Origin of the sequence: Jeotgalibacillus sp. ET6, from assembly GCF_029667115.1 — a bacterium.
Lineage (GTDB): Bacteria > Bacillota > Bacilli > Bacillales > Jeotgalibacillaceae > Jeotgalibacillus.
In genome coordinates this window covers 1-461,373 of the sequence record NZ_JARUIU010000002.1, presented here as the reverse complement: position 1 = coordinate 461,373, position 461,373 = coordinate 1, and the positions used below count along the sequence as shown (strand labels likewise).

Below are 461,373 nucleotides of genomic sequence, written 5' to 3'. Positions count from 1 at the left end.
TTTACCCGGGATGACACGTTCAGGTGAATGGGAGATGTAAAGTTCGTCTCCAATAGCAAGACCTGTTTCTTTTAGAATAGGGATCATTACGTCTTCTACCGTTCTTGGCGGCACAGTGGACTCCAGAATAACTAAATTCCCTTTTTCAACTACGGGTACAATGGACTTTGTTGCTTCTTCTACATAGCGAAGATTTGCTGTTTTGTTTTCATTAATTGGAGATGGAACAGCAATAATATATATATCGGCTGGTGTTGGTGTTTTTGACACTGTAAATGTCTGTTTTTCAATAGCGGAATTCAATAACTCCTTTAGGCCAGGTTCAATGATGTGAACCTCCCCTTTTGACAAACTGTCAATAACAGAGTCATTAACGTCTACTCCGTGTACTTCAAAACCGTTATTTGCAAACATAACGGATGTCGGCAATCCAATATATCCTAAACCTATTACACATATCTTTTTCATCATAAAACTCCTTATCCATTCGTCTAAATCATTGAAAATTATACATAGTTTATGTCTTATTGTAAAACATCACTCGACTTTTTAACCAAATAATGCTAATTAGTATGAATCTACGTCTCCCTGGGAAACATACCAGTTAGCAGAATTATAAATAAATGAATCATCAAGCTCTTTATTCATTGTTTTTCCTACAAGCGGCATTGGACTGCTTACCCGGATAAATGCCGATTTTTTAAACAGTTGATCCTGAGCAGTGTTTGGAAGAGACCATGTAGAAACCAGGTCTGCTCTTTTTGTGATATGGTGCAGGGCATTGCTCATATCTTTCCTATTTTGCCCACGATCAGAAAAGAATAAATCAATTACATGAATTAATTCCATTGTTTCATTACCCTTATCCATAATTTCTTTCTTTAACACAATATACCCAATCGCTGCTGATTGGTTTTCGACAATGTATACCTCATATTCCCGTGAAGGATGGGAGATATAGCGCCAATTAATAAAGGACGCGTTTCTTGTCAGCAGAATTGAATGATCCTTTCTGCCTTCTTCCCATATTTCATCGAAACGGATATCTGCATGGTCAATTTGGGTTACTGAAAGTGCATCCGGCAGACTTCTTCTCTTATTACTGATTACTTTGTCTACCCCGTTAAAAATTAAGGATGCTTTCTGTAAAAATCCAAAGCGGCTCATGATTAATTTGCCCGGGGACAGGACTTTCAAAAGTCTGGGCACATACGTAATTTCCTTGCCATCCATATAACGTATAAACAAATCTTTTGCTTTAGGAGCAGGGTATCCATAAACCAGATCAATGTTATGCTCTTCACATTGCTGCATCAGGTGGTGAATAACTTTCTTATACATTCCCTTACCCTGATGCCCGGGATGAACCATTACATCTACCCGCTCTCCAAATAAAACAGGACGGGATTCAATTTGTCCTTCAAAAATTAATAGAGCTGCGTGGCCGATTATTTCCCCACCCTCTTCATAAACACTGATCAAGGATCGATGGTTTGTTGGATGTGAGAATTTCCATTGCCATTCAGCAATACTTCGATTCGTTTTAAATACCTCATAAAAAAGCTGATTTATTTTGCCTTCATCGTTTTCCTGATAATTTCTTAGCAATTATGAACACTCACCTTTTTGGTTGATCACCCATTATTATAATATACATATGGTGATTCGTGTCGAAGTTTATATTATGTTTTGATGACAAAAAAAACCGAATGAAGCGTTCATTCGGTTTTTTTGTCATATTTAGTTGATTACCGTTTGTTCAAGGCTTTCTCGGACACTCGGTTTGATTACTTTATCTGAACCCAGGTAGAAAAGTGTTGGAGCAACTTGCAATGAATTCATCCAGCTTGTTACAGGTGCAGGGACTGATGAATTCTTCGTTAAGATCAAAGGAGCACCGTATTTGGCTGCTAGAGCGGATCCAGATAGAGCATCCACAATAATGTCGCCCCGCGCAAAGAATACGCTATTTAAGCTTCCCTGCTGACCAAAGTATTTATCAGCAATTGCCACACTTGTATCATACCGGTCTTTCCCGCTGACTCTCTCAACTGTTACACCGAGGCTTCGCAGCTGGTTTTCAACGTTTTTAGACACAGGGTATGTTCCACCAATAATCGTTACTTTTTTAACCTTTTTTGTGCTTATAAAGTTTTTAACCTCATCACGTAATGTGTGAGAAGATGTTAATAAAATTGGTGTTGATGTAGAGCCGGCATAAGCAGCAATGGATAGGGCATCCGGAGATTCCTCATTGCCGGTTGCTAAAAATATTTCGTTTACCGCAGAGTCAGTAAACGTGTTCGCAATTGAAACAGCTGTTTCATATCGATTTACACCTGTCACTCTTATTACTTCAATATTCAGAGCAAGTATTTCTTCCACTACTTTCGGGGAAATCGCTCCCTGGCCGCCCAGGACATAAACTGTTTTAGGATTTAAACGTTTTAATTCTTCCATAACCGCTCCATGCATGGTATTAGATGTCGTTAGCAGCAATGGAGATCGTTTATTTGCAGCAAGTACACTGCCTGTTAATGAATCAATCGGCAGATCTCCCCGGCCTAAAATAAGGGCATCCACACGCTGATTTTCCCATCCGAAGTTGGAAATGCTGACGCCTGTTTCATAACGTGAGGCGCCTGAAAGAGAATAAGATGCAGGAGTCAAATAACTCGATGCTACATAGCCTTCCAGTCCGGAATCTGTTTTTACCGGTACAAATGTATATTGGCCATAAACCGTATTTGGATAAGCCGGTTTGTTTGAAAGAACCGTCACCCGTGTACCTTTAGGTAGAGACGATAGTGTTGAATCAATATTTACAAGACTTCTAAACCGAACATTTTCTTCGTTGATAAAAGCTTTATCACCAGGCTTTAGCTGTGATTTAGACATCGTCAATGGTCTGGCTGTATCGTACTGATCTTTCTCAAACCGCAGTAATGATCCAATTACATGTGTTTTCAGCTGATTAGCAGGAAAAGGAGTTACATCAATTAATCCATGGTTGCTGATGTGCTCATAAATTCGCTCCTGATACGGTCTGGTGCCATTTGCTGTCGGGTCATTTCTTGAAAGCATTCCATTATAAGCGAACGCTGCAAAATACCAGTTATCAATAAATCGGCGATCCATGTCATTTACAGCCGGTACAAGTGTTTTGCCGTCTGTGTGCATCGTAGTAGCATATTTCCATTTGTATTCAAGAATATTAAGTCCTTCTTGAATATTAAAGCGAATGTCATTCTTTAAGCGGTCAACATATTCTTCTCGTTTCTTTTGGTCCGAAATAAAACGCCAATCAGAAACCTGCATGATGCCAATTCCGATACAGTCATATCCAAGCTTCACATTAGAACCGTCCCAGGCAAGGTAGTTAGGGTTCGTTGCTTTTTCAGGTGTACAGCCCTGTCTGATAGAAGCAGGTACAGTTGTCCAGTGCTGTTGAAAATTTGATTCCTGATAGGCAATGGCTTTTACGATTTCAGGCGGCATGTTTCGCTTCACTGCTTCTTCTGTCAATATACGATTTATTTCAGAAGGAGAGGGATTGCCGGCAGATGTTGAGGCATTAGGGGCCGAGTCAATTGAAAAATTTGAATGTTCCGAACGTTCCTTTACAATACCCTGTTCCATCCCTTTCCCGTATGTATACTGATCCGTCTTTGTTTCTGTTGGATCGATACCATTGTCATTTAACACAGGATACGTGACTTCTAGGCTGCTTTCCAGTATTTCATATGACGCACGTTCATAAAATGGAGAAGTATAAATCTCTTTCAATGTCCCTTCACTTACTTCAAGGACTGTGAAATTCATTAATGTACCCGATCCCTCAAGCCGGGCAACAAGCGTAAAATACTGCTTATCTTTCATTTCAGTTGCATAGAGGGCTTCAATTCTCCCAAAATCGATTGCTTTTTCATAGAATGATTGATCGTGACTGGAAATAGAGATCGTAGAATTCATTCCGTTATTCACTTTCGCTTTAAATGAATCATTTATTTCAGAAACCGTTTCCCCTTCTGGAAAAATCAAAGAATTCTCATTGGCGCTGACAGTCTCAGTAAGATTAAAAGCAATAAATAGCACTATTATCCCTGACAGCATGTAGGAAGTAATAGATTTCTTCTTCATTTTAACCATTCGACACACTCCTTATGAATCTTACGAACTATTTAGAGAGTAATTATAATCACTCCCCTTGAATAATTTTACTTTGATTCTATTTATTTATCTATAACTAATTGATTATATTATTAAAATGGTTCTTTTTAACCAGTTTATTTTTAAAATTCTTTTTTTGAACAAAAAAAAAGAGGTCGAGACAAGTGTCTCAACCTCTTTTACCGGTTCGCTGCGCTTCAGGCAGACGCTTTCCGCAGGGACGGCGCTGCGCTCTCCTCTTACTCTTATTTAATGCTTCTTTAATTCTTTTAATTTTTTGATTTTTGTCCCAGCCTCTCTTTGACCGGTTCACTGCATTTCAGGCAGATGCTTTCTATAGAGTCTTAACTGAATCTTTTAACGGAATACCTTGGAAAGGCTCAACTTAAAGTGGTACCCTGAAGGAGAAAATACTAAAAAAATAACTAACGTTTTTGGGTACTTGCCTGCCTACTGTGCTGCATAAGTTAAGTTTATTGTTTCTTAGGGTCTGGAAGATTTCCGAATAAAAACCAAGCCTTAGGAAACATCAGGTGAAGGGCACGTATAAATAGATACGTTGAACCAAGCACCAGGATAAGGCGAATAAAGATAAAGAGATTGAATTGAAGCCATGTTTCAGGTTCAAGAATTCTTCCCCATATAACCAGAATAAAGGGATGGACTAAATAAAATCCAAAGGAGTATATTCTCAACCTTTCTATAACTGCCAATACACTTGGATGGGCGGATCGCTCAACCCATATTCCAATTTTAAAAAGTAAAAAGCAGGCCATCAGGAAGTAAAGTGGCGTAACTAATTGAAATACGTAGTAATTTAATAGCGGATCCTGCAAAGTATAACGATAAAAGAAATCATAGGTATATAAGAGTCCAAGGATAATTGTCAATATAGATAAGGCAGCCAGCGCTTTCTTAGATAGCATATCGTTTACACGCTGATAATGAATACCAATCCACCCTCCAAAGAAGAAACTGCCGATGTACACCATAAAGAATGGATAGGAGATCCAGTCATAATGGTTATTAAGCTGTGTATAGATTAGTTCAATAACAAACCCTACAATAAATAAGTATTTATACATAAATGCCGATTTTTTGATGAAGAATACAAACAAAGGCATAAAGAAAAACAGCTGAACGAGGATCATTATAAAATAAAGCTGGTAATAAGACGTTCCATTAAGTAGATTCTGCAGGATAGCAGTTACACCCTCGTAAGGTCTTATCCCCATAAAATAAGCAAATGCTTCGTAAAACAATGACCAAAAAATATAAGGACCCAATATAAATAAAAATCTTTTTCGATAAAAGGAGAGCCACGTTTTTAACGTAAACGGGCGATCTTCATAGTTATAAAACAGCACCAATCCACTTAAAAAGACAAACACAGAGCCTTCAAATCGAGTAAATCGATTAAGCATCAGATAAAAGTCATATAAAAAGTGATCAACAGGAACATTCGTACTCGCCACTGCTGTCACATGAATTAAAACGACCAGATTCATCGCGACTACACGCATAAATTTAAGTGATTCAATTCTTTCTTTTCTCATATGTTCTCCTCTCAAATCACAATAGAAAACAGCTAGACTTTAATTTCATAATCACCCTTATTATGCTAAATGCTATCTTAAACAGTAAAACCAGTGTACCTGCTTTTCCGCAGGCACACTGGTTTTTTGTTACATGTTCACTCTCGAGTCTTTAGACACATAATGATGAAAGTATGCGATCACTAAAGCCAGATAGATGCTGACAGCAGGAGCTGTGAATACATGCCCTGCAAAATGAGCAATACCCAGTCCTAGAACTATACTTGAAATTAGTAATGCATACAATGGCTGAAAGACCATCAAGATGTTTCTTTTCAATTTATTTAGAACAGATACTGCAAAATAAAGGAGAGGCAGGAAATAAAGGATTGTTCCAATAAGTCCAGTTGAATAAAAGACATCTGAATAGTCCATTTCAATCATCTTTGGAGCTTCTTCAAAATTGCCTCCATACCCCATTCCAACAATTTTTTGTTCAATAGGAGCTTGATCATAATACAGATTGTACTGATATAAGAAGCGATCACGGCTGCTATACATTAAACTGCTGACACGGCTTGGTTCTTCCTCTTCCGCTTCCGGATCTGCCGCTTCTTCCGAATCATCCGGCTCTTCTTCTTCTTCCTGCTCCTGGTTTTCAAGCAATTCGATATGAGCATACGTATTCTGGAACACTGGCACGATAGGCGTAACAGCACCTAAAACGAGCAAGAGGGCCAGCGTAAACGCTGCACTTATTTTAAGATTTCCAAGGTTTTCTCTTTTCTTGAAAAGAGCAATAAGAATACTTGCAAATCCAATAGCCAGAGTGATGGCTACCGCTCCGAAACCTACCTTAGTGCCAATCATTAATAAAGAGTATCCCGCAAGAATGACAGGAATCCACATATAAGCATCTTTAAAACGGGTTGTTTTGACTATAGCAAAGTAAAGAAGAATCGGCAGGATTACAGCTAAAATTGCACCAAGTTCATTTCCAGCAAAAAACCATCCCGTATAGCCGACTTTAGTCCATGAATAACTCATTTGACTTGTATTGGTCAGGATTGAAATGAGCATCACAAGCCCGATAATGAGGGAACTGATCATAACATTAGTAAAGAATTTTTTACCAAGCTCTTTTTTCTCAGAGAAATACGCAAATAAGAAGGCAAAGTTTAATAAAACAACATTAAAATAAGTCAGTTTAATTAAAAACTTTACTTCTTCCATAAAATAAAAATTGGGCTTAGACATATAGTTTACGCCTAAATGGGCCAGTATAAATACTCCCCAAGCGAGCAAGTAGATGCTGGCAAGCTTAGCGAAGGAGCTGCTTTTCCAATGAAGCAGCAAGAACAACGCACAAATAGCCATGTAAATAATTCTGACAAAAACCCCTACAGTGGCACTCGTATTTAATTGAACAATACTGAAAGTCGTCAATATATCAATAACTGGCTGTAAAGCAATAAAGTAGAAAAAGAATAATACCAGCTTGTTATTAGTCTTCAGAGCGTGTAGCATAATTTCATTCCAATCTATAAGTGATAAATTCTAAAGATGTCTTAAGGAAAAAACCTAAAGCTTAAACCTCCACTATACTACTATAAATTAGACAATAAAAACATAGCATAATGTTTAATAATATGTTACAAACATTACGTACTGACGATAAGACTTTAATTTGATTTTCTTAATTTATACAGATTCTTCTTTTTATCTAAATTTTTGTATACTGCCCAAAGCAAAGTCACCGTGCGATTTGCTTGCTTAAAGAGAATGGGATACGTTTCAGCTTTTGAACTGAGTATATCACTCTGTTCGATAAAATCTTCCTTTGTAGACTGAATAAACGTCTCCACATACTGAACATTTTTATCGTTTAAAAGATTCGCTTTTACACTTGCAAGTACAAGAAATCCATCAAATGCGATTGCTTGAGAAGTAAAAACCTCTGTTGCTTTCTTTTTTATCCCATAAGAATCTGTTATATCAATAATACAATTGATTTCTTCAGGGGGTACAGGGCAATTTATTTCGTATTGTCTAATCATAGGCTCTTGAGTGGAAAGCTTCAGCACATCAGAAAGCAGCTTTGCTGTGGCCACATGATCTGGATGGGCATCTACATTGCCTGTCGTGTAAATGACTTCAGGCTGTATGCTGCCCACTAATTCCAGCAATTCATTCTCTGCCTTACGATTATCCTTCACTTCACCATCCGGCACATCCAGATAATAGATCGAATGAATCCCTAACATATCTTTTACCTGATCAATTTCGTTTTTTCTTATCTGTGAAACTTTGCTCTTTTCAATAGAGCCATTGCTGCTGGCACCATCTGTTATAAAAACACAGTGAACTTCAGTATTAAACTTTTTATATTCATGAAGAGTTCCCCCAAGCCCGATCGTCTCATCATCCATATGAGGGGCAAGAACTAAAACCTTCCTGGAGTTTTCAAGAGGAGTACACTCTCTATTACCTTGATAATGTTTTTTCAAAACCAATTTTGTTAAAGGATTTATAATAGGTTCACTTACGTTCATGACCAATTTCTTTAGATTCATTAAAAAGCTCCTTTTATCTTTTTCGAATAGCTGAAATTAAAAACGTGAAGGTTGAGACCTTTAGCAAGAAAACCGCACCTAAGTAAACAAGAGCTCCGACCACTGCTGAAAGCATAATCTCTGCTATATTAGGAAGCGTTGAAACGCTCATGCGTAAAAGGCTCAGTACTCCTATCATTATAGCAACTGCGATTATGATTTTAATCAAATCAGCCAGCATTTTTCGTTGACCGGATCTGCCGATTAAATTCGTAAATATAAAGTAGCTCACAACAAAATAAATAAATGCCATTAATGAAGAAGCCAGCGGTATTCCATTATAACTATTCATAGTTTCTGTAAGGATGTAGTTTAATACGATATTAAGCAAAATGGAAATTGCCCCGATTTTTAAAATAACATGACCTTTTTGCATTGCATAAAACCCTTTATTTAAAACGGTTTGAAGGCTGAAAAATAAAACTGATCCTACATAAAAATAAGCAACTGCCGTAGTAGCCGCAGCGGCAGCTTCACTAAATTCACCTCTTAAATAAACAAGCTCAATGATATTTGGCATCAGCCACATCATTCCTGCTACGGCGGGCAGCAGGATCAAAGACATAGCAGAGAGCCCTCTTTGGATACCCGTTTTAAACAGTTCTTTGTTATTTGTAGATTGTGCTTTTGAAAGAAGTGGAAAGATGATGGTCCCAATGGTTACTCCAATGATTGCCTGAGGGAAATGAACCAGATTCTTCGCATTATTAATATACGTTATCACACTTTCTTCGAACCGCCCTGCAAAAATGTAATCAACGGTTAAATTGATTTGGCCGATCATCACTGTAAATGCTACTGGTATAAAAACAATATAAAATGATTTGATCTCCAGCCAATCAAACTTTCCTTTAAGTGTGTACGTCCCTTTATCAATAAAAAATAATGTTTTTAACAGCAAAGATAGTACGGTTCCTGCCGCATATCCGATCGCCAGCGAATAGATGCCTATTTGATCTGCAAAAAGAACAGCACTTAAGATCGATGACAAGATCACAACAATTTGAGAAACAACTGAAATGGCAAAACGATTATTTGCATCAAAGAATGCTTCAAGTACAGAATTCATGCCCACGGCTACGATGGAAGCAAAGAAAATGATCGCAACTAGAATTGAGATTTCTGTAGCATCCGAGCTGAAGTTTGGATAGAGCAAAGGAATATAGAACGGAGCCAGCACAGCGCCAAGCAGGGAAAACACAAAACTGACAATTAGTGTCCCCTTCATTACTTGAGAGAGATGATACGTTCCATTTTCTTTCTCAAGAGCACTAATATAGGTTGGAACCAGTGCATTTTTCATTCCAGTATTTAAAAAGAGTATGACCATATTCGGAATCGTAAAAGCAGCAAAGTATGCTCCCGCAGCAAAGCTGTCCCCGAAATAAAAGGCAACCGTCATATCTCTCAACAATCCCGATACTTTTAAGAATAATGAAGCAATGATAAAAAGAAGACTAGCTAATCCTAATTTTGATCTCAACGTTAAACCCTCTTTCAATTCCTCAAAATAATTCTACTCATCTAGTTATATCAAACAATTGGATAAAATCCAAAACAGTTTTTCACTTATTTGTTTCAGTTAGATGACAATTATCGGAAATAGTATACTCCATATAAGTCTGTCACTGTTTTTAACGCTAAAAGTGCACCTTTACTCCTCTTAATTAGAAAAACCAATGATAAAAAAAAGAATGCCTTCATGATAGTACTTCATGAGGACATTCTGCATTTAATTTTAGACTATTCGTGTAATCCTGGAACTGCTCTTAATGTATCACAGGAGACATTCTCCTCAATGGAGCTACAGAATTAGCTATTCTTTTTAAAGGCCTGATACTTCCTTAAGTTCAGTGGATACGGTATAACCGTTCTCTCCTTTTACTTCAATTACCTCTTTTATCAACCCAATTTCCGGAGCATAATAACGAACAGTTTCTGTTTCTCTTCCAGACGTTTCAGAAGATATTACCATTTTGATTTGAACAACTTCTGAAAAACTGCCATAAGGAACCGTTACTTCTTCTGATGTTGAAACAACGCTCCATTCTCCTTGCTCACTGCTTGCTGATGGTGAAAGAGTCATGACTTCTTTTGGTGACTCTACAGGTTGAAATTCCTCAATTAGGCTGTCCTGATTCTCAGGGTTTTCTTCGCTATAGACGACTGAAAAACCTTCTTCATCCCATTGATAGATTGTTTGAGTGACAACATCCCCAAACTTTACTTCTTCTTGAACAAATTCCTGATTTTGATCAACCACTTCATGGGTGATTGTAAACTCATCCTGGCTGAAAGTTTTTACGGCATTTTCTGGAGAACGGTAGCGGTTGAATCCTTCATCTGATCGTTTTACAGATTCTTCATTTACTTCCGCTGTTTCTTCTTCCGCTTCTTCCTGCTCATTTGTCTCAGTATTTTGATCTGAATTTTCATTTACTGAGGATTCTTCATTTGCTCCTTCATTGCCATTGCTTTGAGGCAGAGATCCTGTACCGCAGCCAGCAAGCAGCAAGGCGATTAAACTAACAATAAAAAAATTATTCTTCATTCTTTACACTCCCTTATTTCGTTAGCTGAATGATCCGGTTCAGGGGCTGTGTTTTAACTACGCCACCAACTGAGATTACTCGTTCTACTACATTTTCATTTCCGTAGCTTGTAACAAATTCATCTAATGACGCAGGCAAATGATCGTTGACCAATACTAAAGGTGCTGAATATTTCTTAGATAAAGATGAAGCAGTTAATGCATCCGGGAAATTTGATCCCGTGGAAACGAGCACAGTGTTGGAATGCATATCAGAATGGTAATGATCGAGTACAGCTGTCAATGTATCATAACGATTCTTACCTGATAGTCGTATCACACGATCCCCGCCTAATTCCTGAACTAATGTATCTTCAGTCTTGGCAGTAACAACTCCTGTTCCTCCGACAATCGATACAGTCTTCTTTTGCAGATAATCAACAGCTGAAGGTGTAAGTGAATTCTCTGTATTCACTAATACAATAGAAGAATTGGTGTTAACAGCTACCGGTGTCGCGCCAAGTGCATCAGGAAAATTTTGACTCGAAACAACAATAGCATTCTTAACATTGGTTAATTTTGCGTTAATATTAAGATTTGTTTCAATTCGATCGCTTCCGGATACCCTCTCAACAGCATATCCCATTGATTTCAACTCTTTTGATACATTTTCCGATACAGGGTACGTACCACCGACAATAACGACTTTGTTTGGTTTCAGCCTTTTAAGCTCATTTTTCAATTGATCTGACATTGATTGTGAGCGGGTTAAAAGAATAGGCGCATTATCCAGCTGCGCTGCATAAGGTCCCGCTGAAAGGGCATCAGCAAATTCAAAGGCTGTTGCTAAAACCACTGTTTTTTGCTTTTTGTTTGAGCTGAAGCCATTAGGGTATAGTTCTTTAGACACTTCAATCGCAGTCAGCATACGATCTTTTGCAGAAACTTCATTAGCTACAAAACGATGAGAGTAGGAAGAATCAAGGTTACTAAATAAAATACTGCCGTTTGATTTATTTTTGACAGTGGTATTCTTCCATATCTTAGAATATTCTTTTGCATCTTTTTCGCTGTAGAATGCTTTTAATAATCCTTTTGAAGTGTGGTGCACTTCATATTTCTTTGTTAAATAGTTAGACCAGATAATTGTATTGGACTTCACATCAAGAACGCTTGTGTTTCTCCAGCGCTGAGCTCTTTCAGAAGCTGATTGGGCATCAAATTTTTCCTCTAACACTCCTTGTTGTGCGTGCACAATATGATAATTGGGAGTTATGTAATTTGACCACACAATTTCCCTTTTTACATTATCTACTACTCTGGTATTTCTCCATTTCTTCGCGAACTCTACCGCTTTGCTCTCACTCACAAAATAATGCTTAAACGATACTTGAGAAGAATGAAATACAGCATATCCGTAGAAAATATTCGAAAAAATTTCTTCATTTGTTTTGTTATAAATCACTTTTACATTTTTTCTTGAGCTTGCCCAGTTTAGAGCATTTTCCTTTGAAGCATGCTTGTATAGCAGTTTATCATTTTGATCGTAGACTTCGTAGTAATCATAGTTATCAAAGTACTCGTCCAAACCATTTGCAATTCCAGTTGAAACCTTTGACTGGATGGCAGGGTCTTTTATTTGTCTTTCTTCGGTAGGATTCGACATATATCCTACCTCAACCAGCACTGAAGGCATCTGGGCATTTCTCGTTACATAAAAATCCATAGGGACCATTCCTCGTCCCTCAGGAAGCGGAGCACTTGAAAGTACACCGTTATGGATAGAGGCAGCTACCTTTTTACTTTCCGGAGAGTATTTAATTTGCATAGGATCTGGAGGATAATTAGGGTCAATCCCCTGATTGATATCAAAATAATAGGTTTCATATCCTCTGTAGCTTGGTGTTCCAGTTGCATTATGGTGTACAGAAATAAATACGGCATTGTCGTTTCTGCCTTTTGCGTAGTTATTGGCAACATTCATTCGTGCTCTTAAATCAGCACTGTTGGGGGAAGCAAAATGCTTGTCTGTTTCTCTTGTCATCAACACTTCGTACCCGCGCTTTTTCAGTTCATCTCTAAGCTTCAAAGATACCTCTAAATTGGCATGCTTTTCATGGTAGCCGGTTGACGCTCCTGAATAGCCCAACGTGCCTGAATATATACCACCGTGACCTGGATCAATAACAACTAAGTTCTTGTTTGACTCTGCTTCTGATACAAGTGAAAACGAAAAAAAGAGAATCAAAGAAAGAAAAAACACCTTAATTTTATGCATAACATCCTCCTAAATTTACTTCATATACCATTATATTCAATACAGAGAGCAGATTTATCCGTCTAAAATCCTATTTAGTATTTTAGTTCTTTTAAGCCTATTAGGATTTTCAGAATAAAATGCAATGTACGCCTATAAAGGTATATATAAGTACTATCGGGTGGACTTACAAAATATTTATCAAAAGTTATATTAATATTCATTTTTACAATCAAAAAAGAACCTGAGACAATGTGTCTCAGGTTCCTTGACCGGTCCACTTCACTTCGCAAGTGGACGATTCCTCCACTTTACTCCGCTGACTTAAACTAGTACTAGATTTTTCTATTCTTCTAAGAATTTGTTTAGCTGCTGAACGATGTCATCGGAAACAATCGTTTTGCCCCCAATAACCTTAGCATAGTTGATTTTTTCTTTTTTCAGATGTTCTCCAAGATCATCTGATACTGAGCTTCCTACAAGGTACAAACCAGACCCGCTCTTGGCTGCGACTGCAGAACCGGAAAGTGCATCGGCAAAATCTCTGCCTGTTGCAACATACACAGTATCCGAATCTTGTCCAAAGAATTTAGCGACTTCAAGTGAAGTTGCATAGCGGTCTTTGCCTGAAATACGGTGTGCATCTGGAACTTGGCCCATTACTTCATCGGACACAACGCCAAATCCACCGACCACAAAGGTTCTATTCGTTTCAAGCTTAGCTAAAGCATCCTTAGTCGCTTTAGGAAGAGATGAACTCTTCGTAAGCAGGATTGGTGTGTTCTGTGAAGCAGCATAGCTTGCTACTGATAAAGCATCCGGGAAATTCTGTCCGTTAACGACTACTGCTTTACTTGATTTACCGAATTTCTCGGCAACTTTTGCAGCAGTTTCGTAACGGTCTTTACCAGATAGACGTTCTACTGTAATCCCCTGATTTTTTAGTGTAGTAACTACTTCTGCTGAAACGGCACCTTCTCCTCCAAGGACGACTACCTTCTTCGCACCTAAACGTTTAATTTCATCTAAAGTGGAAGACGGAAGTGCAGCAGTTCTTGATAATAGCAATGGACCATCATACATTGACGTTAATGGAACACCTGCTAACGCATCCGCATAATTGTCTCCACGCGCAAGAATTACCGTGTCAGCTGAATCCCATTCAGTCTGGCTAAGCTCTACCGCTGTTTCGTAACGATTTTTCCCTGAGATACGCTCTACAAACAACTCAGAATCATTTCGCGTAATGGACAGCTCGTAAACCGTTTCATTGCCTGCTGCGTCATTAGCGATAAATTCAAATGTGTTAGAGCCTTCTTCAAGGTCAAGTGTAACAGGAACCGTTCCTTCAAACGGCTTCATATAGTCGCTCGTTGTATTCATACTGCTGAATAGTACATCATCTCCGAGTGATAATTCAACATCATTGAAATTATCGCTTAGCAGCACATCTACATCAACCTGATCTGTTTCGTTGTTAACCAGTTTATCTGTATTGACAACAACCTGAGGCGCTACCGTATCAACCCAGAAGCCGCGTGCGATGCTTGTGGAATTTCCATTCACATCCGTTGCTTCTATTGTAATATCGTGCTTGCCGTCAGATTCTACTGTTACCTCTGTAGCGAAAACAAAACCGTCAGTAGAAGGAGTGAAAGGTACTTCCTTGCCATTTACTTTTACCGATTCAAGAGCATTTTCTTCTACAATCGTACCTGCTACTGGAATGGTGCGCGTGTTGTAATAGTTAAGTGGAATTGGAGCAATATCGCTAAGATAGATGATTGGTGCATTTCCATCATCAATGAAGCTTGCTTCATACCCTATATTCAGGGCGTTATCGACCGGTACAATTTCCACTGATTGAACCTCATCCGCACTAAACCCATAATCACCGAGGTTTACTGAAGTTGTATCCCCGTCAATGAACTCTGATTCAGTGACGTATTGTCCATTAATGTAGAGATCATACCCCAGAATTCCTACTCCCTCTTCAACTCCAGTAAAGTTTAAAGTGTTAGAGTCTTTGTCAAACGATACATCTTTCACTTCAGGTGCTGTGTTATCAACATATACTGGCACTTTTTTCGATTGCCATTTTGCACCGTCGTAATCAACTCTCGACTTGATTTCATAGAAATACATTCCATCATCGACTGTTTTGTCTTTTACTGTACTGTTCCAGGCTCTTGCAGGACTGTATGAATACTGGCTCGCTGCAAAATAATTTTTCCGAATATTGTTTTCAAGGGAGATCGTTTTTAGTTTAGTGTTGTCTCCTTTTAATACATTAAACTGTACTTCTTTTGCATTTCGCAAGAACGTAGGGATGACATTAATATCGTCATAGAAACCATCTTTATTTGCAGTAGACAATGGGAAAACTAATTCTCCATCTACTTCTACACCATATCCAAAGTAGCCCGATTGTAGAATGCTTGTTGGAATATCCAATAGAGGATTCGGATCTCTCAAATAATCTTCATAAAAGCGATCTTTTCCCTCAAAGGTCATATTATCTACAATCTCAGGATTCTCCCATTTTCCATAGAATCCAAGGTATGGTACCGCAAGATCAGGGTTTTCAAGATCCGTAGAAACTAATTTCACAAATCCTTCTACAAACTGGTCTGCTGGAAGGTCAATAAGTTCTTCGTTTCCATCTGCATCTGTTCCTTTAACTTTTGCATTTGTCAGATCAATAGAAACCGTTACATCTACTGAGCCGTTTGCAGGAACTGTCACTGTTTCCGGCCCGCTGACGACTGCTCCTTCAAGATCACCGGCAGACAAAGCATTATAAGTTTTATCATCTTCCTTCACAAATGTATCTGCAAGGACAGATGTATCCACCTTATATTCTGCAGCTTCACCGGTAAGGTTGGTTGCAGTCAGCGTCATCGATACTGTCTTAGAAGTGAAATCTTTTAAATTCACTTTCGCTTCCTTGGTATCCTTATCCGTAACGAATACAGGTGTGGAAACTGCAGCATAGGTCTGCATCATACCTGCACCCTGTCTTCTAGGGGAGAATGGCTGACCCTCAAGATCATGAATAATATCAGAAGTATTCATTAACAACGCTTTAGCCAGTCGGGTGCGTTCATCTGAGTTATAGTCGTTAAAACGATCATCCGACAATAGATACTGCTGTACTAATGCACTTCCTCCTGCAACATGAGGAGCTGCCATGGATGTTCCGCTCATGACGGTATACTCATCATCATTAACGGTAGACAAAATGCCGCCGCCAGGAGCTGTTATTTCAGGCTTAAATTCAAGATCAGGTGTTACACCCCATGAAGTAAAGTCAGTTGAACGTCCTACCTCAGGTCCATCTTCTTTAGCTGTTTGAGTGACATCCACCATAAGAGATGAGCCGTCCTGGAGCACTGCTTCAAGATCAAGCCCTGCCGCTCTTTCCACTTTCATGAAGGGAATATCCCAACCTCCCTGATCTTTGTAAAAAACATTGGACGTAGAATTATAAACGATGATTCCAGCAGCTCCAGCGTTTGCAGCGTTGATCGTTTTATCTACAAAAGTCAACCCGCCGCGCTCTACTAAAACTACTTTGTCTTTAACATCAATTCCACTGTAATCTGCTGGTGCACCAAGTGCTATAGGGTTTCCGGATAAAGCCTTCAAACTCACAACTTCTACTTCTCCAAGCTCACTCCAGTCATCAATGCCGTAACCGTTAAATTCCGGCACCCCTTCTCCATTGACTGAATGGGTATATAGCTCCATTTGATTTCCGGAAGCTGCTACTTGAAGTGTATCTGCGTTTAAACCTGGGGCTCCCACTAGACCGATGTCAGGATTTTCATAAAGAGGATTGCTAAATCCTCTAGCAATATGACCAGAGTTACCGGCTGAAACCGTTGAAACTATTCCATTTTCAACTGCACGTGTGATGGCCAAATCTTCAGGAGACTCTTCTTCATAGAATGAAGCAGTAGATCCAAGACTCATATTCAGAACATCGGCGCCGAGTTTAATAGAATCATCGATTGCTTTTAAGTAAATATCAGAATATGTAGACGCGAAGTTAGGATCATTGGAGAATACCTTCATACCAAGGATCTGTGCTTCCGGCGCCACTCCTTTAATCCCGCCATTTTCAGTATCGCCATTTGCTGCAACAGTACCAGCAACGTGCATACCATGCATGGACGCATCAGGTCCAAGATCTTCTACTGTATCATTTAGATCGTAATAATTATATGCGTAAGGAACTTTTTCGTTGTAGAATTTTCCTGTTACAGCATTTTCAGCTTTTAAAGAAGATACCTCTTCCTCTGTCAGTTCGCCTTCTACACCATCACTTAATACAAAATCACGGTGGTCGACATCTGTTCCGCTGTCGATAACAGAAACGACCATTCCCTCACCTTTATATTTTGCATCGGCCCAGGTTTGATAGGATTGAATAAATTCATGGCTTGTCACCATGTCTTTTTCAAACTCAGGACGCTCGTATTCGTTGGCAATGTAGACTTTCTTAACGCCTGGAAGCGACTCAATCGCACCAAGATCTTTATATTTAATTAAACCGCTGAATCCATTTACTGAAGCAGAAAATGAATTCTTGTATTCTATGTCTACGCCCTTGGACGCGATTGATTGTTTAACAGATTGCTGAGATGATGCAGCTTCCTGCTCAAAACTTTCTTTCTCTGATTCTGAAAGTTCTTTATATAAAACGCCTTTTTTCGTAGCATGTTCAATGGCTGTCTCGCCCGTTACTTCTACTATGACCCTAACTTCATCGGTTTCTTTCAGCGCTGCTTTGTCTTCAGTTACTTCTGCCTTCTGATTAAGTTTTGCCATTTTAGCATGAGCATTTGCTAATACGTTTACCGGTACTTCTCCGTTTGCGTCTTTCTTCGGTAGTTCATTCTGATTATCCTGTCCTAATGCTACTGAAGAATTACCAAGAACTAATGAAAGTGCCAATGCAGCTGTTACATTACTTTTCCACTTCTTTGTCAACTTGTTTCCCCCTTAAAATTAGATACCGTTGCAAAGCTGTAACCAATTTCACCTCACTTTTCCATTTATATCCGAACAAACATAATATTATATAATTTATTCAGAATAGTCAATATAATTTGATATATTTATAATAGATTTGTAATATGAGTAATGCGAATTAAAAGAATTGTATTTTTGAAGAATTATTTGAAATTTCACTTTTCAAATTCAAAAAATATGTATAAAGACCCATTTAAACAAAAAAACACTTGTATCCCCCCTACTCCTTGTCATTGCGACAAGAGAGCAGATAAGAATACAAGCGTTTTAAATGTAGCTATTTATTTGTTAATTACGTCTACTGCGCCGATATAAGCGGCTTTCCAGTAGGAATTGTTTAAAGAGGTGATTTCAACACCATCATTGCCTGAATGGATAAACTGATTGTTTCCTATATAAATGCCACCGTGAGAAGCACCTGGCTTATAGGTCTCAAACATGACGATATCACCTACTTTTGGAGAGCTTACTTTAGTGCCGTAATCCCAGATCGCTGCTGTTGTACGAGGGATATATACATCATGTTTATTTAATACATAACCAAGATAGCCGCTGCAGTCAAATCCTGAAGGAGTTGTTCCTCCCCATAAATATGGCACACCAAGATACTGCTTAGCTGTTGATACTATTTCATCTGATATTTTCACAGATGGAGCCGGTTTTGGTGCTGGCGGTTTTGGTGCATCAAAAGCAGATGAGTTCACCACTGATTCCCCGCCGATTACATTAACAGTACTTACTTTTTTACTTTTTAGCACGTCTCTGATTGTTGATGGCAGAGAGGTTGGTTTTACAAGTAAAACAGGCTGATTTTTCTTTGCAGCAAAAGTTGATCCAGTTAATGCATCTGCAAACCCTTTTCCAGTTGCAGCAGTTACGGTTTTCATAGTGGACGGAAATAGGCTTTTAGCCACTATAGCTGAAGTCTCATATCGATCCTTCCCTGCAAAACGTTTTGGCCTGGGAAGATGATTCGCTACGCTTGAGGACACTGCCCCAGTTCCACCTACTATTATAGTAGAAGACATGCCTTTAACATAATTTTTAACAGATGGATCAATATCATTCTTTGCTGTTAAAAGAATGGGATACTGATTTTTAGCAGCAAACGATGCTATCGATAAACTATCTGCAAACGAAGTTCCATTTACTACTATAGCTCTTGAAGCTCCAATTCTTTTAGCAATATTTACAGAAGTTTCATATCGGTTTTTCCCTTGAATTCGATCTACTTTTATTCCAAGCGATTTTAATTGATTTTCAACAGATGATGAAATAATAGACGGTCCGCCCAGAATGACAGCAGTTGAAGGTTTTAATCTTTTAATCTCTGCTAATGTACTTGAACGAATGCCATTTTGAGCTGTTAATAAAATTGGTGCATCCAATTTATATGCAAGCGGCGCCCCTGCTAATGCATCGGGAAAATTATTGCCTACTGCAAGTACAATGTGGTCAGTGCCATTAGGGTAATCTTCTTTGGATATCTTCACAGCTGTTTCATATCTGTCTGAGCCTGAAAATCTGTTGATATCATAGGAGGAAGCTTCTGCTTGATCAATCTTTATGACTGAGAGGAACATGAGGACAACAACAAAACTTACAATAAATCTGGTTTTATTCAATCTGATGATCTTCCTTTCAAGTATAAAGTGTATGTAACGTGTTTTATTGTAGCATTATCTATTAATCTATTACTTTACAGTTCGATTACAATTAGATTAAATAGGTTTAAATTCCAGAAACATAAAAAAAGACAACGAAATGACTCGTTGTCCAGCATTTTCTATATACTTATCAGTTTTGCTGATTGTTTGCTGCTTCATAATTGTGTAAATATAAATATTGAGAGAGTTTCCACATGAACGTTCGTTCGATTTCACTTACGATCCACCGCTTTGGCAAGTTTTCCGGAATCTCCAGAATTGGTTTGCTCTGCAGATAAAAGCAGGCGTCAATGTACCAGGAATGGAGAACAGAGTGATCGATAAACTCTCTTTCCAGCCCGTTGATTCCTTCTTCTGCAGCAAGGTATTTATGATAGTATTTATCATGATTTTCTGTAAGCAGATCCTCTATCGAATTCCTGATGCGAGATTGAAAGGCGAGAATATGCTGATCAAGCGCTGGGATTGAATCAAACTTCTCTCCTCTTAAAAGGCTGGACATGGTTCGTTTAATTTCTTTTTCTACTTCAAGAAAATAAATTAAATTTTTTAAAAGAGAATACTTGTACTGATCCTTGGAAGGATTTGCATATCTTTTTTTATCAATCTGTTCTTTAATGCTTCGTTGAATGGATTGGGCTGAATAGGGTTTTGTTAACCCTTCAACCATTTGATCTACTATTACTTTCAGTTCTTTTTTTTCGTCCACAAATTGATCTTTTTCCATTGTTTCCGCTTTGTTCTTATTTTTACCGAAAGAAAATAACCCCATTGTGTTCCCCCCATTTTCTATCAATAAGTTGATCATAGCATTTTTATATTCCTTAAAAAAGATAAAACGAACTATTCTAATTTCAGAGAAGATGACTAATGTATATTTTTAACGTTTTTTACTACTGGATTTCCGCGAAAATAGAATTCCCATAAAAACCTTATTGGGTAATAGGAAAAACCCGATTTCTCACCTATTGCGGCCAAATCGGGTTTACTTAATAAATGATAGGCTATCTGCTTAAAAGCTTTGACCAGAATCCCTTTGATTTGATCTCCAACGGGGGATTCAAATGCAAGGACTGTCCTTTTAGAAGTCTGTCCGCGTTATCCGACACTCCGAGGTCGTGGCCATGGGAGGCTTCAATTACTTCCAAAGCCCGCTTCACCGCAAAACCTCTATTTTTTGTATCATGAGCATCAGATGCAATAAAATGAGCCAGCTCATGTTCAAGCAGCTCCATTGAGAACTTTTGAATTTTCTTGCCAAAATCCCCTGCCACGCTTGCTGCAGTCACCTGTGAAAGAGCACCCTGATTAATCAGCGTATAAAGCTTGCCCGGGTCTTCCATGACAGCAGAATTTCGTTCCGGATGTGCAATGATCGGAACAAGTCCTGCTACCTGCATTTCATATAAAACACGCTCTGTGTAAGCTGGCACCTGGCTGGAAGGAAGCTCCACGAGTACGTAGTTTGTGTTATCTGCTAAGGTTAAAATTTCGCCTCTTGAATAATCTTCAGCAATCTCACCATATATCCGGATCTCTTGACCGGGATGAATGGCCACGGGAAGACGGTTTTCTTTGGCAAGAGCATTTACTTCATCAACACGCGCCAGAACATCCTGTTTTTCATTTATATAATGACGGTTTCGGTGATGAGGAGTTGCAATAATATCCGTGATGCCGTCTTCAACTGCCTTATGCAGCATTGCCAGCGTATCGGTTTCATTCTGAGGCCCATCATCCACACCATGTAAAATATGGCAGTGAATATCAATCATGCAATAGCCCCCCTATCAGCTGTTTCCATAATAGTAATATTCGTCGTTGCTCTTCATTTTTTTATCGTTAAGAACAACTCCTAAAATCTTCGCTTTCGCTGCAGTCATTGCTTCTTTTGCTTTTGTTACTTTGTCTTTATCCGCTATGCCTGCACGTACGACCAGGATCGTTCCGTCACATTGATGAGACAACACCTGCGCATCCGTTACGGCAAGAACAGGAGGCGTATCAAAAATGATCAGGTCATACATGTGTTTAGCTGCATCGAAAAAGCGATTCATAACGCGGGACGACAGAAGTTCAGACGGATTGGGCGGAATAGGTCCGGATGGCAAAATGTCGAGATTCTCGATATCCGTCTGCTTCGCTGTCTTATCAAGCTCCGATTGTCTCGTCAAAACGGTGGTTAATCCGATCGTATTCATAATATTAAATGTAAAATGAACGGTTGGCTTTCTCATATCAGCATCCACCAATAGAACTCTCTTTCCCTGCTGAGCAAATACGATGGCAAGGTTGGCAGCAGTTGTAGACTTCCCTTCACCGGGACTTGATGAGCTGACTGTAATTGTCCTAATGTCTTCATCAATGGCTGAGAATTGAATATTTGTTCGTATAGTCCGGTATTGCTCTGATGCGACAGATTTAGGATTATATTCCGCAATTAAATTTCTTTTTTTGTTGTCCATGCTGCTTTTTTTGGCTTTAGCTGCCATATCGTTCACTCCTAACCTGGCTTGTTCGGGTGTTTTTGCCCTGAGGCTCTTCATCCACCATATTCGTAATATTTCCTATTACGCCCAATACAGGCAAGTCCAATGTTTTTTCAATATCCTGTTCGGTTTTAATAGTATTGTCAAGATACTCTAATAGGAAAGCGATTCCGACCCCTACCATCAATCCAACAACAAGCGCAATGGCCATATTCAAAAATGGCTGCGGACTTACTGGCGACTGATCCTCTGAAACAACTGCTGGTGTCAGAATACTAACGTTATCTACACTCATTAAGTTAACAATTTCATCCTGAAACGCTTCCGCTGTACGATTCGCTATATCTGCTGCCACATAAGGATCTGGATCTTGAACGGTAAGGTTAACGACTTGAGAATCCTGTTCTGTTTGAACAGTGATTTTTTCATTTAACTGCCCCGTGGTAAATGTTCCATCGAGCTGTTCTGACACTTTATCGAGAATGACTGGGCTTTTAATAATTACATTATATGTATTTATTAATTGAAGGTTTGCTTGAATATCTGAAACATTCAAGTTCGGCTGTTCACTTTGCTCCTGATTGACAAGTAGTTGCGTCGATGACTGATAAACAGGAGTAATTAAAAAATATGAGACCGCCGCACTGACTGAAACCGCAAGCAGCGCGATTACGATAATCATCGCCATACGTTTCCTGAGCGTTCCAAATAACTCCTTCAAGCTAATAGTTTCTTCCATAACAAATGTTTCCTCCTGACATAGATAAAAATAACCACTTTATTATAGCATAGGGATTAAGAGACTAGCTTTATATTTTTCAATTTTCGTTAAAGATTTACAATCATTCTATCAATTGGACAAACTTTCTTATATAATTATAACGTACTTTTTTATGTATCTTTTATATCACAATGCAAAGGGAGTTTTAACCTATATGCTAAAAAAAATTTTTATTATTGCAGCCCTTGTTATAACCGGGGCAGTTGTTTATTTTGGACAGGCTGCATGGGTGAATTCTCAAAAAGAAGTTCACCGATCTGAACCGGCTGTGGTAGAATCTACTAGTAATGCCAATTCAGAAGATTCAAATGGCTCCTCCGAATCTCAAACAGAGGAAGGCACTGGTGATTTGGAAGATTTAATTACCAGCCAGCCAGAAGATGTGCAGCAATTTTGGCTTTCCAGTCAAGAATCCGGAGAAACGGTCGATATTACGTTTGTAGCTACTGAATCTGCTGTCACACAAGAAGAAAACTGGACAACATTAGCGGAAGAAGGCTTTCTTTCTTCATATGAAGAAATTGATTTTACTTTTTCCCTGATTACCCATGAAAACGAAGGCACTTCTCAGGACTGGCTGACCTCCCTTCAATCCGAAGCGGTTTCCTTTGAAGGAAAAGATATTGTCCTTTATGAACTGCCGGTTATCAATGATAATGGCATGCTCTCTAGCGATGATCAAGTGTATTACACAACTCGTTTTATCGAAGAAATGCAGTCGGATTATCCTGATACACATTTATTTACACTTCCTTCACAGCCACTTTACAATTCTACCTATTATCCGGGTGAATTGGAGACAGTGAGAGAAGTCGTGGAAGAACAAAATATTCCTTTTTTAAATCACTGGGAAGATTGGCCTTCAATAGATGATGAAGAGCTGGAAAACTATTTAACAGAAGATAATGACCCTAACGAACTTGGCAGCAAGACCTGGGGCACATACCTGGTCAACTATTTTTCTGCAAATTAATATATCTATAGGAGCGTGGAGAGAGAAATGAAAAAAACATTATTCGCCGTTGCTGCAACTGCAGCCATCACAAGCTTTTGGGGCTTTGATTCAGAAGCTGAAGCAAGTTCAACACACAAAGTCAGCTCAGGTGATTCATTATGGAAAATCGCTAATCGATACAGCACCACGGTGAATAATTTAAAAAGCTTGAATAACTTATCATCCGACATGATCCATCCCAATCAAGTCCTTAAGGTATCAGGCAATTCATCAACACCGGCCTCAAGCCGTCCTTCTTCTACTGTATCCAATTCTTCTTCCGGATCGTATACAGTAAAGTCAGGTGATACTTTAGGCGCAATCGCACAAAGACACAGCATGTCTCTCTCAAAATTAAAAAGCCTGAATAACATATCAGGACATTTAATTTACCCGGGACAGAAATTAAAAGTAAGCGGCTCGTCCCAGGGATCTTCACCTGCTCCTGCACCATCTGTCAGCCAGCCGGGTTCAAACACATCAGGTTCATCGTATACTGTGAAATCCGGTGATACACTGGGCAGAATTGCATTAGACTTTAAAGTAACAGTTGCGAACCTAAAATCCTGGAACAACCTATCTTCTGATTTGATTCGAGTTGGTCAGAAACTATCGATTAAAGGCAGTTCCGGATCAGCACCATCTACTCCGTCCAAACCATCTGCACCACCAAGCACAGGAGGTTCAGTAGTTGATATTGCCATGGCACAAATGGGAGTGCCTTACGCATGGGGCGGCACAACACCTTCAGGATTTGACTGCAGCGGTTTTATCTATTATGTCTATAAACAAGCCGGATTCGATATTTCCCGTACGAACGCAGAAGGTCAGCATGCCCGTTCGTATGAAGTGTCCTCTCCTTCTATCGGGGATCTAGTATTTTTTGAAAATACATATAAAAGCGGCATTTCTCATGTTGGTGTTTATATCGGGAACAATCAATTTATCCATGCGAATGACGGCGGGGTGCAAATCACCAGTTTAAGCAACAGCTACTGGAATTCGAAGTTTGAAAGCTTCAAGCGGTTCTATTAATCTATACGAATTAAAAAGCTGCTTCAACAACCGATCCCCTCGATTGTTGAAGCAGCTTTTTTTCATCATTACTTAATGTATACCATATGGAAAACAACGCAGTTCTATCGAACACCTTGATCCAGATTTGCTTTCTAATGTATCTTCCAGCATTTACAGGTAATTTCGACTGAAAATGATTTTCGAGATATACTAAGAACAGATGCTCTACTATTCTAAAACCGAAAGGACGATCACGGTGAATGTGGGTTCAATAATAAAGTATTACCGCACGAAAAAAGGACTGACCCAGACAGACCTTGCAGAAGGAATCTGTTCCACTTCTCATTTAAGTAAAATTGAAACAAATATGTATACAGCAAATGAAGAAACCCTGAACATGCTCCTTGAGCGTCTCGACCTTCGACTGGAAGATGAAAAAAACAGAATGAGGGAAATTGAAGACCTCTTACAGGAGTTTATTGAGTCTTTATTTGCTTACGATGAAGAACAAATCGATTATCTATACGTACAGATTTCCGAAATTAAGGATTATATAGAAACAAGTGATTATGTGAATTTGTACCATATATATATGTACAGATACTTCGTCTGGGGTCGCATGCCTGAGAAAGAAAAAGAAATGCTTGGGATTCTACAGCGAATAAAAACAACTTTTACTGCGACCGAACAAAATTTGTACTTGTTTATCCAAGCTTTAAATTCATCTTTTTCAGGGGATTACAAAGCTTCAATCAAACTTTTTAAAGAATTTTTGGATAACCCGCTTCCGGTCAGCAAATTCTGGATCGGAGAAGCATATTATCAACTCGCCTTATCTTACAGCCATATTAATCAGCATGAAGCATCAGTCATCTATGCAAAAAAAGCCTCAGAGGTCTTTGAAAAGGAAAGCAACTGGAAACGATTAATTCATACGCAGATGATTTTAGGAATTTGCTATATGGAATTAAGACTTTTTACTGAAGCCACGGCTTTGTATAAGCCGCTTGTCAGAAATTCCCGCATCTTTTTTCGTGACAGCGTTTACCCACATATTCTGTCTAACTATGCAAGATGCCTGTTGACCTCTAAAGAATATGTTAAAGCGAGAAAATTAATGGAAGAAGCACTGGAGTTACTGGGGAAAGGCTCAGAACAGTATATGGTCGTGCTGCTAAATTGGCTCGAAAGCGGTCTAAAAATCGACCTTATCACTGAAGAGTGGGAAAGAAATCTGGATGATTTTCACGATTTTAGTCTAAATTTAGAGAATAAATATTATTTTTACTACGCTGTTTACTTAAAAAAAACGCAATTTTCCCAAGTCGATGGGATCAAATATGCGATAAAATGGTTGTATCCCTATTTAATCAAGAATTCCTATTATCAGGAAGCAGAAGAATTACTGCCGGGAATCATTGATTATTATAGTGAAAAAGAAGATTCGGAAAAAGTGATTTACTATTACGATCAGTGGAGAGAACTGATCCAAAAGGAGAGGTCGTACAATGAAGAAGGCTTTTAAAACTTTATTAACTGTATCTTTTGGAGCTGCCATCCTGTTTGCCGGAATAGCTTCTGTCCCTTCCGTAAATGGAGATTCAGTAGAAAAAATGCGTGTGAATGTAGAGCAGGGTGAGACACCTGATTCAGGAAAAGTCATTTACCCTCCGGATAAAAGAGTCAGCTGATAATCAGAATTTTCCCAATAGACGAAAGGGTTTTTTTATTCTACAATAAGATTATGAAATGACCCAGCAATACCCTCTCATTGGCCGCCCGCTTAAAGCAGGCGGCACTTTTTTGTTCCATAGAAGGGAGGATCCTCTCGCTAGTCATAAACTAATTGATCTTAAAATAGGCTGAGACAAAACTCAAACAAGTTTAAAAAATGAGGCTATATTTATTAGAAGCAGTAGGTGAGAGGAGCGGAAGGCAGCGACTCCTGCAGGACATGACGGCAATCTGAGACCCCGGAAGGCGCAGCCTGGAGCGAAATAAATCGGTCGCAGAGCTTGAGACACTTTTGTCCCAAGCTCATCAACCTTTTATAAAGACTTTTACCTCTTCACAGAGAGGATTTACGAAAGTTTTGTCGAAAAAAATAGAAATTTGTCCGATTTTCCCAAGTATAAGTCTTACGGGCATAATAAAACCACCCTTCTCCGTAAAGAAATCTCTCTCTTCACGCAGTCAGGCGGTTATAAATTTTTAAGCAGCCGCAGCATTAGTGAGCCGCCTCCTCTATTTTCAAACGGTCTGTCAGTTCCATAAATAAGTCTTTGTCTCCAGTAAGAAGCGCTTTATCAATCAAACGGCGAAGATTTTGGCGTTCAAGAAAGAGAATCTCTTCACTCAAGGCCTCCTCTTCCTGGTCTGACTTAATCTGTTGTACATAAAATGTAATAATGGATTTTAAATGATCTACTAAATCAGAAATTTGAAGCAGCTGAAACAGTGGAATTCTAAAAATTCGTGTTCCCCGTTGAAATACAAAAGTATCCGTTAAATTCTCAATTTGTTTTGTTTTTAGATTTATTCGAATCTCATTGGCTTCTACCGGTATAAATTGATACACTTCTTTTCCTTTAACAACAGAGAAATATTGATAAGCAAACACCAGCTTAAGATCATGTCCTTCTTGCAGCGTATAGAAAGGCTTCATCATCTTGATCGTCAGCAACATATTCCCTCCCCCTGTCTTTATGTTGGAATATTCAGTTATTTAATTATATTATCAACTATTTTATGAAAAAGATAAAGGGTTAATGCTTACCAATTATCTTTCAATCTTTAGAAGATAAATTAAAATGCTTTTCGGTAAGGAATCTTTCTTTATTTTTTCTATTTTATTCAAATGACTGTAAAAATGTCTCTTCCTTTTCAGCAAATTATTTTTTATTTATCATAAGGACTGCAAAAAATCAGTTTCAACAGTGAATGGCAAAGATAAAGAAAAGCCACCTCCGAATGGAGATGGCATAAATAGGAGTTACCCTATACTATTCAAGGATTTTAACTTGTACTTCTTGAACGCCGTAATTTAGCGCATCTTGCTGAGAAGGAATGAACAAGTCAATTTTGTTGCCTTTAATTGCGCCGCCAGTGTCTCCAGCGATCGCTTCACCATAGCCTTCAACCCAGACTTTTGATCCAAGAGGAATGACATTAGGGTCTACTGCAATTACTTTTTGATTTGGATTTGAACGAAGATCAATTCCAGTTCTTGTTATACCTGAACATCCATTGCAATAAGCTGTGTAAGCAGTTGCTGTAACAGTTAATTCCTGTACGGCTTCAGAAGAAGGTTCTTCTCCGCCAGTTCCTGATACGCCTTCTGCAGATTCAGTGTATCCTGAATCTTCTGCAGGTGCTTCTTCAGCTGGTGCTGTTTCTTCAACAGGCGCCGCTTCTTCAGCAGGAGCAGCTTCTTCAGCTGGTGCTTCTACTGTTTCCGGTGCTGCTTCTTGTGCTGGTGCTGCTTGCGCAGAACCGCCAGCTACTGTTAATTGATCACCAGGGAAAATAAGATCGCTGGATAAACCATTCCAGCTGTAAAGCTTGTCTACTGAAGTACCATGAGCTTTTGCGATTTCAGATAAAGTGTCGCCGCTCACAACTGTGTACGTCTCAGATTGATGTACGTCTTTGCTGCTAACCTTGATCTCTTGGCTAGGATATATAATATGGGATGATAGGCTGTTCCAATCTTTTAGATCTTGTACCGTGACGTTATTTGCTTTTGAAATTGCCCACAGCGTGTCTCCTTTTTCTACCGTGTGGGAAGATGATGCTGATGCCTGACCTGCTGCTCCAGCAGTCAGTGCTGCTACTGCAGTTAGTGCTACAATTTGTTTTTTCATGAAATGAAGCCCTCCTTTTCACTAACAGTGCCTATCATATCATCTATAGATTGCAAGAACATATCAAGAGAGTTAGAGTGTGGTAACAATTACATTACGTCCATTACTGTTCTTCACTCATTGACACATGTCCGTCATACAACTATACTAAGACCTATCTTTGTGAAGAAAGTTTCATAGTTTAGCAGCTATTGGAGAAAATTAGAGGAGTTGAGTGACATTGGATCGCGTTGTAAATTTTTCCGCAGGGCCTTCTGCTCTTCCGCTTGAAGTGTTGCAGCGAGCACAGTCAGAGCTGGTTAACACAAATTCAAGCGGCATGTCGGTAATGGAAATGAGTCATCGATCAAAAGCATTCGAACGAATTTTAATTAACGCACAATCCCGTCTGAAAAAATTAATGAATATACCGGATTCCTACAAAATTCTTTTTTTACAGGGGGGTGCATCATTACAATTCTCCATGATTCCATTAAATTTGTTACAAAAAGATCACAAAGCTGCCTATTTAATCACAGGTTCCTGGTCAAAAAAGGCATATGAGGAAGCAAAAAAAGCAGGAGAAGCAGAAATCTATGCAACTTCTGAAGAAAATGGTTTTACATCGATCCCTTCTTTTGCACATTCAACTCTTTCGTCTGACACAGCTTACCTCCATATCACTGGCAACAATACTATAGAAGGAACTCGAATCTCTGAGCTCCCGGACACAGGATCTGTTCCCATTGTGACTGATCTGTCCTCCAGTATTCTGTCAGAACAAATAAACGTGGAAGACTATGGTGTCATCTATGCCGGGGCGCAGAAAAACCTGGGCCCTTCCGGAGTGACGGTTGTCATTATTAGAGAAGACCTAGTGGGCAGAGCCAGTGCGTCAACTCCTGCCATGCTGGACTATGCAACACATGTAAAAGCTAATTCTCTATATAATACGCCACCCACATTCGGCATCTATATGGTTGGCCTTGTACTTGAGTGGATTGAGTCGCTCGGGGGAGTGGATGAGCTTGAAGCCCGAAACCGAGAAAAAGCTTCTTTCCTTTACGAAGCAATTGATCAGTCTCCCCTATTTTCTTCGCCGGTTCATAAAAAAGACCGTTCCTTGATGAACATCCCTTTTAAATCGGATGACCCCAATACGGACTCCGCGTTTCTCCATTATGCAGAGTCAAAGGGACTTGTGGAATTAAAAGGCCATCGGTCAGTCGGGGGAATGAGAGCAAGCCTCTATAATGCAATGCCTTTTGAAAGCGTGGAAAGACTTGTCTCCGCCATAAAAGAATTTGAAAAAATGACCGTAGCAACGCCCGATAAAGGAGGATACAAATTGTGACCTATCAGATTCAGACGTACAATCAGATTGCAGAAGCAGGCCTTTCATTACTGCGTGATCCTTATGAGCTTAATACAGCAGAAGAGCCCGATGGTATTTTGCTGAGAAGCCACTCCCTTCACGAGCAGTCTCTTCCCCGCTCTGTTCAGGCGATTGCCAGAGCAGGTGCTGGAACGAATAATATTCCGCTGGACAAATGCTCTGAAAACGGCATAGTTGTTTTCAACACACCAGGAGCCAACGCCAACGCAGTAAAAGAATTAGTACTTTCCTGCTTAATTGCCAGTGCTAGAAATCTATTCTCTGCAATACGATGGACTCATACTCTCGAAGGCACTACAAATGTAGCCTCTCAGGTGGAAGCAAATAAAAAAGCATTCATTGGAAATGAGATTAGAGGCAAAAAGCTCGGGGTAATCGGTCTTGGAAATATCGGATCCATTGTGGCAAATGATGCGCTTGCACTAGACATGGATGTAATGGCTTATGATCCGTTTGTTTCAGTTGACGTGGCCTGGACCATTTCAAGGAATGTTCAACGGGTTCATCAGCTTGAAGAGCTGCTGTCTTCCTGCGACTATATTACGATTCATGTGCCATTGTCCGAAAAAACAACTGGCTTTATCGATAAAAAAGCGTTCCGTTCCATGAAAAAAGGAATGCAATTTATTAATTTTGCACGCGGGGAATTAGTCGATGAACAAGCGCTTACTCATGCCCTGGAAGATGGCACGGTCGGAAAATATATTACTGATTTTCCGAATGACCATATCTTCAGCCTTGATAATGTGGTTGCCATTCCGCATTTAGGTGCTTCTACAACAGAATCCGAAGAAAATTGCGCCATTATGGCTGCTCAGCAGTTAAAAGTGTTTTTAGAAACTGGAAATATTCGCAATTCTGTTAATCTGCCTAATGTCAGTTTGCCGCTGACTTCTCCGGGCAGACTGACCATTATGCATCAAAATATACCCAATATGGTCGGTCAATTTTCCACCCTTCTCGCTGAAAGAGAATTTAATATAGCAGACATGCTTAACAGAAGCCGTGGTGACTGGGCTTATACATTAATCGATATTGATAATAAACTGACAGAAGAGCAGGCGGAAGATATCTTAAACCGCCTTCAGAAAATTCAAGGTGTAGTAAGAGCAAGACATCTTGTAAATGGATGGCATGAATAATTACATTTCCCCACCCTTAGGAATGGATTTTACTGCATAAAAACGCTATAGTAGAAATATACGTAGAAAATGAGGGGCAAGCCCCCCATCTCCGCAGCAGCTTTTCATATAGATTGGCTGACTCGGAATCTGATTATTAGGAAATAACCGTTATCCTTGCCAAGGGGGGACGGTTATTTCTTTTTTTGGCTGATGATCAAGGAAACGACCAGAGTGAGGACACTGATCGCTAAGACACTATACTGCGCTACCACACTCACTGCCTCATACACTGTCACCCGCACCACCTCCCTCCATTGGGAAGTAGCCTGCCAACTATTTATTGCTGTGCACGGTTATTATATCACCTTTCGAACATATGTTCTATTTTATGTTGTAATAAGTTCCATTTTACTGCTATGTATCTAGATCACTCTTTATAATGAGTACTTAAGACTAGGCTTGAGCCTCTAAATCAGCAATAAACGACAAATTTTCATCAAAGTTTCATTGAATCTTTGTGTTAAGATATTCCTTTTTCACCCCCATCGTGCTATGTTTAAAAAGAGATAATTCTGAAATGAGGGACAATGTGTGAGAAGAGAACGGAAGAAAAAGAAATGGCTGAAATGGCTTTTAATCACTTTTGCAGTTTTGCTGCTGGGGGCTGGAGCCTACGTTTTTACAGTCTATCAATCTTTAAATTCAGCTACGGATAAAATGCATCAGCCGATAGAGCGCGAAACGTCTGAAAAAAGAGTTGAACAAGTTAAATTTAATGAACAGGATCCTTTTTCAGTCCTTATGCTTGGTGTGGACGAGCGTGGAGACGATCAGGGAAGATCTGACACCATGATCGTTATGACAGTCAACCCGAAGGAAGAAACGACAAAGCTATTGAGTATCCCCCGGGACACCAGAACTCAAATTGTAGGTAAAGGCTTCGATGATAAAATAAATCATGCCTATGCTTTTGGCGGAATTCCGATGGCCATGGACACAGTTGAAAATTTTCTTGATATACCGATAGACTATTATGTCCAGGTTAACATGGAAGGTTTTGAAGATATAGTGGATGCAGTGGGCGGTGTAACCGTTAATAACTCATTTGCTTTTGAGCATGGCGGCCATAATTTTCCCCAGGGGCAACTTACTCTAAGTGGAAATGAAGCCCTCTCCTTCTCCCGCATGCGGTATGAAGATCCTGACGGAGATTTTGGACGTCAGGAAAGACAACGCCAGATCATTCAGGGCGTTGTCCGTGAAGGCGCCAGTATAAATTCACTTTGGAACTATGGAAATATTTTCGATGCGCTTGGCAATAATATCAAAACCAATCTGACGTTTGATCAAATGGTAGATATTCAAAGTGAATATCGCGCTGCCGCATCAAGCTTTGAACAAACTTCTATTCAAAATGGCTATGGCGAACGAATCGATAATATTTATTATTACATTGTACCGGACGAAGAAATTCAGTCCATTCAAGCCTCTTTAAAAGACCATTTAGATATTTAAAAGTCGAAAAATCCACTGCATGCGGTTCATGCAGTGGATTTTTTATGTAGTTGATGAAATTAAATTATTCTTCGAAAGGTACACATTTCCTTTTTCAGTGAGTTTGTAGTGAATCTTGTTTTCCACTTTCACTTTCATTACCATCGGACGGGCTCTGCTCAGCGCAGTCTGAACAGTTCGTGGACTGCCTTTATATTGCTTAAGCTGCAGAAGAATTTGATATACCATAATGGTCCGAACCAAATTTGTGATCCCCTTTTCATGCAGATAATACAAAATCAAGAGGAGTTGTTCTTCAAAATTTCTTAACTTTTTAAGCTTTGCGTACTCTGCCGGCTCAATGGTTTTCACGAAAAGATCTACCTGTTTTTTCTGTTCATCGGATTCAAACTGATCAAGCATAATTTTACCGTTTCTTTCTTTCCGGCTATATTGAATGCGGTCTTCAATATGCTTCATGCCTAAAGGAGTCATCTTGTATACCTGTTGACTGCTTGAAGTGCCGACCAATTCAAGAAACCCTTTATCCACGCATTGAAATATTGAGAAGTGAACATTATTAGGTAAAAGAATTCCCGCCTTTGGATATAGATTACTCAGCGTCCGGGCAGTAATAACCTCATTTTTCTGAAATAAAGAAAGGTAATAGGAGAAAGACAGGACATGAAGCCATTCTGTAGAAGGTTCAATCTCCTCAAGCAGCGATACGAGTTGAGTCTTTTCCACCCCTTGGTCTGATGCTTCTGCTTTTTGCTCCGCCGTGCCATCACTTGAACGGATGGGTGAATGAGTGTTGATTTGAATTTTAATTTCTTTTTCTGCAGAGGACGAGTCTCTATCATCTGCTAAATGATCTAATATAGTTCTGAGGTGATGTTCGATGACTTGTGGAGATCCTTTGATAGACTGCTCGCCGTCTAAATACTGAAGGGTAAGAAGAAACTCTTGATTTTTCAAAAAGTCGCCTCCTAAAAGAGTAATTTTCATCCTTTAAATGGAAGAGGATGAAGGACTTTCATTAAAGATTAATTTTATCATAAGTCTATTATCTCCGTATAGGTCTTAGGATTTTCTTTTTGTTAAAAATCTCTCCTTTTTCTGAGGAAAAGAATAAAAACAAGTGCTAGAAGAATCATTCCACCCATGACCAGCCACGAGAGCTTGAAGCTGCCGGTAATGTCTGAAATCCATCCAAGCAAAGGCGGCAGCACCATCACGCCCATGGATCCGATTGTTAAACTAAAGCCGCTTGCAAGCCCCGCCCTCTGCGGCTCTGTCAATTCCGTTGCGATATTCATCCAGAGACCATTGAAACCCGAAACCGCAAAGCCAAGGGTAAATAGAAGTATACATAGTATCCAAACAGGGGTGTTTGGAGTGAGCAATACCATCGAGACAGCTCCAATGGAAGCCACAACCATCAGAATAAGCGTGACCGGGAATCTTCTTCCTTTAAAAAGAGAATCACTTACCGTTCCCCATACAATCCTGCCTGCTGAACCGCCTATTTCTGAGAGAACATACATCGCCCCTGCAATGCCCAGGCCAAACAAAAGCTCATTGCCTATATAAAATAAAACATAGATTGTCAGACTCATCTGAGAACCATTTAGTATAAATGCAGCCAAACTAATTAATAGCAGATCACGATTCATTGCCATATGCTTGATTTTATTTATAAGCGATTCTTCCTGCTGATTTTTCGATCCATCTATGACAACGTTCTCATGATAAAAAGCAGATGAGATAAGACCGGCGGCAAACAGGATTATACAAGAAGCGATCACGGCCATTTTCCAATCTGTATATAGAGCAAAAGGAAGAAGAGCAGCTGCAGCCAGCGCAGACCCAAGTGTAATCCCCATTTGCTTGATACCCATCGCCATTCCCCTGCGTCTTTGAGGAAACCAGTAGAGGATTCCTTTGTTTGTAACCGGGTGCATGGTTCCATACGCCATCCCGCCGAGTAAGATACACAGCAAAAGTAGAGCGTAAGAAGGTACAAGAGTAGTTGCAGCATAAAATATACCTAAAAGGAGACACACAATAAATAGCAGTTTTTTTGTTCCGATTCGGTCAACAACTAATCCGGATGGAATACTTACGAGCATTTGTCCTGCAAACAAGGCAGAAGGAAGTCCACCAACCTGAGCATTAGATAAACGTAAATCTGAAGCAATTAAGGGAGAAAGAGGCGCGATCCCCCTGCCAACCAGCGCGACAAGCACTTGAGCAAGCAGCAGCAAACCAAACATCTGCCATGCCCGCTTTGCCTGGTAAACCGCTCCATCCACTGTATGGGGTTGATTTTTCATGTCGTCTCCTGCCTTTCAACTTACATCCTGACGTTAAGTCTATTGATCAGTCCGTGCCTTATTTTTCTCTCCTACCCTTTCCATTCATTTTTTATGTGTCTTCTCTGACTAACGATTAGTTAAAACCTCTGTACATTGTACTTCACCATTCAAGTTACCTGCTATTATCGAGACAAGCTATTATAACTGTTTATAAAACAAAAAAAGAGAATGCCGTCATCACATACACGTTACGTGCACATAATAAGACATTCCCTATTGTAGTCAGATGTTAGTTATCTTTAAATTAAAAAATAGAGATAACAGATACTATGATTTTACTATAATACAAGCAATGCTGAACCCGCGAGAATCAATGTAAGACCGGCAATTTTTCTAAATGTAGCTTTTTCGTTAAGAAGCCATAATGATAATAGAAAGGTCCAGATATATGTTATGGATGTCAACGGAAAAACAATGGTGTAAGGCAAATACATTAATAGAACGATATTAAGTACAGCGCCGCTAAAATACAATATGCCCCCGATGATCAATCTTCCCAAAAAAGCCTTTGACTGGCTTTTCATATCCAATCCAGATGCAAGTTTAAAGAAATAGCTTCCAAATGAGCCTGCCAGCGTCATAACAATGAGTAATGAAAATAAGAGAATGTTAACGGTCGCCACCCCCTATTAACAAAACACCCGCTAAAATAAGTGAAGTTCCGAGCAGCATATTCACTGTAATAACCTCACCTATGAAAAAAAATCCAAAGAAAATCGCAAATATATATCCTACGCTCATAAATGGATGAAGAACTGAAAGACTGCCAAAACGATAGGCGGTCATCATAAAAACCGCACCTAAAAAATATAAAGCAAATCCCCCCGCAAGGGCCCAATTAATCGATCCCTCTGAAACTTTCCATAAAAGCTGCCCTAAAGATGTGCTAAGGGCAGCCGCAAGCATTAGCAAGATTCCCGTTCTATTATCTTGAAAAGAAAGCAGAATTTTATTCATACTTCGGCTCCTTATTAAACTTCATAAAACTGGAGAATAAAGCTAAATACATAATTAACGAGCATGAGAATAAGTATCGAAAATCCTGAGCAGGCATAGTAGCCATTACCGCTGCCGTATTTAAAAGAACCGGCAGGGCAATTAATAAAACAGAATAGTTGTTTCTTAAATACGCCACAAAAGTAAAAAGAATAATTAAGTATAGATATACCGCGGGTCTCCAGATAATGTGGCCCAGATATTCCCTCGTTTTATTCAAATAACTTTTTGCATAGTATTGACCACGTGTGCTGATAATTTTATTTTCCAAACCAAATCTGTTGCCATCGTAAACGTTAGTGACATATGCTGCCGTATATCCTGGAGCAGGAGGCTCGTTTATTTGCCAGACCAGGGAAGTGTGTTTTAGAAATCCCCCTGCAGCCATGACTGGATTTTGCAGGACGACATCCTTCCAATTTGAGAAGAAAAGACCCCAATCATCAAAAATAACACTTCTTTCATATCCGCCTGAAAATTTAATTGGATCAGAAATATAGGGATTAAATTGATTCTTCCATCTGTCCAGAGGAAGCAGACGATTGTAATAATCAAGCTGTTCCTCTGTAAGATTTCCTTCTCCCGCTATGACTGTGCCAATCATTTGAGTAGGTATACTCAGCGCCTCATTGGGGTCTGAAGGTTTCACGTTATAATAATTATAAATCGGATTGGTTATCACTAAATAAATGACACCAATAAGAACTAAAGCAGAACCAATCTGCTTATAAGCATGTCTGTATAAAATAAGAGCAGTAAATAAGCTGATCATCACTACCGGAAAGCCATTATGCCGGAAAAAAGAGGCACAAATAGCAGCAGCAATGATGAAAAGAAATTGCTTTTTTCCTTTTATCCAATGCCCGTTTGTCTTAACCAAATTGAATATCAGAATCGTAAATAGCAGTAAAAACGAGCTGTAAAGCACATCTTTCCAAATCATAATGGAATAGATGCTATTTAATGGGCTAATGGCTGCTATAACAGCGAATAGCAGCACAGCCCACTTTGGAAAACTATATTGCTCCATTTTATAGCCTGCATATCCAACAATTGATGATAAGATCAGAATTTGAGCAAGCGTTACGACACCCGGGCTGTCCCATAATTCTGTCAAACCGGCAATCATAAGTGTATAGATCACCGGATGCCAATTGGATAATTCAAGCGTTTCAGCCTGTCCCCACTGTGCCAAGGAATCAGGCGTCATCCCTCCTGGAAACAAAGCGATCCAAAAGAACAACCAGCTTAGCAAAGCGGGCAATCCGTAAATAATGATCATCATTTTAGATGTTTTTCGTTGGCCCTCTATGCCTCTAACGGATAAAAGCAATAAAATGATCGCTGCCGTACTTAGTAAAATCGTAAGATACGTTCCAGCGTAAACGCCGACTTTACTAATAAGTGAGTTGTCTTCAAGATACAGCTGTTCCCCTCTAATACTGAAAAGCAGGATGAAAGAGAATAATGTCAGGAACAACCCAGTCATTCCTTTTTTCCATTTTGACAATCCGGAAAAATCCCGAAAACTTCGTACCATATAAAACATCGTAATCCAGACAGCTGCAATCACCATTAAAATAACTATGGGATTAACGTCTCTGATAGGATAAAAATAAAATAGAATGGAACCGCCAAGCCAAATCGATAACAAAGAAATTAGTATGAATACCAGAGGATTTTTTTTACTATATTCCATTCCTGTCATCGTCCTGCTTTTTGCAAGAGCACGTCATTTTTTTGTGCATCTCTCAAAATAGAATTCTGTATCCGATTAAGCTCCTGCTCATACTGTTTTTTATAAGAAGAGGCGACTGTATCCAATATTAACCCGCATGCCAGTCCTAAAAATGACAGGACAATTAATCCAACAGCCAGAATCGCCGAAGGAACTCTCGTTATAAACGCTGTATCAATGTATTCTGCAATAACGGGAATACCCACAGCCAATCCTCCAAGAAAAAACAGAAGTGACCATAGCGAGAAGAAAAACATCGGCTTATAATCTTTAAACAATGTAAAGATCATTCTTAAGACTTTTATCCCGTCCGAAATCGTATTAAGTTTTGATTCACTTCCTTCAGGGCGGTCGCGGTAATCAATTTCAACTTCTTTAATAAGAAATTTTTTATCAAGTGCGTGAATACTCATTTCAGTTTCGATCTCAAATCCCGGGCTCGTAACAGGCATTGCTTTAACAAAGAATTTATCAAATGCCCGGTACCCTGTCATGATATCTTTAATATCTGATTTATATAGGAAATTAATTAATTTTTTAACTAGTGTATTTCCGAAACCGTGGAATTGACGCTTATTTTCATTGAAATACGTACCATTTGTTAAACGGTCGCCAATCGTCATATTGGCTTCTCCGTTCATAACCGGTTCTAAAAGTGCATGAACGTATTGAGCCGGATACGTGTCGTCTCCGTCTACCATTACGTAATAGTCCGCATCAATGTCTCGAAACATTGAACGAACAACATTGCCTTTGCCTTGACGGTATTCTTTCCTTACGATAGCTCCATGCTCCTCGGCAATTTGTGAGGTTTTATCCTTCGAGTTATTGTCATACACATAAATTTTCGCTTCTGGAAGTTCCTTCTTAAAATCTTCGATTACTGCTCCAATTGTCTTTTCTTCATTGTAGCATGGTATTAATACAGCTATTTCCACTTATATGCCTCCCATGGCTCTTTTAAAATATAACCACTAGAAATAGTACCATATTGCTAGACATATTACTATATTAATTAAAGAGAGGGAAATATTATCAGTGAATTTGTCTAAATTTATACATATTTCTTTAGTATTCCCTTACTTTTTCTGTACCGATAGATAGAATATACTACTATAGCCAAAATTCCACCCGCCATATCCAGCAAAACGTCTTGAATGAGCGGTGTTCTTCCACCCGTTAAATATTGACGGTATTCATCAAGAGAAGCAAAGAATAGCAGAAATAGAAAAGTCGCCGCTGAGGAAACAAGCAGTCTAGAATATACATAATGCAAAAAACTACTTAAAAACAAACCGATCATAAAAAAGAAACCTACATGAGCTCCTTTTCGTAAGAAAAACTCAACAAATCCTGCATATCCTTTAGCATCAATACTGACAACTGACCCTGCATACGTGAATTCAATCCAGTTGAGTTGATCCCGAAACAGCTCTTTTGATGTGATCCGGTCCAAAATCGGAATTAACGATTGCTGTTCATAGGTTTGCGAGGAGGAATACCATATAGCGCCGCAAAAAAGAATAAAAGGAATTAATCGCAGTAAAGCACCTCTCAACCGTTTTTTCTTATATGTTTTTCTTCTGTGGCTTCTCAATGTATTTCCCCTTTTCTGTAACTCCCCAAGCTGTTAAATCTATCAGACTAACACTCTTTTTCTATTATATGTATACACTCTAGTAAAGTTCGCTTAAATATCGATCATACCATGAAATGAACAAACAGTCCCTGTTCAATTGAAAGTTCAAACACTAAGTTAATTGAGTAAGCAGCAAACTCCAAATAGCTCACTTCATTTCTATTTTTATCAATTGTGCTTAGAGGTAAAAAAAGAAGACTGCTTAAAGGTCGCTTACACGACTTTTAAAACAGTCTCCTATAGGAGCCATTCAGCGCTTGCGCCCGGAACTCTCCGGTTTTTTCTTGCCGCAGACGATGCAGGTGTCCGTATAAAAGTTATATCGATGCTTTTTCTTAAATCTGCAATCAAACCAATATTTTATCTTCATAGGGTCACGAACTCACTCATCCAAGTTACTTTCAACTTTATTCCTCCTAAAATACAAGAATATCGTATTTCAGCGGCTCAGCCATCCTAGTAAACCTACCTTAGATCTGTAGCTTTGCAGTCCCAGCTTTTCAGCTGGTTTGCCTTTTATCGTAATAAAAATATTCTTTTCTCTATAAATATAATAGCATTTTATACAAAAAAATCAACAAAATTATATATTTTGTATATTGTTTAGGTATATATAACCATTATCTAATATTATATTACTATATGAATTAGACAAAGAGGCTGGGACAAAAAATTGTCCCAGCCTCCAGTGAAAAGCTTATTCTGCTATTATGCGACCTTCTACTTCCGGAATTTCCTGTCCGGAAGAAATGGCTTCAATTAAAATTGCGCTTAATAGCTCACCACTGTTGTATTCGATAAATTCTTCGCCAAACATGGTGTAGCCGTCTCCCCCAATGGCGGTGAAGTCATTGGTTGCTACTGTATATTCTTTCGTTTCGTCTAAAGGTTCTTCTCCAACCAGCACTTCCTTCACTCGAGATCCTGCAGCAAGTGACGGATCGTACGTGAAGCTCATACCTGAGATATGAAGAAACCCTCCATTCTCAGCTGGCGCGAGACGAACTGAGTGCTCAAGAGCTGCTTTGATCGCAGCGCCGTCAACCTTCATTTGAACCAATGTGTTTACAAAAGGAAGGACTTCTTCGACATCTCCGCGGGTTACCTCCCCTGCTTCGATGCTAGCACGGATTCCTCCTCCATTGGTGAAGGCAATATCACTGCCAAGTGTCGTTCTCATAGAATCTGCGATTAAGTTCCCAAGATTTGTTTCCTGAGTTCGTACAAGCCTTCTGTCGCCTTCAAGCTTAACATCTGTTGTGCCAATGACAACATTTAATAACTCGTCAACCTCATCCTTATAAGGCTGTATGATGTCGTTAATGTCTGATTTTCCTTCTACTGAAGGATTGTCGCGATAAAGAAATCCGTTTACTCCTATCAATTCATCTTCATGGAATACAAGATTCGTATGTCCAAGTGCTTTCCCATACTCGAAGGCTTGAGTAATATATGCCTCATCGTATTTCACAGGAGTTTCGATCGTGTCATGGCTGTGTCCGCCAAGGATAAGATCTACTCCTTCTACCTCATCAGCAATCATTTCATCCGTTCCCAATCCGGAATGAGAGAGAAGAATGATATGATCCACTTCATCCTCAATTGCATCAACAATTTCCTGCGTACGGGTTAATTCATCTTCAAAAACGATGCCTTCTAAATTTTTCGGGCTGGTTTTTACGGCTGTGTCTGTTGCAGTCATACCGATCACACCGAATTTTTTACCGTCGCGCTCCAACACAATATACTCATCCAAATATGGATCTCCATTTTTAAGAATATTTCCGGAAACGAGCGGGAAATTCATTTCTTCAGCAGCTTCAAGCAAATATTCGTTGCCGTAATTAAAATCATGGTTTCCTGGAACCATTGCATCAAAACCTATCTCATTCATAGCTTCAATTGCCGGCTCGCCATTAAAATTATTCACGACTGCCGTGCCGTGCAGGGTATCCCCCATATCAAATAAGAAAGCACCAGGATCGTGGTCTCTAACATCGTCTACAATTTGAGCTACTTTTGCAAGACCCATTTCACCTAGCTCTTCATTATGCAAAATGCGACCGTGAAAGTCATTTGTATGGATAATAGGCATCATCTCAAATGACGAATCAAAGGTTTCCATCAAATCGGCCAATTCATTAGATGTTAAAGGTTTCTTCGGCTGTATTGTGTTTCTCTTATGTGTTTCAATTAAGCCAAGGGCTGCAGCTGCAGACATTTCCTTAATGTAAGCAGGCTTAATAGCCCGGAAGTCTTTGTATGAAAATAAATGTCTGACAGAATAATAGTCTCGAAGATTTAAAGAGCGGACTAAAAATACATAGGCTTGTTCTTTCGTAATTTTTTCGTTAGGACCAAATTCTTCAATCATTTTTTCATCAAGAATGCCAACTCGGATCGCAGCATCTATGTACGGTTCATCTGCGGCTGAAACATCATCAAAAGGCAATTCTTCAGGTGTTTGCAGGTCAATTCCAAGGGTAGTAACGAGTTCCTTCAAGAAGACCATTCCTGTGATCTTTTCATCTTTGCCAGGTGCTTTGTCAGATAAAGCATCCGACGAACCTGTAAATGCTGAAAACGAAATTGAGAACGCTAACAAAAGTACTAAAAAAGCTTTACATCCAGCTTTCAAACTAAACCCTCCCTATTTTTACTAATACTATTACTTCTTTATCATATAGCTTGTGCAAGGACTGAAACAACTCTTTATTTGTAAAATTTTTATAAATATTCACAATAAAAAAATTCCTTCCTTCGACAGATATTTCCCGGGACATAAATAAAGAGAGTAATTAAAGTCAGTAAATTGCTTATAGAACAGGTTATGTTTGAGCTGATGCCCATAATCTAGCCAGATTTTCAGCCGTTGTCTCCACATTCTCTTCTCCATTTTTTAAAGCATCCTGCAGGGAGAATGCCCCATTTACTATACTGAATGCCGCGTCGATGCCGTAGTCATAAACAGCTTCATATCCTTCGCCCAGGCTGCCAGCCAACGCAATTACCTTTACAGTACCACAAATTTTTGCTCTTTTTGCTACACCCACAGGCGCTTTGCCTTGTATCGTTTGTCGATCCATTCTCCCTTCACCCGTAATCACAAGGTCTGCATCATGGACTTTTTCATCAAATTGAATGACGTCCAGCACAAGATCAATTCCGCTCGTCAGTTTACCGTCTAAAAATGCAATAATTCCTGCGCCGAAGCCTCCTGCTGCCCCTGCTCCTTCTACCCTGTCCACCTTCTTATTCAGCTCTTTTTCAAGTACCATGGCATAGTGCTCTAAAGATTGGTCCAGCTGGGCAACCATAGCCTCATCTGCTCCTTTTTGAGGTCCGAAAACAGTTGAAGCACCATGCGGACCGGTTAAGGGGTTCGTTACATCGCAGGCAGCTTTTATTTTTACCTGCTTAAGCCTTGGATCAAGAGCTGAGGTGTCAATGCTTGCTAAACGGTTTAACGCTGCCCCTCCTGGAGAAAGTTCCTGCCCGGATCTATCGAATAATTTTACTCCAAGCGCCTGGGCCATCCCTGCGCCTCCATCATTGGTAGCTGACCCGCCGAGTCCTAGTACGATGGTTTCAACTCCCTGATCGAGTGCATGTTTAATCAGCTCACCGGTCCCCCTGGTAGTCGTGTTCAAAGGGTTTCGTCTTTCTGCCGGGACCAGGTGAAGACCGGATGCAGCTGCCATTTCAATAACTGCTGTTTTTCTGTCGCCTGTCAGTCCATAAAAAGCCTTGACCGGCTCACCCAGGGGACCAGTGACGTTCACCATAAGGATCTCCCCGCCAGTGGCTGCTTTGATCGAGTGAACGGTTCCTTCTCCTCCATCGGCGATAGGCAGCAAGACATATTCTGCCTCTGGGAACACCTTTTTAAAGCCCTTTTCTATTGAGAGGCAAACTTCATAAGCTGACATGCTTTCTTTAAAAGAATCGGGTGCACATACGATTTTCATTTTTCCACCTGCCTGCTTATTTTTTTCGAGCAGTATCCCGTCTCATGTTCTTCTGCACGATCCTGCCCTGTTAAACGATCCATATACTATCTTCTTGAAAAGAGGACAAAACTCCTTTATTCTGCCTTTCAATCTCCCCCTTCGTGGACAGAAGAAGAAAACTGCCCTAAAATAAGGATAGAATAAGGTTGGGAGGCGTTTCAATGACAACCATTAATGATATAGCGAAAATGGCGAACGTGTCCCGTACGACAGTTTCCAGGGTGTTTAATAATGGCTATGTAAGCGAGGATGTACGCAAGAGAATTATGAAAATCGTGGAGGAAACCGGGTACACGCCCAGTCTTTCTGCAAAATCATTGCGTACAAAAAAATCCGGTGTAATCGGCGTTATTCTCCCAAAAATCAGCACAGAAACAGCGAGTCGTGTTGTCAGTGGGATTAATGAGGTAGTGGCAAAAGAGAACTTCCAAATTCTATTAACCGATACCGAGCTGCAAAAAGAAAAAGAAATTGAATATATCCGCCTATTGAAAAGCCGGCATGTAGACGGGATTATTTTACTTGCCACCAACATTAATGCCGATTTAATTAAAGCGATCACAGCAGCGGACCTTCCTTTCATTTCAATTGGCCAGGACCTGCCGGGTGTTACCTCTATTTTGTATGATGACTACCACGCAGCTTCCGACGTGACCAATTTGCTCATCACCCATCAGCATACTAAAATAGCTTTTATAGGAGTTGGAGAAGAAGATCCTTCAGTAGGCAGGCAGCGAAAAATGGGCTATCTGGATACGTTAGCAAAATTCAACCTTCCGATTAAAGAGGAATGGATTGAAGAAGGAGACTTCAGTATTGAATCGGGGTATGAATGCACCAAAAAAATCATAAAGAATAGCGGAACTGACTTGCCGTCAGCCATTTTCGCGGTAACAGACCGGATGGCGATCGGCGCTATGGAATATTTACGCGAACAAGGCTTTTCGATACCAAAAGATATGGCAGTTGCAGGTATAGGTGCTTCCACCATGTCAAAATATTTAACGCCATCTTTAACAACTGTGGACTATTTTAATAAAGAAGCAGGTGAAAAGGCAGCCAGGCATTTGCTTGCTCAAATGATTCAAAAAAAGGACAAAGAAAAATTTACACAAACCTATAGACTGATTAAAAGAGATAGTGTATAGTACTAATCATTAAAGGACATGTAATCGATTCCACACATGTTCCTTTTATTTTTTACAGATCGTTACAAACGCTTACATTTTTTATTTGTTCGTTATGGAATCGATCACATATCTGGAACATTCATTATGAACTTAAGCTTTTATAACAGATGTGGAATCGATCACATATTTAGTATAAGAGGAGGAATTAGGATGGCTGCATATTCAGATATTGCAAAGCAAGTCATTGAGGCGATCGGCGGCGAGGAAAACATTCAGTCGATTGCACACTGTGCCACCCGCTTACGAGTGATGGTGCACGACCGTGAAAAAGTAGATACAGAGGCAATTGAAAATATAGAAAAAGTAAAAGGGGCGTTTTACAACTCCGGACAGTATCAGATCATCTTCGGAACAGGTACTGTAAACCGGGTGTTTGAAGCAATTGAAGCCCTTGGCATTACAGGCAGCACAAAGGCGGATATAAAAAATGAATCCGCTAAGCAGGGAACAGCTTTTCAGCGGGCAATTCGAGTATTTGGAGATGTGTTTGTCCCGATCATCCCTGTTCTTGTGGCAACCGGTCTTTTCATGGGACTTCGCGGTCTGCTATTGCAGGAAGCCGTTCTGGGCTGGTTTGGTCTCACACCTGACAGCATTCCGGAAAATTTAATCCTATTCACAGAGGTATTGACGGATACAGCCTTTATTTTCCTGCCGGCACTCGTAGCCTGGTCAGCGTTTAGAGTCTTTGGCGGCACCCCGATTATCGGTCTCGTGCTCGGGCTCATGCTCGTTTCACCTGCCCTGCCAAATGCCTGGGCTGTTGCAGAAGGAGCAGCTGAACCACTCTATTTCTTTGATTTTATCCCGATCATTGGCTATCAGGGATCCGTCCTTCCCGCGTTTTTTGCCGGTTTTGTTGGAGCGAAACTTGAAAAAGCGCTGCGGAAACGAATTCCGGAAGCACTTGATTTAATTTTAACTCCTTTTCTTGTTTTGCTGATCATGATTGCGTTATCACTATTTATTATCGGACCGATTCTTCATGCTGCTGAAAACGGGATTTTTGAAGCAATGCTTTTCCTTCTTGACCTGCCATTCGGCTTGAGCGGTCTGATCATTGGTGCTACTCATCAAATCATTGTTATTACTGGGATCCACCATATCTTTAACTTTCTTGAAATTCAGCTGCTTGAGAATCTGGGCTTTAATCCATTTAACCCGATTATTACAGGAGCGATTGCAGCACAAGGTGGAGCTGCACTTGCAGTAGCCGTAAAAACAAGCTCGAAAAAGCTGAAAGCACTTGCTTTCCCTTCTGCGCTCTCAGCCTTTCTAGGGATCACAGAGCCTGCTATTTTCGGTGTCAATCTTCGTTATATGAAGCCATTTATCATGGGCTTGATCGGCGGAGCGGCGGCTGGTTTTCTTGCCTCTATTCTTAATCTGCAGGGTACGGGCATGGCCATTACTGTTATCCCGGGAACGCTGTTATACTTAAATGAACAGATCTTTGGTTATTTACTTGTAAATGCAGTCGCAATTGGAGTCGGCTTTGCACTGACCTACCTATTCGGCTTCTCAGATAAAATGCTGGATAAAAAATAATAAACTTAAAAGAGACCTGGAGCACTTTCTGGGTCTTCTTTTATTATAAGGAGCTGTGGTTGATGAATCTTAACAAAGCACTTACAAAACAAGCGTATGAAGAAGTTGAGAATCACATAGAGAGAGTTCAAGAAGATCCTTATTTTCCAGGGTTTCATTTAGCTCCTCCAACTGGATTGCTCAATGATCCAAATGGCTGGATTCAATGGAAAGGGATTTATCATTTGTTTTTTCAGTGGATGCCATTTAAAACGGGACACGGCGCTAAATTCTGGGGACACTTCAGTTCAGAAAATTTAACAGACTGGACGTTAGAGCCGATTGCCCTGACTCCCGGTGACTGGTATGACAAAAATGGATGCTATTCAGGAAGCGCCATTATTCATGAGGATAAGCTGAAGCTCTTTTATACCGGGAATGTGAAGGACGAAAACGGTGATCGAGAAAGCTATCAATGCTTAGCTGACAGTACAGACGGCTTCTCGTTTTCAAAAAAAGGGGTTCAAGTAGAACTTCCTGACGAATACACGCCCCATTTTCGCGATCCAAAAGTGTGGGAGCATAACGGCCGGTGGTATATGGTGATCGGTGCACAAACGAAAGAGGAAAAGGGTGCCGTTGCACTCTTTGAATCGACTGATTTAAGAGAATGGAACAATAGAGGAACCATCAGCCACGCTAACAAACCGCCCCTTTCAGAGTTCGGCTATATGTGGGAATGTCCGGATATCTTCTCGTTAAGCGGGAAAGATGTGCTGCTGTTTTCTCCTCAGGGACTTTCACCGGATGGCATTCAATTTAACAATATGTATCAGTCCGGTTATGTATTGGGTGAGTTGGATTACCCACAGGCTTCCTTTGACCATGGAACTTTTGAGGAAATCGACCGGGGCTTTGAATTTTATGCTCCGCAAACGACAGAGGATGAAAAAGGACGCCGTATTTTATTTGGCTGGATGGGTGTGCCGGATCAGCAGGAGTTTGAACAGCCCACCATTGAAAACGGCTGGGTCCACCAGATGACGCTGCCAAGAGAGCTTCGCCTGGTCAACGGCCGTCTGCATCAGCTCCCGCTGCCTGAACTTAACGAGCTGCGAGCAGAAAATGTCTTTAATGGTCCGATAGACATTCAGTATAAAGGCTCTATCGCCCGGACCTCTGAAATTCAATTAAAAGGAATGGTGAAAAAGCTCTGTTTGTTTGACAATATGACGCTCACCTATGACGAAAAACAAAGCCTTTTAACCCTTGAAAGACCGAATGTTGCAGATGGCAGGCCTGAAAGAAGGAGCTGTATTCTTTCCGGTGCTCTTTACAGTCTTCAGCTCTATATTGATCACTCCTCGCTTGAGATTTTTGCTAACGATGGAGAAGCCGTTTTTACTTCAAGAATGTTTGCTGATCCTGAAAACCATTCGCTCTTTATTGAGTCTGATGGAAAGGTTGACATGGCGATCTGGAGGCTTAAAGACAATACTGTCTCCTACATGAATCATCCCGAATAGTGATACGAAAAGAGGTTCAAAGATGGGCATAACCCGCTTTGAACCTCTTTTTCATCTATCTAGTTTATACGTTTATCCAATTCTGATTTCACTTCTTCTCCCACCACTCCGGCACTACCGAAAATGCTAAAAGCCTCATAGCGTGCAAGAAGATTTTTCGTAGCTTCAGGGATTGTATGTTTCTTTACCAGCAGAATGCCCGCATCTCTTTTAGCCGCTAGAGCGGAGCCTGCAAGTACATCAGGGAAATCCTGACCAGTTGCCGCATAGGCATTTGTTGTGCCCATTTTCAAATGCTGGCTGATTTCAAAAGCAGTGTCGTAGCGCGTTTTTCCGCCATAGCGGGTTGGGTTAGGGAACTGCTCCATTGTCTCATCGCTTACAACGCCTGTGCTTCCTACAACGATTGATTCAGTTATACCAGACGCAGCAGCTTCCGTTTCTTTAGGTACAGAATTTTTTCTTGTCAGTAAAATCGGTATACCGTTTCGTGAGGCATACGACGATACAGCAAGTGCATCTGGAAACGCAGAGCCACCTGCTATAATGGCTTTTTGAGACGTCAATTTCTTTGCAATATTAGCAGCAGTTTCGTAGCGGGTTTTTCCCCCGATCCGCTCTACGGAAAGACCCTTTTGTTTTAATTTCGCTTCCACATCAGCCGAAACCACACCGGTTCCTCCAAGAATCATTACCTTCTTAGCTTTTAGGCGGTCAATTTCTTTTTCTGATTTAGAATGAAGAGAAGAGGATCTTGTCAATAGAATAGGAGCATTCTCCTGATAGGCAAGAGGCCCGCCGGCCAAGGCATCCGGAAAATCGTTTCCTGTTGCCAGTAGGACCGTATCAGCTGTTTTCCAGCCGTCTTTCGAGATCTTAACCGCTGTTTCATAGCGATCCACTCCGCCGATACGATCCGTTTTTGAACTGATTGTCAGATTGGCGGAAGAACTTTTATTTCCTGCTTTGTCCACAGCCGTAACACTTAAAACCGTTCCTGTTTTTTGAGGGTCAATTGATAAGGTAAACGTACCGTCACCTGAAGTCTGTCCTTCACCAAGAACGCTGCTGCCGGCTTTAATCGTGATCCTGCTTCCTGCTTCAGCCGTTCCGGAAATGGAGCCTGACATTCGATTAGCCCCTTCCACTTTCGGACGGGCCGGGGGTGTCACGTCAATGACCCGATACTGGATCGATTTTCCTTTAGAAGAAGGGACTTTAAAATCTGCAGCATTTCCGACCGGTACAGAAATTGCCCCTCCACCTGCTAATTTATGCGGAAGTGACCCTTCATATAAAGGACTGACGATTTTTGAAAGGACAGGTTCCCCGTTGAACCCGTACAACCCGCTTTCATCATTGACAAAAAGCGCCTGGCGGAAATCAGTCAAAAACTGACCCGTTGTTTTCTTTTGATCAATATGCGTCTGGATCACATCTTCAAGCGCCTCACTGGTTGACTTTTCACTTTCAAGAAGCTCCTTGTAAATGTCATCTCCCTGCCCTGCCTGAATACGCAGATACTGTCCGAACAAATACGATAAGGAATAATTAGAAAGAACATCTCCATTTTGTCCCCAATTTAGGAGTGAATGTCCGTTTGCAATGGATTCAGATGCTTCATAATAATTTACGCGGCTTTTCAGCGGCCCCTTGTACATATGCTCAGCAGCCATCGAGAGTGCTTCATTCATCCAATCCTCCATTTCAGGACCTTTTTCGACGAGCACATTTTGATTGTAGTTCACCATATGCTGAAATTCATGCGCGATGGTTGAAAATGCTTTGCTGACATCGTACGAGCCTTTAACCCAGCCCATCGAAGGATAGGTATCAATGTAAAAGATCTCCTGATTATTGGAATACGTTGAAGCGTAAAGGTCACGATTATAAAAATAGCCTCCTATGTAGCCGCCAAAACCGGCAAACCCATCTTTAATATCATAGATTAGAATAGAAACCTTTCCGTTGCGGTCAACATCTGATTCTCCTGCAAAATGATCCGTGACAAGAGGATAAATCTCCTGATCAAATTCATCGCTGATTTCCTTTGCCTGGGCAGCAGAAATTTCATTGTTATGCACCCATATTTCCCCGCGTTGACCTATATGTTTTAATTCTGCATTTAGCTGATAATCTCCCGTTGAATATGTAGAAGCGTCAATTACCCAAAAATTTTGTTTATCCCCAACTGCATAAGCCTTACTTTTCATCGACTGCTTATTAAACTGGGGAGCTTCTTTTTTTGATGGTTCAAAATCAAGATGAAGGTCCATTTTATAGGCCTCCTGAGAAAGTGATTCATGCTTTGTCATATTCTCACTTGCCTGCTTCATTGAAAATGCACCGGTAGATTGGGTGTCTTTATAATTTCCAGATTCATTATGTATAATTACCGTGTCGCCTTTCCCTGGTTCAGCCCCTTCGACTGGCTGCTTGGACAACGGTGCCGCGATGGCTGCCGCTAACACAAAGGAGGAAAGTACCTTTAGTGGTTTCAAATAAGCCCCTCATTTCTTCTTTTGATCTTATATTCTATAATAAACTATTTATGTATAAAGACATATAGATATGGATAATTTCTTCTTTCTTTCTATATATCTTTACATGATCAAAACATTTAGCCCCGGTGAAAGATGTTACCGGTGATAGACTAAAATTTTACTTATTTCATATCTTAAATACAGTAAGGTCCCATCCCTTTACCAAAAGGAGGACATCATGAGCAGACGACAGGCTAAGAATAAATTCCTTTTGTTGATGATAGGTGCGGTGCTTTTAATCATTTTATTTTTCTCCTTCATTTTTCGTTTCTTTACAGATGAATACCGGACGAAAGCAGTCGTGGAGGAATTTTATGAGCATGAACAAAAAGGGGATTTTACTGATTCGTGGGAATTGCTTCATTCATTTATGAAGGATCGATGGAATAAGGGTGCGTTTATGCAGGATCGGGCGCATGTGTTTATTAATCATTTCGGCGCGGACACTTTTCAATTCACCATCGAAGAAGCGGAAGAAATAGAGGACTGGAAGATGGCAAAGGATCTTCCTCCGGTTGTAAAAGCACATAAATTTATTGTGTTTCAAACGTATAAAGGAAAGTACGGGAAGTTCAGCTTTATACAGGAGGTATATGTAGCAGAGGAACATGGGGAATGGCGGATTCTCTGGGATTACAACTAACGTTTAAAGGACACCAAAAAGACCGATCTGGGGCGGATGGCCTCATGATCGGTCTTTTCGGATTTCTAAAAGGACTGTCAGGGCAGAGTCAACTCCCTGACATAAACAGCTGCGCCTAATACACCCGCTTCATTGCCGTGGACTGCATAAGCAAAATCAAAGGAATGCTTTAAGCTTTCATACACCCGCGCATTGGTTTTTTCTGCGAGAATAGGGAGCAGGTAGTCATGATGTGTCATCACTCCGCCGCCAAATACAAAGATTGCGGGGTTCACTGTATGAACGATATTTGCAATGGCAATGGAAAGATGATCCATGGTTTCATCAATCAGCTCTGCCGCATCTTTTTCACCAGCAATGGCGCGCTCGATCGCTTCTCTTGCTCCGTTCTGCCAGCCGAACCGTTCTTTGCTGATGGCAGAGATGGCGGTTCCGCTCACATAGGATTCCAAAGCACCGGGATTTAAATTCGATTGAAGGCGGCCCTCAGGAACAATAATCATATTTCCGATTTCCCCTGCACATCCCTTTGCCCCTTGAATGAGCAGGCCGCTATTCACATAGCCGCTTCCGACACCTGTTGAAACCGTTGTAAACCATACACTCTCATACCCCATCCCTGCACCGCTTGCAGCTTCGGAAAGAGCAGCAGCATTGGCATCATTCAAAAGACGGACCGGGAGCGAAAAATACTCCTGAATCACATCTGTAATCGGCACAAGCCCCCAGGCCGGGAGATTCGGCGGGTCAAGTAAGACACCCAGCTTATAATCCAGCGGGCCCGGAGCACAAATCCCAATTCGCTCAAACGGCATTTTTTCCTGGGCCCGCTCAAGCATGGTGATAATAATGGATAGGGTATGATCAGGCCCTCTTAAAACTTCAGAGTCCTGCTCTTCCCAATGAAGCAGCTTTTCTCCATCTAGTACACCCACTCTCACACGGGTTCCCCCGAGATCCACTCCTGCTGTCCGCATCATCTATTACTCCTTTACCTATTAAACTTGCTATCTCTTATATTCGTTTTCCTGCTCTCTTACTTCTCACCGTCAAGATAAACAGCTCTGCCTGTTTTTGCAGACTCATATAACGCCTCAAGCACCTGGGTGACAACAAATGCTTCCTCCGGCTTAACCACTGGCTGAGTATCCTGCTGGATGCATTCGATCCACAACCGGGCTTCAAGATCCGCTTCGCTTTCCTGCTCTCCGTCGTAAAAAGCAATATTGCCATCATTTAAATCCACTTTAGTGGTGTACAGCTGGCTGAGATTTTCACCGTTTAAGCGCAGTCCGTCCTTCATATCTGCTCCGCCTTCTGTGCCGCTTAGCGAGCATTTTGCTTCATCCACATCCAGTGTATTTAACGCCCAGCTGGATTCAAGTGAAATGGTGGCTCCGTTCTCCATTGTAATAAAGCCAAACGCTGAATCTTCTACTGTGAATTTTTCAGGATCCCATGAACCAAATAAATTAGCGGCGTTTTTCTTTTGGCCAAGCTTGTGATATGTCGTACCGAGTACTGCTTTTGGCTTATAGTTATTCATCATCCAAAGCGTCAAATCCAGCGCGTGTGTGCCGATATCAATTAAAGGTCCGCCGCCTTGTTTTTCTTCATCTAAAAATACACCCCAAGTGGGAACGGCTCTTCTGCGGATTGCATGAGCTTTAGCAAAATAAATATCACCAAGGTCTCCTTTTTCACATAGCTGCTTTAAATAGCGGCTGTCCTGTCGGTAGCGGTTATTGTAGCCGATCGTCAGCTTTTTGCCTGTCCGTTTGGCTGCTTCAACCATCGCTTTTGCTTCCTCAGAGGTTTTAGCCATCGGTTTTTCACACATCACATGCTTGTCTGATTCTAGTGCCGCAATGGAGATTTCTGCATGTGAACTGTTCGGTGTACACACATGAATGACATCAAGAGAAGAATCATTGAGCAGTTCTTTATAATCTTCATAAACCTTTGCTTCCTGAGTTCCGTATTTAGAGGCAGACTCTTGAGCTTTTTCTTTTTCAATATCACAAAAAGCAGCGATCTCCACCTGTTTTAATTTTGACAGGGACGGCAAATGTTTGGCATTGGCAATCCCCCCACATCCAATAATCCCGACCTTAATCTTTTTCACCATTTCTCTCAGCCCTTTCGCTCACATTTTTTGCCAAACTTAAAGATTTACGTTCGCCTTCCACACAGCAGCCATTAACCGGTTGCCTGCATCTGTCATATGTACACCATCTGTTGTTAATGGGGCATGATTTCCTTTTGCCAGCGCTTCCATAAAAGCAGCATACGTCGGCACATAAAAAGCGCGGTGCTCCTCTGCTAAAAGCCTGACAATTTCCGCATAAACAGACAGTTCCTGATTTCCTTTTGACAGCGGATCCTCTTCAATAATCGTCGGCTCCATTAACACAAGCATCGTACTCGGAGAAAGCTGGCTCAACAGCTTTCGGTACACCTGTTCAAACTCGTCCGGTGTAACCTGCTGATCTTTCGGATGATCAAGCTGATGCCAGACATCGTTCACACCAATGGAAACCGACAGCACATCCGGGTCATGAGCAAGTACATCTTCTTCCCATCTTTTTTCAAGATCCCATACTTTGTCGCCTGATACACCCCGGTTTAAAACGGTCCAGTCCGGCTTTTGCGACTTAATCTCATCATGCAGAAATTTTACATACCCGTTGCCAATATGCTCCGGATCTTCAAATCTCCCGCATTCTGTAATACTGTCTCCAATGAATAAAAGTGTTTTTGTCATCTTCTTCCTCCTTACTCGTTTCTATTCATTTATCGTAGCATGAATAGGGGGCTCCTGCGTATCAACAACCATTCGATTAATCCATTTTTATGAAAGCGTTCTATTTATGCAATATATATATGAATGATTTCCTGAGGGTTAACAAATAAAATTCAACCACAGGATCCAGCTAATGCGAGTGTAAACTCTATACACTGAAGCCCATCTCACATACATGAAAATAAGCATGAACTTGGCATCACAGCCTGCACGTTATATTTTTAATTTACATAAATACTCACTCGGGTAAATTGCATGCGTACATCTTCATTCATTGAAAGTGCCCTCCCTTTATGCTTCGATCATGGATCGTTGAGCGCTATCGTATATACTGCGAATTTTCAGCTGGTTTTTAAATTGTTCTAGACTGAGTGGAATACTCAAGCTGTCTTTTTGTACAGTGAGGAAGACAGGACTTCCCGCTGAAATGTCAAAATAGTTATCGCTGAAAGTGCAGTCTGCATCATTTAAATCAAGCTCCGTGTATTTGGCAAATGCAGAAGAAGAAACTATTAGGTGAAGGTGATCCTCTTTTTCTTCAACTGAAAATTTGAGCCCCGGGTCAAGAAAAGCAAAATGCTTGGGCTTAGTAAATAACACGGTTGAAGACGCAGTTTGTTTTCCATCAAGGAATAACACGGCTTCAAGATAGGTCTCCCTTGTTTTAGCTTTCTTTTCAAGTTCGCCTGCAAAGGATAGCGCTTCGCACATAACAGCGGATAGAGAAGGAATGTCTTTTTTCATTTTTCCTTGTTTCAGAATTTCAGAACTATTTGTGCGCAGCTTCCATTCAATTTCAGCTGTTACATCCTGAAGGGTATCATTCGTTACATGCAGTTCAACACCAGTCCCCTCCTCCTTCAACGAAAGCAGAACAGGAGCGTAAAACCTTTTAGCAAAATAATGAAGTGCCTTCCACCTTCCATAGTAATCCACGCTTGACCAGGAAGCCACAGGCCAGCAGTCGTTCAGCTGCCAATAAAGTGATCCCATGCATCTCCCTCTATTTCTTCTCCAGTGCTCCACCCCATATTTGATTGCTTCTCCCTGCAGTAATTGGGACGTATACAGCAGGAAATCAAAGTCTTTCGGGTACAAAAACGTATCCGCTAAATACGAAAGTATTTTTCCGTTTGCCCCGTCATTTTTCTGATGCTTTTCCATAACATACGAAAAAACATTTCGATCCTCAGGCAACGTATATGTTTTGACTGTTTTAAGTGATGGAAAGGACTGAAAACCAAATTCTGAGCAAAATCTGAAATGATACTTTCGATACTCGGTAAAAGGCTTTAATCCGTGCCACACTTCCCAATAATGAACATCCCCAACATCAGGGTTTTTAGGCTGATCAAAGCTGCCTCCTGAAGAAGGCGAGGAGGACCAGTAAAACGTCTGGGGATCAAGCTGTTCAACTAGATCAGGCAGCAGCCCTTCAAATAATTTAATATAATGACTCCTGTATTTGGATCTCTCCGGCCATCCCCAGTGCTCCCACGCTTCCTCCACTTCATTATTTCCACACCACATGCCGAGGCTTGCGTGATGCCGGATTCGTTTTATCGTATCAACGGCTTCCCACTTTATTGTGTGTTCAAACTCCTTCGTTATATCATATACACTGCAGGCAAACATAAAATCCTGCCAGACAATCAAGCCGTATTGGTCGCATAAGTCGTAAAAATAATCATCCGGATAATGACCTCCGCCCCAGACTCTGATCATATTAAAATTTGCTTCCGTACAGTCCCGGATCAGCTTTTCTGTCCGCTTAGCATTTGTCCGCGGAAGCAGGCTGTCTTCGGGAATATAATTGGCCCCCATCGCAAACAAGGAAAGACCATTTACCCTAAAAGCAAAGGATTCACCCCATTGATCCGGTTCATGCTTTACTTCAATTGTGCGCAGGCCAATCGTCATTTCCTTTGCATCGACAGTCCTTCCATCCTTTTTCAGCTCTGTTTTTACGCGATAAAGTGGCTGATTGCCATAGCCATTTGGCCACCATAAATCCGGATTCTCAATTGTAAAAGAAATGGTTTCTTGAGTCTGGTCAGTCTTAACATGTTCATGCCACACTGTTCCTTGAGGAGAAAGAATTGAAACCTCCATACCCATGTCCCCACTCTTCCATTTTTCCGTTGAAACTTTTACATCAAGCTTCACCCTGCATGATGAATGATGTTGTTGAACATAAACATCTTCAATCCGTGCTTCATTAAAACCCAAGAGCGAAACGTCCCGCCAAATCCCCTGATCTGGTATCTTCGGCCCCCAGTCCCAGCCGAACATGCTGTGAGCTTTCCGAATAGATTGATAGCCTTCAATCGCATGTTCCACTCCATTAAGAGGCTGCTGTGCGTGTTTTTCAGCTATAAATTGAATAGGTGAGAAAAGTGTTACACGCAGGGTATTTTGTCCTTCCACCAGAAAATCTTTAACATCGAATTCGTAGATTCGATGCATATTATCTGTTTGAGCTACTTCATACCCGTTTAAGTGAATTTCTGTAAGCGTGTCCAATCCCTCAAATCTTACCAGCACCCGATCATACCCCAGTAAGTCGCTGGATACTGTAAACTTCATGCTATATACATAATCCTTCGCAGCTATATCATATGCCTGGTCTTCATGATCCCGAAAAAATGGATCATCTATTTGTTTCGCCTGCAGTAAATCATTCATTACAGAGCCAGGTACGACAGCTTCAATGATTTTTTCTTCACCCTTCGTTTTCATTTCCCAAGAACCATTTAACTTGATTTGCATGTAAACCTACTCCTTCACTTAAAGCTTAGATTCCTAACATGTATTAACGGAGAATAAACAAGTCTATGTCACAAAGAATGAATTAAGTTATCGATTAGCTCTTTATTATATTATTAAACACAAATAATTAATTAGAATAAATGGAAAGCAGCTAAAGTTTGGACCTTTTCTCGTTTATTTATCACTGACGCAGAAAATAGAAAAGCGCTTGAGCAATTAGTATACTGCTACTGTTAATTGCAGCTGACGATTGTCTCAAGCGCTTAATAGTTATCTTTTCGCAACGGCAGCAGGTGAGTAAAAATCCTTTATTATTTTTTCCGCAGGCTTGCCATATACTCCATACCCCCGATCCTGCTCTGCGTCCTCCTCCTTATGAAGAAGGCAGTTCCAGTCCCACAGGCCGAACCCCTGCACCCATTCTCTATCTTTTGTTTTTTCAAACATAACGCGGTAAAAATCGGCTTGTTCTTTTAAATCTACTCCACCCGGGAATTCCCAGTCGTTGGGTATCATACTCGAACCCGTCCTGCTTGGGCAACCGGCCTCAGCAAAGAAAAAAGGTTTATCATAGGGTTTAATAATCTTTTCAATCCTATCAAGCTGTCGATCCCAATCTGTAATAGGGTAATAGCCACTTGAAGAAATCACATCGACTGCATCCCACCAGCTCACATTAGCTTCCTGATATTTATCAGTATTATAAGTGATCGGTCCTCCGTAAACCTTTCGAATCTCACCGATCAGTGCACGCCATTCGTTTTCCCTCCGCTCCGTCTGGACCATTTCACATCCGATAATCAGCATTTCACACTTTGTTTTTTGGGCTATTTTCGCGTAATGCAGCTGATAATCTGTGTAGCTTGCAAACCAATCTGACCATTTTGGTTCGCATGGAACCTCGAGATCAAAAAAATTAATATGTGCTCGCCATGTGCCTTCTCTCGTATTGACTGTAGGCTTTAAGATGACCTTCAAATCAAGTGTTCTTGCATACTGAATCATCTCGACCAACTCTTCATCCTCTACCATATGAGGGCCGTTAAAATCAATTTCTGTAGAATGGGCCGTATCTTGGAGGGCAGCAAGTGAAAGGATGACAGTTTCACTGCCTGTCCGCTCTTTCATCAGCCTAAGGGACTCTTTTGCTTCCTCTTTTCTAAAGTCGCCTTTGCTGCTGTCCCAGCCAAATGTAAATCCTTTTATAAAATCCATCTTTATATGAACCTCCTAAAACAAATTATTTAACCGAACCCTGTGTAAGCCCGTTGTAAATGTATTTTTGCAGAGCCAAGAAGGCAATCAAAGTTGGGATGATCGCAATCATGACACCGGCGCAGATGACTTCCCATTCAGAACCATAAGGTCCCTTGAATTTAAATAGGGCTGTGGAAATAACATGCAGGTCACTTTTTGGCATATACAGGAAAGGGGTGTAAAAATCATTATAAACATTGACCCCTTTTACGATAATTACCGTTACAATCGCAGGCTTTAGGAGAGGCAGGATAATCCGGGTGTAGATATCAACATAGGAAGCCCCATCAAGCATGGCGGATTCATCCAGAGAAACAGATATCGACTGCATAAATTGCAGGAAAATATAAACTGCAATGATATCTGTGCCAAGATAAAGCAGAATGGCTGCCCACCTTGTATTGAAGGCACCAAGCCCCTCGATAATTTGAAATGTCGCTACCTGAGTGGTCACAGCTGGGATTAATGTCGCAAGCAAAAAAGCACCGATGAGAATCTTGCTTCCCCTGAAATCAAACCGGTTTAAAACAAAGGCAACCATAGATCCTGTCAACGTAGAACCGATAATCGCTGCAAACAGTATAATCAGGATATTCAAAAAACCCGTCAACATATTCCCTTCCGTAAATGCGCGTATATAGTTTTCAATGAACGTCCAGTCCTCAGGCGGCGTCAAAGGACCAGTAGTTGTATATTCTCCACTTGTTTTAAACGAGGCAAAGAAGATCGCGATGATCGGGATAATCGCTACGACAGCCCCGATTATGAGTGAACCGTATTTCACAACAGCACCCAATGTTTTTTTCAGTGCATTCATATTCAATCCTCCTTAACGAGCTTACGCTGCATAACTGTAACCACGATGACGATCAGCAAAAGGACAACCGCCATCCCGGATCCCAGACCTATTTTTCCATATTTAAATGCGGTATCTACTGTTTGAATGACGAACGTTTCGCTCCCGTTTGAACCACCTGTCATAATATACGGAATTTCAAAAGCACTTAAGGCACCGCTGATCGCAAGAATGAGGTTTAATGAAACTATCATTTTAATCCCCGGCAGAATGATGTACCTGAATTGATGCCATTTATTCGCCCCATCTATTTCAGCAGCTTCGTAAATCTCTTTATCAATGGACGAAATTGCCCCAAGGAAGATTAAGAAATTAAAGCCCATATATCTCCAAATTGAAGTTCCCGCGAGCGATATATTGATAATATCCGGGTTGCCAAGCCACAGCTTTATGTATTCACTTAATCCCAGGGCGTGCAGGATAGTGTCAAGTGTCCCTTCTGGTCGGAAAAATAGTAAAAACATAAATCCAATCGCTACCCCATTGAGCAGAAATGGAAAAAAGAGAACCCCTTTAAAGAAATTTTTAAATCGCACCTGGTAACTTAAAATGGTAGCGAAATAGAGCGCAATGCCCATTTGAAAGAAGGTGGCCACGAAATAATATAGACTTACTTTAAAAACAGAAAAATACTCAGGATTGGTAAAAATCGTAATATAATTTTCAATTCCCACAAATTCCATTTCACTAAAGCCGTCCCAATCAGTAAAGCTGTATTGAAACATATTAAATACCGGCAAGTAAGAAAAAGTCAGAAGCAGGACTACAGGAATTAAGGAAAACGAAAAGATGACTACCCTCCGCTGTGCGCTATATGATAATTTTGAAAAACGAAACATGGCTTACCCCTCCCCAAACCAAGTAAAGACATATGATGAATGCCTGGTATTAACGGCAGAATGCTCAATGTTGAAAACATCATGATAAACAGAAAAGAAAGTGCAAGGATCTACACTTTCTTCCCGCTTTTTATCTCTTTTATTTATTGGTTTGCAGCTACCTCATCAACTGCTGCATTCCAATCTTCATTCCACTGTTCCATCAGTTCATCGAATGTTTCATCCCGATTGCCGATCGCCGCTTCAATTAAGACTTTCTTGCGGTCTTCCAGCCAAAGCCCAACTTCTGATTCTTTGTCTACTTCATCTAAAAGTCCTTCTTCTCCCTCTTTTGCTGGATCCTGAAGAAGAAACTGAATTCCCTGCTCTTCAAGTGCTGCCAGATCTTCCGGAAGTTCAACCTCATAAGAAGCACTGATGCCGCCAGCCTGCTCCACAGCATAGCCCGAATCATTGATGTACCAATCCACCCAGGCGAGCGCTGCTTCTTTATTTTCACTATTTTTATTTACTCCAATATTTAAGTCAGCACCCAGCGGGAAAAATACTTCATCTGCATTAGTCGGAAATGGCATCATGGCAATATCTTCGGCATTTTCCCCTGCCCCCTGTATTTGCTCAAGCGCCCATGATCCCAAAACCATAGTGGCGATTTCTCCATTGTTCATCATCACTTTTGATGCTTCCCAGTCCGTGGTCAGAGGATCTCCTTCGATCAGCCCCTGCTCAGCTGCATCGTACATGACCTTGTAAAGCTCGTAATGAGGCTTACCGGGAGAGAAAGGATCTTTTTCATGCGGCATGGTTTGATTATAGTAAGCTGTATCTCCGGCCACTGTTGGAAGAGCTCCCTGCCATTGAGTCAACGGCCAGCCAGCCGCATAGTTCGTATACAAAGGAATGGCATCTGTATTTTGCTTAACCCTGTCCAATGCTGTTAAAAATTCATCAGGAGTCTGTGGGAGCTCCGTTACTCCAGCCTCTTCAAAAACGGAATTGTTATAGATGACTCCCGTGTAGGAAACCGCAATTGGAATGCCGTATACCGTACCGTCAACTGCTCTTTCCTCCACCCCGCGATATTGCTCTTCCATTTCTGATAGCTCACCAAGCGGTTCAAAATACCTCGGAATTTCTTCGATCGGAACCTGTACCGGAATAAGCAGAACATCCCCATACTGGTCAGTATTCATTCGGGGCATAATTTCTCCGCCATAATCCGTTAGTGCTTCAAAGTTCACCTCAACATTTGGATAGGTTTTTTGAAACTCTTTTTCATAATCCTGAAAAACAGTATCTACAATATCCGTACGCTGCGTAATGACGGTGATTTCACCTTCGATCTCTTCAGGATCCATTTCCTGCCAGCTGGTATCTGCTTCTGTACTCCCTCCGCCATTTTCTTCATCACTTCCAGAACACCCTGCAAGAGCTAACGTAAGCATCGAACCGGCCATCAGAAACTTCTTAACATTCATGTAATTACCCCTTCCCCTTTTATTAAGTTATCGTTTAAGTTAATATTACTATTCCACTTTATAATGAAACCGCTTTCTTGTCAATTGGATTTTTAAAAATTACCTATTTTCTAACTATTTAAGATCACTAGATTTTTAGAGAGAGCTGCATTGTACTGATGCATAAAAAAAAGGAAACCCTTTAAGGCTTCCATTAATAAAAAAGAGACGCTTATTTTCCAGCAGCCGCCTGTTTATGTGCAGGCTGGAACTGCCCCTTAACGACGCCGCTAATCAAAAGCTGTGTGCTTAGACCGGCTGCAAATGGAGCAAGTACAATAAAAAGAACCATGTTAAACATTAAAAGAGCAGTCAAAATCCAAACTAGCAAAAGAAGAAGAATGGATCGAGGGAGGTTTCTGAAGGCTAACACAAAGCTGTAGATCCATACTCTTTGTCCTGGCGGGTTAGAAAATGTCAGTACGGCTGCAGAATAAACAAGCAAAAGCAGCGCAACACCAAGTAAGTAAAATACTATAATAGTAGACAGAAGAGCAAATGATCCGGATTCTCTATTTAGATAAAATAACAGTGTAACAATCAAAATAAAGGTTAAAGAAAAGAAAAAAGAAAGACCTTTGTGACTTTTCAGCGAACGATATGTTGACCAAAAAGATCTTCGAACCTCTTCATCCTCTTTCTTTTCAAGCATGGCCGCCGTTGAAGCAAACAGTGCACCCATTGCCGGCACGAGGCTGTAGATGACTGCTCCTCTAAGCAGTGCAATCCAAAAGTGCAGACTTAGCATAATGCCTCTGTAAAGCCATTGAACAAAGGCAATGATTTGATTTTGCTTCACACTTGCCTCCCCCTCGCTTACACTGCCGCTAATTGCCGGCTTCTATTTTTTTAACTGAATCCCGGTAGACAATCTTCCCTTTTACCAGTGTTCTGCCAAATGATTTCTCTTTATTTTTTATTTTTTCGATGATGATCGTAATAGCATTGTTCGCCATTTCCACGATATCGACCTCTACAGTCGTAAGCGGCGGAGTCGTGATAGAAGCATAAATATCATTGTCAAACCCAACAACTGAACAATCTTCAGGAACACGGTAGCCTTCCTGTTTCAGCTTCTGAACAAGAGTATGGGCGACCTGATCGCAATTGCAGACAAATGCTGAAGGCAAAGGGGATGGAAGCATAATATCGATATACGCCCCTTTCTCATCGCGATCATCGAGAACGTATTCCTGGTTCAGCTGAATATGATGTTCAAGGAGCGATTTATAATATCCTAAAAATCGATCCTGAATACTGCTGGTAGAATAGAGACTGCCCACATAGGAAATCTCTCGATGCCCCTGTTGAATCAGAAAATTTGTCAGTTCATATGCACCGTAAAAATTATCCGTAATGACAGAATCAATTTCTGCATGTTCATCGTAAAAATCCAGAAATACTTTTGGTAAATCCACGCTTGTAATTTTTTCTATATACGCCTTACTGACCTGCCCCAAGATGATAAATCCGTCTACTTTTCGTTCATAATAGATTCTTGGCAGCGTCAATTCGGCCTCATCCTTGCTGCTCAATATATGCAGGATGCCATAATAACCGTGGTTTTCAAGCAGCCTTGAAATATGCTGATGTACATTTAAGTAAAAGGATTGATTCATACCGGTAAACCGCTCCGGTATCACCACGCCTATATTATAAGAACAGCCTTCTTTCATTGACTTTGCTGCTGCATTATAACGGTAGCCCATTTTTTCTGCCAGCACTTTTATTTTTTCCTTCAGTTCATCACTAACTCCTTCTTTATCATTCAGCGCTTTTGATACCGTTACACTGCTAACGCCAAGTTCATCCGCTATATCTCTCATCGTAATATTCGATTTCATATTCATTCCTCCGGGCTTATAATCCGCTTTAACAAGCTAAAACAATTCTTTCTGCCTGCTTTCTGTTATCAGTATAACCTTACAAGCCGGATTTTTCTATGAGTTGTAACTTAAAAAGCTTCTTTATTAAGTAATTCTTCATTTTTAAGGATCAGGTTTGAGCGCTGCTTTGCACAATCATGCGAACGCAATGGATCTTCCGGCGTATTAAATGTATAATCGACAAGCTTTTCTACTGTCGTAGTGGCTACATGAATGCGTGTATCGCTTGATGCATAGTAAATAAACACTTCATTCTTTTCATTGACGACTGCACCGTTGCAAAAAACCACATTTGAAACGTCCCCGGTCCGTTCATCATCATAAGGTGCCAGAAAGTGCCCGCCTGGTCTTGCAATGATTTGCGATGGATCTTTTAAACTTGTCGCAAATACATAAAGTACATAACGCAGGCCTGCTGCCGTGTTTCGCACCCCATGCGCAAGATGAATCCAGCCTTTCTCCGTTTTGATCGGGGCCGCCCCTTGTCCATTTTTCACTTCTGTAATGGTATGGTATCTTCTTTCATCCATCACCTTTTCTTTTGTGATAACAGCCTCTTCTATATTTTTGCATAAAGAAAAAGCAATTCCGCCTCCTGTACCTGTTGAAATAAATCCATCCTGTGGACGCGTATAGAATGCATACTGTCCGTCCACCCATTCAGGATGCAGCACCACATTCCGCTGTTGAGGAGAAGGAGTTCGAATATCAGGCAGCCTTTCCCAAGATTGCAGATCCTTCGTTCGGACCAGCCCGGCCTGTGCCACTGCACTCGAAGTATCCCACACTTCACTATTCGGATCTTTTCTTTCTGAGCAGTAGATACCGTAGATCCAGCCATCCTCATGCTGCACAAGCCTCATATCATATGTATTGGTTTCCTCCTGCTCTATGTCTTCCCAGGATAGAGGATGTCCCGTAAAACGAAATTGATCGATCCCATTATCACTCTTTGCCAAAGCGAAAATTGATTTACGGTCTACTCCTTCCAAGCGCACTACAAGATAAAAAGCACCCTCAAAATAAATAGCTCCCGGGTTAAAGGTGGCGTTTACTCCAAGCCGCTCCATAAAATAGGGATTAGTTGTTTTATTTAAATCAAAGCGCCAATGAATCGGTACATGATGGCGTGTAAGGACCGGTCTTTCATAACGATCGTATAGTCCATTCCAAAAGCTTTCGTCCCTTTTGTTCTCAAGTGCTAATAAAGTTTCCTGCTTCCTTGCATGAATGTGGTAGTTTTCATGGATCATTTTTCATTCATCCTTTCCATCATTTCTAAGCAGCATCGGCTGTTGTGATAGGGTGTTTTCCAGGGCTCCGCAACCGGACGTTTCGTTGGCATGCCATCAGGCTCTATAGACCAGTACCACTCACCACCATCACGCAAATCCACAATATAATGCTGGATATACGCCCAAAGATGCGCAATGATATCTGCAAAATCATTGTTCCCTGTATGATTTAATGCATTTTGAAAGCCTACTAAAGCTTCTGCCTGCACCCACCAAACGCGAGTCTCGTCTTTCGTTCCCTCTGTAACTTCATTCGCCAGAGAACCATCTGGAAGAATGCCTTCTTCTTTTACTTGATAAGCAAGACTCAGAACCATTTGATGGTAATCCTCACTCTCCAGCTGAAGCACTTTAAGCGCGTCATCAATCAGCCAGCTTGCCTCAATATCATGACCATAGGAAACCGTATCAAGCAGAGACGTCCAGTTTTGATCAAAAAACGCCCGGTTCACTTTTTTCTCCTGATCGAAAATACGTGTATGAAACAGTTCAATTAAAAGCTTCAATTTATTTTCCACTAAAGGAGAAGGATTGGCACGACAGAGATTTGTATACGCTTCCAAAACATGCAAATGTGTATTTGTCGTCATTGCTGCATTGTGCTTGCCGCCCAGCTTATTATTTGCTACCGGATTCCAGTCACGGTCAAATTGCTCCATATAACCATTCCAATTTGAATTGAATCCTTTTTCTTCAACCAAGTCAAACAAGTCCATCGCTGCTTCCAGGGCTTGTTTTTCTCCAATTGCGCGATAATATTCCGACAGTGCATAGATGCCGAATGACTGTGTATACACATGCTTTTCATCATCAACCGGATTCCCTTGATAATCAAGCATCCAGTATAGTCCGCCCTGTTCTCGGTCCATCATTTTTTCCATTAAAAAAGTGTAGGCATGATCAGCGTGTTTTTTATAAATAGGATCTCCAATGATTCGGTATGCGGCTGAAAAGGACCATAAAAACCGGGCAGCTGCAATTCCCCCTTTTTCTCCTTCAGATTGTACTCGCAGATCATAGCCTACTGTCCCATAGAAACCACCGTTCTTTTCATCTTTCAGTTTCATCCAAAATGGCAGGATATGCTCTTTCAGATGTTGTTCGATTTCTATTTTTATCTGATTCATGGTTAACTCCTTCTTAAAATTAGTTTAACGATAACTTAATTTAATACTAGATAGAGTTATTCCTTTTGTCAATCACGCATAGTAATTAAAAAAATCCGGATGAAGAGTGAAGAAGTTCTTCATCCGGGTAGTTAACGCAAAATAAATTCTAATTCACCCTCCATTTTTCTTCCAGTACACTGGCTAACACCGCACTGAAATCAGCACGGGTCAGCGGTGCATTCGGCCGAAATGTTTTCCCGGTGTTCCGCCCGCTGACAATTCCGAGGTTCTTCATCTGGCTGATTTCTCTGTAGCCCATTGTGTTTCTGCTAACATCCTTGTATGGAAATGCTGTGTTTTGTCCGAGATCGTAGGCATTCGATATAAATAATGCCATTTCTCCTCTCGTCATTCTGGATTGCGGGCGGAGCTTCCTTGTTTTAAACCCCTTAAATAAACCAGCTCTTTCTGCATAGTTCATAGAATTTCTTTCAAACTCTTTTTCACCTAAACTACCCTCTATGTCCCATTGAAGCTGTTTTGCCACTATAGCCACAGCCTCTCCTCTTGAAAGAAGCCCGTTTGGTTTAAACCTCCCATCGTTATCACCGGACAAAAATCCCTCTTGAGCACCGTAGGAAATATACGGATAGGCCCAATGCTTTTTAGGCACATCCAGAAACATAATTGTTTCTTCAGGATGTTCAGGATCAATTGCTTCATCGAGGGACTGCACGACCTGGACGGAATCAATAGAAGCATAAGTAGTTCCAACTGACTGTGCAGGAGCGAGGAATTCGATACCCATTTCCTGCACTGCCTGTTTATCAGGAAGATTCGTAATGTCGAAAACCATCTTTGTATACTCTTGCTTGTTGATCGCTATCTCACCAGAATCACTCCACGTCCAGCTTCCTGCTTTGGTAAAGAGCTTGGCTTTCAGCGGCTCACTACCAAATTCACCATTCTCATCGTGCTTTACATATGCAATGATGTAGTTGTAGTTTGCCAGATTATATGCAGCCGTTTTTTGAACCGTGCTTTTTTTGCCTGAACCTAATTCCACAAGAGCTTTAAGGCTGCCATCCTCTGTCGATGCCTGGGCTCCTTCCCAGCCCTCCAGCGTATCATTAAAAGTAAAAATGATAGGCTCAACTTCTTCTATGGGAGGTGGTGTGCTGTCCCCCGGTGGAACACCAGGTAGACCCTCATCACTTACCGCTTTTAAATCATCCACATATACAACTCCACTGCCTGAAGGTCCACCCGTATATAAAGCAAACTGGCTTACCGATTTAAGTTTTGTCTGATCGACCACCACACCAGGCTTGTTTTCCCATGCTGCAGGAACAAAGTCGGCAAATGGAATGCGGACCTTTCCTTCAAACTCCTCATCCAGCGCCAAATTACTTTCAAAGCTTACTCCTCCCATTTGAATTTGAATCGTAAGGTTTTGAGGATAGCTTTCATGTTTAAGCCAGAACTCAAAGGCATTTGTACCCGTCCAATCGACCGGTCCCAAGGAAGTCTGTCTGCCCGCATATCCGCTCGATCCAATGGTAAAATGGTAGGCAAGACCATAATTGCCGCTGTTTTTATTCTCTTCATTTAAAGAGAGAATAATAGGATCCCCATTACTCGAATACTCCTGATTTAATAGAGAGTCGTCACCGAGATAACCCTCAAAATTATCAACCAGCAACGGATCCTGCGGAGCTTCTGTGTATGAATTGATTAATTCAATATTGTCAATGTATACCCCTTTGGAAAGATCCAGCCGGCTTCCGATAAAGGAAATAGCAAGGCCCTCTGCAGAAGAAAGCAGTTCCTTATCTGTTAAATCAATAGATGCTTGATATTGCCTGTAAGAAACACCATCTATTATGATTTTTTCAAGATCTTCAAATGATTTTACTGTAGAGGCTTTACCGAATTTCACATCCCAATTCGGGGGGAGCATAGCAATGGAACGGACGGAAGAATCCTTTGCACCCGCTTCTTCAGGAATCAGAACATCAAGTTTAACCCGGTTTAATAGTGCAAGATGATCAGCTGAGAGATTCCGTACCTGAAGTTTCAATTCCTGCCAGGTTTCCTGCTGATCAATATCTGCAGCAAAACGCAGTTTTCCATCTTCATTTACTTTCGCGTGAGAAAATTCCACGTTATCTGATTCAGGATATGTCCCGTTGTTTTGTACCCCTGCTATGTCTTCATCGAAGGTAAAATCAGCGAGAGAAATCTCAGGAACCTTCACAAAAATCTTTGAGGATATTGTCTCAAAGTAGGTCCCATCCTCCTTCACTGCTTTTATGATCAATGTGGTAGAACTGCCATTTACAGCAGCAGAGGGAGACCACAATGCTGAATAAAACCCATCTTCATCAAGCGTCATTTCATACTCTTTTTCTGATCCTTCTTCTGAATACACCACTTTTTGAGGATTGTCATTCAATATTTTCACTCTGATTTTTGTTGATTCTTCAGTCACAACAGAACCGGAAACGGGAGAAAGCAAATGCATAAACGGTTCATGCTCTACAGTTTTCAGATCCTCATACTCCTTCTTATCATAAAAACCCTGCACTTCATTACGGAAAGCCGTTAAATCATCTTGATAAAAATCTATAAAATTCGGCAGGAGCTCATGATCCCCTCCCAAATCACCATTAACATCTCGATAGGGAACATACATATTGTTCGGCCACCCGAAATTGGCCCACGTCTGCATATAGGAGATTTTACTCGCATCCGGATTTGCCTTAATGGCCTCCAAGACGTCTGTATACCACTCCAGGTTGTTACCCGTTTTATTCATGCCGGATGCACTGTATCCGTATTCCGTAAAAGCGGAAACCTTCCCTCTCTCTTCTGCAAGCTTTGCAATCATGGCCAGATCCTTTACCATGTCTTCTAAAAATCCTGGAGATCCAGCATTGTTTTTATCATCATATTTATCGATACCAAAGATATCGACATATTGATCTCCCGGATAGGTTTCCATATATCGGTCCAGTGCACCACCCGGCCCTGCCCCTGGTGAAAATCCATATAGGATATTGTGTACTTCTTTTTCGTCACGCAGATAGTCAACTGTATATCGGTAGATTGCCTTATATTGCTCAGGAGATGTTTCATGGGCTCCCCACCAGAACCAGTTTCCCGTCTGCTCATGAAAAGGACGGAAAATGATCGGTATAGCTTCCCCATTCTCATCCTTCAACCCTTGAGCAAGGGAAGCAAGACGATCAAGCCACTCATTAAAATCAGCATGGTTCGATCCCCCTGGCAAGATTTTCTCCACTACACTTCCAGTCGTGTCATTATAGGGCCCGTCTGTTACAAAATTCTTCGGATGCATACTAAGCGCAATAATTCCGCCAAGCTCATGCGTTTTTTTCATCGAAGCAATAGTATTCTCGATATTCTGATCAATAGTGTCAGCCGAAACCCCCGGCTTTTCATTACCATCTAGGCTGCCAGTATCCCAGCCAAAAACCGCTGGATAATCCCCCACTGCATTCAACACTTCTGACTGTTCAGAAGCAGTTCGAGGAGCTTCATTCGTCAACGTCAAACCTTCATCAGTAGCATGCTGATGACCGAATAAAATTTGATGGCCGCTAACATCTTTCAGGTATTTAAAAAGTGCTTTCGTATGCTTTGATGCCTGTGGATCTGCCATATTGAGCAAATCCCCCTCAGTTAAAGCGCTTACATTTTTAGGTTCCGATATCGATGGCAGTACAAGTGCTGCAGTTAAACAAAGAATCATGAGTGATTTTAATTTTTTCATAACAACCTCCTGAACAAATTTTAAGAAATCCACTCCTTATATTATTTATTTCTCTCCTTTCTAAAAAGATTTGATTATTCACAAGGGCTTTGAAATGGAAGTTATACTAAATTATACTACCTTTGGATAATGAATCATATATTAATTACTTAAATTTTTTAATTATTTAGTTATACGATTACCTAATGTTATAATTTAATAATTTTAACTTCAACAAAATGATCATGTAATACTTAGCTCATCTCTGAATTAAGCCTCATGCCCCAATTTCACTGGACCGGAAAAAACCTGGGACATTTTTGTCCCAGGCTCATTGTGCAATTTGCATAGAATTATCTCTATTACTTTAATGTTTACGCCTCACTCGTCACCCATTCCATCGAACCTTCCGCGATTAAACGGCCTGAATCCTTAGGAATAAGGAAATGGTCACCCTTTGCAACAGCGGTTGTTTCGCCTGTCTTTTCTGCGTGCAGAGTGCCTTCTCCTTCAATGACACTCAGTAATTGAAAACGACTGGCATCCGGCAGCTCATAACCGGTTTCTGCCTCATGATGCCATACCGTAAATTCCTTTGTTGAGACAAGCCGTGTCAATGTTCCTTTTTCAAGCTTTGTTATCTCCCGCTCTGGAGTCGGGTTGCTGTGCGGGATTTTAGACACTTCGATGGCTTTATCTATATGCAGCTCCCGCTTATTGCCCTCTGCATCCCTGCGGTCAAAATCATAGACACGATAGGTCGTATCGCTTGATTGCTGGATTTCAAGAATCATAATCCCTGCTCCTATCGCATGAATGGTGCCGCTTTCCACAAACACAAAGTCGCCTTTTTGGACCGGCTTTTTTTGTAAAAGTGACGACCACTCTCCTGCTTCCACCCGTTGGACAAATTCATTTTTTGTTTGGGCTGTGTGTCCGATAATCAGTTCAGCACCCGGTTCTGCATGAAGCACGTACCAGCACTCTGTTTTTCCATAAGGCTCCCCTTCAAGCTTCATCGCCTGCTGATCATTGGGGTGAACCTGCACAGATAAATCAGCAGCAGCATCCAGCACCTTAACCAAAAGAGGGAATTCATTCAACTCATACTCCCCAAACACCTCTGCTTTTTGCTGTTCCCACAGCTGCGAGAGGGTCATTCCTTTATAAGGACCTGTCTGGACTGTACTTTCTCCGTGTGCATGAGCCGAAATCCCCCAGCACTCTCCGATCGGTCCTTCAGGAATCTTGTAGCCATACTCCGATTCCAGTTTTCGTCCTCCCCAGATTCGTTCTTTGAAAACAGGTGCTAACTTGTACAAGCTCATCTATGTTCAATCCTTCCATTCTAAAGGTTTAGTATCCGTATAAACCATAGATCAGTTTACTCCCCGCTGTCAATTGTCTTTGTAAACGGTTAAAAGAACTTGGGACAAAAGTGTCTCAAGCTCTTTGACCGGTTCGACTGCGCTTCAGGCAGACGCTTTCAGCAGGGACGGCGCTGAGCCTTTTCAGGGCCTTACCCTTTAACGTCTCAGCTTGCCGTGATCTAATGCTGGAGTCGCCACCTTCCGCTCAGCTCACCTACTATTAGTAATAAATATATCCTCATTTTTTTAAAACTTTTTTGAGTTTTCTCCCACCCTCCTTTACCTGCTATTGTTCTTCCATTAAGCGGTCAGCGAGTCTGCTTTGATGGAACAGAATTTCCTGGATGAACATTTCTTCCTGGTCCGTCCCGGATGTCCCACCCCCGTTTATCCGCACTTCAAAATATTGATATTGAACCTGCTCATCCAATTTAAAGCTGATTATACTCGTTTGTTCCACTTCTGTTCTTCCAGAAGCTTTTAATGGTCCTTTTTCTTTTTGGCTTTCTCCTAAATTAATAAATCCTTCTAAGTCGCCGACATCAGCCTTGATCTTCATTTCTTCTAAAAGCAGCAGCTCTTTGAAAAGCTCTGCAGTCAGACCTCCATATAGATAGATCCGATTTCCATTTTTCAACTGTTCATGGAGCAGCTTCTGAAGAGCGGGGTCTTGTTTAACTTTATTCACGTGTGCCGCTATACTTTGTTCATCAGCTGATATCGGCAGACGGTCAAGAGTGCTGCCACTCGTCACAAGGAGCTTATCCTGACTAAGCTTTTCTTTAGCTCCGCCAATCGAATCGTCTTTCCTTTGCTTAATTCGATCCATTAAACCATCCATTTCAGCTTCATCGTTCGTTATAAAATGAATGGCATGCACAGGATAATTCAAAAGGTTGATCTCCTCCTTGCTCTCCTTTTCCTCCGAAGACGCCAGCTGCGGTAAATAAACGATTCCAAGCAGGACCATCCAAACGCCTGCTGCTGTCAAAAACCGAATTTTCAAGACTGTTTCCTCTCCTTCTACCATCCATCTTATTCCAATACATAATTCGCCAGTCCTTCTTCCCTTTCCTGCCGGCATAACAAAAAGAACTTGGGACAAAAGTGTCTCAAGCTCTTTGACCGGTTCACTTCGCTTCAGGTGGACGCTTTCCGCAGGGACGGCGCTGAGCCTTTCCAGGGTCTTGCCCTGTAAAGTCTCAGCTTGCCGTCATATCCTGCAGGAGTCGCCACCTTCCGCTTCGCTCACCTCATACTTCAAGGTAGATACTGGTTCATTCTCTAAAATTTTTAAGTTATGTCCCAGCCTCTTTTCTACTATAAAACTTTATCCTTTTACCGACCCTGCTGTCACGCCTTCGATAAAGTAGCGCTGCAGGAATAGATACGCCAATACCATAGGTGCTGAAGCGATCAGGACACCTGTGAAAAGCATCGGATAATTGGTTGCATATTCCCCCTGAAATTCAAGAAGAGCAAGAGGGAGCGTCTTGTATTCATTTTTTGTGATAAACAGAAGCGGATACAGGAGATCATTCCAGTGCATCACGAAAAGGAAAATCGAAGTTGCAGCAATCGACGGAATCGACAAAGGAATCGCAATCCTTCTGTACATTTTCCATTCGCTTGCACCATCAATTCTCGCTGCCTCAAACAGCGACTTGGGAATGGATTTCATAAATCCGCTCATAATGAAGATCGCAACCGGCATCGTGACAGAAATATTGACCAGAATGAGTCCGAGCAGTGAATTGGTTAAGCCAAGATCAAATACAAGCTGATAAAGAGGAATCATATTGACCTGTGCCGGAACCATCATCCCGAGTGTAAACAAGGAGAAAAATACAACCCCGATCCAGCCAAACATCCTTGTAATCGCATAAGCAATTAAACTTGCAAAAAAGATCGTAAAGGTCACAGAAAACAACGTAACAATGACACTGTTCATAAAGTATCTTGCCATTGGCTGATCCACAAAAATGGAAACATAATTATCGAAGCTGAAGGATTCAGGAACGTCGAGAATATTGGAGAACACCTCAGACGTTGACTTAAAGGTGGTAAAAATAACAGCAATCAATGGAATAATGATCACCAATGCAAAAAGACTGAGCATAACAATTTTAACAGCTTTCAACGCTTCTCCCTCCTTTCTATTCCTGCACTCTGCTCGCGCGTAATAGTCTGAATTGGGCCACTGTAATCAAGGCAATCACAATCATGAAAATGACTGACTGAGCAGAAGCATAGCCGAACTCAAAGCTTCTAAATGCGGTTGAGTAAATCAACGTCGCCAGAATTTCAGTTGAATAATTGGGACCGCCCCGGGTCATGGCAAAGATCAAATCAAATGCTTTAAAGGACTGAATTGTAGTATACGCCATAACAATCGTAGCTGACGGTGCAATCATGGGCCAGGTAACAAAGCGGAAACGATCCCATTTGCCGGCGCCTTCCATGTCTGCCACCTCGTAGAGATCTTTCGGAATTCCTTGAAGGCCTGCTACAAAAATAACGAGCATTTGCCCTGTGTGGAACCATACCTGCGTAACCGCAACAGAAAAGATCGCCAGGTCCTGGTTGCCAAGCCAGCTCTGCTGTAAAAATCCCAGATTGACTGACTCGAGCACTGTATTAAGAACCCCAATGCTCGGATCGTAAATAAACGTCCAAATAAAGGCTACAGAAACCGAGCTAAGGATGGTCGGAAAAAAGTACAATGCCCGGAGCACAATATTTGTTTTGGTATTTTTAATCAAAAACATAGCGAAAATAAGAGAAAAAAGCGTTTGGAAAATCAAAACAAACAGCATAAATTTAATGTTATTTACAAAGGCTTTCAGAAAAATCGAATCGTTGCTGACGATGTTTACATAGTTATCAAATCCAACGACATTAAAATCAGGAGACAACCCGTCCCAATCCGTAAACGAATAAATGACCGCGTTAATGGTCGGCACGATAAAAAAGATGGAGTATAAAATAAGGCCCGGTAAAAGAAATAAAAACAATGACTTATTTTTACGAAAATTCAATGGGGTCCCCCCTAACATAATAAAATTAATTGGAAAAACCGGTGGGAAAAAGAATCAGACCGTTGGCATATGCCCGCACCCTTACTGATTTTCAACTGTCCCGCTAATTGCCTTTGACAATTCGCCAAATCAGGAATTCTCAGTAAAGTGTGTAAGCACCAAACCAGCAGTCTGATCTGAAAATGATTTTCTATTTTATTCGTTTTGACACCTGCAGCTCATCACTCCAGGTTTTCATCCACAATCTGCTGGGCTTCTTCTGCCGCAGCTTCAGGCGTATCGCCACCGATAACGGATTGAATGGAAGCGATCACCGCTCTTTCAATGTCAGCATTTGTGATCAGGAATCGCGGCTGAAATCTTGTATTTCGGTCCATCCATTCAGAAGTGGATTTAAGCTCTTCCGATTCATATTCAACACCCTCAACGGTAACGTGCTGCCCCGTCTCATTTGCATAGGTAGAAGCATTATCAACGTCAGATAAAAACTCAACAAATGTTTTCGCAGCTTCTTTTTTCTCCGAATTGGCATTTACTGCAAGCATAAAGGTAGTGGTGTTAATACCTTCCCATTCTGCTTCTGCTGCCTCTGTCGTAATCGGGGCAAGCAGACCGAGCTCAATATCCGGATTAATTTCCTTTACACCAGCCATTGCATAAGAACCGCTCGCAAGCATCGCTGCTTCCTCGTTGGCAAGCTGGGAAATCGCAGAAGTATGGTTTGTTCCAAGTGAGTCAGCGTTTAAAAAGCCTTTTTCCTCAAGCTCCTGGAACTGACTCAATGTTTGTACCCACCAGTCATCCGTCAATTTTGCTTCTCCCGCCATCAGCCTTTCAAAAATATCTTCTTCAGGCGCATTATTCATCATCATTGAATTCATGAATTGTCCAGGTCCGATATCAGACCCCGGGAATGCAATCGGCGTATAGCCCGCATCCTTCAGTTCCTGGCATAGAGCTAAAAACCCTTCCCAGTCTTCTGCAGGCTCCAGTCCAAGCTCTTCGAACAGGCCGACATTATAAACCGGCTGATTAAATACGAGCTGCAATGGTACAGCCATCTGCTTATCGTCAATCTGTCCAGCTGTTATCAATTCATCGTTGTAATTTTCCAAAAACTCTTCGCCGCTTAGATCTTCAAACAGGCCAGCCTGATTAATGATTTCCATTTGAGACCCCGGAAAGCTCGTGAAGACATCTCCAGTGGAACCATCCCTAAGCAGGGTCTGAGCAGTAGATTGATATTGTTCAGAAGGATAAATGGTCATATCGACCTGAATGTCAGGGTTTTCTTCTTCAAACTTGGCAATTAATTCATCAAAAACTGCTTTATCTTCCCCTCGCCAGTGGATGAAGCTGATTGTACCTTCTCCGCCGCCGCCTTCTTCAGATTCATTGCCGCCGCCTGAGCCGCCCACACAGCCAGCCAGCATTGTGCCTAAAGCCACCGTACTGATGCATACCCATTTTTTCATCATGCGTAAAATCCCCCTTATTCTCGTATTCTGCTAGAAATTGTGTCGCAAGTTTTTTTACCAGCTTTATAAGAATCGTATTTAAACAGCAGTAAAGTAGAAGATAGCATTTATAAAATGTTATGTATAAGGAACCTATCCATTATGGTAAAATACTATTTCTTCTCCTCTTCGACGCTTTTCAGCTCACGTATTCTTTCATTCCGGTAAAAGGCTTATTATGTAATACCTTACATTTCCTATCATTAAACATTTTTCTACAATATATTTTAAAATAATGGAATAATAAGAAAAAAGACTCATTCAATATTCGACAAATTTTCCTCTATATCCTCTATCTATATAAAGGCTGGATTGATTCTTCCTTTACTTGATTTTCTGATAAGCTCTTCTTTCAGCATACTCACGACAGGCACTGCAAAGCTTAATTATTTTTCCAGTATCATTTTTATACTGGAACAAAGGCTTTATTTTTCGTTTGCAAATGGAACATGATGATTTAAATATTGAAAACATTCGTGTTCTCCTTTTCCTTTAGATGTCACTAGTTTATAGCACATGCATGTAAAATTCCATCTCTAAAATCTCATCGGCGATAGTCCATTTTTTCCTAACGTGAGAGACTTTTAGGGCAGAACTTGTTTTGGAAACGCTTAAATTGACGAAATACTGTTTTTTTTCTGAAAATGGGTTCCCCTCCTCACATCTCCGTGTTACTATTCCCTATATTCTATTCATTCACTGACGCAGCAGGAGGGATAATCATGGTAACGTTTTTCGCAGCAATTGTTTTACTGATCGCAGGCTATGCTTTTTATTCGAAGTTTGTAGAAAGAGTTTTTGTTATTAATGATGAGACCTCCACTCCCGCATATACAAAACGGGATGATCTGGATTATGTTCCAATGAGCTGGTGGAAGGGAAACCTGATTCAGCTTTTAAATATCGCCGGACTGGGTCCTATTTACGGGGCAGTCGCCGGTGCACTATATGGACCATCTGCTTTTATTTGGATTGTGATTGGCACGATTTTTGCAGGAGGTGTGCATGACTACTTTTCCGGCATGCTTTCCATGCGGCACGGTGGCGCACAATATCCCACTTTAGTAGGGAAGTACCTCGGCAAAACGCTTAAATCGATGATAAACGGGCTGTCTCTTGTGTTAATGATGCTCGTTGCAGCTGCATTTACAGCGGGTCCTGCACAATTAATCGCTCAAATTACACCACTCAGCTTTACAGTTGCTCTTATTCTTATTTTCAGCTATTTTTTACTCGCTACCATACTTCCGGTAAACCGTGTGATCGGAAAAATATATCCGGTACTTGGCGGCATCCTGCTTTTTATGGCAGTCGCTATCGGAGTGGCTTTACTATTTGGCGACAGTCCAATTCCTAACTTAACGCTTCAAAATCTTCACCCCGGGGAACTGCCTATTTGGCCGCTTTTGATGGTCACCATTTCATGCGGAGCCATTTCAGGTTTTCATAGTACCCAAAGCCCGATTATTGCCCGCACAATGAAAAAGGAATCAGATGGCCGGAGAATTTTTTACGGAGCCATGGTAACTGAAGGTGTTATTGCGCTGATCTGGGCAGCAGCAGGCATGACATTCTTTAATGGCACTGCAGGGTTGCAGGCAGCACTAGCAGCTGGAGGACCTTCAGGGGTAGTAAATGAAATATCCACTACGCTGTTAGGAACACTAGGCGGTATTCTTGCTATTCTCGGTGTTATTATCCTGCCGATTACAACGGGAGACACAGCCTTGCGCTCATCCCGAATGATTTTAACCGAACTTATGTCGAAATTTTTTAATATGGAAAACAAAATGAAGATCATTTTGATCACCATTCCAGTCGCAATTCCAACTTTCTTTCTTGCTACGATCGACTACACGTTTTTATGGAGATATGTTGGCTGGACCAACCAGGTTGTAGCTTCTGTCATGCTTTGGACCGGCGCAATGTATTTGTTGAAGCACAACCGGTTCCACTGGATCTGCGGTGTTCCGGCGATGTTTATGACCGGCGTTGTCTGTACGTATATTTTCTACGCCCCGGAAGGTCTTGGACTGGATTATCATTTGTCCGTCGGCATCGGACTCGCTTTGTCCGCTATCGTACTGGTCTGGTATATTACTCAAATTGTTAAATATCACAGCCTTCACCGAAATGAGAGACAGTTAAAATTAGCTTAAACTTTACGATAAAAAGCGATTCTGATAAAGATCAGAATCGCTTTTTATTCTTTATATAGAACAAATGGACTAAAAAAAATCATTTAGTTTATTTGAGCCGATACAATTTTGGCTTTTGAGGACGCTGTTTCGGACTTTTTCTTGTTGCATACAATACAGCGGCCGGTGTATATGCTGTATCTATGCTTCTTCTTAAGTCTGCAGTCAATCTTATACTTTAATTTCATAGGCTTGTACCCCCATTAATTTCTTTCACGATCATTCTTTGCCTTCCCCCTTGTCTGAAAGTGTCAATAAGATGTGTTGTTCTTTATTAAGAATACTACTTATCTCTATATAAATCAAATAGTTTTGTTAATTTTTTTATTTTTTTCAAGCAGTTACATTCGCTGTGAGAAAACGATTTTAAAATACATGAAAGCAGCCCCCATAGAAGTGGACTGCTTAAGGTTTTAAGTAAAATATTCAATTTTTGCGTCCGGAAACATATGGTCAATGTACCCGGCAAGCGTATCTTTAATTTGTTCCTGCTCGTCATCCTGATAGACATATTTTCCAATGCCGTATCTTCCCCACTTCCACTTACGTGCAGATTCATCGAGCTCAAGCTTAGTCATGGGATAGTTTTTTTCGATAACCCGTTTAGCCGGTTTGGTAAAGCGATGCTGAATCATTTCAAACGTCAGGTCTTTTTTCGCAAATGAGGGAAGCTTGGATTCCAGCTTTTCCATCATTTCGCCATAGCCTTCCTGCCAGCCGTCGTGCAAATAGATAGGGGCAATAATAAAGCCGAGCGGATATCCTGCTTCTGCTACTTTAACGGCGGCTTCAATCCGTTCATCAAGCCGTGAGGTTCCCGGCTCAAAGTTCTTGATAATATAGTGGTCATTTATGCTGAAACGAAAACGTGTGCGTCCATTATGCCTGGCATCGAGTAAATGATCCACATGGGCAAACTTCGTTACAAAGCGAAGTCTGCCGTGTTCGGTTGCACCAAAGTATTCAATTGCACGCTTTAACGTATGGGTTAAGTGATCCACCCCGACAATATCAGACGTACAGGATGCCTCAAAACGCGTTTCTTCCGGCATCCGTTCTTTCATATATTCGCCTGCCTGATCAAAGATTTCTTCCACATTTACATACGTTCGAATATATGGTTTATCCCCCATCGTGGTTTGCAGATAGCAATAATGGCAGTGTCCCATGCACCCTGTCACAAAGGGAATGGCGTATTCTGCAGATGGCTTTGATGTATCAAACTTAAGCGTCTTGCGCACACCAATTACAAGCGTTGATTTTGCTGTCCGGTATTTTTGAAAATGATTGTCTCCTGGAAGATTTCGGATCTGATTATGAGACGTCGTTTCTTTTATTTCAATTCCCATGCCCTTAAACTTTTCAACAAGCTGCTTCCCAAGCGGATACTCCATTGCACGAGGCTCAACATACACCAGCTGCGGAACAAATGGTTTAACCATGATAGCTCTCCTCTTCCGGAATGCCAAAGGCTTCCCTGAAGGCACGGTCTGCTTCAAACGCAGAAGTATACACCGCTACTTCTTCTGTATACGGATAATAAGTATCATAAAGATACAATGATTTTTCGCCAGGATTTTCAGGATGCGGAACAACAAACGCTTCCTGCACATTCGCTACCCCCTGAGAATGAGGATTACGCAAAATTACAAAGACACTTTCTTCGCCTACGCACACTTCTTTTTCATCCATAACTCCACCCAACCTTCTGTCAATATACGTCTATTGTTTCCGTAAAAATGAAAGTTATTTGTTTAAATGGAATTTTTATTGAGGGATTTACAGTCTGCCCTTTGAAATTCAACCGGTTCATTTCCGTTTCAGGCGGATGCTTTCCGCGTGGCGGGAGGTGAGCTACTTTGATGCCGTCGCATCTTCAATGTCTCACTCTTCCCGCTTCATCACGCAGGAGTCACCGCCTTCCACTCCAATGAACCTATACTTTTTAATTTAAAATATATATTGGACAAACCACCTCAGTCATTTCTTATAGTTGAAACGACCACCTTATTAAAAAATGATTTACTTACATTCTAAAGGGTACATTTTTATACATAGAAACTTAAAGAGAGGAATGAAACGAATGAAGAAGGCGAGTGTGAAGTATAAGCGGCATGATCGGCTGGTTCATTTTGTTAATGAGGAATATGACATTGTGTTTGACCGGCGCACGCCGATTATTAATGATGTTCCTCAGGAAAATGAGCAGCTGTTAATGAGGTACACGAAAAATGGCAGGACCGTGAATAACGCCCCTGCCTTTAATGAAACCGATATGGTAAAAAGTATGGTGAAGCTTTATCATAGCTCCCTTTTATCGCCTGAAGCAAAGGAGATTTTAAAACAGGGGCTTAATGATTAAGGATTGCCCCCGTGCAGCGATCGAGTGCCGTTGCCAAAAGCCGTGTAAAGGAGGGATCTTTTAATCCTTCTTCATTATGAGCGGGGGTGAGGCAGACTACTTTGCCGCTGCCATAATCGTGAGACCACCCGGCGATGGATTCGCCGTCGACAGAAGAGGACCGCATGAAAATGTCTTGATCTTCTGCGTCGCAGCTGACAAAATAATGCTCATCTACTAAGGAAAACGAGTCCAATGGAGAAAAAACTGAGTCCCCTTCAATAGAGTAGCGGACCATCTGATGTTTTTCAGGGTGGTAATCAAAGAAACCTTTCACCATGTTGGTGTATGTACTCCATTCATTATAGGAAGACAGGCCGGAGTGCCAGGCGAGCCAGCTTCCTCCTTGTTTAACGTAGGAGGCAATTGCCTCTTCTGAAGCGGCACTCATCCACGTTTCCACCTGCTCATCCTCAGGGTTTAGTCTGTTTTCTGCATATAGAATCACGCAATCCCACTCAGCATTAAGCGTTTTTTCTAGATCCTGGACTTCTCCATAAGTGACGTTTACCTGCTCCTTCATTTGCTCGATTGCCAGTTCTAAAGATGCTTTTGCCCGGTCTGCCGGATGATAATAATCCCCTAAAATAGCAAGCATTTTTTTCATCATGTTTTCACCTCTACAAGTTCATTTTATTTCCGTTAAAATCAACAAAACGACTTCCTTCATCTACGACGGTTTGCCGCTCGAGCAAACGGTAAATTCCCTCAGCTGGCTCGGTAGGATTCAGTGCGGCGTTTTGCCCGCCCATATCGGTTTTCACCCATCCCGGATGTATAGAGAGAACTTGAATATTTTCATCCTTTAACGAGCGATCCAGCTTTTCACCCAGCATATTGAGTGCTGCTTTTGACATGCCGTACGGATAATTTCCCGCATAAGCATTCGTGAGGCTTGCTGCATCTGAAGAAATATTTAAAATGGACGGCTGGCTGCCTTTTTTAACCAGTGGCAGCAAATGCTTAATGACCCGCAATGGACCGAGCGTATTCACATCAAAGGATTGTTTGCACGCTTCCAGATCAAGCTCTTCAATATCACTTTTACTTTCCAGCAGGATCCCTGCATTATTAATAATCGCATCAAGCTGATCTGTTTTTTTCTGTATGTTTTCTTTTGCTTGAATGACAGACTCTTCATTTGTTACATCCACCTGAAGCACCGTCAGCTGATCTGTTTTTTCCATTTGCTTCATCAGTTCTTTTCCTGATTCTGAATCTAAGCTTCTTACACCAGCGAAAATCCGGTGGCCGTCTGTCAGTCCTTTTTGTACCAAAGCATAGCCTATTCCTCTATTAGCACCCGTAATAAAAATATTCATTTTATCCCCCTCATGATTCATCATTTTCAAGCAGTTCCAACACTACTTTCAAGTCCTTCACGGTATCCATATAGGCATAGCGGCCTCCGGGATATTCACCTTTTTGAATAAGAGGCATCTCAGTATTTTCCATCTCACTCACTTTCTCTTTTAAACCATCAACCACAAAAGCAAGATGCTGAACACCTTCTCCATGCTCTTCTAAGAAATCTCTCCAGGTGCTAGGAAATTCATCCGGCTGAATCAATTCAAGCTGCAGGGAGCCCATATCAAAAAAAGCCAGCTGTGCCCGCGCCTGGGACGGCTCTCCTTTATATTCGGTTTGCGCTTTGTCATAGCCGTCAGTCCAGACCACTTTTGGCTTTTCCACACCAAAAAAATCTGCATAAGCCTGAGAGGTTTTTTCAATATCTTCTACAATGATCGCTACCTGAGCTATCACGTTAGTTCCAAGAATATTTTTCATCTTTAATCCACTCCTTTTATTCATGTATGCGCATTCATTTTTGCATTTTTTTACCCCTTCACCTGCACCCACTTTTCCTGCTGATGGCTTTCCAGAATAGCATCAATTAAACACATGGAAGCATGCCCATCCTCAAAAGTGGCAAAATTGGGTTTATCTTTCGCAGGATCTTTCCCTTCTTTAATATAGGTATAAAAGTTTAACATCATATTTTTAAGTGCATCCGGCCATCCTTCATTGTGTCCGCCGGGGTGATGAATGGAGGAGCGCGCCTCCGGTGTGAACAAAGTGGAATCCGCAAGCAGAAGATCATTCGGCTTTTCCCTGTGCCCCACCCATAATTTTTCGGGTTCCTCCTGATTCCAAAATGCAGAACCGAGAGTGCCGTTCATTTCAAAACTCAATCGGTTTTTTCTTCCTGCACTGACCTGCGAAACAGAAAAAACTCCTTTTGTTCCATCGTGAAATCGAAGCAAAACCGATGCGTGATCCTCTGTTTCCACTGAAAATTCCTCGTACTTATCCGGATTAGAGGAGGTCAGCTTTTTTCTGATCGGAAGAACTGTCGCCATATCTGCAAAAACGGCGGTAATCCGTTTGCCGGTGACAAATTGAACCGTATCACACCAATGAGAACCAATGTCTGCAATGGCGCGTGTCTTTCCACCTAACTTCGGATCCAGACGCCAGTCATAATCTGTGTCATACAACAGCCAATCCTGAAGATAGCTGCCATGTATTAAATGAATGCTGCCGAGTGATCCATTTTCAACCAAACGCTGCAGGTTTTGTACACTGGGAAACTGACGATAATTAAAGTTAACACCGTGAATAATCTTAGCCTCCCTGGCTAATTCGAGCAGCTCAATCGATTCTTTACAGGAAACGGCCAGCGGCTTTTCAGATAACACATGCTTTCCTGCTTTTATAATTTCCATATTGATTTCGTGATGAAGATAGTTAGGTGTGCAATTGTGAACCACTTGAATAGAGGGATCCTCAAGCATCTCACGATAATTTCCATATGCATGAGTGATGTCGAGTTCATCTGCCTTAGCCCTTGCTTTTTCATAACTGCTGGCAGCCAATGCCTCCACTTCCACAAACCCCAGCCTTCTGACCGCTTCCACATGTGCAGGACCAATAAATCCGGTACCTATTACTCCAGCCTTGATTTTATCCATCAAACCCTATCTCCTTTCATGCTTAACGGCTGCACTCCTTAAACGCTTTTAAATTAGAATATTCAGTTTTATTCATTTATATGGAAACAATTGAATCAATTGTATTATACCAACATCATCCAGTCAGGCAAACATGACAGAAGATAGACAAAGGGGATAATGGAAGGTCAAATGCTTCCGGCGAAATGCTATTCGGAGAATAAAATGAAAAAAAGAAACAGGAATTAAAACATGATTTTTTAAGCCTCACACCCAGAATTTAAAAATCTGTAACCGAGCAGATTGAGCTAACATACGATAAACAATCACCTACTTAAGGAGGTTGGACACATTGAGTAAAGGATTTGGTTCTGGATTTGCATTGCTTGTTGTATTGTTTATTTTATTGATCATCATCGGCTGTTCTTATGGACAGGGCGGTTATGGCGGACACGGTTACTGCTAATTAAATAAGTAAAAGCGTCACCCTGGTTTTTTATAGGGTGACGCTTTTTTTCATAAAACCACTAGTGATGGCTATATAGCTTATCCTCCAGGAGAGACTCAAACGTTCTTCTGCCGTACCAAAAGTTAGATCCTGTTCAGGTAGTCCCGAACTTTAATTGATGTTTCAAAACGATCCTCTCCGGACAGTAAGGTAATCATAGATGCCTGGATGCCATCAGCCGTTCCTCCGATGACAATTAATTCTCTCGCTGCACCCGCTGTCAATGCCGACCTTGGATATATCGGAACGTTCAGTCGATTGGCAACTGCTTCAGCTGCAGGATAATCAAAAAATGAATTAATTACAATTGCTTTTTCAAGCATGTCTTCTTCCCCCGTTTCAGGTATGATTACTAAATTAAAAAATTCCACAATTCCTTTGGCAATGGCTTCTCCTGCTGCTCGAAGCACCTGATTGTTTCTCATTCTAACGATGTCGATTCTTGAATCCATGAATCCGCATTCTACTAAAACAGCGGGCATGTCAGTTTCTCTTAGCACATGAAAGTTAGCTTCTTTTATTCCTCTATCTCGAATTGCCATAGCCTGCACCACTTTTGGGTGAATTGCTGTGGCTAATCGAACCGCTTGGGGATAAATGGCCCTCGGCGTCATTACGTAGGTCTCAGTTCCAGTATGGGAACCGTAAACTCCGTTTAGCGCATTATGATGCACAGATACATAGATGTCTGCGTTCCAATTATTTGCACGATTCGTTCTTGTAACAAGCGGGACATCTGTCCTTCCTGTCATGTCATCCACCCTTAATTGCTCAACTCCTTGATACTTCGCCAGATAAGCTATACCCGCCCTAACTACCCGGTCATTAAACGTCCATTCATACTCTCCATCAGGTGTTCGTTTTCCTGGTGTCGAATTACTGCCGCCATGACCCGCATCCCACACGATCTTTGGCATTCTTTTTTTCCTCTTCTCTTTTATTCGCTAGATTGAACTAATCTTCTAGACTACTATTAGTGTATGCAGTACCCAATTCTTAGAAATAGGGAATATCACTAGAAAGAATAAAAAAATATGAAATCAAGATTCTTAAACTTAAAATTTTATTATCTGCCATGCACTGCACCTTGTCACAGCTGGACTCATATACTAATAAAAGAATAGGAGTGAAGAAAATGGCAGAAAAAATCTGCACACTTAAACTAGATTTAAATAAGGGTTTATTAGGTGATAATCCCTATTTTATGTCAGAGGACAAAGCACAGTTGGACATCGAGCTTTATGATCAGCAGGAACCTATCAATGTCAGCAGCTATCAGTCCATTCAGGTGGAGCATATTTCCCAGAATGGCAGGATCGTAAAAGGATTTGGAAGTATTGTAGAGAGGGAAGATGGTAGTTATATTCTCCGCTACAACTATCATGGAATTGAGTTGAAGGAACCAGGTACAATCAAAACCACTGTTTCTTTCATTGACCAACAAACAGAAAAGTATCTTCCGTCCTTTGAAGTTATGAGCGTTGATAAAAGTATGGAAAGTATGAACAGTCAAATGAATCTTTTGGCTGCAGGTGAAGGTCCGGTATATCTTATCGAACTCAGCCGCTTTGGTATTGTCCAGGGATCGTTTGGTAAACCTCCTTATTCGTTAAACGAATGGACAACTGCTTACAATAATATAGTAGGGTTTAATCAGGCTCTCGCTTATGCGAATGCAGAGGGATTTACTCATGTGGTAGTTCCGAGGGGCACGTACAGTTTTTGCTATTCCAATTCCAATCCAAATGGAAATGAACCCTACCAGCAAGCAGGGCTTCCAATTACTCTATTCAGCTATCAAACCTTTGATTTAAATGGTTCCACTTTTGAAGTTCTCTATGATTCTATTAATCGGAATCCATTTGATCAAGCTTCCTCCAACCCTGTCTGGAAACTTGCCGGCAGCCTTATACTCATTAATGAATGCACGAACACACATGTCATAAACGGCACTATTATCGGTGATATACCAAATAGAAGCTTTTCAGATGGAGGAACAGGATTTAATTCTGAGAGAGGAATGGAACAGACATACGGAATTTATTTAAATAGAGGAAATGCATTTTGTTCAGTGAAAAACATAAATGTTTCGATGTTTATGGGAGACGGCATTACAATTGCAGCGTATCCCACTGCGTCAGGATCATGGATCTTAAATCCTGCAGCGCAAAGCAGAATTGCATATCCAGGAATGGCCAACGCTTCTGGCACTATCGTTCAAACGGTGCCCGGTGCATATATCTCCGACAAATTTCCTCTTATTCAAGGAGAGCATAAACAGCTCCAGATGAGAACTGCTGGAGGCTACACAAGAATTCCTGCCATCCAAAACAAGACTTTTGAATTTTTATTTTACAGTAGTTCAGATGTACTTCTTGCTAGAAAAACAGCTGTATATCTACAAACTGTTACAGTGCCGCTGAATGCTGCCTATGTAAGAATTCAGTTCCGAAATGAAGCCATCGGCCTGCCCTCCATCACGATAGAATATGCGATTACAAAGCCTCAGTCCCACCACATCACGATCAGCGCATGTGAAATTCACAATAATCACCGTGGAGGCATAAGCGGCGGAGCAGATTTTACCTCTATTCAAAAGAATAAAATCTATCATAACGGAATGGACTCCGGCTTGAATGTGCCTTTATTTCCAGATTCTACACGCTATGCGATCAATTTTGAGGACAGCTACTGCAATGATGTGACGGTTGAGGACAATCATATCTTTTCTTCCTTTAATGGCATTCTGCTCGGGGCTTATCATATTAAGATAAGAGGAAATAGTTTAAGTGAAAACAACGGCATCCGCATTTACAATAATGCTAGTGCATTAATTGAAGGCAATGTATTAGATCAGGCTGGCTTTTCGATCTCGACCACGGTTCCAACACAGGAACGACATATCCTTTTTCTAAATAACGTCGTCAATTCCCCCACTTTTTCCCTTCAGCCAATCAATAAAACGACTATTGTGATCAAAAATAATCGTTTGAATGTTAACAGCATGAATTTAACCGGTGATATTGAATTTGATGGAAATTATACAAAAAGCTTATTCGGTTCCGCTCACACAGACTACACAACCCTGCTGCTGAACGTCAAAAAATGTACGAACAATACATTCGAAGACTTCAACTATGGCTCCCACTATCGATTTGCACTGACAAAACCTGCTTACTCTTCGCATTATATTGATAACAATGTCTTCAGATCCGTTTCGTTTAACAGTGTGAATCTCTATAACGATCTTGAATTTGACCGCTGCACTTTTTTTAACTGTGCGATAACCTTTCAAGTAAGCAATTTAGCTGTATCAAGCAGCCTGCGTTTTACAGATTGCACCCTTCAGGATACGTATGTAGAAGCAGGAGGACGCTATATCAATAATGTCACAAACGGTGGTCTGACTAGTAAAGCAACCTTCTATGACTGCCGGGTCATCTTGACTTCTTCCTATTCCAGACCTGCATTTTTCACCTTAGCTGACAATAAACCGGAGGACACATTAAATCCTGGTGTGCTGCCAAGAAGATACGAATTGTACATGCGTAACTGTGAGCTCGATATCGCTGTTTCCTCCAATGTCGTTCTAATGAAATATGGTTCTGGGACAGATATTAAACAACCGAGGAAAGTCGTGATTGAACAGTCCCTTATTCATGTTAGAGACCTTACTAAATTTAAAATTCTCGAAGGAAGCCATGTTAACAATACAAATTACGAAGCAATCCTCATCGACTGCACCTTCATCGGCTTCACCGACCTGCCCGCTCCAACCTACGGCAGCTTGAGTGTATACAAAAAAGTACTCACTCTCAACTCCTCCGTCTCATCAACCGCTGACCCTAAAAATCCAAATTAAATCATATAGTTTAACAACAACTTTGATATTAGAAACGCTTTACCACACTAAAGGGGCCAGGCCCCTTTAGTGTGGTAAAGCTACATACCAATCATCTCTGCTCTATTTAAAGCATTTCCTCTCCATCAACAAACACCCGCACCACCATGGCTTTAAAATCTCTCAACGGGTTGCTTGACCACAGAACGAGGTCCGCATCTTTTCCAACTTCAATGGAGCCGAGGCGATCACTTAAGTTGATGCTTTTGGCTGCCTGAATCGTAATGGACTCGAGCGCTTTTTGTTCACTAAGACCGTGTTTGATGGCGTGGCGGACGGATGTGATTAATTCTTCAATAGGAAAAACAGGATGGTCGGTGGTGATTGAAAATGGAATCCCTGCCTGTTCAAGCTCCCTGTAGATTTCCCAGGACTGATTCGCAAGCTCTGCTCTGGTTTTACCCGTCATCGTGGGGCCAAGCACCACATCATAACCGGAATCCTTAATCTCCTTCACTATTTTTCCGCTTTCTGTAGCATGAGTGAGGGTCAGATCCAAATCAAACTCTTTACCGATCCGGATAGCCGTCAAAATATCGTCCGCACGATGGACATGAGCTCTCACAGGAAGCCTGTGCGCTAAGACATATTGCATTGCTTCATCTGCCATCGTAGCTGGAGGCTCTTGCTGGGATTTGACTGTCTGCCAAAAGGCTTCACGAATTCTTGCTGCAAGCCCCATTCTGCTGCCAATTAACATGGGATAAGCCATTTTCGGATTTTCACCAAAAGATATTTTTAGCCCCGCTGGAAATGTAATCACCTGTTGCTCCACCGAACGATCCGGCTTCACCTTCAGCACTGCTGTCAATCCACCGATCACATTTGAGCTTCCCGGCAAAATATGTACGGTGGTAATCCCGCCGCTTAAAGCCCGGTAGTACGCCTGATCAAAAGAGTTAATCCCGTCGATCACGCGAATATGCGGGGTAACGGGGTGAGATGTTTCATTGTAGTCGTTTCCTTCTGCGCCAATCCCTTCTTCATTAATGCACAAATGAGTATGAACATCGATAAATCCGGGAAATACCACGCCTCCCTTTCCATCAATCCACTCCATTTCCTGGTCGAATGCAGGCACCTGCTGAATTGGCCCCGCATATCGGATGATGGTATCAAAAACGATGGCTCCCTGTTGGATAAATCCTTTTGTGACGGTTTCAACTGAAACATTATACAGCCCCTTCACCACATCACCTCTTCCTCTTTATTATAAGAAAAATAATGACAGGCAGACCAATAATCCTCTAAAGAAAGACGCAAAAAAGCGGAAGACCAGTGGCCTTCCGCTTTCTCATTTACTTTATTTCAAGCTCTACTTCCACACCAAAATGATCAGAAACGATCTGCTGGTTTTCCCCGTTGAAAATAACGCGGGAATACGCAACAGGCACAGGTTGATTGGTCAAAATAAAGTCGATCCGAAGCTGCTGCTCATTTTCAGACCAGCCGGCAATTTTTCCGGGAACCGTGACGCCGCTGTCTTTTTCTTCAGCAAGCGTGTACGTATCGAATAATCCTTTTTCAAGCAAATACGTATAGCCTTCTCCTTTAATCCCGGCATCATTGTTGAAATCTCCTAGTAAAATGGAGAGGCGCTCCGAATCCACTTGCTCCATCAACCGGTCCACCTGATCCTTATACGGTTCGTCCGTGTCGCTCCACCAGCCAAGATGACAGGAATAAAGATCAATTTCCTGCTTTTCATAGAGCACGGTCGCTCTGACAATCGATCTTGTTTTCCATACTTCCGGGTCGTGGGAGCCCGTGATAAAAAACTCTGTGGTTCGTACAATGGGAAGTCTCGTCAGAATAGCCAGACCTTCAGCCTGAGTGCCGTAGCTGTAATGACTGAACGTCCACACCATCTCATCCTCTGTACGGTCAAGCGCTTTTAATCTTTCTAAGAGCACGTAGCCGTAATGTTCATCCACTTTTTCATCACTTGCATTCTTTTGGCTCACTTCCTGCAAAGCAATCACGTCGTAATCGTTATCAACAATGCTTTTTGCGAGAATATCAAGCTTTTCTTCCTGGTTCTCTTCCTGCCAGGAATGACAGTTGAGTGTTAGCAAACGCATAGTATCAAGCTCCTAATCGATCCTGAATGTCGGATTTTAATACATCCGCTTTTGGTCCATAGATTGCCTGTACCCCTTTACCGCGTAAAATTAACCCAAGTGCACCTTTTTCTTTCCACTCTTTTTCTGTACCCACTGCCTCAGGATCCTTTACTGTCACACGAAGGCGGGTCATGCATGCATCTACTTCTTCTATATTATCCTGACCGCCAAGCAGCCCAATAATTGAAACAGCAAGCGAACCATCGTCTGATACCCCAGTTACAGAAGAAGAAGAAGCTCCTGCGTCAGCTGTTTCTTCAATATAATTTCCAGCACGGCCCGGCGTCGGGAAATTAAAGCGTTTAATGAGGAAGTAAGACACGCCAAAGTTTAAACCAAACATTAATACGGCAACAAGTGCCAAGTTCAATAAATCCCCAGCGAGACCGGCATTAATAATTAATGGTGTTCTTGTTAAAAATTCTATAAAACCAAATGCATGAATACGTAAGTCAATTAAATCTACCAGCGCAAATGAAACGCCAGTCAGCACTGCATACACCACATATAGAAGTGGAGCTGCGAACATAAACATAAATTCAATCGGCTCCGTAACACCTGTTAAAAATACAGCAAGACCAGCTGAGAGAAACATTGATTTATATTTTGTACGCTTTTCTTTGTCCACATTCAGATACATTGCAAGCGCAAGTCCCATCAATGCAGCGGAAGAAGCAAGAAACTGTCCTACTTTAAAACGTGCAGGTACAACATCTTCTGTAAGCTGCTGGTAGCCGGCTTGATTACCCTGTTGAAGCATATTGTACAAATCCGTCACCCATGCAAGCCAAAGCGGATCCTGTCCTGAAACAACACTTCCTGCATTTGAACCGGTTAGTATTGTATACGTACCGCCAAGCTCCGTGTAGTTAATCGGAACAGTCAGCATATGATGAAGACCAAATGGAAGCAGCAAACGCTCGACCATCCCAAATACAAACGGCGCAACGATCGGCGCTGAATTTCGTGAAGTCGCAATCCATTGTCCGAAATCGTTTAACAGCCCTTGAATAAACGGCCAGATCACCGACAGCAGCAAGCCGACAACCACGGATCCCGCAATCACGACAAACGGCACAAAACGCTTTCCATTGAAAAATTCCAGTGCCTGAGGCAGTTTACTGTAATTATAAAATCGGTTATAAAGATTAGCGCCAAGGAAACCGGATATGATTCCGACGAAAACGCCCATATTTAATGCCGGAGCACCAAGTACAGAGATAAAGTAATCACTGACTGTCAGCTGAGCACCCAATAATGAAGTAACTGTCGCTTCTGAGTCCGCCAGCATGTCAGCGTTTACACCAAAAATAGAACCTGTAATACGATTGATCAGTACAAATGCAATCAAAGCGGCAAAAGCTCCGCCAGCCCGGTCCTTCGCCCATGAACCACCGATCGCTACGGCAAAGAGCACATGAAGGTTGGTAATAATCGCCCATCCGATGTCTTCCATCACTCGCGCAACCGTTTGCATTATCATGACATCACCTGTCATCATCGCGAGTAGTTTACCTAATGAAATCATAATTCCTGCAGCCGGCATAACGGCTACTACGACAAGAAGCGCTTTCCCAAACTTCTGCCAAAAATCAAAAGATCCGAAAATTTTCATGTTCATCCTCCATATCATCTATCGCTTTTAGTATGTAAAAAGAGTAAATTGAGTGGTGCAACCGTTTGCACTTCATTATTGTATAGACAAGTTAAAGAGATTGCAAGCGTTTTTACAAAAAATATTTCCTCTCAATCTTTGCCTGCTGAAAATAATTTTTCTGATGGACATTTTCTAAAACATAGGGTTTACCTAGAAAGATAAATAGAAATAAAAAAACTGCACGAAACCATTAAGCTGGTTTCGTGCAGTGTATCCTCACTTATTGAGCTGTGTAGCCGCCATCGATCACGATCGCCTGACCAGTAACACTTTTTGCTTTTTCACTGGATAAGAACATGGCATAGTCCGCAATTTCTTCTACTTCCAGCAATCGTTTTTGCGGTACGAGCGGGTAAATCACTTCTTCAAGTACTTTTTCAAGCTCTACGCCGCGTGATTTCGCTAAATCTTCCATCTGTCCGCGTACAAGCGGTGTATCTACATAGCCGGGTGCGATTGCATTTACAGTAATGCCGTGCTCTGCTCCCTCTAATGCTGATACTTTTGTCAATCCAATCAGGCCATGCTTGGCACTATTATAAGCTGCTTTACCTGCAAAACCGATCACTCCATTAATGGAAGACATATTCAAGATCCGTCCAAACCCCTGCTTCTTCATAATCGGAAATACTTTTTTCGTCGCGATAAAAGGAGCAGTCAGCATAATATCCTGCATCAATTTAAATTTAGCAGTAGGAAACTCTTCAATAGGAGAAACGTGCTGAAGACCTGCATTATTGATCAATACATCAATTCGTCCGTAGATCTCTACTGTTCGATCAATTGCCGCTTCGATCTCTTCCTCGCTTGTCACGTCCGCTTTTAAGCCGGTTGCAGTAAACCCTTTTTGCTCTAAAGCTTTTGCAGACTCCTCCACACCCTCCTGATTAATATCAGAAAGTACAACTTTTGCTCCATTTTCTGCAAAGGTTTCACCTATTTCAAAGCCAATTCCCTGTGCAGCTCCTGTAATAAATACTACTTTATTTTCAACCATTTTTGTTCATCCTCTCTTCGTTTACGCTCGACGGCAAATTGAATTGCGCCTGGTGCTCTATGCATTCCACAAAAAAACAGAGAAGAAACATTATTTCACGATAAGTTAAATACACACAATTTTCCCGCAAAACTGAATTAAGAGACTTTCAGGAATAACGTTTAAACCCATACTGTAAATGGAATGACACAGTTAGCTTGTTTTCTGTTGGATGAAAGAAGCGAAGAATAATGCGAATTTATTTTTTCGAAATAATATATTCATAATGATTAGGAGGTTTTTCAATGTTTGCCATTATTGTCGGGCTGGTTGCCTTAATGGCGATGGCCTATATCGGGTGGTCTATTTTATGGATTGCTCCGGTTGCTGCCGCCGTTGTTGCGCTGCTGTCCGGAATGAATGTGTTTGATGCATTCACATCTGATTTTATGTCCGGATTCGCTTCCTTTGCGCGAGACTTCTTTCCTGTCTTTCTATTTGGAGCGATCTTCGGAAAGCTGATGGAGGTAACGGGAAGTGCGCGCACTGTTGCCCAGTTCTTATCTAAAATTGTCGGGAAACAGCGTGCCATATTAGGAGTCCTGCTTGGAGCAGCGATCTTAACGTATGGCGGCGTCAGCTTATTCGTTGTCGTTTTCGTAATGTATCCTTTGTCACTCAATTTATTCCGCCAGGCCAATATCAGCCGGAAAGTCATCCCGGGTACGATTGTCCTTGGTGCCTTTACCTTTACGATGACGGCTCTTCCGGGAACAGCTCAGGTGCAGAACTATATCCCGACTGAATACTTTAACACCACCATGATGGCTGCGCCGATTATGGGTACGGTAACGGGTCTGATCATGGCCGTTGGGGGGTATTTCTACTTATCACGCAGAGCCAATACCCTGACCAAAAACGGGGAAGTTTTTACCGAACCTAAAGGTGCGAAAAAGGACGAAGATACGAAAGAAAAAGATCCGAATATTATTTTGTCCTTCCTTCCGCTTATCACAGTTGTGGTACTTATTAACGTAGTCAATATGGAAATGCTCACTGCCCTTTTAGTCGGAATCGTTCTGACCATGGTTCTCAGCTTCCAGACGTTTAAGCGTTTCACAGGAGCCATGAACGAAGGAGCAAAAGGAGCCGTTACAGCGGTGGTGAATACAGGAGCTGCTGTTGGTTTTGGTGCAGTTGTACAAGCAGCACCTGCCTTCCCAGCGATTCAAAACAGTTTATTGAATATTAAAGGAGGGCTTGTGGTATCTGATGCCCTCGCCACCCAGATTCTTGCGATGATCACCGGTTCAGCATCCGGCGGTATGAATATCACACTGAATGCACTCGGTTCTGAATACTACCAGCAGGCGATGGAAATGGGCATGAACCCGGAAATCCTCCACAGAATTACAGCACTGGCATCCGGGGCATCCATTCTACCGCACAACGGAGCCCTTTTAACCGTCCTTGCCATCACAGGCATGACACACAAAGATTCCTACAAAGATATTTTCTTTGTCGCCTTCTTGATTCCAACGATCGCTTTAGCGGTGGGAATTGGAATGTCATTTATAGGGATTGTTTAATGGGAGAGAGCCTGGGACAAAATTGTCTCAGGCTTTTTGTCTGGTTCACTGCTTTTTATGCGGATGCTTTCCGCATGGACGGCGCTGAGCCTTCACAGAGCTAGAGCTCTGTGAAGGCTCTGTTTGCCGTGACCTCCTGCTGGAGTTATGACCTTCCGCTCCGTTCACCTCATACTACTATCACATTTTATCTCATTATCAAACTTCTCTACTATGTCTCAGCACTTTTTGAATCGTATAAAACTCCATCAACCATATTTCCCACTAGACATCTTACACACCTTACACATGAGTTTTATGGGATGAAGATCACTTTCTTATTTCTTCCACAAACCGGGCAGTAATTTGCTGCGGACGGGTAATAGCACCACCTGCCACAACTGAGTGGGCACCGATTTGAAGTGCTCTTGCTGCCATCTCAGGCGTAAGAATATTTCCTTCTGCAATGACAGGAAGACGAACAGCCTTTAACACCTCTTTTAAAAACTGAAAATCATTATCGTATAGTTTTTTTCCGCTCGTTTCGTCCGTGTAGCCATACAGAGTTGTTCCCACGCAGTGAAATCCAAGCTGCTCTGCCTCCACACACTCTTCAACAGTCGCACAGTCTGCCATCCATTTTTGTTCTGGAAAAGCAGAAATGATCTTTTTCATAAAGGATGATAATGAAACAGAATCAGGACGCACTCTTTTTGTCGCGTCTAATGCAATCATATCTGCTCCACTTTGAACCAACGCCTCTACCTCCGAAAAGGTGGGCGTGATGTAAACCGGGGAGTCAGGGTACTCTCGTTTGATCAGTCCAATTACAGGCAGATCTATGTATTCTTTAATCGCTGTGAGATCTGCTGTTCCATTAGCTCGAATGCCTGAAGCACCGCCTCTGGCTGCAGCATCTGCCATCCGCCTCATAATCTCCGCTCCGAAAAGAGGTTCATCTTCAAGCGCCTGGCAGGAAACGACCAGACCATTCTTAATCTTACGTAACATGAATCTCACCTCTCTTTTTTGAAAATTGTACAGAGACGTTGCATTCAAACATTCTATTCCACGGGGAAGTAATTTGAAGGAAATCAATGCCTACGTCTTTAAAGCTGTGGAGGATCATTGTTTCATAGGCTTTCAACATACGGACACTGATTTCATCAGTGACTGTTTGTGTCTGATTCTTTAAGTCAAAATAGGACAACTGATAGGCGGGAAGGAAGTGGTTCACCATCTTCATTCGAACTTCGGCTTGGTAAAAAACATCATCTAAAAGATGATAGATAAGGTTTTTCTTTATGCAATCAGGATCTCCATTCAGTGCCATTACGCCTTGAGCGATTGTGGTTCCCAGTGTATTGCAGTTGGTATTCCAGCCTTTATAGGAGGTCAGTTTATCGAGAAGATGAGCATCATCCAGCATGGCGATCAGTTCCATATCTCCTCCATTTGCGAAAGCAGCATCTGCAACAATAACCTTTTTACCAGCGGCTAGGAACCTCTCAATGGCATCCGTAAAGTTCAGCAGGCCTCGGCAGCTGGTGTACGTCAGATCTTTGTTGTGCTGATCCCAAGACTCCTGCATGATTTTCCCGGGTGTGTTATATGCAAGAATGAAGTCCGCGTCCTCCGGAGTCTGAACGAGCTGGCACCCGGCTGCTGTGACGTGGGCTTTCAGACTTTCTCCAAATGGACGATCCTCATACATCGGAATGAGCCCGGGCCCCAGTGTGCTGCTCCAGATGGGAAAAATAGATGGACGGTTATTTGTTAAAAAGGTCCATGCTCTTGACAGCAATGTTGCACCGACTTCATCCGCTCCCGGGTAAATGTGAACCTTCTGATAAAGCCGCATACGTTCTTTAGCCGCCGCAATGACTTTCTGGTCCTGTGCCGTATAGCCAAACTCAGAACTGTCATCCTGTGGGATTACTAGAAAATTAATGATTTCTTCTTTTACGAGCTCTAATACCTTCACATTTATATCCAGGTTGAACGTTCTTCTCCATTCGTAATCTTCAATATATTCTAGAGGAAGAAGAACGGTAAGCACACGCAGCTGTTCCTCTTCTTCTTCCGATAGTGATTCTCTCTGCTGTTTGTCCAAAAGGCAGGCTCGTAGAAAAAGCTCTCTTCCCCATTTCTCGTAGTAGTCCGGTTCTTCATCATTGGAACTGTATTTTGGGGTCCTCATGATTAAGTTGGATGCAAAGATGGGAAGTTCAGGATGGGATTGGCGCAAAGAGCGGAGCCGGTTCAGCCATATTTCTTTTGTTTTTTCCGCATGGTGGTGCAGCCTTGAAGGAAGCAGTCCGCCATAAAACAGCATATCAATACTGAGAATAACCGCATCAGCTTCCTTTGCCGCCTCCATAAGCCAAATCCACATACCCTCTGTATCAGCCGGTTTTTTCTTTTTCCCATATACGTGATCACCAGGCATGATTAGATCAATCTGTGAGGATGACTGTGCAATTCGTTTAACATATTCCACATTGCATGGTCTTTCATCAATGGGCATATAGGCAATTTTCATGCAAAAACTCCTTTACGCTTATTTAACAGAACTGAAAGTTTGCAGAGAGGATGTTTCATTTTGAATTTCCTTCGCAATGATATCCATCAGATAATAAACAGACACTTCATTGACAGAGTGATGATTTTCCTCCAAATCATCAATTCCCGGTATCAGCAAATGAATATCAGCAGCATGTGACAAGGGTGAACCCTGCTGGCTTGAAATTCCTGCTGTAAATGCACCTGCCTGTTTGGCCTGCGCCATATACTTAACCGTTTCTGCTGCGTAACCGGAAGTATTCAAACCGATTACAACTGTTTGGTGATCGACCAGCGATGAAGAGGCATCCATTTGAAAGGAAGTCGTGCAGGCATCTGCTGCCTTTCCCATCTTCATCCATTTGTATTTTAGCTGCTGAGCGACAATTGACATTTCATCTTCACCATAGAAAAAGAGCTGGCGTGCTTTCATCAAACTGGTTTTAAGTTCGACCATTTCCTCTGTTTGCTCAAAGGAATCAAACTTGTTAATCATGGCTGTATACGTTTGTTTCACCTCAGTCAGACTCGTCGTCTCACCCTGATCGTATCTACGTGTGCTGACCGTTGCCTCTTTAGCCAGCAGGCGCAATTTATTATAAGAACCAAATTCAAGCTTCTGACAAAAACGGGTAATTGTCGCTTCTGACACGTTGATCTGCCTGGACATTTCAGAAATGGTTTTGTTCGGAACACTTTCAAGATTTAAGGTGATATAACGGGCAATCATTTGTTCACGCTTTGTGAATTTATGCTGATTCGATTCAATCATCGATGTAATGCTCTTGAGCGGTTTCATGGATTCCTGAAGCAGATAATGCCTCACAGCGCCGATCATTCCTGCATTATTCAGATTATGTGCGATTTCAATTTTAGTCTTGTTTAAAATAGATGGAATCATTTCTTTTTTTAATTCCTTCATGATCAATGGATACAAGTAGTCTTTTTGAGCCGTAATGCCTCCACCAATGATTATCATCTCAGGGTTCATCATATAAGCAATCGTCGCAATCCCTTTGCACAAATGAACTACAAGCTGATTGATTTCATGAACTGCCACTGCATCCCCTTTTTTCGCTAGTTCAAAAATAGCTTTTCCATTAAGATCCGTTTCTTTTACTCCTTTTTCAAGCGCAACATTTCTTACCAGAATTCTAGTAGACGCAAGTTCTTCAAACCTTCCGCCTTCAATGGGAATGTACCCAATTTCTCCACCACTGAAATTGTGGCCGGTATGAAGTTTATTGTCCAAAATATAGCTGCCGCCGATTCCAGTACCAATGGTCAGACAAAACACACTCTTTGCATTTCTTCCGGTCCCGATCCAGGATTCAGCCAGACCCGCACAATTCACATCGTTTTCAACTTCCACCGGAAGATTAAAATAGGTCTCAAACTCTTCTTTTAAACGTGTGCCGGTATAATCGGGTATATGGTCTGAGGCAAACAGGATTTCTCCCTTGTCTGAGTGAACCTGCCCGGCAGTTGAAATGCAAATCCCATCCACGTTAAACTGATCAATTAATGGTTTGCCGTGCTGCTTAATTTTCTCCAGAATGACCGGACCCCCAAGATGAGCTTCCGTGTCAGTCTCAAATTTTTCGAGAATTGTTCCATCTTCTGTCAAAACACCATACTTAATCAGGGTTCCGCCTATATCAAATGCTAAAAATTTTCTCATCTTCATCACCTTCATTCCTCAGGCACTCATTCATCTTACCCGAATGGTTTTGATCTGTTTCGAACTAAAAGAAAGTGAAATCCTCTTTTTCGCGTCAAGCTCACCGAGTACATTTCCCTTAAAATCCACTTCTTCTATTTTAAATGGCTCAAACCCAAAGCAAAGCGCTGTGGTTCTCGTATCCGTATTAGGGTTAAACATCCGGATATCAATCGAGTCAGACTCTTTTTTAATAAAGGAACTAAATGCAATATCCGGGTCTGTTTGATAAAACAGAAGGCTTCCCCTCTTTTGTACATGCGATTGCTGACTTAGCACCTTATGGCGAAGCAATTTAGCATGATTAATAGAGTGGTGCTTTCTTCCGAGGATTAAGCCATATTCAAACTCGTATGAACCAATACATTGCGCTCCAGGTGTTTCAAAACCCGGACCTGCTCCGTTGCCTCTTGTACGCAAATCGCGTCTTGACAGCCAGCCGACGCTTCTGATCACGGTTAGGAACGCTGTCGTATTTCCCTTATACTCATCCACTTCGTATTCCTGCAGACCCCGATGAGCAAGCTGATGTTCACCCGTAATGACAGTGGAATAGGCAGGATACTGATTCATTATCGCTTCCTTATTAGGTGGAGCATCATAGATTTTCTCCTGAAGCCTTCTGCGCTCAACCAAATCAAACGGGGTATCTCCATAACTGATATCGCCGGCTTCTACAGCAAATCCAATTCGAAGCTTCTGATCCTTAGCTTTGTTTTGCACAGTCGATTTAAAATAAATGAACCTTACATCGGAGTATAGCGTGACTTTCGTTTTGATGATGGTTTTAACTGTTTCTCCACTTGCTCCTGTACGCTCCTGATTTAATGAAGCCGGACATGTTAGTTCATAGTGCAGGACCGCTGACTGAAAGGTGGTGCCCTTCGTAAGATCGGTCACCTTCACCAACGTACCCTCTGAGATACAATCATGAATCGGAGGAGAATAATTGTACGTATCCCCGGCATCCAATGAAGAAATAAACTGATGCTGCCGCTCATAGACCTGACCGTCTTCTTTATCTGAAATGGTTAGTCCATCTTTTCCCCATTCAATCCGGTAAAATTCATTTTCTATAAAAGAGTCCCCCGCTTTTCCTGCCGAAGGAACCACATTTTTTACACGCACAATCTGAAAAGCCTTTGTCTCCACTCCTTGAAATGGAACCAGCATAGAAATATCGTACACGGCGTATTCCCCGTAGTGAGGTTCTGCAAAAATATGCCGCATAAATTCTTCACGCTGCTCTCTTTTCACAATATCCATTTTAATCTTTTCATCTTGATGGTATAACTCAATCGCTCCAAGATCCTGGGCAATCGGAATAAAGATCGTTGCTTCCACAGGGTACGTTGCCTCGAACGGAGTGTTATTAATTAAGTACAGAAAATTGTTTTCCACTTCAGAGTTCAAAAATTCGAAGGGATACTCGTCATGCAAAACATCTCTCGAAAACTGATCGATCGCACTCAGAATTTTTTGCGTGCGGGTTTCCATCTCTTCATGAACCTCATCCACACTGCATCCGCAAATACTATCATGTGGATGATTCTTCAAAATCATCTTCCAAATGTATTCAATAAATGCTTCTGACCGGCTTTCACCCTTTGACCATACATTCAGGGCCTCCATGATATAAAGAGCCTGATCCTCGCACAGCTGATTTTGATGTTTCAAATAAGTGCGAGTTGAATACACGCCAGGCAAAATAAAGATCTTTGAAGGGTCACGCTGCTCCCCTTCAAGCCCAGCTTCCGGAATTTTTTGCTGAAAAGCAGCTGTAAAATCCGCCATACGTGCCTGTTGAAAAACAGTATCTTCCACGTGTTCATTTAACTGCTGAACACGATGCTTCATATCCGGTGCCGGGAAGGTATGATCTGCTCCATTTAAAATAAGCGCCTGATCAAATGTTAAATAAGGCTGATTTTGCTTTAAATAAGCATTCGTTTTTTCGATGTACTCATTGCTTTTAAGGTACGTCTGATAATAGCCTTCCATGAGCGGCAGCACAAACGCAAAAACTTCGCTGCCATCCGCTCCTTTCCAATTCACCTCAAAGTGGTCTGACACAGCGCCGCGCCATAGTAGTGCCCAGTCAATTCCATACCCTTTAAATAATTGCGGCATTTGACTGTTGTGACCAAATGTATCAGGCAGATAGCCGATATTCGACTCAGAACCAAGCGCCCGGGCTTGCTTGATTCCAACTTCAAGGTTCTTCAGAATCGATTCTCCCGATACCAAAAATTCATCCGCCAATAAATACCATGGACCTACTTCCACTTGTCCCTTTTGTATAAACGAAGTGAACGCTGAAAACTCTTTTTCTGAAACAATTTCTTTAAAATCCTCAAGAACAACGGTCTGTCCGTCCAAAAAAAAGCATTCCATTTGGCCCTTTTCAAGAAGCCTCTGAATGTACCTCAGCCCGTTCCGCAGCTTGTAGCGAAAGGCTTCAAACGGTTCATACCATTCCCTGTCCCAGTGGGTATGATTTAAGATGTACGCTTTTTTCACTCCATCCATGCTTTTTCCTCCCTGTTGCGCAGCTGTCTTCTCAGAAGGGCTCCATCGATGTTGTTCAGATCCACTGAGTACTTTACAGAATAGGCACACGCCATTCCTGCAACCTGTGCCACATCCCGCACAGTTGGCTGAATTCTGAGGGAAGCCTGCATGAGGAATGTACTGGATATATGTCTTCCAGCCACGATTAAGTTTGCTGCCTCATGAGTGATCAGAGAGCGGTAAGGGATTTCGTAGTATTCTCCCTTTGTTAAAGGTTCCGGCTTTACGGTTTGTCCTTTTACGCTGTGAACATCAATGTACCAGTCACCACGGGCAATCCCATCTTCAAACCTGGCACGACTCAAATAATCCTGCTCGGTTAATATGTACTTCCCTTTGATCCGATAGGATTCTCTGATGCCCAGCTGAGAAGCTTCCTTTATTAAATACGCTTGCTCAAACCCCGGGATGGCTTTTGGCAGGAAAGCAGTCAGCCGGCGGATCATCTCACGCCCTTTTGTGACGGCTTTTGACCGCAGTACCGGGTCGGTGGTTTGAAAAACCCCCGGGATATGTGGACAATTAAACGACATAACTGTATTTTTGCCCGGCTGAGTAAACGCCTGAAAATACTTCAGGTCCTCTTCCTTTAGATGCCCATCAGAAAGTCCTTTTTGAAAATAGGGTTCGAGGACATGTCCTTTTCCCGGCACCATCGCTATCTCAAAAAATTCAGGATGATCAATTTTGCAGAACGTATCTCCCTCTGCCTTCATAAAATTCCGAAGCGTTAAAACGTCAATGCCGCCCATTTCAAAGCGGAAGCTGATCTGCTGGTTTTGCCCTTCCTCATTCCCGCTTTCGACCGGTACCCCGGCCGTTCTGGATAGGAGCGCATCTGCTGTCGCGTCCACAAAAGTTTTTGCTTTAACTGCGTATAGACCATTGCTTGTATTGACGATAATACAGCTGATTTTTCCGTTTTCTTTTAAACAATCCACATAATTTGCGTCATATAATAGATGACCTCCCCGCTCCACAATTAATGTTTCAAGCACATAGCTCAATGATTCAGTATTAAACCAACTGCAGGAAGTCGTGCCGTCATTTGTTTGCACGTTTTCTTTATGAAGCCGTTCAATAATCAGGTCATTGATGCGCTGCCCTTTAACCTGTGTGGGCATCATCGGAGACACCAGAGCGTTTGTTTGAGTGCCGCCGAGTGAAATGGTTTTTTCAATGACAACTGTCTCAATTTTTTCTTCGAGTGCCGATAAAGCGGCAACTGCACCCGCTGTCCCGCCTCCTACAACGGCACATTCCACATCATAAAGAACCGGGATATTCCGATTAAAAAAGAATACAGTTTCCATCTTTTTCACCTCCGCCATTTATCCTTTTACCGCTCCATCTGTTGCTCCTGAAATAAAATACTTTTGCAGCCAGATAAAAATCAGCAGCGTTGGAATCGTAGTTAAAATGGAAGCCGCACTGATCAGTTTTAAATTGGCTCCATCAAAATTCTGTGAAAGCTGCGCAAGTCCAATGGACAGCGTGTACATACTGCTTTCAGTGGAGTTAAGCAGCGGCCATAAATAATCGCCCCATGTTCCCATAAATGTGAAGATGGCTAATGTAACAAGCGTAGGTTTCACAAGGGGAATCGCAACCAGATACCAAACTTTAAACTTGCTTGCACCATCAAGATAAGCGGATTCCTCCAGCTCCTTTGGAATCCTCAGAAACGCCTGACGCATTAAATAGATTCCAAATGCGGTTGAGACCTGCATGACCACAAGACCGATATGGGAATTGCGAAGCCCAAGGTCTCCTGCCAGCTGAAACAGTGGTGCCATATAAAGCTGAAAGGGAACCATCATAGTCGAAATGATTAAGGCAAGAACTACACTTCTTCCTCTAAAATCCATTCGTGCAAGAGGATAAGCAGCCAGACTGCAGAAAAGCAGATTAAGAGGGATAGCAATCCCTGTAACAATCACTGTGTTTACAAAATACAAACCGAAATCAGCTTTTGCAAAGGAATCAATAAAGTTTGCAAAAGTCGGATCAGAAGGCAATAAAACATCATAAATTCCTTCATTTGGTGATTTAAGAGAGATCAGCAGTGTAATAAAAAAAGGACCGACTGTGATGACCGTAATAAAAAGCAAAAGTGCATACAGCCAGATTTGTTGACTTCGTTTTTTTGATTTCATTTCACACAATCCTTTCTCCCTAGGCTCTCAAATCATCTTCCCTTTTGCTTGTCAGTTTCATTTGAAGCAGGGATGCCCCAATAGCCATGACAAGTAATACGAGCCCTGCTGCAGAGGCGGTGCTGACATCCAAACTCATAAAGTTATCAAAAATATACATAACAAGTGTCGTGGTGGCCCCTGCAGGTCCCCCGCCAGTTGTCAGTGCAATCTCTTCAAAGACCTTCATTCCCGCAATAATCGTCATCACCGAAACCAGGGTGACTGAAGGCATTAGCATAGGGAAGGTAATCCGGGTAAACAGTTGAAAAATGGAGGCTCCGTCAATGCTGGCAGATTCATAGACATCTTTTGGAATAGATTGCAGGCCTGCCAGATAGATAATCATGTAATAGCCTAGACCCTTCCATACCGTTATCATGGAAACGGCCACAAGTGCAGTTGAAGATTGAACGAGCAGATTGGTAGGCGAATCAAAAACTCCGAGCCATACCAGCACTTGAGAAATCATACTGTTTTGGGAGTACAACATTTTCCACATCAATGCACCTACAACCATCGGCGTTACAACCGGCAGATAATAGAGGACGCGAAAAGTGGAAACGCCTCTTATTTTCTGGTTAACCAACACTGCCAATATCATAGGCAGAAGTACATTCAGCGGAAGCACAATAACTAAAAATAGCAGTGTATTCAAAAACGCTTTCCAAAAGGTTGAATCTGTAAAAATCTCCTTGAAGTTTGCCAGTCCAACGTATTCACCAGTATCCGCGATAATCTTATAATCCAGGAAACTCCATTGAAATGCTTCGATAATCGGATAAGCAAGAAACGTGCCTAAAATAACGATCGACGGGAGTAAAAATAACCAGGGTGTGAAAAATGAAGTTCTCCAATTTTTTCTTTTTGCTAGAGGCTTTGACCGAACGATAGGATCTGTAACAATTGGCTGTCTGGCCATCCTGATCCCCCCTTTTCAAAAAATAGAGACTAGCTTTTGAGAAGAGGCTAGTCTCGACTATAGGTTGATGTAAGTTAAAAGGTTACTTCTTCACCAGAGTCTTCAAATGCACGATTCCACTCTTCGGCAAGCTGCTTGACCGCGTCTTCCGGAGTTAGCGAGCCCTGAAGATTTTGAACGAAAATATTTTTCGTTGACTCTCGAAGATCTGCACTGTTTTCAGTTGGTGGTATCAGCACTTCTGCACGTGTTAGTGATTCAGATGCCTGAAGCATACCCAATGCTTTGGGAGAATCACCAGGATCCTGAAAATAATCGTCCTCTAAAGATTCAGTCGTAGCCGGTAATACTGTTCCAGCTGTTTTCGCAAACTCCAGCTGATTTTCAGCATTTGTTAAGAATTCCGCCAGGGCCACAGCAGCATCCTCATTCTGTGTTTTAGCAGGAATCGCGAAATTCATGACGGCCACATTTACAGGTGCGTCTTCATTCTCTAAGGGCTGACCTGCTTCAGAGGCTGCATACACATCAGGTGAACCGGATTCAATCGGCCCAAGGAACGTTACCCCGCCTTCAAGAAAGGAAGTATTCCCAGCCATGTAAAGTTCCTGACCAGTTGCAAGTGATCCTTCTGCTGTTTCCTGAGGAATCAATCCCTCTTCATACATCTTTTGCGTCAGTTCGAAAAATTCTACAATAGCTTCATTGTTCTCAAAAACCGCTTTTCCATTTTCCACAATCGGCTCGCCATCAGCCAAAGAAACCATCTTTTCCATAATCGTATTGCCATCATTTATCACAGGGTAATAGGATGGCTTGCCAGTTGCTTCCGTAACGGCTTTTGCCGTTTCATAAATCCCCTGTGTGTCAGTTGGAAGTTCAGAAATTCCTGCTTCTTCGAAATGTTCACTGTTATACCATGAAACAGTCGTAGTCAGATACCATGGCAGTGCATAAAGCTCATCTTCATACATCCCGGAATTAAATGGCCCTTCCACATAGGAAGACTTGGTTTCTTCACTGACTAAATCACTTAATTCAAGCAAACCTCCCTGCGCAGCAATATTGGACATATAATGAGGATTCAGGTTTACAACATCCGGTACATCATCCCCAGTTAGAGAAGTAAGTACCTTTTGCTCCATTTCATTTTGCGGAATATCCTCAATCTTGACATCAAGATCAGGATGCATTTCCTCAAATTCTGCTTCAAGATCAGCGAAATATGTATCAAATGGTTCCCCCGCCAATGAAGCAGTCCAAAGTGTTACTTCTCCTGACAGCTCGCCTGAATCACCGCTGCCAGATTCACCGTTGCTATCATCTCCACACCCGGCCAGACTTAATGACAATGCAGCAAAACATACCCCCGACATCCATTTTGAACGTTTTCCCATTTTTCAATTCCCCCTTTGTGATCTATGAAAGCGATTTCTTTGACCTTATAATACAGGGTCTGCAAACTCATTACAATGCTTTTTTTAAAATTATTTTTACTTTTATTAATTTTATGAAAATTAATTTCATTTTAGAACAAATGTCTCCTTATCGAACAATCCAGCTAGAAATCTTTCTAAGTGATTCTGATTTCCCTTTCCCCTCTATATGATAAATAGAACGACCAGACTGTTCTTAAAAGTGAGGGAAAAAGATGAAATGGATCAAGGAAGGCGGATGGATGAAATGGACGCTTGGAATTTTGTCGGCTGCGCTTTTGGCAGGGTCAGGCGGGCTTTTAGTGTTCTATCTCTCTCTTTACTCAGCCTCGAAGGACATGCATGCCCCTCTCGATCGTGAGGTTTCAATGAAGCGCGGGGAAGTTGTACGGATTGAGGAAAAGGATCCTTTTTCGGTTTTGATTCTCGGGATTGATGAACGTGATAAAGATGCCGGCCGGTCAGATGCCATCATTGTCCTAACGGTTAATCCAAATAAAAAGACCACCAAGCTGTTAAGCATCCCGAGAGACACCTATGCTGAGATCGCGGGATATGGGACGAAGGATAAGATCAATCATGCCTATTCATTTGGCGGTGTGGAAATGGCGATGGAAAGTGTGGAAAAACTGCTTGATATTCCACTTGATTACTATATTAAGGTGAATATGGAGGGCTTTGAAGATGTAATTGATGTTCTTGGAGGCGTCACGGTGTCCAATGAATTTGAGTTTGAAGCAGGCGGCTATCGTTTTCCTGAGGGAGAGCTGATATTAAACGGAGAGCAGGCGCTGTCCTTCAGCCGGATGCGCGCACAGGACCCTGAAGGCGACTTTGGCAGACAGGAACGGCAGCGGAATATTTTAGAAGCAGTCATTAGCGAAGGCACGACCCTTTCAGCATTTTTAAACCTGGGTGATCTATTGGATTCACTCGGTGAAAATATTAAAACAAATTTGACCTTTGATCAGCTGATGGACATCCAAAATGATTACCGGCAGGCAGCGGACAGTGTGGAGCATCTTAACCTGAACGAAGGAACCAATCAATACATAGGAGGCGTGTATTACTACGTGATCCCGGAAGCGGATATTGCCGCTGCACAAAAAATCCTGCAAAGCGAGCTGGAGTTATAATCGAGCCTGGGCCAAATAGGTCTCAGGCTCTTTGCCGTTTCACTGGGCTTCAAGGCGGCCTCTTTCCACATGGACCGTCCTCCCCGGGAAATCTCACCTCCGCTTTGCTAATGGCACAGCATTTATACAGTAAAGATTTCTTTTGAAGATTTCTTCAATATTCATAATAATCATAAGTATTATTACTCAACATATTGACATATAAACTACTAAAGTCCTATATTTTAATTATAAAATAAAAATCTATTCTAATCTTAAGGAGAGAAATGAGTAAATCTAAACGAAATAATATTGCTCAAATAACTGCTATTCTTTTCACATCTATCAGCTTTTATATCGCCTTTGAAACAAATACTTTCAACATCTATACATTATTCGGTATTTTAACGATTGCTGCTATGCTGAACGGAGTTGTCTACTCACTGCTGCCTGCTAATAAGACTAGGAAGTCCTCTAAAAGAGAGGGCAATAAACCATCTAAGAAAAAGACGAAGAATATAAGCAGGAGCAAGGGAGCATTAAAAAAATCCACAAATTTTGTTCGATCTGATTCAACTATTACCCAACTACCTATAAATGAATTGGGATGGAGGGAATTTGAAAGACTGTGTTTTCTTTATTTTAAAGCGAAAGGGTACAATCCGGAAGAGACTTCAAAAGGGGCTGACGGGGGTGTGGACCTCATTTTTCTTGATCCATCTGAACATACTCGTGTGGCAGTTCAGATTAAGAAATATCAGAAGCAAATTACAGTCAGAGAAATTAGGGAATTACATGCTGCTAAAAGAAATCATAATTGTATGCTTGCCACATTTATAACGAGCTCCTCCTTCACCAGGGATGCCTTGCTTCAAGCAGATCGTTTCGGAATTAAAACATGTGATAGTAACTGGCTTAATAATCATATTGTTAAATGGCAAAAACAATTAAATTCTCAAAACAAAAAAGTGAATTAAGCTAGAGTCTCATTACACGTTTAAATTGAGTCATTATGAATTTTAAGTAAGAGGTGACCGGAGCGGAAGGTGGCGACTCCTGCAGGATATGACGGCAAGCTGAGACTTTACAGGGCAACGCCCTGAAAAGTCTCAGCGCCGTCCCTGCGGAAAGCGTCCTCCTGAAGCGCAGGGAACCGGTTAAGATAGAATGAGAGACTTTGCTCGGAGACCCGTTAGTACTCCATTTGAATCACACCAGATTCATCCAGCCTTTTTCATCTCCACCTCAAACACTTTCCTTTGCTCCGGGTGAAGCATCATGCCAATCAGCCCAAAGACTGCAATCAAGCAGAGAAAGGAAAGTCCAATGATCGTCAGCCGCAGGGAAAATAGATCCGCTGTTACTCCTGCCCCAAAAACAAAAAGGATTTGAAAAAAGCTTACCGCAACTCCATACAAACTGGTGACTCTTCCCATGATAGAAATGGGCACCACATTCTGGTACCAGGTCGTGTAGCCTGTATTGGCAAAAGCATGAAAAAAGCCGAGCAGGATAAAGCCGGCAGCGATCATCTCAAAGGAACGGCTGAAGGCGTAGATAAGGTAGCCGATAGCAAACATCCCAAAACCGCCTCCAATTAACTGCTTTACTGACAGTTTCTCAGATAAAGAGGCGACTGCAGCGGCTCCTAAAACCGCTCCAATTCCTGTAATACTGATCAACAAACTATAATCCACTTCACTTAACCCGACCACCTGCCGGGCAAAGACCACTTCCTGTGCATCCATTGCAAAGGTAGAAATTAAAATGATTAAATTGAACAAGAGTACATAAAGAAATAGACTCTGTTTCCTGCCAAATTTCATGACAATCCCAAAATCATCTCGAATGGCTTTCCAAGATAATGGATTCAGCCCCGCTGTTTTTTCTTCATCTACATTGGGAAGCCAGAGCAAAATGAAAGCGGAAAGTCCAAATGTAGCCGCATTTACCCAGATGGCCATGTCAATGGAGCCCACTAAGAAAAGAACCCCCGCAATAGCGGGTCCAATGACAAATGCTCCGGATGATGCCAGTGAATAAAACGAATTAAATCGTTTTCTTTTTGCTTCGGGCACCAGCATCGTAATATAAGTTAAGGAAGCTGGTGCAAAGAAGGACCTCGCCATGCTGATCAGCCAAAGAAGTGCGTAAATCCCCCATACAGAAGGCATAAAAGGAATCACCGCAACCAGTACGCCCCGAATCACATCCGTCCAAATCATCAGCCTCCTGTTATTAGCCCGATCAATTAAACTGCCTGCCCAAAACCTTGTAAAAATAGCTGCCGCTGGACCTGCTATCCACAATCCGGCTACGGCTGCAGCGGAATTGGTCATTTCAAACACGAGTAAATTAATTGCAACCAAATAAACAAAATCCCCAACCGTCGACAAACCCATTGCTGTTAAAAGCATGGCTGGGAACCTCCAGCCTATCCAATCTTCCTTTTGCATGACAATCGCCCCTCTGCCTCTTCTGCCGCTCACGTACTACATTCCTTATTTTTATCCTATCAATATTTACCAAATAGAAGCAATGAAATTCAGAATAATGAATCGATTTAAGAATGAATTGTTTTGAAAGTGTTCACATCACCCAGAATCAATCTTATTGTATTTCTTGAATCCAGCATCCTGTATAGTAAACTAGCGGGTAATAAAGGGAGGGTTCTAATGATCGACCTCATTCAAAAAACAGCTGAATTACTAAAAAATACCGATCGAAACACAATCATTGGCATTTCGGGACACGGGGCGGCCGGAAAATCGACTTTTACCTCTGAGCTCATGAACCATTTCCCAGAAGACGAAGTTAATTACATAAATACCGATCCATACATCATTCCGTCCAGTCTCCGTCAATTCACCACCCTCAGGTACCTCTATCAAAACGTGGAGCATCAATCCAAGCTGACTGCCTGTCATCCCGCTGCTCACAATGTACCGGCTTTAGAACGGGATATTAAGATGCTTCGGGACGGGTTTGATTTGTATACCATCGGGACCGATTACATGAAAAGCGTCCACCTCTCATCAAGAAGAATAACGATTATTGAGGGCATGACTGCAGCATTTGTTGATCCGGATTTATTTGATTTAACGCTCTTTTTCTATACGGACGGGGAAACTGAATTGGCGCGTAGAGGAATTCGTGATGTGACAGAAAGAGGAGCAGATTTTTCGTACCTGCAGCAATCGCACGTACAGCGCAGGATGCAATATGAGTTATTTATGCACCCTTACTGTGAAAACTTCGATATCGTCATCCAAAATTCAAACGATCATTATTCTTTGAAAAAGGGCTTTGAGAAGCTGAACATTCCAAAACCTTGAAGGGCTCTTAGCCCACCAAGGTTTTGGAATAGTCTAGTCATTTAATATAGAATCTGATTATTCCTTGTTTCTCCTATATATTAAACTTTGTAACAATATGGTACGATTTTTTTAGATAAATGGAGGTGGCCCCTAATGAATGCAGAAATGCTGGAAGAATTGAAATCTCAGGCAATCTCCATACTGGAATCAAAAGATCAGCTTAAATTAAATGCTTATACGAATTCGATGCGGCCTTATGATCGCGCGATGGTGTTTGAAGAGTTACAGGATGCGCAACAGAAACGCGCCTTTGTTGAATCACTTGAGATCAACTGTCTTGCAGAACTTCTCCGTTACCTTTCACCGGAAGAACAGGCCATTGCCATTTCTTTTATAGATCAGGCCAATCTTGGCAAGGTTTTGGACGAGATGCCAAATGATGATTTAGCGGAGATGCTCGATGTCCTGCAGCAAGATCAAGCGGCTGCTCTTGTTCATGTGATGTCTAAAGAAGAAGCACAGATTGTACAGGATATTATGACTTATCCAGCTGAGTCAGCCGGCCGGCTCATGACAAACCGCCACGTCTGGATCTATCCTGACATGACGGTGCATGAATCCATTGAAAAACTCAGGGAGTACGCAAAAGTATTTGATACCATTCATTATTTATATGTAGTTGATGAAGAACACAAGCTTCTCGGTGCTGCTTCATTTCGTGACCTCCTATTGGCTGATCCGGCTGACCCGATCGAACAGATTATGAGCAAAAATACCATTACGGTTAAATCCTACGTGGATCAAGAGGAAGTTGCGAGGCTAATTGAACAATATGATTTAATCGCAATGCCCGTTGTCAATGAGGAGGATATATTACTAGGGATTGTTACCGTCGATGATGTGATTGATGTTCTGATACAAGAAGCAACTGAAGATATTGAACGCCTCTCAGGTTCAGGTAAAGAAATAACCTTTAAAACCAAAGCCGTTGTCGCTTTTGTTCGCCGGCTGCCCTGGTTAGTGTTACTGCTGTTGATTGGACTGGTTTCAGGAACCATTATCAGCCGATTTGAAGAAACGCTCGCAGCAGTGGTTGCTCTCGCTTTCTTTATGCCGATGATTGCCGGAATGACCGGAAACACGGGCACTCAATCACTTGCTGTAGTAGTTCGCGGATTAACCACCAATCGAATTGACAAAAAAACTGTATCTAAATTAATCATACGGGAGTCATTAGTTGGAGTGATGATCGGCGTTTCCTGCGGGATTCTGATCGCTTTAATCGCCTATTTCTGGCAGGGCAGCATGACATTGGGCTTTATTGTCGGTCTGTCGCTGCTGATCACACTAGTCTTCGGGACATTAGCCGGGACCATTATTCCTTTGATTTTACATAAGTTTAATGTCGATCCCGCTATCGCATCCGGTCCATTAATTACGACGTTAAATGATATTTTATCGCTGCTCATCTACTTTGGCATTGCTACTTCCCTGATTGCAAGATTTCCACTTTAAATAAACTGTATGTAAACAGATTTTTGGAGGAGTTAAGATGAACAATCTGGTATTCACAAGATTTGAAAATGAAGTAGAACACCTAGTTCATTTCATGACGCAAAGCAGCTGGGATTTTCACTCTAATCCTAAACCGACACGGGAAGGAATTCTCATAGACTATAATGATGGTTTATATGACAATGACAACGAGATTTACTGGATTGAACTCGAACAGAAAAAAATCGGATTAATCATGATCCATGACAGCAGCGACACGATTCCTTTGTTTGATATTCGTTTGGAAGAGGGCGCCCGTGCAAAAGGAATCGGAGCGCTGGCTGTGAAATGGCTGACTGATCACATTTTCAATCAGCCAAATAAAATACGAATAGAAGCTTATACTCGAAGCGATAACACAGCGATGAGAAAAACGTTGAACAAATGCGGGTTCGTAAAAGAGGGCTATTTAAGGCAGGCATGGGAAAATGAGGACGGCGGCATTTGTGATTCTGTCTGCTATGCAATGATAAGAAGTGATTGGGAGAATAAAACGCGAACACCCATAAAACTGAATGACTTGCCATATTAAGAGCATCAGGCAAGTCATTTTTGTTTTTACTCCCTCTTCTTTATAGATGAAGATTTGAAATTAGTTCAACACTGTATCAAAATCAGCCGCACTCGTAACGTCGAAAACTTCGCTTTTACTCAGATCGACTGCGTATCGTCCGTTCGTGGATGAATGACCGGATACGATGGAGGAATAGCGGACAATGACAAATTCGTTGATGGTGCCGTCATATTGCACAAAATTGTTTTCATCTTCAATCGGTTCGTTAAGGCCGCGCAAAAATTCCTCCGTTAAGGAAACCGCTTTTGCTTGTTCTTCTTGAGTTGCAGAATCCTCAACCGATGCACTGGCAGTTTCCTGTTCTTCTTCCTCTGCCGCTTGATCGTCTTCAGTACTTTCTAAAGTTGCTTCATCCTCTGCTGCCGTCACGTCTTCTTCTGTCTTCTCAATTTCTTCAGAAGAATCTTCACTTTCAGAGGACTCGTTTACTTCTTCTTCCTCTGCTGCCGCTTCAGTCTCTGTTTCTGCATTCGAGACCACCTCCACTTCCTCCTCAGCCGGAGCAGTTTCAGTTTCTGTTGTTGGTGTTGAGCTTTCTTCTGAACAGCCTGCAAGTACCAGCGTAAGAGCGGAAACAGCAAAAAAGTAATTGTAATACCTGGATCGTTTCTTCATCTTTCCATTCCTTTCAATTATGTAATTCTTAGACTATTGGATAATAATGCTAACCATGCAAGAATACCATACTCATTTTAATAATTGTAAAAAAACAGGGAATTTGTTAAAAAAATCTTGATTGACACTCTGACAATTTCAGGCTATTATTATCATTATCGATAATAATAGTGATAAGGACTGAATAGATGAAAAATACAAATATAGATTTGATTTTACACCCTGTACGCTTGCGGATTATTCAGCATTTATCAAGGGAACCTGCGACGGTGCAGCAATTAAAAGAATGGATGGCGGACATTCCTCAGGCCACGCTTTATCGGCATTTAACGATTCTTAAAAAAGACAGCCTCATTTATGTGGTCGAGGAAAAGAAGATTCGTGGTGCGATTGAACGAACCTTTGCGCTTGAAAAGGAAAAGCCCCTCCTATCGGCTGAAGAATTGAAAAAAATGTCCGGAGAAGAGCATCTAAAAATGTTTATGAAGTTTCTTTCCAATGTCACAGGCCAAACGAAAAGCTATCTGCTCAGCAATCCGGATCTTGAAAAAGACCCGTTTGGATATAACCAGTTAGAGCTCCACCTGACAGCTTCAGAAGTGGAAGAGCTGCAAAAAGGCATGAATGATCTTCTCAGCAAATTCACTTCAAGCAAGCCTTCTGCTGAAAATCAGAAAGTGACACTTATACAAATGCTCGTGCCAGACCCTAATGAAACCAAAGGACGTGACCATACTTGATTACAGAACGATTTTATAGAAGTATTTTTGAATTAAATGGCCATCCCATTCTGGCTAAATCATTAAGAAAATTCGCAAAATCAAAAGCCAGCAAGCCGCTTATCCGCTCCTTTGCCGGCCTTTATAAGCTCAACATGGAGGAAGCACACCGGGACATTCACGAGTACCAATCCCTTCATGACCTTTTCACCCGGCACCTGAAAGAAAATGCACGCCCCCTTGCAGAGCCTGCCGATGCCTTCATCAGTCCATGTGACGGGGTATTATCGGTTGTGGAGGAGCTGACAAAAGACAGCACCTTTGTGGTAAAGGGACAAAACTATACGATTTCAGAATTGCTTGGCACAGAAAAAGCATCCGAAAAATATGCTGGAGGCACCGTGTTAATCTTCTACTTGAGCCCAGTCGATTACCACCGCGTGCATGTTCCTTTGGATGCGGAAGTGGAGCACGTCTACACATTGGGCAAAAAAGCAGCGCCCGTTAACACATTGGGATTGCAATACGGACTTCGTCCATTAACGCGCAATTATCGTTTAATTACGAATTTTAATGCATCAGGTACTTCATTTTCTCATGTTATGGTCGGTGCCTTGAATGTAAACTCCATTGAAAGAACCAATCCTAATTCACATGTTAAACGCGGAGACCCATACGGATATTTTTCATTTGGATCTACCGTTGTGATCTGTGTACCTAAAGGCGCTCTAACCTTCATCGGTAAGACGGGTCCTGTAAAAATGGGAGAAGAAATCGGCAAATGGCAGGCATAAAGGTGCCATTTTGTATACCTTTATTTCCGCTGGAATGAATACACCAAAGATGGACGTGTAACATAATGTAAAAAGTTTAGAAATTGAGGAGTATCTACCGTAAAGTATGAGATGAGCGGAGCGGAAGGTGGCGACTCCAGCAGGAGATGACAGCAAGCTGAGACTTCGCAGGGCAACGCCCAGGAAGGCTCAGCGCCGTCCCTGCGGAAAGCGTCCACCTGAAGCGCCCGCAAATCGGTCAATGAGCCTGAAGACACTTTTGTCTCGGGCTCATTTTTTTCGTTTATGAATCAAATAGCCGCAGCCTTAATGTGTTCTCAGATTGAAATCTGAAGTTTAGGTCATAATACAAAGAAAGATTTCCGCTGAAAAACAGGAGACGGATCAAGATGACACTACAATTGCTTGAGGTTTATGCACCCAGAGATTTTTTAAATATGGAGGAGATCGAAGGGAAATTTCCTGTGGTCTCTTTTTGGACTGCGGATAAAGAGGATGACAAGAAGCTGACGAGGATTCTGGTGGAAACCAATGATGTGGAGCGAATTCTTGACTACTTAGAAAACCTTCCAGGCGGAATGGATACGTATCAAGCCATTTTACTGCCGGTTCAAACGTATCTTCCACGGAAGGAAGAAAAGCAGGAAGAAAAAGAAAAGGAGCTGCAGCGGGCAAGCCGGCACGAATTGTTCACTTCAGTTGAGGAGTCCAGCCGCACCTCCATCAGCTATATGCTGTTTATTGTGTTTTCTTCACTTGTAGCAACCGTCGGCATTATTAAAAACAGCCCGGCCATTGTCATCGGCGCGATGGTGATTGCCCCGTTAATCGGCCCGGTTACGGCCGTTTCTTTCGCTTCTGTTCTGGGTGATTTCAAGCTTATCTGGAAAGCCTCTTTAACTTCAATATATGGGCTTGGCATCCCCATCGCCATTTCAGCGTTATTCAGTTTTTTCTTTTCTCCGCCAATCTACAGCGATGAATTTTTAGCGAGAACCGATATTCAAATCGTGGATGTGATTGTGGCGCTCGCCTCAGGAGCAGCGGGGGCTCTGTCCTTTGTTAAACGGAATGAAGGCGCATTAGTCGGAGTCATGGTTTCAGTCGCCTTGCTCCCGCCTGCTGTCGTGTTTGGAATGTCCATTGGCTCTGGAAGCTTTCCTGATGCCATTGTGCCGTTTATTCTGTTGCTGGTAAACATCAATTCCATCCTGCTTTCAGCCGTCGTCGTATTTTGGCTGAGCGGCATAAAACCTGCCAGATGGGAGGATCAGCAAAATGCGAATACCTCGCGGAAGCTTTCTTTAATATTCGTATCGGTGATTAGTATTGTGCTGTTAGGAGCAATTATCTTTATTAATATTGTTGTATGATTTAATGTTTAATTTTCGACGGCCAATCGCTTAAGTGCATCACATGCAAGCTGGGCCAGCAGCTCTGTGCCGATGACTAATGACTCTTCGTTCACATCAAACTCAGCGTCATGAAGCGGTTTTTGAATGCTCCGTTCAGGGATGGCCGTTCCAAGCCAAATATAAAAGCCGGGATAGCGCTGTAAAAATCGTCCGAAATCTTCTCCTCCCAGACTTGGATTCACATGCGGCGTGGCATGTTCACCCAAAAGGGAATGCACTGCAGAACGAACCGTTTCCTCCCATTCAGGTGAATTCATCGTTGCAGGGTAGCCATCTGAGTAATTCAGCTCGATCTCCACTTCATTTGCCATCGCAAATCCATCGATTGATTTTTGCAGTCGATTTTTCACTTTTTCTTTCACATCATCGCGGTTGGTGCGTACAGTTCCTTCGATGGTGACGCTGCTTGGAATCACATTGTAGCGGTCACCGCCTTGAATGGTGCCGAATGTAACCACTGCTGATTCCAACGGATCTACGTTTCTGCTTACAATCGTTTGTAAATGATTGATGACCTGAGCGGCGATCACAATGGCATCTTTTCCCTGATGCGGCATACTTGCATGGCCTCCTGCACCTTTGATGGTCAAGGTGAACTGATCGGAATTTCCCATTACGGGGCCAGCCATTACGCCGACTTCTCCCACTTGAAGATCAGGCCACATATGCTGGGCAAAAATCACATCCGGTTCATGCTTCTTAAATAGTCCGTCCTCCATCATGACCGATGCACCGCCCACTGGCCCGAGCTCTTCAGCCGGCTGAAAAACGAGCAATACCTTTCCTGCGATCTCTTCTTTATTCCGGTTCAGTAAAGCAGCGGTCCCCATCAGCATGGCTGTATGCGCGTCGTGTCCGCATGCATGCATTTTTCCTTTTACCCGGGATACATATGGCCGGTCATTTTTTTCTTCAATCGGCAGCGCATCCATATCCGCTCGAAGCGCGACCGTTTTTCCCGGCTTTCCCCCATTAATAATGCCGAGAACTCCGTGGGTGGCAAAGCCGTCCTCAAACGGGATGCCTTCCTCTTGTAAAAATTGCCGGATGGTTTCAGCGGTTTCAACTTCTTCACGGCTCAGCTCAGGATGCTGATGAAACTGCCTGCGAAAAGCCACTACCCTTTCTTTAAGTTCTTTCCCTTTGCCTTTCATATCCAAGGCCACTTACATCCACTCCTTTTCACACTCTTTTTTCCAAACGTTTCTTAGATAAGCATCGAAAAAATGGACACCAGAACAGAACTTCCCCCAATGATCAGGGCAGAGTCGCCGATGCTGCGTGTCGTTACATCCTTAAACTCCTGAAATTTATAGTCCTCATTAACGAGTTGATCTGCCCGCTGCATGGACCGTGATTTATGCACCATTTTTTCACCTACTAACTTGAAGCCTTTCATAACAGGATCTAAAAAGCGCGAGCGATGAATCATAACCGATGCCGAGACAAGTAAAAATAACAGGCCGACTAAAAAGGACAGATTCACCCATTCGATCGGTGAAAGCGGGACAAAGATCATAAGACTTTGCCAGATAATCATGATTGCGATAAATAAAGCGATCTTCCATTTCATGCAGATCCCCTCCTACTGGGAAACGTTAGATAAAAACGGGATCTCTTTACAAGAGACCCCGTCTGATCAACCATTATTCAGCTGTTTTTTCCGCCCATTTCAAGTATGGATAGCGGTTTACAGGGTATACAATGTTTTCAAAGTCCTGTGACGTCATATAAGTGTTTGTATAATGATAGATTGGATTAAACGGCAGATCCTCCATCAGTACTGATTCTGCCTCATGAAGCAGCTCGTATCGTGCTTCTGGATCCTGCTCTACTTTAGCATCAGCAATTAATTGATCATATTCTTCATTTACCCAGTTTGTACGGTTATTTGGGCTGTCCCCAAGATAGTAGTCGAGAATGACAACTGGGTCTACAAGGACACCGATCCATCCCATACGCGCCATTTGGAAATTCCCCTGCTTGGTGGTATCCAAATACGTGTTCCACTCCTGATTAGAAAGTTTAATATCTACACCAAGATTTTGACTGTACATTTCCTGAACGGTTTCTGCTACTTTTTTATGGTTTTCTGAGGTATTGTAAAGCAGTTCAACCTCCGGCAGCTCGTCCCATCCTTCTTCTTCCATTCCTTCTTCTAACAGCGCTTTCGCTTCATCATTGTTTTCTTCAAAATAATCTCCGCCTGTTTCACGGAAGTCTCCTGATGGGGTTTCAGCACCTTCCGGAACAAATGCATACGCAGGTGTTTCCCCAGCTTTTGTTACATTTTCAGTCAGCAATTCACGATCTACCGCCATGGTAAAGGCACGTCTGACTTTTTCATTGGTGAACGGCTCTTCTTCCACGTTGTACATATACATGTACGTTCCAAAATAAGGGGTTTCCATGTACTCTTCACTGTCTCGTTCCTGATCAATCACATCGGTTGGCACGGTTTGAATTAGGTCCAATTCATCGGTTTTAAACATTTGATAGTACGTAGTAGCGTCATTGACCATCTCGTAGGTGATTTTATCGAGCGTCACGACTTCCTGATCCCAATACTCTTCATTTTTTTCAATAATGACTTCACTGTCATGCGACCAGGTTTCCAGTGTGAAAGGTCCATTGCTTACATAGGTATCGGCTTCTCCGGCCCAATTTGCATTTTCTTTTGCTGTTTCCTGCTTCACCGGATAAAATGTCCACATGGTAAGCAGTTCATCAAAATAGCCAAGTGGTGCATCAAGTTCGACAACAAATGTGCGGTCATCTTCTGCTGTCACACCTACATCCTCAACTGAGCCTTCTCCTTTGTTATACGCTTCTGCGCCCTTAATGTAGTACATGTAAAAGGCAAAGGAGCTTCCTGTGTCCGGGTTCAGTACATTTTTCCAGGCATATTCAAAATCCTGCGCAGTGACTGGTGTTCCATCGGACCATGTGGCATCTTCCCGAATGGTAAAGGTATACGTGGTGCCATCCTCTGACTGCTCCACTTCACTTGCAGCTCCTAAGACAGGATTTCCTTCCTCATCTTTTGTGTAAAGACCTTCAAAAACATGATCAAGGATCCAGCCGGACGTTGTGTCTGTTGCTAAGGCAGGATTTAAATCCGGCGGCTCACTCATAGCGTTAACGACAATTTCCTGATCGATATTCTCTGTAGAACCGCCGCCGGAGTCATCTCCCCCGCTGCACCCAGCCAATACTGACCCGATGACAACTGCCGGCACTACGCCTTTTACCCATTTCTTCATGTAGAATTCCCCCTGTAGTAGTTTTTAATTGTATAAATGACACGCCGTCCAATGATGGTCTTTTACTTCCTTCCACTCCGGCACCTGTTCAGCACAAATCTCCATGGCGTGCGGACATCTGGTACGGAACCGGCAGCCGCTTGGTGGATTCACCGGACTTGGCGGATCGCCTTCCAGCACGATTCTTTCTCTTTCATTCGCCTGCGGATTCGTGACGGGGATCGCGGATAAGAGTGCTTGAGTGTAAGGATGAAGCGGATCGTTAAACAGCTCGCTGCTATCAGAAAGCTCCATCATTTTCCCTAAATACATCACGCCAATCCGGTCACTGATGTGCTTTACCATCCCTAGATCATGGGCGATAAACAAATACGTCAAATCTTCCTGTTCCTTTAAATCCTCCAGCAAATTAATCACCTGAGCCTGAATGGACACATCAAGAGCTGAAATCGGTTCATCCGCTACAATAAACTTCGGTTCAACAGCAAGCGCCCGTGCGATCCCGATCCGCTGACGCTGTCCCCCGCTGAATTCATGAGGATAGCGCATCGCCTGATCCGGCTGCAGACCGACCCGTTCTAACAGTTCATAGATTCTTTCCTGCCGCTTTTTCCCCTTCGCCAGCTTATGCGCGTCGATTCCTTCTCCAATAATGTCGCCTACCCTCATTCTCGGGTTAAGAGAAGCGTGGGGATCCTGAAAAATAATCTGAATTTCACGATTGGTGATTCTTTTTTCCTTAGGCGGCAATGCGTTGACATCTTGTCCGTTGTAAAGGATTCTACCGGACGTCGGCTGCTCAAGTCCTGTAATGGTTTTCCCGAGCGTCGACTTGCCACTTCCGCTTTCTCCGACAAGCCCGAACGTCTCTCCTTTTTTAATTTCGATTGTAATATCATCAACAGATTTTACCGTCTGCTCTTTATTCAGTTGAAAGTATTTCTTCATTTCCTCTACTTTTATAATCGTATCTGCCATTACGCTTCCCTCCCTGCTGCAACCAGATCTTCAAGCTTGGGAGTCCTTGGATCGTTTAACCAGCACTTTGCATGGTGGTCTTCGCCGACATCAAACGCTGGAGGCATTTCTTCCACACAGACCTCCATCGCATATTTACACCGGGGGGCAAATGGACAGCCCTTTGGCGGAGAAAACAAATCCGGGGGCGACCCTTCGATTGGCACCAGACGTTTTTTTTCGTCTTTTGTAATATCCGGAACGGACTCCAGCAGACCCCAAGTGTAAGGATGCTTAGGTTCCCTGAAAATATCCTCTACCGTGCCCGCTTCCACAATAATGCCGCCATACATTACCGCCACGCGCTCGGCAGTCTCTGCGACCACCCCTAAGTCATGGGTAATCAGAATGATGGATGTATCCATTTCATCTTTCAGATCCTTCATTAAATCCAGCACCTGGGCTTGTATCGTCACATCCAATGCGGTTGTCGGTTCATCTGCAATCAACACCTTCGGCTGGCAGGCAAGGGCGATGGCAATCATAATCCGCTGCCTCATCCCGCCGCTGAATTCATGCGGGTATTGATCATACCGTTCTGCCGGATTAGAGATCCCCACTAGACGGATCATTTCAATGGCACGTTTTTTGATTTCATTGCCCTTCAGGCTTTGATGGGCCCGGATGCTTTCCTCGATCTGTTTGCCCACTTTCATTGTGGGATTCAGTGAGGTCATCGGGTCCTGGAACACCATGCCAATCTTTGACCCTTTTATTTTCTGCATCTGTTTTTTTGATAGCTTCAACAGATCCTGGCCATCAAACAGTATTTCTCCATTTTTAATTTTGCCCGGCGGAGTAGGGATCAGACCCATTACGGTTTGAACCGTTACACTTTTCCCGCTTCCGCTCTCTCCGACAATCGCGACCGTTTCTCCTTTATCTACATGAAACGATACATCACGGACTGCTTTTACTTCTCCACCATACGTCTTAAAATGGACTTCGAGATTTTTGACCTCCAGTAAATGATCCAATCTCCCCACCTCCTATTTGTTGGCTCTTGGATCCAGAGCATCCTGCAAGCCGTCACCAAATGCATTAAAGGCAAACATGGTCAGTGAAATCATGAAGCCCGGGAAAAACAGGCGCCACCACTGCCCGCTTAAAATAACACCAAGCGAATCATTCGCCATCGTCCCCCAGCTCGCAAATGGGGCTTGAACACCAAGACCTAAAAAGCTTAAGAAGGACTCGGCAAAGATGGCCTGCGGAATGGTAAACGTAAGATTCACGATAATAATGCCGGCTGTATTTGGAATTAAATGACGCCAGATGATTTTCGGATGAGAGGTTCCAAGCTTTTGTGCCGCGAGTACATATTCCTGCGACTTTAACTGAAGAACCTGCCCCCGGATAATCCTCGCCATCCCGACCCAGCCGGTGACAGACAGGGCGATAATAATGGAGACAACACCCGGCTCCATAATGACCATCAGCAAGATCACGACAAGAAGATAAGGAATGCCGTATAAAATTTCGACGATCCGCATTAGAAATGAATCGATCCGGTCGCCAAGCTTCCCTCGTCCTGCCATATAACCCGAAATACCGCCGATGGTGACGCCAAGGATGACATCAATGGCTGCTGCCACTAACCCGATGGTCAAGGAAACCCTTGCTCCATACCAGGTTCTTGACCATACATCCCGACCAAGATCATCTGTGCCGAACCAATGTTCAGCTGAAGGCGCTAAATTGGTGGCCACCAGATTTTGTTCAGACGGTGTAAAAGGCACCATAGTTGGACCTGCTATAGCAAAAAAGATCGTGAGCAGCAGGAGCGTCAATCCGAGGATCGCCATTTTGTTTTTCAGGACATTGATAACCGTTTCTTTCCATGCACTCAAACTTGGGCGCTGGATCGGATCCTGCCCTCTTTTTTCAGGTGATAAGGGGCGAAAAAGGGCATCTTCTACTTTTTTGGAAACCATATTACTCCCCTCCACTTGTTAATTTAATTCTTGGGTCAATGAAGCGATAGGAGAGATCAATCAAGAACAATGTGACAACAAGAATTGAACTGAAAAAGATCGTCGTACCCATAATGACCGGATAATCACGATTAAAAATACTATCAACGAAATAGCGGCCGATTCCTGGAATGGCAAATATTTTCTCGATGACAAAGGTACCGGTAATTAAAAAGACAAACAAAGGTCCGATAAAAGAGACAACCGGCAAAATAGCATTTCGGATACCATGACTGATGACAAGCTTTGTAACGGGCAGTCCTTTTGCATCAGCGGTTTTAATATAGTTCTGATTCATCACCTCAAGCATGCTTGACCGCATAAAACGGGCGATCACTGCAAGAGGCGTTGCAGCAAGAGCAAAAGACGGAAGAATTGAATGCTCCCATGTTCCCCATGAAGCGACCGGCAGCAGTCCCCAATCTACTGCAAAATACTTGATTAATAGAGGAGCGAGAATGAAACTCGGAATAGAGATGCCAATAATCGCGATAAACATGGAGAGATAATCCAGAAATTTATTGTGATTTAAGGCTGCGATAATGCCAAGCAGCAATCCAAAAACCAGTGCGATGACAAGAGCCTGTGTGCCAAGAAGTGCCGAAGCAGGCGCCCCGTCAGCAATAATGCCGTTAACATCTCTCGTTTCAGATTGAATGGAGATCCCTAAATCAAACGTGGCTAAATCTCTCATATACATCAGATACTGAACAGGAATCGGTTCATCGAGATTGTACTTTGCCCGGACATTTTCCAGCACTTCCTCTGGTAAAACGTCCGCATCAGAAGCGAAAGGATCGCCGGGGATGATTTTCATGATCAGGAAGGTTAAACTTGCAATGACCCAGATGGTGACGAGCATCGTCAAAAGCCGTTTTACTATGTACATCCTTTCACCTCCATTGATGGTTCGTTTAATCGTTTTTATTTACGCATTCACACTGCCCAAGACTCCGTTTGTTGCGGTCATCGCAATAATCACACAGCCCCACATATGCTTGTATGCTGTGACAATATCATCACATGTAAACCGGATTTTCTTCGGACCGATTAATTCAACTGTCGGAAGAGTGGTCGTCATTTGTGCCTGCTGCGACCCTTTAAATTCAATCTCAAATGTCACCGGACCATCGACCGTAGCGGCTTCAAATGTACGCGCATTTTTTACAGCAAGCGCTGCTTTTTCCCGAATTTCTTTACGCGCAGTCTCCGGGTGAAGGAGCTCCGCTGCAAAGCGGTCAACTGCCCGTTTTGTCACGGCTCCGTAGACATTCGGCAGCGTTTCCTGCACTTCTTTTACGTACGCATCATCCCCGCTGATTAAAAGAGCCGGTACACCAAAGCTTCCCGCCACAAGCGTGTTCATTTCCGTTTCGCCAACCACCAGGCCGTTGATCTTCATTTCGTTTACGCAAATCCCAGCCAGTGTGTGACTGATGACCGCAAGCTCCGAACCGCCTTCACGGCCGTGATGTCCAACAAACAAAATACCGTCAAAGCTTTCATCAAGCCCTTCAAGCTGACACATAATTCTGTTATTTCCAGATACAAGTCTTGCGCGCGGGTCCATTTCTTCAATTAAGATATTGGACATATTTCCATGCCCATCCGCTACTACTACCTCTGTTGCGCCTCCTGCAAATGCCCCTTCAATCGCTGCATTCACATCCGCCGTCATTAATTTCCGGAATCGCTGATACTCTGAATTCGTCTTTAACTGCTGATTGGTTGCCACACCGGATATGCCTTCCATATCTGCTGAAATAAAAATCTTCATAGTAAAGCCTCCCTTTTCGCCCAAATTTCGAATAAGTGAATCTATTAAAATTTAAAACTCGCAGATTCATCTAAACTTAAAATAAACGTTTTGACTAAATCCTTTGTTGCCACTACGTCCCCAAGGTCTACGACTTCTATGGCTGAATGCGTGTAGCGGGAAGGAATGGAAAGAACGCCCGTTGGAATTCCTTTATTTGCGTAATTTACCGCGCCGCCATCTGTCCCGATTCCTGTGAATACTTCCAGCTGATATGGAATCTCCTTTTGTTTCGCGAGCGTTAACAGCTTTTGCTTCATGGTTTTATGGACAATCAAGCTGCCGTCCATGACTTTGATTCCTGTGCCATTTCCAAGCAAAAGGCTTTGATCCATCGTGGCTTCTGCCGTATCGCTCGTTGGCGTGGTATCAATGGCAATGCCCGCATCTGCTTGAATATGCTCAGAAGCCGTTTTGGCTCCTCTCAGCCCGACCTCTTCCTGTACCGCAAAGAGAAAGACGAGTTCACCTGCAAAGGATTCATTTTCAAGTTCCTCTAAAACCTGCAACAGCACTGCACAGCCTGCCCGGTCATCCAATGATTTTGCCCGAATCTGAGGCTTGTGTTCAGGACCAAACATTAGAAATTCAGTGCCCCATGCAACGGCCGTGCCAATATCGATGCCCATTGCCTCGACCTCTTCTTTTGAACGGGCGCCTACATCGATATACAGCTGGCTATGCTTTCGAACCATCGACGGATCGTCAAATTTTGAAAAATGAGCTGACAGCGTACCGATTACGCCGTCTACTGGAGAGTGCTCTCCAAGCAGTTTGACCGGCTGCGCGAGTAAATTCCGGTCGTCATTGCCTCCAAGCTTTTCAAATCGGATCAGTCCGTTTGATTCTATTTTTTTGACGATAAATCCGACCTCATCCATATGAGCGGTTAATAAAACGACAGGACCTGGAGCTGTCCCTTTTTTTCTGGCGATGACATTCCCGATCGGATCAATTTCAACTTCGTCAGCTCTGCTTTTTAAATACTCTTCTAAATAATAACTGACCTCATGCTCAAAGCCGCTTGGACCAAGCAAGCCAGTCAGGGTTTTTAATTTTTCTATCATGTCGGCGCTCTCCTTTTTAAATATATTCAAATGTATTTTTATAGTTTTCCAATTGGATAATCGTATTGATGTCGACAATGCCTTCGATCTGATCCAGCTTCAAGATGCTTTGTCTGATGTCTTCCTGACTTTGTACGTTGATTTGAATAAGCAAGGTGTAGGGACCTGAAGTCATGGTGATAAATCGAATTTCTTTCATCGTTTTCAATCTTTCCATGACCGCTTCGATGCTTCCCTGAGTGGTTCGAATTTGAATAATCGCTCCTGCTTTAAGACCGATCGCAATCGGGTTCACTACACCTACCACTTCAATGATTTCGTTTTGCACTAAATTTTTATAGCGAAGACGGATTGTTTTTTCCGTTACATTTAACTGATTGGCTATTTCGGAAAAGGCAATCCTGCCATCTTTTGATAAAATCCTGATAATCCCACGGTCTAATTCGTCAATCTGGTATTCCATTCCATCTCCTGCTTTCGGACTAAATTAGGTATATATGACCTGAATATGTTATCGTTTATAAAAATTAAGATTATTTACAATACTCAAATTATAATTTAATATCATAGGTGGAAATAGGTATAGGTGCCATTATAAGGAGAAATAATTCAGAAATCAATAATTATTTTGAATATAATGAATTTATTAACAGGAGGGAAAAACGATGAAAGCAGTTACAAATGTGACAGGAGTAGACGGCACAGGAAAGCAGGTAAAAAATATAAAAATTTTAATTGAGGATGGAAAATTTTCAAAAATTGGACAGGACATTGAAATTCCTGAAGGCTGTGAAGTAATTGATGCAGGGGGTAAATATTTCACACCTGGTCTCATTGATGTTCACACGCACTTAGGGGTTCATGAAGAAGGTGTTGGCAAAGAAGGGCAGGATTTTAATGAGACAAGCAGAGCAGCCACCCCGCAAGTTCGAGCGATTGACGGCATTAATCCGCTTGAAAAAGGCTTTTCCGACGCACGCAAAGCAGGCGTGACTACTGTCCAGGTCATGCCGGGAAGTGCAAATGTGATGGGCGGTGAAATGGTCGTATTAAAAACCGCCGGCACCATTATCGATGAAATGGTGATCAAAAATCCGTCAGGACTAAAGGCGGCAATGGGAGAAAATCCGAAGCGTTTCCACGGGGACAAAGGGATTATGCCAACCACACGAATGGGAGTAGCGGCCATTCTCAGAGAAAAGTTTATTGAAGCGCAAAACTATTCGGCTAAAAGAAAAGAAGGGAAAGCCGATCGGAACCTGGAGCTTGAAAACATCGTAAAAGTACTTGATAAAGAAATCCCGCTGCGCGTTCATGCCCACCGCGCAGATGATATTGTCACCATCCTGCGCCTGAAAAATGAATTCCAATTTAATTTGACGATTGAGCATTGCACCGAGGGACATAAAATCGCCCCCTTCATCGCAAAGCATGATGTACGGGTGTCGGTAGGACCAACCATGTCCCCACGCTCCAAAATCGAACTGGCGGACAAAGGCTGGAACACCTTAACGGCTCTTGCTGAGGAAAACATTCCATTTTCCATCACGACCGACCATCCCGTCATCGCCATTGAACATTTGATGACGAGCACCATCCTCGCTGTCAAAAACGGGCTGACAGAAGAACAGGCACTGTGCGCCATCACACTCGATGCCGCCAAGCATCTCGGAATCGATGACAGAACAGGCTCCGTTGAAGTTGGAAAAGACGCAGACTTTGTTTTATGGAGCGGCGACCCGTTTGATCTTCGCAATAAGGTGGAGCAGACGTATATATACGGGGAACGGGTGTAAGGATTTACACACCAAAAAAGAACCTGGGACAAAATAGTCTCAAGCTCTACGACCGGTTCACTGCTCTTCAGTCGGACGCTTTCCGCAGGGACGGCGCTGAGCCTTTTCAGAGCCTTGCTCTGTAAAGGCTCAGCTTGCCGTCATGTCCTGCAGGAGTCGCCGCCTTCCGCTCTGCTCTCCTTATACGATTGAAAAATACTACCTCTTAAATTTGGATTCATCACCGATCATTGCTCAATCTTAAGTTCTCTGATTGCCCGTTCCAGGTAATTTCCACTTCCATTTGATCATCCTCTTGCGTAACAGCACAGTCTTCACAGGAAAGCTTACCAATATTCACCGCATCTTCTTCTACCATTAAGTCACGTCCCTCTAAATTTCCACCATCTCTTTTGAACGTATAATCAATTGTTTTGGGGACAGGTTCTTCACCTGTATACTTAATCGTTCCGGTAATGGATTGGGATGATTCGTCTGAAACATCTGCAGTAAAGAAAACGTCCCAATGGTCACTGCTGCCTGAAAAGTTGTATCTGTCTCCATTGGCACATGCGCTTAAAAGGAGCATTAAAATCAATAAAGAAAGAACCTTCCTCACAAGATTCACCCCCTTTAGCAGTACCTTGCGAGCTAAAATACCAAAATTAACCTTTGATAGACAGTATATCTTATTTTCCAGTTGATTCCCAGACTATATGAGCGGGAACACAGCGAACACTGAAAACACCTGAAGTATGTGGACCTCAAGTGTTGGGTTAATACTTTTTCTCTGCACCCATCCACTCCCTGGGACATAGCCTATAGAATCAAGCCCATTTATGGCTTAATTTAAATAGACAGGGTGATCCGATTGAGTGACTCCTATAATTATACTTCACCATCCGCTCAGTTTTTCTTCGATGTGAATACGTCTCCGCTCTTTATTAAAGATGAACAAAATTATATTAATGTCCTCGGAAGAAAGCAGCTTAATACGTTGAATGGCAGCTCATTATTAGATATTTTTTTAAGCCGGAGCAATGCGGTAGAACCCCATTACCATCAAAATGCGGCTGAGCTGGTGTATTGCATTTCGGGTTCTGCCACAGTTTCAATCCTGAATCCATTTACTAAGCAGTTTCTGCATTATTTTATTACTCCGGGACAGGTGGCCAATGTGCCACAGGGCTGGTGGCATTATGAAATTGCGACAACAGACAATACTCATCTGCTCGCCATATTTGATGCGCCGAATCCAGAGGTGGTATTAGGATCTGATATTCTTGCTCTCACCCCGGCAAACGTTATGGCACACACCTACTGCATGGATGAAACGCAGTGGAAGCAGGTCACGGCCCCTGTTGAACCGTCCACCTACATCGGGCCGCCAAACAACTGCTCTAGACATCAGCCAGCCCAGACATACTATGACTACTCCTACTCTCAGCCAGTGTATTCTCCTCAGCAGCAATATTGGCAATAATAGAAAAAGACCTGGTGAGTCATCACAGGTATTTTCTATGTTTACAACAGGAATAAGAATCTTACATGAAGAATAAATAGCTATTCATTACACATTTGCTTAACAAATGGGGGATACCACAATGAAACGTTTGATTCAGGTGTTGCTGGTCGTCATGCTGGTTTTGATTGGACTATATTTTTTAACGTATATGTAGACGCTATTTAACCCGGTATTTTTTGGAGTAGACATATTCTGTGATGGGCACGGTCACAAAGGTAAGGCCTACTACGAGCAGCAGCGGGTAGTTATCAATTTCATTCAAGTTGCCGGTTCCCTCTGAAACAAAGAGGATTACGCCGGCTAAGACAATTAATACATAATACCCAATTTTAGTGCTTTGCGTTTCGATATGGCGGTCCAGTTCATCTTTCTCGCCGCCTCCCTCATGCTGCCCCCATGTCAGGCAGTTAAAAAAATAGGTGAGGGCAACAAAGCTGAAAAAGATTCCCGCCCCATCAATCGTTCCTGCACTGATCCATTCATAAAATGAAAAACCCGCAAGGATGACAAATAGAAGAAAAGCCGCAGCAGCCATCCATTTTTTCCTATCCATTACGTTTTCCTCCCCTTTCTGACTGAAAAAGTTCTTCCATTGCTACGCCAAGGCTTTTTGCAATATTAAACGCCAGCTGAAGACTTGGATCATACTTATTATTTTCAATGGCATTGATCGTCTGTCTGCTGACCTGACAAACTTCAGCCAATTTCCTTTGAGAAAAACTCTTTTTTTCACGAAATTCTTTTATTCTATTTTCCATCTGGCAACCACCTTAGGTGTAAAAGGTTTTTTACACTTTGATTATAAGGTGAACTGGTTGAGGTGTCAAACTTCTTTTACACCCTAATAACTGCCAATATATTTTAAACAATATTGATGAAAGAAATTAATTTCTTATATTTAGTAGTATACAAATAAGTCTTTTGTACTATATAATTAATTGTAACTTATTACCCGTTTTCGATGTAGTTAGTATACTAAATAAAAATGTCGGAGGAAAAGATGAAAAAATTTTTAAAGAGTGAAAAGTTTATTATTGTTTTTCTAGTTTTTGTTTCGTTTGTTTTGTTATTAAACTCTTTTTCTACAGGAGAAGCCGTTTCAAAAGGTGAAAGTTCAATAGCGAGTCTTGAGCAGGAACTAAATGAAAAGGAAAGTTTGATAAAAGAACAAAATGCAGAAATTAAATCTTTAAAAGAAAAGGTTGAACTGGCGGGACCTTGGTTTGACCTATCAGAGAAAGAACAGCAAAGAGAAATTGAAGAACAAGAAGCAGCAGAAGAAGCATTGAAGAAGAAAAAAGAAGAAGAAGAAGCAGCCAAAAAAGCAAAAGAAGAAGCGGAAGCTAAAAAAGCAGCAGAAGAAAAAGCAGCAAAAGAAGCAGAAGCTGAAAGAAAAGCAGAAGAAGAAGAAAGAATTGGTTATGATACTGGAATAACTTATGATCAATTAGCCAGAACACCAGATGAATTTATCGATTCAAAAGTAAAATTTTATGGTGAAGTCGTCCAGGTTATGGAGGGCGACGGATATACGCAAATTAGATTAGCTGTTAATGAAGATTATGATAACATCATTTTAGCTGAATTTGGCTCTTCCATAACAGACTCTAGAATCCTAGAAAATGATTTAATTACAATCATGGGGATCTCTGATGGTCTCATTTCTTATGAATCTACAATGGGGGGCACCATTACCATACCAAGTGTCATCGTCCTTAATATTGAATAATTATCATCTTTCAACCACATGATCTGTGATCATGTGGCTTTTTGCACATAAACTCTCTATTTTTTTTGAACAATGCAAAGAGAATTTTATTCGAGTAGCAAATAGAATAACACATTCTACCAAACCGCCTCATTTTCACCCATCTCCTCTCCCCACCATCCCGTTTCCCCACATCCCCCTCTTGTTTACACTAAACCACACCAAATCCCCCTCCATTCGCCTAAAACGGTCATTCGTACAGATCAAAGAACCCCTTTACACTGGGGTTACTCGAGAATATCCAGCAGGCGCGCCTCCTAGATGGAGCAGAAGAATGAATTCGTTTGATGAAGTTTTTGCACAGTTTGAACCGATGATTTTTCATATGATCAGAAAGCTGAATATCCGGCAGGATCATGAGGTTTTTATTCAGGAAGGCATGCTTTCTCTTTGGCGAGCCTGGGAGAAATTTGATCCAGCACAAGGGGAATTTGCACCTTATGCCTATCAGTGTATTAGAGGCGGAATGCTGACGTATATGCGAAGTGACAATAGAAGGAAGGAGCGGGAGAGTGTTCATTCTGAAGAGTTTTGGGAAATGCGTGAGGATGCGGCACCAGATCCTGCTTTTCAAAGCGACATCTTCAACAGCTGCGCGAAGCTTCTTACCCCCACCCAGCAAAAATGGTTCTGGCTTACCTTTGAAAAAGATTTGAGTGTAGCTCAAATTGCCGAACAGGAAGGGGTCAGTGTGTCTGCCGTTAAAAAGTGGAAAAAAGGAGCGGTCACCAAGTTGAAAGTCTCCCTTTCTGATCAATTGGAGTAAAAACCAAAAATCCATTGAAAACCTCCTCTGCTTTTACTTTTTAAGAGAAGGGATTCAATGGATTTTAACAAATCAGTAACTTAAAATTTACAATATGTATATATTATCCCAAAATAACATCCTATATAATGGGTAAAAAGAAGGAGGATTGTAAATGGCTTATTTTTTGGAACACGATTATTACATAAGCTCGACCACCCTGGCATTGCTGCCTGCACTGGACATACGCTATCAAACTGTAATTCACGACATACGAGGAATTTTCTACTCTGAGAAATCGATGAAAACACTGCTCGAAGAAGCCTGTTTGCGCTGTGGAAGCAAAATGGGCGGGCGATTGGATGCTGCAAGATGCATGTTGAGCATACGGAACAAAATCCCTCTCATCATAGATCCGTTTAACCATATTTATGCATTCCCTACTCATTCCATTAAAAGCCGGCAGAATTCCTGGTTTTTTCTGGACCATATTGATCAAATTAAACCTTTCCCGGAAAATCCCAAACAATCGAAAATCGTTTTTTTCAACGGCCAGTATATGATCGCGGACTGCCCCTACAGCACTGCCAAAGAACAGTTTATCAGAACCACACTGCTATTCGTTCAATACTCCATTAAGCCGCCGCGCAATAATGGACCAAAAGATTATTTTACATCCTAAATCGCAGCATAAAAAGCCAGGGACATCCCAGGCTTTTACCATTTTTACTTATTTCACTACTGTATAATGCAATTCCACAAATTGATTAAAGGTCTTAGATCCGATCAAGGAAAGATCTAGTTGATAGTCCCCCTTTTTAAATAATGGAATTCCATCCCCTATAACCTTTGGTGCAACGGTAACTTTCATTTCATCCACAAGACCTTCTTTAAAAAATGGTTGAAGCAGATTTCCACCGCCAACAACCCAAATATCCTTCCCTTCTTCCTTCTTTAAATCCGTTATAAAATGCCTGATATCCCCATTAATAAAACGAACATACTCAGTGTCTTCATTCTGGGCATTTGAAAACACGTAACACTGTTTATCAGGATAAGGAAACGCTCCATTTTCCTGCTGCATGACCCAATCATACGTCCTTTTTCCCATCAAAATGGTGTCAACGGTGCTGAAAAATTCAGCGTATCCATTATCTCCCTCTCCTTCAACACTAAATAACCAGTCTAATGAGTCTTCCTTAGTCGCTATATATCCGTCCAGACTTTGGGCGATAAACAACACGACTTTCCTCATACACTCACTCCTCTTCCTTAATTAAATCCACCAGTAGAACAATCCTTATTAACCTGAATTATAATACATTTTGAACGAAAGCAAAAAAAGACCGCTAAAATAGCGATCATCTGCTCTGAATTTTTCACTTCTAACTATCATTTAAAGACCGACCATATTCACCGCATTTTCAGCGTCAGCCAGATCAAACCCTTCAAAGACTAATTGTTCGATGAGGCCTGCTCTTGAAAATGCAGAGTAATCAAGATAACTCTGCGCCATAAGGACTGCCTGTTCACTCCAGTCCACACTGATGTTGTCCACCGCATAAGCAGCATCTGCATTGTCAAACCCCTCAAATTCCAATTGAGCGATTAATCCGCTTTTCGAAAAGGCAGTATAATCTAAATAGGACTGAGCCATGCTTACCGCCTGCTGCTGTGACATGGTCACCGTATTCTCTGCCGCTTCATTCTCCGCTTCTTCTGCTGCTTCTTTCTCTGCTTCCTCCGCTGCTACCCGAGCTGCCTCTTCTGCCGCTTCTTCCTCCGCTTCCTCAGCCGCTACTCGCTCTGCCTCTTCTGCTGCTTCCTTCTCCGCTTCCTCCGCTGCTATGCGCTCTGCCTCTTCTGCTGCTTCTTTCTCCGCTTCCTCTGCTGCTACTCGCTCTGCCTCTTCTTCCGCTTCCTTCTCTGCTTCCTCAGCTGCTGCTCGCTCTGCCTCTTCTGCTGCTTCCTTCTCCGCCTCCTCAGCTGCTGCTCGCTCTGCCTCTTCTGCTGCTTCCTTCTCTGCTTCAGCCTCTTCTTCTATCAGCTTTTCCTCTTCTTTTGCCTGCCTATCCGCTTCTGTCTGACTCTCAACACCCGCAACCTCTTCTATCGGATCTAGTGTAATGGCAAATAAAAGAAAGAACACTACAATGGCTGAACCAAAATACACGGCTGCTCTTCTTCTATTTCTTTTGTCCTCTGGTCCCCACCTTAATAAAAGAGAGGGTTTAATTAAACCTGTAATAAACGCGAGAATGGAAAAGAAAAATAACAATAAAAACAAATCATCCATTGTCTTGCCCCCTTTTAGTCTTTACACGGACAGTACAGTGAGAAAAGCGTGACCAGCATGTTCTCTTATATCAATCATTACTTTCTTTAACCAAAACCATCATTCAATTCTCTCTTTATTCCCTAAACAATACCTCCCCCTATCAGTTTATGAGGAGTAGATGGATATTATTACATAAATATATTGAAATTTATTCTAAAAAATTGATTTAGTTAGACTCGTTGAAGGGTCATTTCAAAAGCGGACACGAAAAATGCCAATTGCATCTCGCAATTGGCACCATTCTTCAAAGCTCTTTATTTAACACTAGTAATCCGATGAAACAACCTGCCCTTAACTTTCTGTAAAACCTCATAGCTCAGATAAGAAACCACCAAAATCGCAGGTGTAAACGAGATGTTCCATATAAAGGTTTGGGTAACAGCTTCTACATTCAGCCAGCTGACGAAAAGAAGGCTTGCACTAATAAAGAGAGGATGCATGACAAAGATTCCGACTGCTTTGTTCCCTATTTTTGCCAAAGGATTATGCTCAGATATCCCGCTTGAAGTGAGGGCCAAAGCGAATAAAGAAATACTTAAGGGAATCGTTGAAAGGTAATAGTTATCGATACGTGAATCAAGAAGATGAATAAGAGATAAGCCTTCCGCAATCTGCAAGATCGAGAATAATAAGACTAAACCTCCCCATAGCAGAGGGTTCCGCTTTAATCTCAGCTTCCCGCTGGCAAAACTACAGCCTAGTGCTGTGTAAAATAAACCAAAGAACAATGCGTCTCTTGTGTGTAAGGGAAAATCGAAAATTACGTGATAGGATTGTCCAAAAAGACCAATCACGTTCAGAACAAAGCTGATAATCAATAAAGGTATCAGCTTATTTATCTTTACAAAGAACGAAACAATAAGCGTCGACCAAACTAGAGCAATTAAAAACCAAAGATGAAATGAATTCGTCTCTGTTCCATAAAACAAAAGTCCGATCGTAAAAAACTCAGTAAAATAATCCGTTAATGCATCCCCTACAGCATTCCCTTTTAGATTCGCCGATACAATCGTCAGGAAAAAATCATAGATGAAAAAGACGAAGATCCACGTTGCATATAAAGAAAGATTTTTAATAAAACTTCTTTTTATATACTGACTGGGATCCTTTTTAGTTTGTAGATTTTTACCTAAAAAATAGCCCGAGGTCATAAAAAAGAAAGGAACAGCAAACCTTGCAAAGATATTGATTGTTTCATATATCAGAGGTTCATTCTTGAAAGGACCGGTATGAATGACGACGACAAAATAAATCGCAAAAAATTTAATAAAATCAATTGTATAGTTTCTTCCCACAAACTTACCTCCAAAATAATAAAACCTCATCTATAATATCAAATATTTCAATAAACTGTAAGCTATTTTTCCCTGTTCACTAATTCTATGAAATTGCTTACATAGTTTATCCGCTAATTATCTTTATCCTTGCCATGAAAGAATAGAAATAACAAACATCCGTTAAAATCTATCTATCTTGGCTATACTGCTCTTATTCGTGACAAAGCATTTAGGAGGAGTATACATGAAGAAGATAATAGCGGCATTCACCATTATTCTTGTATTCTTTTTTGTAAGTTTGGTATCCGAAGCGGAAGTAAGCGAGGGGACGTATAAAGTAAAGGCCGGGGACACGCTGTGGAGCATTGCAGCCCAATACAGTACGACAGTCAGAGCCATCCAGTCGTTAAATGAGCTTACGTCTGATTTGATTGTCACTCATCAGATGCTCAAGGTCCCCCAAACAGACACTGTTCCAGAAAAGCAGACTGAAGTTTCGCAGACTTATACTGTAAAGACGGGGGATACCCTATTTTCGATCGCAAATCGTTATGAAATGACGGTAGATCAGCTGAAGGATATCAATCAGCTTTCCGGAAATTTACTGCTGCCTGGGCAGGAGCTAAAAGTGGCTGGAGAAAGCAGCTATCCTGTCGTACCCGCTGCTACTGTCAGCGACTCATGGCTGACGGATGTTCTGGATATTGCGGGAGGCCAAATTGGCGTGCCTTATGTGTGGGGTGGTGCGACACCGGACGGATTTGATTGCAGCGGATTTGTTTATTATGTATTCAACGAAGCGGGGTTCGAGATCGCACGGACGACAGCAGAGGATCAGCATGCACGGGCTCTTCCAGTGGACTCCCCGCAGCAGGGTGATTTGGTCTTCTTTGAAAATACGTATAAAGCAGGTATTTCCCATGTAGGCATTTACCTTGGAAACGATCAATTTATCCATGCCAACGATGGAGATGGCGTTCAGATTTCCCCTTTGTCAAACCCCTATTGGCAGGAGAAGCTCGAAGGATTCGGACGTTTAACGGGAGAGTAACTGAAAAAAGCGCCATTTGTTTTTCGCAAATGGCGCTTCTTCTATGAATATTTTAAATCATTATTCACCCATTTAATATCAAAGCTTCTATAGCCCTGGCTTTTGCTCCATGACTTCAGGTAATCATGATCCTCGTGTGCCGGATCCGCCATGACCTCAAGAAACATTTCATATCCGCTGTCTCCCCCAATATCTTCCGGCGGTGTGTTCCCTTCTCCTTCGAGGCAGATGGGATGGTTGAATGCATAATCGTCTACCATTTTTTCAACGGAAATACGGTGCCTCCAATCATCTCCAAAGTCATAAATATACATCATCTCAGCAGGCAGATAGTCCGCGACTTTCTCCCCTTTATCCAGCTTCATTGGAATCCCTTTGTCATCATTCAAGGCATCATGATGACTAACCAAATTCAAGACCGGTTTACGGTTTTCTGTTTCCTTCACACGATCCGGATCAAAAGGTTTACTTTGGAACAACAGGAATTCATGAAGATGAGCATCCTGCCAGTTAAAAGCGATTTGCAGCGTCTTATGCAGCTGTGGAAACGTTATCCTTTTCGGTACAACGATCCTGCGCCAAACTGGCGTAGCAATTTCCAATTTGACGTGAAGAATCATCGCTTCAGAAGGAAAAATCGGCTGCCCCGCTAATTCTTCCAAATTGCGATATAATTCTTCATTCGGAACGACAATGCTCTGTTTTCCTTCGCCCACCACCATACGGTTGACTTTTTTCGTTAAGCTGATCTGATGCAGTGAATCCCCCTTGATTTTTTCATCAAAAATGGAAACCAGCTCGCACGTCTTATTCAGCCTGGCAACAAAGGTTCGATCTTTTGTTTTGGTGAACGTGACTTCGCCGACTTGAGAAAGATACGTCTGAATTACTTCTTCCTCAACGCCTTCTTCCCTGTAAGCTCGTTCAATCGCTTCAGGAATCAACTCATTCAGCCTTTTAAAGTCTTTCGCCTTCAATCCATGAAGAACAATCCCATACCGATTGCGATCATTCATAAGGACAAGCGTCTTCCTGCGGTTCACCATCATAAGATTGGCGTGCCAGCTGAATAACGGATCTTCTTCAGCTGCCTGCGCCGGCTGAACCTTTAATTCTGTTAAAAGTTTTTTTGTACATTGGATGATCAAGCTTAACGCTCCTTTTTTACGTGATTATAGATGCATACTGACGCACATTCTTAGCGTCATTATAGCATGCCTGGACTGAGGTGATCGTTTAAAGCTTGATTCTTCCCATCACAATAGTATTGCGAAATTCACCGTCATCGAGCAGCTTATCATTTTTAAGAATTCCTTCAACTTGAAATCCAAATTTCTTATAGAGGCTGATTGCTTTTTCATTTGATTCCATAACGTTCAAAGTAAATTTTATTACTCCGTTTAAATCAGCCCAATGAATCGATTCAGCGAGAAGATTTTTCCCTATTCCAAGCCCCCAATAATCCTTGAGTACACCCACCCCAAATTCCACTTTATGAGCAAATCGTTTTAATTCATTTCCTTCACATCTTGAATAACCGACTATTTCCTCCTGTACCACTGCCACTAAAAAAAGGTTTCTCCTGCTTTCTGTATCTTTTTGAATCAGTTCAGCAAATCCATCAGCATCTACAAAGGCCTCACCCTTCTCCCGGTCCATATTTTGCGTTTCTCCATCAATCTGTACTCTGATATCAGACAACTGCTTTGCATCCCCCCGAACGGCTGAACGGATGATGTACGTCACGCCTTGAATCTTTATGATCTTTTGGGTAACCTTCATTTTATGCTCCTCTTCGTGATTTAGTCTTATTCTATATGGCTTGGTTAGATCTTTATGCTTATTATTGAGACAAAAGAGCCTGGGACAAAAGTTGTCTCAAGCTCTACGACCGGTTCACTACGCTTCAGGCGGACGCTTTCCGCAGGGACGGCGCTGAGCCCTCCTCAAGGCTTTGCCTTGCGGGGTCTCAGCTTGCCGTCATATCCTGCAGGAGTCGCCACCTTCCGCTCCGCTCACCTATTACTATTAATAAATATATCCTCATTTATTAAACTTTTTTGAGTTTTGTCCCAGCCTCTGTTACTTGTTTTAGTTCCTTCTTTAACTATTGCATATTTTTTAAAAGTTTATCTATTTTTTCATCAGGATCAGTGAGGCGTTTATGGATGCTATTTAGTAAATACAAACCTCTAAATATGCAGCCTACTACGATTCCAAAAGCCGCAATGCCACCAAAAATAGGTCCTAGCATCATCAAAATAAAACCTAGAATAATACTTAAAATTATAGATATAAGTAAATACATATAACCCCTCTTTCACCTTATTATCTAGAGTCCAGCTCCTTTATTAAAGATTGTTCTTCTTTGGTGTAGTTAGAATCAGCAAAATTTCTCTTCTATTCATTAAATAATTTTACTCTTTCTGATTTTCACTTTGCCTTGCAAAATAGTAATAAGTTCATGAGTTTTTTTAGTTTGTCCATCATTATCAGCAAACTTAGGCAGCACTAAATAATCAGGCATCGGTTTATATTTATTTATCCAAATATAAAATAAGTAATTTTTCTTTGTTTCAATTATATGTACTTTTTTAAAGTTAATTAATAGCTTCCGTGCGCCCACTACCAAGTGGTTATCACCTGGTGTATAGGAAAGAATGTATTGACCTTTCGCAAAGTACATAAAACCGGCCAATAAACTCAATAAGTAAAATAATGCGTAAACAAGGAAACATAAAAACATAAAACTAAATAGACCTATGAAGATTTGAGTGTACCACTGATCAAATGGATTAGGTCGATAAATAGTTTGATATAAAATTACCACATATAATAAAAGACGCAGTAATCTAGTAATGTAAACATTTCTTAGCCACTCCGCTAAATCTGTTCTTGTAGCTGTACTTGTAATTGTGATGGTAGTAATGTTATACACCCATTTCGTATAGAGACTATATTGCTAGTTATTATGTTACATGGTAATAACATGAATTACAAAATGAATCAGTTATATGAAAGAGGAGTTTTGTTAAGCAGGAGCCTGATTACAGGTATGTTCTTACAAAAAACCCTGAAAGACATAGGTCACTCAAGGTTAATTACTCTATATAGTTATAGATCAGATTACTGCTTCTCTATCTTACGAAGTAAACTACAACTTCTTTTATAACTTCAATCTCATTTTCACTAACTATTTTTTCATAATAGTACTTATCGGTTCGTTCAAATCCATATTGATTGGCAAGTTCTGCATCTCTGGTTCCTAGTTTGAATTCTGAGCCGGTATTATTGAAACTTAAATTAAATTTCTCTCCTCTATACGTTGCTTTGTAGTCCACTTCATACATTTCGTCAATCTCTACTTTCTTGACTTCCTTGGTATATAACGTGGGTAAGTTATCTCTCTTTTTATAATTACTGGGATAAATTACTTTCGTAAAGCCCTCGCTAGTATTTGGGACTTCACTAACTAACCTAATAGTTTCCCCATCAATATTACTGACCTTGAAGGTTTTGTTATTATGTATTGCTAAGATCCCTTTTTTCATAATCTTTACCTCATTCTTAAACAAAACTTCCTATTCATTTTCACTATTCCAGATGGACACATTACATCTTCTACCTGTTTTTCTCAAAAATAATATACAGTTTATCTGACTTAAAAATGATAATCTCTTATTTCCAGCCATGATGTTCTAAAAATTTATCCGGTATTCTCAATTCAATTTGCTCTTTAAGTTCTTCACAAAAGATATCTAAATCTGCTTTATCATACCGTTCTTGGCTATTGGGAAGACCAATTCCGACATCCCCGCTTATTATTGAACAACCAAAGAAGCCCCGATCATAATTTAATATTACATTAAAGTAGTTATACATTATAAATTGCATACTAAACATTGTGTATGGAGTATCAGTCTGCTCAAAAACAGAAAAACTGCTAATTCGATCATGAAAATGCCCCTTAAGAGCATTTTTTAATTCTTTCTTTATGTTTTCATAGCCCTCATTATGCATTTCTGACCTCTCCTATATGTAATCATGAATGATCGGATTTCTGAGACGCTTGTTTAGCCAGAGGCAGCAATTCGTCTAACTCCGACTGTGTGAAAAGTTGCTGGTTGGCTGGAACTTTTAAAAGTAACTCTGGAAATTTTCTCACAAAAGACTTATTTATTTCTGTTTTTTCCTCCTTGCTTGTAGGCCATTGACCTGTTTCTGCGTAAATCATTACTTCATAAGCGTCTTGATCTGATTTAAAAGCTTTGTCCTTATTCCCATTAGATATTGGATAAAAAACCGGTTCATTATAAGGTCCTTGCGGCCATGAAATTTGATATTTCCCATCTTTCTCTACAATTGCAAAACCGTCTCTGCGATGTATGATTTCCATTTTTTCCACCTCCAAAGGTTTTCAAAGGAATCTTTAAAATCCGGTCACCAGTCTTAAAATTGTATGTCTTAACCCACTCTTTAAAGGAACGTACTTATTTCCACCCGTTATATTCTAAAAACTTGTCTGGAATTCTTAATTCCAGTTGCATTTTTAATTCCTCACAAAAAACATCCATATCTGCAGAGTCATACCACTTTTGACTATTTTTCAAAACTAACCCATACTTTCCTTGGGTTATACTGCAGCCAATACTTCCTCGATTATAGCTAAAGGTGACGAAAAAATAATCATAGGCATCAAAGGTGATATTAAACATGCAATAGGGTTCGTCTGTTAAATTATAAACCGAAAATGTACCTGCTTTCCCATCAAAGCTTTCTTTAAGTTTTTCTACTATTGTCTTTGCTATTTCTTTAGCCTTAGAGTTACTCTGCATACTAAATTTCACCACTCTCATAATTCGTCAATGGATCTTAAAGTTAAGTGAGTTACGATACCAGCTGTCTGTTGAAAAATTCAAAGATAGTATATTTCACCATATTGTAGAGCTTACTATGGCAAGTTGCTTTGCGGAGGAAAACGAAGAGTATTACTGTTTTGGGTGTATGACTTCTTAACGGTTTATATTAATGTGATTTGTATATAAAATTATAATATTTTATGGCTTTTAAAATTTCTCATTAGCTGCTAATCACCAAAGTCCTACGGCAACCAAAAAAATACATATCACTAAAACATTTCAATGAATTTATCTGTACCTCAGAATAATAGAACTGACGGCACCCTTCTTATCAAAGGTTGATTCTACCGTGCCCCAAGAATAAACATAAGGTCCATTTCCTAAAATCTTTAGCAACCATTTGTCATGACTTTTTTTCTTTTCACTCTCTATATCCTCTGTCCAATTGGAGCAGGATATACCATTCATTACTTCTGATAGATGTACCTCTTTAAGTCTTTCTGAAATAAAAAATAACGTTATTAAGAATCTTTTTCCATTAATGTCTTTCGTGTCTTTTATTAAGTATTTAGTATCAATAATCTCTCCCTGGTACAACGAAGTATTCATAAAATTCTCAGGCGATAACCTTGAATTCAAAACTACCTTTTGATTGTCCAATAATATTGAACCGGTTATTTTATCAATCATTCTATTCTACCTCTCAATGTTTGAAAGACTCTTAAAGGAGCCTATTTAAGAAGTGGACAGCTTTTGATTTATTCATCATGGTAATAAATTACGAAAAATATCTATTAATCAGTTGCAACCTTCTCATAATAATTTATAACAATTCCAGTATCCCCACCTTTAAGGTCATAGTATGATAGTATTTCGCCCCAAGCATAGTTGTATTTTATACCTGACGGCTTTCTTTCCGTGGGTTGGCCTAATGTAGTTATGAGCCATTCATCATGACTTTTTCTTTTTAATACTATACGGTCGTCTGACCAATTATCATAAGAATTTTTTAGTTTAGGGTCGGCGTTTTTCAATTCAATAGATGAAATATGCTTCTTTTTAAATACGATCTTTATCCAGAATGACAGGCCACCAATGATTTGTGGTTGGATGAAATGATATCTCTCAATGTCGCCATTTCCAAAGCTATTAACCTCCGAGGAGAATATACTCAAAAAATCTCCACTATTCATTCCAGAAAAAATTTCATTATTGTTGATTATGATCTTCCCCAGATTTAAATTCATAACTCTCCTCCTATTTTTGTTCTTCTAACACATCCATCATTTTATAATAATCATCTACGCAGCAGAAGGATGTGGCAGACGTTATGTTTCGATACTTATCTACTCCCACGTTGCGGAGGCCTGGATTCAATTCGTTGATCAGCAGATTGCGTTTATGAATGATGTAGGTGCCATGGCTGAAGACCGGGAGCTTGGAGGCAGTACGGTCATATACCATCTTTCTCTTCAAGACAAACAAATTGCCTCTAAACTCCTTATACTGATCCACCCGCTCCTCCATTGTCTCTTTAAGAGCGGCCGCATCATAACGCACGGTCTGAGACATCGCTTCACTTCCTTTGAACATTTCTAGTATTTTCCTCTAGTGTAAAGTTGGAAGCTTTAGCCAGGCAACTGTGAGTATAGAATTAATAAAAAATAAGCATATATACCTATATTCAAGAATACATTGGCTGCTTTTTTTATTTAATAGACTTGTGCTCGCTGGTAATCATTCAGTTAAATTTTAACTCACAACATCCAAATTTGTTTTACAATAAGGTAAGTAAAACTATGTAAAGCAAAAAAGGAGAGTGTAGCCATGAGCATCATTTCAGCAAAAGCAAATGCGATTTTTGTTCCAGTCAAAAATATTAACGACGCAAGAGATTGGTACTGTTCCATCCTTCATTTGGAGCCAGATTATGAGATCATAGCAGGACATTTATGCTGTATACCTTTTGACAACAATGGATTGAGCCTTGTCCTCGACAGCAAGATCTATCAGGAAGACGCTGTTTATAAAAACCCTGCTTTTCATTTCAATACGGATGACATCCATAAAGCCCATGAATTCTTACAAGAACAGAATGTTGAACTGGTAACTGATATTCAACATGGGCATTGGTTTAACTTTAAGGATCCGGATGGGAATGTGATGATGGTTTGTCAGTGTTAGGATCTCTCTTTACCCTTTAATTTAGTATTCTGCTAACAAAAAAATGATCCTGAGAGAATGGTGTCTCAGGATCATTTACTGCCTCACTGCACTTCAGGTGACTGCCCCTCTTTTCTTCATTAAACCCCTCCAAGAAGCGATTCTGCTTGTTTAATGCTCTCCTTTAAATAAACGGGTGAAAGGGGATGATTCAGAACTTCTTCGGTTGACAGCCAAATAACCTTTTCAACTTCATCTGGACATTTTGGAAATGCCTCGCCTGACTCATACTCACAAAGAAAAACAAGATCCACTACGTTTGCGCCCGTATCGGTTACGAAAGAGGTGCTGTGCACATAGATAAGATGATCTTTTACTTTTACACCAACCTCTTCTAAAATCTCACGCTTCAGCGTTCTTTCTACTATATTGGTGGAGTTGGCTTCTACCTCCACCTTGCCTCCAACAAGTGAAAGCAGCCCGCCTGCATGATCTTCCTTGTTGCTTCTCTCAATGATTAACCACTTGTCATGCTTTCTAATTGCACCTTCTACATTTACAATAAACATTTTTTTCCTCCTTGCAGGTTCATCGTGTTAGCTTCTACAAAGTTCGCTGATACTCCTTCAAATAGTTTTTTTTAATAATGAATAAGATGTGCAATTAGTGTGAAATGGAAATACGACAGTCCCAATTTATGTAGATGGACATTTGGAGGCATGCTCAGCCACTAGAGGGGAATTTTGATGCTGCATGTTTAGTTTGGCAAGGGCCGTATGGCTGACAATGCACCTACTTCGCATTAAGGCCATCTACCATTCACAGTCTTGTTTAATCGAATTAAAGGATATCCAGCCGCTTTCTGCTAAATTTGTGCCGCCTTCGCCATAAGAATAACTACTGTGGGATGAAATTGTTACATCTATTAACTCACTTTTACGACCATCCTTATTTTGAAATTGCATAAATATCTGGTGTATTCCTATGTGCCCAAAGTCAGATGATGAAGAGGTCTTGAACTCTCCATCCATAGGAATATTGTAAATTACCGCTCCTTCATCATCTAGCACCAACGGATCTGCATGTCTCACGTCGAAATCTATACTTACACATTTGTCAAAACCCTCTGGCAGCACATAAATGACAGCGCCTGTTTCATCAGGTTTATAAAGGAGGTATAAAGCAAAAACTAAAAAGCTAGTTACTATTAAAATCGCCATCTTTTTGAGTATTCTTTTCAAATCGTTCACTTCCTTGGATAATGGGGATGTTTAAATCGCCTATCGCCTTTAATTTAAAGATTGTGTAAAACTATTATCTATTAAAATTAGTACCAGTTTTAACTGAGTATATTGTTTACCATAATAAGATTAAACCATCAAAAAAGGATTAACCATATATTTTATTTCATTAATGTAAGATTTTTCATTGACTTAAATGGGAATTATTTATAAAGTTAAATAGATTAGTAGGTCTTAGTGCTTATTTTTACTAATCTATCTAATTCGATATGAGGAGAGTGTTTGTATGAAGTGTGAGAAATGTGGCAATCAGCAGGATGGCGGGAAGTTTTGCGGGAAGTGCGGAACCAGTCTGACAGCTGATCACAGTACGGCAAATCCGGTACAGGAAACGGTAATGCATCCTGCAGCAGAAGGACCTGCGGGGAGCGGACAGGTTCAGCAAAATGAATACATAGAAAAAGCGAAAAAGACTGGAAAAGGATATTGGTCCTACCTGAAAACCTACATAAAGACTCCTTCTGCCATTTTTTCAAAAGGAGAAAATGAATTTGTAAACGGACTAATTTCCTTACTATTATTCAGCTTTATGGTAGCACTGGTGGCGTATGTCTTTATTCAAAGCATCTCCCGTTCGATGTTTGGCGGGTATGGGGATGCATTTATGAATGAGTATGCAGGACCAACCTTTATTTCTGTGTTTGGCGGCTCAATGATTTATGCCGTGTTGAGCTTACTACTCGCAGCTGTTTCTTTATTTGTTGTGACGAAGTTATTTGGGAAAGGTCATTCGTTTAAGTCGATTATTTCGTATTATGGCAGTCATATGCTGCCGGGTCTATTCTTAATGGCAGCAGCATTTATTTTTATTTTAATTCAGGCCTATGCATTTGGCACGATCATTCTTACGATTGCGATTTCCTTTACCGTCTTTATTCTTCCTTTATACTTGATTAGTTCTCTTTTAACTAAACAGTCCAAATCAGCAGACCCTCTATACGGATTCATCAGCTATGTTATTCTGTTCAGCATCGCTTTTAGTCTCTTCAGCTTCCTATTGGCTGATTCAGCAGTTGGCAGCTTTATCGATGATTTTGGGACTTATCTTTAATGGAGGGGAGCTATTAAGATGACACGATTTTGTAAGGAATGCGGGTCTCAAGTCTCTGAAAAGCATAGTGTATGCACAGAATGCGGCCATCCACTTCCACAGGTTGAAAAGATGGAGATCATCGAACCGAAACCAAAGCCTCCGAAAACGAAGAGACAAAAAGCTTTTGTGGCAGCTGGAGTGACCGCTGCGATTCTGCTCATAGGGGGAAGCATTTTTGCAAGCCAGCAGGTTTCAGCTGAAACTACCATGAAAAAATTTGCGGAAGCCATCAATCAAAAAGATGCTAAAGCCCTCACTTCACTTGTCGTGCATGAAGACGGCTCGGCAATTGAGAAATTTGAAGCGGAGGCCATGCTGAATTTTTCTGAAGAAGAACTTCAAGCAATCAAGGAATCCGTCACAAATTCAAGCGCAAATCCCTATTTTGCATATACGCTCTTTTATATTGAGCAAAACGGCAAATGGCTCGGTCTTTTCAACCGATACTCGGTAAAAGCGGCCGATCAATACTCAGAGCTGTATATTCCGGAGGATGAGGGAGAGATTGAACTTCTCTTAAATGGTACATCCGTTTCAAATGATGAAGTAGAAACAGGGCCGTATATACCAGGGATCTACACCCTGGCTTCAGCTTTTGAAAATGAGTACGGCACCATGACCTCTGAACAGGATTTGATGTTTGCAGGTACGAGCGGAAGCCTTCATTCAAATTGGGTAGAATTTGACTTTGATTATGTAAGCTTTTATCTAAACCAAAACCCGGATTACAATACATCCGTTATCCTAAATGATACAAAAATTCCGTTTGATTCCTGGGGAGAAACAGAAAACATCGGTCCTCTTCCTACAGACGGCTCAATTATGGTTTCCGTTGAAGCCGAATACCCGTGGGAAACTGTGATGGTTAAAGACATTGCCGTGGAAAGCTCTCATCAGGAAGTGACGATCCCGCTGTTTACAAAGGAAACAGAAGAAAAACTTACAAAAGTGATAGCAGCCTACGGGGAAGAATGGGTAAAAGCAAGAGCGAATCAGGACCTATCCCTTATAACCACTGCTACGGACGAGTGGATGGAAGAATCTAACTACATGATTGAGGATTTGCAATACATGGAATTTGTTTACTCCGGGCAACTCGATGAAGTTCAGCTTCAACCCTCTGAAGCCGCTATCACAAGCGGAGGAGACAATTCTCATCACCTGACCTTGCCGGTGAGCTTTACAACGACAGATTCCTACCGGCATGAATCAGAAGAAGAAAACCTTGCTACCCAAAGTGTGGTTTGCCATATGGTTCTTGCTTATTCAGAAAAAGAGGATGAGTTTAAGGTAGAAGAGTGTCACACCATGAATCATACCGCTTCCTTCACGGGTGAAGTCATAAAAGAAGGCTCTTCAGAATTACATAAGAGTACAGGTGTGAAACAAAACGGGAATGAAGACATGAATGATGAGGAATACGAATTTTCAGAGGATGATTCAGAATCAAAAGACCGCCTGGAAGCATTCATGATCGAATACAACGACGCGAGTATTGCAGCGATTAACAATGTAGATTTTTCCTATGTCTCCTCTATGCTCGTTGATGGCAGCCCCCGCGTTCAGGAACAAAGTGATTTTATAGACCATCTTGGATCCATTGGCGTGACAGAGGAACATCTCAGCACTACTCTTGACAAGATGGAAGTAATTTCTTCAACTGAGGCCCTGGCTCACACAACCGAAACATTTGTGATCTATAACGACCTTGGCACGCACACGAAGTCTTACAGCACGATTACTGAAGTGCATGTAGAAGATGGGGAAATCAAGGTGTATGAATTGATTTCAACTGATGAAATTGATTAACTTAGCTTGCCCCAGCCCTCTTTAGCAAAACTAAGAGGGCTGGCTTTTTTATTTTGCTGGTGCAGCTTTACTCAATCATTTATGTTCAATAACATAGATTTTTTCTTGTCACGATCTTTCAGCTCTCCCCTTTTACTTATACTTCAAGCAAGTCTTTCAGGCTGATCAATAAACTGATTACCTTTTATTAATTCCCCGACCCTCAAAATGTCCCAGATGGATTCAATTGGCTTGAATACAGCAAGATCTATCAGGAATATGCCGTCTATAAAAACCCTGCTTTTCATTTCAATACGGTTCACAAGTTATCTTCTTCAAAACTTGATGATATCCCTTTCAAATAATTTCTTTTGTACTGAACAAGATGTTTAATATATGTGACAGTCCCAATGTATGTAGATGAACATTTGGAGACATGCTCAGCCATTAGAGGTGAAACTTGTATTGTTTTTTTATTTGTGATGCATATTTTGGGTTTGCAAGGGCTTTTGTTTAATAATGGATCAAAGGACAATGGTAAGTGAGAGACTTTAGAAAATAATGATATGATAGTATATAAATAGATGGAGTTTTGAAGTAATAACGATGGTAAGGGGAATTGATTAAAAATGGAAAAAAACACTGAATTACTCGATGAAGATAAATTCACAGTCAGCGGTACGGTGAAAAAGGAAGAATTCAACAAATACGGATTATATCATTTGAAAAAATTTCATAGAATCCTGTTCTACTTTCTCTTGATATTTACGTTTCTTATTTTTGCAATTCCTACAATTAATACCATAGATGCTGATTTATATATATATATGTATATATTTTTGTTCATTCCCTACGCAATTATTTCTTTAATTGTTTCATTGCCAGCTCTGTTTCTTGGAAAGTTTTCCTCTAAAATAAAAACGTCAAGAGAATATGACAGTGACCAATTAATTCAAAAGGAAATTACATACACGTTCAGTTCCAAGGAAATCCAACAAAAGTTTGACAGGTCTGTAGGATATTTTGAATGGAATCAAATTCAAAATGTATATGAGAACAAGGACATGTTTCGTCTATATGTTTCAAAAGCAAAAGCCATTATACTTCCAAAAAGATTTTTTAATTCTGATGCAGAAATTGACCTGTTGAAAAAGTTAATCAGAGATAATGTGGATAATAAAAAGGTTAAATTGATGTAATTTAATTCTAAATTCTTTTTTAAAAAAATCACTATAAGAACTTTGCATTCATTAATTGAGCCCCTTTTCTCTTTTAGTTACGAGAAAAGGGGCTTTTCTTAAGTATATTAGCTGTCCTGTTATTTAATTATATAGATCTTTTGATGCTACATTAATAAAGCCATGCAAATACGTCACTCTCTAAAGGGCTAGGGACAGGTCTATCAACGTACATAGGCTGGAGTATGATAATAGCTAAATGAATTTGCTCTTAGTCTTTCAAATGATTTACTAACAGATGTATAGCCTACTGCATACATACCGCTTTCCGGATGCCAGTGATTATAGGACTCAATTCCGGCAGCTAGGAATGGTTTAAATTGAGGATTATATTTGTCAGCGATCACACCTTTTGTTTTAACAGAACCAAACTGACTTGACTTCAGATAGAAACGTGCGTCTTTCACAATTCCTTTGTCATGCAGGTTTTTAAGCGCGATCCCTGTATTCTTATGATCATTGTGGGTATCATACCAGCTCATCCCTTTGAATTTGGCATTAGGGTATTTTTCAATCATTTCCAAAATGACGTTTTCTACATTTTCAACTGACAAATTTCCATCTTCATAATTGTGGATGTGTATGTTTTCTTTCTTTACACCAAGAACCTGTGTACTGCGATCAAATTCCCGAAGTCGGGCATCCGTGAATTCTTCTTTTGTGATCGAGTCATTTAATTTTCTATTTATTTTGGTATGAGCAATGCTTGCTCCCCCATTGGTTAAAAGAACGGCATGTACCTCTTCCCCCACCCAGGTGTGATTTAAAATACCGACCCCGTAAGTAAGAAGTTCATCATCCTGATGTGGAATAAGATAGACCGTTACGACCTTCTCTGCTTTGGTTGGCATTGGCGACAATAGTAAAAAAAGTACACTTGCTGCAATAAATAATCTTTTCATTTTCTAGATCCCCTTAGTTAATATGGTGTACATAGACAAAAAAAATAAGCAGCAACTATGGCTGCTTCATGACCCTATTCAATGATTCGGGTTGTGACGAGCACTAGCTTTAGTGAGTAATATTACCTATGTTATGGTTAAATATAACTGTAAATCAATCATTTGTCTATAGTTAAAAGTAATTTCAAATAAGAATTAAGTAATAATTGTAGATTAAATAGTTATATAGTCATATATTATTTAAAATTTAGTACACAAAAAACCTGAGACAAAATGTGTCTCAGGCTCGTCGACCGTCCGCTTCGCTTCAGTGGGAGTTTATTTATCTAAACTACCCGACTGCCTTTCATAATTCCTTACTAGCATACTATTTGATTTCAGCATCCCGAATTTCTCATAATAAGAAACTAAGTCATCATCACAGCTTAAATCAACCATATACAGATCATCAAGCTCTTTTAACATCAGCTTTACTAACTCTTTGCCTATCCCCTTATTTTTATACTCCGGTAACACTTCAAGGAAGGGAATGTAGGCGGATAGAACTCCATCGCTGATAGCTGTTATAAATCCAACCACATAATTCGTTTTTTCATCTACTGCAATGACTGCTTTACTGCTATTTTTCAACAGTTTTAAATGGGTTTGTGGACTTGGAGGATTAGGCCAATCCACAAAAAAACCATTCAACATGTCAGATGAAATCTCATTAATACCATTTTTATAGATCATACTCGATCAACTCCTAATTTATTTTTTTATCATTAGGCAGTTGAACTCAATAGTAAAGTAACAAAGCAGTGACCTCCAAACAATTTAAAGGAATACTATAAGATCTTCGACTATAAATCAAAAATCCCTTTTGCAATCATTCCAAAAATGTTAAATGAATGATAGTTTAGAAAATTCTTATATTACTAGTATAACACTGGTATGATGAGAAATAGAAAACTCAATTTTACCTGGACTTGAATTTAAAGGTGGGACATTTATGCTGGATTTGAACAATCACGCCTCTTTTCAACTAATGAAACCGATTAATAAAGGATGGTCGAGCGACAAAAAATATTATGTGGAAACACGTTCGAATGAAAAACGGCTGCTTCGCATATCGGATCAGAAAGAATATGACCAGAAGAAAAATGAGTTTAATATGATGAAGGAATTAAGCAAGGATGGTCTGCCAATTTCGCAGCCAATTGATTTTGGCCTCTGTGACGAGGGCAGGAATGTGTATTCGCTTTTCACGTGGTGTGAGGGAGAAGATGCAGAGACTGAACTGCCTAAGCTTTCTCAAGCGAAAAAATATGAACTTGGCGAAACGGCTGGGAGGATTCTGAAAAGGATTCACTCTATTCCTGCGCCTGGCCAGGAAAATTGGAGCACCCATTTTAACCGGAAGATCGATAAAAAAATGAAAAGCTATCTTGAATGCGGCATTAAATTTGAAGAGGACGACAAAGTAATCTCTTTTATTGAGGACCACCGTCATCTCCTTGAAGGAAGGCCGCAATCGTTTCAGCATGGTGATTATCACACAGGAAATATGATTATTTCACCTGAAGGAAGCTTGAGCATTATTGATTTTAACCGGTGCGATTACGGAGATCCATGGGAAGAGTTTAACCGAATTGTATTTAGCGCAGCGGTCAGTCCAACTTTTGCGACCGGGCAGGTGAATGGCTATTTTGATTGCAAACCGCCTATAGAATTTTTCTCCCTGCTGACTTTATATATATACAGCAATATGATTTCTTCCATCCCCTGGGCCATTCCGTTTGGCGAGCAGCAGGTCGCTTTTATGAAAAACCAGGCCAAAGAGGTGCTGGGCTGGTTTGAGGATCCGAGTCATCCTGTGCCCTCGTGGTACCAGGGAAAGGACCAAATTAAGCTATAGCATCCCTTATTTATTCTACACCATCAGAACCCAGTGTCCGCACTTTACAATGAGATAGCAAAACGAAATTCGCTATCAATCTTATTTAAAGAGGAGGACACCATGCTTACAAAAGAATTTTATTTATTTGCAGCTGCCCGGAACTTTCTTGTTATTGGGGATATTGGATATGTCATGGTGATCACATTTTATATCTTTCAGGAAACGGGCTCAGCTGCTTATGCTGCGCTCTTTCCTTTTTTAAATACCATAGGTTCCCTAATGGCAGGGTTTATTGCACCGTTAGTGATCAACCGCTTTGGCAACAGAAAAATCATGTTTTTCCTCCCGTTGATAAAAGCAATTGTCATGAGTGTTTTTATTTTATTTTTCATTTTCACAGGTGTCAACATCTTGCTTCTATTTTTAATCGTTCTTGTGTTAGCTTTTATGGAAGGCTTGGTTAGGCCGCTTTACCATTCTTCTATTCCGTTACTTGCACCAGAAGAGTTATTGCCTAAAGCAAACGGGATTCTTTCCGTAACTTTTCAGCTGTCACAAATCGCCGCCTATTCGATTACAGGGATTATTGTCGCTTCAATAGGCGTCGGCAATACCTTTTACATCGTCATTGCATTTATGTGGACAGCCGTCATCCAAATGGGGATCATTGCTTCAAAAATAAAAGAGTTTGAACAAGTCATTGACGATGAAAAAAATACAAAATGGAACGAGATGAAAGCAGGCTGGATTCTTTTATGGCAAAATAAAAAAATTCGTTTAGTTACGATGATGGATATTGGAGAAGGGATTGCCGGATCGGTCTGGATTGGTGCCATCACATTAATTTTTGTCAGTGAAGCGCTCGATAAAGGAGCTGAATGGTGGGGATATATTAATAGTGCCTATTATATTGGAGCTTTAATTGGCGGAGCATGTGCAATCGCGGCTTATAAATTTGTAGAAAGGCACCTGATCTTAAATATTGCACTTGGTTCAATGGCTTATTCAATTCTTGCAATCGTCTATTCCTTTATTGACCAGGCGGTAATGGCGTTGATTCTCGTGTTACTGATGGGTCCGGTTTATCAAGTAAGAGACATCTCCCAGCAAACGCTTATGCAAAAGAGCGCGAGGCCTGAAGATCTTTCAAAAGTGTACGCCGCTCACAGTGTGATTCTTTCTGCTACGATGGGGTTTTCAGTCGTATTAATCGGCCTGATAGCAGATGTGTTTGGCATACGAATCGTTTATCTGCTCGCTGGCGTGATTGTTCTCCTTACCTCCTCCTTTTCCCTCCTGTTCATGGTTGGAAATAATAGGAGCAGGAATAAGATCGCCTAATTGTTTTTTTAAAAAAATAATTTGAACGGGAGAGAGTGAGAATTCCCATTACTCTCCCTTTAGTATTGCGATCAAATCAATAAGAAGTAATAAAATACCAGTCTTCATCCATCTTTTCGATTACTTTAATATCCCCGCCAAAAGCGTTGTTTCCCGGTTTTTCGTTGCTGTAAACAAAGCCTGAAAAACCGTCCAATATTCCTCGAAAGGTGAAGAACAAAACAGAGTAGTCATTTTCATGTTTTTCGACTACAATCTCTCCCCCGCCATTGGACAATGAGCTATACTCTTTAGGCAGACGGATCAATGAAGAATTATGTACGACATTCGACTGAAGAGAACCGTCTTCTACTTGTGCGACCACCTCAAGACGCTCTGATTTATTCATGTTAAAATCCATATCCAGGACAATCTGATTAAATGGAACAATGAATAACAAAACAATAGCTGCCGCCTGAACCCCAATCGCCTTCCAATTCCTTCTTCTTATCAAATCAATCAGCGCCATAATCAAAACGACTAAGAAAAACCCGTAAACTGCCAGATACACGACTGGCATGACAAATGGAGTAAAGATCTCAACTAGTTTCCATTGAACAAGCTGCAGAAGGAGTACGAGTAAGCTGCTTGTAATGGATAACCATAATAGAATAGTAGAGTTAATTTTTGACACACCTTTACCTTAAAATTGTTTAAAGCTTAATTGCTTTTGATTACTGCCTCCATCTATTCATCCACCCGTCAACGTCTGAGTAGGCGCTCCCAAACGATAGTGCGGCAAAGTGGTTTGCTAAATAAAGACTATACATATTTTCTAGATAAGAAAAACTGAATTACTGGGAAGAGCATCACTGCAAAACAAAGAGCAATAAACAAAGGAACGTTTCCGAATTCATTATTACTGACGAAGGAAACTCTATCAATAATCCATAAAATAAAGAGACATCCTGTTAATATAAAGTAACTTAACTTAGCACTTGTGGTCGATACATTTTTACCAAGTTCATCTTTTTGCACTTTTGGATCAGAACCCCATGTCATAAACTGAAACCAAGACGCAAGCAATAACACAAATACGAACACATCCGTTAATCCTATTTTCAGACCATTCATATAATCGGTGATATACATCGTTATGAGAAACAATGTTACCAAAAATAAAAATGTACCACCGATTAACTTCGTATTTTTGTTCATATTAATCCCCTCCAATTATTTTAAAAATAGCTCATCTACCCTCACACACAACTTGTCAGCAAGTTCAAATGCCAAACTCAGACTTGGGTCATATTTTTCATTTTCAATCGCATTGATTGTCTGACGAGACACACCGCATAGATAGGCAAGCTCTTCCTGTGAAACCTTTTTTTCCTTTCTCAATTCCTTAATTTTATTTTTCATCGTAATTACTTCACCTCAGATTGTAAAACATGTTTTACATATGTAATTATAAAGAAGCACCGTAAAATGTCAAATGTTTTTTACGTTTTCACACACTTCTTCTTTAGTAATCGATCTCTTCAATAGAACTCTGTTAAGAAATCTGGTCAAACTGGATTGACTACGAAGTTATCGAAACTTATTCCTTATTTAAAACGTATCCATATTAGTAATTTTTTTGAAAGGAGGACTAAATTTATGACCAGTTATACCTTTTCTGCCCGAGTGCTTTCAAGAAACAAAGGTGAGTCTGCTATTGTTTCTGCTGCGTATCAATCAGGAGAACGGCTTCAGGACCAATGCACAGGTGAACTGACATTCTACAAACGAAACATACAACCGGAAAACATGATCATTTCTCCTTCTCATGCTCCTGAATGGGTTTATGACCGCAACCGTTTATGGAACGAAGTTGAGAAATCCGAGACACGCAAGAACTCCCAAGTTGCAAGAGAAATCAAGGTATCGCTTCCTAGAGAACTGTCAGCAGACCAGCAGTCGAATTTAATTAAAGACTATGTTGAAACAGAATTTGTCCCTTACGGAATGGTCGCTGATATTGCCATTCACCGGGAAGAACCAACAAACCCTCATGCGCATGTCTTGATGACCACTCGAGAAATCACAAAAGAAGGATTTACCGTTAAAAATCGTGACTGGAACGATCGGGCATTATTAACGAAATGGCGTAAAAATTGGGCAAACTGCTCAAAAGAAGCACTAAACAAAGACGTTGAATTCCATAATTATCACTCTCAAAGCGCTTTGGGTACCAGCTTATCCTCAATCAAAAAATTAACAAATGAATAATTGGAGGTATTATTATGTTCTCAACAAAACGAATCCATTTGCGAAAAGTGGAGAAGTGCGATGCTGAAAACTATCATAAGTGGAGAAATGACATGGAGGTAATGATTTCTACAAACCTATCATTGGATCTAAACACAATGGAAGATACAAGATCATTTGTTGAAGATGTACTTATGAGTTCTTCTTCATCAAAAAGCTACATCATAGTAGAAAGAGAAGATGAAATTCCTATCGGGATTACCTCACTTATACATATTGATTATAAAAATAGAAACGCTGAAGCAATTATTGATATAGGGGAGAAAGAATATTGGGGCAAAGGATATGGTTCCGAAGCATTTCGTTTATTACTTAATTATGCCTTCAAGGAACTGAATTTACACCGGGTATCATTGAAGGTTTTTTCATTTAATGAAAAGGCAATGAATTTATATAAGAAGTTAGGATTTCAGGAAGAAGGGATTAGTCGCCAGTCTTTGTATAGAAATGGTCAATGGAATGACATTATACATATGGGTATTTTAAAAGAAGAGTACGATAAAAAAAAATAAAAAGAGATAACCAGGGATCAGATTATAAACTTGTCCCTCACTTTTTGCTATGTCACATACTCTCCTACTAAATCGGAGATTCGATTAAACAAAAATCGGCTGGTATGAGTCAAGTTCAATACCTTCTTCATCCCAGCCAAATGGTTGTTACTGCTGTAGTTTTTTTTACCCTATCCCGTGTTTCAGAAGTGCTTACTGTTCCACTTTTATCCTTAGGTGCCAATAGATATAAAACCATGCTTCCTGTTTCCTTCAGCCATCTTAACGCTTATACACTGGAGTATGATAATAGTTAAGAAATTTACTCTTAGTCTTTCAAAAGACTTAACAACAGATGTATAGCCTAGTGCATACATACCACTTTCCTGATGGCAGTGATTATAGGACTCAATACCGGCAGCTAAGAATGGTTTAATCTGAGGATTATATTATTCAATAACCACACCCTTAGTCTTTATAGAACCAGTTTGACTTCACTTTAGATAGAACCGCGCGTTTTTTAAAATCCCTTTATCATGCAGGTTTGGAGCAACGCTTGCTCCCCCATTTTTTAAAGGAGCGGCGTGTACTTCCTATTTTAAATACCTACACCATAAGTAAAAAGTTTGTCATCATAGAGCGGAAAGGGTTAAAGTAATTCCACTCCAACTTGTTTATAAAATTTAACTTTAATTCTTTCTTCTGCTCCAACTACCATAACCATAGTTTCGTCAACCTTTTTAATACTTGTAACGTTACTAAAATTAGCTGAAAACACTATAGAATCTTTAAATGTAATGCTAAGGCTACTTGTTTGTTCATATACATCTAGAGTCAATATCACTTTGAAATTATAGTCATCTTTGTAGGTATAAATTAAAACTCCATCATCTAAATTGCCTGTTATACTAACTGGCTCACTTTGAAAAAGTTCGATCAAATCATACTCATCATATTTAATAAACACTCCAGTTCACCCTTTTAAAATTATTTAGGAATAACTGTGATGACATTGCCTGCCTCATTCACAATTACTTTAATATCTTGTGTTTCATGTATAAATGTTCCAATTCTATTGCCTGGTATCTTCTTTGCATTTAATATGGCATCTTCAATAACTGAAGGAGGTATATCTCTAGGATCGACATATTTTTTTATAAAATCACTAAATTCTTTAGTTTGAGGTTTGTATCCTATGTCTTCAGCTTTTTTAATTGCTCTTGTTGTCAAAATAGCTTTTACTTCAGGATTATTAGGCGCCATTCTTTCCAAAGCATGCTGAGAATAATTTCTGCCATTAATTACTCCTCCTCCATCTGACATACTCCAACCAATATTACCTCTAGCTCCACCCCCAACTTCCTCAACCTTCTTCCCCGCCCCAGCCAAATCAAGACCTTTATCAGCAGCTTTCATCGGTTTAAAGAGTGTAAACAGGGAAGCCATGGCGATTTCATCCGGGGTGGATTCCGGGTCCAGCAGGGTGGCGACGTCTTCGAACAGGAATCTCATACCGCTGACGAAGTAGTACCCGCCTTCGGCAACTCCCACATCCGAATTTGGGTTCCCGAGCACTTTTCTCATGTCGGCTAAGGTGGGGTCCGGATACTCCCAGTCCGCTGCATTGCCTGGAGTTGATGAAGCAGATGATTGTGCTGAAGGGTCTTGCAGATACTCCCTTAGCGCTTCCGCCTCTTCTTCCGTTATGGGTTCTGGTTGAATTCCTTTTTCAGCCTGCAGTTGTTCCAGCTGTTTTTCTACATCGTTTTTCGGGGGGCTGGAGGCGACAGGTTGGTAGGCACTGTTGAACAGTTGGTCGAGACGGCTGGTACTTATCATGTTGAAAAGAGGACCGTTGTTCCAGGAAAGGAAGGATTGCGGGACGGTGCTAGCAGCTGCAGGGTCACTTGGCATGCCTTCTGAACCTACAAAAACAAAAACACCTGTTGCCTATTAAGGCAATCAAGTGCTTATAGTTAATTTAATTACATACTCCCGAGTATTACTCAATTGGTCCCATGAATTCAGTAATAATAAGAATATGTTCTTTCATTTTGACTTTTTTTAGATTCTCTACTTTTTCTGCTCCACCTAAGCCTAATAGAGGTGTATAGCCGAAGCACTCATCATAATCCAACTCACCATATTGTTTAAGGGCTTCGGGATAAGGTTGCCAAGACAAATCTTCATCTTTAAATTCCAAATCATTAATATTTTGAAAGAAAAATTCAAATGAAAACATAATTGTCTTTACCACACCATACCTATAATTTAATAGTCTAACATATCCATCTGACCAAATAACGAGGTCACCCATCCCTGTAGCAAATAACACAACTGAATCCTTATATCTTTGACTACTCTCTCCCAAAATTTCTTTAAATTCCTCTGGATTTACACTTTTAAAATACCCTTGCATAAATGTACCAAATCCATAATTACTCCATAAATCTATTATTTCATTTGGTACCAGTTGGTTATATTTTTCAATGATTTCACTCGAAACATTATTATGCAATTTAAAATCTCTTAAGTATTTTTCCATTTATACTCCTCCCACTAACGTGTTAATTTCACATTCAAATAAGTATTTTTTAGTTGTTCTGGTGTCATACTTTTTACTAAATCCTTAATTTGTTCATCAACAATATCAATCCTATACCGCCATTGACTACCTATTGATAAATTTACAAAAAACACTTGTTGTCTATTTAACAATCAAGTGCTTATAGTTAGCTTAATAATATAATTAATTGCTATTACCTTTTTTATTCTTCGCTGTCTTCATATAAATTATCTAAGAATTCATCAATATCATTTGCTAAAAAATACATATTACTCATATCATCAGGATCTTCTGGTTCTTGTTCATGATCCCAAAAATAAATTTTGTCGTAATAAGGTTCCTTTGTCCCCAAACATATAACATTTCCTGAAGGATCATCTCCTATTGGAATAAATCCTACTGGTAACCTCTCATCCATTATCTCAATAAAATCTGTCAAATTATCATACATATCACCAATACCATAAAAAACATTCAAAACACTTGGTCCTTGCTCATTGGATATCTTAAATAAATTGGGTATCACTTTTCCCCCATTCCATTTTAGTAAAAAATTCATGTATTGTTCAGTTAGTTTAATATTATTTTCATTTTCAAATATTTCTATTTGTTCTAACGAAAGATTATCATGTGAACCATAAATTTTTGCCATATATAAACCCTCCTAACTACTTTGCTTTAAAGTATAATTGTAAGGTGGAAGTATAGGTGCGTGAACCACAAAATTTACTATTGAGTTAGTGACGAAGGGGCCAAAGCGGCAAAGGCTAAGTAACGTTGTAGATGAAGCTAAGGAAAAAATCAGTGATTTTGGAGAGTCACTTTCGACAACTAAAGATAAACTATTAGGCTGGATGTAACCAAAATATAGAGTATATTATTTACTCTAGATGAGGATGAGGTTTGTGGATTTTTTAAATTTACTATTAGTTTGCATTTTATTGTGTTCTATAACTAATTTTATTTATAGTGTTGTATTCATCTTTAGTTTTTCTCTGGGATTTACTATAAATAAATGGTTTGATTCTGGTATTGGTTTTCTTGAGTTACTGGTCTATCCCCTACATGGTTTTACGTTGTTCACTGCAAAAAATGCAGATAAATTTAGTTGGTTCTTTAAAAGATTTATCATGAGTTTGTATTCAATATTGTTACTAGTCATTCTGGTTTCCGCATTTATAGGTGTAACTTATTGATACTTACTTTTGTCTAAATAGCAGGAAGTATTCAAGAGCCATTCGATTGGAATTTTTATTATCTATATGTGGTTTAAACCATTTTATTTATTTTGTTAAATTAAAATAATATTACGGAAAGGATTTTTCACTTAGGGCTTACTCCTTTTAATTCATGTATTCTTCAGCAATTTGAATACTTCTCTTTAAGTTTAAATCCGGGTATCTTTGACCTAGTAAATATAGTAATTCAATATATTTTTCACTTTGCAAGTTATATGCCACTTCTTCAAAAATTTCACTTAAAAATGAAAGTTCTGTTTTTGTACAAACCTGTAAGAAATTCAGAGTTGAGTTTTCATCTTCACTTAATAATGCTATTAGCTCTTTCCATTTTTGCTCAACTCTTGGATCATTCTCATCCAGTAATGCCCGTGCACCTAAGACTGCTCTAACTCTTTCATCAAACATTGTTAATCCCTCCATTTATAACTAGGGCTGTAACACATTATAACCAGGCATATTTATTACATGTTCATCTCCGGGCACTTTTCTCTTGGCGGCAAAGTGGGATCAGGGAAATCCCGATCACCTGCGTCTCCTGAGATGAGAGTGTGCTGCTGGATTCAGCACATACTTCCTTAGTGCTTCCATGTCTTCATCTGTTACGGTTTCTAGTTGAATCCCCTTTTCAGCCTGCAGTTGTACGAGCCGTTTTTCCACCTCATTTTCAGAGATGCGAAAGGGAGAAAGCGAGGATAAAGGGTTGGGGAATAGAACTGCCGGAAACTGATGCAAAAATGGTTATTTGCTTAACTTCTGTACGACTAAAGAATAAGTTATTCGTCTCTGGGTATCCCCACAACAAAAAGAGAAACCTTGAAAAGCATTAAACCAATTAAGATTTACTCATAAAATTATTTTAGTTTAGTCAGCTGATTTGAGAGATAAACCCCTTGGTATTTTACTCTACCTTCTTCATCGGCAAATTCAATTTCATAGGCTTTGTTAGGTGTATCATAAATCATTATTATTGTGCCTATGTCCCCTTTCTTTATCCCCTCGTTAGGGTCATCTTCTAAAACTTTAACAGTTTCGTATACATTAAAACTCATTGTCTTATTTCCACCTGCTTTACAAGTAGTGTAGTCATTTAAGGTGTATTAAAGCTGCTTTTTAACTCTGGCGGCATTGGTCTTCATCAATTTTGTATTTAATATTAAAACCCTGTTTCCTATTGAGCAAGCTGCAGAAGTAGGACGAGCACGCAAAGAATTGACATCTTCTTCGAATAAAACGATTAAATATTTTTTTCTTCTGTGATGACCATTGAGTACGTTAACCGCTGAAAGGTCAGATTGTTCATTTTAAAAATTCTATACTAATTCTATCAACTATAATTTCAACCTGGTTATTAATCAATTCAGGATATTCAGAGAAATATTCATTCTCATCATTAAATACGATTCCTGCATCAACAGTATACTTATTTAAAAAACCTCTAATATAGTATTCATAGCCCAAACCGATCCGTTCTATTTCTTTCTTTTCTTCCTGGATTTTACGAATCTTAAACTCATCTAAGATCGTAAAGCCTAGTGATACAGAATAACATTCACCTACTTCAATTTTATATGCACATATAAAAGCAAATCCCGTAAATTCAATTCCGTTCATTTCAATGGTCACTTCTTCCTCAATTAATGGATCAAGCCTTTTAATAAGAGCACTATACTCCATACCTAAAACCTCCTCTTCTTATACTACCGAAATAATTACTAAAACATGTTCACCCCACCCGCTCCTCCGCAAATAAAGAACCTTGAAAGGCATGAAGCCAATCATGGTTTGAAAAGCTGATTAAACCGTTAAAAGCTTCATTGCAAGGTCAAAGATTGGACAGCTGCGAACTCGGTGGATCTTTATAGAGAAAATTTCAACCAATGGACTTTTTTCTTGTTTCAAGCCATTATACACACTACCTTCGTTCTATATGGAATTCACTCTTACTACATTTTGGAGTGAATTTTATTCACGAAACATTTTTTTTCTTAGTTTGAGTAGATATCCTTTGTAATCTTCATAGTCTTCATGATCGGACCAATCTATATCGGGTAATTTATGTTCAATTTCTTGTACTAATTCTTCGACCTCCCTTATGAGATCACGAAATTTACAGATGTCACTATTGGCTACTACCTCCAATAGTTGTCCATCGTAGACTTCACCTGCAATGGGGTCCTTTTATAAAACAATAAATGCCTTACTTACTGCTAATTCCACCAGGATTTCATTTTTTATCATTCTAATTATGTCATTCAATGATAAGTCTTCAAGCTCCTTAATTAACAATTCACTGTACCATAGTTCTAGTCTGTTCTCAGGTAGTTTATGCGGAGACGGTAATTTATACATATTTCCAATGGTTTTTTTAAAGGGCATTAGCTTATCCCCAATCTGGCGTATATAAATATTTTCTTCTGGAATCAGTTTCATAATACTTTCGGTCTTTATATTTATAGGTAACATGACATTGGCTTTTAAAAAGCATTAGAATCAGTTCAATTTCTTGTTTTTTTAATTCTTCTATAGAAAGAAAGCTATTAACCAGTCTCACTCGTTACCCCTCCAGATTGATAGAAGTCAAAGTTCTTTAAAGTTGCTCTCTTTGCTGTACTGAAAGAGCGATCAGGTTTTTTACCAGTTATGAATTCCTTCTTTAAATAGATCTAATACATAGTCATTAAAAGTAGGATATCTTGGGTTTAAACCTGCCCCCCCTCTTTCCCAACTAAATACTCTGTCCTCGCGAATTTCTGCACAATACATGCATCTTGCAAATTCTCCCGAGTCTTCTAAAACAATCAAGTTCCTATCCAGTCCTAATTTTCTCCACCTCTCCGTTGCATCCACTACTGATGCTCCTAAATCCCCCTGAATACCTTCAAGTTCTACTCCACATATTCCTCCAGAACCGTATCTTTTTATAAAATTGCGATAACTTAGAGGAAATTTAACTCCAAGTTTTGTTTCAGCCTTAACAATAGATTCTTCTGCTACTTTACCAAAAAAATCTTCTTCTTCACCATAAGTGTCCATCATCTTACTTATTCTCTCGTCCATACATTAAATTCTCTCCTATTATAATAATCTTCACTTTCAACATAACTGGACAACCGTGAAGGGTTTCACCTTTTTTAAAAGTCGATTTTACATTGCCACGTCTTGAAAACCTATATCAGCTACTTTTTCATTTAACAGACGAACTCCCAGCCCGTTTTCTTCATCCCATGTACATTGAAATGTAATTCGAATATCCCGGCCATCAAAGATATCTGCATAAGGAATGACGATTCCATCTATAGTTATCATTGTTAATAGTTCATCTGCAGCTTCAACTGATGGATAATTTTCACTCACTTCAATATCAAAACCCAGGTCATTTCTCTTTTGTCTGTAGTAAGCTAGGATAGAAGGTACTAGTTGTTTTTGAATATCGTTCCACTTTTTCATTAATGATTGAAACGCTGCATACTGACCTTTATCAAATTGGCCATCCACCTCACCATCTATTAATAAATTTACTTCTGTTAAGTTTCCAAGAAAATCTAAATTGATTACTTTTGACCACCCAAGTTCATATTCAATCTCCCCAAAAATTTCATCTTTAATCGTCACTCTCTACTCTCCTCACATTTCTTATAGCAAAGTGAATGCATTCAAAAGACAACCAAGCATTATAGTTAAATTCATCACTCATTCTTGAGCGCTTCAACTCACTGGTCCCATAAGGTCAGTAATAATAAGAATATGCTCCTTCAGTTTGACTTTCTTTAGATTCTCTACTTTTTCTGCTCCACCTAAACCTAATAAAGGAGTGTATCCAAAACATTCGTCATAGTTTGGGGCATCGTATTTACGAATCGCTTCATGATAAGGCTGACACATTAATTCATCTTTCATAAAGTCAATATCTTGTAAGTCGTCGAAAAAGTACTCAAATCCGGACGAAACAACGGTCACTACTCCTTTTCTAAAATTCAATAAATTTATATATTTATGTTTTTCCCAGACTAAAATGTCACCCATCGCCGTTGTAAAAATAGGAATAGCCTGCTCATGCCTTCGATAACTTTTCTCCAAAATATCTATATAATCGTCTGGATTGATCGTTCTCAAAAAATTACTTCCGAAAGCACCGAAGCCATATATTTTCCAACTTTCGAGTAATTCTTCAGGAATTTTATCCTGGTAGTTTAAAATGACAGTTTCATCAACACTTTCATGTTTAACCCAATCATTAAAGAGATCTTTCACTTAACATAACCTCCTTTGATTATTGAAGTAATCTGTATACAAGTAAGGATTTATTAACATCAAGGTCACAGTGAATCTAGTGATGGAGAATGGAGATACCCCCACTGCAGCACTTTAATCAACATCTTCTGCTATACCTATACATCTAATTTGCAGTGGTATTTGTAAAAAACCTTTACCGGCATAACGGGTTCATTTCTGACTATTCCTTTTCCACACGACTTGTCCATCAGGCAAATAGATTGTACTCGGAGGGTCAACATTTAGGGAGATTTCAATTAATGAGCCTTTTCCTTGTATGAGCCAATTGTAGATAATGCCTTTGTTATAAGTAGGATGAGATAAAATTTTATGTACTTTAAATACTGCTGCATCATATTCTGTATAAGTACGATCATCTTCTTCTAATCCATTGTCTGTTTCAAAAACCGTATCCAGCTCACCAATAATTCTTAATCCATTCTCCCACTCTACTATCATGTCACTAACTTCATGATTTATTAATGTCCCTATTAAAAAGTCATACCCCATATTCATCCTCCTGTTAGACAATCATACCTTTTTTGTTTTTAACTTTAGACGTTACCTCACAGGTCATGATCTGTTTTACGTTAAGTATTCAGTTTCCCATTTCTCTTGTTTCTCTTCCGGACTAATTTGAGAAAGATCATCATACCCATAGTTCAGTTTCATTTGACCTGCGTTATTCAAAATAAAAGTTGCGGACTCCCACTGTTCTTGATCTTGTACCTTGAATTCATTCCAAATCTCCTCAAAACATTTGTATAATTCTTGTTTCATTTCTCTATATTCATGTTTATCTACATTAAAACGATCAGGTATATCCAAACTATATACAGGCTTTTCATGATCTTTGGGATAATAATAAAAATACACTTGCGAAAACCCTTCCCTTACCTCAGCGTATAATACAATTTTGTCCCATTGCTCTGGGATCATATCAATTAAGACATTTGCTATCTTTTGATAAATGAGTTCCACCTGATTTGTTTCCAAATCGACTTCCTCCCCATGATCGTGACTTTAATTGACTTCACACTTTTTTGCCAATCATTTTAAATTCCACATCAAATCGCTAACGATGTAAGACTGTCTTTTTTTACCCTTTCATTTTCATGCTTTCTGGATACTATTAAAAAACATGATATAATTTACCTGAATTATTCTCGCGTTATTTATAGTTCATGATGAACAGTCTATTTATAGACGTTAGAAGGGAGGTACGTAATGGGGATATTTGATTATTTTAAGAAAAGCTCTCAGCAGGAAAAGCCGGCAAAAGAAGAATATTGGTCACTTTCAACTAATGAAGAGAAAATTGTAAATCCTACCTGGGAACAAGTGAAACAGGCAGTGGGTGAGGCGGTTCCAGAAAAAGCACTATTTGCCTCCCTCGGATATTATCATTCTGATAGCGAAATTGAAGTGATTCAGGCAATACAGCTGACTCAAGGAATAAATGAGTTCCGGCTGGAAGCACTGCCCCCCAATGTCGGAAAGATATTCATAAATAATGGATTGTCACTTGATGAAACAGTAAAATTTTTCGAAGAATTTTACAAGTACAAGAGAGTTGTAGGATATGAAAACTGGCCGACTGAAAAAGTTTAAAACAAACAAAATAGATTTAATCATCCAATGACTGCCTCTTTATTTCAAAGCTGACATTCTTGTTATGCATGATAAGTTTTTTGAGCAATGTTTCCACTATCCTTTTAATCATCACATACCTGAGTATTTTTTTGGTTCCTTTACCAAATAGCCTTAAGTGTCAGCATAATTTTCCAGTATCTTTTATACATTCCTTACCTATATATCCTTTTATAGTATCATTCACTCTAAGGAGGAGTGAATTATGATTAAAATAAAAAATACTTTCTTCATAGCTGTACTACTTCTGCTTACAGGAAGTTGTTCCACTATGAATAAAGCTTATGATGAGGACGTTTATGAGGAATCACGGAAACTTGCTACTTCTTTTTTGCAAGCCAATTATCAGGATGCTGAAAATATTGAGTACACTGAAGTAAAAGATAGTCCCGTTGGAGGACTTATGTTAGCAGGTACAATAAATGGCGCAGAATTTAGTGTCAGCATCAGTGTGAGTTCCGACAACTCCATAGCAATCGGCTCAATCGGCAAAGGAGAAAACTTCCCAGAGATAAAACCTGAATGTGCAGAACAACTTTGTGATTATTAACTTTATCAAGTGTCATAGAGTTAACTTCATTCATTGCTAATGCTTTTTTGTTGTTTGGTGAGCAACAGACTTCTTCGTCTTCATGATAAGACCAATCTATATGAGGGAATGTATGTTCAATATCTTTTCTTAAATCTACTGCATCCTTTAATTACTTTTTATTGTGTGAAGGTCAAATTTAAAAGTCTAATTCTTTCTCATTCCCTTCATAATCTACCAGCATTGAACCTTGTTCTAAATCAGCCATAATCCATTCTTTGAAACCACTCCATGTACGTGAAATCGATTTACTTTCATGATCCCATTGAACGACTTCAGCATCTTGCCCATTATTCGTTTTTAAATCGAAGCAGATGGAATCACCATAATTAAGATCTGCAATAATAACTAAATGGTCCGGCATCTCTGGACGTCTACGATCTTTTCTATTTGATTCATGAATGTATGAAGCTCCTCTTTTCTTTTGCCCTAAAGCAGGAGAATAAACCTCTGATAATACAGTACCCGGAATAAATAATTCGCCACCGTTACAAGCTTGTAAAAAATCTTTGTATATTTTGGGAAAGCTTATATGTAAATCTTTTTCTACCTGCTCTATATAATGAATATCTACCCCTGGATTTAATAAATGCACAGTATCCGCATACTTATTTATTTCATAAAAAAAGGCCGTCAAATCCTGATTATCATTTGATATCATGTTCATTCCCCCTTTACGTGTATCTTATTTCCACTTTGCTGTTAAACTTAATCAAAGGAACTGATTACGGATCCTCTATTACCTTTTTCTCAACCTTTATACTTCTTGCTTAACAGACTCCAATAAAAAATCTCCAAAGTCATGAGCCTTTATTTCATAGGTTTGACTCTCCAGGTTAAGGCCAGGCACAAAAGATACTACTTTACCCCTAATTTTTCTTCAGCCAAACAAATTAAATTCGCTGTACGCCCACCCACAAAATCAGCCTTCTCTTCATTATTCAAAATAATTTCCTTTGCCCTTTTGATAATTTTCCACACTCATTTCCATCTCCTTTCATAAAAAATGGGCTCTTTCTTTTCAGGTAATCAGTTATAAAATACAAAACTGTTATCTATTTTGTTTCAAGTGATGAAGGGCTATAAACTTCGCATCTGTTTCTCTACCCTTTCTATTGTTCTCCTACCTCTTTTAAATCAACTATTGTGTCAACCCGGCTTATGTATGATCATTTCGTGTAAAAATTCCGAATATCAGCAAAACTTTAACTAGCATGAGACCAACCAATAAAATCCCTTTTCCCCGCTCTAAGTTTCCATTAAATTTCATCATATGCATCTCCTGGAGAGTTGAAATCATCCTTTAACCAATACCAGTATTGACCCTTATTATGGATAAGGGCGTCTAGCAAACCAGTAAAAGATAAGGCTATTATTCGAGATTCTCCTACAAGTCCATGACGGTCATAAAAACTATCGTAACATTTACCCAGCCTTTCCTGATCCAGGTCAATAGTTAAGTACTCACCAGTGCCATCATCACAAATAATATACCAGTTAAATGAAATATCTTCTTCATGTATATCCCCCACAATGACTGGATTTGCCAATTCAAATTTATCAGGGGACACCACATGAATCGGATAATCATCTTTTTCGAATAACACGAGACCTCCACATAGACTATAAAATTCTTTTAAGTCATCAGGTAAAAGATGATTATCTCCATTAAGAGCTGGCAATCCTTTAGATTCTAAAATACGACAATGTGGTAAAGCCTTTATTTGTGTAAGTAACTGCTCAATCTCCGTCATTACCTTCACCTCCCATTAGTATATGGATCTAAGATATACTCTACCCTTGCAGCGTTGGGGACATCTGCAGCATGAAACTGCTTTTCATGATCAATAAGTCATTTCCACTTACCGCGTCAAAAATGACACTTGAAGTGGAAGTGTTCCCGCTTTTTTTTCGGGTAAAATAAAAACCCTGTAAAGCTTCAGCCTCTCAAGGTACTTCTTACAATCACACTATTTCGATTTTACAGCTTCTTTTATAATTTCAATAATTTGATCGAGCCATTGAAGTGGTTCTAAACCTACAGCGGGAAAGTAGACTCCATCCGCACAAAGTTGAATGTAATCATTTTTTTCTGTATCTGAATACTCACTTTGGATAAAATCTGTTAAAAAAACTATGGCAGATTCCAAATACTCTTTACTTTCGACTGTCAATAATTCTACTATTGCCTCTTCTGGGGAATGGATATCCTGATGGAAAGTTCCAGCTAAGAATTGAAAAACAGGTTCCTCTACTTTGTTAGAAGCGAACATACCATCTCACCCTTCAGTGTAAAACATAAATTCCTATTCAATCATTTTGATACTTTCCATCAAATTAGTTACGTCTAAGATTATTAATTCGTCAAGGTTCAATTACTTTCTTGTTATTGAAATTGCTTTTTAATTTTGTCTCTTTCATATAACCTATGTATCCCATAAAGATGCCAGATTAATCAACATGTTTAATCCCGATTATCTTGAGAATTGTTCTACTAAAAATGCATAGAAATTTTCATGTTCGTTTATCCTATCCTCATCATCTTGCTCCCATTCTATAACGGGACACTCATTGCTCGCTAATCTCGAAGTATCAAGACAATTAACACCAGATCCGTAGTTTTGAATTACAACGTACTCCAATGGTAGACCATATTCTCTCCATTCTTCTGTTTCTTTTACACACGTTGGAACCGCGCGAAGTCCACCTCCGAAAATCTCTATTCCAAAAACTCCACCAGTTCCATATTCTCGCAAAAACCATTTATAACTCTCTGGCAGCGTGACATGAAGCCTTCTTTCAATATCCCGAATTTTGCTATCCTCTAAAGCCCCGGCAAAAAACGTTTTAGGTTCATTATTAATCAACTCAATGATTGCCTCTTTGTTCAATGCTACTCACACTCCCTTTTATTAATAAATTATAGTTTGAGTTTCATTAAGATCTTCTATTATGTTTTTAATCCTATCAGCTTTAAGATTAACCGGTTTTAATAGCCCCAACCACTTCAGGTTATTCTTGAACAATGAATCACCAGTGAGCACTAAAAAAGAAACGCTGAAAGAGACATTGCCGAGCAAGGTGTACATATCTTTTGTTTAGGGCACATACACAATAATTTTACCAGCAGGGTATTTCCCCTTCCACCCGCATGGCCAAGCTCCTTGCTTATAAACTTGGAAAAGTTTTTCATGAAAATTTTCTGTTTTCCCATTAACTAATCGATTTAATGCACACATCGTGAGATCTCCCTCAACTTCCTCATTAATATCAATGTAATCAAAAGGAAGAAAATCATCCGAGTAATTAACACGGTCATTAAAAAAATCAACTAAGTCATCTTGCTGAGTTACTAAATCCAAATCATATACTTTTTCAACAATCCTTTCTGCTTCCTGTAATTTAACATATTCCCAAACAGCATCAACTTCATTTGAGTCCCGAGACCAGGCGAGGGTTTGGGCTTTACTGAAATCATTCATTACCTCTACGTTATTTACAGGAAAGTTATACTTATTAAACATCTTATGATTACGAATAAAATCCATTACTTCTTCTACTAATTGAGTGTTTTCACCAAATTTCATTTCAATAGCCTCCTTTCCCATAACTCATCTGTTGTTCCACCGTATCTGATCCAATTTTCATCTGTAATAGCAACTCGTTGCGCCTGCCGCTGAATACTACTTCATAAAGGGTTTTTTACTTCTTTAACTACTTTTCTTTTATTTAACGCATCCATCAGCATGCTGCATGCTACCGGAATGATGGGAATCAAATCTCGAGGAAACAATCTTTTATCATCTTATTGAAAATCAGTGGTCATTAACAAAAGATAAGATCATAGAAGGTTAAGACTATTGGAAAAGTATAATTGCTTATCTTGAGTTCTAAATTTGTAGAAAGTGCAATGATATTTTATTCAAAGTTACATACTCCGTGATATAAATTTGACACTGACCTAAGCCTCTCCTGCAGTATGAGCATTTCTATTTTGGTTCATTACCGCTTGAATAGCTTTTCAAGATCATTTATTGATTTATTTTAAAAAGTTAGTTGTGCTCTAGTGGCACCCTTCCCACAACCAAGTGCTTTACAACACCAAGAAGGTTTAGTAATCAGTCTACATATTCAGCTGTACCTATAAAATTTAGCTCGTATTCAAGATTGTTTACTGAATTTATTGTTCTACCATCGTTAGTAAAATTGTAGTTGTAAATTACAATAATGGTATTATACTTAGAACTTAATTCAACATCTGTAAACTGTTTTATCAGCTGATCATCATATGAAAAATCTATTAGCAGCTTTTCTATATCATCTTCAGCATCTGGTATGCAATCCTTCTCTATTAAATCTCTATCAAAATAGCCTAATTTAAATTCCTTTTCAAAAGGTGAAGGAATACTATCTCCATCTTCGTTATATTGTACTTCAGTATACTTTTCTAGCTCATCAAAGTTTTGAAAGTTTCCTAACCACAAAGAAACAACCTGTTTCATTATTTTTACCTCCTTAAAGGTTCTGATAGATTAATAACACCCTTCATTCTGTTACCATCCTAAATTAAGGTAATAACTACTCAACATACTGAAACAAATGTAGTTTCATTACTAGGAAAGTCATCAGGGAATGCTTTGCATCTTAATTCTTTCGTTATTATTTGAGATAAAAATTCCACCATTGTAAGTGAGTATGTATAATTCTCTAGCGACCTTGATTCATACACTACAATTTTCCATTCATCTGGTTTTCCATCTGTTAACCAGTACAATTCGTCGCCATTATCAGTGTATGCCCATGGAAGTAGTCCTCCATTGGAAGGATAAACATCATGTTTATAATATTGCGGAAAATTTCTCTTAGATTGAATATATGCTACTGCTATTTCCTTCTGCCTACATAGATAATTTACATTTTTATCGTTTGCAAAAGGAGTTAATATCCACAAAAAATGGTCAATACCACCCGTACCATAAGTTTCAATATATTTTACATAGTCTGAAGGCAGTTCCGTACCAAGAGTGCCAAAAAATTTTCTCCATTGTTCTTTATCCCCAGTTTTCTGTGGAGTTTTTGGAGGAGGAAGTATTTTACTTAATTCTTCCAAATAAATCGACTCCTATTTTTACATTATTGTAACAGAAACCTTTTGTTTCCTTTGATTCTAATGCTACACCCTTCAGGCATTAATTTATCTATCTCTATCTCTTTCTTCTATGAATTCTAAAAACAAATCTTGTAGTTCTCCTTCTGTATCGTTGGAAACAAGCAGTAATGTGGGCTCTAACGGACAATCATTTAAAGTTGAGCTTCCATCAATGACACCCAGCATGTTTGAAAGAGTATCAATCATGGTTTGTTCAATTATTCTCATTAAAATTTTTTTATTTTCATCCGTTAAAGTATCGTAAAATCCAATAGCTTTTTTCCAGTAATCGTTGGTTTCAGGAGTAATATTCGTTGTTTCATACATGTTTTTAAAAAGTTGAAGGTTTTCTTGAACTACAGAATCATAAAGTGATTTAACAAAAATCTCGTTCATTTTATTTCCTCCTTTCTGAATACATTTTTATTACGTTCAATCTGTTCTTTTAATGCTGAGTTTAATATGTAATGATAGACTCCAGTTCATCCACCTGTTATCACGATACTCTATAATGGTGCTATTATGATGAGCTCTCTATACAAAACGTTTTCTTACTATCTCACCCAATAATCACCTGTTGTAAAATAAATTGAAGCGTAAAAACTTGTTAAACATCTAGCTAATAAAGCTTCTTTACCCATTAATTTGTAAAGAACCATAAATCAAATAGAAGCGGCAATACTAATGAATGCACCTTTCTTATACGGCTGCTTACCATAGAAAAAAACCTTCGAAAGAAATGAAGCCCATTAAGGTAACAGCATCTATATCTCAATTTCTTTCCATAACTCTAGTATACTTTTACCATCTATTTGACCATTCGCAAACAATTCATTTGATGTTTTGAAGGATTGCGAATAGTGATCTCTAACTCTTGTTAAATAGTACCCATCACTATTTCTGCTAATCCAATAACTTTGGTTTCGATAATAGAATTGAAACTCCTCTCCCATCGCTGCTCGTTGTTTTAATTCTTCATAATCCATAAGTATCACTCCTAAATTAACGATTAGTCTTGGAGATACTCTCTTAGCACTTCCTGTTTATATTCAATACAAAAAACACTTGTTGTTTATCTGACAATCAAGTGCTTTATAGTTTAATTCAATATTAATACTCTTTTAACCTTGTTAGTTATACGCGATATTAAGTTTCTTTTTCAACGAATAGCTCCAAGTAATATTTGTCGTTTTCTTGTATTTTCCTAAAAAATTCTTCAAGAGAAGCAGCTATTTTAACATCATAATAGTAAACCGGACTGCTATTCGTTTCATTTAATTCGATAGCCATTAAAGCTGATTCACTGCCTTCAAAAAATATTAGTTTGTTATTCTCAAATTCATCATAGATTTCTATATCGGGATAAAACTCAAAATCATTAACTCTTAATCTAAAATCCCTTACTGAATATGGGTCCATCATACGATTAATATTAAACTCAGAACCTTCAATAAATCCGTAGCCAACCTCTAAATAAAAATTAACTAACTCCTTAGGAAATTTTAAATCCAGTTCTTCCTCAACTTTTTTAATTTCATTTTCGGTTATTGGATAGAAACTATTTTCTCGTTTTGCCTTCATAGATTCGTACCCCATTATTCTTTCTCTCCTTTACTGGAATCAAAATCAGTTTTCCTTACAATTATGCAACGAAGAGTTTATAGGATGGAACCGGGTCATAACACAAGGTTATGCACGTGACGATTATAGGACTTGTCATTTCATACTAATTTTATTTTTATAGTCTTTTAAAATTGAAATGTTTAAAGTATTAATTTCCGAAAAATGCCATTCCAGCGTAGTTATAATTCTATGGATTTCAAATAACATTTTCTCTATTTCATTACCGTCGTATGCATCCAATGAACCGAAATTGATTAATACTTGATCTAAATCTTTAGTTAATTTTTTAAAATCATCAAGGTTTTGTTGCTCAATAAATTCATTTTCATTCAAAATGTTTGTATTTGAATTTAGTTTAATTAGTATATCCAATAGTCCTTCTAATTTTTTATCAATTGAATCACTCCATTCTTATTGTCACTCCTTAACTATACGTCCAATGGCTGTCTAAGTCTGAACAGAGATAAAAGTGCACCATCTAACCGTTCACATGTTCCCTTTTCGCTAAATCAATCGCTACGGCTAATTTAATTTGAAATATTTTACTTAACCCTCTTTGAAACTCTTTCAAATCAAAAGTGTCAATTACAGGAGCTACTGAACGATCGACTCTACTCATTTCAATTTTAGCAATTCTATCAAGGTTAACTAAAATCGTGTATATGTCTTCGCCTTGTTCTGGGATCCAATTTAAAATATATGCACTTTTTACTTCTCCACAAGTAGTTATTCCAAATCATTGATGTTTTGAAAGAAAAATTCAAATGTAAACAGTATTGTCTTTACCACACCATACCTGTAATTAAGTAGTCTTACATATCCATCTGACCAAATAATCAGGTCACCCATACCTGTAGCAAATAATACAACTGAATCCTTATATCTTTGACTACTTTCCCCCAGGACCTCTTTAAATTCCTCTGGATTTACACTTTTCAAATACCCTTGCATAAATGTACCAAATCCATAATTACTCCATAAATCAATAATTTCATTTGGTACCAACTGCTTATATTTTTCAAGGATTTCACTCCATACTTTATTATGTAACTTAAAATCTTTAAAGTATTTTTCCATTTATACTCCTCCCACTAACGTGATAATTTCACATTCGAATAACTATTTTTTTGTCCTGGTGTCACGTATCTCATTAATATTATAAACAGTACGAAAACACAACGCCTCGGTGGTACTAACTTCATGAGCTATGAATAAATTTCCCGCATAAACAAAAAAGCACCGGTTGCCTTTAGTAGACATCAAGTACTTTGTTCAATGTTTTACTTTCTCTATAGAGGCTCTATTTCAAAATCGTTCCCAGTTGCAGAAGTGTAAAAAGGAAACGAGCAAAAAGTGTAAATTCAACTTGACGTCTACAATTAGCTTTATGAGTTTGTATATTGCCAACTTTAGTATTCCTTGCTAGTTTACTTTGTTCTATTTTCATAAATTATGAATTAAAATCTACTATAAATAAACGGCTATCCTAAAGATAACCGTTTATTTATAGTCCAAAACTCTATTTGTCGGAGTTGTTTTCTAACTCTTTTAGAAAATCTGGGTCTACCCAAACTTTTTTTACTTCATAGCCTTCTACTTCTGATTCCTTTATATTATCTGTTTCAATAGAATTTAAAAACTCTTTAAATGAGTCTGCAATAAAATACAAATCATTACTAGCTATTTTTCTTTCTTCATAGTTAAGTTCTTCTTCATGATCCCAAAAGTAAATATATCCATAATTAACTTCTGATAAATTTAAACACACCAAATTCCCGCCCGCATCTCTTCCTATTGGAATACATGTATCAGGTATTCTATTTTTATATGTTTTAAATAGATTTAGTAAATCATCGTCTGACCCTAATCCAAACATAGATGTCAAAATAAACGTTTGCTCTTCATTTTTATAATAAGTACTAAAGCTATTATTCACATAGCCACCATTACGATGTCGTAAAAATTCAATGTAATCAGTTGGTAACTCATAACCAATCATTTCAGAAAATGCAATTAATTCATTTTCATTAAATCCCTTATTTGAAACTAAATTAATCATAAAACACCTCCGTTATTTTCTATGGTCTAAGCCTTTTATAATGGATGAAGCGCCACGAGTATGTCTCACTTCTCAATGAATATCACTTTGAACTAACATCATTGTCTTTCCATCTTTTACGTGATGCCATGTATATCCTTGTGGACTATTTATTTTTCATCATACCATGGAAGTGATTCGGCACTGGGCAGCTCCTCAAATAAAGAAACTTTATTAGCATGCCATTCAAGGTTTTTATATCATTTACTCAACAGTCCTATTTATCTTTTCTGCCCACAATTCTATTATCTTCTTTAGCTCGTTTGTTTCAATTTCACATTCATCTTCTTCCTCACTATAGTTATCAAGTATTTTTGTTATCTCTTGATTAATCTTTAATGTACAATTATTTCCTGTACCTTCCTCATAATTAGACTCACCTCTTATAACTTTATTTATTAATTTTAACCATGGTTGACTGTTGCTTTGAACATCGCCCATATAGAAGTATTGCTACTGCGGAAATAGCATCTGGAACCTCCACCTCAATTCCTCTTTCGTTTTCCCTAAACTTGATTTCATATTTCATATTTGTACACTTCCTTAATATATTGGGTAAGCCGTTTTAACCTTCATATAAATTATCTTTTATCACTTTTCTATTACTGTAACTCTTGTTTATCGCATTCCCATTGCCTTATTCAATTACATACCAGCGCCAAATGGAAGCATGGAGCCCATCATGAGCATCGCCACGAGCTTTATCAATCTCCTTAGTTTGTCAGACATCCCTCATTATAACTATCCTACCATTTAAATGTAATATAAATCATTTCTTACTATTTTTCGTTCATTCACGTTTTAAATCGCTACTCCATGATGGTACTACCTTCAAAAGCTATGAAATTCAGTAAAGCATAGTCAAATGTTGTTCAATAAAAATTCTTATCATAAAACAAAAACACCTGTTGCCTAATTAGGCAATCAAGTGCTTTATAATTAGCTATATAATGTTCTTCGTTGTTAATGCTTCTTTTTATTCTTTAGTGTCCTCATATAAATTATCTAAAAATCCATTAATATCACTTGCTAAAAAATACATATTACTCATATCATCAGGATCCTCTGGTTCTTGCTCATGATTCCAAAAATAAATTTTTTCATAATATGGCTCTTCCGTACCTAAGCATATAACATTTCCTGCTGAATCATCTGCAATTGGAATAAAGCCCTTTGCAAGCCTAAACTCATATATATCTATAACCTTCTCTAAATTATCATACATATCTCCAAGTCCATTAAATACATTCAAAACACTTTTCCCAAGTTCATCAGAAATCTTAAAAATACTAAGTTCTGGATATCCACCATTCCATTGTAGTAAAAACTTCTTATATTTTTCCGTTAATTTCAAACTATGTTTTATTTCAAACTGCTCAATCTCTTCCACAGAAAGTTTTTTATGTGAGCATTCAATTTTCACCATACTAAAATTCCCCTATCAATTTATTTTCCATTACCAATTGATACTCCGCAGGCTGTCATACTAAACCTCCTACAATCATAATTAAATATTAATCACATCTGTACTCCCGTTACATAAATTGTAATTTACGTAACGTTTTTTAACGAATAGCGAGTATAATACGACCGTCTTTTGTATAAATACAACACCATTTTTGTCTGCCCTGATGCTAAACTATTTACCTTCTTATGTAACCTACCTTTTATCGCCAGGAGCTTTGTCAATCTTGTTAGTTTTTTACCGACTCCATATAATAACTACCCCTGCCTAGTAAAATGTCATTATCAACTGGTTTAATAAAAATTAAAGTAAAAAACCTTGAAAAGCATTTAGCCAATCAAGGTTTAAAATATTATTTATAAACGGCATTACATTTCCAGTATGGATGTTGTTCGTTAAAATCATTTAAGAGGTTTAGGGATGCAATTACTAGACTAATTGATTTACCTGAAACTTTTATTTTTGAAGGGTGTCGAAACTTTGAAGAGAGACTACCAAAAGATTCTCAAACTTCATTTGAACTGCACTCACATCCAATATAAGTCTATCTTGTTTTGATTCATTCTCCTGTGTCATCAATATCATCTCTCTCTTTATTTATAAGTTCTGATAAAATGAACTGTTTTTAATGATCAGTAGTTATATACATTTGCCCATCGTTAGAATAAAGTAGTCTTGAACCGGGCTGTTTACTTCTTGCCATTGTGTTATTTAGGACTACATCCGCTTCATACCACATTCTTCCTGGTGCATTAGGTAGTATTTTTGAATACATCTCCATCAAGTTTCCCACCAGATGGCTTATATAATTTATTCCTGTGTTAGAGGTGTAATAATACAATTATCTATTGAAAACGTATTTAAAAAATCCAATGCTTCTTGCGTTACAACTAACTCGCCTTTCGGGGATAAACAGAAATGATGTCCTGACCAATTTTTGAAGTTCTCTTCTTCTATTTCAACTTTACCAAGCGGAATAAATCTGCTAAATGCAGGTATTTCTTTATCTGGATACATTTCTATAAACTCATCTGACTTTGTAATCAAACACTCTTCAAGTTTGTAATCGATAAAATCACTATTCTCTAATTCTGTTCCAAGTTTACTTGTCACGATAAAGGCTGGTGTTGACTCTAAAAGGTCATCTCCTAGCCATCCTTCAAATTCTAAATGTAAATATTTTACCTTTTCTGATATACCCTCTGTTGCAATTTCTTCTTCTGTTCCATAAATGGTAGATTCACCAGGACCACCTGAGACTTCTGGTTCTAAAAAATATAATATCATTCGTTTACTCCTCCTACTACAAACTACCCTTTGCACTGGGGGATTAAAATTTTCACCATATTTCTTATCTAATTCAATCATATAATTTATTACTTCTTCTTTTGCAGGATTTGGATTATTTCTATAAAATCTATTCCAATCCCCTGGAATCCAGCTTCATCTCTTCCTAAGACCACTCTAAATTACCTTAGATCATAGATATTCTGCTTTTTATCTTCTAAAGCCCTTTTTGCCTATAGGAATCTTATGTGACACATCAAAACATGAAAAGTGTACGAATAAGAGTCCCCAAATTATAAAACAATATCTTGAAAACCAACCTCGACTATTTCTTCATCCTCAAATTTTACCGCAAGACCATGCTCAGGTTCCCACGTGCATTCAAGTAACAAACCAACTTGTCTTACATCTTCATCAAAGATCATAGGAAATATCAGTTGCTTAGGTTCAACAATATGAGCTATCTCGTCCTTTGTGGATAGGATAGGAGCCATCTTATCAGCGAATTTCTCACCGAGTCGCTGTCTGTAATCTTCGTAAACTGCTAAATAATAGTTAAAGATAGCTCCCTCAGCCAAGTTCAAAAGACGTTCTTTGTCATTAAAAAACGTATGATAAGCATTGACCTGTGCATCTTCAAATTCTGCATCATCTTCTGCTTCAATATTTAATATGACAGTCTTTTCATGTCCAAACAAAGTAATGTTATGATCCCTCTTCCAACCATAGTTGTAGGCTAATTCTCCAAACGTTTCATGTTTAATTGTCTCCATTATTTCACCCTCTATCTTTATAAAACTCATATAAATCTAATAATTTATTTCCAAGTTCGCTATTATAATCCCAAGTGTCGGTAATAACCCTTGGATATGATGGGATATGACTTTCAGATTCAATCATTAGTTCTATATCTTTATAAAAATTTTCAAGTTGATTTATTGTCCCCTCTTTACCTTGGGCTAATTTGTGAGCTTTAATTTCACCCTCTAACTTTATTTTCACTTTTTCAGCTTCCTTAAAAAAGTACAAGGTTTTATTAAGTCGTCTAGGCTCGTTATGTACCATTGTTCTACTCCTTCAATATATTAATTGCCCATTTGAAGCAGCGGGCCGGCTTTTTCTTTAATTATAATTATGTCTGGCTTAATTTTCCATTGAATACCTGTCATTCTGTTCCAATCTGGTGGAAGTGCTAAATTGCTTCTGTTCACTTGTGGCGAAAATGCTTCAAATAAATATCTTCTTTGCAGTAGCATTAATATCGTCATAGAATCTTAATCCATACGTATTTGAACCAGCATCATCAAGCTTAATAGTACCTTTACCTCAAGCGATTCTAACGTAGTCTTTCTGATTTGACGTGGTACTCCTTGTGATTTTAACTATTCAGATGCTTGTTTTACACCTATATATGGGTCATTAAGGTTAACCGTATAAACGCTAGAATAAAGTTGACACTTTTTGCTCGATAAGAATTTACACTTTTGCTCAATCAACCTACTATTTTAGTAAAATAAATGGTGACGTAATTTACTGGAGGTTAGAATTTTGGAGGAAAAGTTAGTGTTATATATTAAAATTCAAGAATTACATAAGAGAAAATTTAAAGTAGCACAAATCGCTAAAGAGCTTAAGATCTCAAGACCAACTGTCTATAAGTATTTAGAAATGACATGATGAAGCAAAGGCCTATACTGAATCTTTAACGGTAGTCTCATAAAGTGATTTAACAAAAATATCATTCATCATAATTCCACATTTTTATACTTCGTCAGACGTAGCGTCATTGTAATCCTGCAATTCTTCATTAATATCTTTTAACCGATCAATATTATTTATGAATTCGTTATACGAAATTTCCTGATAATTAAAAATCCCCTCACCGTATTCATCATTATCAAATATTTTCACATCAGCATTTAACTTCAATAAGTTATCAACTAACTCTTTTAAATTTTCCATATTATCAAGATCATTTGCATCCGTTTCGGCAAAAAAATCTTTGTTTTCAATTTTGGATTTTATCTCTGTAATTCCTAAACCAGTGTACCTTCTTAAGGGTTGTATACACATATTAAATGGACTATTAGAGCTTATATTAATGGCTATTTTACTCATCTATATTTCTCCTCTCCATTAAAATTCTTCTAAAAAAATTTGATTAACAGATCTACCAGGCCCATTAAGATATATTTAATTACTGTAAATTTTTAAAGGTTATTTCTCTTTACTTCCTCAAACCACTCGTCTGCAATATTGCTAGCTGTTTTAACATCATCATTCGTATATACTAAATCATACTTATATTCAGCTTTAAAATCCCCACTCTTAACATCATGGATTAACTTCATTTCCGTTGGCATATCTCTTTCATATTCTTTGCACAATGCTTCTATTTTTTCAATATCTTCACATATGATACGCAATACCATCGACTGTCGTTTTGGAGCCACATCATATCTTTCATCACCATCCTCCAATGCATCATTTACTTGATGACGCTCTACACACTTATTGTTAATGGAATAAAAGAAACCTCCTGAAATCATTCCTGCTTCGATTGAAGCATAAACATATACTTTATCTGCTCGATCATCAACGTACTCCATACATATAGAGATCATATCTGCTTGTAACGCACTAAATCTATCTTCAAATGTTTTCATCTTATTTTCACTCCTTACATTAATTTTCAATAACTTGGAATTTCGACTTCCAAAGGGCCTTTATAGTCCTGCTTCTTTACTTTTCCTGATGTATTCTTACTCTGTGACAATGAATCTGTTCTATTTGTTTATCGTAAATTTCCGTTTCAAATTTAACAAGCCTGCTAGCTCCATCAGTTTCGCTACTCCATACTTTTCAATTCCCGATGAACTTACACTTTCCTGGAACAACCTTTATGAAATATTTTGTACTTCATGACAAATCGATCTACTTGTATGGAACAGTACCAATAAATTTAATTTCTATATTTTCGGATGCATTTCCACTTCTCACTTTATTGTATTGATAATCATAGAGTACTATAACAGAATTAATACTGTATGCTAATTTATCGCCATTTATTAACTCTTTTATTTTTGGGATGATTAGTCCGCTATAAGAAAAATCATTTAAAATATCGTCTACATTATTTTTAGGTTTTTCATAAAAACAAATTTCAATGTTCTCTTCATCATAATAGCCAAATTCAAAGTTTATTCCAAACTTTGAGTCTATTGAATCTCCATCTACCGTATATTCTATATCCACATACTCTTCCAGAATTTCAAACGATTTAGAAACTCCAAACCACACTGAAGCCATTCCACTATATTCCATATTATCACTCCTCATTTTTAGAGTGCCTGGTAATCCTTCTACTGAACCCTTGTATCTATAATAAGACCACATCTGTAACCTTCTTACAAATGTAGCATAGTCAAGTAATGTTTCTATTATCTCTGATAATTCATTATGCGCTCGCTTAGAACCCGGCGCACGAATGATGTTTCCCTGGTCCATGATGGTACAACCATTAAAAGCTATTGATTCTTTGAAGGTTGTACCACCATAGGATTAAGCTAAACTTCAAATCCAATTACTATCCACTCATCAACTATGTCCCAAAAATCCAAGTTATATCTAGGCTCTTTATTTGTCCACCATAAAGTCGCATTGTCATTATTAAAATTCTTATAATCTACTGCAACATAGCCACCCATACCACTTTTGAAGAAACCAAAAGTAGTTTGTAAATCAATTTGTAAAGGCTCTTCTAACTCCTCGATAATCCCCCATTCATCATCATCAAAAAAAGTTACATCTTCTAAAGGAACTAAACCCATAGATTGGCTCGAATAATAATAGAAACCATTATGAACAGTTTGATAAAAATTTCTTATCGTTGAAGGAAATTTACCCCAAGATTTTTCTAATTCTTTATTATTAAACTCATCTTTGGGATTCCCCCCCTCATAATAACGAATTTCACCATCATCTGTTTTAATAGTGTATAAGATTGAATACCTACCATTTATGTCCATAAGCTCTACTTCTTCAAGGTGCCTAGATAAATAAGAAATAGTGTTTCTTAATTCCACCCCTACTCGCTCTTTCCAAAAAGATAAAATCATCTCAACTCTCCTGGCTGCGTTTTCTTCTTGAAACAATTCATACCATGAATTTGGTATTTTCCCACATTCAAGTTGATGAATCTCATGGCATGATATAAGTTGTGCATTTCTGTTATATTTTCTTAAAAACCCAAGTTTTTGTTCCATAATCCTGTATCAGCTCCTTTATTTATTTATATCTCATTTCGTTTTTTTGTTCTGCGGTGACTTCGTTGCCAAGGCGATCCTGGCCGAAAAAGAAGCCGGATAAGCCGTTGGCACTGCCGAGGCTTTTAACAGTTAAAATATGCTTTTAGAAATTCAAAAAAAGATGACCAACTTTCTCTCAACTCTCCTTTTAGAAGTTTTTCATCTCCACCCTCGAAATTAACTTTGTAAACTTTATCCGTATCAGTATCCAAAACTAATACAGCATTTGCAGTCATTTCACTTAACACAAGATATTTATTAGGAAAGTCATGCTCTTGCCTGGAAATGTTTGTGTAGGTTTCAACATTATTTTCTTCATCTATTACATCCAGTAACTCAAAAGGTTGATTCTCTTCCCAAAAAGGTCCTTCATACTGAGTATAAAAATCTATGAAAGTACTTGATGGATTCACACCTAGTCGTGTGAACGCATCTTGCACTAGTTTTCTATCTTCCCGTTTATACATCTTTTCTCCAAGAATTTCATCTAGTTTTTCAGGCAAGTTACTCATATTATTTACCTCCCTAAGTTACTAATGTTTTAATACATCATTAATAAAGAATTCAATCTTTTAGAACATGTTGTAATGTAAGATTGGCTTTTACCTCATTTATTAAGGGTTTTGTGAATTAACTATTTTGCATCTCATTGCAGGGTGCATAAGATGCCCGGTAAGAAGATTACTCAATTATACGATTACAAAAAAATGCACTTTAATGTCTTTTAGACAATAAGTGCATTGCATATAATCCAGTTTATATGTATTAAGCTTCTTTTTTTACTTCCTCAAACCAACATTCAAAAATATTATCCGGTAAGAGTTCTTCATCATTTGAATAAACTAAATTGTACTTATACTCACCTTTTAAACTGTTATCTTTTACACTGTAACGCAATTTTATCTCTGCAGGCATTTCTCTTCCATATTCTTTGCAAATTTCATGAATTTTTTCTAAGTTTTGGAGTCCTATATCTAATACTGCTTCCTGTCTTTGATTTGAGGTATCATATTCAATTGATTTCTTATCTATAGAGCTGTTGTTGTCTACTGCATCATTTAAGTTATGTTTAAATACATACTGGTTATTAATTTTAAAAAACACGTCAAACATATACATTTCTGGCTCATAGGAACAGTAGATGTAGATATCCTCTGCTTCATTTTCCACGTATTCTAAGCAAATAGCTACCATATCCGCTTGTAATTCAGAAAAATAATCTTCAAATACTTTGTTCAATTCTATCACTCCTAGTTTATTGATCTTACTTTTTCAGTGGTGCTTCTTTTAAAGACAGATAACTGCGGAGCTATAAAAGCTTTTATCTTTAAGATACATTGGTTATAGGACTGGAGAGTTTTAAGAAACACTTAATGCATAGAAATGCCAATCAAGTGTTTTAGTTCTAATATTACAGCCTCTGTTCAGAATTATTATCTTAAAATGCTAACATCTCCAAATCAAGAAAGTCATCAATCTTTTTAATTAATCGATTAATGTTCTCATCTTTGGTGTGAAGTAATGGATTAAATCCATCTTTTGGTTCGTTGTAATATATCATTTCTTCCATAACCTCAGGATAGTTAAAATCACTGTATACCTGTGTTACTTTTTCAAGAAGGATTTTGTTATCCTCTGTATCTTTCCGTATAGTTTTCAGGATGCAGTATCTCCATTTTCGTTCTTCGAGAAGCAAATTGTAGTTACATTTTAAGTCGATTAATAGATTTTCAATTAAAGCTATTACCTCCTCATAGATTTTATTACCCACGCGAGTTCCAGTAAAAATTTATTTTCCATTTCAGGGTGTTCAGCCATGTATTTAACAGCATAATCATCGACATATTCGATTGGAAAACAATTTAATTTTAACCCGACTAATACTGTTGCCCAATTGTAATTCACACACGCTTCATCACATATTTGAAAACTATACATTCTTACTATCACCTCTTTGGTATTGCATTTGGTTTTCCAGTTACTCCAACGCCCTCAATAAATCTTCTGTGGGTTACCCCTTTTAATGGATCGGGGTCAACAATCCAATAATCAGTTTATTTAACCATAAAACTATGATTTCTCCACGAGCTTTGTCATTCTCGTTAGTTTCTTAGCCATTCCATGTCATAACTCCCCCTGCTATTTTTCTAACAAGAAACTATAAAATTTTTCATGTAATGCTGCTTGCATCGAGAGAGACTTATTAGTGTCACGCTCAGTTAAATCAAGCAATAATTTATCAGCTAATTCGTCCCCACCGTCTATCATTACTAAAATTGAGTGCATTACACCTTTAATAACTTCATCAACCACATTTTGATATGCCTCCTTTTCTTCCTGAGTAGTAAGTTTCTTTTGAAGTATTTCATATTTATCTTCTACTTCAGACCATATCAAGTCTGCTTTGTCATCTAAACTTCCGCTTGAAGTATTAACCCAATAATCTTTTATTTCTGATAATTGCTCAAATAACAATTTTTGTTTATCCATACTATCACTCCTCTTATTTTAATGCCGATAAATAAGGTTGTTTTGGTCTATTTGTTTTGCAAAGTTTCTTATATCTTGTGCTGTTGGGGTTCTCGTTAACGCCTTGTCTCTAATGTAGCTGTTTAAGCTCAAACAACCGTTTAACCACTTGGGTAGCCCCACCAGCGAAGAAACCTTGACAGGCATTAAGCCAATCAAGGTTATTAAATCTCCATCACTTTCTTATTGTTCAGATATAACACATGCTTTCTTTATTCTGATAAGGAAGTCGATGACTATATCAGTTTTAGTTATCACAATACTTCATAAATATTATCCTTTAATAAAGCACATAAATTCATATGGTACTTCTCTCGCAAAGCAAGTATTAAAACAGAATGCCTTGATGGTACAACCTTCATGAGTTATGAATTTCATGTAGACATTTTAATTTGTCCAAAGTTACATTTCTAACAAAAAGCACTTGTTGCCATAAGTAGACAATCAAGTACTCTATTCTATGTTTTACCTCCTATATAATTTAGTTGTGTAACGTAAGATTTCCATAAATAAAATCTATAATGAGCCTTAACAACATCTACATCATTTTCGTTTAATACTGCTTTTATTTCATTATTAAAACCAACTTTTCAAGCGTAACATTCCATACGTGAGTAGTATATGTGGACTATTTTACGCTTGCTTTTATATTTTATTGCTGATAACCCGAAGTATTAATAAACCATATCCCTAAAGTACTCTGCATCCTCATCAACCTTTCTTATAAATTCCTCCAATGAACCAGCAATTTGTGTTTCAAAAAAATATATAGGAGTTTGTTGTGGAATATTTAAATCGAGAGTTAAATATACACCCTCGTTTACTTCATAAAACACTAATTTATCATCGTCCTGATATATTCCTTCTAAATCTGGATCAAACTCGAAAATACCTTCTCTCAAAGTAATATCAGCTATAGTATCTGGATCCATAATTCTATTTATTGCGTTCCCATCGCTTCCTTTTATAAAGCCATACCCAACTTCTAAGTAAAAATCTTTAAGTTCATTAGGTAACTCAAACCCAAGTCTTTCTTCCGCATCTAACAGTTCGTTTTCTTGTAGTCTAATAAATTTATGTTTATCATTTTTCACAAAATCAAATGTAGCCATTAAAACTACCTCCTTGGAAATAACTTATTTGATGGCGAACCCTTACCATGAATCCCCGCCTGGTGTTCATCAGGAAATTTAGCGGGATGTATATTCCACCATTCGTGAGGACCGCCAAAATTATTTTCTATAATATGATGAGCATCATATGGTTGACCTATATCCCTTGCTAATCTACCTTTTTTATCATAAATTCCTCAGTATATCTTGGCCAAGTTCTCAAATCGGATGCCGGGCCAATGTGCGGAAAGTTACCATGGAGTTTTGTTGGTATCAATTGCTTTGATATCATCTTCTTGATACTTCAAGCTGCATCTATCTCCTGCTTGACCTTGAGTCGAGATTCGTATATACCTGACAATGTTCAATTTCTCACCCTCCCGTAACGGTAATCACAATTTATAGCTATTTTTAGAGCATCTCTAGCTAGTTTCCCTTTTTCCATCATTTTCCTTCTAACATTATCATGAACCTCTACAATTCTTGTCTGCCCTGTTGCTAAACTAGTTACCTTCTTACGTAACCTACCTTTTATCGCCGAGCTTTGTCATTCTTGTTGATGGTACAACCATCAAGAGTTTTCGATTCTAAAACAAATAACTTTTTATTGTCTCAATCAATTATCAACTGTCTTTTAAAAAATTAAAGTAAAAAACCTTGAAAGGCATAGAGCCAATCAAGGTTCATTCAATTTGGTTCTGAAAGGCTATTTTATTTATCTCTATTAGCTGACTATTCATCACTGGCTGACCCCAACAGCTATTCAAGGTTGTTTTTCAATTTAATTAAATTTCTACCGTATTCTCAACAATATACTTATCTCCTATCTTTTCTTTAATTAAGGTTATAGTGTTTTCTACCTTCTTAAAAAATATGGTCTTTTCATTTTCATTTGAAAATCCTTTGAACTCAAAGTTGATAGAATTGTCTTCAAATAAATTATCGTATAGATTCTGTATCTCTAAAAGCATATTATCAATTTCTTCATCATTCTCCAATTCTCCAACTAAATCATTATCAACTAATTCACCCTGTTCATCATATATCCACATTGGATAGCATTGATACTCCAGAAATATCTTAATAATATTCATGGTTCCCCCCCTTATTATGGTAATGATTTTGGATTTGCACCTACAATAAATCCATTTTTCCCTACAGTTATAGCAACTCTTTGTCTCTGTCCGTTAAATACTACTTCATAGATTGGTCTTCCGTTTCCTCGACCTTGAGTACCAACAACCTTACCTTTACTTAACGCCTGCATTAGTAAATCTGGAATTTCATTTGAATTTATCCCCTTGGCTGCAAACTAATCTACATGACGCATTACATGTTCAAAACCTCCATTTGAGGTACCCTTTTCAAGCCAGACTAACTTACCACTTGCTGTTTTTGTGAGAGCCATCACTTCATCGGGATTAAATTTCACGCCGCTATTTTCCAGTTCATCTAATAATTCTGATGATTTCCATTTAGAGTTACTAACACCCTTACCCCCAACATCCTCAGCCTTCTTCCCACCACCAGCCAAATCAAGCCCTTTATCAGCGGCTTTCAACGGTTTGAAGAAGGTAAACATGTAGGCCAGGGCGATTTCATCCGGGGTGGATTCCGGGTCCAGCAGCACGGCGACGTCTTCGAACATGAATCTCATGCCGCTGACAAAGTAGTACCCGCCTTCGGCCACTCCTACATCTGAATTAGGATTACCGAGCACTTTTCTCATGTCAGCTAAGGTGGGATCAGGGTAATCCCAGTCACCTGCGTCTGCTGGAGATGAAGAGTCAGAAGAAGAGTGTGTGGATGGATTCAGCACATACTCCCTTAGTGCTTCCATGTCTTCATCTGTTACAGGTTCTTGTTGAATCCCCTTTTCTGCCTGCAGTTGTATCAGCTGTTTTTCTACCTCATTTTCTGATGTGCTGGAGGCGGTAGGTTGATAGGCACTGTTGAACAGTTGGTCAAGATGGCTGGTGCTCATCATGTTAAAAAGAGGACCGTTGTTCCAGTAAAGGAAATATTTCTCAAGCTAAACAATATAAACTTGGCATAACATCAGGGAATATTTTGAAAAAGATTCACTCTATTCCTGCACCCCGCGATCAGGAAAATTGGAGCACCTATTTTAACCGGAAGATCGATAAAAAAATGAAAAGCTATCTTGATTGCGTGATCACATTTGAAGAGGACGAAAAATGGACACACCTTTAACTTAAAATTGTCTATAGATTAATAAACGATCTCTTTAATAAAACTCTATTAAGAAATTCGCTCAAACTCAATTGACTGCGAAGTTATCGAAACTTATTCCTGCTTTTAGTAATTAAATCTACAATTCTATTACGGTTATCCATTTCAAGCAGTCTGCTCGTACTCCTTCTGCAGCTTGTTCAATTGAAATTAGTTGAGATCTTTACCCTAAATTTTATGGTACATTATACCTTTTCTGCCCGAGTGCTTTCAAGAAACAAAGGTGAGTCTGCTATTTTTTCTGCTGCGTATCAATTAGGAGAACAACTTCAAGACCCACACACAGGTGAACTGACAATCTACAAACGGGACATACAACCAGAAAACATGATTCTCCTTCTCATACTCCTGAATGAGTACACGACCGAAACTGTCTAAGGAACGAAGTTGAGAAATCTGAGACACGCATAAACTCCCAAGTAGCAAGAGAGATCAAGGTATCGCTTCCTGGAGAACTGTCAGCAAACCAGCAGACTGATCTAATTAAAGACTATGTTCAAACAGAGTTTGTCCTTCACGGAATGGTGACTGATATTGCCATTCATCGGCAAGATCTAACAAACCCTCATGCTCATGGCTTGATGACCACTCGAGAAATCACAAAAGAAGGATTCACCGTTAAATATCGTGATTGGAACGATCGGTCATTGTTAGCGAAATGGCGTAATAAATGGACAACCTGCTCTAAAGAAGCACTAAACAAAGACGTTTAATTTCATGATGATCACTCTCAAGGCGCTGCGGGTACTAGCTTATCCTCAATCAAAAAGGTAACGAATGAATAATTGGAGGGATTTTTATGTTCTCAACAAAACGAATTAATTTGCGAAAAGTAGAGAAGTGCCATGCCGAAAACTACCATAAGTGGAGAAATGACATGGATGTCATGGTTTCTACAAATCTATCTTTGGATCTGAACACAATGGATGATACAAGATCATTTGTTGAAAATGTACTTATGAGTTCTACCTCATCAAAAAGCTACATCATAGTAGACAGAGAAGATGAAATTCCAGTCGGGATTACCTCACTAATAAATATTGATTCCAAAAATAGAAACGCTGAAGCAATTATTGATATAGGGGAGAAAGAATATTGGGGCAAAGGATATGGTTCTGAAGCATTTAGTTTATTACTTAATTATGCCTTTCAGGAATTGAATTTACATCGGGTATCATTGAAGGTTTTTTCATTTAATGAGAAAGCAATTAATTTATATAAGAAGTTAGGATTTAATGAAGAAGGGATTAGTCGCCAATCTTTGTTTAGAAATGGTCAATGGAATGACATTATACATATGGGTATTTTAAAAGAAGAGTACGATAATAAAAATTGAAAAGAGATAACCGGGGATTAGATTATAAACGTTGCCCTTCACTTTTGGCTATGTCATACTTCCCTACTAAACCGGAGATCGAATTAAAAAAATCGGCTGGTATGAGTCCATATCGATACCGTCTTCATCCCAGCCAAATGGTTGGTTACTGGTTTAGTATTTTAGTTTGCCCTATCCCGTTTTTCAGAAGAGCTTACTGTTCCACTTTTATCCTTAGGTGCCAACAGATAAAGAACCATGCTCCCTGTTTCCCGCGCATGGTTCTTTAATATTTATATCTCGGCATTCCACATTTTCTGTTTCATATAAGGTGTCTGATAAACCTTCAATCTACAATCCATTATCCTACTCTATAATCAAACGGTGATTTTTATAATCTTTTAGTTTTTTTATTAAAGGATCATATATTACGTTTTTCTTCTTTTTATTACTCAGCCTGAAGTTGTACCAGTTGCTTATCCACATTTTTTCGGTGTGATGGAGAAAACAGGGCGGTAGGCACATTTTTAAAATTGTATGTTTAAATCGCTGATTTTGCCTAGTCTGATTCGAACATAACATCAAAGCTAACGTATTGGAAATTTAGATAAGCATTGCAAATATCAGAAGTATAATATGGTTTAATCATCGGTATTTTTCTTTTTGTTATAAACAGTCCGAAACCAGAAATATCGGTATCATCATTTTCAAAAACTTGAATTTCCGTATCTGTATCATCATTAGCCACAATAATCTCTACATCTTGACTAGTTAAACTTATCGCTCTCTCATGAATTTTAATTAATTTATCAATTTCTTGGTAAATACTATCCTTATTAAATTCAATGTCTATTACATCAAAATCAGTTTCAAAATACTTTCGGTCTTCATATTTATAGGTACTTACCTCAATTAACTCACGATATTGACTTTTAAATAATGTTAAGATCATTTCAATTTCATTGTTTTTTATTTCTTCTTTAGAAAGAAGGCTATTAACTAGTCTCACTATTTAACCACTCCTGTCTTAACTAGATAGTCGACCTGCTTTTCACTTAACTTAAAAGCTGTATTCATAGTTCCATCAGAGTTGATAAAAGCCCACTGTTTGGTATCTATGTTATAAATATGTGTACCTTCTATATTTCTATATTTACCTTTCTTTTGAACTCCAGAATTTATTAATTTTATAATATCATTTTTGAATAATTCTACACTTGATTGACTACCATCTGGATAAGTTCCAAAATCGTTTTTATGTTTTGCAAATGCTTTATCTAAAGAACTTTGTTTAAACTTTACTTCCTCGACACTTGTGGTGATTTTCTCGTTTTTACTAGTTTCTTCAACTTTACTTGTGCCCTTTGTTCCATCCTCAACCTTCTTCCCCCCACCAGCCAAATCAAGCCCTTTATCAGCGGCTTTCAACGGTTTGAAGAAGGTAAACATATAGGCCAGGGCGATTTCATCCGGCGTGGATTCCGGGTCCAGCAACACCGCGACGTCTTCGAACATAAATTTCATTGCGCCGACAAAGTAGTGACCGCCTTCTTCTACACCCACATCTGAATTAGGGTTTCCAAGCACTTTTCTCATGTCAGCTAACGTGGGATCAGGGTAATTCCAGTCTCCTGCGTTTGCTGGCGATGAAGAGTCAGAAGAGGAGTGTGTTGATGGATTCAGTATATACTCTCTTAGCGCTTCCATGTCTTCTTCTGTTACGGGATCTTGTTGAATCCCCTTTTCAGCCTGCAGTTGTATCAGCTGTTTTTCCACCTCATTTTCAGGGGTGCTGGAGGCGGCAGGCTGATAGGCACTGTTGAACAGTTGGTCGAGGTGGCTGGTACTCATCATGTTGAAAAGAGGGCCGTTGTTCCAGGAAAGGAAGGATTGCGGGACGGTGTTAGTGGCTGCCGGATCACCTAGCATACCTGTTGCGCCCATGTCCTGTTCAGCCCGATGTGCTTCGCGCACCCTCTGTTCTTCCTGTTTTCTATCTATGTATTCAAGACTTTTTTCTCGTGTTCCTTCAATACTGGTGTATGCTTCACTTTTTTCAAAAGCATGGACGTTGAAGGCAACCGGTGTGATCGTGCCGTTCTGGGTCGTCGATTTGACCAGGGAATCGAGTAAATTACGCACCAGCTCTTGGGATTCCAAGGACAGGTCGTACTCAGTACCTAACGTATGATCATATTCCTCTACCTTTTCTATTGTATCACTTCGTTTGGTTTTCGCGTCCTCTAAGGAAACCTCTATATCAGCAGTGGAGTATGCTTCAATCGCCACCAGATCACGGATTCCATCCAATATTCCCGCCAAATCCTTGTGCTGTTTTTGAATCATCTCTGTTGTTCTGACATGAGCCGTTTCAAGCTCTTCTTCTATAAATGGTACATCCACAAACGAAGATCCGCCAAGCTGCCGGTCCTCAGCCATTGCCCCTGCATCACTCATAAAAACAATCTGCTGATCGACGAACCCAATCCACATCTCGGCTATCAGGCTTTGAGCCTTGAAAAAAGACTTGATCGCATCCGCTGCGTTTCCTTCAAATGCCTCACCAAGATCTGTAACAGCCACCATTTTCTCTTTTAATACGACTAATTGCTCTCTAAAGGTCTCATACTGATCCACCCGCTCCTCCATCGTTTCTTTAAGAGCGGCCGCATCATAACGCACGGTCTGAGACATCGCTTCACTTCCTTTTGGCATTTCTAGTATTTTCCTCTAGTGTAAAGATGGAAGCGATTGTCTGCCAACCTAAAACATGTAAATACTGTAAAATGAGTAATAAGACCTACTTGAGAGTATCACTCCACTAGATTTGTGTAATTAAAACTCGTTGGACGATATCCATTCTCGCCGTCAACGAACTCTTTTCCTTCTCATCCACTGTGTCGCTACCCACTTTTCTCCTTTCACAACAGGTGCTCCCCCATGAAGAGTTTTTTTGTTCAGTTCTTCATCGTTGTAAAAGTATTCGAAGTAGACGGCTGACCCTTTTTTAGGTGGGACCGTGATCGTTAATTCTGGGAAATAGGTTTCTCCCCCCTCTTCCACGTCATTTAAATAAACAACCATTGTGCTGATGCGGTTATTTGAAGCTGCTTTACTCGTCGGTAAAAAGTAATCATGATGTGCTTTGTACTCTTGGCCAGGCTTATAATTTAATATTTGCAGTCCCTCTGCGTGTTCAACAGGGATATTCATAATCCGGCTAAGACGCCTTTCAATAGAAGCAATCACATCATTTTCCGACTCCTCAAAAAACATGCCGCTGCTCGTTCTCATTTGATTCACAACACGCTCACTGCTAATCTTCGAACGTTTCATTCGATCTCCCGATAATTTGATCAACTGGTCACATTCCTCATGGCTTAGTACATTCTCCAACAGCACGACCAAAGGCCACATATGAAGCTTGGTAAATGGGATCGTTGTATCTCCTATAGTCATGACAGACCCAACGGAATCAAAAAGATGCTGTTCTGAAGCTTTTTCAGGTTCCGTACTGCTAATTGACATACTTCTATCTTCATTATCTTTCACCAGTGTTCCAACATATCTACAACGCTGTTCTTCCGTTTTGGTAGAATAATGGCTAAACGCTCTTTTCATATGTCTTCCCCGTTCTTTTCTAATTTTTAGAATATTAACTTTATTCTACCATTAAACTTTCATGTGAAGCTTAAGTGAAAATAACATTATTTTTCAAAACATGTAAAATGAGCAAAAGGATCTATATTCTTTCTACAAAAAACTGCCATTGCATTTAGATATGCAATGACAGTCTAAACCTTCACTTATTTAGTTCTCTATCGTTTTTGACTTACGGAATAAACACCATAAATTATCCGTTAATTAGATTAGCCCTTCATCAATCGTTTAAACCAGAACCTTTTTATAAAAAGATAATACTCGTCCATTATAGTTCCGCTCTTCTACGAAATGAAATCCAAGGGAGGTTAAGGTCTTGATAGATTTTCCGTTCATTACTCTCACTCTGGCTACTAATTGATTAACATTCAAAGTATGATTCGAGAAGTCAATGGCTGCTTGGGCTGCTTCACTCGCGTACCCTTTCCCCCAGTGGTTTTTATTTAAAAGGTACATGATTTCAATATCCTGTGTATCTTCAATGAAACGGAGTCCACAGTGTCCGATGATTTCCTCAGACAATTGATTCACAACAACCCAGACGCCGAATTGATGCTGATTCCAGTGTTCAACTAACTTTTTTACATAATCTTCTGTTTCTTCATAAGATAATCCTTTGGAAGCTGCTAGCCATTTTCCTACTTCATGTTCCTTGACGATATTATAAATGGCAGCTGTATCTTCTATGGTTATTTCCCTCAAATAAAGTCGATCTGTATGAATTCTCTCAGTTGAACGATCCTTCAACTACATCCCCGCCTTCTTTTAAATATTCCCGCTTCATCACTTCTTCACCCCCGCCGCAAAAAACGGTCCATTCACGGTCATGGTAAAGATAATCCGCGCAATTTCTTCAGGTGATTCCTCCCTGTCATTTCGCAGCCATTCCTGAAGAACGCCGATGTGGGCTGAAGCAATGTAGGTGACGAGATAATCGATGGGGACAAGGAGGTTTTCCTGTTTGAAAATGGTTGGGTTGCTTTTAAAGAGGGCATCTCCCATGAAGCCTTTAAGCTTTGTTTGAAACGAAAGATCTCCATTGGGGCCAAGAAGTGCTTTCATTAAGCCTCTGTTGCGGTTAATAAATTCAAAGAATGGTACAAGCATCGCAATAGGAACGATGTTTTCCTTATTTGAATCTATGTCGGCAATGACGTTTGGCAGGTTTTTGACGATTTTATCCTTCATTTCCTTCATCAGTTCTTCCTGGCATTTGGTCAGAAGATCATACTTATCCTGATAATGGGCATAAAAGGTCCCGCGATTGATATCGGCTTTTGTGGTCAGGTCCTTTACCGTAATGGCCTCAAACCCTTTTTCCTCAATTAAGTCAATCATCGCTTGCTTAATTGATTCTCTTGTCCGAATAACGCGTAAATCCAAATGCATATCGCTCATGTCCATCCTCCTTTTCATTCGTGAAAACCTGATTGCAGCGCTTTATAAGAACTGACCGTTCAGTTAAACAACATGTTGTTTATTATTTTATCATAATGCTGTGGGTGTACATGAATGATTGACCAAAAGGTGCGAAAATGAAAATGAGCCCTGAAAAGATGGATTTCATCTCTTCAGGGCTTATGTAAGTTTAACGATTGAACTGTTTGGTTTAAGCTAAGTCCGTGTCTCTGGCCTTCTTTTTATTACAAGCGATGCACCGGCCAGTGTATAAACTATAACGGTGTTTCCCTTTGAAATGGCAATCAACCCAGTGTTTTAATTTCATACAGATCGACGACGCCCAGGATCATTTTCTAATGCAGTAAAAGCTTTCATACGAAGAACTCCTTAAAGTAAAGGAAATCTTATATCTTTGGCAGCCCAGCCATCATAGCGATACCGCGTTAGATCTGTAACTTTGCGTCCCAATTTTTCAAAGAGTTTGCCTTTCTTTCAACAGTAAGATGTTCCTTGACTGCTTAGTACAAATTCCATGAAAAGAAATATCAAACATTGTTGGCTGATCTGATTATTTAGAGGCATAAATCCAAATATATTGCTTCTATCTATCCATCCTCCAAATTTTTTTCAACACATCTCAACAACCTGTTGGATAACCGACAGATCCTTCCTTTTTGATGATTGTAGGGCGCTCTATAAGAGCATATAGTGTAATTAAACAACACGTTGTTGATTATTTTATCATACTGGAGGGTTAAAGATGGATATTCACGTTTCTCATGTTCATAAATATTTTGATCAGCACCACGTAATAAAAGATGTCACGCTAACGATTCCGTCAGGGGAAATATGCGGGCTGCTTGGTCCTTCCGGCTCTGGAAAAACGACGCTGATTCGCCTCATGATCGGGGCAATCGCAGCAGATGAAGGATCGGTTCATTTCGGGGACGTTGAAATTCCGAATATGAATATGTTAAAAAAGGTAGGGTTTATGCCGCAGAATGACGCCTTATACGATGATCTTTCTGCAGAAGCAAATTTGCATTTCTTTGGAGGCTTGTATCATCTAGATTCCAGCACCCTAAACAAACGCATGGACGAAGTACTCTCCATTGTTGATTTAACGGAGCATCGAAAGAAATTAGTGAAGAAGTTTTCTGGGGGAATGAAAAAGAGACTTTCTCTTGCGGCAGCAATTTTGCATTCTCCAAAAATCCTGTTTTTAGATGAACCCACTGTTGGAATAGATCCGGTGCTGCGCCGGGCGATCTGGCAGCAGTTTCAAACAATTAAACAATCTGGCACGACAATTATCGTATCCACCCATGTGATGGACGAAGTAACAGAGTGCGATCAGGCAGCTCTTTTGTATAATGGCGCCTTGATTGACTATGATACCGTCCCGAACTTAATCCAAAAAACGGATAATGGACGTGTGGAGGAACTATTTTTAATGGCTTCAGCTCAAGCGAAGGAGGGTGAACGCTCATGATGCATCTAGCGCGGCGTGTTATCCGTCAAACGATCAATGACAAACGGAGCCTGATGATGATCTTAGTCGCTCCCCTCTTAATTCTGACACTCGTTTATCTTTTACTCGGGGATTCTGATTATGTGCCAACTGTTGGAATGGAAAAATCAGCCCTGCCCGAACCTCTCGTAACCGCTTTGGAAGAGCAGGATTTTAAGATTAAAAACCTCTCAAACGAAGAGGTGGAGGAAACAAAAAGCTACTTAAAGGATCATGAAAATGTAGACGCGATCTTCTCTTTCTCACAAAATGAAGGCATGGAAATCACCCTGTATGAACCTTCCACTAAAGGAGCGAGTGCAGCAAGTGAAATCCAAGAAGCCATGACGTCTTTAAACCCTTCAGCAAAAGTGGAAATGGCTTATGTCTACGGTGACCAGGAGCAATCCACCTTTGATTCTCTCGGTTATGTTTTCCTGGCTCTCTTTTCGTTCTTTTTAGTCTTTATCATTTCAGGAATGGCACTGGTCAGAGAGAGGACCGGTGGAACACTGGAACGGCTTTTAATGACACCGATTAAACGGGGCGAAGTCATTCTTGGCTACACAATTGGATACGGAATATTTGCGATCGTTCAAGCCATCCTCATTGTTCTGTATACTGTCTTTGTTCTTCAACTAAGTTCTGCCGGAAATATCGGATGGATTCTGCTGGCCATGGTCCTGTTAGCCGTCACAGCCGTGTTATTCGGCGCCACTATTTCCGTTTTTGCCAGCTCAGAGCTGCAGGTGGTTCAAATGATTCCATTTACAATCATCCCGCAAGTCTTTTTTTCCGGACTGATTCCGCTCGACCTGATACCTTTTGGGCTGGGAAATCTAAGCTATATCATGCCTATTTACTACGGGGCCGCTGCGATTAAAGGGGTGATGGTGTATGGGGATGGTTTCTTGCAGATCTGGCCGTATCTTCTTGGGCTCCTTACTTTTGCCCTGGTCCTGTATGTGATCAATACGCGGGCGTTGAAGAAGTTTAGGAAGCTTTAGAATAAATAAAGCCAGTCCTCTTTTGTCTCAATAAGAGGACTGGCTTTTTGCATATGAAATTCAAAAAAGTTTTCCCCTTCTAGGTGTATCAGACACCAGCATTTTTTTATAAATTTTCAATGGCGTCATTAAATCTATCGTACAGGTAATGATATAAATTTTCATACTGTTTTTTTCCTAGACCACTTGCTTGATCCCAATCAATTACTGGACAGTCATTATTTTGCATTTGTGTAGTATTTAAACAAATTACATATTCGTCTACATTTTCAATGACAACTAAATCTTGCGGCAATCCATATTTTCTTAAGCTTTTTGTCGTATTCACAACTTGTAAAGACGTGTCTAAACCTACGCCTTGTATTAAAACTCCATTTATCCCCCCATAGCCATAACTACCCAGAAACCATCTATAACTTTCTGGCAGTTGGACATTTAGTTCCTTCTCTATTTCGTGAATAAGCTCCTCTGGAACCCCTCCTGTAAAGAAAAACTCACTTTCTTGACTTGTGATTAATATTTTTACGTCTTGTCTGTTAATTCTGATTACCTCCTGACTAGATAAAAAAAAACAGCACACTACTATTGTTTACATTTCCTATTCCAGGCTTCCTTTCAAAGCATCTTCTAACATTAAATTAAAACTGGGAAATACGTTCATTATAATAGAGGAAGGTTTGTCAAGTTCCAAAAAGATTTTTTGATTTAAGTCATAACAGTATAAGGCTATATCCGAATCACCAAAGAAAATATATCTATTTTGCCATTCATTCTCATGCCAGATTTTATTTGTTTCAATAAATCCAGAGATCTCATCATCTACTTCCGTTTGCAACATTTTTTTGTCGATCCCATAGATCACTAATCCATTAAACTCTAAACCATTCACTGTCATTAAAAACTTAATGTAATCGGATGGTAGATCAAAACCATTCAATTGGATTACTACTTGTTCTTGAAATGCTTTCACTTCTTTAATCGTTGCAGGTTTTCTTAGGAATAGACCATATGCTCTTAATTCATATTTGATACTTACTATTAAATCTTTCCACACAATTTGACAACCCCCTATTATTCTGGCTTTTTAGGGTATACAAAAAACAAAACTTGATCATGGAATAAGTAATTTACGGTGGAGAGTATCTAACTGCCCGCTAGCGAAAATTGATTAAAGAAAAGTCAATTGGAGATGGCTTAATTCCCGCTAAGAAGTAACAAAATACCAATCTTCATCCATACGGTCTACTTCATTAAAATTTCATCCAAAATTAAGCTCAGTCTTCAATTAAATCTATATAATACTCGTTGTTAATGAAAAACTTTTCAAAAAAATCTTTTAATGATCCAGCTATTTGAACATCAAAATAAAATACTGGCCTATTTATTATTGTTAAATCTATTGAAATATAAACTCCTTCATTCACCTCAAAGAAAATTAGTTTATTGCTATCATCATAAATTTCATCTAAATCTGGGTCAGCTTCGAAATTGCCTTCTCTTAACCTAATATCTGCTACTGTAGCTGGTCCGAGTATCCTGTTTATAGCGTTAGCGCTTTGACCTTTAATAAAACCGTAACCGATTTCCAAATATAACTCTTTTAAATCATTTGGAAAGCTAATGTTCATTCTTTGTTCAGCTTTTATGATATCTTCTTCAGTCACCTTATAAAATTTATTTTCTGGTTTATTCATAAATTTAAAACCAACCATATGTTGTCTACCTCCTTGGAAATAGTAATCCTGACGGTGCTCCTTTTCCATGAATCCCTGCTTGGTGTTCATTAGGATATTTAGCTGGGTGAATATTCCACCACTCATGAGGACCACCAAAGTTATTTTCTATGATATGATGCGCATCGTAAGGTTGACCAATACTACGAGCAACTTCCCCATTCTTATCAAGCACTTCTTCTGTATATCTAGGCCATATTTGATTTGTTTTTTCTTCCCATTCTGCAATTAATTTATCTTTCAAGCTAGATGTAAATTTACTTCTATGCTTAGCAGTCTCTATTGGTGTCAGTTTTTCATAAATATTATGTCTCAAATTTTCTTTAATAAAATAAATTTGCTTATTATTAACCTTTCTTCCTGTCTTAGCCTCAATATCCCTTAGATAAACTTTTGCTAAGCTTTTATCAAGTGTCCCCACACCCTCGATCTTACTATTGTCACCCCGAAAAGCCGAATAAGCCAACCCTCTCTCCGTCGTTTTCGGACCTGGCGCATCTATTCCATACGCCCCAGCCGGCTGCACCTCGAACCGGTGACTCATGGTCAACAGGTTCCACTGATCCATCATGGTAAGATAGGGCATCTCAGACCGCGGCGAGACGAGTGTCAACGGTGCTTGGGGTAAGGAAACGGGTGCATCTTTTAAATCTGCGTCTGGCAGGCTTGGCCGGATTTTTGTGCCGGCAAATAAAGTAATCAGGCCCAGGGTATCTGTGACGTGTTGTTCTGAATAGACTTCCTGCGGGTTAAAAACGTTTTTCACGAGCTCCGGCAGGCCCAGGAATCGTGCGTTCCAGTAATCGTATGTAGAGTCATATTGCTTATCCGTCAACTCATTGACGTGTTCATTGAAGCCTTTGACCGTATCAAATGCGCCAAAAAGCCAGTAGTTAGCAAAATCATACCACGAATCATTGCGTTTTTCCGCCAGTTGACCATGTCCGTCAATGATGGACTGCGTGACGTTTTGAACGCTTTGTCCCACTTTATTGTAGGCTTCGATCGGGTTATAATCACTCCAGCCTTTTACATCGCGGGCTTCCGCCTGTTCCTGTTTCGTTTGGATGTACTGCATGCTGCGCTCCTGGACTTCATCTTTCACTTGGAACGGGGCACTTGCTTCGAATGCGGATGAGTTAAATGACATCGGGGTAATTTCACCGTTTTGACTTGTGGCGTCCATCATCGCTTCAAACAACCCGGTCACAAGCATCTGGGTTTCTTCCGACTGATCATACTCCCGCACCAGTTCCGCGTCGAACTCTTCCACCGTTTCGACAGTATCCCAACGTTTCTGCTTTGAGTCTTCAATTGACTGTTCGATTGATTCTGAGGAATAGGCTTGGATGGAAATCAAATCCTGAATGCGGGACAAAACGTCTGCCACATCCTGCTGCTGGTTACGAACCATCTCCATCAAACGGGTATGAGCGGTCTGCAGTTCTTCATCCAGCACCGGCACATCAATGACTGTACTGCCGCCGAGCTCCCTGTCTTCTGCCATGGCACCTACATCATTCATAAACGCTATCTGCTGATCAACGAATTGAATCCAGACCTCCGCAACATCACTCTGTGCACGAAAGAAATCCTTGATCCGTCCCGCTGCCAAACCTTCAAACGCTTCACCTAAGTCGGTCACAGCTACCATCTTTCTCTTCAAGACAAATAAATTGCCTCTAAACTCTTTGTACTGATCCACCCGCTCCTCCATCGTCTCTTTAAGAGCGGCCGCATCATAGCGCACGGTCTGAGACATCGCTTCACTTCCTTTGAATATTTCTAGTATTTTCCTCTAGTGTAAAGTTGGAAGCTTAGAAACGACAACCTTTAACATGAAAATAATGTAAAATAAGCAGATAGACCTAAAGTATTAATTTTACTAGATTAATAATGTTGTTCCCATGTAACTATACGAGTAAAGTAATTAACCTTATTTTGTTAATCGCCTGCCATGTACTGTAAACAGGAATGCGGCTTTTTAACTATATCTGATACGTTCATTCCTTACCATTCGTCCCTCCCCCATCATTATGTGAAAACATTCACAATTAACTCTCCCATTCGTCTCCACACCTGCTATACTAAAAGAAAATGAACAAAATATTCCATTTACATCTTTCTAAATCATGTTGTTGACTACGACTCGTAAGGATGATGCGACCATGAACGTGATGCAATTTTTTACTGCTTTGACGCCGGTTTTGTCTGTTTTCATTTTTCTTGTGATCTTGCGGTTACCTGCGACGAAAGCGATGCCGGTCAGTTTACTCGTGACGGGTGTGCTTGCGTATTTTGTGTGGGAGATGCCGGCTCTTCAGATTTTTGCGGCTTCTATTGAAGGGCTGATTATTGCGGTATCGATTCTCTGGATCGTGTTTGGGGCGGTCCTTTTGCTGAACACCCTTTCTAAAAGCGGAGCGCTTGATGCGATTCGTGAGGGATTTACGGTGATCTCAGCGGATCGGAGAGTGCAGTTGATTATTATTGCCTGGCTGTTTGGCTCGTTTATTGAAGGAGCTGCGGGCTTTGGAACACCGGCTGCGATTGCGGCTCCACTTTTAGTGGCGCTTGGCTTTCCTCCACTTGCGGCTGTTTCGCTGGCGCTGATTGCGGATAGTTCGGCGGTTTCATTTGGAGCGGTTGGGACGCCTGTTATAGTGGGCGTTCAGCAGGGGTTAAATGAAGGAAGTGCGCTTGCTTCAGGTGTAGAGAGTGAACTCGGGGCCATGTCGATTACACAGTACCTGCAGGAAATCGCCAGTACAGCCGTCTTCGTAGACTTATTTATCGGGACCTTTATTCCTTTGTTATTAGTGTGTATGCTGACGCGCTTTTTTGGTGAGAACCGCTCGTGGAAAGAAGGCTTAGAACTCGCTCCGTTTGCCGTTTTTGCGGGATTAAGTTTTACACTCCCCGCTTTTACAGTTGCGACCCTTTTAGGACCTGAGTTCCCTTCGATTATAGGCGGACTTGTGGGGCTGATGATTGTCGTACCGGCAGCTAAAAAAGGCTTTCTTTTGCCTGACAAACCGTGGGATTTCGGAGCGGATCCATCTAAGCCACTTACAAATGAAGCGATGTCAGATAACGCCATGCCTCTCTGGCTTGCATGGATTCCATACTTACTGGTCGCACTATTCCTCGTCCTGACGAGAATCGATGTTCTTCCTTTAAAAGACTGGCTGCGGTCGGTTCAAATGGGATGGGGCTCAATTTTAGGGACGGGGATCAGTACCTTTTTCGAACCGTTTTACTTGCCTGGCACCATTTTCTTCGTTGTGATCGTCATCACTATTTTTCTTCATAAAATGAGTAGCAGCAGCGTAAAAGAAACCGTTATGATTTCATCTAAAACGATGGCCGGAAGCATCATCGCCCTTGGAGCAGCTGTGCCAATGGTTCGAATTTTCATCAATTCCGGCGTCAACCAGGCAGATTTATTGAGCATGCCAATGGAATTAGCTCTTTATGTATCAGGTACCGTTGGCGAACAGTGGCCGCTTGTCTCCCCTGTCATCGGCGCACTTGGCTCGTTTATTTCAGGCAGCGCTACCTTCAGCAATATGATGTTCTCGCTCTTCCAATTCAGCATCGCTGATCAAATCGGAGCGGACCCGAAAGTCATTCTCGCGCTGCAAGTACTCGGAGCCAATGCCGGTAACATGATCTGTGTCTTAAACGTAGTCGCAGCTGCTTCTGTTGTGAACCTTGTCGGGAAAGAAGGCACTATTATTCGAATGACACTTGTGCCGATGATGCTTTACGTAGCAATGGCGGGGGTGATTGGGTTTATATTATTGTGAGTTTTAAACGTACTGTTAAATTCATGTATAGCGTATATTGGGCTCATAGCTTAGGGATGGTCAAAGAGCGGACCGGGGAAACGCTGGAACGGCTGTTAATGACACCGATTAAACGGGGCGAGGTTATTCTTGGCTACACGATTGGATTCGGCGTATTTGTGGTCGTTCAAGCCATCTTCATTGTCCTAGTAAATGTATTTGATCAATACGCGGGCATTGAAGAAGTTCAGGAAGCTTTAGGATAAATAAAAGCCAGTTCCCTTAATTTTGTAAGTAGGGAACTGGCTTTTAAACTATTCAACCAAATTTATAAAATTACTAAAGTCATTCGTGACGAAATACGTGATTGGATCTAACTCTGCCGACTACTCATGATTGCAAACAATAACATCAGGGCTTTTTCTATCCTTTCTAAAATCCAAACATACAAAATCTCCAGCAAACAAAACAGCAATAGGCAAGATGTCTGTACCTAGTAAGTTTTCATTATCAGTCAGTCTGCCTTCAAGTTGAGTCAATGTAACTCTATATCATGCATTCCTACTGGAAACTTAAATTTTAACCTTTATAGCTTACTTTTCCTGTTTCTACTAACTCTTTTAGTCCCATAAACATTAAATTCCAACCATGTTCAGTTCCGTCGTGATGCTCTCCAAGAGCTTTTTGAATATCTGCCAGTGTCCAATTTTCCTCAGGAAGAACGTGGATAACCTGTGTGAAAGTCATTTCGCAGCCTGTATCAGTTTCTACGAATTCAACAGTTATGGTATCCGCTAACTCGCTGAACTGAGGCATTTTAAACGTAAATACCAACTTATGTGGTGGATCTATTTCCAGGTACTCCCCCACTGCTCTGTAATCTTGTCCTTCTCTATGGTCCACAATCTCCCATGTCCCTCCAACTTGTGGGTCATTTTGTGCGACTTTATTTGTCCCTTCTAATGTAAAAAACCATTTTTTCATCATTTCTGGATTCAGCCATGCGTCAAAAACTCTTTCAGCTTTTACATTAAATTCTCTTCTCATTTCTAAGGTCGTTGTCTGAATGTTATTCATAAAATCCCCCTTTACATTATTTAGTGTTCCTTCTTCTTTGCTTTCAATATCTCGCTTTCCAGTACATCAAAACGCTTGCTCCAAAATTTCTCATAAACGCTTAGCCATTTAGAAGCTAAAGCAAGTGTTTCGGCATTGATACGACAGGTATGGGTCCTCCCTTCCACTGTGCGTTGGATCAAATTTGCTTTTTCCAATACTTTAATGTGTTTAGAAGCAGCAGCTAAAGACATATCAAAAGGTTCCGCCATTTCAGAAACAGTCTTTTCTTTCTCAGAAACCAGGCGAATCATTTCTCTTCTTGTAGCATCTGCAAGCGCATGAAAAATTAAATCTAAGTTTTCGTTGTTTGGTTCAACCATGTGACTAATTATATACACCCTTTCATAAGATAGTCAACCGAATGGTTGAATATCGATCTAAAACATACAGAACCCTCTATTAAAAAAGCTAAACTCACCTTAGAAAATCGGTCCGATTAAAGTGAATAACATCTATCATATCAATTATATCTTCCTCACAAATGAATTTCGAATATGCTTTAAGATTATGATGATGAAAAAAATGATAACAAAAAAAGAATGCCCACTTTTCAAGGCATTCTTTCAAATTACCCAACCATCATCATCAAAACTTCACTGAGCTATAAAAAACAGTGATGGTTTAACAGGTTAAACTCTTATTGAGGCGTAATGTCAAATGTAATCTCAACAGATTCCCATGAGAAGGAAGGGGTATAGATCATTTCATAGGTATCTTGTTCAGTTACATCAAAATAAAGCTTGCCATTGACTTGTTTACCGCTATTCACAGAATCGCTCAGCGCCATATCATCGTAGCCGTAGTAGTCATCCATTTTAATTCCTTCAGCATCATAAATAGCAAATTCAGTATTATCAATGAACACTTGCTCATCATTTGTGTTTTTTAATGAAACATCTACTGTTAACACTGTCCCGTTCGCTGCTTCACTATATTCAGCTGGTGATGTAAACGAAGCAGAGTTAATGGTTAGTTCCATTCCTTCAATGTTTACGGTGTCACCCACCGTATAAACTTCCGAAGAAACCTCTGAAGAAACTTCTTCGGTTTCGCTTGTCGCTTCTTCCATATCATCCGGATACACAAGTGTATCAAATTCTTCCTGTGTTGCTTCATCTACAAGAGAAATGGTCACTTTCGCAGACTCCATGTCTTTGCCATCATAAACCTGATAAAACATGCCAGACATTCCGAGTGCGAAGATGCCAAATCCGTCAAAGCTATTTTCATAGGCTTCCTGATCTACCGTCAATGTGAATTTATCAAAGGATTTATTGTGATCCACCGCTTTAATGGAAACAAAGTCTTCACTTGTGACCATTTCATCAAGCGATTCTTTCATGCTCACTGCAAATTCCTGCATCATTTCCTTATGTGCAGATTTAGACATTTTATATGTGACAGAACCATCATCATTTTTGGTTGCTTCTTTTACTCCGTCTTCTTTTGCTTCTGCGATTACCTGATCGATATCTTCGCCTTCAAACATGGAAGCTGGGATTGTCAGTTCTACATTCAGTAATCCTTTGTCTACTTCAACCGATTGTTCCTCGGTTTCTTCCGATTCAGCTGACGCCTTGCTTGTATCTTCCTGTGATGAACAAGCGGAAACAGCGAACATCGCCATGACCAATAATAGAAAGCTTAATTTTTTCATCTTGAAGTAAATCCTCCATCTATTTCTAATTTTTGACACCAGATTATTCTATCATATGTTACAAAAATATTACAGTAATATTCAAATATTTGTATAATTTACACTATTAAAGACTCCATTCCTGTAAAATCACTTCTCTATAGTGGTGACAGGAAAGCTCTATCATGTTACGCTCGACCCTGCGGTCAAACGTTTATTTCCTACGTTTTCGTGCTTTTTTACATATTTAAATCATGCATGCTGTTTCAATCATTATCTCTAATTTAGTTGAACAAGAACTCTAAAATTCATAGAAGGAGAGATACATATGGGAAAGAATTTATTTGACTTAACAGGAAAGGTCGCTGCCATTACCGGAGCCACCCGCGGGATTGGACGGTCCATGGCAATCGCTCTTGCAGAAGCCGGAGCAGATATTGCCCTTCTTCAAAGGAATCCTGAGCAGAAAGATGTAAAGGAAGAGATCGAACAGCTCGGCAGAAAATGCGTCGTTATTCCATGTGATCTTGAAAAGTTGGAAGAAGTAAAATCGGCGATCCCCTCTGTCATTTCCACATTCGGAAAAATGGACATCTTAGTCAACAATGCAGGAATTCAACGCCGGTCACCTTCTGTTGATTTCCCTGAAAGGGATTGGGATGATGTGCTATCGATTAATTTAAAAGTTGTCTGGCTCCTATGCCAGGAAGCAGGACGTCATATGGTAGCAAGAGGGGAAGGCAAAATCATCAACACCGCTTCTCTTCTATCCTACCAGGGAGGACTAACCGTGCCAGCCTATGCAGCAGCAAAAGGCGGGGTCGCACAGCTCACCAAAGCCCTCTCCAATGAATGGGCAAAAGAAGGGGTCAACGTAAACGCGATCGTCCCAGGCTATATTGCGACAGAAATGAATACCGCCTTAATCGACGATCCCGTCAGAAGCAAACAAATTCTGGATCGAATTCCTGCGGATAGATGGGGAAATCCCGATGATTTTAAAGGAACAGTGGTTTATTTAGCTTCGGAAGCTTCTAATTATGTGCATGGTCATTTGGCGGCTGTTGATGGGGGTTGGCTGGGGAGATAGTTCACTACTTCTTTCTTCGTAAATTATGATTGTTAGCATGGACGTCTAAGCTAAAGAAAAGCGAGTGATGAAAGATTGTTATCACTCGCTTCTTTCTATATTTATATAATATTGCAATAAATTATTTTTAGGCGTAAGGCGCCAACAAAACGGACTAACATAAGCATTTAATACAATAATAAACTTATCTGTCCCACAAAATAAGGATTTTATGGATATAAAAATAAAATTATATATATTGGACAAATTTTGTGTGGTACCAAGTCTCTTCTTTGAACAGTTCTTTTGATTGGTCAACTTTTAAGTCCTATATTTTACAACTTTAGCCGGATTCCCAGCCACAACAGAATATTCAGGAACATCTTTGGTGACTACGGAACCGGCCCCAATTATAGAACCTTTACCAACTTTAACCCCTGGTAAAATTATCACTCTTGAACCAATCCAGACATCGTCATCAATATGAACCGGTTTAACAGTGGAAAAGCCTTGCATATACATAGGTATATTTTTATTTTGGAATGAATGATTTTGAGTATATATTCTACACTCTGGACCCATCATTACATTAGAACCAATATATATATCTGAACTTAATTCAGCATCTATACCTATACCTGAATTATTCCCTAAAGAAATATTCCTCCCAAAGGAAGCTCCTTTCTCTATATTTATGTTATCTCCACAATGTTTGAGCATAACCTTTCCACATAAAGCTCTGATGTATTTGCTACCAAAATTAATCTTACTATGAGAATATGGAAGTTTTTTAGCGATTAATTTATAAAGAACTTTCCCTAATATTTCTTTTGTTTTCATGTTATCCTCCTAACACTTATGTTAATTAAATTTTATTATATTTATTTATTTTGAAAAATAAATCTAGTAAGAATATAATTCTGGAAATTATTATTTCTTTTAATACATATTATAAAATTAATACAAAAAAATATTAACCATGAGACTTTTGTCGGGATCATCATTTTAATTGAGACCATTTTTAACAATAAAAATTATATCTCTGTAATATAAAATTAGTAACGCAGTAAGTGGAATTAAGCCCCATATAATATTTAACCAAAAGTGAGAAGTAACTATAGAAGCATAAGCATAAATAGATATGAGTACAGCCATAATGTAAATACGTACCAATGGATAACTTACTTTAAAATACTTTAAAGAAATAACTGTGCGTAAAGTGAAAAATACAACATATGAAATTGCAGTTGACACAGCTGCGCCTAAAGCTCCATAACTTGGTACGAATAGCCAGTTTCCTAAAATATTAACACCACATGCTATACTTGCGATTAGTATATGCCAATTAATTTTTTTATGAAAATTTATACCGATAACAGTGGTTTCTGATATTGTATAAAAAATAGGTATAAATACTAAAAAAGGCATTATATCTGAAGCAGTTTGATATTCATTTCCTAGTAAAATTACAATTAATTCTTTAGCTGCAATACTAATAATAGCAACTAAAAACATTGCGAAGGATACCAAGATTGAAATATATCTAAAGAAATTCCTATCTTCAGAACTATTTTCAAATCGCTCATAAGCGACAGGAGTCCAAAAAACAGAAAATGTCGTTTTTAATACCATAACTAGCGCTACTAAACGCATCGCCGCCGTGTAAAGACCCAGTTCTTCAAACGTACTCCATTGACGTATAGCAATTTTGTCAAAAGCTTCAAATAGCCAAAAAATAAAAGTCGTTAAAATAAATGGAGCACCAAATTTTAAGATTTCTTTTTGCGAATGTGTTGTGTTATTGGATATAAAATTCCTAGTGGCCCATAGTTGTCTTCCGAAGTATATAGCGATAATAATAATAGTCAAAAAGGTAAATACTGTTGAATATATAAGAATTTCAAACGTGGAGCCAATAAAGTGAAAGAAGATCAGAATAAAAGATAAATTGAATAGTTTATGAAAAATTTGAAGTAATGAATATAAGTTCCCTTTTTGTTGCATTCTAATTACTAATTGACTAAATCGTAGTAAAAGTTGAGCTAGAATTCCAACAGCAAGCAAAAAACTAAGTTGCAAACTCTCTAAACCAAACAAAAATTGAGTAATAGGCTTGTGAAAAATTATAACTAATCCCATCGTGATTAGAGATATTATTAATGGTATACGCAAACAACTATATAATAGGGCTCCCCTTTTATCTTTGTTTTCTTCATAAAAAAAACGAATAAATGTTTGATCAGTGCCGAGGATTATAAGTACCATACCAACCTGTATAAATAAATCAAACATAGAAGCTACTCCGAGAGCTTCTGGTGATAATATTCGAGTTATTAACATTGTTGTAATTAAACCTAGTATTAAACCAGCCCAACTTCCATAAGAAAATTTCAGAAATTTCTTTAATAAAGTATCCTTCATATCCAACCTTCTTATTAGAAAATTTAAAAATTTACATTTAGTGTAAAATAATTTATTGTGTTACTAAAATTAAAAGTCTTATTCTGTTAAATCCACTTTATAATTGTTCAGTATTGCTTCTAATTGCTTATCATTTTTGTTTTCATAAACATTTAGCTTCGCAAGCGACTCTCTCTGACTTAAATTTATTGTGAAAAGTTCACTTGGAAAGGAAGTAGATTTAACAACCTTAGTATTATTTTTTAACGACATAACCTTAAGCCATAAATCATCTGCATAAAAACAGAGATTTTTAATGCTTTGTTTGTTATAAATCTCTTCATTTATGGAATCCGGGGGATATAATACACCACAAACTCCTGTTGGGCACAATAATTTTGATGGTCCATTAAAGTCCAAAGGATTATATATCCATTTGCTATATGGTGCTATACTTTTATCTTTGTTCCTTTTGATAAGATGTCCTCTATGACAACAAATATATTCAGGATACTTTTTATGTAAAAGAATTAACTCCTCAAGTGTATTTTCAGGATATATAATATCATCATCTACTGTGATTATTATATCTTGAGAATACTCTTGAAAAGCATAATAATACTTTTTATGAGATCTTAAATCATCACAAAATCGTATATCTAGGCCTCTTTCCTGTTGCTCTAATATATTTTTTGGAAGCATATTAATATTTTCAAATTGCTCTTTTGCTAGCCATAATATTATCTTATCTGGTTGATAAGACTGCCTTAATAAGGACTCAATAGCGATCCACACAGTATCAATACGACCTGGAAATGTTGTCAAAGATACAATTACATTCTTTGACCTTCTATCACTAGTATTAATACCTAAACTCTTATTACTAATGGACATTTTATAATTAATTACCATATAACTATTTGCAATTTTTCGAATTAAAATACATAACAAACTATTAAATTTTCTTAGAATTATAATATTAAATTTTCTTTTTCTAAGTAAAAAATATATTTTATAAAGAAGACTTAACATATCAAATTCCCCCTATCTATTAATATTACTTTTGAGAATTTATTGTATTTCTTCAATTAACTTTAGCCACTCTTCTTCTTTTTTACTTATATCGAATTCCCATGCTCTAGTAATTATTGAAGTTTTGTAATTTTCATATATTTTTTCATCATTCAACATGTTATTTATGGCATCTGCTAAATCTAGCTCTTGTGAAGTTAAATTAATTTCAGCACCATAAATTTCCCCATTAAGAGGAGGAACTAAGACACCATATTTCGCAGCTATTGTAGAATCAATAGTCCTATTTACATTTGCATCATAAGTCAGAATCTCTTTAGGTCCAGCTTTACAATCTGTTGCAATAATCGGGGTGTTACATGCCATGCTTTCTACTAATACATTTCCGAAACCTTCAACTATCGATGGAAATATAAATATTTTTGATCTATGGATATACTTAAATGGATTATCTTTTTTACCAATTAAATACACTTTAGATTCTAATCCTAAATCTTCCACTAATTTTATCAGAATATTTTTTAGAGGACCTTCACCTATAATGACAAGTTGAAGATTTGAGTTTAATTCCAGTATCTTTTTAAAAGATCTTATTAAGTGCCATTGACCTTTGTGTTTGTTTAACGAACCCACTGTAACTAATGTATCTATTGAAAAATCTATTTTATTGTCTTCTTCAATTTCGTCTAGCATTTCCCTTTGAATCTTCTTTATATCTATACCATTATAAATTACACTTACTTTTTCTTTTTTTATATTAAAATTGTCAATTAAATCATTCTTTACTAACTCAGATACAGCTACAATTCTATCACAATTGTTATATAGGTTAGTAATCAGGAATTTATATAATTTCCCTTTTGCTCCTTTGATTCTTTCTGACTTAAATGTTCTCATTGTTAGAATTGCCTTATCATTTCTTTTGGTTAAAATATTTATTAGATTTGCATTTTCCAAATTGCTAATAGAAAGGTCAATATTATATAATTTTTTTACTTTTTTAATACTATGCCATCTTTTTAAAAAAATAATAGCTTTCTTAAAGAGACTTTTAGAATCAGTGTTCAAGTTTAAATTTAATAATTTCCCTCCATATTCGTATTCCTGATCGTTAGTATAATAAGTAACAATTATCACATTATAAATTTTGGATAAATATTTTGAAATGATAGCTGTTGATCGTTCAGCTCCGCCTCCACTTAAAGAAGGGGTTATTATAAGTATGTTTTTCAATTAAATCCTCCATATCTAGTTTTTATTAATAAGATGATTTGTTAAATTAGAAAAGGAGAATAAAAGACATTAAAGATGTGAAATTTCAAAAATTTGCTTTTCTAATTCCAATAAAATTTATAAGGTAATACCCTATCCATTCCCTCTGAAACTTTGTAAAGATAATAGCCTATAAAAAATCCTATAAATATAATTGAAACTGTAATTTTAACAAGTGATCTATCTTTGCTATTCATTTTAATATCTCCAAGACCAATATTTTTTATTGTATTAGGTAAATACAAAATAACAAAAATAAAATAATACATATTTAATCGAGTAAATAGGTAGGAAAAACCACTAATAATTTGAATCATCAGAGCGATTATCATAATGTTAGTTAGAATTTTAATACCTTCATCATCCGAGCTGTTTTTCGAATCATAAAATATCAATCCTAAAAATAATATTAAGATAATAAATATTGAAATTCCTCCTAACCCAGAGGAAGCTTCATAAATACTCAATATTAGCTCAGCATCTTCATAATAAAGGAATGTCAGTAATTCCCCAACCTGATTTCTCAATATATATATAACAGTAATAACCAAAGATAGAATTATTAAATACAGCTTAGTTATTTTTTTTCGTGCAAACCAATAAGCTGGAAGAAATACGAGTGCAGAACTATGCATAGTTGCTGAAATTAATACAGTAACTATGAATTTCCATGGATTTTTGTTATTTATAAAAATATAGCTTATTAAAATGCCAGTGATTGCTAATGACTGCCGAATACCTGTAAAATTAAAGAAGAAAAAATCCCAGGAAAAATAAAGTAAATAACTCAAATAAATATGATTTGAATGCTTATATATAATAATACCTAGTGGTACGTATATGATAATACTTATAAAAAGTAACCAAAAATTGAAGTCACTCCAAAGTATAGTACCGACAATTTTTTGTAATAAAAAAAAGCCTATATCCTCTTGAGTAAAAATATAGCTGATATCTGATAAGGTTCTATAAAAATGTGCCTCATATCGAAGTGTATCAACTCCAATACTACTGTCTCTCAATCCAACTAGAATAATGCATTGAATTGTAATGAGTATAATAAATATTTTTTTAGATTGAGGCGTCCTTATTAGAACTAAAAATATTATTGAAAAGATATTAAATAACAAAATATGGAGTAATAAAATATTCATAAGTCCACTCATTTCATAAACGTTTAGCCTAGTCTAGCCACAATTTATTGATTAAAACAGCTAAAATCAAGAATTTAAAATATAAAAGTTAACAGCTTATTTCTAAGTATGAATTTACATGTTTAACACTTTTATCCTCAAACCTATAATTTATGTTATATATTTTACTTTTTATACCATTGTAGTATACCAACAGGTATTATTCCAACTATTAGAGGCTTTATAATATAGATATAACCTATAGGCATTAAACCCAAAGCCTTAAAACCCCTATATCTTATAATAGCTGAATGAATTCTGTATTTATATTTTTTTCTTTTAAAAGCTTCTTTACCTTCAAAATAATAGTATAAAGATTCATTTAAATTAAAACCTTTGTATCCAACAGCATGCAACCGCATAAATAAATCTGCATCTTGTCCCCTTACTGTTTCTTTTGATACTCTATAACCGTGGACAGAATTAATTGCATTACTTCTAAACATAGTAGCTGCATGTGTATACGGTAGTCTAAAAAGAAAATCTTTATTTTTAGGAGATTCAATATATGGAAGTTTATATGAAAACTCGCTACTATTAGGACTTAATTCTAAAAGAATATTAAAATCGTCATTTTCATCAAATTTAAACATTCTAGAGCTTACAAAATCATAATCATTATTTTTTTTCAAGAAATTAACTTGTTTTTCCAGTCTTAGAGGATGTGAAAAATCATCTGCATCTTGAATTGCAATGAATTCGCCCTGTGCAACTTCTAAACATTTATTTCTAGTAACCGCTGCTCTCATATTTTTATCGTTTTTTAACAGAACAATTCTATTATCTTCATCCATCAACTTCTTAATGATCCCTACTGTATTATCTGTTGAATAATCATCACATATTATTAGCTCAAGATTTTGGTGTGTTTGATTCAGAATAGATTCAACAGCTACTTTAATATATTGTTCAGCATTATAGGCGGCAATAATCACTGATACTTTACACATGATAATCTCCTTTCAAAATAATTATTAATCATTCTCACCTTATAGATTCTCTTTATACCACTCAATTGCAGCTTGAATACCTTTATCAAAATTCCATTCTGGATCATATTCCAAAAACTCTCTAGCTTTACTGATGTCTGCATTGCTGTGTTTAATATCACCATTACGATCAGGTCCATAAATCGGCTGCATACTTTTTTCTAATGCATTTTCTAATTGAGAATAGATATCTATTAAATACTCTCTTCCGCCAAAAGCTATATTATATGAGTGCCCTGCAGATTCATTAGGTGCATTAAATGCTTTTAAATTAGCTTCTATTACATTTTCTATGTAAGTAAAATCTCTACTCTGCTTCCCATCACCGTTAATAGTCGATGGCTCATCATTCATCAACTGTTTTATAAACTTCGGTATTACAGCCGCATAAGCACCTTCTGGGTTCTGCCTTCTACCAAAAACATTAAAATATCTCATGCCATATGTATCGAGATTATATAATTCTTTATAGAGACGGCCATACTCTTCATTTACTTTCTTTGTTAATGAGTACGGTGATAATACGTTACCTTCTCTTCCTTCTTTTTTCGGTAAGTTTGGTTCATCTCCGTATACAGAGGAACTTGAAGCATATACAAATTTTTTTACATTATTAATTCTAGAAGCTTCCATCATATTTAAAGTGCCTTTGATATTGACTTCTTCATAATATAGAGGCATTTCAATACTTCTTGGCACACTTCCCCACGCTGCTTGATGTGATACAAAATCTACTCCTTCAGTAACCTTTTTACATGTATCAAGATCTCTTATGTCACCTTCAATAAACTCAAAGTTTGGATGACTTATAAACTCTTCGATGTTTCTATAAAAACCTGTAGAGAGGTTATCTAACCCACGTACTATATAACCCATATTAATAATGGCCTCAACTAAATTAGAACCAATAAACCCAGCGCAGCCTGTCACTAAAAAAACAGACTGCTCGGGAAATTTCAATTCTTTATAACCCATTCTTAAAGCCCCCAGTAAATGAAACCGGCATTTTTCAGCTCAGTCTTATTGAATAAACCTTTAATATCAACAATTACTTTTTCTTTTTTATAATCATTTGCGCCATCATCACTTCTTTTACTATCATCAGAGCCAGATGTTACCGCTACCCCTGCTAAAGCTTTTGTTTCAACTGCAAACATTCTTGACAATTCCTTTACAGATATAGACTTAAATTCTTTGTGAGGAACAGCTAAGATCAGTGCATCCACATCTTCAATCTCATCTAATTCAATTGGAGACAATCCATATTCATTGAAAAGATCTTCTTTATCTGCCACAGGATCTGTTACAACAACCTCAACACCATATTCTTCCAACTCATTGATTACATCAATTACTTTTGTATTTCGCACATCTGGACAGTTCTCTTTAAAAGTAACCCCCAATATAGCTACTTTCGCTCCATTAATAGGGATATTCGCCTTAATCATTTTTTTCACTGTGCTTTCAGCAACATGTTTACCCATATCGTCATTAATTTTTCGGCCTGACAGTATAATTTGTGAGTAATATCCCATCTGTTCTGCTTTATAAGTAAGGTAATAGGGATCTACACCTATACAATGTCCGCCAACAAGGCCAGGAGAGAAATTTAAGAAGTTCCATTTTGTACCTGCTGCTCGTAGAACATCATAGGTATCAATATCCATCTTATCAAAAATAATTGACAACTCATTCATAAATGCGATATTGATGTCACGTTGAGCATTTTCGATTACTTTAGCGGCTTCTGCTACTTTAATTGATTCAGCTCTGTGTACTCCTGCATCAACGACTAATTCATATACTTGAGCTATTGTATTCAGAGTTTCTTCATCCATACCTGCCACAACTTTAACAATCGTTTCAAGCCTGTGTTCCTGATCACCTGGATTAATTCTTTCTGGAGAATATCCAATGAAGAAATCTTCTCCACATTTTAAGCCTGATTCTTTTTCAAGAATTGGTAAACAAATATCTTCAGTAACTCCAGGGTATACTGTTGATTCAAATACTACAATTGCACCTTTAGTTAGATTTCTACCTAACGTTTTACTAGCTGCTTTAACAGGTGACAAATCCGGTGTACGGTCATCTCTTACAGGAGTTGGCACTGCAACAATATGAAACTTTGCTTCCTTTAATCTATTCTCATCTGAAGTAAACTCTACAGTTGTCTTACTAATAACTTCATTGCCTACTTCTTTCGTAGGATCCATACCACTCTTGTACATTGAAACCTTCTCTTCATTAACATCAAAACCAATCACATTCAGTTTTTTTGCGAAAGCTACTGCGATTGGCATTCCTACATAACCAAGGCCAACTAGTGATATTTTTTCTTCTTTATTAACGATTTTTTCATATAAGCTCATTGTAATTTCTCCTTTAGTTTAAATTCCCATAGTTTGAATAATAGTTTGATTCACTTTTTTTACATCATATTTTTCAATGGCAATTTTTGCACTTTCTTGGCCCATAGAATAACTTCTTTGTTTATTATTAATTAACTTTTCCATTCTATCTTCAAGTTCATTAACACTTTTAACTTTTACCAAGTACCCATTTACTCCATCAACTACAGTTTCCCTGCAACCCGGGGCTTCGGTTGTAATTATCGATCTTCCCATAGCCATCGCTTCCAATACCGTTTTGGGAGTTCCCTCATGATAGGAAGGCAGAATGAATGTGCTGCATTGAGTAATAAAAGGTCTCACATCATCTTGTTCTCCAAAATATTCAATGGTTTTGTCATCTATGTAAGGTTTTAACTCCTCTTTTGTAATTGCAGAAGGATTACTGTCATATGGCCCTACAAGTAAGCATCGTACTCTTGGATATTTCAATTTAATTTTATTGCAAGCCTCTAGATATTCCATTATCCCTTTATCTTTAATCAATCTGCCAATGAAAAGAAAAGATGGTTCTTCTGGCAATTCTTCATACTTAAACTTTGATAGGTCTACTCCAGAACCATTGATAATTACCGTTTTATTTTCTTTAACTAAACCATTTTTTAAAAACTCATTTTTATCATCATGGTTTTGAAAAAAAATTTTTTTACTGAACATACACGCTACTCTATACTGTAGTTTCATTATATTTTTAATCATTTCGTTTTTTACGCCATTTCCTCTAAATACAGATCCTAAGCCCGCTACTAAAGGATAGACTTCTGAAATACCATTCAATTTTGCTGCTATGCTGCCATAAACTATGGTTTTCGCTTGGTATGCAAATACTTTATCCGGCTTTTCTTTTTTCATAAATTCATATAATGATTTAAAAGTCTTTAAATCATTAAGTGGGTTTAATCCGTTTCTTTCTACCGGTAATTGTCGGTAATCTATATCAAACTCTTGGAATTTTGCTTTCCATGCACTTTCTGGTTCTGAACCAACTGCAATTACTGTATGACCCTTACTAAGAAAGCTTTTCATCATGTCCATACGAAACCAAAACAATGAAGATGTATGACTTGACAACACTACAATTTTCATATTAATCCCCTACTCATTTAAGCTAATTTCATTTTTCTTTTAAATATTCTTGTACTTCTATTTGTATTCCTTTTTCAAAGGGCATTGGATCATAGTTAAAGTCTTGGGCTGCATTTTCGTGGGAGTAGTTCCTGTCTTCTCCCATTCTCTGAACACGTTCAACATAATCCACTTTCCCTGCTGTCACCATTTTAATAATTTTAGCAGCCAGTACACCAAGACTCATTGGAACATTTAAATAAATCGTCTTTTTATTTAGTTCTTTACTAATTAATTTAAAAGCATTTATCATTTTAATCGGTCTTTTACCAGTAAGATCATAATTTTTCCCATTCGTTATTTGAGGCGAGACTAAAACGGTATATAGTGCTTTTCCTAAATCTCTTACATTTACGGGTTGTATTAAACTGTTTCCGCCATTGATAACTGGCATAAATTTTAGTTTGTCTAGAAGTTTAATAAACTTGCTCATGTTTCTGTCACAAAGATCTCCATAGATCATTGAGGGCCTTAATATAGTTATACTAGTAGAGTTTTCTTGATTATTCTTCATCTCTGTTATTTTTTCTTCAACTTTCTTGTACCCTTCTGAAGCATATTTAAATTCGGAATAAATGCCTGTGGTATGTATCAATATTGCTCTTCTAACTTTATTTTCATTTGCAGCTCGCACTATAAGGGTGGAGTGGTGGATATTGTAAATATGCATAACCGTATCAATACCATCCATCACTCTATAAATAAAATTGGGATCATCTAGATTTCCGACAACATTTTCTATATTCAAGTTACTTTTTTCTATTAGTGAGGTGTCAGACGATTCCCTAACAACACAGCGAATAGGACCTTTATAGTTATTATGAATAAGCTCTTGCAGAAAGTATCTTCCTGTATGGCCGGTAATTCCTGTGACTAATAACATTCAAACACCTCATATTATATATTGGCTCTTATGAAGACCTAGTCTCTCTAGTATTGGCTACTTCCTTCTTAGCTCCTGTACCGCCTTCAACCACACCATCGCTCTTAACAATACTAACAAATGTTCCAAAGAAACATTTACTATCCATCCGAAAACCAAGATTTTCTACATACTCTCCGTCCAGCTTAGCCTTAACTTCAATTGGAAGCTCGTCCCTCCCATTAATCTGCGCCCAACCAGTTAAACCAGGGGGAACCTCATTGGCCACATATTTGTCCCTTTCAGCAATTAAATCATATTGGTTCCATAATGCTGGTCTAGGTCCAATAATACTCATATCTCCTATGAAAATATTCCAAATCTGGGGAAGTTCATCAAGTGATGTTTTTCTTAAGAATTTACCGGTCTTTGTAATATAATTTTCAGGATTGGTCAATAGATGTGTTGGAGTATCATTAGGAGTGTCAATTTTCATAGTACGAAACTTTAGTATATTAAAATGTGTCTTATTGATTCCAACACGCTTTTGTTTAAATAACACTGGACCTTTTGAATCAAGTTTTATACTAATTATCAGAATTAGGAAGATAGGCGCTAATACTACAATCCCAGTAAAGGAGAGTGTGATATCAATCAATCTCTTAATTTTTAAATACATGGATGGAACACTCCTTTAATAGAGTTACTATAAAACATTTTATCTCCAATCAATTATCTAAGAACTCCTTTGCCCGATAATTAAATCTCCCACTACTTTTCTATTCGCCACACTAATTAAGGTTCTAACCATTTCCTCCCTACACATTCCTGCCAAGTCACTGATAATAAAATCGAGCTCATATTTACTTAGCGGCATAGCCTTTCCAACATAAATCTTCGGAAAAACTTTCTCACTCTGAATTTCATCTTCATTGAGTAACTCTTCAAATAGTTTCTCTCCAGGACGAATGCCGCTGTACTTAATTTTAATCTCTGCTTCTGTATATCCAGAAAGACGTATTAAGTTTTTGGCTAAATCTACAATCTTAACCGGTTCCCCCATATCCAATACAAAAACCTCTCCACCTTCAGCAAGGGTTCCAGCTTGAATAACGAGTCTGGATGCTTCCGGAATTGTCATGAAATAACGAGTCATTTCAGGATCGGTTATTGTAACAGGTCCACCTGCTTCAATTTGTTTTTTAAATAATGGGATTACACTTCCTCTGGACCCCAACACATTACCAAATCGAACCGCAGCAAACTTCGTATTACTCTCTTTTGCTAGGTTCTGCACAATCATTTCTGCAAAACGTTTTGTAGCCCCCATTACGTTAGGAGGATTTACCGCTTTGTCCGTGGAAACCATAACGAAGTTCTCAACACCAAACTCATGAGCAGCTTCAGCAATGTTTTTTGTTCCATAAATGTTATTTTTAACTGCTTCACTTGGATTGTACTCCATTAAAGGAACATGCTTATGTGCTGCCGCATGATAAATAACGCTTGGTTTATACTCTTCGACAACTTCAAAAATACGTTCTCTGTGCTGAACATCTGCGATAATGGGGATAATTTCAATAATTTCACCAAATTTCTTTCTAAGCTCCATATCTATCATGTAGATAGAATTTTCACCATGTCCTAACAGAATAAGCTTTTTGGGTTTGAATCTGCTAACCTGGCGACATATTTCTGAACCAATGGAACCCCCAGCACCAGTCACAAGAATGGTTTTGTCTTCAAGGTTATTTGAAATAATTTCAAGATCAAGTTCTACTGGCTCTCTACCAAGTAAATCTTCTACTTGAACCTCACGAATTTCGTTGACTTCTACTTTGCCAGTCATAATGTCTTCTAGTAGAGGAAGAATTTTCGTCTCAGCAGATGTTTTAGCACATTCAGCGTATATTCGTTGTATTTCATTTCGACTTAAGGAAGGAATTGCGATGATAATATGCTCAACTCGGTTTTCTTTTACTATTTCTTCTATCTGATCTACTCCACCTAATACAGGAATGTTCATAATTTCTAAATGATGCTTTGTAAAATCATCATCTATAAAACCGATTGGGTAAAGTTCGGAGTTTAATTTTTGCTTCAGCTCTCGGGCAACTGTCGTTCCAGCAGCACCTGCCCCTATAATCAAAGCTCTTTTACGATCCGGATCGGGTTTAATATACGTATCACGATACATTCTCCAGGCAAAACGCGATCCACCAATTAGTAAAATGTGCATCATCCATGTGATAACTAGTGTCCGAGTATATAAGGAACCTGTAAGTGCTAATTGAAGCACAGCAACTATGATAATTGAAAACGATACTGCTTTGATAATTCCTAATAGTTCACTGACACTGGAATACTGCCAAACTCTTTTGTACAGTTTATATCTGTAAGCAAAAAAATGATGGCTCAGCAGAAGTACAATTGAACTTGGTATCAGTACTGTTGAGATCTGTCCATCATACAATTCACCAAAAGGGAGGAGCATGTAGAAGCTAATAAAGATCGATAGAATAACAATTAGCGAATCCACTAACACCAAACTGGCAATCCTCTTTTTATAGGTCATAATTCAACCTCCTTTCTCTTATACTTCTTGTTTATTTATGCTGTTTTTTATTAAAATTTCTTCCATAAACCGAATCGTTTCTTCCCGAAGTTCAGGATCCTTCAAGGCAAACTCAATATTCGTTTTAATAAACCCTTGTTTTTCACCAACATCGTAACGATCTCCCTCAAAATCATACGCATATACAGCTTGCAGCTGATTCAGCTTTTCAATGGCATCTGTTAACTGAATTTCACCGCCAGCGCCTGCTTCCTGATTTTCAAGAAACTCAAAAATTTCAGGAGTTAAGACATAACGACCCATAATCGCTAGATTAGATGGCGCTGTACCTTGCTTAGGCTTTTCAACGAAATGCTCTACTTTATGCAATCTTCCGTCTTGCTCAGCCGGTTTTATAATTCCATAACGGTGAGTATCCTGATCAGGAACCGTTTGCACCCCAATGACGGACGATCCTGTTTCTTCATATTGATTCATCAGCTGACGAAGACAAGGAGTGTCGCTTTCCACGATGTCATCACCCAATAGAACCGCAAAAGGCTCGTCTCCTATAAATTGCTTAGCACATAAAACGGCATGTCCAAGTCCGTTCGGATTTTTTTGACGAATATAATGAATGTTTCCGAGATTTCCTGACACCTGGACTTTCTCTAAAAGATCATATTTTTCTTTTTCTAACAGATTTTTTTCAAGCTCAGGTGCGTTATCAAAGTGGTCCTCGATTGCCCGCTTCCCTTTTCCTGTTACGATAATGATATCTTCTATTCCTGAAGCAATGGCTTCTTCTACAATGTATTGAATCGTTGGTGTATCAACGATTGGTAGCATTTCCTTCGGCATTGCTTTTGTTGCGGGCAAGAATCTGGTCCCTAAACCAGCTGCTGGTATTATCGCTTTTTTAATTTTTTTCAATTTAAATCCCCCTGTAATTTAGCTTTTTACACAAATAAATATCTAATGAAAACGCACATTTGTATGCCCTTTCATTAGATATTTAGAATGCATAGAATCATAATATAGAGTGGGCATTTAACCCAGCCTCACACCGTACCCGTGACAATACATGTCTAAGGTTGTTACCCACAGTACAGCCGAGTGCCTCCATTGATAGTGGAACTGGAGACATTACCAGATGTTAAACAATTTCTCATGACGTAATTGACACTTAGGTAGAATATCATAGTTTAATCGGTTAAAGTCGGAAACAATTATAAAGAATTTGTAAATTTATTCTTTTTATCCATACTGAATAATTATTGGAAGAGTAACCAGTTTTCACTTAAATTTCATACTTATAGAGTTTAACATGAAAATGACATGAAAAGGTCATTTATCTGCAATATTCTTTCGTCACGAATCGACAAAATCATCCCAAAGGACCTACTAAGGGATCAGAATGCGTGGTTTATCATTTTTTTATTTGTTCTTCAGCTGATTGGTCAGCCACTCCATCATATCTTTAAAGGTGATGGAGTCATCCATTCCCTTGGTCCGTGCCTCGTTTAAAAGTTCCTGCAGCATATCAGCCTTCAAGGGTGCTTCTTTTACTTGCATGTACAAACCTCTCCGTCTATTAGAATATATGTATTATAGCTTGATAAATTGGAAAAAGAAAGATATTTTTGTTTATTTTTCTTGTAAATCTAGTAAAAATGACCCCGTCCTATTTGAAGGACGAGGTCATTTATTTTATTTTTATAGTCTTACCATCTGCCGCTCAAACCCAATTTCCCTCAGCGCCGATTTTAATGTCGCGTAGGAAGGAATGTCTTTAAAGTCCAGTCCAAGCTGGACAATCGTTTGGGCCATTTCCGGTGAGATGCCGCTGATTTTTGGCTGAACGCCGATGAGTTTGAGTGAGTCCATGACCTGGAAGAGTTTTTGGGCGACGAAGGTGTCGACCATCGCGACGCCTGAGAGGTCGATGACGAATTCTTCGATGTTGAGCTCAAGACATTGAGTAAGTGATTCTTCAATGACGAGCTTGGCTCTGTGTGTGTCGATCGTTCCGACGAGTGGAAGGACAGCGACGCCGTTGTCAACCGGGACAACAGGTACGGACATTTCAAGCATCTGATCCTGTGATGCCTTCAGGTTGTTGTGCTGTACTTCCACAAATGGCAGGCAGAAGTAGTACACGATATCGTTCACAGCCTGATCAAGAATCGAGATCACTTCGTACAGTCTTTCAATAGAGAATTCATGCTTGATTGCTTCCTGCTTAATGAGTTCTCCGATGGCGTTGCGGTAATGCGGGACTTCCCGCAGCATGGAGTCAAGTGTGGTGCCAAGCTCTGCGCATTTCTTTCCTGCTTCAAGGCCCCACTTTTCGATCCGGTTCTGGCGGTCGATTGGATCAAGGGAAAGTGATTCCGCGTAGATCGTGACAAGCTCAATGCGTAATGGCACAAGCGTACTGCTCAGGCTTTCAAGGCTTGAGTATGTATGATTTTGTCTTTCCGTGATGTCGTGTGCGAGCTGTTCTTTTTCTTCCAGGACCCGTTCAGTCAGGTAGCGGAGGGTTTCTTCTGTTTGTGTAGCCATGAGTTACATCCTTTCCTTGCATGAAAGATTGATTCCGAGTCTAGTAAACTAATACATTGTTCCCTGTTCAAATCAACTTTAAACTCTTTTATTGAAAATAATATCGAAAAAATGCGGAATTTGAAACAAAAATGTAAAAGTAATTCCTGGCAAATGAGTTTTTCCCTTGAATTACTTAGGTTTTCAGTGTGATTTGTTTGTTCGTCAATTTTCCAAATTCCGCTTAATATGTTTTTTATATGACAGGAAGATTAAATTCAGATGATTCTATTGAATGAGGATTTGGGTGAGCGTACGATAGAGTTAAAGGAGGCAGGTACGATGCGGAAAGAGATGTGCATCCGGCGTGCAGTTCATGAAGAGTTTTATATGATCGCCTTCCGCCTGAAGCGAACGGTTCACTCTACGAATTCTCCGTTCCTCCCGATTGGCCCGTCCAGTTCCCGGTGCAAAAAAAGAAAATCATAACAGTGCCCGGTCAGCCACGGTTTTTCCATCCTATAAATCCACGTTTAAAAGGAGGTGCATCAGCAGTGAAGCTGTTGAATGGACTGTGTATTGTTTCAACAGGTATTTTTGTGCTGTATGTATCACTCAAGCTGTTTACACCCAATTTCCCACCCGCACTGAACGAGAGCTTTCTGATTGAGCTTTCACTAAGCCTTGCGCTCGTTGCTTTACATACCTTCCGCAACTGGAAGGTCGACGCAGAGGCTGAAGAACGCTATCGTTAAAAAAACACCGCCCGACTCTCCGAACAAATCGGATCATCGAGCGGTGCTTTTTTTATTCTGTCACGGGAAGCTCCTGCAGCTTGCTTGGCAGAAGAACGATCGGGATTTCCTTTGTCTGTTCCCCGTAGACCTCATCCATTTTGTTGCTGAGCTTAGTGAACAATTCATTCAGCCATGCCTGTACGTCATCATCGGCAAATGGCTTATCAATAAAAAACTGAATCGTGCTTTGATTTTTTTTCGTTTGGAATTCCTTGATCTCTCCAATCACGTCGTCAAGCTCAAGTGCTTTTAAGCGCTTCGTGAAGAAGGTCAGGGAGATTCCTTTTGTGTCGTTATTTTTAAATTGGTCTTTTGTTCCTTCGTATTTAAGTGTCGCTATTTTTTTTGCCAGCTCCGACTCTTTTTCATGTTCTGTGAGCTGCTTTGGCAGATGATAATCTGCTTCCGTTAACGTTTCTTCTTTATGAAAGTTCTGGTCATCGACCGTCCATTTTAAATCGCGCATGCGCTTGCTGATTTCCATAAAGACGACTTGCCCTACTGGTTCAAGTAACATCCAGCATCCTCCTTTGCCCGTGTTTCTATTGTATGTATGTCCTTTCAGAAGCAAAATCAAACCTTTAGGTGTTCTTATCTGCCATGAAATGGGATGTAAACAGCCTGCATTTTACTACCATTACGCCAGTACCGTTTCCGATGTCCTGTTCTACCTTGTCACACTTGAGTCTCGCTCAAACGTTCCACGTGAAACGCGTCCTCAAGGGGCTGAATCGAAATAAAGTTGCTCTTACTATTCACAAAACCCCTGCCTATTCCGATGTCTAGTATAGTAGAAGGATTTGGAGGAAACGCTTGTTTATCGTATAAAATGGGGCATATTCAAACAAACTAGTCATAATTGTATTCATTTTCCACAAAAATAGTTCTTTATAAAGAACATTTATGATTGTGTAAACGGAATAAAAGAACTATAATAAGAGTACATATTTGTTTTAAACAAAGCATTTATCCATTTGGGAGGCGTTAAAAGATGTCTGAGCAAGATTTTCACTTTCGTGTTCGTTATAAAGATTTCGAATACTCTGTAACCGGCGATGAGGCGTTTGTTGCGCATCATGAGGAGGTTGCATCCACTTATTTAACTAAGCTGATGGAAGAAGAAACGTCCACAGCGATTCGCCCGTCCCTGCCTGCTGCGGTTCCGGCGGAGGAAACAAAAGGACCGGGAGCCGAGCCACGCAGTAAAGCCGAAATTAAAGCCTTTTTAGAAGGGCTTCCTTTGTATTCAGAATGGCAGTATACGCTTGCGATGGCGTACTTTCTGTTTCATCATAAGCAGCAGCCGAGCTTTACGGCAAAATCCGTGCGAAAACAGTTTCGCGAAGCCCGACATACCGTGCCAAACAATATTCATTTAAGCATCCATACGTGTGTGAAAAAAGGATACTTAAAGGAATCCGGTCTTGAGGATCTGCAGAAAAACTATGAAATTACAGAATCCGGCATGCAGTATATTCAGGGGATCGCCAATGGCAATACGCCTGAAGCGACTGTTACAAGAGGCGGATCATCCACTGAAATCCTGCCGAGCCGTCAGGAAAAGCTGCTGAATTTCACGCTGGAGGAACTTCAGCTGAATCAAAATCCGAACCCGCAGCTTCTTGAGCGCTTGGAGGATCAGGCGCTGAGCATTTTGTACATTTACAAAAAAGAGCTTGATTTCACGCATCTTTCAGCGCTTGACGTTCATACGGTGCTGACTGATTTGTTTGGATTTAATCACTCGCCAAAGGCGGTTCAAATTGCCCTCAGCCGCTCCCGTCCGCGCGTCGAGAAGATTAAATATGACGGCCAGATGCATTATCAGCTGACGCAGGGCGGCGAAGAGTATATGGAAAACTTGATGGAAAAGCAGTTGTTCAGCGAAGAATAAGAAAAGAAGGTACGAAGGGATTTTCCCTTTGTACCTTCTTTTTTATGGAGTAAGCTCCAGCACCTCGCCTTCGACTTTTTGTGGGGCGGCTGCTGTTTCATGGTAGCTGCCGTCAATCCAGTCCTCAATCTGATCGTGGTACCAGTCGGATTTTACGTGGCCGGATTGACCAGGTCCAACCAGATGATAGGAAGTGGACAAGTCAGCTAAGTCTGCTACAAAGCGCCAGGCTCCTCCGTGATCGGCAATCCCGTCTGCGCCGTAGGACTGTGCCTGCACGGTAATCTGGCTGCCGCTTGTTTCAATCGGTCCTTCCCGGTTCAAGAGCCAGGCAAGAACAGGTGAGGCGGAGGAAAGCGGGTGTTCAAAGTACACCTGATGATAGTCGCCCCAGCGCCAGTCAGCCGTGTCTTCTCCGAACTCTTCGCTCAAGTCACTCACGACACGGTCGAGTGCATCACCAAGCCACGCTTCCACGCCGCCATAGTCCTTCACCCAAAGAGGCTCATCGCCGCTGAAGCTGTCGCGCATCATTTGGTCGGTGATGTGATTGGTGCCGCGGAATAACTCCATCGCGTCCTCCGGAATGTCTTCTTCAAACAGCACAAGCGGCAGCTCCTTCATCCACCGATGAAACAGCAGCGGTCCTGCGCTGTCTTTATCATCCATCCGGTCCCATTTTTCTAAAATGGCAAGCTCTTCTTCCCACTCGTCTCCATTGGGTGAAGTGCGCAGGGTTTGAATCATGTTATCCAGAAATTCCTCAGCGTACAGATTCTTAATATCCATTTGCAGCGCCATCATGTCGTCGACTGTCATTTCATCGTTTTCTTCAAGCACTTCTACGATGCGTTTATAGCGGTAGGGCTGTGCCCAGAGATCGGTGATATGGTACGGATACGAATCATCAACCACTGCATTGTTGGCGGTTGCGATAAAGCCTTCTTCCGGGTTCACGAGTGTCGGCAGCTCGTCATAGGGCACGTAGCCTGACCATTCGTAGTCAGCGGAATCCCCCGGCACCGGCAGCTGACCATCGCCTGATTTTCGGATGGGGATCCTTCCGTTTGCTTTATAGGCAATCGTGCCGTCCTTTGCGGCAAAGACAAAGTTTTGCGCTGGCGAGTGAAAATCCTCGAGCGCTGCTTCAAACTCCTCCCAGTTTTTCGCCTTGTTCATATTCATGACTGCCTGAAGCTCAAGTGTGGGTTCAAGTGCGGTCCACTGCATGGAAAAGAGTGTGTTCGCGTCCTCCGGGTCTTCAATAACAGGCGAAATAATCGGACCGTGCCGGGTCGTGACTACGCGGTAGTCGACCGTTTCCCCGTCTTTTACTTTGATTGGTTCATCGCGTACGTCCGCTTCTTCCCATTTTCCGTCGTACCAGAACTCTCTTTTGTTATCCGGATTTTGTTTTTCAATATATAAATCCTGCACATCCGGGCCAACATTGGTTACGCCCCACGCCACGTCATCATTGTGGCCGAGTATGATCCCCGGAATGCCGGCAAAGATGACACCGCTTACATTTTGCTCCGGTGAGGTTAAATGCATTTGATACCAGATCGACGGGGTGCTTAAGCCAAGATGGGGATCGTCTGCGAGCAGCGGTTCTCCACTTTCTGTGCGGTCCCCTGATACGACCCAGTTATTGCTGCCGTTGTGTTCAGGCGGCAGGGGCAGGTCTCCAAATGCAATGTCTACTGGATTGTTTTTATTGGCTTCGATCACTGCAGGTGCATTGTCAGGATAGGTAATAAAAAGTTCTCTTGCTTTTTCTTCCGGGAATGCCCCGACTGCCCAGTGTCTGAAAGCGAGTGAGGACCAGTTTCCGCTTAAATCATAAGCCATGTATTTGCCGATCGTTAACGAGTCCACTTCACTCCATGGCTCCGGCTCATAGCCTAAAATGCTGAATTCAAAGGGCAGCGTGCCTTCTTCTTTGGCTGTTTCCATATAGGCATTGACGCCTTCAGCGTACCAGGCGAGCACCTGCTTTGCTTCTTCTCCGTAGCCGTCATAGGAAAGCCCTGCTGCGTGGCGCAAACTGAACGTGCGGAAAAAGCGGTCTGTCTCAACCGCCGCTTCTCCCACTACTTCTGCCAGTCTTCCGCTTGCCTGACGTCTTGCCAGGTCCATTTGAAACATCCGGTCCTGCGCCTGCACAAAGCCCTGCGCGCGGTAAAGATCTGCGTCACTTTCCGCCTCAATATGCGGCACCCCGTTGTCGTCTCTTGTCACGGTTACACCAGCATCAAGCACGGCAACTGAAAGCTCGCCTTCTGTGACGGCTTCTGACTTGCCCATCCAGCTGTTCAGGACAAACAGGCCGATCAATAGAACCAGACCGATAAACAGCGTGACACCGAGCACCAACCATTGCCATTTCCGCATCTTTTTTTCCTGCTTATGTTCCACGATTTTCTGTTCTTCTACTTTTTTAACCAAAGCCATCCCCCCTATTGTACTCATTCTACAAAAAAGAAGGATTTTCCTTTTCTGATTAAAAAGTGGGCAAAAAAAAACTGCAGTTGGTACGCTGCAGAAAATCTTCGTCTATTTTCTCATTTCTTCAGCTAGCCAGCTGACCAGCTTGGTTGTCGTAATACCTTCTTCTGTTCCTTTTTTATACGCTTTTTCCATCAAATCCGTCAATCGCGCTTTTTCCATTTTGTGTGGTAGCACCTGTTCCATTTCCATTTTTCTCACTCCGTTTCGTTTTATCTCATGGTGGTACTATTCCTGCTTAAAACCTTCTTTAAACAAGGCCGATGGACTGTTTTTTTCCATGTAAAAACCTCCTGCTAAAGTCTTTATGCAGGAGGTTTGGATATTTCTTTCGTCAAAGTCATGAATAAAAGCGTGCCGGGAGAAGCTGAAGCCAGCTCATGAACGCTTGACAATCAGGTGTACTGAATGGGCCTGAAGGGATGGGCTGAAGGATTAGGCGGTGGAATATCCGACGTGAGTGCACCCGTGTTTCCGGTTAACCGGTTCTTAACCCGGCAGACACTCACTGTAAAAGACACGCAGGAGACGAGACGGTGCAGCGGCTTTCGCATGTCTTTTGTCATTGCTCAGATGAATTAACGTATTGGAACAACGGACATTTTATTGAATAAAGCAAAGGCATCGTACATCGATCCATCCTGATCAGATATCTTTTTAGCAAGCCAGCGTAAAAATTCGATTTCTTTTTGCTCTAAGCTGCGGTTCAGGCTTTCTTCGAATTCTCTTTTTAGCTCTTCGAACTTTGTCATCGATTCTTTCATACCAATTTCCCCCTTGATGTTGGCTGATTCTCTGAATGAATGAATTTCCGTTCCTTCTTTTTTCCATAAAAAACCGTAACTTACAAATATGATCGCTTAATTTAAATTTATTTTATATTATTTTTGCCTGTTTGTCATAGCGTTTTTTGTTTGATTTGGTAAAAACGTCATATTTACCTATTGTCTTTTTGAAAGGATAAAAACGGAAGTTTCTTCTTTAGACCTTGTAGGACTTATGTTTGGCGGGCTTTTACCGCTGCATTGCCTCCTTTTCAAATCCTTTTATTTTTTTGGGGTGCTCTCCCATCCTATGAGGGAAATGCGCCAATATGACAAAATATATTTTTTTCCATAAAATCCGTCTTTTTTAAATGCAAAATTCCTTATTTATCAAGGCTTCACCGCATGTTTTAACATCTTTCTTGAAAATGTTTCTAGAAGTGACAACTTTCGCTTTTTTCATTACAATAGAAGTAGTTAGTAGATTGGGAGGTTCAAGGTATGCGGTTTAGCTTGTTAAGAGGGTTTAAAGCGCCTTCTGTCTTTTTGGAAACATGGAAAGAAACGGATTCATTTATACATACGAAAAGATACTTTATAGGTTTTTACATACTTAGCATTTTATTATTTGGTTTATCTGCCTGGATCGGTATGGGGACGCAGCGATGGTCCGGTCAATTTATGACATCCCTTGGCTTAACCCATGATCTTGAGCGATTTTACTTTTTGCTTGGACGCCTGGCACTCGGGATTCTTTATGTAACGGTATTGATTTTAGTGCCGGCTTTGATTTACAAGATCGCGTCAAAGGAACAGCCATTTAAAAAAGTGACACTGCTGACGCTGTTTCCGCTCGCGATTCTGCTGCTTGAACAGGCAAGTTACATTGGGCTGATGCTGTGGCAGGGAATCAACTGGTATTCCTCTCCTTTTTCGTGGGGCGTTATTGGCCAATTGTTTATCGAGCATCGCTGGACGATTTATTTTCTCGGCTGCATTTCCCTCTTTAAAATCTGGGTCATGTACTGGCAGTTTTTATCGCTGCGTGCCATTTCCACTTTAAAGTGGTGGGCCGTTATTCTCATTATTTTAACGCTGAATCTTTCATTCTGGGCAATCACCGCCACGTTTGCCACACTTAATTTCTATCATCTATTGTTTCGCTAAAGGAGGCAGACAACATGGGTCACAAAAGAAAATGGATTACCGCGGGCATGCTTGGCGTGTTGTTTGTCGGCATCAACCTGTACTTGATTAAAGAGGATCTGCTGCTTGTCGACCGCACGTCCGTTGTGCACGATCAGAAGCAGGCGCAAACAGAGGATCTGCAGGAAATTCTCGTAAAAGACGGCGTCATTCACACCGCAACCGAGCAGCATGTTTACTTTTCAGAGCAGCTTGGCATGTTTACCCGCTTTTTAGTGGAAGAAGGACAGGTCGTCACATCCGGCACGCCGCTGTATGAATACGATGTCGTGGATTTAGAGGAGCAGCGCCTGCTGTTTGATTCAGAGGCTGAACAAATCCGCAGCGAAATCAATGCGGTGGAGTCCTACATTTCAGAGCTTGAAACGCTGGAGCGTCAATTAAGTGACGCCACGATCTCTTCTTCTTCAACAGATGCAAACCCAACGTCTTCACTTGATGACCAGGAGCTGCTGCTGAATATTGAACTCGAAGTGGGCATTGATATTTCTGACGCCACGATTGACCAGACCCGCTCTCTGCTCAATCAGCAAATCGGAGAACAGGAAGCAGCAGTCGGACGATTGGAAGCGCAGGAAGCCAAATTCACCCGGTTGAGCGAAGGGCTTGAAGAAAGCCCGACGGTTCAGGTGGAAAGTGATTTTAACGGAAAAATCGCCCATCTATCTGAAGGCGTGGAAAACCCGCTGATCACGATTTACTCAGACAATCTGACGTCCAGAATCCTTTTAACCGATGAAGAAGCGCTTTATGTGCTTGCAGGCATGCCGGCGAAAGTATCATCCCCTGTTGCCAATAGCACAGTGGATGGCGCAGTTGTAGCGAATCCTCAGCTACCAAAAGAAGAACCAAAGACTGATGAGAAAAGCTATTATTCGGTTGATGTGGATCTGCAGGAGCCGGGGCCTGAATGGTTTATCGGCCAGAATGTCGTCAATGAAATTGTTACAGATGAAGCACTTGGCGCAACCACCGTTCCAACGATCAGCCTGGATGAAAAGCGGCTCTACACCCTTTCCCCAACCGGCCTGATCGAGCCAAGGCTTGTTGACCTCGGTCTTCGCGTGGAGGATCGCCAGGAAGTGTATTCAAATGTTGAACCAGCCGAATGGATCGTCATCGATCCGCTACAAGTCGAGCGCTTCAACTCTGCCTACATTACCCCAATGAATGTCGACCGCCTGACCACCGATAACCTCGGTACACTTGGCAAGCGCTCGAGCTGGAAGCATGTATTGCTTGGGGTCTTGCCGAATTAATAGAAGAAATGAGTAAAGCCCGGTTCCTTTGACCGGGCTTTTTACTATCGTTATGAGGAAATGGAGGTGCAGCCATTTGAATGATAGGGAGAAGAACGGTTATGTGTTTCTTGATTTTCTGTCAGTCCATGAAGAGGAAATGAACGACTATTCTCCCCTTGCCGGTTCCTTTGCCGTGTTAGTTTGTTCAGGAAAATACCTGATCTGCTACAACACCTGGCGTGAACAATGGGAATTGCCGGCTGGACAAAGGGAAGAACACGAAACACCTAAGCAATGTGCGATCAGAGAGCTTTATGAAGAAACAGGGCAAACGGTAACAGATATGGCGTTTAAGGGCTTACTTAAATTAAAGAATCGATCGAACGGTCGTGTAAAGTTTAACCCAGTTTACGCTGCACACATCGAAAAGCTGCAGCCTTTTCGGAAGAACGATGAAACGTCACGTATCATGCTTTGGGATTTACACGAGACGATTGGGAGTTTTGATGAAATAGATATGCATTTGTTTACGTATGTAAAGTAGCACTCTTCACACATGAAAATGCCAGTACGACGGGAATTCGGAGTCTTCTTTCGTACTCCGTTTCGTCCGTGAAGTTTTTGCGTTCTGGTTTGCCTTCCCGCAGGTTTGTGACCGTAAATCCAGCATGGGTCAGTGAGCTGAAATAGTGTTCGACTGTGCGGTGGTATTTAACGACGGTTTCGTTTAACCACGGTTCTTTTCTTTCTCCTTCTATGAAATAGTCATCCACAATCCAGTTTCCCCGCCTGTCTCCCTCTTTTTTACTCAGGAATGAAGCGGTGGTGAGAGGGTGCTGGACGCTGAAGATAAACCGGCCGACTTCTTTTAAGGATTGATGGATATTTTGAAACAGCTCTTCCAGACATGCTGCATAATGGATCACAAAGCGTGAGGTGATGATGTCGTAGGTATGTTCCGGGTAGTCATACGCTTCCATTGTGAAGTGGAGGACCTCTCCATTTAAACTCGCGAGATTTTCTTTTGCCGCTTCAGCCATTTGCCTTGAGCCTTCAATTCCCGTGTAGGATGCAGCACCCTTCTCGAGTAACTCTTTGCCAAAAGAAGCGTCACCGCACCCGATGTCTAAGATAGTTTGATCCTGAAAGTCCCCCAGCAGTTCATAGATGATCGGCGTTTCAATCGCCTGATTCGGGCTGTCCTTCCTGCTTCTTCTTTTCATATAGTTTGAGAAAAATGCTTCCTGGTCATATGCGTTTGGTCCTCTATATTCCATGTGATCCTCCTTGAAAATGAATTAGGTAAAACTTTTCATATATTCCACCGCCGCATGTTGCATCCACAGGAACAGCAGCCATCCGCTCATCCCTAAGCCAATTGACGCGAGTAGATGAAGAGAGTTTTGCAAGGAAAAGTACACAATGATAAGTAAAACAGCGGTTGCCGGAAAGCCCCAAAGCACGCCTAATGCGAACTTGCTCAGGACGGCTGTTTGCTCTCCTTGCACGTACAGCCAGATGATGCTCAGCAGACTGACGAGTGGGAGTGCTGCGATTACGCCGCCATATGAGGGGAACCTTCTTGAGATCTCCGTCACGACTCCAATCACAATCGCCGAAGCGACAATTTTCATGAAGAGGAACATGTTTTTGCCCGCTCACTTACCAATTTAAATGCCTGTTCCACCATTTCTTTTTCACTAGAATCCAGTCCATCCAACAAGCGTTCAAGCTTCTCTTCATCAAGGCTTGTATTTCTGTGCAGCACGTCACGGCCTGAATCCGTCAGACACAGCACCACTTTTCTTTCATCAAGCGGATCTCTTTCTTTGGTCAACAACTTCTTTTCAATGATACGCTTCACATGCTCAGACGCCGTATTCTTAGACACTTGAATATGTGAAGCAATGTCATTTATCCCGACTCCTTCTATTTTATCAACAAGCTGCAGAATCCGGACTACCTGATGAGAAATCTTTTCCTTATGCGGGTAATGTAAATGAAAGTAAATGTCTGTCCAGTACTGGTTGAATTGGCTTGTGCTGCTCATGGTAAAACACTCCTTTATATCTTATAAAACGATTATATCGTATTATAAGATATAATACAGAAATAATTAATAGTTTTAAGAGTCGTATAGGTTTTGATTTTGTGATTATGCATTTCGAACTACGAAATAATTCCAACGCACAGGGTCCTCTTGCTTACCCCCATCGCCCTTTGTATAGTGGTTGTTTCTTTAATATAAATTTTCTCTAATGCTTAAGTTCTGAAAATTCAAATTTTGTACACATTCTGTTCGCTTCTTTGCTATGATGGCGGTGGATACCTACTAAAGTTGGAAGTGGAGGAGGATAAAGGAAGCAGTTAGCAGTTTTGGAGTGGATCGAACAAAAAACGGAGTACGAAGGGATGATTTCATTGAAGAAAAAACTTTTCACGTCTGTAGGTGTTTTAGGATTGTGCACGGCTCTTGTCATGCCTGCATATCCGGCTGAGGTCGCTGCTAAAAGTCAGCCGGAGCACCATCATGATTATTCCATTTCAGGCTTTATTGATTACGATGAACTGCAGAAAAAACTCCAGCAAATTGAAGCCTCGAGCAAAGGGACCGTTCAAGTGGAGACGGTTGGGCAGTCTAATCAAGGGCTAGATATCTACACTGCTCGAGTGGGAACTGGTGATCAGGTTTTGTTAATTCAAAGCGAGATTCACGGCAATGAGAAAACAGGTACTGTCGCTATCTTGAATATGCTTAAGGACCTGTCATCCAATTCAAAGGAAGCTAGAGAAATCCGTGAAGAATTGACGATTGTTTTTATGCCGATGATGAACCCTGATGCCTCTGAAGCGGACAAGCGACGCAACAGTATGACCTGGAGTGAAGCGGTGGAAGATTTCCCGCAGCTTGCAGGAGCAACTCCTTCCTGGAACTATCTGGACCGGGGCATCAGCCAAAGCTATAACTACGGGGAAAATCCGGGATTTGATGTAAACCGTGATTTCAACCCTGACCTGGATTACGTGCCGCAAGCAGAGGACTTCCCGGGAGCCTCAAATCTTCCAGGCTGGTATATAACACCTGAATCACAAACCTCCCGTGATGTGTACAAGTCCCTTCAGACAGAGTTTGGCGAGGTCGATGTTTTTGTTGATATCCACCATCAAGGCATGTACTACGTGGATGGGACAGATGACGAAGTTACCCTTTCTTTATCTGCACAATTCGTTCCGGATCCAAGTACAGCTGAAGGAGCAAAGTATGCTCAATATGCTGATAACTATGATTATGATTTTTCCAGACAGCTGAACCTTGCTGCCTACAACGAACTTCAGTCATACGGTAACTCCAAGTTCGGCAATATCTCCCTTTATTCTCAAGGACTTGATTTGCCCGGAACAGCGCTCGGAAGCTACGCATTAAATGGCAGCGGCACAGTGTTGTTTGAAGTGCGCGGCCAGACACAGATGATGGGGCAGAAAGAAAAGGGCAGACTCGTTCAGTCAGTAGAACGCGGACTGAATGGAATCGTGGAAGCAGTGGCTGATGGATCTGTTGAAACGTTGAATCCTGAAGAGTACGAGAACATCCCTCTTACTTCTTACAGTCCATCAAACTAATCTAAACCATACCTTATAGGAGGATACAGATGATGAAAAAAACCTTACTTACCTTTTCAATCGCAGGAGCACTGGTACTGAGCGCCTCTCCTTTTACATCAACTCCGGCAGCAGCCGTCGGAAATGGCCCGGGCTACGGGGGAAATGAAACCATTAATACCTCCATCCTTCATACATATGAAGAAATGGTCAGCTACCTGAAAACACAGGAAGCTAAACAGCAGCAGTTAGAGCTAGAAGTCATCGGTCAAAGTGTAAAAGGCCGTGATCTGTATCTCGCTAAATATATGACTAATCCCGACAATCCTACGATTCTGTTTTTAACCCAGCAGCATGGAAATGAGCAGCTGACAACTGAAGGTGCACTTGATTTTATCAAGCATCTTGGAACAGGGAAAATGAAGGGTGTAACAGATGATGTAAATATCCTAATTGTACCGATGCTAAATGCTGATGGTGCAATGGGAGATGTGAATTTCTCACTTGATGACTACATTGCTGATGGGGGACGGAACCTGACCCGTTATAATGCGCTGGAAGTTGATTTAAATCGTGATCATGTGGATAAAATTCAGCCGGAAACACAGGCTCTTCATTTTAATGTCATGCAGAAATATGACATTGATTACATGATTGATCTGCATCACCAGGGAGCAAACAGCGAGCGTGACGGCAAGCTTGTCTCAGGTTCCATTCTCTATCCAACTACACCAAATGCAGATCCCGAGGTGGTAGAAAGATCCAAGCAGCTTGGCGCTGTGGTATTTGACGCTGTTGATTCTACAGGCTGGGGGCACCTAGGCAAGTACGCCGGAGGTTCAGCTGAAACGATCAGCCGAAACGGGATCGCTGTGGAATACGGCATCTCTACCCTCTTATTTGAAATGCGCGGCATGTCTGACCACTACCGCGAAGACTATGTATTAGGCCAAAAAAGCAATGGCTACTTAATCAAGCAAACCGTAACGACTCTTGATGCCGCTGTCCGTGCCATTGCAGACGGCTCCATCGAAACAGCGGATACTTCGTTTTGGGATACGCTTGCTGAACAAAGAACCCGTCAGACCGAATAAATGATGAGCACCTGCAGACATGACGCTGCAGGTGTTTTTATTTGTAAAGCAAGGTACAACTGTGTCCATTTTTACTTCAGGACTTCAATTTTGCTTGCTGTCATATCCTCTCTTTCATCCAGTATGCCGTCTATAAGTAAAATGTTCACCGTTTGATTCATTTTTAAATTTGATCTTTCTCCCTGCTTGCCATTTATGATTACTTTGGTCTCTTCATTTACTTTAACGATGTAGGAAGGGTACTCTGCAGTGGGGTCCTTTAGATCTTTATAAACAACCAATTCATCATCATTAATTTCAGAAATGACGACCTCTTCTCCATCGTTTGTCGTTTTCGACTGCAAATTTTGACTCGTTGCACATCCAGTTAATATGAATAAAAAAATTAATATGCTTATCAGCAGACGTTTCATCTCGACACTCCCCTACCCTATTTCAATCTATATAATTTGATCATATATTATTTTTTACCAAATATGTAAATTAAGTTGATACAATACAGAAAGAAGCTATTCATTCTTTTAGCGTCAAACAACTTTGAGTCAAGAAGTCACCTTATTGGAAAAGGATGAGTTTAATAAGATGATTCAATATTTTTTCGAATGGAATCTAAATAGTTTACCTAATCAGGAACAAATGTTCTATAATAGGGGATAGATGTAAATGGAGGTGGCGTGGATGAGACCGGAGCTGAAGAAGGAAACAAAAGCAGAAGAGTTTAGCGATTATTATTGGCTAAAGGAAGAACTGCAGCTATTTTGCCGGGAGCATGGACTGAGTGCTTCAGGCTCTAAACGGGAGATTGCCGAGAGAATTGAGACTTTTTTGCGGACTGGCGAGATCATCAAGCCAGCTAAAAGGCCAAAAACACCGAAGAACGTGGAACTGGAGTTACACCTCGATACTGTAATTCAGGAAAATCATCGCTGCAGCCAGAACGTACGAGCTTTTTTTAAGACCGTGATCCCGAACTTTCATTTTTCTACTTACATCCAGCAATACTTTAAGGACAATGCCGGTAAAACGTATCGTGATGCAGTGAACGCCTGGCATGAGGAAGAAGAACGAAAGAAAGATCCACAGTTTAAGAAAAACATTGGACCTCAATTTGAATATAATCAATTCATTCGAGACTTTTTTGCTGATCCAGTAAATAAAGGAAAAAGCCGTGACGAGGCGATTGAAGAATGGAATGAAATCAAGAAGCTTCCGGGAAGCAATACATATGGCTCAAAGCCACTATCTAGTTAATGGAGGAATCGATCATGGCAGCTGACACTACTGCCCCTAATGTAAAGCTCGTACCATACAGCGAAAACTACACAGAACAGCTTTCAGCTTTTTATCTTCCTAAAGACCAGCTGGAATTCACCAGTCTTCCTTTAGATAAAATTTTCAGCCCCACTATTTGTAACGATACACTCCATATTTTAATTCTGAGCGGGGATGAAGCAGCAGGCTATTTTGCTCTTGAAACCGGCGAAAAACTTCAAGCTTATTCAACCAATAAACAAGCGATATTACTTACCTCCTTCTCCATCGATGCTAAACATCAGGGAAAAGGCCTTGCTAAAACCGGGCTGAAACTCCTGCCATCGTTTATGAAAGAAGCCGCCCCGGAAGTGAATGAAGTGGTTCTAGGTGTCAACAAACGAAATCAAGCGGCAATCAATCTTTATTTGCAAACAGGTTTTATAGATGGTGGAGAGATTTTTGAAGGACCTAAAGGGCCACAGCATATTTTACATTTGAACTTGTAAGGAGGCATTCAAAGTGAAAGTATCCATCTATTTTCTCGCCGCTGCCTTAACCGGCATTCTACTGATTTTCTACTTTTTCCAGGAAGACATTCAACCCCTTCCTGGGCACGAAGACACCCTGGCAGATGAAGGGGGACATGTAGCTGCATTGCCTTTAATCGGAACGGTTGGATCGATTGAAGAAGATAGCATTTATTTGGATACCGGCCGTGGGTACGTATGGGTGACTGTGCCGCAGGATGTTGCTGATATATACTCTTTTCAAGCTGGAGACAGGCTTGAGATAGGGTTCGATGTGCTATATGAGTCTGACCCGGCTTCCACGACCGCAACTAAAATTGATAGAGTGAATGATTGAATTTTGATGATGAATGTATCTAAACTTCTCTTAGCTTTAAATTTCAATTCAGCTTTAAAAAATAAAGCCCCAGTACGACTTAACGTTCTGAGGCGATATTACTTAAAAATCAATAGTTGATTTTAGAAAAAATTGTTATAAACGTTTAAGGAGAGGTTTCCTTCGTCTAAGCCACAGCCTCTACTCTATATGTTTTTCGCTTATTCTTGCACGAATCTGTTCCATCCACTTTTCCAGCAGATGATAATAGGTAGTTAAGTTTGACTGAATTAGAATCGCTACTTCTTCATTATATGTGTGAACTGTCAGATTTCGATCATTGACCATTTTTAGCCCCAGGGTCGTTTCATCCTCTTGCAGCAAGTTAACTTCCCGACAGCTCCGGATCACCCCTTTGGGAGAGCCTACATCAATACCTTCTACATTATATAAGAATTCCTTAGCGGCTTTCCAGCACGCTTCAAAAGAATTTTTAAATCGCTGAATAGCAGCATCCCGTTCTATTTCATTCATTTGATCAAGCATAGCCAGCTGCTGAAATGAACCAAGTGCTTTTTTAGCAGAATTTAATCGGTGATGGAGTCTTTCCAAATAATTCCCTCCTCTTTCACTTTTTGTACTAAATTTCTCGTAAGTTATAATTCCTCAGTAAGGGGTTGAATGGCATGTTCCAACTCTGCTAGCAGGTATTTGATGCAGTCATTATCTTTAAATTTACTATCATATGCTAAATACACCGTAAAATCCTCTGCTTCATCCTCGGTTAACGTTAATTCAAGGCCGTTAATATTCAAAAAAGTTTCAAAAACAGTAAGAGCTGTTCTCTTATTTCCATTTTGGAAAATATGCCCTCCTCTTGCTATAGAGTGGTAATAGCAGCATGCTTTTTCTTGAATGGTAGGAAAGGCTTCTTTCCCGTACAGTTCTGTTTTCGGTCTATTCAGCATAGCCTCAAACCGATCTCTGTTCTTTATACCGGCTTGATCGATGTCATGATATAAGTCCATAATCGTGTAATGTATAATCTCGATTTCTTCTCCCGTCAAATACTCAACAGTCAAAACATTCACTCCTCCGATGAATATCTATCGGTCTTTCAAATTTCGAAGTGCATTATCGTATTTTCCAATAGCCCTGTTCATGGCTTTCAGCACATCTGGGCGAATTCCTTTCGGAACGGAACGGTTTGCTTTCTTCATCACAATTTCGCCCCTTTCTTCATCGTAATAAACTTCAATTTCATCACCTTTTGCCATATCCAATGCGGTCGCAATTTCTTTAGGAATGCCAGCAGACAAACTATTCCCAACTTGGCTAAGACGACGAGTATAGCGCTTTTCTTTTTGAGACACACTATTCACGCTCATTTCTTATTAGTCTCCCTTCAGTTTTAACGAATGATTTTTATTTTAAACTTCATCTGTATATATAGTTATTATTATACTAACAATTATAGTACTGATTATCATCAGTCACAAGCAAATCAATCCTTCTTTTTAAATTGAAATCAGTTAAATTTTAGACAATACACTTTAACTGATCCAATCGCTTATGCCAGCGTAGCGCTGCTCGTTTCCCGGGGTTTTGACATTCAATCCGTCATTCTGTCCTTTTCCCTAGTTGGATTGTTGATTGCTTTTATCATTTTATGGAGAGCGAAGACGTTTAGAAAATACGAGTCTATGATTCATCAGGAGGAAAGCAGCATCCAGCATAAAAAACCCCCCAGGCGCTTAACCTGGGGGTTTTTCTACTCTGACTTTCTATTAAAGCGACGTTACAGCTTCTTGCACAGGCTTCACTCCGCCTACTACCTGGAATTCTTTTCCGATGGTTGAGTCGTTTTGGAGGACGGAAACAATGACGCTTGCTACGTCTTCTCTTGGGATCTCGCCCCGCTCCACTTTTTCTCCTGCCGTAACAGTACCCGCTGCAGGATCATTTGTAAGTGCACCAGGATGAATAATGGTGTAGTCAAGGTCCGTGTCTCTCAACCAGACATCTGCATAATGCTTCGCTGCCACATATGGTGCGAATGATGATGGAGCAGATTGAATCGCCTCGCGTGTCGTATCAAATGAGCTGATCATGACAAATCGCTTCACACCAGCTTTTTTCGTGGCTTCAATCGTTTTAACTGCGCCGTCAAGGTCAATCAGCATCGTTTTATCTGGACCGGTTTTAGGACCTGAACCAGCAGCAAAGACTACTGCATCCACACCTTCAGCTGCTTCAGAGATCGCATCTATATCGTCTTTCTCAAGATCTTTCAGAACCGTTTCAGCACCAAGCTCGTCAAAATAAGAAGCCTGCTCCTGCTTTCGGATCATCGCTCTTGCTTCCAGCCCTTCCTTTTCTTGAATCATGGATACGGCATGTTTACCAACCTGTCCATTTGCTCCAACTACTAGTATCTTCATTTCCTTCACCCTTTCAACTGTTTCTATTTTGTCTAGGATAACGTTCTTGATTGGGGTGTGTCTAAGGATCTGTTTGAGGAAGGTTCTGCTGATAATGTAAAAAAGGTTAGAACAGCTTCCCCTAACCTTTTAGACATATTATTATTTGTATATGTTACCTCGGAAATCGATATCTAACACATATACAATTACTTTCTCGTCTTCTACCTTATAAATCATTCTGATATCGCCAACTCTCAGCCTAAATGTATTGGTATATCCCTTCAACTTTTTAATATCATTTTCTTTTTGATTGTATGGTGCTTCTGCTAAATGTAATAAAGCATTTTTAATTCTTTTTCTTGCATGAGTATCTTGTTTTTGAACAAACTTCTTCGCTTTGTTTGAAACTTTATTTCAAACACCTAAGTCGTCCTTAAAAACATCTTCAAAAGAATGAAATTCTCCGCTATTCGCTTCATCAATCGCTGTCTTCTGATCTTCAGTTGGTTCAACTTCATCAAATTCTTCTTCATATTTACTTAGGGTCTCAAGGATTTCTTTTACCTTTTCTAAATTCTTTTCTGAAATATTATCAATTATTTTATATAAATCCTGTCTTCTTACAGCCATAAAAGCACCTCCCATAAGAATACTTATTTTAATTATAACATCACAAAATAATTAATACTTTATTCTTCCTCAGGTCGTTGCTGTTTCAATTGTTGTCTCAATGTAGCCATAGATAACTTCCATTCTAAGGAGATTCACCAGCAAAAAAAGTGTTGTTTCATTTTTCGGTAGCAATTAATAAGCCAAAATCGTTTTCGTGTACTCCATAAAGTCAACAAGACGATCATTTAGGGTATTCTGCAAGATAACAAGATTTATTATATGGCAGTCTTTTTTGAGATTTGTCCCACCTCCAGGTAATCTAACTTAACAAATCTAAGACATCATAGTTAAAGTATTCAATATTGCGTTTTTGACTTGAGTCTTTAAAAAGCAAACCTAATCCAGCCAGCTCATTTAAAACATTGCGAGCTGTTGAAGCTGCAATGCTAAAATGTGCAGCCACTTGTACTGCTGTTGTATTGGGTTCTCTGAATGTATATAAGTATACGTCCTTTTGAATGGGTCTTTCACATTTTTCTAGTCCTTGTGCTGCAGTGAATTCTGCACGATCAATTAGAACGGTCAATTTGTCTGCCATGCGATCCGAGGCATTTAAAAAGAACTTCAACCAGCTATTCCAATCCGGATTTTGTCCTCTCACTCCATTTAATAAGTGATAATAGCGTGAACGTTGTTTTTCAAGCTCCTCACTCACAAAGAATATAGGGCTAGCAATAAGTTTAGATTGAACCATGTAGAGTGCAATTAAAATACGGCCAAGACGACCATTTCCATCTAAAAACGGATGAATAGATTCAAATTGTGCATGTAAAATTGCCACTTTCAAGAGAGGGTGACTATCTTCGTCGATCACAATCTCATCCTTCTTAAGGTGTTTTGTGGGTAACTTATCTCCGTAAGGATGCTTATTCGCATAGATCTCCCAATTTTCCATATACGATTCTACTTCATTTGCCGGTACCGGAATATAAACAGCATCTTCAATCTTGTTCGTTGGACCAATAAAGTTTTGAATCTTACGGAATTCACCACGTGCAGCGTTTGTACCGCGGGCACCTTCCATGAGGAAACTATGAAGGTCTAAAATGAGGCGGGTGGTAATGGGATAGCCGATTTGGATGCGTTCATGTCCAGACATTAATGCATGTTGATAATTCGTTACCTCGATATGTTCCCATTTGGGATTTGTTTTGTGCGTTTGTTCAACCATATCTGTAAATGTAACCTGTGTACCTTCAATCCGGGTCGATTGAACAGATTCTTTTAATGCAAGGGTATTAATAAAATCACTTCTTAAAATTGACCGTTTAAATTTCTCATCCAGCCGTCCCATTTTTCCTGATATATCCGCCAATTTCATGAATAATTCGTAGGCATCTGATTGTTTGATAGAGATGGGTAATTTCTTGATTCCTTGTATAGCGCTCATCGTATCCATCTCCTTAGTTAAAGATTAAAACCATTTTAAACACTCTTGTGTTATTAATATTACCATCTTAAGAGCGAATAATACAGTTTGCACTCTTATAAATTTATTTTTATACGATATATACTTCATCCGTATTTTAGCTGTGATTCACTAAAGCTATCCCAATATTTTTATTTAGTACAACTGTATTGACAAGAATTCTTTTAAAGATTAAATTTAATACAGTTGTACTAAATAAATGTCCGCGTGACGCGTCTCTGCTATACTAGGTCTATGCCAAAAAAAGTAGATCACACTCAACGTAAAAAACAAATCGCTGAAGCTGCCTTTCAAGTCATTTTAAATGATGGAATCGAAGGAGCTTCTGCAAGAAGAATTGCTGCGCAAGCCGGGCTTTCCCTCGGTGCACTGCGTCACTACTTCCAAACACAGGATGAGCTCCTGCACTTTGCAATGGAGGAAGTAAAGGCGGGCGTTGGAGAAAGAATGCAGGCGATTATAAACCAGCCAATTCCCCTTTTAGACAAAACTGTCGCTTTACTGCTTGAGCTTATCCCATTGAACGATCAATCCAAAGTAGAAATGGAGGTATGGTTAGCTTTTACAGCCTATGCCCGTCATAAGCCCGGCTTCACTCTTCATGATGACCAAATCTATGCTGTTATTCTTCATCTTCTTCATCATTTAGATGAATCGAAACTATTAAAAGATGGAATTGACAAAGAGCTTGAGACTGAGAAGCTATATGCTCTGACAGACGGGATTGCCCTTCACGCTTTACTAGACCCTTCCCGCCTAAACCTGGACATGATCCAAAAAGTAATTCGAAGTCAGATTCAAGGAATTTGTCATCCCAACACCTAAGGCAGACCCTCTCGCGGACAGGATGAGGAGAAAGGGATGGAACAATCAAAACGGATTCGATTGCTTGATATACTGCGTGGATTTGCTATTATCGGAACACTTGGTACGAATATCTGGCTTTTTGCTCAGCCAGGAGATTTTATCTCTTTAATGTCAGCAGATGGTTGGCTGTCCAATCTAGAAGCATTCTTAGCTGCTATACAAACGGTATTGATCAATGGCAAGCTGCTTGGTTTGCTTACGATTATGTTTGGGATTGGCTTAGAGCTTAAGTACCGAAAAGCTAAAAGAGACAAATTGCCGTGGCTCCCCTTCTATAGTTGGACGATGGTCCTTCTTTTTCTGGATGGACTGCTACATTACTTTTTAGTGTTTGAATACGACATTTTAATGAGCTACGCCTTTACTGGCATCATTGTTGCTCTTCTGCTTTCAAGATATGAAGGCTCGCTGAATTTTTGGATGAAAGCTTCTGCTGTTATTCATATTGTAGGCGTTTCGATTGTTTCCTTCCTTTGGATGCTCATTCTTCGTGATGATGCGCTGCTTGCTGAAATTGCAGCCGGGTTCAGCGAAGTGAAAGATCTCTACACAACCGGGACGTATGTTGAACAAATCTCCTACCGTATGCGTGATTTCATCAGATTACGTCTTGAAGCTATTGCCATCATCTTCATGAATATCGCTCTTTACATTGCCGGCATTCGACTCTTTAGGCATGGGGCTTTTGATGACAGCGAAAAAGGAAAACGTATACGAAAACGTTTGTTGCGATGGGGACTTGGTTTAGGGATTCCGTTAAATATGCTGCTTCTTGTCCCGGGAGGATTATTTGACTTACCTGTACGTTATTTGTTTGCGCCTATTCTTTCCTTAGGGTATATTGGTCTGCTGGCTTTCATTCTTGAACGCGGCTGGTGGAAGTGGCTGCTGGCACGCTTTGAAACCATCGGAAAAGCCGCTTTAAGCTGTTACGTATTGCAAAACATTGCCGCCTCCCTCCTGTTTTACAGCTGGGGACTTGGACTTGCACTGATGCAAAATGTGTATGCTATTTTCGCCGCCTGGATCGGCATCAGCATTGGGATGATGGCTGTAGCTCACCTATTTGTTAAATTTATGGGAACCGGTCCACTTGAGTGGGTGTGGAGGAAGCTTTCTTATATGCCTTTTAAGTAGGGTGAACTAAATTAATTGAATACCTTACATAAGGTATTGCATTTTGCGAACAAGGAGTGAAGGGTTTTTGTAGAGCAGAAAGCGTTAGATATAGAGACGCTTTGTGGAGGTGAGACTTCTATGTTAATGATCAATAAAGATGTAAAAGGTAAACGTTATAAGCATTTAATAGACTTACTCTCAAGGAACTGCAACCGCTTTGCTTTTGTGGAGAATAGACAACTAATGGAGATTGAAGAAGAGCGTCTTGCCTATGTTGATGATATTATATCCGATATTAGATGGCATTTAATTGAAAGACGAATACAAAAAGAATGGGAAACCACAAAACTTCTTGAAGACACAGCTTATGTTTTCTATTTTCAATTGAATAATGATACAACTCAATTTTTGAAAGAACGCAGTAATTCTCTTTTTGATTGGATGGGTAATCTACCAGAAGATTTACAGTTTTATCATGACGAGAAATGTATATTAGCAGTGTGTTGTCACGAAAAATTCTTTTTAGTGGAAGAAACGTTTTGGGATCGTTTTTTATTAAACTAACGGTTGGATTTGAATAAATATTAGTAAGAACTCCTTTTGGTCATTAAAGGGGTTCTTATTAGAAATCTTTCTAGGAATTCCTCCATTTTTATTACGTACAATGGTTCACATAAAGTCCAAATTAATAAGCCAAAATCGTTTTCGTGTACTCCATAAAGTCAACAAGGCGATCCTCAATTACATTCTGCAAGATAACAACATTGACTTCCTGGCAGTCATGAACGGCTGTCCTTTGGAAACCGACCATTGCTTTCATTTTTTGACTAAGCGGGGAGGAGATGACCTCTTCCTTTTCAAGAAAAGTAAATGCTTCAAAACGATTTTGGGGTAAGCCAATCCTCTTCTCAGCTACAACATACATGGCTATGCCAATACTCGCTTCACAAGCTCTTTGGAGATTTAAAATGATGGAATCCTGCTTTGTGATATTGTTCAGATTTGCCGGCTGATCATCATATCCTTTCGAATCCTTTGAAGGCAGCGCTCGATGATACTGATCTTATTTAAAATAATGTCATTCCTCATTTATTACCGACTCACTTTCCTCGATGTCATGTTGATGGTATCAACCATTGTTTTTAAGCTGCATCAAACATGCCCACAAAAAGTCTTCACCAAATAATTCACCTGGTTGAGTAATCTTTTTCATTGTCCTGAAATCAACGATATTGAAGTCATTTATAAACACTTCTTTCAATCGTTCTTCTGTGTAACCTATTCCACCATGTAAGCTGCCTTTTTTGTATACTTCCCAATCCGGTGTATCTAAGGCTCCCTCAGTATTGAAGCAAACGATTCCGAAGTATCCATCTTTTTTTAATGCTTTTTCCAGCATTTCAAGATAGTTTAATCTCCGGTGTGGTGCTAAGTGGTGAAATAACCCACAATCATAAATAAAGTCATAGGAGCGTGGCTTAAACTTGAAGTCAAATAAGGAAATACAATGAAATTCTATCTTGACTTCCTCTTGTTCAGCTCTTTCTTTTGCCCATTCAATCGCATTAGATGAAAGATCCAAGGCATCTACTTTACAGCCTTTCTTAGCCATATAAACCGCATTCCTGCCCGGTCCACATCCTATTTCCAAGACTCGTTCAGGTGCCAGTCCGTTAGTGAAATACTCTACAAGATTCTCATCGGGACCCTTATTTTTAAAAAACGGAATTTCTTTCGTTCTATCCTCATAAAAATTATCCCAAAATTCCTCTGGCTCTCTTAGGAATCCATCCAGCATTTCATTCAAGTCTTCATAATTCAGAATTGCCTTTTTCAAATAAATAAATCCCCCTTAGTAAAAGTAATCTATCTTACTATAAATTCTACTAATAATCAGCCTATCTCCTACTCACACTTGTTTCTTTTGCACCACTTGAAAAAGCTCAGATCAGTTATCAGGAAAAAACATATCCGCATAATACTCGATGTCTTTATCCTTCCGTATAACAGTTACCATCTTTTCAACAGCTCCAGGAGACAAAACCCCTGTTTCATTAAAACCGTCTGCAACATTAGCGGCTAGTTGTTTAAATTCCAGTATTGGACTTTGTAGCAGTTTTAGCAGCTGCTGTTCAATGAAATATTCATTTCCTTTTGAGTTTTCATGTAAGTAGTCTAAAGCAAGTATCAGCTCCTGTTCGTCATTGCTTGCAAACGCTGCTTCGACTTCTTCAAGAGTATACTCTTTTTTCTCGTATTCGAAGGCCCCGTCCTCCAGCTCTTCGTTTTCCACAAACAATCCATTCAAAAACTCGCTAAAATGAGGAGCTAATTCGATGATCTGCTCCCTCTCTGTGTCTATGTAGATGATCGGAGGTTCCTCGTTTGTCTTTCGATAATCAAATGCAATCCACGAGTGTCCGTCACCCGAAAATAGAACTATCCCTTTTGGCAATCCCCATTCCTCTATTAAATATTCACTCTGCATTATGCCGTCTTTTTCGGCTACGCCTAAAATATGTTCAATATGAATATAATCCTCACCCCAAGAAGTTTGCACATTTACAGGGAAGGCATTATAGATGATCATCCCGCCATTTTGTAGCTTAAGCAGGTCAATATAAGCTGCAGGCAGTTTTACTTTCAGCATCTTTTCTGCTTTTTCTATTGCCTTCGTTGTTAAAGGTTCTAATTTGAAATAATCATTTTCATCCTGCCAGATTTTCTTCATCATGATAACTCCTCTAAAATTTTTTTATGAGCTGCATTTATTACTTTATTGAGATTTCATTTTTTTGATTATAATCACCCAGGTTCTTTAGGCTTTAATAGCCAAAAAACACCTGTCCCAAACAAGGTGAAAAAAAGCTGATCAAGCCATGTCCAGTTCTCCAAATCCAGGAAAAAAGTGAGGCCAAAAAACAACAGAAAAATCAGGATATAGCGGATGAGCATGGATTAAGACTCCTTACTTTTATTTTGGTTGGATAAATTTCAGGATCTAGCCCCACCACATCACCGTTACAAAAATTGACCAAATAGATGCACCAGGCGCCACGATAAAGAAAACCAACAAAAATAAATCACGATAGTGTGAAACCGAATCTTGTTTTTTGAATAAGCGAAATAGCAAGAAACCTGACACTATGTATAATAAAATTCCTATAATTGTTGATCCAGACAAGTAATAAACAGGGAAGATTGGAATGAAGTATTCACTCAAAAAGTAAGCTAATTCCTGACCAAATATGCATAACACGGTAGCCAGTATGAAGATGACAACCCAAACCTTACTAATTTTTTTCATCCTCGGGGCCCTCCTCCTCCATGAACATTGAATAATGCGCTCCAATCAAAATAAACAATACTATCATTCTATTAAATACCATTTTATGAAAATAATCCATTTCATTTTCTAAATAAAATAGGCCTCACTCGTTTGCAACCAATAGTTGAGTATGTTAATTTTAGAGTGATCATTCTATCTAAGGTGGTTTGTTGATGAGCAAAAAGAGACAGGATTTAGTCGAGCGTGCGGAAGAGCTGTTTTATGAAAATGGATTTCATGCGATTGGTCTTAAGCGTATTGTTGGGGAAGCGGGCGTTGCTTTGATGACGCTGTATAATCATTTCGATTCAAAAGAAGATCTGATTTTAGAGGTGCTGAATCAGCGGGGGGAAAGATATTTCGCCTATCTGGAGGAAGCTGTTACAGAGGGGAATGCCAAGGATATAGCTTCTACTGCCCGGTTATTGGCCCACTCACATATTCGCTGGCTGCGCTCTGAAGGCAGCAACGGCTGTATGTTTTTACGAGCAAAGGAAGAGTATTCATTTGAAAATCAACAAATTGTGAAACAGGTTGTTGCGCATAAAGAGTCGCTGCGTTCATTTTTTCTTACACATGGCATGACGCAAAAGCATGCTTTGCAGCTGGCCATGCTGTTTGAAGGAGCGACTGCTTTAACTGAACTGCATGACCTGGACGACGTTGCGAATGAATTTACAGATATGGTTCACATGTTGTTTAAAGAGTAAGCTGATGAATTGCTTATTCTTTTTTTTGAAGCGAAAGTATAATGATCGTTCTATCTATTAAAGGAGGTTGCCCTTATGTGGAGATTTGTATTGCCGGGGATCGCGATGATTGGTGTTACCTTTGCATTTGCCCGTTTCAGCTTTGGATTATTTCTCCCGCCCATCTCTGAAACGTTGAAACTAACGGAAAGCAACGCCGGCTTTGTTGGCTCGACTGCTTATGCCGCCTATTGTTTAGCGCTGTTGACATCCTCTTATTTTATTCAGAAATGGGGTCAATTTCGCGTCGTTCAATTTGCCGGCTTAAGCGCGATTATTGGCTTGTTAGGGATTGCTTTTTCGCCTAATTTTTACTTGTTGGCCTGCAGTACATTTATTGCAGGGCTTGGAAGCGGATGGGCGTCGCCTGCCTATGCTCAAGTAGCAACTGAATCGTTTAAGAAAAAGGATCAGGACAGAGGCAACACCTGGATGAACAGCGGAACAAGCTTTGGCCTTGTGGTTATCTCCCCGATCGCTCTTCTTTTTACGGACCAATGGCGGCTCGCCTTTATTCTTTTTGCCGTTATTGCGCTGGCTGTGACGATTTGGAATATGCGGGTTCTTCCATCGAAGAGGCCTGATTCTGTCCCCACGGAAAAGCCGAAGTCGTTTTCTTTTGTTAAACAGGCAAAATTTCTGCTGGCAGCTTCTTTTATTATGGGTGTCAGTTCATCGATTTTTTGGACGTTTTCAAGAAGCTACTTAACCACGGTCCATGAAATGAGTGAAGGCGAAAGTGTTCTCTTTTGGGTTGTGATGGGGCTAGCAGGAATCATTGGCGGAGCAGCGGGCGGCTTGATCAAGAAGACCGGCTTAGCTCCTTCTTACCGGTTGACGCTCTTGATGATGATGCTTGGTATTGCAGGCATTACCATTCCGAATTCTGTCAGCATCTACTCTTCTGCCGTTTTATTTGGCGCTGCTTATATCCTGATGACTGGGATCTTTATCGTGTGGGCATCGCGCATCTTTCCCAATCTTCCATCAATGGGCGTCAGTTTGTCCTTTTTATTCCTGGGACTCGGGCAATCCTTTGGCTCATTCGTTGCAGGCGGTACCATCCAGGCTGTTTCGTACCCTTTCAGCTTTTTATTATTTGCCGTAATTGGACTCGCTGGGTTGTTTGTTCGCGTGAAACGTTCTCATTAAAAAAACTCTGTTATTGCACAGAGTTTTTTATTCGTACTTCCTAGCCCCTACCAGTGCACTTGAAGTTTATTGCCATCCCGATCATAAAAGTGGAAATAGGCATGTCCTTTATCTTCTTTTATATCCTCCACTTCAACTCCATTTTCCTCAAGGTGCTGATGAAATTGGGATAAGTTTGAACTCGTAAAGCCAATCATAAAGGCCGGTTCATTTTTAACGGTAAAATGGGCAAATGTTTCATCATTAGTCGGAACCAAGATTAGTAAAAATGATCCCTCATTTAGTTTTAAAATGGCGTACGGATCTTCCGTTATGGTTACTAACTCGAGTCCTAAGACATCACTGTACCACTGTGCAGATTTTTCTAAGTCTCTGACCGGAATTCGTATGTAATGTACTTGTTCAATAAAAGATTTTGCCATGTTCACCACTCCTTTAGTCGTTTTCTTACACCCAGTCTCTCCCATGCTCACGGATGAATGCAATGTCTTTTTGATAATGTTCCAAGTGCCCTTCATCGATCATGCTTTGAAACGCGGGATCTCCTTCTTTGGCTTTTCTTAGCATGGTTTTACAAACGCCTTCCACCCGCAGCAATACCATTTCTAAAAACCCTTCTTCCATTCCTTCCATCCCGTAGGAATCAAAAAACAGCTTCACTCTTTCTTTGATTCCCGCTGCATCCCTTTCTGCTTCATAATAAATTGCTTCACCCTTTTCAGAATGATGCAGTCTGCTTAACGGGACACATGTATATAAGGTGTACGCAATATCCCAAAGCCTGGGCCCAGGAGCGGCAAGATCAAAATCAATAATCCCGACAGGCTTTTCGTGATTAAAAATAATATTGTAGATAGCAAAATCGTTGTGACAAAGCACTTCAACTGGCTGAGGAGTGTTGTCTATTGGCTGCCAGTTATTATGGATAGGAAAATCACTTACAGCATCGTGATAGTCCCGAAGCATTTTTGCAATCCCTTTAAGCGCATCGTCTGACCACATGTACTTTTTCAAAGGATAATTGCCCGCTTCGCCCTCTAAAAAAGATAATACTTCTCTATTTTGTTCATCTATACCTAAAAACTTCGGCGCATAGTTATATCCTTTGTTCTCCAAATGCGTTAATACCTTGTGAATTTCCTCGCTGTTTTCCTTTACGTCCCGCCGTACTGTGCCACCTGAACGGTAAACATTTGAAACATTACCGCCTGATAGTAACTCTTCCTTTTCGGGTTGATTGCTCATTTTATTTCCTCCCCATTTACACAAATATTTATGAAATCGGAATTTTCTTTTCCACGCTATCTATCATTTTTCTATCAAATAAATGACGTATAAGGGAAAAGAAATAATCAGGTTAACCGTTAACTAAATACTAGATAAAAATACACAAATAGATACACCAAGAAAATTCCTGTTATGAGTTTGTCAGTGGGACGATAGCGCTTTATAAGTTTTTCTGCAAGCGCCGCACCAAGGAATAATAGCGCTGCGGCGGGTAAAAAAACGATCATTTTAAACCATTCAGGCTCTTTCAATTCATCAGTATAAGACAATAGTTTCATAGTCATGGAAATAAAGACAAATAAAATTAAGATTAGTTGGCATGTACTAATTCCCTTTACTTTTTTATCTTTCTCAACTGCTGTTTTCATCCTAGAAAACACCTGCCTTTCTCGGACTATGAAGTCTATGATTCTATCGGAAATTTATACTGGTGAGTATTCAATAATTAATTTATTCTATTCCATGTAGACTCGAATTTTTCAAGCGATTTTTTAAATCCTACTAATGGTGTAGTACTTTCCAATCGGTCCACTATCTCTTGTGCACATTCCATCATCGAGTTGATGCATGTATTAATTTCAACATCGTAAGATTCTTGCTGATGTACAAAATTCAGCTGAGAAATTGCTTGCCCAATCCGGCGGTCCTCTCTGTATTGTTCTCTACGTTTTAGTTCGTCGACAGGACAATGAACTCCCACAAGAAGGATTGGGTAATTATTAAGAGCACTGTAAAAATTTCGTAGTGTTATGGGGTTATGGAGAATCTGATCGAGTATTAAATTAATCCCTCGATCTGAGAACATTGCCACATTTCTATAATAAAAATATTCTGTTTCAACCGGTATTAGCCGTCCGTTATCTCTATCTTCCACCCTCTCAATGACCAAATCATAATCATCTACGCTAAAAGCAAAAAAGTCAGGAAGTAATCTCGTTATTTCCTTTGCTAACGTTGATTTTCCTGAACTTGATACACCATTTAGTACAATAATCATTCCCTTTTCCACGAAAACACACTCCAATAACCTCAGTTATAGAATTACATTCTCTAAATTTCAATGTTAAACGGTATATTTCCTGCTTGTGGAAGTAAGCTGACCAATTACTTTAACAAGGAAAAGTTCCTGCTTGTGGAAATAAGCATAAAATATTTGAAGATGAAATTATATTTTTTTCAAAATATCATCAACAAACTGTTTTTTATAGTGACTGATGGATTTGCGTTTAAATAATCTCTGAATGCAATATGTTCGTTCCACCATTTACCTTGATATTCGATAATGTGATGTTCAACCTCTCACTTGATAGAGTCTTCGTTTCCTTAGAATTTAATATTGTTTCTTAACATCATTATATATTTCTATTGCTTGTTCATAAACTTCGTTATCTGATTCGATTTGATAATGATTCATATCGTCGTTTAGCTGAAAGATCCCTTTATCATCTATCACTAAAATGCCTGATATTTGATCATTATGGATAAATGTTATCGTAATTGCCTTATCATAATTAATTTCTTGGCTTGTATGTCCAACAAATTCTATTTGATTATAGGCTTTCACAAGTGACTGAACCGTTTCTTTATCTACTTTCTCATAACCTTGATACAAACTTTGTCCAAACCCAATATCAAAGTAATCTGCTTTAATATGATCTACAGAGTTATTAGTGCATCCGCTTACACTTAAAAACATAATGAGCATGATAGATATAGATAATAATCCCCTCACCATTCACTCCCCCAGTTCACACTGCTGAAAATCTCGTAAGAATTTTGTAAACTATTCTGTATATTCCTTACCATATAAGCAGCTTGTTTTACTAGCTGAATTTGATTAACCTATTTACCTAGTCATTGAAAGTTAACTAGAAAAGATTCAGTTAAAAATGCAATCGAAATAATCTCCATGCCCCCTGATAAGTTCAACCTCATCCCCAGAGGAAATCCAGAAGAAACGAAATGTTAGTCCTTCTTCTTCTCCACCACCTGTTGGTTTAAAATCCCATTCATCCTCACCATTTGACACAGATAGTTTATAGAAAAACCGGTTATGTATGGCGCCATCATCGTTCTCCCATAGGTCTTCCCCAAGCAGCTTTTCAACTTGAACGTTTCTTAACCCTGTTTCTTCTTCGATTTCCCGTATCACAGCATGATGAGTGGACTCTCCCGCCTGAACAGTTCCCTTTGGTATTTGAATGCCTGCTTCAGGGATGGGGTGCTGAAAGACTAACACTTGTGTTTTGCCTTCTTTAACTCGTGTTACGTATCCATAGGCTTTTTTTATTGGGATCATTCGGTTTTTCTCCTCACACAAATAAATCAATATTATCTGGACGTTGCGTTTAGTAGAACATATTCTTTTTTGAGAATTCCGTAATGAACAAGGTCTATGTATTTATTTTCTTTGACGACATGTTCCTTCAGGACTCCTTCTTTTTTCATGCCGATTTTTTCAATCACCTTGCCTGAAGCAGGGTTCGAATCAAAGTATCGTGCAAATACTTTATGGTAGTTCTTCTCCATAAAAGCGAATTCGAGCATTCCTTTAGCCGCTTCGGTAGCATAGCCGTGGCCCCAATATGCTTCCCCGACCCAGTAAGCCATTTCTCCATTTTTAAATGTATGATTGTTGGTTAAGGCAATCGCGCCAAGCAATGTTCCTGTAGCTTTATCTGTAATCGCTAATTCGTATGATTTGTTTTCATTAAATTGGTCAAGATGATGCTTCATCCAGGATAATGCGTCCTCTTGATCATATGGATAGGGCAGGTAGAGTGTATTGATATACAAGTTGTAGTTATTGCAAAGCTTCGCAACTTCCGGAGCATCTTTTTCGGTGAATAGACGAAGAAGCAGCCTGTTCGTTTCGATTGTTTTTTCTTTCTCTTTATAAATCATTCTTTTCCCCTTTCACTCCCATGTTCATGATAGTGTGATTTACTATTTAAAGAGTATTATTTTTTCGGTTCATCTCTTCAAGCAGGGCAATGATTCTCTTATTTTGATTGGATTGTTCTTTCATGTATCCGACTATTGTTCCGATCCCAATCACGATAAGCAGAATAAAAATCCACATATCCATTCTCCTTTGGTATAATAATGTGTTGCTCCTACCTTTTTACGCTTAGACGGATGATCTCATTAACGACATGTTCTATCGGAGCGGTGGCGTCAACGCTCATTCCTTCTTTTGGAATATCTTCTTTCGTTTCTTGCAATCGCAAGATAAGGTCACGCTCGGATTTCTTACTTCCCCACTCATTTTCCGGCCGCTGGTTCAGCCGGTGTATTAATGTTTTACGGTCTATCTCGAGGACAAACACCCCGTCAAATAAATCGATAAACTTCGAATAATTCCTGGAACCACCTCAGAAAAACGTAACGTCTTCATCGTGGCTTTCAGCTAACGCTTTTACTTTTTCTATATCCCAGATGTGGTGATCATGACCTTTGCCATAAAGGATTGGCTTCCCCGTTTCGGGATCACCTTGATAAGCTAATTCACGATCCCCATGAACGGCATGGTAACCCAGCAGCTGCAATTCATTGCAGACCGACGTTTTTCCAGTACATGAAATGCCTTCAATCAGATAATTCCTCATGCCCATCGTCAATTCCTCCATTTTTTACAACATTTACTATTTTATCTTAACTGTATTTTCTCTTGTATAAAAATAGCGTTAAACCAGCTTGGCTTAACGCTTTACTCCTGTCATTCACTTTTCCTTTGCTTATTAATAAACTCAAGTCCCTTTCAAGCATTTCATTCAAACAAATCCAACGACAGCTGTTCAGCACCTGATGAATCTTTTCCTTTTTTCTTGCCAGAAAATTCCCGGCTTCCATGCTTTTTCAATTGGTCCTCAGCAATTTCTTTTGCCTCTTTGGTTTGTTTGACCGACCAAAGTACACTTCGTGCATGCTGGTTTGCTTGTTGAATATCTACCATTGGTTCAGGATAGCCGTTCAGTTCCTGTCCACTTTCCCAGGGAGTGTGAATAAACTCATTTGAGACTCCCCGAAGTTCTGGAATATATTTTCTGATAAAAGCACCGGTTGGGTCATGATCGATTCCCTGCTTAATCGGATTATAGATTCTAATGGTGTTAAATCCTGTAGTGGCTGCCTGCATTTGAACCTGACTGTAGTGAATGCCAGGCTCGTAATCTAAAAAAAGGCCTGCTAGAGCGTCTGCCGGTTTACGCCAGTCCTGAAGCATGGTGTTACAAATAAAGGAGATCACCATCGCACGGGAACGAAAATTAATCCAGCCAATTTCATGCAGTGCCCGCATAGAAGCATCAATCATTGGAATGCCTGTTTGTCCTCGATACCAACGATCAAAGACCTCTCCATCCCATTTTTCACGAACCTCATCAAATGCTTTATTGATTGTTACATTAGTGATTTCCGGATCGTCCTCGATTCGCTGAATAAAGTGACAGTGCCAGTGAATGCGTGACATAAACATATTCAGGTGGTTTTTATGCTGTTCGTCCTCCAGCTTTGCCATCGTAGACTGTGTTTTCTGCACAATAAACCGAACCGATAAATTTCCCCATGCGATATAAGGGGAGAGCCTGCTGCAGGAAATGGATGAGCGCAGCGGTTTTGATATATGGAACTGATACTTCTTTGAGCGCTCCCGTAAAAAGCTTTTAAATACTTCCATCGATTCTCTTTCTCCGCCAACTTGTCCCGATGCAAGCAGCGGCCCGCTCACTTCAAGCTTGTTTAAAACGTCCAAATTTGTAGTGAGGGGTGCGGGTAATGCGGCTGGAGGAATGGTTGTGATGATGTCGGGGCTCGCCAGTACTTTTTCCTCCATGAAGGCTTTCCATTTCTCATGAAAATCATCTCTCGACTTTAACCGCCTGACCACACCATAATGCTGATATTCATTAAATGTGAGCTGACGTTCTTTCATCCATTTATGTACACGCAGATCCCGTTTAAATGTCAGAGGGGTCCCGTTTTCTTCGTGGGCGTGAAGAACAAAATCGCCGTATTCAGTGTGAATAGCATCTAAAATCTCTTCCATTTCCCCCACAGCAAATGCTAGAGATCCTCCTCTTTCCTTTAACTGATCCTGGAGATCGCTCAGACTTTCTTTTACAAACTGAAAATGCCGGGCAGAAAGCTCTGACTCCAGCCATATAGAAGGCTCGGCTATATACATCACCAGTATGGGCTGCCCTGACTTTAACGCTTCTGTCAGAGGCTTATGATCGTGTAATCGCAGATCTCGTTTTAAACATACTACCTCTAGCATAAGCCTTCACCTCCGCTCTTTTATTCTATCTATACCCATGGACGAGTTATATAAACGAACGTGTGTTCTTTTGGTGGAAGTGTCCATATTTTCCTATAAGCTGCTAAAACGAAACTCAATGCTGCTTTTATGAATGTGAGGCTAAGTCGATCAGTGCCATATTTTGGTTTTTACTGTAAGAAATACGGGTATATCAATAAGAATGTCTTAAAGGATAAAATTGTAAACGCTTTAAATTGATTGCAACTCGAATTTCACAAGAACCTTATGAACAGATAATTGGTTTTAACTATGTAGGGAAGGGATTTAATTATGAACTTAAACTGGGGAATTATTGGTACAGCAAAAATCGCTCGAAATTCTGTTATTCCAGCGATACAAGCTTCACAAAAAGGTACGGCATATGCCATTGCCAGCCGGAATTTAGAAAGTGCTCAAGAAGTGGCCAACGATTTGTGCATCCCTAAAGCTTATGGAAGTTATGAAGATTTACTGGCAGATCCCGTTATTGATGCTGTTTATGTGCCACTGCCTAATCACTTGCATAAAGAATGGTCAATTAAAGCCATGAAAGCAGGAAAGCATGTATTATGCGAAAAACCAATTGCTTTGAATGCTAAAGAAGCAAAAGTTATGAAAGAACACAGTGAGTATAATGAAGTAATGCTTGCGGAGGCATTAATGTACCTTTACCATCCGCGCTATCAAATGATAAAAAAGATAATTCAATCTGGTGAAATCGGTGATATTCGGTCGATCCATGGTTCTTTCACTGGCAATCACGCCAAAGATTATGAGAATATTCGTTATCAAAAAGATTGGGGTGGCGGAGCGCTTTATGATGTCGCAGTCTATCCAATTAGTGCCGCGAGATTAATTTTAGAGGATGAACCACGTGCTGTTACCGTCCATGCTTTTTTTTCTGAGCTTCATGATAATGTAGACATGATGGCATCCGGAATAGCAGAGTTCGATAATGGAATTGGTCTCACTTTTGATTGTGGAATGTGGGCAGCTTCCCGTAATCACTTAGAAATACTGGGAACAAAAGGAAGAATTGAAGTGCCATCGGCTTTTAAAGCTTATCAAAATGAACAAGATCATATTCTTATCGTTAAGGATGAGAAAATAAAGGAAGTTGTGGTGCCCTATCTAAATCAATACGCACTTCTGGTGGACACCATGGCGGAAAGTATCCATTCCGGCATTCCTCTTTACTATCCATTTACTGAATCAATCCAGAACATGAAAGTAATTGACGCATGTATTCAATCAGCAAACCAAACTAAACGAGTGGAAATAAATTAATCTGCTCGTATATATTCTAAATTCATTATACTAAATATTATATTTATCCCCTATACAAAAGACGCCTTCTAGTAAAGAAAGCGTCGTAAATACATCATTCTATTTTTCGCACTATTGTTCTTTTAGCATTGAATACTTTTGGTGCGCTTTATAGTAACTGCTCGCAAATAAAACAGCCATAAACGCGGGAAGCAGCTTTAAAAGGACGAATGGAGTTTCAAAGATAAAAGCTTTCCAAAATAATGAACCGTCCATACTCCAAAGTCCTTCATGGTATAGGCTGGAATCGCTGTAAAGCATAAAAGAATAAGCCAAACATAGCGCACCCAGCATAAAGGAATATGCCATTAATCGTCTATAATAGTTCCCCTTGGATTGGCGATCCGAAAAAATTTCGTTTTGCTCATTGTCTTCTTTTTGCCAATACCTTATACCGTTAAGCCCGGACCCTTTTAGATAAGTCCAGCCGAAATCTTCATACATTGCTTTGTATTCCTCAAGCTTGTTTTTCGGTAAATTATCCTGAAAATCAAGCCGCAAAACATATTTTTTGTCTGTTTTTTCGAAGGTGTATACGCCCAAGCTGCTGATATTTGTGCAGCGGTAGCCTTTTTGTAATTGCTCATTCAGCCATTTTTCTTCTTTTTCAATGTTAAAAAACACTTTAACTTTTTTCATTTTATTCACTTCCTTCATACAAGGATATGATGTGCAATAGCCTTTCCTGCTCCATTTTCAAAACGGCTTCTCCATCTGTCGTGATCTTATAGATTTTTCTCCTGCCTGAGTTACCAACCGATTCAATCCAGCCATGTTTATTCAGATTTTCAATCGCACCGTATAATGTGCCAGCCGCCAAAATAACGGTGCCCTTACTGATTTCTTCTATCTTCTGCATGGCGGCATAGCCATGGTGCGGCTCACGCAAAGCCAACAAAATATAATGCATGGTTTCAGACAACGGTAATAATTTGTGCCTCATATTCTCAACCTCTATTCAGTCCAACTATATAGTACAACTTAATAATAAGTTATTACAGTTCAACTGAATAGTCAACTTATTTCCAGAAAAATTTTTTTGTTCAATCTAAAAAAGTCGATTTCCCGTATGTTTGGAGAATCGACTCTTTGAGAAATAAAATAGATAAACATGAATCTTCCAAAAAAAGTTAAACAGGAAGGATGGAGTGATTGTTTTCAATCCTCATTCTAAAATGGTTCATGATTCTAATCTGTTCTTCCGTTCGTTTTTCTTTATCCCCGTACATGTGCATTAAGCTGTATTCAAACAGCTCTTTTAATTTAATAAATAAAGGAAGTTTATCCGCCATTTCCGGGGACAGTTCATGTTCCTCCCGGTATCCTTCGATGATGGCTTTCGTAATCTTTTGTCCATATTCAATTATATTTCCTCCGCCCGCAAACGAATACTCCATCGCACTATAAATCGGAACGGCCAAATCAAAAATATGATAATGCTTCTCACAATCCTGAAAATCCACCATGGTTAGATTCAAGTCTTGATCAACGAGTACATTCTCCAACCAAATATCGCCGTGTATCAACCCATAATTTGATTTATTCTTAGGAATTTTCTTTATCGTTGATACAACTTCCTCCGCAATGCCTCTAATAGCTGATTCCTCTTCAGGTATGTAGTTAAGAAAGTGATATTCCTCATTATCATGCCAATCATTGATATAGCGTATTTGATGAGCTTCTTCAAACTTTTTTGACAGACGATGCAATTTCCCAATTTGCCTGCCTAACTCTTTTAGTACATCTGCATTCCACTGTTCTCTTGGTAAATGAGCACCAGGCGCGGCTTTATAAAGGACGGTTAAGGTTTCATTTTGTTCAAGCGTTATCTTTTCTACAGCCTTCCCATTTAAAGAAGGTATTACTGGGGACACACCTAGTCCTTCTTTACATAAGAATTCCGTATACGCAACTTCTTCAACTTGTTCATCAAAGCTTTTATAATTTGTTATTCTGGCAAAATAAACCCCGTCTTCAGCAGCGCATCGAAACATCTGATCTGTTACGGATTCAACATGTAAGATTTCTACCGGATATACGTTGTTAAGTTGTTCACGTATTTTATGTTCCATATTGACCCCGCTTTCTAGCATTTAATGAAGGGTTATCCCTCAATTTCCTTAGTATATTCATTCCATATAAGTTCCTGACTTTTCCTCTAAATCTTTAATTCTTTTTTCTAATTCTTTTACTTTATTATTACTAGTAAATACTGTTGTAAAAGCAATAATACCGAAATTGAATCCAATTATTCCAAAAATAAATCCCATTAGTCCAAACGTTTCCACAATATCACCTACCTATTTTAAAATTTATCGCAATAATTTATGTAGTTCTCAACTATATAATTGTTCATGATGGTCTTAACTAAAGCATCATTAAGTACTCTAATCCATTAACCTATTACTTTATTTTAACATTAATTCCCTTTTCATGGTGGAAGAAAAAGCACTCCCAATAAAAGAATTGTACCTGTTGTTTCAATTATGTATGCACAATGAATTTTGTAAACCAAGCTATATATCCCCATCCGAATCTCAACAGGGATTTCAGGACAAAAATTCAATTTCAGTAAACAAAATTTAAAAAACGAAACCTTATTCTAATAAGGTTTCGCAAGCAGAGTAGAGAAATTAATCAAGTTTTTTTATTATCACAGAAGCGTTTACGTTAATTTGCGTACCGCCAGCTAATGTTTGTAAAGTTACTGCAGCAGCTGAAGTGTGGTTTCGGACGGTGAGAACATCTCCACTTCCAATCGTCAAGATCACTTGACCATTATTTTGCTGGGTACCTGCTCCTGAACCATAAACAGAGCCTGCCACTTCTATCCCATTTAGGAACAAAGCAAATTGGTTAGGTTCTACACCAGAAACTGAGAAGGTTACTTCATACGTTCCGGCCGTAACTATTATGATCGATGGTGATCCTGGAGCATGTGTAATTCCAGGTGTAATAACACCGTTTGTATCAAATGGAATATCTTCCTCCAAAGCAATTACGTCAGCACCTAAATTGTAAATATAAGCATATTCAGCTAGACCGCCTGTTCCGGTAGCACCTGTTGCGCCTGTGGCTCCTGTGGCTCCTGCTGGACCTGTTGCTCCCGTAGCTCCTGCAACACCCGTTGCGCCCGCTGGACCTGTTGCGCCTGTTGCACCTGCTGCTCCTGTGGCTCCTGCTGGACCTGTGGCTCCTGCTGCTCCCGTGGCTCCTGCTGGACCCGTTGCGCCTGTTGCTCCTGCTGCTCCCGTTACTCCTGCTGGGCCTGTTGCACCTGTTGCTCCCGCTGGACCTGTTGCGCCTGTTGCTCCCGCTGGACCTGTTGCGCCTGTTGCACCTGCTGCTCCTGTGGCTCCTGCTGGACCTGTTGAACCTGTTGCACCTGCTACTCCCGTGGCCCCTGCTGGACCTGTTGCGCCTGTTGCTCCTGTGGCCCCTGCTGGACCCGTTGCTCCTGTGGCTCCCGCTGGACCTGTAGCACCTGTTGCGCCTGCTGGACCTGTAGCACCTGTTGCGCCTGCTGGACCCGTTGCGCCTGTTGCGCCTGTGGCCCCTGCTGGACCCGTTGCGCCTGTTGCGCCTGCTGGACCTGTAGCACCTGTTGCGCCTGCTGGACCCGTTGCGCCCGTGGCTCCTGTTGCTCCCGTGGCTCCTGCTGGACCCGTTGCGCCCGTGGCTCCTGTTGCTCCCGTGGCTCCTGCTGGACCCGTTGCGCCCGTGGCTCCTGCTGGACCCGTTGCGCCCGTGGCTCCAGTTGGACCTGTTGGCCCGGCCATAGTAGGAATGTCGATTACATTTCTCAACTTATTGTCTAGCAATAATTCTTTTTTCATGGCCAATTCCAACATATCCTGAACACTTTCGTTTACTTCTAGAATTTCTTCTAGGGTAGCAGCATTAGTCAGTCCGGGAATAGTACCAAGAGAGTATTGTATTTTTTCTCCTTCTGCGTTGATAATATGGGCTAAACCGAGCTCTTCCATCGCAATTGATGCTAAAAGTAAATTAACAACTTCATCTCGTGTTAAGGATATGTTTGGTGAGATATTTGGGATATTTGGATTTGACATCTACTTTCTCCTTTCTATAAATATTGAACAAAAATGAAATACAAATAAGTCAAAATTGCTCTTATTTAGTGTATTCACGAAAGGGAAATGATGTATAAGGTAGGTGTCCTGACTGTTCACAAATACGCATAAAGATGAAAACCTCGGGGAGAAGTTCGCTAATGCAGTCAGCTTACTTAAATTATTTGAGCCTATCGATATTGCCTATTATATTATGATACTTATTGAACACAATGAGGTGATTTGAGGATGAAATAAATCGGGGCAAGGTCCTGTCAAGTGAGGCAGCACAGTATTATTTTCATTTAAACGAATGGATTACATTCAGTTAGCAGCGCCTAAAGACTACAATTGAATTCAAGTAAAATTTCAACTACTTTCTCTTTGACTTATTTTGCATAAATCATAAATAATATCTTACAATTTCATCAAAAAGTCTTTCCTGTATCGTAAATAAAATCAGATAAAATAAGCTATAGTAAACAATACAATATAAAATAGAAGAGGTAAAAAGCTAATCACCAATCCAATCTTTACAGTTTTTTTCATGAATGAAAGAATTGCCCCTATCAACCACACAAGTATGGGCATGAGCCAGATCGGATTGGGAAAAGGGTTATCCGTATAGTTTTCACCTATTCCTCCTGCTGCAAAAAAGGTAGAAAGAACAATTACAACAAAGCCAATTGCTGCATGGTGACAAATTCGATATAGTTGAAATCCCATTTTTAATCCCTGCTTTCCTTTGAGCTTCACCTAGCTCCTAGTTGATTAAATTGTTTATCCCTTTTTATATTTGTTTCTCTATATCCTAACTTTTCATATAAGTCCCGCGCCATTTTTGTTGTGACCAAAAACGTGAAGGCCTATACTTTTCATTCCGTTTTCCTGGGCAAAGGTTTCAATCTCTTCCATTGCCTTTTTACCGTAGCCTTCGCTTTGATGATCTTCCCAAATATTTATGTCATAGATAAATCCTTTGTCATATGATTTAATTGCCATCCAAATGACACCAACTTCCGTGTCTCTATCTCGAATAACGAATAGATTGTGATTTTTTGTATTGTGTCCTTCAGGCAGCAACTTTTCAAATTCTTTTTCTGCATTTCTTATTGCCTCTTGTGGCTCCCAATTTCCAGGCATCATCTGCTCGTCGCAAGATTCTTAATTGCAATGGCAAGATAATGCTGGAATTCGTCCTCATGCATTCTCTAGTCATTATTTTTCACTCCTCGCCAGATGAATTACCCGACAATCCCCCCTTCAGTTTAACATTAATTCCCTTTTCATTGGTTGCGAAAAACGTTTTTTAGATGAAGGAACGCATTAGTCTGTTTACCAAAACCCTTCATAAAACAGTGATTTGATATTCTACTTCACTGTTTTGTTACGATATACAATCATAGTTAGTAAATTTAATAGAAGCGTAACGATAAGAAGAACTGAACTTATTATTATCCAGGACTCTTCTAAAATATTTGAGAGTGCCTTATTCTGAACCAAATAATGACTATAGATTATCTGAAAATATAACGCTATCGCACAAGCACTGATACTCACAATGGACAGCGTACTCCAATTCTTATGGCTACTGTTTTTATCTCGCATAAGATTAACAACAGGTAATGTCCAAGCAACAAGACCCAGAACTAAACTACCAAGATTAAGCCAAGTCTCCATCATAATTAACCACCCTTTTAAAATTTAATAATTACCATCCATAACATTGCTGCAGGTTAACTCATAAAGATCGAGCTTTTACTATTTCATCAATCACTTCCATTCTATATGTATGACTAATTTCTTGATTCTCTTCAAGGTTGTATTCTTTTTCTAGTAAAGGATACAACTCCTCACTGATGACCCACTTTTCATAAATATGTCTGTCAAAGGTATAAAAAAAATCGTCTATGCTGTATCCCAATGAATCCGCGAGATAAAACTGTATTTCGATTTCATTCTCTTTCTCTTCTTTTACGGGCTGCAACGTCTCTTCTATAATCACTTGTAATCTTTCTTCATCTAACGTAACTTCATATCGCTCTAAAGCTACATCTTGCCATGTTTTTTCATATAGCTTTTTTAATTGACTTCGTTCATAGATTTCTTCCATATCCTTTATTTCTTCCCCAGTTGATTTAGAGATTAAAAAGGAACGAACAAACCAGTCTCTGTCTTCACCTTGGATCCCTAATGAAGCAGCTTCATGAATTGCTTGATCAATATGATCTTCTTCTACCTCTTCATCACCACCTAATTGAGTGATTTCAACTAATTTCCCCCTTAATTCTTTTAGCTCAGAAGTTTCAGGGTTATTGTTGCAGGCACTACACAACATTATGATTACACTAAAAATAAATAAGGAGTATTTCATATAAGCTATTCCTCCCGGCTTTAGGTTTGAGGTTACATAACCTGTAACCTTAGCTTAACATTAATTTCCTTTTTTCAGGAAAAGAAAAAGCACTCCTACTGAAGGAATGCACCTGTTAGTTGAATAATGTATACTCAATAATTTTGTTAACCGAATTATTGATCATTCTACACGTATGATAAATAGTTGAGCATGTCTATTGATTCTGCTTCGTATGTTGAACTTAGGAAATACTTTTATAAGAATGTATCATCAAATCAGAATCTTTCTATCTCCTTTCTGTTCCGGTAGATAAAAAAAAGTTATGTGATTCGGATCAATTTGCAGCCAACACTAGCTCGTTATCTGTTAATCGGTCTTTGATAATTACCAAGATCGTTTCTCGCTTAATCCAACAATTACTGAAGGCACCAATCCTTTTTTCTTTTCCTTATTTGTATCCCCCCTTGTAAGTTTTTTGAGGAAGAAACTAAAGAGTTTTTGTTTCTTTTTTATTTACAGTATGAGTATTTAAAATTCTTCCTCAAAGAAACGACTCTTCTCCAAAAAAATAACCAATTCATTGAAATGCCCTAACGCTTTAAGTCCTTTATTAATTTCTATTTTCATTTCAGCTATCCTGCTCTCCAGGACATAAAGTATATCTTGATAATTTTCATTGTCTAAATCCTGCAGTATTTCGCTGCATTGATTGAATGATAAGCCTGATAATCTCAATAATTTGATGATGAACAGTCTATTTAATAACTTTTTATTAAAGTATCTATAGTTATTTTCTTTTCTAATCGGTTCAAATAAATTTTTCTGTTCCCAAACTCGCAAAGTTGAAACGGGTATGTTCAACAGATCTGCAACCTCACCAATCGTCATAGTACTCTTTACATGGGCAACATTAAATTGGAAGTCTTCCAATTGGTTCTCAACTCCCTGATGCAATTGGTTAATAACTTTCTGACTCTGCTTATATTTTTCACCCAGATTCGCTTGTAATTCTATGGCTAATACCGTTGCCCTCTCTAGCTCCCCTTCAACTAATCTACTCATTATTTTAGCTACTTCAGTCCATGTAAAACCCTCCAGCATTCTTCTGGATTGAATAAAAAATTGATTGTGAACCTCTGTATATATTCGATAATTATTCTCTCTGTGTCTTTGAGCTGAAGGAATAAGTTTCCAACTTTCATATTTCCTTAAAAGATCTGAACTTAAGTTCAAGGGTCTTGTAATATCGATTCCCCTATATGTTTGCACTCTCATTACCACCTTTATTAATCATTGAATTAAAACATTAAAATCTCATTCCGGCATTTTCTTCTTAAACTCCCATATAGAAATAGTTCATCTCCAAAATACAGGAAAACCTTAGAACCTTGCATCAAAGTGCTACGATTAAAGTAGATCCATAAAAAAACACAATGTTCAGAACAATATAAGAAGGAGGACTTCTATGATCTATGTAGATGATGTAAAAAAAACGTATGTTGTTCCCGTAAGAGAATCCGGCATCAAGGGTGCTTTATCCAGCTTCATAAAACGTGATAAAAAGGAAATTGCAGCAGTAAAAACCATTTCATTTGAAATTTCCAAAGGAGAAATAGTCGGTTTTATCGGGTCCAACGGCGCAGGTAAAAGCACCACTTTAAAAATGCTAAGCGGCATTTTACATCCAAGTGATGGAGCGATTTCCGTGATGGGCCATACCCCTTATAAGAGAGCGCCAGAGTATTTAAAAAAAATTGCTTTAATAAGAGGAAGTAAGCCGTTATTTGCGCCAGCTGATCTGACAGCACTTGATGCTCTTCAAATGCAGCGCATCATTTATGATCTTGATTACAAGTCATTCACAAAGGATTTGAATCGAATTGTAGATTGGTTAGGAATAGAGCCTTATTATAAAAAGCCACTTCGTACATTATCACTTGGTGAACGGATGAGATGTGGCTTAGCTTGTTCAATTGTTTATAACCCTGAAGTTTTATTTCTAGATGAACCTACAATCGGGCTGGATATAAATGCACAATCCCGTATCCGTCACTTTTTAAATGAATACAACCGAGAAACAAATGCAACGATTATATTGACTTCTCACTACATGGAGGACGTCACGCAGCTTTGTGAACGAATTATGGTAATTGATCAAGGGAAATTGTTATTTGATGGAAATATTGACTATTTAATAGAGAGCTTAACACCCTACAAACTAATCGTTTTCACACCTGATCATGGCTCCACGCACATTCCCTGGGATCGATACGGCGTGGTAGAACATGAAATGAATGGAAGGATTACCATTCGAGTTGCGAATCATCAGGTCCCTGCTATTACAGGTCGTTTGCTTTCGGATTGTTCCATTCTTGGCCTCACCGTTGAGAACCCTCCATTCGAGAGTACGATTGAACAACTTTATAAAGCAGAGGTGGTATGAATTTATGAATAACGGTGATGTATTGACTTCACTTCGATTACTAAAAGGCTACACCGCTTGGAAAACGATGGATGTATTTAGTTGGCGATCTTTCATGTATCTCTTAGTTTTTTCACAGCTCATTACTCCACTGGTATCTCTACTCGTTTGGCAAGCTGTTACCGCCCAGGAACAAACGGTGTATGGATGGAGCTCTTCGGAATTCCTGGTTTATTATTTAGCCATTATCATGGTTCGCCAGTTAACAGTCTCCTATGAACATCATATGTTAGGCATGAACATATACACTGGAGAAGTGACAAGTCTTTTACTTAAACCACACCACCTCTTATATTCGGTAATAGGAGAGAATTTAGCTGTGAAGATTGTTTCCTATACCGTATCCATACCATTGATTATTGTGCTGTGGATGGGATTTACCCCAACCATTTTACCATCTTTTTCAAACGTTATGTTATTTGTCTTAACTGTTGTTAATGCTTCAATCCTTCGATTTTTATGGCTTTACTTGCTTACCTTAACCGCATTCTGGACAGAAAAAACTCAGTCTATTGTGAATGCTGGTGAAGTTGCGATTTTCTTTATTGGTGGAGAAGTCGCCCCTTTATTTTTGATCCACGGCTTTTTTGGCGACGCAGCATACTACCTTCCGTTCTATGGGATGATGGGGTTTCCGGCTGAAACATTAATCGGGATCAAAGGAATCTCCTTAAGCAGCGGATTACTCCTCCAATATGCGTGGATCTGTACCTTGGTATTACTGTGCTCATGGGTATACAAAAAAGGAATCAAACGATATTCTGCACTCGGAGGGTAATGATGAAAAAAATCGCATTGGTACATTTATTTTTTAAGACGTCTTTGATGACTCAGCTTCCTTATCGAATTAATTTTGTAACACAAGCTTTGTCCACACTGTTCTATTTCGGAAGTGGACTGATTGGACTTCGCATTATTTTTACTCACACTGATTCTCTCGCCGGCTGGACCTTTTATGAAATCGTTACATTATTAGGTGTGTATCAATTGATAGCTGGTATTCTTGCATTTTTTGTGATGGAGAATGTGGAAAATCTTCCGGATAAAATTGTGGACGGACACTTGGACGAAACGATTCTAATGCCTGAAAACACTCAATTCTTATCAAGTTTTGGCAGCTGTAATGTTTGGGCAATTACTGACATTCTACTGGGTATAGGCATTATGATAGGATCCATCTTTCTCAACCTGGATCAACTGACGCTAACGTCATTTCAATTCATAGTTCAGCTAATGCAATTTTTTGTTTTAATTGGCTGTTCCTTGTTGATTAGTTACTCAGTGCGTATGTGGATTGGCACGCTAGGCTTTTGGCTGGGGAGGACAGGAGGAGGCTTTATTCTTTTCACCAGCATCTGGGCAATGGGGAAATATCCTGTTGATATGTATCCTCCTTTTTTCAAATGGCTTCTCTATACGCTAGTGCCTGTCGGTGTGGTAGCGTCGATTCCAACTTACGTATTATTCAATGGCATGGGGATTTTGCCATTCATGGGACTTCTTTTTCTAACATTCATCATTTATCTATTTACAAATTCTCTTTGGAAGATGGGCATAAGAAAATATTCGAGTGCTGCATCTTGATTTGAATACGGAGTATTTAAAACGTACATCCTCAAGCTCTCCTTATAAAAGGATGCCGATGTTTAATTTTTCAATGCAGTAAAGTAACTCACATTGAACGTTTAAAAGAATATGACCAAAGTTAAGCTTATACGTCCAGCCCTATAGCGAACCGGAGTTATCCCTACCCCCTTTTTTGACCATCAATATTACTACTAATTGTCTTGAGGACTTTTTTTGTTATCATAATTTCTTCAGGTGTAAGACCTTGAAGATATTTTTCTTCTGCTGATGCAACTATGGGTATGAGGATCTCTTTCAATTCTCTCCCTTTATCGGTTAAAAAAATTAGAAAAGCTCTTCGGTCTTCCGGGTGTTCTTGACGGATGACCATCCCTTTCGTCTCTAATTTACCGATCATTCGAGTTAAAATAGTTTTGTCCTTAAACATTAACTCTGAAAGTTCTTTCTGGTTTATTCCGTCTTTTTTCCACAGCAAATTTAATAATCCCCATTGTTCAGGTGTTATTTCATATTCTGATAACAACACCAGCAAATAATTAAACAATTTCGTACCTGATTTATTCACGATATGACCGACTGTATCTGTTACATCAAAATGATCCATTTTATATTCTACTCCTAAGATGTTTTGAATGTAGTATACCATATTTTTAAAATTAGTTGCACACATCAACTATAAGTATGTATAATCATACCTGTAAGAAGTTGACCTGTACAACTATTTAAAGGGGGATCAAATTGAATGTATTAATTATATATAGTCATCCAAATCATCAGAGTCTCAACTTCGCTATTCTCGAACAAGTAGAAAAAGGGTTAACAGAAGCTAACCATAAAGTAAACGTCATAGACCTTTATGAAGAAGAATTTCAATCTTCTTTAATTTTTAATAAAGAGAAAAGAAGAAGAGATTTAAATAGGGATCCAGAAACAGAAAAATACCGGGAAATGATTGCTCAGTCCGATCAACTTATCTTCATCTATCCGATTTGGTGGTCGATGCCGCCAGCCATTTTAAAAGGGTTTATTGATCGGGTTTTCGTATCAGGATTTGCCTTTACCTATTTTAAAGGCGTTATTCCTAAGGGGTTATTGAAAGGTAAATCTGCATGGGTGATTTATACTGCTGATACACCGGGGATATTGTTAACACTTATGGAGAGGAGTGCTGAATGGAGATATATGAAAAGAATATTAAAAATATTTGGCTTCTCAAATATAAAAAGATTTCGAATCGCAGGGGTCAGGTTTAAATCAGAAGTAAAGATCAATCAACATTTAGATTTGATTTATCAACAATCAAAAAATATCTAATAATATGGAGGTCATCAAGTTGAACAACCAAACCATTGAAAACGTCATTAAGTCATTAATGAACGCATGGGACGCCAAAAATCCGAAAGCTTTTGCAGAAGTGTTTACCAAGGATGCTATCTTTACAAATGTACTGGGTGACGTGGCTGAGGGAAAAGAAGCGATTGAACAGATGCATATCTTTCCATTCAGCGGTCCACTTAAAGATGCCCATCAAACGTATGTTGTTACCCACATAAAGTGGTTATCCTCCGATTCAGCGATCGCTGACCTGAGATGGGAAGGATTTAATCAAAAAATCCCAGGAACAGACCAGGTCTTGCCACCTAGAAAAGGCTTAATCAATTTGGCCATTACTTTTGAAGACGGAAAATGGAAAATTGCTGCTGGATATAATACAGATTATACGGCAACCTACCAACGAAAAGGTGAGAAAGAAGAAGAGGTATTGACAAATTACCGTCCCGAATAAAGAAGCTCGCTACTACAAACACCTACTTTCTCATTAAATTAATCGAGAAATTGGGTGTTTATCTATTCTCCTCTCTCCAGAGAATCGACCACTTAGCGTAATTCATTTTCTCATCCTGGCTCCTTTCATTATAAAAGCTGCCCCATTACAGGACAGCTTCAACGATTAAGCAGCATTCTTCTTTTCTTCTGTCTTATTAATCACACTGGATCCTACAAGATCTCCCGTAACATTTAGCATGGTTGCGCCCATCCCAACGAGTACATCAATGGCAGCAAGCAGTGCGACAGCTTCCATTGGTAAACCGAGCTGGGCAAATACGGTCGCGATCATGACGATGCCGGCGCCCGGTACACCTGCTGTTCCGATGGATGCAAGCGTTCCTACGAGAACCACCATCAGCATTTCAGAAAAACCAAGCGGCTCTCCAACTACATTGGCTGCAAATACGGCTGATACAGCAATCCGGACCGCTGCACCATCCATATTGATCGTGGCGCCAAGCGGAAGGCTGAAGCCATATAGACTTTTGGATAGGCCAAGATTTTTTGCTGCATTTAGCGTGATCGGCAGTGTGCCTGAACTGCTTTGCGTCACAAAAGCTGTCAGCATGGGTGTTCTGGCCTGTTTAAAAAATGCAGCAGGACTGATTTTGAACAGGATCAGCACAAGTGTATACAGGACAATTTGAACCGCAATACCCACATACAAAATCATGACGACATTCCATAATTCAAGCAAAATTCCGCTGCCCTGCGTACCTACAGTGTTGGCAACAATGGCGAATACACCAATTGGTACATATTGAAGGACACCTTTTACAATGAAGAGAGTTGCTTCATTCAAACCATTTGCAACGCCATATACCTGCTCTCCAATTGCATGTGTCTCATCGTTTGAACGCAGATACGAAATAGCAATTCCAAAAATAATGGCCGTGAAAATGATCCCTAGCAAATTAAACTCAGAGAAGGCAGTAACGATATTTGAAGGAACAATGCTGAGCAGCACACTTACCACACCGGGATTCTCAGGCGCTTCAAATGTTTCGCTCGTATCAAGCGTCATTCCTGTACCAGGTGAAAAAAGTGAAGCGACAGTCAAACCGACCATTATGGCAAGTGCTGACGTAGCAGCATAATAAAGAAATACTTTCCCGCCCATACGACCGATGGAATTCAGCTTTGTCTGATTCACACCCACAATCAGTGTAAATAAAATAAGCGGCAGAATTAAGAAATTCAATAGATTCATCAGCAGATCGCCAAGTGGTGTCAGGACAGATGCCTGTTCACCGAATATAAAACCGACGGCCACACCGAGCGCAAGGGCAATTGTGATTTTTAAAATGAGTGATGTGTTCAGATAGCCCTTCCAGATCTTCTTCAATGCAATCCCTCCCAAAGTGTATTATTTACGTTTACTTTTTTAAAATCAGATTAATTAGGTCGGGATTAAAGGTAATACAAATAGTGGGCTGTTGTCAAAGGAGTTGCTCATATATGGAAAAAGAATAGTTTTTACTCTTTCTTCCCTTATAGATGAAACTTCATACCATTATCATAGAGATTAGGGTAAGACATGGCTAAGATAAAAAGCGATCAGCGGATTGACGCTAGAAGCCCATGAAGATGAATCGCAAATATAAAGTGAAACAAAAAATGGCGAAGCTGGTTTCACCGATATTTTCAGCTGTTTATAAGATACTTGCGAAAATAAGTTCTATGAAATCATGATGTTTATCATTGGAAATTTGTAAGTTTGATGTAGTCTATACAAGGTTTTTTTTGCATTGTTTTCTTCGTATTCTAAGACAGGAGTTTATCTGTGTATCAAAGCCAGCTCATGATGCTTGTTGTAATTGAAAGTACGTGATTTCCGGAGGAGTGGAAAAGCGAATTGTTACATCGCTGAAGCCGATTCCTGGATTTACGTATAGATTATTTCCTTCCTCCCCAAATCCAGCTTCTGTCCATCCATCAGCTTGAACTTTTTCTCTTTTAAACAGTGACATATAAGACCAGTGCGGTGTGAATGGTATGCCAATCTGCCCTCCATGAGTGTGACCAGCAGCAGCAACTGGTGCTAAGTCACTAGGAATAGATTTGAATGCCTGGGGATTGTGCATCAGCATGAAGCGTGCTGCATTATGAGGAATAGTTGAAAGGGTCTCTTCCACATTTGCTAATCCTGCCCAAGATGATCCTACACCGCCAATGTAGAGAGAATTATCGTCTGGTTCACCTACTGCGGTACCATCTTGAGTTACATTAAGCACAAGACGTTCATTTTCAAGTACGTGAATTCCGAGTTCCTCAAATTCTTGAGTCATTTTTTCAACATAAGCCATATCCGGTTTGTGATCCTTCTTATCCATAGAATAATCATGATTTCCCATCACTGTTATCACCGGGATATTTGTTTCTGTGAGTGGCTTTAACAGCTCGAGAACCTGATTCATCTCTTTTTCACTCCCTTTTTTCACGTGGTATACGTGATCACCTGTTAAAAGTACTGCAGCAGGCTCTTTTTCTATTAAACGGTCAATCACTCTTTCTATTGTCCACGTATTATCCATCCACATACCGACCTGGAAATCTCCAATCACGGCGATTTCCTGTCCTTCCCACTCCTTAGGGAGGTTGGTGATAGCAGCAGCCTCTTCTTCCGTATGAATAAAATAGGGTTCTACTAATCCCCATACAATCACAAAGAGAATCAATGCCCCTAAACCAATGCCAATTCTTTTAAACACTTTCAATTCAACTGCTCCTTTTTCATCCCATTTTATTGCTTATTTTATATACCCAACTAATGAGTAAATATACTTACAAAAAAAGGAAGGCAAAACCACCTACCTTCTCGCTGCATGTTTAATTATCCAATTCACATCTGTTATACGTTTTGCTAGAATAAATAAGCTGCGGCAAGGGAGCTTTTTTGGATTACGGGAATTATTTGATTAAGAACCCAAACGATTCTGCCACCGATACCGACACAATCCTCGCTGTTGTATCGAAGCAATAAAGCTGTTTATGGACATTACAATGTTGAACACTTTTCCATTGTGAGAAATACTGAAGAAGAGATCTTTTATCCAACGCACAATTCATATAGATAGGAATTAATGAAAATGAGCCTGGGACAAAAATTGTCTCAGGCTTTTTGACCGGTTCACTGCGCTTCAGGTGGACGCTTTCCGCAGGGACGGCGCTGAGCCTTTTCAGGACCTTGCCCTGTAAAGTCTCAGCTTGCCGTCATCTCCTGCTGGAGTCGCCACCTTCCGCTTCACTCACCTCATACTATAGATATAAACTGTCTTAACTTCTGTAATTTATTTCACCACCATCTTTGGGACTATGACATAGTGCTAAAAGCTTTTTTTATTTTGCTTAATTTAAATGAGTAAAACTCAAATAAACAGCATTCAAAAGCAGGATAAATCCAGTCACTAAACAAACTTTCGATGCACCGGAAGCAGATAAATCTTTCTTATCACTATGTAAAAAATAGATGACCGAGACTGCGATTACAATGATTATCGGCATTATAATGTAGGAGATTGTTTGGTACAGCCAGGTGTACATGACGAAGTGAATCGCTCCTGCAGTGCTAAAAACATATGGGATCAGAGAATAGTGATGCCTGTGAAACATCACAATTAAGAGTGGCAGGTTTAATAACTGACTCATCGCAATAATGATTACCAGGCTGTCTAGTTCACCTGTATCCGGTCTGTTCGCAAAAGCACCTATCATAAACATGATGAATAGTGCAACCGGTAAAGCCACCATCCCTTGAAATAATGTGGCAATCGCAGCAACAGAAGCACGTGATTTCGTCCATGCTACTCCGCATATTAACCATGTCATTCCATAAGCAAAGAGAAAGGGTGCCCCTGATACGTTTGTTCTCGCCAACTCCTTTAATAAATCCTCCATACACTTCTCCTCCATAATAAATTTGGCATGAGGATGACTAATATGAGATTCTTTTTATTAAACGACTTATTCCAAAGACTATAAAGATTATTGAAATTGGCATGGTAATAAAATCACTTATTGGAGTTAGTAAACCCGCGAAAAATATGATGATACCTAAAATGATCAAACTGATATTCATAAATATATCCCCTTTTTTATACAGCGCAAACACCTGAAAGCAATGTTGGTGGTATAGAAACTCTGTTCAACGGAACTGCCTGATTGCCTTATCATGAAATCTACCTTATAGTTTAACATTAATTTCCTTTTGGTTACCAAATAAAAAAAGCATCCCTTATCGAAGGAATGCACTTTTTAGATCAAAAACGACTATGTATTCTGTTCGTTGACCTTTTTGTTTTTAATGAATATTCCCCACCCTGCAACCATTCCTCCTAAAGCACCTAGTACGCTGTAGCGAATGATAGACATCATATATTCGAAAACAGGTACATATTCTGTCGTATAACCACCGTCAAAACGTTTTGATCATCCCTCATTTAATCTATTTATACTGATTTATAGCCATCCATATCTCGCGACTAGGTACTAGTAGAATTCAGTAAACCAGGCGATATACCTTGCTCCCCAAATAAACAAAACTTGAGCCAGTAACGTCCCTAGCAAGCGTGATATTACCATCATTAGAGAAATACTTTTCAGCTTCTCGTAGCTTCCTCTTTGATTCACAACATCATCTGCCAGGACAGATATTTTTGGATCAATTAACATAACCAACAGGATTGTTGCTATACCATTTATTAAACCGGAAGCCATAATTGCCGTACCTGCTCTGTCAGGTACTAGTAAAGCGGCATATAGTGCAGCTAATACACCTATAGTATAGATTGCTGTAATAACCATATTTGCAACAAATAGACTGATTGGAATATCCTTGACCCTGGTATTCTGCAGGTAAGAAAACTTCGGCAGACTAAAATGAGTGATTCCACGCTTTATGTACTGTATGGATAAGATTCTTTTCATCAAAGAAGGAACTGACCCTTTTTCTCCTGATAAATGAATGATTGCCCTTGAAAACAATGCTATGAAAGTTGGCAGCAGAATAATTCCAAATACCGTCCCAACAGTAGATGCACCAATAAGAATACGAAATTGTGTTTCTACAAACTCCAGCGTATTTTCCTTAGGAGCCGTATCAATTAGATTGCCAGTGAATGGCTGCTGCATCATGTTTGCTAACCTTGAGACGATCACCATAATGTTAAAAAGAGATAACGCTGACGCTATCATTTTAACTCTTGCACCTGATAACCTCACAGCATAAGCTAATGTCTCTACCGAATGGATGATAAAAATAAACAAAGCTATAAAAATGACTTTTTCACTTATGAGTTCCATTCAGTACCCTGTTAGAGCGATTAGTAGAAGAAAAGACTTTTGAAGTGGGAGATTGACTCATCATATAATCCAACAGCAGACTTGCAAATCCCTTACGTCTGTAAGATGATGAAATGACCACGAGTGATACAAAAGCACAATGAAAGAAATTTGTTTCGTAGATTAAAAAGCCTGCTATCTCCTTGTCACATTTTGCGACTATACAATTTCCAAGTTCAACAGCCTTCTTAAAGTAGCTTAACCGGCTTGTATTGCCAATAAGCTCTTTATCTATGCGAGCGATCATGTCTAGATCCTCAATATTAGCAATATGAACGGTCTTCATTAGTTTTTCTCCTTATTAATTATTCGGTTTGAAACTAGACCTGATCTTATGATTTTCCACGGAATCACACTTAAACTTCCTTATATCTTGGCAGCCATATACAAGTTCATTTAACCTTTTTCCTGAAACCTCTATCTCAATAATATCAATCTGTTTGGCACCAAGGGACTCGTAAAATAAACGGGAATTGTTTTCTTCTAATACTAAAACAACCATTGAAAATATTTCGTTTTGTATTAAATCTTCAATGATAGGATTTATTAATAACTTGCCTAATCCTTTCTTTTGATAATCCTCTAAAATATAGATTGCATATAATTCACCATTGTAAGCAGGGTACTTGCTTGTTCTTTCTTTTCCACCATTAGAGAAACCAATTATTTCACCCTCATCCGTTTCAGCTACAAATACTGTTTGATCTGCTATTATAGACTTCCATGTTTCTTCTCTGCTCTCATATGTCATTTTGTTTAGGTACTCATCTGGCACAATGTTCTTATAAGTAGTTTTCCAACAGTCAACTTGTACTTTTGCAACGCCTCTCGCATCTTTTATGCATGCTCTCCTTATATTCATATGCCGCTTGCTTTCTTTGCTCTCTTATCTTTTCGCTCTAAAATTATGGGTATGATATTCAGAAGGATCGAAGCAATGGTCAAAAGCCATAATGCCTTCTCCATGCTCGGCACTACATCCATTAAAGCTGCCCAATCTTCCGCATCTACCCAATTCGATACCAGACTGTATTCTGCGCATAGTGTGAGGGCTGTAAACGACAAGCCGAGCGCCATCGCAAGCTTATAATCTTTTCCTTTTGAGAACAAATAAATATTTATTAATGTTGCTATGATTGCAATAATTCCAAATACTATCCACATATCAAGACCTCCATTGTCTGTTTCTTCAACAACTACTTCCAAATTTCATCTAATTTATTCGAGTAAAAATCAATTGCGTTTTTGTAGCCAAGTATTTCATCGTCTCTGGTTGTATCTGTTAAGCAATTTAATAGCAACTCCATCGCACTGCTATGTTCGTTCAAATTATATAAGGTCATCGCGTAAAATGTTTGAATGGCCTTATTGTCTGGGAATAATTCAATTCCTTTTAGAAACGTATTTTTTGACTTTTCATATTCACCTAATGATCGATATGTACTTCCTAATCCTAATAGAGCACCGTTAAGTTCCTTTGAAGACAACCCTAGATTAATAGCATTTTCGTAAAAGGGCACTGCTTTCGATTCTTCTCCTAACAAATCAAAACTCCAGGCACATTGATAGTTAATCGACGCTGCATCTGGGAAATCCTGAACCAGTTTGATCAGCAGTTTATTTGATTCTTTAAAATTTCTATTTTTTCTTAAATCAATCGCTCGGTTTAACTCTTTTTCCACACATTTCTCCCCCTCTAAATCTGACCTTTAATAAAAGGAATAAGTTTACGGATTGGAATCTTAAGTTTCTTTAAGAATAAAAAATTCTCTAATTAAAGCACCTACACATACAGAACTTCCAATAACCACAACTAATGATAAGACTTTTACAAAGTTGAATGAGGAAAAAATAATTTGGAAACTTCCCGATATAATTGAGATTCCGAATAAAACAAATCCTAAGATAAGTTGCTTTTTCACCTTCTTCTTTTGCATCTTTTATTTCCCCCTATAAACCAACCAGTTTCTTTATTTTAACATTAATTTCCTCTTAATTGGCAAATAAAAAAAGCATTCCTTGGTTAAAGGAATGCACTGCTTTATTCAGTAGGAAGGAGTTAACTTTTAATCGATTTAATAATCATAGTAGTCGGGAATCTCCTTGCCTTGTATAGAGAATAATATTGATCAGAAATCTCTTCGTTTGCCTCGTCGAAGTTAGCTGACACATCACTTTCGATGACGGACTCAATGATAAATCCAGCTCTTATTAACTCATTTATATACGTGGCCATCTTTCTTGTTGGAATGACCACTGGAGCCTCCTCGCCCTTAAAGTGCGGATACTTGATTACCCCTTCATTCTGATACGCACCTTCTAGATAAATTTGGCCTTTCTCACTTTTCAAATGAGCATATAGAGGATGATCCCAACTGAATATAAAGGAACCGCCTGGCTTCAAATAGGAATGGATCAGTTCAAACGCAGCTGAAAGATTTGTTGTCCAGCCAATAGCATAAATTGAGAAAACCACATCGAAATATTGCTTGGGTATGCCAGTGTCCTCTTCCATTGGAGAGCAGAATAATTGGGCTTCTAACCCCTCAAGCGTTTCTTTTGATGTTTTTATTTGAGCCTCAGATAAGTCAATTCCCCACAGTTCGCTGGCACCCTGATCCGCCATGTATTTCAACGAATGACCGCTTCCGCAGCCGATATCAAGAACTTTTTTATTTTCAATTTCATCAAATAGTCGCAGCTCATCTTCTGTTTGTGCAAAAGGACCATAGCTGGGTAATGCATCCTTCCCATTAAAATGATGAGCTACCTTATCCCAGCTCTTTTTGTTTTGTTTAAGAATATCAGTGTACAATTTCATTCCCCCATTTTTTATATTTATCTAATGTTCTATATGTACCTCATAAACTCACTAATATAAAAATATTCCGAACTTTCTTAATGGATTTAACGGAGAAAGTGGTATACTTTCTTTAGTATAACAAGGGGGTACCAGTCCAATGGTAAAAGAATAATTGAGAAAATCTTAAATTATTTTAATAACTTTAGAATAAACATGTAGATTTTCTCCTTCATAAAAATGAATTGATAGAAAAGAGGAAAATTACATGTTAACTAAATTAAGTGATACCATCTATTATTTATCTAATCAAGATGATAGAGAACGGCCAACATTAGGACTGGTATGTGGTGACACGTATAGTCTAATTATAGATCCTGGTAATTCGCCTCAGCATGCTAAGGAGTTTTTACTGGAAATTGAAAAGCTGCATGTACCGCCAGTTAAATATGTGGTGATTACCCATGCACATTGGGATCATTTTTTAGGAATGAATGAATTTGACGGAACTGTAATTGTTAATAGTCAAACAAATAAACTATTAAAAGAATGGCAAAGTTTATCCTTTGACGATCGTTCACTACAGAAGTATGGCATTACTAATCAGTTGAATGCTAAGTGTATAGAGATTATACAAACTGAGATGCCAAACAGGGACAGTTTTACATTGAAATCTCCAGATGTCATCTTTGAAAATACATTAACTGTTGATTTAGGTAATCAAGTTTGCATTCTCGAAAAGATTAACAGTACTCATACAGATGACTCGACAATTGTTTTTGTTCCTGATGAAAACGTTATTTTTTTGGGTGATTCTGCTTATGGTACTACATCAAATGATTTATTTCATTATAAGCAATCTTTGTTATTGCCTATGATGAACGACATCCAAAAATACAAGGCAGAAATGTTCCTGCTTGGTCATGAATCGATCTGTGATTCAAACGAAATGAACATTTATTGGGAAGAGCTAACAGCAGCAAGTCAAGCAGTAAAGTCTCCCTCATTAGAAGAGGCGATGGAGTCCTTTAAAGCAGCAAATAAAAGAGAGCCAAATGATAATGAAGTATTTTTTATTAAAGCGTTTGTGAATGATCATTTACTACGTTCACAATAACCTTTATATTTATCTAAAATAATCTATAGTCATCTCATTCGATACTTGAGTGAGATGGCTTTTGTTTATAAGCGCTTCTCAATCACATGCTCTGCTTCATTGCTCTAATGCTTCTCTAATTCTCCTACTTAAAAATGCTTCTGTTACTTGAATAGAAGAAACCTTATTTCCCCTGACTAAAACCATTAAACAAGGGCCCGCCTAAAGGTGCGTAAAACTCATTCACAAAATCTATAATAGGTTGTTTTTCTTTCTCTATATAATAATAGTCAAGAGCTTCAAAATATCTTTTATATATTTCTTTATCGAAATGTCTCAAAGCCCTCGTTAGTCCTTTGCCCCTTCCAGTCCACTGTCCATTAATACGAAGGATAAAATCTGCGAATTGTAATGAAATCGTATTTAACGTCATTAGAGCTTCCTGATGATTTTGGGTATCAGTAAAATCATCTAGAAGATCAAATATAAAGTATCTGGAAGCCATAATATAACTCTCTGATAATGGGTTCGGGCCTGCTTTTATAAATTCTTTTGCATTATTCTTTATTTCATTAGATTTACCATTATCTCTTATAGCTTTTCCTTCAGCTAACATATTAGCTAAAATAGGTCTTCCAGTATCCTTATCCTTATTAAATTGGTTTAAATAACTTGTGGCATTGTGAAAAAATGTTTCAATTTTCCACTCATATAAAACAAAACTTTCTCGATAACTACTGATTATGGAGTTATCAATAATAACAATGTCCAAATCAGAAGAAGCTGTTTCTTCGCCTCTAGAGGCACTTCCTGCCAAAAACACAATTTCACTTTCGGGAAATTTTTCTTCAGTAAATTTTTTAGCAGCTTCAATTCCAGATAACCTCAACAAGATTCCTCCTGAAAAGTGATAATTTTTTGTTAGTTAACACTATTTATTTGATAAACTTGTCTTTTTTAACTAATTCTTTGTTCCATTACATTCTACTGAATCTTTCAGAAGAGACCTACTTATTAAGTCTTTTGTTAGCTTCAATCGTAATGAACTCCGGTAAATAGTTGGGAGTACATCCTTTTGTTACATTTTCATCTTTGTATAGACCCGTTTTTTCACCAATCTTAATACAACGTGCACGATTCTTTTCATCATAAACGCCTATCCAGCCTGCGGTAAAATTCATAGCCCATTGAACTTCCGGTTCTTCCTGTGTAATAGTCGCTTCTATTGCAGCTAGCAGATCTTCGGTATTGTCAGGCGGTGTTTGTCCAGTCCATCTCAATCGCGCTTGATAATACCAGAAAGCCCTTCTTTGGAGAGCAGATATACTATTTTCCCATGACTCCATTAACGCAATGTTTTTCTTGTGTTTGGTAAGCTGATTAGCCATTAACCAATCCATTAAGTAATTTCGCTCATCAAAAGGATGAGTCTGCATATCCTTATCAAGCTTATCTAGCACATCTTGTGAGAGAAGTGTTTTGTCCATAATTAAGATGGCTAACAGCCTGGGCAAATACTCTTCGGTTGACCAAAGTTCCATCGCTAGTTCGTGATCTTTTTTAAGGTCTTTCGCGATCTTTCGTAAGTCGCCCAGCTTCGTTTTACTATTGATTTGAAGGAGAATATTTTCTGTTTTTGAAGAGCGTTTTATTTCTGCACCTTTGTTTTCATTCATTCTTATACAACTCCTTTGCTAAACTGCTTCGTCATATATCCTTGACCAGATAATCTAAAACCTATTTTCGTTATAAGTCTTATTGCAGTGGTGCGCCTCCAAAGTTTATCTTCTTTACTATAATAGTCCACTCTTCATTTATATTCATTTTCTGCTTCTTTCTAATATTTAGTTTAATACGGTATATGGAAATGGTTAGATTCGTCATGGTTACACATCTTAAATTCACAAATCTTTCTTTTTTACTACATGCCTCTATATAAGTAATCTGCGTTTTCGATTGGTTTTACTTTTTGTAGATAGTAATCTTCAGCTAACCAATATCTGCTTTTATATTTTTCAATCCTCGCTTGATTATCACCCAGATAACGATCTCGTGCTAAAACTCTTTTGGATCTCAATTCAAGGCTACAATCAAGGAATATCATATAATCAAAATAATTTTGCCACTCTTTTCTTTGTATAAATACGCCTTCGATAATCATGATTGCATCAGGAGGCACATCCATTAATTGATCCTGTATAGTGTTGCTTGACTTATCATAATAAGGCAAAGTTAGTTGCCTGATGCTGTTAGATAACTTATCGAATAGCTCTGCTTGAATCATTTCCACATCCCATTGCAGATGATAATATTCGTACCATTCTTCAAAGCCTGTTTCGTAGCGATTCTCTCTTTGAACAATGTAATTATCAATATGCACAAGAAAAGTTTCACAACCAGCTGATTTGAATTCATTTTGAAGCTGCATCGCAAGTGTAGTCTTACCTGAGCCACCTAATCCATCTATTCCAATGATGTATGGCCGCTCTTCGGGATACTTATCTTTATATTTAGATATTAGTGTATTAGTTAACTTAACTGGATCCATATACACTCCCCTTTACAATTATAAAAAACGAATGCGTTTGCCTTTCTTCAATAGGATCCATTCTAAAACTTGGACATTTTAACGGATCAACATTAATAACAGTGTCTCTTAACTAATTGCTCAGCCGTCGAAAAAATTTCAAAAGAGAGCTAGAGCATCGCATTTTTACTATTGGTATAATTTATGATCGAAATATGTGGTTATAATCTTTAATGAGGTCTTGCTAAATAAACAGCAAAAAGAACGAGAATGATTCCTAGCACGATGAAAAACTTGTATAAAAAGTTACGTTTCCACCGAGCAACACCCATAATGGTTAAGAATATGCCAAGTAGGAATGACGTGATCATTATATAGAATCCCAATTTACTCATTCCTTTCAAGAGTAATGATCCGTTCATGACGATTGGCTACATCTAAATCATGAGTCACTGTTATAATAGTAGTATTAAATTCTTTATTCATATCAAAAAGTAGATTGATAATAATTTCTTTATTTTTTGAATCTAAAGACGCCGTTGGTTCATCTGCTAAAATGATTTGGGGATTCATGATGACAGCCCTGGCAAAAACAGCTCTAGATCGCTGGCCGCCAGAACACTCAAGCGGCTTTTTTTTCAAAATGGACTCAATTCCAATCCTAGTAATAATTCGTTTAAAGTGATCCTGGGCAGCTGGGTCTTTTTCAAAGTTCGCATATAGAAGGGGCAATTTGATATTCTCCTCTATGGTCAAAGAATGAATGAGTGCGGACTCCTGAAGAACAAAACCAATTTTTCGATTGCGCCACTCAGCCAGTTTATTTTGTGATAAATCCTTAACAGATGAATCAAAGAGCTTATAGTTCCCTTGATAATGTGTATCAAGCAGCCCCATTATATTAAGCAAAGAAGTTTTTCCCACTCCAGACTCCCCTATAATAGAAAGTCTTTCCCCAGGTTCAACTTCCAGCTCAAAATCTTGTAAGATAGAAAACCCTTTTTTCTTAAATGTTTTTTTCTCCATTTCCAGTTTAATTATACTCGTCAATTTAAAACCCCCACGGAGATCGGAATCCGTTTAATTTTTTTGATCGTAAGTTCAACAATCGTAAATCCAATCATCAAATCGATAAAAAGTACAATCAGTAAAGCAAGCCAATCCATACTTATTAAGCCAAATATTCCGTAAGTAGCTAACATGTTTTCTTTTCTTAACCAAAAGCCATATCTATTGAATGCGGTTATCGCAAATAAAAGCGCCAGATTAATAGAAATCAACAGTCCAAAATAACCATAAAAAATGGCTCTTAGTTTTGAATAACTTAATCCAACTGCTAAATTGATTGTAAAATCTTTTATCATTAATCGAATACTTTTCAAGGTATTCCAGGTGGCTAGACATATAATGACTATGAGTAAAAGTAAGGTGATCGTACAGATGATTTTGAGTGAATAAACATAATAATCTTCAAAGTATTTAACGTTTTCCTGTTGAGTAAATAAGTTGAATTCCATCCCCAGATTTTCCTGGATCTGTTTTTTAAAATTCCTTGCTTCCTCATCTGTCGAATCAAGAAGCGCAATGTCCATCAAACCATTCACGTGGAGGTCAAGACCCGCACTTTGAACAAATTCTTCATTAACAGGGAGAATCATTGCAAAATTGTAGTAATTCTTTGAGTTGGGAGCATAAAAATTAGAACGATAAGTATTCTTCTCTAAGACTCCTTGAACGTCTAAATTGACTACTTGCTGGGTGACAGGATCTTTAATCTCAATTGTTGACCCTATAGGGTAGGTTCCGGCCAGACCTGCACCTACTAAAACAGGTATTTGATCTTGATTTAAATGATAATTGAAGGTTAAGTGGTTTCCTTGGGATAATCCCAATTGATTGAGTTTATAAGCCTCTTCGTTGATATAGCTGAAAGTAACTTCCATTTCATGTTCATTTTCTAATGAAGTAACAAAACCATGGACTTGCAGAGCATAAGTATACTTTTTGTCTAAATACGCATATAATTTTCTTGTTTTTTCTACATTAATTGTCTCATCTTCAGTTTTACTATCCGGGTCTAGATTAGCAATAAACGTTCCTTCTTGATTCAGCGTTTCTATTTGTTCATTACCTTGAAAAGTTGAAATAATGGAACGAGCAGCAGTAAAAGAAAGATAATTCGCAAGAAAAAGTAATAGGACCATTCCCAAAACAAGGATCCATCTTTTTAAAAATATTCTTGTTATAAAAAATCGTAAAATTCTCATTCTTTTTTCACCTGACCTGCACTCATTACTATGTACAAAATAAAAATAAAAACTAAATAGAGATTGCTGGCTGCATTCAGTTCTAAATAGAGATTTAATAAAAGTGATAGTAAAAAGCTAAACCCTACTATAGCTAGACTATTCAAGACATATCGGATGATAATATTTGCCATTGTATCTCCTACAAGTATTCGGCAGGATATTTCTGTTTTCTTTCGGTTTAAAAATTGATAGTGAAAGACGATGATCAAAAATGTAAGAAGAATATTTATCATAAGTTGATAATCAATAATACTTTTAATAAAAGTTTCTAAAACAAAGGGAACTTCTAAGGTCAATGTTTGTACATAAATAAATAATAAGTTTGAAGCAAAACAGATTAAGTAGATAGCAGACGCCTCAAAAACGTCGATAAATCTATATAAAGAATATTTCATAAAGTACTCCTTTAAGATTGTATCTAAAAATTTACAGTTTAACCCAAATACCAACTATGCAGCTGTAAAAATAACAAGTCGTACACACTTTGAGATTCGCTACTATAAAAACTAATACGAATGAATGGTTATCCTTTCCTTTTTTATAATTAGATAATATCACCAATTTTATTGAAAAACAATAAATAATTATTAATTAAGAATGTATTTATATTGATAAGGAGTTTAATCCGAGGATCTTAAATAAGGATAATTCTTTTATAACTGTGGTTTTTAAATATGATTGGAGAGTCATAAAAATTGAAGCATTAGGAAGTTAAAAATGCGGAGTTGAAAAAATAAATTTGGATGCTGGTAAAAAAGTTATCCCTTATAAATTTTATTTGTGAGTGCTGCAAAGGAAGAAGAACAACACGGTAGAGGTATAGGCAAACGGCTCACACAAAGTTCTTTTCAATAATTGTTTGACATTAAAACGTCTATTCTTGTTTCACAGTAAATACTCTTTCCTTAACTGATTTAACCCTTTCCCATATTCTTTCAACATGAACCAATTGCTGTTCGTTGAATTCCATTCTATAAATATCGGGTTTGGACGTACTAAGTAAAAAATTCAAGTCATAAGTGCGATCGAAATACCTCATCATTAAGGTCATAACAACACCGTGAGTTCCTATCACTATTTCCTTATCTCTATACGTGTCTAACAGTTCTTTAAAAACGCTTATTGCTCTTTTTTGACAATCAGCATTTGATTCTCCTCCTTCAAAAAAGTAATTCATGTCTATAAACGACTCTTCCAATATTGGAAGTAGTTCCGAATCAGGTAATCTTCTTTCTTTCGAAGAGAAGTTCCTCTCTCTTAAATCCTCGAAGACTAAAACCTTGTGCCCAATCTGTTCTGCTATCTCTTTGACAGTTAGAATTGAACGTATGTATGGACTTGAAACAACTACATCAATTCTTTTATCTTTCTTCAAAATCTCAGTTACTTGTAGAGCATCCATAGAACCTTTTTCTGTCAGCCCTCTTGTTCTTTCATTCCCCTCTTTCGGCGATTCACCATGTCTCACCATATAAACCACTGTACTCAATCTATCTCCCCACCTATCGCTACTCATATTTTGTGATTCAGTTCTACTAATACTTAATTCAGTTTCCTACGAGTGTCTAATCATATAGATGGTACTCAGTGTAAATCCCTCCTTTACCTATATTCACTTGCCTACTCCCCTGCCTTGTTGGTTGAGCATCAATTACATTAATTATTAATATATGAACCACTCGTGTCGCGAGGATCGCATTGTACTTCGTTTAGTAAACCATCGTTAATGTTGAAAGCATAAAAACCAGACTTAAAGTAAATTTAATGTGAGCACTATATTTAGGGGTGCCTTGTTGTTTCTCAAAAGAATGAACATAGCTTATAAGTAAATTCATACCGATAAATAGTAATGCAAATCCTATCTTGTCATTTTGAAGCAGCAAAGCTCTCAAAGCCATATATCCTATTAGAAAATAACCAATGTGTCCCATTATCATTTGAATATGCTGCTTCATATCTTCCCCCTTTGTCGTTATGACAGAAACTAGTTATTCATTAAATAATGCAGTACAGAAATCCTTCATTTTGAGGAACTTGGTTATTGCGTTAAAGCACCTTTTTAGACTGATTTTCAAGACATAGAGACATTATGAAGTTAGACTAAATCCCAGTTGCACTCCAAGCGGAATTGAAGACCAAGTGATCAGAATAGATATAAACAAAAATTTCCCTGGATTTTTACTTTTATAAATAAACAATCCTAGTAGAAACCCTAAAGCCCAAATAGGTAAAATCACAAAAAACTCTGGGGCTACCCAAGTCTCATCAGTGTAGTTCTCTGATATCGTACCACCAGCAAAGAAAGTAGATATGAGAATAGCGATTAAACCACTGAACATCGTGTTAAGGACATATGCAACCTTTATTTTTTTCAAATAGTTCCCCACCTCTATATGATTTACTGACAAACTTTTATGAAGTCTCATAACTCCATAACCATTAAACGTATTAATATATATGGTAACTGGGTCTTCAACTAATCTGCTCTTTATTGGAGAAGCAGCTACATTTATGGAACAATCGCATCCGATAGTTAAGGAAGAATCCAATAATCAGACACTCTTTTACACCATTGAATCTCTAACTTTCTTAGGAATCATTACTACTTCAGTTTGTAAATCAACTGGTCTATATGTTTCATCAATACATTCATTCCAATATGAAAGATGTTTTTTATCAATCCAATGTTCTGACTCATTTACCTAATTTCCGCCTGTCCCTTGAACAGAGTACCAATACAAATACTCTTCTCCATTTAAAAATTCTCGGAAAATGGTTTCTACGTACATTTTCTCGCCTTCAAGAGTCACTAATACATCCTCCATATTTTCATTTAAGAAGTTTAACCATTCATTTACTATCTCTGTTTTCCCTTGTCTTACTCGAAATCTTGTGCACTCTATATTCATATTAACCCTTCTCTCTTTCTTTACTCATAAGTAATAATCATCTCACCAAATTATTACTGCATAAATCACTATTTAACTACCCTTCTGAATTAACGCATCTGTTACTTTTATAACTCTTCTGTTCTACATTATTGTTTTAAATCATTAGAAATCCAATTTACTGCATCTATTAAATTATCTGCTATATAGTCTGGGGCAACCTTTTCCCAATTAGTGCGGTACTTAGTCAGTGACCCCTCTCCCCATCCTGTTTTCACTAATACATTTTTCGTTCCTGCTTTGTAGCCAGCTAGCATATCTGAACCGCCTGTATCGCCAACAACGTAGCATTCTTCAAGTATAAGATTATGTTCTTGCTTAGCCCTTAACAATAATCCAATGTTAGGTTTCTGGCATTCGCAACCATCATCCGGTTTATGAGGACAATAGTATATACCATCTAAAAATGCAGATTGAATTGATAATTCATCTTCCATTCTTTTAAATCCTTCTAATAACTCATCTTCTGTAAAAAACCCTCTGCCTACTCTCGTTTGGTTTGTAAATAGGAATACTTTTACTCCTAGTTCATTGAGCGATTTTATAGCTTTAGGTGCAAAATCATACACTGAAAAATCAAATGGATGTATTCCTCCCCCAGTACCTCCAATCGTTCCGTCTCGGTCTAGAAAGACAGCTTTCATATGTATCACCTTCCTTTCAATGCCGGTTAATAACCAAACCTTCTCCTTTAGTTTAACATTAATTTCCTTTTTAATGACAAAGAAAAGAGCATCCCTTATTAAAGGAATGCTACCAGTTAGTTTAAGAAGAACAAGGACGCTTAGTAAACAATCGCCCGATTCAGGTATAAATATTATATACTTGCTAAGATAGAGTTAACAAAATAGGATTTTTCTTCTGGATATTTGTATTTATTATTGGTCAAGAAGTTGGTATTTTACATTTATCCCCTTAAGCTCCTATTCTTCCACTAAGGATTCTGTTGATTTCCCATCTATATTTTTAATCGCCAATATCGAATTATCCTGAATAATTCCTGTATCTACGAAACCAAATGAAGCGTATAGTGTTTTAGCTATGACATTGCTTGTATGATAAAAGAGGGCTACATATTCTGCTTTCCCATTTGGCATAAATTCAATATCCATCAGCATTTTTTCGAAGGCAAGCTTGCCATATCTTTTTCCTTGATAGCTTTTATCAATCATATTATGCCAAATGAAATAACTCTTCTTGCCATAAAAAACTTCATTTTCAAATGATTCATGATCCATCGTATCGTAAATATACATCAAGAAACCAACCATAGTATCATCAGCATAGATGGCTAGTGGGTTCGCTGGTATACCATCTGCGTTCAACGTATGAGCGTCTGCAAAGCATCTGAGGTTAGTAGTTTCTAATATGAATTCTTTCTGGTTTTCTGCAACTTCAAGAGCTATTACCTCATCTATGTTATCCCTGGTTATCTCTCGTAATTCAATCACTTCTATATCTCCTCTACTAAGAAAAGCCACTTCCTCATATGGGTTATTGAGCTTATGTATAACTTTGTTACTTAATACTTTGAGACAAGTTCCCTTATTTTATTATTGAACTAATGCCCCTTTAGCGAAAGAAGCAGCTACTCTTGTTGAGCAATCGCTCCCTATAGTTTAAGTACATTTCTTCACAATCAGTGGTTTTGGAATAATAACGGCATTACACGTCTTCTCATAAAACTCGATAGGACCAGCCTCCCCGATAATAGCATATTCGTAACCGAATTCCTTCATTTCCTTAAGGCAATAATGAAGAAGGGCGTTCCCGATTCCTTGTATTCTATTTGTAATAGAGGTACCCATAGGACCGAATATTCCTTTTTTATTCCTTACTACATCAAAGCAAGCAAATCCAAGAATTTCTCCGTCTTTCTCCGCAATATAAATCGGTATTTTCCCTTTTGAAATCCCATTTTCAATAGATATTATCCATCCATCACCATATTCTTTATATACGAAGTTTTTCAGTGATACAAAGTCCTTACTTTCTGCCCTTCTCACAATGAATCCCCTATTCTTTATTTCTGGTAGTGAGTAGTCTTTTAAAGGGACTATTAAATCTCTAGGATAAGATGCAATTTCCAAAATTCGTTTTATATCTAATCCCCTTGTAATGGAAGTAGTCAGAGGATCATTCAACTCAAATAGTGCATTTATTATTAGCCCTTCATTCACATAAACCTGTTTAAAACGTTCCATCCTTTTTTGTGCGGACATTAAAACCTGTTTCGTGGAATTGGATATAACAGTTGTAAATGGTGAATAATTCATTCTCTCTTCTCGAACACCATACCCCTTTTTATTAATTTGGTTATAAAGCGATTCATATAGAGTAGGAAAATTGATGAGCAGCTCTGCACATACCCCTGTTCTTTCCAACAAGGCTCCCATTAACAAATGTATAGGAAGTACAATTTCGGTTGTTTGTCCAGCAACTTTCTCTGCATTATTTATTATTCTTAAGGAACGTTCTGTATATTTCAAAACCCATTCCTCCCTTTTGAAAGTCCCCCCGTAAAGACTTACTATGCAAACTAAACTGTCACATTAGTTTAACATTAATTTCCTTTCCGTTTACATAAAGAAGCGTTTATTATTTAAAGAAACGCACCCGTTAATTTAAGGCAACTTATCACAAACCATTAATAATATAGCTTTAATAGTTCTTGTATTGGTGAATGGTGCGATAGACTTAAATCAACAAAGTATTCTAATTGCCATTTCTGTGTTTTAATAGCCTGTTTGCTCGTGGGTTTTTCCCATCCAGGGTATACTCTAATTGCCATTTTTCCTTTTGCAGTGGCTGTTTTAAGTATATTTTGTTTTAGAAGAACTTGTTTCGGAAAAACGAATTGTCCTAAATGATTTTCTTTAGTAAAGGTATTGATAACCATTAAGTCAGTAGCCTCTTCATATGAAAAGGCTTGGTTTTTTTGATTCCTATCTTTTTCCCAAAAAGCAACAAACTGTCCTATCTTATTAGGTGTTATCTTAGCGACTCTAAATCTGACGGATTTCGAATTCAGTTGAAATATACCCGCCCCATAATCTGAATTTTGAGCTTCTTCTTGGCTAGCTTTTATAATGAAATGATTTGGTTCATAATAATTTTTATTTACATATGTTAACGCCTTATAAAATTCATTCACTACTTTTACCCCTCATTTTTAAACTGCTAGAATAATTCCTCTCTCAACCAACACATCTAATACCCAAAAATTGGTAACCATACCCCGTTTCTTTAATTAAGAACTTCAACAAAAAAGGCGGTTAATCCTTCCTGGACCAACGCACCCGTTAATTAACCATTAGTTAGCTTGCTCATTCTAAAAACAAATCTAAAACGAGAGGGTATATGAATTGGTAAGTGAGAATAAAAAAAGCAATCAGGCCTATTACGGATATTAAAAATACCTTAACTTTTTTTATCCTTAACTGTACAAAAGCAGATACCCAAACAAGAATTATAAAAAATCCAATCATTGAACCCCAAACCCAATTATAAATGGGGTCTCTTCCTGGATCTGGTGCAGCAATGCTAAATATTGGAGCTATACCGACAAGAGCTACCAATATGAATATCAATCCGTGTACCAAGAATACTACTGACTTAAACAATTAAACCACCCGCTCTCTCCAGTCTTGAAAGTTACCTAGCTGCTTTTTTATTTTAACATTAATTTCCTTTTCGCGGGTGAAAAATAGCACTCCTTATTGAAGGGGTACTCACGATAGTGATAAAAAATATTTTTCTATAATGATCTTTGCCCTTTCATCCATTCGTGACGGCAGGCTATTTAACGAAAAGTATTTCAGCTCCAAACTTTCACCATCATTCATAGCTAATTCCCCACTAACTGCTTCCGTCGTATAAATGCTAATTACATTGTAAACCTCATCCCCACTAGGGTATTTAAAATAAAGGTCTTTCCCCGAAATAACATCTACAAATTCTAAATTTATTGCCTTTAAACCTGTTTCCTCATAAAGTTCACGTTCAGCTGCTTGCTCTAATGTTTCACCAATCTCCATTGCTCCACCTGGTAATCCCCATTCTTCTGTATCAGAACGCAGTTGAAATAATATCTCTTTTTTATCTTTCATAACTACAATAGTAGAGCCGACTAAGATAAAAGGTCTGTTACCAATAAGTTCTCTTATTTCTTTGATATATTCAGCCATATTACACCCGCATATAAATTTATTTGTTATACTAGCGTTTACCTTACTGAGTATTCGCAACCGTTAATCTAAACAAGGTCCTTAGAAAATCCAATACTTTTATTCTTATAACCCATTTCTATATAAAATTGATGGGCACCTTTTCGTTCTTCTCTATTGCCACTATTCAATCCGATTGCAATAGCTCCCTGCTCCTTTGCCCATTTTTCCGCCCTTTGTATTAGTTTTTCTCCTATCCCTTTTCTTCGATAATTTGAATCGATCACAAAGGCTACAATTTGAACATAAGTATCATCATATTCATAAGAAAGATTAGTCCTTAATCCTGCCATCCCAACAACATTCCCTTCAAAATCGGCAACTAAAGTTTGATAGGTTGCATCGGATAATATAGCATTAAATCTACTTTCCATTTTATTGAAAGAGGTCGGATAACCAAGTTGATCCATTAAAACAACCAATTCAGGAATGTCATTTATCGTAGCTACTCTAATTTCCATTCCATTTCCCTCCTACAAAAAGAATCTGATATTCCTGTTGTTATTCCCCTCCCCTTTTTATTGAAAAAGGAGACTGTTTGTTCTTAAGATGCTCCTAAATCGCAGAATATTTAATCTTACTAAAGATTTACCTTTACACGTGGAAAAAGGCCTTGAAATGTATGTTAAACTTTAGATTGATTCAGAAAGGAGTATGATTTCGATATGGAAAGAGAACCAGCAGCTGAAAAGGATACGCTTGTCCTCCAAGGCACCCTAACCAAGAAAGAATTTTTAAAGCATGGACAATACCATATGAATAAAATTCTTAATATCGTTATATTGTTATTCCTGGTCTTTGCCTTCCTTAACTTTGTTATTAGCAGTTGGAATGAGGAAGACCTCAATAATATTCCCAGCTATATTGTCTTCGCCCTATTTTCACTTGTTTTGTCTGGTCTCCTGATGCTCGTGTTGAAGATGATTACACGGGTGAAAACAGCGAGAGAATTTAAAAGTGACCCTCTTGTAAAAAAAGAAATGAGGTACATCATTAGTTCCCGCGAGATTCACCAGAATGTAGGAAGATCTGACGCCTATCTTGAATGGGAACAAATTCGAACAGCCCATGAAAACAAAGACATGTTCAGACTGTATGTATCGAGAGGCAAAGCGATGGTGCTGCCCAAAAGATTCTTTAAATCTGAGGCAGAAATGAGGGTATTCAGAAAGCTAATTAGAGAAAACTTGAGTAGGAATAGAATAAAGTTTTAATACACTTCATTTCTTAAAAATATAAAACAGAGTTGCTTTACGTTTGCTCTGTTTTTTTCTGTTAATCTGTCATTTAATAACTAAAGCTGCTATTTGAATTTAAAGTAGATACGACTCTTTACTTGATCAAAGATCTATCAATAAATCGCTGCATCAGTGCAGCTTCTTCGTTTAGCAACCGAGATAGGAACTGTAATTGAGGAAATGGCTGTAAGAGTAGTGTCATATCGAATTCTGATTTAAGAATATAAGTCCCTCCTGATTTCTGATAATCATATAAAGATAATTTCTTGCTGCAAATAAGCTGCACTTCCGCTGGAGAAAGCATGACTAATCCTTTTGATTCACCTGAGGGAGTCGGCAAGGATTCTGTAGTGGCAAGGTACATGACTGTGTAGGAAGATTCTTCATTTCCTTTAATCAAAATTGGAGAAACGGCTTCATCCCCTATAACTTTTTCAGGTTCCTCTCCCCATTCAGCTAGATAAAATGTGACAGTTGAATCAATGAGATGAATGTTTATTTGCGCTTCTTCAAACACTTCACGTTTTGCCGTTTCCCAAGCGGTTTCATTGTTTTCCCGGTGTCCTCCTAATCTGACAACACCAAGTCTGTCCCCTTTTTTCGTTGGGCCCACTTGAAATATGAATAGTCCGTTATACAATACATACGCACCAGATGTTCGTACATTATTTGGAATGACCATCGACTCCCTCCTAAAATTCACCTTTGTCTTTTCGCACAGTCAAGAATCTCCTGGTACAATTCACTACAGATATTAATCCCAAAACTTTCTCTGATATATTTTAACATTAATTTCCTTTCATGACAGAAAAAATCACCTTCAAGTGGTAAGCTTGTATTCGATTTGATCATCATTTTTGTTGGAAATCTCTTAGACTTATAAAGACAATAGTGGTTGATCACCCATTCTGATAGGCACCTTTAAGGTAGAACTTATAAACCTAACTTTCCTTTGAAGACAAACCTAATTTAGCATGCCTTTTGCAATAGAGTTCTGGAACCTGTCCCTTCGTCCCGATTTAGGGTAGACTTCAAAGAAACCAGATGAAAAGGATGACCATAAAAATGTATTTAACGGAACAGCTTGCTCAGGAAATCGTGGATCGAACCATGGCGATCCTTCCTTACAATATAAATGTGATGGATCAAGAGGGAAAAATTATTGGTTCAGGGGATCAGCAGCGCCTTTCAACAAAGCATGAAGCAGCGAGTGACGTTTTAAGAAGAAAAGAAGCAGTTGAAATTGGAGTTTCCGACACGGAGAATTGGAATGGTGTCAAAGAAGGAATTAATTTACCCATTTTTTTTCAAGGTGAGGTCTTAGGTGTTGTTGGAATTACAGGGGCCCCTGATGTAACGAGAGGGTACGGAGAATTAGTAAAGATGACAACAGAAATGATTATTGAACAAGCTTATTTGCAAAAGCAGTTGCAGCTTGATGAACGAATAAAAGAAGAGTTTGTTCATCAGTTGCTTAACGGCTACAAGCTTGATGAAAATTTATTTTTTGAAAAGGCGAAGGCGTTACACGTTGATTTATTGCTTCCGAGGGTGATCATCGTCGTAAAAAGCGCATTCTTTGAGGTGGATCGAAAACAGAAATTAGAGCGAATGATCAACCATCTCCTTGAATCAGACGACCTCGCTGTTACCACTTATACCGGAGAAATTGTGATTGTTAAAGCAGTATCCATGAAGTATGACCGGTGGGAAAAGGAACGTACCATCAGTACGGTAGAAAAGTGGCTCGCACACCTGATTAAAATCGATCCCGCCGTTAAATTAGCAATGGGAAATTATACTTCAACATATAAACGGCTCGATCAATCTTTTAACGAGGCGAAAGACACTCTAACCGTTGGAGAAAAGTTAACCCCAGAAAAGAATATGTTTGTATACGACGACCTTTCTATTTATGTATTCATGAGTAAATTAGCGAACCAAATGGAAAACAATCCATTTGTTGAATTGATTCATAGGTTAAAGGAAGACGATGAGTCAGGACACCTTCAGATGACCCTGAACATGTATATTCAGGAAAATGGAAAAGCGATGAATACAGCGAATAAATTATTCATTCATCGAAATTCTCTCCAGTATCGTTTAGAAAGGATTAAAGAAATCACAGGCAAGGATCCTAGAAACTATCAGGATTTACTTGAATTGTACCTATCCCTTGTTATTAATGACTTTGCAAGTGAAAAGTGAGTTGTTCATATGAACAAAAAAATCGGATATGAATACGCTTTATTTTTTTCATCTGCACAATGTATTGCAAATATTAAACGCTTACAATGGGATGAAGAGTAAGATTCATCAAGGAGGGACACCCATGGATGTTCAAGTAAGCGCTTTAGGTGCCATTGTAGGCTTAGTATTAGCCATTGTTCTTATATTTAGGAAAGTACCGCCAGTCTACGCTTTAGTAGGAGGAGCCATGGTTGGCGGTTTAGTCGGTGGAGCTTCTGTTACTGAAACGGTTGATTTAATGATGGGGGGAGCTCAGGACATTATCCCCGCTGTTCTGAGGATTTTAGCAGCTGGTGTACTTGCAGGTGTGCTCATTGAGTCAGGTGCAGCTGCTTCCATTGCAGAAAGCATTGTAAAGAAAATCGGGGAGAAAAAGGCTTTATTATCTTTAGCGATTGCGACGATGATTCTAACGTCTGTCGGGGTGTTTGTCGATGTTGCTGTCATTACTGTTGCGCCCATTGCTCTAGCGATTGCCAGCCGTGCAAATCTGTCAAAAACGGCGATCTTACTTGCTATGATTGGTGGAGGGAAGGCAGGAAATATTATGTCGCCAAATCCAAATACGATCGCAGTATCTGAGGCTTTCGGCGTATCGTTGACATCGGTCATGGCGGCTGGGATCCTACCGGCGCTGGGTGGATTAATCGTTACATATATCCTTGCAAAAAGATTAGTGAATAAAGGTTCAAAGGTATCGCTTGATGAAATCACCCAAACAAATGGTCAAAAACTGCCAACTTTCGCGCTTGCCATTATTGCTCCACTCGTAACGATTGTTTTACTCGCATTACGGCCTTTGTTTGATATCGTAATTGACCCGATGATTGCCCTTCCACTGGGTGGACTTGCGGGTGCATTGGTGATGGGGAAAATAAAGTCGATTAATACATTTATTGTTTCTGGATTAAACAAGATGTCCGGTGTGGCTGTTTTACTTTTAGGAACAGGGACGATTGCCGGGATCATTTCGAATTCTGGACTTCGAAATGTTTTAATTGATGGGATTGATGTACTTGGGTTGCCCACTTATATGTTAGCACCGGTGTCAGGTATCTTCATGTCTGCAGCAACGGCATCAACGACGGCAGGTGCGGCGGTTGCAAGTAGTGTATTTAGTACCACGTTAATTGAATTAGGTGTAGCAAGTCTTGCCGGGGCAGCGATGATTCATGCTGGTGCAACCGTCCTGGATCACCTCCCGCACGGAAGCTTCTTTCACGCAACTGCAGGAAGCGTGCTGATGAATTTCCAGGAACGATTAAAGCTGATTCCATATGAGTCACTTGTTGGATTAACGATTGCCATCATTTCAACACTCATCTTTGGCGTATTTAAGCTGTTTTTATAAATAAGGGAGGAATTGGTCATGAAAAAAATCGTGATTGCACCAGATTCATTTAAAGAGAGTTTAACAGCGTTAGAAGCTGCCAATGCCATTGAAGATGGATTGAAAGAAGTACTGACTGACGTCGAATTTATTAAAATCCCTATGGCCGATGGGGGTGAAGGTACGGTTCAATCATTAGTCGATGCAACAGGCGGCAGGATCGAGTATGCAACGGTAACCGGCCCTTTGGGAGAAAAGGTTCAAGCGTTTTATGGGCTGCTTGGAGACGAAAAAACAGCTGTCATCGAAATGGCCGCTGCCTCGGGGCTGGAGCTGGTACCTCCCAATAAGCGTGATCCAATGAGTGCAACCACTTTCGGAACAGGTGAATTGATATCCATTGCTCTTGATAAGGGAGTGGAGCGGTTTATAATCGGAATTGGTGGAAGTGCGACCAATGATGGCGGCGCTGGAATGGTTCAAGCATTAGGAGGAAGATTACTAGATCAAGATGATGAGGACATTCCATTTGGAGGAGCAGGTCTGGTCAAACTCAGCCGAATTGACCTGACTACTCTCGACAAGCGCCTTAGTCGTGTAGCCATCGATGTGGCCTGTGATGTTGACAATCCATTAACGGGCCCTTTGGGGGCATCCATGATATACGGTCCACAAAAAGGAGCAACCAACGAGCAAATTGAATTGTTAGACGTTTATTTAGCACATTACGCGAACGTAATCAGTCGCGACGTGGGGAAAGATATTAAAGATTTACCAGGTGCTGGAGCTGCGGGTGGATTAGGAGCAGGAATGCTTGCCTTTTTATCTGCAGACTTAAAACGCGGCGGCGATCTTGTAATCAACGAAACGAAACTAGCTGAAGCGGTTCAAGATGCAGATCTAATCATTACGGGTGAAGGCGGCATTAACCATCAAACGATTCATGGGAAAACGCCCATTTGTGTGGCCAAAACTGCAAAGAAATATAATGTTCCCGTCATTGCGCTTGCGGGAAGTTTAACTAATAATTATTCAAATGTGTATGACCACGGCATTGATGCAATCTTTAGTATCGTGCCAGGAGTGATGACGTTGGAGGAAGCGCTTGAAAGCGGGTATGACAATTTGAAAAATACAGCCCGGAATCTTGGTGTCATGATGAGATTTTAGATGCAGGCGCCCGAACAACTGTAATAAGAGCTTGGGACAAAAGTGTCTCAAGCTCTTTGACCGGTTCGCTACGCTTCAGGCGGACGCTTTCCGCAGGGACGGTTGCTTGAGCCTCTCCAGGCCCTTGCCCTGTATAGTCTCAAGCAACCGTCAAATCCTGCAGGAGTCGCCACCTTCCGCTCCGCTCTCCTCTTACTATTGATAAATACTTCTTCATTCTTTAAATTCTTTTAAGTTTTGTCCCTGCCTCTTTTTATAAAGGTCTGCTTCTATTAAAGTGCAGCTAGTCAATGGGATCAGCGTCTCGCTCATCTGTTCGTCTAACCATGGCTAATGATTTAATAGTTCTTATCTGTAACAGTCAGTCAGTAAAAACTAGTTGACCTTATATTAGGAAACATCCGCTAGCTCAAAAGCGTTTCTATCATCTAATAAATTGTTTTACAACTTGCTTATTCTAGCAATCTCACCAGCATTATATCCTACCCAAGACCCGAAAAGCGGGAAATAAAAGCTGGGAAACTGAAGTGTTATAGGGTTAAACCCAATGAGGAGTATATAGCCTGCTGCAGCCCCTACACCCAAAATACTGAAGATGACCGTTTCTATCATTTTATTTCGCTTCCAACGTTGCTCTCCCAATTGATTCTTATCAAATTCCTGTACACGCTTGCTTGACTTCGTACCAATCGTTTTTCCCGTTACAAGGGTGTATGCATTAATAGCCCCCAATATCCATATTACGGTAATTAACATTCCGATGATGAAGGTGTCGTATCCATGTTCAGCAAATAAAGCAATAAGCATAATAAATAACAACATCCCGATATTGTATTGAATTAGCTGTTTCCTTTTTAAACTCTTTACTTCTTTTATATCCCATTGTGCTTCATCCATCTTATCCGCCCTTTCAATTCGACAACCTATTAAACTCTACTTCCGGTTGGTTTAATAACTTCAAACTAAATAGAAGGACGGAAAAAGGGATTTATTTTTCTACCACTTCATCGTCAGTTTCTGCTATTCCATGTGCAATCGTTTCACATTTTTTTATCGCCCATAGGTAATGGTTGGATGTGTTTGCTGAAAAATAGCTGAATAGATTACTCGTTTTTGTCCATTTATACTTTTTTTTCGCCATGATTTCTTCATTGGTATGTAATCTAATTAAGCTCATTACTCTTTCGTGGCTTAACGTGAACTTTTTTATGGCTTGATTTAATGGCACCTCCTGAACATTTTCCCAAATTTTCAGGTTTAGGAGATGAATGTTTCTCCACTTATATCCAGGGGCCGGCATTATCGGACTGTCTCCATCCATCCCTTCTCTATACCATCTTTCAAGCATGGCGTGCCATTCATACAAATGCATGATGACATCCCGGAAATTTTTATCTCTATCCAAAGTTTCAATGGAAAGTCCCCTTTTTCTTTTGGGAACGGATTCAATGATTTCAAGCAATTTTTTAAAGTTATGTTCACTATTAACGGTCAATATCTTTTTCTCTGTTTGAACAGTCATATGAATTCCCCACTTCCTTTTCAACGAAAAAACTTACACCTGCCTTTTTTTTATTACTGCAAAAACCCCGGCGACTAGAACGGAAATACTCATTCCCATTAGAAAAGTATACGGATTAAAATAAAGAGAATTTAAATGGATGCTTTCCCACCAGCTCCACCAGCTGCCCAACGGATAATATAGCTCTTCTTTTATTGTAGATATAAAGTCTAACTGGTAGACGAAAGAAAAATAACTGATCGTCGAAGCAATGACCATGATGATCAGAATCAGCCATCCCCTTTTTTGTCTTAGGGTATCCGACATTTTTCTTGTAAGGACAATACAAAATGAGAGAAACAGGAGGAATGAAACAAAGATATACGGGATATTCGGGTTGCCGTTGCCAGAACTAACTTGTGGTGAAGGTGTCAGTAAATCATAGATAATATAGAAGTTAAAAGCATGAAAGAATATAGCTGAAAGGAGGATTACCGATTTAATCGTCTTTTTTTGTTCCTTTACCAACATGATGGTTATGATTACGCCTGTCAGGAGAAGCGCAAATAAACTAAAAAGAATGACCTCAGCCGGCAGGTCCCCAATTAAAGTATTCATCATCTCACCCTCTTATGTTTCTATTAAAACCCTAGTTCTTCTTTAAGGTTTAATGATGCATCTGGACGGCCATCCAATTATAATATCGTACAGACAAGATTCTCATTTCTAAATATTCAAACTATTTTATCGTTAAGAAAACCAACGTTAGAAATTATTCCTTAGTTAAAAAACTTATGTATTTATTTTTTTCGGCACTCCTATTTTATTTATCTGTAAAATCATCCTTATATTAACACCTATCCAAGCTCCAATAAACGGAGCCGGACTAATAGGAGCGTCATATCTTTCATGGTTAAAATCTGTACTGAAGAAAAAAATGGAAATAATCACACCTAGTACACTGAAGATAAGAATCTGCGCTACTCTATTTTGCTTCCAACGTTTCTTTCCCCAGTGTCTTTTATCAAATTCCATTAAACGTTTACTGGTTTTTGTCCCGAAAACCTTCCCTGTCACCAGGGTGTATATTGAAATGGCTACGAATATCACCATCAAACCTAAAATTATTCCAGTAATCAACGGAGAAAATATGTTTATGTCAAAATAACCGACAAGCACAATTATCAGCAGCATAGCAAGGTTGTACTGTACTAGTCGTTTCTGTTTTAACTTCTTAATTTCTCGTAACTCCCTTTGTGATTCTTCCATTATATGCACCCTTTCATAAGTTGATCTTACACTTCCCTGTTAAACTTATCCTACCATATAGAACTAGATTTGGTACAAGATACCTATTATTTTATGTGGATTTCCGTTTCATCTTTTACTTAGGTTAGAAACACGTCTGTTTTATAACGGCAAATCCTTCCGCTTGAAAACCACGACTCCCACGAGGTAAAGGACGATCGACAGTCCCACTAGAATGAATAACTGCGCACCATAGTCTCCGCCCTGAATAATGGCCTCTGAATCAAAGAGCGTAATGATCGTTGTATATTTAAGAACTTCCAGGCTGTCACTCATGCCGGAAAGCATATTCGCCGCAAAGAAAAAGACGGTCAGCCCTGCACCGAGCGCAAGGGAATAGCTTGAGCGGTTGAATAAGCAAGAAGCGAAGAATGTAATGCTCGAGATGGCCAGATGCAATAGGAATGATCCTGCAGTCAGCATGAAGAATGTGTCAATCGGCAGTTCACCCGGCTGAACCAGCTCTGCCACCCCTACTCCTGCTCCAAAAATCAGGATAAATAGGGCGAGGAGTGAAGAAACAACGTAAATGAGACTTGTCAGGGTGTATTGGGTTCTCGTGATAGGCGTTGACAGATGGTACGCCATGCTGCCTTTATCCACCTGCTCTGCGATCAATTTATTGCCGATGATAATGGAATAGATCATGGCAAAAATGAGGGCGAAATTTCCGAAATATTGATTTGCTGTAAAGGCTACTAAGGTTGAAATATCACCTAATGGATTGATCGGCGCATCCATACTGGTTTGCGCAATTTCTTTCATCGTATCCGGTGTGAAGACACTCATAATAATCCCGATCAGCAGCGTCAGCGCACCCGCTATAATGGAAAATACTTTTGCGTTTGATTTTATCAAATGAATGAATAATGGCTTACTAAACATGGTCAATGCTCCCCCTTATAGAAGTTCATGAAATTATCTTCCAGTGAGTATTTTACTTCCCGAATGGACGTCACATTTCTGGCAGCCAGCGCACCGATCAGGCTGTTTAGCTGACCATCTTCAATTTCGATGACGAGCTGCAGGCTGCCTTTTTGAATCTGTGAGATTTGAAAATGTTCCTGTTGAAAGGATTGAAAATCTTCATGGTTTTGAAATGTTATGTTAAATGACGTCTTCTCAGCGTTTTTAAATTCTTCGGCATTCATGACCGAAATGATTCTGCCTTGCTTGATCATGGCAATGCGGTCGCAGGTCCCCTCGATTTCCTCAAATAAATGGGACGACATCAGGATGCTTTTCCCCTTTTCTTTTTCCTCGTGAATCAGCTGCACAAAGACCGATTGCATCAGAGGATCCAGTCCAGTTGTGGGTTCGTCCAGAATGAGAATTTTCGGGTTATGCATAAAGGCACAAACGATCCCCACCTTCTGCTTCATCCCTTTCGACATCCGCTTAATGGGTGCGGAAGGATCCAGGTTGAACATGTGGATTAATTCCTGCGCTCTTTTCCGGTCATTAAGACCGCGCATTTTTGCGGTATGTTCAATAAGCTGGGTGCCTGTCATGTTTTCCGGAAACGCCATTTCTGCCGGCAGATAGCCGAGATGCTGCTGAATTTCCTTCGCCTCGTTCCAGCAGTCCATCTGTAAAATAGCAGAGGTTCCGCTTTGCGGTTTACTGAATCCAAGAAGGTGGCGAATGGTAGTGGTCTTTCCTGCACCGTTTGGTCCAAGAAAGCCAACAACTTCCCCTTCTTCTATTTGAAAGGAAACATCAAAAATTCCTTTGTTGTTTCCATAATCCTTTGTAAGATGCTCGATGTTGATCGCTGTCATCTACAATCACCAGCCATTTCTTCTGTATTTATCCGACAACATGTCGTATGATTCAATTGTATGGTGCCCAATTGGCTCCATCAACCGACAGTTTGGCTTCAATGTCGGATTTAGCAGCACCACCTGGGAGGAATAGCCATGAAAAAGAATCCAGCGATTACGGCACAAACGAGACAAAATCTAATTGATGCGTTCTGGGAATTGTATTGCACGAAACGGATTGAAAAAATTACGATCAAAGAAATTACGACAAGAGCAGGCTATAATCGGTCCACCTTTTATGAGTACTTTACGGATGTGTATGATGTGGTGGAGCAATTGGAAAATAATTTAATTTCCAAGCTGCAGGAGATGCCGATGCAGCAGCTGTCTTCTTCAGGTGATCCATTTCAGCTTGACGCACTGGTCCGCATGTATTCTGACCACAGCGGCTATCTCGCCGTCCTGCTTGGCGATCACGGGGATCCTGCATTTCAGCGGCGAATCAAAGCCAGCATGAAGCCCATGATGAAAGAAGCTCTTATTGCGCAGGGTGCAAAAGACGGCTATGAGCTTGACTACACACTGGAATATGCTCTGTCTGCGATGATCGGGGTTTTAAGCTACTGGTTTAACCAGGAAAACCCTCCTTCACTTGAAGAGTTAACCGCGATTTTAGGAGAGCTTTCGAGTAGTGGTGTGATGGGGAAATTGATGGGGTTGAGAGATTGATTTGTCCATGCGAACCGCACAAAAAAAGAGCTTGGGTTTCCAGGCTCTTTGCAAAAAGGAATTCTTTACAACAAAAAGGAATTCTTTACAATCTGTAAAATAATAATCTCCAAATGGCATAGGTCACTCCATAGGAGGCAAAATGAAGGAGTCCATACAGGAAAAGATTTTCTTCCCGAAATTCACTAACTGCTGGAACAAAAATACGAATGGCATTCATCGTCGTGATCGTAAAAAGCATAAGCACACCTAATACGATTTTACTTTTTTTCGAAGCATGCCCAAAAATCCCTTGTTTCTTATTAGAAGATGTGACCATTACGATCCCTCCTTACACTATTGTAATGAAAAACTGGAACATCATTTTCTAAATCTGTAAGTATGTTATTCTAATTGCAGGTAAATTAGGCAGGCTTAGTCTTTCTAGTGATATTGATAAAACACGTAAGAATAAACTTAATTTTCTATGGTGGGTGTTTGTCATGCAAAAAATCTTTTCAATGCTTTTTAGTGTACTGGCTCTTTTGTTTTTAGTTGGAACCTTTTTTCTTCAGTATGAGTATTTATTTGTAACTCGTACTATTTTAATTGTATTTACAATATTATATTTAGTCATTGAAATAAAAATAGACTATTTCACAGAAAACAAAAAGAGTTTTGTTTTCATTGGTATTTTAAGCATACTTTCTGTAGCGGTAGGTATCTTAGTGGACATTAGTTTAGAAAATAGTGAATTAAATAATCGAGTTTTCTTTATACCCCTATACGTTTTTATTCTTATCGTTATCATGTACAAAGATTTCTATGAACAGAAGAAACATTAAGAAAATATAGACCCGAGCTAACGAGGTGAACTAATCTATGAAAAGAAAAAGCCTTGCTGTCTTCACCAACATTTCGTTCATAGCAGCCCTTATCACACTATCCGTCCTTCCTCTTTCCTTTTACGCACTATCATTAACCACCCATAGCGGGTTAAAAACTATTCTAAGCACACTGGCGCTGATTGCTATTTCAATATCCATAATTGGTATTCCGCTTAGTATTGTATCGTTATTCAGCAGAGAGCCTATTTTAAAAAGAATCTTCTCTTTACTTGTGAATATTACTCCTCTGACTGTTCTTATCGCAGCCTTAGTCATTGAGTATATTAATGAATTTCACAAAATACCTGCCTGATAAAAATTTTTTGACAATAGGTAATTACAACATAAACCACCCAAACACACTTAATGCTAAAAGGATCATTCCCACCGCTGTCTTTATAAAATGGAAGAATATATCCTGTGGTCACCATTGCGATTGCAAGCATAAATCAACATATAATTCCATTTATTATTCAAATTAATTTAAATTAAAATCTGATAATAAAAAAAACCTCATCCGCTTTGAATGAGGCTCTTTCCTATCAAACCTATACCGGTCCCCAGTTAATAAAGACAGCGAAAACGAGCATGGCGACTGCAATGACTGTCCAGATCAGAAGCAAGGGCAGCATCCATTTTGCCCATTTGATCCAGGACACGCCGGCAACTGCCAGACTTGCCATTAGGGGGCCTGAGGTTGGGAAGATGCTGTTTGTAAAGCCATCTCCAAACTGATAGGCCTGAACGGCGATCTGCCGGTTAACGCCGATCATATCCGCAAGCGGTGACAGAATCGGCATGGCGATCATGGCCTGGCCACTTCCTGATGGAATCAAAAAGTTCATGACACCATTTGCGACAAACATGCCAAGCGTAGCAAAAACCGGTGACATCCCTTCAAGCGGAACGGACAATGCTTGCACGAATGTATCCAGAATCGCCGCATTTTCCATGACGATCAGAATGGCGCGAGCCACCCCGATGATCAGTGCACCGTAGACCAGATTTTTACAGCCATCTAGGAATGTAATGGCTATTTTGTTGTAATTCATTCCTGCAATGACACCTGATACGAGTCCAATGACAATGAAAAATGCCGCCATATGATCAATCGTCCAGGCGAACTCAATGGTCGCATAAATAAAAAATAAGAGCATAAGACCAACAAATGACAGGATGATTTTATGGCGTACCGTAAATGGCGCTTTCAAATCATCTCCTTCGTCAGAGCCTTCGTCCAGAACGCCGATTAAGCTTTTGGATGGATCATATAGTATTTTCTTCGCGTAGGACCAGGTGTACCAGATTGTCGCGCCAACAATCACGACAAAGGCAATCACTCGAAGCAACATGCCTGAAAACAGCGGCACTTCTGCGATGGATTGAGCGATTCCGACGGTGTAGGGATTTAAAAAACCAACATTGAAGCCGGCAAATGTGGCCCCAAATGTAATCGCGACTGCCACAATTGCATCTAACTTAAGCGCCCTTGCAATGATAACGCCAATCGCGACAAAAGGAATAACGGAATTTGCAACCGCTCCTACTGCTCCACCCAGTGCAAATAAAAGCGACACAAGTGCAATAAGTACAAACTCCTTTCCTTTGGTTTTATTGACAGCCCGCAAGATGCCGCCTTTAATCGCACCGGATCGCTCAATGACTTCAAATGCGCCTCCCGCAAACAAGACAAGGAAAATCAGGCCGCCTGATTCCACCATTCCCGCTTGAAGGGCAAGAAAGATATCCATAAAGCCGGTCGGACTCCCATCCACCTCGCTGTAGGTCCCCGGTACGACCCTCTCCACCCCATCTGCCATTTCACGTTCAAATGAGCCGGCTGGAACAAAGTATGTGGCAATTACGGCTGCTAAAAGGACAAGAAATAGAATAACGTATGTATCGGGCATTTCCCATTTTTTCTTTTGTGGTTCATTTTCCTCAATCTTCGTGCCCATTTACTTTTTATGCCTCCCTCTGTATAAGTAATCAATTTTTCTTTTCTACTTTTCCTTTTCACCCCTATTCTAGTAATCTCTTTGATTGATAAAAAAATTGATGTTGTATAGTATATAACTCATACTCTATTTTTGCAAAATTTAAAATAAATTGTCAAATAAGCTGGAGGTTTGTCATGTTAGTTGAATTACAGAAAAGATTGGAAGACTTGCAAACGGAAATGGTGGAACTTCGCAGGGATTTTCATATGCATCCTGAAGTTTCCCACGAAGAAAAACGCACGCCGGAAAAAGTGGCTGCTTATTTGAGCGAACTTGGAATTGACGTGAAAACGAATGTCGGAGGAAAGGGTGTTGTGGGGTATTTAACTGGAGGCCGTCCTGGAAAAACCATTGCACTCCGGGCAGATTTTGATGCCCTGCCTATGCAGGATGAAAAGGAGGTTTCCTATAAGTCAAAAGTGGAAGGCGTAACGCATGCATGCGGACATGATGTGCATACTGCAGCCCTAAGTCCTCAGTGAAAAGCGTGAGCAGCTTACAGGGACGGTGGTATTTATTCATCAATTTGCAGAAGAAGTAAGTCCCGGCGGCGCTGAAGCCATGATTGCAGACGGCTGTTTAGAGGGAGTTGATGCGATTTACGGCGCTCATGTGTGGTCTGAAAATGATGTGGGCGAAATTCTTTTTCAGTCGGGCTACACGATGGCTGCTGCTGACACATTTCATATCAACGTTCAGGGAAAAGGCGGTCATGGTGCACTGCCGCATTTAACGATTGATCCAGTGGTCGCAGCAAGTCAGCTGGTGGTGAATTTGCAGCAAATACCCAGCCGGCGCGTCGACCCGCTAAAAGCCATTGTCCTCACAGTGGGTTCGTTCCACAGCGGAAAAGCCGCCAATGTGATTCCGGATTCCGCGATCATTGAAGGAACGGTACGGACATTTGACGAAACCGTGCGAAAAGATGCCGAGAAAATGATTACGTCAACTGCTCAGGCTATCGAGATGCAGACCGGGGCAAGCGTTGAAGTAACGTACCATTTCGGTCACCCCGCTGTGTACAATCACCCGAAGGAATCCGATTCGTTAAAGCAACTGACAGAGGAGCATCTTCCCTCTTTTCATGTGAAGGAAATGAAGCCATTTATGGGTGCAGAGGACTTTTCATATTACCTCAAGGAAAGACCAGGCACCTTTTTCTTTGTAGGCGGGCGAAATGAAGATCTTAACGCCAATTTCCCGCATCACCATCCAAAATTTGATGTGGATGAAGAGGCGCTAGGAACGATTGGAAAGGTTTTTCTTCTTGCCTTAAAGAATCAGGGTGTTCTAGATTAATCTGCTTATTTCTGCATTCCGGAGTGGCTTTCGCTCTGGAATGTTTTTATAGGCGCTGAAACGCTTCCGGATAGTCAACGACCAGCCCGTCTTTGTCTACCTTAATCGTTGTTTCATAGTCACGGCACTGATACAGGAAAGTACGATACTCTCCCACCTCTCCTGTAAAGGTATACACCTGCTCAACTTTTTGGCAGGTCAGTGCCGGTACGTCTATGTACAAAACATCAAGCTTTCTACTTTGACCCGTTTCCCAGGAAAACCGGTTGATGGGGAGTGTATTTGAAAAGGGTGTGGCTGAAATATCGATGTCCACGACTCCCTCTGCCTCTTCCAAGTGGTCTCCGTTTTTACTCCACCTTCCTTCTCCATTTGAGGAAAGAGTGAGTGTTTTATCTCCATGAGTAATCTCTGCCTTTTGAACTGCCCACTTTAGGTCCAGTTGAAGATGATACGTGACAGGGTAAGAGTATTCGGATCCGGCTACACTACTTGTCACCGTAATGCCTTTGTCTTTTTTCGTGAGAAATGCTTCTTCCCGCCGCCCGATTGTTTCGAGATTTTTCCAAATGATTTTTTTCATCAAATTTCCCCCTTTTAGTGGACTTGTCATTGCATGGTTATTTCTATTTAATTTGCAGCTTAAAATGAAGATACCGTATGGGACATGAAAAAGACAGACAAAAGGTACTTTTTAACATAAGCCAACATGCGCTTGACTATAGAATATGTTCCAGTTATATTTAGTTTAGTTAACTTAACTAAACTATTATTCTTGTGAGGTTTCTATGAAGCTACTTACTAATAAGAGATTTATCTTTACGTGGCTGTCCGGCATGTCTCTGACACTCGGGTTTTCGATTTTCTTTCTAAGCATTTCCTGGCTGACCATTGATGTATTGAAGCAGCCCGGTCTTCTTGGAATTATCATGGCCGCCGTGTCACTTCCACGTGTTGTGATGATGGTGTTTGGAGGTGTCTTTGCGGACCGTTTTCAAAAAAGCCGCTTACTTTTCCTGACTAATCTTGCGCAAGCCGCTTTAATGCTCGCAATCGTCGGACTTCATTTGGCAGACGCCTACTCGGTAACCGCTCTCCTTGTGATCGCTGTGGTTTTTGGAATTTTGGACGGCATGTCATATCCGGCACTTTCGTCTCTCATCCCTTCAATCGTGAAAAAGCAGGATCTTCAGCGTGCCAATTCCCTGTTCCAGGGTTCACTTGAGCTCATGTTTGTTTTTGGGCCGTTTCTTGCCGGTGTCCTGCTGACGTTCGGCGGTTTCGCACTAAGCTTCGGAACGTCAGCAGGGTTGATCCTGCTTGCAGCTGTTCTGATTTTGCCGCGCTTGATTCAGGATCAGATTCCTGCGTCTGCGACCTTGACGTTTTCAACGGTCATATTTGATTTAAAAGAAGGAATTTCTTATGTCTCCCGAACGCCCATTTTACGAGCGGGTACATTGGCGATTGCCATCGTCAATCTGTTTATGATGGGGCCGCTGATTATGAGCATTCCCATCCTCGTCGGTGAACGCGGAGGAACGCCCTTTGACTTGAGTCTTATTGAAGGCGGACTTGCTTTAGGTACATTTGTCGCAAGCTTCCTTGTTCTTGCGCTCCGATCTGTTCAGCGCGGGCGGTTCGTTTTTCGGGCACTCTTTTTGACGGTTCTGGCTTTCTTGTTTTATACGCAGGCCGAGTCCATTCCGCTTCTTGCCATTGCTTCAGCCATGAGCGGTTTCATGCTGATGCTGGTTTATTTGCCGGCAGTGACGCTGATGCAGGAAAACAGTGATAAAGATAAGATTGGCCGTGTGATGAGTATCATGGCGCTCGCCGCCTCAGGACTAGAGCCGATCGCTTTTGCAGTCTTATCCGTACTTGTCGCCCTGGCTGTTCCCATTCAGACACTGCTTGTCGTTTTTGGCGGAATTGCCCTGGCCGCAAGTGTCCTACTCTTTCTAAGAAGCGGCACGTTTAGAAAGGCGGCATAGATGATAATGAAAGGAATGACCGATTTGAAACAGGATAAAAAACAGCAAATTCAGCAGATGTACCGTCAAATAGATGAGCTCGATCTGCTGCTCACACAATACTTCATGGACTTAAATGAATTTGAACTGACCTATCAGCAGGAGCAGGTACTGATGCTTTTTAAGCGGCAGGATACATGGACAACCACCGAGCTTGCGCTGCGTATGAACATCTCGAAAAGCGGAATCAGCCAGGTGCTCAAGGTTTTGGAAAATCGGGGCTTTGTAAAAAAAGAAAAAAACCCGAACAACCTGCGGGAAAGCTTTATTCAGCTGGACTCACTTGGGCATGCCTTTTCTGCACGGGTCAATGAAATTGAAGAACAGCTTACAGACGAATTGTTTAGTGTTCTTGGAGATGAAGAAGTAGTTGCGCTTTCAAAGTCGTTTCAGAATATCATCACACACTTAACAGAGAAGAAGAAAAGAGAAGAAAAGGCAGAGGAATAGTATAGAGATATATTTTGTTAAAGCCTGGGACAAAAGTGTCTCAGCGTCTTTGACCGGTTCGCTGCGCTTCAGGTGGACGCTTTCCGCAGGGACGGCGCTGAGCCTTTACAGGGCAAAGCCTGCAAAGTCTCAGCTTGCCGTCATCTCCTGCTGGAGTCGCCACCTTCCGCTCCGCTCACCTCATACTATTTATAAGTACTTCCTCATTTTCAAAAATATTCTTCCCAACTCCTTTTGCCTTTCAATCCTCACACTCCCGTAAGCACGCATGTTATGTTACTTAATCACTGGGGTCTTAACACCGGCTACCCAGTCCTTAATGAACGGGGCCTGATGGGGATTCACCTCATGTGGAATGTGGTTCTTCTGTCTGAAGCTGAGTTCTCCTCCTTCATCACTCGGCTGAAGCACACCGGCGTATTGAATTGTGTGAAAGACGAGTTGGACACTAAATACCTTGTCCCCGTTCTCATATTGGGCAAAGCCCTTTTCACCAGAATAGATTCCAAACAGGGAAATGTCTCGGATTAAAAGCCCTGTCTCTTCCAGCACTTCTCGGATCAGCGCGTTCTCTACCCTTTCTCCAACTTCAAGCAAGCCGCCGGGAATTCCCCAGACTCCGTAATCTGATCTCTTCTGAAACAGCGCACGCCCACCTGCATCTTCAATGATGGCACCACACCCGACCGTTAATAATGTATTGTGTCCGATCATTTTTCTCATTGTTGCTATGTAGTCATTCACTTTTTCCCGCTCCTTCCTTTTCCAATCATTTCAAAAACATCGGCGACGTGCAAGGAAGGAACTGAAAAAAGCTGTAATAGGGCAAAAACTTACAGCTTTAATCAATCAATTATCTTTGATATATTAATCAAAATTGTTCAATAGCAGCCGCAGCACACAGGACCTTTATTCTTTTTGAAAATAGAAAGCGAGAAACCGCTCATATTCAGAATCGGCAGGCGTCTTTTCTTCTTTGCTGTTACGCATTTCCGGTGATAAGTAATGCCTCTTTTTATTTCTTCTCTTTGCATTCTTAATACTTCGTGTTCCAAATGAATCTCTCCTTTTATCAATTATTTTTGATGTATTAATAATAAATCATCAATTTATTTTGATCTAAACTTATCGTACCGTTTTCAGAATTTTAAGTCAAGGCTTATGATCAATTTTTTTTGATTTATTACCTTCTATAAAAAAACCTGAGCAGCTCACAAGCCGCTCAGGTTTCCTTCTTCTATTTTTCAATGACTAATTTCCCTCTATGCTCACCAATCTCAAAGTCCTTCATCTGTTCCGCTTGGCCGATCGTCAGGGTTTTAACGAGAACGTTTTGCTGAATCAGTTCTTCATTTTGCTGTATGGCCTTGGTCAGCTCTTCGTCTCCGCTTATCGTGATCGCCACGCGCAGGTCTATAGGCAGATCCTGCTTTTTCCGCTCATCTTGAATAACGCGGATCAGTTCACGCGCAAGTCCTTCTAATCGAAGTTCCTCTGTAATCACAGTATCTAAGATAACGTGAAAGTCCTTGCTTGCTCCCATGGAAAGCCCCGGGTCTGCAATGCGTTCCGGTTGAAGCAGGTCCATTGCTACGTCTATGTTACCTCCATCTGTTGGAACAGTTGCTTTCCCTTCTTTTATCACACTGGCAGCTTCCGTATCTGTGAGATTTTCAAGATAGGCTTTTACTTTACTGACGTTTTTCCCGAGAACCGGTCCTGCTGCGCGGAAATTCAGCTTGATTTCCCAGCGTACCAGATCATCAGAGGATTGCTTGACTGTCAGCTGTTTGACATTCAGTTCATCTTTGATAATGTCACTGTATTTTTCAAGTGCTTTGCCCTGATCCGGATTGACTGGAATGACGGTCAGCTGTGACAAAGGCTGCTTGGTTTTAATTGTTTCTGCATTCCGCACGCCTCGGGCAAGTTCAACGACTTGAAGTACGGCTGCCATGTCCTGTTCCAGCTCTTGGTTTCTGTCTTCTGGATTGCTTGCCGGGAACAGTGCCAGGTGGACACTTTCGCCTGTCAGATTCACATGGATATCGTCTGCCACAAACGGCACAAATGGTGCGAGCATTTCGCTTAATTGAACCAGCACTTTATGAAGGGTGTGGTAGGCTGCTTTTTTCGATTCATTCATGCCTTCCTTCCAGAAACGGTCACGCGAACGGCGGATGTACCAGTTGCTGACTTCTTCAATGTAGCCTTCGAGTTCTTTAGCCGCTTTCGTGAAATCGTATTGATCAAGCGATTCTTTCGCGACCACTGCTACAGAGTTCAGACGGGAAAGTACCCAGCGGTCAAGCAGCGTTTTTTCACCTGTTTCCGTCTCATTGAATTGGTAGCCGTCGATATTGGCGTACAGTGTGTAAAAGCCGTGTGTGTTTACGAGTGTATCGATGATTTTTGATTTTGCTTCCATCACGACACGCTCTGAGAATCGTTTATTGTTCCACGGTGCACTGTCGGCTAAAAGTGCCCAGCGGAACGCATCTGCGCCAAACTGATTGACAAGGTCCATTGGATTTAGGGCATTGCCTTTACTTTTAGACATCTTGCGGCCTTCTTCATCAAGGATATGGCCGGTAGATAAAACGCGTTTATATGGAACTTTGCCGGTAAAAAGCGTGGAAACGGCAAGCAGACTGTAAAACCAGCCGCGTGTCTGATCAATTCCTTCACAAATCACGTCTGCTGGAAATTGCTTTTCAAATTGCTCTTTGTTTTCAAATGGATAGTGCTGCTGGGCAAACGGCATGGAGCCGCTGTCGAACCAGACATCAATGACTTCCGGAACACGGTTCATCGTGCCTGCGCATTTTTCACATGTAAGCTGTACACGATCCACATATGGCTTATGAAGCTCAACGTCTCCGATATCTCCGATTGCTTTTTCCTGCAGATCGGCCTGGCTGTTTGGCGCATATTGATGGTCGCAAGCATCACAGATCCAGATCGGAAGCGGCGTACCCCAGTAGCGGTTTCGCCCGATATTCCAGTCCACCATGTTTTCAAGGAAGTTTCCAAAACGGCCGTCTTTAATATGAGCCGGATGCCACTCCACCTGCTGATTGTTTTGCAAAAACTGATCCTTCAGCTGGGTGGTTTTGATGAACCAGCTTTCAATTGCGTAATACAGCAGCGGAGAGTCACAGCGCCAGCAATGCGGATAGCTGTGCTCATACTTCTCTTTGTGAAACAGCAGCCCCTCATTTGCAAGGTACTTCACGATATCCACATCGCAGTCTTTAACAAAACGGCCTGCAAACGGCGGGATGTCCTCAGTGTATCGGCCCTGTGAATCAACGACGTTAAAGAATGAAAGATTTTCTTCCTTCACTAAATTGTAGTCATCTTCCCCGTAGGCCGGAGCGATATGAACAATTCCTGTTCCGCTCTCTGCGTTAACAAAGTCTGCTGTGACGACAAAATGACCCCGATCTGGTTTTACAAACGGAAAGGGTGCGTGATACTCCAGGTTCTTTAGCTCGCTTCCTTTATGTTTAGATAGAATTTCAAATCCTTCTCCCAGATTTTTTTCAGCCAGCGCTTCAGCCACAATGAAGATTTCTCCACCTTTTTTGGCCTTTACATACGTCAGCTCCGGGTGAACAGCCAGCGTAACATTTGCGGGCAGGGTCCATGGAGTGGTCGTCCAGCCTAGGAAGAATTCATTGTCTGTCCCTTTGACTTTAAATTTAGCAGTGGCAGATAAATCCTTCACGGTTTCATAGCCTTGCGCGACTTCATGTGAGCTCAGCGTGGTCTGGCAGCTCGGGCAATACGGTGAAACGCGGTGTCCTTTTGTTAACAGGTCCCGGCCATGCAGATTGCTTAAAATGTACCAGACACTCTCGATGTAGCGGTTTTGCAGCGTGACATAGGGATCGTCCATATCAAGCCAGTAGCCGATCGATTCAGTAAATTCACGCCATTGCTTTTCATAATTAAACACACTTTTTTTGCATTCCTCGATGAATTTTTCCACACCGAAGTTTTCAATTTTCTGCTTGCCTGAAATGCCCAGCTGCTTTTCCACTTCAAGCTCGACTGGCAGACCATGCGTGTCCCAGCCGCCTTTTCTCAGTACCTGATAGCCCTGCATGGTTTTATAGCGGGCAACAAAGTCTTTGATGACGCGGCCGAGTACGTGGCCTGCATGTGGAAGACCATTGGCGGTTGGCGGTCCTTCGTAAAACACAAAGGTCTCCTCACCTTCTCGTTCCTGCATGGAGCGGTTAAAAATCTGATGTTGATTCCAATAGTCTTTGACGCGGTTTTCACGATCGACCGCGGCTTCTTTTGTATTTACACTGCGCATTGCTTTCACCTCAACCATTCAATTTTTTCAAGCAGTCAGCAGCAGAGACATTTATGCATAAAAAAATCCGCCCCTGCTTCAGTAAACAGGGACGGATTGGATCCGCGGTACCACCCATATTCCATGTGAAAATCACATAGCACTCGGTTAAAATCGGATAACGGCCGTCAGCCGGTTTTCCCTACTTCTCACGTTTCAGGAAAACGTCTCAGAGATGATCATCGGCTGATTCCCGCCGCCGTGTCCCAGCATTTCACGGCTCTCTTTGGGTCAGGTGTGTCAGCTTACTTTTCTCGTCATCGATACAATCAATTATTTCCAATATCGTATAACGAAATACCCCGGTTGTCAAAGTGCGTGCTGCACGTGGCTGATGTACTGCATCGCTGATTATCCCTTTTTTTGAACAGGGATCCAGATTTCGCTTTTAAACGTTTGTGAGGTTAGATCTTTGTCTTCATTCCATAGTATTTCCGGACCTGCAATTTGTTGATACGTGGAGGACGGAAACCACTCGGAATAAATGCGTCCCCATACATCCTGCAGCGTATCCGGAAATGGCCCGATTGCCTCGAATACCGCCCATGAGCCAGAAGGAACTTCAAGCTGGGTCAGATTTTCAGGGCACGCCTCTGTTGTAGCCGCTCCGATATAATGATCAAGCTCTCCTTTTTCCTCCATTCGTCCTTCGGAAAAATTAGTTGAGGCACTCAGCAGGCCAAACGGTGCGGTATTGGAAAGACTTTTAAGCTGATTGATTGCTTCACCATCTAGGCTTTCCCACATGGAAGCAATATGCGGATTTACCCCGCTGAAAATAATCGGAACTCTTTTTTTAATCCCCACAATGCGAAATGCTTCTTTTTCTTCAATTCGATAGTTCATTTCATTTCCTCCTTTAACGGATAATTGGAAGGTCATCCTTGGGTAGGCTTTTAGTGAATAAACTTTTTTTCTTGCTTCTGACGGTGTCGTGCCATGCATTTGTTGAAAAGCACGGGTAAAAGAATCGGCTGAATTGTAGCCGTATTTTACTGCAAGGTCAATGATCTTTACAGGGCTGTCTTTTAGCTCAAACGCCGCGAGAGTCAGCCGTCTCCTGCGGATATATTCCGATAGTGAAATCCCTGCAAGAAAGGAAAACATTCTTCTGAAATGATATTCAGAACAAAGAGCAATCCTTGCTGCTTCTTTTACATCCAATTCATTTTCAAGATTTTCTTCAATATACTGCAGCCCTTCATTCATTTCTTTTAACGATCCCATTGATATGACCTCCTTGATGTAAAGAATAGCAGGAGCAGATTGCTTCCATCCGACTTTTCATGCACGATTATGCAGGTGTACGAAAGTGTGATAAATTTTCTCCAGTTCATTTTCAGTTCATATAGGACTGGTAGTATTCAGTTATCAGGAAGAGCAACAGAATCCTGATAATGAACAGTTTAAATAGGAGGAATACGATGAAGCTGGTGGAAATTAAGCATTTAAATAAATCATATACCCTTTCCGGGAAAGAAAAAATACCTGTCCTTCGGGATGTGAATGTGAGCTTTGAAAGCGGGGAGTTTGTTTCCATTCTCGGTGAATCGGGCTCAGGAAAGTCGACGTTAATGAATATCATCGGCGGGATGGACTCTGATTATGAAGGAGAACTGATCATACAGGGGCAAACGTTGAGATCGATGAATGAAAAAGAAGTGGATGCCTATCGAAAAAATAAAATCGGCTTCATTTTTCAAAGCTTTAACTTGATCCCTCATTTAACCGTGCTCGAAAACGTAACGATTGCCATGCAAATGATGGCTGCAAGTGAAAAAGAACGTACTAAGCGTGCGCTGGAGATTTTAGCGGAAGTAGGCTTGCAGGATCATGTAAAAAAGCGTCCGAATCAGCTTTCAGGCGGTCAAAAACAGCGTGTCGCCATTGCACGCGCTTTGGCTAATGATCCTGATATTATTCTGGCCGATGAACCAACAGGAGCACTTGATCAGGAAACGAGTGAACAAATCCTTGAAATCCTCAATTCAATTGCCAAAAAAGGCGTTCTCATCATCACGGTCACCCATTCAGAAAAAGTGGCTCAATTTGGAAGCCGCATTGTATCTGTAGACGACGGCCGAATTAAAGATGACCATATTTCAAGAGAGCGTTACACTGCTCCAAGGGAAACCAAACAGAAAAAAGGAAAAAGCTTGAGCATGGCCGCCTCATTTAAAATGGCTCTGCGAAATATGCAGTTAAAAGGAAAACGAAATGCGCTGGTGGCAATAGGAGGATCGATCGGGATTATTAGTGTTCTCCTTATGCTTGCACTAGGCAATGGTGTAACAGGCTATATGAATGATGAAATTAACGAGAGCATAAATCCGCTGCTTGTCGATGTCGTGAAAGAGACCGAAAGCGTCGAAGAAAATGGACCTCCACAGCCGCAAATGGGCGGCGATCCGTTCACAAGTGAAGAAATCGATCAAATCAGCGAAATAGAAAAAATTGATCGTGTAGAACTTGTCACAACCGTCAACGGTAAAGCCACAATTGTGTCCAATGATGAAAATCATGAGCTCTCCTCACTTGGCACTGTGACCGATTCAATCTCTGAAGATGCGATTGAAACAGGAACACTTCCATCCCAGGATGAAGTGCTGCTGACAGCATCGTATGCTGAAAGTATCTCTAGTGAAGATACGTACGAATCGCTTGTAGGGGAAACCATTCAGCTTTTTGTCAACGAAATGGATGACAATAATCAGCCAGTCACCGTTGAGCGTGATCTTGTCGTGTCGGGTATTTATACGCAGGATAATGCAGGACCAATAGCGGGAGCGGGGGCATTTGTTTCTTATTCGACGCTTGAAGCAGCATACAGCGACCAAAATTTAACCCTGGAGCCCACACAGATCAATGCGTACGCTGCCAATCAGGATGATGTGGAAGGCATTAAAGAAGACGTGGAAGAAGCGGGCTTTGTCAGCTCACCTGTTTCCGCTATGCTCGATCAGGTCACCCTGTATCTTGATATGGCGACATGGGTGCTTGCCGGAATCGCAGGGATCTCACTGCTTGTGTCGGGTATAATGATTTTAGTGGTTCTTTATATCAGTGTGGTGGAACGGACGAGAGAAATCGGTATATTAAGGGCGATTGGTGCACGAAAAAAAGACATCCGCCGCATTTTCTTTACCGAATCGGCACTTTTAGGTCTTGTGAGCGGTGTCGTTGCAGTGACCGGTGCCTATCTTATCAGCATTGGTTTGAATATCTTTTTAGCAGATGCCTTTGATGTTGAACTGATTCAGCTCACTCCACAGTACATGCTGTTTGGAATAGGAATCAGCACCTTGATCAGCGTGATTGCGGGAGTACTCCCTTCTTCAAAAGCTGCTAAACTGGATCCAATGGAATCGCTGCGATACGAATAACCCGTGTAGAAAAAAAGTTGTGAAAATAGCAGAAGATGGGAGGCATACTGAATGGCTACAATTTTAGTTGTCGATGATGACCCGCATATTCTTAAATTAATTACGCTTTATCTGGAAAATAGTCATTTCACAGTGGTTGAAGCAAAGGATGGGCAGGAAGCACTTGATGTTGTTGCCCATTCTAAGGTGGATTTGATGATTGCTGATGTGATGATGCCCCGTGTGGATGGTATTGAATTAACACAAGACATCAGAAGGTATCTGGATATCCCGATCCTGCTGGTAACAGCAAAAGGCGAATCCATCGACAAAGTAAAAGGATTCCAGGCTGGTTCGGATGATTATTTAGTGAAGCCTTTTGACCCTGTTGAGCTTGTCCTGCGTGTAAAATCACTCTTAAAGCGGTATAACGTTTCTTCATCAAAAGCAATTCAACTCGGCGACGTAAAAATGGATCTTGATACATTAACGGTTTCTTCACCTGAAGAAGCCGTCCAATTAAAAAAGAGGGAATTTGAATTGCTTTTTATGCTGGCTGGTTCTCCCGGCCGGATTTTCACCCGAACCCAGCTAATTGAAAGCTTATGGGGCATGGATTACGATGGTGACGAACGGACAGTGGATGTTCATATAAAACGTTTGCGGCAGCGCATCCATTCTTACCCTTCCTTATCTATCACGACTGTCAGGGGTCTTGGATACCGTTTGGAGGACAACTAACGTGCTTAAAAAAAGTCTTCGGGCTCAAATTGTCAGTATTTTTATCGTCATCGTCCTTATTAGTGTCTTTATTTCATTTTTCATTGGTACGCTGCTCTCGCAAAGAGAAGTGGCTATTGATCAGCCGGTGTTGAACATTGCACGGGACTCTTCGTCTCTTCTTGCCCTGATAGAGCCAGATAAGCGCGAGCAGGCAGCCGCGATTTTATCCCGCTATAATGTTCAGATTGAACCGATACAGGAAGGAGATGAACTGCCTTTTTCTCTAACTGAAGAAGAAGCGGCTCCCCTGTTTGCTTCTCAGGACCAAGAGCCCATGTTAGTAAACAGGGGTGAAGGGCCTGTAGCTATTATCGGTGTGCCAAGTTTAGGAAATGAACAAGACTCCTTGTTCGTAAAGGTTGATTTTACAGGCTTTCTGCACATTATGCAGCGTATTTTAATTGGGGGGCTTTCGAGTGTCATCATTATTGGCAGCTTGCTTATTTTGCTGTCATCCCGCTATATCGTCGGTCCTGTAAAAAAACTGACAAACGCAGCAAAAGAAATGGCGAAGGGAAATTTATCGTTTCGGCTTCATCATAAGAAGAAAAATGAGTTTGGAGAACTGATGGACAGCTTTAATCAAATGGCGGTTGAACTGCAGAAAATTGATAAAATGAGGGATGACTTTGTCACGAATGTTTCCCATGAAATTCAAAGTCCTATCACTTCCATACGCGGGTTTACACGTGCCATTCGTGATGGCGTCATTCCCGTTGAAAGCCAGAAGGAATATCTTGATATTATTTATCAGGAAACTTTGAGACTTTCAAAGCTCAGTGATCATCTGCTTCGTCTTGCTTCCCTGGATTCAGACCAACACCCATTTCACCCGGTTGACTATCCACTCGATGAACAGCTTCGGAGAATCGTTCTCGTCTCTGAACCATTATGGATGGAAAAAAATCTCGATGTGGAGCTTGATCTCTTTCCTTGCTCCGTTAGAGCAGATCGCGATCTGTTTGAACAGGTCTGGCAAAATTTATTAACAAACGCGATTAAATTCTCAAATGAAAACAATCAAATTATCGTGCAAATGGAACGTACGGAGCTGGAAGTTCTTGTTCATATCAAAGATAATGGCAAAGGCATCCCGAAAGAAGATTTGCCTTATATATTTGACCGGCTGTATATGGCCGATCAAGCAAGAGGCCGTTCCGGTGAAGGAAATGGACTTGGTTTGTCCATCGTAAAAAAGATTATTGAACTGCATGACTGTAAAATAGATGTGACAAGTGCAGAAGGAAAAGGAACCTGCATGACGGTAACCATTCCCGTTTAACCTGCTTCACTCAACTGACACTGCCTTTACATGGGCGGTGTTTTTTGTGTACCTCCGGAGTTTATCTTATGGTGGCTGTTTTTTTGTGTTAAGTCTTAAAAAGGAGTAAAGCGCTTCCTTAAATAATAAGAAAAGACTCCGTATAAAAGCAGCTTTCCATTCTCTTTTTACAAATGCTTTTTCGGCGTGTTGCCTCTTTTACAACTTCTTCTGCACTGCCAAAAGCTTCAGGGGTATAGGTGACAACCGCTATAGAGATAGAGACCAGCGCGATTTCCTCAAACTGCCCTTTGCGGTTTTCTGCATAAATAAAACGCTGCTGAATATGCTCTTCTGAGTAAAAGGTGCGAACAAGGTCATCAAATTGTCTGATGATCGAGCTGCAAGCAGGTTCATACTCCTCGCCTGGAATCATGACAATAAAATCATCTCCTCCAATATGACCGAGAAAACTGTCTGTTCGTTCAAAGCAGCTGCGAAGAATAGAGGCCGTTGCCTGAAGGAGTTCATCTCCCTTTTTAAAACCGTACGAATCGTTGTATGCTTTAAAACGGTCCAAATCAATATACAAAAAAGTGAAGGGCTGCCGCTGCTCAACGGATGCTGCGAGGTTCTCGTCAATCAATGTATTGCCGGGCAGGCGTGTGAGGGGATTCAAATAGCTGGCAAGCTCTGTTTGAATATCTGCAACCGTTGTCAGAAGTTTTTTAATGCTGACCACACCATATACGGTCCCCTCCTTCTTAACTACCACATCGTCATACACTTCATGATCCGGACGGGCCATCGCCCATTTGCTGACCTCGATCACGGAGGCGAAAAAATCAACCGTCAGCGGAGAGGGATTAGCCAGTAATTCAATGGGCCGCTTAACATATAGATTGTAGCCATACCGGGTGCCCATTTTCTGATAAAACTTTGTTCGGGTCATCAGGGCAGGCTGTTTGTCAGGATCCATTATTACAATGCCCTGCAAACCAGGCTCCTGCTGAAAAAGCTCATCCACTTCACTGCACATAGTGCTGCCCTTCATACAGCTGATTCCTTTGGCAATGTCCCCTATATATGCCCTCATTCGTTCATCCCTCTTTCACAGGAAATCAATTATTATCCAAGTGCTTTAACTGGCCTATCCTGCTGTTTCGTCGGTGCCGTCGGCAGAATGCCCGGCTCCAGAATGTTTTTCGGCTTGCCGAGTGCATAGCCCTGTCCAAAGTGAACACCTGATTTTTGCAAATAAAGAAGCTCAGGCAGAATTTCAATCCCTTCGGCAATCACCTCTGTATTCGATTGCCCTGCAAAATCCACCAACAGCTCAACCAAATGCTGCTGAGCAGGATTTACATGGATGTTGCGGATTAACGATTTATCAAGCTTCAGAAATTCCGGTTGCAGCGATAAAATCGTTTTTAAGCTGTTGTAGCCTGTTCCTGCATCATCAACCGCAATACGAAAGCCCTGATGGCGGTAATTTTCAATCGTTCGCACAAACTGGCAGTAATCGGTCACTGTTTCTTTTTCTGTCAGCTCAAGCACGACCTGGTCTGGAGACAAATGATATTTATTTAGCAATTCAAGCGTGTGACCACTGCGATAGAAAGGATCCTCTAAAATCTGCGGCTGGATATTAAGAAAAATAAGCCCGCCTTTATATGAATCTGCCTGCTTCAGTCCTTCCTCATACCGCTCAAGAGAAAGATTACGAAGAAAGCGTTCAAACGCAAACACCTTTCTGCTTTTGCCAATATGATCATAAAACGTTTCCGTCGTCGGAAAAAGTCTCGTGCTTTTTGGCCGGTTCAATATTTCAAAACCAATCGTTTCGGATTGAGTCAGCGATAAAATCGGCTGAAAAAAAGTTGTCATCTGCTCCTTTTTCATCAGCTCACGAAGCTCTCCATCCTTCTGGCTTTCCTTATATAGATAGCTTCTATTCGCCTTTAAATATTTCATATAGTGTAAAACATCCCTAAGCCCATTCATCATTATAAACTCCCTTTACCCATACTGAATATCCCATGCTGTCAAGCCATTATAAGCTATGAGTTTTATTTTTCATGGGAGAATAAATTAAGATTTGGTAAATTTCGAAAAGGGCTGGGCAAGGAGCATAAAAAAGGGAATTTTCTAAGGAGAAAAAAGCTATGATACACTTACCCTATCATAATTTACCAGAAATTCTTATGAGTATTCAACCAAACTTTGGAAAGAAGCGGCATTCACGTAAAATACCCGGTCATAGTTAATAGGTTTAAGGCAACTGGATTCTCTTATTTTACACGCCATTCATTTCACTAGATTGTAAGAGAAAGGAGAATTTAACGGTGTACCTTTTTGAGATCATGACCCAAAAACAGGCCATGGAAATTGCATACAATTGGCACTATAATGGTGAATACTCTTTTTACGATATGGAAGCCGATCAAGAGGATTTAGAGGGATTTATTGATCCTGAAACGCGCGGCAGCTCTGTCTATTCTGTAATGAATCATCATGAACTGATCGGTTTTTTCTCTTTTACCCAAACAGATGCAGAGACATATGATATTGGGTTAGGCTTGAGGCCGAACTTAACGGGGCAAGGCCTGGGTTTAACGTTTTTACGCTCCGGTATATCATTTGGGAAACGGAGCTTTAACCCTAAACGATTAACATTGTCAGTCGCGGCTTTTAATCAAAGAGCCCTCAAACTTTATAAGAAAGTTGGTTTTAAAGAAATAGACATTTTCCTGCAGGACACAAATGGAAATACGTTTGAATTCATTAAAATGGCGTATAAGTGCTAAAATTATTTAGCATAATGAAATGATGGGATATAACAAAAATAAATTAGAAATTATGCGTCGTTCTTGTGGAAAGCGTCCTCCTGAAACGCATTGAACAGGTATAAAAGCACGAGATTCAAGTGTCCCAGGCTTTCCATTCTTATACTTTTTTTATTTACGCGTTTATCCCAAAGAGGCTAGCAAAACCATAATGCCATTAGTGATTCCATGAATGAAAACGGACGGCCAGATTGAATTGGTTCGTTCGTAGGCTAAAGCAAAAATTGCTCCACTGACAAAGTTAACCGGCATTACATTGTAGGTTGGAATATGTATGATCGTAAAGATTGCTGAGCTGATTAAAATCGCCGCCTTAAAACCAATCCGCGTACGCAGCCAGCGATAAATAAAACCGCGGTAGAAAATTTCTTCATATAACGGAGAGATTACGGCAGCGGAAATAAATGCAATCATGATGGTAACTAATGTGACATTTTGCTTCATGGCATCCGTTTTGCTGTTTTCCCACGAGTTTCCTATAAAAGATGTAAGTACAACGATGATCACAGCGACAGCCAATAGAACAATGCTATAAAGGATAATAATTCTCCAATCCTTAGCAGCAAAATTTCTTACCCCGACTTCACCCCAGGAGAGTTTTTGGGGGCGGAGAGCGATGGTGTACACACTAGAAGTTAAAACAACCGCAATCGTCAGTCCCATAAGGGTGCCTGCGTAAAGTTCGTCACCCAGCCATAGGGCATACATTGGGCCTAATAAAAGTTTGATGCCCCCAATAATAAATACGAACTCAATGAAAAGCAGCAGGACAAATTCTCTTCGTCCCCACTTGTCTTGATTTTTCCATTCATAATGATTCATTTTCATTCTACTTCCCTCTTTCTGCAAATGGTATAATTAGACTATATTGGATGACGCAACGTCACCTGCAAGTCTTTTACAGGAGGGATTTCACATTAAACAATGGACAACAGGGCAAGTAGCTAAGCTCCGAAATGTTTCTGTTCGCACACTTCGCTATTATGACCAGATCAACCTTCTTACACCAAGTTCTAGAGATGATAGTGGAAAGCGGTACTATTCTGAGAACGATTTATTTCAATTGGAAAAAATAATCATCCTTAAATCTCTTTCACTTCCTTTAGAGGACATCCGCCGACTATTAGTCAAACTATCTTATAAACAAATTCTGATTTCTCACTATAATTATCTGCAAGACCAGCAATCAAAGTTGCAAACAAGCATTTCAAATACTGCTTCATTAATCAATATGATAGATCTGGAAGAGTCTTTATCCTGGGAACGGGTCAACGGACTTGTACAGCAATCACAAAAGAGCGCCAAAAAGTGGATCGACTACTTTGAGGAAGACGAAAAAACCTTTATTCAGCAGGCTATCCCTAATCTTAGCAGCAATGATGAGACTGCCCAGCTCTATATTTCGTTATTGCGGCGTATTAAATGGTGCATTAGACACGATATCAAACCGGAATCAGACGAAGGCTCTAAAATTGGGGCAGCTTTAATCGAATTATCCAATGAAAGCTTTCAAGGGAATGAACATTTGATGGAAGCATTTTGGGATGTCAGAAAAAAACCTGCCGGGGAAACGGGACTCTATCCGATTTCGGAAGATGTGATGGAGTTTGTTGAGCGCTGTATTTCTTACGATTCAGATTAGGTGGAAGTCATTTATTGGGTTCAACGCAGAAGTTACGATTTAGGAATAGGAATGATAGATATGAAGGAAAACATAAAGTTTGCCTGGATTGCTTCGTGGTTTGCATTTGTTGGTCAACTGATATTTTTTATCGTTGTGTCGATATTTACAACAGATTGGCGTTATGCCATGTGGAGTTTTATAGTGAGTATGGCGGCAGGCGTTCCGAGTATGATTCGAACTGTCCAATTATGAAAAAAAGCAGGTTACCGTAATGTGGAAAAATTCCTGATATGATCCTGAAAATTCCCACCTCGCATTAAATGCTGAAATTATGAATAAGAGGATTGGGAGGACTTAATTTCAGGAAAACGAAGCCCACCTCCCTCATGCAGAAAATATGCGCCTTCAGGGGAGATGACCCCGCCACCTCTGGAATCTATCTAACGTTCTTATTCGCTTTTCTTTTCGCCATCTCTTTTTTGACCATCGGCACTACTTTTTCTTTTACCGTTCTTTGAACCTTAGGGTCACTCATCAGCTTTTTTATCTTTTTAATCATGTGGTTTCCTCCGTTCGAACATTTTGCTTTCTATCTATCCATACCACAAAAGCCGGTCTTTTAGTCATCCTCCCCCTTTTCTTATATTAATCCGGCAAAAGTCGAATGCTTGCGGATTATGTTGAAAAAAAATTCGAGATTTGTCATACGATTTTTACAGGTAATTTGAAGGCTATGTCGAATTGATAGTATAAGTGGACTTGCATCTATTCTAAACCAGATAAAGTGAGGCGAGCGTAATGTTCAACTGGATGCCGCATAAGGAACAAAGTGTGTGTGAAAAGAAGCTTACTAGAGTTATGAAGCGTTTGAAGATTGATTATTTTAATTTTAACTGGGACCGAAACAGCTGTTTTATTGAATTCACATACCACGATGAATCCTATAAGCTGAAGCACTCGATTGAAAAAGCGAAAAAAAGAGGCGTCATTTTAAAAAATGGAATGGATTGCCTGGTGGATCTGACGCAGTCGCTTGAGGATCTTTGCGGGATTATTGACCGTGGTACGTATAATTTTGAAACCTGGATTGCTGGCATGAGGCAGCCTGCTGCAAAGCCGGTGCTGCAGGAAAGAGTGCATATTAAATATAAAACGTTCGATCAGGAGCAGCCTGAATTCATTCAGAACGAGCGGCTGATTCCTTTTGCGTCGGGCTCAACCGCCAGAAATTTTGATTCACCCGGGCAGGGCAGGCAGTTTAAATTGATCAAAAAGAACAGCAACTGAAAACGGATAATTGGCTTACGCCATCAAAAAAGCTCAGAATTTTAAGTTCTGAGCTTTTTATTATGTAAACCTAAAACTGACTTCGAAAACTCTGATCGTTTAAAATACGCTCGTATAGTTCGTCTGTTATGTTAGATAACGATTGTTTGCCATCAACTATAATGTCCGAGTCCGGTTTAATCGTTTTCAGCATCTCTTCGTAACCGCGCCTGCCTTGTGTAAGATAATTTTCCATATCATGCAGGATGTCTTTAGCAGAACGGCTGGAAAAATCTCTTATAATCCGACGCGCCATAGCGACATCCAGCGGGGTATCAATGAATACAGTACAGTCGATCCATTCACTTGTCCTGTAATGTTTATACGCAAATGGATAGTCCAAAATTAGATAATCAAAGGCTTCCCTGGTGCGGTTTTTAATGTCTTGTATGAGTGGATCCAGATTCCACTCATTACAATCCGCTCCCTTGTCCACCCATTCAATTATATTTTCAGGACCTTCAAAATCATAGTCATCGAAAAAGAGAACCATGGAGCGCGGCAGTTTTGAAGCTAACTGCTTTGCTGCGGCCGTTTTTCCTCCACCGGACACCCCTGCGATGGCAATGATGTAGGGTTTCTTCACTGTTTTCCCCCTTCAGCCTATTTTCGTTAACGGCTTCCTTTTGAACTCTCTTTATCTACCAAAGTAGTTCAGTGGTTACTTTACAGCTTTAAAAACAATAAAGTCCGGTCTGCGCAGATCTGATTTGAATGACGGGTATTTTTCCAGCATATGCACAGAAGGTTTAGGTTCCACCAATTGCTCAAGTGTGAATCCTGTCTGTAAGATCTGATTTACATAGTTTGATAGTGTACGGTGAAAAAGCAGCATCTTCTCTTTCCCTCCAAGCGGCTGCTCGAACACTCCTTCATTAAAGTAGCGATCGACCTTCCAGAAAAGCTTTTCGCCTGCTGACGTTCTTTCCCAGCTGCTGACTGGCGTTATAAAGGCTGGATGCAAAATGGAAAAGATGAACGTTCCCCCGGGCGCGAGCACTTGGTACATCTGCTGCAGCGCTTTTTTATAGTCTTGAAGGTCATGAAGAACCATATTTGATATCACAAGGTCGAACTGCCTCTCTTCTAAAAATGAGAGATTCTCAAGACTGCCATGAAGATAGTTAACCGCCGTTCCACTGGTGGTTCGCTCCTTTGCAATTTCAAGCATTTTCTCAGAATAATCCACGGCTGTGACGGTAGCTCCGGCTTTTGCCAGCAGCCTGCTGAGATAGCCTTCTCCGCAGCCGGCATCCAACAGTTTTTTATTTTGTATATCTCCTGCAAGCGCGATAATAACCGGGTTTAACAGGACCTCTTTATGTAAATCTCCAGACTCACTATGTTTTTCCGCATAGTCCTCTGCGAAATCATTCCATCTTCTTGCCGCTTCTTCCGACCCCATCTTATTCATAAAACACCTCCCGCCTTTGTTAAACCAAATGCTTTGAACAGTTAAACAGCGAACAATTCCATTTCGTCTCATCATGCTTCAAAATGGTGATCGAAGTATTTTCTAAAAGCGTTTGGGTGAATTGTTCAGGAAGAAGATGCTTCAATGTCAATCCGATGAGCCCCCCATGGCTGACGATCAGAATTTTTTTGCCTTTATGCTCCGCAAGGACCTCTTCTATAAAATCAGCTCCACGCTGTGCGACGGCTTCTGTTGTTTCAATGCCTAGCTCCTGCTCACGCCAGTTGTCTCCCCATTGAGTAACCCGTTCGTCTAGAGTCAGTCCTTCAATTTCGCCAAGGTGCATTTCTCTGATGCGCGCATCCTGAATTGGTGCAGGCAGTCCTAATTTCTTCGCAATCGCTTCTGCTGTTTGTCTTGCACGTGATAAGTCACTTGAAATAACCAGGTCCCATTTTTCATCTTCTGAAGCGATTCGTTCTGCAACTCGTCTCGCTTGTTCTCTTCCTTCTTCACTTAACGGAATATCTGTATGCCCCTGTGCTCTGCCTGAAGTGTTCCATTCCGTAACCCCATGTCTTATCAAACCGATTGTAGTCATGTTTATCTTCCTTTCTTCTTTATCATTTTGTTTCCGTCCTTATTTTACCATACGGGACTCCATACAACATTTAAGCTATGCTATAATTAAATGGAATTTTCAGTTATTTTTACCTGGTAATTGATACGTATAGAATGGGGGAAATTATATGGAACCAAATAAACAAGATACTTATTCTCCACCAAAACATTTTGTTTCTGCAGCTACCATTGTCCTGAATGATCAACAGGAAATTTTGTTGATTAAAGGTCCCAGAAGAGGATGGGAAATGCCCGGCGGACAAGTGGAAGAAGGCGAATCGTTAAAAGATGCCGCCATCCGGGAAACGAAAGAAGAGTCCGGTGTGGACATCGAAGTATTAAAATTCTGCGGGATCTTTCAAAATGTGGATCGTTCCGTTTGCAACACGCTGTTTCTAGCGAAAGCGATTGGCGGCAGCTTAACGACCACACCTGAGAGCCTGGAAGTTGGATTTTATCCAATAGAAGAAGCGTTGGAAATGGTGACGTTTAAAAATTTCAGGCAGCGGATTGAATACAGCCTGAACGCAGATCTGCAGCCTTTTTGTATTGATTTTTAGTTGCTCCGAACCCGGCAGGAATTCGTTTTCTTCCTGTCAAACGGCATGTCTCCGGATGGATTATAAATGACCTGCATCTGGAGAACCGCTTCGTTACTCGTTTCTTTTTTTGAAGATTTCTTTTACAAATGCTTCTTTCCGATCGGTATATTCTTCAATTCCAGTGGAAGCTGTTTTCAAATAATCGAGTTTAATCTCAAGATAATGCTTTCGTGCCAGCTCGTTTGAATTCAGATAATCCCGAAAGAAAAGTAAGTTGTTCCAAAGTTCCTCCTGGAATTCGACTAAATGGATATAATGGGTTTTCTCCTCGTATGTTTCATCTGAAAATTTAGCAAGGACGATCTCGTTGGGCCGTTCTACTTTCAGCCGCAAAAAACCTGTCTGCTTCAAATCCGAAAAAAGTTTGTCCCCGACGTTTTGTATATCGTTTACGCCAACAATCATATCCAGAATGGGCTTTGCGACCATTCCTTTAATGGCTGTGCTTCCAATATGTTCAATGCGATTCTCTTCTATTTCCGTGGTTTGCACGACTTCTTTTTTTATTCTGGTGAACTCATCTTTCCATTCTGGTGTATAATCTTCCAGTTTAACTTCATTTCTTTTCAATCCAAGCTTCATTCCTTCATCCCCCTATTTTTAATGAACCACCTTCAATAATGTTAACATAAACCGCCCCCTTTTTATTCCAGAAAAAAGACCAAATCATAAATCGATTTGGTCCAGGCAGGTTATTAGTTGTCGTCTCGTTCCATTTCAAACTCCATTACTTCTCCTGTTTGGCCGTTGATGTCGATTTCGTATTCAACATCTCCGTCTCTCATTTCAATTTCATAATGTCCGTCATCCAGTTCAGATTTCACGATGTCACCTTTTCCTTCTGTTTTAGCGATTTCCTCTGCTTCTTCTTTCGTGATCTCCACGTTTTCGTTTACTTGATCATCCTGGCTGTCCGCAAGATCTCGACCGACTTTCAGGATTTCCCCGGAGTTTGCATCTACTTCAACATCCGCTTCTCTTCCGTCTTCCGTTGTACCGTCTATCTCATACACATAACGTCCGTCATCGTCATCTCTCTCCACTGTTGTGATCGTCAGACCTTCCACTTCTTCTGTTGCGATGGTTTCTGCTTCTTCCTGTGTCAGATCAGCATCGCTTTCACTCCAGTTATTGCTGCTGTCAGCGAAGGCATTCATTCCAAATGCTCCCCCGCCCAGAATGACTGCTCCTGCGATTCCGCCAATTAGTAATTTGTTTTTCATGTTCATTTCCTCCTCTTGTGTGTTTGTTGTTTCTAGTTATAGATTACACACGCAAGATGAGAAACCACGGAGAGGAAAATGAGAATTTGATGAGAATTTAATCTTCCCAGCTGACAGACATGATTTCCCCGGTGATGGCATTGACCTGAACGGTAGCTTCAAGCTCATCACTTCGCTCAATTTCCACAAGAAAATACGACCCTTCTTCATCACTTTCATAATCTACATCATCCACTGTTCCTTCTACCTGATCCTTCGCAATATCGACTGCCTGATCTCGAGTGATGGGCTGATCAGCGTCCTTGGGTTCTGCTGGATCAGACGCTGGATCTTCTTCAGAGGTTGGAGGATCATCTTCCGGTCTGCTTTCTGACACGCGCTCCATGCCTAGTATCCTGCCGCCATCTTCCGCCACTACAAGTTCATAAGAGCCTGTTTCAAGTGTTATGGATACAAGATAGCGGTCTTCTGAGCGTTCTATGGCAGTTATTTCCCCCTTGTACTGCTGCTCCACTTTTCGCTGGACTTCTTCAGCCGAAACGGTTTGTTCATTCTGCAAAAGCGTTGCACCCTGCCAGATTAAAATCGTCAGTACAACCACTGCTGCAATGGTTATGCTGAATTTTTTCAGTAAAGGACTCATTTCAGATCCCCTCCTTGTTCTTCTTCATTTTAATTGGCTATAGGCAGCAGGATAGTGGCGGTTGTTCCTTTTCCCTGCTCACTGGTTAATGTAATTTCCGCTTCAAGCACACGGGCTAATTCTTTTGCTAAGGAAAGGCCCAGGCCGTATCCTCCTGATGAACTTGTTCTGGCTTGGTCGACCTGGTAAAACCGGTCAAACACCTTGTTCAAATGCTCACTTGAAATCCCGATGCCGGTATCTTTTATTTGGATTTTCACACGGTCATCTTTTTGAAAAGCGTGAATCACGATTTTTTCTTCACTGTACTTTCGTGCATTGTCCAATAAAATATACATGAGCTGCTTAAGTTTCTGAGCATCTGTTTTGACCACCATTTCTTCTTTAACGTGAAGCGTCACCTGCCGCTGATAAGCCCGCTCAAAGGAGGACGAAGCAGCTTCTAAAATGGGAGACAGCACCTGGGATGATAAGATGACGTTCCCTTGTTCATCCTGCTTAGCTAAAAGCAAAAGCTGCTGGGTTAAATCCCGCATTCTCAGGGCTTCTGAATGAATGGCTTCCACCGATTCATCAAACAGCGCTTCATCGTTTTTGCCCCGGCGCTTTAATAAACTCGCGTAGGATTCAATGATCGTCAGGGGTGTTTTTAACTCGTGAGATGCATTGGAAACAAACTGCTCCTGTTTTTCGTAATTTGTTTCAAGCTGCCCAATCATCTGGTTAAAAGTTTGGGTCATCTGGTCTAATTCGTCCTTTGACCTGGACGTGCGTTCAATTTGCTGAAAGCGTCCACTGCCACGGATGTCGTTCATCGTCTGAATCAAGGAAAGAATCGGTTTTGTAATGAGCTTGCTTAAAATTCGTGCAGATATAAACAAGGGGATGATCGCCGCAATGGAGACGACCAACAGAACGATTCTCAGTACATTCAGGTTTTCTGCTGTAGCCTGGAGTGATTCTGTCAACTGAAGCGCTGCTACTTCACCCTCTGTCCAGACGATGGGAAGGGAAATAAAAGCGTGCGGAATCCCCTCTATGGAGCGAATCTCATCCCGCTCATCGGGATAAAATTCTGTCTCCTCCTCTGCCAGGCGCTGCCCATTCCCGCCTGTCACCCTCGCATCTCCACGGTCATCTGCCTGCACAATGGTGATCATGCCCCCTGGCGGAACATACGCGCGAAGTAGATCCTGCGGGGCTGCAGCGCTTTGAACAGCACTGATTCCCGCCTGCACCTGCTCTGCCTGTGCTTTTGTTTGTTCCAGCTCGCTGTCATACATAATGCGGCTGAACGAAAAATAAATGGCGGCATTAATTAAGACAAGAAGAACAATAAATAATACGGTCGTAAAGACATGAATTTTATTGGTCAGCTTCATCTTGGATCCTTCAGCACATAACCTACGCCTCGAACGGTATGAAGCAGCTGCGGGTCATAGCCTTTATCGATTTTATTACGCACATAGCGTACATACACATCCACAATATTCGTATCACCGTAGTAGTCATAGCCCCATACATGATCTAACAGCTGCTCCCGGCTCAGGACCTGCCGCTGATTCTTCATAAAGTAAGCGAGAAGCGCAAATTCCTTCGCTGTCAGCTCCAGCGACACTTCTCCGCGGAAAACTTCATGAGTCGATTCATTCACTTTTAAATCCGCCAGCTGCATTCCATCTTCTTTTTTTTCTTCAACCGGCGCTTTGGAAAATCGCAATGCTGCACGGATTCTCGCCATCAATTCTTCAAATTGAAAGGGCTTTGTGACATAGTCGTTTGCTCCAAGATCAAGACCCGTTACCTTGTCTTCAATTTCATCCTTTGCTGTCAGCATGATTACAGGCGTCTGATCGCCGCTATGCCGGATTCTCTTCAGCAGATCGACTCCATTCATTCCCGGCAGCATAATATCCAGCAAGATTAAATCCCATTTTTCTTCCCTGAATTTCTGAAGACCCTCCAGCCCGTCTTTCGCTTTCACCACGATATAGCCTTCATACTCAAGCTCGAGCTCTAACACCCGTGCAATTTTCTCTTCATCTTCCACAACCAGAATGGTTTGCTTGCTCATCGTCATCCCTCATTTATCCAGGTTCTTTTACCTTGAACATCACCTAAACTTCATTTCATCTATCCGTTCAACAAAATCAGACGAACATTTCCCAGGAAATTGTTCATTCCCCTTCATTCGACTTTAAAGAGTTACTTATACTATTTCCATTGTACAAGGTGAAAATGAGGATTTGATGAGAAAAAGCTTGAATATGTAAAAAGTTTTCGTACCGGTGGTTTATAATTCTTGAAACAGAACTAATACTATAAACTAGATAAAAGATGATTTTAGTTGAAACCAAAGTCACTTTACCTTTTTTTACTTATTTACGTTACACTATAAATATAAATTGATGAGAGTACTTTTCTGCTAAACCATTCAAAAGAGGTGACAACTATGGATAAAAAAGACCTTGAACAAAATTCAGAAGAAATAATTGAGGTCGTCACGGAGATTGATGAAGAATCTTGGAATGTCATAAAACGTCTTTACGATGGTACGTTTAAGGCGTTAGTTGATCGATGAAAAAGTTATCAGCTGAAGTGGCACAAGAGATTAATGAAATGATGATCAGAGATTACAGTCCTGGAGAAATGGTTGGGGTCAGAGAACCAAATCTCTTGGATAGTTCAATTGAACGACCTTTCCAAACTATGTACGGAGATTCTCTGTATTCTGATATTTTCGAAAAAGCAACTGCTTTGTTTGAATCGCTCGCTAAAAACCATGTTTTTCAAAATGCAAATAAACGAACTGCTTTTGGTTGTATGACCTATTTTTTGTTTATCAACGGACATGTTTGTGTAATGAATGAGGAAGAAGCTGCTGATTTAACAGTTGATTTTGTTACAAAAAAGCGATCTTTTGATGAAGTTGTTCAGTTTATTAAAGATCGATCCTATAGAAAATCCAATAAAAGCTGAATATTCTTGCATAGCAGAGCAAGGAATAAAACTGTCTCAGACTCTTTGCTCGGTTCACTTGCTTAAGTAGGACGCTTTCCGCAGGGACTGTGCTAAGTATTCCAAGGCCTTGCCCTGAAAAGGCTCAGATTGTAACTTTTTTACCAGGAGGGAAATTCAGATGAAGTTTGCTCCATGCCAGCGGATTAAGGCTATAATGACTAATTATCCAAAAACCTGGTTTTTTGCAGGCGGCTGGGCGATTGATCTTTATTTGGGAAGTGAAACCAGGGAGCATGGGGATATTGAGATTGCTATTTTTCGAAACGAACAAAGATGCTTAAAGAATTTTCTGGTGGAGTGGGAGTTTAAGAAAATAATCAGTGGGAAGCTCGAGCCCTGGAATGGTGAATTTTTATCTCTTCCTGTGCATGAATTGCACGCTCTTAACAGAACAACTGGAGATACAGTTGAGGTACTGCTTAATGAATCCTCAGAAAATGAGTGGCTGTTTAGAAGAGAGAGGACGATCACAACTCCCTTAACAGCCGCTTGGAGTCGAACCCATACAGCGCTTCCTTATTTAAGTCCTGAGATTGTCCTGTTATTCAAAGCAAAACAAACTCGTGACAAAGACCATCAGGATTTCATGCTTGTGAAAGATAAGCTGGACGAAGAACAGAAAAGATGGCTGGGTCATGCCATCCAATCTCAACATCCTGAGCATGAATGGTTAAGATATTTATTTTAGTAATTTGAATTAATGATTATGGAGAAGATAACTTTGAAGGAAACTAAAAAGGCAGTGAGATCGGGCTTAAGATGACTGTGCTGCCCGCAGAAATGTTCGTTCAGCACCTCACCCGCTTCCCACTGCATTTGATGAATCATTGAATTTATTTTTGGAGGGACTATCCCAATGCTTTTCACTTCTCCTACTCATCCACTTGTTCTGAATACAAGTTATTCTCTAATGCATACTCCAATGATTGGTCCGGAACCAGATAGCGGACACTCAGGCCATTCAGAATTCGCGAGCGTATAAAAGAAGAGCTTGTTTCCACTGTGACCCCTTTGCTCAGGCAATCAAATCGATCCTCGTTTTTTGTAAGAAGAGCGTCCCTGGCAATAATGTCAGACATATCAAATCCTTCTCTTCCCATAACCACAAATCGATTATTTTCGATCAATTCTTTACCGTACTCCCAGTTTGGCAACCCAGGTAAATTATCGGCCCCCATAACAAAATATAAATCGTCCTCAGGGTATTTTTCCTTCAACGCTTTCATCGTGAAGTAGGTATATGAATGCCAGGCGGCCGCTTTCATTTCTGTATCATCTGTCACAAATGTAGAATTATCCTCAATGGCTAATTCAACCATTTTCATGCGATGGTGGTTTGCTGTGAGCTGTCTCCCCTTATCAATCCTTGTATCTGACGAAGGAATTAATAACATCTTATCAAACCCTCTTCTGTCCGCTATCATTTCCATGGACACCATATGGCCTAATGTAATCGGATCAAACGCTGAACCAAAAACGCCAATTTTCATTGTTCATTTCCCCTCTTCACTGGTTTGGACTTGCATCGGAACTTCCTTCAACCTTGGGTTGCTGTTGAATTTCCTTCCCGCTTTCGCTTCGTGTTTGCCGTCTAATAATACATCATCCCCGGTAAATCCAATGTTCACCTTCAGTAAACTGCCTCCAACGCCATATACATCTACAGGAGCCTCTTCTTTTTCAAACCGTTTAATTTTATCAGCCGTAAACCCGCCGCTTACGACAATTTGAACATGGTGAAGTCCTTCACCGTCCAATGCTTCCCGCAATGCTTTCACTAAAGGAACATTCACTCCGCTTGCGTCAAAGGAACCCAGCATATCCTGGTTTCGGATAAAGTACTGATCCATCATCGTTTTCGACGTATCTATTCGAACTCCTTTAAGTTTTTGTCCGAATGCTTTCCCGACTTTCAGAGAATCCGTAATGACATCATTGTTATAATCCACCAGAGCAATTAAATCGTCCTCAGGGAATGTCTCCAAATAGGCTCTTGAGGCTTCTACAATGTCGCCATTAAACAATTGGATCATTGCATGAGGCATCGTACCAAGACCTTTTTCGCCCCACCATTCGTTCATGGCATGTGTTGCCTGAGCACTCATTCCGCCTATAAAGGCTGCATATCCGTCTCCTGCCTGGTTGCTGAAATGGTCATCCCGGTCTCCCATGAAAATGACTTTTTTATCTCCTGCAGCTTTTACCACACGGTACACATTTGTCGCAACGCTGGTTCTTCTTGCCAATATACCATCTATGACCCCTTCTAAGTAACCAAATTGGTGGTAATGACCTTTGATGGTCAGAATGGTTTCAAAGGGGCTGATGCTTTCTCCATCCTGCAGAGCGTTAATTTCAAGCGCCTCCGGGTCCTCTGCGAAGGTATGAATCAGCGAAATGACTTCGTCCATTCCGCATACAACGGCTTCTTCTTTTTGGAAAAACTGCATGGTGACCACTTTATCTGACTTGTACTTCTTCGCAATTTCTCTGGTTTTCAGGAAATAAACAGCTGAATACCAACCTTCTCCTACCCGTTCATCAAATTTAAAAGTTTCATTGGTAAGTCTGTCTATTTTCCCTTGTACCTTTAATTCTATCTCTTTTTCCATCTTCCTTCTCCTCCTATCAGTAATCTTTATAGGACTGGCTTTAACTTCCTAGTGGAACACCAGATTCATCCGTTGCTAAGCTCCGCAGCTTACTCAATAATTTCCGTGTGAAAGCACAGTTTCATATGCTGGATCATCGTTTCACCAAGATTCGTAAACGTTGCTGCCCCTCTTTTGTGAATGGCTGTTTTAAACCCTTCTGCATCTGCCCCTGCTACTGTTAGAAAATCACAGATATCCGTGCAAACGCCGGTAACGTGAACCTTTTCCACATCTAACTGTTTTAGTCTCTCAGCCAGATCTGTTTTGAAAAATGCATTATAATTTGTTTTCGGAACATAAAGCACGTTTTCATTTTCCGCATTCGCTTGATACCAGTCAGTCAGCTCACCATATAGCTGTTGGCCTTCCGTACCGACAATATTATGCGGTGTCCAAAGGTCAAAATGGGGGTCATCAGGAGAGTGGGCATCCATCGCAACCACTACTACATTTCCCTCTTTCAGAAACGCAGATGCTAAATCTTTAATGTAAGGAACAATTTCCTGTGCGGGTTTGCCGGCGGTCAGTGTGCCCTTGTCTGCCACAAAATCATTACTCATATCCACAATTAATAGAGCTTCTCTTGATTTACCTGTTTTCGTCATCATTATCTTTCTCCTCCCTGTTTTACTAATTAACTTATTGTTAATTACTTATGGCAAAAAAATTAGTAGAGTGATGGAAGCGGCACTTCTTTGTCCACGAATTTGAACAATGCAGATGGCCGGTCTGAATAGCGCTGAGTCGTTTTTGGCAATCCCTTTTCAGTTAGTACTGGTTCAATAAAGCTTAGGTTTTTAATTTTTCTGGACCAGGCTGATTTACCTCTGATCGACGATTTGTCTGTAACAGTCAGTAAGACATTTTGCAGTTCAGAAGCGATAAATTCCTTTGGCAGAAATTCTTTAGCTAATGTAGTTTGAATCATTTCTCTTTTAATAATGTCAAAAGCATCTTTAATAATTTTCTCATGGTCAAATGCCAGATTCAGGGAATCAAGTTCTTCCATACTGAATAATTCAACCTCCTGGGCATCGTCATTTGCTTTTTTATTGTCCAGATACTGTTCCTTTACAATTGCGTAATGAGCATTGGAGATAATCCAGCCTCTTGGGTCCCTTCCTGGTTGATCGTATACCTGATAATGCTCTAAATGAATGTCTTTGACACTTGTTTCTTCCTCTAATTCCCTTACTGCTGCTTCAAAGGCTGTTTCATCAGGCTGCACAAATCCTCCAGGCAATGCCCACTTCCCGCCTTCTATGTTTGGGTTGCCTTCATGATCTTTTTTGTGCCGTTTTATAAGCATGAGCTTCAGTACGTTGTTGGGTATTTTGGATTGCGTGTTTTTTTCAGAAACAATCGTAAAAACAGCTATGTCAGAGGTATACCCGTCCGGTGTCACATACTTTCCGGAATCATAAATTTGCAGAAATTCTTCTTCCGATCGATTGGTCAACGCCTTCACCTATCCTTCCTATATTCTTTTAAAAGGTAAATTAAAGTATACCCTGAACTAATTAACGTATTGTTAATTAGTAACTTCCTATAGCTTACCTTATTTTTGTAATTCCGTCAATAAATTAGTTATCTAAATAATTCCTTTTCCAGACAGTCATGCAATTTACCTGCCAGCGTCACTTCCTTGAACTTAGTGAAACCAAGCTTTGTCCAAAACCTGACCCCCATCTTATTATCTTTATGAACGGCCAGACGGAGGCGGTCTTTACCCTCCTGCTTAATCAGTTGTTCAAGCTGGCGGTACACTTTAGCCGAAATGCCAGCTCCCTGATTATGCGAATGAATTACAAACAAACTGATCCAGGGCAGATGGTCAGAGGGATTTTCGAGACAATAATCGACGAGCCCTATGTATGTTTCATTCTGTTTAACCAATAGGCGGACAGTATTCAAGCGCTTCGATTCTTCATATTCATCCTGTACGTCCTGAAAATGGACTGTGGCTTTATTTCTAGACATCAAATTATAGGAGGGATTAGAATTCATAATGTCCATTTCAATCTTCCATTTATGTATGGTGTTTTCTTCAAAGCTGATCACGTGCATCCCACTCCATCTTCATCTCTCTCCACTCATTTTCCAATATGCTCATTTCCCACAAGCTCCAATATTCATCTCCCATTTTTCTTACATCTCTCAGCAATCCCTCTTTTTTAAATCCGGCTTTTTCGTAGCAGGTAATAGCAGACGTATTAAAATCAAAAACGCCAAGGCTCACTCTATGCAAATCGAGTTTATCAAATGCAATTTTGAGAATTTCAGTTATCATTTGCTGACCGATTCCTCTTCCTCTGACACTCTTATCTCCAAGCAACACTTTCCCAACACGGGCCGATTTATTTTCACGGTCAATTCTCCCTAATGAAATATGTCCAATGGCATTTCCCGTTTCCTCGTCCACAACCGTATAAATCCATGCTTTGGAATCGTACTCATTTGCCTCTTTCACATAATCATCCAGCTGCTGCTCATTTAATGGAAAACGAAATCCCGGGCCGCTCCACTGCATTAAAAAGGCGGGACTTTCAATCCAGCTAATTAGCTGCTGAAAATCGGAACGGTTAAAAAATCTTAATTCAATCATTACGGCACTCCCCCTCATTCCTCTTGTAAGCTTTGGCAATCTCATTTTATAAAGCGCTCTTGCAGGCTTCCACGATCTCTTCCTTTAATTGTTGAGCTTTTTTCTCGTTTTCTAAGGATTTTTCAACCTTTGCCCATCCCACGATGTATCTTAAATGCTCATCCTTCGTAAATAAATCTTTATTCATTGAATAAATCGGATTAAACCAATCTGTCCTTTTTAACAATTCAATGTTTCTGGACACTTTTTCATCGCTTGGATTTCCGCGAAAAAACATTACCATGGACATGCAAATATTTATAAATATTTCAAGAATCATTCGATACCCTCTCTTCTAAGCATCCATTCATAGTTAAATAATACCTTATTTAGGGAAGACTAAAAGCAAATTTTCAAGTTAAAATCTGACTTTACACATTGTACCTAAGCAGGTCTGGAGGATTTTCAAGTCATCACATTCTTCCACAGCCATATTCATATAGAATGGAAAATTCATCATTACTTTTTTGCCTCTTTTACTTATCTTGCATCTGCCGGTTCGTTTTTTACTGGAAATAGAGTATAATAAAAGGTACGTTTTTTTTGATTACTAAAGGTGGTAGGTATGCGATGAGTTTTCAATCTCAATCATTTACAAGCGGTATTGAAAAGCTGGAGCAAAAGCTTTTCCAGCAATTTATGCCGTCGAACCAGCAAGATGAACGCCTGATTCAGAAAGGGCTTTTCTTATATAGACAAGGCACCGTGTATGACGGCGGGTATGATCCGTCGATGAATATGCTGCGTGCTAAAGTACGGGATGTGTATCAGGTGAATGTCCGCATTTCGCTTGATCCCGAGAAATCGAGCTCCTGCAGCTGTCCGGAGGAAAATTGGTGCCGGCACCGCATGGCAGTGTTTTTTAAATTTTATCAGCAGACCTCAAGTGTCAGTCAATGGATTACAAAATGGAGAAATCAAAAGCCTGCCATGATCAAGATTGAAAAGTCTCCTCAGGCGTGGAAGCAGATTGTGAAGGAAGCAATCTCCACCATGAACTATTCACAGCTTCTTGAGCAGCCGTTTTTGTTTGATCATTACATTAAAAATGCACAGCTGACGATTCAAAAGAAAACGCCAATGGAAAAAGAATGGAAGCCGTTGTATGAGCTGCATTCTTCCTTTTGGCTGTTTATTTATGTTTCACGGGAAATTCATTCACATGATCCTTCCGTCTTATCAAATGAAAGTGTGATGGAAATACTGGGGATGATTCTGGAGGAAATGGAAGATGCGCTGTCAGATCTGGCGGTTTATGCCCGTCCTTTTGCCTTTGATCCGTTTTTGGAGGATTTGCGTACAGGATCTCATGAACTCCTTGAAGCGATCTCTTCTCCTGTTTCCTACTCGGTCTATTCATTGCTGTGGTTTCAGCTCTTCACTTCCAAAGCGTGGAGAGAAAAAGAGCTCGACCGCATTTCTGAGATTTCAGAAGAAAAAGATGAATTGTATTTTGCACGCACGGGCCTTGCCCTGCTGCTAATGAAAAATGAGGTATGGAAGGAGCAATTCCGCTTGTCCTCTCCTTCTGTCCTGCCTCATGCTGTGCGCTGGATGGAATGGATGATGTGGGATGACCGGATGGATGCAGCGGTGACGATTTTACAGGAGCTGCCGAAGAAAATTCCCGCTCATGTTGAAAAATTCGAGACCGAATCTGAGAAAAGATCATTTGCACATTGGCTCATCCGTAAGCTTGAAACAGGTAAGCTGCGTTTGCATACGGCGGATTCCACCATTGCAGTGTATGAATCCCTGCTTCCTTACAGTGCGCGTCACCTAGGTTCACTGCTGCTTGATGCAGCCCGTTACAAGGAATGGGTGGAGCTGGTGGACTGGATTGGGTTTACGCCGGAAGAACTGGAGCTTGCAGGATTTAAGCAGCTCATTACCAAGCGTCCGGATTTTGCTGTACCGCTGCTTCATCAGTGGGTTGAACAGCTGATTGCTGGACGGCAGCGGGAGACGTACCGAAAAGCGGTGAGCTATTTAAAGAAGCTTAAGAAAATTTATACACAAAGCAATCAAACGCAAAAATGGGAGCATTATTTTGATGCCATCCTGCTTCAACACAGGCGGCTTCGGGCTTTTCATGAAGAATGCAGAAGGGGGAAGTTGATTCATGTGGATGAGTGAATACAAAATGATCGACGTTCAAAAGCTTTCAAATGGTCATTTTTCCCTTCAGGTTATTAATCGAGACGGTGAGCTGCTGGAGCCTGATGCCTGGCAGCGTCATCTTCTTTTATGGCATAAAGAAAGCTATCACGGGACAATGGTGAAAACGCACGAGGATGCTTCCGATCACAGTGTGGTGCTCGACAGCTGGGCGGTTCTTACTCTTTTAGCACAGCCAAGCTTTCATGGGCGTATAAATTGGGATTTTTCTCCCTCAGCACAGTTTTTCTATGATGCTGCACCTCTTCTTTTTGAGTGGATTACAGAGGGCAAATGGTTAAATGAATGGCAGCCCCGTGATGCTGAAACGGAAGAATCGTTTTCAATGGTTCTTGGCGATGATTTTTGGGAAGAGTGGACGGATATGAGTGGTGAAGATTCCACTCCCATACAAGAAGAAGCAAAGGAACAGGTGAACGACTGGTATCAGCAGGCGATTACGTATTTTTTTGAGCATCACCACAGAAGCCAGGGACTTGCCAAACGTATATTCAATGAAAACCATGCCCTGACGCCTGAAGATCTGTCTATTTATTTTGATGAAGAAAAATGGGCCAATTGGGTGCAGGAAAAGGATCTCGTTTCCCCTTACCGTTTCGGCATACGATTTGAAGAGCCTATGTCAGAGGACGGTCTGTGGACCATGCAGCCATTCCTTCGTGATCAGCGGCGGGCTGACTGGACCTATGATTTAAACCTGGCACTCCCGCTTGAGCGTTCGCTTCCGGACCGGTGGAAGGGAGAAAAAGCTCAGATCGAGAAAGAATTGTCACGCTGGGTGCGCCTGATCCCTTATTTAAAAGATGAAGGTGTCTGGCAAACTGAAATGTCGGAAGAACGTGCGTGGCTGTTCCTAACAGAAGGCAGCCAAAAGCTTTTGGCGCTCGATGTGGAGATTCTTCTGCCATCATGGTGGAAATCTATTCAGCAGTCTAACGTAGCGCTTAAAGCCGCGGTTAAAGGCGACCACAGCTACCGCCCTTCTTTTGTCGGGCTCGATTCGCTTGTGGAATATGACTGGAAGGTTTCCATTAACGGCAGCGATATGACTGATGATGAATTTAATGATCTCGTGAATGAAAAAAGACGGTTTATCCAGATAAACGGCAATTGGATCGCACTGGATCCCGCGTTGATTATGCGTATTCAGCAAGCCATGGCCGATGCCAAAAAACGCGGCATACGGATGCGTGACCTGCTTGAGCAGGAACTCGATCAGGCAGCAGGACATGAAATAGAATCAGAAGAGGATGATCTCCGCATTCAGTATCAGCTTAACCGCTCGATGAAGGCGATGCTTGATACATTAAATGACGTTGGAAAAATCCCGCTCATTCCTGCTCCTGAAGAATTATTGGGAACGCTTCGCCCTTATCAGCAGCAAGGATACAGCTGGATGCATTTTCTTCGCACCAATCACTTTGGCGCGTGTCTGGCGGATGACATGGGGCTTGGGAAGACCATTCAGCTTATTTCATACATGCTGCACGTGAAAAAGACCGAAAAATTGGAGACACCGTTTTTAATTGTCTGTCCGACTTCTGTCCTTGGAAACTGGCAAAGAGAAATAGAACGGTTTGCTCCTTCTTTATCGCTTCATTTGCATTATGGACCAAGCCGGGCTAAAGGGGATAGCTTTACCTCTGCGATCGATAAGGCCGACGTTGTGCTGACCTCCTACGGGCTGTGTCATGCTGATCAGGAGGAGCTTACCTCTATCCGCTGGTCCTCTGTCGCGCTCGATGAAGCACAGAATATAAAGAATCCGCATACGAAGCAATCAAGAGCGATTCGTCAGCTTCAGGGGCTGCATCACATCGCGCTTACGGGTACTCCAATGGAAAACCGGCTTTCGGAGCTTTGGGCGATCTTTGATTTTATTAATCATGGCTACCTTGGCTCGCTCGCTTCTTTCCGTCACCACTATATCGTGCCGATTGAACGGGACAGCTCTGAGCTGCTTACTAAGAAGCTTCAAAGTAGAATCCGCCCGTTTCTGCTGCGCAGGACAAAGAATGATCCGGCAGTCGGCTTAAATCTTCCTGCGAAAATTGAGCAGAAAGAATTCTGCCCGCTGACCACTGAACAAGCCTCCCTTTATGAGCAGCTTGTAAAAGATACACTTGAAAAGCTTCCTACTTTAAGCGGCATTGAACGCAAGGGCATGGTGCTGCAAATGCTGAACCGGCTGAAGCAGCTGTGCGATCATCCTGCGCTATTTCTACGCGAAGCGGATCCTGAATATGTAACAGAGCGTTCTGAAAAAATGCTTAAGCTGATGGATCTTGTTGAGCAGATTATGGAAGCAGAAGAAGGCACTATTATTTTCACTCAGTACATTTCAATGGGCAATATGATCAAAGACGTACTTGAGAAAAAATATGGCGTTAATGTTCCTTTCTTAAATGGCTCAACGCCTAAAAATCGCCGGGATGAAATGGTTGAGCAGTTCCAAAACGGAACCTTCCCAATCTTTATTCTGTCATTAAAGGCTGGAGGGACCGGCTTAACGCTGACAGCTGCAAATCATGTGATTCACTACGACCGCTGGTGGAATCCAGCAGTGGAAAATCAAGCTACGGACCGGGCATACCGAATCGGGCAGACGCGTTTTGTTCATGTTCATAAATTTATTTCTTCTGGAACCGTAGAAGAAAAAATTGATCTGATGCTTGAGAAAAAACAATCCTTGAATGAGGAAATTATAAAAGGCGATCAGTGGATCACCGAGCTTTCAAATCAGGAGCTTGAGGATTTGCTGGTATTGTCCCCATAACGAGAGGAGCCCCAGTGAACAGCATCTGGGGCTTTTTTATTGCAGAGGAATGGATGGCACTCTGGGGAGGAGCTGCCAGTAATAGGGGCGTGCGGATGTGTGGCGGGGTATAGTATGTGTATAGGGTCTGTTGCGGGGATCGTTCAGGGATTATTGAAAGGTTTCTACATGAAGTGTTTGACTGGATGCAGGATAATGAGCTGGAGATTCAGCCGGTGAAAATGAGGAGCGTCTCGACTCTAGAAATCGGACGGATTCAGCAATGACCTCCGTGACATATTGTCTCGATCCTTCTTTTTCAAACGAACTGGTTTGAATTCTGCCTGTAACGCCGACAAGCGAGCCTTTTGAACAATATTTTGCCGTGGACTCAGCTGTTCGGTTCCAGATTGTACAGCGTACAAAGTCTGCTTCCTGTTCGCCCTGATTATTTTTAAATGGACGGTTTACGGCAATCTGGACGGATAAAACATATTTTCCGTTCTGTGTGGCTCTCAGGTCCGGATCCTTCGTTAATCGTCCGACAAGCGTTACATGATTTATCATTTTTTTCCTCCTTTCTTAAGGCTGAGATCATCATACTTCACGGTTTCTACGTTGTAAAATAGGGATTTGAGAGAATTCTCCCTGAAGATCGGAGTAAAAAAATCCTTTTTTTCTGACTATTTTAGGTCTTTTTACCTTAACGCTATGAGGAAAATGGAAAAGAATGCGTTTTAGCTTTTTTTCAGCCGCAGCCAATATGCTATAATAAAGCATATAAAAGTTAGAAGGAGGCTTTAGGATGAAGACGTTTAAGCTTGTAAATCTGAAGATTGCCGAGGAAGACTCGGTTCGTTCCTTTCACCTTTTTGACGGCTTAATTATCAACAAGGAAGATGATAAACAAACGTGGATCCTCGAAGCTTTTTTAGAAGACACCGAGCTCGATTATTTTAAGAATGCCCAGCAAAATCGAGAAGACTTAGAGGTTCTAGCTGTTATTTCAAGCGAAAAAAATGATCCTGCGTCTTTTTACGCCCACGTCCATAATGTGCGTCATATTGGAGATAAAATCAGTGTGCTTTTCACAGGAAACCTTCGTAATCAGCGAAACGAATACGCCGAGAATCTGCTTGATCATCTGGTCTCGAAGTCTGATTTAACCGGGAACGAACTGCTGCATGAGTTTCGTACACAGATGAAGGAACGACCAAGACTGAAAAAGAGCTGAACCAGATAATCCATTTCCGAGCATATGTATATCCTCATAGAAAAAAGGCCGGCAGATGCCGGCCTTTTGATCGTGATCCATTACTCGTCGCGGTTGTCGCGATCTTCACGGTCTTTCTTTTCTTCAATTGCGTCTTCTCTGTTTCCATCTTCGTCATCCACGATGCCATTATCATTTTCTTCAATGTTCTCGTTTAACGAATTCTGGTCTTTGTCTTCCATCATATCCATGTCTTCTGTTTCACGGTCAAGTACGTTGTTGGTTTCGTTTACCGCATCATCCATCATGGATTCGTTGGCATTGTCGTCACGTGCATTGTCGTCCATGTTACAGCCAACCATCAATGCTGCTGCAAGCAAAGAACCTGCAGTGATTTTAAGAAACTTATTCATGTGTGTCCCTCTCCTTTCAATTGGATTGATGACCAGGTGTCCGGTCTTCACGTAGTTTCTCCAGAGAAAGAGGGATTATGTATGTTTAACAGGACATAATAAAGACGAAAGCACCCGTCTTTCCTGACGCTTTCGTCCGTTTAAATTATTTTATTGCGAATGTGATTTCTGTTTCGCAGGCTACTTCGCCGTCAACTGTTGCCGTTGCTTTCCCTTTGCCAATCGGCCCTTTAAAGCGGACAATTTCCACTTCAAGACGCAGCTGATCCCCCGGTTTTACCTGACGTTTGAACCGGCAGTTATCAATACCGGCAAAAAAAGCCAGTTTCCCCTTATATTCTTCCTGCTTGAGCATCGCAACCGCGCCTGTCTGAGCAAGTGCTTCTACAATCAGTACGCCTGGCATAACCGGGTAATCCGGAAAATGACCATTGAAAAATTCTTCGTTCGCCGTTACATTCTTAATGCCTACAGCCCGCTTGCCTTCATCAATTTCAATGATTTTATCGATCAGTAAAAATGGATAGCGATGTGGAATAATTTCTTTGATTTGTTGTGTATTCAGCATGCCGTTTCCTCCTGATTAAAGCAGATTGTATTATTCAGTATCTTTTGTGACGATATCCATAATGTGCGTCCAGGTTTCTTTCTTAAGCGCATCCTGGGGGTTTCCGTCACCAATCACTCCGTAGCCGACCATAAGACCAAGCAGCAAGCATCCTGCAGCAAGGACCACTACAATGATTACACGGACAAAAATCGGCAATAGACGGACCTGTACCCATCTTGGCGTAGTGCCGCTGCTATTTTCTTTTTTCGCTGCCGCTTTCTCCTGCTTTGCTTTCACTTTTTCTTCTTTGGTTAGCCTGGGGGTCTTTTTCATTTTAAAATCTCCTTTAACGCATTCCGTTCACAAGACCTGACATCTGATCTGAAATCGAAATCGCTCTTGAATGAAACTGGTAATTTCTTTGTACCTCTATCAGGTCGGTAAAGGATTGAGAAAGGTCCACATTGGATTGCTCCAGCGCTCCCTGTTCAAGTCCAATCCCGCCGCGTAATGCTCCTTCAAGCTGGACCATGATTTCCCCCGGCTCCACGCCAAGTTCATCAAGATTGTCCGGCATACCCAGATAAACACTTGAGACGCGGTCCATCAGCTGCGGTCGCTGGAGATCAACAATTCCAAGCTCGACCAGCTGTTCAGTGCCGTTTGCATTCACAGCGAGTACACCGTTGTCTCTAAGCTGAATGTCATTTACAGGTCCATCCAATGTGATGATTTGATCGTTTTGATTAAGGATGGCATTTCCCTGTCCGTCCACAAGCATCACTTCGTCGTTGTTAATGGGGGAAAAGAAAAAATCGCCTTTACGGGTAAAGTTCTGCTCTGTGTTGCCCTCTGCATCCTGAACGAGTACCTTAAAATACTGGTTTTCCGTATTGAACGCAAAGTCCAGAGGGCGGTCGCTTCGCTGAAGACTGCCCTGCTGTCCGAGAAGCTGTGATTGAGCGATTCTTGCTCCATTCCCCATACGTACTCCAGGTGGTGTCAAACGTTCTGCTGTGTCGCCGCGCTGATTTTGCACCTGCTGTGTCAGCAAAGAATTAAAAGACGCGGTAGTCTGCTTGTAGCCGGTTGTAGAGGAATTGGCAATATTATTTGAAATCATGTCGAGCTGCTTTTGCAGCTGTCCCATTGTATTTGTGGCTGTTACCATTGTGCGGATCATAAAACATCCTCCTTCAAATGCATTTAGTTCACCCGTCCGACTTCATTTACCGCTTTTTCCATGCTGCGGTCATATGCCTGCAGGACCTTTTGGTTGGCTTCAAATGCCCGGTAGGACGTCATCATATCCGTCATCGTGCGGGCGCTGTCCACATTGGACCTTTCGAGAGAACCCTGCGAAACTGAAAAGGAGATTTCTTCACTATTATAGGCATTTTCAAGCACTGCGCCATCAGGTGCCCTTAAGAGACCGTTTCCTTCTTTAATCAGGTTCATCGGGTCTTCCGAATATGAGACACCGATTCTTGCCACGTTCTGTCCGTCTTGTGTCACCGCACCATTTTCCTGAATAGTGAACCGGTCGTTCTGCAATTCAATGCGGTTTCCCGCTTCATCAAGTACATAATACCCCTCAGAGGACGTTAAAAACCCTTGTCCATCAAGCGTAAAATTTCCGTTTCTGGTAAAACGGTCCGCTCCATCTTCATTTTCAAGGGCAAAAAAGATGGCTCCTGCTCTTCCAGTGTCTTCATTGATCGGCATATTCCCTTGAACAAGGGCCATGTCGGTTGATAAACCGGTCTCTCTAACATCTCCCTGTGTAAAATGCGGCATGGTCTCCTGCATATATACACCCGTGTTCAAAGCGCCGACGACTGGGCTGTTTGACAGAGTTCCTCCATTTTGGGATGGTATCTTTGATTCGCCAAGGCTTGATAGCAGCATGTCGGGAAAAGCTCTCATGGAGGATTGGTCCGCCTTGAAGCCGGGTGTATTCACATTGGACATATTATTGGTCAGCATTTCTGTTTTTCTTTGTTGTGCGATCATTCCGGTCGCAACTGTGTAAAATCCTCTAAACATTTCTTCACCTCTTGGATAGCTCACGTATTTTAGGACCTGCCTATTCGGGCTGATGGATATTTTTTCACTAATTCGTGCCTTTATTCTCACGAATCGCTCCACTGAAATCGCTAGTCGGGCACTGCAGCAAAGCCTCTTTGTTAAAAACGGCGGCTCTTTATGTATCGGTCATTTTACAGATTTGTTTAGATGGACGTGCTCGGGAAAAGCTTACGAGCCTATCCTATTATACCTTGGTTCTGTCGAAATGTGGATGGCTATTCGGGATGGTTTTTGTTTATCCGACATTAGATGGACAAACAAAAACCAGCCTTTTCGCTATCGTTTATCAGCCAATGCGGCGGTGAGGGATTTTGTCGATATTTTCAAGCATTACGCCTGTACCGATCGCCACACAATCCATTGGATTTTCTGCAACAAATACAGGAACTTTCAATTCTTCTGCAAGAAGCTGATCGATTCCGTGAAGAAGCGCTCCGCCTCCTGTCAGAATGACACCGCGGTCAATAATATCCGCTGACAGCTCAGGAGGTGTTTTTTCCAGCACGTTTTTCGCAGCCTGCACAATAACGGAGATGGATTCACGAAGTGCGCCTTCAACTTCGCTGGATGTAATCGTAATGGTGCGCGGCAGTCCGCTGACCATATCCCGTCCGCGAATCTCGAGTTCTTCATGACGCGAATCCGGAAAAACTGTAGCGATATTTACCTTAATATTTTCTGCAGTACGCTCACCAATAAGAAGCTTGTACTCTTTTTTTACATAGTTTAAGATGTCTGCGTCAAATTGATCGCCTGCCATTTTGATCGATGAAGAGGTGACAATGTCCCCCATTGAAAGGACAGCTACATCTGTTGTTCCGCCGCCGATATCTACGACCATATTGCCGCTGGGCTGAAAAATGTCCATTCCGGCGCCAATTGCAGCAACTTTTGGTTCTTCTTCAAGAAACACTTTTTTGCCGCCGCTTTTTTCTGCTGCTTCACGGATCGCTTTTTGTTCAACACTCGTGATATTTGTAGGGCAGCAGATTAAAATGCGCGGCTTAGATAAAAATCCTTTTACGTTCAGCTTGTTGATAAAATGCTTAAGCATCGCTTCTGTCACATCAAAATCTGCAATAACCCCATCTTTCAGCGGACGGATGGCAACGATGTTTCCAGGGGTTCTCCCTACCATATTGCGAGCCTCTTCACCTACAGCAAGCACGCGATTGGTATTTTTATCAATAGCTACAACAGACGGTTCATTTAATACAATTCCTTTTCCTTTAACATGAATCAGCAGGTTGGCTGTTCCGAGGTCAATCCCAATATCTTTAGCAAACATTTCTTGTCTTTTCTCCCTTCTACTTTACCCGTACACTTGTATCGATCTATTTTCCTAAGCGCTTTTGGATTCCGATCAGCTTTTTTATGTATGGAATGCGTGACCAGATAAGGCTCACCGCATTATTGCATGTAAGCATAGTCCAATAAGTATATATTACCACAACAAAGACAAGAGGTCATGAACCAAACAAATGTTTGATTCATAACCTCTTATCCCTTGTACTTTTGTTTTGTAGCTTGCCCGCCCCTAAGATGCCTTATCGATTTATGATAGTCGAGAATAATTTTTACTTCGTTGGCTAATGCCGGATTTAGCTCAGGCAGTCGCTCGGTCAGATCCTTGTGCACGGTGCTTTTAGATACACCAAAGGTTTTGGCAGTGACGCGTACGGTTTGTCTCGTCTCCACTATATGCTTTCCAACCAAGAGCGTTCTCTCCCTGATGTAGTCGTGCACTGCTCCGGCCTCCCACAGGGGATCAATCCAGGGGAGTGACCCCCTCCATTTGTCCCATTATATGCAGGGTGGTGGCACAGGTATGCTTGATTTTTTCAGGTAATTTAAATCGTTTTCAAATAAAATCCGGATCACTTTTCGGATGAGCAAAAAGACCGCATAATCCTTTAGGATTACACGGTCCTGCTGTGATTTATTCTGCAAATGAAACCGGATTTACTGCTACACCATCTTTGTATACTTCAAAGTGAAGATGTGTGCCAGCTTCTGTGTTTAATTCACTAACACCGGCTTTAGCAATTGGCTGAGCCTGTTTTACCTGATCTCCAACTTGTACAGAGATGTCTTTAATTGCACTGTACTTTGTTACAAGACCATCAGCATGCTCGATTTCCACCAAATTGCCGACAAATGGATCTTCCTGTACCAATGTAACTTCTCCGCTTGAAGCAGCCGTTACATCAAATTCTTTTCCATCCTGAACAATATCAATTCCCAGGTTGGTTGAGTAGCTTTGATTCACAACAACAAGTGATTCCTGCTGTTCCTCGGCAGATGCATCCTGATCATAAAAAGAACGATGAATTGTGATTGCAGATGGATCTACGACCGGCATTGCCATTTTTTCCGTTGGCTGATTAACTTCTGTTACTTCACCGTCTGATTCCTGAACCCAGTCAGTACGGTTCTGGTTTGTTGAAAATTCCTCTGTGACTGTTGCTACTTCTTTATCACCAGGACTTTGCAGCACAAAAACGGTGGACACTACAACTGCTGCACATGCCAGATATAAGACAGGCAGCGACCAGCGCTTTTTCATAAAACCTTTCAAGTTTGATTTTAGGGTAGAATTGTTTTTGTCTCCCTGACTCATTTTCATCACCTCAGCAACCATTTTGAACGGTTAAAGGAAATTCTATACATTGTCACAAAATTTTTCTTAAAAAAGTGCATCCCCGTGATACAATCCACTAGAATAACTTTCGTTGAGAGGATAAGCTGCATGAAAAAATGGGTGAAGATTTTTTTTACTGCTCTGCCTTTTCTATATATGAGTTTGATCTGGTTCCTATCGGACCGGCCTTCGGATACGGTTCTTGCCTTACAGAATGAATCGCTTGATTTATTTATAAAAGAATCTCTGCACTTAGTGGAATTCGGGATTCTCCATTTTCTCTTTATTGCCGCTTTGCTCGCCCATGGAAAACTGACCACTGCCACACACACTGCTGCAGCCGTTTTTGCCGCTTTTTACGGCCTCCTGGATGAAATCCATCAGGCATTCGTTCCATCGCGCTCAGCGACGGTGATAGACGCGATTAAAGACTTGATTGGGGTTATCATCGTATATGTAGTGATACAGCGCGCTTATTTTGTACAGAAGAATGGATGGGTGGCAAAAAGGCTTCAAAGGTTTGAAATGTGGTTTAAAGCAAATTAAAAAGATCAAGCATTAGGCGCTTGATCTTTTTTTATTACCTCTGTGCAAGCAAGGAGGGAAGGACCGTTTCAACAGACGCAATTTCCACTCCTTTAAAATAGTGAGTCACGATCTCTCCGTACGTTTTTCCTTCCTTCGCCATGCCGTTGGCCCCATACTGGCTCATTCCTACCCCGTGGCCATAGCCTTTTGTTTGAATAATAATAGAGTCCCCTTGCTGCGTCCAATGAAAATCAGTCGATCTTAGACCGAGCTTTTCACGAATATCTCTGCCGGTAAAGGTCTGCCCTGCAATGTCCACCGTTTTCACACGATGTCCTGGCGTCCGTTCCATTACCGTCCCGATTTCTCCCTTGCTTAGCGTAATCCCAAGTTTCTCTTCAAATTCACTTACTGGAATGGTGACTTCATGTAAAAATTCAGGTGCCACCGATTCATCCCAGCTGCTTTCAACTGATTGCAAATAAGGAATGTCTTCTGTCCAGTAGTCTTTAGCATTTTCAGTCCAGCCATTGCTGGTAGAGAAGAAGGACGCTGTAATCGGCTTGCCGTCATAGGTCAGTACTTCTCCTTTTGTCGCTGAGACTGCTTCAGCAATCTTTTCTTTTTTCCATTCAAACTCATCCGACCAGAGACTTTTAAGTTCTTTATCATTTTTAAATACTTGATGAGCGGTTGTATCAGTGATGTCTGCTTTTTCCGGCAACCCTTCTGCACCGCCAGCTGCGATCAGGCGTGTTACATAGGTTCTTGCAGCGAGCGCTTGTGCTTTCAACGCCTCTTCTTCAAAGGAAGCTGGCATTTCGCTTGCCACCACTCCTGCTACATACGTTTCAAGCTCGAACTCTTCTACTGTTCCTGACTGATCTCTGAAAACAGAAACGGTCAGCTCAGAGGAAACTGGAGCATTTTCATCTACCTTCACTTTCGCATCCTCCGTTTGTTCACTTGTTTTTTGTTCCTTCGACGAAAATGGGAGAAGGATTACAGCTGGGATAAGTAGCAGGATGATCATGTACGAAATTGGTATGATCCATAGCGGCTTCTGTTTCTTCAAATAACTCCCTCCTTGACATTTCTTACTCATGAAAATCTATGCGTACGGGAAAATTATAGAACACGAGACAAGCAGTCAAATAGAAAGGAATAATTATTGACTATTATTAGACTGCAAGCGGAAAAAATAATAGGCTTTTAAACTAAAAAGCAGTATACACACGATGATCCGTGTATATACTGCTAATAAGATTACAAGTATAATTGAGCATGTTATGAAAGAATAAAATAAGTTCTTATGCCCGAACTGCTTCTTCTTCTTTTACTTGCACTTCTTCATTGATGCGTTCTACATCTGCACCAAGCGAGACAAGTTTTTCATGGAAATTAACATATCCACGGTCTAAATGCTTTAATTCTGTTACCTGTGTATAACCGTCAGAAACAAGACCAGCCAGAATGAGCGCAGCACCTGCACGTAAATCCGTTGCAGCTACTTCAGCTCCCTGAAGATCGCTAGGTCCTTTCATAATGACAGAACGTCCTTCGATTTTAACATTTGCATTCATGCGTCGGAATTCTTCCACGTGCATAAAGCGATTTTCAAATACGGTTTCTGTAATCATCCCTGTACCCTGAGCGCGAAGCATAAGAGCCATCATTTGGGACTGCATATCCGTTGGGAATCCTGGATGCGGCATCGTTTTAATATCTACTGATCTTAAATTGGGCTGTCCAATTACACGAAGGCCTTCATCCTCTTCTTCAACCGATACACCCATCTCTTTGAGTTTAGCTGTAACTGATGCAAGATGTTCAGGTACCGCGTTTTCGATCAGAACATTGCCGTTTGTAATAGCCGCAGCAATCATAAATGTCCCTGCTTCAATACGGTCAGGAATGATATTGTGTACAGCTCCCGTCAGGTGGCTTACCCCTTCAATGCGGATCGTATCTGTACCTGCGCCTTTAATTTTCGCACCCATTTTGTTCATGTAGTTGGCCATATCAACAATTTCCGGTTCTTTCGCACAATTTTCAATTGTCGTTGTGCCTTCAGCCAGCGTTGCAGCTGCCATAATGTTTTCAGTTGCGCCTACACTTGGAAAATCAAGATATATTTTAGCTCCCTGCAGACGTCCGTCTACCTTTGCTTCAATAAATCCATTTCCAACTGTAACCTGAGCGCCCATCGCTTCAAAGCCTTTTAGATGAAGATCGATAGGACGAGAGCCAATTGCACAGCCTCCAGGAAGCGCTACACGAGCGTGGCCGTTACGTGCTAATAGTGGGCCCATTACCTGAACGGATGCACGCATTTTACGAACATATTCGAAAGGCGCCTCTACTTCAAGCTGCTCCTGAGCATCCACAATAATTTTGTTTTCATCTGCAGAGTACTCCACGTCCGCATTTAAGTAACGCAAAACCTCATTGATCGTATTTACATCCGACAAAGCCGGTACATCTAAAAGTGTGCTTTTTCCTTCGCTTGCAAGTAAAGCTGCTGCGAGAATAGGAAGGACTGCATTTTTCGCTCCTTCTACTTTAACTGTTCCTTGCAGCGCATTTCCGCCGCGTACGATAATTTTATCCAATTGATTTCCCCTCCGCGTCTTAATTCTATACTACTATTCATATTCAACATTAGCGGCTAAAGTGAAAATTGGTCGTCTTTTCCTTGTAGCCTGTCATTTTCTATTGGCAAGGTTGCAAGCAATCAATACATTTCATATACAAGTTATCTTGTAGTTTATAAAACTAAAACATCACAAATCATATCACTTTGAAACTCTTTAACACAAGAGAAAAAAGTCACGTCTTGCCTGAATACGTCGAAAATGACTGTCGAATTTTCCCCGGGTTGTTTTATCCGCCCCGGCTAAAAGCTCTCCACATCAATGCAATTCATGAAATCTCTTATATATAGAGAGCTTCAATATCTGATGAATTTTGTAATGACCCAATGGTTGAGTATTCCACCCATAGATAAAAATAAACCATTAAAGCATAATTTAATAGTGCAAAACAACACTTTTTACGAAAAATATTATAATAATAAAATGAAAGAGCTTTCATTGTTCACAATTTACCTCTTACCACATATAAGGAAGCTGTTGTGCCCAGGTAGAGTACGAAAGAAAAAAATCTGCTACGCTAGAACCGATTGCTACACTGAGCAAAATAAGCAAAACCCTGGCCTGCATGACTTTATTGACCCTGAGTGCCTTGTCAATTTGAAGCGCCTGCAGTGACCAAAAAGCTAATGCAATAAAGGTCAAATGAATAATCATGCTCACTAATGCCTGCTGTCCAAAAACATCCACTGGAATTTCCCCCTGTCACAAATTTCATCGATACATGATGCCTTCTCCTTCTTTTGACTTGTTTAAAAGGTGAGGGCAAATGTCCCTGATCAAAATAAAATACCGGCTCCATCCGAAAAGCCCATTGGCTGAATCCGGAATAAAGAGCCGGTATTGGAATGCTGCTTGACTTGCAACTGGAAGTGGTTCTTCTTATTGGGAAGATCCAACTCTCTTTTAACTTTTTTTACCGATCATGCTGGTGTACTTCAATTCGGTTCATCGCACGACGAAGTGCTAATTCAGCCCGTTTGAAGTCAATGTTATCCTGGTTTGCTTGAAGGTTTTTCTCAGCACGCTGCTTCGCTTCCTTCGCGCGTTCAACGTCAATCTGGTCTGCCGGCTCTGCAGCTTGAGCAAGGATGGTTACCTGCTCAGGACGAACTTCAAGGAAGCCGCCTGTTACAGCTACATAATCGATGTGTCCTTCTCGTTTCAGTCGGACAGCACCAATTTCAAGCGGAGCCACCATTGGGATGTGCCCTGGTAAAATGCCAAGTTCACCGCTTTGAGCTTTTGTGCTTACCATTTCCACATCAGACTCGTACACAGGGCCATCGGGAGTGACAATACTGACTTTAACGGTCTTCATTTTTTCCCCTCCTGGTCCCTAATTATACCTCTACGCCCATTTTCTTCGCAGCTTCGATAACCTCTTCAATGCGTCCCACCAAACGGAATGCATCTTCAGGAAGGTGATCATATTTACCGTCAAGAATGGCTCTAAAACCAGAAATTGTTTCAGCTACCGGTACATAAGAACCTTTTTGACCTGTAAATTGTTCTGCTACGTGGAAGTTTTGAGATAAGAAGAATTGAATCCGGCGTGCACGGGACACGATCTGTTTGTCTTCATCTTGAAGCTCATCCATTCCAAGGATTGCAATGATATCCTGAAGCTCTTTATAGCGCTGAAGTGTCTGCTGCACTTCACGCGCAATTGCGTAATGCTCTTCTCCAACGATTTCAGGTGACAATGCACGTGAAGTCGAAGCAAGTGGATCCACCGCAGGATAAATACCCATCTCTGAAAGCTTACGCTCAAGGTTTGTCGTAGCATCCAAGTGGGCAAATGTTGTGGCAGGAGCCGGATCTGTATAGTCATCGGCTGGTACATAGATCGCTTGAATCGACGTAACAGAACCGACGTTTGTAGATGTGATGCGCTCTTGCAGCTGACCCATTTCTGTAGCAAGTGTCGGCTGGTAACCAACGGCTGAAGGCATACGTCCAAGAAGTGCGGATACCTCAGAACCTGCTTGAGTGAAGCGGAAGATATTATCGATGAAAAGAAGAACGTCCTGTCCTTGCTCATCACGGAAATACTCAGCCATTGTCAGTCCGGAAAGGGCAACACGCATACGTGCACCAGGCGGCTCATTCATCTGGCCAAATACCATGGCTGTCTTTTTAATAACGCCTGAATCCGTCATCTCATGGAAAAGGTCATTTCCTTCACGTGTACGCTCTCCAACACCGGCGAAAACAGAGATCCCGCCGTGCTCTTGAGCGATGTTGTTGATCAATTCCTGAATCAGTACGGTTTTTCCAACACCGGCTCCTCCGAAGAGACCGATCTTACCACCCTTGATATATGGAGCCAGAAGGTCTACAACCTTGATTCCTGTCTCAAGAATTTCTGTATCAGTTGAAAGCTGTTCAAATGTTGGTGCTAAACGGTGAATCGGGTCGCGACGGGTAGTCGGCGCCAATTCCTCCGCTAAGTCGATCGCTTCTCCAAGAACGTTGAAAACACGTCCAAGTGTTACATCTCCTACCGGTACAGAGATAGGTGAACCAAGGTCAGTAACCTCAGCTCCACGTGTTACTCCGTCTGTAGAGGACATCGCAATCGTACGAACTGCGTCATCGCCAAGGTGAAGCGCAACTTCTAACGTAAGCGTCACATCGCCTTTGACACCGACAGGTACCGTTAAAGCGTTAAAAATATCAGGCAGCTGGCCGTTATCGAACTTTACATCGATAACCGGACCCATTACCTTTTGAACGCGTCCTTTATTCATGTTTTTCCCTCCTAGCTTGCTATTTCAATAACGTATGGTTAAACGGAGGCGGGGATTGTACCTCAGGCCGAAAGTCATAACGTCCATGTGAACAAACTGCGTTCACACGGCCTTCATGCCTTACGCTTGTCGGGGCTGATCGGCCGCCTTCGCTTTTCTATTGTCCAGCTCCGGCGGCCAACCCCTCGAGGTCGTAAGTCATGATGTCCATGTGAACAAACTGCGTTCACACGGCCTTCACGCCTTACGCTTGTCGGGGCTGATCGGCCGCCTTCGCTTTTCTGATTATTCCAGTGCGGCTGCTCCGCCGACGATTTCTGTGATTTCCTGTGTAATCGCGGCTTGACGTGCACGGTTGTAAGATAGAGATAACGAGTCGATTAGCTCTTTCGCATTATCAGTTGCACTTCTCATTGCTGTCATACGCGCAGCGTGCTCACTCGCTTTTCCGTCAAGCAGCGCCCCATAGATCAGGCTTTCTGCATATTGAGGCAAAAGCACTTCAAGAATGGCTTCAGCAGAAGGTTCAAACTCGTAGGATGTCAGCTTGTTGGAAACAGAGGCTACGTCTGTAAGAGGGAGAACTTTTCTTTCTGTCACTTCCTGAGAGATCGCACTGACAAAGTGATTGTAATACATATAAAGCTCGTCAAACGCTCCATCTGCATACAAGCCTACTGCCTTGCTTGTGATTTCCTTGATGTCAGCAAAGATTGGCTGATCTGGTAATCCAAGGATGCTATCGATAATGTTAACCCCTTTTTTCGCAAAAAAGTCGCGGCCTACACGGCCTACAGTCATGACCACATACTCATCTGTGCTTGTGTGGCGGCTTTGGATTGCATTATAAGCAGCACGCAAAACGTTTGAATTGTATGCACCGGCAAGTCCTCGGTCCGATGTAATCACAAGGTAAGCCGTTTTGGAAACAGGACGGGAGACAAGCATTGGATGAGTTGCATCCTTTGCCCCTACCGCGATGGAAGCGACTACTTCCTCCACTTTATCCATGTACGGGACGAATGCTTTTGCGTTCGACTCTGCACGGCTAAGCTTGGAAGCAGATACCATCTCCATTGCCTTTGTAATCTGACTGGTCTTTTTCGTCGATGTAATCCGGTTTTTTATATCGCGTAACGATGCCATTGGTTCTCACCACCCTTTTGGTTAAAAATGTGGATCCAGTGAGTACTCACCGATCAACATGGTTTCTTTTATTGCCGCTTAGCGAGTCCGATTACTCACTCTTCGCAAACGTCTTTTTGAATCCGTTGATTGCCGCTACCATTGCCTCGTCTTCAGGAAGACCATGAGTAGTGCGGATTTGATCCAACAAGTCAGTGTGGTTTGAATCCAACCAGCTAAGGAACTCGTTTTCAAAACGGCGAATATCTTTGACAGGAATGTCATCCAGGTGTCCGCGAGTTAATGAATAAAGAATCATAACCTGCTTTTCAACCTTAAGCGGTTTATTCAATTCCTGCTTCAGTACTTCAACTGTACGCGCACCACGGTTAAGTTTTCCTTGTGTTGCTTTATCAAGATCCGAACCAAACTGAGCAAATGCTTCAAGTTCACGGTAAGCAGCAAGGTCAAGACGCAGTGTACCGGAAACTTTTTTCATTGCTTTGATTTGAGCCGAACCACCAACACGGGATACAGAAAGACCGGCATTGATCGCTGGACGAACACCCGAGAAGAATAAATCAGACTGTAGGAAGATCTGTCCATCTGTAATTGAAATAACGTTTGTCGGGATATATGCTGAAATATCGCCCGCTTGTGTCTCAACAAATGGAAGAGCTGTAATTGAACCTGATCCAAGTGTCTCATTTAATTTTGCTGCACGCTCAAGCAAACGGCTGTGCACATAGAATACGTCACCAGGGTATGCTTCACGACCTGGAGGACGGCGAAGAAGAAGGGAAAGCTCACGATATGCAGCTGCCTGCTTAGAAAGATCATCATAAACAACAAGAACATGCTTGCCGTCTAACATGAAATCTTCAGCCATTGTGATTCCTGTGTACGGTGCAAGGAACAGCAATGGAGAAGGCTGAGATGCAGATGCTGTTACAACGATCGAGTAGTCAAGCGCTCCATGCTTACGAAGCGTTTCAACTGTTCCGCGGACCGTTGACTCTTTTTGACCGATGGCTACATAAATACAAACCATGTCCTGGTCTTTTTGATTCAGGATCGTATCGATGGCTACAGACGTTTTACCTGTCTGACGGTCACCGATGATCAGCTCACGCTGGCCTCGGCCGATCGGCACAAGAGCATCGATCGCTTTAATACCTGTTTGAAGCGGTTCGTGAACGGATTTACGAGCCATAACACCAGGTGCCGGGCTTTCGATTGGACGAGCTTTCGTTGTAGATATTGGCCCCAAGCCATCTACCGGTTGTCCAAGTGGATTTACTACGCGTCCGATTAGCTCAGGGCCAACCGGAACTTCCATGATACGGCCTGTACGACGAACTTCATCGCCTTCTTTGATATCACGGTATGGTCCAAGAATAATAATACCAACATTATTTTCTTCCAGGTTTTGCGCCATACCCATAACACCATTGGAGAATTCAACAAGCTCTCCAGCCATGACGTTATCAAGGCCATGAGCACGGGCAATACCATCACCAATTTCGATTACGGTACCAACCTCTGTTACTTGAATGTCCGATTGATAGTTCTCAATCTGCTGTTTGATCAGCGCACTGATTTCTTCAGCTTTGATGCTCATGAATGTCACCCCTCATTTAGTGGATCTTATCGCTTTAATTCACGCTCTAAGCGGTTCAGCTTACTGCGCAGGGTTCCGTCAAAAATACGGTTTCCGATGCGTACTCGCATGCCGCCAAGCAGCGTTGGATCTACAATATTGTGAATTTGCAAGCTTTGTTTGCCGACTCTTGCTGCAAATGCCTGTGAGATAGACGCTTTGTCCGTTTCACTAAGCTTTGTGGCAGAGTGTACATATGCTACCGCTGTTCCTCGGTTCGCCAGAGAAAGTTCAACAAACGCATCCGCCATAGGTACGATTTCAGTTTCGCGGCGGCGGTCGATTAAGATCGACAATGTATTAACGACGTTGTGGGAAAGTCCGCTGAACGATTGATGAACAAGCTGCTTTTTTTGTTCTTTTGTTAATTTTGGAGATTGAAGGAGCAGGATGTAGTTAGGGTTTTCACTGAGAACCTGCTGTACTGTACGCAGTTCAGATTCCACTGTTTCTACTTGTCCGTGCTGATTCGCAAGCTCAAAAAGAGCCTGGGCATAACGATTTGCGACTGTTGATTTGCTCATCGCAGATCGCCTGCCTTCGCAATTGTCTCATTGATCAGCTGCTGCTGTTCTTCAAGAGTCAATTCTTTCTCAATCACTTTCGATGCTACTAAGACAGACAAGGTAGCCACTTGCTCGCGAAGTGCGGCAACTGCCTGATCTTTTTCTGTCTCAATTTCACGAAGCGCGGTTTGTTTCAAACGCTCTGACTCTGCACGTGCTGCAGTAATGATTTCTTCGCGCTGAACGTCTCCCTGCTTACGTGCATTTTCAATTAATTCCTGTGCGTCCTGACGCGCCTCTTTTAAAAGCTGACGCTGTTCTTCAAGCTGCTGTTTTGCTTCAACACGACTTTTTTCAGCCGCTTCAATTTCGCCTGCAATGTGATCTTCACGCTGCTTCATGATGCCCATTAATGGACCCCATGCGAATTTCTTTAGAAGAGCCATTAAGATAATGAACATTAACAATTGGAAAGCTATATCTCCGCCGTTAAAGCCCTCACCTGCTCCCAGAATAAATGCATCAAGTGTGAACACGCCCGTTTCACTCCCTTCAAGAGTCAATCATTATACGATGTATGGTCTATCTTTCTTTCTATTAAGAAAGATTATAGTCTGACTAAGATATGGATTTTGCAGAAAGGAGCGAGCCTTTTCCGCTGACTTCATGATGAAGGCGAAGAAAAGTTCTTCGCCTTTTGGATATTCTTACGTCTGACGCAGCTGAACGAGCGCCTTCCGCTTTTAATGTATCCAGCTTCACCGGGCAGCTCCTCGGATCGTAAGCCGCTCCCCCATTCAGGCAAAAAGCGCCTGCTTGGGGTATCGTCTTACGTCTGTCGGAGCTAAACGCCCGCTTCCGCTTTTATTTTATTATTGTCCTTGTACGATGAACGCGATTACTACAGCGATGATCGGAACGGCCTCAACTAGTGCAACCCCGATGAACATTGTAGTTTGAAGCATACCGCGTGCTTCTGGCTGGCGTGCGATACCTTCTACTGTTTTTGATACGATCATTCCGTTACCGATACCTGCACCTAGTGCTGCTAAACCTACTGCTAATGCTGCTGCTAAAAGACCAATTGAACCTGTCATTTGGGTAAATCCTCCTTGTATTGGATAATAGTTTTTTTAAAAATTCATGTTTGTTCAGTGTACTGAACAGGTATTATATTTAATGGTCATGACTCACCTTGTGCGCCATATAAACCATCGTTAACATAACAAAGATAAATGCCTGAATTCCTCCGATAAAGACTGAGAACGCAAGCCAGGCAAGCGTTGGGACGGAAGCTGCGATCCAGCCGACGGCTCCGGTAGCTGCCAAACTTCCTGCAAGAAGTCCAAGTAGGATCTCACCTGCATAAATATTACCGTAAAGACGCAAACCGAGTGTTAATGTGTTTGCAAATTCTTCAATGAGCTTCAGCGGGAAAAGGAAACCCATGGGGCGGAAAAAGTCTTTTCCGTATTCCTTGAAACCCTTCATTCTGATCCCGTAATAGTGCGTAAGCGCAATTACCATTACAGCAAGAGTCAATGTGATAACCGGATCAGCGGTTGGCGACTTCCACCATAATTCATGGTTGTACGTGATGGCAAAAGGCAGACCTAAAAAGTTAGAAATTGCCACATACATCAATAATGTAATCCCAAGAATATGAAAGCTTCCACCTGTTTTCCAATCCATATTGCTCTTGATAATGTTTCGTACAAAATCCATGATCCACTCCATGAAATTTTGCATTCCAGTCGGCTTCATTGCGAGTGCTCTTGTCGAAAGAACTGCGATAAGGAACACGATTGCACTTGCAACTGTCACCATTAGAATATTGGAGAGATTAAAGGTCAGCCCCAAAAAATCAACCAATGGCGCTTCATGATTCATTTATTTCACCTCTCTTCCCGCTTCTTATGTAGGATAATTTGCTGCCAAAAATAATCTATCATAATGACGAAATAAACCATCATTAATCCAAAGACAGTGGAAATCAAATGAATGAATTCCGGAAATCCCAGGGCGATTAACACCGCGATTCCTGCTGAGGCCATACGTGAAAACGTCCCAAGTGAACGCACTTTTTTCCCTTCGTCAATGGCACGGTCAAACCGCTCCATTCTTTTTCGGATCAGCCAGAGATTAAAAAGGCTGAGAGAAGTTCCCAGTATAAGTCCGAGAAATACTTCCGGATACGGGGTAAAGCCCCATCCTAGAACGAAGATGGATAGCAAGTAAAATATGTACTTGGTATACCGTTGGAAATGCTGTTTAAGGTCAGGCATTAGACTACTCTCCTGAATAGAAATGATTTACTGTGCGAAGCATGGCGTAAATTCCAGTGGAAAGTCCAAGGAGCAGGCCAATAATCAAAAACAGCGGTTCTGTGTTCCATTTCTGATCCAACCACCTTCCGGCGAAAAGACCGACCAGCATGGAACCAGCTAGTTGTGACAGAATGGCAGAATACAATGCCATCGCTTGGTACGGACGTCTTTGATGACGCATAGGCGCATCCTCACAATCTGAGAATGGAATCGGGGTTTGGGTAAAATAGCATCTTTAAAAGAAGCGTTAATCCGTTTCTCTAAAAGACTATGAAAACCTTATCATTATACCCTTTAAAAGCATACAATAGGCACTATTGTATGTCAACGAGTACTCGACAAAAAGTAGACGTGATCACAAATGGAAGTTCAGCTGTTCACATTTTGGACAAAACGCTCTTTACCTCACTAAAGAGGCCTGGCCCCTTTAGTGAGATGAAGGTGTAAAAAGCACTGTAAAATAAGGGTTTTTGTCATGATTCGTGTTCTCAGCAAACGACGGCTCCCAGCAGTACTATTCATCCGAGATCAGTGAATAAATGGAAAAAAACACCTCTGAATGATGAGCATTCGGAGGTGTTTTCGGGTTACTTTTCGACAGTAAATGGAGCGGGACGTTCGTGCAGCTGGTTAAAGTGAAAGCGGATGGCTTCTGCGATTCGTTTTGAAGCTTGACCATCTCCATATGGATTGGATGCTTTCGACATTTTTTCATGAGCTTCCGCATCTGTTACAAGCTCTTTAGCCATTGAATAAATTTGTTCTTCTTCTATTCCTGCAAGTTTAAGCGTACCTGCATCAATTCCCTCAGGACGTTCAGTTGTATCACGCAGGACAAGTACGGGAACACCGAGTGAAGGAGCTTCTTCCTGCACACCGCCTGAGTCAGTCAGGATCAAGTAGGCTTTTGAAGCGAAGTTGTGAAAATCAATCACATCAAGCGGTTCAATCAAGTGAATCCGCTTGTCTCCTCCGAGGATCTCCTGTGCAATTTCCCGTACAGCAGGATTCATATGAACCGGGTAAACAACTTGTACATCCTCATGCTCATCTACAATCCGTTTAATCGCTCTGAACATATTTTTCATTGGCTCTCCAAGGTTCTCACGGCGGTGGGCTGTTAACAGGATCAAGCGGTCTTCCCCAAGGTTTGTGAGGATTTCGCTCGTATAGTCTTCTCGTACTGTCGTGGAAAGAGCATCAATTGCTGTGTTTCCAGTGACAAAAATGCTTGATTCCGGCTTGTTTTCACGCACCAGATTTTCAGCAGACTGATCCGTAGGAGAGAAATGAAGATCGGCCATAACACCAGTAAGCTGGCGGTTCATCTCTTCCGGAAACGGAGAGTACTTATTCCACGTACGGAGTCCTGCTTCCACATGACCAACTGCAATTTGATTATAAAATGCAGCAAGGCTTGCAACGAATGTAGTGGTGGTGTCTCCATGGACTAATACCATATCCGGTTTGGTTTCTTTCATCACACGATCCAGCCCTTCAAGACCTCTCGTCGTAACATCTATAAGCGTTTGGCGGTCTTTCATGATATTAAGATCATGATCCGGGGTTATATTAAAAATGTCCATAACCTGATCCAGCATTTGGCGGTGCTGTGCTGTAACCGTCACGATAGGTTCAAAAAACTCGCTCTGCTTTTTTAACTCAAGAACTAGCGGCGCCATTTTAATTGCCTCGGGCCTTGTCCCAAAAATCGTCATCACTTTAATTCGCTTAGACATACATGCTCCTCCTTTAGTAAATTAACGCACAAAAAGGGCCAGACCCCTTCTGTGCGTTAATGTGTCAAACGATTACTTAGTACCGAATAAACGGTCGCCGGCATCGCCGAGTCCAGGGACGATATAGCCTTTTTCGTTCAGTTTTTCGTCGAGAGCAGCGATATAGATATCTACGTCTTCATGCTCTTTCTGAATTTCTTCGACGCCTTCTGGTGCTGCTACAAGGCAAAGGAATTTAATGTTTTTCGCTCCGCGCTTTTTAAGAGAGTTGATCGCTTCAACAGCTGATCCTCCTGTTGCAAGCATCGGGTCTACTAAGATAAAATCGCGCTCTTCCACGTCTGATGGCAGCTTAACGTAGTATTCAATGGGTTTTAGTGTTTCAGGATCGCGGTAAAGGCCGACGTGTCCAACTTTTGCAGCTGGGATCAGCTTTAATATTCCGTCCACCATGCCAATGCCTGCACGAAGAATAGGAACGATGGCTAATTTCTTGCCGGATAGCACTTTTCCTTTTGCTTCACTTACAGGTGTGTTGATATCTGTTTCTTCTAAAGGAAGATCACGTGTAATTTCAAATGCCATAAGTGTAGCGACTTCATCTACAAGCTCACGAAATTCTTTTGTACCGGTTTTTTCATCGCGGATGTGCGTTAATTTATGCTGAATCAATGGATGTTCAAAGACATACACTTTTCCCAATGCTGCCACTCCTTTTATGTACTCTGTATTTTCACTTCTATTTATTATAAAACAAATCCTTACGAAAGTTACCATACTTCTTGCTAATTGACAAGATATCGCCTAATTTCAGGAGAATTCCGCGCGACCTGACAGTGGTGCCTCCAAGGTGCTTTTGGAAACAAAAAAGAGAGCGTTCCTCACGAATCAGCTTTCTTGTTCGCGAGGACACTCCCTTTCCATTTTTGATTCTATGCTTGCTTATTCATAAAGAGCAAAGCGGCTGGTGATGGCTTCAACGCGCTGTGAAGCTTCTTGCAGCTTCGATTCATCTTCGTGGTTTTTCAGAGCAAATGCAATGATTGATGCGATTTCTTCCATTTCAGCCTCTTTAAAGCCGCGTGATGTAACAGCTGGCGTTCCAATTCGGATTCCGCTTGTTACAAATGGACTTTCCGGATCAAAAGGAATTGTATTTTTGTTTACGGTAATACCTACATCGTCCAGTACTTTTTCCGCAATTTTCCCAGTCAGTTCAAGAGATCGCAGGTTTACTAGCACCAGGTGGTTGTCTGTGCGGTCTGATACTATATCGATGCCTTCTTTTTTGAAAGCTTCTGCCATCGCCTGTGCATTTCGGATGATTTGCTTAGAGTACTCTTTAAATGACGGCTGAAGCACTTCGCCGAATGCTACTGCTTTTGCTGCGATTACATGCATAAGCGGTCCGCCCTGAACGCCAGGAAAGATCGACTTATCAATTTTCTTTGCAAATTCCTCTTTACATAAAATCAATCCCCCGCGAGGTCCGCGAAGTGTTTTATGCGTTGTTGTGGTAACAAAGTGTGCATGCGGCACAGGGCTTGGGTGATCTCCAGTCGCAACCAGGCCGGCGATATGAGCCATATCCACCATCAGGTACGCGCCTACTTCGTCTGCAATTTCACGGAATTTCCCAAAATCAAGTGTTCTCGAGTATGCACTCGCCCCTGCTACAATGAGCTTTGGTTTGTTTTCAAGTGCTTTTTGGCGGACGTCTTCATAATCCACCCGCTCATCTTTTTCAGAGACCCCGTACTCAACAAAATTGTAGAGCTGTCCACTAAAGTTCACTGGACTTCCGTGCGTTAAATGACCCCCGTGGGATAAGTTCATCCCTAAAACGGTATCTCCCGGCTCAAGAATCGTAAAATAAACCGCCATATTGGCTTGTGCTCCAGAGTGAGGCTGAACATTTGCATGCTCTGCACCAAAAATTTCTTTTGCACGGTCTCTTGCCAGGTTTTCGGCAACATCGACGTGCTCACAGCCTCCATAATAGCGGCGGCCTGGATAGCCTTCAGCGTATTTATTTGTTAAAACCGATCCTTGCGCTTCCATGACTGCTTCACTTACAAAATTTTCAGAAGCGATCAACTCGATTTTCGTGCGCTGACGCTTCAATTCATTTTGCATCGCTTCAAACAATGCTTGATCCTGCTGTTGAATCTTACTCATTGTATGTGTTCCCCCTCATGTCCTCGGGACGGTTCCCGTCATTGGTCAAAAATCATCTTCATCTTATCATGTTTTTAATAGAGGGGAAATAGATTTCGAGAAAGGCGTGGAGCGTGATAAATTCCTAGACTCTTATCTATAGCCCGCCAAGGGAGTTCATTTTTTGTTAAAAAAAACCTGTCCCTGCCGCAAGAAGTACGCGTGGCAGGGACAGGTCATGCTTATTCGTATACGGCTCTTACGCCGCCAATCAGCTTTGGACGGGTTCTTGCGAGTGTTACGTGTGCTTCGCCGAGGGTGCGCTCTGAGACGCGGACTGGAACCGCTACGTGTTTCAGGTGCATGCCGATAAAGGTGTCTCCAATATCTATTCCGCCGTGAGCCTGAACATGCTCCACCATTACCGCATCCTGCATATTTTTGAATGCATAAGAAGCCATGGCGCCGCCAGCCTGTCTGACCGGAATAACCGTTACTTCATCATACCCCAGAGATTCCGCTGTATTTCTTTCCATCACAAGGGCCCGGTTTATATGCTCACACCCTTGAAATGCCAGATGAATACCGGTATCTTCTGCGAACCTTGTGAGTTCTGTATATAATAAGGAAGCAACATCGTCTGTTCCGGATGTGCCGATTTTTTTTCCAATGACTTCTGAGGTGGAGCAGCCTACCACGAATAATTGTCCTGGTTTCAGCTGCGCCTGCTGCTGGTATTCGAATAAAATCGTGTTCAATTGCTCTTGCAAAGGAACCCCTCATTTCATTTATAGTGTTGATTCGTACGTGGCGATTTTGCCGATTCTTGTCTGGTGTCTGCCGCCTTCAAATTCTGCAGTCAGCCAAATTTTTGCGATTTCCCTCGCTAAGCCGGGACCGATTACACGCTCGCCCATCGACAGCATATTGGTATTGTTATGCTCGCGTGTTGCTTTTGCACTGAAAGTATCATGAACGAGCGCACAGCGGATTCCCTTTACTTTGTTTGCGGCAATGCTCATGCCAATGCCTGTGCCGCAGATTAGGATTCCCCGGTCAAATTCACCGGCTGCCACTTTTTTTGCAACAGGAAGAGCGTAATCTGGATAATCCACGGACCCCTCACAGTCGCACCCAAAATCCTCATACGCAATCTCCAATTCGTCCAGTACTTCCGCAATTTCTTTTTTTAAATTCATGCCGCCGTGATCTGATGCCAGTGCAACTTTCATTCAAAAACCCTCCTCTGCCTTTAAAAGCCCTGCGTTTGTTTTTCTATATTTTCAATCAGTCCGTCCATCAGCCTGTTTAGTTCTTCATAGGTTGACCTGTACATATCAAGAGAGCCGCCAAAAGGATCTGATATATCCAGTCCTCTTCCTCCTGCGAATTCTTTCAGTGTAAAAATCCGGTCCATCGCAAAAGGAAATTGATCGACAAGCATTGCTTTGTGTGCACTGGTCATCGCAAAAACATAGTCTGCCCAGTGAACATCCGCCTGCGAAACGATCTTTGACTGATGTTTGTGAACAATTCCGTTTTCATCTAATACATCCTGTGTTTGCTGGGAAGCCTGTCCGCCTTCCATCGCAAATAATCCCGCTGAACGCACATCAATGGAATCAAGCTTTTTATGTTTTAAAATGGCTTCGGCCATGGGGCTTCTGCATGTATTTCCAGTGCAAACAAATAAAATATTCATGGTTTTTCCTCCCGTGCGATGCCTTGCGAAATAGCACATTATTTACTGTTTATTATATCATAAAATTGCTGCTAATTCGCTTATTTGAACTGACGATTGAACTTGCTCTGTTTAGTTTAACGCCGCCTCTGCACGTACAGTAAGGCTGTGTTCTACTAGCATTGCCAGATTGGGATTCGCTAATCAGAAATGTATTTTCACTTTCGCTTTTATGCAATTTCCACATGTTTGAAGAGGCTCAAATCACTGCAGGATTTTTCGGTCACATTTTAGTTAACTTCAAGAATCTCTACCTTAAAAAATTATTTTAGCTTAACACTGTAAAATCTCATCGCTCTTGGGACTCCTTCTATTTCAAATCGTCCGCTCATTATTAAATGTCTCAGCCGATATTCAATATACTCGTCGCCAATGTACTGGTCTAAATGTCCGTACACTTCTCCAATCAGGCGGGCGGATTTAACAAACTCGTCTTTTTGCAGCTTTTCGGCTTTCTTAATAATCATCTGATCGTAGTAGGCTTCATCCACACTTGCAATCGCGTGACGATTCCATATTCTCAGCACTTCTTCAGAAAAGGATAATTGCATCCACTCCTCTTCATAATGCCTGCGCTGCTCCTTCGTCAAACGTTGAACATGACCGTTTGTCTTAACGATCTCTTGTAATGTTTCCGGGATCATTTCACCCATATGCAGCGGGACGTACTCAGTGTCCGACGAAAGAATGTAACCTGTCGTATCGACAAGAAAAATATCATTCTTTTTTCCTCTTAGTAAATACAAAACGTACCGCAATCCCGTTTGTTCATGCGCATTTTTCCCTGCCCAGATTTTTATAGCTGTTTTTTCCGGAAGCGATCGAATTAAAGTGGCTGCATGACTAAAACGCGACACATACTCGTCCAAATACTCTTCGTCTGCAAGCAGATGATTTTTTATCCAATGATGTCTGCGTTCCACGCCTTCTTTTTCATGCAGCTGCCAAACCGGACCAATGGAGAACAGATCGTCTAATGAAAGAACGTGTTCTTTTTTCTGGACACCCATCTCCCTCAGGACCCATTTCACGCTTCCTGCTGCTGCGTCCCCAAATAGAATATGTACAATGCCGGCCTTTTCTGAACGGTCTATTTGCTCCTCCCGCTTGGCGTGTAAAAAAGCGTTGTACAATTTATTTACATCTGCCACGAATTGTTTTTCTGTGTATTTTTCTGTTTCCTCAAGCATGTTGAGCCGGATAAACGTTTGAAATAACATCGCTTTTACCTCTTCTTCAGTAGCATCCCGGATCATTCTTTTTAGTTCATCCATCAAGTGTTTTCCTCCTTCACTCAGAAAAAAGAGCTTGGGACAAAAGTCTCTCAAGCTCTTTGACCGGTTCGACGGCGCTTCAGGCGGACGCTTTCCGCAGGGACGGCGCTGAGCCTTTTCAGGGCCTTGCCCTGTAAAGGCTCAGCTTGCCCTCATTTCCTGCAGGAGTCGCCACCTTCCGCTCCGCTCACCTACTACTAGTAATAAATATATCCTCTTTTTTAAAACTTTTTTGGGTTTTGTCCCAGCCTCTTTTCGACATTTAAAAATAGATGATGAGCATTACGATCAGACTGACGAAGGTATATAAGACGAGACCGTAAAATATCCCACCTAAATAGGCATTATGTTCATTATCCTCCTGAACTTTTCCAACGGTTGCACTTGCTTGAAATGTTGCCATTTTGGATAAAAATCCTCCACTGCCGCTGAAAAAGAAAAATAATACGGTCAGACCTAGACCGATAAAGAAACTCCATTCCCCGTATGAAAAGGGTACCAGGGTGCTTGCTGCCCAAATGAGTAATCCAACCACAGCTGCTGTAATGACTGATAAAGCAATCGATTTTTTCATGTTTACCCCCATTTTTAAAACCCTACTGTTTCTTCTATTATTTCAGTACATCCGCTTTCTGCTTTGAGGATGCAGGAGCCTTGCCGCTGCTTTCCCGGATTAAAAGCTTAGTCGGTATGACAATTTTTTTGGCGATTTGCCTTTTGGTAGAAATCTGATCGAGCAGTAAATCCAATGCTGACTCTCCCATAAACTCTGTATGAACCTGAACCGTTGTAAGGGATGGCTGCAGATATTTGGACATTTCAATGTCATTGAAGCCGATAATAGAAGCCTGTTCAGGGACCTTGACTCCCTGTTCATGCAGCGCTCTCATTGCTCCGATCGCCATAGAATCACTGCCTAAAATAAACGCTGTTGGACCATTTTCGAGCTTCAATGCTTCCTTCGTTAAGGTATAGCCGTCCTCTGCAGTGAATTTCCCGGTCCAAATGAAAGAAGGGTTGAATTTCTGGTGGAGAGTTAAGTATTCGATAAAGGTAGTTTCCCGCTCGTCATGAATCGGTCTGTTTTCCTGCAGATATTCGTGTCCGCCGATGTAGCCGATCCGGTCATGGCCAAACTGGATTAAATGCTCCAACACATTAATCATGGCTTTTCGGAAATCCACCACTACTGAATCCAGCTCATCAGTCGGTGAAAAATCCACTGCCACAATTTTATCACTCCATGTTTTAAAATATTGGATGTCTTCCGGGCTGAATTTGCCGATAGCGATTAGGCCGTCTAATTCATCCTGCTTGCTCATTCGGAAAGGCTGATCATTTTTGTAAAGCTTCACGAGGTCGACGCCCCGATCAAATCCCGCTTTTTCCACACCAAGACGAATCGAAAGATAGTAGGGGTCTTCGCGCTCCTGCTCTTCGGAATACCAGTAAATTAAGCCGATTTTTGCTTTTTTCCTCTTTCCTTGAACGTTTTTTCTTTTTATCGTCCGATAATTTAATTCCTGCGCGATCGAATTGATCCGTTCTCTCGTTTCATTGGTAACTGAAAGGCTTTCGTCCTCACTTAATACACGTGAAACCGTTGCCAGTGAAACACCTGCTCTTAATGCTATATCTTTTAATGTTGCCATTTGCATACCCACCCGCCTGTTATTTGACCGTGAACGTTCCCATCGGTTTACCTGTCCGCCAACTCCAGTCAGCGAATCCATTCTGCTGTATATAAGAGATACACAAGGTAATCGCTTACATTATTCTATATTTTAGTAAAATAAAGCGTACTCTAATAAACATTTTACTAAAAGAGCAGTCAAATGTCCAAAAAAATTCTAGATACTGCTAATTAGCTGTCATGTCTTAGGCTCAATTTTTTCAAATTTATCTCAGCATCGCAATCTTTTTCTAATTTCACCTTCATCCTTATGGAAAATCTGCTAAAATGCAGGACAAGTACCTCTCTCAGAAAGGATTGGTTAGTTGAAAAAACGCCTATCTATTATAATGCTTAGTCTTTCTGCGGTTTTAACTGCAGGGGTCATCTATTTTGAGGCGAAACTTTTCAGTGTCAAAGCGAATGTGAAGGAGGAAAACCCTGGAATTACGAGCGTCCAATCGATTTCAGTTTTGGGCGGCTGGGGCGAATGGTTTTCAGCATACTCTCTGGTTGTTGTTCAGGATGGCAAGATCGTTCGGGTTTGGACAGATGGGGATGGGAAATTAACAGATGAGCTGCCATTGTAAACGTCAGTAAACCGTTTCGTTTTTGCTGGAAGAAGGGCGAAACGGTTGTATTGGACTGTTTGTCTTCCATTTTCTCCATTATAAAAATGATCCATCACTTTACATATTCCTCACGCAGCATGCCCATTACAATTTCGTCTGAGTATTCGTTATTCAGTACTATTGATTGCCTCAGGCGTCCCTCGATTTTAAATCCAGCTTTTTCATATGATTTGATTCCACGGAGATTGTGGGAATAGACTTCGAGCTGCAGACGGTTTAAACGGAGTTTTTCAAAGACAAAATACAGGGCGAGCGAAAGAGCCTCTGTTCCGTAGCCCTTATTGAAGAACTCAACCTGGTGGAGGGCAATTCTAAAGCCTGCTTTTTTATTTTCTTCTTCAATATCCATAATGGACATATCCCCTATTAATCTGTCTGTATCTTTGAGGCAAATAGAAAAATCATGACGCGTTTTGTCATGCAGATTACGGTTGTAATGGGCTTCAACATGCTCCATTGTAAAATGCCTTGTTGTACCGGTCATGTAACGGATTTCGTCGTTTTGTGTTGCACGGTGCATACTCTCAAGATCTTCTTTTTGTAAAGGTCTTAAATAAACCTTTCTTCCATTCACGGTGATTGCTCCTTCCTTTCCCATCTGAGGTGATTTAAAAAAGAGAACAGAAAAGATCTGTTCTCTCCGTTTTTAGCGGCCGCTTAATGACTCCATAAACCGTGTAAACGCCTGCTGTCCTTCCAAGTCCCGTTTAAACACACCTGCATCTTCGAGGACTCTTGAAAACACGATGCCAACATGTTTCCGTAAAACATCCTGAACGGTCTCAGATGAGAGATTTTTTTCTGCTGCCGCGATTTTTTTTGCCCAGTCAAGATGCTTTGCCGTCCGCTCATCTTCCCCTGCCTTATCAAGATTTCCTTCAACAAGATAATCCCCAAGGACAGTCAGTTCTTCTTTTAATCTGCCTGGCAGAACGGCAAGCCCCATTACTTCAATCAGTCCGATGTTTTCTTTTTTAATGTGATGAACATCATCATGTGGATGGAAGATGCCAAATGGATGTTCTTCATTCGTACGATTATTTCGAAGAACGAGATCAAGCTCAAAGCTTCCGTTTCGCATGCGCGCGATCGGAGTGATCGTATTATGCGGCTGTTCATCCGACTCCGCATAGACGCCAACAGCTTCATCACTGTGCGCTTTCCATGTGTGCAGAATCAAATCTGCCAGTTCAAGCAGGCGATCCTTGCTTTTTCCGCTTAATCGAATGACGGACATCGGCCATTTCACCGTACCTGCATTTACGTCTTCATAGCCATCGATTTTATAGGTTTTTTCAACGGGTGCCAGCGCCATTGGAAAGTCATGCTGCCCTCCCTGGAAATGATCATGGCTTAAGATCGAGCCCCCGACAATCGGCAAATCTGCATTGGAGCCCACAAAATAATGAGGAAACTGCTCGACAAATCCAAGCAACCGGCTAAATCCGCTTTTGGAAATGCTCATGGGACGATGCTCGGAGGAGAATATGATGGCATGCTCGTTATAATACACATAAGGCGAATACTGCATAAACCAGCTTTCTCCTCCCAGATTTACAGGCATAATCCTGTGGTTATGGCGCGCGGGATGATTCACCCGTCCGGCATAGCCCACGTTTCCCTTACATAGCAGACAAAGCGGATAGCTGATCGCTTTTGCTTTTTTTTCTGCCGCAATCGTGGTCGGATCCTTTTCGGGTTTGGACAAATTGATCGTGATTTCGAGATTCCCGTATTCTGTTTCGCTATACCAGTGTTCATTTTTTGCAATCCGGTCGGTGCGAATGTAGTTTACCTGCTTGGACATGGAATAAAAGTAATCCGTTGCCTCAGCAGGAGAGGAAAGGTACCGCTGTTGAAAGGCTTTCGCCGCTTCAGAAGGACGGGGCATAAAGCAATCCATTAAAGCGGCATCAAGCTGATCCTTTTCCGTAATGGTCGTACTGTTTAAATCCGGCTGCTGTGATGCCCATTCTACAATGTTATTCAGAATCTCAACCGGGTAGTCAAGCGATTCTTCAGGGGCTTCCACCTGCTCCATCGCATCTAAGTGCAAAAGATTCAGCAGCCGGTTTTGAACGTAGTCTGAGTCTAAAGGGTCGATTAGTTTCTTTTGCAAACCGAATTGAAGCAATCTCTCCAGCTGTATGAAAATAAACACAGGGTTCCCTCCTCTACGGTTTTAATTGTCTGCTTTGTAGCCCTCCGGATGAGCCTGATGCCAATTCCACGCGCTTTGAATAATATCCTGAAGCTCCGGAATTTTAGGCGACCAACCAAGCTCCTGTTCCGCTTTTGCAGATGAAGCGACAAGCATGGCAGGATCTCCTGCTCTTCTTTTTTCGATTGCAGCGGGTATGCTATGCCCTGTTACAGCACGTGCCGCCTCAATTACTTCCATCACACTGAAGCCTTTCCCGTTGCCAAGATTGTAAACGGCCGCCTGTTCAGGAAGATTTTCAAGCTTCTCTATTGCAAGCAGATGCGCGTCTACCAAGTCCGCTACATGGATATAATCGCGGATGCATGTGCCGTCCGGTGTGGGGTAATCATTGCCAAACACACTGATTTTTTCTCTTTGGCCAAGCGCTACCTGAAGAACAATCGGAATCAAATGGGTTTCCGGATCATGATCTTCTCCTCGTTCTCCCTCCGGATCTGCTCCTGCTACATTAAAATAGCGCAAGCAAATCGAATGGATTCCATAAGCGTCCGCTGACCATTTCAGCATTTTTTCAATTGCGAGCTTCGTTTCGCCGTACGGATTGGTCGGTACGGTCGGATCCTTTTCTTCAATAATAGAAGATTCCGGCTCACCATAGGTCGCTGCCGTTGATGAAAACACGATCTTCTTCACTTCATGCCGGTTCATTGCCTGCAAAAGGGAGATTGCCCCTCCAACATTGTTGTCATAATATTTCAGCGGGTCTGTGACGCTCTCACCCACTAACGAGTTTGCAGCAAAGTGAATGACAGCTTCAATTTTATGAGCCTCAAACACCCGGTCAAGAAAAGCACTGTCGCGAAGATCGCCTGAATAGAAAGGCACTTCCGGGTCTACAGCGCCCTCGTGTCCTGTCTGCAGACTATCGAGCACTACAACTTTTACTTTCCGGCGTTTCAGCGCAAGTACTGCGTGGCTGCCAATGTATCCTGCTCCGCCTGTTACGAGGATTGTCATGATTCAACATCTCCTTTCAGCCCTTTTTTAACTTCTTCATGCCATTGCAAATTAATCGCACGAATAATCTTCAAATCACATTTCGGCTTTCGGTCGTAGGTAAGTATGCCGTTAATCTCCTGCTCGACATCCGTCAGCTGGGTATAGCAATAGCCATGTAAAGCCTTTGAGTGGTAAACAGCATCCATAATCCTCTTATAATCTGCTGTAAATTCTTCTTCATCTTTAACAGACGTATAGCCCCAGCCGTTGTCGCCGCCTACTTCAAAGCCAATTCCGCCAAATTCCGTAAGCAAAATCGGTTCACCCTGATGTTCAAAGCCATTTGCATAAACTTTTCGTTTTGCAGGCTGAGAAGTAAGCAGAGATGACTTCGATGCAAGTGTTTCTTTAAACGCTTCACTTTTGCCCGTCTCTTCAGCCGCTCCATGATTATAGTTATGAATGGCGCAAATATCGGTAACCGTCTGCTCCCATCCATCATTTGAGATAACAGGGCGCGTTCCATCCAGTGAGTGGATATGGTGATACATGGCCAGTGAGTGATGCTGCTGTTTCTGATTAGACCGGATCGACTGCACGCCCCAGCTTTCGTTTAAAGGAACCCAGGCGGCAATGGACGGGTGATTGTAATCACGGGAAATGATTTCAGTCCATTCTTCCGCTAATCTTCCCGCTGCTTTTTCTGAATAAAAGGCTGAAGCTGCACATTCTCCCCACACCAGAAAGCCCAGTTGGTCTGCCCAATATAAAAAGCGGGGATCTTCTACTTTTTGGTGCTTTCTGCAGCCGTTAAAGCCCATTTCCTTCGCTAGCTCGATATCACGTTTAAAATCATTGTCATTTGGCGCTGTAAGAAGCCCTTCTCTCCAGTAGCCCTGGTCGAGTACGAGCCGCTGATAGTATGGCTTATTATTGAGATAGACCATCCCGTCCTCGGTATGAACTTTTCTCATGCCAAAATACGAGTTGATTTTATCGAGTACTGTTTCTTCCTCTTTAATCGTAACCGTTAGATCAAATAAATTAGGGGTCTCTGGTGACCAGGTCATTCCTTCATGGTGAAACCCGGTGTGGAAAATATGCTGTCCAAATACATCGATCCGCCTTTTTAAATACGGTTCTACGATCAGGAACGTATCTTTGCTGATCAGCTCTCCCTTATATTCAATCTGTATTTGAGCTTCTTTTTTGACGGAACGAGATGAAAATTCCAACTCCAGCTCTACAGCTCCCTCGTCAAGGTCAGGAGTTATGCGCATCGATTTCAGGGAAGCATCCGAAACCGGTTCAATCCAGACCGGCTGCCAAATACCGGTTGTATTGGTATACCAGATCGATTCAATCTCTTCTTTCCAAAACTGCTTTCCGCGGGGAATGGTTTCATCACGGGATGGATCCTCCGCCCGCACGACAATTGAAGCCTGCCGATCGTTGAGTGCATGAGTAATATCAAACGAAAAAGAAGTATGCCCCCCTTCATGCTCTCCTGCGAGCTGCCCATTCACAAACACTTTCGCTCTATAGTCGACAGCACCAAAATGAAGGAGGATTTGCTTGCTGCCCCATTCCTTTGGAACTTCAATCGTTCGCTCATACCAAACGACATCATGAAATTCCTGCTCATTAATTCCACTGAGCTCTGTTTGAAAAGCAAAGGGCACATTGATTTTTTTTGTCAGCGCAGAAGGATTTTGGTACCAGCGGTCCTTCATCCCTCTATTTTCGTCATCAAATGCAAAGTTCCATTCCCCATTAAGGCTGTGCCACTCTTTTCGCTGAAGCTGTGGACGAGGATATTCTGTTCGCAGCATGAAAAACACTCCTTTTTTATTGTTCATTCAAATTCAAAACTACTTTACGGTCCATATGTAACGAGTTTTAGCCCTGTATGTTTCTGAAGGCTCAAGCTTTGTAGATGGAAATGAAGGTTCATGAACGGCATTCGGGAAATTTTGTGTTTCAAGACAAAGAGCCATATGCTTTTGTGTTTCACAGCCCCGAACAGTCATGTCCGCATCCATTTGATTTCCAGAATAAAATACAACTGCTTTCTGATCCGTTTCAATTGTCAATGTCCGGCCTGATACCGGCTCGTTTACGACAATTTCCTGATTAAAATTTTCATCCAGCACGAGCGGGTGATCAAATCCGTTTCCGCCTATTTTAATTTGCTTATCATCCGAATTGATACCCGATGCAAGCGTCTTTTTGCTTCTGAAGTCAAAGGCTGTTCCTTCAACAGATGCCAGTTCGCCTGTTGGAATTAGGTTGTCTTTTAAGGGAAGGTAACGGCTTGCTTTTAGCTGCAATTCATGATCAACCACCGATTTGCTCAGGTCGCCGTTCAAATTAAAATAGGAATGATTAGTCATGTTAACAATCGTCGTCTGGTCGGTGGTTCCTTCGTATTCAATCTCGAGTGTATCATCCTCAAGCAGCCGGTAGATGACCTTCAATTCAAGTGTTCCGGGGAAACCGCCTTCCAGATGAGGGCTTGTACGCGTGAAGACAAGCTCCTGATTTTCACCAATGGTTCCCTTCCATATCCTTTTATCAAATCCCTGTTCTCCGCCATGAAGGGTGCTTTCCCCCTCATTTGCTTCGAGGTCATATGATTTTCCATTCAGCTCAAAAGCAGCCCTGTCGATCCTTCCAGCCACACGGCCAATTACAGCACCAAAGTAAGGAGACTTGGTAAGGTACGGTTCAAATTCGTCAAATCCGAGTACGATATTTTCATAGACTCCGTTTCGATTCTGAGCTGTCCACTTCGTAATAATACATCCGTAATTTAATACCGTTACTTCCATGCCGTTGCTGTTTTTCATGGTATATTGAATGACTTCTTCTCCATTATGTCCAGCTACTGTCTGTGTCTCAATAAGATTCATCGGTTTCCCTCTTTTCAATTAAAGTAATTCCATTTTATCCTACTAATACCTTCTATGACAAAATCTCATGAGCACCTTCACCAACATCAGCTGTATAAAAAGAGGCGTCCAGGCCGCATTCTTCTTTATAATGGTCGTTTAGCCTGCTTATAAAGTCTTTCATATGTGTATTTTTAACAATCGCGATCGCACATCCCCCGAATCCTGCCCCAGTCATTCGAGCCCCGATGACTCCATCCTGCTTCCAGGCAAACTCAACGATTGTATCCAGCTCTTTTCCGGTTACTTCGTAGTCATTTCTTAAGGAGCGGTGTGATTCATTCATTAACTGTCCAACCGCCTTCAAATCTCCTGATTTAAGCTGCTTCAGCGCTTTTTCAGTTCGTTCATTTTCATAGATAACGTGGCGGGCCCGCTGAACAAGCGTTTCAGTTGAAAGATACTGCTTAAACTTCTCAAACTCAGCAGAAGATATATCGCCTAACGCATCAGCTTGAACATAGGGCTGCATTTCTTTTAATGCCTGCTCACATTCAGCTCGCCTTTCATTGTATTTAGATGAGGCCAGCTCTCTTCTTTTGTTGGTGTTGATGATGACAATCTGTTCATTTTGTAATTGAAGGGGAGCGTACTCATAATCCAGCGTGTCGCAGTTTAGCCAGATTGCATGGCCTTTTTTTCCCATTCCGATCGCAAATTGGTCCATAATCCCGCTGTTTACACCGATGTATTCATTTTCTACTTTTTGACACAGCTTAATTAAGTCAATCCGGTCTATCTCAAATTGAAATAGTTCCTGCAGCATGACCCCGGTTGCTAATTCAATGGAAGCAGAAGAAGAAAGTCCAGCTCCATTTGGAATGTTTCCATAGAATAATACTTCGAATCCGGTTGTCATTTCCATGCCGTTTTCCAGCAAGAGCTTTGTCACTCCAGACGGATAATTCGCCCAGCCTTTAGTTTCATCGTACTCAAGGTCATCTAGCGAAAGTTCAACGATGCCTTCTTCCTCAAAATTCAAAGAAATCATGCGAATTTTCCTGTCATTTCGTTTCCTTGCCAATGCGTATGTACCGTTTGTTATGGCTAAAGGAAATACATTTCCCCCATTGTAATCCGTGTGTTCCCCTATTAAATTAATCCGTCCCGGAGCAAAAAAGCATTGCTCTGGGTTCGTATGAAAATAGTTATTAAATGAGTTCCTTAGCGATTCCAATTCCATCGCAAACCCTCCTTCACCTTTCAGTATTTCATCCGCTCAATTGAAAACGATTACAACTTCATTTTAAGTTAAATTCAGTTAAAGTCAATAAATATACTAATATTTTTAGTAAAAAAATAAAGGTAAAAAATTTTTTTATTCCTTTTAATTTCCTTTAATTTCTTCTATAACCCTTTACTTTATAAGGAAACAGTGTCAGGAATCATCAGAAAATTTACTTTCTAAATCTATTAAGCTAGCCTTTTCAGTGTTGACAACGCTTGCAAAGTTCGATAAGTTAGTTTTAGTTAATTCGTAAATTTATTAACTAAAATTTAGTAAGGGGGATTACAATAAATGTTGAAAAAACCTTTTATGGCTTTATCTGCCGTTGCCCTTCTTTCCGGTCTGGCTGCCTGCAGTAATGATTCCGGTGAAAATGAAAGCGCTGACAGCGGCGGTACTCAGACTCTATCATTCTGGGCTCCGTTCTCAGGACCCGATGGCCCGCAAATGGAAGAAATCGTGAACTCGTTTAATGATTCTCAGGAAGATGTTCAAGTAGATATGCAGATTGTGCCTCAGTCAGAGTATTATACGACAGTCGATCTATCACTTAGCGGCCAGCAGGAATCACCCGATGTTCTAATTATGCACGGTGACCAAATTCCAACGTACGCTGCACAAAATATTCTAAAGAATGTAGATACCATCGTGGGAGATACGATTAGTCAGGATGACTATCATCCGACTGCATGGGATGGCGTGGAAGTAGACGGCAACCTTTACGGTGTTCCTCTTGATATTCACCCTCTTATGTTCTATTACAATAAAGATATGTTTGAAGCAGCTGGTCTTGACCCTGAAGCACCGCCTACCAACCGTGAAGAGTTTGTAGACATGGCTAAACAGCTTACCAATGAAGAAGCCGGCGAATGGGGCTATGCAGTACCTACTCTATGGCCGCAGCAATTCATCTTCCCAACCATTGTTTATCAAAATGGAGGCGAGCTCGTCACTGATGAAGGCTCCACAGCAAACTTTGCTTCTCCTGAAGCGGTTGAAGCACTTGAGTTTCTATCGAGCTTAATTTATGAAGAAGGCGTTTCTCCTGAAAATGTTCAGCAGGATGGAGAATTGACTTTATTCCTTCAAGGAAAAAGCGCTATGCATATGAATGGTCCATGGATGCTGAGCCAATTTGAAGATTCCGATCTTAACTTTGGTGTTGCACCGGTTCCTCAGCTTGGAACGGAAACAGAAGCTGTATTTGCAAACTCTCATAACTTTGTTATCCCGGAAACTGTTCAGGATGAAGGTAAATTAGAAGCGATTTCAACATTCCTGAACTATGTTGCCGACAACGGACAAGCGTGGGCTGAATCCGGCCAGGCGCCTGTTTCAAAAGCGGTATACGAAAGTGATGAATTTAATGAAATGAAGCAGCAGCCGCAGGTAGCGAAGCAATTTGATTATGCTCAATTTTCACCAAACGTTGAAAACTGGGGACCGCTTTCTGATCCTCTATACAGCGCAATCAATGAAGTTCTGCTTGGATCCATGGAAGCTCAGGAAGCATTGGAGCAGGCGCAGCAAGATGCACAAAGCAGATTAGAATAGTAATAAAAAAGGCAGGAGTGGGTGCGTCGCACTCTTGCCTTTTCCTATCTTAGCTTTAATAGAAAGAAGGTTATAAGATGAAATCAAAAAAAATGTCTGCTTTTACATCGTTTTTGTTCGTTCTGCCTTATTTGATTATGTTTACCTTGTTTCTGGTTGTACCTTTAATCTACGGCGTTTACATCAGTTTTCATGACTGGAATCTGCTTTCACCGATCCATCCTTTTGTTGGCGGTGAAAATTATGCGCGGATCTTTACTTCAGGAACCTCAGAAAATCGTATTTTTCTAAACGGCTTAACGAATACACTTCAATTTGTTGTTTACAGTGTGCCGCTTCTTGTCATTATCGGACTTGCTTTAGCCATGCTTGTAAATAGTTTACCTATGAAAATTCGCGGCTTTTTCAGAACCGCTTACTTTATTCCGTATGCCGTTTCCGTTTCCATTATTGCTGTGTTATGGCTGTGGATGCTGGATACAAATTCCGGTCTCGTTAATCAGGCTCTGGAAGGTTTGGGGCTTAGTGCGATTCCCTGGTTGACCAAGCTTCCTTATGCTTGGATTTCTCTTGTCATCGCAACGGTTTGGTGGACGATTGGTTTTAATATGATCATTTTCATTAATGCTCTAAATGAAGTGTCAGAGGAAATGTATGAAGCAGCTAATATCGATGGTGCTTCAAGCTGGCAGAAGTTTATTCATATCACGCTTCCTTCGATCAGACCAATCATGATTTTTGTCATCATTACTTCCACCATTGCTTCCTTTAATGTATATGGACAGCCATATTTGATGACACGAGGAGGTCCTGGAGAATCAACAGAAGTTTTGTTGATGGGAATTGTCCAGCAGGCCTTTGAACTTCGCCAAATGGGCGCAGCTTCTGCAATGGCTATGCTCATGTCCTTGATTATGATCAGTATTTCAGTCGGCCAGTTTTTATTAACAAGAGGAAAAAAGCGAAAGGGTGAAGAACATGCGTAATAAAAAGAAAAATATTCTGCTGATTGTCCTTGCTTCCATCCTTGCTGTAGCATTCCTGATTCCTCTTTTATGGATGCTGTCCACTTCATTTAAAAGTGATTTTGAAGCCATTGGAGGCAGTACCTTTTTACCGCAGGAATTCACTCTTGCCAATTACACCAGTACACTCTTTAATGACTCTGTACCGGTTTTCAGATGGCTGTTTAACTCCCTCTTCGTAGGAATAGCAGGCGTCTCCATCGTCCTCACGATTGACGCGATGGCTGCGTATGGACTTGCCCGTTTAGATGTACCGTTTAAAAAAGTTCTTTTCCCTTTGTTTGTCAGCACATTGATGATTCCCTGGGTTATCACGTTCCTTCCGCTTTATCAGCAATTCAGTAATTTGGGCTTGCTTAATACATACGCGCCGCTGATTCTTCCTTATTCAGCCAATGCATTTGGCGTGTTCCTGCTTTATCAGTTCTTTCGGTCCTTTCCAAAAGAATTGGAGGAAGCTGCCCGGATGGATGGAGCAAATAAGTGGCAGATTTTCGTTAGGGTCGTACTGCCCTCAGCACGTCCAATATTGGCCACACTGGCAATCTTTACGTTTATGAGCATATACAACGATTTCCTATGGCCTTTAGTCACCACAAGCACTCCTGACATGCGGACAGTCACAACAGGGATCGCCATTATGCAGCAGGGAAGTTTTGTTTCTTCTTATGGAAAACTTATGGCGTTAACCACGCTTGCCACTCTGCCTATTTTAGTTGTGTTCTTAATTGGTCAAAAGTCGTTTATCAAAGGCATCACGCAATCAGGTATCAAATAATACCCCATATCCAGTCCACCCACTCGAACACATGAGCCTGCGGCGGGCTGGATTTTTTAAAAGGAGGAAGAGTTTGTGAAAAAGTTTATTGTCCCAGGTATTGTTTTACTAGCTGTTATCATTGGAGGTGTTGTATTTGCCATGAATGATCAAAATGGCTCTTCCGCACAAACTGAAGACACATTTTACAATCCGGTGCTGCCTGACGGGGCTGATCCCTGGATGGTAAAGCATGACGATTACTATGTTTATACACAAACGACCGGGTTTAATGTAACGATATGGAAAACGGATGATCCCACTTCATTGGCAAATGCAGAATCAAGGGTGATCTGGGAACCTGAATACGGCACACCAAACAGTCAAAATATCTGGGCGCCAGAAGTTCATTTTCTGGATGGCAAATGGTATGTCTATTATGCAGCCAGCGGAGTCGGCTCAGAGCATCGGATGTTCGTTCTAGAATCGGAAACAGATGATCCTTTCTCTGATTACACGGATCTTGGTCAAATCACCGATCCAGCAGACAAATGGGGGATAGATGGCACAGTTATTGAGCAGGGAGATGAAAAGTTCTACGTTTGGTCAGGCTGGGAAGGCGATGAAAATGTCAGCCAGCTGATTTATATCGCCGGCATGTCAGATCCGGCCACACTCAATACAGAACGAGTGGAGCTATCCCGACCTGAGTTTGAATGGGAGACAAGAGGCGGTTCTCCTTCCATCAATGAAGGTCCTCAAATCCTGGAATCAGATGATCATATTCACATCGTCTATTCAGGCAGCGGCAGCTGGAGTGACTTTTATAATCTTGGAATTTTGACTGCTTCTAAGGATTCTGATTTATTGGATCCGGCATCGTGGAGCAAAAAAGAAGAACCTGTATTCCAAAGCGGCAATGGCGTTTTTGGACCAGGTCATGCCTCTTTTACCAAATCACCGGATGATTCTGAGGACTGGATTGTTTATCATGCTGCCAAAGCAGAAGGATCCGGTTGGAGCCGCAATGTACGCATGCAGCCTTTCACCTTCGATGAAGATGGTTATCCTGAGTTTGGCGAACCAGTTTCTGCTGACGAACCTATTCCTCTGCCTGCTGGAAGCGAAGAAAAAATATACAGGATCTCAGCAGAAGAAATGGAATCCGAAGCAGCGCGTGAAGAGGAATTTATTCGTTTGACTGCGGGAGATTCTGTTCAATTAGAATTTGACGCTCCTAAAGACGGGACCTATACTCTTTATCTTTATGGAGAAAATCAGCAGGAGGTTTCCATGAATGGAACCATTCAGGAGGATGCACCTTTTAAAGTTTTTAAGGCAGCCAACGATGGTTCTGCCGAATCATTTGGAATGACTTTTACCACAGTCGAGCTTGAAAGCGGCTCAAACACCATTGATCTTGAGGTTCAAAACGGGGAAATTCTGCTGCACCATGTAGACCTCAGGGAATAAAGAACAAAGATGAGGCTGGTACAAAAGTGTCTCAGCCTCTTTGACCGATTCGCTGCGCTTCAGGCTTACGCTTTCAGCAGGGACGGCGCTGAGCCTTTCCAGGGCGTTGCCCAGTTTAGTCTCAGCTTGCCGTCATATCCTGTGCATGGAGTCGCCACCTTCCGCTCCTCTCACCTCTTTATAAAGATTAACTAGGTTTATAAATTTTTTTTAGTTTTGTTCCAACCCCGTCTTTTTTAAACAATAACGTATGTTTATTTCTCTTGCACAATACTAACCTCTTGATCTGTCACTGTCCCCTGATGAAAATAAAGCTGCCATCTGCCGTCGATTTTTTTCCATATGGAGCTGCGAAGCGTATTGCGCTGACTTGTATGATTCGCAATAAGATAAGTGGAGAGCACCAGACTTTCTGAAAGAGGATGGATTTCGTATTGATGGATGGACATTTCGGCTTGAGATACTCCGTCATCCAGGCACTCCTGCTTTGTAAACATCCCGCCGGAACTGCCGATCTCAAAAAAGTCATCTGCCAGAATTTTGTCCAGTTCTTCTCTGCTTTTCCGGACTTCCGGATTAATATGCCATTCTTCGAGTTCCTTAAATTTGCTTTTTAATAATTCGTTCACGTATACTCCTCCTTTCCTCTTTTCGATTTCGTTGCTGGTCCCTTTTAATCCTTCTTTAACCTGAAAAAAGCCTCCTGGGAATCCCAAGGGCTTCTTTTTGTGGCTAACTCACCAGCATCCTGATGGCAATGCCTATTAAAATACTGCCTCCGATCACTTCGCTGTAGCGGCCGACTGTATGTTTCAGTACTTGTCCTATTTGAAGACCGATTAAGGTCATAAAGCTCGCAAAAAACCCAAATAAAATGACGGCAATCCAAGTTTCGGATTGGTTAATGCCAAGAGAAATTCCTACCGATAAACTATCTACACTGACTCCAAATGCAAATACAATCCAGCGCACCCATGACATCATCATAACAGGAACGGTTCTGCCCACCATTCCAGAGCGAATCATTTGCAGACCGACTGCAATCAGCAGTGCCACTCCGACCCAGCTGATGGTGTGAGAAAGCGCACCTCCAATTAAAATGCCAATTATCGGCATAATGATATGAAACAGCCCGACCAGCATACTGCCGCTCCATTTTTTTCGATTGGTTACTCCCTGTGAGCCTATCGCAATACTTGCTGAAAATGCATCCATCCCAAGGCCAATGGCCAGCCAAATAATGAGGTCCACAACATCCCCCTCTCCCCTGCTCCTACATTGACTTTATGCGTTTAGCAGGAAATGAAGAACACGTGAACTGCTTTTTAAAGCAGCACATCTTTGTCAGGACAGCTGCTCACGCTCTTTTTATTGGGCTGTGTTAATTTTATAGTCGATTTCAAAAATAAAAAGAGAATGTCTAAGCTTCTTTGACCGGTTCGCTCCGCTTCAGGTGGACGCTTTCCGCAGGGACGGTGCTGAGCCTTCTTGGGCTTCGCCCTGCGAAGTCTCAGCTTTCCGTCATATCCTGCTGGAGTCGCCACCTTCCACTCCGCTCTCCTATTACTATTAATAAATATATCCTCATTTTTAAACTCTTTTGAGTTTTGTCCCAACCCCTTCCTTATTGTTGAATCGAAATTATTATGTGGATGTAACTACGTTAAAGTTATTTTAAATATCTCTTTAAGAATATCTATCGCCCTCACTACCTTAGTAAGTCTTTGGTCATTTATAGAGAACAAGCGTTAAAAAATTTACGATTACCGTTGACCTTTAGCATTTCCTATCCTCAAAAGAAAAAAGCTTCCTGCAATCAGAAGCTTGTTGAATCGTTTTTTTCGATCAGCCATTTATGACCTGCCGCTTTAACTAGGCGATTCATAATGGCCACCCCAATTCCTCTCAGTTCCACACTTTGCGCAAGGATAATGTCAACCGCTTCGTTATCAAAGGCACGAATGCTTTCGTAAAGTGAGTGAGCGGTTGTGGATAAATCGTCTTCTCTCCCGCAGGCTACCATAAAATCAGCCTGCATATGACTGATCGTTTCCATGGGAGCCAAGAGACCGACTTTTTTGCCGTCCTGCTGAAAGGCCACGATGGTTTCCTGCAGCCATAGATCTGACCCTTTCGTAATATATAAAGGAGCGACCGGGGCGTAATGAGTGTATTTCATTCCTGGTGATCTTGGCTGTTCTGCTTGCTCGTCAAGGGACGGGTCCACATCCACAGGTCCGATGCAGGCGGTAAGCTCTTCATAGGAGATGCCCCCTGGCCGCAGTATCATCGGCGGTGTGACAGTACAATCCAGCACCGTGGATTCGACTCCTACTCCGGTCTCCCCTCCATCCACAATGCCTGTGATCCGGCCGTTTAAATCATGATAAACATGTTGTGCAGAAGTGGGGCTTGGTTTTCCGCTCCGGTTGGCACTAGGGGCTGCTACCGGCTTTTGAGCTGCTTCTATCAGCGCAAGAGCGACTGGGTGGTCTGGCATGCGGATTCCTACCGTATTCAGTCCAGCTGTCACTTTCTCTGAAAAGACGCCTTCTTTTTTTGTAAAAATCAGCGTGAGCGGACCGGGCCAAAATTGTTCAATCAGGGCTTGGGAGATGTTATCCACATGTTGAACGAGATCGGAGAGTTGGTTGGTGGAGTAGATATGAACAATCAGAGGGTTATCAGAGGGTCTTCCTTTCGCTCTAAAAATACCGCTGACAGCCTGGTCGCTCGTTGCATCCGCGCCAAGCCCGTAAACTGTCTCTGTGGGGAAGGCAATTGTGTGACCATCGCGTAATAATTGTGCTGCTTCTTTTATCTGTGGATAATCATTATTTTTATCCACATTTTTATCCACACTCCACATCGTGGTATTCATGTGAATCAACTCCTAAACTATTTTATAATTTTACGTTATTCTTTACGTTTATAGTGAATTTCTTTAATATACTGTGGAGGTCTCTCAAATTATTAGTATATTATACTCGTTTTAATCAACAGGACTGTTACGGTTGTCCACAAAGTGTGTATAACTTTCTTAGGATTGTGCACAACTTTGTGAATAAATCAGCTTAATTCCGACTTATCCACTTAATTAACCAGCAAGTCCCATCCTTTTTGAAACCAGTTGACGATTATGGAATCTACTACCACTTCTTCATCACGCAGATCTTTTTTAGGGGATAAGTCTGATTCACAGTCTTTTTCTTCCTCCACATCTGCGGCTTTTGCTTTTTTAATCAGTACTTGTCCACAAAGATCCGGGAAAATAGAACACCACCAGTTTGTCCCCTGGCCTTCTCCAAGTGTCACGATCACCGTATCGAAGACACCTTCAGCATACACGCCATCCTCCGTGTGTTTCTCAGGAAAACGGTGCTTTTCAAATCTCACAGTAGCAGAATAAGAAAAACCGTTTGCTTTTAGTTCCTGCTGAACGAGCTTTTCCCACTTTTCCACATGATCTTCCAGCTTTTCGCTGAGCTCTTCTCTTTCCCACAGATTATCCCCAGCAAGTGTTTGAAGAATTTGGTCCTGAACAAGTAGATAAACTGATTCTTTTATTGCAAGATCCTGTGCTTCATCACTGTTTGCAAGTACCCGAAACCGGATATCCTGGTCTGCATGAGCTTCCGCTGTCTGCACCGGGACTAATAATGAACTTGATAGAATGGTTGCGACAAGCCACTTTGTTTTCATCGTCGTTCCTCCACAAGGTTTGTTACACGTCATTGTGGACGAACTTATTCTTTTTTAAACATGAGGCGAAAGTCGACAAAATACCATGCGATCTTTTCCATTTATATCATAGACGACCTCAACATGATCGTTTGGAAAAGCTTCAGCCAGCAGCGCAGACACTATTTGCCCTTGCCCTGCACCGACTTCAAAGCCGATAAGACCCGGCCGATTCATCCGCTCCGGCAGCTGTTCACACATTTTACGATACAAAATCAGTCCTTCTTCATCTGCAAAAAGAGCAAGATGCGGCTCGTGATCCACCACGACCTCAGACATAGACGTAAGGTCGCTGTGAGGAATGTAAGGCGGATTTGAAAGCACCAGATCAAAGGTTTGTTCAGGCTTCAAAGAAGAAAACAGATCACTTTGAATCAACTCAATCTTTGCATTCAAATTTTCTGCGTTCTCTTTTGCTACACGGAGTGCATCATCTGAAAGGTCAGCTCCTGTCACCGTCCAGGATGGCCGTTCGAGCTTCAGTGTCACAGCGATGATCCCGCTGCCGGTACCAATATCTGCAGCTGTTACCTTTTGATCGGTTGCAAATATGGAATCACACCGCTCTAGTGCATAATAAATCAGTTCTTCTGTTTCAGGACGTGGTATTAACACATCCCGATTCACACGAAATGTCCGGCCGTAGAATGACTCTGACCCAATGATGTGCTGAACGGGAATTCCTTCCGCATGTTTTTGGATGGCCTCTTCAAAAAGCTTGAAATCTTCTTCTTCCACGATCTCACGCAATTGCATATAAAGCCTGGTCCGATCCAGTTTAAGAACAAATCGTAATAAAAGCTCTGCAGCAAATGGCTCGCGGTTATGTTCTTCTAAATAAGAAGAAGCCCAATTAAGGGCCTCATAGAGTTTATAGGTTGTCGCCATTATTCATGGACTCCATTCTGGCTGACTGTTCTTCCATAATCAGCGCTTCAATCACTTCATCCATTTTACCTTGCAGAATTTGATCAAGCTTTTGAATGGTCAAACCGATTCTGTGGTCGGTTACACGGTTTTGCGGGAAGTTGTAAGTACGGATTCGCTCTGAACGGTCACCGGATCCGACGGCAGATTTACGAACAGCATCATACTCCGCCTGTGCTTCCTGCTGAAATTTGTCGTACACCCGGGCACGAAGCAGCTTCATTGCTTTTTCTTTGTTTTTGATTTGAGATTTCTCGTCCTGAATAGATGCAACGATTCCTGTAGGGACGTGCGTTAACCGGACGGCAGACATTGTCGTATTAACAGACTGCCCGCCTGGTCCGCTTGAAGCAAATGTATCCACGCGGATGTCTTTTTCGTGGATTTCGATTTCCACTTCCTCTGTTTCCGGAAGGCAGGCTACAGTCGCCGTTGACGTGTGAATACGTCCGCCGGATTCTGTTTCTGGAACACGCTGTACGCGGTGGGCCCCATTTTCAAATTTCATATGAGAATAGGCGCCATTTCCATTTATGATAAAAATGATTTCTTTGTAGCCGCCAACACCTGTTGAGCTCGCTTCAATGACTTCAATTTTCCAGCCTCGTGTTTCAGCATATCGGCTGTACATGCGGTATAAGTCACCGGCAAATAAAGCCGCTTCATCTCCTCCAGCTGCTCCACGGATCTCCATGATTACGTTTTTATCGTCATTCGGATCTTTAGGAATTAAAAGAACATGAAGTTTTTCTTCCAGCTGCTCAATTTCTTTAGCCAGCTCGTTCACTTCTTCCTTTACCATTTCGCGCATGTCAGCATCAAGCTTCTCATTCAGCATTTCTCTGGCTTCTTTATGCTGCTGGTACACTTCTTTATATTGACGGTAGGTTTCAACCGTTTCAGTCATATCCGACTGTTCCTTTGAGTATTCACGAAGTTTATTCGTGTTGTTTACTATTTCAGGGTCACTCAGCAATTCATTTAGCTTATCGTAGCGGTCTTCTACCGCTTGTAATCGATCGAACATATCTCTTCACCTCTTTAGTTAGTATATCCGATGGCTGATGGGTAGACAATGATTTTAGCGGAAATGGGCGGTTTGCCTGATGCAAAGGCAGAGCAAAGTCTTCTTTATATGAAAAGACTCCCCTGAAAAAGAGAGTCACTTCATTGAATAATCATGTAAAATAAATCGTTATTTTTGAGAGTGCTTAAGAATTTTATACCCATAAGACGGCAGCACGACAGATTCCGGGACAGGTTTTTCATCGAGCAAGTCGATATACATTTCCTTTTCAAGCTGGAGTGTCTGAGACTGATTTGTAAAGTTCATCAGAAAAATAAATTCATTTCGGCCATCACAGCGTTTTTGAGCAGTGACGCCATATGGAAGTTCCGTTTCAATGGTTCTTTTTATTTTATGCTTGCGGATGATTGACAGAAGAAAGTCCGTGTAAAATGGTTCCTGATTTCGTGACGCAGCATAGTAGGCGGTTCCGCTTCCGAAATGATTCTCAGTTAATGCGGGTCGGCCCTGATAAAAATCATGCTCGTAATAAGCAATCGCTTCTGCTCCTTCAAGATGGATCAATTCACATAATTCATGCACTTCATACATTCCCGTTAACTGGAGTGAATTATCGTCTGTCAGCCTGATTTGATTTTTTTCATGATCATATAAAGCATCGATTTCTTCGGACCAGATGCCAAGCGTTTTGCGAAGCGGTCCCGGAAATCCGCCTAAAAAACAAAGGTCGTGTTCATTCACAATGCCCGACCAGTAGGTAGTGACAAAAATTCCGCCCGCTTCTACGAACGCTTCGATTTTTTCTCCTGCTCCGGCTCTCAGCATATAAAGCATGGGAGCGATGATCAATTTGTAGCGGGACAAATCACATTCCATGTCAATGATATCAACAGGGATTCCTTCGTCCCATAATGGTTTGTAATGCCGTCGGATCTGCTCCTCATAGTGCATTCCGCTATTGCGCGGCCCCTGTGCGTCGTTGATCGCCCATCTGTTTTCCCAATCAAACAGGATGGCTGTTTCCGGCTGAACCGAGGTCCCTACGACCTCATCCAGTTTCTGAAGCACGCCGCCAAGCTGGGATACTTCTTGAAACACCCGTGTATTTTCACTGCCGTAATGGTCTACAACCGCACCGTGCAGCTTTTCACTCGAGCCTCTGCTTTTGCGCCACTGAAAATATTGAACGGTATCAGAGCCGTGCGCCACTGCCTGTATAGACGAGAGCGCGTGCATGCCCGGCTTTTTCAGCTTGCTTACCTCCTGCCAATTCGTTGCACTTGGCGTACTTTCCATAAGCATGAACGGCTTGCCATTCTTAATAGAGCGCTTTAAATCATGCAGAAGCGAAAACCATGCAGCAAGCCTGCTTTCGTCCCTTTCATCATGCCAGGTTGGGTACGCATCCCAGGACACCACATCCACCGACTCTTTAAATTTCCAATAATTAAGACCTTCATATGCTTCCATGAAGTTTGTAGTTACCGGCAGATCCAGGCTGTGTTTTTTTAAGGCGTTTACTTCATGATTTAAAAAATCCAGGGTTTGATCTGTCACGAATCGCTTCCAATCCAGGTTCATGCCGTGCACGAAATTCTCACCATGCGGCGCAGGAGACTCCACCTGTGACCAGTCAGTAATCGTATGACTCCAAAAGGTTGTCCACCATGCATGGTTCAGCTCTTTTAAAGAAGCGTATTTCTTTTGCAGCCATTCCCGAAATGCATTTTGGCAATAGGTGCAATGACAATCTCCTCCATATTCATTTGAGATATGCCAGCCTATAACGGCGGGATGATTCCCGTATCTCTCTGCCAGTTTCGTGTTTATACTCTCTATTTTATCCCTGTAAACTGGCGACGTATAGCAATGATTATGTCTGACTCCATGTAAATTGCGCACTCTGTTTTTTTCGACACGGAGCACTTCGGGATATTTTTGCGACATCCAGGCTGGCCTCGCTCCACTTGGGGTGGCAAGAAAAGCGAAGAGTCCATTCTCTGCGAACGTATCGAGTACATGATCCAGCCATTTGAAATCAAATGTGCCCTCCTCCGGTTCAAGCATCGCCCATGAAAAAATCCCAACAGACATCACATTGCAATTAGCCAGCTTCATTAAACGGATATCTTCTTCAAACACCTCTGGATACTCAAGCCATTGTTCCGGATTATAATCGGCTCCGTGAAGCATCTTCGGGATTTTTGAACTTATCGGGGGAAATGTAGTCATCACACTCATCCTTTCTGGTTAAAGCGCTTACTTTTCCCTTTTAACTCACCTGTTAAAAGGGATTTATATGTATCTTGTTGTTGGTTATCCACAAACTTCTGTAAGATCAGTTTACCACACCTATCCTGTTTCTTTGTTTATCTTATTAAGAGGAACCGGTACATTTCTTTTCCAGGAGGATGCTTTTTTGGGGTGTTTAATGGGTTAAGAGAAAAAATAATGATACTAAAAAGAGCTTGGGACAAAGTGTCTCAAGCTCTACTGGTTCACTGCGCTTCAGGTGGACGTTTTCCGCAGAGAGTCGCTACCTTCCGCTCCGTTCACCTCATACTATTGATCAATGCTTCCTCATTTTCTTTGAGATTTATGCCAGGCTCTTTTTAATATCTCTATTTTGAAGTTGAGGTTTGAGAAACGGTTACACCCGTCGGAACTTCATGGTGGTGTCGGCAGCGGGGTTCATAAGCTTCCGATGCTCCTACTAATATAACCGGATCATCGTAGCCTGCCGGCCGTCCTTCAATCAGACGCTGCGTTCTGCTTGCCGGTGAACCGCATACCGCGCACACTGCTTGTAATTTTGTTACTTGCTCTGCCAGTGCCATAATATGAGGCACAGGTCCAAACGGCTCTCCTTTAAAATCCTGATCAAGACCGGCCGCCACGACACGGTACCCCTGGTCTGCCAGCTGTGTAATGACATCAATGATGCCGTGGTCAAAAAACTGAACTTCATCGATCGCAATCAGATCTGCTTTCGCTGTTACCTGGTCGAGAATTTCAGAGGAATCCTCAACCGGTACTGCGATCACAGAGGCTCCATTATGGGATACGATTGCTTCTTCACTATATCTGTCATCCAGTTTTGGCTTAAATACCAATATATGCTGTCTGGCAAACTGCGCTCTTCGAACCCGTCGAATCAATTCCTCCGACTTCCCTGAAAACATACTGCCGCAAATAACCTCAACCCAACCTGTCTGTTTCATTACATACACCAGAAATCAGCTCCTTCCTTGCTGTTGCTCTTGCTTTACAGCACTAAAGGGGCATGGCCCCTTTAGTGGTTTATATCACTGCCAATTTTTGCTCATGCCACACATCTTCAACTGAAAAGATCTATGTATAAAAGAAAAGAATGAGCTCCTTGCTTTTTTGTACGCAGGAGTCATTCGCCTGTTGTTTAATTGCCTGTTATTCATTTTAAGGGGTTGAATGGTAAGCGGCAAGGGGTTTTTTTGACCCTTTTCGACGCAATTTTTCTTTATTTTCCCCAAATTGACCGTAAAAAAACAGGCAAGAAGTTTCTTGCCTGTTCTGATATTACTGTTGCTTAAGACCGTATTTTTTGTTGAAGCGATCAACACGGCCATCCGCTGCTGCGAATTTCTGACGGCCTGTGTAGAATGGGTGACATTCCGCACATACCTCAACGCGAATGTCTTCTTTCACAGAACCAGTTTCAAATTCGTTACCGCAAGTACATGATACCTTTGCGAGTTTGTAATTTGGATGAATTCCTGCTCTCATCTCTTTCATCTCCTTCCGCCCTGAACCATCTGGAACAGAGTAAGTACTTACTATACTACCATGTAGTCATGCGCTGTACAAGCACAATGCTTACATTATATCAGGGGTGAATCGGTTAATCAATACATGTTATTTATTTCGTGAGGATCCGTTGGACTGATGGGTCTTCATCTCGTCTGTCAGCGTATCAAAAAATTCATCATTGGTTTTGGACAGGCGCAGTTTACGCATAAAACGTTCAGCGAAATCATGCGAATCAGACAGCGCACGACGGATGGCCCAAAGCTTATCCAAATGGCCCGCCGGTACGAGAAGCTCTTCTTTACGCGTACCGCTTCGGCGGATATCGATCGCCGGGAAAATACGGCGTTCAGCCAGGTTGCGGTCAAGATGAAGCTCCATATTTCCTGTACCCTTGAATTCTTCATAAATGACTTCATCCATCCGGGAACCGGTGTCCACAAGAGCAGTGGCAAGAATGGTTAAGCTGCCGCCTTCTTCAATATTCCGCGCTGCACCAAAGAAGCGCTTCGGACGATGAAAGGCTGCAGGATCAATTCCTCCTGAAAGAGTACGGCCGCTTGGCGGGATGACAAGATTGTAGGCACGCGCAAGCCGAGTAATGCTGTCCATCAGGATAATCACGTCGCGCTTATGCTCCACTAAACGCATGGCACGTTCAAGGACCAGCTCGGCTACTTTGATGTGATTTTCAGGAACTTCATCAAAGGTAGAGCTTACTACGTCCGCCTGAACGGAACGCTCGATATCCGTTACTTCCTCAGGACGCTCATCGATTAAAAGAACGATTAATTCCGCTTCTGGATGGTTCGTGGTAACCGAGTTGGCAATTTCTTTTAACAGCATAGTTTTACCAGCTTTTGGCGGTGCAACAATTAATCCCCGCTGGCCAAATCCAACAGGCGAAACAAGATCCATGATTCGAGTTGAAAGTGATTTAGGCTGCGTTTCTAATGTGATCTGACGGTCCGGATAAAGCGGAGTCAAAGCAGGGAAATGAACCCGCTCCTTTGAAGTTTCCGGATCATCTCCGTTTACAGCTTCAACATGAAGAAGTCCAAAATACCGCTCATTCTCTTTTGGCGGACGTACTTTCCCTGATACTTTGTCCCCGTTTCTCAGATCAAATCTGCGGATCTGGGAAGCTGAGATATAAATATCCTCTGAGCTTGGCGAATAATTAATCGGGCGAAGGAAACCATAGCCTTCTGATTGAATAATTTCAAGAACGCCTTCCATAAAAAAGAAGCCTTCCTGCTCAGCACGGGATTTTAATATTGAAAAGATCAATTCTTTTTTTGTCAGTTTACTATAATAGGACACCCGATATTCTTTAGCTAATTCATATAACTCTTTTAGCTTCATATTATCAAGTGACGACATTTTTAATTCTTCCATAAGGACACCACACTTTTTAAATTTTTAGTTCTCTAGCCATACGTTCTGCTGGTTTGGTAGTAAATAAGGGTAAGGGCGTGTTGCTAGAAGAAAAGAGGTTGAATGATTAAAACGTTGAAAAAACATGAAGATTATTTAAGCCATATCTATTCTACCTGTTATCGGGCTGACAATCAATCAAAAAAAGAAAAGAGCTTCGATTGGCGTGCAAGTCCGAAGCTCGTGGTCTGTTTAAAGAAGATGCTTTTGTTTTAAAAATGGATCTATTTCGACAGGTAATGGCTATTCTTGACGGATAAGTACTGCATTATACAGTACAGTCTTGCTCCTTACGATTTCATTACAAGATTCGGTTTTTTATTTAAACTGTGATTTCCTTCAATAAAACGAACAGTTCCAGACTTGGCACGCATAACAAGGGAGTGCGTTTCACCGTAAGTGGCTTTAAACTGAACTCCTTTTAAAAGCTCCCCGTCCGTCACACCGGTGGCAGCGAAAATCGCATCGTCTCCACGGACTAAATCTTCCATTAATAAGACTTTATTAACGTCAAGATTCATGGCACGGCATCGTTCTGCTTCCTCTTCATTTTGAGGAAGAAGCTTTCCTTGAATTTCTCCACCGAGGCATTTTAAACCAACAGCTGCAATGACGCCTTCAGGTGCGCCACCTGAACCAAAAAGGATATCCACACCGGTGGCATCAAATGCCGTGTTAATGGCACCGGCTACATCGCCATCTCCTATCAGTTTAATTCTTGCGCCTGCGCTGCGAAGTTCTTCAATTATTTTAGCATGGCGATCACGATTTAAAATCGTTGCCACCACATCTTCAATATTTTTGTTTTTTGCTTTTGCGACTGCTTTAAGATTGTCCAATACAGACGCATTAATATCAATTTGACCAACGGCTTCAGGGCCGACAGCGATTTTATCCATGTACATATCCGGTGCATTCAGCAGGTGACCATGATCAGCTACGGCTAAAACAGCTATAGCATTCCAGCCTCCAGATGCGACAATGTTGGTGCCTTCAAGAGGATCTACTGCAACATCCACTCTCGGTCCGTATCCAGTGCCAAGCTTTTCCCCAATGTAAAGCATGGGTGCCTCGTCCATTTCCCCTTCTCCAATGACAACTGTGCCTTTCATTGGAATGGTGTCGAATACGTCTCTCATGGCAGTGGTCGCCGCATCATCTGCTTCATTTTTTAATCCGCGCCCCATCCATCTTGCAGATGCAAGGGCTGCTGCTTCAGTCACACGAACAAGCTCCATTGATAAACTGCGTTCCATCTCCCCATCCCCTTTAACTTGTTTCTCGGGGATTAGTATAACACATTAAGGGTTTAATGTGTCATACTTTTAAAGCTATTGATTTTTCACTTGTTCAAGCTCTTCTTCTGTCATGGCTTCCCGCCAGATCACTGCGCCAAGTCCTGTGAGCTTTTCAATGAGGTCACTATATCCTCTGTCTATATGCTCAAGGCCCGTTACTTCCGTGACGCCTTCTGCCATCAGCCCTGCAATGACAAGAGCGGCACCTGCCCGCAAATCGGATGCTTTGACCCGGGTGCCTTGCAGTTTGGATGGTCCATATATAATAGCTGAGCTTCCTTCAGTCTTAATATTGGCATTCATTCTTCTTAATTCATCAATATGTTTAAAGCGTGCAGAATAAATTGTATCCGTTACTAAAGCAGTCCCTTCCGCTTTTGTAAGCAGAGCCGTCATAGGCTGCTGGAGATCGGTTGGAAACCCTGGATAAACCAGCGTCTTAATATCCACTGAACGAAGTTTATCTGACTTTCCAATGTAGATGTCTTCATCACTTTCTTCAATTGGTACACCCATTTCCCGAAGCTTGGCTGTCAGGGACTCCATATGAAGCGGGATCACATTTTCAACCGTTAGTCCGCCTCCGGCTGCTGCTCCCAGAATCATGTATGTACCTGCCTCGATGCGGTCAGGAATGATGGTGTGTCTTGTTCCGGAAAGTGAATCTACGCCATCAATCCGAATGATGTTGGTTCCCGCTCCTTTGATCTTTGCCCCCATATTATTTAACAGGGTCGCTACATCTATAATTTCAGGTTCCTTCGCTGCATTTTCAATCACGGTTTGACCAGTTGCCCGGACAGCTGCAAGCATAATATTAATGGTGGCGCCAACGCTGACCACATCAAGGTAAATCCTTGCACCTTTTAATTCATCCGCTCTAAGATAAATGGCACCCTGCTCGTTTGTTACGGTTGCACCAAGGGCTTCAAAGCCTTTGATATGCTGATCGATCGGACGGGGTCCAAGGTGGCAGCCTCCAGGAAGTCCAATGGCTGCTTTTTTAAAGCGTCCAAGCATTGCTCCCATCATATAGTAGGAAGCCCGCAGTTTTTTCACACGTCCGCTCGGCAATGGCATCGCAACCATGCCTTCCGGGTTTACATGCATTTCTCCGTCGCTGACTGTTACCTCTCCACCGATTTCCTCGAGAAGCTCTTTCAGTGTCTGAACATCTGAAATATCAGGAAGACCTTCAATAACGGTTGGTGAATCAGCTAAAATAGTTGCTGGAATTAGTGCCACTGCGCTGTTCTTAGCACCGCTTACTTTAATTCTGCCTTTTAAAGGGTGGCCCCCTTCAATCTTAAGTTTTTCCATCGTAAAGCTCCTTCCCCTGTTCCATTAGGCGCAACTGAGCCAGCTTTTTATAGGACGGCTCATAGCGTACTTGATCACACACTCGAGATGAAAATTGCTTTTCCGTTAGTGTGCGCACTCTTCTTTCTAATCATGTGACAGAATTGAGTGAACAGGTAAAAAATTTATTTCTGTTTGTTCCAATCGTTTAAAAATGCTTCAATTCCTGAGTCGGTTAATGGATGATTAAATAATTGCTTTAATACTTTTATTGGGCAGGTGGCAATATGCGCACCATTTAGCGCTGCCTGGGTAACATGCTGAGGATGGCGGATGGACGCGGCGATGATTTCTGTGTCAATATCGTGTATGGCAAAAATATCAGATATTGTATTAATCAGCTGCATGCCGTCATGTCCAATGTCGTCCAATCTTCCAAGGAAAGGAGATACATATGAAGCACCTGCACGGGCTGCCAGCAGCGCCTGATTCGCATTAAAAATCAGTGTCACATTTGTTTTAATGCCTTTCTTTGCAAACGCAGCCGTCGCTTTTAAGCCGTCTGGTGTCATGGGGACTTTAACCGTAATATTTGGGGCGATTTGAGCCAGTTTTGTTCCTTCTTCGATCATGCCCTCTGCTTCCAGCGAGATGACTTCTGCACTGACAGAACCTTCCACAAGCTCCGTGATTTCTTTCAGCCGGTCATGAAACGATATGTTTTCTTTTGCCACCAGCGATGGGTTCGTTGTGACCCCCGACACAATCCCCCAGCTGTGTGCTTCTGTTATTTCTTCCATATTAGCTGTATCAATAAAAAACTTCATTTTATCCCATCTCCCCTTGTTGGTTTACATAGTTCAAATTTTCAAAATACGGCAGGTACAGGAAAAGCTGACCCTGTGAAATTGCCAGTTCTAATTGAAAAGGCACGGTTTTGCCATGCTTGTCCTTTATCCTTTAGTACCTGGTTTAATTCCCAGTGTCAGCTTTTTTATTCCTCAGTACGGCTATAATCATTCATCTGCTGTTCATGAAGATGATGCTCAAGCCCAACCGTTGTCCCCTGTAATTCTTATGCCTGGTTTGAAGAACCAAATTCACGCATTTTTCCTGCAACAGTCGTTTTAATTGCTTCACGAGCCGGTCCAAGATATTTACGTGGATCATACACTTCAGAATCGTTCGCAAGCACTTCACGGACTACTTTTGTAGAAGCAATCTGATTTTCAGTGTTTACGTTGATTTTTGCTGTTCCGTATGAAATGGCTTTTTGGATATCCTTAGTTGGAATTCCAGTACCTCCGTGAAGAACGATCGGAACTTGTGCTTCGCGTCCGATTTGTTCCATTTCAACGAATCCAAGGTTTGGTTCACCTTTGTAAGGACCGTGAACTGAACCAAGAGCCGGAGCCAATGTATCAATTCCAGTACGTTCTACAAGCTCTTTACATTCGATTGGATCTGCATAGATAACGCCGTCTGCGATGACGTCATCTTCCTGTCCGCCGACAACTCCAAGCTCAGCTTCAACAGAAACGCCTTTAGAGTGAGCGTACTCAACCACTTTTGATGTGATTTCGATGTTTTGTTCGAATGGTCCGTGAGACGCATCGATCATGACAGATGTAAAGCCTGCATCAATCGCTTCTTTACACTTTTCAAAGCTTGAACCGTGGTCCAGATGGATCGCAACTGGAACCGTGATTTTCAGATCTTCCAAAAGACCTTCAACCATTTTTACAACGGTTTTAAAACCGCTCATATAACGTGCTGCACCTTCAGAAACACCAAGGATAACAGGTGATTTTTCTTCTTCAGCTGCTTGAAGAATTGCTTGAGTGTACTCAAGATTATTCAGGTTAAATTGTCCTACAGCATATCCTTTTTCTTTTGCTGTATTCAACATGTCAGTCATTGAGACTAATGGCATAATCGAAACTCCTCCTTGAAATATGTGTTTAATCACACACTGCTGCACGAAAAACTTTCATGCACCCAGCATCTATTTTCCATAGTATCATACCAAAAGAAACAGCATTTGACTACGCTTGCGCCTCACCTGGTAAAAGAAACAAAATTCGGGATATTCCTACTTATCACCCTGTATGCTGTAAATATTTTTTCACAAGCTGTCGAATATCCTCGATATCAAAAGGCTTGGCAATATGCGTAAGCGCTCCCAAATCTTTCGCTTCCTGAATCATATCCAGTTCCCCATATGCTGTCATAATGACAACCTTGATGTCTGCACGCTGTTTTTTCATTCTTTTCAGGATCTCGATTCCGTCCATACCCGGAATTTTCATATCGAGCAAAACAAGATCCGGATGCTCATTCAGTAAAGAAAGTGCTTCGTAGCCGTTCGCTGCCTGAAACGTTTTATACCCCTCTTTATTCAGCACTTCGTTTAATAAAATCCGAATGCCGAACTGGTCGTCCACGATTAAAATCTTTTCCTCCACGATCTCCACCTCTTTAACCAGATTATCCCTTTTCTATGTATCTCTTTGTTTTTATTTTCACCCTGTATTATGGTACATTCTACAAATAAAGTACAGTTCCTTCTTTAGGGCTGGAATATGACTAAAAACCTTATTACATAATTCGACAAAAACACTGGAGGAATGACGTTTATGTTAAAAATGTTTACCACTCAGCTCTCGGGTCTATTCTCCCGGCTGCAGGGAAAAGAAGAACTGTTAATGGAGGATGCTGCCCGTCTTCTTGCTCAGGCTGCTGTCGGTGAGGGCACAATTTATATTAAAGGCTTTGAAGAAATGCAGGGTGTGGCAGAGGAAGCGCTGAACGGTGCGGAACCCATGGCATGTGCGCTGGAACTTCAGAACGTCGAAGATCTTGACGGCGCTGACAGGGTGCTGATTGTAACGAGGCGTTCTACAGATGAACCAGCCCTATCACTTGGACAAAAGCTAAAGGACAAGCAAATTCCATTCACGGTCATTTCAGGTGTGGTGAAAGAAGCCGAAAACGATTTAACCAGTCTTGCCGATGTCCATTTAAATACTCAGCTGGTGAAAGGCATGCTGCCGGATGAAGATGGAAACCGGTTTGGTTTTCCATCACTGATGGCTGCTTTGTATTTGTATCACGGGCTAAAGTTTTCACTTGATGAAATGATTGTTGAAAATGAATAGACAAAAAAAGAGCTTGGGACAAAAGTGTCTCAAGCTCTTTGACCGGTTCGCTGCGATTCAGGAGGACGCTTTCCGCAGGGACGGCGCTGAGCCTTCTTGGGCGTTGCCCTGCGAAGTCTCAGCTTGCCGTCATGTCCTGCAGGAGTCGCAACCTTCCGCTCCGTTCACCGACTTACAAATGCTATAAACTGCAACATCTTATAACACCAATCAAGCGGCTTTACTTAAATGATAATTATTGTTTAAGGGTTGCCTGGACGAAATCCCTGAACAGCGGCTGTGGACGCGTTGGACGGGAAGTGAATTCCGGGTGGAACTGGCAGGCTACAAACCATGGGTGGTCTGCCAGTTCGATAATTTCCACTAAACGGCCATCCGGGCTTGTTCCTGAGAATAGGAATCCTTCTTTTTCCATCTTCTCACGGTACTGGTTATTAAATTCAAAACGGTGGCGATGACGCTCGTATACAACTTCTGAGTTATACGCTTCACGTGCTTTCGTTCCGCCATTCAGTTTACATGGGTAAAGGCCAAGACGCAGTGTTCCTCCAAGATCTTCAATATCTTTTTGCTCAGGAAGCAAATCAATGATTGGGAAAGGAGTAACCGGGTTAATTTCTGCTGAGTGGGCACTTTCAAGTCCAAGTACATTTCTTGCAAATTCAACAGATGCCAGCTGCATGCCGAGGCAGATTCCGAAAAACGGCATTTTCGTTTCACGCGCGAAACGGATTGCTTCCATTTTCCCTTCAATCCCACGGTCTCCAAATCCTCCAGGCACCAGGATGCCGTCTACATCGCTTAACTCTTCTGCAATATTTTCCGCGTTCAGCAATTCAGAATTCAGCCATTTGATTTCTACGTCTACATCAAACTGATAGCCCGCATGCTTCAACGATTCTACAACAGAAATGTAGGCATCCTGCAGCTCTACATATTTACCAACAAGAGCGATTCTTGTTTTACCGGACAGATTCCGTACCCGGTCTACAAGTTCATTCCACTCCGTCATTTCAGGCTCACGCACATCCAGTTTCAAATGCTCGCATACAATGCTGTCCATTCTCTGAGCCTGCAGGGCAAGCGGCACAGCATATAAGGTATCTGCGTCAGCTGCTTCAATGACTGAAGCTTCATCGATATCGCAAAAAAGAGCGATTTTATCTTTCATGTCTTGTGAAATCGGCATTTCTGTACGCACAACAATAATATTCGGCTGGATCCCAAGGCTGCGGAGCTCTTTTACACTGTGCTGCGTCGGCTTCGTTTTCATTTCACCGGCTGCCTTAATATAAGGGACAAGCGTACAGTGGATATACATGACGTTGTCACGGCCGACATCACTCTTAATTTGACGGATCGCTTCAAGGAACGGAAGTGACTCGATGTCTCCCACTGTTCCCCCAATTTCCGTGATCACTACATCCGCATTTGTTTCACGGCCCGCACGGTAAACGCGTTCCTTCAGTTCGTTGGTAATATGAGGAATAACCTGCACCGTGCCGCCAAGATAATCGCCCCGGCGTTCTTTTTTCAAGACAGTAGAGTAAATTTTCCCCGTCGTGACATTGCTGTATTTGTTCAGGTTAATATCGATAAAACGCTCGTAGTGACCTAAGTCCAAATCGGTCTCTGCACCATCATCTGTTACGAATACCTCGCCGTGCTGATAAGGACTCATCGTTCCAGGGTCCACGTTGATGTAAGGATCAAATTTTTGAATGGTTACATTTAACCCTCTGTTTTTTAATAGACGTCCAAGGGATGCCGCTGTGATCCCTTTTCCGAGTGACGAAACTACGCCGCCTGTCACGAAAATATACTTTGTCATGCTTTTTCTCCTTTCGATGGTGCCTGTATAATTTAAAATAGGCTTTAACGCCTCATAATAAAGGTGGGAGTTCAATCCATATTGAACGAATAATGACCCGATCCACGTGCAATCGAGTCCTTTTTAAAAAACAAAAAGCGCCCCCTCCTACGTTTAAAAACGCAAGGGAGCGCGAATATCTGCGATTGTTCCTTTTTCAAGGAGCCCAAATAAAATACTACCATCATTCGAAAAATAGTCAAGGATAAAAATAAGGACCTTGTCGAAAACAGGCGGATAAAGTGGAAATTTTCATCTATACTAAAAAAAGCAGAAGAGCACGTCCGCACTTCTGCCATAAAAGATGTTATTTGTTTTCTTCGTCCAAATCGTCTTCTTCGTCTTCTTCGTCCTCATCATCTTCATCAAGATCAAAATCGTCATCCTCGATCAGTTCTTCATCGAAGTCTTCGTCTTCATCTTCTTCATCGATGTCGTCGACGTCTTCAAGATCGTCATCGAGCTCATCGTATACAAGATCTTCTTCTTCGTCATCAAGATCATCGTAATCAAGATCTTCTTCTGCAAGTTTTTTCTTTTTAGACTTGGATTTTAATTTTTTCTTCGTCTGAATTTCACTTGTTACATGCTCATCCTCAACCTGATCAAGCGGATACCACGTACGAAGCCCCCACTGGTCCTCACCGATTGAAATAAAACGGCCGTCCATGTTGAGGTCCGTGTAAAATTGAACCATGTGTGATTTTACATCTTTATCAGTTAAGCCGAGAAGCTTCTTCCACTCATTTAACATTTCCTTAAACGACATCGTCGCATGACGGTCGACTAATAGGTAATGAGAAACTTCTATAAAAGAATATTCGCGGACTTCTTCTTTTGTAAGACTTTTAAGTTCCATTCCCTGCAACTCCTTTTTATCAAATATGCGCGTATACTTCCTTTATCAATAAAGCCTTTTTTCCTCATTGAAAGCATATTACCCATTATAACCAAAGTATCAGCTAAAATGCCATACCTACCCTTTTAAATTATCAATTAGTCGCTCGACGATTTTCGATATTTATCTTTTTTCATTTCTAAGTATGCCATGTAATAAAGTGCAAAAGATAAAATCAACAGAGGAATTGCGCCAAGCATCCGACTGTAAAGTGTAAAGGTGATGACGATCATGAGGATTAATGTTCCATAGTACATAAGTGTTTTCGCCATCAGGGCCACTTCCTTTTCGGCTGGGGTTAGATTCCCTTTATTATAACCGAAATAAAAACACCTGACGCAGGATTTCACCTTTCGTCAGGCAATTTACGAAGATTTTACATATTTCGACGGTATTGGCCGCCTACTTCATAAAGAGCATGCGTAATTTGGCCAAGGCTTGCTACTTTCACCGTCTCCATCAGTTCAGCAAAAAGATTTCCTCCGGCAACCGCGGTTTCTTTCAGTTTCTCCAATGCTTCTGCCGTTTCTTTATCATGGGCACCCTGAAACGTTCTTAAGTTCGTGATCTGGCTTTCTTTTTCTTCTTGGGTCGCACGGGCAAGCTCCATACTGTCCATTTCCTCTTCAGAAGGGGGAGTAGGGTTTAAGTACGTATTCACGCCTACAATCGGCAGCTCTCCTGTATGCTTTTTCATTTCGTAAAACATAGACTCTTCCTGGATCTTTCCGCGCTGATACTGTGTTTCCATGGCACCAAGCACTCCTCCACGGTCATTGATCCGTTCAAATTCCTGGAGCACCATTTCCTCAACTAAGTCCGTCAGTTCTTCCATAATAAACGATCCCTGAAGAGGATTTTCATTTTTGCTTAAGCCATGTTCTTTTGTAATAATCATTTGAATGGCCATTGCGCGCCGCACTGATTCTTCTGTCGGGGTTGTAATGGCTTCATCGTATGCATTTGTATGAAGGGAATTGCAATTATCCTGCAACGCCATTAACGCCTGCAGCGTAGTGCGGATATCATTAAAATCTATTTCCTGTGCATGCAGCGAGCGGCCGGATGTTTGAATATGATACTTGAGTTTCTGGCTGCGTTCGTTTGCTCCGTATTTGTCTCTCATGACAGTCGACCAGATTCGGCGGGCGACTCTTCCAATCACCGTATATTCCGGGTCAAGTCCATTAGAGAAAAAGAAGGAAAGGTTAGGGGCGAATGCATCAATGTCCATTCCACGGCTTAAGTAATATTCTACATATGTGAAGCCATTGGCAAGAGTGAAAGCCAGCTGTGAAACAGGATTCGCACCGGCTTCTGCGATATGATAGCCGGATATGGAGACTGAATAGTAGTTGCGTACTTTATAATCAATAAAATACTGCTGAATGTCTCCCATCATTCTTAGCGCGAATTCAGTTGAAAAGATACAGGTGTTCTGCCCCTGATCTTCTTTTAAAATATCCGCCTGAACTGTTCCCCGCACAACCTGAAGCGTTTCTTCCCGAACCGTGGTGAATTCCTCCATGGTTAACGTTCGATCCAATTCCTCTTCTTTTTTCCTGACCTGCTGATCAATCGCAGCATTCATAAACATAGCCAGGATGATCGGAGCCGGACCATTAATGGTCATGGACACGGATGTGCTTGGTGCACAGAGGTCAAAGCCCGCGTATAACTTTTTCATGTCGTCAAGTGTGCAAATACTGACGCCGGATTCCCCGACTTTCCCGTAAATATCAGGGCGGTGATCCGGATCTTCACCGTAAAGGGTAACAGAGTCAAATGCTGTACTCAGTCTTTTTGCGTCATCGTCTTTTGACAAATAATGAAAGCGGCGATTCGTTCGCTCAGGCGTTCCTTCCCCGGCAAACTGACGTTTCGGATCCTCCCCTTTTCGTTTAAATGGAAAGACGCCTGCTGTGTAAGGAAAAGAACCTGGTACGTTTTCTTTGTAGACCCATTTTAAAATTTCACCATAATCCTCGTATTTAGGAAGTGAAACTTTCGGAATTGATAGACCGGATAAGCTTTTTGTCGTCAGTTCCGTTATGATTTCCCTGCCGCGGATTGTGGTGGTGAATTGATCTTTTCCGTATAATTCTTTTTGTTCCTGCCAGCTTTCAAGTATTTTTTTAGAAGACTCGGAAAGCTGATCCCATGCAGTTTTTCTGAGTGATTCAAGCGGCTGAAGAGCTTCTTCTGCTCCGCCTCCTTCTTTTAGGGCAGCGATGGCGCCTTCAAGCTGGAAAAAACGGCGTGCGAGCTTTACCTGATTCTCAGCGGTTTGATGATAGCGCCGAACGGTTTCAGCAATTTCCCGCAAATAGTATCGACGGTCATTTGGAATGATGACATTTTGTTTTTCAACCTCAGCTTTGGTTGAAAAAGCAGTAGTCCAGCTGCTTGAAGTTTTTTCGCTTATAGTGTTCATAAGTGCAGCAAAGAGAGCGTTTGTTCCTGCATCGTTAAATTGGGAGGCGATCGTTCCATACACAGGCATGTCATCTAAGTCGCGATCGAACAGCATATGGCTTCTCTGGTATTGCTTTTGCACCTGACGTCTCGCGTCCTCAGATCCCTTGCGCTCAAATTTATTGATGACAATCAGGTCAGCATAGTCAATCATATCGATTTTCTCAAGCTGCGATGGCGCTCCGAATTCACTCGTCATCACATACATGGAGACATCTGCTATCTCTGCAATTTCCGCATCACCCTGTCCGATCCCGCTCGTTTCCACAATAATTAAATCAAATTTAGCTGCTTTTACCACGGATATAGCGTCACGTATTGCGAGTGAGAGCTCACTTTTTGATCCGCGCGTCGCAAGACTTCTCATAAAAACGCGGTCTGAGAAAATGGCATTCATGCGAATCCGGTCCCCAAGAAGCGCCCCGCCGGTTTTTTGCTTGGTCGGGTCAATGGATAAAATCGCTACTTTTTTGTCGGGAATCTCATTGATAAAACGGCGAATGAGTTCGTCCGTCAACGAGCTTTTCCCCGCTCCGCCAGTCCCCGTAATTCCGATTACAGGCGCTTGCTGTTCAATCGTTTTTACTTCATTTATAATCGATTGCCATTGTTCCTTCTGCTCTGTCTGCTGCATGCGGTATTCAGCAAGGGAAATAAATTTAGACACGATAGGAGGCTTCCCTGTTTTCAACCCCTCCAGCTGATCTGTCATGTCTGCACTGACAGTAGAAAAATCACATTCCTCAAGCATTTGATTAATCATGCCCTGTAACCCGTGCTGTCTGCCGTCCTCCGGGGAAAAAATACGGGCAATGCCGTAATCATGAAGTTCTTTTATTTCACGCGGGATAATGACTCCGCCGCCACCGCCATAAAGCCGGATATGAGGCGCTCCACGCTCTTTAAGCAGGTCGAACATATATTTAAAATACTCCACATGTCCTCCCTGATAGGAAGAAATCGCAATCCCCTGCACGTCTTCCTGAATCGCTGCATTTACCACTTCCTCCACCGACCGGTTGTGGCCAAGATGAATGACTTCTGCTCCGCTTGACTGTAAAATTCTGCGCATAATATTAATCGACGCGTCATGACCATCAAATAAGCTTGAAGCGGTTACAAAACGGACCGGATGAACCGGTTTATAAATAACAGGTTCTATCATCGCCATGCTTACTCCCCCTTTTTTACTCCTGCCTGGTAGCCGGTGATGCCCGACAGCAGAAGCTCTGTTTGACGCTGGATATATTCATCAATCGTGTAGGCATGATGCAGCGCCCATCTTCGAAAGCCCCACATCTGCCCCTGAACAAAGATGTTTTGAGCCAGAAGATGCACTTGCTTTTCTTCCATTTCAAGCTCACCCTGCTCAACACATTTTTGTATTAACGTTTCAAACATTTTGACCATTTCAAGCTCTTTTTTCAGTACGTAAGGCAGTGCATCTTTAGAAAGCGATTTTGCTTCCTGATACATCACAAGTACTTCATCCTGCATTTCATCCACGACTTTAAAATAGTGCGCGATGCCGAGTGATAAATTGGAAATGGTCCCTGCATTCAGGTCCATCCCATGAAGCTGCGCCCGGACCTCATCATAGATCCGGTCACAAACCAGGTACAGCACATCTTCTTTAGCCCGAATGTATTCATACAGCGTTCCGATGCTGAAGCCGGATTCACGGGCGATTTCCCTTGTCGTCGTCCGATGAAATCCTTTTTGCTTAAAAAGCGCCACCGCTCCTTTGATCATCTGATCGCGGCGCATTTCCACGAGCCGTTCATCTTTAACCGACGACTGTACTTCACGCCGTTTCTCCAAGCGCACCCCCGCCTTTCCAGCTGAATTGATTTTCTTCCCTCTATTGACTTTTAGGGCAATCCCTTACTTCGTCACAGTCCGTCCGATTACAAGACGCTGGATCTCTTGTGTACCCTCATAGATTTGTGTAATTTTCGCATCACGCATAAAGCGTTCAACCGGATAATCCTTCGTATAGCCATAGCCGCCGAATACTTGAACAGCTTCTACTGTTACTTTCATAGCGGTGTCTCCTGCGAACAGCTTTGACATGGCGGATTCTTTTCCGTAAGGCAGTCCTTCTGACTCAAGCCAGGCTGCCTGATAGGTTAACAGGCGGGAGGCTTCAATTCCTGTTGCCATATCAGCGATCTTAAAGGAAATACCCTGGTTTGCAAGAATCGATTTTCCGAATTGCTCACGGCCTTTTGCGTAGTCGATGGCTGCATCCATTGCCCCCTGTGCAATTCCTACAGCCTGTGCTGCGATTCCATTCCGTCCGCCGTCAAGTGTCATCATCGCGATTTTGAAGCCTTCTCCCTCTTTTCCAAGAAGGTTTGCAGCGGGAACTTTTACATTGTCAAAAATCAGCTCGGTGGTCGGAGAAGAGCGAATGCCCAGCTTTTTCTCTTTTTTACCGACTGAAAAACCCTCATAGCTTGCTTCCACAATAAATGCGCTCATGCCTCGGGTTCCCTGAGAGGCGTCTGTAACAGCAAAAATAATATATAGATCGGCCACTCCGCCGTTCGTAATCCAAACCTTAGAACCATTTAATACATAATGATCCCCGTCTTTCACCGCTTTTGTTTTCATCGATGAAACGTCCGACCCCGCTCCCGGCTCAGATAATCCGTACGCGCCAAGCATTTCACCCTGAGCTAATGCAGAAAGGTAATGCTTTTTTTGTTCCTCTGTTCCAAATTTAAAGATCGGCCAGCTGGCAAGAGAAAGATGCGCAGACAGCGTCACACCTGTTGATGCACACACACGCGAAAGCTCTTCAACTGCAATGACATACGCTAAATAGTCACTGCCGATTCCGCCGTATTCTTCCGGCCATGGAATGCCTGTCAGGCCAAGCTCCGCCATCTTATCGAAGATGCCGCGGTCAAAGCGCTCTTCTTCATCCCGCTCGGCAGCTGTTGGCGCCACTTCTTTTTCAGCAAAATCACGGACCATTTTCCGGATCATTTTGTGTTCTTCTGATAATGTAAAGTTCATGGTTTTTCCTCCTAGCAATCTCGTAAATTATTTTGTGACATGTTTGCTGATGACGATGCGCTGAATTTCACTTGTTCCTTCATAAATTTCACTGATTTTCGCATCTCTGAAATAGCGCTCAACAGGATAATCTTCTGTGTAGCCATTTCCTCCGAATACCTGAACCGCTTCGATCGCATTGTTCATGGCGGTGGTCGATGCAAACAGCTTGGCAATGGATGCCTCTTTTCCGCACGGCTTATCCTGTGCTCTAAGTGAAGCCGCCTGATAAACTAACAGCCTTGCTGCTTCTGAGGCTGTCGCCATATCCGCAAGCTTAAATCCGATGCCCTGCTGCTGTGCGATTGGCTTGCCGAATTGCACACGTTCTTTTGCATAAGCACACGCCGCTTCATAGGCAGCTTCTGCAATGCCCAGCGATTTGGCTGCAATGCCGATTCTTCCTGTATCTAGGTTTCCAAGAGCAATCTTAAAGCCTTCTCCCTCTTTGCCCAGCAAATTCTCAACCGGCACCTTCATATCTTCAAAGGTTAGCTGAACAGTACGTGAGCCATGCAGCCCCATTTTTTCTTCGTCTTTTCCGACAATAAAGCCAGGCGTCTCTTTTTCTACGATAAAAGCAGAAATTCCTTTTGTTCCTGCAGCAGGATCCGTAATCGCAAAGACAATATACGTATCTGCTTCCCCGCCATTTGTTATGAAAATCTTTGATCCGTTCACTACATAGTGATCTTCTTTTTTCACCGCTTTGGTCTTCAAGCTGGCTGCATCAGAGCCTGCACCGGGTTCTGTTAAACAAAAGGCTCCCAGATGCTCTCCTGACGCAAGCTTTGGCACATACTTTTGCTTCTGTTCTTCATTGCCGTAATACAGAATCGGATTTGTGCCTACAGATGTGTGGACAGAAAGGATCACCCCTACCACCGCACTTACTTTAGATAGTTCATGGACGGCAATAATATAAGAAATAAAATCCATTTGGGATCCGCCATATTTTTCCGGAACGGAGATGCCCATTAAGCCCAGCTGCCCCATTTTCTTTACGATATCACGGGGAAATTCCCCTTTTTCCATTCGTTCTATAAAGGGCGTGATTTCTTCTCGAGCAAAGTCGCGGACCATTTTTCTCATCATTTTTTGTTCTTCCGTAAATCGCAGTTCCATCCCCGGTCCCCCCTGATGTTAGTCGTACACATAAAAGCCGCGGCCTGTTTTCTTGCCCAGCCAGCCGGCTTTTACATATTTTCTAAGTAATGGACAGGGACGGTATTTGCTGTCGCCAAATCCTTCGTGCAGGATTTCCATAATGTATAAGCATGTATCAAGACCGATGAAATCTGCTAATTGCAGCGGACCCATAGGATGATTCATCCCCATTTTCATGACGTCATCTATCGCTTCTTTTGTCGCAACACCTTCAAAGAGGGTATAGATCGCTTCATTGATCATGGGCATCAAAATGCGGTTCGACACAAATCCAGGGAAATCATTGACTTCAACGGGTGCTTTATTTAATGTTCTCGTCATTTCTTCAACCGCAAGATAGACTTCATCTGTAGTGGCGAGGCCCCGGATAATTTCTACGAGTTTCATAACCGGCACCGGGTTCATAAAATGCATGCCAATAACCTTTTCAGGACGCTTCGTTGCGGCAGCTATCTCTGTAATCGGGAGAGATGACGTATTTGTCGCAAGGATTGCGTGAGCCGGTGCAGCCTGATCGAGCTTCTTAAAGATCTCTGTTTTTACTGTCATATTTTCCACAGCCGCTTCAATAATGATATCCGCATGGGAAGCATCCTGAATATCAGTGGATCGGCTGATTCTTGCCAGACAGTCATTTTTTTCTTCCTCTGTCATGCGGCCCTTTTCTACGGAGCGGGAAAGATTCTTTTCGATTCCAGCAATGCCGCGCTCTAAAAAATCGTCTTTAATGTCATTTAACGTTACTTCATATCCCGCCTGGGCACAGACCTGGGCAATCCCTCCGCCCATCTGCCCTGCACCAATAACCATTACTTTTTTGATGGTCATCCAATCTCTCCCTTCACTTCAATCAGAACAGCATCTCCCTGGCCGCCTCCGCTGCAAATTGAAGCAATGCCGAGTCCGCCGCCTCTTCTTTTCAGTTCATATGCAAGTGTCAGGATCACGCGGGCACCGCTTGCTCCAATCGGATGGCCAAGTGCGACTGCTCCCCCGTTTACATTTACTTTTTCAGGATCGAGATTAGCGATTTTCGCGCTGGCTAATGCGACAGCTGAAAAAGCTTCATTAATTTCAATCAGCTTCACTTCGTCCAGGCTGCGTCCTGTTTTTTCAAGCAGTTTATTAATGACAAGACCCGGTGTTTGAGGAAAATCCTTCGCTTCAACTGCAACCTCTGCATGACCTAAAATCGTCGCAAGAATCGATTTGTTTTCTTTCTTTGCACGCTCTTCACTCATTAAAACCATTGCACAAGCACCATCGTTAATTCCCGGCGCATTGCCTGCTGTGATGGAACCGTCTTTATCAAATGCCGGACGGAGACCTGAGAGTTTTTCCAGGGAAGTATCGAGCCTTGGCGACTCATCGTTTGCGATGGTTACAGGTTCTTTTTTGCGCTGCGGCACTTCAAGCGCTACAATTTCTTCAGCAAAAATCCCTTTCTCAATTGCTTTACCAGCCCGCTGGTGGCTTCGCAGCGCCCATTCGTCCTGCTGCTCTCTCGTCAGATCAAATTCAGCAGCTGTTGAATTTCCGTAGTTCCCCATATGAACATGATTAAATGAACAGGTTAATCCGTCGTGCACCATCATGTCTTTTACCGCCGCATCTCCCATTCTGAATCCGCTTCTTGCTTTATCCATAAAGTAGGGAGCATTCGTCATCGATTCCATTCCGCCTGCCACGATTAACGATTCGTCCCCTAGACGAATCAGCTGGTCGCCTAATGTGACGCTCCGCATGCCAGAAGCACATACTTTGTTAATGGTTTCGGTTTTCACTTCCCACGGTATACCTGCTTTTTGAGCTGCCTGTCTGGAAGGAATCTGCCCCTGCCCTCCCTGAAGAACAGTGCCCATAATCACTTCATCGACTTCTGAAGGCTCCACTTTTGCACGCTCCAAAGCTTCTTTAATGGCAAAGCCCCCTAAATCTGATGCAGAAAATGAAGCCAGACCACCGCCAAACTTTCCAAAAGGAGTTCGTGCCCCATCAAGAATTACCGTTTTCCCCATTGTTCGTTTCCTCCCTGTTTATAAATTAGATTGACTGAGCGTTCGCTCATAACCCGTTCAAAAGAAAAAGGGACACCCTGCGTCCCTCAGTTATAAGAAATGTTTTGCTTATGTTTTAATTGTAAGCGATTACATCATTTAAAAACAAGCAGGTTAAGCGAATTTCCGCTTAACCTCTATGATTAGGCAATGTCTTCTACCCCTGTGCCTATAATGCTTCTTTCAAGGAGTTCCGCAACGTCGTACGTGCCGACCTCTTCTTCTACTTCTTTTGCTTTTGTTCCATCCGACAGCATCGTCAGACAGTATGGACAGCCTGAGGAAATGACTGACGGCTCCACTTCAAGCGCCTGTTCAGTACGGGCGACATTTACACGGTGCCCTTTATCTTCCTCCATCCACATTAATCCTCCACCGGCACCACAGCACATGCCGTTTTCCCGGTTTCGTTTCATTTCGATCAGTGTGACTCCCGGGATGGCTTTTAAAATCTCCCGCGGCGGATCGTACACTTCATTGTATCTTCCAAGATAACAGGAATCATGGAACGTTATTTTTTCATTTACTGCATGAACCGGCTTCAGTCGGCCGTCTTTCACAAGCTGAGCGAGAATCTCAGTGTGATGGTAGACTTCTGCTTTTAAGCCAAAGTCCGGATACTCATTTTTAAATACATTGTACGCATGCGGGTCAATGGTAATGATCTTTGTAATTTCATTTTTTTCAAACTCGGCAATATTCGCAGTCGCAAGTTCCTGAAATAAAAACTCATTTCCAAGTCTTCTTGGCGTATCTCCGGAGTTCTTTTCCTTGTTTCCAAGAATCGCAAATTTTACGCCTGCCTCGTTTAGCAGCTTTGCAAACGAAAGTGCGATTTTCTGGCTGCGGTTGTCAAATGAGCCCATTGATCCGACCCAGAACAAGTACTCAAAGTCTTCGTCGGCTTTTTTCATTTCTTTAATCGTCGGAACGATCACGTCTTCACGGGCTTCGCGCCAGTTTTCACGCTCTTTCCGGTTCAGTCCCCATGGATTGCCCTGACGCTCAATGTTTTGTATGGCTCTTTGTGCATCCGGGTCCATTTTTCCTTCTGTTAACACAAGGTAGCGGCGCAGGTCGATAATCTTATCAACATGCTCATTCATCACCGGGCACTGGTCCTCGCAATTGCGGCAGGTCGTACATGCCCAGATTTCTTCCTCCGTAATCACGTCGCCGATCAGGCTTGGGTGATACATATCAAAGGCTGCTTCCTGACCCCCGCTCTCAGCGGCAGCTGCCACCTGATTGCCTTTTGTATTGGCAAAAGCAGGCACCGGCACCCATGGAGATTGAGAAGTAATCGCTGCACCTGTAAAAGTAAGATTGTCGCGAATTTTTGTGATCAAATCCATCGGCGACAGCATTTTGCCTGTTCCGGTGGCAGGACACATATTTGTACAGCGTCCGCATTCCACACACGCATACATATCAATCAGCTGAAGCTGCGTAAAGTCCTGAACCTTCCCAACTCCGTATGTTTCCTGCGTTTCATCTTCAAAATCAATTTTGTTCAGTTTGCCCGGATTGTCAATGCGGTTAAAATACACATTAGCGGGACCGGCAATTAAGTGAGCATGCTTAGATTGTGGAACATACACTAAAAACCCAAGCAGGAATAAAAGATGCGCCCACCATGCAACATAAAACAGCACAACAGCAAAGCCTTCACCAAGCCAGCCTGTAGCACCTGCGATGAGGGAAGCAACCGGCTCCGTCCACGTCAGATCATGATTCAGCCAAACCAGTCCTGCACCATTTCCAATTAAAACAGACAGCATTAATCCGCCAATAAAAATCAGCACAAGGCCTGATTTAAATCCCCTTTTCAGACGGACAAGCTTCTCCATATATCTCCGGTAAAACGCCCAGCCTACTGCCACCAGAATCATGAGAGTGACGAGTTCCTGGAAAAACGTAAAGCCAGGATAAAAAATACCGAGCGGCAGATGCGCTCCCGGAACAAGACCTTTATAAATAAAATCTATCGCACCAACCTGCACCAGCAAAAATCCATAAAAGAACATGACATGTATGATGCCGCTCTTTTTGTCTTTGAGCAGCTTTTTCTGGCCAAATACCTGCACAATAAACTTTTTCATTCGCACTTTGACATTATTATCAAACTCAGTTTTCTTCCCGAGCTTAATGAATTCATACCGTGTTTTCACTAAATAGCCAAACAAATAAATTGCGTAAGCGGTTACAAGAATAAACGCAATCCAATTGATAATAAGCAATATATTCCCCATAATTGATGCACTCCTCCCCTTTGCTGCTAAATTAAAAAGATTCTGTCTATATCTATTATATAATGAATGAGCATTCAGTCAATGCTTTTTCGATGATTTTCTTCTAGCCTCTTCTTCATTTCATCTCGCTCACAGACGTGTTTCAGACTTCTTTTCCCTTTGTTCCGGCTTATATGGGCTGGATTCTTTTGTAATCTTCTGCTTAAGAGCTATTTTTTAAAAGAATGGGCATGCTAAAAAAGAGGAACAGGAGGTAGTCCAATGAGGGTGTTAAAAGTATTTGCTATTATTTTTATAATAATTGGCTGGCTGAGGCTGGATTGGCTTATAGGGATGCATTCCCTCAAGCGTAAGCGCAGATCCTCTGTCTATCCTTGGAGAAAAGGTGAAATAAATTTTTTTGATGACGGAGTTGCATGGATGAAGTCGCTTGAGCTTGACATCATGGAAGCCAAGCGTTCAATTTGTCTTTTATTTTATATTATAGAGCCTGATGAGGTGGGAAGGCGGCTTTTTTCTCTTTTAGAAGGTCGTGTAAAAGATGGGGTTGAGGTTCGAATTTTATGTGATGCGCTCGGCAGTAAAAACATGAAAAAGTGGATAAAGCCTTTGAAGGAAGCAGGTATCCATATAGCCTTTAGCCGCCCTCTTATTTTTAAGGGTTCCTTTTTTTCTTTGCAGCGAAGAAACCACAGAAAAATTGTCATAATTGATGGCGAGCTCGCGCATGTTGGAGGCTTTAATATAGGGAGGGAGTATGTGAATCTGGATCCTGTTCTTTCTCCCTGGCGTGATTATCATCTCCGCATAACAGGCTCAGGTGTAGAAGATTTGCTTTCTGAGTTTCAGATTGATTGGCAAAGGGAGTTTAAAAAAACGCAGCATCATGTTGAGGCAGTTTCCCATAAGGCTAAAAGCTCTTCTTCTTACCAGATCGTTCCGTCAGAGCCTGTAAATATGGAAGCCTTTATGCTCGACCTTTTTGATCTGGCAGAAAAATCAATTTTCATTGGCACGCCTTACTTTATTCCAACTGAAAAGCTGTTTTCCTGCTTAAAAAACAAGCTGGCTGACAATATTGCTGTCACCATTCTTGTGCCTGGTACACCGGACCATGCACTCGTTCAGCCTGCATCCTTTCATTTCCTGAGAGAATTAATTAATCTTGGTGCGCATGTTTATCAATTTGAGCATGGCTTTTACCATGCAAAAGTGCTGCTGATTGATGAGAAACTCTGTGATGTGGGAACGACCAATTTTGATCGCAGAAGTATTTTAATTAACGATGAATTAAATGTGCTGACAACAGACAAAAAAATACTTCTTCAGGTTCAGCAGAGTATTCAAAAAGATCTGCAGCATTCGGTGCGCGTTTCAAAGGATATGCTAAAGCCACAGGGGATTGGGGGCACTGCAATGGAACTCGTTGCACGCTCTTTCTCCCATCTGCTGTAGCCTTCCCGCTTTTTTAGAAGGTGACCGGTTTTGCCTGTTGCACTTTGAAAAAGAAAAAGCTTATTATTTTCGTTTTCCTGCGATAAAGCATGTTGCCGGCCCGGCTGATTTATCCGGATCGGGCTTGAAGGGCAGGTCAGTTTTCTGCCACCCGTATTGATTGTGCATGCTTTCCCATTCAACCGCAATTCCCTTTGACCCCACCGGCCATAGAACAGCTGTTTTGGGGTCTTTTGCTATTTCTGCGGCCCTTGACAGCGAAGCAATCTTTTCAGGAAACATCAAAACCTCTTTGCCAACAAGCGGCTCTCCTTCTAATGTCCACTCCAGATCTTGAGATGGCTCGAAATAGCGAAACCGCTCACCGATAACGGTAATAGAAACCGCTGACTGCAGCATATTGAAATTTGATTCTGTGCTGCCGGACACTTCAACACCGCTCAGTCCTATTTCCTGAAGTCCATTGGATATGCCTTTATAAAGATACTCCCACGCTTCATTGCCGCAGAAATTATGTAAAAGAACGATTTTAGGCAGTGCACCGGCAGAAAGAGCATCCAGGACGGCTGTGCGAAACGAAAAGTACGCGACGGTCTCGTAAGGAGCCTGGACTTCGTCCAGCTCCTTTTCGCCGATGCCGCCGCTGTTGTCTGTGGTGACCACCCAGTCATTTTTTCCTGCGTTCCATTGCGCTGCATTCCTTCCCGTCATAGACGGTTTCATTGCTCTTCTTTAGGAGCGCGTTTACCGGTGCGAAAAACCTTTGCACTCCGGATATATTCCACATCTGCTACACCGTCTCTGGCATTAACTGCACGAGCACAGGCAAAAAAGTAGTCAGAAAGACGGTTCAAGTACTGCTGCGGTCCGGCTGGAAGCTCTGGATCGACTTTTGCAAGGCCTACTGTAAGTCTTTCTGCTCTTCTCGTAATCGTGCGCGCAATATGCAAAGAGGCAGAAGCGGCTGTTCCTCCTGGAAGCACAAATCGCTCAAGCTCAGGAGATTCGTCCATTAACTGGTCAATGCGAAGCTCGAGCTGATCAATTGCTTTGGCATCCAGCTTCCATTCCTTTTTCGAAGAAACATTCGCCAGGTCTCCCCCCGCATCAAATAGTTCATGCTGAATCGCTTCGAGGTCTTCCACAATATCCTTGAACTTTGTTTTGTCGAGTTCTGCTACTGCTTTCCCTACAAAGCTGTTGACCTCGTCAATCGTGCCATAGGCTTCAACACGGATATCATCCTTGTCTACTCTTCCGCCAATCAGACTTGTCTGGCCTTTGTCTCCTGTGCGTGTGTAAATTTTCATCATTCTTCCTCCTCCTGTTTTAGCTCTTCTCCAATACCATACCAGACTCGTGTCACACGGGAGGATATTTGTGCGCTGTGTTGAAAGCACCAGCCTGAAAGATCCCGCGCCCTTCTCATGGTCTGATCCAATGGCACGATTCCTTTTGACTGATCGGTTCCCACAAGCATGACACTTCTCGTTTGCTTCTTCTTTTCCCACAGATCCAATTGATCAATCCAGTTCTTAAAAGCTTCCACAATCTCATCATCCTGTAATGGTCCATGGCATTGATGCAGCACCCAGTTTTCCATCGAGTACCACACTAAAACGTCCTGCTGCAGTCCCTCTAATGACTTCTCAGGTGACCAATCTATCACTTTTTCAACGGACTTTTTTGTCCTGTTTAGCTCATCTTTTACCCACTGCTTTTTTCCGTGATAGGCACCGCCGATAATGAAGTGCATCTCTCACCCCTCCTAAAGGCTTCGCGATCAGCCCAGTAGAGTGTCAGTCCCTGCCCATGCAGCGGCTTCCAATCCCAGAAGGATTTTTTCTCAGGAGCAAGCACCGTGAGCAGCTGCCGAATCGGGCCGCCGTGTGAGACAATCGCTATTTTTTCAATGCCGTCCTGATAACTCCATTCACGGATCATTTCCCATGCAGCTTCTATACGTTCGGAAAATTCAGCAAATGATTCTCCGTTTTCCGGCCGCATTTCCTGGGGATTTTCCAGCCACATTGAAAAATCCTCTCTTTTAGATAATTCATCTGCTTTTTTGCCTTCCCAGCTGCCAAAATTAATTTCTCGCAGTCCTTTATGGTAAATCTTTTTATCATCAGGAAACAGAAAGTCTGCAGATTGAATACAGCGTTTCAGGTCGCTTGAGATGATCCGGTCAGCTTCGGGACGGAACCTCTTTGTACGCTTGAGAAGATCGACCCCTTCTTCAGCTACTTCAACATCTGTCCAGCCAATATAAACTTTTTCAAGATTTTCTTTTGTTACCCCGTGACGATAGAGAGATAGCTCCACACCAGCAGTATACTCCATAATTCTCCTCCTTCTAATCCGGCACCAAGCAGGTCACCGTTAATTCCGCCAAATTGTTTAACTGCAAAATGCCAAAGGATCACCGAAAAGACCAGAAAACCGGCCATCAAAAGGATTAACAGCTTCCCGTCCATCATGCCAAATGCCAGCGCAGGGAGTAGTAAGGCTACAGCCCCCGTGATAAGCGGAATCTTCATGTGTTTGGGGTAAAGTGACTGCCTCAGATAATAAGCGATCCCCTCTTCTTTGGCGAGTGGAGCGGCAGTTAAAAGCACCGCCATCATCACTCTTGATAAGATAGGGATCCAAATCAGCCAGATCATAGATTCTTCAAACTGACTAAAGAGATCTACAAACAGCACACCTTTCGCCGCAAGCAACACCACTAAAGACAGCACACCAAACGCCCCAACATGCGGATCCTTTAAAATTTCTACTCGTTTTTCAGGGCTGCTGTAGGAAAAATAAGCATCGCTTGCGTCTGTCCAGCCATCCAGATGCAGCCCGCCCGACCAGCTAATAAATAGCACCCAGACAAGAAGTGCTTTCATAAGCGGACTCATAGAAAATATAGATTCAGCAGCTTCGGCCGTTCCAGCTATCGTCCACCCAATCACAAGTCCGACAGTCGGCAGCATGCCAATCATCCACGGAACCGTTCGGCGACTGAGTTCTATTTCTTTGGTAATGGGCACAACAGTGAAAAACTGAAAGGCCAGCATCAATCCTTTAAAAGCATTCTTCATAATGGCAGCCCCATAATTTCTCTGATTTTCTCCCAATCAAGATGCGGCTTCAGCTTTTCCACCAGATCATCATACACATCTTCTTTGGGATCCTCTCCCATAGAACTGTTTAACCCTTTTGATACTCTGATTTCATTTAATAAATAGTTTCTTGCTTCTTTTTCGCGAAAAATATCGTGAAGATAGGTGCCGATGACTCTGTGCTCCGGTGCCCAGATTCCATCTTTTTCTCCATTTTCAAAGACGATCAGTGCTCGAGAAGAAAAGGAAGGATCCATTAATGTTTTGCCTAAATGAATTTCATAGCCGCTCACCCTTACAACCGGCTGCTTTTCTAAAGGAAGGATCACGCCTATTCGGCGAATGACGGTCTTATTTTGTTCAAAAATCGTTTTGGTTGGAATCAGGTTAAAGGCGTTTTCCCGTGAATGAGCGATTCCTGAGTCCACGCCATGCGGATCGATCAGTTCTTTGCCCATCAGCTGAAAGCCCCCGCATATCCCCATTATCCAGACGCCATCTTTATGAAGCTGCTTCAACGCTTTCTGCCAGCCGTTTTGTTTCAGCTGCTTCAAAGAGTGAATCACACTTTTTGTCCCGGGTATAATCAGAAGATCGGGCTGTGCGGTCAACTCCTCAGGACGCCTTACCCATTGAAGTGAAACATCCTCTTCGTCCACCAGCACTTCTATATCCGTGAAGTTTGAAATGTAAGGAAGGTTAATCACTGCAATTTTAAGCGCTTTGGACGGATCACCCCGCCCTGCTTTCAGTGCTTTGACGCCAAGAGAATCCTCCTGTTCAATGCCGTGATGAGAAAGCTTTGGCAGCACCCCCACCACCGGCAGACCGGTATGCTCTTCAATCCACTTTACCCCATCATCAAATAACGCTTTATCACCGCGGAACTTATTAATGATGATTCCTTTCACTCTGCTTCGGTCTTTTTCAGGAAGCAAGGAAAGTGTGCCTGAAATACTGGCGAAAACCCCTCCTCTTTCAATATCTGACACGAGCAGAACCGGCACATCCGCCATTTCAGCAACCGTCATATTAACCAGCTCCCGGTCGAGCAGATTCATTTCAACCGGACTTCCGGCCCCTTCTATTACGATGGCTTCAAAGGATTCTTCAAGAGTGTTTAAAGAGGTTTCAATTGCTTTCTTTGCTGTTTTGTAAAAATCGCTGCGATAAGCCATGCCGCTGAATGAATCAACTCGCTTCCCAAATAAGACCACTTCTGCGTCACGGTCATTTTGCGGTTTCAGCAAAATTGGATTCATCCAAACGGAAGCCTCCACTCTCGCTGCTTCAGCTTGAACACCTTGTGCCCTGCCTATTTCAAGTCCGTCCGCTGTGACATAGGAGTTATTCGACATGTTTTGCGACTTAAACGGAACGGTTTTTATCCCGTCTTGAACAAGCAGCCGGCAAAACAAAGCAGCGATCAGGCTTTTCCCGACATCTGATGACGTACCCTGAAGCATGATTCCTTTCAATCCTTCCACTCTCCCTTCCGGATCAGCGGAAGTCCCGCTTCCATTTCAATGGCAATATCTGAAATGCTGACTGCCGCCTGATGAAGCTCTCCTATTTTCTTCTGGTAAACAGCTGTGAGACCTTCAGTAAAAACAGGTTCCATCAATACTTCATTCGAGACGATAAACAGAGTGTCCACCTTCTGTTTTACACAAGCAGCCCATTCTGTCCATTCATCCATTACGGAAAACAGCCGGCTCTTGTTCTCATGCCTGATTAATTCGTTCGTCAGCCAGGTTGTGAGGCAGTCCCAGACCACTACATCATTGGTGTGAATGGCATCGATCGCCTCTGTCAGGTTAACCGGCTGCTCGATCGTGATCCAGTGATCCTTTGAACGGTCGCGCTGATGCCGCTCGATCCGGTTCTTCATTTCGGCATCAACTCCAACACCGGATGCAAGATAAACGAGCCTTCGGTTTTTTTCCCTTGCCCTGCGAATCGCTGCCTTCTCTGCCCAGGTTGTTTTGCCGCTTCTGACGCCGCCGATTACCGTGATGATTCTTCCAGCTTCCATTTTTTCACCGCCTGCATTAACTGATCATTTTCCTTTTGTGATTTAATTCCTGCTCTGAGCCAGCGTCCATCCAACCCGATGTAATTTTCGGTGTGGCGAAGCACAATCCCTTTACCTAAGAGCCACTTAAATAATTGGGCTGTTTTTCCAGGGTCAGGCGGCTGCAATAAATAATAGTTGGCTTTACTTTCAGAGGTGCGGAACCCTGCATTTTTTAAAAAATTAAAGATCCGCTGACGCTCTGCTTTTATGTAAGATCGGGTCTTTTGCTGAAAGGCAGAATCCTGTAAAACCGCTTGTCCTGCCAGCTGTGCCAGCGCATTCACATTCCAGTGCGGCAAAAGCGCAGAAATTTCATTAAGCACGTCTTTATTGCCTAGCAAATACCCCAGCCGAAGTCCCGCCAGACTGAACATTTTTGTCATGGATCTGAAAATCAGCAGATTCGGGCTGCCGGTCCAATCACTCATAGAGTGTTCTTCCCCCAGCATATCAATAAACGCTTCGTCCAGCAGGATCATCCCATTCGAATGTTCTGCCAGCTTCAGCCATTTTTCCAGAAGTTCAACTTGATAGACCATGCCCGTTGGATTGACCGGATTGCAGATAAAAAGAGAATGACCTTTGGATAAAAATGCTTCAATTTGGAATGAATCAACCTGCCAATTGGAGCGCTCATCTGTATAAAATCGTTGCAGCTTCGCGCCGTTTGCCAGAATGACTCGTTCATATTCGCTGAATGCGGGATGGATGACACCGATCGTTTTGTGCTGCCAAAGCTTCGCAGCGACCATCATTAATTCTGCTGCCCCGTTTCCAATCAGCACCTGGTTTTCCTGTACGTGATGAAACGATGCGATGACCTGTTTCAACGTCTTTCCTTCTGGGTCCGGATAAGAGGAGATCGCCTGAAACCACTCAGCCCAACGATCTTTGATGATTGAGGGCGGTCCCAGCGGATTGGAGTTCTCACTTAAATCAATAATCGATGATGGCATGGATACATTCATTTTCTCATAAAGCGTCTGAGGATTAGCCCCATGGGACGGCAATGACATATACGATTCCCCCTAACCAGCAAATGAGTAAAAACAAGATAATCGTCCGATTCATGATAAGAAGCGATTGATGAATATGATAAACGGTTAATTTGTCTGTTCCAAAGCCGATAAGCGGCCTATTGGAGGGAATTCCCTGATAGGAATTCATGCCTCCGAGCTTTATATTCAGCAGCAGCGCAACCGCTGCTTCACCCCAGCCGCTGTTTGGACTTGGGTGCTTTTTTGCTTCTTTAGGCAGCCTTTTGAATAAGGCTTTAAGAGAGTACACTGAATTTTTCATGGTTAAAAGCATCACCCAGCCCGTTATTCTCGCGGGCACCCAATTTACTGCATCGTCCATCTTTGCCCAGGCCCAGCCATAGTCGTGAAATCGCTCAATTCGATACCCCACGATTGAATCACCTGTGTTAATCGCTTTGTAAAGCCAAATGCCAGGCGCCCCTCCAAGAAAAGCCCAGAAAAGCGGAGCAGTGATTCCGTCGCTGGTATTTTCGGCCACCGTTTCCACCGTTCCTCTAACAATCTCCCTTTCCTTGAGCTCGTCTGTATCTCTTCCGACGATCCAGGAAAGCTTTTTTCTCGCCTCTTGCAGGTTCCCTTGTTCTAATGGCTCTGCCACTTCAAGCGCTGCTTCCTTTAAGCTTTTGGCTGCAAGTGCAGAGGTGATCAGAACCACTTCACTAAAAAAGCCTGCCGCCCAGTGGATCCGGTACGCAGTCCAGGTTAATCCTCCTGTGAAAAATAAAACCAGAAGGAGAGCGAAAGCAAGATGAATCACGCCTTTTGTTTTTCTGTACTTCCCCTTATTCCATTTTCGTTCTATGAATAAAATAAATGACCCGATCCATCTGACAGGATGCGGCCAGGAAGGCGGATCTCCAATTATCCGATCTGCCGCAAGTGCAAGGGTCATGGCAGCTAAATGCGCGAGGATCATTTACTGCCGTTCTTTCGTTTTCTGTAGACTTCAATAGCTTCAACGGTGCACTCAACGATTCCTCTTCCGATCATCTTGCCGAGGGCTGTAACAGGTCCTGCGTACTGAACATATGCCCCTTTTTGAGTGGCGGCTACCAATAGACTGTCGGTTGAGGTGCCTGTCGCTAAAGTTTGTGTTACAGGATCTTTGACGTTCAGCTGCTGCAGCGCTTTTACTTTGGCTTCTGTAGCCGTCATCATCGCCTGAATAAATGCCTCGTCTGACAGCTTTCCATTGACAAAAATCCAGCTGTTTATCGTGCCGACTGTCTGTTTTTCATCCCGCTGGTGGGCCAGCGCTACATCCACTGCATTTCCCACTCCTGCTGTAACGGCCACAACGATCGAGAGTTCTTCCTGTTTAAACTCTTTGATTACAACATCTTCGACCATAACGGCGGTCATCATTCCAACTGTGCTTGCAGCATTCCAACCATTTTCATCCGCATATCGGCACATATCCTCATAGCTGTCTGCACACTCATAATCCATCGGCACATGCCGGTTAACAAAATGACGGTGCCAGCCAAGTCCTGCTCCAATGACAGCAGAAGAAAGTGTTTTTAAGGACTGAGGGGCAGTTAAAAGTACGTGCTGGCTGCTCACCTGAAAAAGGTCTTCTTGGATCATTGAACTGCTTTCCTGTCCATGCTCCGGCAAAAGCGTAATCTGAGGCTTTGGCAGCTCGGGATGAACCTGTGTCTCTACCCGCGCCTGATACACCTTTTCAACAATGTCTTTTTTCAGGACGTCGCCTGGTGAAGAAAGGCGGACGGTTTCCCCGTAATGCAGCAGCAGCAGACGGTCGCAATATAAGGACGCAATATTTAAATCGTGAAAAATCGAGACGACTGTCAATTCATGCGTGGCGGTCCATTCCTTTAGTAAATCAAGCAGCTGTTTCTGATAGGAAAGATCAAGATGGTTGGTCGGTTCATCGAGCAGGAGCAGCTTCGGTTCCTGCGCCAATGCCTGCGCTAAAAACACACGCTGACGCTCCCCGCCTGAGAGGTCCTGAATCGACTGGTGCTCAAATTCGCTCACACCAGTCTGCTTCATGGCATCCCCTACCGCCGCTTCGTCTTTTTTAGTCCACGGCGCGAACATTCCTTTTTGGTGCGGATATCTGCCCATCGACACCGTCTCTCTTACAGTGTAATCAAATGCATGACTGTGAAGCTGCGGCAGGACAGCAATTTCTTTTGCCAGCTGCTTAGACGAGTAGGCACTCAGCTCTTTTCCCCTGAACGTAATGGCGCCTTCCTTTAACGGCAGGATTCCGCTGATCATTTTCATCAGCGTTGTTTTCCCGCTTCCATTCGGACCCAATATCCCGAGAATCTCCTGCTGTTCTACTTCAAAAGACACCTTTTTCACTACTGTCCGTTCACCGTATCCACCGCTTGCATCTCGTACATTCAGCATAGCTACCCTCTACTTTCCCGTCGCTTTTTAATTAAAATCAGTCCGAATACAGGTGCGCCAATTAATGCCGTAATCACACCGATCGGCAGCTCTGTCGGGGAAATAATGGTTCTCGCTGCTAAGTCACAAATAATCAGCAGAGTTGCCCCATTTATCACAGAAAGGGGTAGAACATGCCGATGGTCGGCCCCCCACGCCATTCGGACTATATGAGGCACAACCAGGCCAACAAAACCGATGGTGCCTGATACCGCTACAGCCGCTCCAGTCAGCAAAGAACCGGATGCCAGTACGACATATTTTCTCAAACGGACATTCACACCAAGATGCTGTGCACGCTCTTCGCCAAATGCCATGGCATTCAGTTCACGTGCATTCCACATCAACAAGAAAGACCCGATTATGAAAAATGGCGCAATCAGCCGGATATATTCCCAGCCGCGCATGGACACGCTCCCAAGCAGCCAGTTAATAATCTGCCTGAGCTCTTCTCCCGTCAACGCAATCATTAAAGATAAAATCGAACCCAGAAAAGAACTGAATATGATGCCCGTTAAAATGATGGTTTCCATTTTCATCGACCGCTCTACAAAACGTGCAAACCCCAAGACAATAAAGAGGGTTGCCAAAGCTGCTAAGATACTGACAACAGGTAGCGTAAAACTGCCCAATCCAGGCAGCGTAATCCCAAAAAAGATGGTCATCACCGCTCCGACTGATGCCCCTGAAGACACACCGAGTGTATAGGGGTCTGCCAGAGGATTTTTCAGCAAGCCCTGAAAGGAAGCACCTGCAATCGCCAGCGATGCCCCTACCAGCGCTGCCAGCACTACCCGGGGAAAACGAATATCCACCACGATGGTTTTAAGCGTTTGGTCCAGTTCCCCTTGAGTGCCAAAAAGAGAGCCCCAAAATATCTGGAGCATCTCTTTTAAAGGCACCTGCACCGATCCTATTGTGATCGCTAGACAAAAAGCGATCACAAGGAAAATCGATGAAAGTGAATAGCCAATCCATACTTTATTCGCCAAAGACGTCCGGGTAGATGGCTTCAGCAAGCTCTTGTGCTCCTTCTACTAATCTTGGACCTGAGCGATTAACAGGATCAGATGAAACCACATGAAGATCTTCGTTTACGACTGCCTCCACTTCACTGAAGCCTCCATGACCTGTCCATTGTGCAATCGGATCTTCTACGAATTCACCATATGTTAATACAACGGTCTCCGGATTGCGGCTTACGATTTCTTCTTCAGACAACAGCACAAACCCTTCCTGATCCTCTGCTACATTCTCGGCTTGAATCAAATCAAGCATTTCCTGCATAAAGGTATTGCTTCCTGCCACATACACTTCCGGCAGGCCTGACACATCAATCAGCACCTGTTTGCGGTCTTCTTCTGAAAGTTCAGCTGCTTTCTCTTCAATCTCAGCAAAACCATCCTGCATATCGGTTACAACTTGCTCTGCTTCAGCATTTTTCCCTGAAATCTCGCCAATCATGGAAATCGTTTCATAAACCTGATCAAATGAAACGGCGTTTTCAATCACAACCACCGGAATTCCGGCTGCTTCAATTTGCTGCAAGCCGTCTTCCTGCATCGAATTTGAGTCATGCGCTAAAACCACGTCAGGCTCGAGTGAAATAATTTTCTCTACATTAAATTCCAATCCGCCTACTTTTTCTCTATCTTGTACTTCTTCAGGGTAGTTATCATAATCAGAGACTCCTACAATTTCTTCGTCCAGTCCAAGTGCAAACGCAATTTCTGTGTTGCTTGGAATCATTGACACTATTTTTTCAGGCTGCTCCTCAATGGTCACTTCCTGGTCTCTGGCATCCGTCACCGTGACAGGAAATTCACCTTCAGGCGCTGCTTCTTCCGTTTGTTCCGTTTCATTTTCCGCATCTGGTTGGGCTGCAGGTTCCGCATCACTACAGGCTCCTAAAAGACCTAATGCTACGATAAAGCTGCTGATCCATTTCCAATTCTTCATGCTTTTTCCCCCTGATAGTAAACTCTTATTTGCCATGCAGCGAATCGTAAAAGCGGCGTACAACAAAGAAGATCCGCCAGAATCTTTGCCTGCCGTAAACACAAAAAAACATCTCACCGGAAGGAGATGCTGGGTTGCATAAAGAATCGTTTAAGCAAAGTGCTCAATAAAACGAAGCCTGCAACACCGGCCTATCCTCGTAGGCTCTCTGGTGTGATGAATGCAGGCAGGTTTCCTGGCTCAATGGCTCTGTTCATTGCCCCTTCCCATAGCACAGCGCTACAGTGGTGACCAGCAATTCACTCCATTTTACAGTGGCGGGACCGCGCTGGATTTTCACCAGCTTCCCTTTTAACTCTTTTCCTAAATAAAAGAGCACCTGCATCCGTCCGTATCAAAATGTTTTTTCTATCTGCATTATAGCAAATATCGACAGATGAAGCACACTAATTTAAAATGCGCTTGAAAAGAGATCTGGTCACTTCTATCGCAGCCGTATTCTTATCTTAAATGAGAGGTGAGTTCCGTTAATAGTTCCGCATCTTCACGGTCTCCCCCCCTCCTTTTTCTATTCATTCAACGCCTTAATTCGATCACTTTCCAATTTTAGGTTTATTGAACTACCTAATTGGAAATAGACTGGTAGTGGAAGAAAATTCTATTTTTAGCATGGACAATGTGAAGCATCATGGAGTTTTCATTGCGTAAATTTAAAAATGGAGGAATGGTATGAAGAAATTACTCAATCTGAATACGTTGTATATTGCAGCAGGCATTATTGCCCTGGGAGCTTTCTTCATTCCCCTTGGAGTGGATCAATACAATCTTCGTACACAGGGGATCTATTACTTTACGGATAATATGGAAAATTATCATACTAATGCTCATCCTATTGAAGAGGAATATACGGTCGATATTGATTTAACTAATTTAGAGAGTAATAAGGAAAAAGTGCTCTTTGACGATGGGGAAAACCAGATTTATGTCTCGAAAGTAACCGAACCTCGTCCAAATGAATATGAATTGTTTTTTAGATCAAGCGGAGATTTTAGTACAGGCGGCGCCATGATCGTCTCAGGCGTTGAACATAAACATACTTTGGATGGTTGGCAAACTACGTTTCAAGCGGAAGCAGAAGCAGCCTATAACGGAAATACATATACATTAAGTCCACTTGATTATTCAGGCTTATCTTCCAATGAAACAGATGAATTCGCCTTTCATTTAGAGCTGCCGGACGAGATCCTTGAAGAAGAAGGAATCATTGACGTAGCAGTTGCAAATTTATATTTAAACATTTGGGCAGAGAAATAATTTAAACTGTTTTAAGAATGAGTGATGGGGATGCGAAAAACCTCATGTAATCTTATAAAATGAAGAATATTTATCATTAGGATAAGGAGAGCGGAGCGGAAGGTGGCGACTCCTGCAGGATATGACGGCAAGCTGAGACTTTGCAGGGCAGGCCCTGGAAAGGCTCAGCGCCGTCCCTGCGGAAAGCGTCCGCCTGAAGCGAAGTGAACCGGTCAAAGAGCTTGAGACATTTTTGTCTCAAGCTCTTTGTTGTTTTCTATATTCTTATTTTTTAATTTCAAGGGGGCGCAGGGATGCTTCGATTTCTTTGCGGCGTGGCTCCAAAAATGGCGGCAGCGCCAGCGATTCACCGAGGTGATCCATGTCTTCGTCTGTTGCAAAGCCTGGCTGATCCGTAGCGAGTTCAAAAAGAATGCCATTAGCTTCTCTGAAATAAATCGAACGGAAGTAAAAACGGTCTACCTCACCTGATGTCTGCAAACCGAAGCTGCGCAGACGGTCATCCCACTTGTCATACTCTTCATAGGTTGGGATACGGAAGGCAACATGGTGAACACTTCCTCTTCCTGGACGCTCTGGCGGAAGGTCCGGTCTTTCTTCAATATGCACTTCGGCTCCGGTGCCGCCTTCACCAACAGACATCACCTGAATCGCCGGGAAGTCTCCTGCATTTGATGCATATTCGCCTGCCTTTTTAAAGCCAAGCACTTTTTCGAGCACTTCAATGGTGCGGTCTGCATAGCGGACTGTCAATGTGACGGGACCAAGCCCCACGATCGCATGCTCTTCAGGGATGCCAGCACCTGTCCAGGGAATTCCCGGAGCTACCCCTTCTTCTTCGTTATCCGCTACCAGCATCAAACGTGATCCCTCATTGTCTTCAAAATAAAGCGATTCGCGATTCGCACGTTTTTGAATATCCTCATGCTTAATAGAAAGCTCTTCAAATCTTTTTTTCCAGTAGTGAAGTGAATCGGTTGTTGGTACGCGGAAAGCTGTGTTTGAGATGCTTGATACTCCCGGATAGGTTCTTCCCGCCATCGGGATATCAAAATACGTCATATCTGTTCCGGCACTTCCCACTGCATCAGCATAAAACAAATGATAGGAAGATGTACTGTCCTGGTTTACTGTTCTTTTAACTAAACGCATGCCTAGCACGCGTGTGAAGAAATCGTAATTTTCCTCTGCTTGTCCTGTTATAGCAGATACATGGTGAATTCCTGTTACATTCATGAATAACACTCCTTTTTAATTATCTTGAATTCGAGATGTTTAAATTGATTATAATACGCTTTACCTTATAATGCAAGCAGTTCGATTAATTGATGCATGAAAAAAGCCGCCCTCCCTTAAAAGAGTGCGGCAGACTTGTTTCTGCACTTTTGAAAGGGTTGTACATTACTGATTCTGCAGCTGAACGAGCGTCTCCTTAGCAAAATCATGATACGGACTATGAGGAAGTGTGGATAATTGGGCAACCGCTTTTTCTGCATAAGGAATGGCTTTTTCACGCTGGCCTTTTTGAGCAAAGCAGAGTGCACGGTAGCTGTCGATTGTATAAATCATCGCCAGATCAAAAGGATGTGTGGCGTAGCTCGGGTGCTCAAAAAATTCAAACTGTTCTAAAGCCTCATCGATCATTCCTTTTCCGTAAAAGGCTTTTCCTTTTTCTAAATAGAAATTCCCGCCCAAACTCTCTCCAACCTTTTCAATTAATTCTTTCAGGTCGGCTAAAATGGATAATGCCTGATCATGATCTTTGGTGTACTCATTATGATAATGTGCTTCAATAAACAACGCATAGCCTAACGTTTCATCATTATCTGTAAATAATGCAAACTGTCTTGATTTCAAAATATAATGGTTAAAGTTTTCTTCATCTTTATTTACTAATGCATGAAACGCGGCTAAACGGTAAATATCGTCCATTAAATAATACACGCGTTTTTGCTTTGAGTATTTTATAAGATTGGTTAATACTTCTCTTCCGCGACCGTATTCTCCAAGTCCATATAAAATGATTAACTCAGCATAGTCCAATTCAATTTGTACGACTGGCTCAATAACAATATTTTTATCTTTGTACTCTTTTTTGAATACTTCAATTTGATCAAGAGCCTTTTCAAAAGACCCGACTTTCATATCTTCATATAAGAAACGGATTTTGGCTTTTAGGGCTTGATTGAACAATGATAATGATTCATAAATCCGAACGGATTCTTCAATCGCTTCATGCCCTTCCTTTGATCTTTCCAAGACGAGCAGACATCTGCCCCCTAGTTCATAGAGTCGTCCCGTTTCATACGTTGTCGGGAGTTTTTGATTAAACAGCGGACTGATTTTTTCATAAATTTTTTGAAGTAAGTGTTTTACTTTATCTATTGAAAATTCTTTTTCAGCTTCTTCGATTTGATCTTCTATTTGAACTAAAAGTTGTTTGATTTCTTCAGTGGAACGTTCTTCCAATAAAAGATGCACATCCACACCAAGCTGACGTGCAATATGCGCTAAGCTTTCCATCGATGGCTTCGCTTTGCCGTTTTCAATTAAACTCAGCATTCCTTTTGTGAGCTGATCACCCGCAACTTCTACGAGCGTCATCCCTTTTTCTTTTCGTAGCTCTTTGATGCGTTCTCCAAGTTCATTCATGCTGTTACCACTGCTTTCTTTAGACTGATTTCTTTTCTATAGTTTAATTATATTAAACTTTAACTTGAATTGAAAGAATTAAGATGCTACGATAAGTTTAATTAAATTAAACTGTAAAAACAGGAGATGAGAAATGATGACTGAGACTCAACGGATTAAGCGAGCCACCCGCAATCTTTACCTATTTACCGGAAGTGAATTTGTCGGAACCATCGGCGCTCATATTTATATGTTCGGAATCGGGTTATTTGTTTTAGGGCTGACAGGCTCTGCTTCGAGCTTTGCCCTCACGATGCTCTGTTCCATGATTCCCCGCATTATTTTTTCACCCATCGCCGGGCATATTTTGGACCGGCTGCCTAAAAAGCCTGTTGTTGTTGCTTCCCACGCTCTTATGACCGTGACGATGGCGATCGTTTTCATTTACACCTTACTCAACGGTTTATCCCTGCCCGTTATTTATTTTACCTCCGCTTTTTTGTCTGTCTTTGCCACTTTTTCAGGTATTGGACTAACAGCTGCTATTGCAAATTTTATTGATGAGCCGAGAATCCAGCGTGCAGTATCGCTAACCCAGTCCTCTACCTCACTTGCCAGTATTTTAGGTCCCATTCTTGGCGGTGTGATGTACGGATACTTTTCAATTGAAGTTTTTTTACTTTGTCACGCTGTAGCATATGGAGTTGTCGCCATTCTTGAAGCAAATATTCATTTTACTTTATTTAAAAAGCCTGCTGCTGAAAAAGAAAATGCTTCTTTGACAACTAATCAATCCATGTTCAGCAGCATTAAAGATGGAGCTGTTTATGTAAAAAATCATCACGTTCTTTTTTCAATAATGACAGTCGCTCTTTGGGTAAATTTTTTCTTTATGGCAATGACTGTCGGTCTTCCTTTTATTATCATCGAAGTGCTGCAGGCTTCTTCTCAACAATTAGGGTTAATCGAGGCAATGCTTGGCGTTGGTACTCTGTTAACATCCGTTTTTATCGCAACTCGTCCTGAATTTAAAAAGCCCATCCGCACCATTCGCGGAGGACTTTTATCGCTGGGGATTATATTTGCTTTAATCGCCGTTCCTTTACTCATATCCATGCCTGACTTTGGCTTTGTTGGTTTTTACATGGCAACTGGATTTATGATGGGTTTACTCATGGTCATGATCAACACGCCTATTATGGTTATTCTTCAAAAAACAACTCCCGAAAGCTACAGAGGACGTGTATTCGGGTTACTTGAAATGCTGGCTACAGGGATCTCTCCGATTGGATTAGTCCTTTATGGATTCCTGTATGATGTTGTGTCCCCTCAATGGATTATTCTCGCTTCAGCCGGCATGCTTTTTTCAGTGACCTTATATGGCTTGCGTGGATCCCGTGTGAAGGATGAGCCTCTTCCAGCAAAAAAAGATCCCGCTCTTCAGGAGGTTTCGGAAAGTCTATCCTCCTGACCCATCGCTAAAAAAGCACCTCAAAAGACAGACTTCACTTCTGCCTTCAGGGGTGCTTTATTGCCTTAAACGTTAATCCATGAATTCTACTTCGTATTGGTTCAGGATGTTTCCTTCAGCATCAAAATAGGAAACCGGCAGAGTCTCCATTTCCTCCAGCGTTTCCGGCAGATCGAATAAAATCCAATAGCCCGCTCCGTCTTTAGTTTTAAATACTTTCGCTTCTTCATCCTTCAGTGACACTTTATCTGTGTCTTCATTCACTTTGGCATAAAGCAGCTTGGAATTTCCTGCATTTTCAATAACCGTAGCGGAGTCCTGGGGCCGGTCATCACCAAAGCTGTGCTTCCACCCAAAGACCCCTTTTCGAAAGATATTCACGCTGTTTTTTGTAAACACAGCCGCTACCGTGTGGTCCCTGTTGTATTCGATCGTATAGTCTGCTGCAGCTGAAACCTCAGCTGCCACGGCTTCTTCCGGGGTTTCAAATGTTCCGGCCATGGTTTCTATGATGGCCATAACGCCGTAAAATACTGAAAAGAAAAAGATAATGGCTAAAATCATTCTTCGCCTCTGCTGTTTCATCCGTTCCCCTCCGCTCTGTTTTTCTTTCGTTCTAAAAGCCGCATTCGTTTGTTTTTTGATTATACCTCTTATTCTTTCCTGATCCTGTCGAAAAAAATCATAAAAAAAGCCGCCAAATGGCGACTTTTTTCATCAGGCTAATGCCTGTTCCAAATCTATGAGCAAATCTTCAATGTCTTCTATTCCTACTGAAATTCGAACCAAACCATCCGTTATGCCCAGCTCAGCACGGCGCTCCGGAGGAATGGATGCATGCGTCATTTTGGCTGGAAGAGAGATCAGGCTTTCGACAGCTCCAAGACTTTCTGCCAGCGTGAAGTAGCGTACTTTTTTCAAGACCTCTTCTGCTTTCTCAGCGCTTCCTACATCAAACGAGATCATACCGCCAAATCCGCGCGACTGCTTTTGAGCAATTTCATGTCCTGGGTGTGATTTAATGCCTGGATAGTGAATTTTTGAAATGCCTTCGTGCTTTTCTAAGAAGGCAACAATTTCTTTCGCGTTTACTTCGTGCTCTTCCATTCGGAGTCCGAGGGTTTTCAAGCCTCTGATTAGCAGCCATGAATCCTGTGGTCCAAGAATGGCTCCGACCGAGTTTTGCATAAAATGCACTCGTTCAGCCAGTTCATTTGAGTTTACAACAACCAGACCTGCTACAACATCACTGTGTCCGCCGATGTATTTTGTCGCGCTGTGAAGAACAATATCAGCACCATGATCAATCGGTGTCTGCCAGTACGGTGTTGTAAACGTATTGTCCACAATCGTCAGTAAACCGTGTTCTTTTGCCACTGCTGATACAGCAGCAATATCTGTTACTTTCAATAATGGATTCGTCGGTGTTTCAATGAATACAGCTTTTGTATTTTCCTGAACAGCAGCTGCAACATTTTCCGGATTGCTCGTGTCAACAAACGTCGAATCAATGCCCAGCTGGTTTAATACTTTTGTCATGACACGGAAAGAGCCGCCGTACACGTCATCGGTCATAACAATGTGAGATCCTGCGCCAAACATCATCATGACAGAAGAAATGGCTGCCATTCCTGATCCAAATGCAAAGCCTGCGACTCCATTTTCAAGGTCCCGAATCAATTCTTCCAATGCGTGTCGGGTCGGGTTGCCTGTACGTGAATACTCATATCCGTTGCGAAGTCCGCCAACGCCGTCCTGCTTATACGTGCTCACCTGATAAATAGGTGTAGAAACGGCGCCTGTGGCTTCATCGCCAAAAATCCCGCCGTGAATTAATTTTGTTTTTGGTTTCATACTTTAAATTCCACCTTCGTATATGTTCTGACTTAAGTACCGTTCACTGCTGTCTGCAAAAACGGTAACGATGTGTGCGCCAGGCTCCGCTGTCTCTGCTTCCTTCAGGGCTGCATGAAATGCTGCACCTGACGAACTGCCGACAAGAAGACCTTCTTTTGCGGCAAGCTCTTTAACCCAGTAAAAGGCATCCGCATCATCAACTGTGTGAATCGCATTAAAATACGACCGGTCCATGTAATCCGGTAAAAACTCCATGCCGATTCCTTCTGTTTTATGGGGACCGTTTTCCCCGCCATTAATCGTTGAACCCTCAGGCTCGACAATCACGGTTTTAATCTTGCTGTTCTGTTCTTTTAGATAACGGGCAGTTCCCATGAATGTTCCGCCAGTGCCTGCGCCAGCGACAAAAACATCCACTTTCCCGTCCATGTCCTGCCAGATTTCAGGCCCCATTGTTTTATAATACGTCATGGGATTTGCAGGGTTGCCAAACTGGGCAGGAGAAAAGGAGCCTTCTGTTTCCCTTACCAGTTCTTCTGACTTTTGAATGGCGCCCCTCATGCCTTTTTCAGTTGGTGTATTTACCACCGTCGCGCCAAGTGCGCGCATCAGCGTTTGCTTTTCTACACTGAACTTTTCCGGCACAACAAACACAACCTGAAAGCCTCTGCCTGCTGCTGCAAGAGCCAGACCGATTCCTGTGTTTCCTGCGGTCGGCTCAATGATGGTGCCGCCGGGCTTCAGCTTTCCTCTTTGAATCGCATCCTCAATAAGCTCCAATCCAAGGCGGTCTTTGACACTTCCGCCTGGGTTGAAAAATTCCAATTTGGCAAAAATGCGTACACCATTTGGAATTGAAATATTAGATAGTTCAACGATTGGTGTTTTCCCAATCAATGCTTGCACATTTTTTGCTACATTCATTTACGCTTCCTCACCAAAAACGTCCTTCCACTCATCACGCTTCGCCAGCATGTCACGGGCAATTTCCTTTGCACCTTCTAAGCTATGATTCGCTGCCCAGCCGCATTGCACTTCGTTGCAGGCAGGCACTTCTGTGGCTTGGAGTACATCGTTTAAGGTTTTTTCCAGCACGTCCAGTACTTCATCGTAGTTGTTATGATTGATGACAGATAAATAAAATCCTGTCTGGCAGCCCATAGGACCGATATCAATCACATTTGTCATATGATTGCGGATATTCTCTGCCATTAAATGCTCGATTGAATGAAGGCCATCCATTTTCATATGCTCTTTATTTGGCTGCTTAAAGCGAACATCGTATTTATGGATTTCGTCTCCGTTGTGTCCTGACGTTACACCTACAAGTCTTACATATGGAGCTGCTACTTTTGTATGGTCAAGGTTAAAGCTTTCTACATTCATTTTTTTCGTCATGATTCAATCTCCCCTTTACGCAAATTTAGTCCGTTGTCTTTATCTTATAGCTTCATTTATTCGCTGTACAGAGAAAGCCATTGAATTTAGCGGTTAACATCCTACGCTTTTTTAGCGTGGATCAGCCATACATAATCATTTAGCTGAGTAAAAGCGACAGTAAATCCCGCTTCCTGAAACAGGGCCTCCATAATAGGCTTTGTTGTATAATACTCCCTCTTTAAATCTTCAAGAAGATTGATGTACCCTTGAGCCCCTACTTTTTCCCACTGCTTTTTGCGGGCAATGTCACTTTCGAACATCGTATCTGCAAACACAACCTGACCATCTTCAGAAAGTACTTTCCGGTAATAAAGCACGGCTTCTTTCTTTTCCTCATCGGTTAGATGATGAAACGCATACGTGCTGACCAGTGTTTGCACCGGCTCCTCAGGAAGCGGAAAGCTCGTGAAGTCGCCGTCCTCTATCTGCAGCTCGGGAAAACGCTGCTTGGTGTGCGCTCTCATCGCCGCATTCGGTTCAATACCTACTACTTTAATCCCTTTTTTCAAAAGCTTCTCTGTTAAGTTCCCGGTGCCGACGCCAAATTCCACTGTCAGTCCCTGCGCAGCATCCGCAACTTTTTGCAATATATCATCGTAGCCGGCAAAAACTTCACGGTACTCCTCGTCTTTGCCGCTAACGGATTCATCATAGCTATCGATCCACTCATCAAAAATTTCTACAAATTCACGACCCATAATCTGCACGCTCCATTCAATTTAAAGTATTCTTACCAATATACTCGGAATAAGAAGGGTCGGTGATTATTTTAGCAAAAAATAAAGCCCCTGTCACCTTTCATGACAGAGGCGTTGATTATGTGGAATCTTTTTGTAGCCCTTTAAAGAGCTTGGGACAAAAGTGTCTCAAGCTCTGCGACCGGTTCACTTCGCTTCAGGCGGACGCTTTCCGCAGGGACGGCGCTGAGCCCTCCTCAGGCTTTGCCTTTCGGGGTCTCAGCTTGCCGTCATATCCTGCAGGAGTCGCCACCTTCCGCTCCGCTCACCTATTACTATTAATAAATATATCCTCTTTTTTTAACTTTTTTGAGTTTGTCTCCAGCCTCTTTAAAGCAACACTCTATCACACTTTAAAAGGGTGACAGGCAATGACGGTGAGGTAGCTGGACCATTCTTTTTTTGCCTGCTGCCATTCCATAGGGTATTGTCCCCACTCCCATGCTGGTTCAAAGCAGCCTTCTTGGGTGAGCTGGGCAGCGTACCAGTAGGCATTTTCTTCCACCACTTCCTCCAACTCACTATACAAAAATGAGTGCTTCTGATTGATGAGAGCAATGGGCTGCAATCCGTATGACGACCATTCATCCTTTGAAAGAGCAAATATATCGTGCAGGTGAGTAGACATTTTTGTAATAATCCGCTGCTGAATTTCTTCCTTGTCGGTAATCTGGGCAAGCCGGTAATAGCATTGAACTTCATGCATATCCCACCTCTCTATTTCTTCCCAGCGCTTCATGACAATTGCTTCCACTTCATTTATTAAAGCAGATGGGATGTGGTCACGATAATAGTGGAAATAGCCCAGTATTTCTGCCGCAGGATTTCCAGGTGTTTTTTCAAAGCCTGTTTCTCCTGTTTCTTCATTTACATTCCACCAGGGAGCCCTCGGCACATGGTTAATGGTGGGCGGAACAATAGGCCAGATGCCCTTTTCGCTGTCAAATTGCGAAGTCAAATACTCAAGTGCCTGCTCAATCATAGGGCGGGAGCTGTCGATTGGCAGCTGGACGAGAAATTGAAGGGCTAAAGTCGTATTCAGGACGGAGGAATCCAGCAGCCGGCTGTCAGGTTCAAGTGCATGGCCAAATCCGCCGTCTGCATTTTGATAGTGCTGCAGTGCGCGGATTACTTCTTTAGCTGTTCCCTCTCCCTGTCGGAAAAAATGAAAGGCTCTGTCCAGTTCGCGGGCCTCCCGTTGAATGTATAAATGGATAGCTGTGACCTGGTCCTTTGTTAAATGTTTAGCCAGTATATTCATCTTATTCCCCCTTTTTTAATACTAGTTCGAGAAAAAAAGCAGGAATCCTTTATTCTGATATCTTGCAATGACATGTTTATCCAATTAAAAACAGCATCGAATCAAATGGATTCAATGCTGTTGATCGTTACATTTTGTCAGGTGCTTCTACACCAATTAATTTCAACGCGTTTTTAAGGGTCTGACGAACAGATTGTATCAGCTGAAGGCGCGCCTTGGTGCGTTCTGGTGAATCTGCATCAAGCACTTTGTTGGCATTGTAAAAGCTGTGAAATGCCGCTGCTGTTTCGTTGATATACGTAGCAATTCTGTGTGGTGTGCGCAGTTCGGCTGCATCTCCAACAACCTGCGGAAAGTCGCCAAGCTTTTTCAGCAGGTCCACTTCTTTTTCTGTTCCAATCAATGATAGATCAGCCGGTGTTGACAGGTCGATTCCCTGTTCTTCTGCCTGACGGATAATGCTGCAGATGCGGGCATGAGCATACTGCGCATAGTAGACCGGATTTTCATTGGATTGTGAAACAGCCAAATCAAGATCAAAGTCCATATGTGAATCTCCGCTGCGCATCGCAAAAAAGTAACGGACAGCATCAAGACCAACTTCGTCCACCAGTTCGCGCATCGTTACCGCTTTTCCGGTACGCTTGCTCATTTTCATTTTCTCGCCGTCTTTATAAAGCTGAACCATTTGAATAACCGCTACTTCAAGGTCATCACGATTATAGCCAAGTGCTTCCACCGCCGCTTTCATGCGTGGAATGTAGCCATGGTGGTCCGCTCCCCAGATATTAATCACTTTATCGAATCCACGTTCAAACTTATCCCGGTGATACGCAAGATCCGGAGTCAGGTAGGTATAAGAGCCGTCATTTTTAATCAGCACACGGTCCTTATCATCTCCAAGCTCCGTTGAACGGAACCAGGTGGCGCCATCCTGTTCGTATACATGACCGCGCTCGTTTAAAGTACGTAACGCTGCGTCAATTTTACCGTTTTTGTATAAGGATGTTTCTGAGAACCATACGTCAAATGGAACCCGGAATGCTTCAAGGTCATCCTGCAGCTTTTTCAGCTCGTACTTTAATCCGTATTCACGGAAAAACGCATATCGCTCTTCTGCCGGCGCATCAATGTATTTATCTCCAAATTCATCTGCGAGCATATTTGCAATTCCAATGATGTCTGCTCCCTGATAGCCGTCTTCAGGCATTTCTTTCTCCCGGCCAAGCGCCTGGAAATAACGCGCCTCTACTGAAATAGCTAAATTGTGTATTTGATTTCCTGCATCATTAATATAATATTCCCGTGAAACATCATAGCCCGCTTTTGCAAGAACGCTGCAAAGGGAATCTCCTACAGCGGCTCCCCTTGCGTGACCAAGATGAAGATCGCCAGTTGGATTAGCAGAAACAAACTCAACCTGGATCTTACGGCCTTTGCCGGCGTCCGTTTCCCCGTATGCTTCACCTGCTTCGAGAATGGCTGGAATTAAGTTATTCAGGTAGGCATTGTCCATATAAAAGTTTATAAAACCCGGTCCGGCAATGTCGATTTTTTGAATAGAGGCTTTTGATGCATCAAAATGCTCTACAATGCCTTCTGCAATCGCACGCGGAGCTTTTTTCGCAATTCGCGCAAGCTGCATCGCCATATTAGTTGAAAAGTCGCCATTTGCTTTATCTTTCGGTGTTTCGAGCACCACTTCCGGCAGCTGCTCTTCTGACGCCAAACCCGCTTTTATTACCGCTGCTTTGATTTCCTGCTTCACATTTTCCTGGACATTTAACACGATGGTCATGTTGATACAGCCTCCTTATACTTAATTGTCATATCGTAGTTTCCTACTGGGCTTCCAGCCATCTCGAGGCCATAGTTGACGTGAAATGTTCCGGCATTGCCTTCCGTTGAGCGGTGAGTGTAGCGCTTCGTTTGCGTAACAAGAGATAACGTGCCATATTCACTTTCATATGTACTCATCATGGCCTCCCCTGTGCGAAATGCAAGCCTCATTTTCAAAGCGCCGCTGCGAAGGATCACGGCCTGGTCTTCTTCCATTTTAACAATGGTCCGCACTGTCCCTGCTTCCTGTGATTCTTCATATTTTAAATAATCAATGTTGTTTTTTGTCATCCATTCACCGGCTGAAGTAAGTGTGAACTCTTCCTTAGAACCGTCTGGCTGAGTAATCACCGTTATCAATTCAATATGGACGGGTGTTGAGTTTTCCACTTTTTTCACTCCTTTCACCGAACATACTGAAAGTAAAACTTGTATATTCCAGTATGCCTTTTTTCTAACCTTTCCATTATAAGAATGTTTCTTATGAATTGCAATGCACTTTTCAGGAGCAGAACGTAAACAATCTGCCGGAGGTCCATCCGGCAGATTGCGTTTTTCTTATTTAATCCATCCTAAAATCATTTCGCGAAGCAGCTTGCTCGCTGTGTTCGCAGTTTGCTCGGAAGGATCATAGATAGGAGCTACTTCTACAAGATCGGCCCCTACTACCTTTACGTCTGATCCTGCGATTGCATGAATAGATGCCAGCAGTTCACGTGACGTAATGCCTCCAGCGTCCACAGTGCCGGTGCCAGGTGCGTGAGCAGGATCAAGCACATCGATATCAATGGTTACATAAACAGGACGTCCTTTGAGAGATGGAAGAATTTCTTTTAATGGCTCGAGAACCTCAAATTTAGAGATATGCATGCCATTTTCCCTGGCCCAATCAAACTCTTCTTTCATTCCGGAACGGATTCCAAATGAATAGACGTTTTGGGGTCCGATATGCTCGGCTATTTTCCGGATTGGCGTGGAATGTGAAAGCGGCTCCCCTTCGTAATCTGTGCGAAGATCCGTGTGGGCGTCCATATGAATAATCGCAAGATCAGGATATTTTTTAGCCACTGCCTTCATGACCGGCCAGGAAACCAGATGCTCCCCGCCCATTCCTAAAGGAAATTTTCCGTCGGCCATTAAACCATCTATATACTCTTCAATCAAATCAATGCTTTTATAAGGATTTCCAAATGGCAGCGGAATGTCCCCTGCGTCAAAATACTTTACCTCTTCAAGCTCGCGATCCAAATACGGACTGTATTCTTCAAGTCCGATGGATACTTCGCGGATCCGCGATGGTCCAAAACGGGAGCCGGGACGGTAGCTGACCGTCCAGTCCATCGGCATCCCGTAGATCACCGCCTGCGCATCCTCATAGCTTGAATGACTTTTTATAAACACATTTCCAGAATAAGCTTCATCAAAACGCATCTCGTTTCCCTCCTATTCCGTCAAATCTTTCACGAACTTCGGCAGAACAAATGACGCATTGTGTAACTCTTTGGTATAGTATTTCGTCTCAATGTCATGAAAGCGTTCTTCAGCAACTTTTAGTGGATCATGTTTTTTGGACCCAAGAGTAAACGCCCAGAGACCGCTTGGATACGTTGGAATATTGGCTGTGTACAGGCGTGTGATCGGGAAGATTTCCTTCACATCACTCATGACCTGCTTAATCAAATCCGCCTTAAACCATGGGTTGTCTGACTGTGCAACAAAAATCCCGTCTTCTTTTAACGCTTTTGAAATGCCTGAATAGAAGCCTTTTGTAAATAGATTGACAGCAGGTCCAACAGGTTCAGTAGAATCGACCATAATGACATCAAATTCATTTTCGCTTTCAGCAATATGCATAAATCCGTCGCCTACGATCACTTCAACACGTGCATCGTCAAGACCGCCGGCAATTTCAGGCAGAAACTTTTTCGAGTACTCGATTACTTTGCCGTCAATTTCAACTAAAGTAGCTTTTTTAACGGAAGGATGCTTTAATACTTCACGGATTACACCGCCGTCTCCTCCGCCTACAACAAGAACGTTTTCAGGATTCGGATGAGTGAAAAGCGGTACATGCGCCACCATTTCATGATAGACAAATTCGTCGCGCTGAGAGGTCATAACCATGCCGTCAAGAAATAGCATATTGCCCCATTCAGCAGTTTCAGCCATTTCAAGATGCTGAAAATCCGTTTTTTCTGTGTGAAGGGTTTTATTTACTTTCATTGTAATACCGAAGTTTTCTGTTTGTTTTTCTGTAAACCAAAATCCTGCCATTTTGCATTCTCCTTTATTACTCTATATTTATAATCGAGTTTGTTCTTGGATTTGTGTCGTTCTATGCATTGTTTTCCACTCTCACAAAATAAAAAACACACATGAAAAATTATAGAGATATCCAGCAGAAATACAAGAGATATTTTACTGGATCAGCACTGAAATATGAATCTGTTCACACATGGAAATACCTGGACTCCTCTTATATTTGCAGAGCTGACTGGAACCCTGTGTTAAAGCAGTTTTTAAAAGAGGAGACGTCTTCTGTTTTTGAAAGGACTGGAAAGGCACTAAATCTATCTCTAACATGACTCGACCTATGGAATCAGCGTTTAAATTCTGCTCATTCCGCTCATACTAACGTAAAAGACGCCTGGGGGTAGGAATTATGGGAAGATTAGAAAGGAGAAAGCGCAGAAAAGCTGGGAAAGCGCTGCGATACAGTTTATTATCCATCGTCCTTGCAGCAGGATTATGGAGCTTATTAGTCGTCGGCTTATATTTTTACGCTAAAACGACCGGGCCGCCATCCGTGGCAGTCAGTCAGTCCACCATTCTTTATTCTGCCGGTGACGAACCTATTGGGGAGCATCATTCAGGAGAAAAAAGATATTGGCAGCCGCTGGATAAAATAGCACCTGATGCGATTGATGCGACGATTGCGATAGAAGATCGAAAGTTTTTTTCTCATAACGGATTTGATTTTAAGCGGATCGCTGGAGCTGTTGTAGCTGATATTCAAGCCATGGCCAAGGTTCAGGGAGCGAGCACGATCTCTCAGCAGTATGCCCGGAATCTTTATCTTTCACATGATAAAACCTGGTCCAGAAAATTTAATGAAGCACTTTATACCGTTCGGCTCGAATGGAATTATGATAAGGACACCATTTTAGAAGGCTATTTAAATACCATATATTATGGTCACGGCGCTTACGGCATTGAAGCTGCCAGTCAGTTTTATTTTGATAAAGCAGCAGAGGATCTAACATTAGCGGAAGCCGCCATGCTTGCCGGCATTCCAAAATCACCTTCCGGCTATTCACCTGTTGACTATTACGATAATGCAAAGGACCGGCAGGAGCTGATCCTGGATGAAATGATATCCAACGGAGCGATTTCAGAAGCGGAAGCAGACGAAGCAAAGCTGGAAGAAATTAAGGTGACAGGTATCCATGCAGACGAAACGGAGGATCTTGCTCCTTATTTTCAGGACGCGGTCTGGGCTGAGCTTGAAGGAGAAATTGGGCTGGAGCCTCATTACTTAAAATACGGCGGACTGAAAATTTACACCACACTGGATCCTGAAAAACAGAAAATTGCTGAAGAAATAATGAGTGAGGTTGTACCGGAAAAATCAAAAATCGAGGTTGGCTTTGCTGCATTGAACCCGAAAAATGGGTATGTAGAGGCTTTAATTGGCGGGAAGGACTACGATTCCAGCCCCTTTAACCGCATGACCCAGGCCGTCCGTCAGCCAGGATCAACGCTAAAGCCCATTCTATATACAGCCGCTCTCGAGCATGGCTTTACCCCGGCAACTACCATGCGAAGCGAACCTACGACCTTTACGTATGATAACGGCAACAGCGAATATTCACCCTTGAACTTTAATCATAAATTTGCAAATGACGACATTACATTAGCTCAGGCGCTTGCTATTTCCGATAATATTTATGCGGTCAAAACGCATGAGTTTCTCGGCCATAATGTGCTCAGTCAAGCCGGCAAACGGTTTGGACTGGAAACAAAAATAGACAACCGTCCTGCAGCAGCTCTCGGAACCTCTGAAGTAGTTCCTCTTCAAATGGTAAACGCGTACAATGTTTTTGCAAATGGAGGAAAACGCACAAAGCCAGTTTTTGTCCGCAGAGTGGAAACGGCAGATGGAAAAGTTATCTATGAGCATAAGGAAAAGCCTGTCAAAGCAGTTGATTCAGACATCGCTTTTGTGATGTCACATATGCTTACAGGAACATTTGATCCAGCTTTAAATGATTATTCCACCGTTACAGGCATTACCCTGCTGAACGAAAAATCGAGAGAATACGGCGCAAAATCAGGCACCACTAATTCTGATCAGTGGATGATTGGATTCTCCCCATCTCTCACAGCGGGAATATGGACAGGGTATGATGAAGGAACAGAAATCACACTGAGTGAAGATAAAGCGATCTCTAAATTAGTTTGGATCCGCTTTATGGAGCGGGCTTTAGAAGGTTCGAAGGAGGAATACTTTGTTCCGCCAGACGGCGTGGTCGCTGTTACTATTGACCCGCACTCCGGCCTGCTTTCATCTGAAGAGTGCGAAGGACAGCGCACTGCCTACTTTTTATCAAAAACAGAACCCGTTGAGGCCTGCTCAAATCAGACTGGCGAGGAAGGCGAAGCACCCGGAGAGCCGGTCATGACACCTCCGGAAGAGCCTGAGGAAATTGAGGAAGCAGATGCCGATACCTGGTTTTTAGATCGATGGTTTTAAAGGTAATACCAGCATAATTGAAAATAGAAGAAACCCCGAGGTGTGCGGCCTCGGGGCTTTTTTGTCCTAGTTACACATTCATGCAACTGTATTAGTAGTGTACTCCGTTTCGACAATTAGAGCAATATAGGATACCATTTTTACGGAAAACGTCACAATTTGTTCACGTGATTTATTCCTCAATTCGTTTGAAGCGCTTCATGTAAGGCTGGATCAGAATGCTTCCACATCTCTTCATTATGAGCCTTTAAAAATTCTGATAGGATTTTCTTTGATTTGTCATCCATTTTATCGACAACGATTTTTCTTTTCATTGATTTGTCCATCAAATTCACATGCTCCGGCAGCAACTTGTAGCCTCTTCTTTTTTCCCGGTTTACGACCATTTCACAGGCTGTAACTCCTGCATAAAAGGGGCCTTCCTGTTTCCGGTCAATCGTCACCCATACGAGCCAGTACGGCTTGCCGCCTTTAGAGTCTTCACGATTTTGCGTAAACTTCACTCCTTTTTCCGCCTTTGATCTTGCATGCATGGCGCCGACATCGATTTCTGCTTCTCCCTCGTTTACATCGACGATGACCGGAGAAACATTATCCAGGCTGAGTGCACCAATGCCAAACCCTCCATGCCCATCTGTCGGATCATTCTTAATAATATTAAATCCTATATTTTTTTTCTTTTTTTCGGTCATTTTCGTTCACTCCTATTCCGTTATAATCCCAGCAAAAGTGCTATGAACATCGTAATGGTGTCACGAACAGCCGGGACGACTGTATTAAAAAGGGGCGTTATCGTGTAACTGCTGAGCGGTGTAATGGCAATAATGAGAAAAAGAATACCACCGTATTGTTCATATTGAGTCAGCTTTGGCCTGATTCTGCCAGGCACTAAATCCTCAATAATTCTGTAGCCATCCAATGGAGGGAGAGGAATCAAATTAAAGACAAATAACACAATGTTCAACCCCACCATGGTCATGAGTAGACCGGAAACAAACGCCGGCATCTGAACACCGGAAACAACCAGTGCTATGTAAACACCTTGAACAGCAAATGCAATAAGGAGATTTGTCAGCGGTCCTGCAATCGATACGAGCACGCCTGCCAAACGGGGCCTTTTAAAATAAAACCGGTTGACCGGTACAGGTTTGGCCCAGCCAAATCCGATAATAAAAATTAAAATCGTTCCAATAGGATCAAGATGCTTCAGCGGATTAAACGTCAGTCTCCCCTGATTTTTTGCCGTTGGATCGCCAAATTTCCAGGCAACATACGCATGAGCAAATTCATGCAGGGTAAAAGCCACTAAGAGCGTAATACTTATATAAACAATTTGTTCCGGTTGATTAAATAAAGAAAACACACTGCCACTTCCTTTCCTCCGACCGTCATGCGTGCATCCTGCTTGTGTTATCGTCAAGGTCGTTTACACTAAAAGAAGCAGCGGCTGATTGATATGATTGTATCATATTTTGAATCAAGAACACGATGCTGAAATTCATCTAAAGAGAGGAGATACTTACATGCCTTATGTAACGGTTAAAATGATTGAAGGCCGTTCTGAAGAACAGAAAAAAGCGCTGGTGGAAAAAGTAACCGAAGCTGTAACCGAAACAACCGGTGCACCTGCAGAAAAAGTAGTCGTCTTTATTGAGGAAATGACAAAGAGCCATTATGCTGTCGGAGGGAAGCGTCTGAGCGACGAAGACTGAAAGATCATTTAAACATGGAGACGAATAGAGTCTCCGCTGTTTCTTATCATCAACTAATTAAAAGGCTGGTCACAGGAACTCTTTCACCCTGTGACCAGCCTTTTTACATGACTATTATTTTTGTTCAATCGGCTTTTTCAGCAATCCAACCATAATGGCGGTTACGACAGCTCCGACTGCTATGGCCAGCGTATACAGCAGCACGCTGATTAATCCGTCTTCAAGTGTAGCAAAAACAAAGATTCCTCCGTGCGGTGCACGCAGAGCAAGGTCAAACCAAAGCGTCATCCCCCCTGCTATAGCTGAACCGACGACTGCTGAAGGAATAACCCGAAGCGGATCTGCAGCAGCAAACGGAATTGCTCCTTCTGTAATAAAGAAGGCGCCAAGAAAGTAAGCAGAAAAACCAGTCTTTCTTTCCTGGTCATTAAATTTACGTTTAAAGAATGTGGTTGCGAGTGCCAAACCTAGCGGCGGCACCATTCCTCCTGCCATAACGGCTGCCTGCGGACCAAACTGTCCGTCTGCAGCAACTGCCAGTGCAAAGGCATATGCGGCTTTATTGATAGGTCCTCCCATATCAACTGCCATCATACCCCCCAGAAGGATTCCAAGAAGGGCAAGGTTTCCGGTACCAAGACCGCCAAGCCAGTTAATGACTCCCTGATTCAGGGCACTTAACGGCTGAATGGCAAGATACATGATTAATCCTGTCGCAAGTACACCAAGCAGCGGATAAATTAAGACCGGTTTAAGACCGTTAAGGATTGCGGGCAGATTTTTAAAGAGTGCCTTTAATCCGACCACTATATAACCAGCTAAGAAACCGGCGATAATTCCGCCTAGAAATCCTGCTTCTCCATTTGCAGCCATTAAACCGCCGACCATACCAGGCATGAAACCGGGACGGTCTGCAATGCTCATTGCGATAAATGCGGCAAGCACAGGTACAATAAGGAAGAACGCTTCTCCGCCAATCATGCTTAAAATATCGCCTAAAGGTGATCTTTCTCCTGTAAGCTGATCTTCAAAAGCAAAGGAAGCAGCAATCAAAATTCCGCCGCCGACGATAAACGGAAGCATATTGGAAACACCGTTCATCAGATGCTTGTAGATTCCTGACCGCCCTTTTCCTCCACTCGATTCTTCCCCGTCATCCGATTTGGAAGAGCCAGAACCTTTGTAAATCGGCGCATCCTGTTCGATTGCCCGATTAATCAGCTGCTCCGTTTTGCGGATGCCGTCTGTAACAGGCACTTCGATCACGTGTTTCCCTTTAAAACGATCCATTTCCACTTTTGTATCAGCAGCTACGATGATCGCTACTGCCTGCTCGATATCAGCAGCAGTCAGTACATTTTTCGCACCATCCGAACCATTTGTTTCTACTTTAATGTCAATATTCATTTCTTTTGCTTTATTTTTTAACGCATCTGCTGCCATATACGTATGGGCAATCCCTGTTGGACAGCCTGTAACGGCCAGCACTTTGCCTGTTGGAGCAATCGCTGCATTTACATCGGTTTCCTGATCTCCACCTGAATCAACGTTCTCCGCCTCATTCTCAGCTGCCTCTTCTTTTTCTTTTTCATCTTCAAAATGAGAAATAAGAGCCAATACTTCATCGGGAGTTTTTGCATCCAGCAGCCCCTGCTTCACTTCTTCTTTCAGCAGCAGCATAGACAAACGGCTTAGCGCTTTCAAATGCGTATCATTTGCCCCCGCTGTTGCAGCAATCATAAACACCAGGTGGGCTGGCTGACCATCAAGTGATTCATAGTCAAGCCCTTGAGCGGAACGTCCAAACGCAATGGCTGGTTCTTTTACCGCTTCTGTTTTCGCATGAGGAATCGCTATGCCTTCGCCAATTCCTGTTGTCGTCTGATCTTCCCTCGCCTGAATCGCTTTTTTGTACCCTTCACGATCTGACAGTTTTCCAGCCGCATCTAAGACCGAGACCATTTCTTCAATTGTATCCGGTTTTTGAGTGGATTGAAGATCCAGCTTGATCGTACTTTTCGTTAATAGATCTGTAATTTTCAATTGGTGCCCCTCCTCTATTTTAACGTATGAATCGTAACATCCTGAACTAACCGTTCTGCTTCTCCCGCTTCAGCAAGTCCTTCTGAAAAAGCAGTCGCCGAGCCTGTTGCAACGCTTAGGCGGAAGGCTTCTTCAATGGGCAAGCCTCTTTCTTTTCCTGCTAAAAAGCCTGCGACTGAAGAGTCTCCTGCCCCAACACTGTTCTTAACCTTCCCTTTTGGCACTTCAGCACGATAGGAAGCCTCTTTCGTTAGCAAAAGCGCGCCATCACCCGCCATGGAGATCATAATGTTTTCAATGTCATAGGACAGCAGTTTTTTTCCGTATACAATGGCATCGTCCATTGAGTTGATCTCCACTCCAAAATATTCACCCAGTTCATGATGGTTGGGTTTAATAAAATAGAGAGGTGTGTTAAGTGCTGGTTCAAGAAGCGCCTTTTCTGCATCAATCACAACCTTCATTCCTCTGGATGCTGCCTTTTTGGAAAGAGTGCCATATAAGGTTCGCGGCAATGAAGATGGGATGCTCCCCGCAAGTACGAGCGTATCTCCCTCTCCATATTGATCAAGACTTGTGAAAAACGAATCAAGATTCTGTTCTGTAATCGCAGGGCCGGCGCCGTTAATTTCTGTTTCCTGCCCTGTTTTTAATTTAATATTAATTCGCGTGGGCTCCTGGACGTCAACAAAGTGTGTGTGAATACCCTTTTCTGCCAGTGAGTCCACAATAAATTTCCCGCTGAATCCTCCTACAAATCCAGTTGCTGTGCTGTTAATGTTCAGTTCCTGCAAAACCTGAGAAACGTTGATGCCTTTACCGCCTGCAAAATAGGCAGTGTCTTCCGTCCGGTTTAAAGAGCCTACCTTCAGCTCCTCCACCCTTACGACATAATCCACCGAAGGATTCAGTGTTACAGTGACAATCACGATCCCACCACCTTTACTGTTGTTTGTTTTTGATATAACGTTTCCGTTTCTTCTTCGAGTTCATTTACGATAAGGTACGCATCCTTAATGTTTCCAAATGAAGCAAAAGCAATTTCTCCTATTTTGGAGTCATCAGCAAGCATAAAGACTTCTCTTGAAAGTGAGATCGCAAGCTCCTTTACTTGTGCTTCCTCCGGGTCCGGTGTTGTATACCCAAACTCAGGATGAACACCGTTTGTACCCATAAACGCTTTATCAAACCGGTAAGCTTTGATGGATTCAAGCGCTCCTCTTCCTACCATTGCATTTGTACGCGGCTTTACAGCACCGCCGATCAGATAAGTTTTAATGCCCCGTTCGAGAAGCTCCTCCACGTGCATCAATCCGTTTGTGACCACCACAATTTCTTCGTGAGGCAGATAACCGATCATTTGCTGTGTAGTCGTGCCTGCATCTATAAAAATACAATCTCCTTTTTCTACCTTCGAAGCTGCAAATTGAGCTATTTTTTTCTTTTCATGAAGGCTTTTGGATGATTTTTCAGGAACACTGGCTTCCTGCAGCTTGCCTTTCAGCAGCCTGGCTCCTCCGTGAACACGCTTGATAAACTTTTTATTTTCCAACTCGGTTAAATCCCTGCGAATCGTGGATTCTGAAGCCCCTGTCCGTTCAACCAATTCTTGGATCTTCACAATGTCCTGGTGTTTAACGCATTCTAAAATCAGCGCGAATCTCTCGTCGGTCAGCAACGTTTCTGCCTCCAATACTTTAACTTAATCTCAGTATAAAGAGAACGCTTTCAAAAATCAATCAAAAAGTTTCAAAATCAATCACAAACGATCAATAATGTGATGGGTTTATGAACGCTCATTTTCTAAAGGCGATTTAGTAATCAATATAATAATAGATGCCCTTGTTTTTTTAGCAATCAAGCTCAGACTTGCACAAATAAAAACGAGCCTGAGACAAAAATGTCTCAGGCTCGTTGACCGGTTCACTGTGCTTCAGGCGGATGCTTCCGCAGTTTAAGAAACGGTGGACAGATGCTTTATATAAGATAAAGCCTCCACAATTTCTTCTGATGTATAATTTTGTTTGCTTTTTACTTTTTGGACCTTTTCGATCAGTTCCTGCTCATCTAAGCCTTCAAAATAAAGCATGGTGGATACCAGCTCCAGGAAGCGGGAGGATTGTGTATTGAGGTCTTTCAAACAGCCCTCTACTTCCGGCATAGGATTAGCAGCCTGTGCATTTAAAAATGCCTGGCCTTCTTCTGTGATTGAGTAGCGATACTGCGTATAGCCGCTCTTTTTTTCTTTTGTTTCATTGATAAACCCCATATTGCACAGCTCTTCCACCCGCAATGTTAATTCTTCTGAATAGGGGCCGAAAAAATGAAACTGATATTTTTCCTGAAAAGGAAAGGACAGCTTTTTGGCAATATAAATCATCTTCTGCAGCTTTTTCCGTCCAACGATCTCCCCCGAAACGAAAAAGGCCTGCATAAGCTTTGCATGGTCCTTCATCATGGTTCTTCCACTCCTTTAAGCGCCTTGCTGGGTTATTCCAGACTGAGAATGCTCTTAATTTTTGCTTTTACTTCTTTATGTGAGGAATCATCTAAAATACAATCCTTTGGGAAATAGAGCTTGTGGTCCGTTCTTCTTTTACCCGATATCGCGTCCACAATATCTGATTGTCTAGATAATTCTTTCAGTTCTCCATTTGGCATCATTAAATGAATCGGCAGCCGCTCTTCTTCTTCACCCGGTCTGTAGAAATCGTACGGAAGATCAGATGATGAATCCACGACAAGATAATAGTCGGGATTCAAGCCTGCCTGTTCAAACAATTTTTCAAGTTCATTTAATTTCTTGTATTCTTTTGACGGGTCAAATTCAACATATTTAAATAGATTACGATTCATAAAACGTCTGCAGAGATCGCGTAAAATTGGATCTTCTTCTTCTTCCCACATTTGAAAATAGTAAAGAATGATCGATTCATCCAGCTTTACGTAATCCTTTAATGTAACTGCACCTTTAAATATGGATAGAAAATGATACGGCTCATACGCAAATGTATAATTATTTTCACTTAGTTCCTTGGCCCTGTGGAGAATTTTGGTCAAAATCACTTCAGAGCTTCGCGTAACCGGATGAAAATAAACCTGCCAATACATTTGGTACCGGCTCATAATATAATCTTCCACTGCGTGCATCCCGCTCGATTTTATTACTACCTGGTCTTCTCTTGGACGCAAAACACGCAATATTCGCTCCATATCAAAATGACCGTAGCTGACACCTGTGAAATAAGCATCTCGTTGAAGATAGTCCATGCGGTCAGCGTCGATCTGACTTGAAATTAACGAAATGACCTGCTTGTTTTCATAGGTTTTGGCAATTACATCAGATACATTCTGCGGGAATGTCGGTGAAACTCTGCGCAGCACCTCATTGACTTCTGTTTCTCCAAGAATAATCGCTTGAGTAAATGCTTCATGGTCAAGTTCGAATACTTTTTCAAACGAATGGGAAAATGGTCCATGCCCCAAATCATGAAGGAGAGCAGCACACAGAGACAGCAGGCGCTCATTTTCGTTCCATTCAGGCCGGTTGGCAAAAACATCATCTGTGATTCTTCTTATAATTTCATAAACACCCAGCGAGTGATTAAACCGGCTGTGTTCTGCTCCGTGGAAGGTTAAATAGGTAGTGCCAAGCTGACGGATCCGGCGCAGCCGCTGAAATTCCTTTGTGCCGATTAAATCCCAGATCACTTGGTCCCGTACGTGGATATAGCGGTGAACAGGATCTTTGAATACCTTTTCTTCATGAAGTTTCTGCTTGGAATACACCATCTTTTCGCCTCTCCCTGCACATCATTATTCTTATTATACCGATTAATTTTTTTGTTGCACTACTTGACATATTCAGATCATTTCCAAATGCCGGCATCTCAATTTTTGAGACTAAAAAATTATTTTTATCTCATCTTCCTTCTCTTATTCTGCCAAAAAGAAAAATCCCGTCCCCCTTATAAGCCGCTTCTGAAGCCCGAAACCGGGAGCGAAAATGCTTATTTACAAGTGGGTGCGGGAAAACTGCTCATTTGAAATCTTTGGTAATTGATTTTATTCAAGCGGATGCGTCTGCCGCTGCACGTTCTCAGCGCTATTTTTTCAGCTTTGCGCGTACTTTATCCATCAGTTCTTCTTCTGTCAATGCCGCGACAGGGCGATTATTGACAAAGGCAAATGTCTTTTTGCGGCCTGGACCACAATAAGACTGGCACCTAATATCAACGGCAGCCTCCGGATCAATGTCCTTAAGCTTTGGAATCAGTGTCTTCAGATCAACGGCTTGACAGTCATCGCAAACCCGGAATTCGTTTGCCATATGTCAACAACCCTTTCCTTTTATGTTCATTTGTTTACTATCAGATTGTACCGATTTAGCCTCTTGTTTTCAAGGTAAATAGTATAACGAGCCTATGGTTTACTATTTCTATTTGTCGCTGATGTATGAAATTTCTAATTTTAGGAGAAAATATCGATATGGATAGTTGTCCAAATGAAAGATTCATGGAACAGGAGTGAATAGAATGAAACAACGACAAGATGCGTGGATGGAAGAAGACGACCTGATTCTGGCCGATACTGTGCTTCGTCATGTAAGAGAGGGCAGTACACAGCTTAATGCTTTTGAAGAAGTAGGAGATAAACTTAACCGTACCTCAGCCGCCTGTGGATTTAGATGGAACGCCGTAGTCCGTCAGCAGTATGAAAAAGCACTTGATCTAGCAAAAAAGCAGCGTAAACAGCGTCATCGCCTGCTTGGAAAAGAACAAAGCGGCAAAAAGAAAATCCTTTACCAGCCGCAAATGCCTTCTATTGAAGAATTTGAATCCATTGATCTGCCATTCTCTGATTTACCGCCAACTGAACCGGATGATCGTTCCGATTACAAGCCTTCACCAGAGTATCAGCAGGAAATTGCCAGAGAAGAGACGTTTTCACTAGTAAGAGATTTCCAGGCAGCTCAATCAGCCAGACAGACACCGATTTCTTCTCTTTCTCTTGAAGTCGTCATTGCTTATTTGCAGCAGCTTGGCCAGACACGCGGTCAGGATGCACAGACCCGCCGTCAGGTAGAACGTCTGTTGAATGAAAACCGTGTACTTCGTGATCAATGCCGCGAACTTGAATTGCAGGTTCGAAAACTGGAAGATCAGGAAACCACGATGCAGGAAGACTACGAAACCCTGATGAAGATTATGAACCGTGCCAGAAAGCTAATCTTATTTGATGAAGAAGAAATGCCTACCAATACCTTTAAAATGGATCGAAACGGCAATTTGGAAAAAGTCGTGGAAAATTAATTCATATAAAACTGTCAGGTTGCAAATTAGGCCTGACAGTTTTTTTTGATCTCTTTGTAAGGTATTTCTACCGTTTAAGGGATTTTACATTCCGGTCTATCACCCTTGTTAAATAACCATCATAAAGCAGCGTCTCTTTTTCATTCAGCGCACCGCTCTGCAGTGTGCCGCTGACATTTTTAAGAGACTGCAAGAAGCGGAGCATTCCATCCTGAATCGTAAGTTCAGTATGAAGCAGCTCGGAAAGGGAAGCCATGACCTCCGGCTTGATGTCAGGATACGTATGCTTTGTCCCCTCTCCTTTTACCGCCTCTTCATAAAAGGCTCCGATCAGTTCTGCGCGTTCACTGCCGCTGCCGGCCATGCACAAATAAATTTGCACTGCCACACCTCCGCGGATCCGCCGCTGTGAAATACCTGCGAATTTTCTTCCTTTAATGCTTAGATCATAGCTCCCCGGGCAATAAGAGCCTTCCACTTCATACGCCTCAATCTCAACACCAAAGTCCGAAAACATCATACGGACAAGCTCCACCATGGCGTCATATCCTCTATTAATGTCAATTCCTTTTTCATTTTCTGAAAAGATAAGGGAGATATTCAGCACATCTTTATCAAGGACTACTGCCAAACCACCGGAGTTGCGAACGATATAGCGAAAACCTGCTTCTTCAAATACAGACAGACCATCCTCCAGATAAGGCACCCTTGTATCCTGGATCCCTAACACGATCGTATCCTCATGAACCCATGCCCTCGCTGTTGCAGGCGCTTCTCCAGCCCCTACTGATGTGCACAGCGTATCATCCATCGCAAACGACTGCAGCCCTTCAAACATCCAGCCGAGACTCGACTGATCTATCACCCGCCACACGGACTGCTGCAGCAGTTCAAGTGATCTCATATCTTTCATACTTCATCGATCTCCTCTATTCAACAAACTAAAACTGAACAAATTATACCATACTTTAGCACACGAAAGGGGCCAGACCCCTTTCGTGTGCTAAATCAAAAAAGGAGCTTGGGACAAAAGTGTCTCAAGCTCTTTGACCGGTTCGGCTGCGCTTCAGGCGGACGCTTTCCGCAGGGACGGCGCTGAGCCCTCCTCAGGCTTTGCCTTTCGGGGTCTCAGCTTGCCGTTATATCCTGCAGGAGTCGCCACCTTCCGCTCCGCTCACCTATTACTAGTAATAAATATATCCTCTTTTTCAAACTTTTTCGGCTTTTGTCTCAGCCTCTTTTTCTTAAAGTGCCTGCCCGGCTGTAATAAGGGCAAGCTTGTAGACGTCTTCTTCGTTGCAGCCGCGTGAAAGGTCATTTACAGGCGCATTTAATCCCTGCAGAATCGGGCCCACTGCTTCAAAGTTGCCTAGGCGCTGAGCAATTTTGTATCCAATATTTCCTGCTTCGAGGCTTGGGAAAACAAATACATTGGCATCTCCCTGGATCTCAGAATCAGGCGCTTTGCTTTTGGATACTGATGGAACAAACGCTGCATCAAACTGGAATTCACCATCTACTACCAGGTCAGGCGCCTGTTCTTTCGCAATTTGAACTGCGTCTGTTACTTTCTCTGTTTCAGGCGATTTTGCTGAACCTGCTGTTGAAAAACTCAGCATTGCCACACGTGGATCAAGGTCAAACATTTGAGCTGTTTTCGCACTTTCAACTGCAATTTCGGCTAAATCCTGGCTGTCTGGAGAAATATTGATGGCACAATCTGCAAACACATATTTCTCTTCTCCACGCACCATGATGAAAACGCCGGATGTTTTCTTAATGCCTGGCTTTGTTTTAATAATCTGCAGTGCAGGGCGAACCGTGTCTGCCGTTGAGTGTGCTGCTCCGCTAACGAGTCCGTGGGCCTGTCCGGTATACACCAGCATTGTTCCAAAATAATTTTCGTCGAGCAGGATTTTTCGTGCATCTTCTTCCGTTGCCTTTCCTTTGCGCCGTTCAACAAATGAGGCAACAAGCTCGTCCATTTTTCCGTAGGCTGAAGGATCCAATATTTCCGTTCCGTTCAGCTTAACATTCATTTCCTGCGCTTTTTCTTCAACAGCTTTTTCATTGCCGATCAAAACTGGTGTTAAAATTCCTTCTGCAGCCAGTCTGCTTGCTGCACGCAGAATCCGCTCATCCTGTCCTTCCGGAAACACAATTCGTACATTATTTCCTTTTACTTTTTCCGTCAATGTTGTAAATAAATCGCTCACTTTGCGACCTCCTTAAAACGTCATACCGTTAGCATACCCCATCCGGACAAGAATTCAAGAACAAGCCATTATGTCAGCGGTTACACCTTAAAATTCTGTCTATTCAAACAAATGACATGGGAAATTCGTTATTTATCAACGAGAATCAGGATGGATTAGGGGCTCTGTTCGGGTGCGTTTACGTCAGATATGATATGATAAAACGGAGAATCGAAGTAATTTTCAAGGAGTGACTTTGAATGAATGAAGCAGCAACAACTTTAGACGGCTGGTACGGTCTTCATGACTTCCGCAAGATGGACTGGACTTCCTGGAAACGCCTTTCCAGCGACGAACGGGCTCTCGCCATTTCAGAATATCAGCAATTCCTGAAAAAACTGGACGCGGTTCAAAGTGAAGAGCAAGGCAGTCATTCTTTTTATTCAATCGTTGGTCAAAAAGCAGATTTTATGCTGTTTATTTTGCGCCCTACGATGGAGGAATTAAACGATCTTGAAAATGAATTTAACAAATTAACGATTGCTGAATATACAATTCCAACGTATTCGTATGTTTCAGTGGTTGAATTGGGCAGCTATGGCTCAAAAGATTCAGATGAGGATCCGTATGAAAACCCTTATGTACGCTCCCGCCTGTACCCACAGCTTCCAAAATCAAAGCATGTATGCTTTTATCCAATGGACAAAAAACGCGAAGGCGAAGACAACTGGTACATGCTTCCCATGGAAAAACGCAAACAGCTTATGTATGACCATGGCATGATCGGCCGCGGCTATGCAGGCAAGATTAAGCAGATTATTTCAGGGTCTGTCGGATTTGACGACTGGGAATGGGGCGTAACGCTCTACGCAGATGACGTTCTGCAATTTAAGAAAATTGTATACGAAATGAGATTTGATGAAGTAAGTGCACGCTATGGCGAGTTTGGTTCGTTTTATGTAGGCAATCTGCTTGAAGCTGAAGAACTGCCAAGATTTTTACACGTTTAATCTACCTAAGACCGTTCCTTTCTGAAGGAGCGGTTTTTTATTTTGGTTCCCTTTTAGCATACAAGCTGTCTTCTTCGCATATGTTGGAATCGATGGGGGAGGAGTGAGTCCGGATGGCCGTTATTGCCCATACTGAAAAGGATGTTGACCTTCTCGCACGCTTAATGCGGGCAGAAGCTGAGGGGGATGGTGAACTCGGCATGCTGATGGTGGGGAACGTAGGTGTGAACCGTGCAAGAGTTAACTGCATGGATTTTACTGATATACGCACAATTGAACAAATGGTCTTTCAAAGCCCGGGAGGATTTGAGGCTACGCAGAAAGGCTACTTTTATCAGCGCGCCCGTGAAAGAGACAGGCAGCTTGCAAGACGAGTACTAAGAGGAGAAAGATTTCATCCTGCTACCAACAGTCTATGGTTCTTCCGCCCGGATGGTGACTGCCCAGCTCAATGGTATGGCCAGTGGAATACAGGCCGTTTTAAATCTCATTGCTTTTTTTCACCCACTGCTGCCGATTGTCCAGATGTTTATTAGCTCTTCTACATTTTTAAGGAGGCGGAATCTTCATGAATAATCCTTCACAAAATTCAAATCAGCAAAATCCCGGTCAGCAAAAGCCACAGCAGCAGATGCCCCAGTCAACTCAAAATTACTCTCAGCCATATTACCAGCCACAATCCTACCCCAGCTACTCGTATCCTTCTCAAAGCCATCAAACGTACCAGACTCCGACTATTCCGATGGGAGGGCAGCAATCCATGCTGCCAAATGAGGAGTCGTATATCGAAAACATCCTGCGGTTGAATCGAGGAAAGCCAGCTACCGTTTACATGACCTTTGAAAACAATCGTGAATGGAATGCCAAAATATTTAAAGGAATTGTTGAAGCAGCGGGAAGGGATCATATTATTTTAAGCGATTCAAAAACCGGACTTCGGTATATTTTACCAATGATCTATCTTGACTATGTTACGTTTGAAGGCGAAATTCAGTACTCATACCCTCTTAATTCCATGAGCAATTATTCTCCGCGATGAGGGGCATTACCCCGCGGTATTAAAGAATTCTATAAGAAAAAAGAGCTTGGGACAATAAATGTCTCAAGCTCTTTGACCGGTTCGGCTGCGCTTCAGGCGGACGCTTTCTTCAGGGACCTGAGCCCTCCTCAAGGCTTTGCCTTGCGGGGTCTCAGCTTGCCGTCATGTCCTGCAGGAGTCACACCTTCCGCTCCGCTCACCTACTACAAGTAATAAATAAATCCTCATTTTTTAAACTTTTTTGAGTTTTGTCCCAGCCTCTTTGACTTTACTCACCACATATGAACGCAAGATGCTCCATTCTTAACCTTTTTCAGGTATGTCCCAGCCTCTTACTTTATGCTAAGTTTACAGACCTTTCACAGCAGCGGCTATTAAGCAAATCCATGCTGCTAAAAAGGCTACACCGCCTATTGGTGTGATGGCTCCGAGGACGCTGATTCCAGAAAGGCTGAGAACATATAGACTTCCTGAGAATACCAGGATTCCCACAAGCATAAGCCACCCTGCCCAGCTTAATAATCCAGTAGCCGGAAGCGTGCCCATTAAAATGCCGATAATTAAAATGCCTGTTGCATGAAACATCTGGTACTGAACGGCCGTATTCCAGGTGTCCAGATACTTTGCCTCCACTCTGCCTTCTAATGCATGAGCCCCAAATGCTCCAAGTCCTACAGACAGAAGTGCATTGATCGCACCAATGATAATAAATAATTTCATTAAGCCATTCTCCTCTTCTTAAAAATCAAATAAAGAATCCCCGTTCGCTCCGTCTTCCATTTTGACCGGTTTTTCCTGTGAAACTGAAACAGGCTGAGCAGGAGCCGAATAAACAGGAGTCTGTTTTACCTCGATACGTCCTGCTTCCACACTGCTAAAAGCTCCAGTGGATGGCGCATTGTTATCAAGCGCAAGATCGCATAAGGTTCTAATTGCATGGAGATGCTCTCTTTTTTGGGCAGAAGAAGCATTCTTGGCCTGTCCAATCTGCTGCTCTATTTTCGCCAGAAGCTGTTCTTCGCTAATACTCATGATGCTACACTCTCCTTCCGTCCGATGAATGAATCAGACGGTCCTTTTTTTCAAACGCCAGACAAGACCGGCCGGATGCACGAAATACTTGTAATGAAGGCAGATGATTCGTTTTAAATTGATGGGCTCTGCAGCCCTTAGGAAATTTCGGATCCCATGTAACATAGTAGTGCTTGCAGGCAAGGCAATTTATGCGTTTTGATTCCATATTCCATCTGCCTCCCTTCATTCAAAATATACTATATTATTCCTCTAATGACCAATCGACTTCAGGTATGCCCTTTTCCCGAAGGAAAGCATTCGCTTTGGAAAAAGGACTGCTTCCAAAAAACCCCCTGCTTGCAGATAAGGGGCTGGGATGTGGTGAAGTCAGCACACAATGAATCTCTTCATTAATTAACTCCCTTTTGGCTTCTGCAGGCTTTCCCCACAAAATAAATACGGCCGGCTTTTCGCGACTGCCAATCAGAGAAATGATTTCATTTGTTAATGTTTCCCACCCCTTTTTCCGGTGAGAGTTTGCTTCGCCATGTCGAACGGTCAGCACAGTATTTAAAAGCAGAACGCCCTCTTTCGTCCACTTTTCCAAATTTCCATTACGGGGAATCGCAAGGCCGATATCCTGCTGCATTTCTTTATATATATTTCTTAAAGATGGAGGAATTTTCACACCAGTCTTTACTGAAAAACTCAGCCCATGCGCCTGTCCTGGACCATGATAGGGGTCCTGGCCTAAAATAACGACCTTCACCTTGGAAAAAGGTGTATTTTGAAGAGCCTGATAAATCTGATCCATAGGCGGATAGACTGTTTCATTTGTGTATTCTTCTTTTAGAAATTCTCTTAATTCCAAATAATACGGCTTGGCAAATTCTTTTTCAAGCAGAGGCTGCCAGTCATTTTTTAAGATCGTTTTTGCCATGGTTCACGCCTCCCTTTATGTTTTTTGGCGTTAATCAAATACGATGGTTGCTTCATAGCCTGCATAGTCAAAAAACTGTTTTAACACTTGTTCTGCATTGGTTTCAGCCTGCGTAAGAATCCCCTGCTGCTCCGCTTCTTTCTTAATCAGCGCCTGCGCTTCCGAAACGATTTCAAAGCCTTCTTCCCAATTCACATTGCTTCTGAATATCCCTTCAACTGAAAACGCCCGGACATTTTCCATATCCACTGCTGGCTCCTGCAGAAATGAAGCACGGGGAATCGTGATTTGTATGGTCTTTGCTTCCTCATTTAGTTCAATATCTTCTTCGTTAATCGCTTCAAGATCTACTCCTGCAAGAACAGTCCCTGGCACGATCAGCAAGATGCGCCGCTCAGTGCCCGGAAGATTGATCCCTATATCCTGGCCGAAAAGCTGGTTATCCGTTTGTTCCACCACCGCTTTTATAAAAGCCTGAGACGTTGCGAGTGCACTCATATCCCTTACCTGTTCTACAAAAGCAGCCGACTCCTGTTCTTTCGTGTCGCCTGAAAGCCACACCTTGGAAGCAAACAGACCTCCAAAGACAATAAAAATAAGCAGCAAACCTAGTAAAATGTATTTTAAACGCCAAAATATATACAGGGTTTTACCCATTTTCATCATTTAGCTTCACCTGGCACCGCGCCCGCCTGTTTGGAAAGAAAATTTATCATCATTTTTCTCCCTTCTTTTCTTTCTATTCTATTATTATACGAAAAAGGGCGTATATTGGAAACAGATTCCACCACATCCTGCCGGGGTTATCAGAACACGTCCATATTTCCGACAAAACCCCTGCTGACTCTTTAATTCACGACGAAATATTTCCCAGGAAATCGCGAAATGAACCGAAAGCGGAATGATTTAAATCCTGCGCCCTCCATGCTATTATTGAACATACTAAAGGAAAGTGAACTAAGGAGGAGATTGAGATGAGTTTACCTAAAACATTAACGATTGCCGGCTCTGATACGAGCGGAGGCGCAGGGATACAGGCAGACTTAAAAACCTTTCAGGAGCATGGAACCTATGGAATGACAGCCTTAACAACTGTTGTCACAATGGACCCTGAAAACTATTGGCATCATAATGTACATCCATTGCCAATTGAAACACTTAAGGCTCAGCTGGATACTGCCCTGTCCACAGGCGTGGATGCGATTAAAACCGGCATGCTTGGTTCAGTTGAAATCATTGAAACTGCAGCTGCTGCGATCGACCGCTCGGGGGTTCGAAATGTCGTGATCGACCCGGTTATGGTTTGCAAAGGAGAAGACGAAGTCCTGCACCCTGAAACGGTAGGCGCCATGCAGGAATTTCTGCTTCCACGAGCAGCTATCGTCACACCTAACTTGTTTGAAGCAGGCCAATTATCCGGAATGGGTGCTTTGCGTACGATTGAGGATATGAAAACTGCAGCACAAAAAATAATTGATTACGGTGCACGTTCAGTCGTGATTAAAGGCGGCAAACAGCTTGAGCACGACAAGGCGCTCGATCTTTTTTATGATGGCACCACCTACTTCCTATTGGAAGCAGAGAAAGCAAACACATCTTATAATCATGGAGCAGGCTGTACATTTGCTGCTGCTATTACAGCCAACCTGGCAAATGGCAGTGAATTGAAGGAAGCTGTAGCGAATGCGAAGCAATTTGTGACGGCTGCCATTCATCACGGCTGGAAGCTGAATGAATATGTTGGTCCCGTCATGCATGGAGCATTCAGCCGATTTGAAAAAAGTTCAATACAGGAGCAGACCATTCAGTCATAGTGCATATTTTACCTATATATGCCGATTCATGTGTTTAAGCATATCACTTTAAAGGAATATATGGAGTAAAATGTATTCCAATGAGGTGAAGGTATGATCAATTTTGTTATTGCGATCGCTGTCGGTGTAGGTGTATTTATTGGAGTTTACCTGATCTCCGGTTCAGCAGGAATTGCAGCTCTTGTTGCCGTCATTGCAACCGTCATTGCTGTAATTGCCGTCGGTTTTTATGCAGGTCAGCGAAAAGAACAAATTAATAAAAATGAGGAAGTCCCTCTCCAAAAAGAGCGGACACCCGAGAATACAAATAAAAAAGATTACAATCCAGACGACCGGAACGAAAATCGTATTAAAGATCCTGGAAAATAACTTTTCCGCTGCCCTCATCTGAGAGCAGCGGTTTTTGCTTTCTGTTCTCTTTTCAAGTCTCATTTTTCGCATTCTTATCTTTTTTCAAGTACTATAAGTTAAGAACAAAATTATTAGCCGCCAAAGGGGGTTACTTACATGGAGCCTGTCAAGATTGAAGAAGTGCAGACACTAATTGACCGTTATGCAGGTAAAGAAGTTTATATACATTTAGAAACAACCAATGGTTCCTACGCCACTCATGTAGATGAAGCCTTTTTTAATGCCGGTGCTTTTATACGAAATGCAAAAGTAACGTATGAACTCGGCAAAATTATAGGAGATTCTCCTTCCCGGGTCGGATTAAAAATTGAGCTTGGATGGATCTACGCACAGGGAATCACCCACTATGAACTGGATTCAAACAAACGTTTGATTATGGCTGGCCACGACCATGAGGGCAAGCTTGCTGTTGCTCTTCAAATAAGTGAAACGCCTTTTGATTAATATCGAGGAAGGAGATCCTGTAATGATAGAAAAAGAAAAGCACGTCCTTGTTATTTTCCCGCACCCCGACGATGAAGCTTTTGGGGTATCCGGCACCATTGCCACCCATCTTCAAATGGGAACCGGGGTCACTTACGCATGCCTCACACTTGGCGAAATGGGAAGAAATCTTGGAAACCCTCCTTTTGCAACGCGTGAATCTCTTCCGCTTATCCGTAAACAAGAGCTGCAAGGTGCCGCCAACGCGATGGGATTAACAGATCTTCGCATGATGGGACTAAGAGATAAAACAGTGGAGTTTGAGGATGACGAAAAAATGGTTGGGATGATGAAAAATCTGATCGATGATACAAATCCTTCTCTTGTGATCACGTTCTATCCGGATTATTGCGTTCACCCCGACCATGAAGCGACAGCCCGTGCTGTTGTTCGGGCAGTTGGCCGCATCCCTGAAAACCAGCGTCCAAAACTCCATTGTCTGGCTTTTGCCAATAATACACAATCAGAGCTTGGCGCGCCAGATGTTATTCATGACGTGAGCGCTGTAAGAGAGCTGAAGCTGAACACGATGCGTGCACACCTTTCACAGACGGCATGGATGCTTAAAGATTTAGAAAAACGCCTTGCACAAAACGAACCCGAAGCCATTGAATGGGTTACAAAAGAACGTTTTTACAACTACCGTTTTGATCAGGGGTATAACTAAAAAAAGAGAATGTCTTCACAGTAATTTTTCGTGAGGACATTCTCTTTTTGTTATGGATTTTTTCTTCTTTAAAAGAACGTAAGACATACAGCAATACTTTAGCTTATTCCCGATGATTTATTATTATTATTTTTGATGAAAATGCTTTACTTCCTCTATGGTCGGAAGAGCAGTCATCGCTCCTTTTGTGGAAGCGGCAAGTGCACCGGAATTAGATGCGAGTTGAACAATGGCAGCGGCTTCTTCAATCGTCATGGATTCAAGATTACCCTGATGTTCATGCAATCCATACAAGACGCCGGATACGAATGCATCTCCTGCACCTGTTGTGTCGACAGCTTGTACTTTACGCGCCGGGACGTGCAAATGACCTTCCTTTGTATACAAGTGGCTTCCTTCTGCCCCCATCGTGATTAAAATGAGTGGAATAGGATAGTTCTGGAGCACTTCCACACCTTTTTGAATGTCAAAGGTACCCGTTAAAAACTCCAGCTCTTCCTCTGATATTTTCAGGACATCCACTTGATCGAGCATGGAGACAATCGTTCTGCGTGCCTGCTCCGGGTTTTCCCAAAGACTTAAGCGGAGATTTGGGTCGTAGGAAACCAAAAGCCCATGCTTTTTTGCTAATTCCACCGCTTTTTGAGTCGCTCCTTTAGAGGGTTCACTGATCATGGAAATAGAACCAAAGTGAAAGATCTTTGACTGTTCGAATACAGAATCATTTAATTCTTCTGCCGTTAAAAAACGGTCTGCACTCGGGTCAATGTAAAAGTCGAAGCTTCTTTCTCCTCCCTCTGCCAATGTGACAAAGACGACACCTGTGCGGTGATCTCTGGTCAGCTTCATAGAATCCGTATTTACGCCATAGCTGTTTAAAGTATCCTTTAAAAATCGCCCGAGGACATCTTCTCCCACTTTACCTATAAAATGAGATTCAATTCCGAGGCGGGCCACTCCCACCGCGACATTTGCTGGGGCGCCGCCCGGGCTTTTGTGATAGCTGCTGTTGCTTTCATCTAAAGGGATAAAGTCAATCAATGCTTCCCCCAGGGTGATAATTCCTGATTTCATAGTGTTCCTCCTACAGGTCATAAGTATTTGAATGATCTCAGTTTACCATACTCTTATCTGACCGTCCTTTTCTAAACGGAGACCTGATCATTTCCGCTTCAGGCGGAGGCTTTCCGCGTGGCGGGAGGTGAGCCATGTGGATGCTCCCGCATTTTCCTGTCTCACCCTTTGCGCTTCAATGAACCTATTCTTTTTCGTATTTCCACCTTAAGCCCAGTGAATCGGTCAAAGGTCCTGAGACCTTTTAGTCTAAGGCGCTTCTATCGTACAATGGCATTTCAATGAAAGAAGTTCAGAGACTGCAAAAAAAAGAAGGCCCCGACGAATAAAATATTATTCGTCGGGGCTTCCTTATAAGCGTGCTTCGTTATATGACAGTATTATTCGGTTCATTTACTTTACGTGGACGGCACCATAATCAGCTGCTGAATGGCTTTCGCTACTCCGTCTTCGCGGTTGGTGGCGGTAAGGTGTGCACACTGATCCTTAATATCTTGTGGTGCATTGCCCATTGCAACCGCATATCCTGCCATCTTCATCATGGAAAGATCATTGTAGTTGTCTCCAATTGCCATAACATTTTTCATCGGTATTTTTTTCATTTCACAATATGTTTCAAGTGCAAGTCCCTTTTGTGCATGAATGCTTGTGATTTCCAGGTTTTCTTTACCTGAGGAACTGATGGCAAGGCCTTCTGTTTTAAGCAGAATTTCTTTTGCTTGCTTCAGCGATTCAGGATTTGACGAAAATGCAAGAAATTTAAACACAGTATGGGTTGAATCCTCAAAGATCCTTTCGTACCCTTCCACTACCTCAATATGGCCATCGTCATATCGGTTGTGTGCTTCCGCTTCGACATGCGGCATCGGTGTATCGGGGTTTGTTGTAAGGAAAATATCGATCAGAAGCTGAATGCCCTGCTCTTTATCGTTTGTATACGTTCCGGTATCTGTATACACTTCAAAATAAATATCAAGCTGTTCAAGCTGCTTCGCTGCATGGCGGGCTGTTTCTTTATCAATTCCTCTGACAAGCAGCTGCTTTCCGTTTTCATCCCGGACCTCAGCACCGTTTACAGCGATGATTGGGCACCGGATGCCGGCATCTTTTAACGGCGTCACTGCCTCCGCATATGAACGCCCGGTCGCAACCAGCACCTCCACTCCGTGAGCCTGTGCTTCTTTGATCGCTTTTATATTTGCAGGGCCAATAACATGATCCCCATTTAATAGAGTTCCATCCATGTCTGATGCAAGTAATTTTATCATCTATGTCACCTTTCTTCTTTCATGGTTTTTTCATTGTAACATACAGGTATTTTCGTAAGCCTTTACACTGGCTTATCTTTACAAAAAAAATATTCAGAATATAAAAAACACGGCAATAATGCTTGCCATGTTGATCGCTCAGCTAACCAGCTGGATAATACCTCTGATTTTCATTTCACATTCCAAGAGTTTAATAAAATCATTTGACAGCTCTTTTTGTTTCGCTATTTCAAATGACTCCACCAGCTTCTCATCTGAGAGCTCCCGTAAAGATTTCAAAATGACCCACCTCATTATGATAATTTCTTTATATAATTCCCTCTTTTCTTAAAATTACACCTAAATATAAAAATTATTTATTTAAATTTGATTTTTCTGAATTCCCATGG

The 461,373-nt window shown here is 41.1% G+C and carries 488 protein-coding genes, 9 pseudogenes, 3 riboswitches and 1 other annotated feature (1 of these 501 only partly in view); of the genes and pseudogenes, 118 read left to right on the top strand and 379 right to left on the bottom strand.

The window, feature by feature from the left end:
* The 15 genes from P6709_RS07440 to P6709_RS07370 form a co-directional block, all read right to left on the bottom strand.
* Nucleotides 1–471: the 5' end (the start) of a nucleotide sugar dehydrogenase gene (locus P6709_RS07440; RefSeq protein ID WP_278240266.1), read on the bottom strand. It extends 807 nt beyond the left edge of the window; only the first 471 of its 1,278 coding nucleotides appear in the window; the start codon lies at nt 469–471; the stop codon falls past the left edge of the window.
* 96 nt (nt 472–567) lie between these two features.
* The gene (locus tag P6709_RS07435) at nt 568–1,608 is read right to left on the bottom strand and encodes a GNAT family N-acetyltransferase (RefSeq protein ID WP_278240265.1); all 1,041 of its coding nucleotides are present in this window, start codon (nt 1,606–1,608) and stop codon (nt 568–570) included.
* A gap of 132 nt (nt 1,609–1,740) precedes the next feature.
* A complete protein-coding gene (locus P6709_RS07430; RefSeq protein ID WP_278240264.1) occupies nt 1,741–4,149 on the bottom strand; it encodes a cell wall-binding repeat-containing protein in 2,409 nt (802 codons plus the stop codon).
* A 494-nt stretch (nt 4,150–4,643) separates the two neighbouring features.
* On the bottom strand, nt 4,644–5,726 hold the full coding sequence (locus tag P6709_RS07425) for an acyltransferase (protein WP_278240263.1): 1,083 nt from the start codon (nt 5,724–5,726) through the stop codon (nt 4,644–4,646).
* A 129-nt stretch (nt 5,727–5,855) separates the two neighbouring features.
* Nucleotides 5,856–7,232, bottom strand: a complete 1,377-nt coding sequence (locus tag P6709_RS07420; RefSeq protein ID WP_278240262.1) for an O-antigen ligase family protein — start codon at nt 7,230–7,232, stop codon at nt 5,856–5,858.
* A 155-nt stretch (nt 7,233–7,387) separates the two neighbouring features.
* Entirely contained in the window at nt 7,388–8,278 is an 891-nt protein-coding gene (locus P6709_RS07415; protein WP_278240261.1) for a PIG-L deacetylase family protein, read from the bottom strand.
* Between the two features lie 13 nt (nt 8,279–8,291).
* Complete coding sequence (gene murJ, locus P6709_RS07410; protein ID WP_278240260.1) at nt 8,292–9,800, bottom strand: murein biosynthesis integral membrane protein MurJ; 1,509 nt, start codon at nt 9,798–9,800, stop codon at nt 8,292–8,294.
* 342 nt (nt 9,801–10,142) lie between these two features.
* Nucleotides 10,143–10,868, bottom strand: a complete 726-nt coding sequence (locus tag P6709_RS07405) for a hypothetical protein (protein ID WP_278240259.1) — start codon at nt 10,866–10,868, stop codon at nt 10,143–10,145.
* A gap of 13 nt (nt 10,869–10,881) precedes the next feature.
* The gene (locus P6709_RS07400; RefSeq protein WP_278240258.1) at nt 10,882–13,125 is read right to left on the bottom strand and encodes a cell wall-binding repeat-containing protein; all 2,244 of its coding nucleotides are present in this window, start codon (nt 13,123–13,125) and stop codon (nt 10,882–10,884) included.
* Between the two features lie 324 nt (nt 13,126–13,449).
* Nucleotides 13,450–18,099 (bottom strand): cell wall-binding repeat-containing protein, encoded by a 4,650-nt coding sequence (locus tag P6709_RS07395; protein WP_278240257.1) that lies wholly within the window; start codon nt 18,097–18,099, stop codon nt 13,450–13,452.
* 323 nt (nt 18,100–18,422) lie between these two features.
* Complete coding sequence (locus P6709_RS07390) at nt 18,423–19,766, bottom strand: cell wall-binding repeat-containing protein (RefSeq protein WP_278240256.1); 1,344 nt, start codon at nt 19,764–19,766, stop codon at nt 18,423–18,425.
* Between the two features lie 172 nt (nt 19,767–19,938).
* Nucleotides 19,939–20,580: a hypothetical protein gene (locus P6709_RS07385; protein ID WP_278240255.1), complete on the bottom strand. Its 642-nt coding sequence runs from the start codon at nt 20,578–20,580 to the stop codon at nt 19,939–19,941.
* A 232-nt stretch (nt 20,581–20,812) separates the two neighbouring features.
* The gene (locus P6709_RS07380) at nt 20,813–21,583 is read right to left on the bottom strand and encodes a tyrosine-protein phosphatase (protein ID WP_278240254.1); all 771 of its coding nucleotides are present in this window, start codon (nt 21,581–21,583) and stop codon (nt 20,813–20,815) included.
* Between the two features lie 15 nt (nt 21,584–21,598).
* Entirely contained in the window at nt 21,599–22,300 is a 702-nt protein-coding gene (locus tag P6709_RS07375) for a CpsD/CapB family tyrosine-protein kinase (protein WP_278240253.1), read from the bottom strand.
* Nucleotides 22,290–23,036, bottom strand: coding sequence for a YveK family protein (locus P6709_RS07370; RefSeq protein WP_278240252.1), 747 nt, complete (start codon nt 23,034–23,036; stop codon nt 22,290–22,292). Before P6709_RS07370 ends, P6709_RS07375 begins: the two co-directional genes overlap by 11 nt.
* A gap of 196 nt (nt 23,037–23,232) precedes the next feature.
* On the opposite strand from P6709_RS07370, the gene P6709_RS07365 reads away from it, so the two are divergent.
* The 4 genes from P6709_RS07365 to P6709_RS07350 all read left to right on the top strand — a co-directional run bounded on the left by P6709_RS07365 (nt 23,233) and on the right by P6709_RS07350 (nt 26,780).
* Nucleotides 23,233–24,051: a hypothetical protein gene (locus P6709_RS07365; protein ID WP_278240251.1), complete on the top strand. Its 819-nt coding sequence runs from the start codon at nt 23,233–23,235 to the stop codon at nt 24,049–24,051.
* A 27-nt stretch (nt 24,052–24,078) separates the two neighbouring features.
* Nucleotides 24,079–25,107, top strand: coding sequence for a C40 family peptidase (locus P6709_RS07360; RefSeq protein ID WP_278240250.1), 1,029 nt, complete (start codon nt 24,079–24,081; stop codon nt 25,105–25,107).
* A gap of 238 nt (nt 25,108–25,345) precedes the next feature.
* Nucleotides 25,346–26,614 (top strand): helix-turn-helix domain-containing protein, encoded by a 1,269-nt coding sequence (locus tag P6709_RS07355; protein WP_278240249.1) that lies wholly within the window; start codon nt 25,346–25,348, stop codon nt 26,612–26,614.
* The gene (locus P6709_RS07350; RefSeq protein WP_278240248.1) at nt 26,598–26,780 is read left to right on the top strand and encodes a hypothetical protein; all 183 of its coding nucleotides are present in this window, start codon (nt 26,598–26,600) and stop codon (nt 26,778–26,780) included. Before P6709_RS07355 ends, P6709_RS07350 begins: the two co-directional genes overlap by 17 nt.
* 536 nt (nt 26,781–27,316) lie before the next feature.
* On the opposite strand, the gene P6709_RS07345 is transcribed toward P6709_RS07350, so the two are convergent.
* Both P6709_RS07345 and P6709_RS07340 read right to left on the bottom strand, forming a co-directional pair.
* Nucleotides 27,317–27,775, bottom strand: coding sequence for an IDEAL domain-containing protein (locus P6709_RS07345; protein ID WP_336618989.1), 459 nt, complete (start codon nt 27,773–27,775; stop codon nt 27,317–27,319).
* A gap of 316 nt (nt 27,776–28,091) precedes the next feature.
* Complete coding sequence (locus tag P6709_RS07340; RefSeq protein WP_278240247.1) at nt 28,092–28,952, bottom strand: 3D domain-containing protein; 861 nt, start codon at nt 28,950–28,952, stop codon at nt 28,092–28,094.
* Between the two features lie 220 nt (nt 28,953–29,172).
* Between P6709_RS07340 and serC the strand changes: the two genes are divergently transcribed.
* Both serC and P6709_RS07330 read left to right on the top strand, forming a co-directional pair.
* A complete protein-coding gene (gene serC / locus P6709_RS07335) occupies nt 29,173–30,285 on the top strand; it encodes a 3-phosphoserine/phosphohydroxythreonine transaminase (RefSeq protein WP_278240246.1) in 1,113 nt (370 codons plus the stop codon).
* A complete protein-coding gene (locus tag P6709_RS07330) occupies nt 30,282–31,469 on the top strand; it encodes a phosphoglycerate dehydrogenase (RefSeq protein WP_278240245.1) in 1,188 nt (395 codons plus the stop codon). The genes serC and P6709_RS07330 overlap by 4 nt, the downstream gene beginning before the upstream one ends.
* 173 nt (nt 31,470–31,642) lie before the next feature.
* Here the strand turns inward: P6709_RS07330 and P6709_RS07325 are convergent, their stop codons facing one another.
* Nucleotides 31,643–31,747, bottom strand: a complete 105-nt coding sequence (locus P6709_RS07325) for a putative holin-like toxin (RefSeq protein ID WP_278240244.1) — start codon at nt 31,745–31,747, stop codon at nt 31,643–31,645.
* A 295-nt stretch (nt 31,748–32,042) separates the two neighbouring features.
* Between P6709_RS07325 and tagU the strand changes: the two genes are divergently transcribed.
* A complete protein-coding gene (tagU, locus tag P6709_RS07320; RefSeq protein WP_278240243.1) occupies nt 32,043–32,966 on the top strand; it encodes a polyisoprenyl-teichoic acid--peptidoglycan teichoic acid transferase TagU in 924 nt (307 codons plus the stop codon).
* 42 nt (nt 32,967–33,008) lie between these two features.
* Here tagU and P6709_RS07315 read toward each other — a convergent pair whose 3' ends face one another.
* From P6709_RS07315 to P6709_RS07275, 9 genes are all read right to left on the bottom strand, one after another.
* Complete coding sequence (locus P6709_RS07315) at nt 33,009–33,923, bottom strand: hypothetical protein (RefSeq protein ID WP_278240242.1); 915 nt, start codon at nt 33,921–33,923, stop codon at nt 33,009–33,011.
* Between the two features lie 122 nt (nt 33,924–34,045).
* Complete coding sequence (locus tag P6709_RS07310) at nt 34,046–35,281, bottom strand: MFS transporter (protein ID WP_278240241.1); 1,236 nt, start codon at nt 35,279–35,281, stop codon at nt 34,046–34,048.
* Nucleotides 35,282–35,601: 320 nt separating this feature from the next.
* The gene (locus P6709_RS07305) at nt 35,602–35,946 is read right to left on the bottom strand and encodes an EamA family transporter (RefSeq protein WP_278240240.1); all 345 of its coding nucleotides are present in this window, start codon (nt 35,944–35,946) and stop codon (nt 35,602–35,604) included.
* The gene (locus tag P6709_RS07300) at nt 35,933–36,280 is read right to left on the bottom strand and encodes an EamA family transporter (RefSeq protein WP_278240239.1); all 348 of its coding nucleotides are present in this window, start codon (nt 36,278–36,280) and stop codon (nt 35,933–35,935) included. The genes P6709_RS07305 and P6709_RS07300 overlap by 14 nt, the downstream gene beginning before the upstream one ends.
* Nucleotides 36,273–38,018 (bottom strand): DUF6020 family protein, encoded by a 1,746-nt coding sequence (locus P6709_RS07295; RefSeq protein ID WP_278240238.1) that lies wholly within the window; start codon nt 38,016–38,018, stop codon nt 36,273–36,275. Before P6709_RS07295 ends, P6709_RS07300 begins: the two co-directional genes overlap by 8 nt.
* A gap of 5 nt (nt 38,019–38,023) precedes the next feature.
* The gene (locus P6709_RS07290) at nt 38,024–38,995 is read right to left on the bottom strand and encodes a DPM/DPG synthase family glycosyltransferase (RefSeq protein WP_278240237.1); all 972 of its coding nucleotides are present in this window, start codon (nt 38,993–38,995) and stop codon (nt 38,024–38,026) included.
* Between the two features lie 116 nt (nt 38,996–39,111).
* The gene (locus P6709_RS07285) at nt 39,112–39,654 is read right to left on the bottom strand and encodes a VanZ family protein (protein ID WP_278240236.1); all 543 of its coding nucleotides are present in this window, start codon (nt 39,652–39,654) and stop codon (nt 39,112–39,114) included.
* Nucleotides 39,655–40,134: 480 nt separating this feature from the next.
* Nucleotides 40,135–40,220: riboswitch (cyclic di-GMP riboswitch) on the bottom strand.
* A 173-nt stretch (nt 40,221–40,393) separates the two neighbouring features.
* Complete coding sequence (locus P6709_RS07280; protein WP_278240235.1) at nt 40,394–42,334, bottom strand: bifunctional metallophosphatase/5'-nucleotidase; 1,941 nt, start codon at nt 42,332–42,334, stop codon at nt 40,394–40,396.
* A 190-nt stretch (nt 42,335–42,524) separates the two neighbouring features.
* Nucleotides 42,525–43,664, bottom strand: coding sequence for a glycerate kinase (locus P6709_RS07275; RefSeq protein ID WP_278240234.1), 1,140 nt, complete (start codon nt 43,662–43,664; stop codon nt 42,525–42,527).
* A gap of 203 nt (nt 43,665–43,867) precedes the next feature.
* Here P6709_RS07275 and P6709_RS07270 point away from each other — a divergent pair, with 203 nt between their 5' ends.
* From P6709_RS07270 to P6709_RS07260, 3 genes are all read left to right on the top strand, one after another.
* Nucleotides 43,868–44,854 (top strand): LacI family DNA-binding transcriptional regulator, encoded by a 987-nt coding sequence (locus P6709_RS07270; RefSeq protein ID WP_278240233.1) that lies wholly within the window; start codon nt 43,868–43,870, stop codon nt 44,852–44,854.
* Between the two features lie 192 nt (nt 44,855–45,046).
* A complete protein-coding gene (locus P6709_RS07265; RefSeq protein WP_278240232.1) occupies nt 45,047–46,444 on the top strand; it encodes a sucrose-specific PTS transporter subunit IIBC in 1,398 nt (465 codons plus the stop codon).
* A 62-nt stretch (nt 46,445–46,506) separates the two neighbouring features.
* On the top strand, nt 46,507–47,949 hold the full coding sequence (locus P6709_RS07260; RefSeq protein WP_278240231.1) for a glycoside hydrolase family 32 protein: 1,443 nt from the start codon (nt 46,507–46,509) through the stop codon (nt 47,947–47,949).
* A gap of 59 nt (nt 47,950–48,008) precedes the next feature.
* Here P6709_RS07260 and P6709_RS07255 read toward each other — a convergent pair whose 3' ends face one another.
* Nucleotides 48,009–50,450, bottom strand: coding sequence for a cell wall-binding repeat-containing protein (locus P6709_RS07255; protein WP_278240230.1), 2,442 nt, complete (start codon nt 50,448–50,450; stop codon nt 48,009–48,011).
* Nucleotides 50,451–50,670: 220 nt separating this feature from the next.
* On the opposite strand from P6709_RS07255, the gene P6709_RS07250 reads away from it, so the two are divergent.
* Nucleotides 50,671–51,135: a hypothetical protein gene (locus P6709_RS07250; protein WP_278240229.1), complete on the top strand. Its 465-nt coding sequence runs from the start codon at nt 50,671–50,673 to the stop codon at nt 51,133–51,135.
* Nucleotides 51,136–51,212: 77 nt separating this feature from the next.
* Here the strand turns inward: P6709_RS07250 and P6709_RS07245 are convergent, their stop codons facing one another.
* The 18 genes from P6709_RS07245 to P6709_RS07160 all read right to left on the bottom strand — a co-directional run bounded on the left by P6709_RS07245 (nt 51,213) and on the right by P6709_RS07160 (nt 75,124).
* The gene (locus P6709_RS07245) at nt 51,213–52,115 is read right to left on the bottom strand and encodes an ROK family protein (protein ID WP_278240228.1); all 903 of its coding nucleotides are present in this window, start codon (nt 52,113–52,115) and stop codon (nt 51,213–51,215) included.
* A 56-nt stretch (nt 52,116–52,171) separates the two neighbouring features.
* Nucleotides 52,172–53,263 carry a Gfo/Idh/MocA family protein gene (locus P6709_RS07240; RefSeq protein ID WP_278240227.1) on the bottom strand — a complete coding sequence of 364 codons (1,092 nt, stop codon included), beginning with the start codon at nt 53,261–53,263 and terminating at the stop codon, nt 52,172–52,174.
* Between the two features lie 36 nt (nt 53,264–53,299).
* Entirely contained in the window at nt 53,300–53,899 is a 600-nt protein-coding gene (locus P6709_RS07235) for an SGNH/GDSL hydrolase family protein (RefSeq protein ID WP_278240226.1), read from the bottom strand.
* A 330-nt stretch (nt 53,900–54,229) separates the two neighbouring features.
* On the bottom strand, nt 54,230–56,707 hold the full coding sequence (locus P6709_RS07230) for a beta-mannosidase (RefSeq protein WP_278240225.1): 2,478 nt from the start codon (nt 56,705–56,707) through the stop codon (nt 54,230–54,232).
* Nucleotides 56,708–56,977: 270 nt separating this feature from the next.
* The gene (locus P6709_RS07225; RefSeq protein WP_278240224.1) at nt 56,978–57,922 is read right to left on the bottom strand and encodes a glycoside hydrolase family 113; all 945 of its coding nucleotides are present in this window, start codon (nt 57,920–57,922) and stop codon (nt 56,978–56,980) included.
* Nucleotides 57,923–57,947: 25 nt separating this feature from the next.
* On the bottom strand, nt 57,948–58,781 hold the full coding sequence (locus tag P6709_RS07220) for a carbohydrate ABC transporter permease (RefSeq protein WP_278240223.1): 834 nt from the start codon (nt 58,779–58,781) through the stop codon (nt 57,948–57,950).
* A 2-nt stretch (nt 58,782–58,783) separates the two neighbouring features.
* Nucleotides 58,784–59,659 (bottom strand): carbohydrate ABC transporter permease, encoded by an 876-nt coding sequence (locus P6709_RS07215; RefSeq protein ID WP_278240222.1) that lies wholly within the window; start codon nt 59,657–59,659, stop codon nt 58,784–58,786.
* 143 nt (nt 59,660–59,802) lie between these two features.
* On the bottom strand, nt 59,803–61,137 hold the full coding sequence (locus tag P6709_RS07210) for an ABC transporter substrate-binding protein (protein WP_278240221.1): 1,335 nt from the start codon (nt 61,135–61,137) through the stop codon (nt 59,803–59,805).
* Nucleotides 61,138–61,348: 211 nt separating this feature from the next.
* Entirely contained in the window at nt 61,349–61,975 is a 627-nt protein-coding gene (locus tag P6709_RS07205; protein ID WP_278240220.1) for a DUF624 domain-containing protein, read from the bottom strand.
* Between the two features lie 28 nt (nt 61,976–62,003).
* Nucleotides 62,004–63,020 (bottom strand): substrate-binding domain-containing protein, encoded by a 1,017-nt coding sequence (locus P6709_RS07200; protein WP_278240219.1) that lies wholly within the window; start codon nt 63,018–63,020, stop codon nt 62,004–62,006.
* A 110-nt stretch (nt 63,021–63,130) separates the two neighbouring features.
* Nucleotides 63,131–64,315, bottom strand: coding sequence for a glycoside hydrolase family 130 protein (locus tag P6709_RS07195; RefSeq protein WP_278240218.1), 1,185 nt, complete (start codon nt 64,313–64,315; stop codon nt 63,131–63,133).
* Nucleotides 64,312–65,484, bottom strand: a complete 1,173-nt coding sequence (locus tag P6709_RS07190; RefSeq protein WP_278240217.1) for an AGE family epimerase/isomerase — start codon at nt 65,482–65,484, stop codon at nt 64,312–64,314. The genes P6709_RS07195 and P6709_RS07190 overlap by 4 nt, the downstream gene beginning before the upstream one ends.
* Before the next feature lie 148 nt (nt 65,485–65,632).
* Nucleotides 65,633–69,262: a glycosyl hydrolase gene (locus P6709_RS07185; RefSeq protein ID WP_278240216.1), complete on the bottom strand. Its 3,630-nt coding sequence runs from the start codon at nt 69,260–69,262 to the stop codon at nt 65,633–65,635.
* Between the two features lie 353 nt (nt 69,263–69,615).
* Nucleotides 69,616–70,569, bottom strand: coding sequence for a type I phosphomannose isomerase catalytic subunit (locus P6709_RS07180; RefSeq protein WP_278240215.1), 954 nt, complete (start codon nt 70,567–70,569; stop codon nt 69,616–69,618).
* A gap of 328 nt (nt 70,570–70,897) precedes the next feature.
* Nucleotides 70,898–71,617: a hypothetical protein gene (locus tag P6709_RS07175; RefSeq protein ID WP_278240214.1), complete on the bottom strand. Its 720-nt coding sequence runs from the start codon at nt 71,615–71,617 to the stop codon at nt 70,898–70,900.
* A 324-nt stretch (nt 71,618–71,941) separates the two neighbouring features.
* A complete protein-coding gene (locus P6709_RS07170; RefSeq protein WP_278240213.1) occupies nt 71,942–72,751 on the bottom strand; it encodes a carbohydrate ABC transporter permease in 810 nt (269 codons plus the stop codon).
* A gap of 16 nt (nt 72,752–72,767) precedes the next feature.
* Complete coding sequence (locus P6709_RS07165) at nt 72,768–73,649, bottom strand: carbohydrate ABC transporter permease (RefSeq protein ID WP_278240212.1); 882 nt, start codon at nt 73,647–73,649, stop codon at nt 72,768–72,770.
* Between the two features lie 221 nt (nt 73,650–73,870).
* On the bottom strand, nt 73,871–75,124 hold the full coding sequence (locus tag P6709_RS07160; RefSeq protein WP_278240527.1) for an ABC transporter substrate-binding protein: 1,254 nt from the start codon (nt 75,122–75,124) through the stop codon (nt 73,871–73,873).
* Between the two features lie 764 nt (nt 75,125–75,888).
* Here P6709_RS07160 and P6709_RS07155 point away from each other — a divergent pair.
* Nucleotides 75,889–77,325, top strand: a complete 1,437-nt coding sequence (locus P6709_RS07155; RefSeq protein WP_278240211.1) for a carbon starvation CstA family protein — start codon at nt 75,889–75,891, stop codon at nt 77,323–77,325.
* Nucleotides 77,326–77,777: 452 nt separating this feature from the next.
* Here P6709_RS07155 and splB read toward each other — a convergent pair whose 3' ends face one another.
* Together splB and P6709_RS07145 are read right to left on the bottom strand one after the other, a co-directional pair.
* Nucleotides 77,778–78,806: a spore photoproduct lyase gene (gene splB / locus P6709_RS07150; protein WP_278240210.1), complete on the bottom strand. Its 1,029-nt coding sequence runs from the start codon at nt 78,804–78,806 to the stop codon at nt 77,778–77,780.
* Complete coding sequence (locus tag P6709_RS07145) at nt 78,799–79,056, bottom strand: transcriptional regulator SplA domain-containing protein (protein ID WP_278240209.1); 258 nt, start codon at nt 79,054–79,056, stop codon at nt 78,799–78,801. Before P6709_RS07145 ends, splB begins: the two co-directional genes overlap by 8 nt.
* A gap of 391 nt (nt 79,057–79,447) precedes the next feature.
* Between P6709_RS07145 and P6709_RS07140 the strand changes: the two genes are divergently transcribed.
* Entirely contained in the window at nt 79,448–79,726 is a 279-nt protein-coding gene (locus P6709_RS07140) for a hypothetical protein (protein ID WP_278240208.1), read from the top strand.
* Here the strand turns inward: P6709_RS07140 and P6709_RS07135 are convergent.
* From P6709_RS07135 to P6709_RS07120, 4 genes are read right to left on the bottom strand one after another with little or no spacing between them, the layout of a single operon-like run.
* Entirely contained in the window at nt 79,716–80,375 is a 660-nt protein-coding gene (locus P6709_RS07135) for a ThuA domain-containing protein (protein ID WP_278240207.1), read from the bottom strand. The two genes, P6709_RS07140 and P6709_RS07135, sit on opposite strands and share 11 nt — an antisense overlap.
* A gap of 10 nt (nt 80,376–80,385) precedes the next feature.
* Nucleotides 80,386–81,087: an SDR family oxidoreductase gene (locus tag P6709_RS07130; protein WP_278240206.1), complete on the bottom strand. Its 702-nt coding sequence runs from the start codon at nt 81,085–81,087 to the stop codon at nt 80,386–80,388.
* 10 nt (nt 81,088–81,097) lie between these two features.
* Nucleotides 81,098–81,553 (bottom strand): VOC family protein, encoded by a 456-nt coding sequence (locus P6709_RS07125; RefSeq protein WP_278240205.1) that lies wholly within the window; start codon nt 81,551–81,553, stop codon nt 81,098–81,100.
* A gap of 50 nt (nt 81,554–81,603) precedes the next feature.
* The gene (locus P6709_RS07120) at nt 81,604–82,737 is read right to left on the bottom strand and encodes a Gfo/Idh/MocA family protein (protein WP_278240204.1); all 1,134 of its coding nucleotides are present in this window, start codon (nt 82,735–82,737) and stop codon (nt 81,604–81,606) included.
* A gap of 331 nt (nt 82,738–83,068) precedes the next feature.
* On the opposite strand from P6709_RS07120, the gene P6709_RS07115 reads away from it, so the two are divergent.
* Entirely contained in the window at nt 83,069–83,182 is a 114-nt protein-coding gene (locus P6709_RS07115; RefSeq protein ID WP_278240203.1) for a YjcZ family sporulation protein, read from the top strand.
* Nucleotides 83,183–83,307: 125 nt separating this feature from the next.
* On the opposite strand, the gene P6709_RS07110 is transcribed toward P6709_RS07115, so the two are convergent.
* Nucleotides 83,308–84,141: an N-acetylmuramoyl-L-alanine amidase family protein gene (locus P6709_RS07110; protein ID WP_278240202.1), complete on the bottom strand. Its 834-nt coding sequence runs from the start codon at nt 84,139–84,141 to the stop codon at nt 83,308–83,310.
* Nucleotides 84,142–84,359: 218 nt separating this feature from the next.
* Here P6709_RS07110 and P6709_RS07105 point away from each other — a divergent pair, with 218 nt between their 5' ends.
* On the top strand, nt 84,360–87,086 hold the full coding sequence (locus P6709_RS07105) for a hypothetical protein (RefSeq protein ID WP_278240201.1): 2,727 nt from the start codon (nt 84,360–84,362) through the stop codon (nt 87,084–87,086).
* Between the two features lie 106 nt (nt 87,087–87,192).
* Here P6709_RS07105 and P6709_RS07100 read toward each other — a convergent pair whose 3' ends face one another.
* From P6709_RS07100 to P6709_RS07085, 4 genes are all read right to left on the bottom strand, one after another.
* A complete protein-coding gene (locus P6709_RS07100) occupies nt 87,193–88,317 on the bottom strand; it encodes an amidohydrolase family protein (protein WP_278240200.1) in 1,125 nt (374 codons plus the stop codon).
* 106 nt (nt 88,318–88,423) lie between these two features.
* Nucleotides 88,424–89,206 carry an endonuclease/exonuclease/phosphatase family protein gene (locus tag P6709_RS07095; RefSeq protein WP_278240199.1) on the bottom strand — a complete coding sequence of 261 codons (783 nt, stop codon included), beginning with the start codon at nt 89,204–89,206 and terminating at the stop codon, nt 88,424–88,426.
* Nucleotides 89,207–89,210: 4 nt separating this feature from the next.
* Nucleotides 89,211–90,863, bottom strand: coding sequence for a PTS transporter subunit IIBC (locus P6709_RS07090; protein ID WP_278240198.1), 1,653 nt, complete (start codon nt 90,861–90,863; stop codon nt 89,211–89,213).
* Between the two features lie 262 nt (nt 90,864–91,125).
* Nucleotides 91,126–91,902 (bottom strand): 3-hydroxybutyrate dehydrogenase, encoded by a 777-nt coding sequence (locus P6709_RS07085; RefSeq protein ID WP_278240197.1) that lies wholly within the window; start codon nt 91,900–91,902, stop codon nt 91,126–91,128.
* Between the two features lie 284 nt (nt 91,903–92,186).
* On the opposite strand from P6709_RS07085, the gene P6709_RS07080 reads away from it, so the two are divergent.
* On the top strand, nt 92,187–93,470 hold the full coding sequence (locus tag P6709_RS07080; RefSeq protein WP_278240196.1) for a GntP family permease: 1,284 nt from the start codon (nt 92,187–92,189) through the stop codon (nt 93,468–93,470).
* Nucleotides 93,471–93,779: 309 nt separating this feature from the next.
* Here P6709_RS07080 and P6709_RS07075 read toward each other — a convergent pair whose 3' ends face one another.
* The 8 genes from P6709_RS07075 to P6709_RS07040 all read right to left on the bottom strand — a co-directional run bounded on the left by P6709_RS07075 (nt 93,780) and on the right by P6709_RS07040 (nt 104,816).
* The gene (locus P6709_RS07075) at nt 93,780–94,460 is read right to left on the bottom strand and encodes an N-acetylmannosamine-6-phosphate 2-epimerase (RefSeq protein WP_278240195.1); all 681 of its coding nucleotides are present in this window, start codon (nt 94,458–94,460) and stop codon (nt 93,780–93,782) included.
* On the bottom strand, nt 94,450–95,991 hold the full coding sequence (locus P6709_RS07070; RefSeq protein WP_278240194.1) for a DUF4127 family protein: 1,542 nt from the start codon (nt 95,989–95,991) through the stop codon (nt 94,450–94,452). Before P6709_RS07070 ends, P6709_RS07075 begins: the two co-directional genes overlap by 11 nt.
* A gap of 18 nt (nt 95,992–96,009) precedes the next feature.
* Nucleotides 96,010–97,692 (bottom strand): ROK family protein, encoded by a 1,683-nt coding sequence (locus P6709_RS07065; RefSeq protein WP_278240193.1) that lies wholly within the window; start codon nt 97,690–97,692, stop codon nt 96,010–96,012.
* Between the two features lie 30 nt (nt 97,693–97,722).
* Nucleotides 97,723–100,260: a glycoside hydrolase family 38 C-terminal domain-containing protein gene (locus P6709_RS07060; RefSeq protein WP_278240192.1), complete on the bottom strand. Its 2,538-nt coding sequence runs from the start codon at nt 100,258–100,260 to the stop codon at nt 97,723–97,725.
* Nucleotides 100,248–101,615: an FAD-dependent oxidoreductase gene (locus tag P6709_RS07055; RefSeq protein ID WP_278240191.1), complete on the bottom strand. Its 1,368-nt coding sequence runs from the start codon at nt 101,613–101,615 to the stop codon at nt 100,248–100,250. Before P6709_RS07055 ends, P6709_RS07060 begins: the two co-directional genes overlap by 13 nt.
* Before the next feature lie 18 nt (nt 101,616–101,633).
* Complete coding sequence (locus P6709_RS07050) at nt 101,634–102,458, bottom strand: carbohydrate ABC transporter permease (RefSeq protein ID WP_278240190.1); 825 nt, start codon at nt 102,456–102,458, stop codon at nt 101,634–101,636.
* Between the two features lie 19 nt (nt 102,459–102,477).
* Entirely contained in the window at nt 102,478–103,419 is a 942-nt protein-coding gene (locus P6709_RS07045) for a carbohydrate ABC transporter permease (protein WP_278240189.1), read from the bottom strand.
* Nucleotides 103,420–103,493: 74 nt separating this feature from the next.
* Nucleotides 103,494–104,816, bottom strand: a complete 1,323-nt coding sequence (locus tag P6709_RS07040) for an ABC transporter substrate-binding protein (protein ID WP_278240188.1) — start codon at nt 104,814–104,816, stop codon at nt 103,494–103,496.
* Nucleotides 104,817–105,070: 254 nt separating this feature from the next.
* Between P6709_RS07040 and P6709_RS07035 the strand changes: the two genes are divergently transcribed.
* Together P6709_RS07035 and P6709_RS07030 are read left to right on the top strand one after the other, a co-directional pair.
* Complete coding sequence (locus P6709_RS07035) at nt 105,071–105,991, top strand: LCP family glycopolymer transferase (protein WP_278240187.1); 921 nt, start codon at nt 105,071–105,073, stop codon at nt 105,989–105,991.
* A 266-nt stretch (nt 105,992–106,257) separates the two neighbouring features.
* Entirely contained in the window at nt 106,258–106,947 is a 690-nt protein-coding gene (locus P6709_RS07030) for a restriction endonuclease (RefSeq protein WP_278240186.1), read from the top strand.
* A gap of 243 nt (nt 106,948–107,190) precedes the next feature.
* Here the strand turns inward: P6709_RS07030 and P6709_RS07025 are convergent, their stop codons facing one another.
* A complete protein-coding gene (locus tag P6709_RS07025; RefSeq protein ID WP_278240185.1) occupies nt 107,191–108,459 on the bottom strand; it encodes an MFS transporter in 1,269 nt (422 codons plus the stop codon).
* Between the two features lie 186 nt (nt 108,460–108,645).
* Here P6709_RS07025 and P6709_RS07020 point away from each other — a divergent pair, with 186 nt between their 5' ends.
* The 3 genes from P6709_RS07020 to P6709_RS07010 all read left to right on the top strand — a co-directional run bounded on the left by P6709_RS07020 (nt 108,646) and on the right by P6709_RS07010 (nt 111,373).
* Nucleotides 108,646–109,305: a uridine kinase family protein gene (locus P6709_RS07020; RefSeq protein ID WP_278240184.1), complete on the top strand. Its 660-nt coding sequence runs from the start codon at nt 108,646–108,648 to the stop codon at nt 109,303–109,305.
* Between the two features lie 135 nt (nt 109,306–109,440).
* Complete coding sequence (gene mgtE / locus P6709_RS07015; RefSeq protein ID WP_278240183.1) at nt 109,441–110,802, top strand: magnesium transporter; 1,362 nt, start codon at nt 109,441–109,443, stop codon at nt 110,800–110,802.
* Between the two features lie 37 nt (nt 110,803–110,839).
* Nucleotides 110,840–111,373, top strand: coding sequence for a GNAT family N-acetyltransferase (locus P6709_RS07010; RefSeq protein WP_278240182.1), 534 nt, complete (start codon nt 110,840–110,842; stop codon nt 111,371–111,373).
* A 60-nt stretch (nt 111,374–111,433) separates the two neighbouring features.
* Here P6709_RS07010 and P6709_RS07005 read toward each other — a convergent pair whose 3' ends face one another.
* Nucleotides 111,434–112,030, bottom strand: coding sequence for a hypothetical protein (locus P6709_RS07005; RefSeq protein ID WP_278240181.1), 597 nt, complete (start codon nt 112,028–112,030; stop codon nt 111,434–111,436).
* 188 nt (nt 112,031–112,218) lie between these two features.
* Here P6709_RS07005 and P6709_RS07000 point away from each other — a divergent pair, with 188 nt between their 5' ends.
* The 3 genes from P6709_RS07000 (at nt 112,219) to P6709_RS06990 (ending at nt 114,916) form a co-directional block, all read left to right on the top strand.
* On the top strand, nt 112,219–112,770 hold the full coding sequence (locus tag P6709_RS07000; RefSeq protein WP_278240180.1) for a helix-turn-helix domain-containing protein: 552 nt from the start codon (nt 112,219–112,221) through the stop codon (nt 112,768–112,770).
* Nucleotides 112,767–113,543, top strand: coding sequence for a phosphatidylserine decarboxylase (locus P6709_RS06995; RefSeq protein WP_278240179.1), 777 nt, complete (start codon nt 112,767–112,769; stop codon nt 113,541–113,543). The genes P6709_RS07000 and P6709_RS06995 overlap by 4 nt, the downstream gene beginning before the upstream one ends.
* A gap of 389 nt (nt 113,544–113,932) precedes the next feature.
* A complete protein-coding gene (locus tag P6709_RS06990; RefSeq protein WP_278240178.1) occupies nt 113,933–114,916 on the top strand; it encodes a TIGR00341 family protein in 984 nt (327 codons plus the stop codon).
* A gap of 8 nt (nt 114,917–114,924) precedes the next feature.
* Here the strand turns inward: P6709_RS06990 and P6709_RS06985 are convergent, their stop codons facing one another.
* The 10 genes from P6709_RS06985 to P6709_RS06940 all read right to left on the bottom strand — a co-directional run bounded on the left by P6709_RS06985 (nt 114,925) and on the right by P6709_RS06940 (nt 124,557).
* Nucleotides 114,925–116,124 (bottom strand): M20 metallopeptidase family protein, encoded by a 1,200-nt coding sequence (locus P6709_RS06985; protein ID WP_336618987.1) that lies wholly within the window; start codon nt 116,122–116,124, stop codon nt 114,925–114,927.
* A 41-nt stretch (nt 116,125–116,165) separates the two neighbouring features.
* Complete coding sequence (locus tag P6709_RS06980; RefSeq protein WP_278240177.1) at nt 116,166–116,531, bottom strand: DUF3899 domain-containing protein; 366 nt, start codon at nt 116,529–116,531, stop codon at nt 116,166–116,168.
* 73 nt (nt 116,532–116,604) lie between these two features.
* The gene (locus P6709_RS06975) at nt 116,605–118,221 is read right to left on the bottom strand and encodes a peptide ABC transporter substrate-binding protein (RefSeq protein ID WP_278240176.1); all 1,617 of its coding nucleotides are present in this window, start codon (nt 118,219–118,221) and stop codon (nt 116,605–116,607) included.
* A gap of 24 nt (nt 118,222–118,245) precedes the next feature.
* Nucleotides 118,246–119,199 carry an ABC transporter ATP-binding protein gene (locus tag P6709_RS06970; protein WP_278240175.1) on the bottom strand — a complete coding sequence of 318 codons (954 nt, stop codon included), beginning with the start codon at nt 119,197–119,199 and terminating at the stop codon, nt 118,246–118,248.
* Nucleotides 119,199–120,215, bottom strand: coding sequence for an ABC transporter ATP-binding protein (locus tag P6709_RS06965; RefSeq protein ID WP_278240174.1), 1,017 nt, complete (start codon nt 120,213–120,215; stop codon nt 119,199–119,201). The genes P6709_RS06970 and P6709_RS06965 overlap by 1 nt, the downstream gene beginning before the upstream one ends.
* A gap of 12 nt (nt 120,216–120,227) precedes the next feature.
* Nucleotides 120,228–121,172 carry an ABC transporter permease gene (locus P6709_RS06960; RefSeq protein ID WP_278240173.1) on the bottom strand — a complete coding sequence of 315 codons (945 nt, stop codon included), beginning with the start codon at nt 121,170–121,172 and terminating at the stop codon, nt 120,228–120,230.
* A 1-nt stretch (nt 121,173) separates the two neighbouring features.
* On the bottom strand, nt 121,174–122,100 hold the full coding sequence (locus P6709_RS06955; protein ID WP_278240172.1) for an ABC transporter permease: 927 nt from the start codon (nt 122,098–122,100) through the stop codon (nt 121,174–121,176).
* A 39-nt stretch (nt 122,101–122,139) separates the two neighbouring features.
* The gene (locus P6709_RS06950; RefSeq protein ID WP_278240171.1) at nt 122,140–122,988 is read right to left on the bottom strand and encodes a M55 family metallopeptidase; all 849 of its coding nucleotides are present in this window, start codon (nt 122,986–122,988) and stop codon (nt 122,140–122,142) included.
* 44 nt (nt 122,989–123,032) lie between these two features.
* Nucleotides 123,033–124,094, bottom strand: coding sequence for a M42 family metallopeptidase (locus tag P6709_RS06945; protein WP_278240170.1), 1,062 nt, complete (start codon nt 124,092–124,094; stop codon nt 123,033–123,035).
* A gap of 16 nt (nt 124,095–124,110) precedes the next feature.
* Nucleotides 124,111–124,557 (bottom strand): Lrp/AsnC family transcriptional regulator, encoded by a 447-nt coding sequence (locus P6709_RS06940; RefSeq protein ID WP_278240169.1) that lies wholly within the window; start codon nt 124,555–124,557, stop codon nt 124,111–124,113.
* 202 nt (nt 124,558–124,759) lie between these two features.
* Here P6709_RS06940 and P6709_RS06935 point away from each other — a divergent pair, with 202 nt between their 5' ends.
* The gene (locus P6709_RS06935) at nt 124,760–125,890 is read left to right on the top strand and encodes an amidohydrolase (RefSeq protein WP_278240168.1); all 1,131 of its coding nucleotides are present in this window, start codon (nt 124,760–124,762) and stop codon (nt 125,888–125,890) included.
* Nucleotides 125,891–126,110: 220 nt separating this feature from the next.
* On the opposite strand, the gene P6709_RS06930 is transcribed toward P6709_RS06935, so the two are convergent.
* Complete coding sequence (locus P6709_RS06930) at nt 126,111–126,488, bottom strand: hypothetical protein (protein ID WP_278240167.1); 378 nt, start codon at nt 126,486–126,488, stop codon at nt 126,111–126,113.
* Nucleotides 126,489–126,740: 252 nt separating this feature from the next.
* On the opposite strand from P6709_RS06930, the gene P6709_RS06925 reads away from it, so the two are divergent.
* On the top strand, nt 126,741–127,352 hold the full coding sequence (locus P6709_RS06925; RefSeq protein WP_278240166.1) for a cupin domain-containing protein: 612 nt from the start codon (nt 126,741–126,743) through the stop codon (nt 127,350–127,352).
* A gap of 199 nt (nt 127,353–127,551) precedes the next feature.
* Here the strand turns inward: P6709_RS06925 and P6709_RS06920 are convergent, their stop codons facing one another.
* Together P6709_RS06920 and P6709_RS06915 are read right to left on the bottom strand one after the other, a co-directional pair.
* Nucleotides 127,552–127,947 (bottom strand): hypothetical protein, encoded by a 396-nt coding sequence (locus P6709_RS06920; RefSeq protein ID WP_278240165.1) that lies wholly within the window; start codon nt 127,945–127,947, stop codon nt 127,552–127,554.
* Nucleotides 127,940–128,152: a helix-turn-helix transcriptional regulator gene (locus P6709_RS06915; protein ID WP_278240164.1), complete on the bottom strand. Its 213-nt coding sequence runs from the start codon at nt 128,150–128,152 to the stop codon at nt 127,940–127,942. Before P6709_RS06915 ends, P6709_RS06920 begins: the two co-directional genes overlap by 8 nt.
* Before the next feature lie 242 nt (nt 128,153–128,394).
* On the opposite strand from P6709_RS06915, the gene P6709_RS06910 reads away from it, so the two are divergent.
* The 3 genes from P6709_RS06910 (at nt 128,395) to P6709_RS06900 (ending at nt 130,589) form a co-directional block, all read left to right on the top strand.
* Nucleotides 128,395–129,123 carry a toxin regulator gene (locus P6709_RS06910; RefSeq protein WP_278240163.1) on the top strand — a complete coding sequence of 243 codons (729 nt, stop codon included), beginning with the start codon at nt 128,395–128,397 and terminating at the stop codon, nt 129,121–129,123.
* Nucleotides 129,124–129,436: 313 nt separating this feature from the next.
* On the top strand, nt 129,437–129,928 hold the full coding sequence (locus P6709_RS06905; RefSeq protein ID WP_278240162.1) for a sigma-70 family RNA polymerase sigma factor: 492 nt from the start codon (nt 129,437–129,439) through the stop codon (nt 129,926–129,928).
* A gap of 154 nt (nt 129,929–130,082) precedes the next feature.
* Nucleotides 130,083–130,589 (top strand): competence protein ComK, encoded by a 507-nt coding sequence (locus P6709_RS06900; RefSeq protein ID WP_278240161.1) that lies wholly within the window; start codon nt 130,083–130,085, stop codon nt 130,587–130,589.
* Between the two features lie 48 nt (nt 130,590–130,637).
* Here the strand turns inward: P6709_RS06900 and P6709_RS06895 are convergent, their stop codons facing one another.
* The 3 genes from P6709_RS06895 to P6709_RS06885 all read right to left on the bottom strand — a co-directional run bounded on the left by P6709_RS06895 (nt 130,638) and on the right by P6709_RS06885 (nt 133,540).
* Nucleotides 130,638–131,162 (bottom strand): dihydrofolate reductase family protein, encoded by a 525-nt coding sequence (locus P6709_RS06895; protein WP_278240160.1) that lies wholly within the window; start codon nt 131,160–131,162, stop codon nt 130,638–130,640.
* Between the two features lie 141 nt (nt 131,163–131,303).
* Nucleotides 131,304–132,203 carry an Ltp family lipoprotein gene (locus P6709_RS06890; RefSeq protein WP_278240159.1) on the bottom strand — a complete coding sequence of 300 codons (900 nt, stop codon included), beginning with the start codon at nt 132,201–132,203 and terminating at the stop codon, nt 131,304–131,306.
* A 296-nt stretch (nt 132,204–132,499) separates the two neighbouring features.
* Nucleotides 132,500–133,540 (bottom strand): acyltransferase, encoded by a 1,041-nt coding sequence (locus P6709_RS06885; protein WP_278240158.1) that lies wholly within the window; start codon nt 133,538–133,540, stop codon nt 132,500–132,502.
* A gap of 226 nt (nt 133,541–133,766) precedes the next feature.
* Between P6709_RS06885 and P6709_RS06880 the strand changes: the two genes are divergently transcribed.
* Complete coding sequence (locus tag P6709_RS06880; RefSeq protein ID WP_278240157.1) at nt 133,767–134,573, top strand: C40 family peptidase; 807 nt, start codon at nt 133,767–133,769, stop codon at nt 134,571–134,573.
* A gap of 41 nt (nt 134,574–134,614) precedes the next feature.
* Here the strand turns inward: P6709_RS06880 and P6709_RS06875 are convergent, their stop codons facing one another.
* The 10 genes from P6709_RS06875 to P6709_RS06830 form a co-directional block, all read right to left on the bottom strand.
* The gene (locus P6709_RS06875; RefSeq protein ID WP_278240156.1) at nt 134,615–135,721 is read right to left on the bottom strand and encodes a plasmid pRiA4b ORF-3 family protein; all 1,107 of its coding nucleotides are present in this window, start codon (nt 135,719–135,721) and stop codon (nt 134,615–134,617) included.
* Between the two features lie 88 nt (nt 135,722–135,809).
* A complete protein-coding gene (locus P6709_RS06870; protein WP_278240155.1) occupies nt 135,810–136,355 on the bottom strand; it encodes a GNAT family N-acetyltransferase in 546 nt (181 codons plus the stop codon).
* Between the two features lie 325 nt (nt 136,356–136,680).
* Nucleotides 136,681–136,881: a hypothetical protein gene (locus P6709_RS06865; protein ID WP_278240154.1), complete on the bottom strand. Its 201-nt coding sequence runs from the start codon at nt 136,879–136,881 to the stop codon at nt 136,681–136,683.
* A gap of 829 nt (nt 136,882–137,710) precedes the next feature.
* Nucleotides 137,711–138,124, bottom strand: a complete 414-nt coding sequence (locus P6709_RS06860) for a hypothetical protein (RefSeq protein WP_278240153.1) — start codon at nt 138,122–138,124, stop codon at nt 137,711–137,713.
* Between the two features lie 127 nt (nt 138,125–138,251).
* The gene (locus P6709_RS06855; RefSeq protein ID WP_278240152.1) at nt 138,252–138,593 is read right to left on the bottom strand and encodes a hypothetical protein; all 342 of its coding nucleotides are present in this window, start codon (nt 138,591–138,593) and stop codon (nt 138,252–138,254) included.
* Between the two features lie 22 nt (nt 138,594–138,615).
* Nucleotides 138,616–138,969, bottom strand: coding sequence for a hypothetical protein (locus P6709_RS06850; protein WP_278240151.1), 354 nt, complete (start codon nt 138,967–138,969; stop codon nt 138,616–138,618).
* Nucleotides 138,970–139,063: 94 nt separating this feature from the next.
* The gene (locus tag P6709_RS06845) at nt 139,064–139,408 is read right to left on the bottom strand and encodes a hypothetical protein (protein ID WP_278240150.1); all 345 of its coding nucleotides are present in this window, start codon (nt 139,406–139,408) and stop codon (nt 139,064–139,066) included.
* A gap of 312 nt (nt 139,409–139,720) precedes the next feature.
* Entirely contained in the window at nt 139,721–140,122 is a 402-nt protein-coding gene (locus P6709_RS06840) for a hypothetical protein (protein ID WP_278240149.1), read from the bottom strand.
* Between the two features lie 104 nt (nt 140,123–140,226).
* A complete protein-coding gene (locus tag P6709_RS06835) occupies nt 140,227–140,679 on the bottom strand; it encodes a hypothetical protein (protein WP_278240148.1) in 453 nt (150 codons plus the stop codon).
* A gap of 10 nt (nt 140,680–140,689) precedes the next feature.
* Nucleotides 140,690–141,004, bottom strand: a complete 315-nt coding sequence (locus tag P6709_RS06830; RefSeq protein ID WP_278240147.1) for a hypothetical protein — start codon at nt 141,002–141,004, stop codon at nt 140,690–140,692.
* A 255-nt stretch (nt 141,005–141,259) separates the two neighbouring features.
* Between P6709_RS06830 and P6709_RS06825 the strand changes: the two genes are divergently transcribed.
* Nucleotides 141,260–141,616, top strand: coding sequence for a VOC family protein (locus P6709_RS06825; RefSeq protein WP_278240146.1), 357 nt, complete (start codon nt 141,260–141,262; stop codon nt 141,614–141,616).
* A 119-nt stretch (nt 141,617–141,735) separates the two neighbouring features.
* Here the strand turns inward: P6709_RS06825 and P6709_RS06820 are convergent, their stop codons facing one another.
* Complete coding sequence (locus P6709_RS06820) at nt 141,736–142,164, bottom strand: NUDIX hydrolase (RefSeq protein WP_278240145.1); 429 nt, start codon at nt 142,162–142,164, stop codon at nt 141,736–141,738.
* Nucleotides 142,165–142,407: 243 nt separating this feature from the next.
* The gene (locus P6709_RS06815) at nt 142,408–142,836 is read right to left on the bottom strand and encodes a DUF6843 domain-containing protein (protein WP_278240144.1); all 429 of its coding nucleotides are present in this window, start codon (nt 142,834–142,836) and stop codon (nt 142,408–142,410) included.
* Nucleotides 142,837–143,122: 286 nt separating this feature from the next.
* On the opposite strand from P6709_RS06815, the gene P6709_RS06810 reads away from it, so the two are divergent.
* Both P6709_RS06810 and P6709_RS06805 read left to right on the top strand, forming a co-directional pair.
* Nucleotides 143,123–143,947, top strand: a complete 825-nt coding sequence (locus tag P6709_RS06810; RefSeq protein ID WP_278240143.1) for a zinc ribbon domain-containing protein — start codon at nt 143,123–143,125, stop codon at nt 143,945–143,947.
* A gap of 18 nt (nt 143,948–143,965) precedes the next feature.
* The gene (locus tag P6709_RS06805) at nt 143,966–145,798 is read left to right on the top strand and encodes a zinc ribbon domain-containing protein (RefSeq protein WP_278240142.1); all 1,833 of its coding nucleotides are present in this window, start codon (nt 143,966–143,968) and stop codon (nt 145,796–145,798) included.
* 143 nt (nt 145,799–145,941) lie between these two features.
* Here the strand turns inward: P6709_RS06805 and P6709_RS06800 are convergent, their stop codons facing one another.
* Nucleotides 145,942–146,100 carry a hypothetical protein gene (locus P6709_RS06800; protein WP_278240141.1) on the bottom strand — a complete coding sequence of 53 codons (159 nt, stop codon included), beginning with the start codon at nt 146,098–146,100 and terminating at the stop codon, nt 145,942–145,944.
* Between the two features lie 306 nt (nt 146,101–146,406).
* Between P6709_RS06800 and P6709_RS06795 the strand changes: the two genes are divergently transcribed.
* A complete protein-coding gene (locus P6709_RS06795) occupies nt 146,407–146,976 on the top strand; it encodes a YcxB family protein (protein ID WP_278240140.1) in 570 nt (189 codons plus the stop codon).
* 203 nt (nt 146,977–147,179) lie between these two features.
* On the opposite strand, the gene P6709_RS06790 is transcribed toward P6709_RS06795, so the two are convergent.
* Nucleotides 147,180–147,917, bottom strand: coding sequence for a PIG-L family deacetylase (locus P6709_RS06790; RefSeq protein WP_278240139.1), 738 nt, complete (start codon nt 147,915–147,917; stop codon nt 147,180–147,182).
* Between the two features lie 318 nt (nt 147,918–148,235).
* Nucleotides 148,236–148,649 (bottom strand): GNAT family N-acetyltransferase, encoded by a 414-nt coding sequence (locus tag P6709_RS06785; RefSeq protein ID WP_278240138.1) that lies wholly within the window; start codon nt 148,647–148,649, stop codon nt 148,236–148,238.
* 259 nt (nt 148,650–148,908) lie between these two features.
* Between P6709_RS06785 and P6709_RS06780 the strand changes: the two genes are divergently transcribed.
* Together P6709_RS06780 and P6709_RS06775 are read left to right on the top strand one after the other, a co-directional pair.
* A complete protein-coding gene (locus tag P6709_RS06780; protein WP_278240137.1) occupies nt 148,909–149,814 on the top strand; it encodes an aminoglycoside phosphotransferase family protein in 906 nt (301 codons plus the stop codon).
* A gap of 102 nt (nt 149,815–149,916) precedes the next feature.
* Nucleotides 149,917–151,137, top strand: coding sequence for an MFS transporter (locus tag P6709_RS06775; RefSeq protein WP_278240136.1), 1,221 nt, complete (start codon nt 149,917–149,919; stop codon nt 151,135–151,137).
* Between the two features lie 76 nt (nt 151,138–151,213).
* Here P6709_RS06775 and P6709_RS06770 read toward each other — a convergent pair whose 3' ends face one another.
* The 3 genes from P6709_RS06770 to P6709_RS06760 form a co-directional block, all read right to left on the bottom strand.
* A complete protein-coding gene (locus tag P6709_RS06770) occupies nt 151,214–151,810 on the bottom strand; it encodes a hypothetical protein (RefSeq protein WP_278240135.1) in 597 nt (198 codons plus the stop codon).
* A 128-nt stretch (nt 151,811–151,938) separates the two neighbouring features.
* Nucleotides 151,939–152,334 (bottom strand): hypothetical protein, encoded by a 396-nt coding sequence (locus P6709_RS06765; RefSeq protein ID WP_278240134.1) that lies wholly within the window; start codon nt 152,332–152,334, stop codon nt 151,939–151,941.
* Nucleotides 152,335–152,349: 15 nt separating this feature from the next.
* Nucleotides 152,350–152,538: a helix-turn-helix transcriptional regulator gene (locus P6709_RS06760; protein ID WP_278240133.1), complete on the bottom strand. Its 189-nt coding sequence runs from the start codon at nt 152,536–152,538 to the stop codon at nt 152,350–152,352.
* 237 nt (nt 152,539–152,775) lie between these two features.
* Between P6709_RS06760 and mobQ the strand changes: the two genes are divergently transcribed.
* Together mobQ and P6709_RS06750 are read left to right on the top strand one after the other, a co-directional pair.
* Nucleotides 152,776–153,387, top strand: coding sequence for a MobQ family relaxase (mobQ, locus tag P6709_RS06755; RefSeq protein WP_278240132.1), 612 nt, complete (start codon nt 152,776–152,778; stop codon nt 153,385–153,387).
* Nucleotides 153,388–153,398: 11 nt separating this feature from the next.
* A complete protein-coding gene (locus tag P6709_RS06750) occupies nt 153,399–153,938 on the top strand; it encodes a GNAT family N-acetyltransferase (protein ID WP_278240525.1) in 540 nt (179 codons plus the stop codon).
* A 628-nt stretch (nt 153,939–154,566) separates the two neighbouring features.
* Here the strand turns inward: P6709_RS06750 and P6709_RS06745 are convergent.
* The 15 genes and pseudogenes from P6709_RS06745 to P6709_RS06680 form a co-directional block, all read right to left on the bottom strand.
* Nucleotides 154,567–154,884: a hypothetical protein gene (locus P6709_RS06745; RefSeq protein ID WP_278240131.1), complete on the bottom strand. Its 318-nt coding sequence runs from the start codon at nt 154,882–154,884 to the stop codon at nt 154,567–154,569.
* 20 nt (nt 154,885–154,904) lie between these two features.
* Nucleotides 154,905–155,831, bottom strand: coding sequence for a hypothetical protein (locus P6709_RS06740; protein ID WP_278240130.1), 927 nt, complete (start codon nt 155,829–155,831; stop codon nt 154,905–154,907).
* 88 nt (nt 155,832–155,919) lie between these two features.
* The gene (locus P6709_RS06735; protein ID WP_278240129.1) at nt 155,920–156,462 is read right to left on the bottom strand and encodes a T6SS immunity protein Tdi1 domain-containing protein; all 543 of its coding nucleotides are present in this window, start codon (nt 156,460–156,462) and stop codon (nt 155,920–155,922) included.
* 14 nt (nt 156,463–156,476) lie between these two features.
* Nucleotides 156,477–156,608: pseudogene (locus tag P6709_RS06730) on the bottom strand (polymorphic toxin type 15 domain-containing protein); the annotation flags it as partial.
* 77 nt (nt 156,609–156,685) lie between these two features.
* Entirely contained in the window at nt 156,686–157,135 is a 450-nt protein-coding gene (locus P6709_RS06725; RefSeq protein WP_278240128.1) for an SMI1/KNR4 family protein, read from the bottom strand.
* Between the two features lie 691 nt (nt 157,136–157,826).
* Nucleotides 157,827–158,129: a hypothetical protein gene (locus P6709_RS06720; protein ID WP_278240127.1), complete on the bottom strand. Its 303-nt coding sequence runs from the start codon at nt 158,127–158,129 to the stop codon at nt 157,827–157,829.
* A gap of 446 nt (nt 158,130–158,575) precedes the next feature.
* Nucleotides 158,576–158,773 carry a DUF4926 domain-containing protein gene (locus P6709_RS06715; protein WP_278240126.1) on the bottom strand — a complete coding sequence of 66 codons (198 nt, stop codon included), beginning with the start codon at nt 158,771–158,773 and terminating at the stop codon, nt 158,576–158,578.
* Between the two features lie 247 nt (nt 158,774–159,020).
* A complete protein-coding gene (locus P6709_RS06710; RefSeq protein WP_278240125.1) occupies nt 159,021–159,398 on the bottom strand; it encodes a hypothetical protein in 378 nt (125 codons plus the stop codon).
* A 504-nt stretch (nt 159,399–159,902) separates the two neighbouring features.
* Nucleotides 159,903–160,073 (bottom strand): contact-dependent growth inhibition system immunity protein, encoded by a 171-nt coding sequence (locus tag P6709_RS20530; protein ID WP_442905316.1) that lies wholly within the window; start codon nt 160,071–160,073, stop codon nt 159,903–159,905.
* A 31-nt stretch (nt 160,074–160,104) separates the two neighbouring features.
* Complete coding sequence (locus P6709_RS06705; RefSeq protein WP_278240124.1) at nt 160,105–160,275, bottom strand: hypothetical protein; 171 nt, start codon at nt 160,273–160,275, stop codon at nt 160,105–160,107.
* Between the two features lie 80 nt (nt 160,276–160,355).
* On the bottom strand, nt 160,356–160,781 hold the full coding sequence (locus P6709_RS06700) for an SMI1/KNR4 family protein (RefSeq protein ID WP_278240123.1): 426 nt from the start codon (nt 160,779–160,781) through the stop codon (nt 160,356–160,358).
* An 87-nt stretch (nt 160,782–160,868) separates the two neighbouring features.
* Nucleotides 160,869–161,336 (bottom strand): DUF6985 domain-containing protein, encoded by a 468-nt coding sequence (locus P6709_RS06695; RefSeq protein WP_278240122.1) that lies wholly within the window; start codon nt 161,334–161,336, stop codon nt 160,869–160,871.
* A gap of 93 nt (nt 161,337–161,429) precedes the next feature.
* Nucleotides 161,430–161,975: a T6SS immunity protein Tdi1 domain-containing protein gene (locus tag P6709_RS06690; RefSeq protein ID WP_278240121.1), complete on the bottom strand. Its 546-nt coding sequence runs from the start codon at nt 161,973–161,975 to the stop codon at nt 161,430–161,432.
* A gap of 192 nt (nt 161,976–162,167) precedes the next feature.
* The gene (locus P6709_RS06685) at nt 162,168–162,506 is read right to left on the bottom strand and encodes a hypothetical protein (RefSeq protein WP_278240120.1); all 339 of its coding nucleotides are present in this window, start codon (nt 162,504–162,506) and stop codon (nt 162,168–162,170) included.
* Between the two features lie 75 nt (nt 162,507–162,581).
* The gene (locus P6709_RS06680) at nt 162,582–162,992 is read right to left on the bottom strand and encodes an immunity protein YezG family protein (RefSeq protein ID WP_278240119.1); all 411 of its coding nucleotides are present in this window, start codon (nt 162,990–162,992) and stop codon (nt 162,582–162,584) included.
* Between the two features lie 231 nt (nt 162,993–163,223).
* Between P6709_RS06680 and P6709_RS06675 the strand changes: the two genes are divergently transcribed.
* The gene (locus tag P6709_RS06675; protein ID WP_278240118.1) at nt 163,224–163,607 is read left to right on the top strand and encodes a hypothetical protein; all 384 of its coding nucleotides are present in this window, start codon (nt 163,224–163,226) and stop codon (nt 163,605–163,607) included.
* A gap of 244 nt (nt 163,608–163,851) precedes the next feature.
* Entirely contained in the window at nt 163,852–164,196 is a 345-nt protein-coding gene (locus P6709_RS06670) for a hypothetical protein (protein WP_278240117.1), read from the top strand.
* Nucleotides 164,197–164,374: 178 nt separating this feature from the next.
* Here P6709_RS06670 and P6709_RS06665 read toward each other — a convergent pair whose 3' ends face one another.
* The 21 genes and pseudogenes from P6709_RS06665 to P6709_RS06560 form a co-directional block, all read right to left on the bottom strand.
* The gene (locus P6709_RS06665) at nt 164,375–164,896 is read right to left on the bottom strand and encodes an SMI1/KNR4 family protein (RefSeq protein WP_278240116.1); all 522 of its coding nucleotides are present in this window, start codon (nt 164,894–164,896) and stop codon (nt 164,375–164,377) included.
* A gap of 197 nt (nt 164,897–165,093) precedes the next feature.
* A complete protein-coding gene (locus tag P6709_RS06660) occupies nt 165,094–165,216 on the bottom strand; it encodes a hypothetical protein (RefSeq protein ID WP_278240115.1) in 123 nt (40 codons plus the stop codon).
* Between the two features lie 278 nt (nt 165,217–165,494).
* Nucleotides 165,495–165,989 carry an SMI1/KNR4 family protein gene (locus tag P6709_RS06655; protein WP_278240114.1) on the bottom strand — a complete coding sequence of 165 codons (495 nt, stop codon included), beginning with the start codon at nt 165,987–165,989 and terminating at the stop codon, nt 165,495–165,497.
* 216 nt (nt 165,990–166,205) lie between these two features.
* Entirely contained in the window at nt 166,206–166,508 is a 303-nt protein-coding gene (locus P6709_RS06650) for a contact-dependent growth inhibition system immunity protein (RefSeq protein WP_278240113.1), read from the bottom strand.
* Between the two features lie 201 nt (nt 166,509–166,709).
* Complete coding sequence (locus P6709_RS06645; RefSeq protein WP_278240112.1) at nt 166,710–167,126, bottom strand: SMI1/KNR4 family protein; 417 nt, start codon at nt 167,124–167,126, stop codon at nt 166,710–166,712.
* Between the two features lie 207 nt (nt 167,127–167,333).
* Entirely contained in the window at nt 167,334–167,822 is a 489-nt protein-coding gene (locus tag P6709_RS06640) for a cytoplasmic protein (RefSeq protein ID WP_278240111.1), read from the bottom strand.
* A gap of 531 nt (nt 167,823–168,353) precedes the next feature.
* Complete coding sequence (locus P6709_RS06635) at nt 168,354–168,737, bottom strand: immunity 22 family protein (protein ID WP_278240110.1); 384 nt, start codon at nt 168,735–168,737, stop codon at nt 168,354–168,356.
* An 80-nt stretch (nt 168,738–168,817) separates the two neighbouring features.
* Nucleotides 168,818–169,345, bottom strand: coding sequence for an SMI1/KNR4 family protein (locus P6709_RS06630; RefSeq protein WP_278240109.1), 528 nt, complete (start codon nt 169,343–169,345; stop codon nt 168,818–168,820).
* A gap of 84 nt (nt 169,346–169,429) precedes the next feature.
* Nucleotides 169,430–169,780 (bottom strand): transposase, encoded by a 351-nt coding sequence (locus P6709_RS06625; protein WP_278240108.1) that lies wholly within the window; start codon nt 169,778–169,780, stop codon nt 169,430–169,432.
* A 368-nt stretch (nt 169,781–170,148) separates the two neighbouring features.
* Nucleotides 170,149–170,370, bottom strand: coding sequence for a hypothetical protein (locus tag P6709_RS06620; RefSeq protein ID WP_278240107.1), 222 nt, complete (start codon nt 170,368–170,370; stop codon nt 170,149–170,151).
* A 160-nt stretch (nt 170,371–170,530) separates the two neighbouring features.
* On the bottom strand, nt 170,531–170,980 hold the full coding sequence (locus P6709_RS06615) for an SMI1/KNR4 family protein (protein WP_278240106.1): 450 nt from the start codon (nt 170,978–170,980) through the stop codon (nt 170,531–170,533).
* Between the two features lie 120 nt (nt 170,981–171,100).
* Nucleotides 171,101–171,379 (bottom strand): hypothetical protein, encoded by a 279-nt coding sequence (locus P6709_RS06610; RefSeq protein WP_278240105.1) that lies wholly within the window; start codon nt 171,377–171,379, stop codon nt 171,101–171,103.
* A 357-nt stretch (nt 171,380–171,736) separates the two neighbouring features.
* Nucleotides 171,737–172,084: pseudogene (locus P6709_RS06605) on the bottom strand (GAD-like domain-containing protein); the annotation flags it as partial.
* A 442-nt stretch (nt 172,085–172,526) separates the two neighbouring features.
* Nucleotides 172,527–173,066, bottom strand: coding sequence for an SMI1/KNR4 family protein (locus P6709_RS06600; RefSeq protein WP_278240103.1), 540 nt, complete (start codon nt 173,064–173,066; stop codon nt 172,527–172,529).
* 72 nt (nt 173,067–173,138) lie between these two features.
* Complete coding sequence (locus P6709_RS06595) at nt 173,139–173,219, bottom strand: HNH endonuclease (RefSeq protein WP_278240523.1); 81 nt, start codon at nt 173,217–173,219, stop codon at nt 173,139–173,141.
* Between the two features lie 90 nt (nt 173,220–173,309).
* On the bottom strand, nt 173,310–173,546 hold the full coding sequence (locus tag P6709_RS06590) for a hypothetical protein (RefSeq protein ID WP_278240102.1): 237 nt from the start codon (nt 173,544–173,546) through the stop codon (nt 173,310–173,312).
* Between the two features lie 535 nt (nt 173,547–174,081).
* The gene (locus tag P6709_RS06585; protein WP_278240101.1) at nt 174,082–174,531 is read right to left on the bottom strand and encodes an SMI1/KNR4 family protein; all 450 of its coding nucleotides are present in this window, start codon (nt 174,529–174,531) and stop codon (nt 174,082–174,084) included.
* Nucleotides 174,532–175,380: 849 nt separating this feature from the next.
* Nucleotides 175,381–175,857 (bottom strand): hypothetical protein, encoded by a 477-nt coding sequence (locus P6709_RS06575; RefSeq protein WP_278240100.1) that lies wholly within the window; start codon nt 175,855–175,857, stop codon nt 175,381–175,383.
* A 293-nt stretch (nt 175,858–176,150) separates the two neighbouring features.
* Nucleotides 176,151–176,630: a DUF6985 domain-containing protein gene (locus P6709_RS06570; RefSeq protein WP_278240099.1), complete on the bottom strand. Its 480-nt coding sequence runs from the start codon at nt 176,628–176,630 to the stop codon at nt 176,151–176,153.
* A 4-nt stretch (nt 176,631–176,634) separates the two neighbouring features.
* On the bottom strand, nt 176,635–176,922 hold the full coding sequence (locus tag P6709_RS06565; RefSeq protein ID WP_278240098.1) for a hypothetical protein: 288 nt from the start codon (nt 176,920–176,922) through the stop codon (nt 176,635–176,637).
* A gap of 20 nt (nt 176,923–176,942) precedes the next feature.
* Entirely contained in the window at nt 176,943–177,125 is a 183-nt protein-coding gene (locus P6709_RS06560) for a hypothetical protein (protein WP_278240097.1), read from the bottom strand.
* A gap of 295 nt (nt 177,126–177,420) precedes the next feature.
* Here P6709_RS06560 and P6709_RS06555 point away from each other — a divergent pair.
* Nucleotides 177,421–177,556 (top strand): annotated as a pseudogene (locus P6709_RS06555) (helix-turn-helix domain-containing protein); the annotation flags it as partial.
* A gap of 62 nt (nt 177,557–177,618) precedes the next feature.
* Here P6709_RS06555 and P6709_RS06550 read toward each other — a convergent pair.
* From P6709_RS06550 to P6709_RS06500, 12 genes and pseudogenes are all read right to left on the bottom strand, one after another.
* Nucleotides 177,619–177,975: a hypothetical protein gene (locus P6709_RS06550; protein ID WP_278240096.1), complete on the bottom strand. Its 357-nt coding sequence runs from the start codon at nt 177,973–177,975 to the stop codon at nt 177,619–177,621.
* A gap of 92 nt (nt 177,976–178,067) precedes the next feature.
* Nucleotides 178,068–178,523: an immunity protein YezG family protein gene (locus P6709_RS06545; protein WP_278240095.1), complete on the bottom strand. Its 456-nt coding sequence runs from the start codon at nt 178,521–178,523 to the stop codon at nt 178,068–178,070.
* Nucleotides 178,524–178,791: 268 nt separating this feature from the next.
* On the bottom strand, nt 178,792–179,181 hold the full coding sequence (locus P6709_RS06540; RefSeq protein ID WP_278240521.1) for an immunity 22 family protein: 390 nt from the start codon (nt 179,179–179,181) through the stop codon (nt 178,792–178,794).
* 242 nt (nt 179,182–179,423) lie between these two features.
* Entirely contained in the window at nt 179,424–180,122 is a 699-nt protein-coding gene (locus P6709_RS06535; RefSeq protein WP_278240094.1) for an SMI1/KNR4 family protein, read from the bottom strand.
* 125 nt (nt 180,123–180,247) lie between these two features.
* On the bottom strand, nt 180,248–180,676 hold the full coding sequence (locus P6709_RS06530) for an SMI1/KNR4 family protein (protein ID WP_278240093.1): 429 nt from the start codon (nt 180,674–180,676) through the stop codon (nt 180,248–180,250).
* Between the two features lie 253 nt (nt 180,677–180,929).
* On the bottom strand, nt 180,930–181,403 hold the full coding sequence (locus tag P6709_RS06525; RefSeq protein WP_278240092.1) for a DUF600 domain-containing protein: 474 nt from the start codon (nt 181,401–181,403) through the stop codon (nt 180,930–180,932).
* A gap of 199 nt (nt 181,404–181,602) precedes the next feature.
* Entirely contained in the window at nt 181,603–181,935 is a 333-nt protein-coding gene (locus P6709_RS06520; protein WP_278240091.1) for a DUF2247 family protein, read from the bottom strand.
* A gap of 368 nt (nt 181,936–182,303) precedes the next feature.
* Nucleotides 182,304–182,654, bottom strand: coding sequence for a histidine kinase (locus P6709_RS06515; RefSeq protein WP_278240090.1), 351 nt, complete (start codon nt 182,652–182,654; stop codon nt 182,304–182,306).
* A 713-nt stretch (nt 182,655–183,367) separates the two neighbouring features.
* On the bottom strand, nt 183,368–183,805 hold the full coding sequence (locus P6709_RS06510) for an SMI1/KNR4 family protein (protein ID WP_278240089.1): 438 nt from the start codon (nt 183,803–183,805) through the stop codon (nt 183,368–183,370).
* A gap of 5 nt (nt 183,806–183,810) precedes the next feature.
* Nucleotides 183,811–183,963, bottom strand: a pseudogene (locus tag P6709_RS20525) (WXG100 family type VII secretion target); the annotation flags it as partial.
* A 627-nt stretch (nt 183,964–184,590) separates the two neighbouring features.
* Nucleotides 184,591–184,899, bottom strand: a complete 309-nt coding sequence (locus tag P6709_RS06505) for a hypothetical protein (protein WP_278240088.1) — start codon at nt 184,897–184,899, stop codon at nt 184,591–184,593.
* Between the two features lie 218 nt (nt 184,900–185,117).
* On the bottom strand, nt 185,118–185,792 hold the full coding sequence (locus P6709_RS06500) for a hypothetical protein (protein ID WP_278240087.1): 675 nt from the start codon (nt 185,790–185,792) through the stop codon (nt 185,118–185,120).
* Between the two features lie 83 nt (nt 185,793–185,875).
* Here P6709_RS06500 and P6709_RS06495 point away from each other — a divergent pair, with 83 nt between their 5' ends.
* The 3 genes and pseudogenes from P6709_RS06495 to P6709_RS06490 all read left to right on the top strand — a co-directional run bounded on the left by P6709_RS06495 (nt 185,876) and on the right by P6709_RS06490 (nt 187,394).
* Nucleotides 185,876–186,019: a hypothetical protein gene (locus P6709_RS06495; RefSeq protein WP_278240086.1), complete on the top strand. Its 144-nt coding sequence runs from the start codon at nt 185,876–185,878 to the stop codon at nt 186,017–186,019.
* A gap of 410 nt (nt 186,020–186,429) precedes the next feature.
* Nucleotides 186,430–186,771, top strand: a pseudogene (locus tag P6709_RS20515) (MobA/MobL family protein); the annotation flags it as partial.
* Between the two features lie 86 nt (nt 186,772–186,857).
* Nucleotides 186,858–187,394 carry a GNAT family N-acetyltransferase gene (locus P6709_RS06490; protein WP_278240085.1) on the top strand — a complete coding sequence of 179 codons (537 nt, stop codon included), beginning with the start codon at nt 186,858–186,860 and terminating at the stop codon, nt 187,392–187,394.
* Between the two features lie 538 nt (nt 187,395–187,932).
* On the opposite strand, the gene P6709_RS06485 is transcribed toward P6709_RS06490, so the two are convergent.
* The 5 genes from P6709_RS06485 to P6709_RS06465 all read right to left on the bottom strand — a co-directional run bounded on the left by P6709_RS06485 (nt 187,933) and on the right by P6709_RS06465 (nt 192,431).
* The gene (locus P6709_RS06485; RefSeq protein WP_278240084.1) at nt 187,933–188,382 is read right to left on the bottom strand and encodes a hypothetical protein; all 450 of its coding nucleotides are present in this window, start codon (nt 188,380–188,382) and stop codon (nt 187,933–187,935) included.
* Entirely contained in the window at nt 188,382–190,067 is a 1,686-nt protein-coding gene (locus tag P6709_RS06480; RefSeq protein ID WP_278240083.1) for a T7SS effector LXG polymorphic toxin, read from the bottom strand. The genes P6709_RS06485 and P6709_RS06480 overlap by 1 nt, the downstream gene beginning before the upstream one ends.
* A gap of 174 nt (nt 190,068–190,241) precedes the next feature.
* A complete protein-coding gene (locus tag P6709_RS06475; RefSeq protein WP_442905315.1) occupies nt 190,242–190,901 on the bottom strand; it encodes a 2OG-Fe(II) oxygenase in 660 nt (219 codons plus the stop codon).
* A 360-nt stretch (nt 190,902–191,261) separates the two neighbouring features.
* Nucleotides 191,262–191,780: a GNAT family N-acetyltransferase gene (locus tag P6709_RS06470; protein WP_278240082.1), complete on the bottom strand. Its 519-nt coding sequence runs from the start codon at nt 191,778–191,780 to the stop codon at nt 191,262–191,264.
* A 36-nt stretch (nt 191,781–191,816) separates the two neighbouring features.
* Nucleotides 191,817–192,431 (bottom strand): TetR/AcrR family transcriptional regulator, encoded by a 615-nt coding sequence (locus P6709_RS06465; RefSeq protein WP_278240081.1) that lies wholly within the window; start codon nt 192,429–192,431, stop codon nt 191,817–191,819.
* 414 nt (nt 192,432–192,845) lie between these two features.
* A riboswitch (cyclic di-GMP riboswitch) is annotated at nt 192,846–192,930 on the bottom strand.
* A gap of 264 nt (nt 192,931–193,194) precedes the next feature.
* On the opposite strand from P6709_RS06465, the gene P6709_RS06460 reads away from it, so the two are divergent.
* Together P6709_RS06460 and P6709_RS06455 are read left to right on the top strand one after the other, a co-directional pair.
* On the top strand, nt 193,195–193,926 hold the full coding sequence (locus P6709_RS06460; RefSeq protein ID WP_278240080.1) for an ABC transporter ATP-binding protein: 732 nt from the start codon (nt 193,195–193,197) through the stop codon (nt 193,924–193,926).
* The gene (locus P6709_RS06455) at nt 193,923–194,951 is read left to right on the top strand and encodes an ABC transporter permease (RefSeq protein ID WP_278240079.1); all 1,029 of its coding nucleotides are present in this window, start codon (nt 193,923–193,925) and stop codon (nt 194,949–194,951) included. Before P6709_RS06460 ends, P6709_RS06455 begins: the two co-directional genes overlap by 4 nt.
* Nucleotides 194,952–195,057: 106 nt before the next feature.
* Here P6709_RS06455 and P6709_RS06450 read toward each other — a convergent pair whose 3' ends face one another.
* The 4 genes from P6709_RS06450 to P6709_RS06435 form a co-directional block, all read right to left on the bottom strand.
* Nucleotides 195,058–195,531, bottom strand: a complete 474-nt coding sequence (locus P6709_RS06450) for an SMI1/KNR4 family protein (protein ID WP_278240078.1) — start codon at nt 195,529–195,531, stop codon at nt 195,058–195,060.
* Nucleotides 195,532–195,549: 18 nt separating this feature from the next.
* The gene (locus tag P6709_RS06445) at nt 195,550–196,005 is read right to left on the bottom strand and encodes a YrhA family protein (protein ID WP_278240077.1); all 456 of its coding nucleotides are present in this window, start codon (nt 196,003–196,005) and stop codon (nt 195,550–195,552) included.
* Between the two features lie 220 nt (nt 196,006–196,225).
* Complete coding sequence (locus P6709_RS06440) at nt 196,226–196,663, bottom strand: SMI1/KNR4 family protein (protein ID WP_278240076.1); 438 nt, start codon at nt 196,661–196,663, stop codon at nt 196,226–196,228.
* Nucleotides 196,664–196,670: 7 nt separating this feature from the next.
* Nucleotides 196,671–198,446 (bottom strand): T7SS effector LXG polymorphic toxin, encoded by a 1,776-nt coding sequence (locus tag P6709_RS06435; protein ID WP_278240075.1) that lies wholly within the window; start codon nt 198,444–198,446, stop codon nt 196,671–196,673.
* 406 nt (nt 198,447–198,852) lie between these two features.
* On the opposite strand from P6709_RS06435, the gene P6709_RS06430 reads away from it, so the two are divergent.
* Together P6709_RS06430 and P6709_RS06425 are read left to right on the top strand one after the other, a co-directional pair.
* Complete coding sequence (locus P6709_RS06430; protein ID WP_278240074.1) at nt 198,853–200,493, top strand: L-lactate permease; 1,641 nt, start codon at nt 198,853–198,855, stop codon at nt 200,491–200,493.
* Nucleotides 200,490–200,738, top strand: coding sequence for an ABC transporter permease subunit (locus P6709_RS06425; RefSeq protein ID WP_278240073.1), 249 nt, complete (start codon nt 200,490–200,492; stop codon nt 200,736–200,738). Before P6709_RS06430 ends, P6709_RS06425 begins: the two co-directional genes overlap by 4 nt.
* A 313-nt stretch (nt 200,739–201,051) precedes the next feature.
* On the opposite strand, the gene P6709_RS06420 is transcribed toward P6709_RS06425, so the two are convergent.
* The 3 genes from P6709_RS06420 to P6709_RS06410 all read right to left on the bottom strand — a co-directional run bounded on the left by P6709_RS06420 (nt 201,052) and on the right by P6709_RS06410 (nt 203,248).
* Nucleotides 201,052–201,549, bottom strand: coding sequence for an SRPBCC family protein (locus P6709_RS06420; protein WP_278240072.1), 498 nt, complete (start codon nt 201,547–201,549; stop codon nt 201,052–201,054).
* Nucleotides 201,550–201,569: 20 nt separating this feature from the next.
* Nucleotides 201,570–201,911, bottom strand: a complete 342-nt coding sequence (locus P6709_RS06415; RefSeq protein ID WP_278240071.1) for an ArsR/SmtB family transcription factor — start codon at nt 201,909–201,911, stop codon at nt 201,570–201,572.
* A 317-nt stretch (nt 201,912–202,228) separates the two neighbouring features.
* Complete coding sequence (locus tag P6709_RS06410) at nt 202,229–203,248, bottom strand: DUF4352 domain-containing protein (protein ID WP_278240070.1); 1,020 nt, start codon at nt 203,246–203,248, stop codon at nt 202,229–202,231.
* Between the two features lie 307 nt (nt 203,249–203,555).
* Here P6709_RS06410 and P6709_RS06405 point away from each other — a divergent pair, with 307 nt between their 5' ends.
* Nucleotides 203,556–204,317, top strand: coding sequence for an SDR family oxidoreductase (locus P6709_RS06405; protein WP_278240069.1), 762 nt, complete (start codon nt 203,556–203,558; stop codon nt 204,315–204,317).
* A 306-nt stretch (nt 204,318–204,623) separates the two neighbouring features.
* Here the strand turns inward: P6709_RS06405 and P6709_RS20510 are convergent.
* The 15 genes and pseudogenes from P6709_RS20510 to P6709_RS06330 all read right to left on the bottom strand — a co-directional run.
* Nucleotides 204,624–204,779: pseudogene (locus tag P6709_RS20510) on the bottom strand (DapH/DapD/GlmU-related protein); the annotation flags it as partial.
* 522 nt (nt 204,780–205,301) lie between these two features.
* Nucleotides 205,302–206,717: a lipopolysaccharide biosynthesis protein gene (locus P6709_RS06395; protein WP_278240067.1), complete on the bottom strand. Its 1,416-nt coding sequence runs from the start codon at nt 206,715–206,717 to the stop codon at nt 205,302–205,304.
* A 78-nt stretch (nt 206,718–206,795) separates the two neighbouring features.
* Nucleotides 206,796–207,728 (bottom strand): hypothetical protein, encoded by a 933-nt coding sequence (locus P6709_RS06390; RefSeq protein WP_278240066.1) that lies wholly within the window; start codon nt 207,726–207,728, stop codon nt 206,796–206,798.
* Nucleotides 207,729–207,767: 39 nt separating this feature from the next.
* A complete protein-coding gene (locus tag P6709_RS06385; protein WP_278240065.1) occupies nt 207,768–208,961 on the bottom strand; it encodes a glycosyltransferase in 1,194 nt (397 codons plus the stop codon).
* 101 nt (nt 208,962–209,062) lie between these two features.
* Nucleotides 209,063–210,154: an EpsG family protein gene (locus P6709_RS06380; RefSeq protein WP_278240064.1), complete on the bottom strand. Its 1,092-nt coding sequence runs from the start codon at nt 210,152–210,154 to the stop codon at nt 209,063–209,065.
* Nucleotides 210,155–210,318: 164 nt separating this feature from the next.
* A complete protein-coding gene (locus P6709_RS06375; protein WP_278240063.1) occupies nt 210,319–211,143 on the bottom strand; it encodes a glycosyltransferase family 2 protein in 825 nt (274 codons plus the stop codon).
* A gap of 39 nt (nt 211,144–211,182) precedes the next feature.
* Entirely contained in the window at nt 211,183–212,157 is a 975-nt protein-coding gene (locus tag P6709_RS06370; protein ID WP_278240062.1) for an SDR family oxidoreductase, read from the bottom strand.
* A 2-nt stretch (nt 212,158–212,159) separates the two neighbouring features.
* A complete protein-coding gene (locus P6709_RS06365; protein WP_278240061.1) occupies nt 212,160–213,554 on the bottom strand; it encodes a nucleotide sugar dehydrogenase in 1,395 nt (464 codons plus the stop codon).
* 18 nt (nt 213,555–213,572) lie between these two features.
* A complete protein-coding gene (locus tag P6709_RS06360; protein WP_278240060.1) occupies nt 213,573–214,679 on the bottom strand; it encodes a glycosyltransferase family 4 protein in 1,107 nt (368 codons plus the stop codon).
* 28 nt (nt 214,680–214,707) lie between these two features.
* Nucleotides 214,708–215,601, bottom strand: a complete 894-nt coding sequence (locus tag P6709_RS06355) for an SDR family oxidoreductase (protein ID WP_278240059.1) — start codon at nt 215,599–215,601, stop codon at nt 214,708–214,710.
* A gap of 28 nt (nt 215,602–215,629) precedes the next feature.
* Nucleotides 215,630–216,259 carry a sugar transferase gene (locus P6709_RS06350; RefSeq protein ID WP_278240058.1) on the bottom strand — a complete coding sequence of 210 codons (630 nt, stop codon included), beginning with the start codon at nt 216,257–216,259 and terminating at the stop codon, nt 215,630–215,632.
* A 57-nt stretch (nt 216,260–216,316) separates the two neighbouring features.
* Complete coding sequence (locus tag P6709_RS06345) at nt 216,317–218,155, bottom strand: nucleoside-diphosphate sugar epimerase/dehydratase (protein ID WP_278240057.1); 1,839 nt, start codon at nt 218,153–218,155, stop codon at nt 216,317–216,319.
* An 18-nt stretch (nt 218,156–218,173) separates the two neighbouring features.
* Nucleotides 218,174–219,067 (bottom strand): UTP--glucose-1-phosphate uridylyltransferase GalU, encoded by an 894-nt coding sequence (galU, locus tag P6709_RS06340; protein WP_278240056.1) that lies wholly within the window; start codon nt 219,065–219,067, stop codon nt 218,174–218,176.
* A gap of 504 nt (nt 219,068–219,571) precedes the next feature.
* On the bottom strand, nt 219,572–219,709 hold the full coding sequence (locus tag P6709_RS06335) for a hypothetical protein (protein ID WP_278240055.1): 138 nt from the start codon (nt 219,707–219,709) through the stop codon (nt 219,572–219,574).
* A gap of 141 nt (nt 219,710–219,850) precedes the next feature.
* Nucleotides 219,851–220,699: an STAS domain-containing protein gene (locus tag P6709_RS06330; protein ID WP_278240054.1), complete on the bottom strand. Its 849-nt coding sequence runs from the start codon at nt 220,697–220,699 to the stop codon at nt 219,851–219,853.
* A gap of 261 nt (nt 220,700–220,960) precedes the next feature.
* Between P6709_RS06330 and P6709_RS06325 the strand changes: the two genes are divergently transcribed.
* Nucleotides 220,961–221,167 carry a hypothetical protein gene (locus P6709_RS06325; RefSeq protein WP_278240053.1) on the top strand — a complete coding sequence of 69 codons (207 nt, stop codon included), beginning with the start codon at nt 220,961–220,963 and terminating at the stop codon, nt 221,165–221,167.
* A 65-nt stretch (nt 221,168–221,232) separates the two neighbouring features.
* Nucleotides 221,233–221,433 carry a hypothetical protein gene (locus P6709_RS06320; protein ID WP_278240052.1) on the top strand — a complete coding sequence of 67 codons (201 nt, stop codon included), beginning with the start codon at nt 221,233–221,235 and terminating at the stop codon, nt 221,431–221,433.
* A gap of 52 nt (nt 221,434–221,485) precedes the next feature.
* On the opposite strand, the gene P6709_RS06315 is transcribed toward P6709_RS06320, so the two are convergent.
* Nucleotides 221,486–221,992, bottom strand: coding sequence for a hypothetical protein (locus tag P6709_RS06315; RefSeq protein ID WP_278240051.1), 507 nt, complete (start codon nt 221,990–221,992; stop codon nt 221,486–221,488).
* A gap of 474 nt (nt 221,993–222,466) precedes the next feature.
* Between P6709_RS06315 and P6709_RS06310 the strand changes: the two genes are divergently transcribed.
* Nucleotides 222,467–223,369 carry a hypothetical protein gene (locus P6709_RS06310; protein WP_278240050.1) on the top strand — a complete coding sequence of 301 codons (903 nt, stop codon included), beginning with the start codon at nt 222,467–222,469 and terminating at the stop codon, nt 223,367–223,369.
* A gap of 42 nt (nt 223,370–223,411) precedes the next feature.
* Here the strand turns inward: P6709_RS06310 and P6709_RS06305 are convergent, their stop codons facing one another.
* Together P6709_RS06305 and P6709_RS06300 are read right to left on the bottom strand one after the other, a co-directional pair.
* Nucleotides 223,412–225,823, bottom strand: a complete 2,412-nt coding sequence (locus P6709_RS06305; RefSeq protein ID WP_278240049.1) for a penicillin acylase family protein — start codon at nt 225,821–225,823, stop codon at nt 223,412–223,414.
* A gap of 102 nt (nt 225,824–225,925) precedes the next feature.
* Entirely contained in the window at nt 225,926–226,069 is a 144-nt protein-coding gene (locus tag P6709_RS06300) for a hypothetical protein (protein ID WP_278240048.1), read from the bottom strand.
* 216 nt (nt 226,070–226,285) lie between these two features.
* Here P6709_RS06300 and P6709_RS06295 point away from each other — a divergent pair, with 216 nt between their 5' ends.
* The gene (locus tag P6709_RS06295; RefSeq protein ID WP_278240047.1) at nt 226,286–226,459 is read left to right on the top strand and encodes a hypothetical protein; all 174 of its coding nucleotides are present in this window, start codon (nt 226,286–226,288) and stop codon (nt 226,457–226,459) included.
* Here P6709_RS06295 and P6709_RS06290 read toward each other — a convergent pair.
* A complete protein-coding gene (locus P6709_RS06290; protein ID WP_278240046.1) occupies nt 226,456–226,641 on the bottom strand; it encodes a hypothetical protein in 186 nt (61 codons plus the stop codon). The two genes, P6709_RS06295 and P6709_RS06290, sit on opposite strands and share 4 nt — an antisense overlap.
* Nucleotides 226,642–227,142: 501 nt before the next feature.
* Between P6709_RS06290 and P6709_RS06285 the strand changes: the two genes are divergently transcribed.
* From P6709_RS06285 to P6709_RS06275, 3 genes are all read left to right on the top strand, one after another.
* On the top strand, nt 227,143–227,808 hold the full coding sequence (locus P6709_RS06285) for a hypothetical protein (RefSeq protein ID WP_278240045.1): 666 nt from the start codon (nt 227,143–227,145) through the stop codon (nt 227,806–227,808).
* A 14-nt stretch (nt 227,809–227,822) separates the two neighbouring features.
* Nucleotides 227,823–229,106, top strand: a complete 1,284-nt coding sequence (locus tag P6709_RS06280; RefSeq protein WP_278240044.1) for an efflux RND transporter periplasmic adaptor subunit — start codon at nt 227,823–227,825, stop codon at nt 229,104–229,106.
* Nucleotides 229,107–229,182: 76 nt separating this feature from the next.
* Nucleotides 229,183–229,632 carry an NUDIX hydrolase gene (locus P6709_RS06275; protein ID WP_278240043.1) on the top strand — a complete coding sequence of 150 codons (450 nt, stop codon included), beginning with the start codon at nt 229,183–229,185 and terminating at the stop codon, nt 229,630–229,632.
* Here the strand turns inward: P6709_RS06275 and P6709_RS06270 are convergent.
* From P6709_RS06270 to P6709_RS06260, 3 genes are read right to left on the bottom strand one after another with little or no spacing between them, the layout of a single operon-like run.
* Nucleotides 229,616–230,365, bottom strand: coding sequence for a class I SAM-dependent methyltransferase (locus P6709_RS06270; protein WP_278240042.1), 750 nt, complete (start codon nt 230,363–230,365; stop codon nt 229,616–229,618). The two genes, P6709_RS06275 and P6709_RS06270, sit on opposite strands and share 17 nt — an antisense overlap.
* A gap of 21 nt (nt 230,366–230,386) precedes the next feature.
* Nucleotides 230,387–230,734, bottom strand: coding sequence for a DUF3147 family protein (locus P6709_RS06265; RefSeq protein WP_278240041.1), 348 nt, complete (start codon nt 230,732–230,734; stop codon nt 230,387–230,389).
* Nucleotides 230,719–231,138: a MarR family winged helix-turn-helix transcriptional regulator gene (locus P6709_RS06260; protein WP_278240040.1), complete on the bottom strand. Its 420-nt coding sequence runs from the start codon at nt 231,136–231,138 to the stop codon at nt 230,719–230,721. Before P6709_RS06260 ends, P6709_RS06265 begins: the two co-directional genes overlap by 16 nt.
* Nucleotides 231,139–231,500: 362 nt before the next feature.
* Between P6709_RS06260 and P6709_RS06255 the strand changes: the two genes are divergently transcribed.
* Entirely contained in the window at nt 231,501–232,709 is a 1,209-nt protein-coding gene (locus P6709_RS06255; protein WP_442905314.1) for a M14 family zinc carboxypeptidase, read from the top strand.
* A 32-nt stretch (nt 232,710–232,741) separates the two neighbouring features.
* Nucleotides 232,742–233,782, top strand: coding sequence for a M14 family zinc carboxypeptidase (locus P6709_RS06250; RefSeq protein ID WP_278240039.1), 1,041 nt, complete (start codon nt 232,742–232,744; stop codon nt 233,780–233,782).
* Between the two features lie 71 nt (nt 233,783–233,853).
* Here P6709_RS06250 and P6709_RS06245 read toward each other — a convergent pair whose 3' ends face one another.
* Nucleotides 233,854–234,195, bottom strand: a complete 342-nt coding sequence (locus P6709_RS06245; RefSeq protein WP_278240038.1) for a hypothetical protein — start codon at nt 234,193–234,195, stop codon at nt 233,854–233,856.
* 265 nt (nt 234,196–234,460) lie between these two features.
* On the opposite strand from P6709_RS06245, the gene P6709_RS06240 reads away from it, so the two are divergent.
* Genes P6709_RS06240 through P6709_RS06230 form a run of 3 tightly spaced genes read left to right on the top strand, consistent with a single transcriptional unit; the run spans nt 234,461 to nt 235,900 of the window.
* Nucleotides 234,461–235,033, top strand: coding sequence for a DUF6434 domain-containing protein (locus P6709_RS06240; RefSeq protein ID WP_278240518.1), 573 nt, complete (start codon nt 234,461–234,463; stop codon nt 235,031–235,033).
* Between the two features lie 14 nt (nt 235,034–235,047).
* Nucleotides 235,048–235,542, top strand: a complete 495-nt coding sequence (locus P6709_RS06235; protein WP_278240037.1) for a GNAT family N-acetyltransferase — start codon at nt 235,048–235,050, stop codon at nt 235,540–235,542.
* A 13-nt stretch (nt 235,543–235,555) separates the two neighbouring features.
* The gene (locus P6709_RS06230; RefSeq protein WP_278240036.1) at nt 235,556–235,900 is read left to right on the top strand and encodes a hypothetical protein; all 345 of its coding nucleotides are present in this window, start codon (nt 235,556–235,558) and stop codon (nt 235,898–235,900) included.
* Nucleotides 235,901–236,080: 180 nt separating this feature from the next.
* Here P6709_RS06230 and P6709_RS06225 read toward each other — a convergent pair whose 3' ends face one another.
* The 7 genes and pseudogenes from P6709_RS06225 to P6709_RS06200 form a co-directional block, all read right to left on the bottom strand.
* Nucleotides 236,081–236,491, bottom strand: coding sequence for an HI0074 family nucleotidyltransferase substrate-binding subunit (locus P6709_RS06225; protein WP_278240035.1), 411 nt, complete (start codon nt 236,489–236,491; stop codon nt 236,081–236,083).
* Nucleotides 236,492–236,535: 44 nt separating this feature from the next.
* Entirely contained in the window at nt 236,536–236,961 is a 426-nt protein-coding gene (locus tag P6709_RS06220) for a type II toxin-antitoxin system death-on-curing family toxin (protein WP_278240034.1), read from the bottom strand.
* Nucleotides 236,962–236,985: 24 nt separating this feature from the next.
* Complete coding sequence (locus tag P6709_RS06215; protein WP_278240033.1) at nt 236,986–237,267, bottom strand: AbrB/MazE/SpoVT family DNA-binding domain-containing protein; 282 nt, start codon at nt 237,265–237,267, stop codon at nt 236,986–236,988.
* A 399-nt stretch (nt 237,268–237,666) separates the two neighbouring features.
* Complete coding sequence (locus tag P6709_RS06210) at nt 237,667–238,320, bottom strand: SDR family oxidoreductase (RefSeq protein WP_278240032.1); 654 nt, start codon at nt 238,318–238,320, stop codon at nt 237,667–237,669.
* A 141-nt stretch (nt 238,321–238,461) separates the two neighbouring features.
* Nucleotides 238,462–238,695, bottom strand: a pseudogene (locus P6709_RS20505) (type II toxin-antitoxin system RelE family toxin); the annotation flags it as partial.
* 21 nt (nt 238,696–238,716) lie between these two features.
* On the bottom strand, nt 238,717–238,932 hold the full coding sequence (locus tag P6709_RS06205; RefSeq protein WP_278240031.1) for a hypothetical protein: 216 nt from the start codon (nt 238,930–238,932) through the stop codon (nt 238,717–238,719).
* 301 nt (nt 238,933–239,233) lie between these two features.
* On the bottom strand, nt 239,234–240,364 hold the full coding sequence (locus tag P6709_RS06200) for a Fic family protein (RefSeq protein ID WP_278240030.1): 1,131 nt from the start codon (nt 240,362–240,364) through the stop codon (nt 239,234–239,236).
* A gap of 273 nt (nt 240,365–240,637) precedes the next feature.
* Here P6709_RS06200 and P6709_RS06195 point away from each other — a divergent pair, with 273 nt between their 5' ends.
* The 3 genes from P6709_RS06195 (at nt 240,638) to P6709_RS06185 (ending at nt 242,953) form a co-directional block, all read left to right on the top strand.
* Complete coding sequence (locus tag P6709_RS06195) at nt 240,638–241,228, top strand: TetR/AcrR family transcriptional regulator (protein ID WP_278240029.1); 591 nt, start codon at nt 240,638–240,640, stop codon at nt 241,226–241,228.
* Nucleotides 241,229–241,264: 36 nt separating this feature from the next.
* Nucleotides 241,265–242,407, top strand: coding sequence for a DUF418 domain-containing protein (locus tag P6709_RS06190; protein WP_278240028.1), 1,143 nt, complete (start codon nt 241,265–241,267; stop codon nt 242,405–242,407).
* A 120-nt stretch (nt 242,408–242,527) separates the two neighbouring features.
* Entirely contained in the window at nt 242,528–242,953 is a 426-nt protein-coding gene (locus P6709_RS06185) for a stage III sporulation protein AH (RefSeq protein ID WP_278240027.1), read from the top strand.
* Between the two features lie 121 nt (nt 242,954–243,074).
* Here P6709_RS06185 and hepT read toward each other — a convergent pair whose 3' ends face one another.
* The 4 genes from hepT to P6709_RS06165 form a co-directional block, all read right to left on the bottom strand.
* Complete coding sequence (gene hepT, locus P6709_RS06180) at nt 243,075–243,359, bottom strand: type VII toxin-antitoxin system HepT family RNase toxin (protein WP_336618993.1); 285 nt, start codon at nt 243,357–243,359, stop codon at nt 243,075–243,077.
* A 159-nt stretch (nt 243,360–243,518) separates the two neighbouring features.
* Nucleotides 243,519–244,226, bottom strand: coding sequence for a class I SAM-dependent methyltransferase (locus P6709_RS06175; protein WP_278240026.1), 708 nt, complete (start codon nt 244,224–244,226; stop codon nt 243,519–243,521).
* Between the two features lie 111 nt (nt 244,227–244,337).
* Nucleotides 244,338–245,120 carry an SMI1/KNR4 family protein gene (locus P6709_RS06170; protein ID WP_278240025.1) on the bottom strand — a complete coding sequence of 261 codons (783 nt, stop codon included), beginning with the start codon at nt 245,118–245,120 and terminating at the stop codon, nt 244,338–244,340.
* A 270-nt stretch (nt 245,121–245,390) separates the two neighbouring features.
* Entirely contained in the window at nt 245,391–245,696 is a 306-nt protein-coding gene (locus tag P6709_RS06165; RefSeq protein ID WP_278240024.1) for a hypothetical protein, read from the bottom strand.
* Between the two features lie 194 nt (nt 245,697–245,890).
* Between P6709_RS06165 and P6709_RS06160 the strand changes: the two genes are divergently transcribed.
* Together P6709_RS06160 and P6709_RS06155 are read left to right on the top strand one after the other, a co-directional pair.
* On the top strand, nt 245,891–246,427 hold the full coding sequence (locus P6709_RS06160) for a TetR/AcrR family transcriptional regulator (RefSeq protein ID WP_278240023.1): 537 nt from the start codon (nt 245,891–245,893) through the stop codon (nt 246,425–246,427).
* Nucleotides 246,428–246,502: 75 nt separating this feature from the next.
* Nucleotides 246,503–247,618 (top strand): MFS transporter, encoded by a 1,116-nt coding sequence (locus P6709_RS06155; protein ID WP_278240022.1) that lies wholly within the window; start codon nt 246,503–246,505, stop codon nt 247,616–247,618.
* Nucleotides 247,619–247,665: 47 nt separating this feature from the next.
* Here the strand turns inward: P6709_RS06155 and P6709_RS06150 are convergent, their stop codons facing one another.
* The 10 genes from P6709_RS06150 to P6709_RS06105 form a co-directional block, all read right to left on the bottom strand.
* Nucleotides 247,666–248,040: a VOC family protein gene (locus tag P6709_RS06150; RefSeq protein ID WP_278240021.1), complete on the bottom strand. Its 375-nt coding sequence runs from the start codon at nt 248,038–248,040 to the stop codon at nt 247,666–247,668.
* A gap of 25 nt (nt 248,041–248,065) precedes the next feature.
* Nucleotides 248,066–248,863 carry a phosphotransferase gene (locus P6709_RS06145; RefSeq protein WP_278240020.1) on the bottom strand — a complete coding sequence of 266 codons (798 nt, stop codon included), beginning with the start codon at nt 248,861–248,863 and terminating at the stop codon, nt 248,066–248,068.
* Nucleotides 248,864–248,982: 119 nt separating this feature from the next.
* Nucleotides 248,983–249,273 (bottom strand): hypothetical protein, encoded by a 291-nt coding sequence (locus tag P6709_RS06140; RefSeq protein WP_278240019.1) that lies wholly within the window; start codon nt 249,271–249,273, stop codon nt 248,983–248,985.
* Nucleotides 249,274–249,350: 77 nt separating this feature from the next.
* Nucleotides 249,351–249,914, bottom strand: a complete 564-nt coding sequence (locus tag P6709_RS06135; RefSeq protein WP_278240018.1) for a chloramphenicol phosphotransferase CPT family protein — start codon at nt 249,912–249,914, stop codon at nt 249,351–249,353.
* A 321-nt stretch (nt 249,915–250,235) separates the two neighbouring features.
* Nucleotides 250,236–250,640, bottom strand: a complete 405-nt coding sequence (locus tag P6709_RS06130; protein ID WP_278240017.1) for a hypothetical protein — start codon at nt 250,638–250,640, stop codon at nt 250,236–250,238.
* 144 nt (nt 250,641–250,784) lie between these two features.
* On the bottom strand, nt 250,785–251,204 hold the full coding sequence (locus P6709_RS06125) for an NUDIX hydrolase (RefSeq protein WP_278240016.1): 420 nt from the start codon (nt 251,202–251,204) through the stop codon (nt 250,785–250,787).
* Between the two features lie 32 nt (nt 251,205–251,236).
* Nucleotides 251,237–251,809 (bottom strand): GNAT family N-acetyltransferase, encoded by a 573-nt coding sequence (locus P6709_RS06120; RefSeq protein ID WP_278240015.1) that lies wholly within the window; start codon nt 251,807–251,809, stop codon nt 251,237–251,239.
* A 46-nt stretch (nt 251,810–251,855) separates the two neighbouring features.
* Nucleotides 251,856–251,987 (bottom strand): hypothetical protein, encoded by a 132-nt coding sequence (locus P6709_RS06115; RefSeq protein ID WP_278240014.1) that lies wholly within the window; start codon nt 251,985–251,987, stop codon nt 251,856–251,858.
* A 292-nt stretch (nt 251,988–252,279) separates the two neighbouring features.
* Nucleotides 252,280–252,519: a hypothetical protein gene (locus P6709_RS06110; protein ID WP_278240013.1), complete on the bottom strand. Its 240-nt coding sequence runs from the start codon at nt 252,517–252,519 to the stop codon at nt 252,280–252,282.
* Nucleotides 252,520–252,674: 155 nt separating this feature from the next.
* The gene (locus P6709_RS06105) at nt 252,675–254,183 is read right to left on the bottom strand and encodes a cryptochrome/deoxyribodipyrimidine photo-lyase family protein (protein WP_278240012.1); all 1,509 of its coding nucleotides are present in this window, start codon (nt 254,181–254,183) and stop codon (nt 252,675–252,677) included.
* A 312-nt stretch (nt 254,184–254,495) separates the two neighbouring features.
* On the opposite strand from P6709_RS06105, the gene P6709_RS06100 reads away from it, so the two are divergent.
* Nucleotides 254,496–255,491, top strand: coding sequence for a Gfo/Idh/MocA family protein (locus tag P6709_RS06100; RefSeq protein ID WP_278240011.1), 996 nt, complete (start codon nt 254,496–254,498; stop codon nt 255,489–255,491).
* A 111-nt stretch (nt 255,492–255,602) separates the two neighbouring features.
* Here the strand turns inward: P6709_RS06100 and P6709_RS06095 are convergent, their stop codons facing one another.
* The 9 genes from P6709_RS06095 to P6709_RS06055 all read right to left on the bottom strand — a co-directional run bounded on the left by P6709_RS06095 (nt 255,603) and on the right by P6709_RS06055 (nt 263,228).
* Nucleotides 255,603–256,169 carry a DUF2812 domain-containing protein gene (locus P6709_RS06095; protein ID WP_278240010.1) on the bottom strand — a complete coding sequence of 189 codons (567 nt, stop codon included), beginning with the start codon at nt 256,167–256,169 and terminating at the stop codon, nt 255,603–255,605.
* A 1-nt stretch (nt 256,170) separates the two neighbouring features.
* Complete coding sequence (locus P6709_RS06090; protein ID WP_278240009.1) at nt 256,171–256,473, bottom strand: PadR family transcriptional regulator; 303 nt, start codon at nt 256,471–256,473, stop codon at nt 256,171–256,173.
* Between the two features lie 187 nt (nt 256,474–256,660).
* A complete protein-coding gene (locus P6709_RS06085; RefSeq protein ID WP_278240008.1) occupies nt 256,661–257,602 on the bottom strand; it encodes a phosphotransferase enzyme family protein in 942 nt (313 codons plus the stop codon).
* A gap of 57 nt (nt 257,603–257,659) precedes the next feature.
* Nucleotides 257,660–257,818 (bottom strand): hypothetical protein, encoded by a 159-nt coding sequence (locus P6709_RS06080; protein WP_278240007.1) that lies wholly within the window; start codon nt 257,816–257,818, stop codon nt 257,660–257,662.
* 345 nt (nt 257,819–258,163) lie between these two features.
* Complete coding sequence (locus tag P6709_RS06075; RefSeq protein ID WP_278240006.1) at nt 258,164–259,603, bottom strand: BclA C-terminal domain-containing protein; 1,440 nt, start codon at nt 259,601–259,603, stop codon at nt 258,164–258,166.
* A gap of 459 nt (nt 259,604–260,062) precedes the next feature.
* Nucleotides 260,063–260,329, bottom strand: a complete 267-nt coding sequence (locus P6709_RS06070) for a hypothetical protein (RefSeq protein ID WP_278240005.1) — start codon at nt 260,327–260,329, stop codon at nt 260,063–260,065.
* Between the two features lie 93 nt (nt 260,330–260,422).
* A complete protein-coding gene (locus P6709_RS06065; RefSeq protein WP_278240004.1) occupies nt 260,423–260,746 on the bottom strand; it encodes a GNAT family N-acetyltransferase in 324 nt (107 codons plus the stop codon).
* 598 nt (nt 260,747–261,344) lie between these two features.
* Nucleotides 261,345–261,977 carry a hypothetical protein gene (locus P6709_RS06060; protein ID WP_278240003.1) on the bottom strand — a complete coding sequence of 211 codons (633 nt, stop codon included), beginning with the start codon at nt 261,975–261,977 and terminating at the stop codon, nt 261,345–261,347.
* A gap of 510 nt (nt 261,978–262,487) precedes the next feature.
* Complete coding sequence (locus P6709_RS06055) at nt 262,488–263,228, bottom strand: MerR family transcriptional regulator (RefSeq protein WP_278240002.1); 741 nt, start codon at nt 263,226–263,228, stop codon at nt 262,488–262,490.
* Nucleotides 263,229–263,424: 196 nt separating this feature from the next.
* On the opposite strand from P6709_RS06055, the gene P6709_RS06050 reads away from it, so the two are divergent.
* From P6709_RS06050 to P6709_RS06040, 3 genes are read left to right on the top strand one after another with little or no spacing between them, the layout of a single operon-like run.
* Nucleotides 263,425–264,402, top strand: coding sequence for an ABC transporter ATP-binding protein (locus P6709_RS06050; RefSeq protein ID WP_278240001.1), 978 nt, complete (start codon nt 263,425–263,427; stop codon nt 264,400–264,402).
* Nucleotides 264,403–264,406: 4 nt separating this feature from the next.
* A complete protein-coding gene (locus tag P6709_RS06045) occupies nt 264,407–265,219 on the top strand; it encodes an ABC transporter permease (protein WP_278240000.1) in 813 nt (270 codons plus the stop codon).
* Between the two features lie 2 nt (nt 265,220–265,221).
* The gene (locus P6709_RS06040; protein ID WP_278239999.1) at nt 265,222–266,025 is read left to right on the top strand and encodes an ABC transporter permease; all 804 of its coding nucleotides are present in this window, start codon (nt 265,222–265,224) and stop codon (nt 266,023–266,025) included.
* A 163-nt stretch (nt 266,026–266,188) separates the two neighbouring features.
* Here P6709_RS06040 and P6709_RS06035 read toward each other — a convergent pair whose 3' ends face one another.
* The gene (locus tag P6709_RS06035; RefSeq protein ID WP_278239998.1) at nt 266,189–266,632 is read right to left on the bottom strand and encodes a MarR family winged helix-turn-helix transcriptional regulator; all 444 of its coding nucleotides are present in this window, start codon (nt 266,630–266,632) and stop codon (nt 266,189–266,191) included.
* A 134-nt stretch (nt 266,633–266,766) separates the two neighbouring features.
* Between P6709_RS06035 and P6709_RS06030 the strand changes: the two genes are divergently transcribed.
* Complete coding sequence (locus P6709_RS06030; RefSeq protein WP_278239997.1) at nt 266,767–267,342, top strand: NAD(P)H-dependent oxidoreductase; 576 nt, start codon at nt 266,767–266,769, stop codon at nt 267,340–267,342.
* Between the two features lie 19 nt (nt 267,343–267,361).
* Entirely contained in the window at nt 267,362–267,814 is a 453-nt protein-coding gene (locus P6709_RS06025) for an SgcJ/EcaC family oxidoreductase (protein WP_278239996.1), read from the top strand.
* A 165-nt stretch (nt 267,815–267,979) separates the two neighbouring features.
* Here the strand turns inward: P6709_RS06025 and P6709_RS06020 are convergent, their stop codons facing one another.
* Nucleotides 267,980–269,203 carry a dicarboxylate/amino acid:cation symporter gene (locus tag P6709_RS06020; RefSeq protein ID WP_278239995.1) on the bottom strand — a complete coding sequence of 408 codons (1,224 nt, stop codon included), beginning with the start codon at nt 269,201–269,203 and terminating at the stop codon, nt 267,980–267,982.
* A 454-nt stretch (nt 269,204–269,657) separates the two neighbouring features.
* On the bottom strand, nt 269,658–270,569 hold the full coding sequence (locus tag P6709_RS06015; protein WP_278240517.1) for a metallophosphoesterase: 912 nt from the start codon (nt 270,567–270,569) through the stop codon (nt 269,658–269,660).
* Between the two features lie 267 nt (nt 270,570–270,836).
* On the opposite strand from P6709_RS06015, the pseudogene P6709_RS06010 reads away from it, so the two are divergent.
* A pseudogene (locus tag P6709_RS06010) lies at nt 270,837–270,935 on the top strand (cysteine hydrolase); the annotation flags it as partial.
* 271 nt (nt 270,936–271,206) lie between these two features.
* On the opposite strand, the gene P6709_RS06005 reads toward P6709_RS06010, so the two are convergent.
* From P6709_RS06005 to P6709_RS05970, 8 genes are all read right to left on the bottom strand, one after another.
* Entirely contained in the window at nt 271,207–271,755 is a 549-nt protein-coding gene (locus P6709_RS06005) for a DUF7010 family protein (RefSeq protein ID WP_278239994.1), read from the bottom strand.
* Between the two features lie 591 nt (nt 271,756–272,346).
* Entirely contained in the window at nt 272,347–273,159 is an 813-nt protein-coding gene (locus tag P6709_RS06000; RefSeq protein ID WP_278239993.1) for a lipid II flippase Amj family protein, read from the bottom strand.
* Nucleotides 273,143–273,484, bottom strand: a complete 342-nt coding sequence (locus P6709_RS05995; protein WP_278239992.1) for a GNAT family N-acetyltransferase — start codon at nt 273,482–273,484, stop codon at nt 273,143–273,145. Before P6709_RS05995 ends, P6709_RS06000 begins: the two co-directional genes overlap by 17 nt.
* 15 nt (nt 273,485–273,499) lie before the next feature.
* A complete protein-coding gene (locus P6709_RS05990) occupies nt 273,500–274,060 on the bottom strand; it encodes a GNAT family N-acetyltransferase (RefSeq protein ID WP_278239991.1) in 561 nt (186 codons plus the stop codon).
* Nucleotides 274,057–274,362, bottom strand: coding sequence for a hypothetical protein (locus P6709_RS05985; protein ID WP_278239990.1), 306 nt, complete (start codon nt 274,360–274,362; stop codon nt 274,057–274,059). Before P6709_RS05985 ends, P6709_RS05990 begins: the two co-directional genes overlap by 4 nt.
* A 32-nt stretch (nt 274,363–274,394) precedes the next feature.
* Nucleotides 274,395–274,880, bottom strand: a complete 486-nt coding sequence (locus P6709_RS05980; protein WP_278239989.1) for a tetratricopeptide repeat protein — start codon at nt 274,878–274,880, stop codon at nt 274,395–274,397.
* A gap of 60 nt (nt 274,881–274,940) precedes the next feature.
* Nucleotides 274,941–275,135, bottom strand: a complete 195-nt coding sequence (locus P6709_RS05975) for a hypothetical protein (protein WP_278239988.1) — start codon at nt 275,133–275,135, stop codon at nt 274,941–274,943.
* A 122-nt stretch (nt 275,136–275,257) separates the two neighbouring features.
* Nucleotides 275,258–276,019 carry a class I SAM-dependent methyltransferase gene (locus tag P6709_RS05970; protein WP_278239987.1) on the bottom strand — a complete coding sequence of 254 codons (762 nt, stop codon included), beginning with the start codon at nt 276,017–276,019 and terminating at the stop codon, nt 275,258–275,260.
* A gap of 247 nt (nt 276,020–276,266) precedes the next feature.
* Here P6709_RS05970 and P6709_RS05965 point away from each other — a divergent pair, with 247 nt between their 5' ends.
* Nucleotides 276,267–277,115 carry an MBL fold metallo-hydrolase gene (locus tag P6709_RS05965; RefSeq protein WP_278239986.1) on the top strand — a complete coding sequence of 283 codons (849 nt, stop codon included), beginning with the start codon at nt 276,267–276,269 and terminating at the stop codon, nt 277,113–277,115.
* A gap of 163 nt (nt 277,116–277,278) precedes the next feature.
* Here the strand turns inward: P6709_RS05965 and P6709_RS05960 are convergent, their stop codons facing one another.
* From P6709_RS05960 to P6709_RS05880, 17 genes and pseudogenes are all read right to left on the bottom strand, one after another.
* A complete protein-coding gene (locus tag P6709_RS05960; protein ID WP_278239985.1) occupies nt 277,279–277,983 on the bottom strand; it encodes a nucleotidyltransferase domain-containing protein in 705 nt (234 codons plus the stop codon).
* A gap of 118 nt (nt 277,984–278,101) precedes the next feature.
* Nucleotides 278,102–278,770 (bottom strand): DNA alkylation repair protein, encoded by a 669-nt coding sequence (locus P6709_RS05955; RefSeq protein ID WP_278239984.1) that lies wholly within the window; start codon nt 278,768–278,770, stop codon nt 278,102–278,104.
* 245 nt (nt 278,771–279,015) lie between these two features.
* Nucleotides 279,016–279,642 (bottom strand): kinase, encoded by a 627-nt coding sequence (locus P6709_RS05950; RefSeq protein ID WP_278239983.1) that lies wholly within the window; start codon nt 279,640–279,642, stop codon nt 279,016–279,018.
* A 366-nt stretch (nt 279,643–280,008) separates the two neighbouring features.
* Nucleotides 280,009–280,671 carry an ABC transporter ATP-binding protein gene (locus tag P6709_RS05945; protein WP_278239982.1) on the bottom strand — a complete coding sequence of 221 codons (663 nt, stop codon included), beginning with the start codon at nt 280,669–280,671 and terminating at the stop codon, nt 280,009–280,011.
* Nucleotides 280,668–281,888 (bottom strand): peptide ABC transporter permease, encoded by a 1,221-nt coding sequence (locus P6709_RS05940; RefSeq protein WP_278239981.1) that lies wholly within the window; start codon nt 281,886–281,888, stop codon nt 280,668–280,670. The genes P6709_RS05945 and P6709_RS05940 overlap by 4 nt, the downstream gene beginning before the upstream one ends.
* Nucleotides 281,885–282,325, bottom strand: a complete 441-nt coding sequence (locus P6709_RS05935; protein WP_278239980.1) for a hypothetical protein — start codon at nt 282,323–282,325, stop codon at nt 281,885–281,887. The genes P6709_RS05940 and P6709_RS05935 overlap by 4 nt, the downstream gene beginning before the upstream one ends.
* A gap of 479 nt (nt 282,326–282,804) precedes the next feature.
* Nucleotides 282,805–283,419, bottom strand: coding sequence for a histidine phosphatase family protein (locus tag P6709_RS05930; protein ID WP_278239979.1), 615 nt, complete (start codon nt 283,417–283,419; stop codon nt 282,805–282,807).
* A gap of 220 nt (nt 283,420–283,639) precedes the next feature.
* On the bottom strand, nt 283,640–283,885 hold the full coding sequence (locus P6709_RS05925) for a hypothetical protein (protein WP_278239978.1): 246 nt from the start codon (nt 283,883–283,885) through the stop codon (nt 283,640–283,642).
* Nucleotides 283,886–284,017: 132 nt separating this feature from the next.
* The gene (locus P6709_RS05920; RefSeq protein WP_278239977.1) at nt 284,018–284,305 is read right to left on the bottom strand and encodes a hypothetical protein; all 288 of its coding nucleotides are present in this window, start codon (nt 284,303–284,305) and stop codon (nt 284,018–284,020) included.
* Nucleotides 284,306–284,494: 189 nt separating this feature from the next.
* A pseudogene (locus P6709_RS05915) lies at nt 284,495–284,839 on the bottom strand (DUF6176 family protein).
* 128 nt (nt 284,840–284,967) lie between these two features.
* Complete coding sequence (locus P6709_RS05910) at nt 284,968–285,522, bottom strand: D-glycero-alpha-D-manno-heptose-1,7-bisphosphate 7-phosphatase (RefSeq protein ID WP_278239976.1); 555 nt, start codon at nt 285,520–285,522, stop codon at nt 284,968–284,970.
* A 279-nt stretch (nt 285,523–285,801) separates the two neighbouring features.
* Nucleotides 285,802–286,329, bottom strand: coding sequence for a GNAT family N-acetyltransferase (locus tag P6709_RS05905; protein WP_278239975.1), 528 nt, complete (start codon nt 286,327–286,329; stop codon nt 285,802–285,804).
* Between the two features lie 168 nt (nt 286,330–286,497).
* Nucleotides 286,498–287,367, bottom strand: coding sequence for a GNAT family N-acetyltransferase (locus P6709_RS05900; RefSeq protein WP_278239974.1), 870 nt, complete (start codon nt 287,365–287,367; stop codon nt 286,498–286,500).
* 158 nt (nt 287,368–287,525) lie between these two features.
* Nucleotides 287,526–288,032, bottom strand: coding sequence for a MepB family protein (locus P6709_RS05895; RefSeq protein WP_278239973.1), 507 nt, complete (start codon nt 288,030–288,032; stop codon nt 287,526–287,528).
* Nucleotides 288,033–288,204: 172 nt separating this feature from the next.
* Nucleotides 288,205–288,501 carry a hypothetical protein gene (locus P6709_RS05890; protein WP_278239972.1) on the bottom strand — a complete coding sequence of 99 codons (297 nt, stop codon included), beginning with the start codon at nt 288,499–288,501 and terminating at the stop codon, nt 288,205–288,207.
* Between the two features lie 108 nt (nt 288,502–288,609).
* Nucleotides 288,610–289,065, bottom strand: a complete 456-nt coding sequence (locus tag P6709_RS05885) for an NUDIX hydrolase (RefSeq protein ID WP_278239971.1) — start codon at nt 289,063–289,065, stop codon at nt 288,610–288,612.
* 68 nt (nt 289,066–289,133) lie between these two features.
* Nucleotides 289,134–289,565: a GNAT family N-acetyltransferase gene (locus P6709_RS05880; RefSeq protein ID WP_278239970.1), complete on the bottom strand. Its 432-nt coding sequence runs from the start codon at nt 289,563–289,565 to the stop codon at nt 289,134–289,136.
* 204 nt (nt 289,566–289,769) lie between these two features.
* Here P6709_RS05880 and P6709_RS05875 point away from each other — a divergent pair, with 204 nt between their 5' ends.
* Nucleotides 289,770–290,318 (top strand): YcxB family protein, encoded by a 549-nt coding sequence (locus P6709_RS05875; RefSeq protein ID WP_278239969.1) that lies wholly within the window; start codon nt 289,770–289,772, stop codon nt 290,316–290,318.
* Between the two features lie 118 nt (nt 290,319–290,436).
* Here P6709_RS05875 and P6709_RS05870 read toward each other — a convergent pair whose 3' ends face one another.
* The gene (locus tag P6709_RS05870) at nt 290,437–291,024 is read right to left on the bottom strand and encodes an NUDIX domain-containing protein (RefSeq protein ID WP_278239968.1); all 588 of its coding nucleotides are present in this window, start codon (nt 291,022–291,024) and stop codon (nt 290,437–290,439) included.
* Between the two features lie 383 nt (nt 291,025–291,407).
* Here P6709_RS05870 and P6709_RS05865 point away from each other — a divergent pair, with 383 nt between their 5' ends.
* The 3 genes from P6709_RS05865 to P6709_RS05855 all read left to right on the top strand — a co-directional run bounded on the left by P6709_RS05865 (nt 291,408) and on the right by P6709_RS05855 (nt 295,092).
* The gene (locus P6709_RS05865) at nt 291,408–292,550 is read left to right on the top strand and encodes a sugar diacid recognition domain-containing protein (RefSeq protein WP_278239967.1); all 1,143 of its coding nucleotides are present in this window, start codon (nt 291,408–291,410) and stop codon (nt 292,548–292,550) included.
* Between the two features lie 124 nt (nt 292,551–292,674).
* Nucleotides 292,675–293,943 (top strand): GntP family permease, encoded by a 1,269-nt coding sequence (locus P6709_RS05860; RefSeq protein WP_278239966.1) that lies wholly within the window; start codon nt 292,675–292,677, stop codon nt 293,941–293,943.
* A gap of 18 nt (nt 293,944–293,961) precedes the next feature.
* A complete protein-coding gene (locus tag P6709_RS05855; protein ID WP_278239965.1) occupies nt 293,962–295,092 on the top strand; it encodes a glycerate kinase in 1,131 nt (376 codons plus the stop codon).
* Nucleotides 295,093–295,533: 441 nt separating this feature from the next.
* Here P6709_RS05855 and P6709_RS05850 read toward each other — a convergent pair whose 3' ends face one another.
* The 6 genes from P6709_RS05850 to P6709_RS05825 form a co-directional block, all read right to left on the bottom strand.
* Nucleotides 295,534–295,989 carry a hypothetical protein gene (locus P6709_RS05850; RefSeq protein WP_278239964.1) on the bottom strand — a complete coding sequence of 152 codons (456 nt, stop codon included), beginning with the start codon at nt 295,987–295,989 and terminating at the stop codon, nt 295,534–295,536.
* Between the two features lie 91 nt (nt 295,990–296,080).
* Nucleotides 296,081–296,614: a ClbS/DfsB family four-helix bundle protein gene (locus P6709_RS05845; RefSeq protein WP_278239963.1), complete on the bottom strand. Its 534-nt coding sequence runs from the start codon at nt 296,612–296,614 to the stop codon at nt 296,081–296,083.
* A gap of 33 nt (nt 296,615–296,647) precedes the next feature.
* Nucleotides 296,648–297,211: a hypothetical protein gene (locus tag P6709_RS05840; RefSeq protein WP_278239962.1), complete on the bottom strand. Its 564-nt coding sequence runs from the start codon at nt 297,209–297,211 to the stop codon at nt 296,648–296,650.
* Nucleotides 297,212–297,385: 174 nt separating this feature from the next.
* Nucleotides 297,386–297,862 (bottom strand): hypothetical protein, encoded by a 477-nt coding sequence (locus tag P6709_RS05835; RefSeq protein WP_278239961.1) that lies wholly within the window; start codon nt 297,860–297,862, stop codon nt 297,386–297,388.
* Nucleotides 297,863–298,003: 141 nt separating this feature from the next.
* Complete coding sequence (locus P6709_RS05830; protein ID WP_278239960.1) at nt 298,004–298,786, bottom strand: ABC transporter permease; 783 nt, start codon at nt 298,784–298,786, stop codon at nt 298,004–298,006.
* A 2-nt stretch (nt 298,787–298,788) separates the two neighbouring features.
* Nucleotides 298,789–299,682, bottom strand: a complete 894-nt coding sequence (locus tag P6709_RS05825) for an ABC transporter ATP-binding protein (RefSeq protein WP_278239959.1) — start codon at nt 299,680–299,682, stop codon at nt 298,789–298,791.
* Between the two features lie 138 nt (nt 299,683–299,820).
* Here P6709_RS05825 and P6709_RS05820 point away from each other — a divergent pair, with 138 nt between their 5' ends.
* Complete coding sequence (locus P6709_RS05820) at nt 299,821–300,393, top strand: TetR/AcrR family transcriptional regulator (protein ID WP_278239958.1); 573 nt, start codon at nt 299,821–299,823, stop codon at nt 300,391–300,393.
* Nucleotides 300,394–300,478: 85 nt separating this feature from the next.
* Here P6709_RS05820 and P6709_RS05815 read toward each other — a convergent pair whose 3' ends face one another.
* Nucleotides 300,479–300,712, bottom strand: coding sequence for a hypothetical protein (locus P6709_RS05815; RefSeq protein ID WP_278239957.1), 234 nt, complete (start codon nt 300,710–300,712; stop codon nt 300,479–300,481).
* 163 nt (nt 300,713–300,875) lie between these two features.
* Here P6709_RS05815 and P6709_RS05810 point away from each other — a divergent pair, with 163 nt between their 5' ends.
* Together P6709_RS05810 and P6709_RS05805 are read left to right on the top strand one after the other, a co-directional pair.
* Entirely contained in the window at nt 300,876–301,217 is a 342-nt protein-coding gene (locus tag P6709_RS05810) for a hypothetical protein (RefSeq protein WP_278239956.1), read from the top strand.
* A gap of 37 nt (nt 301,218–301,254) precedes the next feature.
* Nucleotides 301,255–301,572 (top strand): 2-acyl-glycerophospho-ethanolamine acyltransferase, encoded by a 318-nt coding sequence (locus P6709_RS05805; protein ID WP_278239955.1) that lies wholly within the window; start codon nt 301,255–301,257, stop codon nt 301,570–301,572.
* Between the two features lie 235 nt (nt 301,573–301,807).
* Here the strand turns inward: P6709_RS05805 and P6709_RS05800 are convergent, their stop codons facing one another.
* A complete protein-coding gene (locus P6709_RS05800) occupies nt 301,808–303,217 on the bottom strand; it encodes a YfcC family protein (protein ID WP_278239954.1) in 1,410 nt (469 codons plus the stop codon).
* Between the two features lie 176 nt (nt 303,218–303,393).
* Between P6709_RS05800 and P6709_RS05795 the strand changes: the two genes are divergently transcribed.
* Together P6709_RS05795 and P6709_RS05790 are read left to right on the top strand one after the other, a co-directional pair.
* The gene (locus P6709_RS05795; RefSeq protein ID WP_278239953.1) at nt 303,394–303,741 is read left to right on the top strand and encodes a M20/M25/M40 family metallo-hydrolase; all 348 of its coding nucleotides are present in this window, start codon (nt 303,394–303,396) and stop codon (nt 303,739–303,741) included.
* A 25-nt stretch (nt 303,742–303,766) separates the two neighbouring features.
* Nucleotides 303,767–304,558 (top strand): amidohydrolase, encoded by a 792-nt coding sequence (locus tag P6709_RS05790; protein WP_278239952.1) that lies wholly within the window; start codon nt 303,767–303,769, stop codon nt 304,556–304,558.
* A gap of 46 nt (nt 304,559–304,604) precedes the next feature.
* Here P6709_RS05790 and P6709_RS05785 read toward each other — a convergent pair whose 3' ends face one another.
* Nucleotides 304,605–305,141 carry a putative glycolipid-binding domain-containing protein gene (locus P6709_RS05785; protein WP_278239951.1) on the bottom strand — a complete coding sequence of 179 codons (537 nt, stop codon included), beginning with the start codon at nt 305,139–305,141 and terminating at the stop codon, nt 304,605–304,607.
* A 205-nt stretch (nt 305,142–305,346) separates the two neighbouring features.
* Between P6709_RS05785 and P6709_RS05780 the strand changes: the two genes are divergently transcribed.
* Nucleotides 305,347–306,552 (top strand): MFS transporter, encoded by a 1,206-nt coding sequence (locus tag P6709_RS05780; protein WP_278239950.1) that lies wholly within the window; start codon nt 305,347–305,349, stop codon nt 306,550–306,552.
* The gene (locus tag P6709_RS05775) at nt 306,553–307,041 is read left to right on the top strand and encodes a MarR family winged helix-turn-helix transcriptional regulator (protein ID WP_278239949.1); all 489 of its coding nucleotides are present in this window, start codon (nt 306,553–306,555) and stop codon (nt 307,039–307,041) included.
* A 276-nt stretch (nt 307,042–307,317) separates the two neighbouring features.
* Here the strand turns inward: P6709_RS05775 and P6709_RS05770 are convergent, their stop codons facing one another.
* From P6709_RS05770 to P6709_RS05755, 4 genes are all read right to left on the bottom strand, one after another.
* Complete coding sequence (locus tag P6709_RS05770) at nt 307,318–307,785, bottom strand: NUDIX hydrolase (protein WP_278239948.1); 468 nt, start codon at nt 307,783–307,785, stop codon at nt 307,318–307,320.
* A 137-nt stretch (nt 307,786–307,922) separates the two neighbouring features.
* Nucleotides 307,923–308,096, bottom strand: coding sequence for a hypothetical protein (locus P6709_RS05765; RefSeq protein ID WP_278239947.1), 174 nt, complete (start codon nt 308,094–308,096; stop codon nt 307,923–307,925).
* Nucleotides 308,097–308,278: 182 nt separating this feature from the next.
* Nucleotides 308,279–311,368, bottom strand: a complete 3,090-nt coding sequence (gene ileS / locus P6709_RS05760) for an isoleucine--tRNA ligase (protein ID WP_278239946.1) — start codon at nt 311,366–311,368, stop codon at nt 308,279–308,281.
* An 84-nt stretch (nt 311,369–311,452) separates the two neighbouring features.
* Nucleotides 311,453–311,677: a binding site (T-box leader), on the bottom strand.
* A gap of 81 nt (nt 311,678–311,758) precedes the next feature.
* The gene (locus tag P6709_RS05755; RefSeq protein ID WP_278239945.1) at nt 311,759–312,634 is read right to left on the bottom strand and encodes an AraC family transcriptional regulator; all 876 of its coding nucleotides are present in this window, start codon (nt 312,632–312,634) and stop codon (nt 311,759–311,761) included.
* Nucleotides 312,635–312,831: 197 nt separating this feature from the next.
* On the opposite strand from P6709_RS05755, the gene P6709_RS05750 reads away from it, so the two are divergent.
* From P6709_RS05750 to P6709_RS05740, 3 genes are read left to right on the top strand one after another with little or no spacing between them, the layout of a single operon-like run.
* Nucleotides 312,832–314,790, top strand: coding sequence for an ABC transporter ATP-binding protein/permease (locus P6709_RS05750; RefSeq protein ID WP_278239944.1), 1,959 nt, complete (start codon nt 312,832–312,834; stop codon nt 314,788–314,790).
* Between the two features lie 51 nt (nt 314,791–314,841).
* Entirely contained in the window at nt 314,842–315,510 is a 669-nt protein-coding gene (locus P6709_RS05745; RefSeq protein WP_278239943.1) for a response regulator transcription factor, read from the top strand.
* Between the two features lies 1 nt (nt 315,511).
* Nucleotides 315,512–316,834, top strand: a complete 1,323-nt coding sequence (locus tag P6709_RS05740; RefSeq protein WP_278239942.1) for a HAMP domain-containing sensor histidine kinase — start codon at nt 315,512–315,514, stop codon at nt 316,832–316,834.
* Nucleotides 316,835–316,952: 118 nt separating this feature from the next.
* Here P6709_RS05740 and P6709_RS05735 read toward each other — a convergent pair whose 3' ends face one another.
* Nucleotides 316,953–317,909, bottom strand: a complete 957-nt coding sequence (locus P6709_RS05735; protein WP_278239941.1) for a GGDEF domain-containing protein — start codon at nt 317,907–317,909, stop codon at nt 316,953–316,955.
* 32 nt (nt 317,910–317,941) lie between these two features.
* The gene (locus P6709_RS05730; RefSeq protein ID WP_278239940.1) at nt 317,942–318,820 is read right to left on the bottom strand and encodes an EAL domain-containing protein; all 879 of its coding nucleotides are present in this window, start codon (nt 318,818–318,820) and stop codon (nt 317,942–317,944) included.
* 356 nt (nt 318,821–319,176) lie between these two features.
* On the opposite strand from P6709_RS05730, the gene P6709_RS05725 reads away from it, so the two are divergent.
* Complete coding sequence (locus tag P6709_RS05725) at nt 319,177–319,620, top strand: GNAT family N-acetyltransferase (RefSeq protein ID WP_336618992.1); 444 nt, start codon at nt 319,177–319,179, stop codon at nt 319,618–319,620.
* 162 nt (nt 319,621–319,782) lie between these two features.
* Here the strand turns inward: P6709_RS05725 and P6709_RS05720 are convergent, their stop codons facing one another.
* The gene (locus P6709_RS05720; RefSeq protein WP_278239938.1) at nt 319,783–320,487 is read right to left on the bottom strand and encodes a CPBP family intramembrane glutamic endopeptidase; all 705 of its coding nucleotides are present in this window, start codon (nt 320,485–320,487) and stop codon (nt 319,783–319,785) included.
* A gap of 88 nt (nt 320,488–320,575) precedes the next feature.
* On the opposite strand from P6709_RS05720, the gene P6709_RS05715 reads away from it, so the two are divergent.
* On the top strand, nt 320,576–321,301 hold the full coding sequence (locus tag P6709_RS05715; protein WP_278240516.1) for a MerR family transcriptional regulator: 726 nt from the start codon (nt 320,576–320,578) through the stop codon (nt 321,299–321,301).
* A 418-nt stretch (nt 321,302–321,719) separates the two neighbouring features.
* Here P6709_RS05715 and P6709_RS05710 read toward each other — a convergent pair whose 3' ends face one another.
* Nucleotides 321,720–321,842, bottom strand: a complete 123-nt coding sequence (locus tag P6709_RS05710; RefSeq protein WP_269746114.1) for a hypothetical protein — start codon at nt 321,840–321,842, stop codon at nt 321,720–321,722.
* A 239-nt stretch (nt 321,843–322,081) separates the two neighbouring features.
* Here P6709_RS05710 and P6709_RS05705 point away from each other — a divergent pair, with 239 nt between their 5' ends.
* On the top strand, nt 322,082–322,570 hold the full coding sequence (locus P6709_RS05705; protein ID WP_278239937.1) for a hypothetical protein: 489 nt from the start codon (nt 322,082–322,084) through the stop codon (nt 322,568–322,570).
* A 70-nt stretch (nt 322,571–322,640) separates the two neighbouring features.
* Here the strand turns inward: P6709_RS05705 and P6709_RS05700 are convergent, their stop codons facing one another.
* From P6709_RS05700 to P6709_RS05690, 3 genes are all read right to left on the bottom strand, one after another.
* Nucleotides 322,641–323,195 carry a hypothetical protein gene (locus tag P6709_RS05700; protein ID WP_278239936.1) on the bottom strand — a complete coding sequence of 185 codons (555 nt, stop codon included), beginning with the start codon at nt 323,193–323,195 and terminating at the stop codon, nt 322,641–322,643.
* 75 nt (nt 323,196–323,270) lie between these two features.
* Nucleotides 323,271–324,014 (bottom strand): class I SAM-dependent methyltransferase, encoded by a 744-nt coding sequence (locus P6709_RS05695; protein ID WP_442905313.1) that lies wholly within the window; start codon nt 324,012–324,014, stop codon nt 323,271–323,273.
* Between the two features lie 28 nt (nt 324,015–324,042).
* A complete protein-coding gene (locus tag P6709_RS05690) occupies nt 324,043–324,624 on the bottom strand; it encodes a histidine phosphatase family protein (RefSeq protein ID WP_278239934.1) in 582 nt (193 codons plus the stop codon).
* Between the two features lie 148 nt (nt 324,625–324,772).
* On the opposite strand from P6709_RS05690, the gene P6709_RS05685 reads away from it, so the two are divergent.
* Nucleotides 324,773–325,204, top strand: a complete 432-nt coding sequence (locus P6709_RS05685) for an NUDIX hydrolase (protein WP_278239933.1) — start codon at nt 324,773–324,775, stop codon at nt 325,202–325,204.
* Nucleotides 325,205–325,297: 93 nt separating this feature from the next.
* Here P6709_RS05685 and P6709_RS05680 read toward each other — a convergent pair whose 3' ends face one another.
* The 5 genes from P6709_RS05680 to P6709_RS05660 all read right to left on the bottom strand — a co-directional run bounded on the left by P6709_RS05680 (nt 325,298) and on the right by P6709_RS05660 (nt 329,186).
* Nucleotides 325,298–325,828, bottom strand: a complete 531-nt coding sequence (locus P6709_RS05680) for a GrpB family protein (protein ID WP_278239932.1) — start codon at nt 325,826–325,828, stop codon at nt 325,298–325,300.
* Nucleotides 325,829–325,941: 113 nt separating this feature from the next.
* Nucleotides 325,942–326,469: a PepSY domain-containing protein gene (locus P6709_RS05675; protein ID WP_278239931.1), complete on the bottom strand. Its 528-nt coding sequence runs from the start codon at nt 326,467–326,469 to the stop codon at nt 325,942–325,944.
* A 97-nt stretch (nt 326,470–326,566) separates the two neighbouring features.
* A complete protein-coding gene (locus tag P6709_RS05670) occupies nt 326,567–327,112 on the bottom strand; it encodes a PepSY domain-containing protein (protein ID WP_278239930.1) in 546 nt (181 codons plus the stop codon).
* 29 nt (nt 327,113–327,141) lie between these two features.
* Complete coding sequence (locus P6709_RS05665; RefSeq protein WP_278239929.1) at nt 327,142–328,494, bottom strand: sensor histidine kinase; 1,353 nt, start codon at nt 328,492–328,494, stop codon at nt 327,142–327,144.
* Nucleotides 328,491–329,186 carry a response regulator transcription factor gene (locus P6709_RS05660; RefSeq protein ID WP_278239928.1) on the bottom strand — a complete coding sequence of 232 codons (696 nt, stop codon included), beginning with the start codon at nt 329,184–329,186 and terminating at the stop codon, nt 328,491–328,493. The genes P6709_RS05665 and P6709_RS05660 overlap by 4 nt, the downstream gene beginning before the upstream one ends.
* A gap of 378 nt (nt 329,187–329,564) precedes the next feature.
* Between P6709_RS05660 and P6709_RS05655 the strand changes: the two genes are divergently transcribed.
* From P6709_RS05655 to P6709_RS05645, 3 genes are all read left to right on the top strand, one after another.
* Nucleotides 329,565–329,693 carry a hypothetical protein gene (locus tag P6709_RS05655; protein ID WP_278239927.1) on the top strand — a complete coding sequence of 43 codons (129 nt, stop codon included), beginning with the start codon at nt 329,565–329,567 and terminating at the stop codon, nt 329,691–329,693.
* Nucleotides 329,690–330,091, top strand: coding sequence for a type II toxin-antitoxin system death-on-curing family toxin (locus tag P6709_RS05650; RefSeq protein ID WP_278239926.1), 402 nt, complete (start codon nt 329,690–329,692; stop codon nt 330,089–330,091). Before P6709_RS05655 ends, P6709_RS05650 begins: the two co-directional genes overlap by 4 nt.
* A 160-nt stretch (nt 330,092–330,251) precedes the next feature.
* On the top strand, nt 330,252–330,821 hold the full coding sequence (locus P6709_RS05645) for a nucleotidyltransferase domain-containing protein (protein ID WP_278239925.1): 570 nt from the start codon (nt 330,252–330,254) through the stop codon (nt 330,819–330,821).
* A gap of 184 nt (nt 330,822–331,005) precedes the next feature.
* Here P6709_RS05645 and nadD read toward each other — a convergent pair whose 3' ends face one another.
* The 7 genes from nadD to P6709_RS05610 form a co-directional block, all read right to left on the bottom strand.
* Nucleotides 331,006–331,623 carry a nicotinate (nicotinamide) nucleotide adenylyltransferase gene (gene nadD, locus P6709_RS05640; protein ID WP_278239924.1) on the bottom strand — a complete coding sequence of 206 codons (618 nt, stop codon included), beginning with the start codon at nt 331,621–331,623 and terminating at the stop codon, nt 331,006–331,008.
* A 3-nt stretch (nt 331,624–331,626) separates the two neighbouring features.
* Nucleotides 331,627–332,745 (bottom strand): nicotinate phosphoribosyltransferase, encoded by a 1,119-nt coding sequence (locus P6709_RS05635; protein ID WP_278239923.1) that lies wholly within the window; start codon nt 332,743–332,745, stop codon nt 331,627–331,629.
* An 89-nt stretch (nt 332,746–332,834) separates the two neighbouring features.
* On the bottom strand, nt 332,835–333,395 hold the full coding sequence (locus tag P6709_RS05630; protein WP_278239922.1) for a cysteine hydrolase family protein: 561 nt from the start codon (nt 333,393–333,395) through the stop codon (nt 332,835–332,837).
* 59 nt (nt 333,396–333,454) lie between these two features.
* Entirely contained in the window at nt 333,455–334,246 is a 792-nt protein-coding gene (locus tag P6709_RS05625; protein WP_278239921.1) for an NUDIX hydrolase, read from the bottom strand.
* A 128-nt stretch (nt 334,247–334,374) separates the two neighbouring features.
* Nucleotides 334,375–334,854 (bottom strand): GNAT family N-acetyltransferase, encoded by a 480-nt coding sequence (locus tag P6709_RS05620; RefSeq protein WP_278239920.1) that lies wholly within the window; start codon nt 334,852–334,854, stop codon nt 334,375–334,377.
* Complete coding sequence (locus tag P6709_RS05615; RefSeq protein WP_278239919.1) at nt 334,835–335,392, bottom strand: GNAT family N-acetyltransferase; 558 nt, start codon at nt 335,390–335,392, stop codon at nt 334,835–334,837. The genes P6709_RS05620 and P6709_RS05615 overlap by 20 nt, the downstream gene beginning before the upstream one ends.
* A gap of 46 nt (nt 335,393–335,438) precedes the next feature.
* Complete coding sequence (locus P6709_RS05610; protein WP_278239918.1) at nt 335,439–335,711, bottom strand: hypothetical protein; 273 nt, start codon at nt 335,709–335,711, stop codon at nt 335,439–335,441.
* A 290-nt stretch (nt 335,712–336,001) separates the two neighbouring features.
* Between P6709_RS05610 and P6709_RS05605 the strand changes: the two genes are divergently transcribed.
* Nucleotides 336,002–337,567 carry an SWIM zinc finger family protein gene (locus P6709_RS05605; RefSeq protein ID WP_278239917.1) on the top strand — a complete coding sequence of 522 codons (1,566 nt, stop codon included), beginning with the start codon at nt 336,002–336,004 and terminating at the stop codon, nt 337,565–337,567.
* Entirely contained in the window at nt 337,554–340,385 is a 2,832-nt protein-coding gene (locus P6709_RS05600) for a DEAD/DEAH box helicase (protein ID WP_278239916.1), read from the top strand. Before P6709_RS05605 ends, P6709_RS05600 begins: the two co-directional genes overlap by 14 nt.
* A 150-nt stretch (nt 340,386–340,535) precedes the next feature.
* Here P6709_RS05600 and P6709_RS05595 read toward each other — a convergent pair whose 3' ends face one another.
* A complete protein-coding gene (locus tag P6709_RS05595; RefSeq protein ID WP_336618986.1) occupies nt 340,536–340,931 on the bottom strand; it encodes a single-stranded DNA-binding protein in 396 nt (131 codons plus the stop codon).
* Between the two features lie 238 nt (nt 340,932–341,169).
* On the opposite strand from P6709_RS05595, the gene P6709_RS05590 reads away from it, so the two are divergent.
* A complete protein-coding gene (locus tag P6709_RS05590) occupies nt 341,170–341,598 on the top strand; it encodes a YwpF family protein (RefSeq protein WP_278239915.1) in 429 nt (142 codons plus the stop codon).
* 80 nt (nt 341,599–341,678) lie between these two features.
* Here the strand turns inward: P6709_RS05590 and P6709_RS05585 are convergent, their stop codons facing one another.
* The 8 genes from P6709_RS05585 to P6709_RS05550 form a co-directional block, all read right to left on the bottom strand.
* Entirely contained in the window at nt 341,679–341,990 is a 312-nt protein-coding gene (locus tag P6709_RS05585) for a hypothetical protein (protein ID WP_278239914.1), read from the bottom strand.
* Nucleotides 341,991–342,135: 145 nt separating this feature from the next.
* On the bottom strand, nt 342,136–342,558 hold the full coding sequence (gene fabZ, locus P6709_RS05580; RefSeq protein WP_278239913.1) for a 3-hydroxyacyl-ACP dehydratase FabZ: 423 nt from the start codon (nt 342,556–342,558) through the stop codon (nt 342,136–342,138).
* Nucleotides 342,559–342,588: 30 nt separating this feature from the next.
* Entirely contained in the window at nt 342,589–342,873 is a 285-nt protein-coding gene (locus tag P6709_RS05575) for a DNA-directed RNA polymerase subunit beta (RefSeq protein WP_278239912.1), read from the bottom strand.
* A gap of 13 nt (nt 342,874–342,886) precedes the next feature.
* The gene (locus P6709_RS05570) at nt 342,887–343,723 is read right to left on the bottom strand and encodes a flagellar hook-basal body protein (protein WP_278239911.1); all 837 of its coding nucleotides are present in this window, start codon (nt 343,721–343,723) and stop codon (nt 342,887–342,889) included.
* A gap of 23 nt (nt 343,724–343,746) precedes the next feature.
* On the bottom strand, nt 343,747–344,586 hold the full coding sequence (locus P6709_RS05565; protein WP_278239910.1) for a flagellar hook-basal body protein: 840 nt from the start codon (nt 344,584–344,586) through the stop codon (nt 343,747–343,749).
* Between the two features lie 328 nt (nt 344,587–344,914).
* Complete coding sequence (locus P6709_RS05560; protein ID WP_278239909.1) at nt 344,915–345,916, bottom strand: rod shape-determining protein; 1,002 nt, start codon at nt 345,914–345,916, stop codon at nt 344,915–344,917.
* Nucleotides 345,917–346,128: 212 nt separating this feature from the next.
* Nucleotides 346,129–346,374 carry a sporulation transcriptional regulator SpoIIID gene (spoIIID, locus tag P6709_RS05555; RefSeq protein WP_278239908.1) on the bottom strand — a complete coding sequence of 82 codons (246 nt, stop codon included), beginning with the start codon at nt 346,372–346,374 and terminating at the stop codon, nt 346,129–346,131.
* Nucleotides 346,375–346,567: 193 nt separating this feature from the next.
* Nucleotides 346,568–347,248, bottom strand: coding sequence for a M23 family metallopeptidase (locus P6709_RS05550; RefSeq protein ID WP_278239907.1), 681 nt, complete (start codon nt 347,246–347,248; stop codon nt 346,568–346,570).
* Between the two features lie 129 nt (nt 347,249–347,377).
* On the opposite strand from P6709_RS05550, the gene P6709_RS05545 reads away from it, so the two are divergent.
* The gene (locus P6709_RS05545) at nt 347,378–347,815 is read left to right on the top strand and encodes a VanZ family protein (RefSeq protein WP_278239906.1); all 438 of its coding nucleotides are present in this window, start codon (nt 347,378–347,380) and stop codon (nt 347,813–347,815) included.
* A gap of 34 nt (nt 347,816–347,849) precedes the next feature.
* On the opposite strand, the gene spoIID is transcribed toward P6709_RS05545, so the two are convergent.
* From spoIID to P6709_RS05435, 22 genes are all read right to left on the bottom strand, one after another.
* Nucleotides 347,850–348,872, bottom strand: coding sequence for a stage II sporulation protein D (spoIID, locus tag P6709_RS05540; protein WP_278239905.1), 1,023 nt, complete (start codon nt 348,870–348,872; stop codon nt 347,850–347,852).
* 235 nt (nt 348,873–349,107) lie between these two features.
* Complete coding sequence (gene murA, locus P6709_RS05535) at nt 349,108–350,409, bottom strand: UDP-N-acetylglucosamine 1-carboxyvinyltransferase (protein WP_278239904.1); 1,302 nt, start codon at nt 350,407–350,409, stop codon at nt 349,108–349,110.
* 498 nt (nt 350,410–350,907) lie between these two features.
* Nucleotides 350,908–351,138: a DUF1146 family protein gene (locus P6709_RS05530; RefSeq protein ID WP_442905305.1), complete on the bottom strand. Its 231-nt coding sequence runs from the start codon at nt 351,136–351,138 to the stop codon at nt 350,908–350,910.
* A 226-nt stretch (nt 351,139–351,364) separates the two neighbouring features.
* Complete coding sequence (locus P6709_RS05525; protein ID WP_278239903.1) at nt 351,365–351,769, bottom strand: F0F1 ATP synthase subunit epsilon; 405 nt, start codon at nt 351,767–351,769, stop codon at nt 351,365–351,367.
* 22 nt (nt 351,770–351,791) lie between these two features.
* A complete protein-coding gene (atpD, locus tag P6709_RS05520) occupies nt 351,792–353,201 on the bottom strand; it encodes a F0F1 ATP synthase subunit beta (protein ID WP_278239902.1) in 1,410 nt (469 codons plus the stop codon).
* 285 nt (nt 353,202–353,486) lie between these two features.
* Complete coding sequence (atpG, locus tag P6709_RS05515; RefSeq protein WP_278239901.1) at nt 353,487–354,347, bottom strand: ATP synthase F1 subunit gamma; 861 nt, start codon at nt 354,345–354,347, stop codon at nt 353,487–353,489.
* Between the two features lie 91 nt (nt 354,348–354,438).
* Nucleotides 354,439–355,947, bottom strand: a complete 1,509-nt coding sequence (gene atpA, locus P6709_RS05510; RefSeq protein ID WP_278239900.1) for a F0F1 ATP synthase subunit alpha — start codon at nt 355,945–355,947, stop codon at nt 354,439–354,441.
* Nucleotides 355,948–355,973: 26 nt separating this feature from the next.
* Nucleotides 355,974–356,510 (bottom strand): F0F1 ATP synthase subunit delta, encoded by a 537-nt coding sequence (locus P6709_RS05505; RefSeq protein WP_278239899.1) that lies wholly within the window; start codon nt 356,508–356,510, stop codon nt 355,974–355,976.
* Nucleotides 356,507–357,028, bottom strand: coding sequence for a F0F1 ATP synthase subunit B (atpF, locus tag P6709_RS05500; RefSeq protein ID WP_278239898.1), 522 nt, complete (start codon nt 357,026–357,028; stop codon nt 356,507–356,509). Before atpF ends, P6709_RS05505 begins: the two co-directional genes overlap by 4 nt.
* 336 nt (nt 357,029–357,364) lie before the next feature.
* Nucleotides 357,365–357,577 (bottom strand): F0F1 ATP synthase subunit C, encoded by a 213-nt coding sequence (gene atpE / locus P6709_RS05495; RefSeq protein WP_039813889.1) that lies wholly within the window; start codon nt 357,575–357,577, stop codon nt 357,365–357,367.
* A gap of 91 nt (nt 357,578–357,668) precedes the next feature.
* The gene (gene atpB, locus P6709_RS05490; protein WP_278239897.1) at nt 357,669–358,382 is read right to left on the bottom strand and encodes a F0F1 ATP synthase subunit A; all 714 of its coding nucleotides are present in this window, start codon (nt 358,380–358,382) and stop codon (nt 357,669–357,671) included.
* Between the two features lie 5 nt (nt 358,383–358,387).
* Nucleotides 358,388–358,777: an ATP synthase subunit I gene (locus tag P6709_RS05485; RefSeq protein WP_278239896.1), complete on the bottom strand. Its 390-nt coding sequence runs from the start codon at nt 358,775–358,777 to the stop codon at nt 358,388–358,390.
* Between the two features lie 4 nt (nt 358,778–358,781).
* Nucleotides 358,782–359,000: an AtpZ/AtpI family protein gene (locus P6709_RS05480; RefSeq protein ID WP_041061730.1), complete on the bottom strand. Its 219-nt coding sequence runs from the start codon at nt 358,998–359,000 to the stop codon at nt 358,782–358,784.
* A gap of 406 nt (nt 359,001–359,406) precedes the next feature.
* Nucleotides 359,407–360,558 (bottom strand): non-hydrolyzing UDP-N-acetylglucosamine 2-epimerase, encoded by a 1,152-nt coding sequence (wecB, locus tag P6709_RS05475; protein ID WP_278239895.1) that lies wholly within the window; start codon nt 360,556–360,558, stop codon nt 359,407–359,409.
* A 72-nt stretch (nt 360,559–360,630) separates the two neighbouring features.
* Entirely contained in the window at nt 360,631–361,260 is a 630-nt protein-coding gene (gene upp / locus P6709_RS05470; RefSeq protein WP_278239894.1) for a uracil phosphoribosyltransferase, read from the bottom strand.
* 240 nt (nt 361,261–361,500) lie between these two features.
* Nucleotides 361,501–362,736, bottom strand: coding sequence for a serine hydroxymethyltransferase (glyA, locus tag P6709_RS05465; RefSeq protein WP_278239893.1), 1,236 nt, complete (start codon nt 362,734–362,736; stop codon nt 361,501–361,503).
* A 221-nt stretch (nt 362,737–362,957) separates the two neighbouring features.
* Nucleotides 362,958–363,485 carry a TIGR01440 family protein gene (locus P6709_RS05460; protein ID WP_278239892.1) on the bottom strand — a complete coding sequence of 176 codons (528 nt, stop codon included), beginning with the start codon at nt 363,483–363,485 and terminating at the stop codon, nt 362,958–362,960.
* 18 nt (nt 363,486–363,503) lie between these two features.
* Nucleotides 363,504–363,947 carry a ribose 5-phosphate isomerase B gene (rpiB, locus tag P6709_RS05455; protein ID WP_278239891.1) on the bottom strand — a complete coding sequence of 148 codons (444 nt, stop codon included), beginning with the start codon at nt 363,945–363,947 and terminating at the stop codon, nt 363,504–363,506.
* A 20-nt stretch (nt 363,948–363,967) separates the two neighbouring features.
* Entirely contained in the window at nt 363,968–364,417 is a 450-nt protein-coding gene (locus tag P6709_RS05450; RefSeq protein WP_278239890.1) for a low molecular weight protein arginine phosphatase, read from the bottom strand.
* 302 nt (nt 364,418–364,719) lie between these two features.
* The gene (locus tag P6709_RS05445) at nt 364,720–365,730 is read right to left on the bottom strand and encodes a DUF1835 domain-containing protein (protein ID WP_278239889.1); all 1,011 of its coding nucleotides are present in this window, start codon (nt 365,728–365,730) and stop codon (nt 364,720–364,722) included.
* A 262-nt stretch (nt 365,731–365,992) separates the two neighbouring features.
* Nucleotides 365,993–366,304, bottom strand: coding sequence for a hypothetical protein (locus P6709_RS05440; RefSeq protein WP_278239888.1), 312 nt, complete (start codon nt 366,302–366,304; stop codon nt 365,993–365,995).
* A 37-nt stretch (nt 366,305–366,341) separates the two neighbouring features.
* Nucleotides 366,342–367,382, bottom strand: a complete 1,041-nt coding sequence (locus P6709_RS05435; RefSeq protein ID WP_278239887.1) for a LacI family DNA-binding transcriptional regulator — start codon at nt 367,380–367,382, stop codon at nt 366,342–366,344.
* Nucleotides 367,383–367,728: 346 nt separating this feature from the next.
* On the opposite strand from P6709_RS05435, the gene P6709_RS05430 reads away from it, so the two are divergent.
* The gene (locus tag P6709_RS05430; RefSeq protein ID WP_278239886.1) at nt 367,729–367,992 is read left to right on the top strand and encodes a hypothetical protein; all 264 of its coding nucleotides are present in this window, start codon (nt 367,729–367,731) and stop codon (nt 367,990–367,992) included.
* A gap of 94 nt (nt 367,993–368,086) precedes the next feature.
* On the opposite strand, the gene P6709_RS05425 is transcribed toward P6709_RS05430, so the two are convergent.
* The 6 genes from P6709_RS05425 to P6709_RS05400 form a co-directional block, all read right to left on the bottom strand.
* Nucleotides 368,087–368,614, bottom strand: a complete 528-nt coding sequence (locus P6709_RS05425; RefSeq protein WP_442905312.1) for a GNAT family N-acetyltransferase — start codon at nt 368,612–368,614, stop codon at nt 368,087–368,089.
* Nucleotides 368,615–368,680: 66 nt separating this feature from the next.
* A complete protein-coding gene (galT, locus tag P6709_RS05420; RefSeq protein ID WP_278239884.1) occupies nt 368,681–370,195 on the bottom strand; it encodes a UDP-glucose--hexose-1-phosphate uridylyltransferase in 1,515 nt (504 codons plus the stop codon).
* Nucleotides 370,196–370,216: 21 nt separating this feature from the next.
* A complete protein-coding gene (gene galE, locus P6709_RS05415; RefSeq protein ID WP_278239883.1) occupies nt 370,217–371,215 on the bottom strand; it encodes a UDP-glucose 4-epimerase GalE in 999 nt (332 codons plus the stop codon).
* On the bottom strand, nt 371,212–373,029 hold the full coding sequence (locus tag P6709_RS05410; RefSeq protein ID WP_278239882.1) for a glycoside hydrolase family 2 protein: 1,818 nt from the start codon (nt 373,027–373,029) through the stop codon (nt 371,212–371,214). The genes galE and P6709_RS05410 overlap by 4 nt, the downstream gene beginning before the upstream one ends.
* A 39-nt stretch (nt 373,030–373,068) precedes the next feature.
* Nucleotides 373,069–374,109, bottom strand: a complete 1,041-nt coding sequence (locus P6709_RS05405; RefSeq protein WP_278239881.1) for an aldose epimerase family protein — start codon at nt 374,107–374,109, stop codon at nt 373,069–373,071.
* Between the two features lie 52 nt (nt 374,110–374,161).
* Entirely contained in the window at nt 374,162–375,331 is a 1,170-nt protein-coding gene (locus tag P6709_RS05400; protein WP_278239880.1) for a galactokinase, read from the bottom strand.
* A gap of 336 nt (nt 375,332–375,667) precedes the next feature.
* On the opposite strand from P6709_RS05400, the gene P6709_RS05395 reads away from it, so the two are divergent.
* The 4 genes from P6709_RS05395 to P6709_RS05380 all read left to right on the top strand — a co-directional run bounded on the left by P6709_RS05395 (nt 375,668) and on the right by P6709_RS05380 (nt 380,185).
* Nucleotides 375,668–376,930 carry an ABC transporter substrate-binding protein gene (locus P6709_RS05395; protein WP_278239879.1) on the top strand — a complete coding sequence of 421 codons (1,263 nt, stop codon included), beginning with the start codon at nt 375,668–375,670 and terminating at the stop codon, nt 376,928–376,930.
* Nucleotides 376,931–377,007: 77 nt separating this feature from the next.
* Nucleotides 377,008–377,916, top strand: a complete 909-nt coding sequence (locus P6709_RS05390; RefSeq protein ID WP_278239878.1) for a carbohydrate ABC transporter permease — start codon at nt 377,008–377,010, stop codon at nt 377,914–377,916.
* The gene (locus P6709_RS05385) at nt 377,909–378,733 is read left to right on the top strand and encodes a carbohydrate ABC transporter permease (RefSeq protein WP_278239877.1); all 825 of its coding nucleotides are present in this window, start codon (nt 377,909–377,911) and stop codon (nt 378,731–378,733) included. Before P6709_RS05390 ends, P6709_RS05385 begins: the two co-directional genes overlap by 8 nt.
* Nucleotides 378,734–378,808: 75 nt before the next feature.
* Nucleotides 378,809–380,185, top strand: coding sequence for a family 43 glycosylhydrolase (locus P6709_RS05380; RefSeq protein ID WP_278239876.1), 1,377 nt, complete (start codon nt 378,809–378,811; stop codon nt 380,183–380,185).
* Between the two features lie 254 nt (nt 380,186–380,439).
* Here P6709_RS05380 and P6709_RS05375 read toward each other — a convergent pair whose 3' ends face one another.
* From P6709_RS05375 to P6709_RS05305, 15 genes are all read right to left on the bottom strand, one after another.
* Entirely contained in the window at nt 380,440–380,814 is a 375-nt protein-coding gene (locus tag P6709_RS05375; protein WP_278239875.1) for a nuclear transport factor 2 family protein, read from the bottom strand.
* 103 nt (nt 380,815–380,917) lie between these two features.
* A complete protein-coding gene (locus P6709_RS05370; protein ID WP_278239874.1) occupies nt 380,918–381,436 on the bottom strand; it encodes a manganese efflux pump MntP in 519 nt (172 codons plus the stop codon).
* A 565-nt stretch (nt 381,437–382,001) separates the two neighbouring features.
* Nucleotides 382,002–383,066, bottom strand: coding sequence for an L-threonylcarbamoyladenylate synthase (locus tag P6709_RS05365; RefSeq protein ID WP_278239873.1), 1,065 nt, complete (start codon nt 383,064–383,066; stop codon nt 382,002–382,004).
* Nucleotides 383,067–383,278: 212 nt separating this feature from the next.
* The gene (locus P6709_RS05360) at nt 383,279–383,887 is read right to left on the bottom strand and encodes a stage II sporulation protein R (RefSeq protein WP_278239872.1); all 609 of its coding nucleotides are present in this window, start codon (nt 383,885–383,887) and stop codon (nt 383,279–383,281) included.
* A 54-nt stretch (nt 383,888–383,941) separates the two neighbouring features.
* Complete coding sequence (prmC, locus tag P6709_RS05355) at nt 383,942–384,814, bottom strand: peptide chain release factor N(5)-glutamine methyltransferase (protein ID WP_278239871.1); 873 nt, start codon at nt 384,812–384,814, stop codon at nt 383,942–383,944.
* Nucleotides 384,798–385,880: a peptide chain release factor 1 gene (prfA, locus tag P6709_RS05350; protein WP_278239870.1), complete on the bottom strand. Its 1,083-nt coding sequence runs from the start codon at nt 385,878–385,880 to the stop codon at nt 384,798–384,800. The genes prmC and prfA overlap by 17 nt, the downstream gene beginning before the upstream one ends.
* A gap of 168 nt (nt 385,881–386,048) precedes the next feature.
* The gene (locus P6709_RS05345) at nt 386,049–388,121 is read right to left on the bottom strand and encodes a beta-galactosidase (RefSeq protein ID WP_278239869.1); all 2,073 of its coding nucleotides are present in this window, start codon (nt 388,119–388,121) and stop codon (nt 386,049–386,051) included.
* Nucleotides 388,122–388,501: 380 nt separating this feature from the next.
* On the bottom strand, nt 388,502–389,110 hold the full coding sequence (locus P6709_RS05340; RefSeq protein WP_278239868.1) for a thymidine kinase: 609 nt from the start codon (nt 389,108–389,110) through the stop codon (nt 388,502–388,504).
* A gap of 325 nt (nt 389,111–389,435) precedes the next feature.
* On the bottom strand, nt 389,436–389,642 hold the full coding sequence (gene rpmE / locus P6709_RS05335; protein ID WP_041053330.1) for a 50S ribosomal protein L31: 207 nt from the start codon (nt 389,640–389,642) through the stop codon (nt 389,436–389,438).
* A gap of 129 nt (nt 389,643–389,771) precedes the next feature.
* On the bottom strand, nt 389,772–391,061 hold the full coding sequence (rho, locus tag P6709_RS05330; RefSeq protein ID WP_278239867.1) for a transcription termination factor Rho: 1,290 nt from the start codon (nt 391,059–391,061) through the stop codon (nt 389,772–389,774).
* Between the two features lie 329 nt (nt 391,062–391,390).
* A complete protein-coding gene (glpX, locus tag P6709_RS05325; protein WP_278239866.1) occupies nt 391,391–392,356 on the bottom strand; it encodes a class II fructose-bisphosphatase in 966 nt (321 codons plus the stop codon).
* A gap of 75 nt (nt 392,357–392,431) precedes the next feature.
* Nucleotides 392,432–393,718, bottom strand: coding sequence for a UDP-N-acetylglucosamine 1-carboxyvinyltransferase (locus P6709_RS05320; protein ID WP_278239865.1), 1,287 nt, complete (start codon nt 393,716–393,718; stop codon nt 392,432–392,434).
* A gap of 164 nt (nt 393,719–393,882) precedes the next feature.
* Nucleotides 393,883–394,524, bottom strand: coding sequence for a fructose-6-phosphate aldolase (gene fsa, locus P6709_RS05315; protein WP_278239864.1), 642 nt, complete (start codon nt 394,522–394,524; stop codon nt 393,883–393,885).
* Nucleotides 394,525–394,772: 248 nt separating this feature from the next.
* Nucleotides 394,773–395,630, bottom strand: coding sequence for a class II fructose-bisphosphate aldolase (locus P6709_RS05310; RefSeq protein WP_278239863.1), 858 nt, complete (start codon nt 395,628–395,630; stop codon nt 394,773–394,775).
* 166 nt (nt 395,631–395,796) lie between these two features.
* Nucleotides 395,797–396,162 (bottom strand): response regulator, encoded by a 366-nt coding sequence (locus P6709_RS05305; RefSeq protein ID WP_278239862.1) that lies wholly within the window; start codon nt 396,160–396,162, stop codon nt 395,797–395,799.
* A 171-nt stretch (nt 396,163–396,333) separates the two neighbouring features.
* On the opposite strand from P6709_RS05305, the gene P6709_RS05300 reads away from it, so the two are divergent.
* Nucleotides 396,334–396,855: a DUF2529 domain-containing protein gene (locus P6709_RS05300; RefSeq protein ID WP_278239861.1), complete on the top strand. Its 522-nt coding sequence runs from the start codon at nt 396,334–396,336 to the stop codon at nt 396,853–396,855.
* Nucleotides 396,856–397,090: 235 nt separating this feature from the next.
* Here P6709_RS05300 and P6709_RS05295 read toward each other — a convergent pair whose 3' ends face one another.
* The 10 genes from P6709_RS05295 to P6709_RS05250 form a co-directional block, all read right to left on the bottom strand.
* The gene (locus P6709_RS05295) at nt 397,091–398,686 is read right to left on the bottom strand and encodes a CTP synthase (protein WP_278239860.1); all 1,596 of its coding nucleotides are present in this window, start codon (nt 398,684–398,686) and stop codon (nt 397,091–397,093) included.
* Nucleotides 398,687–399,032: 346 nt separating this feature from the next.
* Entirely contained in the window at nt 399,033–399,584 is a 552-nt protein-coding gene (gene rpoE / locus P6709_RS05290; RefSeq protein WP_278239859.1) for a DNA-directed RNA polymerase subunit delta, read from the bottom strand.
* A 137-nt stretch (nt 399,585–399,721) separates the two neighbouring features.
* Nucleotides 399,722–399,895, bottom strand: a complete 174-nt coding sequence (locus P6709_RS05285; protein WP_278239858.1) for a hypothetical protein — start codon at nt 399,893–399,895, stop codon at nt 399,722–399,724.
* 104 nt (nt 399,896–399,999) lie between these two features.
* Nucleotides 400,000–403,263 (bottom strand): fused isobutyryl-CoA mutase/GTPase IcmF, encoded by a 3,264-nt coding sequence (gene icmF, locus P6709_RS05280; protein WP_278240514.1) that lies wholly within the window; start codon nt 403,261–403,263, stop codon nt 400,000–400,002.
* An 8-nt stretch (nt 403,264–403,271) separates the two neighbouring features.
* On the bottom strand, nt 403,272–403,919 hold the full coding sequence (locus tag P6709_RS05275; protein ID WP_278239857.1) for a TetR/AcrR family transcriptional regulator: 648 nt from the start codon (nt 403,917–403,919) through the stop codon (nt 403,272–403,274).
* Nucleotides 403,920–403,982: 63 nt separating this feature from the next.
* Complete coding sequence (locus tag P6709_RS05270) at nt 403,983–405,122, bottom strand: acyl-CoA dehydrogenase (protein WP_278239856.1); 1,140 nt, start codon at nt 405,120–405,122, stop codon at nt 403,983–403,985.
* Nucleotides 405,123–405,149: 27 nt separating this feature from the next.
* Entirely contained in the window at nt 405,150–406,286 is a 1,137-nt protein-coding gene (locus P6709_RS05265; protein ID WP_278239855.1) for an acyl-CoA dehydrogenase, read from the bottom strand.
* An 18-nt stretch (nt 406,287–406,304) separates the two neighbouring features.
* Nucleotides 406,305–407,156 (bottom strand): 3-hydroxybutyryl-CoA dehydrogenase, encoded by an 852-nt coding sequence (locus P6709_RS05260; RefSeq protein ID WP_278239854.1) that lies wholly within the window; start codon nt 407,154–407,156, stop codon nt 406,305–406,307.
* On the bottom strand, nt 407,153–408,346 hold the full coding sequence (locus P6709_RS05255) for an acetyl-CoA C-acetyltransferase (protein ID WP_278239853.1): 1,194 nt from the start codon (nt 408,344–408,346) through the stop codon (nt 407,153–407,155). Before P6709_RS05255 ends, P6709_RS05260 begins: the two co-directional genes overlap by 4 nt.
* A gap of 182 nt (nt 408,347–408,528) precedes the next feature.
* Entirely contained in the window at nt 408,529–410,637 is a 2,109-nt protein-coding gene (locus tag P6709_RS05250; protein ID WP_278239852.1) for a (Fe-S)-binding protein, read from the bottom strand.
* 261 nt (nt 410,638–410,898) lie between these two features.
* Here P6709_RS05250 and P6709_RS05245 point away from each other — a divergent pair, with 261 nt between their 5' ends.
* Complete coding sequence (locus P6709_RS05245) at nt 410,899–412,092, top strand: phospholipase D-like domain-containing protein (protein ID WP_278239851.1); 1,194 nt, start codon at nt 410,899–410,901, stop codon at nt 412,090–412,092.
* A 63-nt stretch (nt 412,093–412,155) separates the two neighbouring features.
* Here P6709_RS05245 and P6709_RS05240 read toward each other — a convergent pair whose 3' ends face one another.
* Genes P6709_RS05240 through P6709_RS05185 form a run of 12 tightly spaced genes read right to left on the bottom strand, consistent with a single transcriptional unit; the run spans nt 412,156 to nt 422,699 of the window.
* Nucleotides 412,156–412,815 carry an ATP-binding protein gene (locus P6709_RS05240; RefSeq protein WP_278239850.1) on the bottom strand — a complete coding sequence of 220 codons (660 nt, stop codon included), beginning with the start codon at nt 412,813–412,815 and terminating at the stop codon, nt 412,156–412,158.
* A complete protein-coding gene (locus P6709_RS05235; RefSeq protein WP_278240513.1) occupies nt 412,812–413,402 on the bottom strand; it encodes a cob(I)yrinic acid a,c-diamide adenosyltransferase in 591 nt (196 codons plus the stop codon). Before P6709_RS05235 ends, P6709_RS05240 begins: the two co-directional genes overlap by 4 nt.
* Entirely contained in the window at nt 413,402–413,848 is a 447-nt protein-coding gene (locus P6709_RS05230) for a bifunctional adenosylcobinamide kinase/adenosylcobinamide-phosphate guanylyltransferase (protein ID WP_278239849.1), read from the bottom strand. Before P6709_RS05230 ends, P6709_RS05235 begins: the two co-directional genes overlap by 1 nt.
* Nucleotides 413,800–414,435 carry a histidine phosphatase family protein gene (locus P6709_RS05225; protein ID WP_278239848.1) on the bottom strand — a complete coding sequence of 212 codons (636 nt, stop codon included), beginning with the start codon at nt 414,433–414,435 and terminating at the stop codon, nt 413,800–413,802. The genes P6709_RS05230 and P6709_RS05225 overlap by 49 nt, the downstream gene beginning before the upstream one ends.
* Nucleotides 414,387–415,181, bottom strand: coding sequence for an adenosylcobinamide-GDP ribazoletransferase (locus P6709_RS05220; RefSeq protein WP_278239847.1), 795 nt, complete (start codon nt 415,179–415,181; stop codon nt 414,387–414,389). The genes P6709_RS05225 and P6709_RS05220 overlap by 49 nt, the downstream gene beginning before the upstream one ends.
* Nucleotides 415,178–416,680, bottom strand: coding sequence for a cobyric acid synthase (locus tag P6709_RS05215; RefSeq protein WP_278239846.1), 1,503 nt, complete (start codon nt 416,678–416,680; stop codon nt 415,178–415,180). Before P6709_RS05215 ends, P6709_RS05220 begins: the two co-directional genes overlap by 4 nt.
* A complete protein-coding gene (locus P6709_RS05210) occupies nt 416,677–417,237 on the bottom strand; it encodes a bifunctional adenosylcobinamide kinase/adenosylcobinamide-phosphate guanylyltransferase (RefSeq protein WP_278239845.1) in 561 nt (186 codons plus the stop codon). The genes P6709_RS05215 and P6709_RS05210 overlap by 4 nt, the downstream gene beginning before the upstream one ends.
* Nucleotides 417,210–418,295: a threonine-phosphate decarboxylase CobD gene (gene cobD, locus P6709_RS05205; RefSeq protein ID WP_278239844.1), complete on the bottom strand. Its 1,086-nt coding sequence runs from the start codon at nt 418,293–418,295 to the stop codon at nt 417,210–417,212. The genes P6709_RS05210 and cobD overlap by 28 nt, the downstream gene beginning before the upstream one ends.
* Nucleotides 418,270–419,235, bottom strand: coding sequence for an adenosylcobinamide-phosphate synthase CbiB (cbiB, locus tag P6709_RS05200; protein WP_278239843.1), 966 nt, complete (start codon nt 419,233–419,235; stop codon nt 418,270–418,272). Before cbiB ends, cobD begins: the two co-directional genes overlap by 26 nt.
* Nucleotides 419,232–420,701 (bottom strand): adenosylcobinamide amidohydrolase, encoded by a 1,470-nt coding sequence (locus tag P6709_RS05195; protein ID WP_278239842.1) that lies wholly within the window; start codon nt 420,699–420,701, stop codon nt 419,232–419,234. The genes cbiB and P6709_RS05195 overlap by 4 nt, the downstream gene beginning before the upstream one ends.
* A 2-nt stretch (nt 420,702–420,703) precedes the next feature.
* Nucleotides 420,704–421,759, bottom strand: a complete 1,056-nt coding sequence (locus tag P6709_RS05190) for a FecCD family ABC transporter permease (protein ID WP_278239841.1) — start codon at nt 421,757–421,759, stop codon at nt 420,704–420,706.
* Entirely contained in the window at nt 421,722–422,699 is a 978-nt protein-coding gene (locus tag P6709_RS05185; RefSeq protein WP_278239840.1) for an ABC transporter substrate-binding protein, read from the bottom strand. Before P6709_RS05185 ends, P6709_RS05190 begins: the two co-directional genes overlap by 38 nt.
* A 208-nt stretch (nt 422,700–422,907) precedes the next feature.
* A riboswitch (cobalamin riboswitch) is annotated at nt 422,908–423,097 on the bottom strand.
* A 331-nt stretch (nt 423,098–423,428) separates the two neighbouring features.
* Between P6709_RS05185 and P6709_RS05180 the strand changes: the two genes are divergently transcribed.
* Complete coding sequence (locus P6709_RS05180; protein ID WP_278239839.1) at nt 423,429–424,013, top strand: hypothetical protein; 585 nt, start codon at nt 423,429–423,431, stop codon at nt 424,011–424,013.
* Nucleotides 424,014–424,277: 264 nt separating this feature from the next.
* Here the strand turns inward: P6709_RS05180 and P6709_RS05175 are convergent, their stop codons facing one another.
* Nucleotides 424,278–425,249 carry a ring-cleaving dioxygenase gene (locus P6709_RS05175; RefSeq protein WP_278239838.1) on the bottom strand — a complete coding sequence of 324 codons (972 nt, stop codon included), beginning with the start codon at nt 425,247–425,249 and terminating at the stop codon, nt 424,278–424,280.
* Nucleotides 425,250–425,414: 165 nt separating this feature from the next.
* On the bottom strand, nt 425,415–426,665 hold the full coding sequence (locus tag P6709_RS05170; protein ID WP_278239837.1) for a helix-turn-helix domain-containing protein: 1,251 nt from the start codon (nt 426,663–426,665) through the stop codon (nt 425,415–425,417).
* 136 nt (nt 426,666–426,801) lie between these two features.
* Here P6709_RS05170 and P6709_RS05165 point away from each other — a divergent pair, with 136 nt between their 5' ends.
* The gene (locus P6709_RS05165) at nt 426,802–428,115 is read left to right on the top strand and encodes an MFS transporter (RefSeq protein WP_278239836.1); all 1,314 of its coding nucleotides are present in this window, start codon (nt 426,802–426,804) and stop codon (nt 428,113–428,115) included.
* 72 nt (nt 428,116–428,187) lie between these two features.
* Here the strand turns inward: P6709_RS05165 and P6709_RS05160 are convergent, their stop codons facing one another.
* The 10 genes from P6709_RS05160 to speE form a co-directional block, all read right to left on the bottom strand.
* Nucleotides 428,188–428,700 (bottom strand): hypothetical protein, encoded by a 513-nt coding sequence (locus P6709_RS05160; protein WP_278239835.1) that lies wholly within the window; start codon nt 428,698–428,700, stop codon nt 428,188–428,190.
* A gap of 132 nt (nt 428,701–428,832) precedes the next feature.
* Nucleotides 428,833–429,969: a bifunctional cystathionine gamma-lyase/homocysteine desulfhydrase gene (locus P6709_RS05155; protein WP_278239834.1), complete on the bottom strand. Its 1,137-nt coding sequence runs from the start codon at nt 429,967–429,969 to the stop codon at nt 428,833–428,835.
* Nucleotides 429,970–429,972: 3 nt separating this feature from the next.
* The gene (gene cysK / locus P6709_RS05150) at nt 429,973–430,896 is read right to left on the bottom strand and encodes a cysteine synthase A (protein ID WP_278239833.1); all 924 of its coding nucleotides are present in this window, start codon (nt 430,894–430,896) and stop codon (nt 429,973–429,975) included.
* Nucleotides 430,897–431,370 carry an S-ribosylhomocysteine lyase gene (locus P6709_RS05145; protein WP_278239832.1) on the bottom strand — a complete coding sequence of 158 codons (474 nt, stop codon included), beginning with the start codon at nt 431,368–431,370 and terminating at the stop codon, nt 430,897–430,899.
* Nucleotides 431,371–431,471: 101 nt separating this feature from the next.
* Nucleotides 431,472–432,110, bottom strand: a complete 639-nt coding sequence (locus P6709_RS05140; protein WP_278239831.1) for a class I SAM-dependent methyltransferase — start codon at nt 432,108–432,110, stop codon at nt 431,472–431,474.
* A gap of 385 nt (nt 432,111–432,495) precedes the next feature.
* On the bottom strand, nt 432,496–433,410 hold the full coding sequence (locus P6709_RS05135) for a hypothetical protein (RefSeq protein ID WP_278239830.1): 915 nt from the start codon (nt 433,408–433,410) through the stop codon (nt 432,496–432,498).
* 127 nt (nt 433,411–433,537) lie between these two features.
* Nucleotides 433,538–435,208, bottom strand: a complete 1,671-nt coding sequence (gene argS, locus P6709_RS05130) for an arginine--tRNA ligase (protein WP_278239829.1) — start codon at nt 435,206–435,208, stop codon at nt 433,538–433,540.
* Nucleotides 435,205–435,639, bottom strand: a complete 435-nt coding sequence (locus P6709_RS05125; RefSeq protein WP_278239828.1) for a DUF1934 domain-containing protein — start codon at nt 435,637–435,639, stop codon at nt 435,205–435,207. Before P6709_RS05125 ends, argS begins: the two co-directional genes overlap by 4 nt.
* A 168-nt stretch (nt 435,640–435,807) precedes the next feature.
* On the bottom strand, nt 435,808–436,680 hold the full coding sequence (gene speB, locus P6709_RS05120) for an agmatinase (RefSeq protein ID WP_278239827.1): 873 nt from the start codon (nt 436,678–436,680) through the stop codon (nt 435,808–435,810).
* Between the two features lie 12 nt (nt 436,681–436,692).
* A complete protein-coding gene (speE, locus tag P6709_RS05115) occupies nt 436,693–437,523 on the bottom strand; it encodes a spermidine synthase (protein WP_278239826.1) in 831 nt (276 codons plus the stop codon).
* 388 nt (nt 437,524–437,911) lie between these two features.
* On the opposite strand from speE, the gene P6709_RS05110 reads away from it, so the two are divergent.
* A complete protein-coding gene (locus P6709_RS05110; protein ID WP_278239825.1) occupies nt 437,912–440,002 on the top strand; it encodes a transglycosylase domain-containing protein in 2,091 nt (696 codons plus the stop codon).
* A gap of 179 nt (nt 440,003–440,181) precedes the next feature.
* Here P6709_RS05110 and P6709_RS05105 read toward each other — a convergent pair whose 3' ends face one another.
* Both P6709_RS05105 and P6709_RS05100 read right to left on the bottom strand, forming a co-directional pair.
* The gene (locus tag P6709_RS05105; RefSeq protein WP_278239824.1) at nt 440,182–440,694 is read right to left on the bottom strand and encodes a YwhD family protein; all 513 of its coding nucleotides are present in this window, start codon (nt 440,692–440,694) and stop codon (nt 440,182–440,184) included.
* A gap of 20 nt (nt 440,695–440,714) precedes the next feature.
* Entirely contained in the window at nt 440,715–441,365 is a 651-nt protein-coding gene (locus P6709_RS05100; RefSeq protein WP_278239823.1) for a site-2 protease family protein, read from the bottom strand.
* A gap of 133 nt (nt 441,366–441,498) precedes the next feature.
* Here P6709_RS05100 and P6709_RS05095 point away from each other — a divergent pair, with 133 nt between their 5' ends.
* On the top strand, nt 441,499–441,714 hold the full coding sequence (locus P6709_RS05095) for a 2-hydroxymuconate tautomerase (protein WP_278240512.1): 216 nt from the start codon (nt 441,499–441,501) through the stop codon (nt 441,712–441,714).
* Nucleotides 441,715–441,828: 114 nt separating this feature from the next.
* Here the strand turns inward: P6709_RS05095 and P6709_RS05090 are convergent, their stop codons facing one another.
* The 6 genes from P6709_RS05090 to P6709_RS05065 form a co-directional block, all read right to left on the bottom strand.
* On the bottom strand, nt 441,829–443,757 hold the full coding sequence (locus tag P6709_RS05090; RefSeq protein WP_278239822.1) for a PTS fructose transporter subunit IIABC: 1,929 nt from the start codon (nt 443,755–443,757) through the stop codon (nt 441,829–441,831).
* Nucleotides 443,758–443,771: 14 nt separating this feature from the next.
* A complete protein-coding gene (gene pfkB, locus P6709_RS05085; protein ID WP_278239821.1) occupies nt 443,772–444,686 on the bottom strand; it encodes a 1-phosphofructokinase in 915 nt (304 codons plus the stop codon).
* Nucleotides 444,683–445,435, bottom strand: a complete 753-nt coding sequence (locus P6709_RS05080) for a DeoR/GlpR family DNA-binding transcription regulator (protein ID WP_278239820.1) — start codon at nt 445,433–445,435, stop codon at nt 444,683–444,685. The genes pfkB and P6709_RS05080 overlap by 4 nt, the downstream gene beginning before the upstream one ends.
* A gap of 276 nt (nt 445,436–445,711) precedes the next feature.
* Nucleotides 445,712–446,215, bottom strand: a complete 504-nt coding sequence (locus P6709_RS05075) for a YwgA family protein (protein WP_278239819.1) — start codon at nt 446,213–446,215, stop codon at nt 445,712–445,714.
* Nucleotides 446,216–446,247: 32 nt separating this feature from the next.
* Nucleotides 446,248–447,549, bottom strand: coding sequence for an HD domain-containing protein (locus tag P6709_RS05070; protein WP_278239818.1), 1,302 nt, complete (start codon nt 447,547–447,549; stop codon nt 446,248–446,250).
* Between the two features lie 313 nt (nt 447,550–447,862).
* On the bottom strand, nt 447,863–448,087 hold the full coding sequence (locus P6709_RS05065; RefSeq protein WP_278239817.1) for a DUF1450 domain-containing protein: 225 nt from the start codon (nt 448,085–448,087) through the stop codon (nt 447,863–447,865).
* Between the two features lie 205 nt (nt 448,088–448,292).
* On the opposite strand from P6709_RS05065, the gene P6709_RS05060 reads away from it, so the two are divergent.
* Nucleotides 448,293–449,069, top strand: a complete 777-nt coding sequence (locus tag P6709_RS05060) for an RsfA family transcriptional regulator (protein ID WP_278239816.1) — start codon at nt 448,293–448,295, stop codon at nt 449,067–449,069.
* A gap of 67 nt (nt 449,070–449,136) precedes the next feature.
* Here the strand turns inward: P6709_RS05060 and P6709_RS05055 are convergent, their stop codons facing one another.
* Together P6709_RS05055 and pta are read right to left on the bottom strand one after the other, a co-directional pair.
* The gene (locus P6709_RS05055; protein WP_442905310.1) at nt 449,137–449,973 is read right to left on the bottom strand and encodes a lipoate--protein ligase family protein; all 837 of its coding nucleotides are present in this window, start codon (nt 449,971–449,973) and stop codon (nt 449,137–449,139) included.
* A gap of 340 nt (nt 449,974–450,313) precedes the next feature.
* Nucleotides 450,314–451,285, bottom strand: a complete 972-nt coding sequence (gene pta, locus P6709_RS05050) for a phosphate acetyltransferase (protein WP_278239814.1) — start codon at nt 451,283–451,285, stop codon at nt 450,314–450,316.
* A gap of 239 nt (nt 451,286–451,524) precedes the next feature.
* Between pta and hemQ the strand changes: the two genes are divergently transcribed.
* The 3 genes from hemQ (at nt 451,525) to gerQ (ending at nt 453,313) form a co-directional block, all read left to right on the top strand.
* Nucleotides 451,525–452,274, top strand: a complete 750-nt coding sequence (gene hemQ / locus P6709_RS05045) for a hydrogen peroxide-dependent heme synthase (protein WP_278239813.1) — start codon at nt 451,525–451,527, stop codon at nt 452,272–452,274.
* A gap of 113 nt (nt 452,275–452,387) precedes the next feature.
* Complete coding sequence (locus tag P6709_RS05040; RefSeq protein WP_278239812.1) at nt 452,388–452,810, top strand: cell wall hydrolase; 423 nt, start codon at nt 452,388–452,390, stop codon at nt 452,808–452,810.
* A gap of 32 nt (nt 452,811–452,842) precedes the next feature.
* Entirely contained in the window at nt 452,843–453,313 is a 471-nt protein-coding gene (gene gerQ / locus P6709_RS05035; protein WP_278239811.1) for a spore coat protein GerQ, read from the top strand.
* Nucleotides 453,314–453,661: 348 nt separating this feature from the next.
* On the opposite strand, the gene P6709_RS05030 is transcribed toward gerQ, so the two are convergent.
* From P6709_RS05030 to P6709_RS05010, 5 genes are read right to left on the bottom strand one after another with little or no spacing between them, the layout of a single operon-like run.
* Entirely contained in the window at nt 453,662–454,033 is a 372-nt protein-coding gene (locus P6709_RS05030; protein WP_278239810.1) for a DUF423 domain-containing protein, read from the bottom strand.
* 18 nt (nt 454,034–454,051) lie between these two features.
* Complete coding sequence (locus P6709_RS05025) at nt 454,052–454,345, bottom strand: YwdI family protein (protein WP_278239809.1); 294 nt, start codon at nt 454,343–454,345, stop codon at nt 454,052–454,054.
* 4 nt (nt 454,346–454,349) lie between these two features.
* On the bottom strand, nt 454,350–454,553 hold the full coding sequence (locus P6709_RS05020) for a uracil-DNA glycosylase (protein ID WP_278239808.1): 204 nt from the start codon (nt 454,551–454,553) through the stop codon (nt 454,350–454,352).
* 36 nt (nt 454,554–454,589) lie between these two features.
* The gene (locus P6709_RS05015) at nt 454,590–455,267 is read right to left on the bottom strand and encodes a uracil-DNA glycosylase (RefSeq protein ID WP_278239807.1); all 678 of its coding nucleotides are present in this window, start codon (nt 455,265–455,267) and stop codon (nt 454,590–454,592) included.
* A 30-nt stretch (nt 455,268–455,297) separates the two neighbouring features.
* Nucleotides 455,298–455,933 (bottom strand): DUF4230 domain-containing protein, encoded by a 636-nt coding sequence (locus P6709_RS05010; protein WP_278239806.1) that lies wholly within the window; start codon nt 455,931–455,933, stop codon nt 455,298–455,300.
* 308 nt (nt 455,934–456,241) lie between these two features.
* Here P6709_RS05010 and pdxK point away from each other — a divergent pair, with 308 nt between their 5' ends.
* The 4 genes from pdxK to bshB2 all read left to right on the top strand — a co-directional run bounded on the left by pdxK (nt 456,242) and on the right by bshB2 (nt 458,642).
* Nucleotides 456,242–457,081, top strand: a complete 840-nt coding sequence (gene pdxK, locus P6709_RS05005; protein WP_278239805.1) for a pyridoxine/pyridoxal/pyridoxamine kinase — start codon at nt 456,242–456,244, stop codon at nt 457,079–457,081.
* Nucleotides 457,082–457,174: 93 nt separating this feature from the next.
* Nucleotides 457,175–457,450: a hypothetical protein gene (locus P6709_RS05000; protein ID WP_278239804.1), complete on the top strand. Its 276-nt coding sequence runs from the start codon at nt 457,175–457,177 to the stop codon at nt 457,448–457,450.
* Nucleotides 457,451–457,588: 138 nt separating this feature from the next.
* The gene (locus P6709_RS04995) at nt 457,589–457,936 is read left to right on the top strand and encodes a YojF family protein (protein ID WP_278239803.1); all 348 of its coding nucleotides are present in this window, start codon (nt 457,589–457,591) and stop codon (nt 457,934–457,936) included.
* Nucleotides 457,937–457,961: 25 nt separating this feature from the next.
* Nucleotides 457,962–458,642, top strand: coding sequence for a bacillithiol biosynthesis deacetylase BshB2 (gene bshB2 / locus P6709_RS04990; protein ID WP_278240511.1), 681 nt, complete (start codon nt 457,962–457,964; stop codon nt 458,640–458,642).
* A gap of 126 nt (nt 458,643–458,768) precedes the next feature.
* Here bshB2 and P6709_RS04985 read toward each other — a convergent pair whose 3' ends face one another.
* From P6709_RS04985 to sda, 3 genes are all read right to left on the bottom strand, one after another.
* A complete protein-coding gene (locus P6709_RS04985) occupies nt 458,769–459,716 on the bottom strand; it encodes an aminoimidazole riboside kinase (RefSeq protein ID WP_278239802.1) in 948 nt (315 codons plus the stop codon).
* A 398-nt stretch (nt 459,717–460,114) separates the two neighbouring features.
* Nucleotides 460,115–460,984: a Cof-type HAD-IIB family hydrolase gene (locus P6709_RS04980; protein ID WP_278239801.1), complete on the bottom strand. Its 870-nt coding sequence runs from the start codon at nt 460,982–460,984 to the stop codon at nt 460,115–460,117.
* 138 nt (nt 460,985–461,122) lie between these two features.
* On the bottom strand, nt 461,123–461,263 hold the full coding sequence (sda, locus tag P6709_RS04975) for a sporulation histidine kinase inhibitor Sda (protein ID WP_278239800.1): 141 nt from the start codon (nt 461,261–461,263) through the stop codon (nt 461,123–461,125).
* Nucleotides 461,264–461,373: the final 110 nt, after the last annotated feature.

Excerpts from the sequence above, each read along its gene's own strand:
- P6709_RS07430 (WP_278240264.1), bottom strand. The coding sequence starts at position 4,149 with ATGGTTAAAATGAAGAAGAAATCTATTACTTCCTACATGCTGTCAGGG.
- P6709_RS07425 (WP_278240263.1), bottom strand. The coding sequence starts at position 5,726 with ATGAGAAAAGAAAGAATTGAATCACTTAAATTTATGCGTGTAGTCGCG.
- P6709_RS07420 (WP_278240262.1), bottom strand. The coding sequence starts at position 7,232 with ATGCTACACGCTCTGAAGACTAATAACAAGCTGGTATTATTCTTTTTC.
- P6709_RS07415 (WP_278240261.1), bottom strand. The coding sequence starts at position 8,278 with ATGAATCTAAAGAAATTGGTCATGAACGTAAGTGAACCTATTATAAAT.
- P6709_RS07405 (WP_278240259.1), bottom strand. The coding sequence starts at position 10,868 with ATGAAGAATAATTTTTTTATTGTTAGTTTAATCGCCTTGCTGCTTGCT.
- P6709_RS07400 (WP_278240258.1), bottom strand. The coding sequence starts at position 13,125 with ATGCATAAAATTAAGGTGTTTTTTCTTTCTTTGATTCTCTTTTTTTCG.
- P6709_RS07385 (WP_278240255.1), bottom strand. The coding sequence starts at position 20,580 with ATGGGGTTATTTTCTTTCGGTAAAAATAAGAACAAAGCGGAAACAATG.
- P6709_RS07380 (WP_278240254.1), bottom strand. The coding sequence starts at position 21,583 with ATGATTGATATTCACTGCCATATTTTACATGGTGTGGATGATGGGCCT.
- P6709_RS07375 (WP_278240253.1), bottom strand. The coding sequence starts at position 22,300 with ATGGCAGCTAAAGCCAAAAAAAGCAGCATGGACAACAAAAAAAGAAAT.
- P6709_RS07370 (WP_278240252.1), bottom strand. The coding sequence starts at position 23,036 with ATGGAAGAAACTATTAGCTTGAAGGAGTTATTTGGAACGCTCAGGAAA.
- P6709_RS07365 (WP_278240251.1), top strand. The coding sequence starts at position 23,233 with ATGCTAAAAAAAATTTTTATTATTGCAGCCCTTGTTATAACCGGGGCA.
- P6709_RS07360 (WP_278240250.1), top strand. The coding sequence starts at position 24,079 with ATGAAAAAAACATTATTCGCCGTTGCTGCAACTGCAGCCATCACAAGC.
- P6709_RS07350 (WP_278240248.1), top strand. The coding sequence starts at position 26,598 with ATGAAGAAGGCTTTTAAAACTTTATTAACTGTATCTTTTGGAGCTGCC.
- P6709_RS07345 (WP_336618989.1), bottom strand. The coding sequence starts at position 27,775 with ATGTTGCTGACGATCAAGATGATGAAGCCTTTCTATACGCTGCAAGAA.
- P6709_RS07340 (WP_278240247.1), bottom strand. The coding sequence starts at position 28,952 with ATGAAAAAACAAATTGTAGCACTAACTGCAGTAGCAGCACTGACTGCT.
- P6709_RS07310 (WP_278240241.1), bottom strand. The coding sequence starts at position 35,281 with ATGAAAAATCAACCCCATACAGTGGATGGAGCGGTTTACCAGGCAAAG.
- P6709_RS07300 (WP_278240239.1), bottom strand. The coding sequence starts at position 36,280 with ATGAATAAAATTCTGCTTTCTTTTCAAGATAATAGAACGGGAATCTTG.
- P6709_RS07295 (WP_278240238.1), bottom strand. The coding sequence starts at position 38,018 with ATGGAATATAGTAAAAAAAATCCTCTGGTATTCATACTAATTTCTTTG.
- P6709_RS07275 (WP_278240234.1), bottom strand. The coding sequence starts at position 43,664 with ATGAAAATCGTATGTGCACCCGATTCTTTTAAAGAAAGCATGTCAGCT.
- P6709_RS07270 (WP_278240233.1), top strand. The coding sequence starts at position 43,868 with ATGACAACCATTAATGATATAGCGAAAATGGCGAACGTGTCCCGTACG.
- P6709_RS07265 (WP_278240232.1), top strand. The coding sequence starts at position 45,047 with ATGGCTGCATATTCAGATATTGCAAAGCAAGTCATTGAGGCGATCGGC.
- P6709_RS07260 (WP_278240231.1), top strand. The coding sequence starts at position 46,507 with ATGAATCTTAACAAAGCACTTACAAAACAAGCGTATGAAGAAGTTGAG.
- P6709_RS07250 (WP_278240229.1), top strand. The coding sequence starts at position 50,671 with ATGAGCAGACGACAGGCTAAGAATAAATTCCTTTTGTTGATGATAGGT.
- P6709_RS07245 (WP_278240228.1), bottom strand. The coding sequence starts at position 52,115 with ATGATGCGGACAGCAGGAGTGGATCTCGGGGGAACCCGTGTGAGAGTG.
- P6709_RS07240 (WP_278240227.1), bottom strand. The coding sequence starts at position 53,263 with ATGGTGAAAAAGATTAAGGTCGGGATTATTGGATGTGGGGGGATTGCC.
- P6709_RS07235 (WP_278240226.1), bottom strand. The coding sequence starts at position 53,899 with ATGACAAAAACACTTTTATTCATTGGAGACAGTATTACAGAATGCGGG.
- P6709_RS07230 (WP_278240225.1), bottom strand. The coding sequence starts at position 56,707 with ATGCAAATCAAGTTAAATGGTTCTTGGGAAATGAAAACGAAGGGTGAA.
- P6709_RS07225 (WP_278240224.1), bottom strand. The coding sequence starts at position 57,922 with ATGGATTTTATAAAAGGATTTACATTTGGCTGGGACAGCAGCAAAGGC.
- P6709_RS07220 (WP_278240223.1), bottom strand. The coding sequence starts at position 58,781 with ATGAATGCACTGAAAAAAACATTGGGTGCTGTTGTGAAATACGGTTCA.
- P6709_RS07215 (WP_278240222.1), bottom strand. The coding sequence starts at position 59,659 with ATGTTTCGTTTTTCAAAATTATCATATAGCGCACAGCGGAGGGTAGTC.
- P6709_RS07210 (WP_278240221.1), bottom strand. The coding sequence starts at position 61,137 with ATGAATGTTAAGAAGTTTCTGATGGCCGGTTCGATGCTTACGTTAGCT.
- P6709_RS07200 (WP_278240219.1), bottom strand. The coding sequence starts at position 63,020 with ATGAAATCGAATATTACGATGAGAGATATAGCGGATGAACTTGGCGTT.
- P6709_RS07195 (WP_278240218.1), bottom strand. The coding sequence starts at position 64,315 with ATGATCCATGAAAACTACCACATTCATGCAAGGAAGCAGGAAACTTTA.
- P6709_RS07190 (WP_278240217.1), bottom strand. The coding sequence starts at position 65,484 with ATGAATCAGATAAAAATAGAAATCGAACAACATCTGAAAGAGCATATC.
- P6709_RS07185 (WP_278240216.1), bottom strand. The coding sequence starts at position 69,262 with ATGAAAAAATTAAAATCACTCATGATTCTTTGTTTAACTGCAGCACTT.
- P6709_RS07180 (WP_278240215.1), bottom strand. The coding sequence starts at position 70,569 with ATGAGCTTGTACAAGTTAGCACCTGTTTTCAAAGAACGAATCTGGGGA.
- P6709_RS07160 (WP_278240527.1), bottom strand. The coding sequence starts at position 75,124 with ATGAAAAAATGGGTATGCATCAGTACGGTGGCTTTAGGCACAATGCTG.
- P6709_RS07155 (WP_278240211.1), top strand. The coding sequence starts at position 75,889 with ATGGTAACGTTTTTCGCAGCAATTGTTTTACTGATCGCAGGCTATGCT.
- splB (WP_278240210.1), bottom strand. The coding sequence starts at position 78,806 with ATGGTTAAACCATTTGTTCCGCAGCTGGTGTATGTTGAGCCTCGTGCA.
- P6709_RS07145 (WP_278240209.1), bottom strand. The coding sequence starts at position 79,056 with ATGGATGAAAAAGAAGTGTGCGTAGGCGAAGAAAGTGTCTTTGTAATT.
- P6709_RS07140 (WP_278240208.1), top strand. The coding sequence starts at position 79,448 with ATGAAGAAGGCGAGTGTGAAGTATAAGCGGCATGATCGGCTGGTTCAT.
- P6709_RS07135 (WP_278240207.1), bottom strand. The coding sequence starts at position 80,375 with ATGATGAAAAAAATGCTTGCTATTTTAGGGGATTATTATCATCCGGCA.
- P6709_RS07130 (WP_278240206.1), bottom strand. The coding sequence starts at position 81,087 with ATGAATATTTTTATTACGGGTGCTAATAGAGGAATAGGCTATGCTTTG.
- P6709_RS07125 (WP_278240205.1), bottom strand. The coding sequence starts at position 81,553 with ATGAAAAATATTCTTGGAACTAACGTGATAGCTCAGGTAGCGATCATT.
- P6709_RS07120 (WP_278240204.1), bottom strand. The coding sequence starts at position 82,737 with ATGGATAAAATCAAGGCTGGAGTAATAGGTACCGGATTTATTGGTCCT.
- P6709_RS07110 (WP_278240202.1), bottom strand. The coding sequence starts at position 84,141 with ATGCCAAAGATCGTGTGGGATGCGGGTCATGGCGGCAGTAATTCGACA.
- P6709_RS07105 (WP_278240201.1), top strand. The coding sequence starts at position 84,360 with ATGGCAGAAAAAATCTGCACACTTAAACTAGATTTAAATAAGGGTTTA.
- P6709_RS07095 (WP_278240199.1), bottom strand. The coding sequence starts at position 89,206 with ATGCGTTTGCTAACACTCAACTGTCATTCCTGGCAGGAAGAGAACCAG.
- P6709_RS07090 (WP_278240198.1), bottom strand. The coding sequence starts at position 90,863 with ATGAAAATTTTCGGATCTTTTGATTTTTGGCAGAAGTTTGGGAAAGCG.
- P6709_RS07085 (WP_278240197.1), bottom strand. The coding sequence starts at position 91,902 with ATGGTTGAAAATAAAGTAGTATTTATTACAGGAGCTGCACAGGGAATT.
- P6709_RS07080 (WP_278240196.1), top strand. The coding sequence starts at position 92,187 with ATGTTTGCCATTATTGTCGGGCTGGTTGCCTTAATGGCGATGGCCTAT.
- P6709_RS07075 (WP_278240195.1), bottom strand. The coding sequence starts at position 94,460 with ATGTTACGTAAGATTAAGAATGGTCTGGTCGTTTCCTGCCAGGCGCTT.
- P6709_RS07070 (WP_278240194.1), bottom strand. The coding sequence starts at position 95,991 with ATGAAAATTGCCTATATGCCCATTGATGAAAGACCATGCAATGTGGAA.
- P6709_RS07065 (WP_278240193.1), bottom strand. The coding sequence starts at position 97,692 with ATGAGAAAATTTTTAGCATTTGATATAGGCGGAACCCTGATTAAGTAT.
- P6709_RS07060 (WP_278240192.1), bottom strand. The coding sequence starts at position 100,260 with ATGGATGGAGTGAAAAAAGCGTACATCTTAAATCATACCCACTGGGAC.
- P6709_RS07055 (WP_278240191.1), bottom strand. The coding sequence starts at position 101,615 with ATGGAAACTGTATTCTTTTTTAATCGGAATATCCCGGTTCTTTATGAT.
- P6709_RS07050 (WP_278240190.1), bottom strand. The coding sequence starts at position 102,458 with ATGAAATCAAAAAAACGAAGTCAACAAATCTGGCTGTATGCACTTTTG.
- P6709_RS07045 (WP_278240189.1), bottom strand. The coding sequence starts at position 103,419 with ATGGCCAGACAGCCAATTGTTACAGATCCTATCGTTCGGTCAAAGCCT.
- P6709_RS07040 (WP_278240188.1), bottom strand. The coding sequence starts at position 104,816 with ATGGGAAAACGTTCAAAATGGATGTCGGGGGTATGTTTTGCTGCATTG.
- P6709_RS07035 (WP_278240187.1), top strand. The coding sequence starts at position 105,071 with ATGAAATGGATCAAGGAAGGCGGATGGATGAAATGGACGCTTGGAATT.
- P6709_RS07030 (WP_278240186.1), top strand. The coding sequence starts at position 106,258 with ATGAGTAAATCTAAACGAAATAATATTGCTCAAATAACTGCTATTCTT.
- P6709_RS07020 (WP_278240184.1), top strand. The coding sequence starts at position 108,646 with ATGATCGACCTCATTCAAAAAACAGCTGAATTACTAAAAAATACCGAT.
- mgtE (WP_278240183.1), top strand. The coding sequence starts at position 109,441 with ATGAATGCAGAAATGCTGGAAGAATTGAAATCTCAGGCAATCTCCATA.
- P6709_RS07010 (WP_278240182.1), top strand. The coding sequence starts at position 110,840 with ATGAACAATCTGGTATTCACAAGATTTGAAAATGAAGTAGAACACCTA.
- P6709_RS07005 (WP_278240181.1), bottom strand. The coding sequence starts at position 112,030 with ATGAAGAAACGATCCAGGTATTACAATTACTTTTTTGCTGTTTCCGCT.
- P6709_RS07000 (WP_278240180.1), top strand. The coding sequence starts at position 112,219 with ATGAAAAATACAAATATAGATTTGATTTTACACCCTGTACGCTTGCGG.
- P6709_RS06990 (WP_278240178.1), top strand. The coding sequence starts at position 113,933 with ATGACACTACAATTGCTTGAGGTTTATGCACCCAGAGATTTTTTAAAT.
- P6709_RS06980 (WP_278240177.1), bottom strand. The coding sequence starts at position 116,531 with ATGAAATGGAAGATCGCTTTATTTATCGCAATCATGATTATCTGGCAA.
- P6709_RS06975 (WP_278240176.1), bottom strand. The coding sequence starts at position 118,221 with ATGAAGAAATGGGTAAAAGGCGTAGTGCCGGCAGTTGTCATCGGGTCA.
- P6709_RS06970 (WP_278240175.1), bottom strand. The coding sequence starts at position 119,199 with ATGGCAGATACGATTATAAAAGTAGAGGAAATGAAGAAATACTTTCAA.
- P6709_RS06960 (WP_278240173.1), bottom strand. The coding sequence starts at position 121,172 with ATGGTTTCCAAAAAAGTAGAAGATGCCCTTTTTCGCCCCTTATCACCT.
- P6709_RS06955 (WP_278240172.1), bottom strand. The coding sequence starts at position 122,100 with ATGTACATAGTAAAACGGCTTTTGACGATGCTCGTCACCATCTGGGTC.
- P6709_RS06950 (WP_278240171.1), bottom strand. The coding sequence starts at position 122,988 with ATGAAGATTTTTATTTCAGCAGATATGGAAGGCATATCCGGTGTGGCA.
- P6709_RS06945 (WP_278240170.1), bottom strand. The coding sequence starts at position 124,094 with ATGATAGAAAAATTAAAAACCCTGACTGGCTTGCTTGGTCCAAGCGGC.
- P6709_RS06940 (WP_278240169.1), bottom strand. The coding sequence starts at position 124,557 with ATGGAATACCAGATTGACGAATTAGACCGTGGGATTATCAGGATTTTA.
- P6709_RS06935 (WP_278240168.1), top strand. The coding sequence starts at position 124,760 with ATGAAAGCAGTTACAAATGTGACAGGAGTAGACGGCACAGGAAAGCAG.
- P6709_RS06920 (WP_278240165.1), bottom strand. The coding sequence starts at position 127,947 with ATGGATAGGAAAAAATGGATGGCTGCTGCGGCTTTTCTTCTATTTGTC.
- P6709_RS06915 (WP_278240164.1), bottom strand. The coding sequence starts at position 128,152 with ATGGAAAATAGAATAAAAGAATTTCGTGAAAAAAAGAGTTTTTCTCAA.
- P6709_RS06910 (WP_278240163.1), top strand. The coding sequence starts at position 128,395 with ATGAAAAAATTTTTAAAGAGTGAAAAGTTTATTATTGTTTTTCTAGTT.
- P6709_RS06905 (WP_278240162.1), top strand. The coding sequence starts at position 129,437 with ATGAATTCGTTTGATGAAGTTTTTGCACAGTTTGAACCGATGATTTTT.
- P6709_RS06900 (WP_278240161.1), top strand. The coding sequence starts at position 130,083 with ATGGCTTATTTTTTGGAACACGATTATTACATAAGCTCGACCACCCTG.
- P6709_RS06895 (WP_278240160.1), bottom strand. The coding sequence starts at position 131,162 with ATGAGGAAAGTCGTGTTGTTTATCGCCCAAAGTCTGGACGGATATATA.
- P6709_RS06890 (WP_278240159.1), bottom strand. The coding sequence starts at position 132,203 with ATGGATGATTTGTTTTTATTGTTATTTTTCTTTTCCATTCTCGCGTTT.
- P6709_RS06880 (WP_278240157.1), top strand. The coding sequence starts at position 133,767 with ATGAAGAAGATAATAGCGGCATTCACCATTATTCTTGTATTCTTTTTT.
- P6709_RS06870 (WP_278240155.1), bottom strand. The coding sequence starts at position 136,355 with ATGAAGGTTACCCAAAAGATCATAAAGATTCAAGGCGTGACGTACATC.
- P6709_RS06865 (WP_278240154.1), bottom strand. The coding sequence starts at position 136,881 with ATGTATTTACTTATATCTATAATTTTAAGTATTATTCTAGGTTTTATT.
- P6709_RS06860 (WP_278240153.1), bottom strand. The coding sequence starts at position 138,124 with ATGAAAAAAGGGATCTTAGCAATACATAATAACAAAACCTTCAAGGTC.
- P6709_RS06855 (WP_278240152.1), bottom strand. The coding sequence starts at position 138,593 with ATGCATAATGAGGGCTATGAAAACATAAAGAAAGAATTAAAAAATGCT.
- P6709_RS06850 (WP_278240151.1), bottom strand. The coding sequence starts at position 138,969 with ATGGAAATCATACATCGCAGAGACGGTTTTGCAATTGTAGAGAAAGAT.
- P6709_RS06845 (WP_278240150.1), bottom strand. The coding sequence starts at position 139,408 with ATGCAGAGTAACTCTAAGGCTAAAGAAATAGCAAAGACAATAGTAGAA.
- P6709_RS06840 (WP_278240149.1), bottom strand. The coding sequence starts at position 140,122 with ATGATTGATAAAATAACCGGTTCAATATTATTGGACAATCAAAAGGTA.
- P6709_RS06835 (WP_278240148.1), bottom strand. The coding sequence starts at position 140,679 with ATGAATTTAAATCTGGGGAAGATCATAATCAACAATAATGAAATTTTT.
- P6709_RS06830 (WP_278240147.1), bottom strand. The coding sequence starts at position 141,004 with ATGTCTCAGACCGTGCGTTATGATGCGGCCGCTCTTAAAGAGACAATG.
- P6709_RS06825 (WP_278240146.1), top strand. The coding sequence starts at position 141,260 with ATGAGCATCATTTCAGCAAAAGCAAATGCGATTTTTGTTCCAGTCAAA.
- P6709_RS06820 (WP_278240145.1), bottom strand. The coding sequence starts at position 142,164 with ATGTTTATTGTAAATGTAGAAGGTGCAATTAGAAAGCATGACAAGTGG.
- P6709_RS06810 (WP_278240143.1), top strand. The coding sequence starts at position 143,123 with ATGAAGTGTGAGAAATGTGGCAATCAGCAGGATGGCGGGAAGTTTTGC.
- P6709_RS06805 (WP_278240142.1), top strand. The coding sequence starts at position 143,966 with ATGACACGATTTTGTAAGGAATGCGGGTCTCAAGTCTCTGAAAAGCAT.
- P6709_RS06795 (WP_278240140.1), top strand. The coding sequence starts at position 146,407 with ATGGAAAAAAACACTGAATTACTCGATGAAGATAAATTCACAGTCAGC.
- P6709_RS06790 (WP_278240139.1), bottom strand. The coding sequence starts at position 147,917 with ATGAAAAGATTATTTATTGCAGCAAGTGTACTTTTTTTACTATTGTCG.
- P6709_RS06785 (WP_278240138.1), bottom strand. The coding sequence starts at position 148,649 with ATGATCTATAAAAATGGTATTAATGAGATTTCATCTGACATGTTGAAT.
- P6709_RS06780 (WP_278240137.1), top strand. The coding sequence starts at position 148,909 with ATGCTGGATTTGAACAATCACGCCTCTTTTCAACTAATGAAACCGATT.
- P6709_RS06775 (WP_278240136.1), top strand. The coding sequence starts at position 149,917 with ATGCTTACAAAAGAATTTTATTTATTTGCAGCTGCCCGGAACTTTCTT.
- P6709_RS06765 (WP_278240134.1), bottom strand. The coding sequence starts at position 152,334 with ATGAACAAAAATACGAAGTTAATCGGTGGTACATTTTTATTTTTGGTA.
- P6709_RS06760 (WP_278240133.1), bottom strand. The coding sequence starts at position 152,538 with ATGAAAAATAAAATTAAGGAATTGAGAAAGGAAAAAAAGGTTTCACAG.
- mobQ (WP_278240132.1), top strand. The coding sequence starts at position 152,776 with ATGACCAGTTATACCTTTTCTGCCCGAGTGCTTTCAAGAAACAAAGGT.
- P6709_RS06740 (WP_278240130.1), bottom strand. The coding sequence starts at position 155,831 with ATGCCAAGTGACCCTGCAGCTGCTAGCACCGTCCCGCAATCCTTCCTT.
- P6709_RS06735 (WP_278240129.1), bottom strand. The coding sequence starts at position 156,462 with ATGGAAAAATACTTAAGAGATTTTAAATTGCATAATAATGTTTCGAGT.
- P6709_RS06725 (WP_278240128.1), bottom strand. The coding sequence starts at position 157,135 with ATGGCAAAAATTTATGGTTCACATGATAATCTTTCGTTAGAACAAATA.
- P6709_RS06720 (WP_278240127.1), bottom strand. The coding sequence starts at position 158,129 with ATGTTTGATGAAAGAGTTAGAGCAGTCTTAGGTGCACGGGCATTACTG.
- P6709_RS06715 (WP_278240126.1), bottom strand. The coding sequence starts at position 158,773 with ATGAGTTTTAATGTATACGAAACTGTTAAAGTTTTAGAAGATGACCCT.
- P6709_RS06710 (WP_278240125.1), bottom strand. The coding sequence starts at position 159,398 with ATGGAGTATAGTGCTCTTATTAAAAGGCTTGATCCATTAATTGAGGAA.
- P6709_RS20530 (WP_442905316.1), bottom strand. The coding sequence starts at position 160,073 with ATGTATAAATTACCGTCTCCGCATAAACTACCTGAGAACAGACTAGAA.
- P6709_RS06700 (WP_278240123.1), bottom strand. The coding sequence starts at position 160,781 with ATGGACGAGAGAATAAGTAAGATGATGGACACTTATGGTGAAGAAGAA.
- P6709_RS06685 (WP_278240120.1), bottom strand. The coding sequence starts at position 162,506 with ATGGGGTATGACTTTTTAATAGGGACATTAATAAATCATGAAGTTAGT.
- P6709_RS06675 (WP_278240118.1), top strand. The coding sequence starts at position 163,224 with ATGGGGATATTTGATTATTTTAAGAAAAGCTCTCAGCAGGAAAAGCCG.
- P6709_RS06670 (WP_278240117.1), top strand. The coding sequence starts at position 163,852 with ATGATTAAAATAAAAAATACTTTCTTCATAGCTGTACTACTTCTGCTT.
- P6709_RS06665 (WP_278240116.1), bottom strand. The coding sequence starts at position 164,896 with ATGATATCAAATGATAATCAGGATTTGACGGCCTTTTTTTATGAAATA.
- P6709_RS06655 (WP_278240114.1), bottom strand. The coding sequence starts at position 165,989 with ATGACGGAGATTGAGCAGTTACTTACACAAATAAAGGCTTTACCACAT.
- P6709_RS06650 (WP_278240113.1), bottom strand. The coding sequence starts at position 166,508 with ATGTTCGCTTCTAACAAAGTAGAGGAACCTGTTTTTCAATTCTTAGCT.
- P6709_RS06640 (WP_278240111.1), bottom strand. The coding sequence starts at position 167,822 with ATGAAATTTGGTGAAAACACTCAATTAGTAGAAGAAGTAATGGATTTT.
- P6709_RS06635 (WP_278240110.1), bottom strand. The coding sequence starts at position 168,737 with ATGAAACAGGTTGTTTCTTTGTGGTTAGGAAACTTTCAAAACTTTGAT.
- P6709_RS06625 (WP_278240108.1), bottom strand. The coding sequence starts at position 169,780 with ATGAACGAGATTTTTGTTAAATCACTTTATGATTCTGTAGTTCAAGAA.
- P6709_RS06620 (WP_278240107.1), bottom strand. The coding sequence starts at position 170,370 with ATGGATTATGAAGAATTAAAACAACGAGCAGCGATGGGAGAGGAGTTT.
- P6709_RS06615 (WP_278240106.1), bottom strand. The coding sequence starts at position 170,980 with ATGGGGTACGAATCTATGAAGGCAAAACGAGAAAATAGTTTCTATCCA.
- P6709_RS06600 (WP_278240103.1), bottom strand. The coding sequence starts at position 173,066 with ATGATTAATTTAGTTTCAAATAAGGGATTTAATGAAAATGAATTAATT.
- P6709_RS06590 (WP_278240102.1), bottom strand. The coding sequence starts at position 173,546 with ATGGGCGATGTTCAAAGCAACAGTCAACCATGGTTAAAATTAATAAAT.
- P6709_RS06585 (WP_278240101.1), bottom strand. The coding sequence starts at position 174,531 with ATGGTGAAAATTGAATGCTCACATAAAAAACTTTCTGTGGAAGAGATT.
- P6709_RS06575 (WP_278240100.1), bottom strand. The coding sequence starts at position 175,857 with ATGATATTATATTTTTTAGAACCAGAAGTCTCAGGTGGTCCTGGTGAA.
- P6709_RS06570 (WP_278240099.1), bottom strand. The coding sequence starts at position 176,630 with ATGGAGACAATTAAACATGAAACGTTTGGAGAATTAGCCTACAACTAT.
- P6709_RS06565 (WP_278240098.1), bottom strand. The coding sequence starts at position 176,922 with ATGGTACATAACGAGCCTAGACGACTTAATAAAACCTTGTACTTTTTT.
- P6709_RS06560 (WP_278240097.1), bottom strand. The coding sequence starts at position 177,125 with ATGACGATATTAATGCTACTGCAAAGAAGATATTTATTTGAAGCATTT.
- P6709_RS06550 (WP_278240096.1), bottom strand. The coding sequence starts at position 177,975 with ATGAGTAAAATAGCCATTAATATAAGCTCTAATAGTCCATTTAATATG.
- P6709_RS06545 (WP_278240095.1), bottom strand. The coding sequence starts at position 178,523 with ATGAAAACATTTGAAGATAGATTTAGTGCGTTACAAGCAGATATGATC.
- P6709_RS06540 (WP_278240521.1), bottom strand. The coding sequence starts at position 179,181 with ATGGAATATAGTGGAATGGCTTCAGTGTGGTTTGGAGTTTCTAAATCG.
- P6709_RS06535 (WP_278240094.1), bottom strand. The coding sequence starts at position 180,122 with ATGGAACAAAAACTTGGGTTTTTAAGAAAATATAACAGAAATGCACAA.
- P6709_RS06530 (WP_278240093.1), bottom strand. The coding sequence starts at position 180,676 with ATGAGTAACTTGCCTGAAAAACTAGATGAAATTCTTGGAGAAAAGATG.
- P6709_RS06515 (WP_278240090.1), bottom strand. The coding sequence starts at position 182,654 with ATGGATAAACAAAAATTGTTATTTGAGCAATTATCAGAAATAAAAGAT.
- P6709_RS06510 (WP_278240089.1), bottom strand. The coding sequence starts at position 183,805 with ATGGCTACATTTGATTTTGTGAAAAATGATAAACATAAATTTATTAGA.
- P6709_RS06505 (WP_278240088.1), bottom strand. The coding sequence starts at position 184,899 with ATGAATATTATTAAGATATTTCTGGAGTATCAATGCTATCCAATGTGG.
- P6709_RS06500 (WP_278240087.1), bottom strand. The coding sequence starts at position 185,792 with ATGATGAGCACCAGCCATCTTGACCAACTGTTCAACAGTGCCTATCAA.
- P6709_RS06490 (WP_278240085.1), top strand. The coding sequence starts at position 186,858 with ATGTTCTCAACAAAACGAATTAATTTGCGAAAAGTAGAGAAGTGCCAT.
- P6709_RS06480 (WP_278240083.1), bottom strand. The coding sequence starts at position 190,067 with ATGTCTCAGACCGTGCGTTATGATGCGGCCGCTCTTAAAGAAACGATG.
- P6709_RS06475 (WP_442905315.1), bottom strand. The coding sequence starts at position 190,901 with ATGTCAATTAGCAGTACGGAACCTGAAAAAGCTTCAGAACAGCATCTT.
- P6709_RS06465 (WP_278240081.1), bottom strand. The coding sequence starts at position 192,431 with ATGAGCGATATGCATTTGGATTTACGCGTTATTCGGACAAGAGAATCA.
- P6709_RS06460 (WP_278240080.1), top strand. The coding sequence starts at position 193,195 with ATGGATATTCACGTTTCTCATGTTCATAAATATTTTGATCAGCACCAC.
- P6709_RS06455 (WP_278240079.1), top strand. The coding sequence starts at position 193,923 with ATGATGCATCTAGCGCGGCGTGTTATCCGTCAAACGATCAATGACAAA.
- P6709_RS06440 (WP_278240076.1), bottom strand. The coding sequence starts at position 196,663 with ATGGTTGGTTTTAAATTTATGAATAAACCAGAAAATAAATTTTATAAG.
- P6709_RS06435 (WP_278240075.1), bottom strand. The coding sequence starts at position 198,446 with ATGTCTCAGACCGTGCGCTATGATGCGGCCGCTCTTAAAGAGACGATG.
- P6709_RS06430 (WP_278240074.1), top strand. The coding sequence starts at position 198,853 with ATGAACGTGATGCAATTTTTTACTGCTTTGACGCCGGTTTTGTCTGTT.
- P6709_RS06420 (WP_278240072.1), bottom strand. The coding sequence starts at position 201,549 with ATGAATAACATTCAGACAACGACCTTAGAAATGAGAAGAGAATTTAAT.
- P6709_RS06415 (WP_278240071.1), bottom strand. The coding sequence starts at position 201,911 with ATGGTTGAACCAAACAACGAAAACTTAGATTTAATTTTTCATGCGCTT.
- P6709_RS06410 (WP_278240070.1), bottom strand. The coding sequence starts at position 203,248 with ATGAAAAAATTAAGCTTTCTATTATTGGTCATGGCGATGTTCGCTGTT.
- P6709_RS06405 (WP_278240069.1), top strand. The coding sequence starts at position 203,556 with ATGGGAAAGAATTTATTTGACTTAACAGGAAAGGTCGCTGCCATTACC.
- P6709_RS06395 (WP_278240067.1), bottom strand. The coding sequence starts at position 206,717 with ATGAAGGATACTTTATTAAAGAAATTTCTGAAATTTTCTTATGGAAGT.
- P6709_RS06390 (WP_278240066.1), bottom strand. The coding sequence starts at position 207,728 with ATGTTAAGTCTTCTTTATAAAATATATTTTTTACTTAGAAAAAGAAAA.
- P6709_RS06380 (WP_278240064.1), bottom strand. The coding sequence starts at position 210,154 with ATGAATATTTTATTACTCCATATTTTGTTATTTAATATCTTTTCAATA.
- P6709_RS06375 (WP_278240063.1), bottom strand. The coding sequence starts at position 211,143 with ATGTGTAAAGTATCAGTGATTATTGCCGCCTATAATGCTGAACAATAT.
- P6709_RS06370 (WP_278240062.1), bottom strand. The coding sequence starts at position 212,157 with ATGGGTTATAAAGAATTGAAATTTCCCGAGCAGTCTGTTTTTTTAGTG.
- P6709_RS06365 (WP_278240061.1), bottom strand. The coding sequence starts at position 213,554 with ATGAGCTTATATGAAAAAATCGTTAATAAAGAAGAAAAAATATCACTA.
- P6709_RS06360 (WP_278240060.1), bottom strand. The coding sequence starts at position 214,679 with ATGAAAATTGTAGTGTTGTCAAGTCATACATCTTCATTGTTTTGGTTT.
- P6709_RS06355 (WP_278240059.1), bottom strand. The coding sequence starts at position 215,601 with ATGTTATTAGTCACAGGAATTACCGGCCATACAGGAAGATACTTTCTG.
- P6709_RS06350 (WP_278240058.1), bottom strand. The coding sequence starts at position 216,259 with ATGTATTTAAAAATTAAGAGATTGATTGATATCACACTCTCCTTTACT.
- P6709_RS06345 (WP_278240057.1), bottom strand. The coding sequence starts at position 218,155 with ATGACCTATAAAAAGAGGATTGCCAGTTTGGTGTTAGTGGATTCGCTA.
- P6709_RS06335 (WP_278240055.1), bottom strand. The coding sequence starts at position 219,709 with ATGCAAGTAAAAGAAGCACCCTTGAAGGCTGATATGCTGCAGGAACTT.
- P6709_RS06330 (WP_278240054.1), bottom strand. The coding sequence starts at position 220,699 with ATGGCTACACAAACAGAAGAAACCCTCCGCTACCTGACTGAACGGGTC.
- P6709_RS06325 (WP_278240053.1), top strand. The coding sequence starts at position 220,961 with ATGATTCTATTGAATGAGGATTTGGGTGAGCGTACGATAGAGTTAAAG.
- P6709_RS06315 (WP_278240051.1), bottom strand. The coding sequence starts at position 221,992 with ATGTTACTTGAACCAGTAGGGCAAGTCGTCTTTATGGAAATCAGCAAG.
- P6709_RS06310 (WP_278240050.1), top strand. The coding sequence starts at position 222,467 with ATGTCTGAGCAAGATTTTCACTTTCGTGTTCGTTATAAAGATTTCGAA.
- P6709_RS06305 (WP_278240049.1), bottom strand. The coding sequence starts at position 225,823 with ATGGCTTTGGTTAAAAAAGTAGAAGAACAGAAAATCGTGGAACATAAG.
- P6709_RS06300 (WP_278240048.1), bottom strand. The coding sequence starts at position 226,069 with ATGGAAATGGAACAGGTGCTACCACACAAAATGGAAAAAGCGCGATTG.
- P6709_RS06295 (WP_278240047.1), top strand. The coding sequence starts at position 226,286 with ATGGGCCTGAAGGGATGGGCTGAAGGATTAGGCGGTGGAATATCCGAC.
- P6709_RS06290 (WP_278240046.1), bottom strand. The coding sequence starts at position 226,641 with ATGAAAGAATCGATGACAAAGTTCGAAGAGCTAAAAAGAGAATTCGAA.
- P6709_RS06285 (WP_278240045.1), top strand. The coding sequence starts at position 227,143 with ATGCGGTTTAGCTTGTTAAGAGGGTTTAAAGCGCCTTCTGTCTTTTTG.
- P6709_RS06280 (WP_278240044.1), top strand. The coding sequence starts at position 227,823 with ATGGGTCACAAAAGAAAATGGATTACCGCGGGCATGCTTGGCGTGTTG.
- P6709_RS06270 (WP_278240042.1), bottom strand. The coding sequence starts at position 230,365 with ATGGAATATAGAGGACCAAACGCATATGACCAGGAAGCATTTTTCTCA.
- P6709_RS06265 (WP_278240041.1), bottom strand. The coding sequence starts at position 230,734 with ATGTTCCTCTTCATGAAAATTGTCGCTTCGGCGATTGTGATTGGAGTC.
- P6709_RS06260 (WP_278240040.1), bottom strand. The coding sequence starts at position 231,138 with ATGAGCAGCACAAGCCAATTCAACCAGTACTGGACAGACATTTACTTT.
- P6709_RS06255 (WP_442905314.1), top strand. The coding sequence starts at position 231,501 with ATGATTTCATTGAAGAAAAAACTTTTCACGTCTGTAGGTGTTTTAGGA.
- P6709_RS06250 (WP_278240039.1), top strand. The coding sequence starts at position 232,742 with ATGAAAAAAACCTTACTTACCTTTTCAATCGCAGGAGCACTGGTACTG.
- P6709_RS06245 (WP_278240038.1), bottom strand. The coding sequence starts at position 234,195 with ATGAAACGTCTGCTGATAAGCATATTAATTTTTTTATTCATATTAACT.
- P6709_RS06240 (WP_278240518.1), top strand. The coding sequence starts at position 234,461 with ATGAGACCGGAGCTGAAGAAGGAAACAAAAGCAGAAGAGTTTAGCGAT.
- P6709_RS06235 (WP_278240037.1), top strand. The coding sequence starts at position 235,048 with ATGGCAGCTGACACTACTGCCCCTAATGTAAAGCTCGTACCATACAGC.
- P6709_RS06215 (WP_278240033.1), bottom strand. The coding sequence starts at position 237,267 with ATGAGCGTGAATAGTGTGTCTCAAAAAGAAAAGCGCTATACTCGTCGT.
- P6709_RS06210 (WP_278240032.1), bottom strand. The coding sequence starts at position 238,320 with ATGAAGATACTAGTAGTTGGAGCAAATGGACAGGTTGGTAAACATGCC.
- P6709_RS06205 (WP_278240031.1), bottom strand. The coding sequence starts at position 238,932 with ATGGCTGTAAGAAGACAGGATTTATATAAAATAATTGATAATATTTCA.
- P6709_RS06200 (WP_278240030.1), bottom strand. The coding sequence starts at position 240,364 with ATGAGCGCTATACAAGGAATCAAGAAATTACCCATCTCTATCAAACAA.
- P6709_RS06195 (WP_278240029.1), top strand. The coding sequence starts at position 240,638 with ATGCCAAAAAAAGTAGATCACACTCAACGTAAAAAACAAATCGCTGAA.
- P6709_RS06190 (WP_278240028.1), top strand. The coding sequence starts at position 241,265 with ATGGAACAATCAAAACGGATTCGATTGCTTGATATACTGCGTGGATTT.
- P6709_RS06185 (WP_278240027.1), top strand. The coding sequence starts at position 242,528 with ATGTTAATGATCAATAAAGATGTAAAAGGTAAACGTTATAAGCATTTA.
- P6709_RS06170 (WP_278240025.1), bottom strand. The coding sequence starts at position 245,120 with ATGAAGAAAATCTGGCAGGATGAAAATGATTATTTCAAATTAGAACCT.
- P6709_RS06165 (WP_278240024.1), bottom strand. The coding sequence starts at position 245,696 with ATGAAAAAAATTAGTAAGGTTTGGGTTGTCATCTTCATACTGGCTACC.
- P6709_RS06160 (WP_278240023.1), top strand. The coding sequence starts at position 245,891 with ATGAGCAAAAAGAGACAGGATTTAGTCGAGCGTGCGGAAGAGCTGTTT.
- P6709_RS06155 (WP_278240022.1), top strand. The coding sequence starts at position 246,503 with ATGTGGAGATTTGTATTGCCGGGGATCGCGATGATTGGTGTTACCTTT.
- P6709_RS06150 (WP_278240021.1), bottom strand. The coding sequence starts at position 248,040 with ATGGCAAAATCTTTTATTGAACAAGTACATTACATACGAATTCCGGTC.
- P6709_RS06145 (WP_278240020.1), bottom strand. The coding sequence starts at position 248,863 with ATGAGCAATCAACCCGAAAAGGAAGAGTTACTATCAGGCGGTAATGTT.
- P6709_RS06140 (WP_278240019.1), bottom strand. The coding sequence starts at position 249,273 with ATGAAAACAGCAGTTGAGAAAGATAAAAAAGTAAAGGGAATTAGTACA.
- P6709_RS06130 (WP_278240017.1), bottom strand. The coding sequence starts at position 250,640 with ATGGTGAGGGGATTATTATCTATATCTATCATGCTCATTATGTTTTTA.
- P6709_RS06125 (WP_278240016.1), bottom strand. The coding sequence starts at position 251,204 with ATGATCCCAATAAAAAAAGCCTATGGATACGTAACACGAGTTAAAGAA.
- P6709_RS06120 (WP_278240015.1), bottom strand. The coding sequence starts at position 251,809 with ATGATTTATAAAGAGAAAGAAAAAACAATCGAAACGAACAGGCTGCTT.
- P6709_RS06115 (WP_278240014.1), bottom strand. The coding sequence starts at position 251,987 with ATGTGGATTTTTATTCTGCTTATCGTGATTGGGATCGGAACAATAGTC.
- P6709_RS06110 (WP_278240013.1), bottom strand. The coding sequence starts at position 252,519 with ATGGGCATGAGGAATTATCTGATTGAAGGCATTTCATGTACTGGAAAA.
- P6709_RS06105 (WP_278240012.1), bottom strand. The coding sequence starts at position 254,183 with ATGCTAGAGGTAGTATGTTTAAAACGAGATCTGCGATTACACGATCAT.
- P6709_RS06100 (WP_278240011.1), top strand. The coding sequence starts at position 254,496 with ATGAACTTAAACTGGGGAATTATTGGTACAGCAAAAATCGCTCGAAAT.
- P6709_RS06095 (WP_278240010.1), bottom strand. The coding sequence starts at position 256,169 with ATGAAAAAAGTTAAAGTGTTTTTTAACATTGAAAAAGAAGAAAAATGG.
- P6709_RS06090 (WP_278240009.1), bottom strand. The coding sequence starts at position 256,473 with ATGAGGCACAAATTATTACCGTTGTCTGAAACCATGCATTATATTTTG.
- P6709_RS06085 (WP_278240008.1), bottom strand. The coding sequence starts at position 257,602 with ATGGAACATAAAATACGTGAACAACTTAACAACGTATATCCGGTAGAA.
- P6709_RS06075 (WP_278240006.1), bottom strand. The coding sequence starts at position 259,603 with ATGTCAAATCCAAATATCCCAAATATCTCACCAAACATATCCTTAACA.
- P6709_RS06070 (WP_278240005.1), bottom strand. The coding sequence starts at position 260,329 with ATGGGATTTCAACTATATCGAATTTGTCACCATGCAGCAATTGGCTTT.
- P6709_RS06065 (WP_278240004.1), bottom strand. The coding sequence starts at position 260,746 with ATGCCTGGAAATTGGGAGCCACAAGAGGCAATAAGAAATGCAGAAAAA.
- P6709_RS06060 (WP_278240003.1), bottom strand. The coding sequence starts at position 261,977 with ATGAAATACTCCTTATTTATTTTTAGTGTAATCATAATGTTGTGTAGT.
- P6709_RS06050 (WP_278240001.1), top strand. The coding sequence starts at position 263,425 with ATGATCTATGTAGATGATGTAAAAAAAACGTATGTTGTTCCCGTAAGA.
- P6709_RS06045 (WP_278240000.1), top strand. The coding sequence starts at position 264,407 with ATGAATAACGGTGATGTATTGACTTCACTTCGATTACTAAAAGGCTAC.
- P6709_RS06040 (WP_278239999.1), top strand. The coding sequence starts at position 265,222 with ATGAAAAAAATCGCATTGGTACATTTATTTTTTAAGACGTCTTTGATG.
- P6709_RS06035 (WP_278239998.1), bottom strand. The coding sequence starts at position 266,632 with ATGGATCATTTTGATGTAACAGATACAGTCGGTCATATCGTGAATAAA.
- P6709_RS06005 (WP_278239994.1), bottom strand. The coding sequence starts at position 271,755 with ATGGAGGATTTATTAAAGGAGTTGGCGAGAACAAACGTATCAGGGGCA.
- P6709_RS06000 (WP_278239993.1), bottom strand. The coding sequence starts at position 273,159 with ATGGAACTCATAAGTGAAAAAGTCATTTTTATAGCTTTGTTTATTTTT.
- P6709_RS05995 (WP_278239992.1), bottom strand. The coding sequence starts at position 273,484 with ATGAAGACCGTTCATATTGCTAATATTGAGGATCTAGACATGATCGCT.
- P6709_RS05990 (WP_278239991.1), bottom strand. The coding sequence starts at position 274,060 with ATGAATATAAGGAGAGCATGCATAAAAGATGCGAGAGGCGTTGCAAAA.
- P6709_RS05985 (WP_278239990.1), bottom strand. The coding sequence starts at position 274,362 with ATGTGGATAGTATTTGGAATTATTGCAATCATAGCAACATTAATAAAT.
- P6709_RS05975 (WP_278239988.1), bottom strand. The coding sequence starts at position 275,135 with ATGCAAAAGAAGAAGGTGAAAAAGCAACTTATCTTAGGATTTGTTTTA.
- P6709_RS05970 (WP_278239987.1), bottom strand. The coding sequence starts at position 276,019 with ATGAAATTGTACACTGATATTCTTAAACAAAACAAAAAGAGCTGGGAT.
- P6709_RS05965 (WP_278239986.1), top strand. The coding sequence starts at position 276,267 with ATGTTAACTAAATTAAGTGATACCATCTATTATTTATCTAATCAAGAT.
- P6709_RS05955 (WP_278239984.1), bottom strand. The coding sequence starts at position 278,770 with ATGAATGAAAACAAAGGTGCAGAAATAAAACGCTCTTCAAAAACAGAA.
- P6709_RS05950 (WP_278239983.1), bottom strand. The coding sequence starts at position 279,642 with ATGGATCCAGTTAAGTTAACTAATACACTAATATCTAAATATAAAGAT.
- P6709_RS05940 (WP_278239981.1), bottom strand. The coding sequence starts at position 281,888 with ATGAGAATTTTACGATTTTTTATAACAAGAATATTTTTAAAAAGATGG.
- P6709_RS05935 (WP_278239980.1), bottom strand. The coding sequence starts at position 282,325 with ATGAAATATTCTTTATATAGATTTATCGACGTTTTTGAGGCGTCTGCT.
- P6709_RS05925 (WP_278239978.1), bottom strand. The coding sequence starts at position 283,885 with ATGAAGCAGCATATTCAAATGATAATGGGACACATTGGTTATTTTCTA.
- P6709_RS05910 (WP_278239976.1), bottom strand. The coding sequence starts at position 285,522 with ATGAAAGCTGTCTTTCTAGACCGAGACGGAACGATTGGAGGTACTGGG.
- P6709_RS05885 (WP_278239971.1), bottom strand. The coding sequence starts at position 289,065 with ATGGCTGAATATATCAAAGAAATAAGAGAACTTATTGGTAACAGACCT.
- P6709_RS05880 (WP_278239970.1), bottom strand. The coding sequence starts at position 289,565 with ATGGAAATTAGAGTAGCTACGATAAATGACATTCCTGAATTGGTTGTT.
- P6709_RS05875 (WP_278239969.1), top strand. The coding sequence starts at position 289,770 with ATGGAAAGAGAACCAGCAGCTGAAAAGGATACGCTTGTCCTCCAAGGC.
- P6709_RS05870 (WP_278239968.1), bottom strand. The coding sequence starts at position 291,024 with ATGGTCATTCCAAATAATGTACGAACATCTGGTGCGTATGTATTGTAT.
- P6709_RS05865 (WP_278239967.1), top strand. The coding sequence starts at position 291,408 with ATGTATTTAACGGAACAGCTTGCTCAGGAAATCGTGGATCGAACCATG.
- P6709_RS05860 (WP_278239966.1), top strand. The coding sequence starts at position 292,675 with ATGGATGTTCAAGTAAGCGCTTTAGGTGCCATTGTAGGCTTAGTATTA.
- P6709_RS05855 (WP_278239965.1), top strand. The coding sequence starts at position 293,962 with ATGAAAAAAATCGTGATTGCACCAGATTCATTTAAAGAGAGTTTAACA.
- P6709_RS05850 (WP_278239964.1), bottom strand. The coding sequence starts at position 295,989 with ATGGATGAAGCACAATGGGATATAAAAGAAGTAAAGAGTTTAAAAAGG.
- P6709_RS05845 (WP_278239963.1), bottom strand. The coding sequence starts at position 296,614 with ATGACTGTTCAAACAGAGAAAAAGATATTGACCGTTAATAGTGAACAT.
- P6709_RS05840 (WP_278239962.1), bottom strand. The coding sequence starts at position 297,211 with ATGAATACTTTAATTGGGGACCTGCCGGCTGAGGTCATTCTTTTTAGT.
- P6709_RS05835 (WP_278239961.1), bottom strand. The coding sequence starts at position 297,862 with ATGGAAGAATCACAAAGGGAGTTACGAGAAATTAAGAAGTTAAAACAG.
- P6709_RS05830 (WP_278239960.1), bottom strand. The coding sequence starts at position 298,786 with ATGTTTAGTAAGCCATTATTCATTCATTTGATAAAATCAAACGCAAAA.
- P6709_RS05825 (WP_278239959.1), bottom strand. The coding sequence starts at position 299,682 with ATGACAGCGATCAACATCGAGCATCTTACAAAGGATTATGGAAACAAC.
- P6709_RS05820 (WP_278239958.1), top strand. The coding sequence starts at position 299,821 with ATGAAAAAGAATCCAGCGATTACGGCACAAACGAGACAAAATCTAATT.
- P6709_RS05815 (WP_278239957.1), bottom strand. The coding sequence starts at position 300,712 with ATGGTCACATCTTCTAATAAGAAACAAGGGATTTTTGGGCATGCTTCG.
- P6709_RS05810 (WP_278239956.1), top strand. The coding sequence starts at position 300,876 with ATGCAAAAAATCTTTTCAATGCTTTTTAGTGTACTGGCTCTTTTGTTT.
- P6709_RS05805 (WP_278239955.1), top strand. The coding sequence starts at position 301,255 with ATGAAAAGAAAAAGCCTTGCTGTCTTCACCAACATTTCGTTCATAGCA.
- P6709_RS05800 (WP_278239954.1), bottom strand. The coding sequence starts at position 303,217 with ATGGGCACGAAGATTGAGGAAAATGAACCACAAAAGAAAAAATGGGAA.
- P6709_RS05795 (WP_278239953.1), top strand. The coding sequence starts at position 303,394 with ATGTTAGTTGAATTACAGAAAAGATTGGAAGACTTGCAAACGGAAATG.
- P6709_RS05785 (WP_278239951.1), bottom strand. The coding sequence starts at position 305,141 with ATGAAAAAAATCATTTGGAAAAATCTCGAAACAATCGGGCGGCGGGAA.
- P6709_RS05780 (WP_278239950.1), top strand. The coding sequence starts at position 305,347 with ATGAAGCTACTTACTAATAAGAGATTTATCTTTACGTGGCTGTCCGGC.
- P6709_RS05775 (WP_278239949.1), top strand. The coding sequence starts at position 306,553 with ATGATAATGAAAGGAATGACCGATTTGAAACAGGATAAAAAACAGCAA.
- ileS (WP_278239946.1), bottom strand. The coding sequence starts at position 311,368 with ATGCGCAGTGTAAATACAAAAGAAGCCGCGGTCGATCGTGAAAACCGC.
- P6709_RS05755 (WP_278239945.1), bottom strand. The coding sequence starts at position 312,634 with ATGGGATCGTTAAAAGAAATGAATGAAGGGCTGCAGTATATTGAAGAA.
- P6709_RS05750 (WP_278239944.1), top strand. The coding sequence starts at position 312,832 with ATGAAGCTGGTGGAAATTAAGCATTTAAATAAATCATATACCCTTTCC.
- P6709_RS05745 (WP_278239943.1), top strand. The coding sequence starts at position 314,842 with ATGGCTACAATTTTAGTTGTCGATGATGACCCGCATATTCTTAAATTA.
- P6709_RS05735 (WP_278239941.1), bottom strand. The coding sequence starts at position 317,909 with ATGAGGGCATATATAGGGGACATTGCCAAAGGAATCAGCTGTATGAAG.
- P6709_RS05730 (WP_278239940.1), bottom strand. The coding sequence starts at position 318,820 with ATGATGAATGGGCTTAGGGATGTTTTACACTATATGAAATATTTAAAG.
- P6709_RS05725 (WP_336618992.1), top strand. The coding sequence starts at position 319,177 with ATGACCCAAAAACAGGCCATGGAAATTGCATACAATTGGCACTATAAT.
- P6709_RS05720 (WP_278239938.1), bottom strand. The coding sequence starts at position 320,487 with ATGAAAATGAATCATTATGAATGGAAAAATCAAGACAAGTGGGGACGA.
- P6709_RS05710 (WP_269746114.1), bottom strand. The coding sequence starts at position 321,842 with ATGATTAAAAAGATAAAAAAGCTGATGAGTGACCCTAAGGTTCAAAGA.
- P6709_RS05705 (WP_278239937.1), top strand. The coding sequence starts at position 322,082 with ATGTTCAACTGGATGCCGCATAAGGAACAAAGTGTGTGTGAAAAGAAG.
- P6709_RS05695 (WP_442905313.1), bottom strand. The coding sequence starts at position 324,014 with ATGGGGTCGGAAGAAGCGGCAAGAAGATGGAATGATTTCGCAGAGGAC.
- P6709_RS05690 (WP_278239934.1), bottom strand. The coding sequence starts at position 324,624 with ATGACTACAATCGGTTTGATAAGACATGGGGTTACGGAATGGAACACT.
- P6709_RS05685 (WP_278239933.1), top strand. The coding sequence starts at position 324,773 with ATGGAACCAAATAAACAAGATACTTATTCTCCACCAAAACATTTTGTT.
- P6709_RS05680 (WP_278239932.1), bottom strand. The coding sequence starts at position 325,828 with ATGAAGCTTGGATTGAAAAGAAATGAAGTTAAACTGGAAGATTATACA.
- P6709_RS05675 (WP_278239931.1), bottom strand. The coding sequence starts at position 326,469 with ATGAAAAACAAATTACTAATTGGCGGAATCGCAGGAGCAGTCATTCTG.
- P6709_RS05670 (WP_278239930.1), bottom strand. The coding sequence starts at position 327,112 with ATGAGTCCTTTACTGAAAAAATTCAGCATAACCATTGCAGCAGTGGTT.
- P6709_RS05665 (WP_278239929.1), bottom strand. The coding sequence starts at position 328,494 with ATGAAGCTGACCAATAAAATTCATGTCTTTACGACCGTATTATTTATT.
- P6709_RS05660 (WP_278239928.1), bottom strand. The coding sequence starts at position 329,186 with ATGAGCAAGCAAACCATTCTGGTTGTGGAAGATGAAGAGAAAATTGCA.
- P6709_RS05655 (WP_278239927.1), top strand. The coding sequence starts at position 329,565 with ATGGATAAAAAAGACCTTGAACAAAATTCAGAAGAAATAATTGAGGTC.
- P6709_RS05650 (WP_278239926.1), top strand. The coding sequence starts at position 329,690 with ATGAAAAAGTTATCAGCTGAAGTGGCACAAGAGATTAATGAAATGATG.
- P6709_RS05645 (WP_278239925.1), top strand. The coding sequence starts at position 330,252 with ATGAAGTTTGCTCCATGCCAGCGGATTAAGGCTATAATGACTAATTAT.
- nadD (WP_278239924.1), bottom strand. The coding sequence starts at position 331,623 with ATGAAAATTGGCGTTTTTGGTTCAGCGTTTGATCCGATTACATTAGGC.
- P6709_RS05635 (WP_278239923.1), bottom strand. The coding sequence starts at position 332,745 with ATGGAAAAAGAGATAGAATTAAAGGTACAAGGGAAAATAGACAGACTT.
- P6709_RS05630 (WP_278239922.1), bottom strand. The coding sequence starts at position 333,395 with ATGATGACGAAAACAGGTAAATCAAGAGAAGCTCTATTAATTGTGGAT.
- P6709_RS05620 (WP_278239920.1), bottom strand. The coding sequence starts at position 334,854 with ATGCACGTGATCAGCTTTGAAGAAAACACCATACATAAATGGAAGATT.
- P6709_RS05615 (WP_278239919.1), bottom strand. The coding sequence starts at position 335,392 with ATGATTGAATTAAGATTTTTTAACCGTTCCGATTTTCAGCAGCTAATT.
- P6709_RS05610 (WP_278239918.1), bottom strand. The coding sequence starts at position 335,711 with ATGATTCTTGAAATATTTATAAATATTTGCATGTCCATGGTAATGTTT.
- P6709_RS05605 (WP_278239917.1), top strand. The coding sequence starts at position 336,002 with ATGAGTTTTCAATCTCAATCATTTACAAGCGGTATTGAAAAGCTGGAG.
- P6709_RS05600 (WP_278239916.1), top strand. The coding sequence starts at position 337,554 with ATGTGGATGAGTGAATACAAAATGATCGACGTTCAAAAGCTTTCAAAT.
- P6709_RS05595 (WP_336618986.1), bottom strand. The coding sequence starts at position 340,931 with ATGATAAATCATGTAACGCTTGTCGGACGATTAACGAAGGATCCGGAC.
- P6709_RS05590 (WP_278239915.1), top strand. The coding sequence starts at position 341,170 with ATGAAGACGTTTAAGCTTGTAAATCTGAAGATTGCCGAGGAAGACTCG.
- P6709_RS05585 (WP_278239914.1), bottom strand. The coding sequence starts at position 341,990 with ATGAATAAGTTTCTTAAAATCACTGCAGGTTCTTTGCTTGCAGCAGCA.
- fabZ (WP_278239913.1), bottom strand. The coding sequence starts at position 342,558 with ATGCTGAATACACAACAAATCAAAGAAATTATTCCACATCGCTATCCA.
- P6709_RS05575 (WP_278239912.1), bottom strand. The coding sequence starts at position 342,873 with ATGAAAAAGACCCCCAGGCTAACCAAAGAAGAAAAAGTGAAAGCAAAG.
- P6709_RS05570 (WP_278239911.1), bottom strand. The coding sequence starts at position 343,723 with ATGATCCGCACAATGGTAACAGCCACAAATACAATGGGACAGCTGCAA.
- P6709_RS05565 (WP_278239910.1), bottom strand. The coding sequence starts at position 344,586 with ATGTTTAGAGGATTTTACACAGTTGCGACCGGAATGATCGCACAACAA.
- P6709_RS05560 (WP_278239909.1), bottom strand. The coding sequence starts at position 345,916 with ATGTTTGCTAAAGATATTGGGATTGACCTCGGAACAGCCAACCTGCTG.
- P6709_RS05550 (WP_278239907.1), bottom strand. The coding sequence starts at position 347,248 with ATGAGTCAGGGAGACAAAAACAATTCTACCCTAAAATCAAACTTGAAA.
- P6709_RS05545 (WP_278239906.1), top strand. The coding sequence starts at position 347,378 with ATGAAAAAATGGGTGAAGATTTTTTTTACTGCTCTGCCTTTTCTATAT.
- P6709_RS05525 (WP_278239903.1), bottom strand. The coding sequence starts at position 351,769 with ATGAAGACCGTTAAAGTCAGTATTGTCACTCCCGATGGCCCTGTGTAC.
- atpD (WP_278239902.1), bottom strand. The coding sequence starts at position 353,201 with ATGAATAAAGGACGCGTTCAAAAGGTAATGGGTCCGGTTATCGATGTA.
- atpG (WP_278239901.1), bottom strand. The coding sequence starts at position 354,347 with ATGGCATCGTTACGCGATATAAAAAACCGGATTACATCGACGAAAAAG.
- atpA (WP_278239900.1), bottom strand. The coding sequence starts at position 355,947 with ATGAGCATCAAAGCTGAAGAAATCAGTGCGCTGATCAAACAGCAGATT.
- P6709_RS05505 (WP_278239899.1), bottom strand. The coding sequence starts at position 356,510 with ATGAGCAAATCAACAGTCGCAAATCGTTATGCCCAGGCTCTTTTTGAG.
- atpB (WP_278239897.1), bottom strand. The coding sequence starts at position 358,382 with ATGAATCATGAAGCGCCATTGGTTGATTTTTTGGGGCTGACCTTTAAT.
- P6709_RS05485 (WP_278239896.1), bottom strand. The coding sequence starts at position 358,777 with ATGCCTGACCTTAAACAGCATTTCCAACGGTATACCAAGTACATATTT.
- P6709_RS05480 (WP_041061730.1), bottom strand. The coding sequence starts at position 359,000 with ATGCGTCATCAAAGACGTCCGTACCAAGCGATGGCATTGTATTCTGCC.
- wecB (WP_278239895.1), bottom strand. The coding sequence starts at position 360,558 with ATGTCTAAGCGAATTAAAGTGATGACGATTTTTGGGACAAGGCCCGAG.
- glyA (WP_278239893.1), bottom strand. The coding sequence starts at position 362,736 with ATGAGTAAGATTCAACAGCAGGATCAAGCATTGTTTGAAGCGATGCAA.
- rpiB (WP_278239891.1), bottom strand. The coding sequence starts at position 363,947 with ATGAAAGTTGCACTGGCATCAGATCACGGCGGCATGAATTTAAAAAAA.
- P6709_RS05450 (WP_278239890.1), bottom strand. The coding sequence starts at position 364,417 with ATGAATATTTTATTTGTTTGCACTGGAAATACATGCAGAAGCCCCATG.
- P6709_RS05445 (WP_278239889.1), bottom strand. The coding sequence starts at position 365,730 with ATGGATGAACTAAAAAGAATGATCCGGGATGCTACTGAAGAAGAGGTA.
- P6709_RS05440 (WP_278239888.1), bottom strand. The coding sequence starts at position 366,304 with ATGAAAAAATCGATTGCTTTATCAGTCATTACAGCAGCTGTGGTTGGA.
- P6709_RS05435 (WP_278239887.1), bottom strand. The coding sequence starts at position 367,382 with ATGGCAACATTAAAAGATATAGCATTAAGAGCAGGTGTTTCACTGGCA.
- galE (WP_278239883.1), bottom strand. The coding sequence starts at position 371,215 with ATGACAATCCTCGTAACAGGCGGAGCAGGATACATTGGCAGCCACGCA.
- P6709_RS05410 (WP_278239882.1), bottom strand. The coding sequence starts at position 373,029 with ATGCTGCGAACAGAATATCCTCGTCCACAGCTTCAGCGAAAAGAGTGG.
- P6709_RS05405 (WP_278239881.1), bottom strand. The coding sequence starts at position 374,109 with ATGAATCTTATTGAGACACAGACAGTAGCTGGACATAATGGAGAAGAA.
- P6709_RS05400 (WP_278239880.1), bottom strand. The coding sequence starts at position 375,331 with ATGGAATTGGAATCGCTAAGGAACTCATTTAATAACTATTTTCATACG.
- P6709_RS05395 (WP_278239879.1), top strand. The coding sequence starts at position 375,668 with ATGTTGAAAAAACCTTTTATGGCTTTATCTGCCGTTGCCCTTCTTTCC.
- P6709_RS05390 (WP_278239878.1), top strand. The coding sequence starts at position 377,008 with ATGAAATCAAAAAAAATGTCTGCTTTTACATCGTTTTTGTTCGTTCTG.
- P6709_RS05385 (WP_278239877.1), top strand. The coding sequence starts at position 377,909 with ATGCGTAATAAAAAGAAAAATATTCTGCTGATTGTCCTTGCTTCCATC.
- P6709_RS05365 (WP_278239873.1), bottom strand. The coding sequence starts at position 383,066 with ATGAATACCACGATGTGGAGTGTGGATAAAAATGTGGATAAAAATAAT.
- P6709_RS05360 (WP_278239872.1), bottom strand. The coding sequence starts at position 383,887 with ATGAAAACAAAGTGGCTTGTCGCAACCATTCTATCAAGTTCATTATTA.
- prmC (WP_278239871.1), bottom strand. The coding sequence starts at position 384,814 with ATGGCGACAACCTATAAACTCTATGAGGCCCTTAATTGGGCTTCTTCT.
- prfA (WP_278239870.1), bottom strand. The coding sequence starts at position 385,880 with ATGTTCGATCGATTACAAGCGGTAGAAGACCGCTACGATAAGCTAAAT.
- P6709_RS05345 (WP_278239869.1), bottom strand. The coding sequence starts at position 388,121 with ATGAGTGTGATGACTACATTTCCCCCGATAAGTTCAAAAATCCCGAAG.
- rpmE (WP_041053330.1), bottom strand. The coding sequence starts at position 389,642 with ATGAGAGCAGGAATTCATCCAAATTACAAACTCGCAAAGGTATCATGT.
- rho (WP_278239867.1), bottom strand. The coding sequence starts at position 391,061 with ATGGAAGAATTAAAAATGTCGTCACTTGATAATATGAAGCTAAAAGAG.
- glpX (WP_278239866.1), bottom strand. The coding sequence starts at position 392,356 with ATGGAACGCAGTTTATCAATGGAGCTTGTTCGTGTGACTGAAGCAGCA.
- P6709_RS05320 (WP_278239865.1), bottom strand. The coding sequence starts at position 393,718 with ATGGAAAAACTTAAGATTGAAGGGGGCCACCCTTTAAAAGGCAGAATT.
- fsa (WP_278239864.1), bottom strand. The coding sequence starts at position 394,524 with ATGAAGTTTTTTATTGATACAGCTAATATGGAAGAAATAACAGAAGCA.
- P6709_RS05310 (WP_278239863.1), bottom strand. The coding sequence starts at position 395,630 with ATGCCATTAGTCTCAATGACTGACATGTTGAATACAGCAAAAGAAAAA.
- P6709_RS05300 (WP_278239861.1), top strand. The coding sequence starts at position 396,334 with ATGTTAAAAATGTTTACCACTCAGCTCTCGGGTCTATTCTCCCGGCTG.
- P6709_RS05295 (WP_278239860.1), bottom strand. The coding sequence starts at position 398,686 with ATGACAAAGTATATTTTCGTGACAGGCGGCGTAGTTTCGTCACTCGGA.
- rpoE (WP_278239859.1), bottom strand. The coding sequence starts at position 399,584 with ATGGAACTTAAAAGTCTTACAAAAGAAGAAGTCCGCGAATATTCTTTT.
- P6709_RS05285 (WP_278239858.1), bottom strand. The coding sequence starts at position 399,895 with ATGGCGAAAACACTTATGTACTATGGAACATTAATCCTCATGATCGTC.
- icmF (WP_278240514.1), bottom strand. The coding sequence starts at position 403,263 with ATGATAGAACCTGTTATTTATAAACCGGTTCATCCGGTCCGTTTTGTA.
- P6709_RS05270 (WP_278239856.1), bottom strand. The coding sequence starts at position 405,122 with ATGAACTTTACATTATCAGAAGAACACAAAATGATCCGGAAAATGGTC.
- P6709_RS05265 (WP_278239855.1), bottom strand. The coding sequence starts at position 406,286 with ATGGAACTGCGATTTACGGAAGAACAAAAAATGATGAGAAAAATGGTC.
- P6709_RS05260 (WP_278239854.1), bottom strand. The coding sequence starts at position 407,156 with ATGACCATCAAAAAAGTAATGGTTATTGGTGCAGGGCAGATGGGCGGA.
- P6709_RS05255 (WP_278239853.1), bottom strand. The coding sequence starts at position 408,346 with ATGGGGAAAACGGTAATTCTTGATGGGGCACGAACTCCTTTTGGAAAG.
- P6709_RS05250 (WP_278239852.1), bottom strand. The coding sequence starts at position 410,637 with ATGGGGAATATATTGCTTATTATCAATTGGATTGCGTTTATTCTTGTA.
- P6709_RS05245 (WP_278239851.1), top strand. The coding sequence starts at position 410,899 with ATGAGGGTGTTAAAAGTATTTGCTATTATTTTTATAATAATTGGCTGG.
- P6709_RS05240 (WP_278239850.1), bottom strand. The coding sequence starts at position 412,815 with ATGAAACCGTCTATGACGGGAAGGAATGCAGCGCAATGGAACGCAGGA.
- P6709_RS05235 (WP_278240513.1), bottom strand. The coding sequence starts at position 413,402 with ATGAAAATTTACACACGCACAGGAGACAAAGGCCAGACAAGTCTGATT.
- P6709_RS05230 (WP_278239849.1), bottom strand. The coding sequence starts at position 413,848 with ATGCACTTCATTATCGGCGGTGCCTATCACGGAAAAAAGCAGTGGGTA.
- P6709_RS05225 (WP_278239848.1), bottom strand. The coding sequence starts at position 414,435 with ATGGAGTATACTGCTGGTGTGGAGCTATCTCTCTATCGTCACGGGGTA.
- P6709_RS05220 (WP_278239847.1), bottom strand. The coding sequence starts at position 415,181 with ATGAAGAATGCTTTTAAAGGATTGATGCTGGCCTTTCAGTTTTTCACT.
- P6709_RS05210 (WP_278239845.1), bottom strand. The coding sequence starts at position 417,237 with ATGGAAGCTGGAAGAATCATCACGGTAATCGGCGGCGTCAGAAGCGGC.
- cobD (WP_278239844.1), bottom strand. The coding sequence starts at position 418,295 with ATGTCATTGCCGTCCCATGGGGCTAATCCTCAGACGCTTTATGAGAAA.
- cbiB (WP_278239843.1), bottom strand. The coding sequence starts at position 419,235 with ATGATCCTCGCGCATTTAGCTGCCATGACCCTTGCACTTGCGGCAGAT.
- P6709_RS05195 (WP_278239842.1), bottom strand. The coding sequence starts at position 420,701 with ATGCTGAATGTACGAGATGCAAGCGGTGGATACGGTGAACGGACAGTA.
- P6709_RS05185 (WP_278239840.1), bottom strand. The coding sequence starts at position 422,699 with ATGAAGAATTGGAAATGGATCAGCAGCTTTATCGTAGCATTAGGTCTT.
- P6709_RS05180 (WP_278239839.1), top strand. The coding sequence starts at position 423,429 with ATGAAGAAATTACTCAATCTGAATACGTTGTATATTGCAGCAGGCATT.
- P6709_RS05175 (WP_278239838.1), bottom strand. The coding sequence starts at position 425,249 with ATGAATGTAACAGGAATTCACCATGTATCTGCTATAACAGGACAAGCA.
- P6709_RS05170 (WP_278239837.1), bottom strand. The coding sequence starts at position 426,665 with ATGAATGAACTTGGAGAACGCATCAAAGAGCTACGAAAAGAAAAAGGG.
- P6709_RS05165 (WP_278239836.1), top strand. The coding sequence starts at position 426,802 with ATGACTGAGACTCAACGGATTAAGCGAGCCACCCGCAATCTTTACCTA.
- P6709_RS05160 (WP_278239835.1), bottom strand. The coding sequence starts at position 428,700 with ATGAAACAGCAGAGGCGAAGAATGATTTTAGCCATTATCTTTTTCTTT.
- P6709_RS05155 (WP_278239834.1), bottom strand. The coding sequence starts at position 429,969 with ATGAAACCAAAAACAAAATTAATTCACGGCGGGATTTTTGGCGATGAA.
- cysK (WP_278239833.1), bottom strand. The coding sequence starts at position 430,896 with ATGAATGTAGCAAAAAATGTGCAAGCATTGATTGGGAAAACACCAATC.
- P6709_RS05145 (WP_278239832.1), bottom strand. The coding sequence starts at position 431,370 with ATGACGAAAAAAATGAATGTAGAAAGCTTTAACCTTGACCATACAAAA.
- P6709_RS05140 (WP_278239831.1), bottom strand. The coding sequence starts at position 432,110 with ATGGGTCGTGAATTTGTAGAAATTTTTGATGAGTGGATCGATAGCTAT.
- P6709_RS05135 (WP_278239830.1), bottom strand. The coding sequence starts at position 433,410 with ATGAATATACTGGCTAAACATTTAACAAAGGACCAGGTCACAGCTATC.
- argS (WP_278239829.1), bottom strand. The coding sequence starts at position 435,208 with ATGACCATCGTGTTAAATGTCCAGGAAAATGTGAAGCAGGAAATCAAA.
- speB (WP_278239827.1), bottom strand. The coding sequence starts at position 436,680 with ATGCGTTTTGATGAAGCTTATTCTGGAAATGTGTTTATAAAAAGTCAT.
- speE (WP_278239826.1), bottom strand. The coding sequence starts at position 437,523 with ATGGCAGGATTTTGGTTTACAGAAAAACAAACAGAAAACTTCGGTATT.
- P6709_RS05110 (WP_278239825.1), top strand. The coding sequence starts at position 437,912 with ATGGGAAGATTAGAAAGGAGAAAGCGCAGAAAAGCTGGGAAAGCGCTG.
- P6709_RS05105 (WP_278239824.1), bottom strand. The coding sequence starts at position 440,694 with ATGACCGAAAAAAAGAAAAAAAATATAGGATTTAATATTATTAAGAAT.
- P6709_RS05075 (WP_278239819.1), bottom strand. The coding sequence starts at position 446,215 with ATGATGAAGGACCATGCAAAGCTTATGCAGGCCTTTTTCGTTTCGGGG.
- P6709_RS05070 (WP_278239818.1), bottom strand. The coding sequence starts at position 447,549 with ATGGTGTATTCCAAGCAGAAACTTCATGAAGAAAAGGTATTCAAAGAT.
- P6709_RS05065 (WP_278239817.1), bottom strand. The coding sequence starts at position 448,087 with ATGGCAAACGAATTCCGGGTTTGCGATGACTGTCAAGCCGTTGATCTG.
- P6709_RS05060 (WP_278239816.1), top strand. The coding sequence starts at position 448,293 with ATGAAACAACGACAAGATGCGTGGATGGAAGAAGACGACCTGATTCTG.
- P6709_RS05055 (WP_442905310.1), bottom strand. The coding sequence starts at position 449,973 with ATGAGATCACTTGAACTGCTGCAGCAGTCCGTGTGGCGGGTGATAGAT.
- hemQ (WP_278239813.1), top strand. The coding sequence starts at position 451,525 with ATGAATGAAGCAGCAACAACTTTAGACGGCTGGTACGGTCTTCATGAC.
- P6709_RS05040 (WP_278239812.1), top strand. The coding sequence starts at position 452,388 with ATGGCCGTTATTGCCCATACTGAAAAGGATGTTGACCTTCTCGCACGC.
- gerQ (WP_278239811.1), top strand. The coding sequence starts at position 452,843 with ATGAATAATCCTTCACAAAATTCAAATCAGCAAAATCCCGGTCAGCAA.
- P6709_RS05030 (WP_278239810.1), bottom strand. The coding sequence starts at position 454,033 with ATGAAATTATTTATTATCATTGGTGCGATCAATGCACTTCTGTCTGTA.
- P6709_RS05025 (WP_278239809.1), bottom strand. The coding sequence starts at position 454,345 with ATGAGTATTAGCGAAGAACAGCTTCTGGCGAAAATAGAGCAGCAGATT.
- P6709_RS05020 (WP_278239808.1), bottom strand. The coding sequence starts at position 454,553 with ATGGAATCAAAACGCATAAATTGCCTTGCCTGCAAGCACTACTATGTT.
- P6709_RS05015 (WP_278239807.1), bottom strand. The coding sequence starts at position 455,267 with ATGGCAAAAACGATCTTAAAAAATGACTGGCAGCCTCTGCTTGAAAAA.
- P6709_RS05010 (WP_278239806.1), bottom strand. The coding sequence starts at position 455,933 with ATGATGAAAATGGGTAAAACCCTGTATATATTTTGGCGTTTAAAATAC.
- pdxK (WP_278239805.1), top strand. The coding sequence starts at position 456,242 with ATGAGTTTACCTAAAACATTAACGATTGCCGGCTCTGATACGAGCGGA.
- P6709_RS05000 (WP_278239804.1), top strand. The coding sequence starts at position 457,175 with ATGATCAATTTTGTTATTGCGATCGCTGTCGGTGTAGGTGTATTTATT.
- P6709_RS04995 (WP_278239803.1), top strand. The coding sequence starts at position 457,589 with ATGGAGCCTGTCAAGATTGAAGAAGTGCAGACACTAATTGACCGTTAT.
- P6709_RS04985 (WP_278239802.1), bottom strand. The coding sequence starts at position 459,716 with ATGAAATCAGGAATTATCACCCTGGGGGAAGCATTGATTGACTTTATC.
- P6709_RS04980 (WP_278239801.1), bottom strand. The coding sequence starts at position 460,984 with ATGATAAAATTACTTGCATCAGACATGGATGGAACTCTATTAAATGGG.